Below are 395,159 nucleotides of genomic sequence, written 5' to 3'. Positions count from 1 at the left end.
GCGGGGCTCGCAAGCTCACTCCTCGCGCTCACCGTGCCACCCCTGTTCGCGACTGCGGGGCTCGCAAGCTCACTCCTCGCGCTCACCGTGCCACCCCTGTTCGCGACTGCGGGGCTCGCAAGCTCACTCCTCGCGCTCACCGTGCCACCCTCCACTTGCGCTCCATGAACCGTTGGAGCGCCACCAATGGCAGGATCAGGATGAGGAAGCCGATGGTGATCCAGAGCAGGACGGCAAACTGCGGCTCGCCCCGCTCTGACATGTACGCCGGGATCGCGCCGGCCTCCAGCACCGAGAAGCCGGCGGCGATCGTGGTGTTCTTCAGCATCGCGATGAACACGCTCATCATCGGCGGCACCATCGCCCGCAGCGCCTGCGGCAGCACGATCAGGGTCAGCACCTGGGCGAAGCTCATGCCCAGCGCCCGGGCCGCCTCGGCCTGCCCGGTGGCGACCGTGTTGACCCCGGAGCGGATCACCTCGCAGACGAACGCCGAGGTGTAGACCGTCAGCGCCACGCAGGCGCTGGCGAAGTAGTCGATGTTCACGTCCAGCTTCGGCACCGCGAAGACGAGGAACGCGAACACCAGGGTCAGCGGGGTGTTCCGGACGATGTTGACGTAGCTCGCGCCGAACGCCCGCAGCGCCGGGACGGGGGAGACCCGCATCGCGCCGAGGAGCGTGCCGAGGACGAGGCTGCCGACCGCAGCGATCAGGAACAGCTGAACGGTGGTGAGGAACCCGTCCCGGTACAGGATCCAGTTGTCCGTCAGGACGCGGAAGAACTCGCCCATGTCTCGCTCTCAGTCCTCGGACGGGCGCCGGGCGGGGGGAACCCCGCCCGGCGTCGCGTCACGTGGTGAACCGCCGGTCAGTAGCGCTCGAGGGCCGGCGGGCTGGCCGGCGAGCCGGACTTGCCCAGCGTGCCGTCGTAGATCTTCTGCCAGGTCCCGTCCTTGGCCGCGGCCTCGATCTGGTTGTTGACGTAGTCGCGCAGGGCCTTGTCGTCCTTGGGCAGGCCGATGCCGTACTTCTCGGTGCTGAACGGCTGGCCGACGACCTTGAGGGCACCCTCGCTCTGCGCGGCGTAGCCCTTGAGGATCGCGTCGTCGGTGGTGACGGCGTCGACCTTCTTGTCGAGCAGCTGCGAGACGCACTCGGAGTAGGTCTTGAACTCGACGATGTTGCCCGGCTCGGTCAGGCCCTCGTCCCGGACCTTCTGGATCGGGGTCGAGCCGATGGCCGAGCAGACCTTCTTGCCCTTGAGGGTGTCCTTGCCGGTGATCGCCGTCTCGTCCTTGCGGACCAGCAGATCCTGACCGGCCACGAAGTACGGGCCGGCGAAGGAGATGTCGTTCTTGCGCTTGTCGGTGATCGAGTACGTGCCGACGTAGTAGTCGACCTCGCCGCCCTTGATCGCGGTCTCCCGGTTGGAAGAGACGATCTCCTTGTACTCGATTTTCGCCGGGTCGACGCCGAGGGTGCTTGCGATGTACTGGGCGATCTCGACATCGAAGCCGCAGCGCTTGCCCTGGGCGTCCTTGTAGCCGAGGTTCGGCTGGTCGAACTTGACACCCACAGTGACCTTGCCGGCGCTCTTGATCTTCGTGAACGTCGGGCTGCCGGCGACGTTGGCGTCCGCCTTCGGGGTAAAGGTCGCGCCGGACGACTTGCAGGAGTCACCCTGCGCGCCGCCGGAGGCGTTGCCGCCGCCGCTCGGGTTGGGGCTACCCTCCTTGCCGCAGGCCGCGGCCGAGAGGGCGAGCGAGGCCATCATGGCGACCGCCGCCACGCGCTTGAAACGCATACTTCTCTCCTTCTACGAGCGGAGCTCGCCGGGGGACGACGCGCTCCACGAACGGACGCCTAGTGCGTCAGGATCTTCGACAGGAAGTCCTTGGCGCGATCGGTGCGCGGGTTGGCGAAGAACTCGGCTGGCGGAGCGTCCTCGACGAGCTGACCGTCGGCCATGAAGATGACCCGGTTGGCCGCGTGCCGGGCGAAGCCCATCTCGTGGGTGACCACGACCATGGTCATTCCCTCGCGGGCCAGCGAGGTCATCACGTCCAGCACCTCGCCCACCATCTCCGGGTCCAGCGCGCTGGTCGGCTCGTCGAAGAGCATCGCCTTGGGCTGCATGGCCAGTGCGCGGGCGATCGCCACCCGCTGCTGCTGGCCGCCGGAGAGCTGGGCGGGGAACTTGTCGGCCTGGTTGGCGATGCCCACCCGGTCCAGCAGGGCCAGCCCGCGCTCCCGCGCGCTCGCCGGCTTCTCCTTGCGGACCTTGACCGGCCCGAGGGTCACGTTCTCCAGGATCGTCTTGTGCGCGAAGAGGTTGAACGACTGGAACACCATGCCGACCTCGCTGCGCAGTTTTGCCAGCGCCTTCCCCTCGTCCGGCAGTTGCTGGCCGTCGAAGGTGATGGTGCCGGAGCTGATCGGCTCCAGCCGGTTGATCGCCCGGCACAGCGTCGACTTCCCGGACCCGGACGGGCCGATCACCACGACGACCTCGCCCCGGCCGACCGAGAGCGAGACGTCCTGCAGCACGTGCAGCGGCCCGAAGTGCTTGTTGACCCCGTCCAGCACGATGAGCGGTTCGCCCGTCGTCACGTCGTCCACCGTCCCTGTCGTCGTGTACGCCAGGGAGTCGGATGACCCCCGGTCCGGCCACTGTAGGCGGGCCGAGATGGCGGAACGCAACTCATCTGGTCACGGTGCGGTAACACCGGTAACGATCGTCGCCAGGAGTCCGAATTCCCGACCCGGACGGCCGGGCGGCCAGCCGGCTGGCGGGGCACACCCCTCTCGGAGACCATGGGGGGATGACCGAACCGGTGCGCCTGACCGAATATGCCCGCGGTGGCGGGTGTGCGTGCAAGATCCCGCCCGGCGAACTGGAGACGCTGGTCGCCGGCCTCGGCCCCGCCAGCGGCACGGCCGAGCTGCTGGTCGGCCTCGACCACGGCGACGACGCCACGGTGGTCCGCCTCGACGAGCGGACCGGCCTGGTCAGCACCGCCGACTTCTTCACCCCGGTCGTCGACGACGCGTACGACTGGGGGCGGATCGCCGCCGCGAACGCGTTTTCCGACGTGTACGCCATGGGCGGCACGCCGCTGGTCGCGCTCAACCTGCTCTGCTGGCCCCGGGAGCGGCTGCCGATCGAGCTGGCCGGGGAGGTGCTGCGCGGCGGCCAGGATGTGGCCCGGGAGGCCGGCTGCCACCTGTCCGGCGGGCACAGCGTCGACGACGACGGCCCGAAGTACGGCCTCGCGGTCACCGGTGTGGTCCGGCCGGAGGAGCTGATCACGCTGGACGCCGGGCGGGCCGGGCTGCCGTTGTCGCTGACCAAGCCGCTCGGCGTGGGGGTGCTCAACACCCGGCACAAGGCCACCGGGGAGTGGTTCGCCGAGGCGGTGGCCTCGATGGCCGCGCTGAACCGGGACGCCGCCCGCGCGGCGGTCGCCGCCGGGGTCCGCTGCGGCACCGACGTGACCGGCTTCGGGCTGCTCGGGCACGCCTCGAAGCTGGCCCGGGCCAGCCGGCTCACGGTGGCGATCGACGCGGCCCGGGTGCCCTACCTGCCGGGCGCGCGGGAGGCCGTCCGCGACGGGTACGTCAGCGGCGGCACCCGCCGCAACCTGGACTGGGTCGCTCCGTGGACCGACTTCGGCGCGGCGGGTGAGGCGGAGCGGCTGCTGCTGGCCGACGCCCAGACCTCGGGCGGGTTGCTGGTCGCCGGCGAGCTCCCGGGGGCCACGGTGATCGGCGAGTTGCTGCCGCGCGGCGACCACCTCGTCGTGGTGCGCTGAGCAGGGCCGTAGCGCCGGGCCGCGCAGAGCAGGGCTGTGATCGTCGACCGGAGCGGGTGCCGGGTGGTCACCATACCCGATAAACTGTCATCTTCCCGTCACTCACCGCAACGACGGGTAAGGAAATTTTGCCCAGAATGGTCACAGACCGGTAACTTGCGCCCGGCTGAGGTCAAATGCCCCCCACCATCGTCATTAAGGCCCGATCCGGAGGCCGGTGGGACGAACGCAGCGAGGAGGCGGCATGACCGAGCTGTGGAACTGGAGAATCGACGGGGTACCCCCGGTGGAGGTCTACCCGGCGCTGGCCGAGGCCCTGGGGCGGGTGGTGATGCCGCTCGCGGTGGCCGACCCCGCCCGGTTGCCCACGTACGCGGTGATCTGCGACGTCTGGCAGGCGCCGGGGGAGTTCGGCACGATCGTGGACTGTTACGGCGTGCCCGAGAGCCTGCCCGAGCTGCCCGGCATCGCCGCGCTGGCCCGGCTGCTCGGGCGCAACTGCCTGCTGCGCGACGACACCCTCGACGCCGGCCGGCACCTGCTGGTCGCGCCCGACGGCACGATCCGCCCGGTGCACTTCGACGTCGCCGAGACCGACGACGGCGAGGTGCTGGGCAACCAGCGCCTCTGCACGCTGGCCAACCCCGGCTGCCGGGGCTGGTCCCGGTGCCACCGCTCCAGGTGGGCCCCGGACTCGGTCGTCCCGGCCCTGGCCGCCGCCTGACCGGGCCAGCCACCACCCCACGCCGACCACCCCCACCCCCCACCCCTGCGCGCACTTTCACGGAATGTGTGGCGTCGGCGCGCGCCATGGCCACACATTCCGTGAAAGTGCGGGCACCGGAACGCCGGGAGCACGCAGAGGGCGGGGTGGGGGCGTGCGGGTCAGGTTCCGGTGGCCGGCTGTTGGCTCCCGCCGCGGACCACCAGTTGGTCCAGCAGGGTCGCGGTGGCTTCGGCGACGGCGGCCACCGCCGCGTCGAACGCCGCCGCGTTGTGCGCGGCCGGTGCCCGGAACCCGGAGATCTTCCGGACGTACTGCAACGCCGCCGCCTCGACGTCGGCGCGGGTCACCTCCGGCACGTACGGCTCACGCAAGGTCTTGATGCTTCGGCACACGGCTCCTCCTCATTCGAGATTCGAGTTGATCGGCTCGCCCGGATACGCTGTCCGGGTCATGACTACCGCAGCCGCGGGCAGCCCGCGCACCTACCAGGTGCGCACGTACGGCTGCCAGATGAACGTGCACGACTCCGAGCGCATCTCCGGCCTGCTGGAACAGGCTGGTTACCTGCGTGCCGCCGAGGCCGACGACAACCCGGACGTGGTGGTGTTCAACACCTGCGCCGTCCGGGAGAACGCCGACAACCGGCTCTACGGCAACCTGGGTCATCTGCGCCCCGTGAAGGACAAGCATCCGGGAATGCAGATCGCCGTCGGCGGCTGTCTCGCCCAGAAGGACCGCGGCGACATCGTCCGCAAGGCCCCCTGGGTGGACGTGGTGTTCGGCACGCACAACATCGGCTCGCTGCCGGTGCTGCTGGAGCGGGCCCGGCACAACGTCGCCGCCGAGGTGGAGATCCTCGAATCCCTCGACGTCTTCCCCTCGACGCTGCCGACGCGGCGCGAGTCGACGTACGCCGGCTGGGTGTCGATCTCGGTGGGCTGCAACAACACGTGCACGTTCTGCATCGTGCCCTCCCTGCGCGGCAAGGAGAAGGACCGCCGCCCCGGCGACATCCTCTCCGAGGTCCGCGCCCTGGTCGACGAGGGCGTGCTGGAGGTGACCCTGCTCGGGCAGAACGTCAACTCCTACGGCGTCGAGTTCGGCGACCGGTACGCGTTCGGCAAGCTGCTGCGGGCCTGCGGGGACATCGACGGGCTGGAGCGGGTCCGGTTCACCAGCCCGCACCCGAAGGACTTCACCGACGACGTGATCGCCGCGATGGCCGAGACCCCGAACGTCTGCCCCTCGCTGCACATGCCGTTGCAGTCCGGCTCGGACGACGTGCTGAAGGCGATGCGTCGGTCGTACCGGTCGGAGAAGTACCTGGGGATCATCTCCAAGGTCCGGGCGGCCATGCCGCACGCGGCGATCACCACCGACATCATCGTCGGCTTCCCCGGCGAGACCGAGGCGGACTTCCAGCGCACCCTGGACGTGGTCCGCGAGTCCCGGTTCTCCTCGGCGTTCACCTTCCAGTACTCCAAGCGCCCCGGCACCCCGGCCGCGACGATGGACGGCCAGATCCCCAAGCAGGTGGTCCAGGAGCGGTACGAGCGGCTGATCGCCACGGTCGAGGAGATCACCTGGGCGGAGAACAAGCGGCTGGTCGGCGAGACCCTCGAGGTGCTGGTCGCCGTCGGCGAGGGCCGCAAGGACGAGCGCACCGGCCGGATGTCCGGCCGGGCCCGCGACGGCCGCCTCGTGCACTTCGCGACGGGCATGGCCGGAGCGAACGGCCAGCTCGGTGCGACGGGCGTGGCCGGGGCGAACGGCCAGCTCGGTGCGACGGGCTCGGCCGGAGCGAACGGCCAGCCCGGCGACGCGGGGGCCCTCGCCGGGCGGATCCGTCCCGGGGACATCGTGCACACCACGGTCACGTACGCCGCCCCGCACCACCTCAACGCAGACGGCGAGCCGCTGTCGCACCGCCGCACCCGGGCCGGCGACGCCGCCGAGGCGGGCCGCTCCCCGCGTACCCCCGGGGTGTTGCTCGGCCTGCCCACGATCGGGGCGCCGGCCGCGGCCCCCGCGCCGACGACCGGCTGCGCCGCCCACTGACGCGATCGGGGCCCGCCGCACCGGCGGGCCCCGACCAGCCTTCCGACGATCAGACCGAGATCTTGCCGGCGCCCGCGCCGCCCGTCACGATCGACTTGACGCTGCTCGCGCTGTCGAGGGTGTACGAGTACGGGATGCTCTTCACGCTGCCGCCGGTCTGGCCGCTGCCGGAGCCCACGAGGTGGTTGTTCCGGGCGACCAGGGTGCCCGGCCCGGAGCTGCCCTCACCCAGGTGGTACGGGTCGCTGACGCCGTCGAAGTAGTTGCCCTCGACGAGCACGCCGGCGCCCTCCGTGGAGGCCACGCCGTAGCCGCTGTTCTTGTAGTAGTAGTTGTTGTAGACGTGCACCGGGTTGCCGAAGCGGACCCGGGGGTGGCGCTGGGTGCTCGCGTCGAACCAGTTGTGGTGGTAGGTCACCCGCAGGTGGCCGGTGTCCTGGCCGGCGTTGTCGTCGCTGTGGCCGAGCAGCATCGACTTGTCGTGGTTGTGGACCCGGTTCCAGGACACGGTGATGAAGTCCGAGCCCCGCTTGATGTCGACCGCGCCGTCGTAGCCGTTGGTGAAGGTGTTGTGGTCGATCCAGAGGTTGGTCGCCGACTCCTGGACGTTGATCGCGTCGTCGTTCCAGTTCTTGAACGTGATGTTCCGGATGATGACGTTGCGGTCGCCGTTGATGTTGAGCCCGCAGCCGGAGATGGTCGCCCCCGGGTTGCCGAGGATGGTCTTGTTCGACCGGACCCGCAGCATGCCGGAGCAGGTGATGGTGCCGGAGACCCGGATCACCGCCGCGCTGCTGGAGCCAACTGCGGTGGTCAGCGCGGAGGCGCTGGTGACCGTGGTGGTCGCGGCGTTGCCGCCCCCGGTGGTGCCCCCGTTCTGGGTGGCCCAGCCGACCAGGTCGGTCGGCGCGGCCGAGGCCGGCGCGGTGGCGGCGGTGAGGGCCCCGGCGACGAGGACCGAGGCGGTGGCGGCTGCGGCGAGCAGCGTCGTCCGACGTCGTGACGTGATGCGCATGGTGCTTCCCTTCGGTGGTTCGGGTGCGCGGGCCGTCGGCCGATCGCCTGGCGCCTACCCGGTGGCGCCGGGGTCGGCCGGGGACGGTGACCCGTGCCCCGCCGGTGTGGACTGCCCCTGGAAGTGAGAAGCGGCTCCCGTGCTGGCGCCACCATCGGTTACAGGTAAGCGCTTTCCTGATGTAAGCACAGATGCCTATCGATGTAAAGTCCCGCCGTGGGGGCCTCCGAGCTGCCCGGAAAAGCCGCCGCCCCCACCCCCACCCCCACCCCCGGTGCCACCCGCGCAAATTCTCAGAAAGAGTGGCCTAGCGGGCTGGCGAGACCACTCATTCTCTGAATTTGCGGGGATCTTGGGGTGGGGGGTGCGTGAGACGGGCGGGAGCCCCCGGTCCCGTGATGGGACCGGGGGCTCCCGGAGTTGCTGGGCTCAGCCGGCCTGCTCGGCGAGCTGGAGGAACTGGCGCTTCGAGGCGAGCGCCTGCTCGGCATCCTTGATCCGCCGGGCGTCGCCGGCGGCCTGGGCCCGGGCCAGCCGCTCCTCGGCCTCGGCGACCTGCACCCGCATCTGGGTCAGCAGCGGGTTGTCCTCCTTGGTGGTCCGCCGCCACGCGGAGTCCATCACCTCGCGGACCTTGTCGTCGATCGCACGCAGCCGGCGCTCCAGCCCGGCAGCCGCCTCCCGAGGAACCCGGCCGGCCTCGTGCCACTGCGCCTGGATGTCCCGCAGCTTGGCCTGGGCGCCCTTCGGGTCGCTGTCGATGTTCAGCGCCTCCGCCTCGGCGATCAGCGCCTGCTTGCGCTCCAGGTTGCCCCGCTGCTCGTCGTCCCGGGCCGAGAAGACCTCGCTGCGCCGGGTGAAGAAGGCGTCCTGGGCCGCCCGGAACCGTTCCCAGAGCTTCTGCTCGGCCTCCTTGGAGGCGCGCGGGGCCGCCTTCCACTGGGTCATCAGGTCCTTGAGCTGGTTGGCCGTGGCCGCCCAGTCGGTGGACTCCTTCAGCTTGTCCGCCTCGGCGACCAGCTCCTCCTTGACCTGCTGCGCCTGCTTGCGCTCAGCGTCCAGGGTGGCGAAGTGGGCGCCCCGGCGGCGGGTGAAGGCGTCCCGCGCGGCGGCGAAGCGCTTCCACAGCTCACCGTCGGCCTTCTTGTCGACCCCACGGACGGTCTTCCACTCGTCGAGGATCTCCTTGAGCCGGTCGCCGGCGGTCTTCCAGCCGGTCGACTCGGCGGCCAGCTTCTCCGCCTCCTCCACCAGCGCGGTCTTGCGGGCCAGCGCCTCGACCCGGGCCGCGTCCTTGGCGGCGCGGGCCTCGCCGGCCTTCTCCTCGGCGACGACGGCGAGCTTGTCCAGCCGCGCGACCAGCGCGTCGATGTCGCCGACGACGTGCGCCTCGGCGAGCGAGGCGCGGATCCGGCGGATGGTGGTCAGCGATCCGCCGGCGTCAGCCGCGCCCGAGTTGAGCCGTGCCTCGGTCAGGTTCACCTCGGTGACCAGGTCCGCGAAGCGGCGGGCGAAATGGGCCAGCCCCTCCTCAGGGGCTCCCGCCTGCCAGGATCCGACCACCCGCTCGCCCTCAGCGGTCTTGACGTACACGGTGCCGTCCGCGTCCACCCGTCCGAAGGCCGTCCAGTCGCTCATGTGCCCATCCTCGATCTCCCGGCGTCGACGGGACAAGCCCGCGATCGCCGCCACGGCGCAGCAAGTTACTCCCGGCATTGTCACAGGTCCGCCCCCGTCCGCGTCGAGCGCCTGTCGTCGACCGTGACCATACGGTGTCCTAGGGCCGGATGACCGGATCGGCGCGGGGACGCACCGGCGGGTCCGGCTACGGTGAACGGGTGCCTCTGGTCGCCGCCGCCGTCTGCCCCCATCCGCCTCTGCTCGTGCCGGAAGTGGCCGGCGCCGCCGCCGGCGAGCTGGACGAACTCCGCGCCGCCTGCGCCGCTTCCGTGGCCAAGCTGCTCGCCGCCGGGCCGGAGGCGATCGTGCTGGTCGGCGCCGGGCCGGCGACCCTGTCGTTCCGGTCCGCCGACTACGGCTCGCTGCGGGCGTACGGGGTGGACCGGCAGGTGCGGCTGTGGCGGGTCAACTGCGCGGGGGGTGAGCGCCTCCCGCTGAGCCTGACGATCGGCGCGTGGCTTCTCGGCCGCTCCGGCACCGGGCTGCCCCGGTCCGCGCACGCGATCGCCACCGACGCGTCCCCGCAGGAGTGCGCTCGGGTCGGCGCCGAACTGGTCGGGGCGGCGGCGGACCACCGGGTGGCGCTGCTGGTGCTGGGGGACGGGTCGGCGTGCCGCGGGACGAAGGCGCCCGGCTACGACGACCCGCGCGCGCAGGCGTACGACGACGGGGTGGCCCGGGCCCTGGCCGACGCCGACGCCGAGGCCCTGCTCGGCCTCGACCCGGCGCTGTCGGCGCAGCTGAGCGCCGCCGGCCGGGCGCCCTGGCAGGTGCTGGCCGGCGCGGTCCGTGCGGCGGGCGGTGACTGGCGCGGCGAACTGGGCCACCACGAGGCGCCCTACGGCGTCGCCTACCTCGTGGCCAACTGGGAGCCGGCGTGAGCGCCGGCGGCGTCCCGCCCGGCACGGTGGTGGCGGTGGTCGGGCCGACCGCCGCCGGGAAGTCCGCGCTGAGCATCGCCCTCGCGCACGCCCTGGACGGCGAGGTGGTCAACGCCGACTCGATGCAGCTCTACCGGGGGATGGACATCGGCACCGCGAAGCTCACCCCGGCCGAGCGGGAGGGCGTGCCGCACCACCTGCTCGACATCTGGGAGGTGACCGAGCCGGCCAGCGTCGCCGAGTACCAGCGGCTGGCCCGCGCGGCGGTCGACGACGTCCTGGCCCGGGGCCGGGTGCCGCTGCTGGTCGGTGGCTCCGGCCTGTACGTGCGGGCGGTGCTGGAGCGGTTCGAGTTCCCCGGCACCGACCCGGTCGTGCGGGAGCGGCTGGAGGCGGAGCTGGCCGAGGCCGGCCCGGCCCCCCTGTACGCGCGGCTGAGCGCGGCGGACCCGGCCGCGGCCGCGGGCATCCTGCCCGGCAACGGCCGGCGGATCGTCCGCGCCCTGGAGGTGATCGAGCTGACCGGGGCGCCGTTCACCGCGTCCCTGCCCGAACCCACCCCGTACTACCCGTCCGTGCAGCTCGGGGTGGACCTGGACACCACTGCGCTGGACGGGCGGATAGCACTGCGGGTGGACCGGATGTGGGCCGACGGTCTGGTCGCCGAGACCCGGGCCCTGGTCGGGTGCGGCCTGCGCGAGGGCCGCACGGCCAGCCGGGCGCTCGGCTACCAGCAGGTGCTGCGCCTGCTCGCCGGGGAGCTGACCGAGAGCGGGGCGCACGACGAGACGGTCCGGGCCACCCGCCGGTTCGTCCGCCGACAGCGCTCCTGGTTCCGCCGCGATCCCCGGATCAACTGGCTGGACTCCGCAGCGCCGGGCCTGGTTGCCGACGCCCTGCGTCTCGTTCCCGCCGCTGCGCGATGATGGGGGCGTGGAGTTCACCAAGGGGCACGGCACCGGCAACGACTTCGTCATCCTTCCCGACCCGGACGGCGCGCTCGACCTGACCCCGGGGATGGTCGCCGCGCTGTGCGACCGGCGGCGGGGCCTCGGCGCGGACGGCGTCCTGCGGGTGGTGCGGGCGGCCAAGCACCCCGAGGGCGCCGCCCTGGCCGGCGACGCCGAATGGTTTATGGACTACCGCAACGCCGACGGGTCGGTCGCCGAGATGTGCGGCAACGGCGCCCGGGTCTTCGTCCGCTACCTGCTGGAGACCGGGCTGGCCACGCCGTCCGGCGCGGCGCTGCCGGTGGCCACCCGGGCCGGCGTCGTGCGTGCGCTGGTCGAGGGCGACACGGTCTCGGTCGAGATGCGCCGCCCCCGGCTGTACGACGTGGCGACCGCCGCCCTGGGCGGGCTGACCCTGCCGGGCACCGCCGTGGACGTCGGCAACCCGCACCTGGTCTGCGTCCTCCCCGGCGGCCTGGACCTGGCCGGCCTGGACCTGACCCGGGCGCCGGTGTTCGACGCCGGGATCTTCCCCTCCGGGGTGAACGTCGAGTTCACCGCGCCGGGCGACCCCGTCGGCGGCACCGACGTCCACGTGCTCATGCGGGTCTACGAGCGGGGGTCCGCCGAGACGCTGTCCTGCGGCACCGGCGCGTGCGCGGTCGCCGCGGTCGCCCTGCGCGACGCCGGCCGGGACACCGGCACGGCGACGGTCGACGTCCCCGGTGGCCGCCTCACGGTCACGGTGACGGACGACTCCTGCTGGCTCGCCGGCCCAGCCCTCCTGATCGCCACCGGCACAGTCACCCTCGCCGGATAGAAGCCCGGGTCGATCAATAGGTTCGCGGCAGATCCGGCGACCCGGCTGACGCGAACCTCCTGATCGATGCGCCCCCAGCAGGGGTCAGGGGGTGGCGCTGGCGGTGGCGGCGATTTCCGGGAGGTCGGCGGGGCCCGGATCGGCGGCGGGAGGCGGGGCCGGGGACTGGGCCGCGGCGCGGACGGCGGCGGCGACCGCCGGGGCGACCCGGGAGTCGAAGACGCTGGGAACGATGACCGTCGGGTTGATCTTTTCCTCACCGACCACGTCCGCGATCGCCCGGGCGGCGGCGATCGCCATCTCCTCGGTGAACTCCTCGGCGTGCGCGTCCAGCATGCCCCGGAACACGCCCGGGAAGGCGAGCACGTTGTTGATCTGGTTCGGCTGGTCGGAGCGGCCGGTGGCCACCACGGCGGCGTGCTTGCGCGCCTCCCGGGGGTCGACCTCCGGGTCCGGGTTGGCCAGCGCGAAGACGATCGAGTCCTTGGCCATGGTGGCGATGTCGTCGCCGGTGAGCAGGTTCGGCGCGCTGACGCCGATGAACACGTCCGCGCCGCGTACCGCCCCGGGCAGGTCGCCGGAGTAGTTCTCCTTGTTGGTGTTCTCGGCCAGCCACTGCCAGGCCGGGTTGAGCCCGCTCAGGCCGGGGTGCAGGGCGCCCTGGCGGTCGCACGCGATGATGTCGCCGACGCCCTGCCGCAGCAGCAGCTTCATGATCGCGGTGCCGGCCGCGCCGGCGCCGGAGACGACCACCCGGACGTCCGCGAGCTGCTTGCCCACCACGCGCAGCGCGTTGGTCAGCGCGGCCAGCACGCAGATCGCGGTGCCGTGCTGGTCGTCGTGGAAGACCGGGATGTCGAGCAGCTCGCGCAGCCGGGCCTCGATCTCGAAGCAGCGCGGCGCGGCGATGTCCTCCAGATTGATACCGCCGTACGCGGGCGCGATCGCCTTGACGATCGCCACGATCTCGTCGGTGTCCTGGGTGTCCAGCACCACCGGCCAGGCGTCCACCCCGCCGAAGCGCTTGAACAGCGCCGCCTTGCCCTCCATCACGGGCAGCGACGCGGCCGGCCCGAGGTTGCCCAGGCCGAGCACTGCCGAGCCGTCGCTGACCACCGCGACCGTGTTGCGCTTGATGGTCAACCGGCGGGCGTCCGCCGGGTTCTCGGCGATCGCCATGCAGACCCGGGCCACCCCCGGGGTGTACGCCCGGGACAGCTCGTCACGGTTGCGCAGCGCCACCTTCGAGCTGACCTCGATCTTGCCGCCGAGGTGCAGCAGGAACGTGCGGTCGGAGACCTTGCGGACGTCCACCCCGTCGAGCGCGGTGAGCGCGTCGACCACCTGGTCGGCGTGGCCGGCGTCGGCGGTGTCGCAGGTCAGGTCGACGAGCACGTGGGTCGGGTCGGAGTCGACCACGTCCAGCGCGGTGACGATCGCCCCGGCCTCGCCGACCGAGGTGGTGAGCCGGCCGATCGAGGAGGCGTCCGCGGGCACGGCGATCCGGATGGTGATCGAGAACCCGGCACTCGGAAGTCGGGTGATGGCCACGGGAATGCCTCCGTCAACGCTGATCGGCCGGTCGTATGTCGCCCCGCATTTCTACTCGCCCGCACCGGTCGCGTCGCATTCGCCCCCACTTTTGGTGGTCCATGCAACGGGCATATAGCAGGTGCGTTCGACGTTGTCACATGTCAGGATTGCTCGTACGCGACGGAAAGCCGTCGCTTCGCTACAGAACGGACAGGGAGGCGCACTTGCGCGACCAGGAGACCTACGTACCCCTTCCAGACGACGAAATCGACGCCACCACCGGGGGGTTCGAGCTGTCGGAGCGGCAGGCGCTGCGGCGGGTCCCTGGCCTCTCCACCGAGCTCACCGACGTCACCGAGGTCGAGTACCGCCAGCTCCGGCTGGAGCGGGTCGTCCTCGTCGGAGTATGGACCGAGGGCAGCCAGACCGACGCCGAGAACTCCCTCACCGAGCTGGCGGCGCTGGCCGAGACGGCCGGCTCGCAGGTGCTGGAGGGGCTGATCCAGCGCCGCAACCGCCCCGACCCGGCGACGTACATCGGCCGGGGCAAGGTCGACGACCTCGGGTCGATGGTGCTCTCCTCCGGTGCCGACACGGTGATCTGCGACGGTGAGCTGTCCCCGTCCCAGCTCCGCAACCTGGAGCAGCGCACCAAGGTCAAGGTGGTCGACCGCACCGCGCTGATCCTGGACATCTTCGCCCAGCACGCCAAGAGCAAGGAGGGCCGGGCACAGGTCGAGCTGGCCCAGCTCGAATACCTGCTGCCCCGGCTGCGCGGTTGGGGCGAGACGCTGTCCCGGCAGACCGGTGGCTCCGGTCGCGGCGGCGGCGCGGGCGGCGGCGTGGGCGTGCGCGGCCCGGGTGAGACCAAGCTGGAGACCGACCGGCGTCGCATCCGGCACCGCATCTCCCGGCTGCGCCGGGAGATCAAGGCCATGAAGACGGTACGCCAGACCAAGCGCTCCCGCCGCGCCCGCAACGCCGTCCCGGCCGTGACGATCGCCGGCTACACCAACGCCGGCAAGTCCAGCCTGCTCAACCGGCTGACGGGGGCCGGAGTGCTGGTGGAGAACGCGCTGTTCGCCACCCTGGACCCGACCACCCGCAAGACCACCGCCCCCGACGGCCGGATCTACACCCTCTCCGACACCGTCGGCTTCGTCCGGCACCTGCCGCACCAGATCGTCGAGGCGTTCCGCTCGACCCTGGAGGAGGTCGCCGGGTCCGACCTGGTGGTACACGTCGTCGACGGCGCCCACCCGGACCCGGAGGAGCAGGTCCGGGCGGTCCGCGAGGTGCTCGCCGAGGTGGGCGCCGACCGGCTGCCCGAGTTGTTGGTGATCAACAAGACCGACGCGGCCGACGAGGAGACCCTGCTGCGGCTCAAGCGGCTCTGGCCGGACGCCGTCTTCGCCTCGGCCCGCTCGGGACGGGGGATCGACGAGGTCCGGGCGGCCATCGAGGAGCGGCTGCCCAGCCCGGCGGTGGAGGTCCGCGCGGTGCTCCCGTACGACCGGGGTGACCTGGTGGCCCGGGTGCACCGGCAGGGCGAGGTGCTCAGCACCGCCCACCTGCCCGAGGGAACGCTGCTGCACGTGCGGGTCGGTGAGGCGCTCGCCGCCGAGCTCACCCCGTACGCCGCGGAGGAGACACCCGTCGCCGTCCCCACCCGCTGAGTGACCCCCGGGGCCGGTACGCCGGCCCCGGGGATCGCGGCGCCCCCGTCGGGGCGACGTCCCAGCCGGCGTGCCGGACCGGCGTCGGCCGGGTAGTGCCTGCTGGCCCGGGTCCGTGCCGTCCGGTCGTGAGTGGCAACTCGACGTCGGCGTCCCGGCGTGACTCCGGTATTCACGTGGCATGCGACACTGAACCCCATGCGCCGCGCTGTTTCCTCGGTCACGGTTGCCCTCGGCCTGCTCGGGGCGACCGTGGCGCTTCCCGGAGCCGCCCTGGCCGCGCCCGCCCCGGCGGCCGCAGCACCCGAGCCGACTCCCGGCAAGAAGCGCTGCACGGTCGTCGATGAGCGCCTGCGGGAGCTCTCCGGCCTGGTGGCCACGAAGAGCGGATACGTGGTCGTCAACGACGGCACCGACGTCGAGAGCCACAAGCGGGTGTTCTTCCTCGACACCAAGTGCAAGCTGGCGAGGGAGCCGGTGCGCTACTCGGGGAAGGGTCCGCTCGACACCGAGGACCTCGCGCTCTCGCCGGACGGCAAGAAGCTGTGGATCGCCGACATCGGCGACAACATCGGCGCCCAGCGGCGCGAGCGGGTGGCGGTGTGGAGCATGCCGGCCGACGGGTCGGCCAAGCCGGTGCTGCACCGGCTCTCCTACCCCGAGGGCAAGCCGCACGACGCCGAGGCGCTGCTGATCGGCGACGACGGCAAGCCGCTGATTATCACCAAGGTGGCCAGCGGCAAGGCCGAGATCTTCACCCCGTCGGGCAAGCTCAGGACCGGCGACACCGAACCGGTGTCGATGACCAGGGCCGGCGAGGTGTCGCTGCCGAAGACGACCACCCCGAACGTGCTGAACACGATCGGCCGGGTCGCCGTCACCGGCGCCGCCCGCTCGCCCGACGGCACGAAGGTGGTACTGCGCACGTACGCGGACGCCTTCGAGTACGACGTGTCGAACGGCGACATCGTCGGGGCGCTGACCGGCGGCAAGCCCCGGGTGACCCCGCTGACGGACCCGTTCGGCGAGGCGATCTCCTACACGCCGGACGGCAAGTCGTTCGTCACGGTCTCCGACGGCGGTGAGCTGGCCCCGGAAGACCCGATCGACATCCTGGGCTACGCCCCCTCCACCACCGGCGCCGAGGCGCTGACCGGTGGCGACGCCGGCGGCCCGTCCAAGCCCGCGGCGGGGAAGTCCTGGCTGGAGGGGCTGAGCCTCGACCAGATCACGTACCTGATCGCCGCGGTCGGCGTGATCGGCGCGCTGATGGTCGGCGCGGGCATCCTCGGCATCGTGCGGGCGCGGAAGCGCCCCGCGCCGGCCGGCGGTCCGAAGACCCGCCAGGACGTGCCGGAGCGGGACGAGTTCCCGCTGGCCGACGGCCCGGACGAGCCCGACTACGGCCACCCCGCTGACGGCCCGCCGCCGGGCGGGGACCGTTCGCGGGGCGGGGTCTACGGCGGCGCGCCGGCTGCCGGTGTGTACGGCGACGGCCCGGCTGCCGGCGGCCCGGCCCAGGGCCCCTCCCGCGGGGTCTACGGCGGCGGTGGCCGTCCCCCAGGCGCCGGCCGTCCCGGCGGCGGCGGTGGCCGCCCCGCAGGCGCTGGCCGCCCCGGCGACGGCGGGGGCCGGCCTCAGGGCGGCGGGGTCTACGGCGGCGGTGGCCGACCGGGCGGTGGTGGCGTCTACGGCGGTGACCAGCCCGCAGGCGGGCAGCCTCCGGGCGGGGGCCAGCCCGGCCGGGACAGCCGGCCGGTGCGCGGCGGGGTGTACGGCGGCGGGCAGGCCGAGCCGCCCCGGCGGGGGCGGGACCCCCGGGACCCCCGGGACCCGCGCGACTCCCGCGCGGGTCGGCGCGGCGAGGGCGGGCCCGACGACGGGCGGGGCGGCTACGGCGGCCAGGCGCCCGGCAGCGGTCGCGGGCACCGCGGCGACCGCTACTGACGGATCCGCCTATTGATCGGTCCCGACGCGGGCACCGGTCGCCAGCGGCGTGGTCGACGATCCCTCGCCGAGGCTTCGCCGGGGCAACGGCCGCCGGGGCGACCGCTGCCCGTCAGCGGTCAGATCCGGCGCAGGACGGCGACTACCCGGCCCATGATGGTGGCGTCGTCGCCGGGGATCGGGTCGAAAGCCGGGTTCTGCGGCATCAGCCAGACGTGGCCGTCCCGGTGGCGGTAGGTCTTCACCGTCGCCTCTCCGTCGAGCATCGCCGCGACGATCTCGCCGGAGTCGGCGGTCGGCTGCTGCCGGACCACCACCCAGTCCCCGTCGCAGATCGCGGCGTCGAGCATCGAGTCGCCCTTGACCTGGAGCATGAAGACCTCGCCCTCGCCGACCAGCTCGCGGGGGAGGGGGAAGATGTCCTCCACCGCCTGCTCGGCGAGGATCGGCCCACCGGCGGCGATCCGGCCCAGCATCGGCACGTACGCCGGGGTGGGCCGCTGCGAGCGGGACGCCTCGTCGTCGATCATGTCGCTGGGGGCCCGGACGTCCACCGCACGCGGCCGGTTCGGGTCGCGGCGCAGGAAGCCCTTCTTCTCCAGCTCCTTGAGCTGGTAGGCGACGCTGGACGGGGAGACGAGCCCGACGGCCTCGCCGATCTCCCGCACGCTCGGCGGGTACCCGTGCCGATCGACCCAGGTGCGGATGAACTCCAGGATGCGGCGCTGCCGGGCGGTGAGATCGACCGTGGCCGGGTCGGGGAAGCTGCTGACCACCGGGGTGACCGCTCGCACGGCCGGCTGCCCGGTCCGGCTGCGCGCGGCGCGGGGGCGCCGAGTGGCCGGCGGACCCGCCTCGGCGATCTGCTGCGGGTTCTTCGGCCGGCTGGCCCGGTCCTCGGTCACGTCCGTCCTCCCTGGTCGGCGCTGGGTGCCTCGGCGGCTCGTGGTGCGTGCGGGGTGTGGCGACCGGGCGGGGCGGAACCCGCCGCGTCCGGTTGTTCTTGACCGTATAGGTGGGATCGGTCATTTTCAAACATCTGTACGACCTTCGTCGGCGTGTCGGAGCGGGAAACCGGGAAATCCGAACGCCTGTTCTGGTAAACGGTACGCGGCTCTCGAACATCAGTTCGAGTTGCTGCGTACCCTGCCTGCGGTTTCCCGCCCTCGGTGGGTCGGCCGTGACCAGGGGGAGCGGTCCCGCGTTGGGGCTTTCGGCGAGCCGGTGAGGGGGAGTGCGGGACGTGATCCTGATGACGCGCCGGACGGGTCGGCGAACTTGATTTCGGTCCGCCGGGCGCATACGGTCGACCCCTAGATGTAGTAGTCACATGGGCGTAAGTCGCCTACAGGTTGGGTTCAACTACCGACCGCACTCTCTGCTGCCGCACCGGGTGGCGGCCCCACGCGGGACCGGCGCCGCGGTTCCGTGCGTCCGGGGGTGCGCCCGGTGTGCCCGCCATCGACGAAGGAGGTCAGGCGATGCGGTGCCCGTACTGCAGGCACGCCGACTCCCGGGTCGTCGACTCGCGGGAGGCCGACGACGGCCAGTTGATCCGCCGGCGGCGGTCCTGCCCGGAGTGCGGCAAGCGGTTCACCACCGTCGAGGAGGCGGTGCTCGCGGTGGTCAAGCGCAGCGGGGTGACCGAGCCGTTCAGCCGTACCAAGATCGGCGGTGGGGTGCGCAAGGCGTGCCAGGGGCGGCCGGTCGACGACGACTCCATCGCCCTGCTCGCCCAAAAGGTCGAGGAGACCATCCGGGCCAAGGGGGCCGCCGAGATCCCCAGCCACGACGTGGGGCTGGCGATCCTCGGCCCGCTGCGGGACCTGGACGAGGTGGCGTACCTCCGCTTCGCCAGCGTCTACCGCTCGTTCGACTCGCTGACCGACTTCGAGCGCGAGATCGAGACGCTGCGCGCCGCCGCCCGCGCCCGGGAGGGCGCCGGGGCGGACGGCGACGCCGGGGCGGCGGCGGGGGCCGCCGACCGTACCGTTTGAGCTTTTCCTGAATTGCTGACAGTGCGACGCGCGGCGGGTGACCGCGCAGACGAGGGGGCGGATGAGATGGCGGGGGACGGCGTGACAGCCAGCCGGACGCGGACGAAGGCCGGCGCGGGCCTCAAGGTCGAGCGGGTGTGGACGACCGACGGGGTCCACCCGTACGACGAGGTGACGTGGGAGCGTCGCGACGTCGTGATGACGAACTGGCGGGATGGCTCGATCAACTTCGAGCAGCGCGGGGTCGAGTTCCCCGAGTCCTGGAGCGTCAACGCGGCCAACATCGTGACCACCAAGTACTTCCGGGGCGCGGTGGGCACCCCGGACCGGGAGTGGTCGCTGCGACAGCTCATCGACCGGGTGGTCAGCGCCTACCGCAAGGCGGGCGAGGAGCACGGCTACTTCGCGGCCCCGGCCGATGCCGAGGTGTTCGCCCACGAGCTGACCTGGATGCTGCTGCACCAGGTGTTCAGCTTCAACTCGCCGGTCTGGTTCAACGTCGGCACGCCGTCGCCTCAGCAAGTCTCGGCGTGTTTTATCCTTTCTGTGGATGATTCGATGGACTCGATCCTCGACTGGTACAAGGAGGAGGGGCTGATCTTCAAGGGCGGCTCCGGCTCCGGGGTCAACCTCTCCCGGATCCGCTCCTCCCGGGAGTTGCTCTCCTCCGGCGGCAACGCCTCCGGCCCGGTCAGCTTCATGCGCGGTGCGGACGCCTCCGCCGGCACCATCAAGTCCGGCGGCGCCACCCGGCGCGCGGCCAAGATGGTCATCCTCGACGTGGACCACCCGGACATCCAGGAGTTCGTGGTCACCAAGGCGCGCGAGGAGGACAAGATCCGCGCGCTGCGCGACGCTGGGTTCGACATGGACCTCGGCGGCGCTGACATCGTCAGCGTGCAGTACCAGAACGCCAACAACTCCGTCCGGGTCTCCGACGAGTTCATGACGGCGGTGGAGAACGGCGGCGGCTTCGACCTGCGCGGCCGGCTCGACGGGCAGACCATCGAGACCGTCGACGCCAAGAAGCTGTTCCGCACCATCTCCCAGGCCGCCTGGGAGTGCGCCGACCCCGGCCTGCAGTACGACGACACCATCAACGACTGGCACACCTGCCCGGAGACCGGCCGGATCACCGCGTCGAATCCCTGCTTTACCGCGGACACCCTGGTACACACGGACAAGGGGCTGATCCGGTTCGATGCGCTGATCGACCGGGCGCGGCAGGGAGAGACGTTCGGCGTCTACACCCACGACGCGACCAACCCGGACGCACCCGCCGACCGGATCGAGCTGACCAACCCCGAAGCGCTCATGATCACGGGTACCAACGAGATCCTGCGCCTGGAGTTCAGTAACGGCATGGTGCTGCGCTGCACGCCGAACCACCGGATCTGGACCACCAACCGGGGCTACGTCGAGGCTGCGGAGTTGACCAGCGAGGACCGGATCCTCCCGCTGAACCTGCCCACCCCGGCGGTAGCCGCTTCCCGCGCCTTCGCCATGCGGCCCGGCACGTCCGTGCAGCCCGGTGACGTGGTTGCCACCAAGTGGCAGCGGGAGTCCCGGCTGCCGGAGAAGTGGACCGAGGAGTTCGCCCACCTGCTGGGCTGGCTGACCGGTGACGGCTGCGTGCGCCTGGGAGGCGAAACGCGTGGTGACAACCCCGTCGCTACCTGGGTGTACAGCGCAGAGGACCGAGAGGACTTCCTGCCCCGACACCAGATGTTGCTCGCGGAGATGCTCGGCTTCACCCCGAAGCCGTCCGAGCAGCCCAACGGCACCGTCCAACTCCGTGCCGGCCGCACGGCGGTGGTGGACTTCCTGACCGGGCTCGGGGTAAGCGCCGGAAAGGCCGCCGACAAGCGGGTCCCGGCGGCGGTCCTCGAGGCGCCGGTGGAGGTCCAGGCGGAGTTTCTCCGAGGCCTGTTCGACGCTGACGGCTGCGCCGCCGAGACCGCGAACGACACCCGCTACATCGGACTCGGCTCGGTCTCCGTCGAAATGCTGCGGGACGTGCAGCGGATGCTGAGCTGCTTCGGCATCGGCAGCCGGATCTACCCCAGTCGGAAGGAGGGTTCTTCCTTCTCCTACACCACCATCGCCGGTGAAGAGCGCAGCTATGCCGGCGGGCAGCTCTACGACCTGCGGATCAGCGGAGCGAACATTCCAACCTTCGCCGCCGCGATCGGCTTCGCCCACCCGCGCAAGTCGGGTCGGCTCGCCGGTTGGTTGCGGGAGAAGCGTTTCTACCGTACGGACCAGACCGCGACGCTGGAGAAGCGCGAGTTCGACGGGATCGAGACCACCTACAACCTGTCCGAGCCGCGTAACCACTCCTACATCGCCAACGGTGTGGTGGTCCGGAACTGCTCGGAGTACCTGCACCTGGACAACTCCTCGTGCAACCTGGCCTCGCTGAACCTGATGAAGTTCCTCCGCGCCGACGGTGGCTTCGAGGTGGAGAAGTTCGTCAGGTCGGTCGAGTTCGTCATCACCGCGATGGACATCTCGATCTGCTTCGCCGACTTCCCGACCGAGAAGATCGGCGAGACCACCCGCGCCTACCGGCAGCTCGGCATCGGGTACGCCAACCTCGGCGCGCTGCTGATGGCCTCGGGCCTGCCGTACGACTCGGAGCAGGGCCGCTCGGTCGCCGCCTCGATCACCTCGCTGATGACCGGCACCGCGTACCGCCGCTCGGCCGAGCTGGCCGGCATCGTCGGCCCGTACGACGGCTACGCCCGCAACGCCGAGCCGCACAAGCGGGTCATGCGCAAGCACGCCGCCGCCAACGACGAGATCAAGCCCACCAGCACGGTGGCCACCGCGATCGTCCGCGAGGCGACGAAGCAGTGGACCCAGGGCAACAAGATCGGCGACAAGTTCGGCTGGCGCAACTCGCAGGCAGCGGTACTGGCTCCGACGGGCACCATCGGCCTGATGATGGACTGCGACACCACCGGAGTCGAGCCGGACCTGGCGCTGGTCAAGTTCAAGAAGCTGGTCGGCGGCGGCTCGATGCAGATCGTCAACCAGACCGTCCCGCGCGCCCTGCGCAGCATCGGCTACCCCGAGGAGCAGGTCGAGGCGATCGTCGAGCACATCGCCGACCACGGCCACGTGGTGGACGCCCCCGGCCTGAAGCCGGAGCACTACCCGGTCTTCGACTGCGCCATGGGCGAGCGGTCCATCGCGCCGATGGGGCACGTACGGATGATGGCGGCCGTCCAGCCGTTCATCTCCGGCGCCATCTCCAAGACGGTCAACATGCCGGAGCAGGCCACCGTCGCCGACGTCGAGAAGATCTACTTCGAGGGCTGGAAGCTCGGCCTCAAGGCGCTGGCCATCTACCGGGACAACTGCAAGGTCGGCCAGCCGCTGTCCGTGGCCAAGCCGAACAAGGCGATCGCGCCCGCCGTGGCTCCGGTCGCGGTGGAGAAGGCGGTCGAGAAGGTCGTCGAGTACCGCCCGGTGCGCAAGCGGCTGCCGAAGAAGCGCCCGTCGCAGACGGTCAGCTTCTCCGTCGGCGGGGCCGAGGGGTACCTCACCGCGTCGTCGTACCCCGATGACGGCCTCGGCGAGGTCTTCCTCAAGATGTCGAAGCAGGGCTCGACCCTGGCCGGGGTGATGGACGCCTTCTCGGTGGCCATCTCCATCGGTCTCCAGTACGGCGTCCCGCTGGAGACGTACGTCAGCAAGTTCACCAACATGCGCTTCGAGCCGGCCGGCATGACCGACGACCCGGACGTGCGGATGGCCGCCTCGGTGATGGACTACATCTTCCGTCGCCTGGCCCTGGACTTCCTGCCGTACGAGGGCCGCGCCGAGCTGGGCATCTTCACCGCCAAGGAGCGGGCCGCGCAGCTGCGGGCCGAGGCGGAGGCGGAGAGCGCGTCGGTCAGCGGTGCGGAGCTGACCGCGATGGCCTCCTCCGCCCCGGTCGAGGCACCGGAGACGAAGACCGGCCCGATTGCCCAGCCGGCGCAGGAGCTCGCCGACGTCGCCGCCGCCAAGCCGGCCCCGCCGGTCGGCTCCAGCACCGAACTGCTGGAGGCCGTGGTCGGCAAGGCCGCCGACGCGCCGCTCTGCTTCACCTGCGGCACGAAGATGCGCCCGGCCGGCAGCTGCTACGTCTGCGAGGGCTGCGGCTCCACCAGCGGTTGTAGCTGAAATTGGGCCGAGTTGCATTTGATGCAACGCCCAGTTCGTACATGACGACGACGGCTGGGACGACAGCGACCGTGATCGTGAGGGTCGCGGAGCCGGCCGTCGGCTGAAAGACAGCGACCGCCCGATCCTGTAGGGGGCCGGGCGGTCGCTGCGGCAGGGATGTGTTGTCGCCTGCGTGTCAGAACCAGCATGACACCACATCCCAGGCCGCAGATCAAACTGCGGAGGAGGTGGTGGACATGACTCGGAACAACCGACAGACCGGTTCCAAGGCGGCATCGGCTGCGGGCAAGGTGCTCGCGAACCCGAAGTCGTCGAAGGCGGACAAGACGGCGGCCGCTAGCGCCCTGGCGCAGACGCCGTCGAAGTCCGGCAAGCGCAAGTAGCTGCAGTCTGCCCAGGTCCTACAGCCTGGGCAGCTGTGCCCGTAACCGATTCAACAATGTTGCGTTAGACGCAACATGGCGGGCAATGGCTTCCTACCGGGTTCGGCGGCATCACTCATACCGGTCGGGGTTGCCCATCTTGATCCCGCCGCCGCTGTCTTCGCTGCCATGGTGGAGGGCTGGGAGATCCAGCAACGGGCCCGGTTCCTCAAGGCGGAGACGATCGCGGCGCGTACGGCGCTGGTTCGAAGATTGGTCGAGTACTCCAACCAGTACCCGTGGCAGTGGCGCCCAGCTGAGGTGGAGGCGTTCTTCGATTACCTGCGGTCAGGCCCGCGGCCGATGAAGGTGTCCACAGCACGTGGCTATCAGACGACGTTGCGGCTGTTCATGGAGTACGTGACTGATGCCCGATATTCTTGGCCCCTCGTCTGTCAGAAGCGCTTCGGCGAGGTCCCCTCGCAGCTCTTCCACGAGGCCAACACGATCGTCCACGTCACGGAGTACGAGGGTCAGCCGCACCGCCGACCACTGACCTACGACGAGGTGCAGGCGCTCTTCGACGCTGCGGACGCTCGGGTGGATGCGATCCGTTCGCGAGGTTGCAAGGGTGCAATGGCGGCATTGCGTGATGCCGCACTCTTGAAGGCCATCTACGCCTTTGGGCTGCGCCGCCGTGAGGCGTGGGGCCTCGACCTGACCGACCTTCGTCACAACCCGAAGGCGCCAGCGTTCGGGCGATATGGCGCGGTGTTCGTGCGGTTCGGAAAGTCCTCAAAAGGGAGCCCACCGAAACGGCGCACAATCCTGACCGTTCCGGAGATGGATTGGATCGTCCCCGTACTGCAGCACTGGCTGGAGGAGGTCCGGCCGGCGTTCTCTCCCGGTGCCCACCCGGCCATGTGGATCACGGAACGGTGCGGCCGGTTGGCCCGGCGGGGAATCAATGTGGCGTTCACGAACGCTCGGGATGCTGCTGGTCTCCCGGCGGAGCTCGACTTGCACTGCCTCCGCCACAGCTACGTCACGCATTTGGTCGAGTTCGACTATCCATCAAAGTTTGTTCGGGACCAGGTCGGCCACGAGTACGAGTCCACGACAGCCATCTACACCGGTGTGTCGGATGACTACCGCAACCGGGTGCTCCAGCGAAGCCTCGCGAAGCGAGATCCGGAGCTGTGGGGGAATTAGCCATGATCAAAAAAATGGGTTACGTCTGGAATCTTCGCCAAGTCATGGCGGGCCACGGAATGTTCCAGACATCTGATCTCGTTCCTCTCTTGGCGGAGCGGGGGATTCATCTGTCCAGGGAGCAGGTCTTCCGGTTAGTCACCCAGCCGCCACAGCGACTATCGATGGACACCCTCGCCGCCCTGTGCGACATCCTGGGCTGTAGCCCGAATGATCTGATCAAGGTTGAGGTCGTCAACGAGCAGCTTCGGCGAACTGCCCAGGCTGGTGATTTTCATGCGCCACAGACGCGGCGCACGGTCATCCGTCGTCCGGAGCAGGCGTGAGCGACAAACCAGAGCCGGCAGTAAGGGTCCTCGAACGTGTCGTCACACGGCTCGTCGGCGACATCGATGGCCTAAGTGTCGATGTAGCCCTTTCCGTGCTCGACGCGGTCAATGCCACGCAGGGCAAGACGATCCGCCAGATCGGTGCCTACCTCGACCAGCGGCCTGACGCCTTGACCGCTGGAGTCTCGGATTGCCCTATCGGACTCTTGCGTGTGATCAATGAACTAGTTGACGCTGGCTTTGCCGTCGCTCCTCCCAGATGCGCAACATGTGGCCGGACCGCCCGATACCTTCGCAGCGCTCCGGGTGGACGACTGTGCTCGCGGTGTGCGGCGAGAAGCGCTCATCGTGTCTGTGACCGCTGCGGACACTTGGGACGTGTCGCCGCCCGGCGAGCGGATGGGGTCATCTGCTACAGGTGCTACCAAAAGGACCCGGAGGCTTTCGAGGAGTGTGCCACCTGCGGCAGATACCGACGGCCAGTTCAGCGGCTCTCTGGCGGTAGCTGCCTGTGCGAGAACTGCTATCAGAGAAAGCACTACGAGTGCGCTCAGTGCGGTCAGCTGCGACCAGTGAAAGCGCATCAGCCGGATGGTCCTGTCTGCGAACGCTGTTACCGGTCGCCAGAACGGACGTGCGGACGCTGTGGTCGACAGCGCCCGATTGCCCGTCGCGCTGATGACGACAATCCTGATCTCTGCGACGGCTGCTACCAGGGCCCACGGGTCCATTGCAGCGTCTGTGGACGCCTTCGACCGTGCACTCGGACTCGATCTGGTCGGCCGACCTGCAATAGCTGTTTTCCACGGCCGCATCGAATTTGCTGCCGGTGCGGGCGTTCGCGGCCCGTCAACGCAGAGTGGCCGATCGGACCGGTCTGCTCCGGGTGTTACGAGTCGATCCGAAACAACCCGGGAATCTGCGCCCGCTGTCAAATCAGCCAGCCACTAATCGCCGTCAACGATAAGGGTCTACCGACTTGCGGACCATGCGCTGGCGCTGCTGTGGACTATTTCTGCCGCCGCTGTGGTGATGGCGGTGGTCAGTATGCAGGCGGCGAGTGTGTGCGTTGCGTTCTTTCACGGAGACTCGGAGACCTTCTCGCCGATGACGGCGGCGAGATTCCGGCTCAATTGGCACCAGTGCGTCAGGCCCTGCTCAGCGTCGAACATCCGATTACCGTCATTGGTTGGTTGCGCAAGAGCGAGTCCGCTCGTCTCCTTGCCCGCCTCACGCGGTCGGGAGAACCCATCACGCACGGCTTGCTCGACGAACTACCACCGACCCGGCATGTCTACTATATACGCGACGTCCTGGTTCACACCGGCGTGCTCGATCCCCGAAACGAGTACCTGGAGCGAATTGGTCCTTGGCTCGACGCCCTACTTGCCGAGTATCCCGCCAGCCATGTCCGCCTGGTTCGGCCTTTCGCAAACTGGTACGTGCTGCGCCGTGCCCGACGTCGCGCCCGGACAAGGGTCTTCACGGCGCAGTCGGGCGCCAGGGCACGGAGCCTGATTAGGAACACCTTGGCGTTCCTGTCCTGCCTGGGCGCGCAAGGCAAGAGCCTCAGCGATGCTAACCAGGCCGACGTTGACCGATGGCTGCTCACCGGCTCCACCGCTCGGTACGAGATCCGCTACTTCGTGCGCTGGGCCGCTGACCATAATCTCTGTCCACGTTTGGAAGTGCCTCTTCGGCCTGGGGCAAAGGAAAGCTCGATGCTCGGCGAGGACCAGCGATGGCGGCAACTCAAACGGTGCCTTAAGGAACAGGCGCTGCCGGCGGAGGTTCGAGCGGCGGGTGCACTGGTTTCGCTGTACGGACTGACGATATCCGCGATCGTCCGGCTCACCCGTGACCATCTGTTGCAGCGCGATGACGGTGCCTACCTAGCCATCGAAAAGGTCCCAGTGTTGCTCCCGCCAGCACTCGGCAACTTGTTGACCAGCCTGGGAGGCGACGCAAGGTCGGCTTCCGCCGTTGGGCGATCCGTCCAAGGCACGGAGTGGTTATTTCCGGGACGGGCACCAGGACGACACATCTCTCCGCACTACATGAGCGGGAAACTTCTTGCGGCCGGGATCGAGGCTCGACCTACCCGGAACGCGGCCCTCTTCGCCCTCGCCGAGGACCTGCCTGCCGCGATTCTCGCCGACCTCCTGGGCATGCACGTCACCACCGCCGAACGCTGGGCCAAGCTCGCACGTCGGGACTGGGCCGACTACCTCCACGCCCGCACCGTGAACTAGAGCATCGTCAGTGCCCTCGCCCACGCATCGTCTGGCGGTTGGCCCGGCAAGATGTGCTGGATGCGTCGCGTGGCCGCCCCACGGCGTCTACAGTCCGTGCATGGCTGACGCAATCGAACAGATGTCTGAGAAGCAGGTTCCGGCGGGGATCCTCTACGCCGTGGACGAGATGATCGGGCGGACGCTGGTCGACCTAGAAAAACTGGTGCTACTGAGAGCGGAGCTCACTGGGGACGATCCGTTCGGTGACAAGTGGCGGCAGGAACTGGCCAATGAGCGGGTTCGGCAGGACCTTGATCGGATTCGGGCTGAGGCTAGGCAGCGAGACCCCGAGGAGTGGGCAGCAGTGCACGCTCGGGCGCGGGAGATGCTCGATCGGGGCCGTCGCTGCCAGGCCGAGAGCCGCATGGAGCCGCCGGTGATGGTTCGAGTGGCGACAGAGACGGTGCGGCAGTGGCGCAACGCTCGGCACGCGGAGTCCGAGGCGCGACGCGCACGGGCCCACCGGATGAGGTTCGATGACAGCGACAACGATATACAGCGGTCGGAAGATCCCATGAGCTGACCTACACCGCTGCTGCGGTAGGTTCCCGTTTCGTCGGCGCCGAGCTGCCCAACCATCATCTTGACCACGACGCACGGCGAAATTCTAACCAACACATTCCGCCGACTCTGTCCCATGTTCGACAGGACAGACCTCAGGCGCCGGCAAGGCGCGCACCTAAGACCCCGCCTGCCAGGACGAGGGGCCGACCTCACTGCCTCGTGCGGCCTCTTGCTCCGCCATAGTTGGCGCTTGCGAGAGGCATGCTCGCGGACGGCTCGTGTCGGCGGGCATCGCCAGCAGGTGCCGCACCTTCCCTCAGGCGGAGCACGTGAGAGCTGATGATGCAGCAACTCCCGCATCGTGTGACCGGCTAGATCGCCGGAAGATGACCCCGATCGGTGGGATCACAGCAACGCAAGGTCACCGTATAGTGTGGACATGCATGCCGAGGATGCTTGTACCGTCGGGTTGATAGGCATCGAGTACGGGCACCCAGGCTTGTCGGGTACGGCGCTCCCCAGCCAGCTGTGGAACCCTCAGAAGCTCGGGAGTCACCAATCTCCATGACAAGCGAGACGGCGTCGTCGCTGGTGACACTGACTGGCAGTTCCTGAACATCAAGTCGTCCCCGCTGTCGATCGTCCCGGTACACGGCCAGTTTCGTGGGCTTCGGCTGCTGTGCACGAAGCAGGGGCGGGCGGAGTGACGCAGGGCCTGTGTTCGGAGGTAGCCATGACACAGTCGGAAGTGGGCGGCCCGGGGGTTCGCCCTGAGGCAACCGTGATGCAGCACGCCATCCGGCTTCTAACAATCCTGAGCGAGTGTAGCGAGCCGGTGAAGGCCGGCGACCCGCCGGAAGGCATCGCGGTCATCCGGGCAGAGCTGCGGCTACAAGCCCTGGACTTCTGGTTACGGAACCCGGACTACCTGGCTGGCGAGCTGCTTACAAAGGTAGAAAACCACGACCTGCCGGTGCACTATCTGAGCGTGGTCGAGCACCTGCTCAACAGTCCGGAGCCAGACTTGCATTGGTATCCAATGCCGCGATGGCACCACGGCGCCTATGAGGCGATCGATGACGCGTTCTCCGTGCTCAGCGCATACGGGCTAGCGTTGGTCAGGCGGATGGGTGGGGTGCAGAAGACAGCGCGCAGCCAGTTCTTCCTCACCGACGCGGGGCGGGTGGCGGTCGCCGACCTGGCGAAGGAACGGGTGTTGTCCTGGTACACCGAGCAGGCGAAGCTGGTCGCCCTCGTGGCGGGCAGTGACAACGGGAGCACCCTAAAGAAGCGGCAGTACCAGCAGGCGGAGTATGCGCGCACGAAGCTCGGGGTGAATATCGCGCCGATCCACTCTGCCGTACGCGGGCGGCTGGAAGCGTTCAAAGCCACGGTCAGCGGGTCGTGGGCCCCCGTAGCAGGAGGACAGGCGTGACGAAGCTCGGGGACGCGGTCGCTCAGGACCTTGAGCGCCGCGGAAAGGCGATCGACCAGTCCCGCATCGAGAGAATCCTGCTCGACGCCGGTGTCTCCTCGACCGCGTCCCGTGGTGTCCCCGCTCGGCTTCGTGTCCGCCGGGTACGGGTCACCGGGGAGAAGCTGTACTCGGAAAGACCGACGGAGGAAACGCCGGCTGCGGAGATGAAGACGGCACCCATCAACCTGGACTGGCAGCCCGGAGACGGCGTCAACGGTGTGGGTAGTGAGGCGAACCTGCGAGGAAAGTCGTCGGTCCTGCACTTCGCTATGTGGGCGTTGACGGGGCGCAGCCACTTACAGGCAGACGTAGAGTCATGGGTCGAGCATGTTTCCGCAGAGTTCCACGTAGACGAGGTGCCCCTGTTCGTCGAGTTTGACGTACGCGACGGGATGCCGGTGGGGACCGTCACGCAGAAGACCCGATCGGGCCACGCCGTCCTGGGATCCTTCTTCGGCCACGCTGAGTTTGAGTCGTTGATGGGATCGGTGATGCTCGACCGGTTGCGCCTCGATGCAATCTCAGTGTTCTCCAAGGGGACCGAGACGGAGCATGCGTGGCCGTCGTACGCTGCTGCATTGACCGTGCACGCCGACAAGCTCGACCCGATCGTGGGTAATGAGAACACTCTGAAGACCCGAATCCTGCAGATGTTTGTCGGCACGAGGTGGGCGGCGGTTGACGCGCAGGTCGCGACCGCGTTGAACGCGGCTGATTACGAGCGCGGGGTCCTCGTCCAGAATCGCCGGGCAGCGGCATCGGTGACCACGTCAGCTCTGAGGCAGGCCGAAGCCCGCGTGAGGGAGGCAGAGGCGGCGCTGGGGGTGTTCGACCCGACGGAGCCTGACGTGGATGCAGTCTTCGCACTCGCGTCGGTTGCCTCCGCGCGTGCGCAGGAGGCACACGAACTGTCAATGCGGCTCATGGTGGCCCGTACCGCGCTCTCAGGGGCTCAAGAGCAGTTGCGTACCGAGCAGATGCGTCGGCAGGCGGCAGAGGAGGACGCTGTAGCGCGCCGATTGTTCAATGGGATGGCGCCGAAAGCATGTCCCCGGTGCGCGGCGGAAGTGACGGCGGCGAGGTACGCGGCCGAGGTGACGGCCCACGAGTGCTCGATGTGCAAGAACGAGCTCAAGCTCGCTGCAGATCTCGACGAGGCGGCGACTGCGGCCGCTGCGGACAATGATGCTGAGGAGCCGGTTGACCCCCTAGAAGCACTCCAGGCGGCTGTCGCGGAAGCCAGGGCAGATATCAGCCGGCTCGAAGGTGAGCTCCGTGAGGCTGACCAGTCTCGGCTCGATGCGGAGAACGCGGCGCAGCGAGGCCGCAGTAGCCTCGGCGCCGCTCGTGCTCGACTAGAGGCCGAAATCGACCTGGCACGTGCAGAGAGCGCCCTGGGAGCATTGCGGGAGGCGATGCGTCCGGAGCCGTCGTCGCCGGTCGACGAAGAAAAGCATCTTGTTCTTGAGACCGCCTCGAAGCTGACGAGGAAGTGGGTCAAGGAGGATCAGGGCCCTCTCCTGGAAGCCGTTTCGCTCGCGATCGCCCGCCTCGCCCGCGAGTTCGGGTCCACCAACATCACCGCGGTGACCCTCAAGGGCAATGGCAACATGGACGTGGAGAAGGGCGGTGCCGTCACGGGCTACAGCGGGCTGACCAACGGAGAGAAGCTGCGGATCAAGCTCGCTGCTGCAATCGCACTGGTCGAGATCGGGCACAGCGACGGAGTTGGCCGGCACCCAGGCCTGCTGTTCGTCGATTCTCCTGCTGCGGAGGAGATCCCCGAGGTCGACCTGCGGACGATGCTCGAGGCCATGGCTACTGTTGCCCAGAAGACTGACCTGCAGATCATCGTCGCCACTAGACACGGTCGGGTACTGAGGGAAGTCATCGGGCCACAAAACCTCTTGGTCGCTACCGGTAGCAACTTCGTGTGGTGACACTTAACGTCGGACACCTGAAGCGCGCTGGCAGACAGAACCGTGCAACGACAGGACCCGACCTGGATCAAGAGGAGGAGCCGTGCCCCATCCGCTCGATCCAGCTGTCACCGGCGCTGAGCTCCTGCGAAGCCTCAGCAGCGGGCCACCTCCAGAGGACCTGGTCGACCGGATTGGCGGCTGGGACGCCGTCGAGGTGCTCGCACCGACCCTCGTTGACGAACCGCTCCTGACCGTGGCAGTCTCGCTGCTAGCCCGTGATGCTGCCCGCGCTGCCGCAACGGGCGCGAATCTCGCGCAAATCCGGCCCGCTGCACTAGCCCTGACAGATGCGGTACTGGGAAGCAGCGACCCGTTGCAATTCACGCAGAACATCAACACCATTTGCGCCGAGACGGCCCTCGCCGGCATGGTCGGATCCAAGGTCGCGGCGACGTGCCTCACGCTCGCCGCCCCCCCGCGCACCGATGGTGATGACCCCCCTCCGGCCGCCGTCATCCGTCACGCCGTCGCATTGGAGGCCTTTGCCCGGCTGGCTGTGCAGGGGCACGCCTCAAAGAACAAGCTCCTAGGGGTCCTAGAGGACGTCGCCGAGCCGCAGCCGCGTCGTTACGCCCAAGCGGTCGTCAGGACAGTCGGCCTTGCCTTCGACCACTGGACTGCTGACGAGGAGGTTGCCGACGTCATCGACATTCTCACAGGAGAGAAGGCACCGGCGTACACGACACCGCCGGCTGCTGACGTCCTCGCCCGTAACGACGAATACCACCGCGACATCGCGGCCGACGCGATGTGGACGAAGGCAAACGTAGAAATCGCCCGAGCGCTGCGCAGCACCCAGACCACCCAAATGCTCGAGCGGCTCACCGCCGCACTGGAGGCGCTGGAACTTGTCACGGCGCTCGACGACCGCGACGACGCGAAGATACTGCGCTCCGCGCTGCGTCTGCTTGAAGAGCTGCTGCAATCGCTAAAGGGCTCAGCGGCACCACAAGACGCCGCAACCTGGAAAGCCGCGGTCGCAGACGCCGAGCAGGCCGCACGACAAGCCCACGAGTTCGCCATTGGCGCGTACGGGCTCAATCACTGGAGCGGCGATCGCAAGCTCGCCGTCCTTGAAGGTTGGAGCAGACTCGCCAGCGACCTCGCCTGGCTCCGTGACCAACTCAGCCGTGACAGCCTGTACGACGCTGCCGTGGTACTCGACGACGTCCTAGCCATCTATTCCGCGTCTCGGTCTTACGACGTCACCCGCAACGCCCATGGCGTAGAAACCGTGCTAGAGGTTCTGCGGCCAGCTGTTGCCAATGGCTTCGCCGCCCGAGCCGGGCTGTTGCGGCACCTCAGCGACCATACCGAGCGACTGCGCCAGCGCGTCACCGCAGCTCTGGAGGTTGGCGACGATGCGTCGGAACTGCAGGCACGGCTGACGACAGCTGAAGCGGTCCTCGAGAACGCACGCGCGAGCTTGCTCCATGCCGGGGAGCCGCCGGGAAAACCGCTGCAGCAGGCGGCGGACATTCCGCCCCTGCTGGCCGAGCTGTTTGGGCCACACGCCTCCCTCGCCGCAGTCCTGACTAGCGGCAATCCGGTGGAGCTCGCGGCACTGTCCGCCGACATCGCCGACCGCCAAGCCGCTTCGGACCGCGACCCAGACGTTACGGTCACCGGTGTCCGCAAGCGGATGCTCGCCGAGCTCGCCGCCTGTGAAGACTTCGCTGGCGACGTCGTGACTGCCGTAACCGTCGTTCTTGATCAGCTCATCAAGTTCGTCGCGCGACGGCTGAACACTCAGCAGTCAACCAAGGCATACCTGTTCAAGCCGGACGCCAACGAGCAAGACTTGCACGCCGACCTTTACGACTGGTTATCCCAAGGACAGTTGGCGAGCTCCACCAATGTGGAGGTACATGAGGTCGGCGCAGGCCGCACCGATATTCAGATCTCCTTTCCGGGCTTCCACCTCTATCTGGAGCTGAAGGCGGATGGGACTGCAGTGCCGGTGGCGGGCAAGGCCGCATATATCAAGCAGACGGTCAGCTACCAGGCCTCTGACGTGCGGATCGGATTCCTCGTCGTGCTCCGCTTGAAAGCTCCGAAGGACAAGAGCCCTTCCATGCACCTGACTGAGCTCGTGTCGCACGCCGTCGTGCAGGTGCAGGACGGCCCGGTCGAACGTCATGTGGTAATGCTTGAGGTGCCAGGCAACCAGACCAGCCCGTCCGGGGTCCATTGACCTGCCAATCGACCAGACCTAGGCCAGACCCGGGAAGTGCGACGGCATCGCGGACATGTCCCGCGACGCCGGCCGGCTGGCGTTCCGGCCGCCGGTATGAGTGATCGCTTCCCTCATGATCTCATGCGCGCCCCGCTGAGCCTTCGACCATGGTCGGCGAGAACTGCCAGCGCAACTCGCCGCCTGACGCGTGGGCCGTACATCCCAACGACGCCAGCGTGCCGCCGGCCGCCATCACCTGACGACTTGCCGGAGCTCTGCCCGGCCGGGCACGTTTCCCTAAGGGAATACCGAACGGTTGGAATGTGTGCCTTGCGCCAGTAAACCGGGAAGGTTGGTATGTCTCCTGTCTCCAGCCTCTAAGAGGAATCACTGGATTACATCGCCCTGGTGAAGCTCCACAACAGGTGCTCCCCAACCGAATTCGGTTGGGGAGCACCCGTTTGGGCCTACGGGGAAGGGCAGACATGTAGGTGAACGTCGTCTAGCCGCGCCCCGTCGATCGCGACCAAGAAGCCCGATGACGAGCTCCAGCCACTGCCATCTTGGCCAAAGCCGGTCAAATCAGCGCGGACCTGCCACTCATTCCACCAACCGCAAAACCCGATCGGCCCGATTCACCACCTGTTTATAGGTGACGACCTCAATCCGGGACAGATGGCTGTTGTAGACGCGCAGCGCCGCGTCCACCTCGTTCTCGCTCGCCTCCTCCTCGAACTGCGGATGCCCAATGATCACCGCCGCTGAGGCCCGCCGTACGTCGATGCCCTGCTCGGCGAGGCGCGCCCGGTCCTCGTCCAGGACCACGAGGTAGTTCATCGCCTGCGCTACCGCCCGATGTACCTCGTTGGTCGGCACCCACCGGCCCCGCTGATGGGTGAGCAGCGGAACGGCAGCCCGCTTCAACTCGACCACGTGCACGGTGCCGTCCGGCCGGAGCAGCGTCAGGTCCAACTCGATGCCGCGACTGATTCGTCGTGGCCCGAGCCTGTCCGCCAGCTGCGTCCCACCGAATATCCAGAGATTCTTCTCCAGCGCTCGCTGCAGGTCGCGTTCGCTGCTGTGCCGGTTGAGGACGACGGCATCGAGTTCCCGAAGCGCCTGGCGCCGTGCTCGCAGCAACACCACGTCGGCGATTTCTTCTGCCGAAGCCTCAGCGGTTGGCGCGACGCCGACGCTCGAATCGCTGGCGTGTAAGCGGTCGAGCAGTACCTCCGTCATCCAGATCGTGTGCTCGTTGACGCTGCGGCTGAGTTGGAAGACACCGGCTGCCCCGGCCATGTCCGTGATGACCAGACGCTTCATCTCGTCGAGATATGCCATGAGCTCGTCGCGGGTGGCCAGTGGATGATCGTCGAGGAACGTGCGAGCCCGGCCGGCGACGAATGCCGCGGCATGTGACATGAAGGTGGTCAAGTCGTTCGTGTGTCGGCCACGGGAACCCCCGAGTAGCTGATATTTGATCTCCAAGTCCGGGGCGAGCATGACGTTCGTTGCGTACGAGAGGGCGTCCTCTAACCGCTCGGCGGCATCTTGGTCGTCTTCGGCGCGGGCCGCAGTGTGTGCCTGACGCAGCAGATCGGTGAGCGTCCTGCCGCCGCGATAGGGACTGCGGTATCCCATGTGCCGCTGCGCGTCCTCAACGAGGTTGCGGATGTGGTCGGAAAGGCCGTACTCGACGATCTTCTCGAGCAGCAGGCGCAGGGCAAAGTCGGATCGTACGCGCGAGCGAGGTCCAGGCATGTCGGAGAGCGTCGCTCGAAGGTATGACACGACCGTCTGGGCACAGGAGGCCGTGCCGGGTGCGGCTAGGAAGCGGGGTCGTTCGCCGTAGCTGAATCGGAAGACCGAACCGGGCCGGTCGACGGTATGGAGAACTTGCCCGGACAGCGTCAACTGCTCGGAGGGGAATACGACACGTACCGAATATGTGTCCTCCACCAGTACGGAAGGCAACGAGCCCCGGGCGCTGACGCGCCCGGGGCTCGTGAGCCGGGACCAGGCCGTAGGCAACGGAAGCGGCAAGTCGATGTCACCGCGCCTCCCTACACTGTCCCGGTGATCCATGAAGCCCTATCGACCGCCGCCAGCTACGCCGGGTTCGCCGCCCGCGAGGCGCACGGCGTGTCGCCCGCGTACGAGCGCCTGGCCCTGGCGGTTTCCCGCGACGCCGGGGTGCTCGCGCTGCTCGACACGCTCCCGCCGGTCAGGCGGCAGCCCAACCTGCTCTTCGGCGTCGTGCGGTTCCTTGGCGGCCCGGTCGAGGACCCGGCCGCATTTCGCGACTTCGTGATGGCGCACTGGCCGGCGATCGAGGCGGAGCTGCGCATCCGAGCCACCCAGACCAACGAGGCCGGGCGGTGCGCCGTGCTGCTGCCGGTGCTCGCCGCGCTGCCGCAGCCGCTCGCGCTGCTGGAGGTCGGCGCGTCCGCCGGGCTCTGCCTCTACCCCGACCGGTACGCCTACCGCTACGGCGACCATTTGCTCGGCACGGGCGAGCCGGTCCTCGACTGCGCGCTCACCGGGACGGCACCGCCCGACCGTCGCCCCGAGGTGGTGTGGCGGGCCGGCCTGGACCTGAACCCGCTCGACGTCACCGACCCGGCCGACGTCGCCTGGCTGGACGCGCTCATCTGGCCCGAGCACGCCCACCGCCGGGCCCGGCTGCGGGCCGCCGTGTCCGTCGCGGCGGCCGATCCGCCGCTGCTGGTACGCGGCGACCTGGTGGACGACCTGCCGGCCCTGGCCGCGCGGGCGCCGGCCGGGGCGACGCTGGTGGTGTTCCACACCTCCGTGCTCTATTTGGTGTCGCCGCCGGGCCGGGCCGCGTTCGCCGAGACGGTACGCGGCCTATCCGGGCACTGGATCGCGAACGAGGCCCCGGACGTGCTGGGCTACGACGGACTGCCCGACCCGCCGGACGACGCGCTGTACAACGTGCTCGCGCTGGACGGCGAGCCGCTGGCCTGGACCCGCCCGCACGGGCAGGCGATCACCTGGTTCGCCCAGGCCGGGCGGTCCCGCCCGTTCGTCGAGCCGACGGCGCGCGTACCTGCGGAAACGGAGGGCCCGGATGTCCCACGGTGAGGAGCGCGCGGCGCTGCTGGCGGCGCTTCACGCGCAGCGCCACCACGTGCTCGGCATCCTGGACGGGCTGCCCGAGGAGGCCCTGCGCCGGCCGCTGCTGCCGTCCGGCTGGTCCTGTCTGGGGCTGGTCCGCCACCTCGCCCTCGACGTGGAGCGGTTCTGGTTCCGGGCCGTCGTCGCCGGCGAGCGCGTCGACCTGGAGTCCGGGGCCGACGCCTGGCGGGTCGACGCGGAGACGCCGGCCGCGGCGGTGTTCGACCTGTACCGGCGGGAGGCGGAGCTGGCCGACGCGGTGATCGCCGGCACCGACCTGGACGCCGCCCCGGTCTGGTGGCCGGAGGAGGTCTTCCCGGGCCTGCCGCCGCACGCCCTGCGCCGGACGGTCCTGCACGTGATCACCGAGACCGCCTGCCATGCCGGGCACCTCGACGCCGCCCGGGAGCTGATCGACGGCCGGACGTGGCTGGTGCTGACGGACTGACCCGCGCCGGCGTCCCCACGACGGTTCCGGCGGCGACTAGGGTGGCCGGTCATGGGGGAACCGGACTGGCTGCGGGAGACCCGCGCCGCGTACGACACGGTGGCGGTCGACTACGCCCGACTGGTGCACGGCGAGCTGGCGGGCAAGCCGCTGGAGCGGGCGATGCTGGCCACCTTCGCCGAGCTGGTCGGCGACGCGGGGCCGGTCGTCGAGGTCGGCTGCGGCACCGGCCGGATCACCGCCCACCTGCGCGAGCTGGGGCTGGACGTCGCAGGCCTCGACCTGTCCCCGGGGATGGTGGCGGTCGCCCGGGACGCCTGGCCGGGGCTGCGCTTCGCCGTCGGGTCGATGACCGACCTGCCGCTGCCAGACGCCGGCCTCGCCGGCCTGGTCGCCTGGTACTCGATCATCCACCTGCCGCCGGAGCTGCTCCCCGGGGTCCTCGCCGGGTTCCACCGGGTGCTCGCCCCGGGCGGTGAGCTGCTGCTCGCGTTCAAGGCCGGCGACGAGCGCATCCGCCTCGAGCAGGCGTACGGCCACACCGTCTCCTACGACGTGCACTGGCTGCCGCCGGACCGGGTCGCCGCGCAGCTCGCCGGGGCCGGGTTCGCCGTGCAGGCCAGCCTGCTCCGCGAGCCCGAGGGGTACGAGCGCGGCCCGCAGGCGTACCTGCTGGCCCGCCGGCCCGGCGGGGAGGCCGGGCGGTGACCGTCGTCCTGTTCACCCTCGGCGGGACCATCGCGATGGCCAGGTCCGCCGGGGGCGGGGTGGTCGCCCGGCTCACCGGGGCCGACCTGGTCGCGGCCGTGCCGGGCCTCGCCGATCTCGGCCACCCGATCGACGTACGCGACACGCGGGCGGTGCCCAGCGCGGACCTCACGTACCGGCAGATCCTGGACCTGGTCGCCGCGGCGTCGTCGGCGGTGGCGGGCGGCGCGGCCGGCGTGGTGGTGTCCCAGGGCACCGACACGCTGGAGGAGACGGTGTTCCTGGCCGACCTGCTCTGGCCACACCCGGAGCCGCTCGTCTTCACCGGCGCGATGCGCAACCCCACCCTCGCCGGTGCGGACGGCCCGGCGAATCTGCTCGCGGCGGCCCGGGTGGCCGCCGCCCCGGCCGCCCGTGATCTGGGGGCACTGGTCGCGTGTCACGACGAGGTGCACGCCGCCCGCTGGGTCCGCAAGACGCACAGCACCAGCACCGGCGCCTTCGTCTCGCCGAACGCCGGGCCGCTCGGGCACGTCGTGGAGGGGGAGGTGCGGGTGCTGACCCGACCGCCTCGGCTGCCCCCGGTGCCCGGGGTGGACGCCGACCGGCTCGACGCGGTCCGGGTGGCCCTGCACACCGTCACCCTCGACGAGGACACCGACCTCGTCACCGGCCTGTCCCGGGGCCGGGACGGGGTGGTCGTGGCCGGGTTCGGCGTCGGGCACGTCCCGCCCGCGCTCGCCCCGGTGCTCGGAGAACTGGCGGAGCGGGTGCCGGTGGTACTCACCTCGCGCATCGGGGCTGGGGCGGTGCTGCGGCACACGTACGGGGCGGCCGGGTCGGAGACCGACCTTCAGCGGCGTGGGCTGGTCAACGGAGGGCTGCTCGACCCGTACAAGGCGAAGGTGCTGCTGCGGGTGCTGCTCGCGGCGGGCGCGGACCGGGCGGGGGTCGCCGCCGAGTTCGCCCGGCGCGGCTGAACCGGACCGGCGGCTGCCGACACTGCCCGTACGTGACCTGACTGAGGGCTTCCGTCCGACGCGGACAGCCCGTACGGTGTCCGACGACAACCGGCGGGAGCCTGCCGGGGACGGCGGAGGTGGGGCGTGCGCGGCCGGATCTGTCTCGCGGGCGTTGCGGTGCTGGTCGTGTCGGGGTGCGTCGCCCAGGACCCCGAGCCGGTGGCGGTGCCCCGGGCCGAACCGGTCGTGCTCGACGTGCCGGCGGCCTCCTCGGGCGGCGCGTGCCGGCTGCTGGACTTCGCGGTGATCGAGGAGCACACCGGGGAACGGTTCGACGTGGCGGCGTCCAGCTCGCGCGGTGACACGCACACCTGCGTGGTCCGCGCGGAGCAGGCGCTGCTGCCCGAACTGGCGCTCACCGTCAGCGCCACCTCGATCGACGTGGCGGGCTTCACCGCTGACGTGCGGCCGGGCGGGGCCCGAGCGGTCAGCAAGCTGGGCCGGGCCGGCTACCGGCGGACCGCCTCCGCCGCCGACGGCCATGGTCCGGTCGCCGAGGTCGGCTGGTTGGCAGCCGAGGACCGGCTCGCCACGTTGCGCTGGACGCTGCCGAAGGGCGCCACCCGCGCCGCCGTGGAGGAGCTGGCGGAACGGCTCGTCGGCCTGGCGCGGACGGTCGACACCCGAGCGCTGTGAGCCCGGCCCGGGTGGGCTGGCGGCGGGGCCGACCCGGGCGCGTCAGGGCAGGGGAGTCAGTGGGCGGCGACGAACACCCGGGAGGCGACCTCGCGGGGCAGCCGGATCCGGTCGCCGGAGCGGTTGATGAAGACGCCGTCGCGCTCCTGGGCCACGGTCACCGTGGCGCCCGGGTCGACCCCGGCGGCGTGCAGCTGGCGCAGCACGTCGGCGTCGGTCTGCACGCTCTCGCAGATGCGCCGCACCACCACCGGGCCGGACAGCCCGGGGAACGCCAGGTTGCGCTCACCCTCGGTGTCGTCGGCCAGCGCCTCCGGGGTGCCCAGCTCCTCCAGGCCCGGGATGAGGTTGCCATAGGGCGAGCGGGTCGGGCGGTTGAGCAGGTCGTAGACCCGCTTCTCCACCGCGTCGCTCATCACGTGCTCCCACCGGCAGGCCTCCTCGTGGGCCTCCTCGTAGGGCATTCCGATGACGTTGACCAGCAGCAGCTCGGCGAGCCGGTGCTTGCGCATCACGGACACGGCGGCGTTGCGGCCCAGCGCGGTCAGCATCAGGTGCCGGTCGCCCTCGACGGTGAGCAGCCCGTCGCGCTCCATCCGGGCGACGGTCTGGCTGACGGTGGGGCCGCTCTGGCTCAACCGTTCGGCGATGCGGGCACGCAGCGGCGGCACACCCTCCTCTTCCAGCTCGAGGATGGTGCGCAGGTACATCTCGGTCGTGTCGACCAGGTCATTCACGTCAGCGACCTCCCAGGGTCGATGCTACCCCGGACGCCGGACAAGGCTCTCCGGCGAAACGCGAGGTCGCTGCCCGGATGGTGTTGACTGGACACCATGTCCGGTACCGAGGAGCCGCTGGTCGAGGCCGACCGGCTCGCCGCCGAGCTCGACCACGCCGACCCGCCCACCCTGCTCGACGTCCGCTGGCGGCTCGTCGGCCCGCCCGGCCGCGACGACTACGCCGCCGGCCATCTCCCCGGCGCGGTCTTCGTCGACCTCGACACCGAGCTGTGCGGGCCGCCCGGTGCCGCCGGCCGGCACCCGCTGCCCGACCCCGCCGCCCTCCAGTCCGCGCTGCGGGCCGCCGGCGTCCGCGCCGGTCACCCCGTCGTCGTGTACGACGGCGGCGACGGGGTGGCCGGCGCCCGCGCCTGGTGGACGCTGCGCTGGGCCGGGCACCGGCCGGTGCGGCTGCTGCACGGCGGCTTCCCGGCCTGGGTGGCCGCCGGCCTGCCCGTGTCCACCGAGGTCCCCGCCCCGGTGCCCGGCGACGTGTCGGTCCGGCCGGGGGAGCTGCCGGTGCTGGACACCGGTGCCGCCGCCGCGCTCGCCGCCGCCGGCTCCGGGGTGCTGCTCGACGTGCGGGCCGCGGCGCGCTACCGGGGCGAGACCGAGCCGGTCGACCCCGTCGCCGGGCACGTCCCGGGCGCGGTGAACCTGCCCGCCGGCGGGTACGTCGACCCGGACGGGCGGTTCCCCGCCGCAGCCGTGCTGCGGGACCGGTTCGCCGCCGCCGGGGTCGCCGACACCGCACCGGTCGGGGCGTACTGCGGCTCCGGGGTGACCGCCGCGCAGGCCGTGCTCGCCCTGCACCTCGTCGGCCGCCCGGACGCCGCGCTCTACGTCGGGTCGTGGAGCAACTGGGTCGGCGACCCGTCCCGCCCCGTCGCCACCGGCGGCTGACCGCAGGTCCCGCGCCGACACCGGCTGCGGAGCCAGCGCGGGTGACGGGCCGCCGTCGGTGCACGTGCGACGATGGGCCCATGTCCGAGGACACTGTGGTGGTGTGGGACGAGGCCCTGCTCGCCTACGACATGGGTGACCATCCGCTCGACCCGGTACGGGTGGAGCTGACCGTCGCGCTCGCCCGCGAGCTGGGCGTTCTCGACCGGCCCGGGGTCCGTCTGGTCGCTCCGGCGCCGGCCGACGACGCCCTGCTCACCCGGGTGCACGATCCGCGCTACCTGAACGCGGTGCGGATCGCCCCCCGGGACCCGCTCTTCGCCGGCTACGGGCTGGGCACCTCCGACAACCCGGTCTTCGACGGGATGCACGAGTCCGGTGCGCTGATCGCCGGGGCCACCGTGGCCGCCGCCGAGGCGGTCTGGCGGGGCGAGGCACGGCGCGCGGTCAACGTGGCCGGGGGGCTGCACCACGCCATGCCGGACCGGGCCGCCGGCTTCTGCGTCTACAACGATCCCGCGGTCGCCATCGCCCGGCTGCTCGACCTCGGCGCGCAGCGGGTCGCGTACGTGGATGTGGACGTGCACCACGGCGACGGCGTGCAGGAGATCTTCTACCACGACCCCCGGGTGCTCACGGTCAGCCTGCACGAGACCCCGCTGGCCCTGTTCCCCGGCACCGGCTTCCCCGACGAGACCGGCGGCCCCGGCGCGGAGGGCAGCGCCGTCAACGTGCCGCTGCCGCCCGGCGTCGACGACACCGGCTGGCAGCGCGCGTTCCACGCGATCGTGCCGTCGGTGCTGCGCGCGTTCCGGCCGCAGATCCTCGTGACCCAGTGCGGCGCCGACGGGCACCGGATCGACCCTCTCGCCGACCTGCACCTCTCCGTCGACGGGCAGCGGGCCACCTACGTCGCCCTGCGGGCGCTCGCCGACGAGCTGTGCGAGGGCCGCTGGGTGGCCACCGGCGGCGGCGGGTACGCCCTGGTCGAGGTGGTGCCACGGGCGTGGACCCACCTGCTGGCGGTGGCCACCGGCGACCCGATCGACCCGGCCACGCCCACCCCGCCGGGTTGGCGGCGGCTGGCCGCCGAGCGCCGCCCCGGCAGGGAGGTGCCCTTGCGGATGACCGACGACGTCGACCCGGCGTACGAGCCGTGGCAGCCGACGGGCGAGCCGAACGCGGTGGACCGGGCCGTCGCGGCCACCCGCAAGGCGGTGTTCCCGCTGCTCGGGCTCGATCCGCACGACCCGCGCGACTGAGGCGGCGTACCCGGGGAGGGGACCGAAGGCGTGACCACTGTCGACCAGCCGGTGGACGTGCTGCTCAGCGACGGCACGACCGTCGGGCTGCGGCCGATCCGTCCGGACGACGCGCCGGGCATCGTGGCGATGCACTCGCGGTTCTCCGAGCGCACCCGCTACCTGCGCTACTTCTCGCCGTACCCGCGGATCCCGGAGCGGGACCTGCGGCGGTTCGTGGTGGTCGACCACCGGGACCGGGAGGCTTTCGTGGTGCTGGCCGCCGACCGGATCGTCGCCGTCGGCCGGTACGAGCGGCTCGGCCCGCAGGCCCCCGAGGCCGAGGTCGCGTTCGTGGTGGAGGACGCCTACCAGGGCCGGGGGATCGGTTCGGTGCTGCTGGAGCACCTGGCCGACGCCGCCCGGCGGGCCGGGATCGTGCGCTTCGTCGCCGAGGTGCTCCCGGCCAACGGGGCGATGCTGCGGGTCTTCGCCGACTTTGGCTACCAGGTCCAGCGCCAGTACGCCGACGGCGTGGTGCACCTCAGCTTCCCGATCGCTCCCACCGAGCAGACGCTGGAGGTGCAGCGCGGCCGGGAGCACCGCACCGAGGCGCGCTCCATCGCCCGGCTGCTCGCCCCCCGGGGCGTCGCCGTGTACGGGGCCAGCGCCACCGGCCAGGGCGTCGGCGCGGCACTGCTCGGGCACCTGCGCGACGGCGGGTTCACCGGGGCGGTGGTGCCCGTGCACCCGAGCGCGGCGACGGTGGCGGGGCTGCCCGCGTACCCCTCGGCGGTCGACGCCGGCCGGGCGATCGACCTGGCGGTGGTCGCGGTGGCCCCGGAGGCGGTCGGCGCGGTGGTGGCGGACGCGGCGGCGGCCGGCGCGCACGGCCTGGTGGTGATCTCCGCCGGCTTCGCCGAGGCCGGCCCGGCGGGCGCGGCGGCCCAGCGGGCCCTGGTCCGCGCGGCGCACGCCGCCGGCATGCGGGTCGTCGGCCCGAACTGCCTCGGCGTGGCCAACACCGACGGGGCGGTGCGCCTCAACGCGACCCTCGCCCCGGCGCTGCCGGCACCCGGCCGGGTGGGCATCTTCAGCCAGTCCGGGGCGTTCGGGGTGGCCCTGCTCGCCGAGGCGCACCGGCGGGGCCTGGGCGTTTCGAGCTTCGTCTCGGCCGGCAACCGGGCCGACGTCTCCGGCAACGACCTGCTCCAGTACTGGCAGGACGACCCCGGCACCGACGTGATCATGTTGTACCTGGAGACGTTCGGCAACCCACGCAAGTTCGCCCGGCTGGCCCGGCGGATCGGCCGGGACAAGCCGGTGGTGGCGTTGGCCTCCCCGGCCCGCCCGCCCGGGCTGAACGCCGACGCCCCCGGCCCGGACGCGGTCGCGGTAAGCGCCCTGTTCGCCCAGTCCGGGGTGATCCGGGTGGACACCGTCGCCGAGTTGCTCGACGTCGGCGTGCTGCTGGCCCACCAGCCGCTGCCGGCCGGCCGGCGGGTCGGCGTGGTGGGCAACTCCTCGGCGCTGACCGGGCTGGCCGCCACGGCCTGCGCCGCGCAGGGGCTGACCGTGGCCGCCGGGTACCCGTCCGACGTGGGGCCCCAGGCCGGGGCGGCCGAGTTCGCCGCCGCGCTCGGCGTCGCCGCCGCCGACGACGGGGTGGACGCCCTCGTCGCGGTCTTCGCTCCGCCGCTGCCCGGGCAGCTCACCGACCCCGAGGCCGACTTCGCCGCAGCTCTGCCCGGTGCGTTCGGCGCCGGTCGGCCGGTGGTGGCCACGTTCCTCGCCGGGCGGCCCCCGGCCGGGGTGCCGGCGTACCCGAGCGTGGAGGAGGCGGTGCGCGCTTTGGGCCGGCTCGCCACGTACGCCGACTGGCTGCGTCGCCCACCCGGCGTGCTGCCCGACCTGCCCCGGATCGACCCCGCCGCCGCCCAGGCCGCGCTGCGGGCCGACGGCGCCGATCCGGCCGGGCTGCTCGGCGCGTACGGGATCGACGTGGCGCCCTCCGTGCCGGCGCGCTCGGCTGACGAAGCGGTGGCCGCCGCCGGGGCGCTCGGCTGGCCGGTGGCGCTGAAGGCCGCCGCGGCCGGGCTGCGGCACCGCCTCGACCTCGGCGCGGTCCGCCTCGACCTGGCCGACGAGCAGGCCGTCCGCCGGGCGTACGCGGAAATGGCCGCGGCCTTCGGCGCGGACGTCCTGGTGCAGGCGATGGTCCCGCCCGGAGTGCCCTGCGTGGTGGAGCTGGTGGAGGACCCGGCGTTCGGGCCGGTGGTCGGGTTCGGACTCGGTGGCGTCGCCACCGAACTGCTCGGTGACCGGGCCTGGCGGGCGGTGCCGCTGACCGACTCCGACGCCGCCGAGCTGGTCGACACGCCCCGGGCCGCGCCGCTGCTGCGCGGGCACCGCGGGGCCGCCCCGGTGGACCGGGCGGCTCTGGTGGAGCTGCTGCTGCGGGTCGGTCGGCTCGCCGACGAGCAGCCCCGGGTCCGCTCGCTCACCCTCAACCCGGTGCTGGCCCGCCCGGACGGAGTCTCCGTGCTGCACGCCACCGTCCGCACCGGCGCCGCCGGCGCCCGCCCCGACACCGGCCCCCGCCGGCTGTGAGGGGCGGCGCCACCACGCGCGAGGGGCCCCGGCGAACCGCCGGGGCCCCTCCTTGCGACACGACCGCTCAGCAGGCGAACGCCTCCAGGCGCTGGGCCCGCTCCGGGTCGCGCAGCTTCAGCAGCGTCACCTTCTCGATCTGCCGGATCCGCTCCCGCGACAGGCCGAACTCCCTGCCCACCTCGTCCAGGGTGCGCTGCCGGCCGTCGTCCAGGCCGAACCGGAGCCGGATGACGGCCTGCTCCCGCTGGGACAGGGTGGCCAGCACGATCCGCACCTCGTTGCGCAGCTCGCCGTCGGCGGCGGCCTCGCCCGGCCCGGCGGACGGGTCCACGGCGGCGACGAAGTCGCCGAGGACGCTCTCGCCGTCCTCGCCGACGGCCTGGTCGAGGCTGACCGGCTCCCGGTCGTACGAGATCAGCTCGATGATCTGGAACTCGGGGACGCCCATGGCCCTGGCGACCTCGGCGACGACGGGTTCGCGACCCAGCGATGCGGCCAACTCGCGGCGGGCCCGGACCATCCGGTTGACCTGCTCGACCATGTGCACCGGGATGCGGATGGTGCGGGCCTGGTCGGCCATCGCCCGGGTGATCGCCTGCCGGATCCACCAGGTGGCGTACGTCGAGAACTTGAAGCCCTTGGTGTAGTCGAACTTCTCTACCGCCCGGATCAGGCCCAGGTTGCCCTCCTGGATCAGGTCCAGGAACGCCATCCCCCGGCCGGTGTACCGCTTGGCGATGCTGACGACGAGGCGCAGGTTCGCCTCGAGCAGGTGGTCCTTGGCCGCGCGGCCCTCGGCGACGATCAGCTCCAGGTCGGATCGCAGCTCCGTGGACACCGGGGTGCAGGTCGCCAGCTTCTCCTCGGCGAAGAGCCCGGCCTCGATCCGGCGGGACAGCTCGACCTCCTGCGCGGCGGTGAGCAGCTTGGTGCGCCCGATGCCGTTGAGGTAGGCCCGGACCAGGTCCGTGGAGATGCCGCGCTCGTCGGTGGCGTCCAGGTCGGTCAGGGTGTCGGTGCCGAGCGCGGCGTCGATGGTGACGGCCGGGCCGATCTGGTTCTCGGTCATCTGCAGGACCATCTCTGTTCTCCCCGTGTCCACGTCGGTGCCGTCTCACCGGCCCAGTGGCGCCGGTGACACACACTCTGGCAAGTCGGGCGTGAAACGGGAGTGAGGCGATCGGGGAACCGACACGGATAAACGGATAATAGGGGTGTCCGCGCCTCCGTGGCTTGCCGACCCCGGCTACCGTGCCAGCGGTCGGCCGTCCTGGCCGGTCACCCGGTCGGTCGCCGCGGCGGCGATCGACCATCGAGAGACTGGAGCGTGTCGTGGTCTTCAAGCGGCTCATGCAGGCGATGGGCGTGGGCGGCCCGTCGGTGGAGACGATCCTGGCGAACCCGAACTGCCGCCCCGGCGGGCAGTTGGAGGGCACCGTCCACGTGGCCGGCGGCGAGCACCCGGTGGACGTCGAGTATGTCGCGCTGGGCCTGGTCACCCGGGTGGAGGTGGAGAGCGGTGACAACGACTACGAGACCACCCAGGAGTTCCAGCGCCGCCAACTGACGGGGGCGTTCCGGCTGGAGCCGGGGCAGCGCTACGACGTGCCCTTCCGCTTCGACGTGCCGTGGGAGACGCCGCTGACCGAGCTGTACGGGCAGCACCTGCACGGGATGACGATGGGGCTGCGCACCGAGCTGGAGGTGGCCCGCGCGGTGGACAAGGGCGACCTGGACGCGGTGGCGGTGCATCCGCTGCCGGCCCAGGAGGCGCTGCTGGAGGCGTTGCTGCGGCTGGGCTTCCGGTTCGCCCGCGCCGACAACGAGCGGGGCCACATCTACGGGGTACGGCAGACCCTGCCGTTCTACCAGGAGATCGAGTTCTACCCGGCGCCCCAGTACGCCCGGGCGATCAACCAGCTGGAGGTCACCTTCGTCACCGACCCGCAGCAGGTGCAGGTGGTGCTGGAGATCGACAAGCGGGGCGGCGTCCTCACCGAGGGCCGGGACGCGTTCGGTCGTTTCACCGTCCCCCACGCCACGGCACACAACACGGACTGGGCCGCCCAGCTCGACGGCTGGCTCCGCCAGTCCGTCCAACGCCGTGGCCTGTTCTTCTGACCCCTCCCCCTGCGGACGGCCCCGGCCCTGGCCCGGCACGGCACAGTTGACCAAGAGGTTTGCGTCAGGGGCCGGGCTCCGGACGCAAACCTCTTGATCAACGGGGTGGGGTCAGAGGTCCAGGAGGAGGGTGCGGGGGCCGACGTTGACGCTCTCCACCAGCATGTGGGTGCGGAATCGGCCCGTCGCTACCGGGGCGCCGCGCTCGCGCAGCGCCTCGACGACCGTCGTTACCAGGGGTTCCGCCAGCTCTGCCGGGGCGGCGGCGGTCCAGCTCGGCCGGCGGCCCCGGCGGGCGTCGCCGTAGAGGGTGAACTGGCTGACCACCAGGATGCCGGCGCCGGTGTCCGCCGCGCTGCGCTCGTCGTCCAGGATGCGCAGCTCGTGGACCTTCCGGGCCATGGTCCGCGCGGTCTCCGGGGTGTCGGTGTGGGTCACCCCGAGCAGCACCAGCAGCCCGTCGGTGACCTCGCCGACGACCTCGCCGTCGACCGTGACGCTGGCCCGGCCGACCGTCTGCACCACCGCCCGCATCAGGCGGTGACCGGCTCGATGATGCCGCGCTCCACCAGGTGCGCCACGATCGGGCCGGCCGAGCCGGCCAGTTCCTCCGGCGCCACGTCGTGCGCGGCGGCGAGCAGCGCGAGCTGGTCACGCAGCGGCAACCGACCGTCCGCGCCGCCGACCAGGGCCAGCACCAGCGGGTCGACCTCCTCGGTCCAGCGCAGCCCGTGCGGCATGGCGAGGACCTGCCGGTCCACGGCCCAGCCCTCGTCGCCCATGGTGGCCTCCTGGCGGAGCTGGAGCCCGTCGGCAGCCCGGTAGCGCTCGGCGAGCAGCCCCTCGGCGTCACGTGCTCGCAGCCAGTCCTGGCGGTCGAACCAGGCGGCGATCCGGTCGCCCATCGGCGGCTCCACCCGCTGCCGCAGGTCCTCCACCCGAACCGCCGGGTCGGCGTGCCCGGCGCGGCGCAGCGAGACGATGCCGAAGCCGACCGCCTCCACCTTGTGCGCGTCGAACCAGTCCAGCCAGGCAGCCATCCGGTGCGGGTCGGCGGCCTCGCCGACGTCGGTCAGCCACAGGTTCACGTACGCCATCGGGTCGGCGACCTCGCGCTGGATCACCCAGGCGTCCAGGCCGGTGCCGGCGAACCAGCCGGCCACCCGCTCGCCCCAGTCCTCGCCCGTCACGTGCACCCAGTTGGCGAGGTACTGCATGGTGCCGCCCTCGGTGAGCAGGCCCGGGGCGGCGGCGGCCAGTTCGGACCCGATCGCGTCGCCCGCCCGGCCGGAGTCCCGGTAGACGTGGGTGGTGGTGCCGGGGCCCACCACGAACGGTGGGTTGCTGACCACCAGGTCGAACCGGCGCCCGGCCACCGGGGCGACCATGTCGCCGCGTAGCAGCTCCCAGTCCTGGCCGTTGAGCGCGGCGGTGGTGGCGGCGAAGCGCAGCGCCCGCCGCGAGAGGTCGGTGGCGGTGACCCGGCGGGCGTGCTCCGACAGGTGCAGCGCCTGCACCCCGGAGCCGGTGCCCAGGTCCAGCGCGGTCTCCACGGGCCGCCGCACGGCCGCCCCGATCAGCGTCTGGGTCGCCCCGCCGATGCCGAGCACGTGCTCGGAGTGCAGCGGCCGGCCCGGCCGGGAATTGGCCGGCAGGTCGGCGAGGACCCACCAGTCGTCCCCGTAGGGCTCCAGGTCCACGCCGGCGCGCAGGCCGTCGCCGTGCCGCTCGACCAGGCCCCCGACCAGCGCCTCATCCACGGTCAGCGGGGCGAGCGCGGCGGCCACCGCGGCCTCCGGCTCGGTCTGGTCGCAGATGAACACCCGGATCAGCGTGCCGAGCGGGTCACGGTCCTCGGTGGCCCGCAGCGCGGCCCGGAAGTCGTTGCGGGCCGCCCCGCCGGTGGCCTGCGGGCCGAGCCGGTCGGCGATCCCGTTCGAGGTGTACGCGGCGCGGGTCAGCGCCGTCCGGAGCGCGTCGACGCCGGCGGGGGAGAGCAGCATGTCGTGTTCGTCCACGTTGCCATCCTGCCCTCCGTGCCCGGGCGACCCGTCACCGCCGCCCGCAAATCCGCCCGCCGGGGAGCGGGGGCTCGGCGCGGACCCCACGCCGCGGGCCCCGGGGAGTCGCCGTCGGCCCCGGGCCGGTGGCGGGGAGGATGGACGGCATGACGGTTTCGCTCCCCATCGACCCTGAGGCCAACCGGCTGCTGGAGCGCAGCCCGCTGGCCCTGCTGCTCGGCATGGTGCTCGACCAGCAGATCCCCATGGAAAAGGCGTTCTCCTCGCCGTACGTGCTGGCGCAGCGGCTCGGGCACGAGCCGGATGCCCGCGAGCTGGCCGGGTACGACCCGGACGAGTTGGTGGCGCTCTTCGCCCGGCCACCGGCCCTGCACCGGTTCCCGAAGGCGATGGCGGCCCGGGTGCAGGAGGTGTGCCGAACCCTGGTGGACCGGTACGACGGGGACGCCGCCCGGCTCTGGGCCGACGCCGCCGACGGGCGGGAGCTGCTGGCCCGGATCGCCGGGCTGCCCGGGTTCGGCCGACAGAAGGCGCAGATCTTCCTCGCCCTGCTCGGCAAGCGGTTCGGCGTCACCCCGGACGGCTGGCGCGAGGCGGCCGGCGGGTACGGCGACGCCGACGCGTACCGGTCGGTCGCCGACGTCACCGACCCGGAGTCGCTGCGCCGGGTGCGGGAGTACAAGCAGCGGATGAAGGCGGAGGCGAAGGCCGCGAAGGGCTGACGCGACCCGCCCACCGGGCCCGCCGCCCGTACGACGGTGGACGGGCGGGGTCGGCGTGGGTCTCGTCCCGTCGGTGGCTACCCGTAGCGCCGCTGACGTGGCATTCTGCAACCAGAGCAGCGGGTATCGGGCGACGCCCATCCCGCCGCAACGGCGCAGCGGGTGGTCGTCCGGCGCGCGACGGCACGGGCCTGCCGATCGGGTGCGTCCACCGGTAAGGGTGGGCGGCCCGCGGCTGATCCCGATCGCCTGGGCTCAGGCCCGCAGCCGCCCCCGGAGGGCATCATGGCCAATCCCGTCATCCGGTCGATCACCGCGACCCCCGGCACGCTCCAGCCCGGCCAGACCGCCCAGGTGGTGATCGACGCCTACGACCCGGACGCCCGTACGGTCACCGTGACCGGGAAGGTCACCGACGTGGCCGGGCACGTGGCGACCGCCACCACCACGCTGACCGTCGGCGACCCGCTGAGGTTCGAGTTGACCACGACCGATCCGGCCGTGACGATCGTCGTCGACCCGGCGGCGTCCGGTCGCTTCTCGGTCCGGGTCTGATGTTCACCCGTACGGTCACCCTGACCGCGCGGGTGGCGGACGCGGGGGGCAACACCACCACCTTCAGCACGGCGGTCAGGGTGGCGGCTCCGACGGCCCTGGGCTGGACACCTCCGGAGAGTTCGGTCGCCGCGATCCAGGCGATGCTCGCCCGGTACCCGCACCCGAGGACGGTGCGGCTCTACTCCGGCCCCGGCGTCGGCCTGGAGCCCTGGTCGGGACTGCTCGCCCAGGTGCCCGCCGACTGCCCGCTGCACTACAGCTTCAAGGACTGGACCGCCGGCACCTCGGCGGCGGCCGTCCGCGACTGGCTCTCGGCCCGGCCGGCCGGCCGCCGCCGGGTGGTGGACCTGGTGACGCTCGACCACGAGCCGGAGCAGCAGTCCGGGGGCGACCCGGCCCCGGCGGCGTTCCGGCAGCAGTGGCAGGAACTGGTCGGCGCGCTCGCCGGGCACCCCCGCCGTCGCGAGGTCTGGCTGGTGCCGGTGTTCACCGAGTACGCGGCCCGACGGCAGGCGTCCTGGTGGGCCGACTTCGGGGTGGTCGCCAGCTACCCCGGGGTGGACGCGGTGGGGTTCGACATCTACGACACCGGCTACGAGCGGTACCGCACCCCGGTCGAGCGCAACGAGTTCGCGCTCGCCCAGGCGAGGCGGGTCGGCAGGCCGCTGGTGGTCCCGGAGTGGGGGATCAGGCGCAAGCCCACCCTCGACGACGGGACGCCGTACGACCCGGACGGGGCCGTCTGCGCGCAGGCCATGCGGGACAACATGGCCCACCTGCGGGCGCAGCCCGACGTGCCGTACGTCGAGTGGTTCTACCGGGGCGACTGCGACCTGCACGCCACGCTGACGTACCCATCCGGGCGGACGTACGTGCGCGACGCGGAGCGTGCCGCGTTCGGGCAGCTCATGGGCTGAGGCGCGGCGACGGACGACTCAGGCGGCGGTGGGCCGGGAGAGCGCGGCGAGGGCGCGCCGGACGTCGGCCAGCGAGACCGTCGCCGAGTCGTCCAGCTCGGTCAGGCCGGCCTCGATCCACTGCCGCATCAGGGTGGTCACCCCGATACCGCGGGCGTCGGCGGCGGCCCGCACCCGCTCGTACGTCTCCAGCGGCAGCCGCACCGAGCGGCTGACCATCGGCACGTCGGTGTCGGGGGCGGGCAGCTCCACCGGCTGGCTGGAGTCGATCAGCTCGGCGAGCCGGTCGTCGCCGCTGTGGAACTGTCTGGTCGCGTCGTTACGGTTCATCGCCACGCCTCCTCATCGACGGGATCTGCGAACGGCCTCGTCGTAGCGCTTGGCCTCGATGTCGCTCAGCTCCCGGGCGGACAGGACGTCCCAGTCGTTGTCGGCGCCGTCGGCCTCGGCGAGCAGCACCGCCAGCCGCCGCCCGTGGCGGGCCGCGGCGTAGACCACCATCACGTCGTCGCCGAGATGCCGGATGACCCGGCGTGGGCTGTGCAGCGCCTCCCAGACCTCGCCGGGCGTGACGCCGTAGACGCGCAGGTTGGCCAGCGCCTCGTCGGTGAAGCTGAACCGGCTGCCCACGAGGCGGAGCGTACCACGCGCGTAACACGTGCCGGAAAGAGCCGATTTTCGCTGATCACCGGTCGGGAGTGACAGGATGGGGGCAGTCCCTCTTGGAGGTCCGTGGTGAAGCGTCAGGCGTACGAACCGATCCTGATCACCGACGCGGCCCGCAGTCAGGGCGATCAGCTCAACAGCAGGCAGCGGCGCTACATCGTGATGATGGCCATCCGGGTGGCGTGCGTGATCGTCGGCGCGATCCTGGTCGGCGCGCAGGCCCCCATGCTCTGGCTCTGGTTGCCGCTGTGTGGCCTCGGGATGGTGCTCATCCCGTGGCTGGCGGTGCTGCTGGCCAACGACCGGCCGCCGAAGGAGCAGCACCGGCTGGCCAACCGGTTCCACCCCCGCAACCGGGACGAGACCCCGCCGATGAGCCTGACCGCCGACGAGCGTCCGTACAAGATCATCGACGCCGAGCCCTGACCGGCCCGGCCCGGCGCGTCCGGGTCAGGAGGCGGGTCGGGCTCCGACCGTGGAGACGGCCAGCGCGCCGAGGTCGCCGGCCCGGTCCAGCGCCTCCCGGGGGTTGGCCCCGGTCAGCCAGGCGGACAGCAGCCCGGCGGCGAAGGCATCCCCGGCCCCGGTGACGTCGGCCACGGCCACCCGCCGCGCCGGGGCGACGCTGACCGTCGCCGTCCGGTCGGCCCAGACCGCCCCGGCCGCGCCCCGCTTGACCACCACCCGCCTCGCCGTCGCCGACAGTGCCCTGGCCTGCGCCGCCGGGTCCAGCCCGCCGGCCAGCACGGCCGCCTCGTCGGCGTTGACCAGGAGCAGGTCGACGTCGCGTACCCAGGCCAGGAAGGCCGCCGCGCCGACCCGCCGCAGCGGCGCCGCGGATGCCGCGTCGACGCTGATGCTGAGCCCGAGCTCGCGCGCTGCGGCCAGCGCGCGCAACCCGGCCCCGCGCGATCCGTCGTCGAGCAGGGTGTACGCGGACAGGTGCAGGTGCCGCGCGTCCGGCGCCCCGGCCAGGGCCCGTTCCACGTGCCCGGCGGTGAGCCACAGGTTCGCGCCCCGCTCGGTGACCATCGTGCGCTCCCCGTCGCCGGTGAGCACGATGACGGTGCCGGTGGCACGGCCCGGGTGCCGCTCGACCGCGCAGTCCACGCCCGCGCGCTCCAGCTCGCCCACCCGGTCGCGTCCCGCGTCGTCGTCCCCGACCGCGCCGACCATGGTCACCGGGACGTCCTGGGCGGCGAGCCAGGCGGCGGTGTTGGCCGCCTGCCCGCCGCCGCCGACCCGGATGGCGGCCGGGGTGTCCGAGCCGGTCGCCAGCGGCCCGCCGAGCACCGCGACCACGTCGGTGATCAGGTCCCCGACGACGACGACGCGGGACGGAGCGGTCATGCGGCGGAGTCCCTGCGGTGCGCCGCGGCGACCGCGATCCGGGCGGCGAGGTCGGCGTTGCGCAGGATGATCCGCACGTTCACCGCGAGGCTGGCGCCGGCGGTCGCGGAGTGGAAGTGGGCCAGCAGGTACGGCGTCACGGCCTTGCCGGTCACCCCGTCGCGCTCCAGCAGGGCCAGGCCCTCGGTGAGCGTCCGGTCGTGCAGGGCCGGGTCGAGCTGCTCGTCGACCGGGAGCGGGTTGGCCACGAGCAGGCCGCCGGAGTGCACGCCGTGCCCGACCCGGGCTGCCAGCACGTCGGCGACCTGCTCCGGTGAGTCGACCGACCAGTCCAGGTCGAACCCGGCGTCGGTGAGGTAGAAGCCGGGGAACCGCCGGGTGCGGTAGCCGACGACGGCGACGCCGAGGGTCTCCAGCCGCTCCAGGGTGGCCCCCACGTCGAGGATCGACTTGACCCCGGCGCAGACCACCGCGATCGGGGTCCGGGCCAGGGTGCCCAGGTCGGCGGACTCGTCGAAGGTGTGCGCGGCCTCCCGGTGCACCCCGCCCAGCCCGCCGGTGGCGAAGACCCCGATTCCCGCGGCGGCGGCCACCGCGCTGGTGGCGGCTACCGTGGTGGCTCCGTCCGCCCCGGTCGCGGCGGCCACCGCCAGGTCGCGGACGGAGAGCTTGCTCACCCCGTCGACGGTGGCGAGCCGGGTCAGCTCCTCGTCGTCCAGCCCCACCACCAGCTGGCCGGCGACCATGCCGATGGTCGCCGGGACAGCGCCGGCGTCGCGTACCGTTTGTTCGATCTCGCGGGCTACCCGCAGGTTGTCCGGCCGGGGAAGGCCGTGCGACACAATGGTGCTCTCCAGGGCGACGACCGGGCGATGCTCACGCAGGGCATTTGCTACCTCGGTGCCGAGATGAACGTGGAAGTTATTCACGTCTACTACGTTACGGGCTCTCGCGCGGGTGGCCTGCGGTGGACCCGGTCAGGCGGACCTGTCAAACTGGAAAGTTGGAGGTGCAGTCGTGAGCACAGAGGTTCTTGAGCGTCCGGAACTGAAGGACGCCGACACCGGTCCCGAGATGTTCCACTACGTCCGCAAGGAGAAGATCGCCGAAAGTGCCGTCATGGGCACCTTCGTCGTCGCACTGTGCGGGGAGAAGTTTCCGGTGACCAAGGCGGCCAAACCGGGCTCGCCGGTCTGCCCGAAGTGCAAGGAGATCTACGAATCCTGGCGCGAGTGACCGTGGGCGGCCGGGCCGGCCGCCCACGTAACCTTCGTCGGTGACCACCTCCACCGCACTGCTCCTCGCCGATCTGACCGGGGTGGCGGTCTTCGCCGCCTCCGGTGCCTCCGCAGCGGTGGTCAAGCGGCTCGACCTGTTCGGCGTCGCCTTCGTCGGCTTCGTCGCCGCGCTCGGCGGCGGGATCTTCCGCGACCTGGTCATCGACGAGGCGCCCCCGCTGGCCTTCGCCGACTGGCGGTACGCCGCCACCGCCGCGGTCGCCGCCGCCGCCGTGTTCTGGCTGCACCCCCAGTTCGCCCGGCTGCGCACCACCGTGTTGGTCCTCGACGCCGCCGGCCTCGGGCTGTTCACCGTCACCGGCACCCTCAAGGCGCTCGACGCCCAGGTCCCGCCGGTCGGGGCCTGCCTCATCGGCATGCTCACCGCCATCGGCGGCGGGCTCGCCCGGGACCTGCTCACCGGCGAGATCCCCGTGGTGCTGCGCCGGGAGATCTACGCGGTGGCGGCCCTCGCCGGCTCGATCGCCGTGGCGGCGCTCCACGCGTCCGGGAACGCCGGCGCTGCCGGGCTGACCGCCGCGGCGGTGTTCGTCTTCGCGCTGCGTCTGATGGCGCTGCGGCGGCGCTGGTCCGCCCCGGTGGCCACACTCCGCCCGCCCCGCACCGGCACCCGCGACCCACACCTGTGACCCACGGTGACGACGGGGACGCCCTCGGTGGGGTGGCGAGCGGTGCGGATGTGACCAGCGTGGCGTCGCCTGGGCCGACCGGCCCGCGCTGGTTATGCTGACTCGGCCTTCGCGGCAACCGATGCGCGAGGGCCTTTTCATGGGCGGCGGTACTCGTGGCCCTCGGCCGGGGTCCGCCGTCGTGGCGGTCGGAGAGGAGCCTGACGCGTGGCAGCCCGGACGCCGGCGCTCGAGACGTTTCCACCACTGCGCGCCTGGCAGCGCAAGGCGCTGGTGGAGTACCTGCGACGACGTACCGAGGACTTCACGGCGGTCGCCACCCCCGGTGCCGGCAAGACCACCTTCGCCCTGCGGATCGCCGCCGAGCTGCTCGCCGACGGCACCGTCGAGGCGGTCACCGTGGTCGCTCCCACCGAGCACCTGAAGACCCAGTGGGCCGAGGCCGCGGCCCGGATCGGCATCCAGCTCGACTCGGCGTTCCGCAACGCCGATCTGCACTCCTCCGCCGACTTCCACGGAGCCGTCGTCACGTATGCGCAGGTCGGCATGGCGCCCCAGGTGCACCGGCGGCGCACCATGACCCGCCGCACCCTGGTCATCCTGGACGAGATCCACCACGCCGGCGACTCCCGGACCTGGGGCGACGGCGTGAAGGCGTCGTTCGAGCCCGCCGTGCGCCGGCTGATGCTGACCGGCACGCCGTTCCGCTCCGACGACAACCCGATCCCCTTCGTCACCTACGAGCGGGGCGGCGACGGCCTGCTCCGCTCCCGCGCCGACGTCGTGTACGGCTACTCCGACGCGCTGCGTGACAACGTGGTCCGGCCGGTGCTCTTCCTGGCGTACTCGGGGGAGACCCGGTGGCGGACCAACGCGGGGGACGAGCTGTCCGCCCGGCTGGGCGAGCCGATGACCCAGGACCTGATCGCGCAGGCCTGGCGCACCGCCCTGGACCCGGCCGGCGACTGGATGCCGCAGGTGCTGCGGGCCGCCGACGCCCGGCTGACCGTGCTGCGCAACGCCGGGATGGCCGACGCCGGCGGGTTGATCATCGCCAGCGACCAGCAGACCGCCCGCTCGTACGCGCGCCTCATCGAGCAGACGACCGGCGAGAAGGCCACGGTGGTGCTCTCCGACGACCAGGGCGCATCCGCCCGGATCGCGACGTTCGCGGAGTCCGGGCAGCGGTGGATGGTCGCGGTCCGGATGGTCTCCGAGGGCGTCGACATCCCCCGGCTGGCGGTTGGTGTCTACGCCACCAGCGCCAGCACGCCGCTCTACTTCGCGCAGGCCATCGGGCGGTTCGTCCGGGCCCGCCGCCCCGGGGAGACCGCGTCGGTCTTCCTGCCCAGCGTGCCGCACCTGCTCGGGCTGGCCAGCGAGATGGAGGCCGAGCGGGACCACGTGCTCGGCAAGCCGAAGGACCGTGAGGGCTTCGACGACGACCTGCTGGAGCGGGCGCAGCGCGACGACCAGGCCAGCGGGGAGCTGGAGAAGCGCTTCGCCGCGCTGTCCGCCACGGCCGAGCTGGACCAGGTGATCTTCGACGGCGCGTCCTTCGGCACCGCCGCCCAGGCCGGCACCCCCGAAGAGGAGGAGTACCTGGGCCTGCCCGGGCTGCTCACCGCCGACCAGGTCTCCCTGCTGCTCACCAAGCGGCAGACCGAGCAGCTGGCCGCCCAGCGCCGCAGGGCCGCCGACCGGGCCGCTGAGCCGACCCCTGTGGGCACGGTGGCACCCCCGCCGCCGATGAGCGCAGCCCAGCGTCGGGTGGCGCTACGGCGGCAGCTGAACGCCCTGGTGGCCGCCCGGCACCACCGCACAAACCTGCCGCACGGCAAGATCCACGCCGAACTGCGCCGCCTCTGTGGCGGCCCTCCGAGCGCCCAGGCCACCATCGAGCAGCTGGAGGAACGCATAGCCACGGTCCAGACCCTCTGACCGACCCCCGGCCCTCGCAGAGGGCTTTCGCCGGTGCCGGTGGGGGCCGTGGGCGGGTGGGGCTGAAGCGGGTGCCCGGAAAGTACCGAAAAGCCGGCCGGAGGGCCCCTGTGGGGCACCTCCGGCCGGCAATGTCGGTGTGGGGTCTATGCGGTCTCAGTTCGCCATGAGATCGGCGCCACGCCAGCTGAACTCGGGGTCCGTCGCGTACCGCACGGTGATCTTCACGAGATCCTCCGCGTACTTGTTCGCGTGGTGCCCACAGAACACCAGCTCGCTCCCGCCCGCCAGAGTGATACGGAGCTTGCCGGCAGCGTTGCAGCGGTCGCACCGTTCATCGGCGGCTGGGGGAGCCACCGTCTCGTGCGGCGGCGTGAGGGTCGGGGTCATCGCCTTCCTCCTCTGGTCGTCACCGATGAACAATCTCTTCGGTCGTTGCTCACCTATCGTGCAACACCCAACTCGGGCCCTGCCTTCCCTGTGTGCCCGCGGGGGACCGAGGTCACACATGGCAGCAACAGTGTGCCGTGCACCAAGGGTGCCACGTCAACGATCACAATCGTGCAACCGGCCGATCACCATCGGGTGTTGTACGTCTGGTGATCAAACCGACACGGCTGGTTGACGCGGCGGCTCAGTCCAGGTAGTCACGGAGCACCTGTGAACGGGACGGGTGGCGCAGCTTCGACATCGTCTTGGACTCGATCTGCCGGATCCGCTCCCGGGTCACCCCGTAGACCTGGCCGATCTCGTCCAGCGTGCGCGGCTGGCCGTCGGTCAGGCCGAAGCGGAGCCGGACCACGCCCGCCTCGCGTTCGGAGAGCGTCTGGAGCACCTGCTGGAGCTGGTCCTGCAACAGCGAGAAGGAGACGGCGTCGACCGCGACGACGGCCTCCGAGTCCTCGATGAAGTCGCCGAGCTGGCTGTCGCCCTCGTCACCGATGGTCTGGTCGAGCGAGATGGGCTCCCGGGCGTACTGCTGGATCTCCAGCACCTTTTCCGGTGTGATGTCCATCTCCTTGGCCAGCTCCTCCGGGGTGGGCTCGCGGCCCAGGTCCTGGAGCAGCTCGCGCTGGATGCGGCCGAGCTTGTTGATGACCTCGACCATGTGCACCGGGATGCGGATGGTGCGGGCCTGGTCGGCCATCGCCCGGGTGATCGCCTGCCGGATCCACCAGGTGGCGTACGTCGAGAACTTGTAGCCCTTGGTGTAGTCGAACTTCTCTACCGCCCGGATCAGGCCCAGGTTGCCCTCCTGGATCAGGTCCAGGAACGCCATCCCGCGGCCCGTGTAGCGCTTGGCCAGCGATACCACCAGCCGGAGGTTGGCCTCCAGCAGGTGGTTCTTCGCCCGCTCGCCGTCCCGGGTGATCCAGCCGAGGTCGCGAACCATGTCGCGGACGAGCTTCTCCTCGCCCTCCTCGGCGGCGCGTAGCCGCTCGGCGGCATAGAGGCCCGCCTCGATCCGCTTGGCGAGCTCCACCTCCTGCTCGGCGTTGAGCAGGGGCACCTTGCCGATCTGCTTGAGGTACGCCCGGACGGAGTCGGCGGAGGCGGTCAGCTCGGCGTCGCGGCGCGCCTGCTTGAGCGCCTCGGACTCCTCGTCGTCCCACTCGAAGTCGTTGTCGGTGGCGGAACTCGCGGCGTCGGACGCGGCGGCCCGGGCCAGCTCGGCCGGCTCCTCGACCACCACGTCCTCGATCTCGGCGGCGAGTTCCTCCGGGTCGATCTCGCCCTCGCCCTTGGCCTTGCCGGCGGGCTTGCCGGCGGCCGCGGCGACGGTCGCCTTGGTGGCGCGGGTGGACTTCGTGGCCTTCGCCGGGACGGCCGCCTTGGCGACCGCCTCGGTGGTGGCCTTGCGCGCGGCGACCTTGCGGGGCGCCGGGTCGGCCTCGTCGGCGGCGGAGGCCTGCTTCTGGGCCGGCGCGGCGGCCTTCTTGGTGGTCTTGGCGGTGGTGGCACGGGACGCCGGGGTGGCCGACCGGGCGGCGGCGACCCGGCGGCGGGGGCCGACCGAGCCGTCCACGACCACGGTCACCCCCGCTTCCGCGAGCGCCCGCAGGATCTTCTTGGCCTGGGCCGGAGTCACCTCGGCGGACTCGACGGTGCGCGCGAGCTGGGCCGACGTGAGCTGTCCACCGGCGCTCTGCGCGTGGGCGATCAGGGTGTCGGTGAGCGAGCGAACGTCGGCGCCGGTCTGGCGGGGTTCTGTCACGAATGACCTTCCGGAGGCGAAAAGCGAGCACGGCCGGGTTGTCCGGCGCAGCGCGGGACACGGTGCCGGACGATTTGGTTGAGGGACCCCCGTGTCCCGGGCCGGCCGGTCGTCGGCGGTCCGTGGCGCGTGGGCAGGGGTGAATTGTAACGCCGTCTGCGGGGATCATCCTGCGCCGCACTGCGTACCGGCGGTTGGGACCGCTGATTCGGCGTAGATGTGGACTTCATAAGGATGATACCGGCGCGCGAAGCGGGCGATCCCGCCTGCCGCGGTCGGCGGTGAGCGGGCTGTGCCCGAACTGCCGGTCGGCGCAACGGTCGCGGGTCGACCGCGATGGCGGAGACGACGGCGGAGGCGGACGCCACGGACGGGGAGTTGGGCACTTAGCGGACAATACCAACTGCAACCGGACGTGCCGGTCAAACTCTGCCCTCAAGGTGCGAGGTGGGCGACGGCGCGGCAACTGGCCCCGGTCCCAGGATGGTGACCGCGCCGACGATCAGCGGTGCGCCAGGTTGACTGGATCGAGGGCTCGAGCACATTCGTGAGCGTCGGAAAATGTGGCCGTTCACCAAGGTCTTGCACCATTCGACGCCACCACTCGCCGGGGCGCGGGCATTCCGATGGACATGGCCCGGTAGGCCTTGATCCGGGCGCCGTCCGCGACCCGGTCCCCGACGGTGGAGGAGTTGCCCTGGCCCTGGTAGCGGTTCGGGTTGCTGGCATCTGGGACAGCGGGCACAGTTCCTCCAGGACGTCACACGGTGTCGGCAACCGTTGATCTTCGTGGCCTCTGCCCGTACTTCATCCATCCGCCCGGGCCGGCGTGCGGGAAGGGAGCGAACCATGACCAGTTCGACGCCGACGCCGGGGGAACTTCTCAAGATCGCGATCGACGTGGCTCGGGACGCGGCGGACACCGCGTACCGGATGCGCGCCGAGGGGGTCTTCGTCGCCGCGACCAAGTCCACCGTCACCGACGTGGTCACCGCCGCCGACCGGGCGGTCGAGCGGCAGGTCCTCGACACGCTGGCCACGCTCCGCCCCGACGATGCGGTGCTCGGCGAGGAGTACGGCGGGGGCGCGGCCGGCGAGGCGAGCAGCGGGGTGCGATGGATCGTCGACCCGATCGACGGCACCGTCAACTACCTGTACGGGCTGCCGTACTGCGCGGTCTCGCTGGCCGCCGAGGTCGACGGCGAGGTGGTCGCCGGGGTGGTGCGCAACCTGTTCACGGGCGAGGAGTGGACGGCCACCGTCGGCGGCGGCGCCTGGCGTGCGGGGGAGCGGCTGCGCTGCTCGACCGAGACCGACCTCGGCCAGGCGCTGGTCGCCACCGGGTTCGGCTACGACCCGAGGCGGCGGTCGCACCAGGCCCGGGTGCTCGCGGAGCTGATCCCGCACGTGCGGGACATTCGCCGGCAGGGCGCCGCCGCGCTGGACCTCTGCCTGGCCGCCGAGGGCCGGGTGGACGCGTACTACGAGAAGGGGCTGGCCGCCTGGGACCAGGCGGCCGGGGCGCTGGTCGCTGCCGAGGCCGGGCTGCGGGTCGGCGGGCTGGGCGGCCGGCCGGCCGGGCCCGACCTGGTGATCGCCGCACCGTCGGCGCTGTTCGTGCCGCTGCACGACCGGCTGGCCGACCTGGACGCCTCGGGCGGGCCCTGACCCCGGGTCACTTCTTGACGGGCATCGGGCACGAGCCGAGCGGCGCGACCGGGGCGCCCAGGTCACCGAGGGCCTGGTTCACCTCGGTGGTGGTGGCCAACTGCTGGAAGCCGTTGCCCAGCACCACGTCGACGGTGTCGTCCTTGCGTTTGGCGTCGTACCCGTCCTTGGCGTTGTTGAGGAAGTACGCGCGCAGCAGGTGCGCGGAGCCGACGCCCTTCGGGCCGTACCGCAGCACCGCGACGTCGTCGATCTGCTTCTTCTCGTTGGTGGTCTTCTTGACCTGGAACTGCCGGTTGCTGAACTCGTCGGCGACCTGGGAGGCGAGGCCGGGCCGGTCTGTGCCGTTGAGTACGTTGATCTTCACGTCCTTGCGCTCGCGCAGGTTCACGTCCGCCAGCGGGGCGCCCTCGGGGCAGCCGCCGGCCAGCCCGGCCTCGCCCTGGGTGTCGCGAACCAGGGCGACGACCACGAAGACCAGGGCGACGACCGCCAGCAGACCGACGACAACGAGTGCTCGCACTCGCGCAAAACTCATCTGGGCGCTCCCCGGACGATGGGTGGGTGGCGGCGGCCGTCGGCGGTCAGGCCGCCCCGCCGGCCGTCGAGTACGCCGCTGAGGTTAACGGTTGTCCGGCCGTCGCGTGGAAACAGTCCGACATGCCGGCGCGCCAACCGGGAAGCGGGTACTACTACCCCTATCTTCGTGTCGCCTGAGTCACATTGGGAACAACTTCGACGGCTGGGGCGTACATCTGAGCCACGAGGGCGGTATACATGCCTCGCCAGAGGGGGGTAAGGTACCGCGCTCGCTGGGGTGCTTCTCTGGCGGTCCTGACCTGACCGGCCGTCGGGTCGGGTGACCGACACAAAATGGTGGCCGGCCAACGGAACCGAAACAGCGTCGCCCGGCGTTACAACCGGAAGCGACCATATCGATATGGGAGAGTGAGACCGATGGCCACCGACTACGACGCCCCGCGTCGCGACGAGGTCGACCTCGGCGAGGACAGCCTGGAAGAGCTCAAGGCCCGACGCGTCGACTCACAGTCGGGCGCCGTGGACGTCGACGAGGCCGAGGTCGCCGAGAGCTTCGAGCTGCCCGGCGCTGACCTGGCCGACGAGGAACTCACGGTCAAGGTGCTACCGATGCAGCAGGACGAGTTCCGGTGTGCCCGCTGCTTCCTCGTCCACCACCGTAGCCAGCTGGCAGTCGAGCGCAATGGCGAGCTGATCTGCCGAGAGTGCGTCTGACCCTGACTCGGGACACCGGCGGCGGCCTCGCAGACGAGGCCGCCGCTTCGGGAGCTGACACTTCCCGCCCGCCTGCCGGCGCTGACCCCGCCGGAGCCTCACCGACCGGTGTCGCCGCCGTGCGCCGGTGGCGGGAAGCTGCTTGACTCGTCACAGCAGCTTCCACCCACACCCATCGGGGAGGTCGGCGCATGGGCGAGCGCAGCGACGACGGCGCGGGCGGAGGACCGGTCACCGGCGGGCCGGCCATGCCCGGTCCGACCATGCCCGACGCCGCTGAGCGCGACGTGGGCGGGTCGGTCGGGGCCGAGCACGTCGCGGTCAGGCCGGACGCGGCGGCGCCGGGTGCCGACCGGCGCGACGTGACCGGGCGCGACGGGCCGGACGACGGCCGGACCGAGATCGGCGCCACCGTCGCCGCGCTGACCGCCGACGACCTCGAGCCGGCCCGGCGGCGGCAGCTGTTGACCCGGCTCGTCGGGCAGGTGCGCGTCCGAGGGCTCGCCGACCTGTTCAAGCCGACGGCCGCCGTGCGGTGGATGACCGACGCCGTCGCCGAGGTCGCCCCACACGTGCCCGTTCGTGACCTGGCCACCCTGCGTCGGCACTTCCCGGGCCTGAACGACGAGGCGCTGGCCGACCGGCTGATCCGCAACGCCGCCCGGACGACCGCCGGGATCGGCGCGGCCGGCGGTGGGATCGCGGCCGTGGAGTGGACGGTAGCCCCCACGCTCCTCTCCGCGCCGGTGCTGCTGGCCGCCGAGACGGTCGCGGTCGTGGCCGTCGAGCTGAAGATGATCGGCGAGCTGCACGAGGTGTACGGTGCCCCGCTGCCCACCGGCGGCAGCCAGCGGACGGTGGCCGTGGTCCAGTCCTGGGCCGGCCAGCGCGGGATCAACCCGATGCTGCCCGGAGTGGGCGTCGGCGCGGTGCTCGGCACGGCGGCGCGCAAGGAACTGCGGGACACCCTGCTCAAGCGCTTCGGCCGAAACCTGACCACCCTCGGCCCGTTCCTGACCGGGGCGGCGGTGGCCAGCTACCTCAACCGGCGGGCCACCCGGTCCCTCGCCGATCAGCTCCGTGCCGACCTGCGCCGGCAGCGCCGGACGTTGCCGGGCGGCGGCAACCCACCCGCGCTGCCCTGAGCCGGCCCCGGCAGGGTCAGGCGGAGGCGTCGCGGGCGGCGAGGAGCGCCGCGGCGAGGCGTACCGGGTCGCGGGTGCTGACCACCCAGAACGGGGTGGGGTCGGCGGGGTCGTCGAGCACCACCTGCACCGCCCCGGCGATCCACGGGCGCTGGACCACGAAGGCGAGGGGGTCGGCCCCGACACCGAGCACCTCGCGGCGGCCGGTGGCGTCCAGCGGGACGGCGTCGGCCACGAACCGCACCGGCAGCCGGGCGTCGTCGACCCGTAGCTCCCCGTCGGCCACCGCGACCCGGATCCGTCCCAGCCACCACAGGGCGGCCACCGCCGCCGGCGGCAGCAGCACGAACGGCAGCCAGCCGCGCGCCCCGTCGGCGCCCATCCACAGCTCCAGGGCGAGGAAGCCGCCGAGGGCCAGACCGGCCAGCCAGGCCCACCAGGGCAGGCTGAGCCGTTCCGCATAGGCGGTGGTCACGGTGGTGGCGGGGGGCGAGGACGGCGATCGGCTCACTCCTGCAAGGGTACGGCGCACGAGCGGTGGTCGACCCGGCAGGATGGCAGGGTCACCCCGTGAACCGGACGGAAGAGGAAGACCGTGACCGACGACGTACCCGTGCCCGTACGGCTGCTCGATTCGGGGCTGCCGCTGCCGGCGTACGCCCATCCCGGCGACGCCGGGGCCGACCTGACGGCCGCCGCGGACGTGGAGCTGCCCCCCGGCGGGCGGGCCCTGGTCCCCACCGGCGTGGCGATCGCCCTCCCGGAGGGGTACGTCGGCCTGGTGCACCCCCGGTCGGGCCTGGCGGCCAGGCTCGGCGTGACGGTGCTCAACGCGCCCGGTACGGTCGACGCCGGCTACCGGGGTGAGATCCTCGTCAACCTGATCAACCATGATCGGGAGGAACCGGCGAAGATCTCCCGTGGCGATCGGATCGCGCAGCTCGTTGTCCAGCGGGTGGAGCGGGTCGATTTCCGGCCGGTGGCCGAGCTGCCGCCGTCCCGGCGGGGCGCCGGTGGGCACGGCTCGACCGGTGGACACGCCGGGCTCGTCCCGCCGTCGGTGGACCGGGCCAGCGGCCAGTCGGAAGAGGTGGCAGGGTGAGTGCGAACAGCGGAGGGTGGGCGCAGTGATCTTCTCCCGAAAGCGGGCCGGTGGCGGTCGGCAGGGCCGTGACGAGCGGGCCACCGAGGTCCTGGACGGGCACGACGCCGAGGCGTCGGGGCCGGAGCGCGGCCCGTATGACGTCGCCGAGGCCCCGGACGGGGTGCAGCGGCTCGACCTGGGCAGCCTCCAGATCCCGGCGGTGGCCGACGTCGAGGTGCGCGTGCAGGCCGACCCGGAGGGCGTGATCCAGCAGGTCGTCCTCGTGCACGGCGAGAGCGCGTTGCAGCTCGGCGTCTTCGCCGCGCCCCGCTCCGACGGCATCTGGGACGAGGTGCGCGAGGAGATCCGCCAGTCCCTGTTCAACGACGGCGTTGCCGCCCAGGAGGTGCAGGGCGAGTACGGCCCTGAGCTGCGCGCCCGGGTGCGTACCCCGGACGGCCTGACCGATCTGCGGTTCGTCGGCGTCGACGGCCCCCGCTGGATGGTCCGCGGCGTCTTCCAGGGCGCCGCCGCCACCGACCCGGCCGCCGCCGGCCCCCTGGCCGAGTGCCTGGACGGGCTGGTCGTCGACCGCGGCCAGGAGGCCAAGCCGGTGCGCGAGCCGCTGCCGCTGCGGCTGCCCCGCGAGGTCGCCGAGCAGGCCGGCGAGCAGGCCGGCGAGGGTGCCCCGGGGGCCCCGGGCCCGATCGAGGCCTGACCCGACGTTCGCCCGTGTCCGGGCCGGTCCGTCGGCGCTCCGCCGGCGGCCCGTCCCGGGCGGCCGGGTGGTCTGCCCTGCCCGCCGCTCGGCGTACGCTGGCGGGACGGTCCGGCAGGCGCGGGGCCGCCCGGCGGAGGAGAGGGTGACGCGGAGGTCATGACGACCGACGAGGGCAGCAAGGGCTCGCTGCGGCGGCTCCTGCACCGGCTCACCGCGAGCGAGGCCGAGATCGAGGCGCAGGAGCTGCGCCGGGAGAGCGCGCAGTCCGGCGGCACGCCGGCCCGGCAGTGCATGCGCGGTCAGGTGGTCTCGGTCACCGGCAGGTTGCGCACCGTGGTCTACACTCCTCGGACCAACCTGCCCACCCTGGAGGCCGACCTGTACGACGGCAGCGACGTGGTGACCCTGGTGTGGCTCGGCCGGCGGCACATCGCCGGCATCGAACCGGGACGCCACCTGACCGCCCGGGGCCGGGTGGCGGTGCGGGATGACCGCAAGGTCATCTACAACCCGTACTACGAGCTGGAGTCGCCGAAGTGACGGCGCGGACGCCGGGAACGGGAGAGACGCGATGACCACCGGACAGCACCGGACGACCGAACCGGGGACCGGCCCGGAGGACTCCGAGCGGCTGCCGAGCCTCGCCGAGCAGATGGCCGACCAGCTCGGCGGCTGGCGTGGGCTGGTCGAGTCCAGCATCCCGGTGGTCGTCTTCGTGATCGCCAACATCCTCGGCGAGCTGCGACCCGCGGTGATCGCCTCGGTGGCCGTGGGCCTGCTCATCGCCGGGCTGCGGCTGGCCCAGCGCCGGCCGGTGCGGCACGCGGTCAACGGCCTGTTCGGCATCGGCATCGGCGCGGCGATCGCCTGGCGCACCGGCGACGAACGCGACTTCTACCTACCGGGCATCCTCTACGGCATCGGGTACGGGCTGGCCCTGCTCGTGTCGGCGGCGATCCGGCAGCCCCTGGTGGGCTGGATCTGGTCGGTGCTGGTGGCCAAGGGACGCTCCGAGTGGCGGGACGACCCGCGCCTGGTGCGCACCTTCACCCAGCTGACCGTGCTCTGGGGCGTGGTGTGGCTGGCCAAGGTCGGCGTGCAGGCCGGCCTCTACCTCGCCCACCAGGACACCGCCCTCGGCATCGCCCGGCTGGCCCTGGGCTACCCGCCGTACGCGCTGTTGCTGCTGATCACGGTGTGGACGGTGCGCCGGGTGACCCGCGAGGCCGCCGCCCCGGAGCCGCTGCCCGGGGCCTGAGCAGCCCACGCCCGCGACCGGCCGCTCAGCGCGTGCCGCGGGTCCGCTCGACGCTGTCCGGGCCGAGGATCACCGTGCGGACCTCGTCCTCCACCTCGGCGGTGCAGACGAAGACCAGCTCGTCGCCGGCCTCGATCGGGTCGTCCGGGCTGGGCACCAGCACCCGCTTGCCGCGCAGGATCGCCACCAGGGCGGCGTCCCGGGGGATCGGCACCGCGTGGATCGGCTGCCCCACGTACGGGGCGGTCGGCGGCAGGGTGATCTCCACCAGGTTCGCCTCACCCTGACGGAACGTCATCAGCCGCACCAGATCGCCGACGGTGACCGCCTCCTCGACCAGCGCCGCCATCACCCGCGGCTTGCTCACCGAGACGTCGACGCCCCACTGCTCGGTGAACAGCCACTCGTTCTCGGCCCGGTTGACCCGGGCCACCACCCGGGGCACCGCGAACTCGGTCTTGGCCAACAGCGACACCACCAGGTTGACCTTGTCGTCCCCGGTCGCCGCGACCACCACGTCGCAGCCGGCGATGTCGGCCTCCTCCAGGCTGGCCAGCTCGCACGCGTCGGCGAGCACCCAGTCGGCGGCGGGCACCCGGTCCGGCCGCAGCATCCGGGGCTGACGCTCGATCAGCATCACCTGGTGGCCGTTGTCGATCAGCTCCTGGGCGATCGAGCGGCCCACGTTGCCGGCGCCGGCGATGGCGATCCGCATCTTCAGTGCGCTCCTTCCGGCGGGCTCCCCGCCGCCGACGTGACCGACGTCATGATGTCGTCGGTGACCAGCATGAAGACCTGGTCGCCCTCCTGCACGACGGTGGACCCGGTGGGCAACGTGCCGATGCCGAAGCGGGACAGGTACGCCACCCGGGCGCCGGCCGCCGCCTCGACGGCCCGCAGCGGCCGGCCGATCCAGTCCTTGTGCACCGGCACCTCGATGATCGACACGGTGCTGGTCGGGTCCCGGAAGATCTCCACGTTGCCCTCGGGGACCAGGTGTCGCAGCATCCGGTCGGCCGTCCACCGGACGGTGGCCACGGTGGGGATGCCCAGCCGCTCGTAGACCTGCGCCCGGCGCGGGTCGTAGATCCGGGCGGCCACCCGGGAGACGCCGAAGGTCTCGCGGGCCAGCCGGGCCGAGATGATGTTCGAGTTGTCTCCGCTGGAGACCGCGGCGAAGGCGTCCGCCCGCTCGATGCCGGCCTGCCGCAGGACCTCGCCGTCGAAGCCGGCGCCGGTGACGGTGACGCCGGCGAAGCTCGGGCTGAGCCGGCGGAACGCGTCGGCGTCCTGGTCGATGACCGCCACCGAGTGCCCCCGGGACTCCAGGCTCTGGGCCAGGTTCGACCCGACCCGGCCGCAGCCCATGATCACGACATGCACGGTGTCCCTCCCAAGGTGCGCGCACCCGCCCGGCCTCGCCGGTGACCTGTTCGACTGCGAGCCTGCCACGTCCTGGTCGCAGGCGGGGGACGACGGTACCGCGCCCTTCCAGGACCCCGTGCTCCGCCACCCCCGGCGACCGTGGGCCGGTGGTCGTACCCTTAGCGCTTGTGGCCAGTCCCACCTCGCTGCTGAAGCGGCTGCTCGTCGGTCGACCGTTCCGGTCCGACCGGCTTCAGCACACCCTCCTGCCGAAGCGCATCGCGCTGCCCGTCTTCGCCTCCGACGCGCTGTCCAGCGTCGCGTACGCCCCGGACGAGATCCTGCTGACGCTGTCCATCGCGGGCGCGTCGGCGTTCATCTTCTCGCCGTGGATCGCGCTCGCGGTGGTCGTGGTGATGCTGACGGTGGTGGCCAGCTACCGGCAGAACGTGCACGCCTACCCCTCGGGCGGCGGCGACTACGAGGTGGCCACGGTCAACCTCGGCCCCCGGGCCGGCGTCGCGGTGGCCAGCGCCCTGCTGGTCGACTACGTGCTCACCGTCGCCGTGTCGGTCTCCTCCGGGGTGGCCAACCTGGGCTCGGTGGTGCCGTTCGTGGCCACCCACAAGGTGCTCATCGCGGTCAGCGCGGTGGTGGTGCTCACCGCGGTGAACCTGCGCGGCCTGCGCGAGTCCGGTACCGCGTTCGCCATCCCGACGTACGGCTTCGTGATCGTGATGGGCGGGATGATCCTCACCGGCCTGGTCCGGGTGTTCGTCCTCGGCCACGACCTGCGCGCCCCGAGCGCCGGCCTGGAGATCCAGGCCGAGCACAGCGTCACCGGTTTCGCGCTGATCTTCCTGCTGCTGCGCACCTTCTCGTCCGGCTGCGCCGCGCTCACCGGCGTGGAGGCGATCTCCAACGGGGTGCCGGCGTTCAAGAAGCCGAAGAGCCGCAACGCCGCCACCACCCTGCTGCTGCTCGGCACCATCTCGGTGAGCATGCTGGTCGGCATCATCTGGCTGGCCCGGCTGACCGGCCTCCAGTTCGTCGAGGACCCGGTGCGGCAGATCCTCTCCGGCCCCGACGGGTACGTGCAGAAGACCGTCACCGCCCAGCTCGGCGAGACGGTGTTCGGCTCCGGGTCGATCCTGTTGTACGTGGTCGCCGGGGTGACCGCGCTGATCCTCTTCCTGGCCGCGAACACCGCGTTCAACGGTTTCCCGGTGCTCGGCTCGATCCTCGCCCAGGACCGCTACCTGCCCCGGCAACTGCACACCCGGGGCGACCGGCTGGCGTTCTCCAACGGAATCATCTTGCTGGGTGTCTTCGCGGTGGTGCTGATCGTCGGCTTCCAGGCCGAGGTGACGAGGCTGATCCAGCTCTACATCGTCGGCGTCTTCGTCTCGTTCACGCTCTCCCAGGCCGGCATGATCCGGCACTGGAACCGGCGCCTGCGCACCGAGCGGGACGCCCAGGCCCGGCGCCGGATGATCCGGTCCCGGGCGATCAACACCTTCGGCATGGCGCTGACGGGCGCGGTGCTGGTCGTCGTGCTGATCACCAAGTTCCTGCTCGGCGCGTGGATCGCCATCGTCGCGATGGCGTTGATCTACGTGCTGATGCTGGCCATCCGCCGGCACTACGACCGGGTCGCCGCCGAGCTGGAGCCGACCGAGGCCCGGGGCGTGCTGCCCGCCCGAAACCACGCCATCGTGCTGGTCAGCAAGCTGCACCAGCCGACCCTGCGGGCCGTCGCGTACGCCCGGGCCACCCGGCCGGACACGTTGACGGCGGTGACGGTCAACGTCGACGAGAAGGACACCCGGCACCTCCAGGCCGACTGGGAGCGGAGGGAACTGCCGGTGCCGCTGACCGTGATCGACTCGCCGTACCGGGAGATCACCCGGCCGATCCTCGACTTCGTGGCCAACACCCGCCGGGAGTCGCCGCGCGACGTGGTCACGGTCTTCATCCCCGAGTACGTCGTCGGGCGCTGGTGGGAGAACCTGTTGCACAACCAGAGCGCGCTGCGGCTGAAGGGGCGGCTGCTGTTCGAGCCGGGCGTGATGGTGACCAGCGTGCCGTGGCAGCTCGCCTCGACCGCCGGCAAGAACCTCGACCGGCTGGACGCGATGCTGAGCCGGGGCCCCGCCCGCGGCCCCCGGGTCGCCCCACGCAGCACCCTGCCGCCGCCGGCGCCGCCGGTGGCCTCCGTCCCGCCCGGCGAGAGCACCCCGATCGAGGGAGACCAACGATGACCGCAGTGGACGTGGGCGACGGCGACCGGCACGGGCCGCTGGACACCGGGTCGGGCGACACCGGGTCGGGCGACGGGGACCGGCGCGGGCTGGAGGAGGCCGAGCGGGTCGAGTTGACCGTCGACGCGGTCGCCCCCGGCGGGCACTGCGTGGCCCGGGTGGACGGCCAGGTGGTCTTCGTCCGGCACGCGCTGCCCGGCGAGCGGGTGGTCGCCGAGGTCACCGAGGTGCACCGCGGGTTCGTCCGGGCCGACGCGGTGACGGTGCTCGACGCCGCCCCGGAGCGGGTCGAGCCGCCCTGCCCGTACGCGGGGCCCGGCCGCTGCGGCGGCTGCGACCTCCAGCACGTCGCGCCCCAGGCCCAGCTCGACTGGAAGACGTCGGTGGTGCGCGAGCAGCTCAGCCGCCTCGGCGGACTCACCGACTCCGAGATCGACCGGCTCGGCGTCCGGGTCGCGGCGCTGCCCGGCGGGCCGCTGGGCTGGCGCTCCCGGGTCCGCTACGCGGTCGACGCCACCGGCCGGGCCGGGCTGCTCAAGCACCGCTCGCACGAGGTGGTGCCGATCGACCGCTGCCTGATCGCCCACCCGGCGATCCAGGAGCTGCCGGTGCTCGCCCCGAGCGGGGCCCGCTGGCCCGAGGCGGACGCGGTGGAGACGGTGGCCTCCACCGGCGGCGACGTCACCGTCACGGCCCTGGCCGACGGGGTGCCCACCCCGGTCGACGGTCCGCCGACGGTCCGCGAGGTGGCCGCCGGCCGGGACTGGACGCTGCCCGCGTCCGGCTTCTGGCAGGTGCACCCGGCCGCGGCGGACACCCTGGTCGACGCCGTGCTCGACCTGCTCGCCCCGAAGCCGGGCGAGTCGGCCTGGGACCTCTACGGCGGGGCGGGGCTGTTCGCCGCCGCGCTCGTCGGGCGGGTCGGCCCGGACACCCGGGTCACCGTCGTCGAGTCCGCCGCGCCGAGCGTCGCCGCCGCCCGGGAGAACCTGCGGGACATGCCCCGGGTCGAGGTGGTGGCGGCCCGGGTGGAGACCGCGCTGGCCCGCCGCCGGATCACCGGGCCGGTGGACCTGGTGGTGCTGGACCCGCCGCGCACCGGGGCGGGCGCGCAGGTGGTGCGGGACGTGCTGGCCGCCTCCCCGCGCGCCGTGGCGTACGTGTCCTGCGACCCGGCCGCCTTCGCCCGGGACGTGCGGACGTTCGCCGAGGCGGGGTGGCAGCTGGCGGAGCTGCGCGGCTTCGACCTGTTCCCGATGACCCAGCACGTCGAGGTGGTCGGGCTGCTGCTGCCGCCGGCCGCCGGGAAGTAGCCGGTCGTGCGGATCGTCGGGCTGATGTCGGGGACGTCGTACGACGGGGTGGACGTGGCCGCGGCGGAGTTCACGGTCGACGGCGACGCACTGCGGCTGCGTCCGTTGGGGTTCGTCAGCCTGGACCTCGACGACGGGCTGCGAGCGGAGATCGGGGCGCTGCTGCCGCCGAACCCGACCACGATCGAGGCGGTCTGCCGGCTGGACAACCGGCTCGGCGAGGTGTTCGCCGAGGCGGCGGCGCGCGGGGTGGAGCTGGCCGGCGGGCGGGTCGACGCGGTCGTCTCGCCCGGGCAGACCGTGTTCCACTGGGTCGACGGGGGCCGGGCGCGGGGCACCCTCCAGCTCGGCACGCCGGCCCGGGTGGCCGCGCGGGTGGGCGTACCGGTGCTGTCGGACCTGCGGTCGGCGGACGTCGCGGCCGGCGGGCAGGGCGCGCCCCTGGTGCCGGCCTTCGACGCGCTGCTGCTGGGCGGCCGGGCCGGGCCGCCCCGGGCGGCGCTCAACCTGGGCGGCATCGCCAACCTCACCGTGGTCGCGCCGGGCGCCCCGGTCCTCGGGTACGACGTGGGCCCGGCCAACGCCCTGCTCGACGCGGCGGCCCGGCGGTTCCTCGGCCGCCCCTGCGACCTCGACGGGGCCCGGGCGGCGGCCGGTCGGGTGCACGCCGGACTGCTGGAGCTGCTGCTCGCCGAGCCGTACTACGCCGCGCCGCCGCCGAAGTCCACCGGCAAGGAGCTGTTCCACGCCGGCTACCTGGACGACCGGCTCGCCGCGCTCGGCGAGCCGGTGGCCGCCGACGACGTGCTGGCCACGCTGACCGAGCTGACCGCCCGGACGGTCGCCGCCGAGTGCGACCGGCACGGGGTGGCCGAGGTGGTGGCCGCCGGGGGCGGGGTGCGCAATCCCACACTTCGGGGCCGGCTGGCCGCGCTCGGCGGGGGCCGGTGGCGGCTGCGCGCCAGCGACGAGCTGGGGGTGCCGACCCAGGCCAAGGAGGCGTACGCGTTCGCCCTGCTCGGTTGGCTCTCCTGGCACGGCCTGCCAGGGGCGATCCCGTCGGTCACCGGGGCCCGGGAGGCGGCCGTGCTGGGCTCCTGGACACCGTCCGGACCGGCCCGCTCCGCGCCGCCGGTCACTCCGCCCCGACGGCTGGTGATCACGGCCTGACTGTCCCCCCGGTCAGACGGCTGGTTGCCGGCCGGGCTGCGGACTACCGGCCGGCCGATAGACTCTTCGCTCATGAGCGTTGAAGAGGACACGGCCAACCACGGCCGGCTGCTGGGCACAGTGCGGGGTCCGCAGGACGTGAAGCGGATGACGGCCGAGCAGCTGGACATCCTCGCCGCCGAGATCCGCGACTTCCTGATCGCCAAGGTCTCCCGCACCGGTGGGCACGTCGGGCCCAACCTGGGCGTGGTGGAGCTGACCCTGGCGATGCACCGGGTCTTCGACTCCCCCCGGGACCGGCTCCTGTTCGACACCGGCCACCAGTCGTACGTGCACAAGATCCTCACCGGCCGGCAGGACGGCTTCGACAAGCTGCGCCAGCGCGGCGGCCTCTCCGGCTACCCGAGCCAGGCCGAGAGCGAGCACGACCTGGTCGAGAACTCGCACGCCTCCACCGCCCTGTCCTACGCCGACGGCCTGGCCAAGGCGTACGCGCTGCGCGGCGAGCAGCGCAGCGTGGTCGCCGTGGTCGGCGACGGTGCGCTGACCGGCGGCATGTGCTGGGAGGCGCTGAACAACATCGCCACCGCCGGCAACTCGCTGGTGATCGTGGTCAACGACAACGGCCGCTCCTACTCGCCGACGATCGGCGGCCTGGCGGACCACCTGTCGTCGCTGCGGCTCAACCCCGGCTACGAGAAGGTGCTGGACACCGTCAAGGACGCGCTCGGCAACACCCCGTTCGTGGGCAAGCCGATGTTCGAGGTGCTGCACGCGGTCAAGAAGGGCATCAAGGACGCGGTCGCCCCGCAGGCGATGTTCGAGGACCTGGGCATCAAGTACGTCGGCCCGGTCGACGGCCACGACCGCGAGGCGGTCGAGTCGGCGCTGCGGGCCGCGAAGAACTTCGGCGGGCCGGTGATCGTGCACGCCGTCACCCGCAAGGGCTACGGCTACCGCCCGGCCGAGGAGGACGAGGCGGACTGTTTCCACGGCCCCGGCGCCTTCCACGTGGAGACCGGCAAGCTGGTCGCCGCCCCCTCGGTGAAGTGGACCCACGTCTTCGCCGACGAGCTGGTCGCGATCGCCGACGCCCGGCCCGATGTGGTGGGCATCACCGCCGCGATGGCCGAGCCCACCGGCATCGCCAAGCTGGCCCGCAAGCACCCCGGCCGGGTCTACGACGTCGGCATCGCCGAGCAGCACGCCGTGACCTCGGCCGCCGGGCTGGCCCTGGGCGGGCTGCACCCGGTGGTGGCGGTCTACGCGACCTTCCTCAACCGGGCCTTCGACCAGGTCCTGCTCGACGTGGCGATGCACAAGCTGCCGGTGACGTTCGTGCTGGACCGGGCCGGGATCACCGGCCCGGACGGGCCGAGCCACTACGGCATGTGGGACATGGCCGTCTTCGGGGTGGTGCCGGGCCTGCGCATCGCCGCGCCCCGGGACGCCGCGACCCTGCGCGAGGAGCTGCGCGAGGCGGTCGCCGTGGACGACGGCCCGACCATCGTCCGGTTCCCGACCGGCACCGTCGCCGCCGACCTGCCGGCCGTGCGCCGGGTCGGGACGGTCGACGTGCTCGCCGAGTCGGCACGTAAGGACGTGCTGCTGGTCGCGATCGGCTCGTTCGGGCAGCTCGGCATGGAGGTCGCCACCCGGGTCGCCGAGCAGGGCTACGGGGTGACCGTGGTCGACCCGCGCTGGGTCCGGCCCGTCCCCGCCGAGCTGGTCGAGCTGGCCGCCGCCCACCGCCTCGTCGTCACCGTCGAGGACGGGGTCCGGGTCGGCGGGGTCGGCGACGCCCTCGCCCAGGCGATGCGGGACGCCGACGTCCGGGTGCCGCTGCGCGACCTGGGTGTGCCGGCCGACTGGCATCCGCACGGCACCCGCGCGCAGATCCTCGCCGACCTGGGCCTCACCGCCCAGAACATCGCCCGGGACGTGACCGGGTGGATCTCCCGCCTGGACGCCCAGCAGGACGAGCCGGTCGGCCTGCCGACCGGCCGCGGAACCGCCGCGCAGAACTGAAAGAAAAGGGGCACCTTCTCGACGCGAGACGGCGAGAAGGTGCCCCTTTTTCACCGCGCCCGCGTGCCCGAAGCCCGCCGGGCGGGGTCCGGTGCCGGGTCGGCTACCCGGGGCCGGGCTGCGCTCCGGGTGGTCGGGCCCGACCACCCGAGCTCGTCGGTAGCCATGGAACGACCCTAGCCGGGGCGTGGGTCGGCTGCCTGGGTGCGTGACACCCAGGTCGAGCGCGGCCTGCCACCCGCCGGGCCGTGGCCCGAGAGTGGACGCCGTGAGTCGGTCCGACCGGGCCGGCGAGAGCAACCACCGGGAGTACACCATGCACCGCACCGGACAACCCGACGCCGACGTGGTCGGCATGTGGGTCACCGCCGACGGACACATCCGCCAGGAGTTGCGCGCCGACGGGCGCTACGACGAGGCGCGTGGCGGCCGGGCCAGCGCGTACACCGGCCGGTACACGGTCACCGGCAACCACCTCGACTATGTCGACGACACCGGGTTCACCGCCACCGGCGACATCCGGGACGGGGTGCTCCACCACGAGCACCTGGTGCTGTACCGCGATCCGGCGTGGCCGGGACGGGCGACGACGCTCGCCGGCTGACCGGACGGCGCGACGCCGGCCCGGGGCGGGGCCGGCGTCAGCGGCCGCCGACCGAGCGGTAGTAGGTCTTCTCCGCGCCGGCCAGGCTGAAGGTGGCCTTGCTCACCGGCTGTGGCACCACCACCAGCCCGGGGCGGTTGACCAGCCGGGGGGTGCCCGGCGGCACCGACAGCGAGCTGTACCGGCTGGACCGCCAGCTCAGCACCACCAACGGCTGGCCCGGCACGGGCAGCACGTACGCCTGCAGGGTGTTGGCCCGGTCGGCCGGCGAGACCACCGGGTCGCCGCCGTCGGCCGGCCGGTACACCACGGCGGTCATGGTGCCCGCGTCGGTCTCCCAGCTCAGCTGCTCCAGGTCGGCCGGGTCGCCGCCGCCCAGCGCCACCTCGCCCAGGGCGCGGACGCTCACCTTCGCCATCGGCCAGGACTCCGGCACCGAGCGGGGTGCGTCCCGGTCGCCGATCCGGCGGGGGACGCTGCCGAACGGGCCCTGTTCGTCGGCGAGCACGCAGGTGTCCAGGCCGTCCAGCGCCCGCCGGCCCGAGCCGGTCTCGTCCCGGACCAGGGGGTACCGCGGGTCCGTGGTGGCCGTACCGAGGTCGAGCAGGCGGTCGGCGGCCCGGCCGCGCGGCAGCGACCGGGTGGCCCGCAGCGTCGCGGTCAGCGCCACGGCCCGGCAGGCCGGCACGTCCACCGGGTCGGTCAGCCCGTCCCGGCTGGAAAGCGCCCGGCCCTTGGGACTGAGCAGTCGCTCCACCCGGCCGGAGAGCAGGTAGCGACGCCCGCTGCCGGTCTGTACGGGCAGCACGTCGGAGTAGACGAGGTAGCCGGGCTCGGTGTACTCGCTGGCCCGGTCGACCACGTACCGGTCGCCGTCGCGGGCCAGTTGGAGCAGCCAGGAGGCGCTCTCGCCGGGGACGTCGGCGGCCACCAGGGCCAGCGGGGCGCCGTCCACCTCACCGGACCACAGGATCCCGGACGAGGGCAGGTGCGCGCGGTCGTCGGCCGGCGTCCGCCAGGCCCGGACCGCCTCGGTGATCGCCGCCGTCGCGCCGCTGTCGCCGGCCAGCCGCCCCCGCGCGGGCCACACCCGCAGCGTCCCGTCCAGGCTGTCGTAGCCGACGGGAAGGCCGTCGGGCTTCCGGTCGGCCACCGGCCCGCAGGCCGTGCCGGCCAGCAGCAGGGTGAGCAGTGTGGTGGCCGTCATGCCGCGCCGGCGGGCTGAAGCCACCTGTACGCCCCCGATCGCGTCGCCCGGTCGTGTTCGCGCCCCACATGGTACGAGACGCCGGGACCGCGCGGACCGGCACCTCGCGCCGTCCCGTGAGCTGCGGCGGAACCGACCACATAGGACGGCCCGGTGATTTCGGGGCCTTCGTCGGCTCCGGTAGACTCCGCCGACTGTGACCCCTGCCGAGCCCCGTGGAGACTTCCCCCCGGTTCCCGACGCTCCCGTGGGGTCCGCCGCCCGGACAACGGCGGGGACCGCCGAGCCGCCGGCCGACGCGCGGCCCGTCCCCACCGAGCAGTCGGCCCCCGCCGCCGCTCCGGCCGGGCCGGCTCCCGCCGCCGCTCCGGTCCCCGCCGACTCGCCGGCCGCTCCGGCTGACGCCGACGCCGTGCCCGAAAAAACGGCCCGGGCTGCGGCGGAGCCGGGCGGGGCCCGCAAGCGGCGCCTGCGGTGGACGACCCGGCGGCGGGACCTCGCCGTGTACGGCCTCTTCCTGCTCGCCGCGCTCTGGGTGACCAGCCGGATCTGGGTCGACCCGGCGGGCCGGGTGGCGTCGCTGTACAGCAGCGACCCGGCGCAGGTGCAGTTCTTCCTCGCGCACAGCGTGCGGGTGGTGCTGCACGGGGAGTTCCCGTTCTACACCGACCAGTTCAACTTCCCCGACGGGGTCAACCTGATGGCCAACACGGCCGTCCTGGCGCTCGGCATCCCGATGGTGCCGGTGACCCTGCTCTTCGGGCCGGCCGTGTCCTTCGTAGTGCTGGTCACCCTCGGCCTCGCCGGCACCGCCGCCGCCTGGTACCGGGTGCTCTCCCGGCACGTGGTGCGCACCCCGCTGGCCGCCGCCGTCGGCGGCTGGTTCTGCGGCTTCTCCCCGGCGATGCTCTCGCACGCCAGTTGGCACCCGAACATCATCAGCCAGTTCCTGCTGCCGTTCATCGTCTGGCGGGTGCTGGTGATCACCCGGTCGCGCCGGCCGGTGCGGGACGGGGCGCTGCTGGCACTGCTCGTGGTCGTGCAGGCGTTCATCAACGAGGAGATCCTGCTCTTCACCGCGATGGCGTGCGGGGTGTTCCTGATCGCCGTGCTGGCGCAGCGGCCCGCGCTGTGGTCGGCGGCCTGGCGGCCGTTGGGTGTCGCGGTGGCGGTGTGCACCGTGCTGGCCGGGGCGCTACTGGCGTACCCGCTCTACGTGCAGTTCGCCGGACCGATGGCGTACCACGGGCTCAGCGACGCGGTCCGGGACTACGGCAACGACATCGCGGCCTTCTTCGCCCCGGGCTCGCCCACCCTCGGCGGCAACGAGCGGGCCAACGTCAACCTGGCCCCGAACTACTCCGAGGAGAACGCCTTCTTCGGCTGGAGCCTCGCCCTGCTGTCCGTCGGCATCGTGTTCTGGCTGCGCCGCGAGCCGTTGGTCCGGGCGCTCGCCGCGACCGGGGCGTTCTTCGCGGTGCTCTCGCTCGGCGAGCGGGTCTCCTGGTGGGACCGGGAGCTGTTCACCGGCCCGTGGGAGCTGCTGGTGCGGGTGCCGCTGCTGGACGCGGTGGTGCCGACCCGGTTCGGGATGATCACCACGGCGGTGATCGGCGTGCTGCTGGCGCTCGCCGTCGAGCGGATCTGGTCGCTGCGGCCGGCCGAGGCCCGTACCGTGCGCACCCTCGGCGTCGGCGCGCTGGTGCTGGCGCTGCTGCCGATCATGCCGATGCCGCTGAAGGTCACCTCGCGCCCGGCGGTGCCGAAGTTCATCACCGCCGACCGGTGGCGCCAGTACGTCGGGGCGGACCAGACCCTGGTGCCGATCCCGGTGCCCAGCATGGGCAACACCCACGGGATGCGCTGGGCCGCGTCCACCAACCTCGACTTCAAGATCCCCGGCGGCTACTTCCTCGCCCCGCGCAACGGCAACACGGGCGACCCGGGACGCTTCGGCGGCCGGCCCAGCGGGGTCGGCCGGCTGCTGGAGGAGGTGGCCACCACCGGCCGGACGCCGGAACTGGACGACCGGCAGCGCCGCCGCTCCCTCGACGAGCTGCGGCACTGGCGGGCCGCCGTCCTGGTGCTACCCGTGGGCCAGCACAACGCGGAGCCGCTGCGGCGTACCGTCGAGGAGCTGGTCGGCCCCGGGCGTCGTGAGCTGGACGTATGGGTCTGGGACGTCCGGACGCTGACCGCCCCGACGGCCTGATGGCGGCCCCGCCCGCGCCCGCCGCCGGCGACCCGGAGGAGACGGGTGGGCCGGCGTCGGCCCGGAACGCGGAGTCGGCCCGGAACGCGGCGTCGGCCCGGACCGCGGAGTCGGCCGGTGGGTCCGCCTCCGGCGGCGCGTCGGCCGGCCGCCGTCCCCGGCGGGTGCGGGGCTTCGACGTCGCGGTGGTCGCCGGCTACCTCGGCCTGGCGGTGCTGCTCACCGGCGGCCAGTGGGGACGCCCCGATCGGCTGTTCCACCAGGACAACGACCAGATGCTGTTCGAGTGGATGCTGGCCCGGGCGGCCCGCGCCGTCACCGGGCTGGAGAACCCGCTGCACAGCGCGGCCCTGAACGCGCCGGACGGGGTCAACCTGATGGCCAACACCTCGGTGCTCGGGCTGGGCGTGCCGCTGACCCCGGTGACGCTGCTGCTCGGCACCCAGCCGGCGTTCCTGGTGGCGGTGGTCGCCTGCCTCGCCGGCACCGCCACCGCCTGGTACGTCCTGTTGGCCCGCCGGCTCGTCGGCTCCCGGGTCGCCGCCGCCGTCGGTGGCCTGGTCTGCGGCTTCGCCCCCGGCATGGTCGCCCAGGCCGGGGCACACCCGCACATGGCCGCCCAGTTCCTGGTGCCACCGATCCTGGGGCTGGTGTTCCGGCCGGACCCCGGCCGGGTCGGCCGGCGCGGGGTGGCGCTCGGGCTGCTGGTGGCGTACCAGGTCTTCCTCGGCGAGGAGGTGCTGGTGTTCCTGGCGCTCGCCGCCGGCGTGCTGGCCGTCGCGTACGGTCTCGCCGACCGGGCGGCGGCCCGCCGGCTGGCGCCCGCGTTCCTCGGCCGGATCGGGGTGGGCGCGCTGGTGGCGGGGGCGCTGCTGGCGTACCCGCTGTGGTTCCAGTTCGCCGGGCCGGGCCACTACCGGGGGATGCCGTTCGACGCGCCGGGGTTCCGGCTCGACGCCGCCTCGTTCACCGCCTCGGCCCGGCAGACGGTGTTCGGCGACGACCACCTGCCCGGCCTGCTGGCCCCGAACCCGACCGAGGAGAACTCGTTCTTCGGGCCGGGCCTGCTGGTGCTCGCCGTGGTGATCGTGATCTGGCTGTGGCGTCGTCCGCTGGTCCGAGCGCTGGCCGTGGTCGGCACGCTCGCCGCGCTGCTCTCCCTCGGCACCACCGTCCGGGTGGACGGGGTGTCGACCGGGCTGCCCGGGCCGTACCGGCTCGTCGCCGGGGTGCCGCTGCTCGACCTGGTGGTGCCGGCCCGGTTCGCGCTGGTCTGCGTACCGGTGCTGGGGGTGCTGGTCGCCCTGTCCCTGGACCGGATCCGGTCGGCCGCCCCCGGCGACGGCCTGGCCGGCGGGCCGGCGGCGCCGGTGCGGCTGCTCTGGGGCGGCGCGGTGGCCGCCGCGCTGCTCCCACTCGCGCCCACCCCGATCCGCACCGTGCCGGCGTGGCCGGTGCCGGCCTTCGTGGCCGACGGCGGCTGGCGGGCGTACGTGCCGGCCGGCCGGACGCTGGTGCCCGTGCCGCCGGTGACCGGGGCCGGGGTCAGCCCGGCGACGTTCTGGTCGGCCCGGACCCGGCTGGCGTTCACCGCCCCGGGCGGCTACTTCATCGGCCCCCGCGCCGCCGACGACCCGACCGCCCGCTGGGGCGCCCCGGACCGACCGACGGCCCTGCTGCTGCGCTGGGTGGCCGAGACCGGCCAGGTGCCGGTGCTGACCGACGCGGACCGCCGGCAGGCGGCGGTGGACCTGCGGCACTGGCGGGCCGCCGTGCTGGTGCAGGGCGGCCTGGACCGGGGCGACCCGGTCCGCCGCACCGTCGACCAACTCGTCGGCCCCGGCCGCGAGATCGACGGCGCCTGGGTGTGGGACGTGCGCGGCCTGGTGGGCTGACGCCGGGGCGGGCCTCCTCCCGGGGCGCGGGGGCGTGGGGGAGGGGAGGAAAAGGTAGCCCTTTCGCCACCTGTCAGCGCGACCCGGCGCCTGGTTACCTGGCGGACGACGATGGTCCACCAGAGAAAGCAGGACGCCATGGCTATCCTCCGCCGAGCCCTCGCCGTCTCCGCCGCGCTCGCCGCCGCGGGCGCCGGGGTGCTGGTCAACGCGTCGCCGGCGCTGGCCAGCACCCCGGCCAGCTGCTCCAGTGTCCGCCAGATCGGCACCACCCGGGTGCTGACGGTGGGCGGCATGCAGGCTGCGTCGGTCAAGCAGTACTACGGCTGCGGCTACAACTACGCCTACATCTACGTGTGGGAGCAGTACCGCAACACCCACTCGAACTGGGACCTGTACGTCCACGTGATCGACCACACGGACAGCGGCTCGGACTACGGGGTGGGCGAGCTCAACAACACCACCCGGGCGGAGCTGTGGGGCAAGCCGGCCAACACCGCCGCGCACTGCACGCACGTGACCGGCTACCTGAACTCCACGGGCGGCTCGACCAGCAAGGTCTGCTGACGTCGTCCCCGGCCGGGGCGCGCCCGACCGCGCCCCGGCCCGCCCACGCCCTGAATCGACGAGAGGACCCCATGAGCGTCACCCACAAGCTGGCGAGCGTCGGCACGGTCGCCGCGCTGGCCGCAACCGCGGTCGCCGTCACCGGCGCGCCGGCCCAGGCCGCCGCCTACAACGGCGCCTGCGGCAGCGGCTACACCGTGATCGACAAGATGGACGCCGGCAACGGCCGGGGAACCATCTTCCTGACGTACAACAGCGGCTGGAACTGCGTCGTCACCGTCACCAACACCCCCGGCACCAAGAAGTTCATGTCGGCGATGGTGGAGCGCTCCGGCGCGGACTGGGTCAGGGACGAGGGCACCTACAGCCAGTACGCCGGCCCGGTCTACGCGTACGCCCCGAACGACTGCGTCGACTGGGGCGGCATCGTCGGCGACAAGTACATTCGCATGATCCGGTGGGACGACCACTGCGGCTGAGCCCACGCCTCACCCGGCCGGCGGCCCGCCCCCACCCGGGGCACGGACCGCCGGCCGTCCGTGGGCGGCTCAGCCGACCAGCGGGCGGACGTCCCACAGCCAGACGTCGTCGACCCGTTGCGCCGGGCCGAGCAGGGCGGTCATCAGGTCGCGCAGGACCGCCTCGCGGGGGTGCGCGCCGAGGACGACCACCGACGCCTTCCAGAAGCGCAGGTCCTCGACCGCCTGGCGGCGGTTCTCGTCGGTCAGCGGCGGCAGCGTGCCGGAGTCCATCGTGGAGTAGACCAGGGTGCTGGTCGGCCGGTTCGGGGCGCCGAAGACGCCCTCGCCGTCGGCGTTCGGGCCGATGAAGTAGCCGCCGGGGATCGGGAACGCGTGCCCGGTCAGCGCGCTCCACCGCAGGGTGGGCAGGCCGTGCACGTTGCTGGGGATCGGCACCGGCACCAGGGCCCGGCCCGCCGGCACGTAGGGCCGCCAGCCGCTGGCCGTGATGAAGCGCGGCGGCGGGTCGATCTGCTGGGCCGGCAGCGGCCGGGGCACCAGCGGCAGCACGGCGAGCGCGACGGCGGCGTACCCGACCGGGCGGAGCCAGCGGCGCGCCCGGGCCGGCCCGGCGGTGGGGCCGGCCTTGGGACCGGCGGCCGGCGTCGGGGCCGCCGTGCCGGTGGTGCCAGCGGACGAACGGGGGGCCGGCACCACCGGCGCGGGGGCCTGCGCGGTGCGCGCCAGGGCGTCCCAGGCCAGGGCGAGCAGCACGCCGAGGGCGGCGGCCACCACCAGGGCCAGCCGGGTGGGCATCATCATCTCCACCAGCGGCAGGTCGTCCGAGATGTACGCCCACGGCCCGTCGATCGTGGTCTCCGCGCCGTCGAAGCGCACCACCGGGCCGATCGAGGCGACGGTGAAGACCACCACCAGCACGGCGACGATCCGGGCCGCCAGCGACCGGCGGACCAACAGCACCAGGGCGACCAGCGCCACCAGCACCAGCGGCCAGCCGAACCAGGTGTTCTGTTCGGTCAGGCCGATGGTCTTCTCCACCGCCTCGTCCCCGGCGACGGTGTCCCGGGCGAACGTCACGAAGGCCACCAGGTCCTCGCCCCAGTTGTGGAACACCCCGCCCTGCAGGCCCCGGTAGGACTGCGGACCGTTGAACTGGAACCAGATCGGGTACGCCGTGAGCAGCAGCGTCAGCCCGCCGCCGAGGCCGAGCGCGGCCAGGAAACCGCCGACCCGCTGCCGCGCCGCCCGGGGACGCTGCACCGCGTACGCGGCCACCACCACCAGGCAGCCCAGCGCGGTCAGCAGCAGCATCTCCTCGTTGATGAAGATCTGGTACGCCACCAGCAGGCCGAGCACCACCCCGTCGCGCCGCCAGCTTCGCCCCGGCTCGCCGAGCCGCAGCACCCGGGCCACGATCACCGGCAGCAGGTAGTTCGAGACGAAGTTCGGCTGCCCGTTGGCGTGGTGCACGATGCCGGGCGCGAAGCCGAGGAACGCGCCGCCGACGAACGCCGCCGCGCGCGAGCGCACCAGGTGCCGCGACAGCATCCAGTACGACGTGCCGGCCGTCGCCGCGAGCGCCCCGCCGAGGTAGAGGGCGTACGTCACCTGCGGCCCGAACAGCCACGTCACCGGGGCCAGCGGCAGGGTGGCGCCGAGCAGCGACGTGTTCGCCATCATGTTCACCCCGTCCGGGGCGTTCTGCCGCATGGAGAACAGCGGGTTCTCCAGGTGGCGCAGCGAGTACGCGCCGTGCGAGAAGAGCCACTCGAACCAGCTGTGGTCGGTCGGCAGGTGCGACGACACCCGGTGCTGGACGTCCCCCCAGTAGTTCAGGCACACGAGAACGCCGAGGAGCACATAGGCTCCGATGGCCAGGGCGTCGGCGCGGCTCGGTCGCCGCCGGGGCCGACGCGGTGTGCCTGTGCCCGCCCCGTCGGGTCCGGCCGGGGCGGCCCGCGCCGCGACGGGTGCGGATTCGGAGTTCAGCGAGGGGTCTACCACCGGCACAGCCACGACGGGCCATCGTACAGACGTCCCCGCGTGGTGCCGGCCGACCGGTGCGCCCGGTGCCGACCGGGCGGGGCGGCACCCAGCTCGGGGAGGAACACCAGTGACCGTCATCGACCTCGGCGAGCTGCGCGGCGACGTCGAGCCGGACCCGCCGCCCCGCCCGCCCCGGGCGGTGGGCCGGCCGCTGCGGGCGGCCCTGGCCGGGGCCGTCGCCCTGCTCGCCCTGGCCTCGTCCGCGCCGGTCGTGCCGCCCGCCTCGGCGGTCATGGACGGCCGGCTCGGCCGCGAGGTCCGCGTCGCCGGCGGCCGGCTGTACGTGGCGGACCAGGAGATGCCGGGCGCGGGCGGGACGCGGGGAGTGACCGCCTACGCGCCCCCGGCCGGCGCGGGTGGCGCCCTGCGACCGCTGTGGCGCACCTCGGTGCTCGGCGGGGAGGGCCTGTTCCAGGTGCTGGAGCACGGCGGGTTCGTGCTGATCGCCGGGGGTGGGGGCCGGGACGGCGGGATGGTCGAGACGGTCGCCCTGGACGCGGCGACCGGGAGGCAACGGTGGCGGCAGCCCGGCTCCCCGGTTCCCACCGTCGGCGGCGGGCTGCTCCTCTTCGGGGGCGGCGACGACGAGACGGCGGACCCCCTGCGCGTGGTGGACCTGCCGTCGGGGCGGCTCCGGTGGTCGGTGCCGGTGGACCGGAGCCGGATGGCCTACCGCCACCGGGGCGCGGAGATCGACCGGATCGTGCTGATCCCCGAGTCCGGGCGGATCGAGGTACGGGACGCCGGGTCCGGGGCGGTCCTTCGCGTTGGGGATACACGGCCGGGCGGGTACCCGAGCTCCGTCTTCGCCGGGGACCTGCTGCTGGTGAGGGCGAACAGCGGGGTCGGCGGCGGCTCCCGGGTCACCGCGTACGGGCTGGCCGCGCTGGACCGGCGCTGGGAACTCGACCTGTCCCCGGCCGAGTACCTGGAGGAGTGCGGCGACCTGCTCTGCGTCGGAAGCCGGGAAGCCGGGCTGTCGGCGCTCGACCCGGCGACGCGCCGGCCCAGGTGGGTCAACCCGCGCTGGCAGCGGTTCGTCGCGGCCCGGGGCGGCCGGCTCCTCGTGGCCGCCGACGACCGGGTGGTGGCCCCGGACCTCGCCGTGCTGGACGCCGCCACCGGGCGGACGATCGCCGAGCTGGGGCGCTGGGAGCTGGTGCCCAACCAGGGCCCGGACGAGCCGCTGTTCGGCGGCCGGCGCACCCGGGAGGGCGGGCTGCTCGTCGCCGAGCTGGACCCGGCGGGGGCCGTGGCCCGGTGGCTCGACGTGCTGCCCGACGTGGTGGAGGACTGCTACTCCAGCGGCCGGGACCTGCTCTGCCGCCGCGCTAACGGGACGCACGGCTGGAGACGGCTGCCCCGGTGACGCCCCGGGTCACCAGTTGGGCTGGGCGGGCGGCGGGGGCAGCGGCACGTCGGGCGGCCGGATGACGTAGGCGATCCCGCCGCTGCTGCCCAGCCAGGCCGCCTCGAACCGGTCCCGGCCCACCGTGCGGCGCACGTCGGCGTCGGTCGGGGCGTACGGGTCGTTGAGGACCGGGTTGCCGTCGGCGGTGAACCCGACCAGCACCACCAGGTGTCCCTCGGTGTCGTAGTCCAGCCCTGGCACCTCGCCCCGGCGGTACGCGGCGGAGAGCACCAGCGGCAGCCCGGCGGCCACGAACGCCCCGGCCTCGGCCAGCGACCGCAGCCGGGTGACGAACGCGTCCACCCCGTGCCCGCCGGCGTACGCTGTGTTGAACGACCAGTTGCCCGCCCCGTCGAAGGCCGGGTCGTAGCAGTGCCGGGCGGCGTGCACCACCACCGGCCGGTGGCCGGGCGGCGCGACCCAGGCGTACCGGTCGGGGGCCGGGCCGGCGCCCCAGTGGTCCAGCACCATCGAGACGCTGGTCGGGCTGCACCAGGAGTCCCCGCCGCCGCCCCAGCGCCCCTCCTGCCCGCCGAGCAGCCGCTGCGAGTACCGGGGCACGTCCAGCGTCCGGCCCCAGCCGGCCCGGTCGCCCTCGGTGGCCCGGTGCGTGCCGATCGGGGTGGCCGGCTTCGGGCCGGAGGCGACCGCGCCGAGCGCGCGCAGCACCGGCGTGGCGGTGCTGCCGGCCGGCCGCAGCAGCGTCACCCGGGCCTGCCAGCCGGTGACCGTCGCGCCGGTGACGACCAGGGTGTCCGTGTCCACCCGGGCGTCGGCGTCCTGCTGGCCGGGCACGGAGGTGCGGCCGAAGGGCTCGTCGTCGGCGGCCCAGCGGCCCAGCTGGTACCAGCCGGTGGCCGGGGCGTCGGCGTGCCAGCCGCGCAGCTCGACGAGGATGCCGCAGCCGTCGGGGGTGTCGGCGGCCCAGGAGGGGACCACCTCGGCGACGGCGAACCCGGTGGACACCGGCGGCGAGGTCCAGCTCGCCGCGTCGTACCGGCGGGTGGGGTCGTCGGGGTGGGCGAGCCGGTCGGTCGGGGCGGCGAGGACCGCGCCGGCGGAGTCCGCGCGGAGCCCGTCGCCGGCCCCGGCGGCCAGGTCTGCCGGGAGCTGGAAGCGCCGGTGGACGACGTCCCGCCGGGTGGTCGAGGCCGGTCCGGTCATCGCCGCTCCCTCCGCCGCAGATCAGCGCCGGGAAGCATCCCGTACCTGAAGGTTTTTTGCAACGCCCTGCGGTCGGTGGTGCGGGCGGTGCGCCGCCGGTTTGGTGGCCGGCACTAGGTTTGTCGGCAGGTCAGCCGGCGAGGAGGTCGGGTATGCGGGTACTGGTGGTCGAGGACGAGCGCAACCTCGCCGACGCGATCGCGCGTGGGCTGCGCAAGCGCGGCATGGCGGTCGACGTCGCCTACGACGGGAACTCGGGCCACGAGATGGCCTTCGTCACCCGGTACGACGTGGTGGTGCTGGACCGGGACCTGCCCGGCATGCACGGCGACCAGATCTGCGCCGAGCTGGCCGCCTCCGGCACCCTGACCCGGGTGCTCATGCTCACCGCCAGCGGCACGGTCGCCGACCGGGTCGAGGGGTTGCAGCTCGGCGCGGACGACTACCTGCCCAAGCCGTTCGCCTTCGACGAGCTGGTGGCCCGGGTGCAGGCGCTCGGCCGGCGGGCCACCCCGGCGGCCCCGCCGGTGCTCGCCGTCGCCGACCTGGTGCTCGACCCGGCCCGCCGGCTGGTGACCCGGGGCGGCGTGCCGGTCGACCTGACGAACAAGGAGTTCGGGGTGCTGGCCGAGCTGCTCAAGGCGCGCGGGGCGGTGGTCTCCAGCGAGGAGCTGCTGGAACGGGTCTGGGACGCCAACACCGACCCGTTCACCACCATCGTCCGGGTCACGGTGATGACCCTGCGCAAGAAGCTGGGCGAACCGCCGCTGATCGAGACGGTCGTCGGTGCCGGCTACCGCACCGCCGAGGGGTCGGCGTGAGCGCCCCGACCCGCCCCACCGCCCGCCGTCGCACCCTGCCCTGGCCGGCGCTGCGCCGCCCGGCCGTCCGGCTGCGGCCCACCCTGCGGCTGCGGCTCACCCTGCTCAACGGGGTGCTGCTGGTGGGTGCCGGGGCGATCCTGGTGCTGCTGGCCTGGCTGCTGGTCCGCGACGCGCTGCGCCCCACCGACGAGCTGGTCCCCGGCACCACCGTGCTGCTGGCCGACGGTCGGCTGCTCGACGCCGGGCAGTGGCAGCAGCAGCTCATCGACGCGGCGTCGAATGAGCTGCTGGCCAAGGGCCTGGTGGCGCTGCTGGCGATCAGCGTGGTCGGGGTGGCCGGCGCGTACGCGGTGGCGGGACGGGCGCTGCGCCCGCTGCACCAGGTCACCGCGACCGCCCAGCGGCTCGGCGAGGCAACCCTCGACCAGCGGATCGGCTGGTCCGGGGCGGACGACGAGGTGGCCGAGCTGGCCAAGACGTTCGACGCCATGTTGGACCGGATCGCCGCCGCGTTCGAGGCGCAGCGGCGCTTCGTGGCCAACGCCTCGCACGAGCTGCGCACCCCGCTGGCGGTGATGCGGACCGAGATCGACGTGACGCTCAGCGACGACGAGGCGGACGCCGCCGAGTACCGCCGGATGGCCACCGTGGTCCGGGACGCCTCCGAGCGGGCCAACGGGCTGGTCGACGCGCTGCTGGTGCTCGCCCGCAGCGAGGCCCAGGCCGGCCGGCGGCTGGGCCGGCGCACCGAGTGCGACCTGGCCACCGGCACCGTCAACGCGCTCTCGGCCATGCGCCGGGAGATGGAGCGGATCGGGCTGCGGGTGCAGACGTCCCTGGAGCCGGCCCCGGTCGTCGGCGACCCCGGGCTGCTGGACCGGCTGGCCGGCAACCTGATCGAGAACGCGGTCCGCTACAACCACCTGCACGGCCTGATCCGGGTGCGCACCGGCACGGACGGTCGCTCGTCCTGGCTGGTCGTCGCCAATACCGGGTTCGAGGTCAGCCAGGCCGACGTGCCGGGGCTGTTCGAGCCGTTCCGCCGGGGCGGGCAGGAACGCACCGGGGCCCGGGGTTCCGGGCTGGGCCTGTCCATCGTCCGGGCGGTCTGCGACGCGCACGGCGGGACCGTGCGGGTCGTCGCCCAGCCGGGCGGCGGCCTTGAGGTCACGGTGACCCTGCCCGCCGCCGACGCCACGCCGGTGCTGACCGGCCCGGCCCACGGCGGTGGGCGGCTCACGCCCGACCGGTGACGGCCCCGTCCCGCAGGCGCGGGCGGCACGTCGGCGGGCGGCCGGGGCCGCACCACGCCCCGGCGGCCTGTCGGCCTGTCGGCCTGTCGGCCGAGCCCACCCGGTGCTCAGCTTTTCGTGCGCCCGGCCCGGCTGACCAGGCACGGCGGGTGCCGGGTGGGCGGGCCGGGCAGGTCAGGTGGCCGGGCCGCGCCGGGCGCTCGGCCGGCGGGGTCACGCGGTCGGGCAGAGCCGCCGTGCGGTCGGGCACAATGCGCCGTCCGTGCTGGACGACCGCCGGACGATAGGCCAAGGTGTGGTGGCGCCATGTCCCACGCGGTGCGCCCAGGACCGGCCGCGCCTCAGGCCGTCCGGTGCCCGCGGCCACCCCCCCGTCCGACGTGCTTCGGGAGTTGCCCGTGACCCATCCCTCGGCCCTGGCCCGCCGAACCCTGGCGGCGCTCGCCGCCGCCGCGCTGACCGTCGCCGGCCTCGCCGTCGCCGACCCGGCGAGCGCCGCGCCCGGCCATCCCACCGTGGTCTCCGCCGTCCCGTCGGCCGCGTCGCCGAACATCCAGGACGGCACGGTGTTCGCCATCCACGACGCCGGTACGAAGATCATCGCGGCGGGATCGTTCAGCACGGTGCGCAACCGCAACTCCAACGTGGACATAACCCGTGACTACGTGCTCGCCTTCGACAAGGCCACCGGAGCGGTCGACACCGCGTTCGCGCCGACCGTCGACAACGAGGTGAACGCGGTGGCGGCCGGCCCGACCGCAGGCACCGTCTACCTGGCCGGCAAGTTCAACACGGTCAACGGCGTCACCCGGCGCAAGGTGGCCCTGGTCGACCTCGCCACCGGGGCCACGGTCACCAGCTTCGCGGGGCCGGCGTTCAACGGCCTGATCGACGACGTCGCCCTGGCCGGCAACCGGCTGCTCGTCGGCGGCATCTTCACCACCGCCGGGAACGCCAACCCGCGCGGCGGGCTCGCCTCGCTCAACGCCACCACCGGCGCGCTGGACGGCTACCTCACCACCACCCTCACCGAGAACCACAACTACGACGGGGTGAGCGGGGCCAAGGCCGGCATCGGCGTGGAGAAGCTCGCGCTCTCTCCGGACGGCACCCAGCTCGTGGTGATCGGCAACTTCAAGAAGGCCGACGGGGTGCTGCACGACCAGATCGTGAAGCTGGACCTCGGCGCCACCGCCGCCACCGTCGCCGACTGGAACACCAGCCGGTACACCCCGCGCTGCTCGTACGTGGCGTTCGACTCGTACATGCGGGACGTGGCCTTCGCCCCCGACGGCAGCTACTTCGTGGTGGTCACCACCGGTGGGGCGCACGCCGGATCGCTGTGCGACACCGCCGCCCGCTGGGAGGCCGCCGCGACCGGCGACGCCCAGCAGCCCACCTGGGCCAACTACTCCGGCGGCGACACCTTCCTCTCCGTCGGGATCAGCGAGCAGGCCGTCTACGTCGGCGGGCACCTGCGCTGGCTGAACAACAGCCTCGGCGGCGACTCCGCGCAGGCCGGGGCGATCGGCCGGGCCAGCATCGCCGCCCTCGACCCGGTCAACGGCCTGCCGCTGTCCTGGAACCCAGGCCGGCACCCGCGCGGCTACGGCGTGGCCGAGCTGCTGGTCACCCCGCAGGGCATCTGGCTCGGCTCCGACCAGTCCTGGATCGGCAACTTCCAGCACCGCCGGGAGCGGATCGCGTTCTTCCCGCTGACCGGCGGCAACGCCCCGCACCCGACCACCACCGCCGGCCTGCCCGGCAGCGTGTACCAGGCCGGGGTTCCGGTGCCCACCCACGTGCTGCACCGGGTGAACGCCGGCGGCCCCGCCGTCGCGTCCACCACCGGCGGTCCGGACTGGAGCGCCGACGACTCCGGCAGCCCGAGCACCTACCACAACGCCGGCAGCAGCACCTCGAGCTACGCCGCCGTCGGCAGCCTGGACGCCACCGTCCCGGCCGGCACCCCGGCCGGGCTGTTCAACACCGAGCGGTACGACGCCGTGGCCGCCCCCGAGATGCAGTGGGATCTTCCGGTCCCGGCCGGCACCGAGGTGGAGGTCCGTCTCTACCTCGCGAACCGGTACGCCAGCACCTCGACCCCCGGCAAGCGGGTCTTCGACGTGACTCTCGACGGCACCCTCGTCCTGGACAACCTCGACCTGTCGGTCACGCCCGGGCACAACGTCGGCACCATGCGGTCGTTCACGATCGTCAGCGACGGCAGCGTCGACATCGACTTCGGGCATGTGGTGGAGAACCCGCTCGTCAACGCCATCGAGATCGTCAAGACCGGCCCGCCGCCCACCGGCACGGGCAACGAGGTGCAGGCCCGCGCGTACGACGGGGCGGCCACGGTCGGTGCGGCGACCCCGGTGGCCAACCCGGACAACACCGCGTGGTCCACGGCCAAGGGCGCGTTCTGGGTGGGCGGCACCCTGTTCTACGCGATGAACGGCGCGCTCCAGCGGCGCACCTTCGACGGGACCACCTTCGGCGCGCCCAGCCTCGTCGACCCGTACCACGACGCGTACTGGGACACGGTGGAGACCGACTCCGGGCCGGAAGGTCAGACCTACGTCGGGGTGAACAGCAACTTCTACCCCGAGATCGCGAACGTCACCGGCATGTTCTACACCGCCGGCCGGCTCTACTACACCCTCGCCGGCCAGGGCGGACTGTACTGGCGCTGGTTCACCCCGGACAGTGGCGCGGTCGGCGCCGACAAGTTCACCGTCGCGGGGGTGACCGGATTCGCCGACACCGGCTCGGTCCTCCTGGCCGGCGGCACCCTGTACCAGGTCAGCCGCTCGACCGGCGCGCTCGCCTCGACCGCGTGGGCCGGCGGCGTGCCCACCGGCGCGTTCACCACCGTCAGCGGCCCCGCCGTGGACGGGGTCGACTGGCGCGCCAAGGCCGTCTTCGTCGGCCCGTAGACCCCCGTCGCACCACGGGGGCGTCCCGGCCCGGTCCCGCGTCCGCGCGGGGCCGGGCCGGGCCCTTTCCCGGGTACGCCGAAAAGGCGTTGCCCGGACCCGTGGAGGCTGGCAAGATCGGCCGCGTCAGCCCGACGGCCGGAGGGAGGTGCGGTTGATGTCCACGACCAGTCCCGCGCCCCGCCTCACCCGCCGCTGACCTTCTGCCGATCACGCGGGGCGCTCCACTCCTTCATGGAGGAACACCGTGAGCGCACGGATCAGGAACATCAGCTTCGACTGCCACGACACCTACGCGCTGGCCGGCTTCTGGGCGGAGGTGTTCGGCTCCGGACGGCAGCCCGACGACTTCCCCGGTGACCCGGAGGCGATGGTGCTCACCCCGGACGGATCGACCGTGCTCTTCCTTCAGGTGCCGGAGGACAAGACGGTGAAGAACCGGGTCCACCTGTGCCTGGAGCCCGCCGACCGGCCCCGGGACGCCGAGGTCGAGCGGCTGCTCGCCCTCGGCGCCACCCAGGTCGACGACCGGCGGCGGCCGGACGGCACTGGCTGGGTGGTGCTCGCCGACCCGGAGGGCAACGAGTTCTGCGTGCTGCGCAGCGCCGCCGAACGGGCCGTGACGGCCTGACGGCACTTTCACGGAAAGAGTGGCTATTCCCGCCGGAATGACCATTCTTTCCGTGAACGAGTGGGTGTATGGAACCCGGAGCGGGCGGGCCGGGACGGCGTGACCCGCCCGACGGGACGGGCCCCCTTCGCCGCGACGGCGGAGGGGGCCCGTGTCACGCGTGGCTCAGGAGCGCTGCTCGATCTGGCCGCGCATGGTGACGAACTCGGCCTTCGCCTGGGCGCCGGTCTTGAAGTACATCACGATCATGCCGACGCTGCCCTTGTCGGCCCAGGCGCAGATGCCCAGCTTGACGCCCTCGCTCTCGCTGTCGGCGCAGCGCGCCTCGCCGCCCAGCGGGCCAGGGTCCACCGCCGCGACGTTGCTCATGGTCAGCTCGTTGCCGCTGAACGCCTCGTCCAGCTCCTTCTTCGGGTCGGTCAACAGGCCGGACGCCGCGGCGATCATCACCAGATCCTTCTTGTCCGGGTCGCCGTAGACCGCCCCGGCGGTGCTGGTCTCGTTCTGCACCGCGGACTTCATGTCGGCGATCATCCCCTGCGCCGCCGCCTGGAGTTCGGGCTGGGTGGCCTTCGGGCGGCCGGCGAGGGTGGCCGGGGCGGTCACCCGGGTGTTGGTGGCCTCGACCGCGTCGCTCACGTCGTCCTTGACGGCGAACCAGGTGATCGCCCCGCCGCCGCAGCAGAGCACCAGCACCACGGCCAGGACGATCAGCACGATCTTGCCGGTCTTGGACTTCTTCGGCGCCGGCGGCAGCGGCGCGGCCTCCGGTGCGCCGTACGGCTGGCCGGCCGGCGGGTAGCCACCCTGCTGCGGGGCGGGCTGCTCGCCGTACGGCTGCTGCGGCTGGTTCGGGTAGGGGTTGCCCGGGTGGGACATGTTGAGTCAGCTCCAGATAGTCGATCAGGAGCGGTGATCGTAGCCAGCCGGTCCGACAGCCGCTGCCCCGCCCGCCGGCTGAAACGACGACCGCGGTGGCCGGAGCGCCCCGTGGGACGCCCGTGCCACCGCGGTCGCGGGGGAGCGGGACGGGTCAGGCGGGCAGGCTGGCCGCCCCGAGCGGCAGGAACCGCCGGCCGGTGACCCGCTCGCTGGTGCCGGTCCGGTCCAGGTACGGCGTGACGCCGCCCAGGTGGAACGGCCAGCCGGCGCCGAGGATCATGCACAGGTCGATGTCCTGCGCCTCCGCGACGACGCCCTCGTCGAGCATCAGCCGGATCTCCTGCGCCAGCGCGTCGAGTGCGTTCTGCCGCACCTGCTCGGCGGTCAGCGGCGCGTCGCCGACCACCAGCAGCTTGGCCACCTCGTCGTTGATCTGGTCGTCGACCACGATCGGCTGGCCCGCCTCGGCGATCCGCTTCAGGTTCTCGCTGACGGCGAACCGGTCCGGGAACGCCGTGTGCAGCGTGCCGCCCACGTGGTACGCCACGGCCGGGCCGACGAGCTGGAGCAGGGCGAGCGGGCGCATCGGCAGGCCCAGCGGGTCCAGCGCGGCGTTCGCCACGTCCAGCGGGGTGCCCGCGTCCACGGCGGCGAAGACGGTGCCGAGGAAGCGGGTGAGCAGCCGGTTCACCACGAACGCAGGGGCGTCGGAGACCAGCACCGACGACTTCTTCAGCTGCTTGCCGACCGCGAACGCGGTGGCCAGGGCGGCGTCGTCGGTGCGCTCGCCCCGGACGATCTCCAGCAGCGGCAGCACGGCGACCGGGTTGAAGAAGTGGAAGCCGACCACCCGCTCCGGGTGCTCCAGTTCCTCGGCCATCGCGGTGATCGACAGCGACGAGGTGTTGGTGGCGAGCACCGCCTCCGGGGAGACGATCTTCTCCAGCTCGGCCCAGACCTGCTTCTTGACGTTCAGGTCCTCGAACACGGCCTCGATGACGAAGTCGGCGTCGGCGAATGCTCCCTTGTCGACCGAGCCGCCGACCAGCCCGTACAGCTTGGCGGCCGTGCCCTTGTCCATCCGGCCCTTGCTGACGGCCTTCTCGATCTGGGTGTGCACGTAGGCCACGCCCTTGTCGACCCGGGCCTGGTCCAGGTCGGTCATGACGACCGGCACCTGGAGGCGGCGGGCGAACAGCAGCGCGAGCTGGCTGGCCATCAGGCCGGCGCCGACGATGCCGACCTTGGTGACCGGGCGGGCCAGGCCCTTGTCCGGCGCGCCGGCCGGCCGCTTGGCCCGCCGCTGCACCAGGTCGAACGCGTACAGGCCGCTGCGCAGCTCCTCGGAGAAGACCAGGTCGGCGAGGGCCTCGTCCTCGGCGGCGGTGCCGGTCGCGAAGTCCGCGTCCTTCGCCGTCTCCAGCAGGTCCAGCGCCCGGTACGCGGCCGGGACCGCGCCGTGCAGCCGCTGGTCCAGCGTCTGTCGGGCGAAGTACAGCACGCCGGCCCACATGTCCTTGTCGACCTCGGGCCGGGTCACGGTGACCTCGCCGCGGACCACGCCGGCGGCCCACTCCAGGGACCGCTCCAGGAAGTCCGCCGGCTCCAGCAGCACGTCGGCGATGCCCAGCTCGGCGGCCTGCTTCGGCCTGAGCATCTTGTTCTGCATCAGCGGGTTCTGCAGGATCACCTGGGTCGCGGCCGGGATGCCGATCAGGTTCGGCAGGAGCTGGGTGCCGCCCCAGCCGGGGACCAGCCCGAGGGAGACCTCGGGCAGTGCGAGCGCGGAGGCCCCGCCGGACAGGGTCCGGTAGTGGCAGTGCAGGGCCAGCTCCAGGCCGCCGCCCATCGCCGCGCCGTTGACGAAGGCGAACGTCGGGACCTGGCTGTCCCTGAGCCGGGCGAAGACCCGGTGGCCGAGCCGGCCGATCTCCAGGGCCTGCTCCCGGTCGGCGAGCTGCGGCAGGCTGGTGAGGTCCGCCCCGACGCAGAAGATGTACGGCTTCCCGGTGACCGCGACGAACGCCGGGTCGGCGGCGAGGGCGGCGGTGATCGCCTCGTCCAGGCTGGTCAGCCCGCCCGGGCCGAAGCTGTTCGGCTTGGTGTGGTCGAAGCCGTTGTCCAGGGTGATCAGGGCGGCCGGCCGGTCCAGCCCCGGCACGTTCACCTGGCGCAGCAGCGCCCTGGTGACCACCTCGTTCGGTGCGGCGAGCGCGCTCACTTGTTACCACCCTCCCAGTTCGGGTTCTCCCAGATGACCGTGCCGCCCATGCCGATGCCGATGCACATGGCGGTGAGGCCGTAGCGGACCTCGGGATGCTCGGCGAACTGCCGGGCGAGCTGGGTCATCAGCCGCACGCCCGAGGAGGCGAGCGGGTGACCGACGGCGATCGCGCCGCCCCACGGGTTGACCCGGGAGTCGTCGTCGGCGATGCCGAAGTGGTCGAGGAAGGCGAGCACCTGCACGGCGAACGCCTCGTTCAGCTCGAACAGGCCGATGTCGTCGATGCTCAGGCCGGCGATGCGTAGCGCCTTCTCGGTCGACGGGATCGGGCCGACGCCCATCACCTCGGGCTCGACGCCGACGAACCCGTACGACACCAGCCGCATGGCGATCGGCAGGCCCAGCTCGCGGGCGGTGTCCTCGGCGGCGATCAGGCTCGCGGTGGCGCCGTCGTTCAGGCCGGCGGCGTTGCCCGCGGTGACCTTGCCGTGCGGGCGGAACGGGGTCTTGAGGGTGGCGAGCTTCTCCAGCGAGGTGTCCCGGGGCGCCTCGTCGACGGTGGCCAGCCCCCAGCCGCCGTCGGCGTCGCGGATCGCCATCGGCACCAGGTCGCCCTGGAGCTTGTCGTTGGCGTACGCCTTCGCCGTCTTCTGCTGCGAGGCGAGCGCGAACGCGTCGGCGCGGTCCTTGGTGACCTGTGGGACCCGGTCGTGCAGGTTCTCCGCGGTGGCGCCCATGACCAGCGCGGACGGGTCGACCAGCTTCTCCGCGACGATCCGCGGGTTGGGGTCGACGCCCTCGCCCATCGGGTGCCGGCCCATGTGCTCGACGCCGCCGGCGATCGCGATGTCGTACGCGCCCATGGCGATGCCGCCGGCCACGGTGGTGACGGCGGTCATCGCCCCGGCGCACATCCGGTCGATGGCGAAGCCGGGGACGGTCTTGGGCAGGCCGGCCAGCAGGGCCGCGGTGCGGCCGATGGTCAGGCCCTGGTCGCCGATCTGGGTGGTGGCGGCGATGGCGACCTCCTCGACCCGCTCCGGCGGAAGCTGCGGGTTGCGGCGCAGCAGCTCGCGGATGCAGCGGATCACCAGGTCGTCGGCGCGGGTGTTGGCGTACATGCCACCCGCCTTGCCGAACGGGGTGCGGACGCCGTCGACGAAGACGACATCCCGGACTTCACGGGGCACTTGAGCCTCCTTATCGACCAAAATCCGGCCTCCGCGCCGACAGGCGGCACTGCGGACCGGATGAAGGTCGCCGGCACGGGCGTGGTCCCTCGGATGCTACTCGCCAGTAACCACACCCGGCACCCACCCCGCTGTGTCCCACCCCACACCAGCCCCACGGCGTCCCACCCCACCCCGCCCCCACCGCGTGATCAAGAGGGTTGCGTCGGTGGAGGGGCCGCCCCTGAACGCAAACCTCTTGATCATCGGGGGAAAGTGGGTCAGGGGGGTGGTGGGGCCAGGGCTGGGGTCAGGTCGCTGGTCAGGAGGTTGATCTGCCATTCGCGGGCACCGAAGCCGCGCAGCGTCTCGGCCACCGTGTCCTCGGTGACCTCGTCCGGCGGGGTCCAGGCGAGGCGGCGGACGGAGTCCGGGGTGATCAGGTTCTCCGGCGGCAGGGTGTGCGCGCCGGCGATCCGGACCACCACCTCCCGGCACCGGGCCAGCCGGCCGGCGGCCACCGGGTCCCGCTCAGCCCACCGGTGCGGTGGGGGCGGCCCCTCCACCGCCGGGGTGACCGGCAGCGCGTCCTCCGGCAACTGCCGGGCGTCGTCGAGGGCCGCCAGCCAGGTGCGGGCCAGCCGGCGCACCGACCGGCCGCCGAACCCGGGCAGGGTGAGCAGGGTCTTCTCGTCCACAGGGTCCAGCTCGGCGGCGGCCACGATCGCCGAGTCCGGCAGCACCCGGCCAGGCGCGGCGTCCCGGCGGGCGGCGATCTGGTCCCGGGCGTACCAGAGGGAACGGACCCTGGCCTGGGCACGGGCGCCGCGCACCCGGTGGATGCCCGAGGTGCGCCGCCACGGCTCCGCGCGGACCCGGGGCGGGCGGGCGCCGTTTCGCACCAGGGCGGCGAACTCCTCCGCCGCCCACGCCGACTTGCCCTGCCGGGCCAGCTCCGCGTCGAGGGCGTCGCGTAGGTCGGTGAGCATCTCCACGTCCAGGGCGGCGTAGGTGAGCCACGACTCCGGTAGCGGCCGGCTCGACCAGTCCGCGGCCGAGTGGTGCTTCTCCAGGGTGAAGCCGAGTAGCTGCTCGGTCAGCGCGGCCAGGCCGACCCGCTCGAATCCGGCCAGCCGAGCGGCCAGTTCCGTGTCGAACAGCCGCTGCGGGCGCAGCCCCACCTCGGCCAGGCAGGGCAGGTCCTGGCTGGCGGCGTGCAGCACCCACTCGACGTCGGCGATCGCCGCGTCCAGGGTGCTCAGGTCGGGCAGCGGCAGTGGGTCGATCAACGCTGTGCCCGCACCGGCCCGCCGTAGCTGGACGAGATAGGCGCGCTGGCTGTAGCGATACCCCGAGGCGCGCTCGGCGTCCAGGGCCACCGGGCCGGTGCCGGCCGCGAACCGGGCCACCACCTCGGCGAGCTCGGCCTCGGTGGCCACCGGCAGGGGGGTGCCGTCGCGGGGGGCGGTCAGCGGCACGGGCTCGCTGCCGGTCGGTTCGGGCCCCGCGTCCACCGGTTCCGGCGCGGCCGACGGCGGGTGGCGCGGCGCGTCTCCGGTACGGCTTTCGGCGGCCCGACGGCGCAGGGGTGGTTCGTCGGTCACCTGACAACCCTAGTGCGCCGGGGGATCCGGCGCGCGCAGCCGGGTAGGGCGTGTGTCGGTGCCGGCGCTTGACCCGACATGGCAGGGTCGGACACCGGGGGAGACAAAGCGCGACAGCGCAGGTACGGTCCTTCGGGCCGCCGACCGGTGACGAACCCGCGTCGGCGGGGGCAACGGGGGGCGTCTACGGGGAGGTCGTGGCGATGACGACGGCTGGGTACGGTCCGACAGGCGCGGGGCAGGGACCCGACGACGGTTCCGGAGGCGGTTGGTCGGACCCGGCCCGTACCGCCGAGGCATGGGACGGCCCGGCCCGGCCCGGCCCGCTGCCGCCACGGATCGTCCCGCCCCGGGGCACCGCCGCCCCCTACCCGCCGCCCGCAATCCCCGGTCAGGCCCCTGTCCCCGGTCAGGCCCCTGTCCCCGGTCAGGCCCCTGTCCCCGGTCAGGCCCCTGTCCCCGGTCAGTCCCCCGTCCCCGGGCAGGCCGCTTGGGCTCCGCCGCCGAACGCCGGCCAGTGGGGTGGGCCGGCGCCGGCTCCCGGGCAGTACCCACCGGTGCACGGGCAGCAGCCGGCCCCGCCCGCCGGCCCGGTTGCGCCGCCTTCGGCCCCCGGCCCGGCGTATCCGCCGCAGGGCGCGGCGGCCCCCGGCTGGCCCGCCCCGACCCCGCCCGCCCGGCCCGCCAAGGGCCGTGCGCTCACCCTGGTCGCGCTCGGGTTGGCCGTGGTGCTGGCCCTGGTGGCGGGCGTGCAGGCGTACCAGATCCACCGGCTCTCCGACCGGCTCTCCGGGACCGACCAGCGGCAGGCCGCCGCGCAGCAGGGCGACGGCACCCGACTCGACGACCTCGACCAGCGGACCCAGACCCTGGAGAGGCAGGCCGGGGCCCAGTTCAACCCCGAGGCGGTGGCCAGCGCCGTGCTGCCCAGCGTGTTCCGGGTCCGGGCCGGGCAGTTCACCGGCACCGCGTTCGCGGTCGGCAAGCCGGCCAGCGGCGGCGGGACGAACCTGTTCACCAACTTCCACGTGGTGGAGTCGGTCTGGGAGAGCGGTGGCCGGGAGGTCTTCCTGGAACGCACCGATCAGCGCTACCCGGCCACGATCGTCAAGGTCGACGAAGCCAACGACGTCGCCCAACTACGCACCACGAGCAAGTTCACCGGCCTGGTCACGGCGTCCGCGGCGGTCAAGTCCGGCCAGCAGATCGTCGTGGTCGGCGCCCCGCTCGGTCTCCAGGACAGCGTCACCACCGGCGTGGTCAGCGCCTTCCGCGAGGCCCAGCAGGGCTCGGGTCCGGTCATCCAGTTCGATGCCCCGATCAACCCCGGCAACTCGGGTGGTCCCGTGATCAACGGCCAGAAGCAGGTCGTCGGGATCGCCACCGCCAAGGCCCGCGACGCCGAGGGCATCGGCCTCGCCGTACCCATCAAGGTCGCCTGCGACGGCTTCCGGATCTGCTGAACCGGCCGTCGTTGCCTCGTACCAGCCCGGTCCGTCGCCGTCGTCCGGCCGCGGGCCAGTCACCTGGAGGATGAGATATGTCCCAGCCACCGAGCGGGCCCGGGGGCCAGCCGCCCTACCCGCCGCCGGCCGGCCCCGGCCAGCCCGTGCCCCAGCAGTACGGCCCGACCGGCCAGCCGGCCGAGTCGACCCGGCAGTTCGCCCCCGGCCAGTACGGCAGCCCGCAGCCCCCGGCGGAGCCGACGCAGCAGTTCGGCCAGTACGGCAGCCCGCAGCCCCCGGCGGAGCAGCCGCAGCAGCCGGGCCAGTACGGCGTCCCGCAGCCGGGCCAGTACGGGGCCCCGCAGTCCGCCCCGCCCGCGCCGGCCTACGGTCAGCAGCCGCCGCAGTCGGCCCCGCCCGCGCCGGCCTACGGTCAGCAGCCGCCGCAGTCGGCCCCGCCCGCGCCGGCCTACGGTCAGCAGCCGCCGCAGTCCGCCCCGCCGTTCGGGCAGCAGGTCTCCACCCCGCCGGTCTCCGCCCCGGGATACGCCCAGCCGATGTCGGTGCCCCCGGCCTCCGGTCCGGGCTTCGGCCACCCGATGTCCGGCCCGCCCGGCGTGCCGCCGTACGGCCCGGCGGCGCCCTCCCCGGGCAAGGGCCGGCGCAGCGTGCTGGTGCTGGCCCTGGTGGCCGGGCTGCTCTTCGTCCTCGGCGGCGTGATGACCGGCCTCTACGTGACCAAAGGCAACGAGCTGGACCGCACGGAGCAGCGGCTGACCGCCCAGGTCAGCGAGCGGGACGGGACGATCACGGCGAACAAGACCGAGATCGACAAGCTCAAGAAGGACCTGCAGGGCGTGCGGGACAAGCTCTCGAACACGGAGCAGGACCTCACCGGCACCCGCAACGACCGTGACGAGCAGGCCCGGCAGAAGAAGGTCATCGCCACCTGCCTGGACAAGCTCACCACCGCGCTGACCGCGGCGGCTGCGAACAACAAGGCCGCGTACGACAAGGCCACCCAGGGGATGAACAAGGTCTGCGACGAGGCCGAGGACTACCTCTGACGGGTGCGCCCGCCCGGGCCGCGCCCACCGGACCCCGGTCCGGTGGGGGCGGCCCGCGTCATTTCCGGTCCCGTCCCCGCCGCCCGGCGGACTCGCCGTGCCGGGTCCGGTGGGTCAGGCGGCGCCGGCCGGGCGGCGCTCCGGGAGGGCGGTCACCCCGGGCGGCGGCAGGCCCGCCGTCGAGGCGAGCAGCGCGCACCAGGCCAGCAGGTGCGGGGTCAGGTCCTCGCCGAGCGGCGTCCAGGAGGCCCGGATCTCGATGTCGGCGACGGTCGGAGGCCCGGCCAGGTCACCGAACCGGGTCGACATCGTCTGGGTGATCGTGCCCCCGATCGCCCGGTGCGGGGCGTCCTGGGCGTCCAGCGCGTCGGTCAGCCAGGTCCAGCCCACCCCGGGCAGCAACGGGTCGGTGGCCAGGTCGGCCTCCAGCTCCGCCGTGACGTAGGTGACCAGCCGCAGGGTGCCCTGCCAGGCCTCGTGCCCGGCCGGATCGTGCAGCAGGATCAACCGTCCGGTGGCGACCTCGTCGTCGTCGCGCAGCACCGTCGCGGAGAGCGCGAACGCGTACGGCGCGAGCCGCTGCGGTGCGCCGACCTCCTCCAGGACGATCTCCGACCGGGGCGCGGCCGACCGCAGCCCGGCGACCGCGCGGGCGAAGGTCTCCGGAAGCGCGATCGGGGGGGCCATGCGGGCAGCCTATGCCGCCTGCTGCCCGGCTGGCGGAAACGGCACGCCGACAGCCCGTCCCGCCGACGGGGGTGGGTCACAAAAGGTGGCGGGGGTGGGGGATGGGCATCGGGGGCGTGGCACGATTGCCGCGATGACCACCGACACCACGGGCGCTGCCGCCCGAGACGGAGAACCCCGCCGCGGCGGGCCGGCCGACTCCCCGTTCGTCCGGGCCTGCCGGCGTGAGGGCGGCCCGCGTACCCCGGTCTGGTTCATGCGCCAGGCCGGCCGGTCGCTGCCGGAGTACCGCGAGATCCGCAAGAACGTGGGGATGCTGGAGTCCTGTCGCCGCCCTGATCTGGTCGCCGAGATCACCCTCCAGCCGGTGCGCCGACACCGGGTCGACGCGGCGATCCTGTTCAGCGACATCGTGGTCCCGGTCGCCGCCGCCGGGGTGGACCTGGACATCGTCCCGGGCACCGGGCCGGTGGTGGCCGAGCCGGTGCGCACGGCCGCCGACATCGAGCGGATCCGGCCGATCACCCGCGACGACGTCTCCTACGTGGACTCCGCGGTCCGGTTGCTCGTCGCCGAGCTGGGCGACACCCCGCTGATCGGCTTCGCCGGCGCCCCGTTCACCCTGGCCAGCTACCTGGTCGAGGGCGGCCCGTCGCGCAACCACGCGAAGACCAAGGCCCTCATGTACGGCGAGCCGGAGCTGTGGCACGCGCTCTGCGCCCGGCTGGCCGACGTGACATGCGCGTTCCTGCGGGTGCAGGTCGACGCCGGGGTGTCCGCGGTGCAGCTGTTCGACTCGTGGGCCGGCGCGCTGTCCGAGGCCGACTACCGGCGGTACGTGCTGCCGCACTCGACGAAGGTGCTGTCCGGGCTGGCCGACGCCGGGGTGCCCCGGATCCACTTCGGGGTGGGCACCGCCGAGCTGCTCGGCGCGATGGCCGAGGCGGGGGCCGACGTGGTCGGGGTGGACTGGCGGACCCCGCTGGACGTGGCGACCCGCCGGATCGGCGTCGACCGGGCCGTGCAGGGCAACCTGGACCCGGCGGTGCTGCTCGCCCCGTGGCCGGTGGTCGAGGCCGAGGTGCGGCGGATCCTCGCCGAGGGCCGGGCCACCCCCGGCCACGTGTTCAACCTCGGTCACGGCGTGCTGCCGGAGACCGATCCGGACGTGTTGACCAGGGTGGTCGCGCTGGTGCACGAGGTGTCCGCGCGTCCGGCGGAGTGAGGGAGTGACCGTGCGGCAACCGTGGCGGGTGGCGATCGTCGGGGGCGGGATCACCGGGCTGGCCGCCGCCGTGCGGCTGCGGGATCGCGCGCCCGCGGGCACCGAGATCACCGTGTACGAGCAGTCCGGCGTGCTCGGCGGCAAGCTCCGCACCGGCGAGCTGGCCGGGCAGCCGGTCGAGTTCGGCGCCGAGTCGTTCCTGATGCGCGACCCGGCCGGCGGGGAGTCCGCCGCCGTCGCCCTGGCCCGCCGGCTCGGGCTGGCCGACGAGATCGTGCACCCCACCGTCGGGCAGGCAGCCCTCGCGGTCGGCGGCGGGCTGCGCCCGATCCCGGGCGGGACGCTGGTGGGCGTACCCGGGGATCTGGCGAAGGTGGCGACGGTCGCACAGCCGGCCGCGGATGCCGACCGCGACACCGGCCGCCCGCTGCTGGCCCCCGGCGCGGACGTCTCCGTCGGGGCGCTGGTCCGCTCCCGGCTCGGCGACCAGGTGGTGGACCGGCTGGTGGACCCGATGCTCGGCGGCGTCTACGCCGGCCGGGCCGACGACCTGTCCCTGGTCACCACGATGCCTGCGCTGGCCCGCGCGGCCCGCACGGAGCACACCCTGGTCGGCGCGGTCCGGGCCGCGCAGGCCGCCGCGCCGCGCGCCCCCGGCGCCCCGGTCTTCGGCACCCTGGCCGGCGGGCTGAGCCGGCTGGTCGAGGCCGCCGCCACGGCCGGCGGAGCGACGATCCGCCGGGACGCGGCGGTACGCGAGCTGACCCCGACGGCGACCGGCTGGCGGCTGACCGTCGGCCCGACCCGCGACCCGGAGTTGGTGGAGGTGGATGCCGTGGTGCTGGCCGTGCCGGCCCGCCCCGCCGCCCGGCTGCTGGCCGGGATCGCGCCGGAGGCCGCCGCGACCGTCGGCGCGCTGGACTACGCCAGCGTCGCGCTGGTCACCCTGGCCCTGCCCGAGCCGGCGCTGCCGGCGCTGTCCGGGTTCCTGGTGCCGGCCACCGAGGGGCTGTTGATCAAGGCGTCGACGTTCTTCACCACCAAGTGGGGGCATCTGGCCCGGCCGGCCGGGCTGGCCCTGGTGCGCGCCTCGGTCGGCCGGTACGGCGAGGAGGCGTCCCTCCAGGTCACCGACGCCGACCTGGTGGACACGGTGCACCGGGAGCTGTCGACGGTGCTGGCCGCGCCGCTGCCCGCACCGGTGGCCAGCCACGTGCAGCGGTGGGGCGGGGCGCTGCCGCAGTACACCCCGGGGCACCTCGACCGGGTGGCCGCCGCCCGGGCGGCGCTGCGCGGCGCGCACCCGACGCTGGCCCTGGCCGGCGCCGGCTACGACGGCGTCGGCATCCCGGTCTGCGTCCGCTCCGGCGCGACGGCGGCCGAAGAGATCATCACAGCACTGGGAGGATCGGCAGCATGACCGAGCAGACCAACGCGACCCGGCTGCGGGAGCTGAACGACAGCATCCGCTACACGATGTGGTCGGTGTACCGGGCCACCAGCCCGCTGCCCTCACTGCGCGAGAACGTCACCGGCGAGGTCGAGGCCCTCTTCGAGGAGTTGGCCGGCAAGGACGTGACGGTCCGCGGCACGTACGACGTGGCCGGGCTGCGCGCCGACGCCGACCTGATGATCTGGTGGCACTCGTCGTCCAGCGACGCGCTCCAGGACGCGTACCTGCGGTTCCGCCGGACCACGCTCGGCCGGGCGATGACCCCGGTGTGGTCGCAGATGGCGCTGCACCGGCCGGCGGAGTTCAACAAGAGCCACATCCCGGCGTTCCTGGCCGGCGAGGAGGCCCGGGCGTACACGTGCGTCTACCCGTTCGTCCGCTCGTACGAGTGGTATCTGCTGCCGGACGCCGAGCGGCGCGAGCTGCTGGCCGAGCACGGCAAGATGGCCCGGGGCTACCCGGACGTGCGGGCCAACACGGTCGCCTCGTTCGCCCTCGGCGACTACGAGTGGATGCTCGCCTTCGAGGCCGACGAGCTGCACCGGATCGTCGACCTGATGCGCGACCTGCGGGGGTCCCGGGCCCGCCGGCACGTCCGGGAGGAGATCCCCTTCTACACCGGCCGCCGCCGCCCGATCGCCGACATCGTCTCCTGCCTGGTCTGAGCGAAGAACCTTCGGCCCGCTGCCCGCTCTGAGTAGAGGGCCCCTCATCACGCCGCCTGACGCCGCCCCCGCCGTGCCGCCCCGCCCGTCGCGCCCCGCCGCGGTCGGCGCAAAAACACGGAATTAGTGGCCTCCCGGCCGAGGGAGGCCACTAATTCCGTGTTTTAGGCGCGATCTTGTCCCGGGCAGGACGGGGAGCGGCGTCGACCGTGAGCTGCTTGGCGGTGGCGGCCAGGCGTCGCTGAAGGTGTCCCGGATCCACGAAAACGGGACATGCTCGGGTTCGGTGGGGCCGGGCTGGCGGTGGGGGTCAGACGGTTGCCGTGCAGGTGGGCGTCGGCGTGGTGTTGGTGCCGGTCGAGGAGCCGATGAAGCCGAAGGCGGTCTTCGCCCCGGCGGCCAGCGCCCCGTTGTACGCGACGTTGCGGGCGGTCACCGTGGACCCGCTGCTGGTCACGGTGGCGTTCCACGATGAGCTGACCTGCTGGCCGTTGGCGTACGTCCAGGTCACCGTCCAGCTCTTGATCGCCGACGCGCCGGCGGTCACCTCGACCTCGCCCTGGAACCCGCCGGTCCAGGAATTGGTGACCCGGTAGGTCGCGGTGCAGCGACCCGTCGCCGGGGGCGTGGTGGGCGGGGTCGTCGTCGGCGGGGTCGTCGGCGGCGTCGTGGTGGGCGGGGTGGTGGTCGGCGGGGTGGTCGGGCCGCCGCCGCCGAAGTCCACGTCGCTGCACAGGTAGTACGACTGGTCCAGGTGGCTGGCCTGCCAGATGGTGTAGACGATGTGCCGGCCGGTGCGACCCGGCGCGTTCGCCGGCACCTGGATCGACACGCCCTGCGCCTCCGGCGTCCACTGCGACGCCGGGGTGTTGCCGATCTGGCCGGCCAGTTCCAGGTCGCCCCAGGCCAGTGGCTTGGTGAGCGCGTTGAAGCCCTGCTTCGTCACGTACACCCGGATGTAGTCGGCGCCGTGGCTGGCCTGGTCGTAGAACTTGATGCGGAAGTTGTTCGTCACCGGCGCGGTCTTCCACGCGCCGACGGTGTCGAGCGCGTTGTACCGGCCGCTGGAACTGCGGCCCGCGCTGCACAGTTGGCCGTCCGGGATGGCGGCCTGGTGGTTGCCGGCGACGCCCTCGCGGAACAGGCCGTTCCAGTTCCACATGGCGTTCGGGTCGGCCTGCCAGGCCTGCCAGCACATCGGGTCCAGGGTGGCCATGTTCGGGTTCTGGAAGTCGCTGCCCCAGCGCTGCCAGCAGCCGTAGTTGCGGGACGCGGGGTCGACGACCGAGCCGTGGGCGGACGCGGAGTTCGCCAGGGCGGTGGTGAGCAGCAGCGCGACGACCGCGCCGGCGGCGAGCAGCCAGGCTGCCAGGCGCGGCGTGGAACGCCTACGGACGGGGGTGGACATGGGAGCCTCCGGGTGAGAGGTCGGACTGCGACGACGCCCGGACGGCGGGAGTTGCCCCTCCCGTGCCGGCTCGTGCTGATCCCGTGGCGGCTCCTGCCTGCGCAGATTTCCACATCAATTCACCTATGTCAATGGATGGCGCTTCCCCGGCGCATCGGGGTGTGCGGGATGCCGTCCTCGACGTACTCGGGCCCGCTGGCGGCGAAGCCGTGCCGGGCGTAGAAGCCGGTCAGGTGGGACTGCGCCTCCAGCACGCACGACCGGTCGCCCACCACGGCCAGGGCCTCGGCCATCAGTCGGCCGGCGTACCCGCCGCGCCGGGCGTCCGGCGCCACCACCACGCGGCCGATCCGCGCAACGCCGTCGGGGTCGGCCAGAATGCGCAGGTACGCCAGGACGGCGCCGTCGCGGGCCAGCCAGAGATGCCGGGTGCCCGGCTCGACGTCGCGGCCGTCCAGTTCCGGGTACGGGCACGCCTGCTCCACCACGAACACGTCGATGCGGAGTCGGAGCAGGTCGTGGAAGGTGCGGGCGTCCAGCTCGGCGAAGGAGGCGAGTCGGGCCTCGACGGTCTGCGGTGGCATCCGGCGATGGTAGGTGCCCGCGCCGGCCGGGACGCGGTGGCCCCTTCCGGCGGCCGGGTGGCCTCCGGTGTCGGCGGGCGCGGACGGTTCCTGTCCCCGTTGAGTGAGCGCGGGCGGTCTCTGTCACCGGTCAGCGGGGGCGGGCGCCGACGGCGTCGCGGATCTCCGCGCCCCGGTCGCCCTCCTCCTGCCGGGCGCAGTGGGCGCAACAGAAGAAGCGGCCCGAGACCTCAACCCCGTGGCCGACGATCTTGACCTGGCAGTGCTCGCAGATCGGCGCCAGCCGGTGCGCCGCGCATTCGAAGCAGTCGAAGGTGTGCACGTCGCCGCTGACCGTGCGTACCTCGAACGCCATCCAGTAGTCGTTGCCGCAGACCTCGCACGTCGCCATGGCCGAACCCCCCGAGAAGAGAACATGTGGCCCCCAGCGTGCGGCAGCGGCCCGATCCGGGCGGCCGGAACGGCCGAAGCCGGCCGTTCCGGCGGCGTGTCGGGCCGGCGTGTCGGGCGTTGTGCCTGGTGGAAGCCTCGAACCTCGGAGGACGACGTGATCAGGCGCGCTGCGCTGACCCGTCCCGACCGGACGGTGGGCGTCCGCGTCTCAGCCCTGCGGCTCCAGCCGGACGGAGACCGAGTTCACGCAGTGCCGGGTGTCCTTCGGGGTGAACCCCTCGCCCCGGAAGACGTGGCCGAGGTGACTGTCGCAGCGCGCGCAGCGAATCTCCGTACGCCGCATGCCGTGGCTGTTGTCCTCGATCTCCCGCACCGCGCCCGGGAGCGCGTCGTCGAAGCTCGGCCAGCCGCAGTGCGAGTCGAACTTCGTGTCACTGGGGTACAGCTGTGCCCCGCAGGCGCGGCAGTGGTAGACGCCGGGCGTCTTCGTGTCCACGTACTCGCCGGTCCACGCGGGCTCGGTGCCGGCCTCGCGGAGCACCCGGAACTCCTCCGGGCTCAGCCGGACTCGCCACTCGTCCTCGGTCCGGGGCAGTTCGTTCTCGTCAAGACTCACCCCACAACGGTACGTCGGGTGTCGGTGCCGTGGCATATGGTCTCGGGATGGGTGGCACCACGAAGGCAACGGCCACGGAGATCGAGGTGGCCGGTCACATCGTTCGGCTGACCAGCCCGGACCGGGTGATCTTCCCGGAGCGGGGCTTCACCAAGGCGCATGTCTTCGGCTACTACGTCGCCGTGGGCGAGAGCATTCTGCGCGCCCTGCGGGACCGACCGACCACGCTGCAACGCTTCCCCGACGGCATCGCCGGTGAGATGTTCTTCCAGAAGCGGGTGCCCAGCCGGGGCGTGCCGCCGTGGGTGCGCACCGCCCGGATCAGCTTCCCCAGCGGTCGGACGGCCGACGAGCTCTGCCCGGCCGACCTCGCCCACGTGGCCTGGGCCGCGCAGATGGGCACCGTCGTGTTCCACCCGTGGCCGGTGCGCGCCGGCCATGTCGACCACCCCGACGAGCTGCGGATCGACCTCGACCCGCAGCCGGGCACCGACTTCGTCGACGCGGCGGCGGCCGCCGCCGAGGTGCGAGCCCTGCTGGACGAGCTGGGCGCGACCGGCTGGCCGAAGACCTCCGGCGGCCGGGGCGTGCACGTCTACCTGCGGATCGCGCCCCGTTGGACGTTCACCGAGGTGCGGCGGGCCACCATCGCGTTGGCCCGGGAGTTGGAGCGCCGCCGCCCCGATCTGGTCACCACCGCCTGGTGGAAGGAGCAGCGGGGCGAGCGGGTCTTCGTCGACTACAACCAGATGGCCCGGGACCGCACGATCGCCTGCGCGTACTCGCTGCGGGCCACCGCCCGGGCCACCGTGTCCACCCCGGTCACCTGGGACGAGCTGCCCGACGTGGACCCGGACGAGTTCCACCTGGGCAGCGTCCCGGCCCGACTGGCCGAGCGGGGCGACCCGCACGCGGGCATCGACGACGCCCCGTGGGACATCAGCCCGTTGCTGGAGTGGGCCGACCGGGACGCCGCCGCGGGCCAGGGTGACATGCCGTACCCGCCGGACCACCCCAAGATGCCGGGCGAGCCGAAGCGGGTCCAGCCCTCGAAGGACCGCGACCGCCCGCGCTGACCAGCCAGGGCGCTCGCGTCGCTCCCCGCTCGCGTCGCCCGCCCGTCTCCGGTTCAGCGGCGCGGGCCCATCATCGCCGCCACGGCCTCCGTGGCCGTCCGTAGGTCCACGCCCGTCGCAGCCCGGTACGCCCTGACCGCCTTGACCTTCTCGCCCCGGGCCAGGTGCTCGCGGACCCCGGGCGGCATCGGACGCTCGTCCACCACCCCGAGGTGGTTCATCACCAGTTGCAGGCGCCGCTCGATCTCGGCCAGCCGTCGTGGCGTGTTCCGGTCCTGCTGCGGCCCGGCGAGCTGGGCGACCAACAGCAGCACGACAACGATGGTCAGCACGGTGAGGATGATGTCCATGGCCGCCATCCAAGCATGTCGACGTCCCGACCGGCAGCCACGGACGGGGCAGGGCGGGCCGACGATCCGCGCGGCCGCGATAACGGTCGGATAACGGGCGCGAACCTTTCCGGACCCGCAGCGAGTCATTGTGATCGTCGGCCCGCTGGGCCCAGGAAGGCGGCGCGATGGCGATGGTGTGGAGGCGGGCCCGGGCGGCCCGGGGGCTGCTGCTCGCCGCGGTGGTGGCGGCCCTGGTGGCGATCGCCCTCGTCACCGGGTTGGCCGATTACAACCGGCGGGCCGTCGACGCGGGGCAGCGGGCGGTGTTCGCCGCGTCTCCCGCGCAGGAGCGCAGCCTGCTGGTCAGTGGCTCCGGTGGCGCGGACCGGGCCGCCTACGCCGACCGGGACAGGGCGGTCCGGGCCCGTTTCGCCGACGGGCTCGGCGGGGCGTCCGTGGCGGTGCGTGGGGCCCGCTACGGCACCGGACGCGAGCTGACCGGTGACCTCGGGGCGGCCCGCACGGGCACCGATCCGGTCTTCGCCGAGCTGACCACCCTGGAGGACCTGAACGGCCACGCCGACCTGGTCGCCGGGCGGCAGCCCGAACGTGGGGCCGAGCCGATGCAGGCGCTGCTGCCGGAACGGGTCGCCGGCCTGCTCGGCCTGACCGTCGGCGAGCGGGTGCCGCTGCGGGACCGGGCCAGCGAACGGACCAGCCAGGTGGAGGTGGTCGGGCTCTTCCGGCCCCGGGACCCGGACGGGTCGTACTGGCGGCTCGCGCCGGGCGCCGTCGCAGCCGGCTCCGCCACGTCGTACGGGCCGTTCCTGCTCGATCCGGCCGACTTCGACCGGACCTTCCCCGCCACCACGTCGGCGTCCTGGCTGGTCGAACCCGATCTGGCCGCCGTCGAGCCGAGCCGGCTGGGGGCCGTGAAGCGGGCCGTCGCCACCGAGGTCGCGGAGCTGCCCGAGGCGACCGGGCTCGGCTCGTCCGCCCGGAGCGTCACCACGATGGACCGGCTGATCGACCGGCTCGGGCGCGCCGACCTGGTGGGCCGTTCCTCGCTGCTCACCCCGCTGCTGCTCATCCTGGTTCTCGGCGGCTACGCGCTGGTGCTGGTGGCCGCCCTGCTCAACGAGGATCGCCGCGCGCAGACGGCGCTGCTGCGCGCCCGGGGCGCGGCCCGGCGACAGATCGCCGGCCTGGCCGCCAGGGAGGCGGCCCTGGTGGTCCTCCCGGCCGCGCTGCTCGGGCCGCCGCTCGCCGCCGAGGCCCTGCGCCACGTCGGCCAGGACCAGACGTGGTCCGACCCGTCGGCCGCGGGAAGCACGCTCACCTGGGCGGTCGCCGCCGCCACTGCCGCCGGCTGCCTGGTGGCCATGGTGCTGCCGGCGATGCGCCGGGCCGGCACGTACGTCGCCGACCTGGCGGCCCGGTCCCGGCCGAGCCGGGCCGCCACGGCCCAGCGGGCCGGCGCCGACCTGGCCCTGGTCGGCCTGGCCGTGCTCGCCTGGGTCCAGCTGCGGCAGTACTCCTCACCGCTGGCCGGTGCGGGCGGCCAGCTCGGCATCGACCCGCTGCTGGTGGCGGCGCCGACGCTGGGCGTTCTGGCCGGCGCCGTGCTCGCGCTGCGCCTGCTGCCGCCGGCCACCCGGTTCGCCGAGCGGTTCGTGGACGCCCGGCCCTGGACCGCCACGATGCTGGGCATGTGGCAGGCCGGCCGGCGCCCGCACGCCGGCCCGGTGCTGCTGCTCGCGCTCGCCGTGGGCGGCAGCACCCTGGCCTGGTCGCTGGTCACCACCGGGGAACGGTCGCACGTCGACCAGGCCGACCACAGCGTCGGCGCCGACCTGCGGCTGGTCGAGCGCTCCGGGGCCGCGCCGGCCGACCGGGCGGGCCGGCTGGCCGGAGCACCCGGTGTCGACCGGGCGCTGCCCGCCTGGCGCGACGACATCCGGGTGGGACGCGAGGACCTGCCGGTCAGCGTGCTGAGCATCGACGCGGCGGCGGCTCCGGGTGTGGTCCGGCTCAACGACCGGATCCTCGACGAGCCGGCCCGGGCCCTGTTCGACCGTCAGGTACGCGGCCGGGTCGCGCCCGCCGGCGTCGAGCTGCCCGCCGACACCCGACGGCTCACCGGCACCGTCCGTACCCCGGTCACCGGGGCCACGCGCCCGCACCCGGTCGCGGTGTCCGTGCTGCTCACCACCGCCGACGGCGGTTCCTGGCGGCTACCGCTGGCCACCGGGGGCAGCGACGGTCGGCCGGTCCCGGCGGCGGTGGACCTGCCCGACACCGGTGGCCGGGCCTACCGGCTGGCCGGCTTCGAGGCCACCGGCGGTCCGGCGCTGGCCTCCAACTACGGGCTGGAGGTGACCGGGCTGCGCGCGGTGGATGCCGCCGGGACGACGAGCCCGGTGCGGCTCACCGGCGACTGGGTGACCCGGGTGGACGAGCCGAAGCAGGCGGAGCCGGTCCGGCTCGACGACGACGGCGGGCTGCGCACCGGCCGGTGGGTCGCGATCGTCGAGGGCGGCCGGTTCGCGTCGCAGCCGTCCAGCCGCTTCGCCGTCGTGCCGGTCGGGGACAACCCACCGGTGCCGGCGTTGATCACCCCGCAGGTGGCCCGGGCGCTGAGCATCGGCCAGGGCGACACGATGCAGGTCAGCCTCTCCGGGGCCACCCTGTCGGTCCAGGTGGTGGGCGAGGTCGAGGCGGTGCCGGCCACCGGATCGGCCGCCGGCATGCTGCTGGACCTGCCCGCCGCCGTCGACTGGCTGATCCGCGCCAAGGGGACGGTCCGGCCGGTCTCGGAGTGGTGGGTGCGCACCGACCCCGGCGGGTACCCGGAAACGGTGCGGGCGGTCGCCGACCTGCCCGGGGTCACCGTGCTGGACCGGCGGGCGACGGCGGCGGAGGCCGACCGTGACCCGTACTGGCTCGGCACCCGCACCGGCCTGCTCGCGGCGGCGCTGGGCTCCCTCCTGCTCGCCCTGGTCGGGCTGGGCGTGGACGTCTGGGCCACCGCTCGCCGACGGATCGGGGAGCTGACCGTCCTGCACACGCTGGGTGCCACGCCACGGCTGCTGGCCCGCGCCCTGCTCGCCGAACAGGCCTTCCTGGCCGGGATCGGCGTCGGCGTCGGGCTGCTGGTCGGCGCCGGGGTGGGCGCCACCATGGCCCCGCTCGTGGTGCTCACCCGGGCGGCGGACCGACCGGTGCCGGAGGCGGCCTTCGCGCTGCCCTGGCTGCCGGTCGTCGGTACCGCCCTCGGCCTGCTGCTGGCGGCGCTCGCGTTCAGCACGGTGATCGCCACGGGAATCCGCCAGCGGCTGGCGGCGGCGCAACTGCGGTTCGGCGGTGACCAGTGAGGAGCGTCGGCGTGGTCGCGGTCTGGCCCGGGCCGGTGGAGGGCGTCGGCGTGGTCGCCTGCCGGCGGGGATCAGTCAACGGCGTCGGCGCGGTCGCGGTCCGACGCGGGCCGGTGGGTCGCGGCGGCGCGGCCACGGATCAGGGGAGAGCAGTGAGTGCAGTGACCGTGCGTACCGGGGCGGGCAGCCGATGACCGGGGCCGCCCGCCGAGTGTGGGCCTTCGGCGGGCAGTTCCTGCTGCTGGGGGTGCTGGCCCTGGTGGCCGTGCTGCTGGTCACCGGGATTCCTCGCGCCGCCGACCGGCTCGTGCAGCAGGGCCTCCGGGAGTACGTGGCCGGCCGCCCGGTCGCCGAGCGGGACCTGACTCGGAGCGCCGAGGAGGTATCGGTCGAGGGGGGCCAGGGGCCGGTCAGCGCGGCGCGGGGCCGCGAGCTCGACGCGTTCGAGGCAAGTATGCCGCCCCCGGTCCGGGCCGCAGTGGAGAGCCGCTGGTACGTCGCGGAGACCGCGTTCGGCAGGCTGACCGGGCCGGACCTGGCGGCGAGGAACCTCCTCGTCGTCTCCCGGCTGCGCGTGATGCCCGGCGTCGCGGAGGCGGCCACCCTGGTCGAGGGGCGCTGGCCGACCGAGGCGACCGGGACGGACCGACCTGTCGAGGTCGCGCTGGCCGCCGACACGGCGCGGAAGATGAACCTGCGGGCCGGCAGCCGCCTGCGCTGGGCCGCGGGGAAGGGGGCCGCACCGCTGTGGCTGCTCGTGGTCGGGGTCTTCGAGCCGAACCGACCGGCGGACGGGATCTGGGACACGCTACCGCTGGTCCAGCGGGTGACCGAACCGGCCGGCGACGGGCAGCCGTACGAGATGGTGGCGGTGACCGGCGACGCCGGCCTGGACGCGGTGGCCGCCACCGGCGGCTCGGTCCGGTTCTCCTGGCGGTACCGCCTGGGCGCCGCCGGCATGGACGTGGCCGACGTGCGCGCCGTCATCGACGGCGTGCGGCGGCTGGTCCGCGAGTCCCCGCCGGGGCTGAAAGTCACCCAGGCGGTGGACGTCCCGTTGCAGCAGTTCCTCGACGCTGTCTCCGCCGCGCGGACGTTGCTCGCGGTGATCGCCGCCGGGGTGATCGCCACCCTGGCCGGGTTGATCGGGCTCGCCGCCCGGCTCGCGGCCCGCCGCCGGGAGACCGAGTTCGCCCTGCTGGTCGCCCGGGGCGGCGCACCGGCCAGCGGTGCGCTGCGCAGCCTCGCCGAGTCGCTGCTGGTCGTCCCGCCGGCCGCGGCGCTGGGGTGGTTGCTCGGCCGGCTGCTGCCCGGCTCCGGCGGCGGGGCTGACTGGCTGGCCCTGGCCACGGCGGTCCTGGCCACCCTGGCCCTGCCGCTGGCCACGCTGGCCGTCTCGGCCGTCCCGGGCGGCCGGCGCGACCTGGTGACCGCGCGTCCCGGTGGCCGCCGGCTGACCGTGGAACTGCTGGTCGTGGCGCTGGCCGTGCTGGCCGTCGTGCTGCTGCGGCGTCGGGGCCTGACCCCGGGGTCGGTCGATCCGCTGCTGATCTCGGTGCCGGTGCTGCTGGCCGTCGCTGCGGCGGTGCTCGCGCAGCGGCTCTATCCCTGGCCGCTGCGGCTGCTGAGCCGCGTCGCCGCCCGGCTGCGGGGCAGCGTGACGTTCCTCGGTGCCGCCCGGGCGAGCCGGTCGGCCGCCACCGCGCCGGTGATCGTCGTGGTGGTGGCGATCGCGACGGCGGCGTTCTGCGCCGTCGTGGCCACCGGCATCGAGGCCGGTCGGGACCGGACGGCGACGCTGGCCGTGCCGGCGTCCGCGCTGGTCGACGGCGAGCGGCTCGCCCCCGACACCGGTGCCGCCCTCCAGGCGCTGCCCGGCGTCCGGCGGGCCACCCCGGTCGTGCGGGACACCGCACTGCGGATCTCCCACCCGCGCGGCGCCGACGCGGGGCTGGCCGCCGTCACCGTGCTGCTGGTCGACGGTCCCGGGCTCGCCGAGGCGGCCCGGGACGCCGGGCTGGCGGTGTCGGTGCCCCCGCAACTGAGGGGCGATCCCGCCCAGGGGCCGGCGCCCGCGCTGGTCTCCCCGGCGCTCGCCGCCGACCTGGCGCGCAAGGGCCTCGACGGCTCGGCCCTGGTGTCCGTGCAGGGACGCGACTACCTGTTCCGGGTGGCCGGCACGGCGGGCGGCTTCCCACTCGTCCCGTCCGCCACCGACCGGTTCGTGGTGCTGCCCTGGCAGGCGCTGCCCGCCTCGGGCCCGACCGGCCCGGTGCCGACGGCCTTCCTGGTCTCCGGCGACGGATTCGACGTGGAGGCGCTGCGGCAGGCCGGCGACGAGGGGCAGCACCGCTACCAGAGCGGCGGCACCATCGTCGCGGGGGAGCGACCGCGCGGCGCCGAGGTGACCACCTGGCGGGGTGCCCGGGACTCCCTCGGCGAGGGCGGCGCGAACGGCCTGCTGGTCTTCGGTTTCGCCGCCGGGGCGGGCGGCGGGGCCGCCCTCGGCCTGCTGGCGATCGCCTTCGCGGTGCTCGCCGGGGCGCGGGCCCGGGGGCAGGTGCTGTCCCGGCTACGCACCCTCGGCCTGTCCCGTCGCCAGTGGCGCGCGCTGCTGCTGGTCGAGCTGACGCCGCTGGTCGCCGTCGCGCTGCTCACCGGCGCGGTGACGGGCGCGCTGCTGCCCCTGCTGCTGACCCCGGTGCTCGGGCTGACCGCGTTCACCGGGGGCACACCGGTCCGGGTCGCGTTCTCGCCCGGGTTGGTCGGCGCCGTGCTCGTGGTCGGCGCGGTGGCGCTGGCCCTCGCGGTGACCGTGGAGACGCTGAACAACCGCCGGCTGCGCCTCGGTGAGGTGCTGCGGCTCGGAGAGGAGAGCTGAGATGACAGCCACCGTGGAGGCGTCCGCCGTACCGGACCTGGCCACCCTGCAGGAGCGGGCCGCGCAACGCGCGGCCGAGCGGGCCGGCGGGCAGGATCGGTTGCGCGGACACATCGTCTGCGACGGCCTGGTGCGGATCTTCAAGTCCGACGGCATCGAGGTGGTCGCGTTGCAGGGCCTCGACCTGGTCATCGACCGGGGCGAGCTGGTCGCGATCGTCGGGGCGTCCGGGTCGGGCAAGTCGACTCTGCTGAACATCCTGTCCGGGCTGGACACCCCGACCGCCGGCATCGCCCGGGTCGCCGAGTACGACCTGCTCACCCTCTCCGCCGGGCGCAGGCTCAGCTACCGGCGGGAGATGGCCGGCTTCGTCTGGCAGCAGACCGGGCGCAACCTGCTGCCGTACCTGACCGCCCTGGAGAACGTCGAGCTGCCGATGAAGCTGGCCGGGCGGCGCGGGCGGCGGGTCCGCCGGGACCGGGCCCGGGAGCTGCTCGAACTGGTCGGCGTGGGCCACCTCGCCGACCGGCGGCCGGGACAGCTCAGCGGCGGGGAGCAGCAGCGCTGCGCGATCGCCGTGGCGGTGGCCAACGACCCGGAGGTGCTCTTCGCCGATGAGCCGACCGGCGAGCTGGACGAGGCCACCGGCGCCGAGGTATTCGCCGCGCTGCGGCAGATCAACGCGGAGCTGGGGGTGACGGTGGTGGTGGTGACCCACGACTCCGCCGTGTCCACCCAGGTCCGCCGGACCGTCGCGATCCGCGACGGCCGGACCTCCTCCGAGGTACGCCGCACCGCCCGGATCGGCGCGGACGGCGCCACCGAGCTGGTCAGCGAGGAGTACGCGGTGCTCGACCGCGCCGGCCGGATGCAGCTCCCGGCGTCCTTCGTGGACACGCTGGCCCTGCGCGACCGGGTCCGACTCAACCTGGAACCCGACCACGTCGAGGTGCGGCCGGGCGACCGGGCCGACGCCGAACGGAGTGACGCATGACCGAGCAGCCGTTCTCACGTCCGGCGGCCACCGCCACCACCACCGAGGAGGTGGTGCGGGTGACCGGTTTGAGCCGTACCTTCGGCCGGGGTGAGCGTGCCGTGCACGCCGTCCGGGACGTCTCGTTCACCGCGGGCAAGGGCGAGCTGGTCGCCCTGCAGGGGCGGTCGGGCGCCGGCAAGACCACCCTGCTGAACCTGGTCGGCGGCCTGGACCGGCCGGACTCCGGGCAGGTCCGGGTGGCCGGGCACGACCTCGGTACGGCCGGCGAGCGGGAACTGCTGCGGTTGCGCCGGGGCACCGTCGGCTTCGTCTTCCAGACCTTCGGGCTGATCCCGATCCTCTCCGCCGCCGAGAACGTCGGGGTGCCGCTGCGGCTGGCGAAGGTGCCCGCCACCGAGCGGGAGGAGCGGGTGTCGGTGCTGCTGGAGCTGGTCGGGCTGGGCGGGCACGCCGCGCAGCGGCCGTACGAGCTCTCCGGCGGGCAGCAGCAGCGGGTGGCGCTGGCCCGGGCCCTGGCCAACGAGCCGGACCTGCTGATCGCCGACGAGCCCACCGGCCAGCTCGACTCGGAGACCGGCCGGTCGATCATGGACCTGCTCCGGGCGGTGGTGCACGCGCGCGGGATGACCGCGCTGGTCGCCACGCACGACCCGGCCCTCATCGAGCTGGCCGACCGCACCCTGACCCTCCGCGACGGCCAACTCCTCCCCACCCTCCCCCTCCCCGCCTGACCCCACCCTCCCCGTCCCGCGATCTTGCACTTGCGGCCCTCAGTGCGGGCGCTTCGCCCTGTATGCCCGGGCCGCAACTGCAAGATCGCGGGGGCTGTGGGGTGGGGTGGGTTAGAGGGGGAGCTTCATGCCCTCGTGGGTGGCGACGAAGCCCAGGTTGCGGTAGAAGCGGTGGGCGTCCGCGCGGGTCTTGTCCGTGGTGAGCTGCACCAGCGCGCAGCCGCGCCGCCTGGCCTGGTCGATCGCCCAGCGCATCATCTCCCGCCCCAGCCCCTGACCGCGGCGGTCCGAGCGCACCCGCACCGCCTCGATGAGCGCTCGCTCGGCCCCGTGCCGGCCGAGCCCGGGGATGTAGGTGATCTGCATGCAGCCCACCAGCCCCCCGTCGTCGGCCACCACGAGGTGGTTGCGGGGGTCGGCGGAGATGTCCGCGAACGCCCTCTCGTACGCCTCGTCGACCTCGGTGAAGTCGCGGGCCTTGCCCAGCATGTCGTCGGCCAGCAGGGCGATGACGGCCGGCAGGTCGGCCCGGACCGCCTCCCGGAAGATCACGGTACGCATGGCGTCAGCCTGGCACAGCGACCCGGGGCGATGCCCCGGCGACCTGGTTGCCGGCAGGGGGCAGCATGATGCGGCATGGACGTCCTGCTGCTGCCGTTCCGCTGGGTCTACCGGGGGCTGGTCTGGTTCGCCAACTCGCCCCGGACGCTGATCGCGTCGTACCTGTTGATGATCATTGTGGCCGGGGTCATCTACAGCCACGTGGAACACAAGAGCGCCACCGACTCGGTGTGGTGGGCGGTGGTGACCGCCTCCACCGTCGGGTACGGCGACATCTCGCCCACCACCGGGGCCGGACGCACCCTCGCGGCGCTGCTCATCTCGACCATGGTGCTGCTGGTCATCCCGCTGATCACCGCGCACTTCGCCAGCCAGTTGATCGTGGACGACGACGCCTTCGAGCATGAGGAACAGGAGGCCCTGAAGGCTGACGTGCGGCGGATGCGGGCGCTGCTGGAGGAGTTGGCGGCCCGTCAGGGGATCATCCTGCCGGCCGAGCCGGCCCTACCGCCCCCCTCGCCCCGCAAGCGCGGCCGGGGCCGCCGCCTGGGGTGAGCCGTCAGCGGGCCGGGCAGCGCAGCCCCTCCCGCGGCACGGCCAACGTGACCAGGTAGGCGTCCACCGCGTTCGTCACGCAGTTCGTCTGCGGGTACGCCGTGTGCCCCTCGCCCTCCCAGGTCAGCACCCGTCCCACGCCCAGCATCGAGGCCAGCTTCGGGGTCTGCTCGTACGGGGTCGCCGGGTCGCCGGTCGTGCCCACCACCACGATGGGCGGCGCGCCGACGGCCTTGCCGGTCGGATACGGGTCCCGCCCACCCGGCCACTCGACGCAGCCGAGCATGCCCACGGCCAGCGCCGGGCCGAACAGCGGGTACTTCTCCCGCCACTGCGACTGGAGCTGGCGAACCCGCTGCAGGGTCGGCTTCTCCGACTCGTCGGTGCAGTTGACCGCGAGGTTGGCGTCGAACAGGTTCGAGTAACGCCCGTCGTCCTCCCGGCCCGCGTACGAGTCGGCCAGCCGGAACACCTCAGCCGGATCGCCGCCGTCGAGCCGGTCGATTGCCTGGGCCAGCTCCTGCCAGCCCGACTCCGTGTAGAGCGAGGAGATGACCGCGTAGAAGACCCAGCCCGCGGTGGCCTCCCGGCCGTTCGTCGCCTTCACCGGGGAGACCCTGGCCTTGTCGATCGCCGAGGTCACCGCGGCCCGGGCGTCCGGGGCGAGCGGGCAGCGCCCGGTGTTGGCCGCGCACCACCGGGCGAAGCTGTTGAACGCCCGCTCGAAGCCCTTCGCCTGACTCTCCGAGCCGGCCACCAGGTCCTGCGTCGGGTCCACCGCGCCGTCGAGCACCAGGGCCCGGACCCGAGACGGGTAGAGCTGGGCGTACGTCGCCCCGAGCAGGGTGCCGTAGGAGTAGCCGAGGTAGGTCAGCTTCTCGTCGCCGACCGCCGCGCGCACCGCGTCCATGTCCCGGGCGGCCTGCTCGGTGCCGTAGAGCGAGAGCTGGTCGCCGTACTTGTCGCCGCAGCCGCGCCCGATCCGCTGGTTCAGCGCGACGAACCCGTCGAAGGATGCCCGGGACTCCGGGTCCGGGTCGTAGCCGAAGCTGGCGTCCAGGTCGGCGTCGGGGATGCACTTCACCGGGCTGGACCGGGCCACCCCGCGCGGGTCGAACCCGACGATGTCGAACCGCTCGGTGACCGACGGGGGCAGCCCCCCGAACGCCGGGCCGAAGGAGAGGTAGACGGCCGTGTCCACCCCCGAGCTGCCGGGGCCGCCCGGGTTGATCACGAGCGAGCCGATCCGGTCCCGCTGCTTCGTGGACCGGGCCCGCAGCAGGGCGATCTCGAAGGTCTCCCCGCTGCCCGGGCCAGCCGTGGCGCCCGTGCCGGAGCCCCAGTTGCGCGGCACGGCGATCCGCGTGCACTCGTACCGCATGTCCGGCGCGCCCCGGCCCACCAGCTCGTCGGCCACCTCCGGGCAGGCCCGCCAGGTCGGCGCGGCGCCCGTCGGCGCGGCCTCGCCCTCGGTCTCGGTGCGCGGGGCGAACGCGGGCATCGTGCAGCCGGCGGCGACCACCGCCGCCGTGACGAGCCCGGCGAGGGTCAGCCGGACCCGGCGGATCCGGTCGGGAAAGCGGGTCACCGGCACGCCTCTCGTGGTCGGGTCGAGGGCTCAGGCTACGCCCGTCCCGGGGCGGCCTCGGCGGTCGCCGCCGGATCGCCGCGCAGGACCTGGTCGACGTCGTACCTGATCGGGCGGTCGAGCTGGTCGTAGCCGCAGGACCGGGGATCGCGGTCGGGCCGCCAGCGGACGAACCGGGCGGTGTGCCGGAGCCGGTCGCCCTCCATCGCGTCGTAGCCCACCTCGGCCACCAACTCCGGGCGCAGCGGCTCCCACTCGAGGTTCTTCGTCCCCGTCCACCGGCTCACCCCGCCGGGGATGCGCTGGCCGCGCTCGTGGTCGCCGTGCGCCCAGGGGTGCTCGTCGCCGACGTCCCGGTATGGGGCCAGCTCGTCCAGCAGCTCCTTGCGCCGGGCCGCCGTGAACGAGGAGCTGACCCCGATGTGGTGCAGGACGCCGGCCTCGTCGTAGAGGCCGAGCAGCAGCGAGCCGACCACCGGCCCGGTCTTGTGCCAGCGGAAGCCGGCCACCACCACGTCGGCCGTGCGGGCGTGCTTGACCTTGAACATCAGCCGCTTGCCCGGCTCGTACGGCAGGTCGGCCGGCTTGACGATGAGCCCGTCGAGCCCCGCGCCCTCGAACACGTCGAACCAGCGGCGGGCCGTCTCCGGATCCGTGGTGACCTGGGTGACGTGCACCGGCGGGCGGACCCCGGCCAGGGCCTGCTCCAGCCGGGCCCGGCGCTGCGGGTACGGCTGGTCGGTCAGCAGCTCGTCGTCGAGGGCGAGCAGGTCGAACGCGACGAAGTCGGCCGGGGTGGTCTCGGCCAGCAGCTTCACCCGGGACGCGGCGGGATGGATGCGCTGGGCGAGCAGCTCGAAGTCGAGCCGGGGCTGGCCGTCCGGGCCGTCGCGCCGGATCACGATCAGCTCGCCGTCGACAGCGCAGCGCTCGGGGAGCTGCCGCAGTGCCTGCTCGACCACCTCGGGGAAGTAGCGGGTCATCGTCTTGCCGCCCCGGCTGGCAAGCTCCACCTCGTCGGCGTCGCGGAAGACGATGCAGCGGAAGCCGTCCCACTTCGGCTCATACGTCGTGCCGGGGTCGGTGGGCATTCGCGACACGGCCTTGGCCAGCATCGGCTCGACCGGCGGGTTGATCGGCAGGTCCACGGCGACAGTCAACCAGACACCACCGACAGTCGTGAGGCGGATCACCGGGGGTGAGGGGGTGACCTGTCCCGGTCCATCCCGTTCGTTCCCCCGGGACCGGATGGCGTTTCCGCAGCTCGGAGCTAGTTTCGCCGGATGCGGGAGTGGATCTGCGGGTGCTGCGGGCGCTGGGGGGTCAGCGTCGAGCTGATCCGCGGCCGGTACCGCTACCGCCTGGTGCGCCGCTACCCGGCCCGCTTCGGTGGCGGCAAGGACGTGCTCGGCGAGGTCGGCACGGTCGTCGAACTGGACGACCTGCTGCGCCGCCGTACCCCGCTCACCCTCGCCGACCTGCACGAGACCGACGCGGCCTGACCCGCCCCACGCCGCTCTCCACGCCGCTCTCCACGCCGCTCTCCACCGGGCGGTTGCTCTGCCCCGTTGCGCCGCGCGGCCCTGCTGGGTTGCCCCGCGCCGTCCCTGTCCAACCGTCCTGCCGCGGCACCGGACCTTGGACAGTTTCCGCTCGTGCGGAGAGAGAACTGTCCAAGGTTCGCATCGAGGCCGACCGGCCGTCGTGTCCGGTGACGATCGGGCGCACCGGCTCGTCGTCGTGCCGGCGGGGCGCCGGCTCGCTGGGGTGTGGGACCGCGTGGGGCGCCGGCTCGCCGGGGCGCGGTGCCCACGGGCGCGGAGACCGCGCCGATCCGGTGAAGCTGTGCGGCGCGTCGGTGGCCGAAGGGACGGAGGTCAGTCGTCGTGGTGCGGGCCGCTGGCGAGGACCGTCGAGCGGTAGGTTCGACGACAGGGGAGGGGCCATGCGCTTCGAGGCAGTGACGGAGATCGACGCCGACGCCGAGCGGGTCTGGAGGGTGCAGTCCGACATCGACCGGTGGCCGGAGTGGACCGCCTCGGTGTCCCGGGCCCGGCGGCTGGAACCGGGGCCGTTGACGGTCGGCTCGACCGCGCGGCTGGAGCAGCCGCGGCTGCGCCCCGCGGTGTGGCGGGTCGTCGAGGTCGAGGCGCCGTACCGCTTTGTCTGGGTGTCGAACGCCCCGGGCGTCCGTAGCCGGGGCGACCACCGGATCGTCCCGCTGCCGGGCGGCCGGGTCCGGGTCGAGCTGACGCTGGAGCAGTCGGGCCCGCTCGCCGCCGTCGTGGGCCGGCTTTACGGCGGCCTGACCCGCCGGTACCTCCGGCTGGAGGCTGACGGTCTCAGGCGTTGCTGTGAGCGCCCTTGACCAGCCGCTTCTCCAGCACGGCGAGGGAAATGCCGTTGGCGTCCGGCCGGTTGCCGACGATTTTGTAGCCGTGCCGCCCGTACAGCCGCAGGTTCCGTTCGCTGGCGGCCCCGGTGAACAGCACGAAGCGGGACACCCGGTCGGCGCAGGCCACCTCCACCGCCCGCAGCAGCAGGGCCCCGACCCCCTGTCCCTGCTGGTCCGGGGCCACGGCCAGCCGGCCGACGTGGGCGGTGTCGTCGGCGATCCGCGCCCGGACCGAGCCGACCAGCCGGTGCCCGGCCCGGGCGACCAGCACCGTCTCCGGGCCGGCCAGCGCGGACAGGATCTCTTCGAGCGTCTCGGTGAGCGGCGGCAGCAACGGGTCGGCATAGTGCTGGGCCTCGGTCACGTAGGCGGCCCGCTGCACGGTGAGGATCTCACCGGCGTCGGCGGGGATGGCTGGGGTGATCAGTGGTGGCGTGGTCACGACCCCAGCTCACCACACCGCAGGCGCCCGGCGCTCAGGGCCGTACCCTGGCGGTTTCGCGGACCCGAGGAGAGGCGGCGATGGTGCCCGAGCTGACCTATCCGCACGTCGGAGCCACCGACGCCGGCGAGCTGCCCGCGGGCTGGCGGCACGTCCGGCACCGGGTGCGGCTGCCGGACGGCTGCTTCGCCACGGCCGGCGCGGCGGTGCTCGGCTGGCGGCTGCACCGGACCGCCGGGATCCGGATCGACGCCGACGCGCCCCGGGCCGCGCCCGGGATCATCGTCGTCTCCCGGTTGGGCGTCGGCCCGGTGCGGCTGGCCGCACCGTGCGCGGTGGTCTGGGCCGCCGACGACGCCCGCCGGGCCGGCTTCGGATACGGCACGCTGCCCGGCCATCCGGCCCGGGGCGAGGAGGCGTTCGTGGTGAGCCGGGACGACACCGGCGCCGTCTGGTTCGAGGTGCGCGCGTTCAGCCGGGCGGACCGCTGGTTCATGCGCGCGGCCGGGCCGGCGGGCCGGGCCTTCCAACGCGGGTACGCCTGGTGGCTCGGCCGGACCCTGCGCCAGCTCTGCGCCCGGCCCTGACCCGGACACGCCGCCCGCCTGACCCTGCGCCCTGCGCCCGGTCCCGGCCTGACCCGGTGCCGGCCTCCGCGTCGGGCGGGGCGATGCGGGCCCTGACCGGTACGCCGGCCGCAGTGCGCGCGCCGACCCGGGCGGCGGGCCGCGGGAGGCGTCAGTACCGGGCGAAGGAGCGGATCGGCATTCTCGGCCCGTACCTCGGGGCGTGCACGCCCTCGGCGGCGAGCAGCAGGCAGACCCGGCCGCGGTGGCCCCGGAACGGCTCCAGCAGCGCGAGCATCCGGGCGTCGTCGCCGCGCGGTTCCCCGGCCAGGGCCCAGGCCACCGTGTTCGGCACGTGGTAGTCGCCGACGCTGACCGCGTCCGGGTCCCCGAACGCGATCCGCACCACCTCGGCGGCGGTCCACGGGCCGATCCCCCGGATCGCGGTGAGCCGGCGGGTGGCGTCGGCGGAGTCGGCGCAGCGTTCCAGCCGGTCGGCCTCGGCGGCGGCCCGGCGCAGCGTGTCGGCCCGTTTCTGCTCCACCCCGAACGGGTGGAAGACCCAGTACGGCGCGGCGGCCACCGCCGCCGGCTCGGGTGGCAGCAGCAACGGCTGCAACGGCCCCGGCGCCGGCTCGCCGAAGTGGCGCACGGTCGCCGAGTACGCCCGGTACGCCTCCGTGCCGGTGACCTTCTGCTCCAGGACCGCCCGCAGCACGCGCGGGAAGAGCTGGCCGGTGGCCGGCATCCGCAGCCCGGCGTGCCGCGCGGCCAGCCGGGCCACCAGCGGGTGCGCGCCGGCCAGTTCGGCGAAGCCGGTGAGGTCGTCGCGCAGCCCGGCGACCGCCTCGGCCTGCTGGACCGCCCAGTCGGCGCCGGGGCCGTACCCCTCGGCGAGCAGGTCCCCGCCGCCGGCCGGGCGCAGCGCGAGGGTGGCCGGGCCGGCGGGGGTGCGGGTGGCCCACCAGAACGTGCCGGCGGCGATCCGGGCGCACGGGTCGTACGTGCTGAACGTGAGCGACCGGACCGAGGCGGCCAGCCGGTAGCCGGCCGGTGGGCGCAGCGTCCGGCGGGCGGCGGGTTCGGTCACCCCTGACACTCTGCCACGACCCCCGGCCGGGACGGACGGCCCCGCATGCGCGCAGACCCCCGGGCGTCCGACGACGTCAGCCCGGCTCCCAACGGCCCGGTCGCCCGGTGGTGCGGAGCCACCGGATCACCGGCGGACGGAGAAGATTCCCGGTGGCGGCGGGGTGGAGTCGGTGGCGTCGGCGTCGCGGACCACTGCGGCCCCGCCGACGAACCGGTCGAGCTCGTCGCCGGCCACCACCCGACCGGGGAACCAGTCCCCGGCCGCCCGGCGGGTCAGCTCCGGCACCGGCGGCTCGACCCGGCCCGCGATCAGCACCAGGTTGCCGTAGCGCCGGCCGCGCAGCACCGCCGCGTCGCCGATCAGGCAGGCCCGGGGCAGCACCGTGCGGACCGTGGCGACCTGGGCGCGGGCGTGCCGCAGCGGCGGGCCGTCGGCGACGTTGGCCAGGTACCAGCCGCCGGGGTGGAGCACCCGGGCCACCTCCGCCGCGTACTCCACGCTGGTCAGGTGGGCCGGGGTGCGGGCACCGGAGAAGACGTCCGCGACCACCACGTCGTAGCTGCCGTCCCTGGTGGATCCCAGGGTGGCCCGGGCGTCGGCGACGCGCACCTTCAGCCGGGTGTCGGCCGGCCAGGGCAGCTCCCGGCGGACCAGGTCGACCAGGGCGGCGTCCACCTCGGCCACCCGCTGGGTCGAGCCGGGGCGGGTGGCCTGCACGTACCGGGGCAGGGTCAGCGCGCCGCCGCCCAGGTGCAGCACCCGCAGCGGCGCGCCCGCCGGGGCGACCAGGTCGAGGGCGGCGGCCAACCGCCGGACGTACTCGAACTCCAGGTGGGTGGGGTCGGCGAGGTCCACGTGCGACTGCGGGGCGCCGTCGAGCAGCAGGGTGAACGAGCGCGGCCGGTCCGCGTCCGGGACCAGCTCGGCCTCGCCGGTGTCCACCCGCGCCATGATGCGGTCCGTTCCCCGGCGGCGTCCCATCAGCGGCGCCCCGTCCGGACGACGACCCGGCGGCGGCTCTGTGGCCGGGCGGGGAAGCTGCCCATCAGCGGTGCTGCCCGCGGCCCCGGGCCGCGGCGGTCAGCGCCCGGTGCAGCAGGCGGGCGTCGCCGAGCAGCGCCCGCAGGCGGCGCTCCAGGCCGGCGATCGGGATCAGGTTCTGCGGGGCCCGCGGGTCCTTGTACGGGGTGGACGCGAACCGGGGGAGGGTGACCAGCGACAGGTCGGCCAGCGCGATCGCCTCGGACTCGGCCAGCTCGGCCGAGCACTCGACCCGCACGATGCCGGCCCACGGCGCACCGCCGCCGCCCGGCAGCCGCAGGTACCAGGAGTATCCGCCCCAGGCGGTGACGAGCCGGAACACCGGGGACCGCTGGCCCGCCCGCAGCCCGGTCACCACGGAGGTCAGCCGGGCGTCGAGGTACTGGCTGTGCTGGGTCTTGACGTAGCCGAGGGTGCGGGGCAACTGCCGGCGGCTGCGCAGCGGGCCGTCGACCACCAGCAGGTCCCCGTCGACCCGGGCCGCCCCGGAGACCTCCACCTCCAGCGCGGTCAACGGACCCTGCACGGCGGCCTGGAGCTTGTTCAGCTCGCCGGTGCCGCTGACCCGGTGCACCGGGTAGCGCACCGTCCCGGCCCGAACCTCCCGGGCCGACGGGCTGGCCGTGAACAGCCCTCGCCGCACCTGCGTCCCGGCGAGCCGGGCCGCGCCCCGCTCCAGGTCGCAGCGGACCACCCCGGCCGCGTACGAGGCGGCCACGCCGGGGAACGACGCGCCGTCGGCCTCGGCCGTCCAGACGCTGGCGTCGATCCGGCGCACCCCGTCGACCAGCAGCACCACGTCCGGCGCCCGCACCCCGGCCCGGACGTCGATGGACCGCCAGTCCACCGCCGGCAGCTCCACCTCGGCGTCGACCTGCTGCCTGCTCGGCGTGGCCGGCCCGCCGGGGACCGCCTCGAAGGACGCCCCGTAGCCCGGGCCCCAGGCGTCGACGAACAGCTCCGGGGCCGCCACGCCCGGCGGCCCCGTCCCGGCCGTGCTGGTCGGCCCCGCAGTGCCGGTCGGCCCCGCAGTGCCGGTCGGCCCCGCAGTGCCGGTCGGCCCCGTCACAGGCCGGTCCGTTCCACGCGGGCGGAGCGGGCGTCCTTGCGGACCTCGTACCGGACCGGGATGCGCTCGGCGAGGGCCGGCACGTGGGTGACCACCCCGACCATTCGGTCGCCCCGGGCGGCCAGGCTCTCCAGGGTGGCCGCCACCGTGTCCAGCGTGGCCGCGTCCAGGGTGCCGAACCCCTCGTCCAGGACGATCGACTCCAGGCTCGCCGCCGTGGTGGACATCCCGGCGAGCTGTTCCGACAGCGCCAGCGCCAGGGCCAGCGACGCCTGGAACGTCTCCCCGCCGGACAGCGTGCGCACCCCGCGCCGCAGCCCCGCGTCGTGGTGGTCGACCACGAAGAACTCGCCCTTGTCGTGCACCAGGTCGTACTGGCCGCCGGACAGCTCGCGCAGGATCCCCGACGCGCCGTCGACCAGCAGGTCCAGCGCCTCGGCCAGCAGCCAGCGTTCGAAGTTGTTGGCCCGCAGGTGCCCCGCGAGGGCCCGGGCAACCCGGGCCTGCTGCTCGTGGCCGGCCCGCTGCCCGTGCAGCTCGGCGGCCTGCTCGCGGCGTTCCACCAGCCGCCGGTGGGCCGCCTCGGCGCGCTCCACCGCGACGGTGGCCGCCCGCACCGGATCGTCCCCGGCGGCCAGCCCGGCGGCGGCGAAGACCCCGCCGATCCGCTCCTCCACGGCCGCGGCGGCGGCCTCCGCCCCGGCGACCGCCTCGGCCAGCCCCACCCGGTCCGCCCGCCGCCGCCGTGCCTGCGCGTCGGCCCACCCGGTCAGCGTCGTCCAGGCCCCGGCCACGTCGTCGCGGTCGGCGGCCGGCGGGCCGAACCGGGCCAGCCCGTCCCGGGTCGCGTCGAAGTCCCGCCATGTGGCGCGCAGCCGCTCCTCGGCGGCCTCCAGCGCGGCCCGGGCCCGCCGGGCGGCATCCCGGCCGGCCCGCACCCCGCCCGCAGCCTCGTCCAGTTCCCGGCGCAGCCGGGTGTGCTCGGCCAGGTCGTGCCGCAGCGCCTCGGGGGCGGCGGCCCCGCCGAGCTGGTCGTCCAGCTCGGCCAGCCGGCCCCCGAGCTGGTCGTGCTGGGCCCGGGCGCGCAGCAGCACCCGCTCCAGGTCCCGGGCCGCCGCGTCGCGCTCCTGCACCGCCTGCTGCGCCTGCTGTGTCGCGGCCCGGGCCGCCTTCCCGGCGGCGGTGGCCCTGACCACCGCCGATCCGGCCGGCACCGCCGGCACCCGGGGCACCACCTGCTCGCAGACCGGGCAGGCCGCCCCGTCGACCAGGTGCGCCCGCAGCGCCACCGCCTGGTCGGTGGCCTTCGCCTCCTCGTGCGCCCGGAACGCGGCGTCCAGCTCGACCTCGGCCCGCCCGGCCGCCGCCCGCGCCGCAGCCAGCGCGGCCACCGCCGCGTCGTGTTCGCGCTGCGCCGCGGTCACCGCCGTGGCCACCGACCCGATCTCGCCGGCCAGCCGGTCCCGGTCGGCGTGCGCCTTGAGCAGCAGCCGCAGCGCGCTCTCGTCGCCCGCGCCGGCCAGCTCCCCGCGCAGCTTCTCCTCGCGCTCCTCGGCCAGCGCCACCCCGGCCGCCGCCTCGTCGACGCCGGACCGCGCGGCGGCCACCGCCCGGGCCACCTCGGCCACCCCGTCGGGCGCCCGCACCGCGCCGAGCCCGGCCAGCTCGGCGTCGAGGGCGGCCAGCGCCGCGTGCGCGTCCCGCGCCGCCGCCCGGGCCCGCTCCCGTTCCGGTACGGCCGCCGCGACCGCTTCGGCCAACTCGTGCGCCCGGCCGACCTGGTTCTGCGCGTCGGCCAGCGCCGCGTCGTCGACGTCGGCGAGCCCGCCGAGCATCCTGTCGACCGCCTCCAGCTTCGCCTCGGCCTGACCGGCCCGCTCGGTGGCCCGCTTCTGCACGGTCTCGTAGACGCCGAGGCCGAGCAGGTTGACCAGGATCTGCTGCCGGGTCGCCGGCCGGGCGTGCAGGAAGTCGGCGAACTGCCCCTGCGGCAGCACCACGCAGCTGGTGAACTGCTCGTACGGCAGCCCGACCGCCTCCAGTACGGCCCGCTCCATCTCGGCCGGGGTGCCGGCCACCACCTCGCCCAGGTCCTCCGGGCTGAGCCCGGTGTCCAGCTTGGTCACGTCGAACCCGGGCGGCATCAGCTGCAACCCGGCGTTGGCCGTCTTGACGTTGCCCCGGCCGTCCCGGCGGACCACCCGGGTCGCCACGTAGCGGTCACCGGCCGACTCGAAGACCAGCCGGACCCGGGCCTCGGTGGCCGACGGGGCGAGCGCGTTGGCCAGCCCCCGCGTCCCGCCCCACCGGGGCACCGTGCCGTAGAGGGCGAAGCAGATCGCATCCAGCACCGTCGACTTACCGGAGCCGGTCGGGCCGACCAGGGCGAAGAAGTCGGCGTCGGTGAAGTCCACGGTCGTCTCGTCGCGGAAGACGGTGAAGCCCGCCATGTCCAGCCGCATCGGGCGCATCAGCGATCCGCCTCCTCGAACAGCTCGTCGAACAGCTCCCGGACGTCGGAGTCGGCGTGCCCCTTGCTGTCCAGGTAGTCGGCGAACAGGTCACGGGGTGACCGACCGGCCCGCTGGGCGGTGCGCGTCCCGCTGCCGGGGGCCGGCACCAGCTCCGGGTCGATCCGGATCTCCAGGGCCCGGGGAAGCAGCTCCTGCACCTCCTCGCGCAGCCCTGCCCGGGGCTGCTCCCGGACGAACACCCGCAACCAGCCCTCCGGCGGGGCGACCTCGGCGAGCTGGGCCAGGGTGCCGCGCACCGTGCGCAGCGGCACGGCCGCCGTGACCGGCACCTCGCGGATGCGCGCCGCGCTCGTCGCCGTCACCTCGACCATGGTGACCGACGGGATGTTCTCCTGCTCGCCGAAGTCCACGGCGAGAGGGCTGCCGCTGTAGCGAATAGGGCAGGGGCCGGACACCCGCTGCGACCGGTGCAGGTGGCCCAGCGCCACGTAGTGCGCGGTGCCCGGGAACACCGTCGCCGGGACGGCGTACCCGAGGACGGTGTGCGCGTCCCGCTCGCCGCCGCCGGTGGTCGCCCCGACCACGGTGAGGTGGGCGGTGACCAGGTGCACCCGGTCCGGCTCGGCGAAGCCCTCGGTGAGCCGGCCGAGCACCCGGCCGAGGTGGTCGGCGTACGTCTGGGTGGCCTCGGCGGCGGTCAGCTCGTACATCTCCACGGCGCGCACGGCGTACCGCTGGGACAGGAACGGCAGCGCGGCCACCCGCCACCGCTCGCCGCCCGCGGTGACCCCGTCGATCACGTGCTCGTCCGGGTTCTCCCGGACCCCGCCGCGCAGGGTGATGCCGGCCGCCTCGGCCCACGGCCGCAGCGCGTCGAGGGCCTGACCGTTGTCGTGGTTGCCGCCGATGGCCACCACGTCCGCGCTGGTGCGGCGCAGCGCGGTCAGCGCCCGGGTGACCAGCCGGGTCGCCTCCGGGGTGGGGGCGGCCGTGTCGTACAGGTCCCCGGCGACGATCACCAGGTCCGGCTGCTCCTGCCGGGCGACGTCGATCACCCCGGCGAGGACCTGCTTGTGCTCCTCGGCCCGGGACTGCCCCTTGAGCACCTTGCCGACGTGCCAGTCCGAGGTGTGCAGGATCTTCACCGTGTGGGCCCTTCGTTCGCGACTGCGGGACTTCCTCGCTTCGCTCGGGCGTTCCTCGCGCTCACGGGTCAGCCCCCTAGAACGGGATGTCGTCGTCGGCGCCGCCGCCCGAGCCGACCACCGCGAACGGGTCGGCCGCCCCGGTGATCGACCGTAGCGTCTCCGAGGGCGCCCGGCCGGCCTCGGAGACGCGGGTGGCCCACGCCGGGAACGGGAACTCCAGGCAGAGCGGGACCGGGATGTCCGGCTGGTTGACGAACATCGTGCCCGGCTTGGCCAGCAGCGCCCGCTGCCGCTGGGCGGGTGGGAGGAAGCCGTACTCCGGGCGGGACGCCTCGGCCGGGTCGAGCCGGCCGACCACCCGGATCGCCGAGTTGGTGACGATCCGCCGCTCCACCTCGCTCGCCGTCTGCTGCGCCCCGATCAGGATCACCCCGAGCGAGCGGCCCCGCTCGGCGATGTCCAGCAGCACCTCCTTGATCGGGGAGGAGCCCTCCCGGGGCGCGTACTTGTTCAGCTCGTCGAGGACGACGAAGAGCAGCGGCTTGGCTGTGCCGGCCTTCTCCTTGCGCTCGAACTCGCTCTTGAGCGTCACGCCGACCACGAAGCGCTGCGCCCGGTCGGGCAGGTTGTGTAGGTCGACGACGGTGACCTGGGCGCTCTCGGCGGTGTTGATCGAGTGCGGGCGGCGGGTGGTTAGGTCGCCCCGGATCAGCCGGCCCAGGTCCTTCTTGCTGCCGATCAGCCGCCGGGCGAACGCGTTGACCGTGCCCAGGCCGACCGCGCTGCCCGCCCAGTCGCCCCGGGTCTCGTCGTCGTTGAGCTGCTCGACGATGTGGTCGACCAGGTCGGTGTACGAGCCGAGCCGGACCCCGTCGACGCTCACCCCGCCGTCGGCGGGCTGGGCGTAGCGGGCCAGGTGGGCGGCGACCGAGTGGACGACCATCGTGTACTGCTGGCGCTCGTCGTCGGCGTCGGCGAAGACGTACGGCAGCATCCGGTCGGTGCAGAACTCGCTCAGCGTCCAGTAGAAGCTGTCCACCCCGGTCAGCCGGCTGCTCACGTCCGGCGTGCCGGAGGAGTCGCCGGCCCGGGGCGGGGCGTAGACCCGCACGTCGGGGAAGGCCCCGGCGTCCAGCCCGAGCTTCGCGTAGCCGGCCCGGGTGGCGTCGTCGAGGCGGGTGTTGGGGTGGTCGAGGAACAGCAGGTCCTCGCCCTTGACGTTGAAGATCAGCGCCTTGGCGTTGACGGCGTCCCCGCCGAGCACGCCGGAGCGGAAGACCGAGTAGAGCAGGAAGGTGGCGAAGCTGGTCTTCGTGGCCACCCCGGAGATGCCGGAGATCGAGACGTGCGCGCCTCGGCTTCCGTCGAGGAAGTCGGCGTTGAGGTAGACCGGGACGCCGTCGCGGCCCATCCCCATCGGGATCCGCCGCTCCATCCGGTCGAAGTGCAGCGCCCGGGCCCGGGCGTCGCCCTCGGCCCGGTGCACCACCGCCCCCGGCGTCGGCGGAACGTAGACCTCGGGGTCGACGCGGGTGGTGGTGATCTCGGCCGCCTCCTGCACCATCGCCGGCAGGGTGCCGTCGGCGATGGCGAAGACGTCCGAGTCGAACTGTGCGCCCTCGTGCCGCGCCCGCACCTGGGTCACCACGCCGGCGATGGTCACCGGCTCCCGGTCGGGCATCTCGCGCCGGGTCACCACCACGTCGTCGAGCTGGAGGTAGCTGCCGGGGGCCACGGCCGTCCAGAACGTCAGCGGGGTGGCGTCGGCGGTGCCGAGCACCCGGCCGACCCCCTCGCCGGGGCCGTCGAACTCGTCGTCGGTCATCCACGCGCTCCGGTCGGCTGGTCGTCTCGGTCAGGGCCCACGGGGTGCATCCTGCCCGAGGGATGCGACAGGTTGCCACGCGACGCGTCGGACGACACCCGCCACCCCCGACATCGTGGCGCACCGCTTCCGGCCGGGCACGGACGGTGGCGAACGCACCCGTAGCGACATCCACCGTCAGGGGGGTAAGTGCGGTAGTTGCGGCTTGATCGATAGATCGCGGCGAAGGCCCTGACCATGTTGTGGGCCCTGGCCGATGTGGGTGGGCGTGTGAGGTGGGACAGCGGGCCTGCCGTCCGAGCGGCTGGGGTGCCAGGCGGGTAATGCCACCCCGCCCCTTTGCTCTGCTGCCGCCACCGCAACACCAGCACCGCCGTGCAGCACCAGCACCAGCGTCGCGCAGCCGCTTCGCGTCGGGTGCTGGCACGAGAGGTCGGCAGAACCGTCACGCTCCGCGCGCGTTGCACAGGGGGCAGCAGAGCAAAGGGGGCGCTGCGGGGTTGCCCGCCGGGTGGCGACGAGGTCAGCATCGGCGTTCCCGCCCCGCTCCCGCCCCTGGTGGTGGGGGCCCAGTCGTTCGCGGGTAGCCACGGGGGCCGTTCGTCAGCCCTGTTCCTCTTCGTCCGCTGGCGGCCGGGGTGGGCGATTATGCCGGGCCCACTCGTCGACCTCGTCCGCATCCCAGACGTTCATCCCGACCAGGCGGGCGAGAGGTTCCGGGAAGCCGGGCTGACGAGTGATCTGCAGGACCCACTGCCGTGACACGCCGAACAGGGCGACCAGCTCGCCAGGCCCGTGGGAGGCACTGGATGAGGTTGAGAGACGCCCGGCACCTCGGACTCGTGAAGCTGCGCCAGGTGTTCCCCCGGGACTCCTGCGTCTCATGGCTCTGGCGACACCGGGACCGACTCGACTCCGCCCGTGCGGCGGGCACGTCCGGTGCGGCCGGATCGGTCGTACGCCGGAGCCGGGGGAGGACAAGGTGACCGCACGTCGGCTGCCCCTGCTGATCCGGGCCGCTTGGCGCACGCTCGAATGGCACCGACACCGCCGCTGCTCCGCCTGCTGCCCGAGCGGGTGGTGCCCTCTGGTGCAGGCGGCCAAGACCAGGATCACGGCGTGGCGACTGTTCAGCCCTCGCCGATGATCGACCTCAAGGCGGGCGACGTTCTCCATATAACCCGCGCCTGCAGCGTCCAGTTCATCCGGCCGATCATGTTCAGGCTGATCAAGGTGAGGACTGACCTGATCACCTACGACGGATGGACCTGGATAGAGGGGTACGAGTTGGATGCCAAGGGCGATGCGGTCGCCCGGCGGGAACTGTTCGTTCTCAAAAAGTGCATGCGGAGGATGAACCGCCCGGCCGGGCCCACCCCCGCCCAGCGTGGCCGCCGACCCGTCAACCAGCGCCCCGGCTGAGGCACCACCCCTGCCGACACCGCCGGGCTACGCGCCGGGCCCGTCGGGCTACGCGACCGGGGCGGGCGCCCCGTCCCGGGCGTACCGGAGCATCAGCGCGCCGTCCGCGGCGGCCAGCACGTGTCGCAGTGGCAGCTCCCGGTGCGGGCCGGGGTTCCCGGCGGTGATCCGACCCGGGCCCGCCCCGGCGAGCAGCGGCGCGACGGTCAGGCAGACCTCGTCGACCAGGTCGGCTGCGGTGAGCGCGCCGAACAGGTGCGGCCCGCCCTCGCAGAGGAGTTGGCCGAGGCCCCGCCGGCGCAGCTCGGCGAGACCGGCGGCCAGGTCCACCCGGTCGGTCCCGCAGCGCACCAGCTCGGCCACCTCGGCCAGGCCGGGGGGCGCCGTGGCGGCGGCATGGGTGAGCACGACCGGCCGCACCGGCGCGTCGGCGAACGCGGCCTGCGCCGGGTCCAGGGCCAGTGAGCCGGAGACCACGACCAGGGTCGGGTACTCGGCCAGCCCCCGCGCGCGGCGCCAGGCCCGGCGCGGCCCGCTGAGCCGCACCGCGCCGTAGTCCTCGTGCCGCAGGGTGCCGGCGGCCACCAGCAAACCGTCGCAGAGCATCCGCAGCAGGCCGAACACCCGCTTGTCCGGCTCGCCGGAGAGCCCGGCGGAGTAGCCGTCCACGGTGACCGCGCCGTCGACGCTGGTCACGAAGTTCACCCGCAGGCGGGGACCGGCGGCCCGGCCGTAGAGGGCGGTCAGCTCCGCGTCGTCGAGCGGCGACGGCGACGGGGCCGGCCACAGCCGGGAGATCGGGCTTGCGACGTTCATTCGCCGGCCGGGCCGGTGGCCGGAGGGGTGGGCTCGGGGGCCCGGTGCTGGCAGTCGCACCACTTCCGGCCCGGACAGTCGTCGTGCCGCCGCTCCCGGCAGGCTCGGCAGATCATGCCGGCAGCCTATGCCGGGGAAGGGGCGGGACGGCGCAGGGCCCGGAAGATCCGTGAACCGACGGCCCGGCGCGGCGCGGATCGAAACACGGCGGTAACGATATGGGAACGCTCCCATAGACTCATTGACACTTCCGGGACTCGCCGGCAATCTCATGGGAGCGCTCCCGCCGTGTGTCGCGGATCTCCTCTCCGAGCACGCCGGGTGTCCTCCGCAGGCTCCGTCCTCGGCGGCGCGCGACTGCACAGCACCCCCACCACGACACAGCCTCACCACTGAAAGAGGGGTCTCGGATGAGCGTCCCAATCCGTCGTCGGCGGCTCGCGGCCATCGCGCTCGCGTCCGTCGCGGTGATCGCCACCGCCTCCGCCTGCGGCGACGACTCGTCGGAAACGAGCAGCGACGGCGGCCCGGTCACCCTGGTCGTCGACGTCTTCGGCGACCAGGGCTTCGGCTACGACGAGCTCTACAAGCAGTACGAAGCGGAGCACCCGAACGTCAAGATCCAGGAGCGGGGCAAGGGCCTCGGCCTCGGTGACTACAACACCCGGCTGACCCAGCAGATCACCGCGGGCTCCGGCGCCGGCGACGTGGTCGCGCTCGAAGAGGGCACGATCGTGCAGTTCTACGCCCAGTCCGACAAGTTCGTGAACCTGGCCGACCACGGCGCGAGCGACCTCAAGGGCAACTTCCTGCCGTGGAAGTGGGAGCAGGGCACCACCCCGGACGGCAAGGTACTCGGCCTCGGCACCGACGTCGGGTCGATGGCGCTGTGCTACCGCAGCGACCTGTTCAAGGCCGCAGGCCTGCCGACCGACCGCGAGCAGGTCGCCGCCCTCTGGCCGACCTGGGACGAGTTCATCGCCACCGGCCAGAAGTTCGCCACCGCCGACAAGAAGCACAAGTTCGTCGACTCGGCGACCAACTTCTACAACGTCGTGCTGATGCAGACCGCCGGCGCCGGCTCCGGCTACACCTACTACGACAAGAGCAACAAGCTGGTCATCGGCGAGAACGCGGACGTCAAGACCGCGTACGACCTGACCACCAAGATGATCTCCGCCGGCCTGTCGAACAACCTCCAGTCGTTCTCGAACGAGTGGAACGCCGGCTTCAAGAACGGCACCTTCGCCACCATCGCCTGCCCCGCCTGGATGACCGGGGTCATCAAGGGCCAGGCCGGTGACGCGGCGGCCGGCAAGTGGGACGTCGCCAAGGCCCCGGGCAACGGCGGCAACTGGGGCGGCGCCTTCCTGGCCGTGCCGAAGTCCAGCAAGCACGCCAAGGAGGCCGCCGAGCTGGCGAAGTTCCTGACCAGCGCCAAGGGCCAGACCGCGGCGTTCAAGAAGGTCGGCAACCTGCCCTCGTCGCCGCAGGCCCTGACCGACCCGGCCGTGGCCGACTCCACCAACGAGTACTTCAGCAAGGCCCCGGTCGGCAAGATCTTCGCCGCCGGTGCGACCGACCTGAAGCCGGTCTACCTCGGCCCGAAGAACAACGCGGTCCGCACGGCCGTGGAGAACACCCTGCGCGCCGTCGAGCAGGGCAAGTCCGCCGGCGAGCAGTGGCAGTCGGCGCTGAAGAACGGCGCGGCCGCCGGTAAATGACCGGCCGAACCGACCGCGGGTGGCGTCGACAGTGCGACTGTCGGCGCCGCCCGCGGTGCCCGGTAAGCCCCGGCGCCGCCCGCGCGGCAGGCCGGTAAGCCCCCGGCGTCGCCCGCGCGACGGGTCGCGCCGACCGACGAGAAGGACCGTCGATGAGCCTGGACCTCCACACCGCAGCGCCCCCCGGCGGGGGTCGTGACCCCGCCCGCCGGGCCCGTGCCGCGCACCGTCGCCTGGCCTCCCTCACCCGGCTGGACCTGAAGTACTCCCCGTACCTGTACGTCCTGCCGTTCTTCGCGATCTTCGCCGTCTTCAGCGCGTACCCGATCGGTTACACCGTCTGGATCGCGCTCACCGACCGGTCGCCGCTGAACGCCACGATCAGCTTCGTCGGCCTGGACAACTTCGTCGAACTGTTGACCGAGGACCCGCAGTTCTGGAACGCGGTGGTCAACACGTTCGGCATGTTCGCGCTCTCCACCGTGCCGCAGCTGATGCTGGCGCTGGTGCTGGCCAACGCGTTGAACCGGAAGCTGCGCGCGCAGACCTTCTTCCGGATGGCCATCGCGATGCCGATCATCACCTCCACCGCCGTGGTCGCGCTGATCTTCTCGATGCTGTACGCCAAGGAGTTCGGCCTGGTCAACTGGCTGCTCGACCTGGTCGGCCTCGGCCCGATCGACTGGCGGGCGAACCGTCTCGCCTCCTGGTTCGCCATCTCCACCATGGTCGACTGGCGCTGGGTCGGCTACAACGCCCTGATCTACCTGGCCGCCATGCAGTCGATCAGCAAGGACATGTACGAGGCCGCGGCGCTGGACGGCGCGTCCCGCCGCCGCCAGTTCTGGTCGATCACCATCCCGCAGCTCCGCCCGACGATCATCTTCACGCTGATCGTCTCCACCATCGGCGGGTTGCAGCTCTTCACCGAGCCGCTGCTGTTCACCAGCGGCTCCGGGGGCATCTCCGGCGGCTCCGAGGGGCAGTTCCAGACCATCACCATGTACCTGCTCGACGTGATGAACACCCGCTTCCGCTGGGGGTACGCCGGCGCCGTGGCCCTGGTGTTGTTCCTGCTCATCGCGCTGGTGTCGCTGGTGAACTACCTGCTCGCCCGCCGCATCAGCTCCGACAAGTGAGGGTGCCGACCGATGACGACCACGACTCTGCGCCCACCCGTCCGCCCCGCCGCGAAGCAGCCGCGCGACGGCCACAAGGCCGACCGGCTCTGGAAGGCCACCCCGCTGACCTGGGTCGGGCTGGTTCTCGGCGTGATCCTCTCCCTGTTCCCGTTCTACTGGATGATCGTCATCGCGTCCCGGACGAACGACGCGGCCAACTCCTGGCCGCCGCCGTTCCTGCCCGGCGGCAAGCTCGGCGAGAACATCCAGCGGGTGCTGGAGAACGGTGACGCCAACATCGTCAAGGGGCTGATGAACTCGTTCCTGGTCTCCGGGACGATCACCATCGCCACGGTCTTCTTCGGCTCCCTGGCCGGCTTCGCGTTCGCCAAGCTGCGCTTCCGCGGCAAGAACGCGATGCTGCTGGTCATCCTCGCCTCGATGATGGTGCCGGTCCAGCTCGGCGTGCTGCCGCTGTACATCCTGATGGCCAAGCTCGACTGGCTGAACACCATGCCGTCGGTCACCGTGCCTTTCCTCATCGGCGGCTTCGGCATCTTCATGATGCGCCAGTACGCCGAGCAGGCCGTTCCGAACGAGCTGATCGAGGCGGCCCGGGTGGACGGCTGCTCCACCTGGCGGGTCTACTGGCACGTCGTCGTCCCCGCGCTGCGGCCGGCGGCGGCCGTGCTCGGCCTGCTCACCTTCATGGAGCAGTGGAACCAGTTCTTCTGGCCGTTCGTGGTGCTCGCCGACCCGGCCAACCCGACCGTGCAGATCTCGCTGCGCAGCCTCAACACGGCGTACTTCGCCGACAACTCACAGATCTTCGCGGGCACGTTGATCGCCACGCTCCCGCTGTTCATCGTGTTCGTCCTGTTCGGCCGCCAGATCATCGGCGGGATCATGGAAGGTGCCGTCAAGTCGTGAGCGAACCGACCCGCCCGCCCGCCGTCGGCGTCCTCGACCACGGCCCGGCGCTGACCTTCCCGCCCGGCTTCCTGTGGGGGGCCGCCACCGCCGCGTACCAGATCGAGGGCGCGGCCACCGAGGGCGGACGCGCCCCGTCGATCTGGGACACCTTCAGCCACACGCAGGGGCGGACCGTCGCCGGGCACACCGGCGACGTCGCCTGCGACCACTACCACCGGATGCCCGGGGACGTGCGCCTGATGGCCGACCTCGGCCTGAAGTCGTACCGGTTCTCGGTGTCCTGGCCCCGGGTGCAGCCCGGCGGCTCGGGGGCGGCCAACCCCGAGGGGCTGGACTTCTACCGGCGGCTGGTGGACGAGCTGCTGGGCCACGGCATCGAGCCCTGGCTGACCCTCTACCACTGGGACCTGCCCCAGCCGCTGGAGGACGCCGGCGGCTGGCCGGCCCGGGACACCGCGGCCCGGTTCGCCGACTACGCGCGGCTCGTCGCGGACGCGCTCGGCGACCGGGTGCGCTACTGGACCACGCTCAACGAGCCGTGGTGCTCGGCGTTCCTCGGGTACGGCTCAGGCGTGCATGCGCCCGGGCGTACCGAAGGGGCGGACGCGGTCCGGGCCGGGCACCACCTGATGCTCGGGCACGGCCTGGCCGTCCAGGCCCTGCGGGCGGCCCGCCCGGACGCCCAGCTCGGCATCACGGTGAACCTCTATCCGGTCGATCCCGCCAGCGCCGCGCCCGCCGACGTGGACGCGGCCCGGCGGATCGACGGGCTGGCCAACAGGTTCTTCCTCGACCCGGTGCTGCGCGGCGCGTACCCCGAAGACGTCCGGGCGGACCTGGCGGCGGTCACCGACTTCGGGCATGTGCGCGACGGCGACCTGGAGACCGTCTCGACCCCGCTCGACCTGGTCGGGATCAACTACTACAGCCGCCACGTGGTGGCCGCCCCGGTCGAGGGGGACCACTCGCGGGCGCCGAGCTGCTGGCCGGGCAGCGAGGACGTCCGGTTCGTCACCCGGGGGGTCCCGGTGACCGACATGGACTGGGAGATCGACGCCCCCGGGCTGACGGAGACCCTGGAACGGGTGCACCGCGAGTACACCGACCTGCCGCTCTACGTGACCGAGAACGGGTCGGCGTTCATCGACGCGGTGGTCGCCGGTCAGGTGGACGACGTCGACCGGTTGGCCTACTTCGACTCCCACCTGCGGGCGGCACACGCCGCGATCGGCTCCGGGGTGCCCCTACGGGGCTACTTCGCCTGGTCGCTGTTGGATAATTTCGAGTGGGCCTGGGGGTACACCAAGCGCTTCGGCATGGTGTACGTGGACTACGACAGCCAGACCCGCGTCCCCAAGTCCAGCGCCAGGTGGTACGCCGAGGTGATCCGACGCAACGGTCTGGCCGCACAATAGGCGAGGGCCAGCCAGTGACGGGCGGACTCGGCGCACCCCCACGGCGGGGCGCGCCGGGCCGCCCGATGTCGGAGGAGTAGAAATGACAACGCAGCGCACGCGGTCGCTCGGGCGTCCGACCCTGGACGCGGTCGCCGCCCGCGCTGGCGTCGGGCGCGGCACGGTCTCCCGGGTGGTGAACGGCTCGCCCCAGGTGAGCCCCGAGGCCCGGGCCGCGGTGCAGCAGGCCATCGCGGAACTGGGGTACGTGCCCAACCGGGCGGCCCGGGCACTGGTCACCCAGCGGACCGACTCGGTGGCGCTGGTCGTCTCCGAGTCCGGTGACCGGGTCTTCACCGAGCCCTTCTTCGCCGGAATCGTCCGGGGGGTCAGCTCCGGCCTGCTGGAGACGCCCCTGCAACTCTGGCTGGCCATGGTGCAGTCCCCGATCGAGCGGGAGCGGGTCGAGCACCACCTGACCAACCAGCACGTCGACGGCGTACTGCTGCTCTCCCTGCACGACGCCGACCCGCTGCCCACCCTGCTGGAGGAGCGCGACCTGCCGACCGTGCTCGGCGGTCGGCCGGCCCGGATGCTGCAACCGGGCGCGCAGCCGGCGTACTACGTCGACGTGGACAACGTCGGCGGCGCCCGGCACGCCGTGGAGTACCTCTTCGCCCGTGGGCGGCGGCGGATCGCCACCATCGCCGGCACCCAGGACATGGGCGCCGGCGTGGCCCGCCTGACCGGTTACCGGGAGGCGGTCCAGGCCACCGGGGCCGGGCTCAACCCCGACCTGATCTCGTACGGCGACTTCAGCGAGGGCAGCGGGGCGGCCTGTATGCGCCGGCTGCTGGAGGTCTGCCCCGACCTCGACGCGGTCTTCGTCGCCTCCGACCTGATGGCCTTCGGCGCGCTGCGGACGCTGCGCGAGGCCGGCCGGCGGGTGCCGGAGGACGTGGCGGTGATCGGCTTCGACGACGCACCGGTGGCCCGGCAGGCCGACCCGCCGCTGACCACGGTCTTCCAGCCGGTCGAGGAGATGGGCCGGCAGATGGCCCGCCTGCTGGTGGCCCGCATCCGCGGCGACGACCTGCCGGCCAGCCACATCCTCCTCGACACCCACATGGTCCGCCGGGCCTCGGCCTGACCGTGCGCCTCGCCGCCCGCCGTCCCGGGCGTCGGGGTGTGCGGGTTCAGAGCCAGCGGCGGAGTTCGCGCTTGGCCAGGGACGAGCGGTGGACCTCGTCGGGGCCGTCGGCCAGGCGCAGGGTGCGGGCCTGGGCCCAGAGGGCGGCGAGCGGGGTGTCCTGGCTGACGCCCGCGCCGCCGTACCCCTGGATGGCCTTGTCGATCACCCACTCCGCCATCGCCGGGGTGGCGATCTTGATGGCCTGGATCTCGGTGTGCGCGCCCTTGTTGCCGACGGTGTCCATAAGCCAGGCGGTCTTGAGCACCAGCAGGCGGGCCTGCTCGATGCGGACCCGGGACTCGGCGATCCACTCCCGGACCACGCCCTGCTCGGCCAGCGGCCGGCCGAACGCGATCCGCTGGTTGGCCCGGCGGCACAGCAGCTCCAGAGCCCGCTCGGCCATGCCGATCAGCCGCATGCAGTGGTGGATGCGGCCCGGGCCGAGCCGGGCCTGGGCGATGGCGAAGCCGGTGCCCTCGGCCCCGACCAGGTTCTCCGCCGGCACCCGGACGCCCGTGAAGTCGATCTCCGCGTGCCCGCCGTGCGAGGCGTCGCTGTAGCCGAACACGGTCATCCCGCGCCGCACGGTCACCCCCGGGGTGTCCCGGGGCACCAGGATCATGCTCTGCTGGCGGTGCCGGTCGGCGTCGGGGTCGGTCTTGCCCATCACGATGAAGATCTCGCAGCGCGGGTCCATCGCCCCGGACGACCACCACTTGCGGCCGTCGACCACGTACTCCTCGCCGTCGCGGGTGATCCGGGTGGCGATGTTGGTGGCGTCGGAGGAGGCCACCTCCGGCTCGGTCATGCAGAACGCCGAGCGGATCTCGCCGTCGAGCAACGGCTTCAGCCAGCGCTCCCGCTGCGTTTCGGAGCCGAACTCCGCCAGCAGCTCCATGTTGCCGGTGTCCGGGGCGGCGCAGTTGACCGCCTCCGGGGCCAGGTGCGGGCTGCGCCCGGTCAGCTCCGCCAGCGGCGCGTACTGGAGGTTGGTCAGCCCGGCGCCGTAGCGCGGATCGGGGAGGAAGAGGTTCCACAGGTCGCGCCGGCGCGCCTCGGCCTTCAGCTCCTCCAGCACGGGCGACCGCGACCACGGGTCGCCGGCCGCCGCGACCTGCTCGGCGTGCACCGCCTCGGCCGGGTACACGCACTCGTCGAGGAACGCGGTCAGCCGCGCGCGCAGCTTTTCGGTGCGGGCGTCGAACCGGAAGTCCATCACTTCTCCCTGACTGCGCGCAGCCCGTGCTCGACCAGCGGCGCCACCAGCTCGCCGATCCGGTCGAAGCCCCCGCCGAGCGTCTGCCCGAGGGTGTGCCGGTAGTGGATGCCCTCGCAGATCACCGCGAGCTTGAAGCAGCCCAGGGCGACGTGCCAGTGCAGCGGGCCGACGTCGACGTCGCTGCGGCCGGCGTACCGGTCGATCAGCTCGGCCCCCGAGGGGAAGCCGGCGCGCGGGCCGAGCCCGTCGGCGACCGGGTTGTCGACGACCGCGTCGCTGTCGCCGAGCACGGTCCAGTACGTCAGCAGGAGCCCGAGGTCGGCCAGCGGATCGCCGAGGGTGGCCATCTCCCAGTCCAGCACGGCCCGCACCGACACCGGGCCGGGGTGCGGGCCCGCCGGCGCTGCGGCTCCGACGGTGCCGTGCGCCTCCCCGGCGGCGGCCGGGGCGGGTGGGCTCGCGCCGGTTCCGACGGTGGCGAGGAGATTGTCCAGCCGGTAGTCGCCGTGCACGATCCGGCCCGCGTTCGCGCCCTCGGGGACGGAGCCGGCGAGCGCGTCGCGCAGCTCGTCGACGCCCGGCAGCGGGCGGCTGCGGGACTGGTCGAGCTGGCCGGCCCAGCGCCGGACCTGCCGGCCCAGGAAGCCCTCGGGGCGGCCGAAGTCGGCCAGCCCGACCGCGGCGGGTTCGACCGCGTGCAGGGTGGCCAGGGTGTCCATCATCGCCGTGGCCAGGTCGCGCCGCTGTCCGTCGGTCAGCGGATCGGTCTGCGCCCGGCTGCGGAACACCTCCCCGTCGACCTTCTCCATCAGGTAGAAGGGCGCGCCGATCACGTCGGTGTCGGGGCAGAACAGCAGCGCCTCGGGGACCGGCACGGCGGTCGGGGCGAGCGCGGAGATGATCCGGTGCTCCCGGGCCATGTCGTGCGCGGTGGCCAGCACGTGCCCGAGCGGGGGCCGGCGCAGCACCACCTTGTGCCCGCCGGAGCGGAGCAGGTAGGTCAGGTTGGACTTGCCACCGGCGATCAGGTGGGCCCGCAACGGCGCGGCGGCCAGCTCGGGGCGACGCGCGCCGAGGTACGCGGCGAGCCGGTCGAGGTCCAGCCCTCTCGGAGCACCTGCGCCGGCACCGCTGCCCGCGCCGGCCGGATCAGTCATCCGAATAGTTGATGGCACCTCAGCCGTCCTGTCAAGGCGGGTTTTCCCCGGGGACATGCTGCGGCAACAGGGGCGAAATGGTCAACCGGCAGGCTGGTGCCCAGCCCGCCGGCCGTCGGAGGCCGGCCCGTCCAGCGGAGGGACGACCATGTTGCTGAGAGTTCGGGTGACCCTGCCGGACCGTCCCGGCACCCTCGGCCAGGTGGCCCGCACACTCGGGGTCTCCGGTGCCGACATCGTCCAGGTCGTCGTCCTGGAACGGCTCGGCGGGCGGGCGGTCGACGACTTCACCGTGGTCTGGCCGGGGGCGGCCCGGGTGGAGCGGCTGCTGGCCGGCCTGGCCGCCATCCCCGGGGTCCGGGTCGACGGCGTCTGGCGGGCGATCGGCGCGCCGACCACCACCGGGCAGGACGCCGAGCTGCTGGCCCAGGTCGCCGGCAACCCGGCCGACGGGCTGGCCACCCTGGTCGACGCCGTGCCCGGGCTGCTCGCCGCGGACTGGGCGGTGGCGGCGGTGGTCCCGCTGGACTGGGCGTCGCGCACGGGCGCGGCCGGCGGCGACGCCACCGTGGCGCACGCGAGCTGGCGGGTGCCCGTCCCGCCCGCGCTGCCCGAGGTCACCCCGCTGCGGGCCCGCGCGTTGACCAGCGCCGACGGCACCCACTACGCGATCGCGCCGTTCGGCCGGGCCGGCCTGGTGCTCGTGGTGGCCCGGGACCAGACCGGGATGCTTACCCCCGCCGCGTTCCACTCCACCGAGGTGGACCGCCTCACCCAACTGGTCCGGGCCAGCGCGGTGATCCTCGGCGACCGGCTGGACCTGGTGGGTGCCCCGCCGGTGGTGGCCGGCGGCTGAGCGACCGGGCCCCGGTGCGGGGCCCTGGGCCTTGCGGCGGTTCCCGGGTCGTCACCGCCGGGCAACGGTCCGGCAACAGCGGCCCGGCATCGTCGTGGACGGGGAAGGGAGACAATCATGGCGCTGTGGCGGATTCGAGCCACCGTGGACGACCGGCCGGGTTACCTGTCGGTGCTCACGGCGAGCCTCGCGTTGCGCGGGGTCAACATCCTCACCGTGCAGGTGCACACCACCGAGGTGGGCGCGGTCGACGACTTCCTCGTCGACGCACCCGACTCGCTCGAGGAGGCGGAGCTGGTCGCCGCCGTGGAACGGGGCCGGGGGCGGGACTGCTGGGTGGCGCGCAGTGAGGCGCGCGGCCTGGCCGACCAGCCCACCCGGGTGCTCGGCCTGGCCACCCGGCTGGTCCGGGACCCGGACGCGACGGGGGAGGTGCTGCGCACCCTGCTCGGCGCCGACGAGGTCACCTGGCGATCCACCCTGGTCGGCGGCGGCGTCACCGGCACCACGATGACGCTGCCCGACCCGACCGGCGGGTCGTACGAGCTGAGCCGGGTCGCGCCGACCTTCACCCCGGCCGAGTACGCCCGGGCGCAGGCGCTCGCCGAACTCGCGGCGACCGCGGCCCGCCGGGCCGCCGACCAGGTCACCCTGGTCCTGCCCGACGGCGACGAACTGGTAGTCCGTCCGGCCCGCGCCGACGACCTGGCCGGGGCGCTGGAGTTGCACCGGCGGTGCTCGGCGCGGACCCGGCAGCGCCGGTACCTCGGCGGGGCGGCACTTCCCGCCCCGGCCCGGCTGCGCCGGCTGCTGGAGCCGACCCAGGGCCTGACCCTCGTCGCTACCACGACCGGCTCCGGCGGGGCGGCGGAGCCGGTCGTCGCGATGGCGAACCTGCTCGCCGAGGGGGACGAGGCCGAGGTGGCGCTGCTGGTCCGCGACGACTGGCAGCGGCGGGGGCTCGGCACGGCCCTGCTGCGCCGGCTGGTGGGCCACGCCGAGCGGGCCGGTCTCGCGGCCCTGCTGCTGCACGTGCAGGCGGAGAACGCGCCGATGCTGCGTACGCTGGGCCGGCTCGCCCGGCCGACGGCCACGGAGCGCGACGGCTCGGTGGTCACCGTCACGGTGCCGCTCGTCGCCGCCAGGGTGCCCGGGGCGTTGCCGGCCCGGGGCCGGTAGGCGGGGCGCCCGTTGCGCCGGCGGCGGCCGGACCGTCCGGCTACGCCGAGCGGGGCCGGCCCGAGACGCAGAAGCGGTTGCCCTCGGTGTCGGCGAGCACGACGTACGGCGAGGCTCCCGGTTCGAGCTGCGTCGGGTAGTACGGCCAGTCGACCCGCCGGGCGCCGAGCCCGACGAGGCGTTCCACCTCGCCGTCGAGATCCCGGCCGCCGGCGGTCAGGTCCAGGTGGACGCGCGGGAACTCCTCGGCCCGGCTCTCGCTGAGGTCCATCGCGAGCGCCGGGCCGGGAACGCCGGGCGGCGGCGCGAGCACGATCCACTCGTCGCCCGGATAGCGCGGCGGTCGCCGCGCGTAGCCCAGGGCGGCGGCCCAGAACCGGGCCGCCCGATCGCAGTCGGACACTCCCACCGAGACCTGCGAGATCATCGCCATCGGGCGATGGTATCGCCGGCGCGGCGGCGGCAGGGGCCCGCCGACGGGCGGCGGGCCCCTGCGCGCCCCGCCCGCCCCGCTGCCGCTCGTCGCCGCCACGGTCCCGCCAGTGGTGTCCGCCCGGGGCCGGTAGCCCGTGACCGGCCCGACCGTGTTCAGGTGGCGGGGTAGCTGCTGTACTCGCGCGAGCGCGGCCGGTTGAGGACTGCTCCGCTGTGGAGTGCATGGGGTGTTCGTCGGCGTGGGGTCTATCCGTCATGCGGGCGAAGGGCCGGGTGTCGGCGCATGATGGCCCGCCACTTGTTCGATGGCAGGTCGTCACGGAACGCGGCGAGCCCGGTGCAGTACTTGGATATCCGGCAGGGGCGATGCCCGAGGGCCCACAGTTGGCGGTCGGCTACCGCGGCGGAGCCTGCGGCTTTGGTCTCGATGATCGAAACCCCCGTGAGATTCAGTCGCGTCTCGTCGCGCAGTGCCCATGTCACGTCGGTGTCGACGGTGATCCGGCTGTTCGAGTCGGGCAGATAGAGCGTGCTGCGGCGATAGCTGGTCCTGAGGGTCGGGCAGAACGCGTCGTAGCGCGCGTCCTTGATGCCCGCCTTGCGCAGCACCTCAGCGACGAAGGAGCGGTCCTCGCCTGTCAGCTCGTCCGAGACGGTGGCATCGTACGGCCGTCGTTGCTTCACCGTGTTGCCACGGATGCCGCAGGTCTTCACCTCGAGGTAGGAGACGCCGGAGTCCAGGTAGACGCGTCGTCGGACCTTGAACCGTCTCCGTCGTCCCTGCGTAGCCAGAAGATAGGCGGTCAGCTCCGGGGTGTCGTAGTAGAGCGACTCGTACCCGAAGCAGCGTTGTTTGTCGATTTCAAGGATGCGAGCCGTACGAGCCATCCCGGCAAGGAACACCCCGGCCGATGCCAGGGGTAGCACGTACTTGCGGTCGACCCGCGTCTGCAGCGTCGCTCGGCAAAGGAGTTCTTCGAGGTCGATCGGATGGAGCGTGGCAAGCGCAGGGAACGCAGTGGCCGCGTCGATGCCGCTCACGGTCGAGCACCACGCAGCGCGCCGGGCATGGTGGCATCAGTCACCTTGTCGTGGTCGCCGGTCGCGGCCCGCTGGCCCTTGGGCACCGTGAACCGTACGTCGACCAGGGTGGTGTCGTTGACGAGGTCGACGCGTTGGACGGTTACTTTTCGCACGGCAGCGCCGAGCAGGCTTTCGAGGTGCCGAATGAGCGTCGGTTCATCGGTGAACGCCGAGTCGAGCATCATCGTCTGCTGGCGGTGGCGACGCAGCAGCTGCGGGTGCCCGGCGAGGTACATGACGGCGATGACCAGGCCCATCAGCACGAAGGCCAACGTGCCGACCTCCGCACCCAGTCCGCCGAGCAGACCCAGCGCCAACGCGGAGAAGTAGTAGGCCACCTCCTCCTGGTCCAGTTCGGCAGAGCGAAGCCGGATGATGGACAGCACGCCGAAGAGTCCCAGCCCCAGGCCGGCACCTACGGTGCTGGTCGCCAGCGAGGCGGCGACAGCGAGCACTCCGACGTTGACCCCCAGGTACGCGACTGCCAGGTCGCGACGACGGTGACGGGGAAGGTAGACGCCGAAGGTCAGTAGCCCAATCGCTACGAGGTCAGCTGCGTAGAACAGAACTGGCGGCATGGGGATCCTCTTAGGGGTCTGACCGGCATGCGTCTCGTCAAGCTGGGCGCACGGATGGTGACGTTTTGCTCTCTCTGTGTGCATAGCATGGGGTCTGCTGTGCCTACTTGTCCACGGCCTGCGGCCCGAGGGTCGGAAATGAGGCTGTTGGAGCAGACCAGCGCCCCGCGACCAGGGGCGGAATCCGGATGCCGTGCCCGATCAACGTCAAAAGACGAGGCACTAGACGTTCGGCGGTAGTGCCGTCCAGTCGGGGAAGTTGCCGTAGAGGCGACTGTCGCCGCCGACCGTGACCGCCTGCACCAGCAGGTCGCCGCCGACGAAGGCGCCCTTCCAGGAGGCGCCCCGGCCGCCGAACGGCTCGTCCCGGTCGCCGCGTGAGCGCGGCCTGTTGATGCCGACCTTGAACGCCTGGAGGTCGACCGCGAGCTTGCCGGCCAGCTCCTCGTCGTCGCAGGCGAGGCTGGCGACCAGCGCGCCGTTGGAGGCGTTCATCGCGGCCAGCAGCTCGTCGGTGGTGTCCACCACCACGATCGTGTCGACCGGCCCGAACGGCTCGGCGTGCATCAGCCGGGACCGGCCGGGCGGGGCGAGCAGCACCGACGGGGCGACGTACGCCGAGGTGTCCTGGCCGTCGAGGAGCGGTGCCCCGGCCAGCTTGCCCCGGTGCAGCGGGACCGCGCCGCCGCGGACCGCCTCGTCGACCTTGCGGCGCAGCTCGTCGGCCTTGGCCCCGCTGATCAGCGGGCCGAAGTCCAGCTCGGGCAGCGGATCGCCGGCCCGCCAGTCCTCGTCCACCGCGAGTGGATGGCCGAACCGGATCGAGCGGACCACGGGCAGGTACATGTCGAGGAACTCGTCGACCAGGTCGCGCTGCACCACGAACCGGGGGTACGCGGTGCACCGCTGCTTGCCGTACTCGAAGCCCTTCCTCAGGTGCCCGGCGAGCAGGTCCCACTGGGAGAAACCCCAGATGCCCCAGGCGTTGAGGCCCTCCTGCTCGATGAAGTGCCGCTTGTCGGAGTCGAGCAGCGCGGCGGCGACCTTCCCGCCGTTGGACCGCCCGCCGACGAACGCCACCGCGCCGATCTCCGGGGCGCGCACCAGCACCTCGGACAGCTCCTCCCCGCCGCCCGAGACCAGGGTGGCGGGGAGCCCGGCGCGGCGCATCAGCGCGTGCGCGACGGTGAGGCAGACGGCACCGCCCTGGGAGGGGGTCTTCGCGATCACCGCGTTGCCGGCGAGCAGCTGCACCAGCTCGGCGTGCACCAGCACGCTCATCGGGTAGTTCCAGCTGGCGATGTTGCTGACCGGGCCGGGCAGCGGCTCCCGGCCGTCGGCCAGCATCCGGTCGATCTCACCGACGTACCAGCGGACGCCGTCGAGGGCCCGGTCCACGTCGGCGCAGGCCAGCCGCCACGGCTTGCCGATCTCCCAGACCAACAGCAGGGCGAGCAGGTCGCGGTCGGCGGTGAGGGCGTCCAGGGCCTCGGTGACCCGGGCCTTCCGTTCGGCGAGGGGGGCTTGCGCCCAGTCGCGGTGCGCGACGGCGGCGAAGGCGACCGCGGCCTGGGCGGCGTCGGCGTCCAGCCGGGGCAGGTTGACCAGGACCGTGTTGTCGACCGGGGTACGAACGGGGTGCGGCACGCCGCCCGCCCGCCAGTCGCCCTCGACGAGGTTGCGCAGGGTGGTCACGCCGTCCGCCTCGGGCCCGAAGGCCTCGGGCGTGGCGGCCACCGCGCGGGCGAGGGTCTCGGTCCAGGCGGTGCCGTCGGCGAGTCGTAGAGCCATCGGATCTCCTCAGGGTGAACCGGGGAGCGGCGGCGTCGATGGCACCGCTGATGGCCGTACTGTCCCGTGTCGATGCGCGGGCGGCAACAGAACGTTCGTATCCCAGGACGCGAGTCGACCGCGCGATCGTTCGCTTCACCCCCTCCGGGCCGGGTCGTCGGTGGCGCGGGTCTTCCCAACGACGCGATCCGCTCGATACATTGTCGGATATCCATGGGAGCGCTCCCGTGCCTCCTTGGCCCCCACCACACCCGCCGCCGGTGGCGGTGCCGACCCGAGCCCGACGCCCGTCCCGCGTCCGGTCGGCGCCGCCGGGGCGCCGTCCGTCAGGAGCCCGCACATGCGTCACCCGATCCGGCCCTCCCGGCCGCCATCGCCCGCCGGGAACCCGCCGTCGCTCGCCGGGAACCCGCCGTCGCCCGCCGGGAACCCGCCGCGGCCCGCCCGCCGCAGCCGACCCTGGCTGCGGCGACTGCTCGCCGCCGGTGTCGCCCTGGCCGGCGGCCTCGCCGTGGGCGTCGCCGCGCCGCAGGCCGCCCCCGTCGCCGCCGCGCCCGCCTTCAACTACGCCGAGGCGTTGCAGAAGTCGCTGTTCTTCTACGAGGCCCAGCAGTCCGGGAGGAAACCGGCCTGGAACCGGGTCTCCTGGCGCGGCGACTCCGCGCTCACCGACGGCTCCGACGTCGGCGTGGACCTCACCGGCGGCTGGTACGACGCCGGCGACCACGTGAAGTTCGGCTTCCCGATGGCGTTCAGCGCCACCATGCTGGCCTGGGGCGCGGTCGAGTACCGCGCCGGGTACACCGCGTCCGGGCAGCTCACCCAGCTGCTGAACAACCTGCGCTTCGTCAACGACTACTTCGTCAAGGCGCACCCCGCACCGAACGTCCTCTACGGGCAGGTCGGCAAGGGCGACGACGACCACAAGTGGTGGGGACCGGCCGAGGTCATGCCGATGGCGCGGCCCGCGTACAAGATCGACGCGAGCTGCGGCGGCGCGGACCTGGCGGGGGAGACGGCCGCCGCGATGGCCGCGTCGTCGATGGTGTTCCGGCCCACCGACGCCGCCTACGCCGACAAGCTGCTCGGGCACGCGAGGCAGCTCTACACGTTCGCCGACACGGTGCGCAAGAACTACCACGAGTGCATCACCGACGCGACCAGCTTCTACCGCTCGTGGAGCGGGTACCAGGACGAGCTGGTCTGGGGCGCGATCTGGCTGCACCGGGCCACCGGCGAGGCCGGCTACCTGGCCAAGGCCGAGAGCGAGTACGACAAGCTCGGCACCGAGAACCAGACCACCACCCGGTCCTACAAGTGGACGATCGCCTGGGACAACAAGCAGTTCGGGGCGTACGTGCTGCTGGCCAACCTGACCGGCAAGCAGAAGTACGTCGACGACGCCAACCGCTGGCTGGACTGGTGGACCGTCGGGGTGAACGGGTCCAAGGTCAACTACTCGCCCGGCGGGATGGCGGTGCTCGACTCCTGGGGCGCGCTGCGGTACGCCGCGAACACCTCGTTCGCCGCGCTGGTCTACAGCGACAGGACCACCGACGCCACCCGCAAGGCGCGCTACCACGACTTCGCCGTCCGGCAGATCAACTACGCGCTCGGCGACAACCCGCGCAGCTCCAGCTACGTGATCGGGTTCGGGGCCAACCCGCCGCGCAACCCGCACCACCGCACCGCCCACGGCTCCTGGTGGGACAGCCAGACCGTGCCCGTCGAGACCCGGCACGTGCTCCACGGCGCGCTGGTCGGCGGCCCGTCGGCGGCCAACGACGCGTACACCGACAGCCGGTCCGACTACGTGATGAACGAGGTCGCCACCGACTACAACGCCGGCTTCACCTCCGCGCTCGCCCGGCTCTCCTCCGAGTACGGCGGCAGCCCGCTCGCCGGCTTCCCCGGCACCGAGACGCCCGACCTCGACGAGCTGACCGTAGAGACCACGGTGATGCAGGCCGAGCCCCGCGCCACCGGTCTGAAGGCGATCATCTACAACAAGTCGGCGTTCCCGGCGCGGGCGCTGACCAACGGCAGGTTCCGCTACTACTTCCGCCCCGACGGCACCGGCCCGGTGCAGGTCACCCCCGGCTACACCCAGGGCTGCCCGGCGCCGGCCACGGCCAAGCAGTACAGCGGCGACATCTGGTACGTCGAGGTGGACTGCACCGGACACACCATCGCCCCGGCCGGCCAGTCGCAACACCGGATGGAGGTCCAGTTCAAGGTCGGCGTGCCGGAGGGCGGCACCTGGGACCCGACCAACGACCCGTCGTACCAGGTCACCGCCGGGCCGAACCGCAAGGTGCCGCTGTACGCCGGGACCGCCCGGGTCTGGGGCGAGGAGCCGACCTCGACGCCCACGGACACCACCCCGCCCAGCGCTCCCGGCGCCCCGGTCGCGTCCGCGCTCACCCCCACCTCGGTCACGCTGACCTGGCCCGCGTCCACCGACACCGGGGGCGGCGGCCTGGCCGGCTACGAGATCACCCAGGAGACGGTCGGCAGCGACGCGCTGGTGCTGCACCGCAGCACCACCAACAGCCTGACCGTCTCGTCGCTCGCCCCGGCCCGGAACTACCGGTTCTGGGTGAACGCCCGCGACGGCGCCGGCAACCGCTCGACGTCCTCGCCGACGGTCGCGGTGGCCACCCCGGCCGGGGACGGCCCGGACACCACCGCCCCGACCCCGCCCGGCACCCCGACCGCGTCGGCCGTCGGCCCGACCGGGCTCACCCTCACCTGGGGCCCGTCCACCGACGACGTCGGCGTCACCGGCTACCGGGTCTACCGCAAGACGTGGCCGGTGGACACCGCGATCGCCACGGTCACCGGCACCAGCCACCCGGTCACCGGGCTGACCCCCGCCACCGCGTACGCGTTCTACGTCGTCGCGCTGGACGCCGCCGGCAACCCGTCGATCCCGTCGCCCACCGTCACGGTGACCACCACCGGGACGCCCACCCCCACGCCCACCGGGTCCTGCAAAGTCGGGTACGCGACCAGCGACTGGAGCACCGGGTTCACCGCCAACATCACGATCACCAACACCGGCACGACGGCGCTCACCGGTTGGACCCTGACGTTCGCCTTCCCCACTGCCGGGCAGCAGGCGGGCCAGGCGTGGTCGGCGAACGTCACCCAGACCGGCACCGCCGTGACCGCCTCGAACCTTTCCTACAACGGGGCGCTCGCGCCGGGGGCGTCCACCAGCTTCGGCTTCAACGGCACCCACCCCGGCACCAACCCGAAGCCCACGACCTTCACCCTCAACGGCTCCCCCTGCACGATCGCCTGACACCGCTCCCGCCCTGGTGAGACCTTGGACGGTTACCGCTCCCACGGGACGGTAACCGTCCAAGATTCATGTGGCGGGGCGCCAGCCCGCCGCCAGCAGGGCGCGGCGGAGGGTGGCCGTGACCTCGTCGGGCCGGGCGCGGACGAGCCAGGCGGGGAAGCGCAGGATCCGGTCGCCCGCCGTCCACACGTCGTTCTGTCGCCGCATGTCGGCGGCCCACTCGCGTACGTCCATGTGGTGCGCGCCGTCGACCTCCACGTGCACCCCCCACTCGCGCCAGTACGCGTCCAGCCAGCGGGTCCGCCCGCCCGCGTCGGTGCGCCGGTGCTGAAGATCCGGTCGGGGCAGGCCGTGCCGCCGGCACAGCCGCAGGAAGTCGATCTCCGACAGGGCCTCCGCGCCCCCGGCGATGTCGTCGACGGTCCGGCGGACGAGGTGACGCCGGTGGGCCCGGGGGAGCACGTCGACCACCGCCCGGATCTCCTCCGGCGACACCCGCCGCTGCTGACAGCCGGCGGCCAGCACCGCCTGGGCCTCGTCGACGCTGCGCGCCCAGCCGGCGGCGTCGACCAGGGCGCGGGCCGTCGTCGTCCGGGGTGGCCGGGCGAGCTGGAGATGCGCCCGTGGCAGCACCGACGTGCGGTGCACCACTACCGCCGCCATGTCGACCGGCAGCCGCCGCAGCACCGTCCGGCCGGCCCGACGGGTCGCCGGCACCAGGACGTGCAGCGGCTCCCGTCGCAGCCCCCGGACATCGGCCTCGGCCGCCGCGGTGGCCCCGGCCAGCACCGCGCGGGGGCCGGTGGCGAGCACCGCCACCCACAGCTGCTGGTCCCGGGTGAGCCGGCCGTTGCCGGTGAGCAGGACGCCCCGGCAGACCGAGCGCCACCGGCCGGATCGGACCCGCCCCCGGACGACGCCGGGGCCGAGCAGGCCCGTCGCCTGGGCGGTGGTGAGGACGCCGGACTGCGCGAACGCCAGCCAGCCGAGCGGGTCCTCGCCGTCGTCGGGAATCGTGAGCACCATCCCGTGACCCTGCCCGCCCCGCGCCCACCCGTCCGCCCCGTCCGGCTATGTGGGGTGTTCCCGTCCGGTTCTTGGACACCTGCCGTCGCCGGGGAACCGCAGGTGTCCAAGAACCGGACGAGCCAGGCGGGGAAGCGCAGGATCAGTCGGCCAGGTCGCCGGCGAGGAGGTCCATCAGCAGGCCGTCGTGCCAGCGGCCGTCCTCGCCGCGCTCGTAGCGGCGCAGCACCCCGACCGGGCGGAAGCCCACCTTCGCGTACGCGCGGATCGCGGGGGTGTTGGCCGCCGCCGGGTCGATGGTGAGCCGGTGGTGGCCATGGTCGTCGATCAGGTGCCGGGCCAGGGTGCGGACGGCGTCCCCGCCCAGCCCACTGCCCCGTACCTCCGGGTCGAGGAAGAGGTCGAGACTGGCGTGCCGGTAGTCGGGGTCGCTCTCGGCGTACCACTGGATGGCGCCGACGACCCGGCCGTCGTGCTCGATCGCGTACACGGTCAGCACGTCGTCGGCCAGGTCGGCGCGCACGGCCCCGGTCAGGTCGTCGCCGCCGCGCCACCAGCGCCGCACCTCGGGCGTGGACCGGATCGCCGCGAGGACCGGCACGTCGGCGTCCGTCGCCGGTCGAAGCGTGACCGCATTGCCCCTCAGCGTCGGCACCGCGCTCAGCCCCGCAGCTCGCCGTGCTCGACGCAGACCGCCGCCCAACCCACCGGCAGCACCTGCACCTTCATTCGCCGCCGGCAGTGCGCGCAGAACCGGGGCGGTTCCAGCTCGCGCGCAGCCTGGCACGCCGGGTGACCCCCGGCGTCCGCCGGCTCACCGCACCGGTCGCACCACACCCGCGTCGTGGTCATCGGCGTCGGCGTCACAGCGTCGCGGAGAGGGCCTTGACCGGCATCTTCAGGTCGTCCAGCAGCGCCAGGTCGTCGGTCGCCGGCCGGCCCAGCGTGGTCAGGTAGTTGCCGACGATGACCGCGTTGATGCCGCCGAGCAGGCCTGCCCGGGTGCCCAGGTCGCCGAGAGTGAGCTCCCGCCCGCCCGCGTACCGGAGGATGGTGCGCGGCATGGCCAGCCGGAACGCGGCGATGGCGCGCAGCGCGTCCTTGCCCTCGACCACCGGACGGTCGCCCAGCGGGGTGCCCGGGCGCGGGTTGAGGAAGTTCAGCGGGACCTCGTGCGGGTCCAGCGCGGCGAGCTGCGCGGCGAACTCGGCGCGCTGCTCCACCGTCTCGCCGAGGCCGAGGATGCCGCCGCAGCAGACCTCCATGCCGGACTCGCGGACCATCCTCAGCGTCTCCCACCGCTCCTCCCAGGAGTGGGTGGTGACGACGTTCGGGAAGTAGGAGCGGCAGGTCTCCAGGTTGTGGTTGTAGCGGTGCACGCCCATGTCGACCAGCTCGTCGACCTGCTCCTGGCTCAGCATGCCGAGCGACGCGGCGACCTGGATGTCGACCTCCGCCTTGATCGCGGCGACGCCCTCGCGCAGCTGCTTCATCAGCCGGGCGTCGGGGCCACGCACGGCGGCCACGATGCAGAACTCGGTCGCCCCGGTCGCCGCGGTCTGCTTCGCCGCCTTCACCAGGGAGGGAATGTCCAGCAGGACCGAGCGGACCGGCGAGGTGAACAGCCCGGACTGCGAGCAGAAGTGGCAGTCCTCCGGGCAGCCGCCGGTCTTCAGCGAGACGATGCCCTCGACCTCGACCTCCGGCCCGCACCAGCGCATCCGTACCTCGTGCGCGAGCTGGAGGGCGGCGGGGAGGTGCTCGTCGGGCAGGTTCAGCACGGCGAGGACACCGGCCTCGTCGAGGCCGACGCCGTTCTCCAGCACCTGCTTACGGGCCTGGTCGAGGATCTCTGGCATGGCTCGTACCCTACAAGGGCCACCCCGACCCGGAGAAGCGCCCGAGCACGCCCAGGTGGCCCCCGACCATCCCCTGCCCGTTCCCGTGCGTCCCCCGCTCGGGACCACTGAGGGTCCCCGCGTGCCGGGGCCGCGCCACGCCGGGCCGGGGGCCGCGGGTGGTAGCTTCGCCCGGCGTAAGCGGCCGTGGCGGACGGCCGGGATCGGCGGACGTGGGGAGCGTGGCGTGGCGGACTGGCTGGCGGTGCTGCACCGCCGTGCCGAGCTGCGGGCGAAGGCGGGACTGACCCGCCGGCTGCGCCCCCGGGCCGCCGGCGACACCGTGGTCGACCTCGCCGGCAACGACTACCTCGGCCTGACCACCCACCCAGAGGTCACCGCCGCGGCGGGGCGGGCCCTCGCGGCGTACGGGCTGGGCGCGACCGGCTCCCGGCTGGTACGCGGGTCCACCGAGGTCCACCACGGGCTGGAGGCCGCCCTCGCGGACTGGCTCGGCACCGACGGCAGCCTGGTCTTCTCCTCCGGTTACCTGGCCAACCTCGGCGCGGTCCGGGCGCTGGCGCAGCCGCGTACCCTGCTCGTCTCGGACGCCCACAACCACGCCTCGTTGATCGACGGCTGCCGGATCTCCGGCGCGCAGACCGTGGTCACCCCGCACGCCGACCCGGCGGCGGTGGCCGCCGCGCTGGCCGCCGCCCCCGGCCGCCCGGCCGTGGTGGTCACCGAGTCGGTCTTCTCCGTCGACGGCGACCTCGCCCCGCTGGCGGAGCTGCATGCCGTGGCCCGCCGGCACGGCGCCCTGCTGCTGGTCGACGAGGCGCACGCGCTCGGCGTCACGGGCCCGACCGGCGCGGGCGGGGTGGCCGCCGCCGGGCTGGCCGGCGAGCCGGACGTGGTGGTCACCGCGACCCTGTCCAAGGCACTGGGCGGCGCGGGGGGCGTGGTCGCCGGGCCGGCCGCGTTCGTCCGGCACCTGGTGGAGACCGGCCGGACCTTCATCTTCGACACCGCCCTGCCGCCGGCCGTGGCCGCCGGGGTCCGCGCCGCGCTGGACCTGGCCCGCGCCGGCGACGACCTGCGCGCCGAGCTGGCCGAGCGGGCCGCGGAGACGGTACGCCGGCTGCGCGCCGCCGGGCTGACCGTCTCCGCGCCGGACGCCGCCGTGGTGTCGGTGACCGCCCCGGGCCCGGAGGCGGCGACCGCCTGGGCCGCCGACTGCGCCGACCGGGGGGTGGCCGTCGGCTGCTTCCGCCCGCCGTCCACCCCGGACAGCCGGTCCCGGCTGCGGCTGACGATCAGCGCCGGGGTGCCCCGGGCGGACTTCGAGCGGGCCCTCGACGTGATCGTGGAGTGCGCCCCGTGACGGGCGGAGGTGACGTCGTGAGCGGGGCGTGGACCGGGCCGGTGCTGGTCACCGGCACCGACACCGAGGTCGGCAAGACGGTGGTGACCGCGGCGGTGACGGCCGCCGCGCAGGCCGCCGGCCTGCGGGTCGCCGTGGTCAAGCCCGGTCAGACGGGTACGGCCACCGGCGACCCGGGCGACGTCGACTCGGTGACCCGGCTGGCCGCCCCGCTCACCGGCCGGACCCTGGCCAGCTACCCCGACCCGCTCGCCCCGCTCGCCGCCGCCCGGGTGGCGCGGCTGGAGCCGCTGGAGCTGTACGACGTCGTCGACGCCGTCCGTGAGGAGGCCGACAAGCACGACCTGGTGCTGATCGAGGGGGCCGGCGGGCTGCTCGTACCGATGGGGCTGCGTCCCTCGGGGGAGCCCTGGACGGTGGCCGACCTGGCGGTGGCGCTCGACGCACCCGCCGTGGTGGTTGCCCGCGCGGGGCTGGGCACCCTCAACCACACCGCGCTGACCCTCGAGGCGCTCCAGCGGCGCGCGGTGCCGGCCGGAGTGGTGATCGGCGCCTGGCCGGCGACGCCGGAGCTGGTGCACTGGGCGAACCTGACCGACCTGGTGCCCAACCTGTTCGGCGCGCTTCCGGCGGGAGCCGGGGCGATGGACCCGGGGGTGTTCCGCCGGTCCGCCCCGGGCTGGCTCACCCCGGCGCTGTACGGGGTGCTCGACGACTGGCGCGCCTGGGCCGAGGACAGCGGCTGACCACCGGCCCGGCCGGCGTCCGTCGGGTGGCCACGGGCCGTCGGGCGGTCACCTGACTTTCGTCGGTGCCCGGGCCCGACCACCGTGGGTAGCCTGGCCGCCATGCGGTGGGAGCAGTGGGAGCGGTGGCGTGGCGGCGTCCGGGGCTGGCCGGCACGGTCCCGACGCTCACCGGGCGGGCCGGTCCGGTTCCGCTCGCTACGGGACGGACTGTCACGCGGCGGGCTGTCGCGGGGCGGGTTCCTGCGGGACGGGCTGCTCTGGGCGGTGGTCGCGGCGCCGATCGGCTTCCCCTGGCTCACGCCGCCGTACGGCAGGCACACCGTGCTGCTCGGGCTGGGCGCCCTGCTGCTGCTCGCCGTCGCCGTCCGGCTGGGCCACCGCCGGCCGCTGACCGCGCTGGTGCTGGTCGTGCTCGGTTCCCTGCTCGACGGCAACTTCGTCTTCGCCATCCCGGTGTTCAGCTACCTGGCCGGACGGCGCAGCCCTGGGACGGCCCCCGCCGCGGCGGTGTTCGGGGTGCTCGCCGCCGGGGGCACCATCCTGAACGTGGGACTGCTCGGCACCGGCGCCGCCACCTGGTTCCTGCTCGCCTCGGTGCTGCTCTTCGCCGGGGTGTTCCCGTGGCTGGTCGGCCGGTACCGGCGGCAGCAGCGGGAGCTGGTGGTGGCGGGGGACCGGCACGCCGAGGCGGTGGCCAGGGAGCGGCGCGGCGCGGCCGAGCGGATCCGGCTGCGGGAGCGGGCCCGGATCGCCCAGGAGATGCACGACTCCCTCGGCCACGAGCTGAGCCTGATCGCGCTGCGCGCCGCCGCACTCGAACTCGCCGACGACCTGCCGGCCCGGCACCGGACGGCGGCCGGGGAGCTGCGGGCCAGCGTCGCCGGGGCCACCGAGCGGCTGCACGAGATCATCGGGGTGCTCCGGGAGGAGGGCGGTGGCCCGGCGTCCACCCTGCCGGCCGGGGAGAGCGTCGCGGAGCTGGTCGACCGGGCCCGGGAGGCAGGGATGGCGGCGCGGCTGGACGGCGATCCCCTCGACCTGCCCGCGATGGCCGGGCACGCGGCGCACCGGGTGGTCCGGGAGGCGCTGACCAACGCCGCCCGGTACGCCCCCGGCGCACCGGTCACCGTCACCGTGGCCCGCCTCGGCGGCCGGGTCGAGGTCGGCGTGGCCAACGCCCCGCCGCCGGCCGGCCCGCTGCCCGGCCCGCCGTCCAGCGGCTCGGGCCTGCTCGCCCTCCGGGAACGGGTACGCCTGGCCGGCGGCACGCTGACCGCAGGCCCGGAGGCGGCGGGCGGCTTCACCGTGCTGGCCCGCCTCCCACTCGCGCCCACCCCGCCGCTCGATCCCCCACCGGCGCACCCGGTCGAGGGTCGGCCGGTCGAGGGTCGGTCGGCGGAGGCGGAGCGGCGGCTGCGCGAGGCCCGTCGGCGGGTCCGGCGGAGTCTGGTCGCGGCGCTCGGCGCCCCGGTGGTCCTCGGGCTGGTGCTGACCCTGGTCTACTACCCGTTCGCCACGGCGGGCGCGGTCCTCGACGCCGTGGCTTTCGACCGGCTGCCGCTGGGCGCCGCCCGACAGGAGCTGACCGGCCTGCCGCGCCGCCAGGTGGAGCCGCCGGCCGGGGCGCGCCCCGGCTGCGAGTACTACACCGACGGCAACTTCCCGCTCGCGCAGGCCACCTGGCGGCTCTGCTTCTCGGACGGGCGACTCGTGGGCAAGGAGCGGATCGACCGATGACGGACCGATGGGACGACGCGCCGGGGGAAGCCCCGCCGGTGCGGGTGGTGCTCGCCGACGACGAGGCGATGATCCGGGCCGGGGTCCGGGCGATCCTCGGCGCGGACCCCGGCATCGAGGTGGTCGGCGAGGCCGGCGACGGCGCGGCGGCCGTCGAGCTGGTCCGGGCGCACCGGCCGGACGTGGCGCTGCTGGACATCAGGATGCCCCGCCTGGACGGGCTGGCCGCCGCCGCCGAGATCCGCCGGCTGGCGCCGGGCACGGCCACGGTCATGCTCACCACGTTCGGGGAGGACGACCACGTGGCCCGGGCGCTCGGGCACGGCGCGAGCGGCTTCCTGCTCAAGGCCGGCGACCCGCGGGAGCTGATCGCCGGGGTGCGGGCGGTGGCCGGCGGCGGGGCGTACCTGTCGCCGCGGATCGCCCGTCGGGTGATCGAACTGAACGGGGCCCGGATGGCCCGCCGCCCGGCGGCCCGGGACCGCACCGCCGGGCTGACCGACCGGGAGCGGGAGGTGCTCGCCCTGGTCGGCGCGGGCCTGTCCAACGCCGAGATCGCCCGCCGCCTGCACCTCGTCGAGGGCACCGTGAAGAGCTATCTGACCAGCATCTTCACCCGCCTGGAGGTGCGCAACCGGGTGCAGGCGGCGATCCTCGCCCACGAGGCCGGCCTCGTCGAGACGTGACCCTCAGGGCGGTGGGGACGTGACGCTCAGGCGTCGCGGCGGCGGGCCGTGACGCTCAGGCGTCGCGGCGGCGGGGCGTGATCCTCAGGCGTCGCGGTGGCGCAGGGCGGCCCGGCCGGCGGCCAGCGTGGCGGCGGCCCAGCCGGCGAGCAGCAGCAACCCCACCACCGGCGGGTACGGGTCGGCGTCCCCGGCGAGGAAGTGGCCCCCGGCGACGCCCGGGAAGCCGTCGGCGATCCGGGTCAGCACAGCGATGCCCGGCTCCTGGAGCGACAGCGGCACGATCATCAGCACCGCGATCAGGACGATCACCGTCAGCACCGCGCTGCGCAGCACCGCGCCGAGGCCGAGCGCCAGCACCCCGACCAGCGCCAGGTAGGCCGCCGACGCCAGCACGTCGCGGACCGTGCCGCCGAGCGGGGCGTCGCCCCACTCACCGAGCACCGCGCCGGCGACCAGCGCGCCGACCCCGCCGAGCAGCAGCCCCGACCCGAAGGTCACCGCCCCGCTCACCGCGGCCTTCGCCAGCAGTACGCGACCGCGCGACGGCGTGCAGCGCAGGGTGGTCCGCAGCGTGCCGGCGCCGAACTCGGCGGTGACCGCGAGCAGGCCGATGGCGAGCACGGCGTACTGGGTGAGTTCCAGGGAGTCGATGACGATGCTGCCGACGGTGATCATCCCCCGGTCGTCGGCCGGGTCGTCGTTGGTGTTGGCGTTGGCGGCGTAGATGGCGAGCTGGCCGGCGGCGGCGGCCGTCAGCAGCACCGCCGACAGCAGCGTCCACCAGGTGGACCGTACCGACCACAGCTTGGTCCACTCGGCGGCGACCGCCCCGGCGAACGGGCCGACAGTCGGTGCGGTACGGGTGGCGGGCTGCGCGTTCATCGGGCCTCGATCCGGTGGTGGGTGGTGGGGGAGCCGGCCGGGGCGGCGGCGTACTCGACGCTGCCGTCGGTGAGGGCCATGAACGCCTGCTCCAGCGACGCGGCAACCGGGGTCAGCTCGTGCAGGGCGACCCCCAGCTCGTACGCGAGGTCGCCGACCCGGTCGGCGGTCAGCCCGGTGACGGTCAGCCCGTGCGGTCCGTCGGCCTCGACGACGCCTCCGTCGCCGGCCAGCCGCCGGGCCAGCGCCGTCAGGCCGGCCGGCTGCGGGCCGCGTACCCGCACCGAGGCGGCGGCGGAGCCGCCCGCGATCACCTCGGCGGTGGGCGCGTCGGCGATGAGCCGGCCCCGGCCGATCACCACGAGGTGGTCGGCGGTCTGCTGCATCTCGCTCATCAGGTGGCTGGAGACCAGCACCGTCCGGCCCTGCGCGGCGAGCGAGCGGGTGAGCTGCCGGATCCAGCGCACCCCGTCCGGGTCGAGGCCGTTGACCGGCTCGTCGAACAGCAGGACCGGCGGGTCGCCGAGCAGCGCCCCGGCGATGCCGAGCCGCTGGCCCATGCCGAGGGAGAGGGTCCGGCCGGGCTTCGCGGCGGCCCGGTCGTCCAGGCCGACCAGGGCCAGCACCTCGTCGACCCGGCGGCGGCCGATGCCATTGCTGCGCGCGGTGGCCAGCAGGTGGGCGTGCCCGGGCCGGGCCGGGTGGATCGCCCCGGCGTCCAGCAGCGCGCCGACGGTGTGCAGCGGGTGCCGCAGCTCCCGGTACGGCCGGCCGTCGATCAGGGCGCGGCCGGCGGTGGGCCGGTCCAGGCCGAGGATCATCCGCATGGTGGTGGACTTGCCCGCGCCGTTCGGGCCGAGGAACCCGGTGACCCGGCCGGGTGCGATGTCGACGGTCAGGTCGTCGACGGCGGTCGTGGGGCCGAACCGCTTCGTCAGGCCACGTAGTGTGATCATGGATCGACGGTAGGGATCCGGGCGGCCCGCCCGCTGCTGTCGATCGGCGACGACCCACCCCCACCTTCGTCAGGTCCGCCCGGGTCAGGGGCGGGCGACCACGAAGGCGTCCGGCATCCGGAAGGTCAGGTTGTCCGGGTACCAGGGCGGGCGGACGACGCGCACCCCGTCGAGCAGCGGCGCGGCCTCGGCGACCACCACGGCGGCCTCCAGCCTGGCCAACTGGGCGCCGACGCAGCGGTGCGCCCCCGCCCCGAACGCCAGGTGCCGGCGGGAGCCGCGTTGCCCCGGGCGGAACTCGTCCGGGGCCGGCACCACGTCCGGGTCCCGGCCGGCGCGGGCCAGCCAGAGCACCACGCCGGTCCCCGCCGGCACCGTCGTCCCGCCCAGCGTGGCGTCCACGGCCGCCACCCGCCGCCAGGTGACGATGGGCGGCTCCAGCCGCAGCCCCTCCTCGACCACGTCGGCGACCGCGACGCTGCCGTCGCGCAGCCCGGCGCGCACCGTCGGCTCGCCGGTCAGTCGGTGCAGCAGCAGGGTGAGGAACTGCGAGGTGGTCTCCTGGCCGGCGACCAGCAGGAAGAACAGCGCCCCGACGACCACGTCGGGCGAGTGCCCGGCGGCCCGTAGCCGGGCGGCGAGGCCGCCCCCGGTCGCGGCGAACCCCCGCAGCACGGTGTGGAAGCGGCCCACCTCGGCGGCGAGCGCCCGCTGTCGCGCCTCGTCGAGCGGGGCCCAGAACAGCTCCAGCGCCGCGCGGGCGAACTCCTTCACCGCGCCGACCGGGGCGTCCGGCAGCTCGACCAGCCGGGCCAGCACCAGCAGCGGCAGGTCCGCGGCGAGGTCGGCGTGCAGGTCGACCGGTACGCCCGCGTCGAGCGCCGCGCGCAGCCGGGCCACCCGCTCGCGGACCAGCCCGGTCAGCCAGGGCTGCTGCGCGGCGACCCGGGTCGGGTGCAGTGCGTCGGCGACGATGCCGCGGATCTCCGGGTGGCTCGCCCCGCCGTTGTTCGCCAGGGTCGGCGGCAGTCTGAACCGGTGCCCGGCGAGCACCCGCAGGGCAGCCACCGGCAGCGGGGTGACCGCGTCCAGGGCGTTGTCGGGCCGGAAGGTCACCGGGTCGGCGAGCACCTGCCGGACCAGCGCGTGCCGGGTCACCACCAGGTGTACGACGCCGACGTGGTCGACGACCGTCGCCACGTCCGGCCACCGCCCGCCGACGGCGTCCCCCCACCCCCGGAACAGCACGGCGTCAACCTAGCGGGCGGCCCCCGGCGGCGCCGGGTCCAGCTCCCACACGGTGGTGCGCTTCACCCGTACGCTCTCCAGCGCCTCCGGCACCGGCACGTCGTAGACGGCCAGCTCGCGGAACCGCTCCCGGGGCAGGAACGCCCGGCCCGGGTCGCCGACCACCACCAGGGCGCCGGCCCGGGCGGCCCGGAGCAGGAAGCGCAGCATCCGCCGGGCCATCGCCTCGCTGTAGAAGACGTCCCCGGCGAGCACCACCTCGGCGTCGGCGGCGTCGCCGTCGAGGATGTCACCCAGCTCGGCGTCGACGCGTACCCCGTTGGCCCTGGCGTTGAGTGCGACCGCGGCCACTGCACGCTCGTCGACCTCGACGGCGCGCACGGCCGCCGCGCTGGCGCGGGCGGCGGCGATGGCGACCAGGCCGGAGCCGGACGCGAGGTCGAGCACCCGGCGGCCGGCGACCAGCTCGGGGTGGTCGGTGACGTACCGGGCGAGTCCCTGCCCGCCGGCCCAGGCGAACGCCCAGAACGGAGGCGGCTGGGAGCTGCGGAACTCACCCTCGGTGAGCTCCCACAGCCCGATCGGCTCGTCGGCCTGGTGCAGGCGGACCTCGGGGACGAAGGTCACCGGGGCGAGCCGCGCGTGCAGCTTCACGAAGGCTGTGGAGAGTTCGGACACGCGCTGATTCTCCCCGGCCGGCCCGGCCGCCCGTCGACGTGGGGCCACGATCGGACCAATATAGCTACAGTCATCGATTTTACAAAAACTCCCATCTTGTAAAACATGGTGACCCGTGCCACAGTCGGGCGTACCTGGGAGATCGGAGGTCGGCGATGGCCGCGCGTGCCGAATCGACAGTCCCGTCCGCAGCGCCGGCCCTCTCCGGCGCCTGGCGCGACCCGCGCAGGCCGCTCTGGCCGCTCGCGCTGGTCGTGCCGGCGCTGCCCTTCCTGGCCTGGCTGACCTGGCGGGGCGGGGCGGGATCGTGGGCCTGGTGGCTCACCCCGGTGGCGGTCTTCGGCGTGATTCCCGTGGTCGACCTGCTGATCGGCGACGACCGGCGCAACCCGCCGGAGGAGGTGGTGCCGGACCTGGCGCGGGACGGCTACTACCGTTGGCTCACCTACCTCTACCTTCCCGCCCAGTACGGCGGCCTGGTTCTCGGCTGCGCGCTCTGGGCCTCGGGCGACCTGCACCCGCTCGGCGCGGCCGGGCTGGTCGCCACCCTTGGCGTGGTCGACGGCATCGCCATCAACACCGCCCACGAGTTGGGTCACAAGCGGGAACGGCTGGAGCGCTGGCTGTCCAAGGTGGCCCTCGCCCCGACCGGGTACGGCCACTTCTACGTCGAGCACAACCGGGGCCACCACGTCCGGGTCGCCACCCCTCCGGACCCGGCCAGTTCCCGGCTCGGGGAGAGCTTCTACGCGTTCTGGCCGCGTACCGTCTGGGGCGGCCTGCGGTCGGCCTGGCGGCTGGAGACGGCCCGGTTCCGCATCCGGGGCCGCAGCCCGTGGACGTACCGCAACGACATTCTCAACGCCTGGGCGATGACCGTCGTCCTGTTCGCCGTCCTGGTCGCCGCGTTCGGGGCGGGCGTGCTGCCCTTCCTGCTGTTTCAGGGCGTCCTCGGGTTCTCCCTGCTGGAGGTGGTCAACTACCTGGAGCACTACGGCCTGGCTCGGCAGCACACCCGGGTCGGCCGGTACGAGAAGGTCGACCCCCGGCACAGCTGGAACAGCGACCGGACGGTCACCAACGTCTTCCTCTTCCAGCTCCAGCGGCACAGCGACCACCACGCCAACCCGCTGCGCCGCTACCAGACGCTGCGCAGCTTCAGCTCCTCGCCACAACTGCCCGCCGGGTACGCCACCATGGTCGTCGCCGCCCTGATGCCGCCCGTGTGGCGGCGGGTGATGGACCGCCGGGTGCTCGCCCACTACGGCGGCGAACTGGACCTGGCCAACGTCCACTCGCCGGCCCGGGCCCGGCTGCGGAAACGCCTGGGCCTGCCGCCACCCGGCGCTCCTGGCACCCCCGGCGTTCCTGGCACCCCCGGCGTTCCTGGCACCCCCGGCGTTCCTGGCACCCCCGCATCCACGCCGACTCCCCGCTGACCGCCCGCGTCGTGCCGTCCGGGCGGGCTTGCGCCGGTCGGTCGGCCGGTCCGGGAGTTCTGTCGGCAGTCAGTCCATGGCCGCGTCGGGCTACGGCGTGCGGGCAGTCCATGGCCGTCGGGCCACGGCGTGCGGTCGGCTACGGCGTGTGGGCAGTCCATGGCCGTCGGGCCACGGCGTGCGGTCGGCTACGGCGTGTGGGCAGTCCATGGCCGTCGGGCCACGGCGTGCGGTCAGCCCACGGCCATCAGGCTGTGGTGTGCGGTCAGCCCACGCCGTCGGGCTGCGGTTGGGGCTGCTCGGCCCGGCGGGAACGCTCCTGTGCCGGGGCGGACCAGTCGAGCTGGGCCGGGTCCAGCCCCAGCTCGCGGGCGGTCACCAGCCGGATCCACTCGGCGAACTGGCGGCGGGAGATCACCCGTTCGTGGACCGCGAACTGAACGGCGAGGCCGTCCATCACCGCGTTGATCCGCCAGGCCGCGCCGGCCGGGTCGGCGCACTCGAAGATGCCCTCGCGCACCCCGTCGCTGATCACCGCCGCGAGATCCTCCCGCCAGCGCAGGTCCAGCCGGCGGGAGAGCTTTTCCAGCTCCGGGGCGCGCAGGGACTCCGACCAGCCGTCGATCCACATCGGCCAGGAGGTCGACCGGCCGGTCGGGGTGTAGAGCTTGAGCATCCTGCGGAGCTTGGCCAGGGGGGAGCCGGACGACCGGACCACGGCGTCGAGCCGGGCGAGGTCCTGTTCCACCGCGTACGCGAAGGCCTGGGCGAGGAGCCGTTCCTTGGTGGCGAAGTGGTAGAAAACCAGTGCCTGGCTGACCCCGGCGGCCTGCGCCACGTCGGCCGTGCGGGTGTTGGCCAGCCCTCGTTCCGTGATCACGTCACAGGCCGTGCGCAACAGGGCATCCAGGCGGATCTCGGCGGCACGTCTCGTCACGCCGCTACCGTAACCTATCCGTTCGTGCACAAACAGTTACCGCTGCGGCTGATTCACACCAAGAGAGTCGGAAAACTGACAGTTTTTCCCTCTTGCCAGGCATGCCCCAAGTGCTCCCACCCAGGTTCCTAGGAAGCTTACGCACCAGGCTCACCGCCTCACCGCCCGCCCACAGCCCCTTGAGACCGACGGGCGCGCGCAGATTCAGGGAATTAGTGGCCTCGGCGAGCTGCGAGGCCACTAATTCCCTGAATCTGCGCGCTCTTGCCCCCCGGGTGGGGTGTGGGGGTGGCTCGGTGGAGCGGGGGGTGGCTCGGTCGGGGTCGGGTTGGGGCTGCGGGGCGCGCCGGGGCGGGCCCCGAGTTGGCAACCGTTCCCGGACTCGGCTAAAGTTCTCATCCGTCACCGGTTAACGCCGGAGACAAGCGGACGTAGCGCAGCTGGTAGCGCATCACCTTGCCAAGGTGAGGGTCGCGGGTTCGAATCCCGTCGTCCGCTCGGAGCTGCCGCCATGCATGTCGGAGGCAACCTCGGTGGTGGAGTGGCCGAGAGGCGAGGCAACGGCCTGCAAAGCCGTGTACACGGGTTCAAATCCCGTCTCCACCTCGGCAAGTTGACGAGGGCGATTGGCGCAGTGGGAGCGCGCTTCCTTGACACGGAAGAGGTCACTGGTTCAAACCCAGTATCGCCCACCAGTAGTTGACAGGCTGTGCGACCCGTTACCGGAACTCCGGTAACGGGTCGCTTGCTGTTCGGGCCGTTTACGCGAGGCACGGCCAAGGGAATGTGGTCGCCGCCCTGGAGTGATCGCCTCGGTCAGCCGGTCGTTCCACGGGCGGCGTCGGCGGTGGTGGCGAGGGCTTTGTTCCGCTCCGGGTGCGCCTCCTGGCCGCGACGGTTGTCGCCTGGCCACTGCCGCCCGGCTGGACCCTGACTGGCGGAAGGCGCTCGTGGGGAGTGGTCCCGACGGCGTGCAGGCCGTCCGTGGGAGTGGCTCGACGACGGCAGGGCACGCGTTTCAGGCGTTCAGCCGGATACCGGCAGCGGTTGAACGGCCGCTGCGGATAACGGTTCCATATAGCTGGCGATGTGCCGCAGCGTGCCGCGATATTCAACTGGCGGCATCGCGGAGCCGCGATGCGGGGTAGCAACTCGCGCGTCACGGAGGTCTGCGATGCATGACGGCAACATGAGCGCGTCAGGTGGCCGGACCGTGGACCTGCTCCGTGCGCGCCCGCCACTGCGTCGAGCACTGGTCAGCGCGCTGGCTGCGACGATGACGTTCGTCATCCTGGTGAGCGGGACGGGGGATCTGCCCCGGCCGGTCGAAGGCCAGAATGCGACGTCGCGTACGGGGGCCGAGTCGGCCTGGGGCGACGGTGACGCCGCCGCACCACAGCAGCGGTGGGACGGGCCGTCGAAGGCTGCCGCGGCCACGCAGCAGCAGGTGAACCGGAAGATCCCCGCCTCCCAACGATCGCGCTATCCGCAGCACTCGTTGGCGCAGCAGCCGACCGCCCCGGCCAACACCGCCTCGCTGGGGCAGCCACCGAAGGCGCCGGCGCGTGGCTACCAGCCGACCAGCAGCCGGGAGTTGGCGCAGCAGCGCGATGCCTACCAGCAGGTGTACGCCAACACCGACGGCTCCCAGACCACCGTGTTCTCCACCGCGCCGATCAACTACCGGACCCCCGGGGGCGGTTGGGCGCCGATCGACCCGAAGCTGACCGCCGACACCGCTTCGGGCTGGCGCAACGCGGCCGACGCGGTGGGTGTCCGGCTCGCCGCACGGGCCGACGCCCCGGCCCTGGCCCGCTTCGCCCTCCCCGACGGCAAGGCCGTGTCGTACGGGTTGGCCGGCGCCGCGCCGGTGCCCGGACGGGCCGACGGAGCGCTGGTCGTCTACCGCGGGGTGCTGCCCGACGTCGACCTGGAACTGGAGTCGCGCCCCGGGGCGCTGAAGGAGACCCTGGTACTGCGCTCCGTGGACGCGCCGCGGGTGTACGACTTCCCGCTGCGCCTCGAAGGGCTCACCGCGGCGGTACATGACAACTCGGTGCGGCTCTCCGACGCCGCCGGCACGGTGCGGGCCGTCTTCCCGCCGGGCTACGTCATCGACGCCGCACCCGTTCCGGTGACCTCGACGGCCGTCAGGTACCAGCTGCTCGGCGTCGGCGGCAGGCCGACGCTGCGGGTCTCCGTCGACGACGGGTGGCTGCGCGACCAGGCCCGGGTCTATCCGGTGCGGCTGGACCCGACGGTGGAGCTGCCGGTCGCGGAGGGCGCCGCCGACTCGGCCATGTACGTGCACGGCTCCGGCTCCGCCGCGGGCGGCAGCGAGCTGCGGGTCGGCACGGTGAGCGGCACCAACGCCGCGTCGTACATCAAGTTCGGCGGCCTGGTGGACCGGCTGCGCTACCACACCATCTTCGGCGCGCAGCTCCAGGTGGTCAACTACGACTCCGACTCCTGCCAGGCGCGGGAGGTGACCGTGCACCCGGTGACGGCCGGGTGGTCGGCCGGCAGCGGCTACTCCTATCCCGGCCCGGCTGTCGGCGCGGCGTTGGCCGGCGAGTCGTTCGCGCACGGCTATGTCGCGTTCGGCCAGAATCAGTCGGCCTGCCCGGCTGCGGCCGAGGCGTTCGACCTTGGCGGTGCCGGGGCCGCCCTGGTGCAGCGTTGGGTCAACGGGGAACAGGCCAACAACGGCCTGTCGCTGCGTGCCTCGGCCGATCCGCTCAGCGGGAAGCGGTTCACCGGCAACGGAACGGCGAACCCGCCGAGGCTGTACGTGACGCACAGTCCGTACAACGCCTCGTACCAGATCCCGAAGCCGGTGCCCAACCCGCCGGTGCTGCAGAACCAGGCCGGCCGGGTCGCCGTGACGGTGACCAACCTCAGCGCCGAGGCGTGGGCGGTGGGCAGCTACTACCTGGCCTACCGCGCCTACAATGCGCAAACCGGCGCGGCGGTCTCCCAGCAGCGCGCGGCCAACCTGACCGCCCCGGTGGCCCGTGGTGCCAGGGTGACCCTCGACGCGACCATCAAGGCCATGCCGCCGGGCAGGTACTTCCTCGACTTCACCATGGTGCGCACCGGCGGCGTGGTCTTCACCGACCACCAGGTGCCGCCCGCCCGGATGGTGCTCGAGGTCATCGACATCCCACCGGTCGTGCAGGAGCTCTACCCGCCGAACGGGTATTCCGCACCGACCCTGTCCCCGCAGCTGTGGGCGCGCGCGGTGGACATCGACGCGCCCCCGGGATTGTCGCTCACCTACAAGTTCGAGGTGTGTGAGCAGACGGCGTCCGGCGGCACCACCGGCTGCTTCGACTCCGGCTTCCAGGCCAAGACCGCCTGGACCGTGCCGGCCGGCCGGCTGTACTGGACCAAGACCTACCAGTGGCGGGTGATAGTCAAGGACGGCGGCAACGAGGTGTCGTCGCCGCGCTCTACGCTGCTCACCTCCGTGCCGCAGCCGGAGATCACCTCGCGGATCGCGGGCGCGACGACTGCGGCGCGCGACCGTGAGTTCGACGCGCAGACCGGCAACGTCTCCACCACCGCGGTGGATGCCACGGTCACCACGGTCGGTCCCGAGCTGAATCTGGTCCGCACCTACAACAGCCTCGACCCGCGGCGCGACGGCGCGTTCGGGGCCGGCTGGTCGACCCGCTACGACATGCGCCTCGTCGCCGACGCGGACGGCTCCGGCAACGTGCTGGTCACCTACCCGGACGGCCAGCAGGTGCGCTTCGGCAGGAACCCGGACGGCACCTTCGCCGCACCGTCCGGCCGTACCGCGTCGCTGACCTGGAACGGCACCGTCTGGACGCTGGTGGACAAGGCGAAGATGGCCTACCAGTTCTCCGCCGCCGGCCGACTGACGAAGATCACCGATGCCGCCCTGCGGTCGATCGTGCTGACCTACAACGCCACCGACGGGAAGCTGGCCCGGGCCCGGGTCTCCAACAGCCAGACCAACACCGCCGGCCGGTCCTTGGTCTTCACCTGGTCCGGCGCGCACGTGGTCAGCGTCGCCGCGGACGCGGTCAACGGCACGGCGCCGACCTGGACCTACACCTACAGTGGTGACCTGCTCACCTCGGTCTGCGCCCCGGGCAACGCCTGCACCCAGTACGGCCACGCCGCCGGTTCGCACTACCGCACCGGGATGCTCGACGCGAAGCCGGAGTCGTACTGGCGGCTGGGCGAGGCGCAGGGCGCCGCCGCCGGCAGTGAGGTCGCGGTCAACCTCGGCAAGGACGCCGGCGCCTACGCGGGCGTCACCCTCGGCACGGCCGGCGCGTTGACCGGCACCGGCAACACCGCGGCCAGCTTCAACGGCACCTCCTCCGTGGTCGAGCTGCCCAAGGGCGCGGTGAAGAAGCCCCGTGACGGCGCGGTCGAGCTCTGGTTCAAGAACAGCGTCACCGGCAGCGGCGGCCCGCTGCTGGGCTACCAGGACAAGGCGCTCGGCGCCGAGTCCACCACCGGGGTGCCGGTGCTGTACGTGGGCACCGACGGCCGGCTTCGCGGCCAGTTCGGCGGCCCCACGATCGCGCCGCTGGCCTCGACCGCCGTCGTCAACGACGGGCGCTGGCACCACGTCGTGCTGTCGGCCATGGGGGGCGTGCAGACGCTCTACCTCGACGGTGCCAAGGTGGCCGAGCGCACCGGCGCGACGGTCGAGCACTCGCTGCTCACCTTCAACCAGCTCGGCGCGGCGTACGCGACCTCGCCGGCCTCCTGGCCGGCCTGGGGCGCGACGGCGCGACGGTACTTCACCGGCGCGATCGACGAGGTGGCCGTCTACTCCCACCCGCTGGGCCAGGCGGCGGTCGCCGCGCACTACCGGTACGCCGCCGGCGCGAACCAGTTGACCACGGTGACCCTGCCCAGCGGCAAGATCGCGGCGCAGTTCACGTACGACACCGCGGCCGACCGGGCCACCAAGCACACCGACCGGCACGGCGGCACCTGGAGCATCGGCGCGCCGCTGGTCTACGGCGGCGCCACCGACCTGCGCCGCAGCGTGCAGGTGCTGGACCCGGCCAACCGGCCGCACCTGTACGAGTACGACGCGCTCACCGGGCAACTGCTGCGCTCGGGCACCCCGCTCGGTCTGGAGGCCCGCGAGGAGGACCGCCCCCCCTCGCCCACACCGTCACCGTCACCGCCGCCGACCGAGGTGTGCTCCACCCCCGACCCGGGCGACCCGGCGTTCTGCACGATCATCCCGGGTGACGCGGGCGGGCCGGTGTTCGTGCGGCACCCGCTGGAAGGGATGGCGATCCGCACGTTCGAGTACGACGATCGCGGCAACCAGAGCGTGGTCACGAACGAGAACGGCGACGCCGTACGGATGACCTACGACGAGCGCGGCAACGTCACGTCCAAGCGGACCTGCCGTACCACCAGCGTCTGCGACACCAGCTACACGACCTATCCGGCGACCGTGACCGACCCGCTCGACCCGCGTAACGACCGGCCGACCGAGTCGCGGGACGGACGCTCGGCCAGCGCCACCGACAACACCTACCGCACCACCTACACCCACACCTCGGCCGGTGAGCTGGCGACGCAGGTCAACCCGGACGGCAGCACGGTCAGCCACACCTACACCACCGGCGGCGAGGCCGCGTACGGTGGCGGCAACGTGCCGGCCGGCCTGCTGCTGAGCAGCACCGACGCGCGCGGCAAGGTCACTCGCTACGCCTACTACCACAACGGCGACCTGTACCGGGCCACGCAGCCGTCGGGCGCGGTCACCAGCTACACCTACGACGCGCTCGGTCGCACGCTCACCACCACGGAGACCTCGAACGCCTACCCGGCCGGGGTGGTCACCAGCTCCACCTACGACGCGCTGTCGCGGCTGGTCGGCACCACCGGGCCGGTCACGACCGACAAGGTGACCGGTCAGGCGCACCAGAAGCGCTCGACGACCGCCTACGACGTGGACGGCAACGTGACCCGCGTCGACGTCGACGACGTGCGCGGTGACGACGAGACCCGCACCACCACGTGGGAGTACGACCAGCACAACCGGCCGATCAAGGTCACGGATGCGGAGGGCAACGAGACCGTCAAGAACTACGACCGGTTCGGCAACGAGACCACGGTCGTGGACGCCAACGGCAACCGGTACGACTACGCCTACACCGCGCGCAACGCGTTGGCCGAGGTCCGGCTGCGGGCGTACACCGGTGACGGTGGCCCCAGCACCGGCGACTACCTGGTGCTGCACACCTACTCGTACGACTACGCGGGGCGGATGGTCAGCGACACCGACGCGATGGGTCGGCGGCTGGAGTACCAGTACCAGGGCGACGACCAGCTGCACCGCATCGTGCTGAAGAACTTCCGCGACCCCGACGGCGCCAAGCGCGACTACGTCGTGGAGGAGAACACGTACGACGGCGCCGGCAATCTCACCCGGCAGGCAGCGGCCAACGGCACCTCGGTCACCCAGCAGACGTTCACGCGGGCGGGCCAGGTCGCCAGTGTCGTGGTCAACCCCGGTGGCGCCGCGTTGACCACGTCGTACACGTACGACGCGATGGGCAACGCCACCCGGATGACGCGCACCGGCCGGGCGTCCAACGTGCCGTGGACCATGTCCACTGCCCCCGAGCAGGTCGACTACGCCTACGACGACAGCGGCAACCCGATCCGTCAGACGGTCACCGCCGGCTCGGTCGCCCGGGTCACCACCAACGCCTTCGACCAGCGCGGGCTGCTGACCGCCAGCACCGACCCGGCCGGGCGGATCACCAGCTACGAGTACGACGAGCTGGGCCGCCAGGTCAGGGCGACCGTTCCGGCGGTGGCCGCCGAGGAGAACGGCGGCGCGCCGGCCACGGTCACGCCGACCACGGTCACCGGCTACAACACCTTCGACGAGACGGTGCACCTGGCCGACGCCAGGGGCAACGTCAGCAGGTTTGCCTACAACCGGGTGGGCCGCCAGGTCGGCCAGGCCGCCCCGACGTACTGGCCGCCGGCGGGGGTGAGCTCGCTGCAACCGACCACGACGGCCCGCTACGACGCCGCGGGCAACGTGGTCGAGACCGTCGACGCCCGGGGCAACGCCACCCGATACGCCTACGACCAGCTCGGACGGCTGGTCAGCCGGGACGAGCCGACCGGCGTCACGGATCGGGCCGTGACCCGGTACAGCTACACCCGCACCGGCCAGATGCTGTCGGCGACCGGCCCCACCGGCAACCGGACCGAGGCGACCTACGACGACCTCGACCGGCAGCTCAGCACGACGGTGCTGGAGCGGTACCCCACCGCCCGCACCCTCACCACGCGGTACCGCTACGACGACGCCGGCAACGTCACGTCGATGGTGTCGCCGGGCGGCGCCACCACCTCCAACGTGTACGACCCGCTCGGTCAGCTCACCCGCGTGGTCGACCCGGCCGGGGTGTCCACCAGCTACGGGTACGACTACGCCGGCCGGCAGGTGCGGGTCAGCGACGGGCTGGGCCGCACCGAGCGGGTCGACTACGACCCGCTGGGGCTGATCACCGCCGAGTCCGACGTGGCGCCGGACGGTTCGGTCCTGCGTACCCAGACCTACGGCTACGACGCCGTGGGCAACATGACCTCTTCGACCAGCCCTGGCGGCGTGACCACGACCTACGAGTACGACGCGCTCGACCGCCCGACCCGGCAGGTGGAGCCCGTCACCGCCACCACCTCGATCACCACCAGCTTCGGCTACGACGCGGCCGGCAACCGCACCCGCTACACCGACGGGCGCGGCAACCGCACCATTTCCACCTACAACAGTTGGGGGATGTTGGAGTCGCAGATCGAACCGGCCACCGCCGCGCACCCCAACGCGACCGACCGCACCTGGACGGTGGCGTACAACATCGCCGGGCAGCCGGGCAAGGTCACCGCGCCCGGCGGGGTGACCCGGATCCGCAGCTACGATGCGGCGGGCCGGTTGACCGGTGAGACCGGCAGCGGCGCCGGCACCCCGGAGCGCACCCTCGGCTACGACCTGACCGGCCGGCTGACCCGGGCCACCGCGCCGGTCGGCACCGACACGTTCAGTTACGACGACCGCGGCAACCTGCTCAAGTCCACCGGCCGGGCCGGCGCCGCCAGCTTCGGCTACGACGCCGACGGTCAGCTGACCAGCCGGGCCGACGCCTCCGGGACGGCCGCCTACACCTACAACCGGGGCCAGCTCACCGCGATCCGCGACGGCATCGCCGGGGTGACCCAGAGCTACACCTACGACATCGCCGGGCAGTTGACCGGCATCGACTACGGCTCCGGCCGCACCCGCGCCTTCGCGTACGACAACCTGGCGCGCGTCACCAGCGATGTCACCCGCAACTCGGCCGGGCAGTCGGTCAGCTCGATCGGCTACACCTACAACCTTGAGGACAAGCTGGTCGGCAAGAAGACGACCGGGACGGTCGGGGCGGGCAACAACACCTACGCCTACGACCTGGCCGGGCGTCTGGTCTCGTGGACCGGCCCGCAGGGCACCGTGGCATACGCCTGGGACGCCTCCGGCAACCGCACCCGGGCCGGGGCGAAGACCGCCACGTACGACGAGCGCAACCGCCTGCTGTCCGACTCGGACTACACGTACAGCTACACCGCGCGTGGCACGCTCGCCTCGCGGACCAGTTCCGGCCTGACCGAGTCGTACGCGTTCGACGCGTTCGACCGGCTCACCGCTGCCGGCACGGTGGGTTACACGTACGACGCCTTGGACCGGGTGGCGACTCGCGGCGGGGTCTCGTTCGGCTACGCGGGCACGGCCGACGACGTCGTCACCGACGGCACCGGCCGCTACTCGCGCGGGCCGGCCGGCGAGGTCGTCGCCGTCGGAACCGGTGCCGAGGAGTTGCTGGCCGTCACCGACGGGCACGGCGACGTGGTGGCCGGCATCGACCCGGCCGACACCGCACTGACCGACGTCACCGACTCGACGGCGTACGACCCCTTCGGCGAGGTCGTCGCCACCGAGGGTGACACGGGCGACCTGGGCTTCCAAGGCGACTGGACCGACCCGGCCACCGGCCAGGTCGACATGGGCGCGCGTTGGTACGAGCCGGGCACCGGGGCGTTCGTCTCCCGCGACACGGTCGAATACCGCAGCGGCGACGCGATCCTGGCCAACCGGTACACCTACGCGGCGGGCGATCCGCTGGCGCACATCGACCCGGACGGGTACTGGCCGTCCTGCGGTTGGTGCAAGTCGGTGATCAACAAGGTCAAGAAGACTGCCTCCAAGGTCTGGTCCGGGGTGAAGAGGACGGCCCGCTCCGTCTGGTCCGGGTTGAAGAGGGTGGCCAGCGCCGTCTGGTCCGGGGTGAAATCCGTGGTCAGTTGGGTCGGCTCGGCGATCAAGAGGGCGGCCAGTGCGATCTCCAGCGCGGCGAAGGCCATCTACAACAAGGCCCGCGCGGCCGTCAGATGGGTCAGCGGGAAGGTCAGATCCGCGGCCACCTGGGTGACCGGCAAGGTGTCCCGCGCGATCAAGGCGGTGAGCAAGGCCACCGCCGGCGCGGTGAACTGGGCGAGGCAGAAGGCCGCGCAGGCGCGGCAGGCGATCTACGTGGCGAAGCAGAGAATCACGGAGACCGCGCGACGGGCCATCGAGTACGTGGCCCAGCACAACCCGATCAGGGCTGTCGCCGCCGTGCTCAAGCCGGTGATTTCCGCCATCAAGACGGTGGTGTCGGCTGCGGCGCACATCCCGGCGGCGGTGGTCGCCACCATCCGGGACGTCGTTGCCGACACGGTCCAGGCCACCAAGGTCATCTACCAGGCGGCCGTCCAGGCGGCCGGCGTGGTCGTCGAGACGGTGTCCAAGGCGGCCGAGGCGGTGGTGGACTTCGCCCAGGCGGCGGCACCGTACGTGCAGAGCGCGCTGAGCGTCGTCGCCGAAGCTGTCGGCGTCACCGACCTGGTCAGCTGCGTGACCAAGGGCGACCTCGAGGCGTGTGCCTGGACCGTGGCGACGGTCGCCGGCTACGCCCTCGGTGGCGTCGGCGGCGGCGCGGTGCGCGCGGCGCGGGTGGGGAGCCTGGCAGTCAGGCACGCCGACGAGATCGCCGACGTCGCCCGGGGCGGGTCAAAGCTGAAGGAGGCCAGGCACAGCATGGACAACGTCTCCGACGTGGCCTCCTGCGCCACCGGCAACAGCTTCAGCGGCGAGACCCTGGTCCGGATGGCCGATGGCTCGACCAAGCCGATCAGCAAGGTCAAGGTGGGCGAGAAGGTGCTCGCCGCCGACCCCACGACCGGCCGTACCGGCGCCTTCGCGGTCAACGCCGTCATCGTCGGCGAGGGCGAGAAGGAGCTCGTCGAGGTCGAGGTGGACACCGACGGCGAGGCGGGCACGGCGAGCGGCACGGTCACCGCGACGCAGGGCCACCCGTTCTGGTCGCCGCAGGGCCGGCGCTGGGTGGAGGCCGGTGACCTGGCCCCCGGCGACCAGTTGCAGACGTCCACCGGCGGCACGGCGACCGCGCTGGCCACCAGGGAGTGGACCGAACGGAAGCGGGTGTACAACCTCTCCGTCGACACGCTGCACACGTTCTTCGTGATCGTCGGCGGCCTGGACATGTTGGTGCACAACACCGACCCCGCCTGCCCGGTCCACGGCCCGACCAACCTGTCCGGTTTGCTCGACAAGGCACCCAGCCCGTGCACCTGCCCGGGGGGCAGGGGCGACATCGTGAACGACGGCACCGACATCATCGGCGGCACCCTGGAGCGTCGGGAGCGGTTCAACAACGCGGTCGACACGGTGGAATCGGCTCAGGGCGTCGGCGACAACTTCATCCCCGGCGAGACAGTCCTCGATCCTCTCCTCTCCGTGAGCCTCAGCGTCGGCGCACTCGGTCACACGGGACGGCTGATCGTCAAGACGATCGCCAGCCGGAGACCCCGGTGATATCGCGTATCGCCCTTCTATTCGACAAGGGGTTAAATGTCCACAAAATATAGTCCCAGATCGCTCGGGGTGCGGCTGTTGGCGGTGCTGGGGCTGCTGCTGGCGGCGTCCGCGGTGACGGTCGTCCGGCCGGCGCCCGTGTCCGCGGACGCGGCCGGGCTGGGCGGCGACTACGTCGCGCTGCCCGGCAACGCCGCGCTGCTCGACACCCGTTCCGGCACCGGCGGGCGCACCGGCGTCGTTGGGCCCGGCGGCGTGGTGACGTTCCCGGTCCTGGGTGTCGGCGGCATCCCCTCCTCCGGGGTCAGCGCGGTCCTGGTCCGGCTGCTGGCTCCGGGCGGCACCGGCAACACCTACCTGCAGGCATATCCCGACGGCACCACCCCGAACGGGATCTCGATGGTCAACATTTCGCCGGGGGAGCAGATCTCCAACACCGCGGTCGTCCGTCCGGGCAGCAACGGCCGGATCGCCGTACGCAACTCCGCCGGCAACTCGCACATCATCGCCACCGCGCAGGGCTACTTCCGTTTGACCGCCGGCGGCGGGGGCGGCGGGTTCGTCCCCGTCGCGCAGGACAAGTTGGTCGACACCCGGGACGGCACGGGAACGGCCCTGGCGAAGATCCCCGCGCAGGGCACCCGCACGGTGACCCTGACCGGGGCCGTGATCCCGACCACCGCGACCGCGGTGCTGGCCGACGTCGTCGCGGTCAACGTGACCGCGCCCGGCTGGCTCGGTGTGACGCCGGCCGGCGGCGGCGCGCCGGGGCACTCGGCGCTCAACTTCGAGGCGACCGGGCACCACTCGCACGTCGTCTCGCTGCCGCTCTCCGCCGCCGGCCAGGTCACGTTCACCAACAGGAGCGATGGCGCCGTCGACCTGGTCGTCGCGCCCTACGGCTACATCGCCGGCAGCACCGGCGCAGGGGCCGGCTTCCGGTACCTTCCGGCGACCCGGCTCTACAACGGCGCAAGCGCGATCGCCGCAGGCAGCGTGGTCGACGTCCAGGTGGCCGGCAGGCTCGGGTTGCCGACCCGGGGGGTGGCCGGCGTGGTCCTCAGCGTGGTCGCCGTCAGCCCGACCGCCAGTGGCGGCGTCAAGGTGTGGCCGGCCGGCGTCGCCGAGCCCAACGTCAGCCAGGTGCACGCACGTGCCTCCCGCGACACGGCCGGGCTGGTGATCGTCCGACCTGGCAGCAACGGCCACGTCCGGCTCAAGAACACGATGGGCGGAACCGTCCGCCTCATCGTGGACATCCAGGGGTACTTCACCGACCCGATTCCGTCGGCGCCCGTGGAGGCGTACGCGGCGTCGGTGGGTGCGCAGGCCGGCCCGGTGGCGGGCGCGTCGTTGGGGATGGTGGAGTACGCGTACACGGACAACATCGGCCGGGTGCTGATCGGGCACCAGACCGATGTGGACAACTTCGGCTCCGTGCAGTGGAGCGTGGTGTCCGGCAACGAGGCGTTCACGGGCCGGCCGTCGCTGGGTCTGTTGAGTGACGGCCGGGTGCAGGTGACGACCCGGTACTCCGATTCTGACGTGTGGGGGCGTACGCAGACGGCGGTGGGCGCGGCGACGTGGGGCGCCTGGTCGGACTTCGGCGGCTCGATGGCCGCGGCGCCGACGGTGACCCGACTGCCGTCCGGGACGATGGCGGTGTTCGCCGTGGACGCCGACGGCAAACTGTGGGTCTACCAGCAGACCGGCACCATCCCGGCCTGGCGGGCACTGGTCGACCTGAACTTCGTCGGCACCCCGGTCGTCGTGTCGACCCGCACCGGCGTCCGGATCTTCCTCCGTACCGTGTCCGGCACCGTGGCGACGGCAGAGTACGTCGACGGCGTCCTGTCCGCCTGGACGGACCTGGGTGGCACCGGCACCGACACGCCGGCGGTGGTGGCGCATCCCGGCTACCGGACGCGGGTCCTCATCCGCGCCAACGACGGGACGATCATGACGAAGTACCAGGACGCGGCGGGTGCGTTCCCGGCGCAGTGGACGTCGTTGGGGTCGTACGTGTCGGCGGGCCCGCCGGCGGCGGTGCTGGACCCGGTGCTGGGTCGCACGGCGGTCGTCACGCGCAGCGCGACGGGTGAGGTGATGCTGTCGTGGGAGACGACGCAGGGCTCGGGCGTGTTCACCGCGTGGTCCGCGGCGATCCCGGACCTGTCCGAGACGGCGGCGACGGATCCGACCATCGTGCCGGTGACCAACACCGCGGGGCAGACCTGGCTGATCCTGTTCCGTAACGCGAACAACGCGAGCCGCATCTACGAGCGGCAACCGTTGACGGGCCTGGCCGCAGCGACCGGTCGGAACCTGTCGACGGCGTCGGCGCCGATCGGGGGCGGCGTCTTCGCCCCGCACACCCTTCCGGCCCCGCCGGCGTAGCGCACGCACCGGGTGGGCGCGGCGCTGCCGGCGCCCACCCGGTCGGCGTGGGCCGAGGTACGGGCCGGAGTACGGGATGTGCGGCGTCGTCGGCGTCCCACCGGTACTGGTTAGCGTCACCCCGACGCCGTGACACTGCGGCACGGAAGGGGTGGACATGCGACTCACCGCGGGTTTCGGAGTTCCACGTTCGTCGGCCAGCTGCGGCATCGGTGCCAGGAAGTGGGACCTGCTCGCCGTCAGCGAGGCCAGCACCGCCAACTCCTCATTTTGAACAGCCGACCGTCCATCGGGTCGTTGCCGGCACCGTCCATCGGTGACGGGAGACGTCCCGCGTCGCCGGCATGATCGAAAGGATCGCTATGAATCGGTCACCATGGCGTGCCCGGCTGGCCGCCGCGCAGGTCGCGGCGCTGGCCGCGACGCTGCTGGCGATGGCCCAGCCGGCACCCGCGCGGGCTGCCGACACCGTGAGCTGCGTCGCCCAGACGTCGGTCTTCGGCGCGGCCGCCGGCGGCACGATCTATCGCTACCCCCTCAACGCGCCCGGCAGCGCGAACTCCACCTGGTCGACCCCCGTCTCCGGCGGTACGGGCTGGCAGGCCTTCGGCCGGGTCATCGGCGGCCCGGGTGGCCGGCTCTACGGCATCAACGCCAATGGCCTGTACCGCTACCGCTGGACCAGCAGCGGCTGGGAGTCGATCAACGGCGTCGGCGGTCAGCGGATCAGCACCGGCTTCACCCAGTACGCCACCGCCGGGTTCCGGAACAAGATCACCGTCGACGAGCGGGGCGACTTCTACCTCGTCGACGGCGAGGGAAGGCTGCGCGTCCACCGGTACGACGAGGCTACGGGCAAGTGGCTCTTCTCGAACCGGCTGCTCGACACCGGCTGGGGTCGTTTCGACCTTGTCGTCGCCGCCGGACCGGGGGTGTTGTACGCCCGGGACGCCACCGACGGCCGGCTCTTCCGCTACCGCTACGAGCCGGACAGCCAGCGTTGGCTCGAGTACCAGGAGTCCCTCGGCACCGGCTGGGACGCCTTCACCAGGGGCATCTTCTCGGCCGGCGGCGACACCCTGTTCGGCATCGACAACGGCGGGACCCTGACGCAGTACCGCTTCCGCGAGGACAACCGCACCTGGGCGATCACGCAGCGGATCGTCGGCAGCGGCTGGAACGTTTTCAGCAACGTGGCCGCCGTCACCGACGCCTGCAGGCTCACCGCGTCGCACGTGCCGGCCCGGCCGCCGGTGCAGGTGGTCCAGCACGCGCCCGCGGCCGTGACGCAGGCCGCCTCCAACAGCATCGAGCTGGCCCACTCCGACAACATCGGCCGGCTGCTGCACGGGCGGATGAATCCGGACAACTTCAGCTCGCTGCAACTCACCGCGGTCTCCGGCAGCGAGGGGTTCAGCGGGGTGCCGGCGCTGTCCGAGACCACGCAGAACCTGGTACGGATCACGGCTCGCAACATCAACAGCGACGTCTGGACCCGCACCCAGCCCTCCGCCGGCAGCCCCGGCTGGGGCGGCTGGACCGACCTGGGCGGCCGGATGGCCTCCGGTCCCGCCGTGGTGCGACTGTCCAACGAGCGTGAGGTGGTGTTCGCGGTGGACGCGGGCGGCGCCCTGTGGGCCCGCTGGCAGGACCCGGCGCACCCGGACCTGCTGGCCTGGCGCAAGCTCGGCGGCACCGGCCTGACCGGCACCCCGCTGGCGGTGCCGCTGGCCGACGCGAGCGCTCTGGTCGTCGTCGCGGACAGCACCGGCACGCTGCGGGCGGCCCGGTACGCGGGCGGAACGCTGCAGGCGTGGACCAGCCTCGGCGGCAGCGGCTTCACCGGCACCCCGGCCGTGGTGGTGCTGCCCGGCCACCGGATGCGGATCTTCGCCCGGAACAGCGCGGGCCGGATCATGGCCACGGAACGCCGTGTCGACGGCACCTTCACCGGGGCGTGGGCACCGGTCGGCGGCGCCGGCTCCGTGGTGATGGGTGCGCCGAGCGCGGTGCTGAGCCCGGCCACCGGCCGGATCGGGGTCTTCGCGCGCGGCTCCGACGGCTACATCCACTACTCCGCCGAGACGGCGCAGGGCAGCGGCGCCTGGGGCGCCTGGATCCCGGCCCAGGACGCGTTCGAGACCTACGCCGCTGATCCGACGGCATTCGGCTTCATCAACGCCAACGGTCCGAACGTGGCCTACCTGACCCGGACCGCCGGCGGCACGCTGCGGCTGTACACCGTCCAGGAACCGCTCGCCCGGGTGGGCGACGACGATCGGGCGGGCGGGGCCACCGGCCCGGCCCCGAGCCCGGTCTTCCTCCGGCAGGAACTCCCCGATCAGCCTGCCTCCCGCTGATCGGATGCCGGAGAGGGGGCGTGGGCGGCCAGCCGACGACCCCTCTCCGGCGCACGGCGGTCATCGACCGAAGAAGCTCTCGTACATCGGCGAGCGGTAACCCGGCAGCCGTCGCGGGTCCGCCGCCGCCTCGGTGTCCGGCCGGTGTCCGGCCGGCGATCCCCCCTCGGCCGTGGTGGCCGCCACCATCGCGCGGGCGGCGACGGTGCGCAGATAGCGGTCGCCGATCCGGCTGGCGAGGTCGCGGGCCGAGACGGCGTCATCGAGCGCCCGCCGGGGCCACCCACCGGCCAGCCGCGTGGCACACCGGGCCAGCGCGGCCTCGCACTGGGTGGGCAGGTCGCCGGTGGCGGCGGTGCGGGCCATGGCCTCGGTCAGCGTCCGCTCGGCTGCGTCATGGTCGCCGGCCCGGCACTCGAGCTGGCCCAACATGGCCAGAGCGGCGCCCTCCAGGCCGGTGGCACCGATGCGGCGGGCGATGCGCAGCGCCTCGCGCGCGCCGGTGAGCGCCTGCTCCGGCTGCCCGGCATCGAACTGCGCGTCGGCCATGTTGCTCAGGCTGCCGCCGACGTGAAGCGGTGTCCCGTGCTGCCGCCGCAGCGCCAGGGCCTGTTCGTGGCGGCGCAGCGCCCGGACCGGATCGCCGGTGAGGTAGTGCAGGTTGCCCAGCGCGTCGAGGCAGGCTGACAGGCACAGGTGATCCTGGAGGCCCTCGGCCACCTTCGCGCTGGCGAGCAGATCCGCCTCGGCGCCGGCCGGGTCACCGTCGGCCTGACGCAGCTTCGCCCGGTAGTAGAGGGTCACCGCGTACTCGGTGTGCAGCGCGAGCGTGGTGGTCAGGGCCAGGCCGCGATCGATCAACGCGAGCGCCTCGGCGGGGTAGCCGCTCCGCCAGAACAGCGCGTAGCTCAGCCACGCCAGGCGCACCGCCAGGCGGGCCGGCTCGCCGCCTGTCTCGCTGGCCCGGGCCACCGCCGCCGCGATGTTGGGATGCTCGGTGTCCAACCACCCGCTGACCTGCACCGCGGTCTGCGGCCAGGTCTGCCACGGCCCGACGGGGTCGGGCAACGGGTCGGTCGGGGTCCAACCGGCATTGGCCAGGGCGGTGGCGCGCTCGGCCGCCACGATGTAGGTCTCGACCAGCCGCCGTAGCGCGGCGGCGCGATCGGCCCTGCTCTCGTGCGCCTGCGCCTGTTCGTACGCGAGGAGGCGCAGCAGGTCGTGCATCTCGTACCGACCGGGCTGCCGCGGCTCCAGCAGGCGTTGGTCGGCGAGTGTCTCCACCACCGTGTGCGCCTCCTCGGGCCCCCGGCCGAGCAGGGCCGCGACCGCGCCGACGCTGATCACGGCCAGCGGCACGGCGCCGATGAGCCGGAACGCGCAGGCGCACAGCCGTTCGTGTGCGTCGCCCTCGGACAGCGCCTCGTACGCCAGACGCAGGGTGCGCCGGACGCCGAGGTCGTCGTAGGACAACTCGTCGAGGCGCCGGGCGGGGTCGGCGAGCCGGTCGGCGAACGCCGCCAGCGGCCAGCCGGGCCGGCTCGCCAACCGGGCCGCGGCGACCCGTAGCGCCAACGGCAGGTTTCCGCACAGCAGGGCCAGGCGGTGCGCGGAGGCGGGGTCGGCGGCGATCCGTTCGCCCGCACCGGCCCGGCCCAGCAGGTCGACCGCGTCGGGGACGGGCAGCACGTCGACCGGCAGGTGCCGCCCGCGGGGCAGGGTGGCCAGGTGGCGGCGGCTGGTGATGATGGCGGCACTGGGCGGGCCCGCCGGCAGCAGTGCCGCGACCTGGGCCGCGGTGTGCGCGTTGTCGAGGATCACCAGGATCCGCCGGCCGGCGACGTACCGGCGGTAGGCGGCGGTCGCCTCGGCCTCGTCGACGGGCACCGCGCCGCTGGGTACGCCGAGCGCGCGCAGCAGGCGGCCGAGGGCGTCGATCGGGGGCGCGGCGGGTTCCGCGCCGCGCAGGTCCAGGTAGAGCACGCCATCGGGGAAGTGCTCGGTGCTCAGGTGGGCCAGGTGCACCGCGAGCGCCGACTTGCCGACCCCGCCCGGACCGTGCAGCGCGATGACAGCCCCGGTGCCGGCCGCCAGTTCCGCCCGGCCGGCTGCGATCTCGGTCGTGCGCCCGACGAAGGGCTCCACCCCCGGCGGCAGGTCGTGGACGGTCGAGCTGGTCGCTCGGGGCGGGCTCACCACCGGGCCGCTCGGATCGCGGTTGTGCAGGATGTCCTCGTGCAGCTGCCGCAACCGCGGCCCCGGGTCCAGCCCGGTCTGCTCGGCCAGCGTCCGCCGGGCAGTGCGAAACGCGTCCAGGGCACCGGTGACGTCGCCCAGGCGATACAGGCCCAGCATCAGTTGCTCCCAGGCGCGCTGGCGCTGGGGGTGACGCTCGAGCAGGGCGCGCAGCCGCCGTACCGTCTCGCCCGGGGTGCCGAGCTGTAACGTCGCCTCCGCCAGGTCCTCCTCGGCCAGCAGGTATCGCTCGGTCAGCGCGGCGACCCGACCCGCCGTCAGCGCGGACAGCGGCACGTCGGACAGCGGGTCACCGCGCCACATGTCGACCGCCGCGGTCAGCTCGGCCTGCGCCATCGCGGCGTCCCCGACGGCCAGGCAGGCCCGTCCCCGGGAGGCGGCGGCATCGAACCGATCCACGTCGCGTTCCTGCTGGCGCACCCGCAGCAGGTAGCCGCCCCCGTCGGCGGCGATCCGCTGTGGCGTGTCGGGGGCGTCCAGGAGGCGGCGTAGGCCGAGCACGTAGGTGCGTAGGTTGGCCAGGGCGGAGGCCGGCGGCTCGTCGCCCCACAGCGCCGCGATCAGCTGCGCCGCCCCGACGACCTCGTTGGGCATCAGCAGCAGGGTGGCCAGCAGCTGCCGCTGCTTTCCGGAGCCGAGCGGCACCGCCCGGCCGGCGGCGCTCTCGACGGTCAACGGGCCGAGCAGGTTGAACCGCATGTGACACGATCACCTTTCGCGCCTGTGGCCGTTGCGCAGCGGTCTCGGCGGCGGCGCACCGCCCGCCGCTGGACAACGGTACCGCCATTTCGCTGCCCAGGGGTTGCTGCCAGTGCGTACCCCGTCGGCGGTCCCGGCATGCCAGCCGGTGCACCATCGGCGGGAGCGGCGGCCCGTCGTACCACCGGAGGTGCCGTAGCGGCCGGGGATGGGAACAGCCAGATTGAAGTACCGTATGCACTGTGTCCGATGAAGCGTTCCATCCGGCCTGGCACAGACGCTGATTCGGGTGTCCGAGATGGCCGGTCAGGGAGTCGGTGACGCGCCCGAGCCTGTTTCGGCGCAGCTGCGCCGGCTCCGCGAGCAACTCGGTCTCACCCAGCGGGACCTGGCGGTTTCCGCCAACGTCAGCATCGCGGCGATCCGTGATCTGGAGCAGGGGCGCACCCGGGTGCCCCGCACCGCCACCCTGCACGCGCTCGCCCACTACCTCAGGGCGGCGGGGGCGGAGGACGCCGCCCTGCTGAGCCAGGTGGCGCCGGCGGCGCGGTCGCGGCGGGCGCAGCCCCCACCACCGCCCGGTGCCGGGCCCCTGACCGTGGCGGTGCTCGGCCCGCTGCTCCTTCGGCACGGCAACACCGAGCTGCGGCTCGGCTCGGCGAAACACCGCTGCCTGCTGGCCCGGCTGGCACTGGCCGGGGGCGAGGCGGTGGGGCGCGAGGAGCTGATGGGCCTGCTGTGGGGTGAGGATCGCCCGCCGTCCGCGCTGAACCTGCTGCACAGCTACGTCGGCCGGCTGCGCCGCCTGTGGGGGCCGGAGGGAACAGGTGTTCTGGTTGCCGCCGGCAGCGGATATCGGCTGGCGCTCGACGCCGACCAACTCGACCTGCTGCGCTTCCGTGAGCTGGTCGCCGCCGGCCACACCGCCGACGACCCCGCGCGGGCGCTGGGGCAGCTGCTCGCGGCGGCCCGGTTGTGGCGCGGCGAGACCGACGTGGAGCAGCTGCGCGGCACCCCGCTGGTCGCCGCCCTGTTCGAGCAGTACGCGACGCTGCTGTGCCAGGCCGCCGCGCTCGGCCGCCAACTGGGCGAGCAGGAGCAGGTGTTGCCGCTGCTGCGAGAGCTGGCGGAGCGGCTCGAGCTGCACGAGCCGCTGCACGCCGAACTGATCATGACGGCGGTGGCGTCCGGACGGCAGGCCGAGGCGCTGGCCGCGTACGACCGGGTCCGCCGGGCACTGATCGAACAGCTCGGCGTCGATCCGGGGCCGCAGCTCCGCTACGCCTACGAGGCGGTGCTTCGGCAGCCGTGGGCGGCGGCCGTCGCCCCGTCGCCCCGGACTGCCTCGATCCGGCAGGTGCCGGCGGGGCCGTCCGATTTCGTCGGCCGCGACCGGGAGCTGGACCGGATCGGCGCGGAGCTGGCCCGTTCCGCCCCGACGTCGATGCGGGTGGTGCTGATCAGCGGCTCGGCCGGGATCGGTAAGACAGCGCTGGCCCTGACCCTGGCGCATCGGCTGCGGGACGAGTATCCGGACGGTCAGTTGTACGCCGACCTGGGCAGCGGTCCCCGCGGGCGGGCGACCCCGATGGGGGTGCTGGGACGCTTCCTGCGTGCGCTCGGGGTGCCGGCCGGCCGGATAGGGCCGGACGAGGAGGAGGCGTCGGCGCTGCTGCGCAGCGCCCTAGCCGACCGCCGGATGCTGCTGGTGTTGGACAACGCCCGCGACGCGGCGCAGGTGCGGGCGCTCCTGCCGGGCCCGGGCGGCAGCGACGCGCTGGTGACCAGCCGGCGCAGGCTGCCCGACCTGTCGCCCCGACTGATCGTCGACCTGGCGACCCTGTCCACCGTGGACGCCGTCCGGCTGATGGATTCGACCGTGGGCGCGGGTCGGGTGTCGGCCGATCCGGAGTCCGCCCGCGAGCTGGCCGCCGCCTGCGGGCAGTTGCCGCTGGCGCTGCGCATCGTCGCCGGAAGGCTGGCCAGCCGACCGGCCTGGACCACGTCGGAGCTGGCCCACCGGCTGCGCGACGAGAACCACCGGCTGACCCAGCTGAGCGCGGGCGACACCAGCGTGCTGGCCAGCTTCCAGCTCAGCTACCAGGACCTGAGCGAGCCGGTCCGCCGGGCGTTCCGGCTGTGTGCGCTGCATCCCGGGGACGACTTCGGCGTCGAAGCCACCGCGGAGCTGCTCGGCGTGGGCCAGGGGGAGGCCGACCTGGTGCTGGGCGAGCTGCTGGACGCCAACATGCTGCTGCAGTACACCGCCGAGCGCTTCCGCTTCCACGACCTGCTCGGGCTGTACGCGGCGCGGCTGGTGGACGAGGAGGACCCGGCCGACGCCGAGGCCGCCCGGAACCGGCTGCACTCCTGGTCGCTGCGGACGGCCACGGAGGCGGTCGAACTGCTCAACCCGGGCATGGTGCGGCTGGTCACCAGTTCCGGCGGCGGGCCCTTCGCCGACCAGGAGGCGGCGCTGCGCTGGTTGGATGCGGAGGCCGGGGCGCTGTTGGCGCTGGTCGAGCGGGCGGCGGACAGCGCCCGGCCGCAACTGAGCTGGCTGCTGGCCGACCAGCTACGCGGGTACTTCCTGATCCGCCGACACGTCGACCGCTGGCTGCGTACCGCCGAAGCCGGGCTGCGGGCCGCCACCGCGGCGGCCGACGGGGCCGGCCGGGCCGCGATGCTGCTCAGCCGCGGGCAGGCGATGTGGGCGCTGGGCCGGCACGCGCAGGCACTGGCCGACTACCGGACCGGCGAGCGGCTGTCCCGGGGATCGGACTGGCCGGCGGCGGCCCCGTACCTGTGGCACAACATCGGCGTGGTGCGGGCCGAGCAGGGCCGCCTGGACGAGGCGGAACGGGGGTACCGGGAGGCGCTGCGGCTGTGCGGCGACCGCGCCGAGCTGGCGGCGGTGCGGGGGCTGGCGCTCAACGGGCTCGGTGCCATGTACGCCGATCAGGGCCAGCTGGCGGAGGCGGCGGAGTGCCTGCGCGATGCCCTGCGGATCAACGCGGCAGCCGGTCGGACGGCGTCGGTGCTGTCCACCCGAGGCAACCTGGGCATGGTGTTGCGCCAGCTCGGTCAGGAACGCGCGGCCGAGAAGCACCTGACGGCCGCGCTGGCCGGCTACCGGCACCGGTCCAACATGCACGGAGAGCTGTCCACCCTGGACGAGCTGAGCCAGCTCTACGCCCAGCATGGTGACGCGACCCGGGCACTGAGCGCCGCCCAGCAGGGGTACGACCTCGCGGTGATCGTCCGGGACCAGCGGGCGCAGGCTGCGTTGTTGTGCACGATGGGGGAGGCGCGTCGGGCCGGCGGCGACCCCGCCGGGGCGCTGCTCTTCCTGCGGCAGGCGCTCGACATGGCACGCCAGAACGGCTATCCCTACTTCGCCGCGCGCGCACAGGTGGGGCTGGCCGTCGTGCACCTGGGCCTGGGAGCGCACGGGCTCGCCCGGGGCTGCGCGGCGGAGGCCCGTGAGCTGGCGACGGCGCACGACTTCCGGATGGTCGAGGCGGATGCGCTGGCGGCGCTCGCCCGCTGCCTGACCGCCACCGACGCCGACGAGGCGCCGGCGACGGTCGCGGCGGCCGTCGCCGCGTACCGCGCGGTCGGCGCGCAGGTGCTGGCCGATCGCCTCCGGGATCTGCTGACGGCAGGCCGCTGACCGTCGTGCCCGACCCGCCGGAGCGGCGGAACGTCCTCTCGGCGACGCAGCCGAGGGTTACTCAGGCCGGGTCTGTGAGGGGCCTGTACCGACCTTGTACGGAGCCTGTATCTGCCTGCGCCGATGTCGCGGTAGCTTCTGCCTGCCCACCTCAGCCTGGACGGTTGTTCGGGGTAGCTGTCGTCCGATGGGGAGCAGAAGCGATGGATCCTGCACCGGTGGCTACGACCGACGCCGTGGCGCAGCACGCCGTGCTGGCGCAGAGGCCGATCGAGGACGTGCTCGAGCGTGTCCGCAGCGAGGTCGAATGGGTGGACGTCACCCTGCTGCGGGAAGGGCTGTCTCCCCGGCTCGGAGGGATCGACGGCATGTACGTCCGGCACCTGGCCGGGCTGACGGAGGAACTGCCGCCGCTGGTGGTGCACCGGGACACGATGCGCGTGATGGACGGGTTGCACCGGCTGGCCGCGGCGCGCGGCCGAGGTCAGCGGCAGGTGCCCGTGGTGTACTTCGAGGGAACCGGCGACGAGGCCTTCGTCGTCGCGGTGCGACTCAACGCGGCCCACGGCAAGACGCTGCGCGCGGGGGACCGCGCGGCGGCGGTGCGGCGCATCCTCGGCACGTATCCCCACTGTTCAGACCGCTGGATCGCCTCGGTGTGCGGGGTCGCGCCGCGCACGGTCGCCGCGTTGCGGCAGGAGTCGGCCGACGGCCGCCAGCGGCTGGACACCCGGATCGGCCGCGACGGCCGGCGTCACCCGCTCTCCGCCCAGGAGGGGCGCCGCGCCGCCGAGCAGATCATGCGCGAGGAACCGGGGGCGAGCCTGCGGGTGGTGGCCCGCCGCGCCGGCGTGTCCGTCGGCACCGCGCTGGACGTGCAGCGGCGCCTGCTGGCCGCGAGCCCCGAGGGGGTCCGGCGCACCGACGGCGCGACGCGGCAGTGGGCCGCGGCGGACGCCGGGCAGCCCGCCGCGCTCAGGATTCGCGAGCAGTTGGAATGGTTGACCCGGGAGCCGGCGCTGCGCTACACGGATCAGGGCCGGGCGCTGCTGCGAATGGTGTCAGCCACGCTGGCCTTCCTCGACCGCTCCGGCCCGACGGCGGACGCGCTGCCGGACCACTGCCGGCGCTCGCTGGACGCGGTGGCGCGCGCCTGCGCCGGCGGCTGGCTCGACTTCGCCGATCAGCTCGGCGACGAGGAGGCCCCGCCGCGGGCGGCCTGAACACCGCAACCGCGCCGCGATGATCCGTCGGAGGGCGGGCCCGGTCGCTACCTACAGCGGCGGGGTGACGTCCCGGCGCTCCTCGACCCGGCGGTACTCCACCGGCTCGGTGGTGGTGACCACCTCGCGGCGACGGCCCCAGACCAGCGTGGTCATGACGAGGCCGAGCACGCCGGCGGCCATCAGGATCCAGCCGACGACGTCCAGGTTGACGCCGCCGAGGTTGGCGTCGAGCGCGAACGTGAGGATCGCGCCGACCGCGATCAGGAAGATGCTTGTGCCGATACCCACGACAGCCTCCTTCGGGGGATGCAGTGTGCTGTCGATGGAAGGAAGTACCCCGTGGGTGGACCGCGTAATCGGCCGACCCGGGAGGTGGTCCGCGTGGTTCTCCCCGGCGGTGCCTTTCCGGTGGCGGTCGGGCCGGTGCCGCCGGCGATCTTGCCGTCGGGTACAGTTCACCCGTCACCGAGAGCATCGGCGACACGCGGACGTAGCGCAGCTGGTAGCGCATCACCTTGCCAAGGTGAGGGTCGCGGGTTCGAATCCCGTCGTCCGCTCGCGATCCGCCCCGTCGGGGCCGACCGCCGCCGTGCCCGACATGTTCGGGCCGGGTGCCCGCGGGCGATTGGCGCAGTGGGAGCGCGCTTCCTTGACACGGAAGAGGTCACTGGTTCAAACCCAGTATCGCCCACCAGAACGTACGGTCCTTCCTACTCTCTCGGCCTCCGTCGTGAGGGCGGCCACGCCCGGTTCGGCGGGCGGGTCGGCGTGGGGCGGGACGGTGTCGGGGAGTCCTCGTAGACTCGCCCGATGACTTCCCCCAGCGACACGCTCACCGAGACTCCGTTGGGCGTGCTCCGCCGGGTCTTCGGCTACGACGCCTTCCGCGGCGAGCAGCAGGAGATCATCGACCACGTGGTCGGCGGCGGCGACGCCCTGGTCCTGATGCCGACGGGCGGCGGCAAGTCGCTGTGCTACCAGATCCCCGCGCTGGTGCGCGACGGCGTCGCGGTGGTCGTCTCCCCGCTGATCGCCCTGATGCAGGACCAGGTCGACGCGCTCACCGCCGTCGGGGTGCGGGCCGGTTTCCTCAACTCCACCCTTGATTTCGACGCCCGGCGGCGGGTCGAGGCGGCGTTCCTCGCCGGGGAACTGGACCTGCTCTACCTCGCCCCGGAGGCGCTGGGCAGCCGCGCCACCGTCGGGCTGCTGGAGCGTGGCCGGATCGGGCTGTTCGCCATCGACGAGGCGCACTGCGTGGCGCAGTGGGGCCACGACTTCCGCCCCGACTACCTGGCGCTGTCGATGCTGCACGAGCGCTGGCCCGCCGTGCCCCGGATCGCGCTGACCGCCACGGCCACCGCTGCGACCGCCACCGAGATCGCCACCCGGCTCGGCCTCACCGGGGCCCGGCACTTCGTGGCCAGCTTCGACCGGCCCAACATCCAGTACCGGATCGCGCCCAAGCGCGAGCCCCGCAAGCAACTGCTCGACCTGATCCGCACCGAGCACCCCGGCGACGCCGGCATCGTCTACTGCCTGTCCCGGGCCTCGGTCGACAAGACGGCCGAGCTCCTGGTCGCCAACGGCGTCTCCGCGCTGCCGTACCACGCGGGCCTGGACGCGGCCACCCGCGCCGCGAACCAGAAGCGGTTCCTGCGCGAGGACGGCCTCGTCATGGTCGCCACCATCGCCTTCGGGATGGGCATCGACAAGCCGGACGTGCGGTTCGTCGCCCACCTCGACCTGCCCCGCTCGGTGGAGGGCTACTACCAGGAGACCGGCCGCGCCGGCCGGGACGGCCTGCCGTCGACCGCCTGGCTGGCGTACGGGCTCCAGGACGTCGTGCAGCAGCGCAAGATGATCGACTCCTCGGAGGGTGACCTCGCCCACCGGCGGGTGCTCGCCGCCCACCTCGACGCGATGCTGGCCCTCTGCGAGACCGTGGAGTGCCGCCGGGTGCGGCTGCTGAGCTACTTCGGCCAGGACAGCGGGCCGTGCGGCAACTGCGACACCTGCCTGGAGCCGCCCGAGTCCTGGGACGGCACGGTCGCCGCGCAGAAGCTGCTGTCGACGGTGCTGCGGCTGCACCGGGAACGCAACCAGAAATTCGGCGCGGGGCAGTGCATCGACATCCTGCTCGGCCGGCGCACCGAGAAGGTGACCCAGCACCGCCACGACGCGCTGACCGTGTTCGGCATCGGTGAGGAGCTGAGCGAGGCCGAGTGGCGGGGCGTGGTCCGGCAACTGCTCGCCCAGGGCCTGCTCGCCGTCGAGGGCGACTACGGCACCCTCGTCCTCACCGACACCAGCGCCGAGGTGCTGGGCCGGCGTCGGCCGGTGCCGATGCGCCGCGAGGCGGCCCGGCCGGCGCGGACCCGGTCGGCGAAGACCCGCCCCGGCGCGACTGCGGCCGTCGAGCTGACCCCGGCGGCCGAGCCGGTGTTCGAGCGGCTGCGCGCCTGGCGGGCGGCCACCGCCAAGGAGCAGGGGGTGCCCGCGTACGTGGTGTTCCACGACGCGACGCTGCGTCAGATCGCCGTCGACCCGCCGTCGACGCTCGACGACCTGGCCCGCGTCAACGGGGTGGGGGAGGCCAAGCTCGCCCGGTACGGTGAGCAGATCCTCGTCGCCCTCGCCGGCTGACCTCCGCGAACGGGCCGGTCGGGCGGTTCTGCCGTCGGCAGATCCGCTGCCGGTGAACACCGTTGTCGCCCCGGCCCGGGGGCCGGCACTGTGGGCGGATGAGACTTCTGGTGCTGGGCGGCACGGGCTTCGTGGGCGGGGCGACGGTCGGCGAGGCGGTGCGCCGCGGCTGGTCGGTGACGGTGTTCAACCGGGGGCTGCGCGGTGCGCCCCCGGCGGGCGTACACCTGTTGCGGGGTGACCGGACGGCGCCCGGCGGCCTGGCCGCGCTGGCCGGCGGCGAGTGGGACCTGGTGGTCGACACCTGGGCCGGCGCGCCGCGCGCGGTGCGGGACGCGGCCCGGGCGCTGCACGGCTCGGCGGGCTGGTACGGCTACGTATCCAGCGGCTCCGTGTACGCGCTGCCGTTCCCGCTCGGCGCGGCCGAGGACGCGCCCGTCGTGGCCGCCGAGCCGGACGCCACCGACGGCGGGTACCCGGAGCTGAAGGCCGGCGGGGAGCGGGCCGCCGTGGAGGTGTTCGGCGACCGGGCGCTGCTGGCCCGGGCCGGGTTGATCCTCGGGCCGGGCGAGGACATCGGGCGGCTGCCCTGGTGGCTGACCCGGATCGCCCGGGGCGGCGACGTGCTCGCCCCCGGCCCCACGGACCTGCCGGTGCAGTACGTCGACGTCCGCGACCTGGTGATCTGGATGCTGGACCGGGGCGCGGCGGGGTCCGGCGGGGCGTACAACGTGGTGTCGCGGACCGGGCACGCGACAATGGGTGAGCTGCTCGACGCCTGCGTCGCGGCCACCGGGTCGACGGCCCGGCTGCGCTGGACCGCGCCGGAGACAGTTCTCGCCGCCGGCGTGGAGCCCTGGAACGACCTGCCGATCTGGATCCCCGCCGGGCACGAGTACCGCTGGCTGCACGAGCGGGACGTCGAGCGGGCGTACGCGACGGGGCTGGCCTGCCGGCCGGCGGCCGAGACCGTCGCCGATACCTGGGCCTGGCTGCGCGAGGTGGGGACGGTGCCGCCGAGCGCCGGCCGCCCGCCCCGGCAGGCCGTGGGCCTGGATCCGCAGCGGGAGGCCGCCCTGCTCGCCGCCGCCCGCTGACCCCGCCGCCCGGCGTCGGCCCGTCCGGCGTCGGGCGGCTCAGGCCCGGGCCACCGGCAGGTCGAGCACCTCGTCGACGCTGCGGCGCGGCGTCGGGGAGCCCGGCTGGCCGTACCCGATGCGCATCACCATCTGCGGCGTGCCGAACCGGCCCAGGGACAGCCGCAGGGCCTCCCGTGCCCCCGGCACCTCGATCGGCTGAGAGAGCATCGACACGCCCAGCCCGGCGTCGGTGGCGGTGAGCAGCACCCGTTGCAGTGCCTGGCCGGCGATCACCTGGTCGGTGGTGGTGTTGCCCGTCGCGCCGAGCACGGCGACCAACGGCTCCGGCTCGAAGTCCCGCCCCGGGGCCCGGTCGCGCCCGCCGAAGCCGCGACTGGGCAGCAGGTCCTGCGGTTCGCCCAGCGGGCCGCCGGCGGCGGCCGGGATCCCGTCGGGGGCGGGCGCGGTCCGTACCCAGTGGGCCAGTTCGGCGCGGTAGGCGGGGTCGCGCTCCAGGACCCGGTTGGCGCTGCGGGCGATCTCGGCGAACGCGTTCACGGCGCTCACCCCGATCACCAGCTCCAGCCAGCCCTGCTCGGCCCGGGCCGCCTCGCCGAGCCGCCAGCGGACGTCGGCGGGCACCGGGTCGGGCCAGAACGGGGTGCGGTTGCTGAACCGGTGCGGGATGGCCGCGTACAGGCTCTGCTCGGTCGGGGTGGGGCGGCGCGGCACGTCCGGGGTGAGCCGGGCGAGCACGTCGGTCTCCGTCGGGTACGGGCGCAGCCGGACCTTCGCCGGGGTGCCCGCCACTGCCAGCGACAGCCGCAGGTTGAACAGGGCTGCCCCGCAGGCGATCCGGGCGCCCCAGCCGCTCGGGTCGGTCGCCGGCAGCCGGCGCTCCCGGTCCAGCGTCACCTCGATCCCGCCGTCGCGCAGGCGGAACCGCCACGGCTGGGTGTTGTGCAGCGAGGGCGCCCGAACGGCGTCCGCCGCGGCGGCCCTGAGCTGCTCGACGGTGAAGTCGGTTTCCATGGTGGTGCTCCTTCCCGTGGCAGTTCCTGCCGTCCCGCTCGGTCCACACCCACAGTGCGTGATCGGGGCGGTGTGCGGGCAGGGCCGGATGTCCCCTCTGCCCTGGGACCCCCTGCCCAGGCGGCTTCGGTCGGGGCCGGGACCTTCGGCCCGTGCGGGTGGCGGCGCGAGGGGGTAGAAATGGGGGATGATCAGGGTGTTCCTTCTCGACGACCACGAGGTCGTCCGTCGTGGCCTTGCCGACCTGCTCACCAGCAGCGGCGACATCGAGGTGGTGGGTGAGTCGGGCTCCGCCCAGGAGGCGGCCCGCCGCATCCCCGCGTTGCGGCCCGACGTGGCGATCCTCGACGCCCGGCTGCCCGACGGCAACGGCATCGACGTGTGCCGGGACGTCCGCGCCGTGGACTCGTCGATCAAGGGGCTGATCCTCACCTCGTACGAGGACGACGAGGCGCTGTTCGCGGCGATCATGGCCGGCGCGTCCGGCTACGTGCTCAAGCAGATCCGCGGCACCGACCTGGTCGACGCGGTGCACCGGGTGGCCGCCGGGCAGTCGCTGCTCGACCCGGCGATCACCACCCGGGTGCTGGAGCGCATCCGCAGCGGCGTGGAGCAGCCCAATGAGCTGAAGGCCCTCACCGAGCAGGAGCGCCGCATCCTGGAGTACGTCGCCGAAGGGCTGACCAACCGGGAGATCGCCGGCAAGATGTTCCTGGCCGAGAAGACGGTGAAGAACTACGTCTCCAGCGTGCTGGCCAAGCTCGGCCTGGAGCGCCGCACCCAGGCCGCCGTCCTGGCCACCCGCCTGCTGGGCCCCCGCGGCTAGGCGGCCGGGCCGCCGGCCGGCCCGGGGCCCTGGCCGGGCCGGATCGCGTAGGTCGGTCCGCCGAGAGGCTTTTCGCCCCGGGCGGGCAGGGAAGGCGTGCGCCAGCGTGCGGCCGAGCAACGGACCGCATCATTTTGCCGTTCGGCGGTTCCAGTTCCGGCTGGCCGTCCGACCGCCGGGACGCGCCTTGCCTTTTGGCGGCCAACTCCCTACTGTCCCGATAGGAAATACAGACTTTAGGGAGGGCTCATGGCACCATCGGACGGCCAGACCAGACGGCAGGTCATCGGCGGCATCGCGGGGGTCGCCGGGGCGGTCGCCGCGTCGGCGCTCACGCCCGAACAGGCGCTCGCGGGCGGGCCCGACGAGCGGCCGTTCCGCGCCGACACCCCCGGCCAGCGCCCCACGGGGCGGCCGAACGTGCTGGTCATCCTCGGCGACGACCTGGGCTGGGCCGACCTCAGCAGCTACGGATCGCCCGACATCCGAACACCCCACCTGGACCGGCTCGCCCGCGACGGGGTCCGCTTCACCAACGGCTACTCCGCCGCCGCCGTCTGCTCCCCGACCCGCTTCGCCCTCTACACCGGCCGCTACCCCGGGCGGCTGCGCGGCGGGCTGTCCGAGCCCATCGCCCGGGCCAGCGAACTGGAGGGCCTGCCCCCGGGGCACCCCACGCTGGCCTCCCTGTTCAAGGGCGCGGGCTACACCACCGCCATGTACGGCAAGTGGCACTGCGGGTTCCTGCCCTGGTTCAGCCCGCTGCGGTCGGGCTGGGACGAGTTCTTCGGCAACTTCTCCGGCGGCCTCGACTACTACTCCAAGGTCAGCCACCTGGGCCAGCACGACCTGTACGAGGGTGAGGTGCCGGTGGAGTCCCTGGACTACTACACCGACACGGTCGCCGACCGCGCCGCCGCGTTCGTCCGGCGCGCGCACCGCCGCCCCTGGCTGTTGAACCTGAACTTCACCAGCCCGCACTGGCCCTGGGAGGCCCCCGGCGACCGGGCGGTCAGCGCGGAGTTGACCGCGCGCCTCCGGGCGGGCGAGAGCGGCGCGCTGTTCCACCGCGACGGCGGCTCCCTCGACACGTACCGCAGGATGGTGGAGAACCTCGACCGCGCCGTCGGGCAGGTGCTGACCGCGCTGCGGCAGACCGGCCAGGAGCGGGACACGGTCGTCGTCTTCGCCAGCGACAACGGGGGCGAACGGTTCTCCCACCAGTGGCCGCTGACCGGTGGCAAGGGCGGCCTCGAGGAGGGCGGCATCCGGGTGCCCACCATCCTGCGCTGGCCCGCCCGCGTCCGGCCGGGCCAGGTCAGCCACGAGCCGGTGGTGACCCAGGACTGGACGGCGACCCTGGTCGAGCTCGCCGGGGCGCGGCCGGATCCGGGGCACCCCTTCGACGGCGCGAGCCTCGCCGGCTACCTGCTGCGGGGGGAGCCGGCCCCGGAGCGGGCCCTGTTCTGGCGCACCAAGGGGGACCGCGCGCTGCGCCTGGGGCGCTGGAAGTACTTCCGCGGCGCCGGCGGGTCGGACACCCTGTACGACCTCGTCGCCGACCCGCGTGAGCAGGCCAACCGGGCCCGCCAGCAGCCGGACCTGGTCGGGGCGCTGCGCAGCCGCTGGGAGGCGATCGACGCCACCCTGCTGCGCTACCCCTGAACCGACCGGCCCGACCACTCGTCGGCGGGAGCGGGGGCCAGGCCCGGGTTCAGTCGCGGAGCGGGACGGACCAGCGCAGCTCCGTCCCGCTCGGGCTCGCCGGGCGTACCTCGAAGTCGCCGGCGTGCCGCTCGGCGCGCTCCCGGAGATTGACCAGGCCGCCCCGGGCGGCGGCCGGGTCGCAGCCCCGGCCGTCGTCGGTGACGGTGACTGTGACCCAGCCGCGGTCGACCGCCACCGCCACCGCGACCCGGCTGGCCTCGGCGTGGCGGACCGCGTTGGACAGCGCCTCGCGCAGCACGGCGGTCAGGTCGGGGCGGATCGGCTCCGGAACGGCGCTGTCGATCGGCCCGGTCAGCTCCAGCGTCGGCCGGAAGCCCAGCGACCCGGCGGCCACGTCGACCGCCTCACGGATCTCGGTGCGCAGCGCCGCGCTCATCGGGGTACGCAGCTCGAAGATGGTCCGCCGGATGTCCCGGATGGTGGCGTCCAGGTCGTCGACGGCCGCGTTGATCCGCTTGGCGGTCTCGGGGCGGGCGTTCATCGCGCCGCTCTGCAACTGCAGGCCGGTGGCGAACAGCCGCTGGATCACCACGTCGTGCAGGTCGCGGGCGATGCGCTCGCGGTCCTCCAGGACCACCAGCAGCTCCCGCTCCTCCTGCCCCCGGGCCCGCTCCATGGCCAGCGCGGCCTGCCCGGCGAAGCTGCCCAGCAGCGCCACGTCGTCGTCGGTGGCCCCGCCCCGGTCCGGCCCGTACGCGATCACCAGGACGCCGTGCAGGGTGTCGGCGGCGGCCAGCGGGGACACCACCGCCGGCCCGGTGGTCACCGGGGCCGGCCAGGGCGCCGCCTCGGCCAGGTTCTCGATCAGCTCGTGCCCCCGGCCGGTGACCGACCCGGCGAAGGCGGTCTCGGCGGCGGGCAGCACCGCGCCGACCAGCTCCCGGGCCCGCTCGTCGGCACCGTCGACCACCTCCACGGTGAACTCGCCGGCGTCCTCGTCGTAGAGCAGCACCACGGCCAGCTCCGCTTCGGCGACCTCCCGGGCGCGGCGGGCCACCAGCGTCAGCGCGTCGGTGCGTCGCACCTCGCCGAGCAGCACCGAGGTGATCTCGGCTGCGGCGGCCAGCCAGCGTTCCCGGCGGTGGGCCAGCGCGTACAGCCGGGCGTTCTCGATCGCCACGCCGGCCGCGGCGGCCAGGGCCACCACGATCTCCTCGTCGTCCTCGGTGAACTCGGCGGCGCCCTGCTTCTCGGCCAGGTAGAGGTTGCCGAACACCTGGTCGCGGATGCGCACCGGCACGCCGAGGAAACTGTGCATCGGCGGGTGGTTCGGTGGGAAGCCGTACGACTGCGGGTGCTTGGTGATGTCCGGCATCCGCACCGGGTGCGGGTGGTCGATGAGCAGCCCGAGCACGCCCCGGCCGTGCGGCAGCTCGCCGATGCTCGCGTGCAGCTCGGCGTCGATGCCGTGCACGATGAAGTCGTGCAGCAGCCGGTCGGAGCCGATCACCCCGAGCGCGCCGTACCGGGCGCCGGCCAGCTCGCAGGCGGACTGCACGATCCGTCGCAGGGTGCTGCGCAGGTCCAGGTCGGTGCCGATGCCGACCACCGCGTCGAGCAGGGCGCGCAGCCGTTCCCGGCTGGTGACCACCTCACCCACCCGGTCCAGCATCTCCTGGAGCAGCTCGTCGAGCCGGACCCGCGACAGCGGGCTCAGCCCCAGCGACGGGGTGACGTGTTCGTGCATCGGGTTCGGTGTGCTGCTGGCCACCGACCGATGCTATCGCCCGTGGCCTCGCGGCCCCTGGCCCCGGTGGCGGGCGATCCTGGCCGTCACACGCCCGTGGAGCGCACCGCCGAGGTGTCCACGACCTGCTCGGTGGGCAGCCGCGGGGTGTGCGGCGGGCCGGCGTGCGCCGGGTCCGCGAGCCCCATCCGCAGCACCAGGTACGGGTACCCCATCCCGGCGAGCACCTGGCGCAGGGCCTGCCGGGTTCCCTCCACCTCCACCACGCCGGACAGCGGCACCATCGACACGCCCAGCCGGGTGGCGGTCAGCCACGCCGCGGAGAGCGCCTCACCGGCCCGCAGCCAACTGTCCCGCTCGTCCTCGTCGCCGAAGAGCAGCCCGTACACCGCCGTCCGGTCGTGGCCCTCGCCGACCGGCAGGATGCCGGGGCGGCCGAAGTCCCGGCCCGGCACGGTGGTCTGCGGCGCCTGCTCGGGCAGCACCTCGGGCGGCAGGCCGGTGCCGGTGCCCGTGCGGCTCGTCCAGTAGGCCAGCTCCTCGCGCAGCTGCGGGTCCTCCGCCTCGACCGACCCGGCGTGCGATGCCGCAGCGGCCAGATCCATCACCTGGTCGGCGTTGAGGATCTGCAACCGGGAGCCCTCGGCGGCGACCGCCTTCGTGATGTCGTCGACAGCTCGGGTCGGCACGGGCTCGTCGCTGACCGGCCGCCGGTCGGTGTGCCGGACCTGCATGCACTGCACCGTGTGCATGGCGTCCGGGTCCGCCTCGGCGCGCTTGAGGCCGGTGAGCCGGGCCAGCAGCTCCGGATCGCTCGGGTCGGAGATCCGCTCGACCACGAAGGCCCAGCCCTCGGCAGCCAGTGCCACCCGGGCGTGGTGCAGAGCCGCGCCGCAGCTCAGCGCGACCAGCCGGCCCTCCGGGTCGGCGGCGGACAGCTGGCGTTCCCGCACGACGTGCAGCTCCAGGGCATCGGGCAGGACCCGCCAGCGCCACGGCTGCGTGTTGTGCACCGAGGGGGCGTGACCGGCCATCGCGGCGGCCTCCGCGAGGGCGGTGGTCAGGGAGCGGTCCGGCGTCTCGTGGCTCATCGTCACGACCTTTCGTCTCTGCCCATCGTGCCCCTCCGGGCGGTGCCCCGGGCGGGGTTGCCGCTTCATGGTGCGGCACGGGCTGCCCGGTCGCACGGGTCCGTGGGTCCCGTCCCGTCGGACACTTGCCTCCGCCGATCATGACAGGCGCGGCGGACGATTCGCTCGTTGGCATCCTCGCCGCGCCCCCTGCGGCGACCGCGTCTCTCCAGGAGGCACCGCCGTGATGGTGATCCGCTGCACGGCGGGGGCTGCTTCCACCTGCGCGACTGAGGGGTAGGCAGGGGCCCCTTGTCGACGTCTGTATGACAAGGGGCCCTTCCCTACCCGCGCGGACCTCAGCGCTCGCGGACCACCGCGACCGGGCAGTCGGCGTGCTGGATGAGCTGTTGGCCGACCGAGCCGAGCAGCATGCCGCGCAGCCCACCTCGGCCCCGGGTGCCGACCACCACGAGCTGGGCGTCCCGGCTCGCCTCGATCAGCGCGCGGGCCGGGCGGCCGGTCACCACGTCGACGGTCACCTCGACCTCGGGGAACGCCTCCCGCCATCTCGCCAGCGGCTCCACCAGCGCCGCCCGCTCCGCCGCCACCGCGTCGTCGGGGGCGGGGCCGCCGTCCGTCGCCGGCTCCCAGGCCCGCACCACGTGCAGCGGTACGTGCCGCTGGGCCGCCCGCTCGACGGCGAACCCGAGGGCCAACAGCGATGTCGGCGACCCGTCGACCCCGACCACCACCGGCCCGGCGCGGCCGGCGGCGGCGGCGTCACGGACCACCACCACCGGGCAGTGGGCGTGTGCGCTCACCGACACGGCGGTGGAGCCGACGAGCAGCCCGCCGAACCCGCCGTGACCCCGGCTGCCGAGCACCAGCAGGCCGGCTTCGGCGGAGCGTTCCTCCAGCACCAGCGCCGGCGGCCCGTCGAACACCTCACCGTGCACGGTCAACCCGGGCCGCGCGGCGGCGGCGTCGGAGGCGGCCGTGCCGACCAGCTCCTCCACCTGCCGCCGGGCGGTCTCGTCGGGCCAGATGCCGGGGGCCACCCCGGGGCCGATCCACCCGGCCACGGTCACCCACTCGAAGACGTACGCGAGGCGGACCGGCCGTCCCGTGCGCTCCGCCTCGTCCAGCGCCCAGTTCAGGGCGACGGTGGCATCGGCGGAACCGTCGTAGCCGACCAGGATCTCGTCACTCATCGGGTTCGCCTTTCGTTCGCGACTGCGGGGCTCGCAAGCTCACTCCTCGCGCTCACCGGGTTGGCCTTTCGTTCGCGACTGCGGGGCTCGCAAGCTCACTCCTCGCGCTCACCGGGTCCGCCTTTCGGTGCCTCTGGGGCCGTCTCCCGGATCCAGCGCCACTCGGCCACCCGCGGGTCGTCCTCGCCGAAGCGGCGGGTGTGGTCGCGGCAGGCCTGCCGGGCGTCCACCATCTCCTGGCGCAGGCGCGCGGCCCGGGAGGCCAGGCCCGGCGTCCGGTCGATCACGTCGATCACCAGGTGGAACCGGTCCAGGTCGTTGAGCATCACCATGTCGAACGGCGTGGTGGTGGTGCCCTCCTCCTTGTACCCGCGCACGTGCAGGTTGTCGTGGTTGGCCCGGCGGTAGGTGAGCCGGTGGATCAGCCACGGGTAGCCGTGGTACGCGAAGATGATCGGCTTGTCGCGGGTGAAGATGGTGTCGAACTCGTTGTCCGGCAGGCCGTGCGGGTGCTCCGACGGCGGCTGGAGGCGCATCAGGTCGACCACGTTGACCACCCGCACCTTCAGCCCGGGCAGGTGCTGGCGGAGCAGCTCGGCGGCGGCCAGGGTCTCCAGCGTCGGCACGTCCCCGGCGCAGCCGAGCACCACGTCCGGCTCGTCGCCGTCGTCGGTGCTGGCCCAATCCCAGATGCCCAGGCCGCGCCGGCAGTGCTGGATCGCCTCGTCCATGGTCAGCCAGTTCGGCGCGGGCTGCTTGCCGGCCACCACCACGTTGATGTAGTGCCTGCTGCGCAGGCAGTGGTCCATAGTGGACAGCAGGGTGTTGCCGTCCGGCGGCAGGTAGACCCGGACCACCTCGGCCTTCTTGTTCATCACGTGGTCGATGAAGCCCGGGTCCTGGTGGGAGAAGCCGTTGTGGTCCTGCCGCCAGACGTGGCTGGAGAGCAGGTAGTTCAGCGAGGCCACCGGCTGCCGCCACGGGATGGCCCGGGTCACCTTCAGCCACTTGGCGTGCTGGTTGACCATCGAGTCGACGATGTGGATGAACGCCTCGTAGCTGGTGAAGATGCCGTGCCGGCCGGTCAGCAGGTACCCCTCCAGCCAGCCCTGGCACAGGTGCTCGGAGAGCACCTCCATCACCCGGCCGTCGGGGGAGAGGTGGTCGTCGCCGGCCACGGTCTCGGCGACGAACGCCCGGTCGGTGACCTCGAAGGCCGCGCCGAGCCGGTTGGAGGCCACCTCGTCGGGGCCGAACAGGCGGAACGTCTGCGGGTTGGCGGCGATCACGTCGCGGACCCAGTTGCCGAGCACGCCGGTGGCCCCGGCGATCGGCTCGCCGGGCCGCTCGACGTCGACCGCGTACTCCCGGAAGTCCGGCAGGGTGAGGTCGCGCAGTACCGTACCGCCGTTGGTGACCGGGTTGGCGCTCATCCGCAGGTCGCCCTTCGGCGGGAGCGCGACCAGCTCGGCGACCGGTGCGCCGGTGGCGTCGAAGAGCTCCTCCGGCCGGTAGCTGCGTAGCCAGCGCTCCAGCTCGGCCAGGTGCTCCGGGTTGTCGCGCACCTCGGCGATCGGCACCTGGTGGGCGTGGAACGTTCCCTGCACCTGCTTGCCGTCGACCGTGTCCGGGCCGGTCCAGCCCTTCGGCGTACGCAGGATGATCATCGGCCAGCGGGGGCGCTCGACCGCGCCGCCGGCGCGGGCCCGGCGCTGGATGTCGGCGATCTCGTCGACCGCCCGGTCCAGGGTGGCGGCGAGGAGCTGGTGCACGGTCGCCGGGTCGTCACCGGCGACGACGTACGGCTGGTAGCCGAAGCCGCGCATCATGTCGAGCAGGTCGTCGGTGGGGATCCGGGCCAGCACCGTCGGGTTGGCGATCTTGTACCCGTTCAGGTGCAGGATGGGCAGCACCGCCCCGTCCCGGGCCGGGTTGAGGAAGACGTTGGACAGCCAGCTCCCCGCGAGCGGGCCGGTCTCCGCCTCGCCGTCACCGATCACGCAGGCGACCAGCAGGTCCGGGTTGTCGAACGCGGCACCGTACGCGTGGCTCAGCGCGTACCCCAGCTCGCCGCCCTCGTGGATCGAGCCCGGCACCTCCGGGGCGACATGGCTCGGGATGCCGCCGGGGAAGGAGAACTGGCGGAACAGCCGCTGCATGCCCGTCTCGTCGCGGCTTACGGAGTGGTACAGCTCACTGTAGGTGCCCTCCAGCCAGGTGTTCGCCACCAGGGCGGGGCCGCCGTGCCCGGGGCCGGTGATGAAGATCGTCGGTAGCTTCCGGTCGACGATGATCCGGTTGAGGTGGGCGTAGAGCAGGTTCAAGCCGGGGCTGGTACCCCAGTGGCCGAGCAGCCGCGGCTTGACATGCTCGGGTCGCAACGGCTCCCGCAGCAGCGGGTTGTCCAGCAGGTAGATCTGCCCGACGGTCAGGTAGTTGGCCGCCCGCCAGTACGCGTCCAGTTGGCGCAGCTCGTCTTCGGTCAAGGGACTGTGCAGGTCTACAGCGGTGTCCATGCTGCGTTACCCTCTCGCGGATCGGGGATTTTCGCATCCCGGTGTCCCGGCCTTCCCGGCGCGTCCAGCCTCGTCGCCCATTGGGGGAGCGAGCAGGGTCGTTGGTCCCGGGACGCGAGGGCATCCGGCCCCGGGACGCGTGGGCGTCATGCCCCGTCCGGCGCGGTGGAGACGAGTCCACGGACGACGATGACCGGGGCGGGGGAGTGGTAGAGCAGTGACTGGCTGACCGCGCCGAGCATCCCGCGCAGCGGCTCGTCCCCCCTGCCGGCGACGATCGCGAGCTGCGCCGAGCGGGACCGGTCGACCAGGACGTCGCCGGGGTCGCCGACGACACTGTGGCACTCGGCCCGCACCGAGGGGTGCCGCCGTCCGTACCGGGCCACCGCCTCGGCCAGTTCGGCGCCGGCGTCCTCGGCGGACCCGGCCGTGCCGTCGCCCTCGACCGATCGTGCCGGCTCGGTGATCCGGACGGCGAGCAGCGGGGCCGACCGGCGGGCGGCGTAGTCGAAGGCGAACCCCAGCGCCGTCCGGGAGCTCACCGACCCGTCGACGCCGACCAGCACCGGGCCCTGCGGCGGCGGCTCGGGGCGCACCACCAGCACCGGGCAGCCGGCCTGGGCGGCGAGCTGTACCGCCAGGGCGTCGGCGGGGATGCAGTCCTCGCAGCGGGACATCCCGCCGTCCCCGACGGCGACCAGGAACGCCGACTCGGAGCGGCGGATCAGCGCGGCCAGCGGGGAGCCCTCGACGATCTCCCCGGACACGGGCAGCGCCGGCTCCACCTCGCCGGCCACGGCGGTGGCCCGCTCGATCAGGTCCTCGGCCTCGGCGCGTGGGCCGGCCGCCGAGGGAACCTCCAGGGCCGCCGCCCAGTTGAACGCGTGCAACAGGCTGAGCGGGCGGCCGTGGCTCGCGGCGTCGCGGGCGGCCAGCCGGACGACCTGGAGGGCGTCGTCGTCCGACGAACCGATCGCGGCCACCACCGGCGCGTCGGCGATCGCGGCCATCCGGCCTCACCTCCTCCGGCGACGCGCGGCGGATCCACCTTGCCTGCACCGAGCGTAGTCGCGGCGGCCTGCCACCGGGCCGGGATCGGACCGACCGCCCGCGCGGTGGGCCGGACGGGGTGCCCACCGGGCTGCGGCGGGCACCCCGTCCGCCGTCCGGCGACGGTGCGGTAGACATCGGTCGCCGTCAGCCGACGGTGCAGGGCACCCCGTTGAGCGAGAACGCCGCCGGGAGGCGGTTCTGCCCGGTCCAGCTCGCGAGGAAGCCCACCTCGGCCGTCGCGCCGGCGGGAAGTCGCGCGCCCCAGCCCGGGTTGGTCACCTCGACGGCCGAGCCGTTCTGCCGGTACCCGCCGTTCCACAGCTGGGTGACCTTCTGCCCGTCGGGGAACGCCCAGCGCAGCGTCCAGCCGTCGACCGTCCGGCTGCCGGTGTTGGTGACCCTCACTGCGCCCTGGAAGCCGCCCTGCCACTGGTTGGTGACCGCGTACCCGACCCGGCAGAGCTGCCCCGTGCCGCCGGTCGGGGTCGGACTGGCGGTGCCGGTCGGGCTCGTCGTCGGGCTCACGGTCGGCGAGACGGTCGGGCTCACGGTCGGCGAGACGGTCGGGCTCACGGTCGGCGAGACGGTCGGGCTCGGCGATGCCGTCGCGTCTATCCTCGACGGGTCGACGATGCCCCAGTACGCGGGCTTCGCCTGGAGCTGGGTGTCGAACAGCAGCGGCGCGTCCTTGCGGGTCACCGGGAAGCTGTCCAGCCAGGTGTCGTCGTCGGCCAGCCCCCACAGGGTCACCGACGTCAGCTCGCCGGCGTAACGGCGGTACAGGTCGAAGAAGTCCCGGTACCGGTACGCCTGGGTGCGCAGCAGGTTCGCCGGCGGGCTCGGGTACGACTGGCTGTTGTCGGTGTAGATGCTCACGTCCATCTCGGTGATCTGCTGCTCGACCCCGAGCGGCACGAACTTCTGGATCATCGCCTCGGTCTCGGGCAGCGACGGCCAGTTCACGTTGACGTGCATCTGGTGGCCGACGCCGTCGACCGGCACCCCCTCGGCCCGGAGCTGGGCGACCAGCGAGTACAGCTTGTCGCGCTTGGCCGGCACGTTGGTGTTGTAGTCGTTGACGTACAACTTCGCGGTCGGGGCGACCTCGCGGGCCACCCGGAACGCGGTACGCAGGTAGTCCAGCCCGCTGATCTCGTACCACCGGCTGCGCCGCAGCCCGTCGGCCTGGCTCTCGTCGATCACCTCGTTGGCCACGTCCCAGGTGCCGATCCGGTCGCCGTACCGGCCGACGACCGTGCGGATGTGGTTCTCGAGCCGGCTCAGCAGCAGCGCCCGGTCCTCGGCGGTGGCGGTCATCGGGGTGCCGTCGGCGCGGGTGAACACCCAGGACGGGGTCTGCTGGTGCCAGAGCAGGGTGTGCCCGCGCACCGCCATCGAGTTGTCGGTGGCGAAGTCGACCAGCGCGTCGGCGTCGGTGAACCGGAACTGGCCCTCGGCCGGCTCGGTGGCGTCCCACTTCAGCGAGTTGCCCGGGGTGACCGAGTCGAAGTGCCGGCGCAGCAGGGTGGCGTGCGCCCCGCCGACCTGCGCCATCTCGATTGCCGCGCCGATCGGGAAGTCGTCGGCGAGCACGTCCTTCAGCGCCGGGATGTCGGTCTGCACCGGCGGCGCCGGGACGTACGACACGGTGAGGTCGTCCACGTGCAGCGGGGCGGTCCCGCTGACGGTCTCGACGTACGCGGCGAGGGACTCGACGTCGTACGCGAGGGTGTAGCCGCCGCGCAGCTCGGTCCAGCCGTCCGCCGTGACGGTCGTGGCACCGACCACCTGGTCGTACGAGGCGGTGCCGGCGGTGCTGCGCTGGACGCTGAGCCTGGCCTGGGTGGCGGCCTGCCCGGCGGGGAGCCGGACGAAGACCGAGAGCGTGTAGCGGGTGCCCCTGTCGAGGGTGCCGAGCAGGTTCCGGCTCGGCCCCTGCCAGCTGCTGGTGCGGCCGGAGGCGAGCAGGCTGTACGCGCCGGCGTGGGCGACGGCGGTGCTCGGGGCGACCGTCTCGCCGCCCCGGGGGCCCCAGCCGGTGGCGGTGCCGTCCTCGAAGGTGTCGGCGACCACGATCACCGGGTCGGCGGCGCGGGCGGGGGCGGTGGTCAGGGGTACGGCGGTGGTGAGGGCGGCCAGGGCCAGCAGCAGGCCGCCGGTGGCGAGGCGGCGGCGCGTGGCGACAGCGCGCATGGGTGTCTTCCTTCCGTGGGGTTCGGGGTGCGCCCCCGTCGTCGGCCGGTGGCCGGGAACGGGGGAGCGGACGCGCGGCGGGGGCCGGCATGAGCCCACATGCCGGTCGCGTGTCCTGCTCCACGGACGACGGCGTCCACCCGGGTGCCGTCGATGCGCGTCGATGCTACGCGGGGCCCGGGCCGCGCGCCAAGCGTCAACTTTTGTTGACAGGCGGGTGCTGTCAATGTAAGTTGACGGCATGAGTCAGGCGACGGAACTAGCGGCGGCGGCCGGCAGCACCGATCCCCGGGTCGGTCTGCGCGCCGTGCGCGCCCTGCGCCGGCTCCTCGAACGGCTGGAGGTGGTCCAGGTGGACAACGCCCGACGACAGGGCTGGTCCTGGCAGGAGATCGCCGACGCCCTCGAGGTCAGCCGGCAGGCGGTCCACAAGAAGCACGCCGGGCGACCGGCGGCCCCGAACTCCTGGGAGGCGTGATGTTCGAACGGTTCACCGACCGGGCCCGCGAGCTGGTCCGCCGGGCCCGCGACGAGGCGCGGGCTGCGGGCCAGCGCCCGACCGACACCGAGCACCTGCTGCTCGCCGTCCTCGCCGACGCCGACAGCCTCGCGGCACGGTTGCTGCGCGACGCCGGCATCCGCGCCGACGACCTGCGCGCCGCCGTGGCCCGGCACACCGCCGACGGCGGGGCGGGGCTCGCCGAGGCCGACGTCGCCGCGCTGCGCGAGATCGGCATCGACCTCTCCGCCGTCGTCGCCCGCGTCGAGGAGTCCTTCGGCCCCGACGCGCTGCGCGCCGCCGCCCCGGGCCCGCGCCGCCGCTGGCTCCGCCGGCAGCAGCCCGGCGGAGTGTTCTCACCACGGGCGAAGAAGGTGCTGGAGCTGGCGTTGCGGGAGGCGCTCGGGCTGAGGCACCGGCACATCGGCACCGAGCACATCCTGCTCGGCCTGCTCCGCGAGGCAGGCGGGACGGCCGCCCTGGTGCTCACCGAGGCCGGGCTCGACCTGGCCGACCTGCGTCGCCAGGTGGAGGCCGCCCTGCGGACGGCGGCCTAGAAGGGGAGGGAGGGGCCCTTCCCCGGCCTCCGGTGGGCGGAAGTGGCACCTCCCTCCCCGCAAACCTGTTTTCGGTGCGCGCAACCTCACCGGTCGCCGGGTCGCCGCCCGGTCGGAGTTGCTGCACACTGGCGCCGTGGATGCTGAGCAGGACACGCGTTCGACCGCCGCCGTCGGCGGGTTGCGCTCCGCGGTGGTGGTCAACCCGGTGAAGGTGACCGATCTCGACGAGCTGCGCGAGACCGTCGACGCCGCCCTCACCGCCGCCGGCTGGCCCCAGCCGCTGTGGTTCGAGACCACCCCCGACGACCCGGGCCGAGGTCAGACCGAGGAGGCCGTCAAGGCGGGCGTCGACGTGGTCTTCGCCTGCGGTGGGGACGGCACCGTGATGTCCTGCGTCAGCGGCCTGGTCGGCACCGACGTGGCCCTGGCCGTCCTGCCCCAGGGCACCGGCAACCTGCTCGCCGCCAACCTCGGCCTCTCCACCGACCTGGCCGCCGGGCTGGAGGTGGCCGTCGAGCGGGGACGCCGACAGCTCGACGTCGGCGAGGTCGAGGACAACTACTTCACCGTCATGGCCGGAATGGGCTTCGACGCGCAGATGCTCGACGCCACCTCGGAGACCACCAAGGCCCGCATCGGCTGGCCCGCGTACGTCGTGGGCGCCGCCCGGCACCTGCGGGACCGGCCGATGAGGGTCTCCATCCGCATCGACGACCGGCCGCCGCTGCGCCGCCGGGCCCGCTCGGTGCTGGTCGCCAACGTCGGCCGGCTCCAGGGCGGGCTGACCCTGCTCACCGACGCCGAACCGGACGACGGCTGGCTCGACGTCGCGGTGCTCACCCCGCGTACGCTGCGGCACTGGCTGGCCATGGGCTGGGCGTTGGCCCGGCGCCGGGGCAGCGTGCCCCGGATGGAGGTCTTCCGCGCCCGCAGGGTGGAGATCACCAGCAACCGGCCCCAGCCGCGCGAGCTGGACGGCGACCTCATCTCCCCCGGGCGGCGGCTCGTGGCGGAGATCCGTCCCCGCGCCCTGTGGCTCTGCGTGCCGCAGCCCGAGGAGACGCCTGACCTGTCCGTCGATGCGTCCGCAGCCGGGGAGCGGGGCGAGGAGCTGGTCGAGGAGGCGCGCCGTGAGTAGCACCAAGATGGTGCCGGAGACCCGGCTGATGTCCGACCAGGAGCTGTCGGCCGACGACGCCTGGCACACCCTGCGCCGGCAGGGCGGCTGGTGCCTGCTGCGGGACGCGTTCGTCCGGTTCCGCTACGGCGACGGGTTCAGCCACTCCCGGGCGTTCGCGTTGCAGCTCTGCCTCGCCGTGGTGCCGTTCCTGATCGCCCTCACCGGCCTGATCACCGACCTCGGCGCCGACGCGGGCGGCGAGGTGGTCGCCGACACCGTCCTCGCCCTGACCCCCGGGCAGAGCGATGCGATGGTGCAGGACCTGCTGGTCGACACCGAGCGCACCGAGGACGCCGGCGAGTTGGCGCTGACCCTCGGCCTGCTCACCGGCCTCTTCGCGCTCACCACCACCATGGCGCAGATCGAGCGGGGCGCGAACCGGATCTACGGCGTCGAGCGGGACCGTCCGGCGCTGTGGAAATACCTGCGCGCCGCCGTGCTCGCGGTCGTCGCGGGCGTCCCGGCGCTGACCGGCTTCCTGATCCTCGTCGGCGGCGGGGCGATGGGCGACTCGGTGCGGCGGCACTACAAGTGGGGCGAGTTCGCCCACGGCGCGTGGGACGTGGTCCGCTGGCCGCTGAGCCTCGGGCTGACCGTGCTCGCCGTGGCCCTGCTGTTCCGGCACGCGCCCCGACGCAACCAGCCCGGCCTGTCCTGGCTGTTCTTCGGCGCCGGCATCGCCACCGCGCTGTGGTGGCTGGCCAGCCTGCTGCTCGCCGTGTACGTGCAGGTCAGCGACGGGTTCGGCCAGACGTACGGTGCGCTGACCGGGATGATGGCGCTGCTGCTCTGGGCCAACCTCACCGGGATGGCGCTGTTCGGCGGGCTGGCCTTCGCCGCCCAGCTGGAGGCGATGCGGATCGGCGTGCAGGAGCCGGCCCAGCCGGACCGGTGGCAGCCCGAGGCCGAGCGCGAGGAGATCCACGACACCGGCGAGATGACCTCGCTCTGACCCGTCGGCGACACCCCCGGTGTACGCGCGGCCCGAACCGGGTAAACCGCCTCGCCAGGACAGACAAGGGAGGTGCGGGATGACCGCGGTCAAAGAGGTGGTGCGGCGACCACTCGGCCATTTCGCTGAGCGGAGCATCGCCGGGCTGGCGGCCGTCGCCGGCGCGGGGGTCGCCTTCGGCCTGCTGCTGATGCTCGTACGCTTCCGCTGGAGCCCGCTGAACGACGCCGACCACGAGGTCGCGGAGTGGTTCAACGGGCTCGTCGCGCCGCACGGCGCCCTGGTGACCGTGCTTCAGGCGATCACCGATCTCGGCGGGCGGCCGGTGCTGATCTGGCTGGTCAGCGTCGCCGTGATCGGGCTGCTGATCCGGCGTCAGGCCCGGCTGGCCGTCTACCTGATCATCACCGGGGTCGGCGGGCTGATCCTCGACCCGTCGCTGAAGGCCCTGGTCGGTCGGCTTCGCCCAGTGGTGGACGTGCCGATCGCCAGCGCCCCCGGCAACAGCTTCCCCAGCGGGCACGCCCTCGGCTCGTTCGTCGCGTACGGGGCGCTGCTGCTGGTGTTCCTGCCGGCCATGGCGCCTCGCTGGCGCAAGCCGGCGATCGCCATCGCTGCGGCGCTGGTGGCGCTGATCGGGCTGACCCGGATCGCGCTGGGCGTGCACTACGTCTCGGACGTGATCGGCGGCTGGCTGCTCGGCGCGGCCTGGTTGGGCGTCACCGCGTACGCCTTCCGGCTGTGGCGGCGCGAGCGCGGCCGGCCGGTGCCGCCGCTGACCGAGGGCCTGGAGCCCGAGGCGGGGCACGACATCGCCCCCGCCCCGGCCGAGGAGCACGTGCTGGATCACCCCCGCTCCACCGTCGCCGAACTGCTGGTCGGCTGGGTGCTGGTGTTCGGTGCCCTGTACGCCTTCGGCACGTTCGTCAGCTACCACGCCAAGGACACCTTCTTCGGCACCCTGGACACCGAGGTCCCGCGCTGGTTCGCCGAGCGGCACACCGACACGCTGACCGACGTGAGCTGGTGGTGGAGCAAGCTCGGCGACACCCACGCGATCCTGATCGTCTCGCTGGTCTTCTGCCCGCTGGTGCTCGCCGTGTGGCGGCGCTGGCGGCCGGTGCTCTTCGTGGCGCTGGCGATGTTCGGCGAGCTGACCCTCTTCCTCGCCTCCGCCCACGTCGTCGACCGGCCCCGCCCGCCGGTGGAGAACCTGGACGGGCAGATGCCCACCTCGTCGTTCCCGTCCGGGCACATCGCCGCCACCATCTGCATCTGGCTGGCCATCGCGGTCATCGTGTTCCCCCGCACCGACCGCTGGTGGAGGTGGATCTTCGTGGCCCTGGCCGTGATCATGCCGGTCGGCGTGGCTACCTCCCGGATGTACCGGGGCATGCACCACCCCACCGACTTCATGGGCGCGATCCTGCTCAGCGCCCTGTGGATCGGCCTGCTCTACTGGGCGATCCGCCCCAACGCCGACCTGGCCGAGGGCAATCGGCCGGCCATCTCCTCGGAGCAGGTCGACGAGCTGGACGACGAGCTGGCCAAGGCCGGCCGGCCGGACTGACCCGCGTCATGCTGCGGGTGATGACCTGGAACATCAGGACGGGCGGCCGGGACCGGACAGGTCCCGGCCGGCTGGACCGGGTGGCCCGGGTCGTCACCGCGCAGCGGCCGGACCTGCTGGCCGTCCAGGAGCTGCGCGGCTTCGACTCCGGCGACGTGCTGGCCGGGTTCGCGGCCGAGGTGGGCATGCGGCCGTACCTGGCCCGTTCCTGCCTCGGCCAGCCGGTGGCGGTGCTGGCCCGCGCGCCGCTGCGGGTGCTCGCGGCGGGCCCGGTCCGCCGCCCGTTCCACCACGCCGCCGTACGGGTCACCGTGGCCACCGACGCCGGGCCGTTCACCGTGTTCGCCGCCCACCTCGACCCGTACACCGGGCTGCGGCGGCGAATCGAGGCCGGCTGGCTGGCCGCCGCCGTCCGCCGGGCCCCCGGGGAGCTGGCGTTGCTGGCCGGGGACCTGAACACCCTCGACCCGGGCACCGACCACACCGCCCGGGTCGCCCGGCTACCGCCCGCGTACCGCCGCCGTCACCTGCGCCGGGACGGCCGGACGGTGGAGACCCGGGCGGTGGCCCGACTCGTCGCCGCCGGGCTGGTCGACCTGTACGCGGCGCGCGGGCCCGGCGACGAGGGGCTGACGGCGCCCACCCGGCACGGCGGCGGTGCCGAGTTCTCCGGCATGCGGCTGGACTACCTCTTCGGCACCCGCGCACTGGCCCGGCTGGTCCGGTCCTGCGAGGTGCGGCGCGGCGGCGACACCGAGTACGCCTCCGACCACTATCCGGTGCTCGCCGAGCTCGACCTGAACCCGGCCTGACCGGCACGCCCCGCGCCCCGGCCCGGCGTGCCCTCCCGGGGCGATCGCCTTCGCCGGAGCTTCTACGCTCGGCCCGTGAACACCGCCCCGACCGGGCAACCGGAACCGCATCCGCTGCTCGCCGTGATCGCCCGGGGCGTGGCCCTGGTCGTGGTGCTGCCCGTACGGCTGGTCTGGGAACTGCTGGCCGGCTCCGCCCGGTGGCTGGCCCGGTGGCTGCTCAGCCCGCTCGGCCGGGCCCTGCGGGCCTGGGTGCTGCGCCCGCTCGCCTGGCTCCTGGACCGGCTGGTCTGGATACCGCTGGTGTGGCTGACGAAGCACCTGCTCTGGTACCCGCTGGTCTGGGTCTTCCGGACGCTGGTCCGACCCGTGGCGCGCTTGCTCGTGGGGGCGGCCGACTGGCTGATCCGTAACGTGCTGGTGCCCCTGGCACGGCTGCTGATGCGGGCCTTCGGCCCGGCGTTGGCCGCCGTCGGGCGCGGGCTGTGGTGGCTGCTGCGGCTGGTGGCCGATGCCCTCGGGTACGCCTGGCGGCTCACGGGCCGCATCGTCAACGTCCTCTACCGGCTACTGCTCCGCCCGTTCGGCGGGGCCCTGCGCTGGGTGTGGCGGCACACCGCCGTCCCGTTCGGCGGGGCCCTGCGCTGGGTGTGGCGGCACACCGCCGTCCCGTTCGGCCGGGCCCTGCGCGGCGCCTGGCGGGCCACGGTCACCCCGACAGTCCGCTGGCTCCGCGGCTCGATCCTGACCCCGATCCGCCAAGCCACCCGCGACCTCCTGACCGCCCTCGGCCTCCGCCGCTAACCCATCCCGCCCATCCTGGCCACCTCTCCACCCCGAACCCGGTCGATCTTGCACTTCGGCCCCGGCCGACCCCCGAACCCCGTCGATCTTGCACTTCGGGCCCCGACCAAAGGGGCAAAAGCCTCATCGCAGGGGCCGCAAGTGCAAGATCGCGGGCGCGGGCGCGGGCGCGGGCGCGGGCGTGGGGAGTGGGGCGTGGGGAGTGGGAGCGGGAGCGGGGGGTGGGGGTGGGGTTAGAGGAGGAGGTTGAGGAGGACGGTCAGGGCGATCGAGGCCAGCACCGAGAAGAGGATCATCAGGAGACAGCCGAGGCCACCGCCCACCGGGCGGATTTCCGTGTTGCCGATGCGCATGGCGGTCCTTGTCCTAGTGCGGGGAGAGCAGGGCGCGTACGGCCGCGGCGACCTCGGCCGGGGCGGTGGTGGCGACATTGTGGGCGGCGCCCGGGACGACAGCCGTGCGGGCGTTCGGCACGAGGCGGGTGAGCTGGTCCCGCCAGGCGGCCGGTGCCACCGGGTCGCGGGAGCCGGCGATCACCAGGGTGGGTACGGCGACCCGGGCGGCGTCCGCCTCGATCGCGTTGCGTACCGAGTGCGAGAGGGTGGCGTACACCCGCGGAGGGCGGGCGTCCCAGACATCGCGGAGCAGGATCGGGGTCTGCAATGGCGCCTCGCGCAGGGTGTCGGCCAGCCAGCGGCCGAACAGTCCCCGCCGGGTGCGGGCGGCCGGGTCGCTGGTCGGCCCGGCCAGCACCAGCGCCCGGACCAGCCCGGGGTGGCGGGCGGCCAGCGCGGCGGCCACCTCCGCGCCGAACGAGTGCCCCAGCACACACGCGGGCGGCAGGCCGTACACGGTCAGCCACGCCGCCAGGTGCTCGGCGTGCCGGGTGACGTCGTACGCGCCGGACGGGTGGGCGCTGAGTCCGAAGCCGGGCAGGTCCGGCACGTACACCGGGTGGGTGGGCGCCAGCGCCAGGGCCAGCGGGGTGAGGTAGCGGTGCGACACCGCCAGCCCGTGCACCAGCACCACGGGTGGGGCGCCGGCGCGCGGGTCGGCAGTGCGGCGGGTGTGGGTACGCAGGCCGTCGACCAGCCGCCACTCGCTCGTCAGGCCGGCGGCGGGCCGGGGGGCGGCCAGGGCGAGCCGCAGTTGCGCCGGGGAGAACCCCACCGGTGGAGTCGCAGCGGACGGGCCCCTCGGCCGGACCGTCGCCGTCACAGCTCGCGGAGCCGGGGGAGCAGTTCCTCCCGGGCCCAGTCCAGGAACATCGGCTGGGTGTCGCCGCCGACTTGGACGAGCGCGACGTGGGTGAAGCCGGCGTCGACGAACTTCTTGAACGCCTCCACGTGCCGGTCGGTGTCCGGGCCGCAGGAGATTCCCTCGGCGACATCCTCCTCGCGGACGAACTGGCTCGCGGCGGCGAACGAGTCCGGCCCGGGCAGGTCGGCGTTGACCTTCCAGCCCAACCCGAACCAGCGGAACTGGTCGTGCACGATCTTGCGGCACTCCGCCTCGTCCGGGCCGTAGCAGATCGCCACCTGGCCGTACCGGGGCTGGCCCGCGCCGCCCGCCTCGTCGTACATCTGGATGATGTGCGGGTCCGGCTCGGTGGCGACGATCCCGTCCGCGTAGTCGGCGGCCAGCGTCGCCGACTGCCGGCCGGACGCGGCGACGGCCATCGGCACCGGGCGGCCGGGCCGGTCCCAGACGTACGCGTCGGGGACGTCGTAGTGGTTGCCGGAGAAGGTCAGCGTCTCGCCGTTGAGCAGTGGCCGGATGATCTGCAACGCCTCCTCGAACATCTCGTGCCGCTGCTGCACGTGTGGCCAGCCGCCGACGATGTGCTCGTTGAGGTTCTCCCCGGCGCCCAGGCCGAGGGTGAACCGGCCGTCCGAGAGCACCCCGATCGTGCTGGCCTTCTGCGCCACGACGGCGGGGTGGTAGCGGCGGAGCGGGCAGGTCACGAAGGACATCAGCTCGGCCCGGCTGGTGGCGTGGGCGACCGCGCCGAGCACCGACCAGGCGTACGGGGCGTGGCCCTGGGAGTCCAGCCAGGGGTAGTAGTGGTCGGAGATCACGAGCTGGTCGAAGCCGGCAGCCTCGGCACGCACCGCGTGGTCCACCAACTCCTTGGGACCGGCCTGCTCGCACATCAGGGTGTAACCGACGTTGACCATCGCGACATCTCCTTCGCTCTTCCGATCATCCCCGAATACCCCGACCGCCCGCCGCCAACCCTCGGACCCCCTTCGCCCCGGCCCCGCCCCCGCGCCCGCATGCCCCGCCCCGCCCCCGCATGCCGCCCCGCCCCGCGCATGCCCCGCCCGCGCCCGCACTTTCACGGAAAGAGTGGTCATTCCGGCGGGGATGGCCACTCTTTCCGTGAACGAGTGGGGGTGGGGACGCGTATTAACCGGTTCAGGGTTGCTGAAGCAATGGGGGGCGCGGGGGCCGCGGTGGGGGTGAGGGGGGGGGTCGGGAGGTGCGGCCGATCGCCCAGCAGAGCCCGTGGGGGTGCCGCAGGCGTGCTGGCCCGCCTGCGGTCCCGATGTCCGTCAACCGCTCACTGAACCGGTTGCTCCGGACGGGACATCGGCTTACGCTGATCCCTGCGCCGTCGGGAGCCGGACGGGCGACTGACGGGCCAGTCGCCTTCTACGTCACCACTACCGCACCCCCGCCTGGGCACGGGGGACCCCTCCCTGAGGAAGGCCATGAGAAAACGTCTCTCCGTCGCGGGCGTCGCCCTGCTGACGGTTCTCGCCGCCGTGTTCGCCTTCGGGCAGCCGGCGCACGCCGCCGCCGGCTTCTCCGTCGCCAACGGCAAGCTGTACGACGCCAACGGCACCGAGTTCGTCATGCGGGGCGTCAACCACGCCCACACCTGGTACGCCCAGCAGACCAGCTCCTTCGCCAACGTCAAGGCGCTCGGCGCGAACACCGTGCGGGTGGTGCTGGCCAGCGGCGACCGCTGGGCCAAGAACGACACCGCCGACGTCGCCAACGTCATCTCGCTGTGCAAGGCCAACAAGCTGATCTGCGTGCTGGAGGTGCACGACACCACCGGCTACGGCGAGCAGAGCGGCGCGATCACCCTGGACCGGGCGGTCGACTACTGGCTGAGCATCTCCAGCGCCCTCGCCGGCCAGGAGAAGTACGTCATCGTCAACATCGGCAACGAGCCGTACGGCAACCAGGGCTACGGCACCTGGGCCACCGACTCGGCCAACGCGATCAAGCGGCTGCGCGCCGCCGGCCTGACGCACACCATCATGGTCGACGCCCCGAACTGGGGCCAGGACTGGTCGTTCACCATGCGCGACAACGCCGCGTCGGTCTTCGCGGCCGACCCGCAGAAGAACACCGTCTTCTCCATCCACATGTACGGCGTCTTCGACACCGCCGCGGAGATCAGCGACTACCTCGGCCGGTTCCGCACCGCGAAGCTGCCGATCGTGGTCGGCGAGTTCGGCTTCGACCACTCCGACGGCAACCCGGACGAGGACACCATCCTGTCCTACAGTCAGGCCAACGGGATCGGCTACCTCGGCTGGTCGTGGAGCGGCAACGGCGGCGGCGTCGAGTACCTCGACATGGCCACCAACTTCAACCCGGCGGCCCTGACCACCTGGGGTCAGCGGATCTTCAACGGGGCCAACGGCATCAGGGCGACGTCGAGGGAGGCGTCGGTGTACGGCGGGCCCATCCCGACGACTCCGCCGCCCACCACGCCCCCGCCGACCACGCCCCCGCCCACCACTCCGCCGCCCACGACTCCGCCGCCCACCGGCGGCTGCACGGCGACGTACACGATCGTCAACCAGTGGCAGGGCGGCTTCCAGGGCGAGGTCAAGGTGACCGCCGGCTCCGCCGCCATCACCGGCTGGACGGCGAGGTGGACCTACGCCAACGGCCAGACCGTCACCCAGTCCTGGAACGCCACGGTGACCAGCAGCGGGTCGGCCGTGACCGCCCGAAACGTGGCCTACAACGGCAGGCTCGGTGCCGGGGCCAGCACCAGCTTCGGCTTCATCGGCAGTTCGGGCGGCACCAACACCGTCCCCGCCGTCACCTGCACGGCGAGCTGACCCTCGTACCACCCCCCGGTGGCCGGGTCCGCGCGGACCCGGCCACCCTCCTTTCGGGTACGTGGACCCGGCCGCCCCGTTTCCGGCACGCCGGCACGCCGACGCGCGACGCCGGTCCCGGCGCTGGTGTCGTCCGCAGGCGCTGACGTCGGTTGGGGCGCTGGCGCCGACGTCGACTCAGGTGCTGGCGTCGGCGCCGACCTGCGGGTGGCACCTGCATGACCGCCTTTGCTCTGCTGCCCCCTGTGCAACGCTCGCGGAGCGTGACGCTTCCGGCACGTCTAGATCGTGCCGTCCCGGGGCGTGCAGCGGCTGCGCGATGCTCAGGCTGTGTGGTGAAGCGGCTGCGCGTGCTGGTGTTGCGGTGACGGCAGCAGAGCAAAGGGGCGGGTTGGTGACACGCCTGGCCTCCCGGCCCACCACCTGGACGGCAGGGCAGGCCGCGGCGCGATACCGCGCCACGGCCTGCCCTGCCGTCGAAGCTCGCACGGTGGACTTCGATACCGGCCCTCAGGCCGCCACGACGTCGGCGACGACACAGGCGATGTTGTCGGGCCCCCCGGCGGCGTGGGCCAGCTCGACCAGCCGCGCCACGACCCGGTCGGGTTCGTCGCCCGCCGCGAGCGCGGAGTGCAGCGCCGCCCGGTCGACGACCGAGGAGAGCCCGTCGGAGCACAGCAGGTAGCGGTCCCCTTCGACAGCGGTGCGCAGCGCCAGGTCCGCCTCGACGTGGGCCCCACCGGCGCCGAGGGCCCGTACCAGCAGGGCCCGCTGCGGGTGCGCGGCGGCCCCGGCCGGGTCCAGCCTGCCCTGGTCGACCAGCGACTGCACGTAGGTGTGGTCACGGGTCAGCGGGAACAGTTCGCCCCCGCGTAGCAGGTACGCCCGGGTGTCGCCGATGTGCACCAGCGCCAGTTGGGAACCGGAGCGCAGCAGCGCGGTCAGGGTGGTGACCGGCCGGTGCTCCGCCTCGGCAGCCCCGCGCACGGCGCGGTCGGCGTCGGCGACCGCGCCGGCCAGCAGCGTGAGCAGTTCGGCGGCCGGCACGTCGGCCAGTTCCAGCGGTCGGAGGGCGGCGATGGCGGCGGCGCTCGCGGCGGCGCCGCCGGGGCCGCGCATCCCATCGGCGACGGCCAGCAACCGCTCGCCGGCGTACGCGGCGTCCTCGTTGCTGTCCCGCAAGGCCCCGGTGTCGCAGCGGGCAGCGTGGCGGATGCCGAGGGCGGGGGTCGGATCGGACATGGTGGTGCTCCCTTCGGACAGGACGTCGACGAGGCGGGTGACGAGGCGACCCCGGGCCGCCGTGTCGGCGCTGACCCGCCGCCAGTAGGCGTCGACCGCCTCGGCCGCCGCTGTGGGCCGGAGCCCGCAGACGGTGCGGATCTCGGCCAGCGGCATGCCAATGCGGCGGAGCGCGGCGATCAGCCGGGCCTGTTCCACCTGGTCTGGGGCGTAGAGTCGGTACCCCGACTCGGGATCGACCGCGGCCGGGTGCAGCAGCCCCACCTCGTCGTAGAGCCGCAACGCCTTCGGCGTCAGGCGTACCGCCCTCGCGAACGCCCCGATGGTCAGCAGCGCCACATCGACATCCTCCTCGTGCCGGTCGCGGCGACCGGCACGAGCCAGGCTGGGGCCTCCCCGAGGGGCAAGGTCAAGCGCGGGGCCGGGCCGGCCGCTCCGAAGGCGGCGCCGAAGCGTGTCATTCGGCCCCACCCGCCACGATCGCGCCCTTCGCCTCCACCCGCCCGGGGCTTTCGGCCCTACGCGCCGCAGCCCTTCCCGACCAGCATGTAAGGAGAGGTTCCCGCACGGGACATGACGGGTGAGTCCGCTGCGAGGGCCGGGAAGTGGGGAATGATCATGAGCGAGCAGCGTTTCGCCGGACGGGTCGCGGTCGTGACCGGAGCCGGATCGGGTATCGGGCAGGCGGTCGCCCAGCAGCTTGCGGCAGAGGGAGCCACGGTCATTGGCTGTGACGTCGATGCCGAGGGCCTCGCCACGACCACCAAGCTCATGGAGGAGGACGGCCACCCCGGGACGATGATCGTCGCCGACATCACGGCGCAGGCCGACATCGACCGGATCGTCGCCGCGCTGCCAGACCGACGCGTCGACCTGTTGGCCAACGTGGCGGGGGTCATGGACCACTTCATCCCCGTCACGGAACTGGACGACGCCACCTGGGACCGTGTCCTGGCGGTCAACCTCACTGGTCCCATGCGGCTGTGCCGGGCCATGCTGCCGCTGATGACGGCGCGGGGCCGGGGTGCGATCGTCAACGTCGCCTCCATCGGCGGCCTCACCGGAGCGGTCGCCGGCAGCGCGTACGTCTCCTCGAAGCACGGGCTGGTCGGCCTGACCCGCTCGATCGCCAACCTGTACGCCGAGGACGGCGTTCGGGCCAACGCGGTCTGCCCCGGTGGCGTCCAGACCAACATCGGCCGCAGCGCCGCGCCGAAGGTTCCGTGGGCGTACCAGCGTCTGGAGCGGTCGTTCGGACGGGTCACCCGGACGGCCACGCCCGCCGAGGTCTCCACGCTGGTCTGCTGGCTGGGCTCCGACGAGGCGATCAACGTCAACGGGGCCGTCGTCGCCTCCGACGGAGGCTGGACCTCCTGAGCCGGCGCGGCACCGCCCCCGAGTGCGAGGAAGGGCACCCCCTCGACGGCGGTGCGCAGCGCCAGGTCCGTCTCGACGGGGCGGTGGCGGGCCTCAGCCGATCGCGTCGACCTCCAGCAGCAGGGCCTGCTCGGGGTGCAGGGCGGGAAGCTGGAGGCCGACCGCCGCCAGCACCGCGCCGGGCAGGGTGACCCCGCCGGGCAGCCAACCGGGCTCGGCGAGCTGCAACACGGCCGGCTCCGGTACCCCGGCGAATGGGCGGCCTTCGTGGGCGGCGTCAAGGACGGTGGGTTCGACTTCGCCGGCTGACCACAGCCGCTCGACCGAGCGGGGGTGGCATCCACCCGAGGTGCCCCCCCCCGATCACGCGAGCAGCTTCTCCACCTCGCGCCAGAGCTTGTCGAACGACGGGGAGTTGGCCCGCGCGGCGTACAAATCGAACTTGGCGGCGAGCGGGGCCTGGTCCACCTTCGGCTTGTAGGGGTGACCCACCATTCGTTCGCTGAGCCAGCCCTTGGCATCCCGCTTGGCTTCCGGATCAGCCGGCGCTTCGAGCACATCAGGCAGGCCGCGCAGACCGCCGAGCGATTTCGCGGCGGCCAGGAACCACGCCTCGAACTCCCGGTTCGCCAGGACCACACCGACCCTGACGTCCGGCCGAGCGGCCTGGGCCCGCTGTAGTAGGCGCGGGCCGAGGTCAGCGGGGCAGTGGTCGTCGGCGTCGAGGAGTACGAGCACTCCGCCCCGTCCCCGGACCCGACTGGCTTGCGCCGCCACCGCTGACTCCAGACCAGCACCGATCAACTGGGTCTGCGGCACTCGAAGAGGGACGGCGACCTGGAGGTTCCAGACCGACAGCTCGGCCGCGATCCGGCGAAGCAGGACCGGCAGCGCGGTCACCTCGCCGTGCCCTTCGATCGCCGGCGCGATGGTGATCGGCTCGTGCCCGCTCATCCTGTCACCGGTCCGAAGTCCTCGCAGCGCGCCGGCTCGGGTGATAGCTGATCGGCGCGCATCAGCGCCCCGAGGGTGAAGTGGCCGTCGCGGACGATCTGCCGGCTGGCCGCGTCGAGCGGGCCGATGACCGTGGACCCGTTCGTGTTGGCCACCGCCAGCACGGCGTCCAGATCGACGTCGTCCCGGTCCAGGAGGTCATCGCTCTGCGTCGTGGCGATCACCTGGACGTGCTCGCTGGCCTCGGTCAGCGCGTCGTACAGGGCGCCGGCGGCGGCGGGATGCAGGGCGGTTTCCGGCTCCTCGATGCCGACCAGGTTGACCTGCCCGTGCTGTGTCGGGGCCTGGAAGAGTGCGGCCAGCACGGCGGCCGTACGGATCGTGCCGTCCGACATGGCGTCGGGACCGAAGGCCGCGTGGGCTCCGCTCTCGCTGCGCTGACGCATCTCGACGGTGACGTACCGCTTGACCGCCTGCCGGTCGACCCCGACGACGCCGGGCGCGACCGCGGCGAGGTAGTCGTCGACCCGCTCCTTGACCTCCGGGTAGGAATCACCCAGGTCCCCCAGCACGTCACCCAGATGCTCCCCGCGACGGCCGAGGACGGCCCGTTCGACAGCCGGCTGGGGAAGCCGAAGGGCGCTCGTCTCGAAGTTGTAGAAGCGCATCCCGCGCAGTGCCCGGCTGACCCGGCTCCATGACTTGCTCACCGAACTCACGGCCGGCATGAAAAGTCGACCGGGTTCTACGCTCGTGTCCTGGGCCACGTGTGGATAGTCGACTGAGCCCTGGTTGACCGTGAAGTGGTTCGCCGTATCGCCTCGGGTTGCCCGCGCGTGCTCCCACACCACTTCGAACGGTGGATTTGCCCGGGGCGCTTGCCTGATCTCGAATCCGTAGGACCAGTGCTCCGGTGCCGCCCCCTCGCCACCCCACGCCAACGTGAAATCGATCAGGATGCTGAATGCGGTTACGTGCTCCGGCGACCGAAGCAGAATCTCCGCCATCCCGTTGCGGGAATCGATTGCCTGTTGCGGTGTGGTGCTGATGGCCTCCGACATGAAAGCCACCGCATCCAGGAAGTTGCTCTTACCGGTGCCGTTCGCCCCGACCAGCAGCGTCAGCGGCCCGACGGGCACGTCGCACTCCCTGATGCTCTTGTAGTTCCGAATCCTCACCCTGCTGACTCGCGGCTGAGGCTTGGCGGGTATGACGGCTGGTCTCTCGGTGTTCTTCATGTCGCTATCGGCTTTTCCCGTATCTTTCAGGATGTCGGCGAGGGGGCGTGTCGGATTCTAGTGGTCGTCCACGACGATTGTCGGGTCCATCATCCTCGCCGGGTGGCCGCCGGGCGGCGCCGCGCCCGGTGGACTCGGCGAGCCGACAGAGCCGCTGCCGCCCCGCTCGGGCGCGGGCAGGGGCAGGCAACACGCCGCGTCCCTACTTCCCAGACAATTCACAGCGGTGCTGGCTAGTCTGCCCCGGTCAGCCGCCAGCGTTCCATGGTGGAGCGCGGTGACCGTCACGCGGAGGGTCCGATGGTCTTCAAGAAGATGTTGAGCGCGTTTGGCGTGGGCGGTCCCACCGTGGACACCGTCCTGCCCAACCCGAACACGCGGCCGGGGCTCGCCCTCGACGGCCAGGTCAACCTGGTCGGCGGCGATGCGTCGGCGGCCATCGAGCAGATCGTCGTCGGCCTGGTCACCCGGGTCGAGATGGAGAGCGGCGACGGCGAGTACGCCGGCGTGATGGAGTTCCACCGGCTGCCGGTCGCCGGGGCGTTCGAGCTGGCCCCGAAGCAGCAGCTCTCGATCCCCTTCCAGCTTCCGATGCCGTGGGAGACCCCGATCACCGACGTGTACGGCCAGCGCCTGCACGGCATGACGATGGGGCTGCGCACCGAGGTGGCGGTGGCCCGGGCGGTCGACAAGAGCGACCTCGACCAGGTCAACGTCCATCCGCTGCCGGTGCAGGAGCGCATCATGGACGCCTTCGCCCGGCTCGGCTTCCGGTTCAAGGGCGCCGACCTGGAGCGCGGCCACATCCGTGGCACGCAGCAGACGCTGCCGTTCTACCAGGAGATCGAGTTCTTCGCCGCGCCGCAGTACGCGCAGCTCATCAACGAGGTCGAGCTGACCTTCGTGACCGGCCCTCAGGGCATCGACGTGGTGCTGGAGTGCGACAAGCGGGGCGGCTTCCTCAGCGCCGGCCACGATGTCTTCGGCCGGTACACCGTCGCCCACACGGACGCCGACCGGGTCGACTGGGCGCAGGTCGTCGACGGCTGGCTCCAGGAGACCACCTCCCGCTACGGCGGCCTGCGCGCGCAGGGCTTCGGCGCGCCCCCCGGCTACGGGGCACCGCACGGCTACCCGACGCAGCACGGGCACGGCGGCCACGGGCACGGCGGCCACGGCCGGGGCGTCGGGATGGGCGGCATCGTCGCGGGCGCGGCGCTCGGCGCCGTCGGCGGGATGGTCGCCGGCGAGATGATCGAGGACGCGGTCGAGGGCGACTTCGCCGAGGACTGGGGCTTCGGCGGCGACGAGGAGTGACGTGAAGGACGACGGTGGCCCTCCGGGAGAATCCCGGAGGGCCACCGTGCTGCTCGGAGCTGATCCTGCGTCAGTGCCTGCTCTTGCGCTCCGTGTCGCTGCGATAGTTGCTGCCGGCCTTGGCCAGACCCCGGCTACCGAGGTAACCGATGGTCAGCAGGGTGATGAAGAACCAGGCCTGCGGGGCGCGGAAGATGTCCACCCCGACCGAGTTCTTGCCGACCAGGTACGACGCGGCCAGCACGCCGATCAACGAGGCGACGTAGACCCAGAACTCCGTCGTCTTGAAGGCCTGCTTGGTCTCCGTGCCCGGCGCCTGCATCGGCTCGCGATGCCCGTCGTGCATCATCGGCATCTGCCTGGTGGGTGCTTCGTTCATCGCGCGGTTCGGCATGTCGTTCATCGCGCGGTTCGGCGCTTCCTGGGTCCGGTTCGTCGACCTGGTGGATGCAGCCTGCGTGCTCATCTTGTCCTCCTCAGGATGCGATGAGTCCTACCTGCGCTCCCTCGCCCCGCTACCGCGTTTCGGCCACGGCACGGTTGGCGTTCTCGGCGGGGGCACCCCCCGACTACCCGGGGGTCCGCCGAGGTAACACCCGCCGGCCCTCGGAATGGCGGCGTCAGCGTGGGCCCGGCGTGGGTTTGGTCGGCCGGCACCCGGGCACGCAGGGCGATCCGACAGTTCTGCGAGGTGATGGACGTGCGTGAGGACGACATGGTGCGGGAGTCCGCCCGCAAGGCCGAGCAACGGATCGCCGGCGGGGTGTACGGCCCGGGGGCCCTCGACGAGGTCACCGTGCCGCAGACCGACGAGACCCGGGTCCTCCAGGAGGAGGACCCGGGTGACCCGGCGGACGTCCCGATCGACCCGGAGATGCTACGCGACGGCGGCCCGACCCGGGGCCAGGGCGCGCTGACCACGACCGGCGGCACCGCAGGCCCGGCGAGCGTCCGACGGGTGGCCCGGCAGCCGGAACGGCACCCGGGGAAGGTCGCACCGACCACCACCGGCGACGCCACCACGGGTGGCCTGAGCACCCCGGCGGGTGGCTCGACGAGTGACCAGTCGAGCAGCGCCAGCCAGGTCGGCGACTTCACCGACGAGTGAGGCCGGCACTTTCACGGAATGAGTGGCTATTCGGCGCCGCGAGGCCACTGATTCCGTGAAAGTGCGCGGTGTCCCGGGTGGGTGGATCAGGCGACGCGGAGGATGCCCAGGCGTTGGGTGGCGCGGGTCAGGGCGACGTACAGGTCGCTGTGGCCGCGCGGGGACTCGGCCACGATCCGTTCCGGGTCGACCACCAGGACGGAGTCGAACTCCAGCCCCTTGGCCTGCCCGACGGTCAGCACGACCACCCGGCTCTCCAGCTCCGGATGCTCGCCGACGGCCGCCTCCGGCAGCGCCGCGACCAGTGCGGCGCCCAGCTCGTCGACCCGGCCGGCGGGGACGATCACCCCGAGCCGCCCGTCGGCCAGCCCGGCCGCCTCGGCGACCGCCGCCCCGGTCAGCGCGCGGGGCAGCGCGTCCTCGGCGACCCGGCGGTCCCACGGCGGCACCCCACTCTCCCGTACGGAGCGCGGCGGGAGCAGGTGCGGGTCGATCTTCGTCAGCACCTCGGCGGCCACCGCCATGATCTCGGCGGGCGTGCGGTAGCTGACGGTCAGCTCCTCCAGCCGCCACCGCTGCGCCACGTACGGCTCCAGCGCGTCGGCCCACGACGGGGTGCCGGCGAGCGCCCCGGTCTGCGCCACGTCCCCGACGATCGTCATCGACCGGCTCGGGCAGCGGCGCATCAGCAGCCGCCAGGCCATCGGCGACAGCTCCTGTGCCTCGTCGACGATCACGTGCCCGAACGCCCAACCCCGGTCGGCGGCGGCGCGCTGGGCGGCGGTCAGCCCGTCGGACTCCTCCTGGCGCTCCAGCAACTGGTCGGCGTCCAGCAGGTCGGTGACGCCGAGGATCTCGCCTCCCTCGGCCTCGTCCTCCACGTCGATGGAGCGGGAGCCCCGGGCGATCTCCAGCACGCCCTCGGCGTACTCGCGTTGGAAAGCCCGGATGCGCTGCCGGCGGGCCGCAGCGGTGCGGTCGTCCTCGCCGAGCAGCTCGGCGGCCTCGTCGAGCAGCGGCACGTCGGCCGGCGTCCAGCCGCCCGGCCGGTGGTGCAGCAGGGCCCGCTCGGCGTCGGTCAGCTCGGGCGCGGCGGCGGCGATCCGGTCGGGGTCGGCGTACAGGTCGGTGAGCAGGCGCTGCGGGGTGAGCACCGGCCAGAGCCGGTCCAGCGCGGCCCGCACCCCGGGCTCCTCGCGCAGCTCGCGGCGGATCTCCGCGACGTCGGCCTCGTCGAGCAGGTTCTCCCCGCCCAGCGGGTCCGCGCCGATCCGGTCGGCCACCTGGTCGGCAAGGGCGTGCACGATCTCGACGTCGAAGACCGTGCGGGCCAGGTTGTGCGGCCGGCCGGTGCGGCGGGCGCGGTCCCGGGCCGCCCGGACGGTCTCCGGGTCCAGCCGCAGCAGCTCCCGCTCGACCTCGATCTCCAGCGGTTCGTCCGGAACCCACTGCCGGTCCCGCACCGCCTCGGTGAGCACCTGCACCATCTCGGCACGGCCCTTGACCGCCGCGGCCTCCGCCGGCTCCGTCCGGCGGGCGCTGACCCCGGGAAAAAGGTCCCCGGGGGTACGCAGCAGCACGCCCGTCTCGGCCAGCGCCGGGAGCACCTGCGAGATGTAGCGCAGGAACGTCTCGTTCGGGCCGACCAGCAGCACGCCCCGGCTGGAGAGCACATTGCGGTGGGTGTAGAGCAGGTACGCCGCGCGGTGCAGGGCGACGGCGGTCTTGCCGGTGCCCGGGCCGCCCTGGACCACCAGCGTGCCGGGCAGGTCGGCGCGGATGATCCGGTCCTGCTCGGCCTGGATGGTCTCGACGATGTCGCGCATCCGGCCGGTCCGGCCGGCGGTGAGCGCGGCGAGCAGCGACGCCTCCCCGGTCAGCTCCTCGTGCGCGGTGGGGGAGGCGGCGGCCAGGTCGAGCACCTCGTCGTTGAGGGCCGTCACCTTGCGCTGCCGGGTCCGCAGGTGCCGCCGTCGCCGTACACCCTGCGGGTTGGCGGCGGTGGCCAGGTAGAAGGCCCGGGCGGCGGGGGCCCGCCAGTCCATCAGCAGCGGGTCGTAGTCGCCGCTGGTGTCGAAGATGCCGATCCGGCCGATGTAGTGGCGCGCGCCGTCGTCGGCGTCCAGTCGGCCGAAGCAGAGCCCGTTCTCCACGGCGGAGAACTGCTCGACCTGTTCGGCGTACATCCGCACTGAGCTGTCCCGCTGCGACCGGGCCTGGAGGGTGCCGCCGGTGGTGTGCAGTTCCTCGGCGAGCCGCCGGGCTGCCTGTTCCCGCATGCCGTCCAGCCGGCCGTAGAGCATGGAGACGTACTCCTGCTCGGGGCCGATCTCGTCGTCGTGCCGTAGCTCGTCGGGACCCGCGGAGTGCCTTGACAAGCCGTCTCCCTAGTGATTAGGATTCCATTCGGAACGGCAATTATCGCCGTTCCTTTTTTGTGCCTGAACTGCAAAAGATACCGCGCGACGACCTCTCCCACCAAGCGATCGGTCGGGAACCACCGCCGCCGGGGACGGAGTCGTGCGGGATGTTGCTGGGTGCCGGTCAGCGCGTCGTCTTCATCGGGGACAGCATCACCGACTGCGGCCGGCGCGACGCCGCCGCCCCCTACGGCGTCGGGTACCCGAGTCTGGTCCGCGCGTTCGTCGACGCCCGGCACCCGGAGCGCGAGCTGACCTGGGTCAACCGGGGGATCAGCGGCAACACCGTCCGGGACCTGGCGGCCCGCTGGGACGCCGACGCGATCGGCGAGCGCCCCGACTGGCTCTCCGTGATGATCGGGATCAACGACATCTGGCGCGCGTTCGTCCCCGGCCGGGAGGCCGAGGCGGTGCCGATCGACGAGTACGAGCGCACCCTGCGCGCGCTGCTGCGCCGGGCCGTGGACGCCACGGGGTGCCGGCTGCTCCTCGCCGACCCGTTCCTCATCGAGGCCGACCTCGACGAGCCGCAGCGCGTCGAGACCGACCGGTACGCCGCCGTGGTGGCCGCCCTCGCCAAGGACTTCGACGCGGTGCACGTGGCCACCCAGGCGGCCTTCGACCGGGTGCTGCGGCACAGCCCGTCGAGCCGCTGGGCCGACGACCGGGTGCACCCGGGGCTGCCCGGCCACGCGGTCATCGCGGACGCCTTCCTGACCGCCCTGGCCGCCTGAGGCCTTGCACTCGTCGGTCATGACGACGGCAGCCTGTCATCAGCAGACGTCGATCGGCGCTGGCCGAGATTGCGACCACGATCGAACGTTTGGCCAGCTGCGGGGCTCGTCGACGGGCAGGTCCGTCTGGTCGGTAATGCCTGGGGTGTGACTGCGGGTCTTGCTCGTTGGCGCGGGTCGGCTCCAATGGATGCCGTGTCGACAACGCATCGTGATCAGCCGAACGCTGAAACCCGTCAACGTGGTGATGTTCCTGCCCCGAGGCGGCACTGGAAAGCTGCGGGGCAGTCCACGACCGGGCCTCGGGCGCTACGGTCCTCCCGGCCGGCGACGGCTCGGGTGGAACTCGTCCCGGCGGGGCCGATCGACGTCACGCCCGACCCGTGGCAGCGCCTGGTGGCCATCGGTGGCCTCGTGGCCGCCTTCGGCAGCATCCTGTCGGTGCTCTTCGTAGCCATCGGCCTGTACATCACCAACGAGGCCAACCGCCAGACCAGCGAGGCCAACCGCGAGCAACAGCGGCTCACCGCCCAGGGGCAGATCACCGACCGGTTCACCAGAGCCGTCGAGCAGCTCGGCCAGCCCGGCACGGAGAAGGTGGACGTGCGTCTCGGCGCGATCTACGCCCTGGAACGCATCATGCGCGACTCGGCCGAGGACCAACCCGCCGTCGTCGACATCCTCGCCGCGTTCATCCGGGTCCATGCCCCCGCACCTAGCCAGGCCAGGTCCGCTCCGGCGACCACCCGCCCCACGGAACGCGTCCCGTCGCACCCGCCGGTCGACATCCAGGCCGCGCTGACCGTGCTAGGCCGCCGCGACATCACCCGCGACGGCAGCGATCTGGACGGGCGAGAGGCGGATCGTCCGGTCGGCTGGACCGCCGCCCCGGGGGCCGCGCCGCAACGACGGCCAGACGTGCTCGACCTCAGCAACACCAACCTGGCCGGCGCTGACCTGGCCGGCGGGAACCTGGCCGGCGCGGACCTGGCCGGCGCAAACCTGGCCGGCGCGGACGTGGCCGGCGGGAACCTGGCCGGCGCGAACCTGATCCGCGCGAACCTGGCCGGCGCGGACCTGGCCGGCGCAAACCTGGCCGGCGTGGACCTGTGGTCCGCGAACCTGGTGGAAGCTGGGCTGGAGAGCGCGAACCTAAACCACGCGCGTCTGGTCTACGCGGACCTGACCGACGCGGACCTGACCGACGCGGACCTGCACCTCGCGACCCTGTTCGACGCGAACTTGCATAGAGCGGACCTGACCCGCGCGGACCTGACCCGCGCGAACCTGGAAACCGCACGCCTGATCTACGCGGACCTGACCGGCGCGGACCTGACCGACGCGAAGCTGCTCGGCACGTCCCTGGCCTGCGCCACAACCGATGACCGCACGCGGATGCCTAAGTTCGGGGGCACCGCGGTGCCCCGGCCTACTCCGTGTCCCGAAGAGTGAGGGTTGGCGGTCCAGATTCGAGGGCTGACCGGCTGGGCGAACCGCCGGCCGCGCATTCCGGTCAGCGGCGGTTGGTGCAGACCTGGCTGCTCCGGCCGACCGTCTCCACCGACCACACCACCGCGACGGTGAAGCAGTAGTCGTCGGCCCGGTCCAGGCCGTAGACCAGCAGGCTCGTGCTGCCCGGCGGGAGGGTCTCGAACGCGCGGGGCTCCTGCCCGGACTGGCCCTTGGCGAGCACCACCGGCCCGGTCGCGCCGGCCGGGTACGTCCAACGCAGCGCGATGTTGTCCCGGTTGTCCCGGACGGTGAACCCGCCCGGCGGGGTGCCGGGTGAGGCGGCGGCCCGGGGACTGGCCGACGCTCCGCCGGACGGGCCGACGCCGGACGGGCCGACGCCCGGGGCGCCGGAGCCCGACGGGGCGGTGACCGAGGGCACCGGGCCGGGTGCCGGGCGGTCGACCCGGGCGACCCCGGCGATCACCGCCGCCGTGCCGAGCACCATCACGGTCACCCCGCCGAGTACCACGAGCGGGGTGAGCCGGCGCGACGGGGGTGCGGGCGGGCGGGGGACCAGCACCGGGAGCAGCCGGGACCGGTCCTCCCGGGTCACGGGCGGGTGCACGGCCCGCACCCCGGCCGGCTCGTCGCCGGCACCGGCCAGGCCGACGACCGTCGGGGGCAGCGAGCTGTCGGCCGGCCATCCCGGCTCGTCCGGCCACCGGCCGTCGTCCTCCGGGTACGGCCGGGCACCCTGCTCGTCGCCGTCCCGGGCCCGTCGATCGTCGTCGCCGGCGCGGGCCGGGGCACCGGGCGCGGCGTGTTGCCTGACCCACGGATCGTCGCCGCCGGGGTACGCGGGGGCGTGGTCGGCCACCCCGTCCGGGGGCGTCCGGGGGGCGGGTACGGCCGGAGGGTACGGGTCGTCCTCCGGCGGCCACGCCGTCTGGTACATCGGTGGCCCCTCGGCGGCCGGCGGGACGCGGGCTGCCGGGACCACGGGTGCCTCCGCCGGCTCCTCCCGGTCGGCCGGGGACGTCCGCGCGCAGACGTGGTCGGGGTTGGCGGCGGCCCGGGCCAGGCCCGCCACCTGCACGGCGAGCGGGTCGTCCACGGCGAGGTGCTGCCGGCACAGCTCCCGGGCCAGGGCCAGGTGGTCGTGCGCCTCGGCGAACTTCCCGCAGTCGCGCTGCATCGCCCCGAGCCGGGCCAGCATCTTGATGCCGCTGGGGTGGCCGTCCCCGTACACCTCCCGGTGCAGCTCCCAGGCGTCCTGCAACCGCTCCCGGGCCACCTCGCACTGGCCGCGGGCGTACTCGACGGTGGCCAGGTCGGCGTGGGCGGCCAGCACCCGCAGCGACTCCGGCCCGTCGGAGGCGGTCAGCTCGATGATGACGTCGGAGTAGAGCCGGGCGGCGCGGGCGTAGCTGCCGACCCGGTGCAGCACCGCGGCGAGGGTCGCCGCCGCCGAGACCGTACGCGGGTCGGAGGGGCTGTACAGCCGGCTCGTGGCCGCGTACGTGAAAGCAGCCCAGCCCCGCGCCGAGTGGGGCTCGCCCAGCGCGACCAGCACACGGGCCTGGAGGCCGGCGGCGTCGGCCAGCTCGGGGGAGGCGTGGTCGGGGCGCGGATCGGCGTCGCTCAGCGCGTCGGAGAGCAGCTGTTGCGCGCCGGCCAGGTCGCCGGCGGACACCAGGTGGTGCGCCTGGACGGTCAAATCACCGAAGGCGGAGGACACGCCCCATCGTGGCCGTCCCGCGACAATATGTACAACCCCCCGATTATCGCGATTCGGTCATCATCCGGTCAGGTGGTCGGCGAGCGTCTCGCTGATCCGGCGGAGCTGGTCCACCTGGGCGGGGCTGAGCGCGTCGAAGAGGTGCCGGCGCACCCCCTCGACGTGGCCGGGCGCGGCGGCGGCGAGGGCGGCATATCCGGCGTCGGTGAGCGCGGCGACCTGCCCGCGCCGGTCGGTCGGGCAGTCCTCCCGCCGGATCCAGCCGGACGCCTCCAGCCTCGCGGCGGCGTGTGAGAGCCGGCTGCGCGAGGAGCCGGTCGCGTCGGCCAGATCGCCCATCCGCAGCCGCCGGTCGGGCGCCTCGGAGAGCCGGACCAGGATCTCGTAGTACGCGTGCGGCATGCCCGCGTCGCGTTGCAGCTCGCGGTCGAGCGTGTCCATCAGGGCCCGGGAGGCGGCGAGGTACGCCCGCCAGGTGCGTTGCTCGTCAGGGTCCAGCCAGCGGGTCATGGACACCAGCATAACCGAACTTGTTGAACGCTCAACCAAATCGCGCTAGCCTGGACGGCATGGGAATCCACCGCCTCAACCACGCCGTCCTCTACGTCTCCGACCTGGCCCGCAGCGTCGCCTTCTACCGTGACGTGCTGGGCTTCCGGGTCATCCCGATGACCCCCGACGGATTCCGGGGCGCGGCCTTCCTCCAGGCCGCCGGCTCCACCAACGACCACGACCTCGGCCTGTTCGAGCTCGGTCGGGCCGCTGGCCGCTCCACCGCAGGCCGAGCCACCGTCGGCCTCTACCACCTGGCCTGGGAGGTCGACACCCTCGACGAGCTCGCCGTCACTGCCGAGCGCCTGACCGCCGCCGGCGCCCTGGTCGGCAGCTCCGACCACGGCACCACCAAGAGCCTCTACGGGCAGGACCCGGACGGGCTTGAGTTCGAGATCGTCTGGCTGATCCCGGCCGACCGGCTCGACGACGACGCACTGTCCGCCCGCAAGCGCATCGGCCGCCTCGACCTGGACCGCGAGCGGCAGCGCTACGGCGGTCAGACCCGCGGCGGGGTGGGTATCTCCGTCCCGGCCTGACCGCCGGGGTGGGGAGCCGCGTCCCGGGCCGGTGGGGTAGAACGACAGCATGCCGACCGACACCGTCCTGCACGAGCTGCTCGCCCGACAGCTCGAAGCCTGGTTGCCCGCAGCGCTGCACCGCGCCCGGCGGGCCACCCTCGCCCTGGCGTACGCCGGGACCGACGCGGGGGGCGCGGACGCCGCGCTGCGGGCGGTGGCGGACCTCGCCGACCGGCTGCGCGGGTTCCGGCTGACCATCCTGGTGCTGGCCGACGGCGACCAGGCGCTGCCGGCCCGGTTGGGCGCGATCGAGGCGACCCTGCCCGCCGAGGTGGCCGTGCACGTCATGCCCGGCGACCCGGGGCGGCTGCCGGTGGCGCTCAAGGCGGCCGGGGCGGTGGGCGCGCCGCTGCTGACCGTTGCCCACGGCGCGGATCCGACGCCGGCCCTGCTGGCCGCCGCGCGGGCCGGCCGCCCGGCCGACCTGCTGCTGGTCGCCGGCCCCGGATCGCCCCTGCGGCCGGCGCTGGACGCGGCCGGCTTCCCGCTGGTCGCCGAGGCCCACCTGGTCGCGGCGGCCGAGCCGGCGGGGCCGCCAACCGGCGGGTCCGACGGGTGGCACGTGGCGTTCGCGACCTCGTCGGACCGCAGCCTCCAGGCGTTCAAGGACGGGCTCTGGGCGGTCGCCTCCGGCATGCGCCTGCTCGACCCGGCCGACCCGCGGGGGCGGCCCTTCGACGTCGTCGCGGAGCCGGACCCGGGACCGCTGGCCCGGGAACTACTCGCCGAGCTCGACCGCCACGGCCCGGGGACGGTCACCGAGCTACGCCGACACGCCCTCACCGCGACGCCCTACCGGGCTGCCGACGCGACCCGGGCGGTGACCGGCCTGCTCGACTCGGGGGCGGTGACCCGCGACCCGGAGCACGGCCGGCTCGGCGGGGACGTGGTGATCACCGCAGCCCCGGGTGGCGGCCCGGCTTCCTGAGCGCACGCCGGACGTCGCTGGGATGTGCCCGGGACAGCGAGCGGGGCGCCGACGTCAACGTCGGCGCCCCGCTCGAATCCGGGAGGTCAGGCCCGGGACTTGTCCTGCTTCCACGACAGCGGACCGGGCAGGTCGACGCGGTGCGCCTTGGCCCGCGAGTTCCAGGACCATCGGCCGATCTTGATGCTCCACGAGGAGAATCCGTTCTCGGTGAAGTTCAGGATGATCGGGCCGTACTTCTTGCGCTTACGGAACATGAGGCCCATCGCAGGGCTCCCTTCGTCACCAATCGTCTGCCGTGTCGAGATCGAACATGCCCGAAACGACGATTCGCGAAACCTCTCCGGGTCCCTACTGGACTGTGTCACCGCTCGGCGCGACAATCTCTATCCAACGGATGGGTGTTACGGGGTGGTCAGTGCTGGTGGAGGCGATGCACATCGGGTCGGGAGACGATGATCTCAACCTGTGGAAGGGCGTTGACCGGCCACGCGGGACGACGGCACGATGAGCACATGTCGCAGCGGGACGAGCCTCTCCTCACCGCCCGCGTGCACGTCGACCTGGTCCGGCACGCGAGCGCGCTCTGTTGAGCTGACCGGTCGGCCGGCTCGGCCCCCGTCACCGCGTTCCGTCCGCCCGTCCGCTCACGGCGGAGGGCGTTCCACCGCGTCCCGCCTGCCGGGGCGCGCTCCACCGATCGTGGACCCACCTCCTCCGTGGACAGATCAGGAGACAGCCGTGCCCCCATCCCCATCCCCGCGTCCGCTGCAGCCCACCCCCGTCGCGCCCGTCTCACCCACCGTGGACCGGCCCGGGGCCGGCGCCGTCGAGCTGTGCCCGGTCGACACCAACCTGCTCCGCGCCCTGCTGCGCCGGCAGGCCGCCACGGTCACCGTGGTCACCGCGCCGGGGCCCTCCGCAGGCCGGGGACGCCCGCCGCTACCGCCGGCCGGGTTCACCGCCACCTCGTTCACCTCGGTGTCGCTGGAGCCGCCGCTGGTGTCGTTCTGCCTTGCCCGGGCGTCGTCGAGCTGGCCGATCATCGAGCGCGCGGAGCACGTGGCCGTGCATCTGCTCGCCGCCGGGCAGCAGCAGGTGGCCCGCACCTTCGCCACCAGCGGGATCGACCGCTTCGCCGCGCACCGGGGCTGGACGGCCGGCCCGTTCGGGGTGCCACTGGTCGACGGGGCGCTCGCGGTGCTGCTCTGCCGGGTGGTGCACCGGGTGACCGCAGGCGACCACACGATCGTCATCGCCGAGCCGCTGGCTCTCGGGTCGGGGGAGGACAGCAACCCGCTGGTGCACCATCGGGCCAACTTCACCACCACCGTCGCCCCGTGGGAGGTCCCCGGCTGAGCGCGCCGGCCCGTACCGAGGGGTCAGACGCCGGGGTCGACCCGCCGCCGGCCCCGTCCGCGCCGCCCGCGAGCGGCGGTCAGCGGGGTTCCCAGGCGTCGGGCGGGGCGATCAGCCGCCGCACGTGGCCCGGCAGCCGGCCGCTGGTCAGCTCGGACAGGCTCACCTCGTCGACCACCTGCCGGACCGCCGCCCGGACGGCGACCCAGAGCCGGGGCAGGTTCTCCGCCGCCCCCTCGTAGCTGGTCTCCTCGGGACGCATTCCGCGCACCCCGGCCAGTGGGCCGTCGACGGCGCGCAGGATCGCCCCGATGGTGACCTCCTTCGGCGGCCGGGCCAGCGTGTAGCCGCCCTCGGCGCCCCGCTGGGCCCGGACCAGCCCGGCCCGGCGAAGGTCGGCCAGGACCGCCTCCAGGAACTTGCGCGGCATGTCCTGTTCCGCCGCGATGGCCTGGGTGGACAGCAGGGAGGGGTACGCGGTGGCGAGGCTCAGAGCCGCCCGTACCGCGTAGTCACCGCGCGCGGAGATCTGCACCCCCTCATCATGCCCGCCCCGCCCTGCCGGTCGGGTCGGTGGGCGGCCGGGGCCGGACGATCCGGCTCGCCGCCGCCGCGTCCCGCCCGCCACCGTGGCCCGCCGGACGCTCCCGCCCGCCCGTCGCCGCGTGCTCCCGGCTGTTGCGCGACGCCCCGCCCGCCCCACCCGATCCGCCCGGCGCGTCCGGCCGCCTGCCGCCGTCCGCGCGGGTAACCGGCGGCTGCTCCCGCCCGTTGTGGTACAACGCCTGCTCCCGGTCTCGATGGGGCGGCACCGGCTCGCGGCCCTCGTGGTCCCGCTGCGGCGGCCCGATGGGCGTCGGCCGGCCCCGGGCAGCCCGGAACACGCCGGGGCTCACCCCCGCCTCGCGGGTGAAGAAGCGGCCGAAGTTGGTCGGCTCCGGGAAGCCCAGCCGGCGACCGATCCGGGCGATCGGCTCGTCGGTGGCGGCGAGCAGCCGGCTGGCCTCCAGGGCCACCCGCTCGTCGATCACCTGCTTCGCGCTGCGCCCGGTCACCGCCAGGCAGGCCCGGGTGAGGGTACGCACCGAGCAGCCGATCCGGGCCGCGTAGTCCTCCACCCGGCGGGTGTGCCGGTAACCGCGCTCGACCTCCTGACGGAGCCGCCGGAATGTCGTGCTCTCGGCACGCCGCTCGGCCTGCGCCGGGTTCGCCGGGTCGGCGTCCAGCAGCGTGAGCCGCAGCAGCAGCACGGCGAGCTGGTGACGGAGCAGGGCGCGGGCGGCGGGCACGTCCGGTTGCCGCCGCAGGTCCACCACGAGCTGGGTGACCTCGTTGAGCACCGCGTCCCCGTCCTCGCCGGCGAGCTGCCGGTGTGCCGGCACGTCGTCGCCGTCGAGGCCCGGGTCCCGCGGCAGGGCCGCGGGCGTCCAGCGCAGCACCACGGCGTCGAGCCGCCCCCCGGCGTGGCGCAGCGCCTGACCCGGGCGTACCCGCAGCAGGGTTCCGGGGCGGCAGGGCAGCGGCCGGAAGTCCAGCTCGGCGGTGCCGTGGCCGCCGGTGATCAGGACCACGAGGTCCGCGTCGAGCAGGACGGGGCGTCGCCACTCGGGGTCCGGGGCGAGGTCGCCGAGGGTGAGGGCGGCGATGCCCGTGGACCGGGCGGCGGCCTCGGCGCGGGGCGCGAGGGCGGGGCGGGCCGTCGCCAGGTCGGGGCGGGTCGACGCCTGGTCGGTGGGGGGTGCCGGGGAGGGCTGACCGGAGGGGACCATCGCTGCGACGGTAACCCGCGTCCGAGCGGGTCGCATCCCGAAGCGGCCCGGGGCCGCCCCGTCCCGCGCCGGCCCGGCGGCTTGTCGCGGTCCCGGGGTAACCCGTTCCACGCCGGCCCGGCGGCTTGTCGGGGCACGGCGACCGGGCTAGGTTACCGATCGGTAGCGCCGGGTCCGGCGGACCACCGGCGGCCCCCGAACGGCGATGGGATGGGCATGACGGATCTGTTCTCGGTCGAAGGCAAGACGGTCCTGGTCACGGGCGGCTCACGGGGCATCGGGCTGATGATCGCCCGGGGCTTCGTACGGGCCGGCGCGGACGTGATCATCTCTTCCCGCAAGGCGGACGTCTGCGAGGCGGTGGCCGAGGAGCTGTCCGCCGAGGGGCGTTGCGCGGCGATCCCCGCCGACCTGGGCCACGACGCGGGGGCCGAGGGCCTGGCCGCGGCCGTCCGGGAGCGGGTGGACCGGCTCGACGTGCTGGTCAACAACGCCGGGGCGACCTGGGGAGCGCCGCTGGAGTCGTACCCGGAGAGCGCGTTCGACAAGCTGTGGGCGGTCAACGTCAAGGCCGTCTTCCGGCTCACCACCGCCCTGTTGCCGGCGCTGCGCGCGGCGGCCACCGACGACGACCCGGCCCGGGTGATCAACATCGGCTCGATCGACGGCATCCGGGTGCCGTCCATGGAGGTGTACGCCTACTCGGCCACCAAGGCGGCCGTGCACATGCTCACCCGTGGCCTCGCCCACCAGCTCGCCGGCGAGCGGATCACCGTGAACGCGATTGCGCCGGGGCCGTTCGAGAGCAAGATGACGGCCTTCGCGCTGAAGGACCCGGCGGCCCGGTCGGCGATCGAGCAGCAGGTCCCGCTCGGCCGGATCGGGCGCCCCGAGGACATGGCCGGCACCGCGATCTACCTGTCGTCGCGGGCGGGGGCGTACCTGACCGGAGCGGTCATCCCCGTCGACGGCGGGATCACGACGCACGGCTGAGCGCGTACCCACAGCAGCGGCCGGAGCCGCGCGGACTCGGCAGATCCGCGCGGCCCCGGCCGGCGTCGTTGTCAGCGACCGGCGAGGAGCCGGTTCACCGCTGTGTCGACGTCCAGGTGCTCGGCCTCCCGGCCGCGCGGGACGACGACGTAGGTCCGCCGCAGGAAGCGCACCAGGACGCTGCGCGGCACCTCGAACAGGGCGTTGCCGTCCGGTGACGACAGGGCCAGCGCGACGAAGTCGCCGCGCGGGGTGGCCCACGGCCAGACCCGCACGTCGCCGATGCCGGCCGGCTCGTCCAGGCCGGTGACCAGCAGTTCGCGGGCGAACGACCAGCTCACCGCCTCGCCGCCAGCGGATTCGGCATGGAACAGGACATGGACCGCATACGGATCAGCAGGGTCGTAACGCAGGCTGGCACGCACCGGCAATGCGGTGGCGTCAGGCGCGACGAGCCTTAGCGACGTCTCGACCTCTACGGTCGTCGGTCGGATGACACTCATGGACGTTCTCCCCCCGGCACCGCTGCGGAACGCGCGTGTCCCGCTTTTCCCATACTCAGGTGCTACTCCTGGCTACGCTCCGCCATACGCTGACTTCACCCAGTGGTGGGAAGGGGGTCGGAAACGCCGCTAGAATGTGAAAATTCTTGTACGATATCCGGTTCTGCCCAGTACGTGATCCCGCCCGGCATCGGGGTGGTTCAGACGTCGACTTACTCCGGTAACGTCCAGTGGTCCGATGGAGTGACGGGCCGGAGTGACACTGGAGGGCGAAATGGCTACGAACCGATCCTCAGTGGATGCGCCGGCTTGGTCCGGCCCCCCGAAAGGAGGGCTCCGAGCAGCCGAAAGGCGGGGGTACGCAGTGCCGAAGGATCAGCGCGGCCGGGGTGGTCCCGACGGCCCGGGAGCCGGGGGCGGGACGGCGGTCGCCGAGCGGCGCAGCGGGCGTTTCCGGCAGCGGGTGGGCGCCACCCTCGACCTGATCCGCGCCAACCCCACCGGCCGGGTCGCCCTCAAGATATTCATCTCCATCGCCGGCGCACTCGTCGTCACCATCGGTATCGCCCTGATCCCGCTGCCCGGCCCCGGCTGGCTGCTGGTGATCGCCGGGCTGGGCATCTGGGCCGTGGAGTTCCACTGGGCCCGCCGGCTGCTCAACTTCACCCGCCGGCACGTACAGGGCTGGACCCGGTGGGTCACCAGCCGGTCCCTGGCGGTGCGGTTCGTGCTCGGGTCCGTGGGTCTCGTCTTCGTCGCCGTGGTGGTCTGGCTCTCGCTGAAGTACAGCCTCGGCATCGACCTGCTGGCCCGGCTGCTGCACTACCTCGCGACGCACTGACCCCGGATTCGCGGTCCGGTCCCTCGATCGGGTAGAGTCAACGCCGCTGAGGGCGATTAGCTCAGTGGGAGAGCGCTTCGTTCACACCGAAGAGGTCGCTGGTTCGATACCAGCATCGCCCACCTCTATATAGCAAGGTCAGAGGCCAGTCGGAGAAGGTTCCGGCTGGCCTCTGACCTTGTCAGGCGAAGATCATGAGTCGCCTGTGAGTCGCGGCCTGCGGCGGCTCGGCAGGTACGGCACCCCGCACTCCCCGAGATGCGCCTGGTAGCCGATCTCGAAGCCCTGCTCGATCCCGTCCTCCCGGGCCCGCTGCACGAGCGCTGCCTGGAAACTGGAGACGTGCGCGCCCCCGACGGGTCGCCGGGTTCCCGCCGGCGCCCCCCGCTGCGCCACGAGCTGGGCACGTAGGTCGCTCACTGCGCCGGTCAGTTCGGCGAGCCGCTCCACGACCTCGCGCTGCTCGCCGGTGACGAGGTCACGGACCCGCCGCTGATTGCTGCCCACCATGCGGCGGATGGCCCAGCCGCACCCGCCGCCGATGACGATGCCCGCCGCAGCGATGACCGCGTACCCGCCGCTCTCAGGAGGCCGACCGGCCTCAACTTCCTTGGTTCCCCACATTTCTGTCATCCGTGGGATTTTCACGTATCGAACCGGCGCGCGAAACGATCAATGTCCGTAAATCGCAAATAGTGAACGGCTGGAGATCAACGGCCATCCTCCGGCCCTGATCGACGTTAATCACCACGCCCTTCGGCCACTCAGGACGGACGGACGGCCAATCGATAGGCGTGCGCCGGATACTCGTCCATCAGCCCATCGGGGTGGATCACCACCAGCAGCGGCACCCCCTCCGGTGCTCCATACCGCTCGCGGTCCGCCGGTGTGGGGGTCCGCGCTGACACCTGGTCGTCGACGTCGATCCACACCATCTCCGGCTCAATCACCGGCGCACGAACGACGACGCCGCGGCCGCGCTGCGCCTCCGCCAGGCCCTCGGTCCGCAGCTGTTGCAGGGCGGCTCTCGCGGTCTTGCTCGCCACCCCGTAGGTCTGCGCCAATGTCGCCTCGGACGGGAGTCGCGCACCTGGCCTGAGCTGCCCGGATGTGATCTGGGCGCGCATGAGATCAGCTAGCTCCAGATAACCGGATGGCCCACGCTGCGGGTAGATCACGCCCGGAGGGTAGGGCTGTTCTTATCCGATCGGAGTGGGCTAGCTGGGTAGCCCAATATCGACCATTGGAGAGCGACGGCCGGTACCGTCGAGTGCGGTGGCCCGCCGGGGTAGAGGCCGGCGGGGCGCCACCCAGTCCTCTACCTGGGAGCAAGCCATGACCGAACCCTTCGCGGCCCGTCTGCGACAGCTCCGCGACGACCGCGGCCTTTCATTGCGCGGCCTGGCCAAACTCGCCCACCACGGGAAGTCGTACCTGCACGAACTGGAGACGGGGGCGAAGGTCCCCACTTCGCACGTCGCCCAACGGCTCGACAAGATCCTTGAAGCAGGGGGCGAACTCGTCGCCCTCGCCGCCGCTCGCCCGGGACTGCGCCGCCGCGAATTCGTCGCCGTCGCCGGCCTGGCCGCCACGCTGCCACACACCCTGCTTGCCCACGGCCGCCGCGTCGGAGCGGACACGCCCGGCAGGCTCCTCGACCGCACCGCCCGACTGCGCCGCTTGGACAACCACCTCGGCGGGGCCGACACCCACCGCCTGTACGCCGCCGAGGTCGACGCGACCGCCCACCTGATCCAAGACGGGTCCTACGACGAGACGACTGGCCGGCAGCTCCTCGCTGTCCTCGCCGAGCAGGCCCAGCTCGCCGGGTGGGCCGCTTTCGACGCCGGGCGCCACCCCGACGCGGACCGGCTGTACCGGGTCAGCCTCGCCGCGGCACGTGACGCCGACAGCGCAGCGCTGGCCGGCAACGCGCTGGCGTTCCTCGCCTACCAGCAGCAGGCCCTCCACCGCACCGCCACCGACACCGCCACCGCGGCCTGCGACACCGCCGGCACCACCGCCACCCCCGGAGTGCGCGCGCTGCTACACCTGCGGGCCGCCTGGGCGCACGCCCTGACCGGCGACAGCGCAGCCACCGAACGGCACCTCAACGTCGGCACGACCTGCCTGACGGAGCACGACGACCGCCCCGAACCCGACTGGGTGTACTGGGTCGACCGTACCGAAGGCGAGATCATGACCGGTCGGTGTTGGACGGTGCTGCACCGGCCGGTGCGGGCGATCCCCGTTCTCGAACGGGCGCTGGCCGGGGTCGACGACACGTGCGCCCGGGACAAGGCGCTGTACCTGTCGTGGCTGGCGGACGCCTACCTCGACGCGAACGAGGTCGAGCAGGCGTGCGCGACCGCAGTCCTGGCTGTGCGGCTGGCCGGTGGTGTCGGGTCGATCCGGCCCGGTCAGCGCCTGGACTCCGTCCTCAACCGGCTTGAGCCGCACGCCGGCCTGCCCTGCGTCGTCGAACTGCGCGCGCTCATCGCCGAGGTGTCTAGGCGTCCACTGACCGGGCCAGCCACGCCAGGCACTCCGTAGAGCCCTGCACGATCGGCACCGCCATCATCTGCGGGTTGCGCCACGGATGGGCGTCGAGCAGGTATCGCTCCAACTCCGGATACCTGGCGGCGGTGGTGAACAGCAGCACCTGCCACTCCTCACCGACGCCTTGCTCGCCCTGGTGCCAGAACACGCTCGTCACCGGCCCCACCACCTGCGCGCCCGCAGCGAGCCGCCCAGCTACTGCGCCTTCGGCGAGGGTTACGCCCACCTCACGGCTGTCCGTGGCGGTCGACACCTGCACGTAGTCAGTCACGCCGGTGACCCTACTCGCAGGTGTCCGCGGACGGCACGGACAGCGAGCGGACGGTCTCCCCCTGTGCCGACACGCGGTCATCGGTGAGGCTGGCGTGAGGGCGTGGCGGCGGTGGTCCTTCCCATTCTCATGCGATCTGTGCGAGCTGCCGTCGCCACCCTCCCCCAGCAGACAAGGGAGGCATCGTGGCGATCTGGTCCGAGCTACGCGCGATCGTGCGATGGCTGGCACGGCGGCCCGACCCGCTCCCGCCGCCCGGGACCGGCAAGGCCATCCAGGCTGCCGAGCACGAAGTCGCCCGGCAGCGCATCCTCGACCAGGCCCAGCGGCCGGGCCGGTGAGCGCCGACGCCGCGCCCCCCGACCCATGGTGGCAGCGAGAGATGGAGCTGCACCGGCAGCGCGACGGCCGCTGCCGGGTGTGTGGCACTGCCCGTCGGTGCTGGCCGTGGGCCTGGGCCAACTCAGCCCGGATCGTCGCCCGGATGGAGGCGGGCGTGAGCGCGCACCATGGATGATCTGCCCATAGGTCGCCGGGTCGCGTACTGGCGCGGGCGGCGCAAGATGTCGCAGCAGCAGTTCGCCGACGTCATCGGCAAGTCCAAGAGCTGGGTCGACAAGGTTGAGCGCGGTGTCCGCAGCCTCGACAAGATGTCCACCATGCGGACCGTCGCCGATGGCCTCCGGGTCGACCTGCGGCTACTGCTCGGCAAGGACGTCGACGCGCAGGGCCCGAGCTACCTGCTGGACAACGTCAGTGTCGACGCGGTCCGAGGTGCCCTGGCCCGATGGGGCCCGGCCCGGCCCGGACGGCAGCAGTCGGCGCCCGATCTCGCCGACCTGCGCAAGTCCGTCAACCATGCCTGGCTGAGCTACCAGCACGCGAGGTACACCGACCTGGTCCGCTTCCTGCCGCGCCTGCTGCACGTCGCACAACAGGCCCGGATGGCCAACCCGGGCGAGCCTGAGCTGGCACAGCGCCTAGCCGAGGCGTACCAGATCGCGTCGGCCGTGCTGCGCAAGGTCGGGATCAACGACCTGGCCTGGATGGCGGCGGACCGGGCGCTGACCGCCAGCCAGGCCACCGACGACCAGCTTCTTACCGGCGCCTGCGCGGCCCAGCTCGGGTACGCGCTGCTGTCCCAGGGGCAGCCCCGGCACGCCATGGAGATCGGCCTCACGGTGGCCGACCTGATCGCGTCGCCCACCCCGCTTGATGCCTCCGCGGCCCATCTGTCGGTGTACGGGACGCTGCTCATCGTGGCAGCCCGGGGCGCTGCCGCCCGCGGGGACGCCGACTGCGTCGCCGACCTCCTCGACCAGGTCGGCAAGGCGGCGGCGGTCGGCGATGGGCGCGACCACTACCGCACGGTGCTCAGCCCGATCACCGTCGACCTGGCCCGGGTCGCCACGACGGTCGAACTCGGCGAGGGCGCCACCCTCGATCCTGCCGCCCATCAGCGACTCGTCGAGGGCACCGCCTTCCGCCGGCTGCCACCGGGGTACCGCGCGGCCCACCTACTCGACGCGGCGAGCGCGTGGGCGCAAGCGGGTGACCTGCCCCGGGCGGGCCGTGCCCTGGTCGAGGCCGACCGAACCGCACCGGCCGAGGTCCGCCACCGGCCGGTGGGTCACGAGCTGCTGGCGACCCTGCTGCGCCGGTCGCCGGCGCTGGGCGCTGACGTGCTGCGTCTGGCCGAGGCGATGGGAGTGGGTGTTTGATGCGGGGCCGGGTCAAGGTGACACCGGTGCGGGTGGTGGTGACCCGCCGGTGGCGGGTGGCGGGCGCACCCGACCTACTCGACCAGCGGGGCCGCCAGTTCCGGCCGACCGAGCTAGTGGTGACCGTGGTGGACGCCATGGTGTCCACCACTGCCGTGCACGGTCTGCTGCGGGGCACGAGCGGGCCGCACGGGGCCCGGTACACCACGGTCACCTGGTACGGGCCGTGGGCGGTGTCGGCGCTACCGGAGTGGATCGTCGACGCGGTCGATGCGACGGAGTCCAGTAGCACATCGGGCACGTGATCAGGCGGTTGTCCACAGACGGCAGGTTTTCCACAGGCCGGGCCGGGCACGGTTGCCTGGCCGGCCTGTGGCGTGCAGGGTGGGCGGGTCGGCGTGGCCACTCTCCAGCCGCCGGCCGCGCCCGGGTGGTGGTGGGGCGGCTCTGGTCAGCAGGCCACCGACGGTCCGGGCCCGGACCCCCTGATCTTGACTTGCGCCGCCCATATTAACGTAGTACGTTTATCTCCATGAGCGAGGCACCACGCCGGCCGGGACGACCGGCCACCGGACTCACCCCGCTGCTCAACGTCAGGGTGCCCCAGGCCGTGCAGGACGCGGCCAGGGACCAGGCAAAGCAGCAAGGCGAGCGGTTCGCCGAGGTCGTCACCCGCCTGCTGCAGGAGTACGCCAAGCAGGCTTAGCCCCGACATGAAGTCGGGCCCGGAATCGCGGTGTTGGAGCACCGGCCGGGCCCTTGATCAGGAAGCGAGTCCTGACCCATGGCCATTCTGGCTGACGCGCGCCCCTGCGCGCACACCACCCCGCCCCGGCGCATCGTCGCCAGCTACGCCGGCACCGTCTCCGGCCTCCGCGCCGCCCTGCTGACCGGCGCCACCCTCAGCCCGGCCGCGCCGGCCGCCACCACCGCGCTGACCGCCGGCGGTGCCCGATGAGCCTGATCGTGAAGGCGGCCCTGCTCGAATCCCGCACCCTCCCGAAGAACGAGGGTCGGGTGCTGCTGGCGATCGCCGCACACACCAACCGGGCCGGCGACGCGTGGCCCAGCGTGGCGACGATCGCCGAGTACGCCGGCTGCTCCGAGCGGACCGTGCAGCGATGCATTCCCAAGCTGATCAAGCTCGGCAAGCTGGTCGTCGCCAAGGTCGCCGGGATCGTCACGCGGGTGTACCGGCTCATCCTCGGCGGGGGTGCCAACCAGCACGAGGGGGTGCCATCTGACGATCGGACGCGCCAAACCTCGCCCCGTGGGGGTGCCACCGACAACGGGAGTGCGTCACCCGAAGGTAGTGAAGGGAATTTGAAGAAGAAGCCGCGCGCAAGCGCGCGGGAGTGGTTCGCCCGGAGGGGAAAGAACACCAACCCCGGCGCCGGCGGCTACCCGTACCCGGAGCGCCGAGGCGCAGCCCTCCCGCCGCCGCCCGGCGGTGACCGGTGCCAGAAGCCCGGCCACAACGGCCAGATCGTCGGCCGGTGCACCCCCTGCCGGTCCGAGGAGGTCGGGGTCCGATGAAGCTGCTGCCCCGCGCCCCGAAGCTCACCCCCGCCGAGCTGGCCGAGTTGCGCGGCATCGAGCTGCGCGCCCAAATCGACCATGCCCGCCAGGTCGACCAGCTGCGCCGCGAGCAGGACGCCGCCGACCGCGCCGCCCGCCAGCAGGCCGAGCGCGAGCAGGCCCGGGCCGAGCGGCAGCGCCGGAAGCAACGGGCGAAGGCCCGTGCGAGGCGACTCCGGCAGTTGCGCCGGTGGGCGGCCACCGGCCGCACCATCGCCCCGCTGCTGATGGCCAACACCGCGACCGTCGGCGGCCAGGCCGTCTACGCGTACGCCCAGACGGCGGAGACCTGGCCGGTGGCCGTCCGGGTCGCCTGCGCCGTGGTGTACGCCCTGGCCGCCGAGACGATCGCTCTCTACGTCGGGTGGCACGCGCACGATGCTCTCCTGCAAGGCGCGCACGCCACCGCCGGCCGGCTTCGCCGCGCCTCGTACGTCATCGCCGGGGTATTCGCGGCCCTGAACTACTCCCACTTCGCCGCCCCGCAGCTGGCACCGACGGCGTTCGCGGTCGCCCTCGGGACGCTGTCCCTGCTCTCACCCTGGCTGTGGGGCCTGCACACCCGCCGGCAGCAGAACGTGCGGCTGCTCGCCGAGGGCCTGGTCGACGAGGGCGGCACCACGTTCTCCGCAGAGCGGCGCCGCGCGTTCCCGATCCGCAGCTGGGCGGCGCGCCGGTGGTCGATCGAGCACAACGTCCGTGATCCGAAGCGAGCCTGGGCCGGCTACAACTCCGAGCGCGCCGCGCGCCGGGCCTCTGCCCCGGGCGGCCGGATCCGCGCCGCCTGGCGAGCCCTGCTCGGACGTGCGCCCGTCCCGGCGCAGCCTGAGCCGACCGAGCCTGAGCCCGTCGAGCCTGAGCCGGCACCCATCGCTGAGCCGGTGAGCCTCGACGACCCGGACATCCGGCTCGCCGCCCGGGCCCTCGAGGAGATGGCCACCGCCACCGACCGGATCCGCGCCGGCGCAGTCCGGGCCGTGCTCGCCGACCGGGACGTGCGCCGGTGGGCCGACGTGTCGCCGGGCGGGATCTGGGACATGGTCGCCGCGACCGACGAGCCAGCTCACGTGCGCCGGCCGGCACCACCCCGGGTGGCCACCGCCCCGGCCGCGCCGGAGCCTGAGCCGCGCCCGACCGTCGAGCCAACCGCAGTGGCGACGATCCCGGCTCCGGAGCCCGAGCCGCGCCGCTCCTGGTGGCCGCCGTCCCGGCAGCCCCGGCTCCGGAGCCTGAGCCGCGCCCGGAGGCGGACAGCGCGTGAGCCGGAGCGCCAGGCCGCCGAGCCGAGCCCGGCCCGGCCCGAGTCCGGGAGGCGCGCACCCGGGCGCAGGCTCGACGTCGCCCGGCTCGCCGCTGAGTATGAGCGCCTCGTCGGGGAGTACGGGAGCAGACCCAAGGGTGAGGATCTCGGCGCGGCGGCCGGCTGCTCGAAGGCGACGGCCAACCGGTGGATGCGACACCATCGGGCTCAGTAGGGCCACCGATCCGCTCGGGGCCGGCCGGTCGGCCCCGACCGGATCGGCCAGCCGGCGTAAGCCCCGGGCCATCCCGGTGGAGTCCGGAGCGCTGTCGCGTCTCGGACACCTCCGGGCGGACGCCCCCGGTACGGTGCCCGGATGGCCCCCACCCTCCGCGCGGTCATCCCTGCCCTGGTGCTCGCCGCCGCGCTGGCCGGCTGCGCCAGCGGTGACGACCCCGGCACCACGCCAACCACTGCGGCAGCCGCCGTTGACCCGGCCACCGACCAGACCGCCGCCCCAGCCACGGCGACCCAGCCGCCCAGCCGCCCGCTGGAGCTGGGCGACGGCATCTACGACGTCGGCACCGACATCCAGGCCGGCGCGTACACGGCGACCGCCGGCGCCCGGCCCTGCTACTGGGCGCGGCTGCGGTCGTTCGGGCGGGCGGACTCGATCATCGACGAGGACAACCTCGACCCGGGCGAAACGCAGACTGTGGTGGTCCAGGCGACCGACCGAGGGTTCAAGGCGTCGAACGGGTGCCGGTGGCGCCCGGCCGCAAAGTAACATGACGAACGCCCCCGCTCCGTGAGGCAGCGGGGGCGTTCGTCAGGCCAGCGCCGACCCTACGGGCGGCGGGCCAGCAGCGCCCGCACGGTGGCCGGCGAGTACACCCGGCCCCGCGCGACCGCCGCCACGATCAGCGGGGCGAGCACGGCGGCCACGCCGAGGATCGCCGTCTGCTGGGCGGTGGTGAGCGACAGCCCGAACGACACGACCAGGGCGATCAGCGCGGTCACGCCGGCAGTGATCCCACCGACGGTGAACAGCGGCTCGGCCGCCTCGCTCGTCGGCACAGGGGTGGGGTTGGACATGGTCATCAGGGGGTCCTTCCGGTCAGCGTTGGTACTGGAGCAGGGCGAGGATCAGGGCACCGACCGACACCAGGGCGGCAAGGGTCGGCAACGGCCAACGGGCACGCTCCAGCGACCGCAGCCGCTGCTCGTGGTCGTCGGCCTTGCTGGACAGGTCCTTGATGTCGCCGGCCAGGATCTGCACGTTGGTGTTCAGGGCGACCAGCAGGTCGTAGATCTCCTTCAGGCCGATCTCCACTACCAGCGGTGAGGTGCCGAGGCGGTGCTGCTCGGAGTTCGGCACGGTTACTCCCTCAGCCGGGTGGTCAGCTCGTCGACCACCTGCCGGGCCATGTCCGCCGGCACCGCCGCGGCGATGGCCTCCGGGGTCAGGCCGGCCGCCGTCAGCGCCTGCGCCAGCCGGTCCGGGCCCAGGCCGGCCAGGACGCCGGCTACGACGGCCGTCTCGTCCGTCCAGTCCTTGCCGGTCAGCTCGGTCAGCTGGGCGCGAATCGCAGCCAGCTCGCCCGACGGGGCCCCGTCGACGGCGTGCTCCATCACGTAAGCGAGTTGCCCGAGGATGCTGAGCTTCTTCGACCAACCCTTGGCGGCGAGGCGGTCGGCGGGGCCCTTCGCGCCGTACGGCAGCGGCTCGGCGAGGAGCTCGCGCACGGCGGCCTTGATGTCGTCCTTGGTCACGGTGTCCTCCAGGCCCCAGGGGCGTCGGTCCTGCTCCGCCGTCCGGCTCTGCCGGATGGAGACGTGCAGGTGCTTGTCGTGCGGGTTCGGGCCGGTGTACGGGCGGCGTCGCCACCCGTCGTCCCGGTCGGCGATCTGCCGCTGGTAGATCCAGTAGTGGGTGCTCGGGTGCCGCTCGACGGCCGCGATCACCTCGGCGACGTCGATGCCGTCCCGGTCGATGTCGAGCGCGTTGACGCTGCCCCGCTCGTTGGGGTTGTGGTCGCTCTTGCTGGCCTGGTGGGCGGTGTCGCCGATCCAGCCGTCCGAGGCCTTGTCCCGGCGCGGCCAGCGGGCGTCGATCTCCGCCCTCAGCACGGCCAGCGACGGCGCGAGGTAGTAGGCGGTCACGGCGTCAGCTCGCGGTACGCCGTGGCCGTCGCGCCAGCACCGAGTACCTGGAGATCAGCCGCCGCGTCGATCACGCTCACGATCGCCTGCACCGCAGCGTCCATGTCGTCCGGAGTCGCAATCTCCGGACCGATGTTGCAGGACATGTCGATGCTGGTCGGCACGTGCCGGATCCGCACCGAGTAGCCCCCGACGCTGCCGACAACCGGATCACCGAATGCCACTACACCACCTCCTGAATAGTTACGCGGAACCGCGTGTTGGTCGTCCTCACCGACACCGCGGTGGGGAGAGTGACCTTGAGCCGGATGGTGTGCGAGCCGGCGGAGGCGAACACCCCGGACCACTGCTGCGCAACGGAGTGCCGGTCGGTGAGGACCTCGTTTGCGCACGTCGCCTGACCTGACACGATGGTGCCGTCGACCTCGCAGTAGCCCAGCGCCAGGCCGGTCGACGCACCGGTGGTGTCCACGTCGAAGACCGCGTCCACGTACCAGGCGGCGGCCGTCTCGACGGTGAAGGTGACCGTCGCGCCGGGCACGAGGGTCGTCGTCACTACACCGCCCAGGTCGCTTGTCGCCTGCGCGGTGTAGTAGGCGGGGCGGAGACGCCGCAGCAGGGCGGGGGTGATCCGCTGACCGGACGCGATAGCCATGGGTGTCCTCTCTCAGAGCGGGATGATGGCCGGTATCCACACGTCGACCGGGGTGCCGGTCGGCCAGGCCACCACCACGCCGTTGATGCCCCGGCCGCCAGTGGCGACGGTGGCGGTCTGCGGGCTGGACGTGCCGGTGATGCCGGACAGCCGGATCCGCTCCCCGCCCACCCGCACGTCGAGCGGGAAGTCGCCGGCGGCCGTCGACCACGGCCCGTTCACTGCGGTCGAGGCGAGCTGGAAGGTGAGGCCAGCCGCCGACAGCGGGGCGGCGAGCGTCGACCCGTCCGCCGGGACGGGCGGTTCCCCATCCGCGGCGGCCACCGTGTACGGGCCGTCCGGCACCAGCGTCCAGGCCAGGGTGCGGGTGTGTTCGTCGAGCTGCTCGACGCTGCCGCGTACCTGCTGCGTCGCCCGGCCAGGTGGCAGCCAAGCCGGTAGCCCGTCGATGGTGGCCACCCCGCCCGCGTCGAGGGCGGTCACGGCGGCGGCCAGGTCCACGTTCGCGGCCCACTCCGGTGCGCCCAAGTCGACCTTGGCGCGTGGGTAGCGGGCCTCATCCCAGGTGCCCAGGTGCAGCCGCCACCCGGCCTGGTCGGGCAGCTGCGCGTCCGTCGCGATGTTGACCGTGGGCGCGGTGTCGTACACGCCGACACCGGCCGGGGGCGGCTGCGTCGACAGCGGGCCGACCTCGAGCACCGCGCGGGCCCGGTCGCCGTCCGGCCGCTTGACGGTGATGTCGTTGCGGACGTCGTCGGCCGGCTCGTCGGGATCCAGCGCGGTCAGGAGCGTGTAGTCCAGGGCTGCGACGGCGGGCTGGTTGTAGAGCGCGCCGAGGCACCGGTAGGTCAGGGCGAGTTGCTCGCGGGCCTCGCCGAGCAGCCCACCGTCGGCGTCGACGCACTCACGGATGAGGTCCAAGAACGTGGCCACGCGCTGCGGGCCCATCGCCGCCGACGGGTCCGGGCCCCGGCTGACGAACACGGGGACGCCCTGCTCAGCGCACAGGCGCACGATGCGGTCGGCCGCCGTCTCGCCGGCGTAGCCGCCCATCGCCGCGAAGGTGGCCGGCTCCGTCGCCGGGTACGGCTGCCGCACCGTGATGTGCCCGAGGATCGGCATGGCCTGCCCGACGGTTTCGGACTGGCGGATCTCCAGCGGGTTGATGGTGACGCCCGTGATGCTGCCCGCCGTCGCCCCGACCATCGCGCCCGGCGTGAACGGGTTGAAGTTGGCGACCCACGCGCCGTCGATGCGCAGGTCAGCGATCAGGACCCCACCGACCGGGCCAACCTCAACCGCGTAATGGTGGGGTAGCCCGTCCCAGATCCCGAAGGCCTTGGTGACCGACCCCGCCGCCGTCGTCGGACTGCCGAACGTGCCGAACAGGCCGGTCGGGTCGATCTGGATAGTCCAGGTGTTCCACGTGCCGGCGGCGGTCGTCCACTGGATCGGGATCACCGCCGCACCCTGGTCCCGAGGTGCGACCATGACCCACTCGATGCGCCACGTCCCGGCGCCGGAGGCCGGGACCGTACCCGACAGCACGCCACCCTGGGCGAGGTCGATGACCGGGGCAGAGCCGGGGATGCCGTCGCCGCTGCCGAACACAGGCAGACCGGCCGCCTCGACCGGCTCCCCAGTCCCTGGCGCGGTGAACCGCGAGTATCCGAACGGCCGCATCGGCCCCACGCCGGCCACCGCGGAGCGGGCCGACAGCGACCCCGGCGGGTCCTCCAGCGGCCAGTACGCCGACGGGCCGGTGGTGGGCAGGTACCGGTACAACGCGCTGTCGAGGGGCTTCGCGCCCTGGCTGAGGCGGCGCAGGATCCCGGCCGCCGGCACGGGCACCCATGTGTCGGTGCCGGCCAGGTTCCACCGCGGCGGCCACGACGTGACCTCCATGCATGCCCGCCGGTCGAGCACCGCCAGGTCGTCGTAGCGGAACTCCACCGGCAGAGTGTTGGTGTTGCTGCCGGCGACACCGGAGCGGATCCCCACCCACCCGGCGGCGGTCAGCCGCCTGTCCACGGCGGTCAGCTGCCAGTCCCGCGGTTCACCGCCGGCGGCCGGATCCCAGCACTTGATCGCGAGCCGGTCGCCGACGCACGACGCGGCGACCCGCAGCGGCTGCCCGGCGAACACCAGGCCGGGCACGGTGACGGCGGCAGCGATGGCCCCGCCCGTGGAGTGATGCAGGGACACGGTGACGACCTCCGACGCGGACACCTCCACCCGGGCCATGTAGTAGGTGTTGATGTCCTGCATCCGCAGCACCATGTTCGCCGGCTCGACCGGCCCGCCGGTGATGTTGGTGGCCACCATGTCGCAGGTGACCCGGACCTCGCAGTCACGCCACCGGCGGGCGGAGTAGTAGCTGACCCGGTACCCGGCCAGCACCGGCACCCGGTGACGGGCGGCACCGGCCACCACGTCACTGTCGCTGGCCGCGAGCGGGGCCCCCGCACCGAAGCTGGTCCACCCGGTGCCCCACCCGGCCGCCACCGTCCGGTCGAACGCGTCGACCAGCTCCAGCAGCCCCACCCGCACCGGCGTATTGCGGCCCAGCAGACCGTAGTACGGGGAGCGCGGGTTACGCGGGCTGTAGCGGCCGCCCGGGTTGGCCAGGACCATGCTCATGGTGCCCGAGTCCCGGTCCGTGCGGGTGATCGTGGTGCCGCCGCCGGAGTCCGCTACGCCCTGCCGGCCGTCGACGCTGACATCCACCCACCCCAGGCCAGGCCCGAGGTACAGCTCGGTGATGATCCGGTTGCGCATCAGGCCCCGGATCCGAACACGAACTGGACGTCGCCGCCGCCGTCCTTGACCAACTGCCGCACGATCTCCAACAGCAGGCTGCTGATGCGGCTGCCGTCGGAGCGGAACTCCACCACGGTCCGGCCGCCGGACGTGGCATCGGCGGCCGAGGTGACCGTCTCACCGGCCTGCAACAGGGCCAGCATCTCCGAACCGGGCGCCCCCGAAACCCGCCCGCCGGAGTGGAACTTCGGCAGCTGCGGCGCGGAGATGCTGGCGCCGCCGATGCTCGGGATCCAGGACGGCACCGTCCAGCGCAGCCGGCCGATCGTGTTGTTCCACGCGTCGGAGACCAGGTTGAACGCGGCCCGGAACGGCCTACTGACCGCACCGGCGACCTTCGCGAAGGTCGCGGTCACCCGATCCGGGATCCCCACGATCCAGCCCAGGAAGTCCTTGCCGAGCCGTATAGCGCCACCCCAGAACCAGGTGAACAGCTTCCACCACGCCTTCACGCCGGCCTCGATGACCCCGAACGCCCACGTCCACCCGCCGACGATCCAGTTGACCACCCACTCGGCGGCGACCTTGATCGCCGACCAGGTGACCTCCCACAGGTCCTGGAACCACGTCGTCTTCGTCGCGATCAGCACCACCGCGGCGATCAGGGCGACGACCGCCAGGACCACCCACGTCGTCGGCGACGCGAGCTGCGCCACGTTCCACGCCCACTGGGCGGCCGTCACCAGGGCGACGACACCCACCACCCCGGACAACAGCGGCGCGACCAGGTTGAGCTGGTCGGCCCACTTCTGCATGTCCGGCGGGTTCGCCGCCCGCTGGGCGTCGGCGAGGTTCAGCACCGCGTCCTTGCCGTCCCGGGCGGCCTGGGCCCCGTCGAGGGTCGCCTGCTTCCCATCCTCCTGCGCCTGCTTGAAGTCGGACGTCGCCTGCTCGGCGTCGAGGTTGGCCTGCTTCAGGTCGCCCTGCGCCTGCTCCAGGTCGATGGCCGCCTGGCGGGCCTCATCCGACCCGGCGCCGTGCTCCTTGACCGCCTGGTTGTACTCCTTCTGCGCGACCGTCGCGTCGAGGTTCGCCTGCTTGACATCGATCGCGGCCTGGCCGGCGTCGACCGTTGCCTGCTTGGCGTCGAGCATGCTCTGGTTCTGGTCCAGCTGGGCCTGGCTCAGATCCCGAACGGCCTGCTCAGCGTCGATGTTCGCCTGCTCGACGTCGGCCAGGGCGCGGGCGTGCTCCGCCGCCTTGCGCTCGGCCGCCATCTGGATGTCGACGAGGGCCTGCATCGTGCCGGCGGCGTCGCCGATCGCCGTCGACGCCCCGTCCGTCGCCGCACCCAGGGCACCCATCCGCCCGGCCAAGTCCCGAGACCCACCAGCCGCCCGGCCCATCCCTTCGCCGGCCTGACCGACGGCCGCCGTCACATCGTCCGTCGCGGCCTTCGCCTGCTTCGATGCCTTCGCCAGCTCTCCGGCGTCACCGCCGAAAGTCAGGGTGACCTGGTTCGCCACGTCAGTCCACCTCCAACCCTGCCTGCCGGGCCACGTCCCGGATTCCCCGCTCCATGACCTCGGTGATCTGGTCCCGCCGCTCAGCCAGGCCGCGGTACACATACCGGCCGTCCTTCAGGAACGGCCTGCTCACGCTGCGGTTCGGGCCGACTTTCCCGCCGAAGTCCAGCCACGGCATGTACGGCGCCTTCCGGCCGCCCATCCCGATCCGGGCCTGGGTGCGGGTGCTCTTCGCCTTCAGCGTCGACGCTGCCCGGCCGGTGCGCTTCGGGATCCGCGGCGCCGCGTAGTCGATGACCAGACCCACCGCGCCGTTCATCGCCAACCGCAGCGCCTTCGGCAGGTCAGCGTCGAGCTTCCGGAGCCCCTTACCGAACTCCTTCAGCCCGCCGACTGCGATGGTCTGCCTCACCGCCCCGCCTTCCTCGCCAACTCCGCCCGCTGCGCCTTCCGGCCGTGGAACACCGACCAGCGCACAAACTCGTCCTGCGTCATCGACTCGCGCAGCTCCTCGACGGTCCGGCCGAGCCGGTCAGCGAGGAAGAACTCGAACTCCAGCTCCGGCTCGGCGTCGAACGCCCTATACGCCGCTTTTGGCGGCACCCTCGGTCAGGGCCGACAGCTCCCGGATCCGCTGGAGCACCTTGCCGACCTCGCCGGCCGACGCGCCCTTCTGCCATTCCTCCGCCTCGGCCATGGTCAGCGGCGGGTCGACGATCCCGGCGACGAGCATCCGACGCTCGATCAGGTCCGGGACCTTCTCCTCGTTGACGCCCTTGCCGGCGGTCAGCAGCTCGTACCGGGTCACGGCCCGCACGGCGACCTCGCCCACGCCGTCGATCTCGACGGTGTCCTCAGCGACCCGCCGGGACAGCAGCTTGCTCTTGTCGACGATGGCCATCGGTCAGGCTCCCTGGGTGGTACGGGTGATCGGGCCGCTCTTGGTCATGTCGCACTGCCAGGTGATCATCCCGGCGACCGGATTCGTCTCGGTGTACTTCTTCACCAGCACCTGCACGGACTCCTGGGGCTTGCCCGCCCCGGTGCCCTCCGCCCGACGCACCAGGGTCACGACCGTGCCGAGCAGCGGCTCGATGATCGCCTTCGGGCCGGTCGCGGCGTCGTCGTAGGTGCCGCCCATGCTGAACGCGCCCTTGAGCAGGCCGCCGGCGAACACGTAGTCGGCCTTGCCGTAACCGGTGACGTCGTGCTCGTCGGCCTCCTGGTCCAACTGGCTCGTGGTGCAGAACTCCGACAGGTCATCACTGTCGAGCTCGATCTCCGTGTGTCGCCCATGGACGAACGCCATCAGGCACCCCTTCCCGTGATGTCGAGGCGGAACATCGCCGCCAGGTACTCGATGTCGGCGTAGCTGACACGCTCGAACTCCGCCGACACGACCGTCACCGAGTCGCAGGACGTGTAGGTGTGCGCCTCGATCGCCGCCTTCACGCTGCGCGGCCCGGACCCGTCGGCGTACGTCGCGACCTCCCGCAGCGTCGCCGGGTCCGTCGGCCTCGCGATTAGCACCAGCACCGCCATGTCCGTGAGCTGATCCGACCCGCGCCCGTACGTCGCGTCGTAGTCGACCCGCTCAGGCAGCGACACCACGGCCGCTGGCGACTGGACCCGCTTCACGCCCCACTCCGCCACGTTCAGGCCCTCGATCACACCGAGGGCCGCCCGCAGTTCCTCGGCGACCGCGCCCAGGTTCATCCGACCCTCCGGCGCCGGGACAGCCCGGCGAGCGTGGTGTGGACGTCCGGGTCGAGGCGGGCCAGCAGCCGCAGCTCCGACCCGTCCGACGGCGACCCGGCCACCCCGAACGGCGAGTCACGCCGGGCAGCCCACCGACTGACCTGAAGCTTGCACGCGCCGACCACTTGCGCCGGCACCGCCGACCAACCCCACACCGCCGATACGATCACCGGACCGGCCAGGTAGTCGCTGAATCCCAGCCGCTCGTACGGCTTGCCCTTCTCCGCCGCGTCGTCCGGCAGCAGCACTGCCCCCGCCGACGCGTAGGCGACCCCGCCCACGGTCAGGCCGGTGACGTCCTGGACGTCGTCGACCTCCAGCAGCCACAGGCCGGACACCACGTCGTAGGCGGCCGGACGCCGGTACGTCCGGGCCACCGCCGAGACAACCCGGCCGAACTGCCTGTTTGTCCGCCTGTCGATCGCCCGGGACGCGGCCGTGCACCAGGTCGCCAACTCCTCCTCGTCCGCGCTGCCGGCGCGCACGAAGTTGGCCGCCTGCTCGGCGGTGAGGTAGTCAGGACGCCAGGGCACGGCCGCGCTCCGCTCAGTTCTTCCGGTCGGCGGACTCGCGGTCGCCGGCACCCGACGGCGGCGGCATCGCGATGGTGCGGGTTCCACCGGCGCCGCGCGAGGTCACCGTCACCTGGTCACCGTCACGCACGTACGCGTCACCGGTGTTCGGGTCGGTCGCGTACCCGGTGGTCTCCAGGTCGGCGGCGACACCGGCCGACATCGTCCACCGGCCCGACCGGCCGACACCGGACCGGGCGGCGGTCTCCCGCAGCGCGGCGACCTCCGCCCGCAGCGTCTCCAGCTCCGACACGTTACCGACACGCGACCGCAGCTCGTCACGCTCAGCGGTCAGCTGCCGGATCTCCGTCTGCTGGGCCGCGTCGCGGATCGCCGCGGCGGCCGGGTCCACCACCGGGCCGGTCGGCCCGGTGGGCGTGGTCGGCGCGGTGGGCGTCTTCGTGGCCGGGGCTGCCGGGGTCGTCTTCTTCGCCGCCGGGGCGGCCGGGGTTTCGTTCGCCATGCTGGCTACTCCCTACTCAGGGTCGGTCGGGGGACGGCGGATCAGGCCACCGGGTCGTACGTGATCTCCCGGACACCGCTGATGTCCGTTACCGCCGTGGCCTTGTAACCCCAGATCGCCAGGTCGATGTACGCGACGCGGTACTCGAACTCCAGGCGGCGCGGCGCCGTCGCCCAGCCGTGGACCACCTCCCGGTCGAACAGGTAGGAGCTCGCGACCACCGAGCCGGTCGCGGCCAGCGCCCACGCCGGCAACGCCACCACGCCGTTGACATCGAGCTGGGCGTACCGGCTCGCGGCGAGACCGGACGCGTTCGACGGACCCAGTGCCGGGTACAGCCGGCGCCCGTCGTTGTCCTTGGCGGCGACCAGCGCCTTGTAGAGGTCAATCTGGCTGAACATCGTGTCCATGCTGAAGCCGCCCCGCACGAACTGGAGCGCGGCGAACGCGGCCGTGATCTCCCCGTCGAGGGTCTGGCCGGTCGTGCCGCCGCCGGCGGTCAGCGCGATGGCGGTCGGCGTCGCGGCGTCGAGCACCGCCACGGCGGCGGCCTCCAGCGCCTCGTACCACGCGCGCTGCATCTGCCGCCAGATCAGGCCGGACATCTGCGGGTTGCCGCCCTGGTCCCAGGCGACCCGGGTGATCTCGACCTTGCCGGCGACCGGCGTCGGGGTGATCGTCTGCGACGTCGCGGTGAACGATCCCGGGGTCGGCTCGGTGCCCTCGGTGTGGTTCGCCACCAGGCCCGACGCGGAGCTGAACTTCGGCACCACGAACGGGGTCGCGTCGGTGATCGTGCCCTTCTCGATCGCCGCCCACATCGGGTAGCGGAACTCTCGCTGGTCGACGTACATGTCCGGCCGCTGCCGGTTCGGGTTGAGCGCGGTCACGTCGGTCGCGTCGACGTCGAACTGGGCGGCCTGCTGCTCCTCGAACTGCTCCCGCATGAACCGCTCGGCCCGGGCCAGCGCCCCGGTGTCGCCCTTGGATCCGGCGATCAGGTCGGTGGAGAAGTCGTGCGCGCCCCGGGTCAGGTTGCCCTTGCGGTCGAACGCGTACGGGGCCGGCTCGGTCACCGACGCGGTCACGGTGCGGCGGGTCGGGTCGACGACGGCCCGCCGCTCCGGCTCCTGCTCGGTCCGGGCCTGGGTCAGCTGCGGCACGCCGAGCAGCGTGCCCAGCTGGCCGGCGCGGATCAGGCCGTCGACCTGCTCGGCGGACAGGGTCAGCGCACCGGCCGGCGCCGCCGGCTGCTGCGGCTGGGCCTGCTGCGGCTGCCGGATCAGCGCCTCCAGGGCGCCCGGCCGGGACAGCAGGGCGGTCAGCTGGTCCTGGGACAGGGCCATGCCTTCCGGCTGGTTGGTGTTGGCCTGCGGGGCGGTCGGGCACGCCACGCTGGGCGCGTGCCTCGTGCCGCAGGTGGCGCACTCTTCCATCGATCCTCCAGTTGCTCGGCTCGCGGCCACTTTGGTCACGCGCGCGTCATCGAAAGCAGGCATCGGGGTCGACGACGTCTCGCGCCACGAGGCGCGCTTGACGTTGTAGACCTTGTCTTTCTCGGACCACTCGACGTCCCCGACCTCGGGATCAAGCGAGAAGTCCACGCCGACGGACAACCCGTCGTAGAGGCCCTCGGCGGCGTCGTAGAGCAGTTGGTCCCGCTCGGCCCGGGCCATCGAACCCTCCGGGCCGCTGAGCACCGACAGCTTCACCACCGGGCCCCGCTTCGTCTCCGTGACGGACTGCGTCACGCCGACCGGCAAGTGGTGGTCCTTCAGGTGCTTAATCCGGGACACGTCGCCGTACTGAAGGCTGCCCGGCAAGAAGCGGAAGGCGAGGCCGTACTTCCTGGCCACCTTGTTGTAGGGGACGGCCAGGCCGGTGATCGTGCGGGACTCCACGTCGACCTTCGGCGGCTCGGCGGCGGTGGCGAAATCCCCGACGGCGAACGTCATCCCCGCGCCCTGGCCGTCGCTGGCGGCGAACGTCATCCCCGCCGGTTGGAACGCCTCGGCGCCCTCGGCCTCGTCGGTCTGCTCTTCGTCCTGGCCGTCACCGGCCGGCGCGGCCGGGGCCGGGGCCGGGGCGGGCTTCGCCTTCGGGGCCGGCCCGGACAGCCCGGCCGCCGCCCGGATCTCGTCAGCGTCCATCGCACCCATGTCCTTCAAGCCCTTCCAGTAGGCGACCTGGGCGACCGGGTCCGGCTTCAGGTAGTCCGTCAGGTCGAACCGCACCTGGTAGCCCCGCCGGGTGACGTCGCCCATCGACAGCCGCTGCGTGATCGCCGTCATGTACGGCGCGTAACGCTCGTTGATCTTCGACAGGCGCCGGTCCGCCGCGTTGAAGTACGTGCGCGACGTGGTGCTGACGCCCAGCTCTTCGGGGTCCGCGCCGAGCCCGTTCGCGATCTCCAGCGTCGCCTGCCGCTGAAGCTCGACGAGCTGGAGCTCCGCCGGCGACGGCGTGGCCACATCGACCCGCTTCACGTTGCCCGGAATCCACCCGGTGCCGCTCCGTTTGCGGTTGTCCCGCCACTCGGCGAGGAACGAGTCGATCTCTTCGTCTTCCATCGGATCCACCGACGGGTCATCCGCGTCGGTGAAGTAGTCCGTCGGCCGCGGGTTGTCGGCGTACGTCGACGCCAACTTGTCCAGCAGCAGCGCCCGCCGGATCGCCCTGGCGTTCGCCCACAGCAGCCCCGGGTTCGGCGAGTCGAACCGGATCAGCTTGTCGACCGGGGTCGGATCACCGTCGACCCACACGACCTTCACCCCGCGGGCATCCACACCGCTCGGGAACGGGTTCACGGCACCGGGCGGCTCGGTCAGGCTCACCGTCCGCACGTCCAGGTGCCGGGCGGCGAGGGGATAGCCGGCGAAGTCCTGCGCGGTGATCAGCCACCAGCTGATTCCGTCGAACGCCAGATCCTCGATCGTCTGCGACAACGTGACCACGTTCGCCACATCGGGGTCGATCTGCGCCAGGAACGAACTCTGGACGATCTCCAGGCCCTTGTACTGCACCAACGGCAACGTGGCGATCGAGCAGAGGCTGTTGCGGCCCCGCTGCACCGCCGCGACCGACAGCGCCTGCTCCCGGCTGACCCGGCCCGGCGTACCCGCGTGCATCTCCGAGATGACCCGGTCGATCGGGCGCGGTGCCGAGTCGAACACGGCCGCCGGCGGCTCGTCGAGGACCACCGGGTGCGGCAGGGACAGCAACTCCCGCACCTGCTGCCCTACCGCCCCGAGCCACCCCATGGCCGGGAGTGTACGTGATCATGCCTACGAATCGTCAGTCAGAACAACCGTAAACCTTTGATTCGTAGGTCACGCCCCGCGAGTGCGGCGGGACACCTTCCGCAGCTTCGGCAACGTCCTGGCGAGGTGCGCCGCCCCAGCCACCGCGTACACCGCGTCGACGTTCCCGCCGCCCCGCCGGGTGAACACCCACCCGTCGCCGCGCTTCAACGGCTGTGCCCCGTCCACCTGCGCGTCGAGCATCGCCTGGCCGGAGTGCGCCAACGTCCGGGCCTTGATCTCCTTGCCCAGGCCCATGCACACCGCCGCCGACTCCCCGCGGATCTCCGCCACCGTCACCCCGCGCGGCGGCCACCCCCGCACCCCGTCCTTACGCCGGTCGGCGACCTTCGACGCCACCGCGGCGGCCGGGCCGGCCGGGAACCACCCGACCGTCTTCGGCTTCAGCCGCTCCACCCAGGCGGGCAGCTCCCGCTCCAAGGCCGACGCCGCGCCCGGCCCGGTCCACTCGTGCACCGTCTCCACCCGCACCCGGTCGTCGTCGAGCACGGCCGCCACGGCGAGCGTCGCGTGGGTCCCCTCCGGGTTCAGGTCGATGCACGCGGCCAGCCGCGCCCGCTCCCCGTCGAGGGCGCCGGCGTCGAGGCAGTCCCGCCACGCATCCGGGTCGATCGCCGGGTTCATCTGCTTCACCCGGATGCACATGTGCTCCGTCTTGAAGCCGCTCAGCGCCAGCCCGCCGGCGGCCTTCGCCCGCCGCGCGTTCGCGATCAGCTTCCGCGCGTCCTTCCGCCGGCCCATGTTCGGGTTCGCCGCCGCCAGGGCCTCCGCGTCCTCCGGGTCGGCGTCCTCCGGCGCCGACCACTCGAACAGCCCCAGCTGGTAGTCGCCCGGCATGTCCGGCGCGTCAATCAGCTCGGCCACGCCACGCTCGCCGGACTCCCGATCCCACCACTCGATGAACTCGCGCGCCGCGTCCTGGAGATCGTTCAGCACCACCGACCGGACATCGCCGGCGTTCGACAACGCCCACACCTGCGACCCCGGCCGGGCCGACGTCGCCGGCTCCGCCGCGTCCCACGCCTCGTACGAGTGGTGCTGACGCAGCTCGTCGGCCACCAGCCGGTCAATCGACAGCGACCGGCCGCCCTCCTCGTTCGACGCCGCGATCTTGTACCGGCACGCGTCGAGGTCGTCGACGTCCCCGCTCGGCGCGAACACCAACTCCTGCTCGCCGTTGGCCTTCCGCACACCGCCGCGCGCCGGGATGTCCTTCCGCAGCTGCGGGATCGACCGGGCCAGCTTCACCGCCTTGAGCCACGACTCGCGGGCATAGTCCAACTTCGTCGACGTGCCCAGCACCATCGCCAGCCGCGCCCGGAACAGCCAGAACAGGGTGAGCACCACCAGCAGCTCCGTCTTCCCGTTCTGCCTCGCGACCAGGATCACGATCGTCGAGAACCGCGGCGACCCATCCGGCAGCAACTCGCCCGCGTGGATCGCCAGCCACCGCTGCCACGGGTCGAGCGGGTGCCGCAGCGTGTCCCGGGCGAAGTCGTCGACCTCGAAGCCGTACGACGTCGCTGGCGAGAGCGCGCACCCACACCCGCACGGACCAGGCGGACCGACCACCAGCGGCGGCGTGAACAGCCGCGGCACGGTCGACCCGAGGACCAGCGGGTCAAGGACGGCAACGGTCACGGCAGGCTCCGGGTCGGCTCGGGGAGAGAGAAAAAGGACAGGACGCGGGTGTCCGGGGGGTCCCTGGTGGGGAAAAACCGCAGGTCATCGGTAGCCCATCTCGCGTAGCTCGGCGCATCGGTCGCATTCGTCGGGTGCGTACGTGTGGATGTGCAGCTCGAACGTCTCGCGGTCGTAGTGCTGCACGGTGCCGGGCTCTGGTCCGCCGGTCACTTCGCCTGTGCTCAGGTTCACCACGTACATCCGTGGCTGAGGACTGCTCACCATCGGGTCACCGCCTTGTTCGGTGGGTCGTTGTGCCGGGCCGGGTCGCCGATGTGGAGGTTGCAGGGTTCGCAGGCGGCGACGATGTGGCGTGGGTCGTCGCCGGTGACGGCTTTGCCGAGGGTGTGGTGGGCGTGGCCTCGGTCTGGTCCGGTGAGGTCGGCGATGCCGGTGCAGGTGTGTGGGCCTGGTGCTCGGTCGCACCATCCGTCGTCGTGGGCCCGGCAGCGGTAGTGGTCGCGTAGTAGCACCTGGGCGCGGAGTACGCGCCAGGCTCGGGTGCTGCCTCCTGCCCATGACTGGCTCATGATGCGCGTTGGTGGAGCTGGGTGACGGTGGCGAGGTGGCCCGCGGGTGGGGTGCTGGGTGGTGCGCCGCGGCGGCAGAGCGGGCAGCGGGGTTGGCCGTCGGGCCGGTTGCCGGCTTTCATCGCGGGCCCGTGGTCCGGGCAGCCGGCGGGCCGGGCGGGCGCGGGCGGCGGCTGCGTCTTCTCCTCGATGGCGGGATCGGGTTCGTCGACGGCCTCGCCTACGCGCGGAACGGTGACGGCCGTACGAACCCCGTTATCCGTCTGGCTGGGTGAACTACTTACTGGGTTGGTCTCTGGATAAGTAACGCGTGCCACCGGACCCCCCACATGCGTGCCACCGGACCCCCCACAAACATCTGTGGTGTGTCCACCGGACCCCCCACACGTTTCGGCGTCGGGCTCGTGTGGGGGGTCCACCGGATCCCCCACGGTGGGGTCGGTCGGGTCCTGTGGGGTGTCCACCGGACTCCCCATACCGGGTGGTGTGGGGTCTCCACCGGACCCCCCACGCTTGCCGCGTCGGCGCTCGTACACATTGATGGCGGCCATCTGCAAGGCGGCCGGCGAGAGGACGTCGACGGCGTCGAGCAGATCGCTCGGGAGGGTCAGCCGGTGCTCGTCGCCGCGGCGGTGCCGGCGGGACCGTGCGCGGACCCGCTCGGTCAGCCCCAGCTCGATCATCTTCCGCTTGACCGCTTGCGCGACCTGGAGCCCGACTTCGGCCTCGACTGCGATCGTGGCGTCGCCGGGCCAGATGTTGGTGCCGTCGGGGTCGGCGTGGGACGCCCAGGCCAGGGCGACGGCCTTGAAGGCGGTGGCAGACACCCCGCCGCGTGTGGCGCGGCCCTTCTCGCCGGTGCGGCCGCTGCCGGTGATGAGCCCGCCGAGGCGGGCGCGGAGGATGATCGAGATCCACTCGTGGCGGTCGACGGGCCGCAGCTCGCGGCCGGGCTGGTCGGTCGGGGTGGTCACCCGGGGTGCTCCTCGTGCTTGGTTCGGGTGGTGCGGTTGGCCCCCGGGCCCGCCGTGGTGGTCGGGGCCCGGGGGCCGGGTGGGTCAGCGGCCGATGCCGGCCTGGTAGACCCGGGGCTCGATGTGAACCGCCGGCCGGCCGCAGCCGGTCGAGGGGAGGTGCCGCAGCTCGACGTCGACGAGGCGCTCGTCGGTGAAGGTGGCGATGGTGATCGGCTGGCCGTTGGGGCAGAGGCAGGCGGCCGGACCGCCGGCGGCAGTCCGGTCCAGGGCGTCGAGCTGCCGGCGGATGCGGCCCTTCGGCATGTTGCGGGCGGGGCCGTTGGCAATCGGGGTCACGGTGCGGGTGTCTCCTTCGGATCGGGGGTCATCGGTTCCGCCGGCGGGCGGGGGCAGGGCCTCGGGCGGCGGCCTCGTTTCCGCACGTCGCGCAGACCGTCGGGTACCAGTCGACGCGGTCGACGCGGTACGGCTTGCCGGGCTTGAGGTTGCCGCCGCAGGCCTTGCCGCTGCCGGTGGGCGTGCGGCAGGTGCCGACGTGCTCGCGGCGACTGAGGGCGTCCATCCACGGGGCGGCGTTGATGCGGTGGGAGCCGGCGAGCCGAAACCGGCGCCAGATGTCGGGGCCGTCGAGGCGGGCGATCAGCGGGGCCTGGTGGGTCACCAGCTCACCCCGGGCAGCTCGACGGTCTCGCTGGGGCGCACGTACTCGTCCGGGTCGTACTCGTCGCTGACGCATCCGTGCCAGCAGTGGCCCTCGCAGTCCCAGCATTGGCCGGCGTGGCAGCGGTCGCAGACCAGGCCGTCGTCCACGGCTCAGCCCTCCGCCGCTGGCCGGCCGCATACCTGGCCGGCGCCCGGGGCGTGCCCGTGGCGGCGGCCGGCGGGGTCCTCGCAGTAGCAGCGGTCCTCGGCGGGCTTGGCGATGGTGACGACGTGCCCGCTGGTGGGCCGGTCGTCGGCGGGGACCGGCCAGGGCACGGTCCCCATCTGCCCGGTAGCCACGGCGTGCTCCAAACGGCGTTGCACGTCGAGCGGCACCGGGTCGCGGCCGAAGTTGAGGGGCTGGCCGGTGAGGAACGCGTCGAGCAGGTGGTGAACGTAGGGCGGGGTCGTGGTGGCGGTCTGGTCAGCGACCGTGCAGTAGCCGCCGGCGCCGTGGCGGTGCTCCGGCGTGCCGGGCTTGCAGGGGCACCGGTCGGGCTGGTGGCAGGTGCACGGACACGGGCCCGCCCACACGGCCGGCTCGGTGAGGACGTACACGGGCTTCCAGCCAGACTCCACGGGCCACTCGGCGTACCACTTGACGGTGCCGCTGTCGTGGACGTACAGGCGCTCGCGGCCCACGTGGACGGGGCGGATGCCGGCCGGGAACGCGGCGAGCCGGCCGGCGGCGGCCAGTGCGTCCAGGGCGGCGCGCAGCCCTTCCCGGTCGCAGCAGTCCTCGGCCTGGTCGTCGGTGCGGCACTGCGGCACCGGGAAATGGGCGCGCTCGTGTTCGGTCCAGGCCTTCGCGAACACGTCGTGCAGCTGGTCGACGTCGGTGTCGGTGTACGGGGGGATCGGGGCCTGGTCGGCATCCTCGTCCACCCCGGGCACGTAGCCCCAGGTGAAGGAGCCGATGCCGGGGACCTCGGCGGTGTGCCGGTCGCCGGAGTGGCCGGCCGGCTTGGTGCAGCGCCAGATGCCGGCGGGGTTGTCGGTCGCGCCGCAGTGGGCGTCGTGGGTGGTCTGGTCGGTCATGGTCATCTCCACCAGCGGGTACGGACGTAGGTACGGGTGCGGCGACGGCGGATCAGTCGGGGCACGAGGGGCCGGATCACCGCCGCCCGCACGATCGGATCGGTCACGGCCGCTCCCGCTCCGGGGCTGCCAGGCCGGGAATGCCGAGGGCTGCGCCGATGACGGCGACCGTCTCGCAAGGGCCCTCGCACAGCGGCTGCTCACACGAGCCGCACCACGGGCATCGGCAGTGGCAGTGCAGCGGCTCGGCCGCGCCGTCGGGCTGGTACCGGCCGAGACCGTGGCAGGTGAAGCAGTCCGGGTCGGGCCGGTTCGTGGGCGACGGGTACGACCGGTGCGCGGTCATCGCTGCGGCGACAACGGACACCAGCAGTGGGTCCGTGCCGGGCTGCGCGGTGCGCTCGCCGATGGCGTGGAGCGCCTGGTCGTGGGTGGCGATCAGCAGGGCCGTCACCGGCCGACCACCGGTCCGCCGACCACCGGGTGCCGCGGGTCGTCCCGCCACCCCCAGCACTCCGCGCACTGGGAATGGGTCAGCGGCCGGAACAGGTGCCGCCGCTGCGTACCGGCCAGCCGCCCGGACGTCAGCGGCAGCGCCCGGCGCGCTGCCTCCCGGTCGGCGGACGTGATCTTCGGGATGCCGGTCCGGGCTCGGTATCGCCTCAGTGCCTGCCGGTGTGCCACCTGGCAGGGCTCGCACGGGTCTTCGCCGGCGGCGTGGTGCCGCTTGTAGCCGGCGTCCTCGCCGCACCGGCCGGTGTCGGTCGGCGGCCGGCGCTCGATCGTGGTCGCGACGGTCATGCCGCCTCGGTCCTCTCGGTGTGGGCGCCGCCGCCGGCCCGGGTGGGCTTGGCGGCGGCGCGGTAACGCTCGTCGGGGCGGTCGGGGTGGCGCTCGTCGACGAGCGGACCGTGCCGCTCGTCGACGAGCACCCGGACCAGCCGGTCGCGGTCCTCGCTCATGGCCCGGACCGCCGCTTGTCCACAGCTGCCTTCCAGAGGCCGGTGAGGGCCTCGTACTCGTCGGCGATCGCGTCGTGCGACGCGGACGCCTCGAATCCGAGCTGCGCGGCCTGGTCGAGGTCCATGCCGCCGGGGAAGCCGACGGTCTGCCCGAGCACGCAGTTGCGGGGGCAGGCCAGGTGGAGCTGGGTGAGGTCGATGCGGTCGACCCAGCCGGGCACGACCGCGTCGAGCCACTCGATTCCCAGCTCGACCCGCTCGCGCAGCTCGCGGACGGTCATCACCGGGGCGGTCACGACGGCTCGCCCCCCTCGGCCGGCGGGGTGGTCCGGTACTCCACCCGCACCACCTCGTGCGCGTGCAGCCGCGTCAGGGTCAGCGGCCCGTCCGCGCCTTCCCACGGCAGCTCGTGTTCCTGGTTCTCCGTGAGCCCGACTCGGTACGACAACCCCCAGTGCTCGCCGGCCTCGTTGCGGACGACCAGCCAGTAGATGTCGTGCCAGCGGGACTGGCGGACGTGCTGGGTGCCCGCCCAGGTCCACGGGCCGGCGGTCGCACCCGCGCCGCCGTCCTCGTGCAGCTGCTCGGCGTGGTCCGGCTCGATGGTCGTCACAGCGGCTCACCGCCGTCGGAGAACGCCGGCTGGCCAGCCGCCTTGCGCTCCGCGCGCCGGGCCATCAGCTCGTCGGCGGACGCCTCCGGCACCTGCTCCTCGTCGCCGCCCGGGCCGCCGTCGCCGGGCGCGACGTCGAACAGCGTCGGGTCGCCCTCCAAGCTCTTGCCCGTCCGGTCCTGGTACCGCTCGGCCAGGATCTCCCGCACCCGGTCCGCCTGGACGCCGTCGACCGGCTCGACGTGCGTGATCTGGATCGTGGGGATCTCCACGCCCTCGCCGATCTCGTCCGTGACCCGCTTGACCTCGTACGCCACCACGGCGTACCGGGTGCCGCGCGGCTGCCCGACCAGAACGTCGGTGATGTAGTCGAGCCCGTTGAACTCCCGCTGCGCGCGAGTGAGCTGGGCACTGATCTTGACGGTCATGGGGTGGTGCTCTCCTCGGTGTTCGTCGGGGCCGGGGCGGTCGCTCCGGCTCTCCAGGTCAGGGCGAGGCGGTGCCAGCGCACCGCCGCGTGCAGGGCGATCGCCCTCGTGCGTCGGGCCTCATCGCGTTCGGCGGCGAGTCGCCGCACCTCGGCGTCGACGAGCCGTGCCAGCCACCTACGCATCGGCTGGCCGGTGGGCGACCAGCACGGTGACCGGGAACAGCGGGTGCTCGTGGTCGACCGGCACCGTGTACCGGGCGCCGCACCCCTCGGTGAGGCACTGGGATGCGTCGTACCGCCACATGACCCGGGTCGCGGCCGTCACGCCGGCGGTAACCGCCTCGTCGAGCTGCGTCTTGGTCCGCTGGGCACGCGTGGTGGCCCGGGCCAGGTCGGCGCGGAGCCGGTCGGCGGCGGCCCGCTCGGCGGCCAGCTCGCCGGCGAGGGCCTCGGCGCGTCGCTCGGCGTCCTCGGCCTGCCCGGCGGTGCGGTGGTGCGCCGCACGCTCGTCGGCGAGCTTGGCCGCGACCTCGTCGAGCAGCTGGGCGAACTTCTGCCGAGCCAGCTCGGTCTGCTCGTGCTTGCCCCGTTCGTCGGCCAGGTCGGCGCGGACCCGGCCTAGGATCGCGGCGGTGATCTGGTGCCCCGCGCGTTCCTCGGTCAGCTCGGCGGCGAGATCGGCTACCTGCTCGACGTACGCGGCCGGGTCGGCCACCACCGGCACCACGACGTCGTCCGCCTCGGTCGGGCCGGTCGGCGGCGGCTCGTACTGTCCGCACACCCCGCCGCAGTCGACGTGCCCGCAGCCGCCCTTGCCCCGCTTGTGCGACCACTGCGGGTGCGAGCAGTACCCGCACGGCCCCAGGTCCACCGGCGCGGTCACCGGGCACCGCCCTGGACGATGGGCACGACCGGGCCCGCCTCGGTGGCCAGGACCGGCCACTCCGGCGTCGACAGCGCCCGCCGGTTCGGCCCCGGCATGTGCGCCAGCGGCTGCCCGTACGCGGCCAACCCGAGCGTCAGCAATGCGACCGCGTCGGCCTGGTCCCCGTCCCGAGGGTCGATGTGCAGCAACGCGCCGTACGTCGCCAGGATCGCGGCGATCACCTTGTCCTTGGTGACCTTGTTCTCGCCCCTGGTCGTGCCCGACCCGGTCGCCCAGACCTTCAGCGTCGACGGCTGCACGTTGGCGACCGGGATGCCCTTCGTCCAGAGCCAGTGCAAGACGACACCGCGGAGCATGTGCAGCGGCCCGTCGCTGGCACCCGGCCGGCTGAAGCTGCCCTCCACCACGACCAGGTGCGGCCGGCAGCGCACCGCGGCGGCGACGTCGGCGAGGACGTGATGGATCTTCTTGTGCAAGTCCATGAGGCCGGTCTTCGCCGTGCGGCAGCCGAGCCGGGGCGTACCGTCGTGCCAGTGGGTGTGGGCGATCCCGGCCGCCGAGGTCGACAGGTCCAGGGCCACCATGCGGAGCGCGGTCATCAGTCCCACTCCCCGCAGTAGCAGCCGTCGCAGGACGTGCACACGTTGCAGCCGCGGCACTTGCTCGCCAGGTGGCAGCCGCAGATCGGGTTGCAGTCATGCTCCGAGGACCACGAGGACGGCCCCTGCCCTCCGCCGAGGGCGCGGTCGCGCTCGTAGTAGGCGGCTCCGTCGCTGCCGGTCCAGGTGCGGTCGTAGGCGATGCCGAGGGGGTCCCGGCTCGGCTCGGCGGTCACCGCGGCTCACCCGCCCCGCTGCCGGGCTGCGCCGTCTCGACGTCGTCCCACTCCGCCCCCGCCGACGGAACGGCGGGCCCGGCCGGCGCGGGCGCGGGCTGCTCCGGACCGGCCGGCACCGGCACCGCGGCGGCCTGCTGAGCGATCTCCGCCGCCGTCACCCGATTCGGGAACTCCTCGTCGGCCCGGGCCTCACCCCGCGAGATGGACCCGAACACCACTCCCAGCTCGGCGAGGTCGGCCGCAGTCCACTGGCCACGCGTGCGCCCCACCCGCGCCTCGATAGCCGTGACGCCGACGCCCAGTTCCTTGAAGCGGGTCACCATGTTCGCGATGCGCTCGGGCAGCGGCTTGCCGTCGCCGGTACGGAGCGTCCCCCGGCAGATGTCCTGCGCCTCGGCGACGAAGTCGGCGGGAAGGACGGTGAAGATGGACTCCCGGACCGCCCGCGCGCCGACGTTCTGGTTGTTCAGGTAGACGTCGCCCAGGTCGACGAGCGGCTTGCGTTCCTGCTGCCCGGTCGCCTGGTTCTTGACCATGCGCTGGTGCGGTACCTGGAGCGTGCGCGATGAGCGGACGTTGGTCTGCTGGTCCCAGGCGAACGCGCGCACCTCGGACACCCCACGGATGTCGTCGCGGAACAGCTCGTGCACGCCGTAGTCCAGGTTGCCCCAGATCCGGGCCAGCTCGCGGGCGAGGTGGACGGACGGCTTGTTCTTGCCTCGGTTGGGCACGGTGTAGAAGGCGCGTTCGGCGAGGCCGGTCCGGGCGCAGGCGGCCTTCATCTCGGCCCAGGCGCGGTTCATGTCTCGCGGGTTCATCTGGGCGACCTGGACGGCGGCGGCGACCTCGGCGACGGCGCGGGCCTGCTCGACGGCGGTCGCCTGGGTGGTGGCCATCGGGATCACGGCGGCCGGGGACAAACGCTCAGGGGTGCTCACTGCGATAGCTCCATCTCGTACTGGCGCTCCACCCATCCGGGGAGCGAGATCAGGGCAACGTCGTCGGTGTAGCCCGGCCACCGGCCGGACTGGACGCACTCGCGGTAGAGGTGCCGGGCCTCCCGGTTCAGGTGAGCGGCGATCTTCATCGCGAACGGGTCCGGCTGGGCCACCGTCACCAGGTACGGCGGCCGGCGCTCCTGGAAGATGAAGACGAACTGCGCGTCCTCGTTGGCCAGGCCCAACGCGCGCAGCCCGCCCAGGTACCAGTCGGCCTGCTGGTGGTAGCCGTGGTTCGCGATCGCCTTCTGCAGGTCGTCCGGGGCGGCACTGGCGCAGGTCTTGTAGTCGGGCACGATCAGTCGGCCCGGCCGGGACACGTCCAGCCAGTCCGTGCGACCTCGACACCAGATCCCGGTTTCCGGGTCGATCCAGAACAGGGACAGCTCCGGCTGGCCACCCTCGGGCCGCAGCAGGTTCGCCGCGGTGGGGTGCTCGCGGAGGGCGGCGGCCATCGCGTGGACGGTGGCGTAGTCGTCGGACAGCAGCGGCACCTTGCCCTCCGCGCGGGCGGTCGCGGCCTTGTCCTTCGCAGCGTTGGTGCGCCAGCTGTCGTGCTTGACTTCGACGATGCCGGGCCCGGCGCCCAGGACGAGGGTGTGGGCGGCGTGGCCCAGGTCGAACTCCCACTTCGGCGGCTGTGGGTTGTCTCGCCAGTGCCGGTAGAGGGCGGGGCAGGACGGGGACAGCAGCTTCCTGGCACCGGTGCTGGAGAGGCTGCCGACGGCGACGGGGTCGGCGTGGTAGGTGCCGTTGGGAACGTCGGTGTACACGCCGGGCTGGGTGACGGTCCAGGGCCGCGCGGCAGGGGTGTCCTGCCGCGCGGCGTCCGGGGTGGCGCTCTGCGTCATCGGGCGTGCTCCGCCTCGATCTCGCTGATGTGCACCAGGTAGCCGAGCCCGTCGACCTTGCCGTAGAGCACCTCGTCGTCGGTCGGGAGGTCGGCGAAGCCGCCGCGCGCCGCGTAGGTCAGCGCGGCCGGGTTGCCCACGCAGTCCATCCAGGACCGGCCGGCGACGTTGATCCACCAGTCTTCGACCCGGTATTCCTTGCCGCCGAGCTTGGCGACGTCGGCGCGGATGGTGACGGTCTGCCCGGCGAGGGGGCTGGTCGGCCGGGTCATCGGGCCACCGCCGCGCGGTACGCCGAGGACAGCTGGGCCGGGAGCACGTCCAGGGCGACGAGGATGTCGACGGCCTGCCGGACCGAGGTGACCGGGTACCGCTCGCGGCGGCCCTCAGAGCCCCAACCGCTCGGCCACTGCGACCCGACCTCAGCCGTCGGGCGGCGTCTGACGGTCAGTTCGTCGTGGTCCCACTCGACGACCGTGGTCGCGTCGCTGCCGAGCTGGGCGTTGGCCCACCCGATCCAGGTGCAGTGCCACCCGTTGGTGCGGGCCCAGCGGTGGACGTCGGCGAGCAACTGCCGGTCGGTGACGTCCACCGGCGCGGCGGCGGCCGCCGTCAGCCGGTCGACCTCGGCCAGCAGCGGTCGCGCGTCGGCCGCGAGCTGGTGGGCCAGGAACGCCTGGCTGCTGCCGGACGCGCCGGTGTACTGGGCGACGCGCCGGCGGATCCGGTCCAGGTCGGCGATCACCGGGCCACCGCCGGGACGGTCAGCTCGGCGATCAGCGCGTCGGCGATCAGCGCGGGGGCCAGGTCGCCGAGGCTGGCCAGCGGCGCATCGAGCGCGTCGACGGGCACGGTCACCAGCTCGGTCGACGCGGCGGCCGGGCAGACGACGGTGGGCAGCTGCTGGGTGCCGCCGGTCAGCGCCTCGGACGGCTCTGGGTCGGATACCGGCCGGGCTACGGGAGGGCGCAGGGCCCACAGGGCCGCGCCCAGCGGTGGCAGGTCAGTGATGGCGGGCATCGTGCTCCTCAGGCGTCGCGGGTGGTGAGCGGCAGATCGGGCTGGAGCAGCGCGGTGGCCACCGCCCGGGCGAGCGGGGTGGCTGGCAGGGCGTCGCGCACCCGCCGACGGCCGGCCACCGGGCCCGGCACGTCCACCGCCGGGTCGAACACCGCCAGCCGGCCCACGCCGGACCGCTTGGCCCGGTACATGGCCAGATCGGCGCGGCGGAGGGTGCCGGGCCGGTCGGCCGTAGCGATCCACGTCGCGCCGACGGCGGCGGTGACGGTGATCCGCTGCCCGCCCGGCAGCTGCACCGGCCAGCGCGGGGTGATCCCGGCGGTCAGCCAGCCGACGACGGCCAGCTCGTCGCCGCCGAGCCGGATGACCGTGCCGTAGTCGCGCAGCCGGCCGGCGACGGCGACGAGCACGGCGTCGCCGGCGTCGTGGCCGTAGCGGTCGTTGACCTGCTTGAAGCCGTCGAGGTCGAGGACCGCCAGGGTGTGCTCGGGGTGCACCGTCCGCCAGTGCTCGGCGAGCCCGTGGCGGTTGAGTGCCCCGGTGAGCGGGTCGGTGAGGGCGAGGCGCTGCCAGCGGTCCCGGTCAGCCCGTAGGTCGGCGGCGAGGGCCTCCAGCTCGGCGATGCGGCGCGCAGGGCTCAGCACGGCGGTCACTCCCCGGCCGGCTGCGGCGCGGCGGCCAGGGTGTCCGGCTCCGGCTCCGGCTCGCACTGCGTGTGGAAGTGAAGGCTCAACCCGTCCGCGACCGGACGCGACCCGGTCGCGATGGGAGTCTCCCCGCACAGCGTCACCTCGACGCCGAGGTACGCGGCCCACCGCTCCAGGTCCGCCCGCGAGCGGAGCACCCCGGGCGCGGCGTCGAACAGGCGCGCGGAAACCGGCAGCTGCTGCTCGACGATGTCGCTGGCGAGCTGCCGCAGCGCCGCCGCCAGCGCCTCCCGGCGGCCCGCATCCGTGTAGTAGCGAATCTCGGCGTCGGTCGCCAGACGCAGTTTCGCGCCCTCCGGGTGCCGGGACACCCACGGGTCGCCCGCGCCGAGCGGACGCAGGGTCAGGGCGTACATCTGGCTGCCCTCGCCGTTGTGGAAGGGCAGGTGGTGCACCAGCTCGTGCACACCGAGGTTGTCGCTGATGTGCTGGCCGATGGTCAGCTTCTCGACGGCCTGGCGGTTGGTAGGGTTCTCGTTCATCGACCTGTGCTCCTTCGGGAGTTGGGAGGGTCGGTACGCGCGGGTCGCCCATGCCGGGGTGGCCCGCGTCTTGCTGTCCGGGTGGCCGGCCGGAGCCCAGTCACGGCCAGCCACCCGGGGCTCGTGCGGTCAGGGCTTCGGCGGGGGCGGGTCGTACGGGCGCGGCGGCGGGGGCGGCGGCCTCGGCGGGATGAAGAACACGGCGTCCTCCTCTCGTGCTGGTGCGGACGGTGGGGACCGGCCCGCCGGTCGTAGCGATCGGCCGAGGTACGGGTGATCCCGGCGGGCCGGAAACTCAGGCGGTGCGGGCGGCTGCGCGGTTGGCCTTGTGGTCACGCCGACGCCGCTGACGCGGGGTCAGCTCCGCCGAGCCGGTCTGCCGGCGGTACCGGTCGACCCGCGCCTCGGCGGTCAGCGGGGTGACCATGCGGCCGGGGCCGGTCGTGCCGCCGTTGCCGCCGTTGGGGTGCGTCATGCTGCTTTTCCCTTCGCTTGCTGTTCGCGGGATTCCACGTACTTCTCGGCTGCCGACTCCCGGACGCGGATCCGCGCCTTCTTCGCGCCGGTCGCGGCCAGGTCGACGAACGCCAGGTCGCCGGCCCAGATCGCCCGGTAGACCGTCTGTTTGTCGACGCCCCACAGGTCGGCGACCTCGCTGACCTTCAGTAGCCGGACGCTCATGTCAGGCCGCCGGCTGGGTGGTGACGGTGAACAGGTCGTCCAGTCCCGGCGGCTCGTGCCCGTACTCAGCGAGCTTCGTTGCGTGGCGCTGGAGAGCAGCGACGCTGCGGGCCATGAAGACCTCGCCGACCACGCCGCCTCTGCGTGCGCGGCGCACCTGCCGAATGTTGATGCCGGTCTCGGCGGCGATCGCCGTGAGGGTGTCGCAGCCGATGAGCCGGAAGAGCAGCAGGTACTGCTTCACGTCGAGGTGTATCCCAGCCGCGTCCTGTGTAGCTGTGGTGCCCGTGTCCGTACTCACGGAGGAGACGGTACTAGGACACGGGCTACCTAGCAACCCCAGTGAACAGGTAACTTCACTGCTTCATTGCTTAGGACATGTATGTCCGTTACAGTGGCCCGCATGTCTGCTTTTCACACGCGCCGCCGCCGGGCCGAAGAGAAGGGGCGATCGACGCGAACGGTCAACTCTTCGCAGGCCACACGCCAGAAGATGCGCTGCCGACGCCGGCCGATCGGGCCTGCGATCAAGACCGTCTTCCGCACGACTCGCCTACTCCACCCGGACTCGCGTGTCCGGTACGCTTCAGACGTGGCAGAGGGCAGCATCGACCGTGAGTCCTGGGCCAAGGTCGTCTCGCAGCTCATCGCAGAAGAGACCGGCTCGCCGGCGAAGCCCCAGGGCAACAAGTCGCAGTTCGCGAACATCGTCGGCGTCACCTACAAGACGGTGCTGCGCTGGACGCAGGGATCGAGCGACGTCTCCGAGGACAGCGTCCGCCAGGTCGCCCGGGCTCTGCACATCTCGCCGCTCGCGCTGCTCGTCCAGGTCGGCTACTACACCGACGAGGACCTCGGAGCCGCCGCCTCGATCAGCACGCCCGCCGGCATCGACAAGGACGACCCCGCACTACGCGTCATCCTCGAAGCCGACGTGCCACCCCGCGCGCAGCAGCGGATGATCCAGCGCCTCCAGCAGTTGCGCGAACGCGACGCCGAGCGCCAGGTCGACGAGGTGCGGTGGTGGATCGACCAGAGCCGGGGCGCGTAGCCCGTGGCCTGGATCCGCCAGCTGCCCTCCGGAGTGTGGGCAGCCACCGTCAGGCTGCCCAAGGGCAGCGACCCCGACCGGGTCACCGAGACGCACAAGCTCAAGGGCGCCGTCCAGACGTGGGCCGCCGACCTTGAGGCGGACATCCGCAAGGGCGACTGGATCGACCCCCGCGCCGGCAAGAAGACGGTGGGGGAGTGCTGGGAGCAGTGGGGGACCACGAGCCGCCGGCTGGAGCAGGCAAGCCGCCGCCGCGACGCCTCCCACTGGAAGGTGCACGTCGCGCCGCGCTGGGCAAAGGTGCCGGTCGGGTCGATCCTCAAGCCGGACGTGACCGCATGGGTGGTCGAGATGGAGGACTCCCACAAGGCCACCTGCCGGGACCGGAAGACGTGCCGCAGCTGCAAGGCGGCGGTCGGCGCGGCCACCATCGAGGGTGCGGTCGGCGTGCTGCGCGCCGTCCTGGACCTGGCCGTCGACGCGAAGGTAATCCGTGACAACCCGGCCCGCGGCGTGAAGCGGCCGAAGCGCAACGCCCACGTCGACCGGGTCCTCGATCCCGCCGAGTCGCAGCAGCTCGTCGACGCGCTCGACCGCATCTTCCCCGGCCGGCCCGACGCCGCCCTGTTCATCGAACTGATCGAGGACACGGGAATGCGGTTTGAAGAAGCCGCCGCGATTCCACCCCAACTGGTTGACACGCGGAAGACGCGTATCCACATCGCGTGGGTAATGGAACGCGATGGCACTGTTCGGCCGTACGCGAAAAGCGCCGCCGGAAATCGCACGGTGACGTACGGGGATCATCTGGTAGCGCGCATCAAAGAAGCGAAGATCGCAGCACGTGAAGTGAAAGATGTGTTTCCGGGTGACAGCCCTGGCCGGCTGATGTTCACCAGCGAGAAGGGCGATCCGCTGCGCTACTCGAACTGGCACCGGCGGGTGTGGTTGCCGGCGTTGCGCGGGCTGCCGGAGCGGCCGACGGTGAAGGGTCACGCATACCGGGCGGCCGCCGCCGGCGCCGACCTGCCCGACCCGCAGCCGACGCCCCACGACCTGCGGCACACGTTCGGCACCCGGCTGGCCGACGAGGGCGTGCCGCTACACGACATCATGGCGCTGATGGGCCACGAGGACATCCGGTCGGCGCAGCGGTACCTGCACTCGAGGGAGGAGCGGTTCGAGCGGGCGAGGGCGGCGCTGCGGCGCGCTCGGGTAGTCGGATCGTGAGTCACCGGTGAGTCATGATCTTGAGATGGCATGTTGAAAGCGCCTACTCCTGCCTACGTTCGTCAGGGCTCCCGCGCAGGTCAGAATACGTTTGGCCAGGTCAGGGCATAGGCCCGGCATTCATTCACACCGAAGAGGTCGCTGGTTCGATACCAGCATCGCCCACGCAGGTCAAAGGCCACTTCCCGGAAACGGGAGGTGGCCTTTCTGCTGTCGTACAGCAGCGAAGTACAGCAACGGCGTCAGCGGCCGAGCGAGTCGCCGAGACGCTTGAGGGCTTGCCGGGTCGCCTTCGACGAGACCTGGGTGTAGATCTCCATCGTCACGGAGAAGCGGGCGTGGCGGAGGGTCTGCATGGCGACTCTCGGGTGTACGTCGAGGTCGGCGAGCAGGGTGGCGCAGGTGCGGCGGGCGTCGTGGACGGTGATCGGCGTGACTCCCGCCCTGTCGCACCGGGTCTGCCAGGAGCGTTGGAAGTTGCGCGGTTCGATGGGTGTGCCATAGCGGGTGGTGAATACGAGGCCGGATTCCTGCCACGCCTTTGCGGCGGCTTCCCGTGCCTCGTTGCGTTGTTCGCTCCGTAGCTTGAGTGCCCCCTCTACCGGGTTAGCCTGGTCGCATCGCAGCCGTCATCTGGGCTTGCTGTTTGGTGAGGAGCCTTACATGCCCCAGACGCCGCCGACCCCGCCAGCGCCGCTGCCGGAGCTGCCGTCACTCGGGTTGCGGTGTTCGTCAAGTCGTGTGCGGGCTTCAGTCGATGCCTGCTGGTTACGAACCCGGCCGTCGATATCGACTGGGGCTTTCCGGGTGCGGCGCCACAGCCAGACCGCTGCAACGACCGCCAACGCGATGATCAGGATCATGAGCCAACGCATGCCGACCTCCGTCTATTGAGCGACCACCAGCCCGATTGACAGCACGTGGACCTATCGCTGCTCTCAGTATGCGCAGCTCGAGTCAAGCGCCTTTGCCGGCCGTTCTCCGCGACGAGGTGCGGGTCTGAGTTCCGCTTCGACGTCTGACGCACGGGCTGGGTGACCAACTGGGTGACGACGGGCGCGGGCAGCGCTGGACGTCCATGGACTCCGGTGGACCGTTCGGCCAGCTCAGCCCTGCTGTTGGCGCAGCTCACCGACGGCCGATGGTTCCTTCATGCCGAAGCAGTCAGCCCTGTTGTTGTCGACAGCAACGGTGACAGCAACAGGGCCGAACAGCGCGAGCCGAAGCCGGCCGGCGGCGGATTGAAGCCTGATGTCAGAGACGTGCGGGGACGGTGCCGGACGGAGCGCCCAGAACTTGCAAGCGAGGGGTCAGGCAGCGAAGCAGCAGGAAGGCAGCGCGAGCGTCGACACAGGTCGACCATGAACCTGAACCGACGGCGTTCGGCACCTGCTCAGCAACGCGAAGCAGCACCAGTCGACAGTGCCCGACAGCTTCAGACCGCATCCCCCCGACGGGGGTCGCTGTTGGGTGTTCGTCTGGGTGACAGCCCGAACAGTGCGCCCAAGAGGCGTCGCCTGCGGCGCGTGGTGAGGCGTTCGGTGCGGATACTGGCGGGGTGGTGGAGAAGCAGGCGACGGAGTTGACCCGGTGGACCGTTCACGGCGAGCGGGTGGTGGACGACACCAGGCGGGCGCGGCTGAGCATCGCCGAGGTGGAGTTGCCCGACGGGGTTCGCTTCGAGCAGTACGTGATCCGGGCTCCCCGATCGGCCATGGTCGCCGTACTCGACGATCGGGAGCGCCTGCTGTTGATGCGGCGGCACCGGTTCGTGTTCGACCGGTGGGTGTGGGAGCTGCCCGGCGGCTACCTCGACGGCGACGAGCACCCGGCGCAGTGTGCGGTGCGGGAGGTCGAGGAGGAGACCGGCTGGCGACCCCAGGGGGTCGAGCCGTTGCTGTCCTTCCAACCGTGGGTCGGTACTGCGGACGCCGAGAATCTGCTGTTCCTCGCCCGGCAGGCCGAGTACATCGGCACACCCGTGGACGTGAACGAGGCGGAGCAGGTGGCCTGGATTCCGCTCGACGAGGCGTATGAGCTGGTGTCCCGGGGGGAGATCGTCGGTGCCGGCACGGTGATCGCGGTGCTGGAGCTGGTCGCGCGTAAGGCCCGGGGAGAGCTGTGATGATCAGCGCCGTGGGCCGAGGGTGGCGTCGATGCGGCCGGTGAAGTGCCGGACGGCGGGTAGTCGCCGGTGTGGGGCGAGTTGGGTTTGCAGGTCGCGGAGGTAGCGGACGGCTCTGGCGGAGCGGAGCTGGGTAGTGAGGGTCAGGGCTTCCGCGCCGATGGTGCAGGCCCGGTCGGGTTCGCCCTGTTGGGCGTGGAGGCTGGCGAGTAGGGCGAGGTTGAAGGCTTTGCCGCATACGTAGCGGTTGTCCATGTGTAGGGATCGGGCGGCGAAGCGTTCGGCCTGGGTGTTGCGGCCGAGGGCGTGGAAGCAGTGGCCGAACTTGGCCGACAGGTATGCCTCGTCGAGTAGCTGAGGCATTGCGGGTCGGTGCTGCGGTCGGCCCGGTCGAGGGCTTGTTCTGCCTGGTGCAGGGCGGCGGCGCAGGTCCGTTCGTCGTTGGCTTTGGCCAGTGCGTGGGCTTCCATGACGTGGGCTTCGGCGGTCAGGACGGGGACCCCGGCGCGGCGGGCGGTCTGGCCGGCGGCGCGGGCGGGTCGAGGCCGGTGGCGGGGCGACGCTCGACGGGGCGAGCTACGGGGGCCCACCAGCCAAACAACGGTGAGCAGTTGCCGCATTGTCGAAGCGGACCCGTCCCCCTCACCGAGGGAAACGGGATCCCTTTTCGTGTCGGCGGTGCTCTCGCAGGCCGGGCCGCTGTCGTCTCCCGGACACTCCCGGGCGGGCACCGCCGCTAGGGTGCCCCGATGATCCGCGCCCTCCCCGCCACCGCCGTCCTCGTCGCCCTGGCCGCCGCGCTGGCCGGCTGCTCCAGCGACAGCGAGCCCGCAGCCGCCCCGCCGTCCGCCAGCGCGCCCGCCACGGCGGCGCCGGCTACGACCGGCCCAGACGACCGGCGAGGCTGCCACGCCCTCTCCGCCACCCCCGCCAAGGCCCACCCCATCGCGCACCGAGACGCTGGCGCGCTCGCCGCCGGGGCCGCCGATCCGGACATCAAGAAGGCTGGCATCGACCTGGTCAACGCGGTCAACGACCTGGAGAGCAAGAAGAGCACCGAGGCGAACCTCGCGCTCGACCGGGCGCGGATCGCCCTCGCGACCGCGTGCGGGGCGAAGTTCGGCGACGGCCCCTGGTAGCCCCTGAACAGCACGAAGCGGCCCCGACCTCCATCAGGGAGGCCGGGCTGTGGTGTGTCGGGCCACCGTAAGGAACGGGCTCGGCCAGCGCTTCGAAGCGCTTGAACCCGCACCAGCGCGGTGGACACCGTGGGCGATGGCGACGTCACCAGCGGATCGGGATCGGGTGCGACGAGCAGAGCGTGGCGACGGCGACGGGCCGGACATCGGCGCGGCGTACACGGTCATGCTCGGCTGGCACGCTCTGGTGATCATCGCCTACTTCGTCATCCTGGGCCGACAATCGACACTAAGGGTGCGGTACGACAACTCACCGTTTGAAGACATGCTGATCCTCGGCGCCAACACTGCGCCGGTGCTCCTCGGCACCCTGCTGGCTGGTCTGGTCCTGCTCCGGAGACTCCTGGCGAAGAGCCGGATCAGCTCGACGGTTGGGCTCGGCACCGCCGCCGCGTCACCGACCCTCCTGTTTGTGGCGGCGGTCGCCGGCCCTGCCCTACGTTGAGGATCACCCCCACCCGGTCGACCTGCTCAACCGGGAGCGGATCAGGAAGCGGACGCCCTCCGGCGCCTCCAGGGAGAAGCCGCTGCCCCCGGCCGGGCACCACATCCCACCCGGGTGCAGCGGGCGCAGTTGTGGGTGGAGAGCATCCGTACCGCACTGACCATCGATGCCGCCGTAACTGGCCCGTTCGCCTAGCAACATCTATCCGCTTAAGATCAGAGGCGTGAATTCCGCCCTCGACACCCTGCCGAAGATCGGTGCGCCAGCGACGCGGGTTCTGAACAATGCCGGCTATTCAACGCTGCGTGACCTTGTGGGGGTGCCGCGCGCCGAGTTGGCCAAGCTGCATGGCGTGGGGCCGAGAGCGCTCGGGATCATCCAGAGTGCGTTGGAGCAGTGCAACCTGACTCTGGGATAGTGCTTCCTCCCCCGTCGCAGCGCGCCAAGCAACTCGGCGGCCGGCTGCCGGCCTGTGATGCGACAGTTGATATGCGACACAACTTCGCCAGGTGATGTGCGACCTTGTCCGGCGATCTGGGGGCGGGTGACGTAGCCGCCAACGAAACGTCCGATTATGCCGATGAGTGGGCGTGCAGGTTGGGCAGCCGCTCAGCATGCGTCCCTTCCCAGACGCGCAAACTCGTCGAGAGGGATGCTTCCCTGCACCTCGTCGTTGTCCACGATGTCGGTAATCAGGACCGATCCGGGCCGCAGGCCGGCCAGTTCGGCGAGCCGGAAGGTCACTGAACGGGAGGCGAAGCTCTTGTTGCTGGCGATTCCAAACAGTCGAAAAGCCGCGTGCGGGTCAGTGGCATCTCCAGGCGGGAAGCCCACCAGGCGCACGGTGGTCGGCGAGGTCGCGTCACGCGGCACGGCATGCCGTCGTTCCGGCCAGTGCCAGTTCGTGGACGGCGTCGGCACGTCGGACGGGTCAGGCGAAGACGAGTCTTCTTCAGCAAGGAGCAACACAACGTCTGGCGGCCGGTCCGCGCACCAGGCCAGAGCCGCGAGCGGCTGGCCGTCGGCGTCCATGGTTAGGCCGGTGATGCCTTTGATCTCGGGGGTGCAGGAGGTCAACCCGGCCATTACGAGCAGGACGGCGGCCATCGAAGCGACGATCCGGCGCGTCCTCGTCAGCATCTGAACAGCCACGCTCCGACCGTCGCAGCACCGCGTCAATCTAGGATCTCGGTCCGGCCGCAGGCCCGATAACGATCAGTGTCCTCGTCTGCCTGGCGAGGTTATGCAGTTCGGCCTGGGCCGTCATGAGCCGTTGCAATGAGTGCGCTACGTCCTCGTCTGCCGCGATCAACACGCCGAGGTGTCGCCGATCAGTTGGCGGACGACTGTCGCACATCAGTCGACGGAGGAAACCGGTGCCGGCGTGAATGTGGGAGGACTTTCTGTACGTCTATCAAGGCGGCCCTGAACGGGTCGCACGCGCCGCTGCCTGGGCGCGCGCCCGTCGCTGCGCTGAAGCGCGACCTTCGCGTCGCACCATCCGCACCTGTGAGATTACCTTGAGTCGCGAGAGCCTGTGGCGGTGCGGTGACCTGCTGTTACCTGATGGTGGGTCGCCGGCGGCGGGCGCGAAGAGGTTACTGGGCGTCGCGGTGCCGGGTCGGTCGCCGGCCGACGGATCGTCATGGAGCGGCAGTGCCCGGTGAAGGGTGCGCCCCGATGCCGGCGACCACCGGCGGCGACGATCCTGGTCTCGCTTTGCCAGACAGATTCCATCAGGGCTAGACCAGTATGACCAACCCGGCGGCTAGCCCCACATGATGCTGGTGATCAGCGGAAATCGGGTGATCTGCGGGGTGCCCGCCGGGTCCGAGTTCGGCCTCGACAGCCTCAACGTGACCGGTGAGGTCTTGACGTAACCAGGGGCAGCATGGATTCTCGTTACTGGCATAGACCAATCCACAGAACCCGAACCGGCTCCGGCTCCGGCTCCGGCTCCGGCCCCGACGGCCCGATCGGCTTCCCTTTTGACCCGACGGGCCGGCGGACCTTGTGCCGGCCAGCCCTTACATGCACACCACCGCGCTCCGAGCCGGCGCGCGCCGGCAACAGCTACCGACCCTGACCCAACAAAGTGGAGGTCGCGTGTTCCTTCTACGCTCATCTCGCGGTTGTCGCCGCGCTGTCGCACTCGCCGCATCGGTCACGCTCTCCGTGGGCCTGCTTACCCCCCTGCCCGCCAGCGCCGAGCGACGGGCTCCCAGCCAGGCGGCTCGAATCCTTCCGGTGCCGCAGCAGATCGACTCGCGCCCGGGATCCGTGGCACTGCCCGACAACATCGATGTTGTCGCGGGCGAGGCTGCCGATCCGGCAGCGCAGACCGCGCTCGTGGAGTTGCTCTCCGCGCACGGCGTCACCGCCCGGATCGTGCGCCAGAGTGACCTGGCAGCACGTGCGCCGATGATCATCCTGGGCGGGCCGCGCGAGACGCCGGCGAGCACCGATGCGCTACGCGCCCTCCAGGTCGCGGGCCCGGAGTCGCTGCCCGGTCAGGGGTACGTGTTGGCGGCTGGTCACGACAACCGTGGCCGGTCGCGGATCGTGCTCTCCGGTGTGGACGGCACCGGCACCTTCTACGCGGTCCAGTCGCTGCGCCAACTTCTCGTAAAGAAGGGCTCCCGGGTAACCGTCGGCGGCGTTCAGGTCCGCGACTGGCCGGGGTACCAGGTCCGTGGCGGTATGGAGTCCTTCTACGGACCGGTCTGGTCGCAGGAGGACCGGCGCTCGCAGATCGAGTTCCTGGCGCGGCACAAGATGAACCAGTACTTCTACGGACCGGCGGACGACCTGCGCACCGGTTCCAACTGGAGCTCGTTGTACGACGCGGCGGAACTGGCCCGGATGAAGGAGATCGTCGACCTGGCGAAGGCGCGCCATGTCGACTTCGTGTACCGGATCTCGCCGGAGGCGCCGATGGCTCCCAGCAAGGGGATCTGTCACGTGCGCGAAACCGATCGGGCCAAGCTGCTGGCACGCTTCGAGCAGATGTGGGAGATCGGCGTCCGAAGCTACGTCATCGCCTGGGACGACGTGTCGGGCAACTTCGCCTGCCAGGAGGACCGGGACGCCTACCGTGGCGACCGGTCGCCGCTCGCGGTGGCCCAGGCTGAGGTCACCAACTTCATGCAGAAGGAGTTCATCGAGAAGCACCCCGGCGCCAGCCGCATGGTGGCCGTGCCGACCGAGTACTGGGGCATGACGAAGACCCCGTACACGGAGCGCTTCGACGAGCTGCTGAGCACCGAGGTCGACCTCTACTGGACGGGGCCGGCAGTGGTCTCGCCGAGCATCACCGAGGCGGACCTCCAGGCCGCCCAGGACGTGTGGTCGCGGCACCGGATCATGCTCTGGGACAACTACCCGGTCAACGACTACGCCACCAACCGGCTGCTGCTGGGCCCGCTGAAGAACCGCGACGCCGGCATGGCGGACAAGACGATCGGCATCTCGTTCAACGAGCTCGTCGGTTTCCAGGACGCCTCGCAGATCGCCCTCGGCACCCAGGCCGACTACGCCTGGAACCCGGTGGCCTACGACGCGGAACGCTCATGGACGCACACCCTGCGGATTCTCGGCGGCGACGCGTACGAGGAGCTGAGGCTCTTCGCCGAGAACAACCGGGCCAGCGTCCTGGACGCCACCACCCGGCCGGAGTTCGCGGCGCTCATCAACCGTCTCATCGCTGACTACCGGGCCGGCAAACCCGTGAACGCCCAGCTCGCCCGGGTCGACCGTGAGCTGCGCCGCCTCGAGGAACTCCCCGCCTCGCTACGGGCAAAGCTCGACAACCCGGTTCTGCTCAAGCAGATCGCACCCTGGCTGGACCGCGTCGGCGTGACCGGTCAGGCAGGTCGGGCAGCCCTGCGTGTTCTCCGGGCCCAGGACGCGGGCTCCAGCGAAGCCGCCTGGGTGGCCCGACGGGACCAGGCGAGCGCCCGTCTCATCCTCGACCGCACCTGGCACCAGATCAGCCCCGGTCCGGTCGACGAGCTCCTGAGCTTCGCGGCGTCCCAGAGTGACGCCTATATCGGTGACCGCTGGTACGGGGACCTCGGGGCCCCCACCGGTGCGCCGGCTGCCGCATCGGGTTCCCCGTTGGGCAATCTGACCGACCGGCGCGACGACACGCTCTACGTCGCCGCCGGCGCACCGCAGGCCGGGGACGCGATCACGGTCCCGATCACCAAGCCGCACAAGCTGTCGGCGGTGACCGTGGTGCAGGACGCGGCGGCTCCCGCCGACGGCATGATCCAGGCGCTGGTCGACGGCGCCTGGGTGGACCTCGGGCAGCTCGCCGACGGATTCACCAAGGTGCGTGCCAAGGACCTCGCGGCCAGCGCGGTACGGATCCAGTGGACTCCCGGTAGCGTCGCGCCGCGCGTCTACGAGATCGTCCCGCACTACTCCGACGTGCTGCGCGGTCGAGTCTCGGTCGAGCCGTCGGGCTCGTTCATCGCACCCGGGGCGACCAAACGGTTCCAGGTGGCCTTCGAGGTGTTCGACGAGGGTCGGGTGAAGGGAAGCGTCGCCGCCAGCGGCCCGGACGGCTGGACCGTCACCCCGGCGACGCAGTCTCTCCAGGCGCGACCGGATGGTCGGACCATCGTCACGAGCGTGCCGGTCTCCGTTACCGTCCCGGCCGGCACTGCCCCGGGCCGGCACCAGGTGACGGTGACGTTCCACAAGGACGGCGTCGCGCCGGTGAACCTGTCGCTGACGATCATCGTGGGGGAGGGCAGCTATCCGGATCTCGTGACCAGGGCCAACCCGTCCGGTTACTGGCGGTTGGGCGACGCGGCCGGTTCCAGGACCGCCGTCGACAGCTCCACCAGCGGGCAGAACGGCACCTACCAGAGCGCTGAGCCGGGTGCCGAGGGTGTGCTTGCCGGCAACGGCGCGGCCGACCTCTCGAACGGCTACATCGAGGCGCCGCGCGCCCCGCGTACCAACCTGGCCGGACCGTTCACGTTGGAAGCGTGGGTCAAGCTCGACACGATCGTTCCGGCGCCAGGGCAGGCGATCATCGAGAGCTACACCGGGCCGGCGGTCAACGGGTACGCGTTGAGGGCGAGCAACGGCGTCCTGCAGGCGTGGTCGCTCGGCGCTCCCGGTAAGGGACACGGCGTCGTCACCGGCCGCACCCAGTTGACGCCGAACAAATGGCACCATGTCGCTGCCGTGTTCGACGGATCGCGGCTGACCGTGTACCTCGACGGCGTCGCGGACAGCAGTGTCGCGACGACGGTGGCCCCGGGCAGCGGCACGTCCAGCATCAAGCTCGGTGGCCGCGGGGACGACACGTCCCAGCGGCTGCAGGGTGACCTCGACGAGGCGGCGATCTATGACCGCGGGCTGACGGCGACCGAGATCCAGGAGCACTACTTCGCCGGAATCGGGTAGCCAGACCCTCCGGATGCGCGTCAGCCGCCCTGCGGCGGTGGGCTGACGCGCATCCGGATGGCGTACCGGTCCCCGCGATAGAGCGACCGCCCGAACTCCACGACCTTGCCCATGTTGTCGACGGAGATGCGCTCTATCAGGAACGCCGGGTCGTCCTCGGCGACTTCGAGTCGTTTCGCCTCGGTGGCTGCCAGCCGCGCGATGGTCACGGTCTGTCGTGCCGATTCGAGTCGCACGCCGAAGGCGCGACCCAGGATGTCGTAGAGCGAGTCGTCGCGCCCCAACACGTCGAGCAGGGTGGGGAACCGCGCAGTGGCGAGGTTGGTCCGTTCCAGGGCCATCGGGATCCCGTCGGCGGTACGGATCCGCTCGATGTAGTGGGTCGGCTCGCCCGGAGCGATGTCGAGGTTGGTGGCGACGGTGCGGGTGGCCGGGCGGGTGCGGGCGCGGTAGCTCTTGGCGCCCGGCGTCATACCGCGCATTCGCATGTCCTCGCTGAACGAGCGGAATATCTCCGAGTGGGTCAGGGTCGGATGCTGCACAAAGGTGCCGCGTCCAGGGACCCGCCGGACCATCCCCTTCGTCTCCAGCGCGTCGATGGACCCCCGGACGGTCATCCGGGCCACTCCGAACCGCTCGGCGAGCACCCGCTCGGAGGGGAGCAGGGCGCCATCTCGTGAGCTCAGGACCAGGGCGGTGAGCACGTCGGTGATGTGCCTGCCCTTGCCACGGTTCTGCTCCGCCAGCAACGACTCAAGCGCTCCGTCGCTCGGCTCATGTCGAGTCCTCGGCACGAGTTTGTCTCCTTCCTGCTCGATCGACGTCATCGTACGTGGCGGGGCCGCGCTCCTCGGTGACGTCGGCTTACCCGTTGACCGGCGGTCTATACCAGTATTACAGTCGGGCTCTCCGCCGGTTGGGTGGGGTGGCGACTACAACGATCGGAGATCTGGATGCCCAGGAAGTACGGCGTGTTGGGAGCGGCTGCAATGCTCACCGTCACGCTCGCCGCATGCGCGCCAGGCAGCGGTGACAGCGGCGGCGGCGGTGACGCCGTCAACCTGAAGGTCTGGGGATGGCGGCAGGAGGATGTCGCGGCATACAACAAGATCTTCCAGATCTATGAGGACGCCAACCCCGGTGTCACCGTGGAGTACGTCCCCTACAAGAACACCGAATACGACACAATCCTCAAGACGGGGCTCACCGACGCCAACGGCCCGGACGTGGCACAGCTCCGTTCCTACGGCCTGCTTCAGCCGCTGGTCGCCGCCACCGGTCTGGTGCCCCTCGATGATCAGATCAAGGAGTTGGAAGGCTTCCCGAAGCCGGTCCTCGACGGTGCCCGGGGGGAAAGCGACGGAAAGGTCTACGGAGTGCCGTTCGCACTCCAGACCCTGCACGTGATCTACAACGAGAAGCTCTTCGCCGATAACGGCATCAAGGCCCCCACCACCTGGGCGGACATGATCGCGGCGTTCGACAAGCTCAAGGGTGCCAAGATTATCCCGCTGGCGAGCACGGTCACCGACACCTGGATGCTGCCGATCCAGCACGAGATCTTCGGGGCCACGACCTACGGCGGCACCGACTACCTGAACAAGATGACCACCGGCGGGGCGAAGTTCACCGACGGCCCCTGGGTGAAGTCGCTCGAGACCTGGAAGGGCACCAACAAGTACTGGCCACCGCAGTCGTCCGGGGTGAGCTACGCCGACGCGCAGGCGCTCTTCACCTCCGGCCGCGCCGCGATGTTCCCGGGCGGAATCTGGGAACTCGGCGTGTTCGAGAAGGCCAACCCCGACCTGAAGATGGGCATCTTCAACGTGCCGCCCGCGCCTGGCGCGGCGGTCGACAAGACGCTCGTTCCCGGCTACGTCGACGGCTCGTTCGGGGTCTCGGCGAAGTCCCCCAAGCAGAAGGCCGCGCTGGACCTGGTGCGTTGGATGGCGTCGGAGGAGTTCGGCCGGGCGTACTCCAACGAGTTGCGTCAGATCTCCGCGGTCCCCAAGGTCCAGCCCCAGGACAAGCTCCTGGCCCAGGCCCTGCAGGCGTACCAGGAGAACCCGAGCCCGTACGTCACCTACGCGTACTTCTCCGGTGGGTCACCCACGGCCTGGGACCTCGCCTCGGCGGCCTTCTCCGACTATCTGCTCGGTCGACGTGACGCCGCTGACACGGCCGGACACGTTCAGCGAGGGGTCGATCAGTGGTTCAAGCCCAAGAACTGAATGTCCGTCCTGCCCGGCGGCGACGCCGCCAGGCAGGACGGACCTCACCGGGGTGGATCGCGGCATTCTGCCTACCGGCGTTCGCTCTCTACGGCCTCTTCGTCGTGGTGCCTCTGGTCACCGCCTTCTACTACGGGCTGTTCCGCTGGGAGGGCACCCGCCAGGCGGACTTCGTCGGGATCGGCAACTACCGGGAGGTCTTCACCCGCTACCCGTTGAGCGATGAGATCGCCGCCGCGCTGGGGCACAACGTGCTCTTCTTCGTCGGCACCATGGCGATCCAGAACACCGTCGGGCTGGGACTGGCCGTACTCCTGCACCGAAACCCGTGGGGAAAGCGGTTGTTCCAGACCCTCTTCTCGCTTCCCTACCTGATCAGCCCGCTGATCGTCGGCTATATCTGGTCGCTCCTGCTGAGCCCCACCTTCGGCCCGATCAATCACGTGCTCAGAGGTGTCGGCCTGGACTCATGGGCACGCCCGTGGCTCGGTGAGCCGGACATCGCGCTGCCGGTACTGATCCTGGTCAACGCCTGGCAGTGGATCGGTGGGCCCATGCTCATCTTCGGCGCCGCCCTGGCCGGTGTCCCACGCGAGTTGGAGGAGGCGGCCGCCATCGACGGCGCATCAGCCGCCCGGACCTTCTGGAAAGTCAGGTTCCCCCTCCTGATGCCGGCCGTCGGGGTGATCACCGTTCTGACGTTCATCGGGTGCTTCAACATCTTCGACCTCGTCTACGCGCTGGGCGGATCCAGCGGCGGCCCCGGAGGCGCCATGGACGTGCTGGGCCTGCTCTACTACCGGACCGCCTTCCAGGGCGGCAGCAACGCGATCGGAGAGTCCTCGGCGTTGGCCATGCTCATCTTCGTGTTCATCTTCGGGATATCCGTCGTTCTGGAGCGGGTGCTGCGCCGCCGGGAGGTGACCTAGGTGAACGCTCTGATGACCACCCCTCGTACGACGCCGGAAACCACCAGCGGGTCATCGCGCCCGGACGGTACCCGCCGGCGTCTGCTCACCCGCGGCATCGGTATCCAGGTCATTCTCTGGGCGTACGCCGGCATCGCCTTCGGCCCGCTGCTGCTGGTGCTGATCGGTTCGTTCCGTTCCAACGCGGAGATCCTTCGCGCACCGGTCGGGTTGCCCAGTTCCTTCGACGTGAGCAACTACGTCCGCGCCTGGGAGACCGCGTCGATCTCGACGTACCTGATCAACTCTCTGGTGGTGACGGGTGCCTCGGTGGTGCTGTGTGTCGGCGTGTCGGCGCTGGCCGCCTACGCCCTGGCCAGGTGGAGATTCCGGGGACGCGCCCTGCTGGCGGCGTTCTTCCTGTCGGGTCTGATGATTCCCGCGAAGCTCGGCCTGCTGCCGGTGTTCTACATGTTCCAGTCGATGGGCCTGATCGACAGCCGGATCGGGCTGGTGCTGCTCTACGCGGCGGGCGGCATTCCGTTCTCCGTTTTCGTGATCATGGGGTTCATGCGGGGGCTGCCCGGGGAACTGGAGGAGGCCGCGAGGATCGACGGAGCACACGAGGGACGCCTGTTCGTCTCGATCGTGCTGCCACTGATGCGTCCGGCACTCGCGGTGGTCACGGTCTTCCAGTTCGCGCCGACCTGGAACGACTTCTTCTATCCGCTGGTCCTGATGCGCAGCGGCGACAAATACACCATCCCCGTCGGGCTGACCCGGTTCTTCGGTGAGTTCGCCGCCGATCGCGGCACCCTGTTCGCCGGGCTCGTGATCGCCCTGGTCCCGCTGGCAGTGGTGTTCGCACTGGCGACCAAGCAGATCGTCGCCGGCCTGACCGCTGGGATGTCACGATGACAGCTACCATCACCATCGACGGTGGGAAATCACAGCTCAGGATGCTGCTGAGCACTCCAGCCGGTCGCCAGCTCGGGATCGGGCCCGGCTTCGTCTACCAGCCAGGCGAGGACGGCGTCGCCCGGATCCTGGACGCCATCCGCGGCGCTGCGGACACCATCTCGCTGCCCACGCCGGTGGCAGGTGTGCTCGCCGGGCTGACCGGTCTGCCGGGTGACCACGCCGAGCGTCGACGCCTCGCCCTCGCCATCACGAGGCTCCTCGGCGGTCCCGCCGCGGTCGTGGAGGACAGCGTCCTCGCCCATGCCGGCGCCCTCGGCGGCGCCGGCGTGGTCCTGAGCGTCGGAACCGGGACAACAGTTCTGGCGGTGGCCGCAGACGGCAACTATGCCCGCCTCGACGGGTGGGGTCCACATCTCGGCGACCGCGGCAGCGCGTTCGCCATCGGGCTGGCCGGGATGCGCGCCGCGACGGCTTCGTACGACCGGGTCGGGCCGGAGACGACGCTGGCCGACCGCCTCGTCGCGGCGCTCGGGGGCGTCGACCTGGCGGCGCTCCAGCGGTACTACCGGGACCCCGCCATGATCCCCCGCACGGCGGCCTTCGCTCTCGATGTCCTCGACACGGCCGCCCAGGCCGACCCGGTGGCGGGCCGCATCTGCGCCACGGCCGCAACTGATCTCGCTGACGCGGCGGAGACGGCGACCAACCGACTGCGCCTCGGCGGAGCGGAACGCCAGGTGTCGTACAGCGGACGGCTACTGGCCCAGGGGAACGTCCTCCACCGGGCACTGTCCGCAGAACTCGACGCCAGAGGGCTGCCGCTGGTCAGCCCCAAGGCCGAGCCGCTTGAGGGCGGCCCCGCGCTGCTGCGCGGCACCGGTCCCTACGCCCGCCTGCTGGCGGACCAGAACCCGGGCGGGGACGCGTGAGGGTCGGACACGGGACGGCCCGCTTCGCGGTCGTGCCCGGAGAACCCATGGGTGGATACGTCGACCGATCCCAGGGCGTACAGGGCGTGCTCGACCCGATCGAGGTCCACGTGGTGACCTTCGCCGACGACGGCCACCGGTTCGCGCTGGTGGTCGCGGACCTGATCTGCGTGAATGTCGACGTCGTCGATCGGATCCGGACCGCCATGCGGGGCATCGGTGTGTCCTCCTGCTGGGTTGCCGCCACGCACACGCACGCGGGCCCCGAGTCGGGCTGTTTCCCCGGCGGTGGGGTCACGCCACGGCCCGTCGGCGACCGGCTCGTGGCCGCGTCACTCGCCGCCGCGCGCCACGCCGTGGCATCCGAGCGGGCAGCCCGCCTCGGCGCCACCCGCACCCTGGTCTCCGGGCTCGCGGGCCGCCGTAACCTCGCGGACCCGCCGGCGATGGACATTCCCGTCGACACCATCGTGGTCACCGCGGGTACCGACGTGGTCGGCCTGATAGTGATCTCCCCGGTCCACCCCACCGTCCTTCCCGCCGACAACAACCAGGTGAGCGCGGACCTGAGTGGCGGCATCCGCCGAGCATTGTCCGCGCCCGACAGATGGGTGGTCGTCGCCACCGGCGCCGCCGGCGACATCAGTACCCGGCACACCCGCCAGGGATCCGGGCGACCCGAAGTGGACCGGCTCGGCGCCCTGGTTGCCGGCCGCGTGGAGCCGTCGCCACCTGTCGGCCACAACCCGGCGGCACCGGTACGGCCACCGGTCTCGCGGAACGTCCGGCTACGGCCCAAACAGCCGGCGGAGCTCGACGCGTCCGCGCGCCCGACCCCGCAGGTCGGAGACGGTCGGATCCGTCTGGTCCTGCAACAGGGGCTGCGGATCGCGGAGGAGCAGGCCGCCCGCCGGCGCACCGAACCATATGTGGCCGAGGTCGCGGCGGTACACCTCGACGGGGTCACGATCGTTGGCGTGCCCGGCGAGATGTTCCTGGAACTGGGCGAAGCGATCCGCTCCGGGGCGGGGGACCAGGTCGCCGACGTCCTTGTCCTCGGCTACGCGAACGGCTACCTCGGCTACCTGCCCGCCCGCGACACACCACCTTGCTACGAAACCTATGCCAGCCCGGTCAGCGCCGGCAGCGGCGAGATCCTCGTCGAGGCTGCCGTCGGGGCTGCCGTCGAGGCCGCCCGCGACCATGACCGTTCCAGGAGGAACAGTGTCTGAACCCGCCTACGCCGACATCGCCCGGAACGCACTCGAACAGATCCTCGCCACCCAACTCGGTGCGATCGAGTCGGCGGCCACGCTCGTCGCCGACGCGATCGCCGCCGGTGGTGTCCTGCAGACCTTCGGGACCGGCCATTCGCGGATCGTCACCCTCGAACTCGCGGCGCGCGCCGGTGGTCTCGTCCCCGTCAGCATGCTGGCGGTCAAGGACCTCGTGATGTTCGGCGGCGCCGACCCGGGGCCGATCCTCGACCCGACGTACGAGCGCGAGTCCGGCCTGGCCGAGCGGATCTACGAGCTCGCCGCGCCCGCCACGCAGGACGCCTTCCTGATCGTTTCCAACTCCGGCATCAACGCCGCCGTCACCGAGATGGCGGCGCTGGCCCGTGAGCGGGCGCATCCGATCATCGCCGTCACCTCACTCGCACACACCCGCTCCGCCGGGGCACGTACGACCCAGGGAGCGCATCTCGCCGACCTGGCTGACGTGGTGATCGACAACCAGGCCCCGGCCGGGGACGCGGCGCTGGAGATCACCCCAGAGGTTCGGATCGGGGCGATCTCGTCGTTCACCGGGGTGCTCATCGCGCAGCTCCTCACCGAACTGGTCTGCCGCCGCCTGCTGGAGCGCGGCATCAACCCGCCGGTGTACATATCCGCGAATCTCGCCTCGGGCGACGCGCGCAATGCCGACCTTCTGGAGCGGTACCACGGTCGGATCCGCCCGATCGAACCCTGACCGCGCGTAGGGTCGACGAGATCGCGTAGGTGGCCGTGGTGCGGTGCGGAATGTCGTTCGCGACGCCGCACCCATCGCGGCGACCATGGACGCCGCCCGGCGTCCGTCCCGAGCAGGCACCCACCGCCGTTCGCGAGGTGTCCAGGGAACAACCAGGTTGATAAGGGCAGGTCACGTCGGGTAGGAACACGGCATGTTACGTGGCGACAAGATCGGGCTGCGGGCCCGACACGAAACCGACGTTCCCGTCCTGCAGTCCGAGCTCTACGACGACGTCGCGACCCGGTCAAAGGCCGACTCCCGCCCATGGCGTCCGATCGCACCCGGCTCCGCCGCGTCGCCATACACGGTTTCCGACCCCACCGACGATGCCGCGTGCTTCTCGGTGGTGCAGCTCGCCGATGACGAACTGGTGGGCGAGGCGCTGTTGTGGGGCATCGACCTGCATAACAGAATGGCGCACCTCGGAATCTCGCTGAGGCCGGCCTTCCGCGGCCGGGGGCTGGGCACCGACGTCATCCGGGTGCTGTGCCACTACGGCCTCGTGGTGCGCGGCCTGCACCGGTTGCAGGTCGAGACGCTGGCCGACAACGCCGCGATGATCCGAGCAGCCACCCGGGCAGGGTTCGTGCTCGAAGGCACCCTGCGCCGTGCGGCCTGGGTGAATGGGGACTTCGTTGATCAGGTCATTCTCGGGTTGCTCGCCACCGAGTGGGACGCGAACTGACCGCAACCGCCATACGCGACCAACTGTCGGCGCTGAACCGGCTGCCGCACGAGGAGAGGCGGGGTGAAGAACCTCGTGGTTCGCGACGGGGCGCTGGGGTTACGAGCACGGTCCGACTACCCTCGCCGCCGTGAAGGCAATGGAGATCGAAGCACCCATCGTCGGTGTCACCGTCTATCCGGACCGGGCCCGGGTCACCCGCCGGGGCAGCACCCGGTTGGCCGCCGGTGAGCACCGGGTACGTATCGCACCGTTGCCGCTGGGCCTGCGGCGGGACTCGCTACGGGTCGGCGGCCGGGGCGCGGCCACCGTGCTCGGTGTGGACGTGACGACGTGGCGGCAGGCGCGCAGCACCGACGGACAGGTCCGCGGCCTGGAGCAGCGGCGTCGGGAGCTGACCGACGAGCTGGCCGAGGTCGACGACACGCACGAGATCGAGGAGCAGCGGGGGCAGTTCCTCGCCCGGCTGGCCGAACGGGCCGGCGGCACGTACGCCCGCGCGCTGGCCTCCGGCGATGCCGGCCCGACCGACGTGGCCACCTTCGCCGACTCGATGGCCGGCCAGCTCGCCGACTCCCAGAGCCGCCGACGCGGGTTGGCCCGGAGGCGTACCGACCTGACCGAGGAACTGGCGGCCGTCGAGCGGCAGCTGGATGCCGCGAACGGCAAGCGGAAACCGGACCGGCTGGCCGCCGAGGTGACCGTGTCGGTGGACGCCGACGACGCCGAGCTGGACCTGGAGCTGACCTACCTGGTCGACGGGGCCCGCTGGCAGCCCTCCTACGACCTGCGGCTGGTCGACGACACCATGAACGTCACCTGGTTCGGCCTGGTCAGCCAGGACACCGGCGAGGACTGGCCGGAGTGCGTGCTCCAGCTCTCGACCGCCCGCCCGGCGGCGGCGACCGGCGTACCCGAGCTGTCGCCCTGGTATCTCGACCGGGTCCGGCCGGTACCGCCGCAGATGCCCAAGCCGATGGCCAGCTTCGACGCGCGGCCGGGACCGCCGCCGCCGGGTGCCGCACCGGCCTTCACGGGCGGTGCGGCCCGGTCCGGCGCGCCGCGCCCCAAGGTGCAGGAGAGCGTCGCCGCGGTCGAGCAGGGGGTCACCGCGGCCACCTACCGGCCGGCCCGCCCGGTCGCGGTGCCGGCGGACGGCAGCGCCTACCGGGCCACCATCGCCGTACTGGACCTGCCGGCCCGGCTGGACCACGTGACCGTGCCGGTCCGCGCGGCCGAGGCGCACCTGCGTGCGACGGTACGCAACACCTCGGAACACACGCTGCTCCCCGGCGCGGCGGCGGTTTTCCACGGCGCCGACTTCGTCGCGGCCACCCGGCTGCCGATGTGGGCGCCCGGTGAGGAGACCGAACTGGCGCTCGGGGTGGACGACCGGGTACGGGTGGAACGGAAACTGGGCCGGCGCGCCGACACCCGGGCCACGCTCGGGTCGACCCGGCGGCGGGACGTGGAGTACCGGATCAGCGTGGCCAACCACACGCCCCGGCCGGCGAGCGTGGAGGTGCGCGACCAACTGCCGGTGTCCCGCGACGAGGCGGTGGTCGTACGGGAACCCACCCTCGCCCCGCCGCCGGCCGAGCGTACCGAGCTGGGCGAGCTGACCTGGCGGCTGCGGCTCGCGCCGGGGGAGAGCGGCGAGATCACCATGGGCTTCCGGGTCGAACTCGCCAAGGGGGTCGAGCTGGCCGGCTGGCGCGAGTGACCGGGTAGGGAGGGGTCCCTTCACGTCGGCTGCTCATCGGAGGGCTGCTCATCGGGGGGCCGCGAGCGCGCGGAGGCCCGTCAGGTCGAGGACCGCGATCCGGCGGTACCCGGTGCGGATCAGTCCCTTCGCCCGCAGGGTCCGCAACGCCCGCTGGGTCGTGTCCGTCGCAGCCCCGACCAGGGTCGCGAGTTCGGTGTGGCTCAGCTCGACCCCGATGACGAGCTCGTCGTCGTCGGCCCGGCCGCAGTGCGCCGCGATGTCGGCGAGCACCCGGGCGAGCCTGACGTGCACCGGGTAGGCGGCGAAGTCCACCCGGCGGGTGTTCGCCCACCGTAGCCGCTCGCCCACGGTGGCCGTGACCTGGGCGGCCACCGTGGGGTGGCCGCCCAGGTAGGCGAGGAAGTCCGCTTGCCTGATGACGGTGGACACCACGTCGCCGCACGCGGTGGCGGTCGCGGTGCGGCCATGACCGGTCATGGCCGCCAACTCGCCGACGAGGTCGCCGGGCAGGCGGATCGCCAGCAGCCGCTCCGTCCCGTCCACGGCCGCGGTGACCTTGACGAAGCCGCGCCGGATCACCTCGACGTGGGTGTCCCGCGCACCTTCGGTCAGCAGCCGCCGGCCGGCGGACACCGTGCGGGTGACGCCGAGGGCCAGCAGCTCCCGGCGCGTGGTGGAGGCGACCTGGTCCATGAACGACCCGGCGGACCAGGCCGGGTCGTCGTCCGGCGGTGCGGCAGCCATGTGGTGTCCTCCTGAGGCCCGGCGGGAGAGATCCCGTCCTTTCCCGGAATACCGCCAGCCCGACTGGGATGCAATACCCGCATCGGACAGTCCGGCACGTCGAGGGGAGGGGACGTGGAGTCACACCTAGGGCAGTCCTGCCGCTGACAGCCTGTCGCACGTCAGCCCGCCGGTCCCGGGACGCGCCCGATGACCGGCGGGCCGGCTGTCTGTGCCCGTGCGCCCGGCCGTCCGTCAGATGAGGGCGTGTGACGACGCGGGCTGGTGTGGCACGGATCGGGGGAGAAGTGGCTAAGACCGTCCGACCGCCCGGCCGAGCGGCCCGACCGGGGCACGAAGGCCGGCGGGCGGCTGCGGGCAGGGGTCACCGGCCGGCGGGCGGTGAGGCGGTGAGCCCCGACGATTCGGCAGGCCCCGAACCTGCCCCGGTGCCGGGGCAGCTCTCGCCCCGGCAACGGGAGAGCCTCCGGCGGCTCCTTGAGCGGGAGCTCACCGAGGCGTGGCGCGCCGCGAGGGCGGCGGGGGCACCCCCGGCCGCCCTCGCGGCCCTGGTGACCGATCGGGCCCGGACGCTCTGGCTACCGGGGGGCCTCACCGATGACGCGCAGCACCTCGTCGACGACGCGTCGGACGGCATCGGCGTCGTCGAGCAGGGCTGAGACCCACTCGTCGGGGCACGGTGCGCCGTCGGGCGTCCGGTCGATCTCGTCGCTCCCGGTGCCCGTGCCGAAGACGGTGCCGAGGACCCCCACCACCGTGGCCACCGGGTCCGCTCCGGACCGCAGCCCTCGGGTGATCGCCGACACGGCGGCGGACGCGAGGTCGGCCAGTTGGGCCTCGGCGCGCTCCTGCGGGCCGACGGGCAGCAGCGGGCGGGGGTCCGCCACCCCGTCGCCCGGTGCGGCGAGGACCGGGGGACGCTTGCTGCCGAGTGGACGCTCCACGTAGTCGGCGTACCAGCGCGGTCGCCTCCGCATGGCGGCCAGCACCCGGTCGACCTCCCGGGACACCGTCGGGCCGTCGCCGCCCGTCAGGTCGCCGGTCACCGACTCCCGTCGCTGCACCCAACTGTCCAGCGGCCAGAGCTGGGTGCCGGCGGTGCTGGTCACGCCGACCCAGGTGAGGATCTGCACGGCGAGGTCGGTCAGCCAGGGATCCTCGCCGAGCTCGGCGGCGAGCCAGCCCGGCACCCGGGGGCGTTGCAGCGCACCCCGTCGGCCACGCCGGCGGCGGTGACCGTCGACGGTGGCGGCGGTGAGCCGGGCGGACACCCAGCGCTCCACGTCGATGATCGGCACCCTGGCGTTGGCGATCAGGTCGGTGACGACGGCCTCCACGTCGTCGTGGTGGCGGTCGAGGCAGTCGTCGGCGAGCATCTGGACCGCGGTCGCGCAGGCCCAGTGGCCCCGCCTGCGTTCGACCGGCCGGGTCACCCGGTGGAAGACGATCGGCCAGACGATGTCGTACGCGGCGCTGACGAGCCGGGCGCGGGCCGCGGGCGGCGCCGACGCCGCGCGGGCCGCCAGGTCCCCCCGGCGGGCCAGGTCGCGTAGCTCCCTCACCGCGGACCGGGGGCGGTACGGCAGCAGCGCGCGAGCTGTCGCGCCCACCGCCGCGTTGTCGGTGGCGGCGCGCGGGGATGGCAGCGAGGCCGTGTCATTCGCGTTCGTCATGACGCTCCTCCCGGAACAGGTACTGAGCTACCGGGGTTTGTCATCTGCAATTTGCAGATGGGAAGGGGTTTGTCGGTGATTGACAACTGTGTCGGATGTGCGCGCCGCGCGTTGTCCCTCGGCCGGTGAAGAGGCGGTTCGTGGCCAATGGACGCCGGAATACGACGTGACGCGCCCATACTCGTGCCAATTCCCGATCGGCACTGGCCAGACGATTGCCAATCTGCTGGTCAGATAATGGTCGTGGAGTGGACAGCCGGAGCCGGACGGGCCGCGCCGCCGGCTGCGGACCGGTAGCCTCCCCACCGTCCTGACGGACCACCGCAGAGAGGAGACGACCCTGCGCCCCGGGAGCGAACCCCGCCCCTCGTACGAGGACGGACTCCGGCAGGAACTGCTGGAGCTGCGTCGGGGGCCCGGCCTGCAGAGCAGCCCCCTGCTCCGTCGGCTGGGGCCGCGTCTGGCCGACCTGTGCGACATCTCGCCGGCGGAGCCGGACCCGGTGGTACGCGCGAAGGTGCGGGCCACCCTGCTGGCCCTCTCCGCCGACCTGCCCACCGACCTGCGTCGGGCCCTCGTGCTGGCGTACGCGCTCGATCCCGAGCACTCCTACCTGCGGCTGGACCGGCGGACGGACCAGCTCGCGCGCGAGCTGTCGTGCCAGCAGCGCACGGCGCGCCGCCGGATCGACGAGGCGGTGGCCCGGCTGGTGGGCGCCGCCGTCGCGGACGCCCCGTCCGACACGGGCCCGTCCTGGCACCTGCACGGCATGCACGCGCTGCTGCGGCTCGACACGCCGTCACCCGAGCTCTACGAGACGCGGGACGTCGTGGCGATCCGGCCGGTCGGGGAGATCACCGTGCAGTTCAGCCTGCCCCGGCGACCGGGCGACGAGCGCCCGGAGCACGACGTCGCCGTCGACGTCCTCTACGGGGCCCGGATCCGGGAGGTGACCCGGCACAACGACGGGCAGTTCTTCCGGCTCGTCCTCACCCTGCCCCGGATCCTGGCACCCGGGGAGCGGCACGAGCTGTGCCTGCACTACCGCGTTCCGGCGGGTCAGCCGATCCGGGAGCACTACGTCTTCCAGCCGCTCGCGCCGTGCGCCCGCTGCACCGTACGGCTGCGGTTCCCGCCGGGGGGCGGCCCCGCGCTGGTCTGGCGCCTGGACGGCGTGCCGCCGCGTTCCGTGGACGACCGCGCGCCGGGCGGGGACCGGCTCAGCCCGGACGGCATCGGCGAGGTGTCGTCCGCCTTCGACGGCCTGCAACAGGGCTACGCGTACGGCCTGGCCTGGGCCGCCGCCGGCCCGGACGGCTGACGCGGCGTCCGGGCGGCGACGACGTGCGGGCGGGACGGCTGCGCGGTCCGTCAGGTATGGACGTGGAGAGCTTTCCCACCCGGTCTCGGGCAGGCGGGTCCCGTACCCGCAACGTGGTCCGACGGCCCCCGGCGACGCCGCAGGACCCGGCCGAGGGGGCGACCCCCCGGTGAACCCCTTCGCGCTGTTCGAGGACGACACGGACGAGCCGGACGAGGTCGAGTTCGTCACCGACACGCACCGGCGCCGGTTCGTGGCCCTGCTGATCGACACCTCACGCTCGATGGCCGCCACCCAGAGCAACGGGGTGGTGGCCATCGACGCGCTCAACCGGGAGTTGGCCCGCTGGCTGCCGACACTGCGCGCCGAGGGCCGTGGTCCGCTCCGGGACGTCGAGTTCGTGGTCGTCACCTTCGGCGCGGGCGGGGTGAGCGTGGTGTCCGGCGACGGCACGTCGTCGGCCGAGGACGGCGGGGCCTTCGTACCCGCGTCGCGGCTGGAGCTGGCACCGCTGGTGGCGGGAGGCGCGACGCCCATGGTGGAGGCGGTGGAGCTGGCGCTGACACTCGTGGAGCAACGGCGGCGGCACGTGCAGACGGTCCACGCCCAGCAGACCGGCGGCCCGCGGCTGATCCTGGTCAGCGACGGCGCGCCGACCGACGCCGAGGGCAACCCGACGGACGACTGGAAACCGCTCGCCCGACGGCTGGAACAGTGGCGCTCGACGGGACGGATGCGGCTGTTCGCGTTCGGCGTGCCGGGCGTCGACGACGAGGTGATGCGGGCACTCGCCACCCCCAGCGGCTACTTCCCCCTGGCGGACCTCGACCTGAGGAAGCTGCTCGACCTGATCCTCGTGGCCACCTCCGAACACGTCGACTTCGAGCAGGTGCGCAGCCAGGTGTACGGGGACGAGCTCTGGTGACGGCACGGTGGTCGGTCCTGGCCGGCAGCGTCGCGGGCGGGGCGCACGCCCGCGCCGGGGTGAGCGGCCAGGACGCGTACGCGGTGCGGGAGGTCGACGGTGTCCTGCTGCTCGTCGTCGCCGACGGGGCCGGCGGGCGACGCTGCGCCGCAGCCGGCGCGTCGTTGGTCGTCACGCTGGCGACGCAGGTGCTCGTCGCCCTCGTCCGGGACCGGCCACCGGGGACCGCCGTCGCCTGGTCCGCCCTGCTGGACGCCGCACGGGACCAGCTCCTGCGGCGGTTCCGGCGGGCGGCGCGGGCCCTGGCGAGGGCCGCCGGCGGGTTCCGCCCCGAGGACCTCGCCACGACGGTGACCGTGGTGGTCGCCCACCCGCCGTGGGTCGGCGTGCTCGCCGTCGGTGACGGTGTGGTCGTGGTCCGCACCGGCGGTGGCGACCTCGCACTGCTGGCCGCCCCGCCGGACGCAGCCGGTCGGCCACCCGGCGCGACGGCGCTGCTGCCGACGGCGCGGGCCGTGGCGGACACCCGCCGGCTGGTGGCGCGGCTGCCCGACCTGACCGGGCTCGCCGTGTGCACCGACGGCCTGGACAGCCTCCTCGTCGAGTACGACGGGACGCGGCCCAGCCGGCCGGGCGCCGCCGCGTTCGGGCAGCTCTTCGCGCTGGTCGAGGCGGCCGACCCGGACCCGACGGCGCTGATCCGGCTGCTCTGCGGCCGGCGGGTCGGCGCGCTCACCGACGACGACCGTACCCTCGTGCTGGCGGTGCCCCGATGAGCCTCGACGTGTGGCTGACCGCCCCGGACGGACGCCGCTCGGCCGCCAGCCTGGGCGCGCCGGTCGGATCGGCCGGCTCCCAGGGGCGGGTCTTCGGGCTGCGGGACCGGCCGGACACGGTGGTGAAGGTGCTGCACCGCGCGGACCGGGTGCACCTGGCCGACCGGTTGCGGGTCATGCTCGCCGACCCCGCCGGATGGGTCGGGGTGACCGGGCAGCCGCTGGTGGCCTGGCCGAGCGCCGCGGTGCACCGGCGCGACGACGGCCGGCTGCTCGGCTACGCCGCGCCCCGGCTCGCCCATCCGCGCTTCGCCCCGCTGCCGACCCTGTTCAACCCGGCCGTCCGGGCCCGGATGCTGCCCGGCGCGACGTGGTCCTGGTGGCTGACCGTGGCGGAGGAGCTGGCACGTGTCGTCCACGTCGTGCACCAGCGCGGGCACGTGGTCGGTGACCTCGCGCCGGCGAATGTCTTCGTCTCCGCTTCCGGGGGCGTCTGCCTCATCGACGCGGACGGCTGGCAGCTGCGCGACCCGGCGACCGGGGTGGACCTGACGTGCCCGTTCTCCCGGCCCGAGTACACGGCGCCCGAGCACCTGGACGAGCCGCCGCGCAGGCGGGAACCGGCCAGTGACCACTGGGCCCTGGCCGTGCTGGTGGCTCAGCTCACCTGCCTCGGCTTCCACCCCTTCGGGGGCGTGCCCCGCGAGGCCGCCGGGCCGGTCGAGGAGGTCGACAACGTCCGGCTCCACCGGTGCCGGCTGCTCGGCGCCGACGTTCGGGCGCCCGCCGCCGCCGTCGGGCCGGACGCCCTGCCGGCGGTGCTGCGCCGCCGGCTCGGCGAGGCCCTCGACGCCGGGCACACCGCGCCCGCCGCCCGCCCCGGCCCGCAGTCCTGGGCGGCGGCCCTCGCATACGCCAGGGACGGCCTGACGCCCTGCCCTGCCGTGGCGACCCACGTGTACCCGCGCGAGGCCCGGCACTGCCCCTGGTGCCGGATGGTCGAGGCCGGAGCGCCCGACCCGTTCCCCGGGGGTGGACGATGACGACGACGATCGGGATCAGCCGGGTCGCCGACCGCACCGCCGTGCTCGGCCCCGGCCTGCGCGCGGTCGTCTGGGTCCGGGGCTGCCCGCTGCGGTGCGCGGGTTGCGTCGCGCCCGAGGACCTGCCCTTCACCGGCGGGACCACCCGCACCGTCGACGACCTGGCCGGCTGGCTCGGCGGCCTGCCGCCGGAGATCACCGGCGTGACGTTCTCCGGCGGCGAGCCGATGGCGCAGGCGGCGGGGCTCAGCGCGCTGGTGGACCGGATCCGGGCCGGCCGCGACTGGTCGGTGATGTCGTTCAGCGGATACCCGATCGAGCACCTGCGCCGGCACGGCGACCCGGGCCAGCGGCGGTTGTTGGGGCAGCTCGACATCCTCGTGGACGGTCCCTACGTGGCGGCCCGCCACGCCGACCTCAGGTGGCGCGGCTCCGCGAACCAGCGGCTGCACCTCCTCACCGACCGGCACGCGCCGCCGGACCGGGACGTCTCGGCGGGGGTCGAGCTGCACCTGACCGGCGACGGCGTCGAGTGGATCGGTGTACCGCCGGTGGCCGACTTCCGCGCCGGGTTCGAGGCCGCCATGGCGGCCCGGGGAGTCGTGCTCGCGTCGCCCGACGGTGCCGCGCCACCGCCCGGTGATCCCGCGCCACCGCCCGACGGTGCCGCGCCACCGCCCGACGGTCCCGCGCCGACCGACGAGAGAGGCCGATGATGTCCGGAAGCCCGAAGTACACGACCGTCGCGCTCGACGCCGCCCGCCAGGCCCAGGTGGAAGCCGCCCGGCGGCGGCGCGAGGAGGAACGCCGACGACGCCGGGAGGAGGCCCGCCGGCGGCGGCTCGACGCCGGCATCGCCGCCGCGACCGCGCGCAGGGACGCCCTGACGGCGCGGCTGCGCCACCTCGCCGACACGTCCCGGGCGCTGCCCCAGGGCGCCGAGGTGACCGCGGAGGCCGCCCGGGTCGCCGCGCTTCCCCAGCCCGCGGACGAGGTCGGCCTCGCCCGGACCGGCGGGGAGCTGCGTCGCGCGGAGCGCCGCGCGGACACGTTGACCGCCGTCGTGGCGGGGGAGCTGACCCGCCGGGAGCACGGCCGCGCCCTGGACCTCATCCTCGAACCGCTGCGCGAGTTGGCCGACGGCGAACGCCTCGACCCGGCCGGGCACCGGTCCGTCGCGGCGCTGCGGGCGCAGGCGCAGGACCGCACCGGGGACGCCCGGAGATTCGCCGAGACCCACCGGCGGCTCGGCGAGGCCGTCGGGGCGCACCTGGAGACGGTCCGCGACCGGCAGGGCCAGCTGCTGCGGCTGGCCACGGAGACCGACGAGCTCGCCGGCCGGCTGACCGTCGTGCTCACCGACGCCGAGACGGCGGGGGTCGCGGTGACCGATGCGGCCGAGTTGCGCGCCGAGGTGGCCGACCTGCGCGGGGAACGGGACGCCGGGAACCTGAGCCGCTGGGAGCACCGGGTGGCCGGGCTGCGCCGACGCGTCGAAATGGTGACGGCCGACGTCGACGGCCGCCTCGACCAGCTGGAGCGGATGGCGGTCATCGTGGAGGCGGCCAGCGCCGCGCTGCCCGCCGCCGGCCTGCGGGTGGTGCCGGGCAGCCTGACGGAGCGGGACGCGACGGTGGTCTTCGTCGCCCAGCGCGCCGACGGGTCGGCCATCGAACTCACCGTGCACGCCGATGACGGCCAGGGCAACCGGCTGGAGTACCGCAGCGACGGGGTCGACACGGTCGTGGAGACCACGCCGGACGGCGAGAACTCCCGCTGCGACCTGACCGAGGAACTGCTCGAACGCTTCCACGCCCAGCTCGACAGGCAGGGCGTGGCCGCCGACGGCCTGCACTGGGAGGGCGAACCCGGCAGGCCCAGGCCACCCGCCCGGCAGGCCCAGGAGCGCGCCGGCCACGACGACCGGAGCCGGCAGTGAGTGACGGCCCGCCGGGTCGGCCCACGGCCCGACCGGCCGCGGCCTGGCTCGAGCGGGTCACCGCGGAGATCGCCCGGGGCCGGCACGTGATCATCCATGGCAACGTCCGCGACCTGGTCCGGTGGGACCGGTCGTTCCAGCCGTTGCGCCATGCGGTCACCGGGCTGCTGTCGGTCTTCGGTTACCAGCTGACCGGCTACTACGACCTGATCGACGGGTTGAGCTTCGCGGGCCCGGACGACGAGCGGGAGTTCCAGCGGCTGACCGCCGCGGGCGGCGACCGGTCCGCCGAGCCCGAGCCGCCGGCGTCGACCGGCCGGGCCGGCGCGGTCCGGAACCGGTTCGCCGCAGCGCTGCGCGACGCCCCGGCACCGACGTTGAGCAACCCGTACGACGCGCTGGCCGCGATCCGCACGGTGCTGCGGCAGGGCGCCACCTCGTCGGCGTTCATCGTCGACATGGTCGATCTGATGCTCGCCCCGCCCGACCGCGGTGGGGACGCCGAGCGCCGCCTGTTGGGGACCATGGCCAAGGCGATGACCGAGGCGGCCCAGACCGGCGCGGTGCGCAACCTGCTCGTGCTGGTCGCCGACGACCTGGGCACCCTGCCGGCCTGGCTCTACCGGGACCGGCCGTACGTCCAGGTGGTCGAGGCGGCGCTGCCTACCTTCGACGAGCGGCACGTGTACCTGCACCAGCAGGCCCGCCACTTCCACCAGGCGGCCGACGCCCGGCGGCCCTCCGACGACCTCAGGGTGTTGGCCAACCTCAGCGAGGGCATGGCGGTCACCGAACTGGACGGCCTGTGGCGGATGAGCAAGCTCCAGCGCATCCCGCTGGACGAGCCCCGGACGCTGATGAAGCGCACCCTCTTCGGCCCCCGTCGGGACCCCTGGCGGCAGGTCCGGGACCGGCTCACCCGGTTCGTCCCCGCGGTCGAGGACCGGGTCGTCGGCCAGCCCGTCGCGGTCGAACGGGTCCGCCGGGCGCTGACGGCCGCCACCGTCGGCATCGACTTCGTGGCCGACCCGCACAGCTCCGAGTCGCGCCCCAAGGGGATCTTCTTCTTCGTCGGGCCCACCGGCGTCGGCAAGACGGAGCTCGCCCGGGCGCTGAGCGAGTTCGTCTTCGACGACGAGACCGCGCTGGCCCGGTTCGACATGTCGACGTTCGCCGAGTCGCACTCCGCGGAGCGGCTGACCGGAGCGCCACCCGGGTACGTCGGCCACGAACGTGGCGGGGAGCTCACGAACCGGGTGAGTCAGCGCCCGTTCAGCGTGCTGCTCTTCGACGAGATCGAGAAGGCGCACGCCTCGGTGTTCGACAAGTTCCTCCAGGTGCTCGACGACGGTCGGCTCACGGACGCGTTGGGCAACACCGCCTACTTCTCCGAGACGATCATCATCTTCACGTCGAACCTGGGGGCCGCCGAGACGTACGGCTGGCTCGACGGCGGTGAACTGCCCGACTACGACACGGTCACCACGCACTTCGAACGCGCCGTACGCGAGCACTTCACCACCGGGCTCGGGCGGCCCGAGTTGCTCGGCCGGCTGGGCGGCGGCATCACCGTTTTCGACATCCTGCGACCGGAGTTCGTCGATCGCATCGTCCGCAAACTGCTGGCGCAGCTCACCGCCAGCGCCGGCCGTCAGGGCGTGCGACTGACCGTCGACGAAGCGGCCGTCGTGCTGCGGGTGCAGGAGGTGATGCGTCGGCCGGAGGCGCTGCGGCTCGGGGTGCGCAGCATCCGCGACGTCCTGGACCGCCTGGTGCGGGACCCTCTGGTGGGGCACATCTTCGACCATCCCGGGCAGGTTTCCCTGCACCTGTCGGTCGGGCCGCACGGCACGCTGATCCGGGACGCCTGACCGCACCGGGTCTCTCAGTCGGGAGCGCGGGCCCTCGCTGCCGGGAGCCGGATCCCTGCCGGTGGGCACGGCCGGCGACGGCGCGCCCGAGGGCTACGACGGCGCCGCGTCGCCGCCGTCGCGCAGTGGTGCCCAGAGCTGGGCGATGACGCTCGCGCCGCGCTGGCAGGCCGCGCCGACGACGCCGGTCAGGCCGTCCGCGAGCAGGCCGGCGACCAGCACGCCGGCCAGGGCGACGAGGATCGCCAGCCGCGCGGCACGGTGGGCCGGTGGGAGCTGCTGCTGTCCGCCGTCAGTCAAGGCCGCCCCATTCCCGTTCCAGGATCCAACTCGCCGGCCCGAAACCGCCCTCCCGGCCCGGGCTTCGACCGGAGACCAGGAAGAACCGCACCTCGCCGAAGTCGCGCTCGGCCGCCAGGACGAGGTTGCCCAGCCCGTTGTCCGCCAGCCACGCCCGCACCCCGTCCGGTTCCACCGGGCCGGCCGACAGCTTCCCGAGCAGGTCCGCCTTGGACACGACGAACGCCAGCCGCCGGCTGCGGGTGCGGACCCCGTAGTCCTGCAACCGCTGCACGGTGGCGTTGTACGCGTCCTCCGGGTCGTGCGTCGCCGGGTTCGCCGCGGCGAAGACGTCCGGCGCGCCCTCGGCGTACCCGTCGCGCACCCGCCGCACCGAGAAGGGGTCGAGGACGTAGATCAGCGAGCGGGCGTGGTCGAGGTAGGACAGCCGGGCGTTCTGCTCCCGGTCGACGAGGTTCTCGCCAGCCGCGTCGAAGAGGTGCACCAGCACGACCCGCGATCGGAGGGCCAGCCGGAGCGTGACGGCGACGGGCGGGCCGCCGGCGTCCGTCTTCGCCGGTGACCCGCCGTCCCGGATGAGCCGGGCGTACATCTCGTGCCGCTGCCGGTCGCGCTCGTCGGGAAGGGACACCTCGCCGCCGGCGTCCTCCCCGCCGTGGTGCAGCCCCACCAGCGCCGACATGATCAGCTGGGTCTTGCCGGCCGACGCGGGACCGAACACGGGCATCCGGACGTCGGTGACCACCCCGGCGCCCGGCAGCAGGGCCTCCCCGCAGCTCGGGCAGTGGGCCTCCAGCCGGCGGCTGGAGGCGGCACGCAGGACGGTGGTCGGCAGTTGCCAGCCGCAGCCGCAGCGCCGCCACAGCACGCCGAGCCGGCCAGGCCGCAGGTCCCGGTGCAGGTCGTCGCCCGCCAGCCGGTCCTCCGTCGGGTGCGGCCCGAGGCACCGGTACGCGGGCACGACCGCCAGCTCGTAGCAGTGCCGGCAACTGGCCCGGGAGCCCCGTACCGCCTGCCAGCCCGTGTCCACCCCGCGCAGCAGCCGGACCGCGGCCCCGCCGACCAGCCAGGCCGCCGCCGTGACCCCCGCCGCGACCAGCGCGACGCCCAGGACCCCGGCGGCGGCACCCAGCGACACGCCGAGCTGGACGGCGACGACCGGTACGTACAGCGGCCACCAGGCCCGGTGGGCCCGCGCCCACGGCAGCGGCCGGGTCCAGACCCGACCGGTGATCGTGAGGGTTCGCTCCGCCACGGCCTGGACGTCGAGCAGCACCTGGGCGGCGAAGTACTGCGGCCAGGCCCGGTCGCGGCGGACGAAGGCAGGAGCCACCCGCCCCGGCAGAGCGCCCCGGCGGACCTGTTCGGGGGTGCGCACCCGGGCCCAGGACGCCTGGCCGAGCAGGACGACGCCGGCGAGCCCGAGCGCCAGGGCCAGGCCGCCGACCAGTGCGGCGCCGAATCCGACGATGGCCAGCGGTGCGGAGACGAAGACCAGGCACGACACGCAGGCCGCCACGTAGATGAAGAGCCAGATGTACGGCATTGGTCACCGGCGCCCGAACGGGTGGGTCAGCCGGTAGCGGCGGCGCCGGTGGCGGTACGCCTCGACGTGTCGCTGCCAGCCGTCACGCCAGGCGCTGCCGAGTTGGCCGAAGTGCCGGCCGGCGCGTTCGATCTGCTCGTCCTGGGCCCGGGTCAGCCAGTGCCCGAGGGCTTGTTCGAGCCGCGTCGCCTGCGGGGTCGCTGGCCCGCCCGCGAGCAGGTAGTAGGACAGGACGGCGGGCGCCACGGCGTCCTCGTGGTGCAGCGCCTCGGCCAGCCGGGTGAAGAGGGGATCCAGCAGGGCCGGGTGCCGGTCGAGCACCGCGTCCAGGGTCCGGAAGGCGACCACCCGGGCCAGTGCCGACGTGACGTCGGCCTGCCGCATCTCCACGAGACGGGGCGAGCAGTCGCACAGGTGCCGCAGCAGTGTCGCGGTGCGCTCACGGTCCGGGCCCCGGCGCAACTCGGTGACGACGGCGGTCAGGGTGCGGTCGTCCTCCAGTTCCCCGCGCACCTGCGGGTTGGCCGTCATCAGCCCACGGGCGAGTAGCGCCCGGCAGAGGTCGAGCAGCCGTGGGGTCGGCACCGCGCTGCCGGTGACCTGCGCGACGAGCTGGCGGTACACCCACGCGGGCGGCCGGGAGCCCGCCGGCGCGAGGTCCCGCAGCAGTTCCAGCTCGGCGGTCGTGGGCGGGGCCTGGCTCCACAACGCCCCCGCCGTCCAGGAGAACCGCCCGGGATCGTGCCGAGCCTCCCGGAGGTGGCGCTCGACGAAGGCGGAACGGTTCTCGCCATGCCGTACCGTCGCGCCCAGCACCGCCTCCGCCAGTTGCGGCTGCAACGTGCCGACACGGGGGAGCAGCGACTCCCGCCAGGCGTCGCCGATCTCGGCCTGGACCGTCTCGCCGAGCAGGGCGCGTTCGCCCAGCACGGCGATGAGCCGGTCGTGCAGCACGGCGGCGCACGGCCAGCCGCGAGCACGGATCTCCCGGGGATGATCCGCCCAGTACCCGACGAACGGCTCGGCGGCGTCCTGGATGTCGTCCCACCGGACGTCGACGCGGAACCGGGCGGCCACCCGCAGCAGGGCGGCGAACCACGGCGGCGGCACCCCCGAGGTGAGGGCCTCGGTGAGGACCTGCCGAGCCTGCTCGTCGTGGTCCGCGTCCCACTCGCCGGCCGGCAGCACGGGCAGCGGCCGATCCGTCAGCACGCCCCGGGTCCGGGCGGCCCCGACCTCGCTGATCATGAGAGCGAGCCGGACCTCGGCGGCCCGGCCGGGCACGAGGCCGTCGCAGCCGACCTCGTCGAGCAGCACCAGCACCTCCTGCGGCCACCGCTCGGGGGTCTCGGCGAACAGGTCGGCGACGTCGATGCCGTACGCGCGGCGCATCCCCGCCGGCCCGGTGCGCAACCAGCCCACGATGGCCTCGGCGTGCCGGGGGTCCGGTCTGCGGTGCAGGATGGCGGCCAGTCCGAGCGCGGCGGCGGCCTCGTCCGACTGCCCGCCCGCGACGGTGATCCCGGACTCGGTCGCCACGCGCAGGGCGTCCACCACGTCCCGGGGGTCCTCCGTGAGGAACAGGTCCACCCAGCGGCGGGCGGCGGCGGTCGGCGCCACCGGAGTGTGCGCGTGCCGGGACAGGTCGAACACCGCGTAGCCGAGTTCGTTGTCGACCCGGGCGGCCGGGCCGGCGAACTCCGGCAGCACCGCGACGATCGGCAGCGCGGAACGCGCCGGATCGGTCGAGAACACCTTGAACCCCAACTCCAGTGCCCGCTCACGCGGCACGAGGAGGGTGCCCGCGACGATCCACGACACGACCGACGCCGTGTCGTCGCCGACGAAGAGCACCCGCCGCCGGCCGGGCCGCCCGGCCTCGGCGAGGGCGGAGACCAGGGCGAGCAGCGTCACCGGCCCGTCCGGCTGGGCGAGCACGAAGTCCCGCGCGTGGGCGGGGGAGAGGGCGGCACCCACCCCGTCGGTGAGCTCCACCGGCGCGCTGCGGGTCGTCGGCGCCGGCTCGGCCGACCAGAACGCCGCGCGGAACAGCTGCGCCGGCCGCAGGTCGTCGTAGCTGGCGGGGTCGGTGGTGACGACGGCGTGGGTGAGCTGGTTGCCCTCCCGGGTGCCGTTGGCCTCGCGACCCAGGTAGATCCCCGACGCCGTGGCCAGGAGGCCGCCGGACCGGATGTGCGCGAACGAGGGCGGGTACTGCGCGACGGGCCTCCGGTCGGCCATCCACGACGACGGCGGCTCGTAGAGCAGGTTGTTCCTGACCAGGTCCTCCCCGGCGGCGGCCTCGTCGGAGGACCGGGCCTGGAACTGCAACCCCGCGCCGCCCTTGAGCCCCTGACCGGGGCGGCAGTCGGTGTAGACCAACGTCTCGAACCGACCGGTCATCGGGCGGCCCTGGTGCGCGGCACCACGTTGAACTCGCTGAGCAGCCACAGCAGCGGCTCGTCCACCCGAAACGGCTGGACCCCGCGCGCGTCGACCTTGTTCTCGTCGTAGTCCGGCTCCGCCCCGAGCGCCGAGACGGTGAAGTAGCGGAAGTGGCGGTAGTTGAGGGTGAGGTGGGTGTCGATGTCGTCCGCCCCCCATTCGTGCAGCAACGCGCGGACGTGCTCGTGGGTGACCCGCCCGGCCTGCTCGTCGTAGGAGGGACCGGGCACCGGCCGGCGGACCAGCGGATGGTCCGGGCCCAGCACGTCGAAGAACGCGTCGATCTTCGCGAACGCCACCGCCACCGGGATCGTGATGTTCCGGCGGCCACCGAGCCGGTGGCTGATCCGCAGGTTCTCGGTCACCCGGCTGACCACGTCGATGGTGCTGGCGTGCGTGTCGACCGCCGACGCGGGCAGCCGGATCCGGTCCCGCGCCTGCGGGATCATGAACGGGTCGAGCAGCAGGATGAGGGCGTCGGCCGCGCCGAGGTAACGCAGGTTGTCGACCGTCTCCTGGTCGATCAGGTCCTCCCCGGCGGTGTCGAAGAAGGACAGGAAGGTGGTCTCGTGGCCGGTGATCCCCCGGTTCTGCCGCCAGGCGAACACGATCGGCTCGCGCCGGCCGAACTCCGCCTGGCCGGTGCGCTGGTAGAGCCCGCCGTCGGGGAAGAGCGCGCCGGCCGGGTCGAGGAAGTCCCGGCCGCCGCCGGTCTCGGCCCGGAACTGGCTGTCGCCGACCAGCCGGACGTCGGCGCCGAAGCGCTGCCCCATGCCGTGTCGCAACTGGTACGACAGCACCTTGAGGTACACGCTCTTGCCGGTGTGCCGCGCGCCCGCCATGGCGATGAGCGGGCTGCGCCCCTCGCCGAACGTCGCCGGCAGCCGGCTGTGGCAGGTCGGGCAGACCTTCACCGCGGACTCGGCGCCGCAGTGCGGACACGCCGAGGCGGTCACCGCCCGCAGGGTGCGACGGGTCCCCGGGAACGACGGCAGCACCAGCTCCTTGATGCCGATCTCCCGGTCCCTGGCCTCGTCCCACTGGGGCTTGCACGGGTCCTTGCCCGGCGACCGGCGTCCCGTGCACCGGAACCACGGCGCTCGCAGGTCGATCTTGGCGTAGCAGTACGGGCAGGAGGGGGTGGGCATGTCAGGACACCTTCATCTCGTGGATCGGGTCGGTGACCCGGGCCCCGGTCGGCTGGATCACGAAACAACGCAGCCAGTACGGCCTGGCCAGGCCGGAGGGCATCGTGAAGGGCAGCTGCCACGGCGCGTCCGGCCGCAGGGAGAGGCCGGTCACCCGGGCCAGCACGGTGCCCTGCTCCGGTCGTACCGGCATGGCCAGGCCCGGCGCGGCCACGAGGAGCAGCTCCACCCCCTCGCACGGCCGGTCGACGTCAACGCTCAACAGCCGTTTGCGGCTGAAGGGCCCGCCGGCGCGCTGGAGGTGGTACCCGACCGCCACGGGGACGCGGTCGACCGGCACGGACTCGGGGACGGAGAACGTCTCCCCGGCCGGGCCGCGCTCGACCGCCCGGACGGAGACCCGGCCGCCGCCGGAGGAGACCGGGATGCGGCAGCCCGAATCGGTGAACTGGCCACGGGTCAGCCGCCGGACCACCGGCGGGCCGTGCGGCGGCGTGAACGTGACCTCCGCCAGGTGCACCGAGGGCGGCCACACCCAGGCGACGGTGACCTCGTCCCCGGTGCGGCGGGCGACGAGCTGCCCGACCGGTTCGGTCACCCCGAGCAGGACCGGCTCGCCCACCACGGCGGTGCCGGTCGCCGCGTCGACGGTGAACGGCACGTACACGAACCGCCCGCTCGGGACGGTCACCTCCAGCAGGGTTTCCGCCCCCTGCTCCAGCCGGTCGCTGACCAGCGCCTCGCCGTACCCCTCCATCTCGTCGAGGCGGATCCGCGCTCCCGCCGCCCACGACGGGGCCAGCTCGGACCGGCGGACCGACACCGTGCCGCCAGCGGGGGTGAGCCAGGCGAGGTGGGCCGTCGCGGTCTCCGCGTCGACCGCGCTGACGTGGGCCCGCAGCCGCTCCACGTATGGCGGGGCCGCGTCGCGCAGCGCCGCGTGGGCCACCACGAGCGGCGAGGCGACCTCCCCGCCGTGTTCGTCGCGGTAGACCGCGACGATGCCGTAGTACCGGTCGGTCCTGCCGTCGCCGGTGTCGTCCGAGAGCCCGGTGTGGCCCGTGGTCACCGGCTCCCCGTCCTGCGGGGAGGCCGGCGGCCGGCCGAGGGTGCGCCGCGCCCGCACGCCCTCCGCGGCCGGGTGCGCCCGCCAGGCGCAGGAGATCGCGTCGGGGCGCACCCACACCCGCACGGCCACCACGGGCGGCACCACCAGGATCCGCACCGTCGTCGGTCGTGACCAGTCGCCGCCGACGCTGGCGAAGACGCCGTAGTACAGGGTCCGGGCGGGCGGCGGGGCCCCGTCCGTCGCTTCCGTCAGGGAGCCCTCCACGACCACCTCGCCGTCGGTCGACGAGCGGGGCGGCCGGTCGGAGCGGACCACCCGGTAACGCACCTCCGCCGCCAAGGTGGGCGGTGCCGCCCAGGTCAGGCGGACATCGGTGTCCACCGCCCGCGCCGACAGGTCGCGCGGGGGCGGCGGCGCGAGCGCGCCGAGCCGGTCGGCGAGACCGTCGTCGTCACCGGCGATGCGCAGGGCCGAGCGCAGCAGCCGGGCCGCCTCCTCCTCGCGCTCCGTCCGGGCCGCCTCGTCGGCCTCCCGCCGCAGCGACTCGACCTCGCCCCACAGGGCGTCCACCTGCCTACGCAGCTCGTCGTGGCGCGGGTCGTCGGCCGGCAGCACCGCCAGGGCCTGCCGGGCCGCGAGGAGCCGCCCGTCGGCGACCAGGTCACGGATCCTGTCCGCCGGGCCGGCCTCGGGGTCCGCGTCGAGCGGCAGGCTGGCAACCACCGACTGGGCGTCGCCCTGCTCCAGTCCGGCGTCGGTGGCGATCGGCACCAGCATGCCGTCCGCGATTCCCCTGGCCCGTCCGGCCCGGAGCCGCTCGACGACCTGGAACACCGCGAGCGCCCGCAGGTCCACGCCGTCGCTCACGGCCCGCTCCAGCAGACCCAGGGCCTCCTTGCGGGTCCGGACCGCGGTGGCGTCGGCCAACCGGTTCGCCTCCTGCGCGCGGGCGCGCACCGTGGTCGCGTCGAGCGCCACCGCCTCCGGGCCGAGCAGCCGGAACGGCGCGCCGTCGGGGTGCACCACCTGGACGACGGTGGGCACGCCGAGCAGGTCCTGGAGCCGGACCAGCGCGCGGTACGCCGTGCGTTCCATGCCGGAGCCGGTGGGCAGCTCGACCGGCTCCACCACCGCCAGGCCGGCGCGCCGGACCGCCTCGTCGATCTGGCCCGCGTCCAGGCCCGGCCAGTGCCCGGCGATCTCCTTGAGCTGGCCCCGGGTGATCCGGCCCAGCGCGCCGTACGCCCGGGCGAGGTCCCGGGCGAAGCGCTCGGACTCGACGCGGGACCCGCGGTCGTGCTCCTCGGCCCGCTCCCGCCACCACCGTGGCTCGAACATGTCCGCGCCGTGCTCGGCGCGCAGTTGCTCGTCCCGGCTGAACAGCTGCGCGCAGACCCGGGCCCCGGCATCGACGCCGCCCGAGCGCTGGTTCCACAGCCGCCGGATGGCCGTCAGGTGCTTTCGGAGCTGGGCCGGGGACATGCCCGGGGTGACCGCGTAGTGCCGGGCCAGGTCCGTGGGCGACAGCCCGCCGGGCTGGTCCCGCAGCGGCATGATCACGTCCCGCAGGTACGCGCGTTGGTCGAACGCCATCAGCTCAGCCCCGTACCGTGAGCGCCGCGACGACCTCCCGGGCCTGGTGCACCTCGTCCTCGCTGAGCACGCTGACCTGGACCTCGATGGTGAGTTCCTGCCCGGAGCCCGGCTCGACCGCGTGCAGCCTCAGCTCTCCCCCCACGCTCACGCCCATGCTGATGGCGATGGGCGAGTGCCTCGGCAGCGGCGGCAGGCCGCCGATGACCCCCGCGCCCCGGTCCACCGGCTTGTTCGCCGCCAGGTCGGGGCTCTCGGCGGCGCCGGCCTGCTCGTAGATCTCGATCTGCACGGCGGTCTGGCCGTCCTCGATGGTGCGGGCGTCCAGCTTGCGGCCCTCGATGGGCAGCGCCTCGTTCGCGTGGACCAGGTGCTCGACGTACATATTCTCCGGCTGCGACCGCCAGTCGGGCGCCGAGGTGTCCTGCAGCTTCACGCCGAAGGACTTCGGCAGGACGGTGACGATCCGCCTGTTGGCGCTGGCGGTCAGCGACTCCTCGTCCATCCCGAGCGCCAGCGCCAGCGCCGACGCCCGCTGCTGCTTCTCCTCGGCGGTCGGGGCCGCGCCCTGCCCGTCCCACGCCCACAGCGCCCGGCTGAGCGCGAAGCGGGCCGCGCCCTTGGCCACCGCCAGGTCGGGGTCGTGCAGGCGTGCCGTCCAGCCCCACCTCTCGGCCAGCCGCCGGGCCACGGCCGGCATCTTGCTGGAGCCCCCAACCAGCAGCACCTCGTCGACGGCCGCCGCCGGATCGGCGATCCCCAGCTTGTCGCCCAGGGTGTTCAGGGTGCGCTCGGTGTACTCGACGGTCCGGTCGAGCAGGTCCCGCGTGACGTCCTCGAACGTCTCCCGGGTGACCTCCACCGACGTGGACGCGCCCGCGTAGCGCATCGGCACCCGGCGCGACGTGACGGTCGACAACTGCTGCTTGACCTCCTCCGCGGTCAGCGCGAGATCCTGCATGAACTCCTCGTCCAGGGTCGGATCGTCGGCCGGCCCGGCGTGGCCCACGAACTCGTCGACCAGGTACTGGACCAGGCGCGCGTCCCAGTCGGCGCCGCCGAGCTGCTGGTCGCCGTCGGTGCAGAGCACCTCGACGGCGTCCGCGTCGATGCGGATGACCGTGGTGTCGAAGGTGCCGCCGCCCAGGTCGTACACCAGGACCGTCCGGGTGGTCTCACCGCCCAGGTCGTACTGCAGGGCGGCGGCGACCGGCTCGGGCACGACCTCGACGACGTCCAGGCCGGCGATCCTGCCGGCATTGCGGGTGGCGTCCCGCTCCAGCAGGCCGAAGTACGCCGGCACCGTGATCACCACCTGGTGGACCGGGCGCTTCGTGTAGTACTCGGCGTCCTGGGCCAGCTGCTTGAGGATCAGCGCGGAGATCGACTCAGGGGTGTACGTGGTGTCGTCGAACTCCCACTGCGCCTCCCTGCCCATGCTCCGCTTGACCCGTTCGACCACCCGGGACGGGTAGAGCCGGGACACGCGTTTGGCGGCCTCGCCCACCACCACCTCGCCGGTGCCCTCCTCGAAGTAGACGACCGACGGGGTGGTCTCGTCGTTCGTGATGACGTTGCGGACGACGGCGGGCCGACCGGTCTCGTCGATGTAGGAAACGACCGAGTACGTCGTACCCAGGTCGATGCCGAAGAAGGTCAGGTTCTCGTCCGACATGGTGCTCCTGTCCGCTGGTCCGCTCGGGCTGTCACGGGTTGGGCGTGGGCTGGCTGGTGCTCGCGTGCTCCGGCCCGGTTCCGGCCGGGGCGGGATCCGGGTCGGGGAGCCAGCGGTGGACCCTGACCGCGGCGGGCACGACCGTGCGCCCGGCCTCGACGTCGTGGTAGCCGTCCAGGACGACCTCGGCGACGGTTCCCTCCTGGCCGGGGTCGACGGCCGGCACCGTCCCGGTGGCCCGCTGCGTCGACGGATCGAACGGCGCACCGGGCACCGGGGCCAGCACGGTGACACCCCCCCGTTCGAGGGTCAGCTCCACGCTGGCGGCATAGCTGCGCAGCAGGTCCGCCGCCGCGGCGGCGTCGAACCCGGCGGGCAGTCCCGTGGCGGTGCGCAGCAGGTCGTGGCGCAGCCGCTGGAGGTCGGTCAGCAGCGGGCGGAGCAGAATCAGCCGCTCGCCGGCACGCAGCCGCTGGTTCTCCTCGTGCAGCCGGTCGATGACCTGCTCGCGGGCCGCCGCGCGATGGTGTTCGCGGGCGACCTCGGCCCGGAGCCCGGCCAACTCGTCGCCGAGCCGCTGCGCCAGTTCGTCGAGCCGGTCCGGGCCCGTGGCGGGTTCCGGGGCGACCGCCTGCGGACCCGCCCCGACGGCGGGTTCCTCCTCGGCGGGACCCTGCGCTTCCTCGTGCACCCCGTGCTCCCTCCGTGGTCCCGTCCGCTGCCGCGGCGGGCGTCTCGGTCATGTCTGACGGACCGCGTCGCCGGCGTCGGGCGGTCCCGTCCGTCAGGCACAGTCGACGGACGGCACGGGCGGAGGACGATCAGTGGGCAGTGTTCGACGTACGGCCGCGGGTTTCCTGGCGGCGCTGGCGGCACTGACCGCCGTGGTCCTGCCCGGCGGCCCGGTGACGGCGGCCCCGGCGACCGGCGAAGAGGTGTACGCGGCGCTCGGCGTCAACCGGGTGGCGGGCGACTACGTGGTGCTGGTGGACGTGTCCCGCTCGATGCGTGAGGGCGGGCGGTACGAGCGGGTGAAGGCATCGCTGCGGTCGTTCCTCGCCGCGCTCGCGCCGGACGACCGGATCGCGTTGGTGACCTTCGCGGACTCGGCGAGGGTGGTCCACGACGGCCCGGCCGGCCGTTCTCCCGACCAGGTCGTCGGCAAGCTGCCGCGCACCGCCGACGGGCGGCACACCGACATCGGCGCGGCGATCGAGACGAGCCTGCGGCTGCTGAAACGCCAGGGCACGCCGCAGATCGCCACGGTCGTCCTGCTCACCGACGGGCGGCACGAACCGCCGGCCGGCAGCGCGTACCCGTTCGAGCAGGGATACGCGTGGAACCAGCTGGCCGCGGCCGGCCGGTCGTTGCGGAAGACCTCCCTGAACGCGTACGCCGTGCCCCTGACGGGGTCGACCGGCGCGCCGCTGCTGGCCAGGGTCTACCCGGGTGCCCGGATTCTCGCGCCCGCGTCGATCGACCGGCTGGGCGAGCAGCTGGAGCAGCCCAAGTCCGCAGCCCGCGCGGCGAAGGCCCGCAGCGTGCTCGGCGACGACGTGACCCACGGCATCCAGGTGACCTGGCCCGCCGCCACCGGCCGGATCGCCGCCGGCCGGACCCGGCTGGAGGTCCGGCTCCGGTCGACCGCCGCGAGAATCCCGTTGGTGGTCGATCACCTCGCCGTGCGCAGTGACCGGCCGGACGTCCGGGTCTCGGTGCCGGCCGGCCCGGTCGAGCTGCCCGCCGGCGGCACCGCGACCGTGCCGGTGACCGTCGAGTGGGACGCCGGACCCCGCCGGGTGGCGCCGCTGTCCCAGGTCACGGCGGGCACGACGCTGACCCTCAGCGGCGACGTGGGTTCACCGTGGGCGGACGTGCTGACCGGTGACCTCGGGCTGACCTTCGCGCCGCGACTGGACGGCGGGGCGACCCGCGTGTCCCTCTCCGCCGAACGCGGCAGCCTCGGGTGGTGGGCCGCCGGCGGCGTCCTGCTGCTGGCCCTGGCCGGGGTCGGATGGTGGTGGCGCCGGCGGCGGCTGGCCCCGCCCCTCGCCGGGACGCTGCTGGTACGCGCACCCGACGGGGAGGAGCGCGAGCTGCCGCTGACGGGCCGGCGGGCCGCGCTCACCGCCGGATCGGCGGGACTGCCCGGGTACGGCGAGGTGACCGCGTCCCGTAGCTCCGCCGCGTCCGCCGAGATCCGACTGGTGATCCGCTACTCCCCGGACGGCTCGGCCGCCGGCCGGCAGACCGGCACCTGCGGCCCGGGCGAGACCGTGGAGCTGGGCGGTGCGGCGTTCACCTGGCGGCACGCCGCGCCCGTGCGACTCGGCGGGGTGGCGAGCGTCCCGGGGACGGCCCGGTGACCGGCGCGGACGCCCGGCGCGAGGGCGCGGTCGACGAGTTGCGGGAAGCCGATCTGCTCGCCCACGGCGAACTGGTCCCGACCGGGGACCGGGCCCCGGACGGAGAGCCGGCCCCCGCCCCGATCCCGGTGCGCTGCGGGCGGCCCCTGCTGTACCCCGTGCCCGTTCAGGACCTGCCGGTGTACCTGCGCCGCCGGGCCGAGGCGACGGGCGGGTCGTACGTCGGGGCGCTGTTCGCCTTCGACCTCGACGCCCTGCCGAGGGGACAGCGGTACACGGCCGCGTGCTTCGAGGTGACGCTGGCCGACGTGCGGGCGCTGGCCGCGCGGCTGGACGGCGACGGCGGCGCGCTCGGCCTGACCTACCCGGCCGACGACGCCGAGCCGGCCTCGGCGACCGCGGCACACGTCGTGGCGGCGACCCGGACCCGGCCGGGCTGGCTGCGCCGGCTGGCGAGCCGGGCGGCAACGCCCCGCGCCCACGTCTTCGGGATCCACCGCCACGAGTTCGGCTGGACGTACGAGGACCCGCGCGGCGAACTGCTGGTGCCCCGCGCCCACGGCATGCACGCGCTGCTGGAGCTGCCGGCCGGGACGACGCGGGTCGCCGGAACCCTCGACGTCCGGGTGCGGGTCGCCGGCGGCCGGGAGCGGTACAGCGCCGGCCTGCGCGAGTCGGTGAGGTTCGACGAGGCGCTCTCCCCGGGCTGCCCCGTGGACGGCGCGGCGGTCCGGCTGTGCATGGCCGCCGACGTGTCCGGCTACAGCAGACGCAGCACCGCCGCCGCCGAGCAGGTCCAGCGGGACCTGGTCGCGCTGCTGTCACTGGCCCGGCGGGCGGCCGGTGTGTCGGACTCCGACGTCACCCCCCAACCGCAGGGCGACGGCCAGTTCACCGTGCTGCCGGTCGGCATCGACGAGGCCGTGGTGATCTCCCGTCTGGTGTGCGGCCTGGAGCGGCACCTGCGGGAGCTGAACACCGGCCGGGAACCGGCGGACCGGCTGCGGCTCCGGGTCGCGCTGCACCGGGGACTGGTCAAGGCGGCGGCCAACGGCTGGGTCGGCGTGGCGGCCGTCGCGGTGCACCGCATCCTCGACAGCCCGCCCCTGCGGGAGGCGTTGGCCGCCCGACCGGCCGTCGACTTCGTCCTCGGGCTGCCCGACGTGCTGTTCCAGGACGTCATCGCGCACGCGACCCAACCGCCCATGCCGGCGGACTTCGCCCCGGTCACGGTGGACCTGCCGGCCAAGGACTTCGTCGAACACGGCTGGCTGTACGTCGGCCCGGGAGAGGCCGGATGAGCACCCTGTACGCCCTGCTGGTCGGCATCGACAGGTACCGCTCACCGGCGGTGTCCGACCTGCGCGGGTGCCGGGCCGACATCGGTGACGCCCTGGCCTATCTGCAGACCCGCACGGCCCCCGGAGTCGACCTCGACGCGCTCGTGCTGTCCGACGGGCAGGCCACCCGGGAGGCGGTGATCGGGGCGCTGCGGTCCCATCTCGGTCGGGCCCGCTCCGGAGACACCGCCCTGTTCTGGTTCAGCGGCCACGGGTCGCAGGCTCCCGCCCCGCAGTGGTGGTACGCCGAACCGTCCCACATGGTGCAGACCCTGGTCTGCGCGGACAGCCGCCACGACGGCGTGCCCGACCTGCTGGACAAGGAGCTGTCGATCCTGCTCGACGAGGTCGCCCGCCGGGCGGGACACGTGGCCGTGGTGCTCGACAGCTGTCACTCCGCGGGCGCCACCCGGAGACTTGAGGATCGGGAACCGGGCGCGCGGGCCCGCGCGGTGGAGCCGATGCCGGCCCAGCCGGAGCGGGAGCTGCTGCTGCCGGAGCTGGCGGGCGACGAGCCCCCGTCGCCGCCCGCGCCGGACCACGTCGTGCTGGCCGCCAGCCGGTCACACGAGGCGGCCCAGGAGATGGACCTGGGCGGCCGGCGGCGGGGGCTGTTCAGCTGGGCGCTGCTGCGCGCGCTCGGCCGGCTCGGCCCGACGGCGACGTACCGGGACCTGCTGATCGCCGCCCAGGTCGAGGTGGAGCAGAACGCGTACCAGCAGGTGCCGCAGCTCGTTCCGCCCGGTCGCGGCATCGCCGACCGGCCCTTCCTCGGTGGACGCCTCGCGCCGCCGCCGTCCGGCCTGGTGCTGCGGTACGCCCGCGACGGGTGGGAGGTCAACGCCGGAAGCTGTCACGGTCTGTTCCCGCCCCCCGACGCCACGGCGGGCGCGGTCCGCGTCGCCGTCGTCGGCGGGTCGCCGGCGCGGGAGGCCGAGGTCGTCCAGGTGCTCGCCGAACGGAGCCTGGTGGAGCCGGTGGGGTGGCGGCCCGAGCCGGACAGGCAGTACCGGGTGGTGCTCAGCCGGGTGCCGCTGCCCGCCACCACCGTGGCGGTGGGCGGCGCGGACCAGGACGGTGCCACCGTTGCCGCCGTGCTCGCCGCACTCGACACGGCCGGGCCGGACGGCGGACCGTCGGCGCACCTGCGTCCGGTCGACCCGGCGGGCACCGACACGGTCCCGGAACTGCGGGTACGCACGCCGCGCCCGGGCGTGGCCCGGGTGGAGGACCGGCACGGCGCCCGGTTGACCGGGGACCTGACCGGCGTCGTCGGCGGCGGGGCGCGGCGGGCCGTCCGGGAGCTGGAACACATCGCCCGGTGGCGGCAGCTGCGCGACCTCACCAACCCGGTGACCGGGTTGGCGGGCGCGATGGCCGTCGAGGTGGTCGCGGCCCGACCGGGGGAGGCGAGAGCGCCCCTCACCCGTGCGCCCATCGAGGCGGACGGGGACGGCGTGGTCAGGCTCCGCTACGAGCCAGGCCCGGCCGGGTGGGTGCCGCCCACATTCTTCGTCCGGCTGCACAACCGCAGCGACCGGCGGCTGTTCTGCGTCCTGCTGAACCTGACCGAGCGGTTCCGGGTCCACGCCGACCTGTTCCCGGGCGACCACGTCGCCCCGGGCGGGCGTACGGCGGCCCTGCGGGGACGCCGGGTGGTGGCGTCCCCGCCGGCTGGCTCCGTGCCCGAACCGGGCTGGCGGGCGCGGGACTGGCTGAAGCTGGTGGTGGCGGAGGAGCAGTTCAGCCCGGAGCCGTTCGAGATGCCGGCGCTGGACGACCCGCGCGGCGCGGACCGGGGGCCGCTCGCCGTCCAGGGCTTCCTCGACCGGGTCGGTCACGCCGTCCAGCACCGCGACCTGGTGGCGTCCGCCGAGGACGGCGCGTACGACTGGGCGACCGTCACTGTCCCCCTCGCGATCGAGGTTCCCGGACCCGGGGACTGAGCCGGCGGCGCGGGCCGGCTCAGATCCCGTGGAACACCATGCTGGCTCAGATCCCGTGGTACACCATGGCGCTGCGGTACGCCGGGTCCGCGAGGGCCGGGCCGGTGACGTCCATGGGGGCCGGTGCCAGCCCGGCCGGCGTCGTGCGGTCCGGGGACGCCAGCCACCGGCGCACCGCGCGGACGGCGGCGGCCGGCCGTAGCCCGCCGCGGACCAGCCCGGTGTGCAGGACGGCCAGCATCAGCGTGGCGACCGGGCGGGGCACCGGCCGGGTCCAGCCCACCACCCCGGTGAAGCCGGCCGCCAGGAACGCCTCGGCGAGCGGTACGGACCCGTCGCCGGTGGGCGGCAGGACGACCAGGCCGCCCTCGGTCGCGGCGCGCGTCGTCCGCCCGGTGATCGCGGCGGGGCCCAGGTCGGCCGGCCCGGCCAGCTCCAGCGCCCCGGCGGCGCTGACGCCGCAGGTCAGGTGCAGCATCGACGCGTCGAGGCGGCGGCGCACCTCCTCCGGCGTGCCGGGGCCGTCGCTGCCGCCGTCGGCGCGGCCCAGGACGACCGCCCGGGGGTAGAGGCGGCGGCACAGGCGCACGAGGCACGCCTCCTCGTGGCCGCCCCGGGGGTCCACCACGAGCACCGGGGCCTCGGTGACCCGGAGCGGGACCCGCCCGGCCAGCTCGCCCGCCTGCCGGGCGGAGGCGACGTGGGAGATGACGGCGTCGTCGTCGGGCAGGGGCTCGGCGCCGACGACCACGACCCGGGGCGGCAGGGCCCCGTCGGGGCGGCCGTCGCGGAACCTGCCGTCGTCCGTGTGCAGCAGCAGGCGCGTCCCGTCCGGCCGGGACCAGGCCAGCGCCTGGACCCGGACGCCACGCAGCGCCTGCGCCACCGGGACGAACCGGTCCTGGAGGGCGTCGCCGACCCGCCCCTCGGGGTAGCGCCCGTCGAGGAGTCTCGCCAGGTCGACGGCGAGTGGAACGGCGCCGGACGGGTCGGCGGGCAGGTCGTCCGCGGCGGCCGACAACGCCACGGCGGCGGCCCGGACGTCGTCGTCGGCGTCCCCCCACCCGTCGTCGGCGTCGTCGCGACCGCGCAGGTACAGCGCCACGGCCAGCACGGTCCGGTCGGCGGCGGTGGCGGCGGCGCCCGCCGCGTGGGTGACGGAGGTGGCCAGCCCCACCAGGTCGTCGACCAGCCCGGCCGGTGGCGGCGGCGCGTCCAGGCGCAGCAGGGCCGCGAGGGCGGCGTACGGGTCGCCGCCGCCCGCCACCCGTTCCCGCAGGGCGCGTCGCAGCGCCGCCAGGTCGACTGGTGCCGCCGACCGCCTGGCGCGCTCGCCGTCGCCGGGCCCGGGCTCCGGCCCGGGCTCTGGCCCGTGCAGGACCGTGACGGGGAAGTCCAGCGGGTCCACGGTGGCCGTCGCCCGCCCGTCGAGGAGGTTCGGCAGCCGCGGCAGCGTGCCGGCTTCCATTCCGTCCGCCATCCTTCGCTGCACCTCCTGCAGTGTGGCCAACGCCCGCATGAGCGGCCCGAAGTCGATGCCGGCGCCGGTGCCGGCACCGAGCCCGACGAACAGGTCCCGCACCGTCTCGGCACACGCCAGCATGGCCCGAGCTCCCTCGGCCACCTCCGCGCCGAGCAGGTCATCGGCCAGCACCTGCTGAAAACAGTCGATGGCCCGTTCCGCCTCCGTGAGGGCGGGCCGGTGGCCCCCTCCCGCCAGCAGCGTCGACATGTCGAGCGACTGCAACCCGCGGACCACCGAGGTCAGGTGGAGCTGGCCCAGGGTCATCCGTGCGATGCACGTGAACATGGGTGGCAGGTTGGTCGCCGCGAGTGCTTCCTCCAGCAGCCCGGCCGCCCGCGGCCGGTCGCTCTCCGGCCCGCCGTGCGCGATCTGCCGTGTGCCGATGAACCATCCCAGCTGGCTGGCGACCTGTGCCCGCATGGGGTCGCCGGGCCGGAGATAGCCGTACGCCTCGGTCAGGCAGTCGATCGCCTCGTCGAGCGCGGGCAGGGCGGCCGGCCGCCCGGGTCCGGCACGCCAGTACCGGTCGGCGAGGATCTGGAAGAGCTCGATCAGCGGGCGCGTACGGGCGGCTCCGGTCAGCCGGGACAGCCGGGCCCTCAGCTCCTTCTCGGTGTCCTCTTGCACGGTCTCCCTCTCCTGCCCGGGGCCACCATCCGGCGGCTCACCATCCCCAGTGGACGAAACCGGCCCAGGCGGCGACCTGGGCCAGCTCCTCGTGGTGCAACTGCTGGCGTAGCCGCGCCGGCATGCGGTCCGGGAGCGACCGCTCGGGGTCGAGCATCCAGATCTGCGCCCGCCGCAGCGCCTCCCACGCGGGCAGCCCTTCGGCCATCACGTGGTGGTGGAACATGTACATCAGCACCGAGGTGGCCCGGTCGGGGATCGCCCACTGGGTCGAGAGCACCGACCGGACCCCGCCGGCGAGGAACGCGGTGCCCAGGCTGTACGCCTCGTCGTACCCGTTGATCGCCAGGCCGGTGCGGCAGGCGGCGAGCACGACCAGGCCGATGTCGCGGTCCGGCGACCGTGCCATCAGCTCGACCAGCTCCTCGGCGGTCAACCGCCCGCCGCCGTCCAGCAGGAGGTATGAGGTGGCGGACTCCGGATCGGTGTTGATGACGCCGTGGCAGGCGAGGTGCAGCGTGGTGCCGGAGCCCGGGCTGGTGCCGGTCAGCCAGTCCCGGACCTCGTCGACACTGCCGGGCCCGGATCTGCTCGTCGAGCCGTCCACCCGCCGGCCGACGTACTTCCCGCCGGGGTAGAAGGACCGGTGGATGGCGTACGCCTCGGCCCGGGCCGCAACCAGGTCCGGCGCAGCCCGGCGGGTGTCCGGGTCCCCCACCACCAGGCCGACCGGTGCGGGCGGCACGGGGGCGAGGGCGGCCGACAGGCACAGCATGCGCGCGGAGGCGGCCTGCGAGAACGCGACCAGTTGCACCGCGTAGGTGCCGTCCGACCGGCGGGCCGCCTGCCACGGGAACCGGGCGAGTTCCCCCATCGGCACCAGGACCACCCGTGGCGGCCGGCCGGCGTCGGGCCGGGCGAGCGTGGGCAGGTACCGCTCCACCAACGGGCCGATCGCCGCCCGCCAGGCCCAGTCGCACATCGAGTCGAGGCTGGCGGCGAAGTCGGTCGGATCGTCGAAGGCGGTCAGGTCACGGCCCGGGTCCGCGACGGCCGCGTCCCGCCGGGCCAGGGCCCTGAGGTACCGCTCGACGTCGAGGTCGTCGCGGACGTGCAGGTTGGCCAGGGGGATGTAACCGGTCGGTCCCCGCTGCGGCGCGATGACCGCGAAACCCGGCACCGGCCCGTCCCCCGGCACCAGGTAGACGAGCGCGTCGGCGTCGAGGGCGGCCAGGGCGGTGCGGATCTCGTCGAGACCTGGCGCGTCGAGCAGTGCCCCGCCGCTATCCGGGGCGGCGAGCACGGTCAGCACATCGTGGCGCAGGTCGGTCGGAAGGCTCTCCGCCGTGCCGGTGGCCGCGGCTTCCCGCCAGCGGCGCGCGAGGTCGGGCCGGCCGGCGTCGTCGAGGCGGCGGGGGATGTTGCGGACCTCGGTGGCCGCGTGGAGGGCGAGTCCCCGGCCGGCGTCGAGGGCCCGGATGGCGTCGTCCGGGTCGTTGAACACAAGGCACTGCCGGGCGACGTCGACCGCGTCCCGTGCCGCCCGGCGCGCGGCGAGGTTGGCGGCCGGCAGATCGGACTGGAGCAACACCTTCCAGGCGTGTTCCTGGAGTCCCTCCAGGGCCGCCTTGTGCGGGTCCGGCACGGCTCCGCGCCGCCGCCGGGTGTACGACAGCATCTCGTTGATGGCCGCCCACATCGGGTGCGCCGGCCCGCCGGCCAGCGTTCGCGCCTGTTCGAGCAGCTCGTTCGCCTCCTCGACGTCCCCGGTGGAGCTGGTGAGTTCGCCGCGGTGGTACAGGGCGACCGCGAGCCCCAGCAGGTGGACCGGGCGCTTGGGGCTGTCGGAGCCGGCGAGGGCCACCGCCGCGCGGAGATGCTCGATGCCCTGCTCGACGCGGGCCAGGTCGGCCCCCCAGCCGGAGTACACGGCCGCGCTGCCGACGCTCCCGTGGTACGACGCCCGGCCCTCCGCGCCGAGTTCCGGCCGCAGCGTCAGGTTTGTCATGGCGGCGAGTTGCACGTCGGTGAGGGCGGGCGCCGGGGCGTCCGGGCCGTCGCCGTACATTCCGGTCAGCGGACCGGCGATGACCGCCATCTCCTCGAAGGCGCTCCGCAGCGGGTCGTCCGGTGGCAGGTGCTCGACGGCCTGCCCGAGCCGGTCGATGGACGGCCGCAGGTCCTCGTTTCGATGGCTTGCCCCGAGGACGTCCACGAGACCGGCGAAGGTGTCCGCGAGGTGCGCCATGGCGGGGTTGCCGGCCAGCCCGTCCCGGATCCGGCGCGCCTCGTCCGGGAACCGCCGCAGCGCGGCCTCGTCGCCGCTCTCGAGAGCCTGCAGGTACGTGAGCATGGCCCGGACCGAGCCGACCAGCGGCGCGGTCGCCGGGTTGTCGTCACCGCCGACCTGGTCGAAAAGGGAGCTCAGCTCCGTGAGCATCGCCCGGTCGTCCGCCACCTCCCCGTCGGCGCCGGCCTGCAGCAGCGCCATGGCGCGGGCCGCCGCGCGCACCTGTGGCCACTCCGCCGTGTCGGGCGGGTGTCGTTCGGCGATCTTCAGCAGGTCGGCGATTTGCCGGGTCCGGTTCTGGTCCGGAGGCGAGACGGAGCGCAGGATCGCGGACAGCAGGTCGGCCGCCAGGACGCCCCGGACGGCCGGCCCGGCGGGGAGCCGGTGCAGGTCGGCGATCGCCGCGTCCAGGTCACCCCGTCCGAAGGCCGCCCGGCTGATGGCGACGCACCGTTCGGTGATGCCGGTCGCCTCGTCCACGCGTTCCCCCTCGCCACGTTCAGCCCCGACGACTGAACCTGACGGACGGCGGACGTGGGACGGGCTCCCGGCCGGAGTCGAATCCGTCCGGGAGCCCTCTCAGCCGACATATCGGTGGTGGTGCGTATTCAGCGGTTGCCGACCGGCCGGCTGCCGGTCAGGAGAACTTGATCGAACCCGCCCGGTTGCCCCACCCGTCGCCGATGTTGCCGAGCACGGGTGCCTGGTCGATCCAGGTCGACGACGCGCCGGTGAAGTTGATCCCGTCGAAGAGCTTCACGTCGCACTGGTGATAGGTGTGCACCGAGCTGATCTTGTTGTTCAGGTCGCCCGCCGCGGTGCTTCGCAGGTCGTCCCACTGCAACTCGGCGTCGTAGGCCGGCGTGCACTCCTGGTTCTGAACCCAGGCCAGCACCGTGCCGGTGTAGTTCGCCCCGGTGTAGGTGCGGGCGATGACCAGACTGGCCTGGGCGCCGACCGCGCGCAGCGCCCGGTCCTCGCTGGTCGCGCAGGTTACCGCCCCGGTGTCGAGGTTGACCGCGCAGTTGCGCTGCGGCGCTGCGGCGGCGGGCGCGGCGAACGTGCCGAGCAGGCCCAGGGTGCCGAGGGCCGTACCGGCCACGGTGGCCATTCGTGCCTTCATCGTCTTCTCCTTCGTTTCAGGAACGGGTGCGGAGCGTCGATGACGTCCCGGTTCCATTGCTAGTCGCCGGCCCGCTTGATCGGGACAACCACGGGCCTGGGTCAATCAATTCCGGACAATGCGTGTTCACCAGCGGCAACGCGACAGCCGCCCGGCCCGGCTGGACAGCGTCGGTAACGATGAATCGGATTTGCTCGGAGTTCTGGGTGAAAGGGAACTGAGTGGCTCGTCAGGAGAGACCCGTCGATCCGACCGCCGGCCCGGTACAGGCCCTCGCCTACGAGTTGCGCAAGCTCCGCGCCGAGGCGGGCAACCCCACCTACCGTCAGCTCGCCAGATCCGCCGGCTACGGCGCGACGACCCTGTCGGAGGCGGCCGGCGGGACCCGCCTGCCGACCCTGGAGGTGCTGCTGGCCTACGTCGGCGCGTGCGGGGGCGACCCCGACGAGTGGCGACGGCGCTGGCACGAGACGGCGGAGCGGGTGCGCCCGGCGGAGCCCGTTCGGCAGGTCGTCGGAGAACGGCACAGCGACCCGGAGGGGGACGGCGACCCGGAGGGGGGCGGCGGCGCGGGCACGGAGGGCCCGGAACTGCCGGCGGTTGCACCGTCCGGTGTGCGGCGGCCCGGGAACGGGCCGCCGCGTCTGCGGTGGGTCGTACCCGTCGTCGCAGTCGCCGCCGCCGCGATCGTCGCCGTCGTCACGGTGGTCGAGCTGCCGGACGACGGTCCGACGGCGCCCGGCGCGGCGCGCTGTCCCTCCGTGCCGGACGGGGCCGTCTTCACCGGGGTGACCTACGGGGGCGGCGCCCACGTGCGCGACGGGGCGGCCCGGGACGAATCCGTGCTGACCACCATCCCGCCGGACTGCACGGTCGGCTTCACCGGCTTCTGTGTCGGCGAGAAGGTCTACGACAACACCGGCGGCATGCCGGACGTGCGCTGGTTCAAGGTGGCCGGCGGCGGGGTCGTCTCCTCTGCGGTCGTGCACGGCAACCCGCCGCGTGACCTGCCGGCGTCGGACTGTCGCAACGGCCGTCCGACCTCGACCAGCCTAGAACTGTCCGTCGTCACAGGGGCGGGCCGTTCCGGGATCGTGACGTTGCGGGCCACCGGCAAGGACCTGTACGTCGTGGGCTTCGCCGCCGCCGCGGGGGCCCCGGGGGCGTCCGGCGAGCGAAGCTGGCGGCAGGTCAGGCTGGCCGACGTGCGGGATCCGACCGTCGGGGCGAGCGTCCGGCTCGACGCGCTGCCGGGAACCTCGGCCCGTGGGCCGGTCGTCCTGGTCGCTGCCGCCTGCCTCGGCGGGGACAGCCCGACCGGTCTGGTGCGGGCCCGTCAGGTTCGGCCGGAGGATCCGCGCGGGGCGGTGCCGGTGACGCTCGACCAACGGCAGCAGGCCGAGGCGGCGGGGTCCGCCTGCCGCTATCCCAGCCGGGGGTGAGGGGCGGGCCAGGCGGGTGGGAACGGCCCGCGTACCGCTGCTCCGGTCACTGGTTCGCGAACCGTCGACGAGGGCGGGCGGCGGCCGGGCGGGGCGGGCGTCAACGGGCTGTCACCGGTGGCCCACAGTTTCTGGCGCACCGTGACGCTGGGGTGACGCCCGGCCCCGCAGACTCCATTCGCACAGGGCCGGCGAAGGAGACCTCATGATCGGAATGCGGCGGGTGCCCGGAGGTACGGGATGACGGGCGTACGCACGGTGCTCGCGATGCGCACCAGGGAGGGCTGCGAGCAGCGGTTCGAGGCCGAGTGGCTCTCGGCCGCCGAACAGATCCGCACCCTCGACGGGTGCCTGCGTCAGGACCTGGTCCGCGACGCCGAGGACCCGCGCAGCTACCTGATCATCAGCGACTGGGCGGACCGGGAGCGGTTGGACGCCTTCGGCCGAAGCGAACAACGGGACCGGCTGCTGCGCGTGGTCCGTGACCTTCGCGAGTCCGCGCAACGACACACGTACCAGGTCCTGCACGTCCTGCGGAGCGAGCCCGAGGAGTCGCGATGACCGAGCACCCCGTCCCCGCGTCGGAGCTGTACACCGACGAGTTCGCCGCCGACCCGTACCCCAGCTACGCCCGGCTGCGGGCGGACCGGCCCGTCTGCCCGGTCAGCTCGCCGCGGTTCGACTCGTACCTGATCAGCAGGTTCGACGACGCCCGGACGGCGCTGACCGACCCGAGACTGTCCAAGGACCTCTACGGGCCAGGCCAGCACTACCTGCGGATCTTCGGGCCGAACTCGGAGGGGTTGAACAAGAACATGCTCAACTCGGATCCGCCGGAGCACACCAGGCTGCGCCGGATCGTGTCGCAGGCGTTCGCGCCGCGCCGGATCGAGGCGCTGCGCCCCCGCGTGGCGGAGATCGTGGACAAGCTGCTCGACCGGATCGTCCCGCGGGGTGGGTGCGACCTGATGCGCGACTTCGCCATCCCGCTGCCGATGCTGGTGATCAGCGACCTGCTCGGGCTTCCGGAGTCCGACCACGAGCGGGTCCTCGACTGGACGCAGGTGATCAGGACGTCCGGGTCCGCCAACCGCAGCCCCGAGAAGGACCGGGCCGCCGTGCAGGAGGCCCAGCTACGCCTGCACCAGTACCTCATCGACCTGATCGAGGCCAAGCGCGCGCACCCCGCCGACGACATGATCGGCGCGCTGGTCGACGCCTGCGACCGTGACGGGGAACTGTCCGAGCAGGAACTGGTCACCACCACCTTCCTGCTGCTGTTCGCCGGGCACCAGACCACCGCGGACTTCATCGGCAACGCGACGGTGGCCCTGCTCACCCACCCCGACCAGCTCGAACTGCTGCGGGCCAGGCCGGAGCTGCTGCCGTCGGCGATCGAGGAGCTGCTGCGGTTCGACGGCCCGTTGCCGGTGGCCAGCCCCAGGATCGCCCTTGAGGACGTCGAGTACCAGGGCGTGTGCATCCCGCGCGGGTCGGTCGTCGGTGTGGCGATCAACTCGGCGAACCACGACCCGGAGCACTTCGCCGACCCGGACCGGCTGGACGTCCGCCGTGAGCGCGCCCCGCACATCGGTTTCGGCTACGGCGTGCACTACTGCCTGGGCGTCTCGCTGGCCCGGATGGAAGCGCAGATCGGCATGGGGACGCTGCTGCGCCGGCTACCCGGGCTGCGGCTCGGGGTGCCGGTCGCCGAGCTGCGCCGGCTGCCGGCGGCGTCGCCGTTCCGTGGCCTGTTGGAGCTGCCGGTCCGGTTCGCCGCCTGACCCGCCCGGTGGCCCGGCCGCCCCGATCCGGGTCCGCCCGACCCATGTCCGCCTGATCCATGCCGCCCGGTTCGCGTCCGCCCGATCCATGTCCACCCGTCCATGCCGCCCGGTTCACGTCCATCCACCTGAGGAGCAGCCATGATCTACCGGTCCGTGATCGTCTGCCACATCGTCCCCGGCAGCGAGGGCACCGTCGGCGACGTCTTCGGCTACTACGACAAGACGACCCGACCGCAGGATCTCGGCGTGATCGGCCGGACCCTGCTGTCGCTGGACGACCTGTACATCCACGTGATCGAGCGCAACATGGACCCGAAGGCGTCGCTGGGCAAGGCCCGGGGACTGCCCGCGTTCCAGCAGATCGCCGAGGCCATCGCCCCGTACGTGACGCCATATCCGAAGAACTGGCAGAACCCGTCCGACTCCGTCGCCACGGAGTTCTACAGCTGGGCTCCGGCCGAGGGCTCGGTGCCCGCGTCGGAGTCGGACGACGGGAACATGACCGTCATCGTCGCCCGGATCAAGCCCGGGGCGGAGCCCAACGTCGCGCGGGTGTTCGCCGAGTCCGACGCGGGGTCGCTGCCGGTCGAGCTGGGCGTCACCGGGCGCTGGCTGTACTCCATCGACGACGTCTACCTGCACCTGCTGGAGCGCACCGACGCGGCGTTCGCCCAGGCCATGCGGGAAAGCCACGCCAAGCCGGCCTTCGCCAAGATCATGGAGGACCTGAATACGTTCATCACCCCGTACAACCCGGAGACCTGGCGCGGCCCGGAGGACGCGGTGGCCAAGGAGTTCTACCGCTGGCGCGCCGCGGACTGAGGCCCCCGACGCCGGGGATCGCCGACCCGACAGCTTTCGCGCCCTCGTCCACCTACGCTCAGCCGACCACCGTCGACAGCGGAGCGGATGGTGAAGCGTGGTGGGACAGCCCTCTTCCGCCGCCACCGGGGCCGAACCCGGTCTGCGCTGGCTGCACCTGCTGGTGCTGCTCGCCCTCGTGGCCGTGGGGGTGGGCGCCGGCGACATGGTGTTCGTCGTCCACAACCTCGGGCAATGGGGCGAGGTGCAGGCGTGCGCCGCCCTGCACGACCTGCCGCCCGACGGCGGGCAGGTCGCCCGCCTGCTGGGTCGCAGCGCCGAGTACGACCGCTGCGCCGCCGCGTTCGAGGCCACCCGTCAGGCGGCGCAGCTCGCCGGTGGGACGGCGATGCTGGTGCTGGCGGGGCTGGTCGTGTTCCTCGACGGCCTGTCGGTGCGGCTGGGACTGTCCCGCCGGGGCCGGCGCCGGCCCCCCGACGGGGACGCGTCGACGCTGATCAGGCAACGGTTCGAATTCTGGTGCGACGAGCTGGGGCTGCGCGGCCGGGCCCGCCCCAGGGTGGTCGTCGCGCCGGTCGGGACAGCCGACGCGCAGGCGTACACGACCGCCGTCCCGTACGGCCGGGCTGTCGTCGTGGTGCCCGTCGTCCACGCGTACGGCCGCCGGGACGTCCTCGACCTGGTGGTGTTGCACGAGCTGGCCCACGTCCGGGCCAGGGAGGTGTCGTGGGCGTCGGCGACGTGGTGGGCGGGGTGGCTCGTCGTGCCGGCGCTCCTCTCGGCCATGGCCCCGGTGCTGGTCGCGCCGGCCGCCGTGACCGGGTCGTACGCCGTCTCGCTGTCGATCGCGGCCGGGGCGGCGACCGCGATGCTGATCCTGCGCGCCGCCGTGCTGCGCCGCCGCGAGCACGCCGCCGACCGGTTCGCCGTCGCCCGGGGGGACCTGCGGGACGCGCTGGTCGCCGCCGCCGACGGGGAGGCCACCGACCGTCCGGCGCGGTGGAGGCCGGGCCGGCTGTTCGCCACCCATCCGGACCCGTCCGGCCGGGTCGCGGCGCTGGGGCGCGACGACCGGTGGGAGGGCGGCTTCGCCGTCGCGGCCGTCATCGGGCTGGCGACGATGTCCGCCCTGCAGAGCGCCCGCCGCGTGCTGCTGCACACCCCCGACACGCCCCTCCCGCTCGGCGTGGACAAGGAGGACCTCGCGGTGGCGGTCGCCGCACTCGTCTGGGCGGCAGCGACCATCCCGATCTGGATCCACCATCCCGCGCCGACCCGGCGTCGCTGGTGGGCCCGGGTGCTCGGCGCCGCCGTCGGTCTGGCGGCCGGGTGCGTCCTGCCCAGTGTCGGGACGACCGCGTCGATCTACGCCACGTTCACGGCCGGGTTCGGGCCGGCCGCGCTTGCCTGGCTGGTACCGGCGCTCGCCGGTGTCACGGCGCTCGCCGCCGGGCTGGCCGAGGCGGTGGCGGCCCTGCCCGGCGGCGCCCGCCGCGTCGTGGCGGCGCTCCTGTCGGTGCTCGGCGCGGCGGTGCTGCTGACCGCGGTCGCGCTCACCGCCACGCTGCTGCTGTACGGCCACTGGGCGTGGCGCAGCGTGGCCATCGACCGGGTCCTGTGGAGCACGCCGGATCGCCTCCGGAGTTGGGCCGCCGTGGCGCTGGTGGCGGCCTGCGTCCTGCCGGTCCTCGCGAGGGCCCCGGCCCGCCCGACCGCTGCCCCGCCGGACGGGGTGACGCCGGGCGGAGAGGCCCCGGGCGGGATGGTCCCGGGTGGGGACGCCCCGGGTCGGGTGGTGCCGGGCGGGGAAGTCCCGGGCGGGGGGAGCGGCGGAGGTGGCCGGTGGTCGGTGCGCCGGCTCGCCCTGCTGGTGGCGGTCGCCGGCATCGCGGCGGGGCTCGTCGGCGCGGTTGCCGCCGCGCCGCTCGCCGACCGGCTCGTCGGCGACGACGCCGCGTTCTTCCTGCTGTCCACCGGCTGGTGGGCGTGCGCGGCGGCGGGATGGGTGGTGGCGCTGGCGCTCCTGCTGTCGCTGGGGGCGCGCGGCCCCGACGGCGGGGTGGCCGTGGCCTGGCTGGCCGGCGCGGGCGTCACGGCCGTGAGTGGCACCGTCCGGTACGCCGGGGAGGTGCTCGCCGGCCGAGGTCCCGCCCACCCGCTCACCTTCGTGCAACGGCCGTGGTGGCTGCTGACGGCCCTGGTGCTCTTCTCCACCCCGGCAGCGGTGCTGGTCCGGGACGTCGTGGCGGCGCGGCGGGAGCGGGTCGGACGCCCGCCGGTGCCTCGCCGGGCCTGGCCGGTACCCGTGGCGACCGTCGCCGGCGCCGTAGCGGTGGCCTGCGTCGTGGCGCTCGGCTGGACCGTGCCGGTCACCGGCCGGCAGGGCGACCTGGCCCGGCTCCTGGCGGCGCGCGTGGACCCCGCCGCGGCGGACGGCGGCCGGGGCCGTCCCGCGGGCACCGCGCCCGGCCGGCCGCTCACCCGGCAGGGAGCCGACGCCGTGCTGGCGCAGGCGCGACGCGGCCTGCCGTCGGACTGGCCGCCGACCCGCACTGCCGCGTGGACCGGCACGGACGACCCGGCGACCGTGCGGCCGAAATCGTGTGCGGACCGGTTCGCCGCCGTGCGGCAGGCCGAGGATCGGCGCGCGGCGGCGACCACCCGCGAGGTCAGGCTGCAGGTGCCGGCCGGCGTCCTGCCACCGCTGGGGGCCACGCTGCACCTGCGGCTGACGTCGTACCCGTCCGCCGACGCGGGGAAGCAGGTCGTCGCCGAGGCCGGGGACACCGTGGCGGCCTGCCCCCGCTGGTCGGTGCCGGCGCCGCTCGCCGATGACGGGGTGTCGCGCCGGTGGGCCATCGCCATGCCGGCGCCGGACCTGCCGTACGACAGTTGCCGGACCAGGCTCACCGATTCCTCGTCCGTCGGCGGTCTTCCCGCGGTGACCGGTGGGGCGCTGGTCGTGGTGGGGATCGGGCACAACGTGGCGGTGGCGGAGATCGCGTACGGGAGGCCCTTCCGGGACCAGTTGGAGCCGAAGGAGCAGGGCCTGCTCGACGACCTCGCGATCGTGGCGGCCCGGCTGATCGTGAACGCCCTCGACTCCTGAGGGCATCCGGGTGCGTACGGACGGCCACCCGCCCGGACCGCTCGGCCGATCCCGGTCAGCGGGCTGTGACTGTTCTGCTACACAGGTTCCAGGTACCCGACGGCTTCCCGCTCCACAGCGGACGAACGGATCGGTGATGCGCCATGGTGGATTCGACGGCCCGGTCCGAGTCGGGCCTGCTGCACCTCAGCGATCTCGCCCGGGAGGTGATCGAGGCCGCCGCGCCGGAGGAGGCCGGCCTGCTGCCCGAGGTGACCGCCTCCTGGCTCGCCGGTGACCTCGCTGCCGGGCCCGGCTGGCGGGGGCGTCGGCGGGGTGCCGCGATCGGCCTCGGCCTGGACGCGCCGCTGCTGGTCACGGTCGTCTACCCGGTGCTGGCAGCGGCACTCACCCCGCTTCTCGTCCCGGCCGCCGAGCGGGGCTGGCGGCGGCTGTCCGACCGGTGGCGACGCCGCCGCCGGCGCACCGACCTCGTGATCCCCCGCGAACTCGTCGAGCAGGCCGAGGCGGTCCGCGATGCGATCCTGGCCGGCGCACCGGGCGTGGGGGTGTCCCGCCGCCGGGCTGCCGTGCTCGCCGAGGCCGCGTACGCCGCGTTGATCCGGCGGCAGTTCGGCGGTGACCGGTGACCGGGCGTCCCGCCGGCCGGCCGCTGAGCAGGCGTCACGCCCTCGGGCTGGCCGGTGCCGGCCTGACCGGGATGCTCGTCGGATGCGGCGACGACGCCGCGCGGCCCGCCGGGGACGCGACCCTGCCGACCGCCGGGTCCGGCGCGTCGCCGGGCTCCGCCGGCGTCCTGGCCGACCGGCTCGCCGGCTACCGCAGCGCGTTCCGCTTCATCCGGACCAACACCATGGCGTACGACGACGAGGCGGCGTCGGCCAGGGCCACCGTCGCGATGCGGGTCGAGATCGCCGCGTTCCTCGCCTGGGCCCGGGACAACGGCCACCCCGACATCCGCCCGGCCCTGCCCCGGGTCCCCGCCGGCGAGGAGTACCTGCTGGATCCGCTGTTGGGCAACGACGAGAGCCTCGACACCACGCCGCTGTCCGGTGCCCGACAGCCCTTCGGCCGGCTGATCCCCGACGCCGAGACAATCAAGAGCTACCCGGCCACCCGGCAGGCCGGGTTCGCGCTCACCATGCTGAAGATGGTCCTGTCCCGGGCCGAGTACGCCCGGCTCGTCACCGACTCCCCGTTGGTGCGGGCGGCCGGCGGCAAGAGCATCATCACCATCTACCCGTTCTCCGCGCCGGAGCCGAAGGGCGGCGACTCCTACCTGGTCCTGCTCCCCGGCGTCCGGGACGCCTTCCGAACGGACCCGGCGCTGCGCTGGCTGGTTGCCAACCCCGGTCAGGCCATGTCCGGGGAGAACCAGCGCCGGCTGGTCGAGGGCGGCGGGACGCTGTACACGGCCGAGGGGTACCGGGTCGTGTACATCGACAGCGCCCGGGCCGAGGACGTGCCCGCCCTGGTCGCCGGCGCGCTGTACGAGGCGCTGTGGACGGTGCGGGACGGCTGACCCGGCCACCTCGGGGGAGTGCGCGTCGCCGGCGCGGCGCCTGCCCGGCTCGATGCCGTACCGGTGGTCCGGTCGGCGCAGACGCCGGCCCGATCACGTTGCCTGCCAAGGGAGTGGTTGATTACTCGCTACTGTCAGGGTGACCGCGCGACGGCCGGGTGGGCCGTCGCGACGGTCAGTGCCCGCAGGCCCGTCGACAAGCGTCCTGGCCCACGGGGCGTCGACCTGCTCGGCGCCCATGGTCACCACCACGCTGCACATCGCACCCTTGGCGAAGAACTCCCGCACCTGCGCCTCGCTGCCGCCGGAGACGCTGCGGGTGTACTCGACCAGGCGGGCGTAGCCCCGCTGGACGGCCCGGCGGATCTCCGGCACCGAGACCGCCGCGCACTGGGCGTGCAGCTGCACCAACAGCAGGTCCTGGTCCCGGATCAGCAGGGTGTAGGCACCGGCCATGGCGGACAGGACCACCTCGGGCGAGCTGCCCGGGGCCGCCGCCGCACCCTCGCTGAGGCTCTCCCGGAACCGCTCGAAGCAGCGCTCGGTGACCGCGGCGAACAGCGACTCCTTGTCCGGGAAAAGCCGGTACAGGTATGCCTGGGAGATGCCGGCGCGCTTGGCGACCTCGACGGTGGTGGTGCCGAAGTAGCCCCGGGCCGCGAACGCCCCGATGGCCGTGGAGAGGACGTCCTCCCGCCGCTCCTCGGCGGTGGAGAGCGTCCTGGTGCGCGTGGTCGGAGACACGTGAGTAGGCAACCACACCCTTCGATTCGTGGCAAGCGGTTGCCGGGTAACGCGCGGGGTCACGGCGTGGCACGTCCCAGCGGGTGGCCGGCTCCCTGCCGAAATCCGACCGAGGTGTCCGATCACGGGCAGCTACCAGGACGTATTGATGACTACCATCAGTGGTGTCGCTCGTCCCGGGCCGGCTCGACGGCCGTCTACCTCGGGGAGGTGTGCGCGATGCCGACGGAACCCGCCCGCAGCCCTTCGCTGAGCCTCACGCGGTCGAGGCTGATCGCCGCGCTGGACGTCCGGCCCCGATCCCTCGGCCTGGTGGTCGCCCCCGCCGGGTCCGGCAAGACCACCCTCCTCGCCCAGTACGCGGCCACCGGTCGTGGGCCCGTGGGCTGGCTGCGCGTCGTGCCGTCCGACGCGGACCCGGTGCGGGCGCTGGAGCGTGTGGAGGCGACCCTGCCCGACGCCGGTGCCGGCCTGCTCGTCGTCGACGACCTGCACCTGGTCGAGGGAGCGCCCGGGGAGTCCGTGCTGCTGGACCGGGCCCTCACCCTGGTCCGCGCGGGCGTCCGGGTGCTGGTCGGCACCCGCCGCATGCCGCCGCTGATCCTGACCCGGCACGAGTTCTCCGACAGCGTCGTCATCGACGCCGAGCAACTACGTTTCCGTACCTGGGAGGTCGAACGGCTGTTGCGCGACATCTACCGGGAGCCGCTGCCGGCCGACGACGTGGCGGCCCTGGCCCGGCGGCTCGGCGGCTGGGCGGCCGGCCTGAAGCTCTACCACCTCTCCACCCGGGGCCAACCGCTGGCCGACCGGCGGCGGGCGGTCGCCTCGTTGGGCGCACGCTCCGCGCTGTCCCGGGACTACCTCACCCGCACGGTGCTCGCGGAGCTCGCCCCCGACCTGCGTCAGTTCCTCGTCCGCACCTGTGTGTTCGAGGTCCTCACCGCCGAGCGCTGCGACCTGCTGCTGGGCGGCGACGCCCAGGCCGCGCTGGAGGAGCTGGAGCGCCGGCAGGCGTTCACCGTCTCACACGACGGCGGCCGGTCCTTCGCGTACCACGAGGTGTTGCGCGCCCACCTGATCGCGGCGCTCGCCGAGGAACTGGGAGAGACCGCGGCCCGTGCCTGGCACGCCCGCGCCGGCCGGCTGCTCGCCGCGGAGGGCGCGGCGCTGGAGGCGGCCCGGTGCTTCGCCCGCGCCCAGCAGTGGCCCGACGTGCACCGGTTGCTCGACGCTGCCGGTAGCGACGTCGCAGTGCGGGGCCTCGACCCCTGGTCGGACCTGCTGCCCACGTGGTTCATCGCCGAGGACCCGTGGCTCGTGCTCGCCGACGCCCGGCACCGGATCAACGAGGGCCAACTGGCGGCGGCGGTGCCGCTGCTGCGCCGGGCCGAGGAGATGTTCGGCAGCGAGCCGGCCCGGTCGCGTTGCCGCTCCCTGCGTGCCGACGTGACGGCCTGGCTGCCGGACGGCCCGCACTGGCGCGGGCACTGGTCCGGCTGGCTGCGGGCCGCCACCCGCCGGCACCCGATGGTTGTCGTCGGCGAGGCGGAGCGGCTGACCGGGGCGGCCGACGTCCTGGTCCGTGCCGGCGCGTTGCTGCTGGCCGGGCACGCCGCCGAGGCGTCGCGCGTCCTGGACCGGCCGACCCCATCCGAGGCCGGCCTCGTCGGGCTGGCCTGCCGGCTGCTGCGCGCCGCCGTCGCGTCGGCCGGCGGAGACCCGCAGGCGTCCGTCGTGGCCGCCGCCGTCGGGCTGGACGCCGACCGGGCCGGCCTGCCCTGGCTGGCCCGGCTCGCCCGGGCCGTGCCCGCGCTGGCCGGCGCGGAAGCCGACCTCAAGGAGGCCGCCGCCGTCGTCGAGGAGTGCGACCGGTTGGGGGACCGCTGGGGTGCCCTGCTCGCGGCCGGCTGCGCCGCGCTGGCGCGCTCCCTGCACGGTGGCCCGGAGGTGGAGGAGGCTGGCCGACTGCTCGACCGGGCCCGGGACGTGGACAGCGGAGTGCTCGCCGCCTGGGTGCAGTCCCTGCTCGCGCTGGCCGCCGTGCGCGCCCGGCTGCCCGACGCCGAGGTCGAGGTGCGCCGGGCGGAGAGCACCGCCCGCGCCGCCGGTGTGCCGGGGGCACGGGTGCTCGCCCTCGCCGCGGGCGTGCCCGCCGGGCCCGGCCGGGCGGTGGGCCTGTCCGCCGTGCACGCCGCCGCCGAGCAGGCCGGGCTGCCCCGGCCGGCGGTCACCGCCTGGGTCACCCCGGAGCGGGGCCCGGCGCCGGCCGCGCCGGACACGGCGCCGCTGACCGTACGCTGCTTCGGCGGCTTCCGGATCTGCCTGGACGGCGAGCCGCTGAACTGGTCGCCGCTGCGCCCCCGGGCCCGGGCCGTGGCCCGGATCCTCGCCATGCACGCGGGCCGGGCCGTGCACCGCGACCGGCTCCTGGACGCGCTCTGGCCGGACACCGATCCGGCCACCGCCACCCGCACCCTGCACGTCGCCCTGTCCAGCCTGCGCCGGTTCCTCGACACCCACCTGCCCGCCGGCGACGGGGAGAGCCTGCTGCACCGCGACGGCGACGCGTACCTGCTGGCGCTGCCCCCGGGTAGCTGGTGCGACGTCACCGAGTTCCGGCTCGCGCTGGAACGGGCGTCCCGCGCCGGGGCGAGCCGCGACCCGCGCGCGCTCGACGACCTGCGGGTGGCCGTGGCCGCGTACACCGGCGAGCTGCTGCCGGAGGACGGCCCGGCGGAATGGGTGGTGGCCGAGCGGGAGACGCTGCGCCGGCAGGCCGCGGACGCGGCGGCGCAGCTCGCCGAGGCAGCCCTGGGCGGCGCGGACGCCGATCCGGCGGTCGTGACGGCCGCCCGCTGCGTCGAGATCGACCCGTGTCACGACGCCGGCTGGCGGCTGCTGATCGCGGCGCACGACCGGGCCGGCAACGCCGCCGCGGCCGAGCACGCCCGCCGCCGGTACGCGGACGTGCTCGTCTCCCTCGGCCTCGACCCGGCACCCGCGGAGACCACGCCACCGGGGGCCACGGTCAACGTCGGCCGAAGAATTCCGCCTCCCCGATCGCCACGGCCGGATCCAAGCCGGGCCCGTACGTCGAGCGGACCACCAGCCTGATCCGCATCACGTTCGACGCCTCGACGGGGAAGTGCTGCTCCCCGGGTTCGTCGCGCAGCTCGATGTCGGTCTTCTTCTGCTTCCCGCCGGCGTCGACGGTGACCACGGTGAGCCCGCGCGGCCGCCCGGCTTCGAGGAACGCCTGCCGCCGCTCGCCGACGCCCGGGGTGATGATGACGGTGAGCAGCCGCACGGGCTCGGTGAAGCGGCCCTCCACCCAGGCGCCGGCGGCCGTGCCGGTCGGCGCCCAGTAGCGGTTGCTCGCCCCGTCGGTGAGCCGGGCCGCGCCGGCACCCAGCTTCTCCGACGACGCGCTCACCGCCGCCGGGACGAGCGACGCCGGGTCCTCGGTGCGGTCGCGCACCGCCTCCACGGCCCGCCGTGCCAGGGGCGGCCCGGCCACCGCCAGCACGCCGACGAGGCAGAGCCCGAGCACGAGCAGCAGCAGCCGCCGGGCCGCCCCGGCGGCCCGGCGGTCCTTCGGGGCGGAGCGGCGGGGCCCCCGGCGGCGCACCCGGTCCCACATCCGTCGCCACCGGTCCCGCAGCCGCTCCCACCAGGTGGCGCGCTCCGGCTCCGGCGCGACCGGCGCGGTCAGAGTTTCCCCGCAGATCCGGCAGATCCGGCGGCCAGGCGGGTTGATCCGGCCGCAGTGGGGGCAGGTCGGCTCCGGCGGCCGGTGCGCCGGTACGACCGGGTCGACCGGCCTCGGGGCCTCCCGGGTGGTGCTCGGTGGCCCGGGCTGCAGTGCTTGGGGTGTGCCGTCGCCCGCGCGAACCGGCTTGTCCCCGCCCGGCTTGGTCCCGCCCGGCGTGTCCCCGGCCGGGGCAGGCTCGGTCGGGTCGGGTGGCCGCACGACGGGCGGCCCGCCGGCGGTGGAAGGCCCGGGGCCCGGCGGGGCCGGGACGACCGGATCCGTCGCCGCGTCGGTGGCCCGGTCGGTCTCCGGCCGGCCCCGGATGACGGCGGGCCCGGAGGCGGGCCGCGCGGTGCCCTCGTCCCACAGGTACTCGCCGCAGGCGGCGCAGAACTGCCTGCCGTCGGCGTTGGAGGCGCCGCAGTTCGCACAGGTGATCATGACTCGATCTCCAGCGTCAGCCGGACGTGGGCCGGCACGGCGGACGCGACGACCCGGCGCACCAGCGCCTCGTCGGCCGCCCCGACGACCCGGACCCGGACCTCCGGAACCTCGTCCGGCGGCGGCCCGCCCGTCGGCGTCGCCGAACACGTCACCCCGCCGTTGTCGGTGACCTCCACCCGAGCCCCGGTGGCCACCCGCACCGCCAGCTCGACGCCCCGGGCCGTCCCGCGCCACCGGTGCGCCTCCACCGCGTGCCGGACCACCTCCCGGCGCACGTCCGGCGCCCGGTCCCCGTCGACCGGCGCGGCCACCCAGCCGGCCAGCCAGTCCAGGAAGTCCGGCGGGGCCAGGTCCAGGTCGAAGTACGCGTCCAGGCAGTCGAGCGTCAGCAGGACCGGTGCCAGCACCTCGTCCAGCCCGGCGGTGAACCGCTGCGCGAAGTCGTCCTCCAGGTATACCGCGGGCAGCTCCTGCCCGATCGGGTGAGGGCTCGCCAGCCCTGGCACCGCACCCCGCATCATTCCCTCCCGACCTCGACGACGCGCCCGCTCACCCGGTGACCCGCACCTGGTGGGCGTACGAGAAAGCGATGGCGCTGACGTCCAGCTCGATGCGCTGCACCGCCTCGCCGCGTTCCCCGGTGGTCGGATCGGCCCCGAACAACCGGACCTCCTCCACCAGGTCCACCCCGTCGACCCGCTGCAACACGGCGTGCAGCTCGCCCGACTGGATGGGCCGACCGAACGGCCACCCGTCGCCGTCGGGCCCGCCCCGCACCGGGTCGAGGTAGTCGTACAGGGCCCGCAGCGCCCGGCGGCGCAGCTCGGCGGCGGACGTGCTGACCCGTGGCCGGGCGCGGACCCGGGCGACCACCGTCACCCCCTGGTAGAACGGCGGCTCCACCAGCACCCGGGCGCCCACGCAGCGGCGCGCGTCGAGGAACGCCTTGATCCGGTCCAGGACCTCGTCGCGGGGCCGCAGCGCGGCGAACCGGGCCGCGTCGTCCTCGGCGTCGCCGTGCTCACCCAGCGCCGGCACCACCAGCACCCGCACCGCCGCCGAGCCGTCACCGGCCGGCACGCACTTCACCCGCAGCATCTCCGGCGCCGCCTCCCGGGCCAACTGCTCGTAGTCCTCGGCGGTGACCGCCCGTTCCCGGGTACGCAGGCTCAGCGGCCCCCGCACCGACGTCTCGGCCAGCGACTCGCCGTCGACGCCACCGGTGGCCGCCGCCCGGTTGGTCACCGTGGACACGAACGGCACCGGGTCCCGCAGCACACTCAACGTGCGGGCGGCTACGTTGCCCTGCCGCCCCCCACCCGTGCGGTAGGCCGGGATCCGGACCACCGCGCCCTTCGGCGGCACCGCCCCGTACCGGCGTACCGTGCCGTCGGCCTGCCGGACGGCCGGGCCGAAGCCGATCTCCCCGGTGGACCGGTCGACGCACACGTGCCGGTCCTGGGGCCCGGAGCCGGCGAAGCTCGCCACCTCCCGCCAGGTCTGCCAGCCCCCGGCGGCGCCCACCTCGATCCCGATCGCGCCGTCGGCGGCCACGATCGGCGCCCGCTGCACCGTGAACCGCTGCCCCGGCACCCCCTCGGACGCGCCCAGGGTCTCCCCGCCGATCAGCTCGGAGTGGCAGGCGCTCACCGTGCCGCCGATGGTGACCGCCTCCGCCCGGCCCAGCCTGGGCGGGGCGTGGAAGAACGGCTGCCCGGCGACGGGCTCGCGCAGCCGGCAGCGCAGCCAGCCGGCGCGGTGGCGGGCCTCCACCGACGCCGCGTGCCGCGCCGGGACGTGCAGCACCACCTCGCCGGCCCGGTTCAGCGCGCCCGTGGTGTCCCGCTCCACCGGGCACTCCTCCCAGCCACCCTCGGTCCACGCCTCCCACACCAGTGGCGGATTCGTCGGATCCACCCCGCGCCCGGCGACCACCCAGTCCATGGTGAGCAGCACGGCGCTGCCCGGCACCGCCCCGTCCAGGCCGAACAGCACGGCGTCGCCGGCCACCGGCGGGTCCGCGAACGCCGGGATCCGGTCCGCGCCGCCCAGGTCCCCGGTCCGGTCCGTCGCCCGCCCCCCGGCCGGCACGGTCAGCACCCGGGCCAGCCGGCACGGCGGCACGGCCAGCTCGTGCAGCGTCTCGAAGGTCACCGGCTCCGCGCTCTCCGCGCGCATGGTCGCCACGTGCGTGCCGGCCGGGACGACGACCGGGGCGTCCCGGGGCGCGGACAACCAGAAGGTCACGTCCACCGACGCCACCGCCGGCGGGAACGGGACGATGCCGAGCAGGTCCAGGAACTTCACGTAGTGCCGGTCGGGCACCCGGTTGAGCCGGTACAGCAGCTGGTCCACCATGTACGCGAACGTCTCGATCAGGGTCACCCCCGGGTCGGACACGTTGTGGTCGGTCCACTCCGGGCAGCGCCGCTGCACCAGGCGCTTCGCGTCGTCCACCAGGTCCTGGAAGCGGCGGTCGTCGAGGTGGGGGGCGGGTAGGGCCATCACTCGGCTCCCGGGTCGTGCGCGGGGATGACGTAGAACGGGAAGACCAGGTTGCGCGGGTCGTTGTCCTGGCGCAGCCGGTACCGGATGTCGATGTAGAGGGTGCCCCGGGCCGCGTCGGCGAAGTCGACCAGCACGTCGTCCAGCTCGACGCGCGGCTCCCACCGCTCCAGCGCCAGCCGCACCTGGTACGCCACCTGGCCGGCCGTGGACGGGTCGGCCGGGGCGAACGCCAGCTCGTGGATCGCGCAGCCGAACTCGGGGCGGCCCGGCCGCTCGCCCGGAGCCGTGCCGAGGATCAGCCGGATGCTCTCCACCACCTCCCGATCCCCCCGGACCAGGGCGATTCCGCCGGTGGGATCGGTGCGCAGCGGAAACGCCCAACCGGCGCCGACGAAGTCGGTGGCCATCGGCGTCACCCGCCGATCAGCACGGTCGGGCAGCCGGCGAGGATCGGCGCCCCGCAGCCGGTCAGGTCGCCCATCCGGGCGGCGGGCCGGCCGCCGATGAGCACCGTCGGGCAACCGGGCGGCAGCAGCGGCGACGGGGGGTGCGGCGGGGTGCCCGGGAAGGAACAGGCGTGCATCGTGCCCACGGTGGCGGCGGGCTGCCCGCCGATGAGGACGGTGGGCATCCCAGGACCGCCGACCACGCCCGGATGCGCGGTGGGGTCACCGACACGAGCTGCTGGTGGCACGGCGCTCTCCCTTCACTCACGTACCGTCAGTTGATCCGGACGACGCCGCCGCGGACGGTGACCGCGCCGCCGGCGGTCAGCTCCGCGCCGCCCTGCCCGGCGACCTTCACCGTCGCACCCTCCACGGACGCGCCGGCCGTGCCCTTCACCCGCACCTGCCCCTGACCCTCGATGCCGACGTCGCCCTTCGAGGTGACGGTGACCCGCTGCCCGGCCAGCTCCAGCGGCCCGGAGCCGGCGTCCAGGCTGATCCCGTCCTTGGCGCGCACGCTGACCTTGCCGTCGCTGACGATCTCGACCTGCCGGCCGGTGCGGTCCAGCCGCAGGGTGAACTTCCGGTCCCCGGTGGCCAGCAGGATCCCGTCCGGGCCGCTGCCGGCCTCCAACAGCTCCAACCGGTGGCCGGTGCGGGAGACCAGGGCCCGCGCCGCGATCCGGCCGCTGCTGCCGTCCACCGGATCGGTGTCCAGCTTCGGCGGCGCGTCGGTGCCGTTGTGCAGCCCGCCGAGGACGTACGCGGCGTCGAGGTTGCCGCCGGTGAACCCGACCAGCACCTCGTCGCCCACCTCCGGCAGCAGCACCGCCCCCCGGCCGGCGCCCGCGCCGGGCTGCACCACCCGCGCCCAGCCGGTGGTGTACCTCTCGTCCAGCCACGGCAGGGTGAGCCGGACCCGGCCCAGCTTCTTCGGGTCCTTCACGTCGCTGACCACCGCCGGGACCAGTCCGTCGCCGGCCCGGTCGGTCGCCGCCGCGCCGGCGGTCAACCCGTACAGCGAGCGGTCGGAGCGGCCGGAGACGGTGAACGCGGTGGTGTAGCCGGCCTGCTCGCTGAACACGTGCCGGGTGCTGGTCAGCACGTACTTTCCCTGGAACGGCTCGCCGATGTTCGCCAGCGCCACCGCCGCGCCCGCGCGCAGCCGGGCGTTGCCCTTCGCCACCCCCTCGATCTCCGCGCAGCCGCCGCCGAGGTCGCCGGCGAGCGCGCCGGCCACCGCCCGGACCGCCGCGTCCGAGCCCAGGGTCGGGTCGGCGACCAGGTACGGCGGGCTGCCCACCTTCTTTCCCAGCTCAGCCGGGTCGGCGCCGATGCCGTCGGCACCCGGAACCTTCGGGGTGGCGGTCGCGCTGACCGCCCGCTTCGTCGCCGGGTCCCAGCCCCGGGCGGCCACCTCGGGCACCTGTGCGGTGGCGGTCACCCCGGCGCGCAGCGCGATCAGGTTCCGGTTGACCTCCAGCACCAGCGGGTCCTGGGTGGCCCGCGCGGACGGGTCCGGCGCGCCCGCCGGAGGCTCGGGCATCCGCAGGTGCAGCGCGCCGTCGAGCACCATCACCTGCGCGCCGACCAGTGCCGCGAGCCGGTGCAGGAAAACCCAGTCGCTGACGTTGTCCTGGCTGAGCTGCGCCTCTGGCTCGCCGCCGATGCCGGTCACCGGGTCGATCCGGCCCGCCTTCAGCCCGGCCCGCTGCGCCACCTGGCGCACGATGTCCGGCACGCTCATCCCCGGGTACGCGGCCACCCGCCGGCCGCGCAGCAGCCGGTGGGCCAGGTCCAGGCCGCGGACCTCGGTGAACGTGCCGCTGGCGTCCAGCTCGCACTCCACGGCGGTGATCTCGCCGGTGAGCAGCGGCGCGGGGCCGCCCGGATCGGAGGTCTGCACGGTCAGCTTCACCGGGGCGCCGATGGTGAAGCCACCCTTGGCCAGCACCGTCCGGCCCGGGTCCCGGTACCGCAGCACGAACCGGTCGGGCAGGTTGCGGCTGTCGTCGACCGCCGCGTACGTCAGCAGCGCGGCGATCTCCGCGGGCAGCGGGCTGCCGCCCACCTCGACGAGGAGCGCGTTGGCGAACTGCTCATTGGCCACGGGCACCGTCCGTCAGCTCCTCGAGGGCGGGCACCAGCAGTACGGTGCCGGGCCGCAGCCGCATCGGGTCGTCGATGTCGTTGGCCTCGGCGATCTGCCGCCACAGCCCCGCCCGCCCGTACGCGTGGTGGGCCACCGAGTGCAGGGTGTCCCCGGCGACCACCACGTGGACGTCCCGGGCCGCGAGCGCCCCCGACGTCGGGTTCTGGCCGGGCTGCTCCCCGGAGATCTCCTCCAGGGTGACCGTGCACAGCGCCCGCACGGGGGTGCCGCCGGGGGTGAACAGGGTGTACTTCGCGTTGACGCTGGCCACGAACGCCGGGAAGCCCACCATTCCGCCCCAGTGGAACACCACCCACGGCGGGGAGCCCTTCTTCTGCTGCCGGCTCGCGTCGGTCGGCACGCAGCAGGCGAACAGCTCCTCCACCCGCTTCACCACCGAGCTGTCCATGGTGCCGGTGGCGTCGAAGAACATCTCCAGGGTCAGCTTGGCCGGGTCCGAGCCGGTGAACTCCGGCACGCCGCTCTTCTTCGCGTTGCGCTGCGCGTCCCGCTTCCACTTGGCGGTCTTCGTCAGCGCCAGCTCCTTCGGGTTGAACTGGAACGGGATCCGGTTCAGCGTCGGGCCCGGGGCGGCGGTGCCACCGTTGCGGGGCGGCTCGTGCAGTTGCAGGTAGGCGTGGGTCAGCTGCGGCGGCGCGCCGCCACCCCGCCCGGCGGGGCTGCCGGCGGCGGTGAAGGTGACCGGGGAGGCGCTCACGGGTCACCCCCCGGTCCCGGGGCCGAAGAAGCCGTGGTGCGCCAGTTCGAGGGTCTCGACGGCCACCTTCGGGCTGTCCGGGCTGAGCTGCGGCCCCGTCCACCTGACGGGGATGACGTCGAGCAGCCCCCACCGGGCGATCACCGTGCCTTCCAGGGTGCGGGCCTCGATGGTGGCGGTCTTGCGGGTGATCCCGTTCGCCATGCCCGAGAACCAGCGCATCAGCTTCGTGCTGTCGGCGGTGACCGGGCGGGACAGCTTGACGTTGGAGAACTTCATCCGGGTCGGTAGCTGCCACACGTGCCCGTTGTTGCCGCCCTCCTCGCGCTGCTCGACGACGACTTCGCAGCCCAGCCCGTCGCAGGTGTTGAACGCGCCGAGATCCTGGTCGTCGATCCTGACGACGAAGGCGATCGCGACGGCGACCTCATCCTTGGCCATTCGTCCCTCCTGGTCCTGCGCGTGTGTCCCCTGGGCCCGGTGTAGCTCCCGGTCCCCGTCAGCCCGGCCCGCCGAGCGCCCCGTGCCGCTCCCGGTCGAGGCGCAGCTCGGTCTTGAGCCGGCGCAGCAGCGGGTCGTACAGCTTCTTCAGCAGTTCCTCCGGTTCGGCCCCGCCGGCTGGCGGGACGCCCGGCGGCGCCGGCCCACCGGCCGCCGCCCCGCCACCGTCGGGCGGTGGGGCGGCGGCCGGCGGCGCGGGCGCGTCGACCGGGGGCGGCGGGGCGGCGTCGTCGGCCGGCTCGGCCCGCTGCACGACCGGACCCGACAGCTCACCCATGGAGTACGCGGACAGCGGCGGCCCGGGCGGCGCGGTGCCCCGCCCCTGGGGCCGGCCGCCCGTCGGCGTTCCGGGAAGCGCGCCCACCCACCGCTGGACGGGCGGGAGCCCGCCGCCGGGCCCCGCGCCGGTCGAGCCGGCTGCGTCGGTCGATGCCGCCGGGCCCGGCGCGGTGCCCGGGTACGCGGCGGCCGGGGTCGCGTACAGGTCCACGGGGACGGCCCGCTCCGGGTCGGGTGCGTTCGCCCGTCCGCCGCCGGCCGGTGACTCGTCCCGCTGCCAGGTCACCCGCTGCACGGCCGGCCGGTCGGGCGACGGCGCGACCGGCCCGGCCCCGGTCAGCAGCGGGGGCGGGCGGTCACCGACGAGCCGGGCCACGACCAGGGGCAGGGGAGGGGGTGCGCTCCCGCCCGCGTCCACCCCTGCGGGGCCGGCCGGCCCGCCCGCGTCGCTGGTGGGGTCCGCCGTGCCGCCCTCTCCGCCGACGAGGGCGGCGACGCCCGGTCCGCCGTCGGTCTCCCCGCCGGCCGGGGCGCCACCGACCGGGCTCGTGCCACCGAGCGGGTTCGTGCCGCCGTCGGTGACGGTCTCCCAGTCGGCCGGGGCGTCACCGACCGGGCTCGGTCCGCCGTACGGCGCGACGGTGCCGGTCGGCGCCTCGGTGCGGGGGGCCGGTCCGGTGCTGGTCGACGGCTCCCCGGCGTGGGGGCCGGTCGGGGTGGCCGACGTCGCCAGGCGCGCCACCACCGGCAGGTCGGGGCCGCCGGAGCCTGCCCGTTCCGCCCCCGGACCGCCGGCCGGATCCACCGCCTGAGCGCCCGCCGCCGGCCCGTCCGCCGAGGAGGAGGTGCCACCCGAGGGCGTCGACGTGGGCGGCCCGCCCAGCAGCGGGGCCACGCCCGCCCCCGCCGGCCCGTCCCCACCGGCCGTCGTCCCCCCACCTGCCGTCGTCCCCCCACCGGCTGTCGTCCCCCCACCGGCTGTCGTTTCCCCACCGGGCGGTATGAACGTCTGGACGGGTGCCGGTTCGCCCGTACCCGGGCCCGCCGCGCCGCCGGTCCAACTTGCGGGCGGGGCGCCGCCGCGCGGCGTACCGGCGAGCGGCAGGCCCTCGGCGGGCGGTGGGGGACCGCCGACGGGGTTCTCGCCCCCGTCGGCGGTCCCCGCCCCGGCCTGCGGCCCCACGGGGGAGGGGCCGAGACCGGTGGGGAAGGCTTCCGTGCCGAGCCGGGACACGGTGACGGCCCCGGAGCCCACGAGCGTGGTCGGGTCGCCCGTAGGCGTCACGCCTCCGGCGTCGGCCGGGCGGCCGGCGGCCCCGGGATCGGTGACCGGCCCGCTCCCGCCGGACGGCGACCGTTGGACCAGCGGCGCGGCGGCCGGCGCGAGCGGGCCGCCCGCCCGGCCCTCTCCGGCGGCGGAGCGTCGTACCTGCTCGGGATCCTGCCCGGGCGCGGAGCGTTGCACTGACGGGGGAGCGGCGTCGCCGGTCGGCCGGGGCGCCGGGGGGAGCACGGGGGACACGATCGGCTCGCCCAGCCCGAGCCGGCGGGGTGGCCTCGGGCCGTTCCCGACGAGTCGCTGCACGGGCAGGTCCGGTGCGGACGGCCCGGCACTGCCGGGTGTGCGGGACCTGCCGCTGCCCGGTGTGAGGGGCCCGGCTGCCGCCGCCGACCACGCGTCCGACGCCGGACCCGGGACGTCACCGTCGAGGGGACCCGTCATATCGGCCGGGGTCGTCGCGTCGGTGTCACCCGTCGCCGGGTCGTCCCGTCCGAGGGTGGGTGCCTCGGGCGAGGCGGCGTCGGGGCGGGGAGCCTCCGGCGTCGGGTCGGCCGGTCGGTCGACGGCGGGCAGGAGCAGCTCCTCCGGCGGCGGGGGCGCGGTCAGCAGCCGGCTGACCGGCACCGGCTCCACGGGCACCGCCCGGCCCCGGGCCGGCACGGCCAGTGGATGTTCCGGTGCCGGTGTGGTTCCCGGCGGGCCGGCGGCCTGTCGTTGCAGGGACGGTGCCGGCGGGCGGTTGTCCGCCGACGGCGTCGCGAGCGGCAGCGGCCCGGGGTCGTCGCCGTGCGTCCGGCCGACGGGCTCCGGGACGGACCGGGGCGACTCGCTCACCGGCACGGCCGTCTCGTGCAGGACCCCGGCCGGCTCGGCGGCACCGACGAGGTGACCGAGGGGCGCCAGATATGACGGGTCGCGCCATGCGGCCAGCGATCCGGTGAACGTGTCGGGCAGGTTCAGCCGTGGCTCGTCCGGGATGACCCGCTGGAGCGGCGGGAGGCTCTGCCACGCTGGCGGCTCGCTCCGGGTGGGGGTCGGCGAGCCGTCGCCGGGTGGCGCGTCCGCGATGGACCGTTGCACGGTCCCCCGCGATCGCCGGCGCCACGGCCACATCGGGTCACCGTCCCTGACTGATGCGGGTGTTGATGCTGGCGATCTCTGCCACGTAGCGCAGCCGCTCGCCGTGTTCGAGGTCGAGGATCTCGTCCAGCGACCAGTGGAAGTGGTAGGCGACGTACGCGACCTCGGAGTAGATGCGGTCGGCCGCGTACGTCACGATTCCCCCAGGCGCCCACCGGCGAGGTCGACGGCGAAGCGGTGCCGGCACTCCGGGCACACCACGCTCGCCCGGGTGTGCCCCTCGCTGTTGATCCGCCGGTACATGTCCTGGAGGAACGCCAGGTCCGAGGCGAACAGGTCCTCCACCACGCCCGGATGCACGTCCAACACCGTGCCGATCCGGGTGACCACCCGGCTGAGCAGCACCACCGAGAGGTACGGCGGGTTCTCCCGGACCCGGTCGTCGCGCAACGGCACCAGCTCGTCGCGGGCCGTCGCCAGCCGCATCACCCCGTCCCGGTGCACCGTGCCCGAGCCGTCGACGTAGCCGCGCGGCAGCTCGAACGGGAACTCCGTGCGCAGCGTCTCGCGGCGCGGGGCGACGGCGGGCGGCTCGGCCGGCTCCGGGCCGGGCGGCGGGACCAGGGACGACGTGCGGCGCATGGGGCTACTCGACCTCCATCGACTCGTACGTCACCACGAGCTTCTCGGTGAGCACGCTGGTGTCGCCGGCCTTGAGCGAGCTGATCTCCAGGCTCTTCGCCCACGCGTTGGTGAGCTTGTACCGCTTGATCGGCACGCCCTCGTAGTCGAAGACGATGATCGCGCCGCCCTTGCGGGCGGCGCCCATCTTCCCGAAGCGGCAGTCCTTGATCCACCGTTCGAAGCTGTTGTCCGCCGTCAGGCCCCGGGTCAGCGTGACCTCGCCGGCCTTCGGCGCACCGGGCGCCTTGCGTACGACGAACTTGCCGGCGGCGGTGTTCGACTTGTACTCGATGACGTCCTGCTCCATCTTGAGGCCGGTGACCTCGGTGATCTGGCGGATGATGATGCTGTCCACCTCCAGGCCGAACGAGTGGCCGACGGCGGAGTCGAAATCGGGGAGCGGCACGACTGCCTCCTGACGCTGCGGGGACTACTCGTTGACCAGGCTGGTGCCGCCGGACATCTGCGCCAGCTGGAAGATGACGAACTCGGCGGGCTTCACCGGGGCCACGCCGATCTGGCAGACCACCTGGCCGGCGTCGATGCCCTCGGCGGGGTTGGTCTCCCGGTCGCATTTGACGTAGAACGCCTCGTCGGGGGTGAGCCCGAACAGCGCGCCCCGCCGCCACTCGTTGACCAGGAACGCGCTGATGGTGCGGCGGATGCGGGCCCACAGCGCGTCGTCGTTCGGCTCGAACACCACCCACTGGGTGCCGATGAGGATCGACTTCTCCAGATAGTTGAACAGCCGCCGCACGTTGAGGTACCGCCACGCCGGGTCGGACGACAGGGTGCGCGCGCCCCACACGAGGATGCCCCGGCCCGGGAACGAGCGGATGCAGTTGATCCCGATCGGGTTGAGCAGCTCCTGCTCCGCGCGGGTCAGCTGGGTCTCCAGGGCGACCGCGCCCCGGATCGTCTCGTTCGCGGGAGCCTTGTGCACCCCCCGCGCGCCGTCGCTGCGCGCCCACACGCCGGCCAGGTGACCCGACGGCGGCATGAACCGGTTGGTGCCGGTCACCGGGTCGAACACCTTGATCCACGGGTAGTAGAGCGTGGCGTACTTCGAGTCGTAGCCGGCCTGGTCGGTGCGCCACTCCTTGACCTGCTGCGGGGACAGCCCCGGCGGCGGGTCCAGGATGGCCATCCGGTCGCCCATCAGCTCACAGTGGGCGATCATCGCGGACTGCACGGTCTTCACCGACTCCAGGTCGATCGCGCCACGCTGGTAGGCCCCCATCAGGTCGGGCACCGCGACCATGGTCACCTCGTCGACCGCCTCCAGGCCGCCGAACCCGGTGCGCTCCGCCGCGTCGCCCACGTACTCGTCGGCGGACACGCTGTCCGGTGCGCTGACCGTGGGCGGGGCGCTCAGCGCCACCTCGCCGCCGCGCGGACGCGCCAGTTGTCCGGTCGGCGCCGCCTCCTCGATGGTGATCAGCTTGGACCGCTCGCGGACCACCGTCACCACGTTGTCCTTGCCGCGCTTGGTGGTCACCGACTCGAACGTCTCGGCCACCTGGCCGTCGCGCTTGACCACCAGGTTGAACCGGTCCTCGCCCGCGCCCTCCGGCGGGTCGGCCACCTCGACCGTCACGTCGTCCGGCATGCCCTCGGGCAGGGCGCGGGCCACCACCCGGTACGTGCCGAGGATCGCCGTCGGCTCGGGCGCCGCAGGCAGGGCCTCGTCGCTGGCCCGGTCGCCGCCGACCCGCACGATGTACGCGGCCCCGCCGCCCTGCATGAAGTAGCCGTACACGGCGTGGCCGAGGTAGCAGTCGGGGGCGAACTCGCCGAAGGTCTGCGAGTACTGGCTCCAGTTCGTCACCAGGGTCGGCGTGTTGAACGGCCCCTGCGCGGCGAAGCCGACGAACGCGGCGACCGCCGTGCCGACGCCCTCGATCGGGCGGGAGCCGGCCACTTCCTCGACGTACACACCCGGCGCCAGGTAGTTGGGCATCCCGCCTCCTCGTCCCTCGGGGATCGAGTCGAGCGTCCCGCCCACGGGTGCAGGGCCGAACGTCCGCCGGGCCGATTGATCGGGAAAGGTCCCCTGCCTCAAGGGGCAGAAGGGCCCGTCGGCGCTTCGCGGGTGGCTTTCGCGGACGGCTGGGATATGTTGAAAACCTACTCAGAGGTGTCGATCATCTTGAGGAGTGGCAGATGGCCGAGATCAATCTGGTTCCTCAAGACGCGGTGTCCTTCGAAGAATTCTCGCAGTTCGCGCGGAGACGCGGTTGGGAGATAGATCAGAGATCGGTGCGGGCGGCCCGCCATGAGGAGTCCCCGGAGTTTCTATGGCGGGCCGGCGGTGATGCCACGGTCAGGCTGGTGCAGAGCGCGACCCTGGACCGCAGCTACCTGGTCGTCGCCGGTGACGATCCGGGCCCGTCGGCGGATGCCGTCCGGGAGGAATTCCCCACCTTTTCGCTTGCCGAAATTGTCGAACGGCTGGCCGTGGCTCGTTCCGATGAGGACCGGAGAGCCGCACTCCGCCTGGTGGCGGCGACCGGCGCATCCAGCTTCGACCAGACCATCTACGACGCGGTACGCGGCGGCCTTGAGGATTCGGATTCGCTCGTGCGGCTCGCGGCCCTCGCGGCTGCGTTCTATCTTCGATGGCATCAGTTCAGGCCATTGGTGGAGCGCGTCAGCGAATCCCCCGAAGCGGGTGAGAACATCAGGATCATTGCCGGAGACCTGCTCGGTCTCACCCACTGGGACCGTGGGTAGGGTCGGCTTTATCCGGTGTAGTGCTTCTCGGCCGTCCGCTTTGCCTCCTCGATGGCCTGGCCGAGGTTGATCCGCTTGTCAGCGATGCGACGTGCCAGTTCCGGGTCGCTGTCCAACAGCCTTTTCTTGTCCTTGTCGGACATTGGGATGACGGACAGGTGCACGCCGCGGCCGGCCAGCTTGGCGAGGGCGGCCTTCGCCTCAGAGCTGTCCATGCCCTCGGCGTGGAAGAGGGAAAGAGCGGAGACCTTGGTCTTCATCGTCCAACTCTTGCCGCTGGCGAAATCGATCGTGCCCAGGATGGAGTCGGCGCAGCTCCCGCACGGGCTTCTCGTTATGTGCAGGGACAACCAGCAGATCGGATCGTACTGCATCAGATCCTTGAATTCCTGCACCTGAGGGAGTGCCTCCCAATTACCCTTGAGCCGCTCCAGCGCGGTGACCTCGGCATGGGCGCCCTTCTCGGACACCTGCTCTTGCTTGATCTTGCCCTTCTTCACCCAGGTGCCGAGCGTCCGGCGCGGCACCAACTCCCGGCTGCCGTCCTCGTTGGTCAGCCAGAGTCGGTCTCCACTCCGCAGCACGGCACCTCTCAGCGTGGCGAGCGTGTCCAGTCTTGCCGGCCAGGATAGGTTGGCCTGCGCTCGGGTGGCAATGTTCTTGTCGAGCGCCACGTCCACCGGAATCCTGAACGGCTGACCGGTCTCGAAGTGATCCTGCTCGTCGGCCCGGGGGTCCTGGCTTAGGTCGCAATCTACCTCCAGAACCTTTTTCTTCGCGCTCGCCCGGACCAGGAAGCTGAACTTGGAGGCCTTCTCGTCGGCGCTGACGACGTGTAGTTCCTTGAGCCCCTGGCCGCGCCAGCTGTTCCAGACGGCCGCAGTCGCTTCCTTGATGCGCCGAGGGCTGGCTCCGCCACCGAGGCGGGCGCGAAGATCCGCCGCCACCCCGGCCCGGACCCGTTCGCTGCGGGCGGTCTTCGCGTCGTCCCGTCCCCCGCGCCCGCCGACCTTGTTCCGGATCGCCGAAGCTTTGGCCTTCAACTTGCTCCAGAGCTTTCTGCCGATCCCGGCGATCTTGTCGGCGACCCAGCCAACGGCCTTCATGACGGGCGCGGCGAGCCCCTTGAAGAACTTCTGCACCCGCTGCGCGATCCCGCCGACGCCCAGCACCGCCGCGAGCACCCCGATCAGGACGGGCACCGACCGCGCCAGGGCCTTCTCGATCAGCGCGGGCACCCCGCCCGTACCGCCGCCCGCGATGGCGATGATCGCGTCGAGCACCGAGTTGACGAACTCGAGGATCTGCGCGCCCTGGGTCACGATGAACGTGACGAAGTCGATGATCATCTTGACCGCGCGGACGAACGCCGACGCGGGGTTGAGCAGCGAGATGATCCAGGTGATGCCGGCCATCAGCACGGTCGGGACCAGGTACTCGCTGATCTTCGAGAACAGGTTGGCCTTGAGGTCGCCGACCTTGTCCTGGATCTCCTCCCACAGGCCGCCGAGCCCCTGGGCCTGCACCTTCTGCACCAGCGGCACGGACTTCTCGACCGCGCCCATCGCGGGCTCGGGCACCCCGCGCTGGATGATCAGGCCCCGGATGGACGCCCAGGTCAGCCCGAGCAGGGAGCCGACCATCATGACGATGCCGCGTAGGTCGAACTTCGCCGGCAGCTCCAGCCCCGCCCCGGCCATCGCCCCGGTGAGCCAGCCGACGAGGCCCTTCTTCAGGTGCTCGCCGATGTTGGCCAGGAACCCGCGCAGCCCGGCCCCGACCGCGCTGACCAGGTTGCCGAGGAAGCCGATCGGGTCCTTGATGATCGCCATGACCGCCTGTGCGGCCTTGGCCAGGACGCCGAGCAGCATGTCCTTGAGCTGCATGATCGTCTTGATGACCCCGGCGACGGCGTCGACGGCCTTGGCGACGAGGCCCTTGTTCTTCTCCTTCTCGGCCGCGATCTCCTCGTCGACCGATTTGAGCGCCTCGTTGTACTTCGACGCGAGGGTCTGCACCAGTTCGGTGCCCTTGTTGTTCACCGACTCGGTCAGCTCGTCGAACTTCCCGGCGAACTCGCCGGCCGCCTCCTTGCCGATGGCCTGAAGGTCGGCGGGGAGCTTGCGCACCTCGGCCTGCAACTGCTCCCGGCCGGTGGCGATCCGCTGCTTGGCCCGGGTCAGCTCCGCGCCGATCACGTCGGCGACGCCGGAGATGACCTGCTGCATCCGGTCGACGTAGCCCTTGCGGGCGGTGACGAAGATCTGGTTGGCCTCGTCGGGCAGCCCGGCGAACTTGTCCTTGATCCACCGGCCCTTGCCGAGCAGCCCCGAGTAACGCTTGTCCTTGTAGGCGTCCATCAGCCGGGTGTGTTCGGCGGTGAACGCGTCCCGGGCCGCCTTCTCACCGGCGCTGAACTTCTCGTCGACCTTCTTGTCCAGGCCGGACAGGATGTCCTCGACGTCTTTCTTCGTGGCGTCGAAGACCTTCTGCAACGTCGCGGTGACCTGCGCCCGCTTGACCTCGTCGGCGGACTTGGCCTGCTCCTTGCCCGCCCCGACCGCCTGCCCGGCCTGCTTGCGGTCCCCGGCGAGGGCGGTCATCGCCGTTGCCCCGGCGGCTCCCGCAGCCGCCTTCGCGCCGGTCAGGGTCTGCGCCTCGGCGGCGCGCACCTGGCCCGGGGCGGTGGCCGCGTGCTGCTCGACGGCGTCCTTCTCCTTCAGCGCCCCGGTGAACTCCGGCTCGTTGGACTTCGCGAGTTGCTCCTCGGTGACCTGCGCGTCGGCCATCTGCTGGTCGACCTGCTTCGGCCCGCCCGAGAGGTCCGTCGCCGCCGGCGGCGCCCTGTCCGGCACCGCCTTCGCCGGGTCCGGCGTCCCCGGCGTGGCGGGGGGCTTGTCCACCACCAGGGGTGTGACGGGTTTGTCGACCGCCTGGGATGTGTCCGGCGGGGCCTTGGTCGTGGTCTCGATCGTGTTGGCCGAGGCATTCTTGCCGTCGGTGACCTGGCCCTGGACCTGTCCCTTGACCGCGTCGGCCTTGCCCGAGTCGCCGAACTTGTCGGCCTCGTCGAGGTTCTTCGGCGCCTGCGCCGCGATCGCCTCGTTGACCGCGCGCACGAACGCGGCCTTGTCGAACTCGCCGGGCTTGGCGGCGTTCATCTTCTCCGCGTTCGCCGCCTTGCCCTGGGCCTCCTTGTCGTCCTGCGGCGCCTTCGCCGCGCCCTGCGACTTCGCTGCCTCCGACGCTGCCGGTGGGTGCGCGCCGAGCACCTGCTGCTTGCCCCGCACGTCCGCCTTCAGCGCGGCGAACTTCGGGTCGGCCTGCGGCCCGGGGCGGTGGACGGGACCGGCGTCGGTCGCCAGCCGCTGCACCGGTACGTGAACCGACGGGTCGACAACCTCCGGACCGGCACCACCGGTCGCTGGTGCCGTCGTCGGCTGGACCGTTGTCGAGGAGGAGGACGATGTCGAACCCGTCTTCGATGCCCTGCTGCTGGAAGTCGATCTGGCGGTGGTCGGCGATCGACGCGCGGTCGATCCAGTCGCCCTGCGCTGCGCCACCAGGGCGGACACCGCCCGGTTGCCGGCTGCCGCCTGCAACCGCTGGGCCACGGCCGGGCTCAAGGGGCGTGCCCCAGGGCCTCGGTGTGCTGCGGTCGTGGCGTCCGAGTCATCAGCCGGCCGGGCCGGTGCAGGCGCTGCCGGGCGTGCCGGAGCGCGTTCCGCACCTCGTTCCTCGGCCGGCGCCTTCACGCTGTACCTCCCGGGCCGGGCACGCCACCGTTAGTTCACCGTGGAAACGAGCGTCCGACACTCCGAGTCACTGGTCACTGACCGTGCGGCCTCTTGGGAGTGCCGCGAAAGTTGCCCGATGGGGCAACACGCACGCGGTCGGACCTTCGGCCGTCCGCTCCACCAGGAGGTTGAGGAGGCAGATTCGCGAGGTGTCGGTCGACGGTCAAAGGCGTGGACGACGTACCTGAAGACCCTTACGATCATCGATGCGCTGCGTCATTTCGGGGTTCGCAGGCATACGGGGAGAGGTTGTCACTTTGAGATGGTCAGTAACGGGCCGGAGCTTGGCCACTGCCCTGGTGGCGGTGGTCGGTGCCGGCGGGCTCGCCGTCGTGTCGGCCGCTGGGGCGGCCTCCGCGGCTCCCTATCACGAGAGCCCGGCGCCGATGCAGGTCGGCTACACCGACTCCGCCAACGGGCAGACCCCCTACGACTGGGCGGGCGACACCAACGCACCGCTGGGCACCTGGCAGGACGGGGCGAGTCAGCTCCACACGTCCCGGGTCTATGCCACCTTCGACCTGACCGGCTTCGCCTCGCGGAGGATCATCGGCGGCAAGGTGTCTTTCCGCGAGCAGAGCGCGGCGGAGTGCCCGAAGCGGGCCATCGAGGTCTGGCGCAGCGCGACGGTGACGCAGACGCCGACCTGGGCGGGCGCCCCGGCGGGGATCGAGAAGCTGGACGAGGCGGGCGACTCGACGTACTGCCCGGCGGAACTGAGCTTCGACATCGCCAAGGCAACCCTCGACGACGCCCGCGAGGACGACGGGCGGATCACCATCGAGCTGCGGGTGTCGGCGCAGCACGAGAGCGACGTCAGCTACGGCCGCCGGCTCAACTGGTACAAGCGGTTGCAGCTCAGCGTCACCTACAACTCGTTGCCGACGGTCGACGAGGACCACCTCTACAACGGCGGCTTTCCCTGTCGGGAGCAGGCCCCCTACCCGGCGTTGCCGGCCCAGCGCGCGACCCTCCAGGCCGTCGGTGACGACCCCGACGACTGGGACAGCCTGCGGCTGGACGTCGGTGTCTGGCCGGTCGGTGATCCGGCGACGCGGACCGAACGGAGCCAGGAGCACGGTCAGCCGGGCCGGGCCACCACGGTCCAGGTGCCGGACACCGCCCTGGTCGACGGCACGACGTACGCCTGGCAGGCCCGTGTCTCCGACGGCATGGACACCTCCGCCTGGTCCCGGACCTGCTACTTCACGGTCGACCGCACGGCACCGCCGGCCGCCCAGGTGACCTCGGCCAACTATCCGAGGTCGAACGTCGGCTCGACTCCGGTCGGCGAGCCGGGGGTGTTCACCCTCTCCGGCGGTGGCAACGCGGACGTGGTCGGCTTCGCGTATGCCTGGGAGTCGATCCCCGTGCCCGGGTGCGGCTACGGCGACGTCGGCCAACTCGTCTGCCCGGATCCGGTGACCGCACCGGGCACCGTGCAGACCGACGTTCCGGGCGGTTCGGCGACGCTGACGCTGAACCCGCCCCGGGACTTCCTGAACACGCTGGTCGTGCGCTCCCTCGACCGGGCGGGCAACCGGTCGGCCGAGACCCGCTACGAGATCCAGGTGCCGGACACCGACCCGGTCGTGACGGTGGTCGGCGGCCAGCCCGGCTGGGGCGACGAGGCGACCGTCCGGATCACGCCGCACGCCGGGATCGCACCGGTCACCGAGTACGAATATCTGCTGACCGGGGGCCCGAAGCAGACCGTCCAGGCCGGCCCGGACGGCAGCGCCACGGTCACCTTCACCGCCGACGAACCGACGGGCTACCAGCTCACGGTACGTAGCCGCAGCACGAACGGTTGGGTCTCCTCGGAGGGGCGGTGGTCGTTGCACTTCAACCACCAGCCGCCGGGCGTCTCCTCCACGGTCTACCCGGACAACTGGGAGCCGTCCGGCGGTGTCGGGGTGCCCGGCACGTTCGTCTTCTCGCCCCCGTCGAACTGGGACGAGGTGACCGAGTACCGGTACCGGTTCTCCGGTGATTCGGAGCTCCAGACGGTTGCGGCGGGTCCGGACGGCACCGCCACGATCACCTGGACCCCGGCGGCCAGCGGGTTCGAGTCCGTTGAGGTGTACGCGGTACGCCCCGACGGGAAGCAGAGCTACTACTCGAACTCGTACTACTTCATGGTCGCCTGACGGGCCTGCCCGGCCGGCACGACGGCGGGACCGGCCGGCGGGGTCAGGAGGTCGAGTCTTCCTCGACCTCCTCCCCGCCGGCCTCCTGCCGCTGCACGTACGTCTGCGCCGACTCGTCCTCCTCGGACATCTCCTCGGCGCGCTGCACCTGCGGGTGGTCGTGCCCGTCGTGGTCGACGGCCCGCTGGACGGGGGCGGCCGGCGCCGGCGCGGCAGCGGGGGTGGCCGGAACGGACATCAGCCGGTCGGCGTTGGCGACGGCCTCGCGCTCGAAGCGGTCGGACGGGTCGCTGACCTTCACCCCGCCGCCCTGTTCGGTGCCGTCGACGGGGCCGCTGCGCTGCTGCACCACGTGGGTCAGCTCATGGGCGAGCATGTGCTGCCCGGCCGACGACGTCGGGTCGTAGCTGTCGCGTTGGAAGACGATGTTCGACCCTACGGTGTACGCCTGCGCGTTGACCGACCTCGCCGACTCGTGCGCCGCCCCGTCGTTGTGCACCCGGACATCGCCGAAGTCCTGCCCGCCGAACCGGGACTCCATGTCGGCCCGCACGTCGGGGGCCAGCGGCGTCCCGCCGCCGGAGTTCACCACCGAGTGCACCGGGGAACGTTCCGGCTCCAGCAGCTCCCCGACGGCCTGGTTGCCGATCGCCCGTTGCAGGCCGAGCAGCCCGGACGCGCCGAGCACGTCGGGGCGGCCGGCGGTGGCGGCGGCGTACATGAGGTGATCGGTGTCGCGCTCGGGACCGGACGGCCGGTCACCGGCGGGGCGTGCCGCCGCTTCCGAGTCGAACTCGCGATGTCCGCGCATGTCGGGCCTCCTCGCCGGGCCGACCCGACGCGATGACGGCAGGGTCTCCCGTCTCGACGGTCTCGTGTCGGGCCGATCCGGCACAGGGCGAGCCGGGTCAGCCGTAGGAGCAGCCCGAACTGCCCACTCGGGCAGCCCGCCGCGCCCTGGCGGCCCACATCGGCGCACTCACGGACACCGATCCCGGCCGACGGTCCCGATGCGGTCGCGGCGCCGGCCGCGCCTTGCCGGACGGACCTAACATCAGCGGTCCGGGCAACTGTCTATGTTGGACGGGAGGGCTCATGATCCTACGTCGATCAAAGCGTCCCATGTCGTCGCGGCGACCGCGCTCGGGTGCGCGCGAACCGGGTCGCCGGTCCTGGATGCAGGGCTGGGGGCTCAAGGCGGCCGTCATCTCGGCGATCGTCCCGCTCGTCGTCGCCGCACTGTGGACGAAGGGCGCCGGACTGGTGGATCGCTGGGTCAGTCCCGCCCCGAGCGTCTCCGGGTCCGTGACGCCCGTGGCACCGGTGACGCCCGTGGCCGCCGCCGGTGGTCAGGCCCCGGGGCCGTCGGCCAGCCCTTCATCGGTCGGCCCGGCTCCGGACGGCTCGCCGTCGGACGTTCCGCCGCTGCCGCCCGAGCCGATCTGGGACCCGACCGGCCCCCCGTCCGACGGACCCACGTCGAGGCCCGCCCCGACGTCGAAGCCGAAACCGCCCCCACCGAGCAACGAGGCGGCTGTCTCCGCGCGGGTGCGGCGGAGCGGAACGCTGGTCATGGCCGACTACACGGCGTACGACCTGGACTCGACGGCCGCCGACTGGAACCCGACCAAGGACGACTGGGGCTCCAACCGCGACGTCGGGTACGCCTCGTGGTGGCCCGACGCCAGCAACGACGCCATCGTCAGCCGTGCGGACCCGAAGTACGCGGCGTCGCTGCCGGGCACCGGTCCTTGGCAGCGCGCCGACTGCGTCCGGGCGGGGTACGGGCAGCCGTCCGCCCGCCCGGTCGGGGATCGGCTGCTGGAGCGCCGGGGAATCTGCGTGGTCACCTCGGCCGGGCGCTACGCGCTGCTGGTGGTGACCAGGGCGGTCGAGAAGCAGCTCACCGTCCGGGTCACCGTCTGGGAGTGATGCTCCCGCGCCCGGCAGCGATCTCCCGTCGCCGGGTGGCGGTCTCACACGGCCAGCCCCAGGTACGGGCCGAACTCGCTCTCCAGGGTCAGCCGGCCGAGCTTGCGGTACTCCCGGCCCACCGCGCCGATCAGCTCGGCCATCCCCACCGGCCGCCCCGCCCCGGCGGCCAGGTACCCGGCGGTCACCGCCGCCGAGCGGATGTGCCCGCCGGCCAGCTCGAACGACTCCGCCAGGAAGCCCAGGTCCACGTCGGGGGCACGGGGCACCCGGTCGCCGAGGCAGCGGTCCCACAGCGCCTTCCGGGCCGCCTCGTCGGGCACCGGGAAGTCGACCACCACGTCGAGGCGGCGGGTGAACGCCTCGTCCAGGTTGGCCCGCAGGTTCGTCGCGAGCACCGCCAGCCCGTCGAAGGTCTCCATCCGTTGCAGCAGGTACGCGCTCTCGATGTTGGCGTACCGGTCGTGGGCGTCGCGCACCTCGGAGCGCTTGCCGAAGATCGCGTCCGCCTCGTCGAAGAGCAGCACGCCGTTGACCCCGGCGGCCTCGCCGAAGATCCGCTCCAGGTTCTTCTCGGTCTCGCCGACGTACTTGTCCACCACCGTGGCCAGGTTCACCGTGTACAGGTCCAGCCCGAGGCTGCCCGCCACCACCTCGGCGGACATCGTCTTGCCGGTGCCGGAGTCCCCGGCGAACAGCGCGGCCACCCCGTGCCCGCGCCCGCCGCCGGGTCGCATCCGCCACTCGCGAAGCACCAGATCCCGGTGCCGGGCCCGGCCGGCCAGCTCGTGCAGCAGCGACAGCGTCCCCGGCGGCAGCACCAGGTCGTCCCAGCCGACCTCCGGGACGATCCGCCGGGCCAGCCGCTCCAGGCCGGCCGCGTTCTGGGTACGCGCGCCCGCGCGCAGGTGCGCCGCGCCGACCGGCTCCCCGGTGGCGGCGGCGAGCTGGACGGCCACCGAGGCGGCCCGCCGGATCGCCGGGGCGCCGAGGACGAACTGGGCGGTGGCGGCGGCCGGGTCGAGCCCGTCGGCGACCGGGCCGGGCAGCGCGGCCCGCCACACCTCGGCCCGCTCGGCGGCGCTCAACGGCACCACGTCGACCTGCACCGGCGCGCCGGCCGTCCACGCCGGGTCCCACGGCTGCGTCCCGTACGCCAGCACCGGAACCTCACCGGCGGTGAGCCGGGACCAGACCGCCCACGGCTCGTCGCCCCGCACCGGCCCGACGACCAGTCCCGCCCCGGTGAGCAGGGCCTCCCGGACCAGCACGGTGGCCAGCTCCGCCGCCTGCGGGTCGGCCGCGAGCCGGGGCAGGTCGACGGCGAGCGCGCCGCGCCCGGCGCGGTCGAGGGCGGCCACCGCGAGGGCCGTCGCGCTGCCGCCGGTCTTCTCCCGCAGGTACGCCAACCGCGCCCCGGACCGGCCGAGCTGCTCGGCGCCGGGTGGCGGCGGCCCGGCCGCGTCGAGCGGCTCGGCGAACCCGACCAGCGACGGCTCGGGGGCGTCGGCGCCGAGCAGCCAGCCGCCCACCCGGTCGGGCACCCACAGCCCGCGGCTGAGCACCGGCCGGTCGGGGGAGTCGACGCGTAGCAGCGCCAGGTCGATCAGCGGCGCCCCGGCGGCGAGCCGGAGCCGGGCCGGCGCGGCGGCCTCGGGCAGCCCGCACAGCCGCAGCGCCAGCCCGACCGAGGGACGGCGGCGGGTCACGTCGTCGTTGAGGTACCCGTAGAACAGCTCGAACCGGCTGTCCACGTCCGGGGCGAGGGCCACCAGCAGCAGCGCCTCGTCCAGCGGGGTCAGCCTCGCCGCCCGGGCCAGCGCCGCCAACCGGTCCGGCCCGGAATCCCGCCCGGTTCCCCCGGGCCCGGCCTGCGCCCCAGCCGGCGTCGGCCCGGCCCCGGCTGCCGGCCCCGATCCGGCCGACGCCCTTGCCGAGGCGTCGGCCGGATCGCCCGGCCACGGGTGGAAAGGCTCCCGGCCGGCGGCGAGGGAGGCGTCGACCGCCTCGTCGGACAGGTACAGCCCCCGGAACGGGTCGTCGGGCTGCGGGTCGGACTCCCGGCGGGCCGCCACCGCGGCGCGTACCGCCAGCTCCACCCGCTGGAGACGGCGCAGCAGCGTCGGCGACCCCCGGGCCACGGCTCAGCTCCCGGCCGGGGTCGGCCGGTGCCGGACCCGGTCGGAGGTGGCGTCGCGGGCCCGGTGGGCGACCTCGGCCACCATGCCGTCGCGGGCCGGCGGGCCGGCCTCTACCACCCGGCCGCTGTCCACCGGCGTGCTGATCACGACGTCGAGCGAGGGCTTCAGCTCCCCGCCCAGCGCGGTCCACACGTCGGCGAACGCCCGGTCCTCCGGCGGCGGCAGCGCCACGGTCATCGGCACCGGCATGCCGATCGCGGCCACCGAGCCGGCCAGCACCGCCGGGGGAAGCGCATCGAGGCGCAGGAAGCACAGCAGCAGCGACGACAGCAGGCGGTGCTCGTCCTCGGGGCGCTGGGTCCACGCGGTGACCAGGTAGGACAGCTTGATGTAGCGGGGCGGGGCGACCCGCCGGACCACCTGGCCGCGCTCGTCGTACTCGTTGACCAGGCCCCGGGACCGGCGGCGCAGGTCCTCCCGGATGTCGTAGAGGTAGACGTTGACGGTGGGGGCGTTGCGCCGGGCCGCCCACTCCTTCGTCGGCGCCTCGAGCACGATGTCCACGCCGGACCCGGGCAGGGCCTCGTCGCGGACCAACCGGCGCAGCGCGTCGTCGACCTCGTGGATCACCGCTCACCACCTGCCCCGGAAGGGCGGGTCGAGCCCGCGCGGCACCACCAGGAACGGCTCGGTGGCCCGCACCGGCCCGAAGGCGCGGCCTCCCGAGACCCGCGCGGCGGCGAGGTCGCGCGGGCCCAGCTCGTCCTTGCGCAGCACCAGCACCTGGGTACGGAAGCTGCCGTCCGCGTCGACGGTCACCGTGTCCGGGGTGGCGGTGATGCCGGGCTGCCAGCGCAGCCGCACCGTCGCCCCGGGCGGGAAGCCGGTGCCCACGGCGGCGGTCACGAAGCCGGGTGGCCCGATCGCCGGGTCGACGCGCAGCTGCGGCGCGATCACCTGCACCGGAGCCTGCGCCGTGCGGGTCGCCGACACCTCCCGTACGGTCGCGGTGAGCCGTCCGGCGACGGCTGCGACGACCGCTGCCCGCGCGGGCAGCACGACCCTGACCACCTGCTGCCCGCCGGGGCCGAGCGTGCCGAGCAGGCAGAGCCGGCGGCCGGCCCCGCAGCGCGGGTCGGCGCTGACCGGCGGCAGCAGCGGGGCGGGCGGGGTGACGTCCAGCCAGACGTTGTCGGCCGGCAGGCGGCCGGCGTTGCGCACGGTGAAGGTGACGGGAACCGGGTCGCCGCCCAGGTAGGCCGGCTGGTTTCCGACCGAGACGGTGAGGGCGAGGTCCGGCGACGGCAGGCGCTGGAACGCCGGCTCCGACCCGACCTGCCGGATGACCGTCGTCGGCGGGCCACCCGCGACGGGCAGGACGACGATGTCCGGCGGCTCCTCGGACCCCTGGAGGGTCACCGCGATCCGCCGGCCGTCCGGGGACCACGCCGGGTCCGCCGCCCAACGGCCGTCCCGGTCCTCGGCGGCGAGCGGGTGCCGGGCGGCGGAGCCGTCGGGCGCGACCACGCACAGGTCGGCGAGGCGGCTGCTGTCGACGAACGCGATCGAGGCCCCGTCCGGGGACCACGCCGGCGACCGGTCCGTCTCGCGGGCCGGGCAGCGGTCGCCGATCCGGGCGCTGAGGTCGGTCTGGTCGGTGACGGTCAGGGTGCCGGTGCCGGTGCCGTCGATCCGGACGAGCCAGATCCGGGTGCCGGTGAGCTGCGGGTCGGACACGATGATCAGCGCAGTGTCGACGCCGGTGCGGCCGGCCCGGTCGGTGGCCCGGCAGGTCACCACGGTCTGCCCGATCGGGAACCGCGAGCCGGACGGTGGCTCGCAGCGCACGGGCAGCGGCCGGTCCGCCTCGTCCACGGCCGTGGCCTGGTAGGTCACCTGGGCGCCGGTCGGCCCGGTCGGGGCGACCTGCACGTCGTCGACCCGGACCAGCGGCAGGCCGGGCTGGGCGACCCGGACGATCAGCTCCTGCACGGCGTCCGACCCGGCCTCCGGCGGATCGAGGTCGAAGCGCAGCGTGCAGCGCAGCACGGACCCGGGGACCGCCCCCGGCGCGACGGAGACGGTCTCGGTGAACCTGGCCGGCGTGCCGGCATCCACCCTCGCCGGATCCGGGTCGAAGGCGACGGAGAGGCCGTCGTCGCAGATGGCGCTCGGCCTGACGGTGACCTTCAGCTTCCCGATGGCCTCGATGATGGCCGTGATCATCTGCCCCGGGTCGCTGTTGGCGGTGAGCAGGCCGCCGGTGGCCTCGGCCAGCCGGCCGGCCGCGCCGTCGTAGTTCAGCCCTCGCTCGAAGTCCGCGCCGGCGATGGGCACCCCGATCAGGGCGATCCCGGCGGCCTGGAGCGCGCTGGTGAGGTCCCCCTCGTCGATCGCGCCCTCCTCCGGCGGCGGGAGGGTCTTGTCCACGCTGTCGGTGTCGCTGATCAGCACGACGATCCGGCTGCTGTCCGGCCGGAACCCGATCCGGTCGTTGCCGGCGAGCTGCCGCAGCGCGTAGAACCAGTTCTCCGTGCCGTACGGGCTCTGTGCGGCGAGCCGCTGCACGGCGGCGTCCATGGCCGCGTCGTTCCTGGTCAGCGGCTGGCGGGGCAGGTACATGTCCGGGTCGTACTCCCCCTCGCCGCCGCGCCCGCTGAACGTGGCCAGGCTGAACCAGGCGTCCGGCTGGCTCGCCCGCACGTTCTTGATCACATCGGGCAGCCGTTCCCTGAGCTGGCCGATTACGCTCTCTCCGCCCTCCCCGGGCCGGGACATCGAGGCGGTGTCGTCGACGAGGAAGACGATGTCGGGGCGGGGCGGGATCGGCGGGGTGGGCAGCGACTGCTCCACGGTGAACGAGGTGCCCGGCCGCGCTGGCCGATCCACCCTCGGCACCGCCAGGTCGCTGCGCCGGGAGGTGGCCAGCCGGGAGAACGCGAGCCGCAGGCCGTCCGGCGACCAGGAAGGCTCGGCGTCGCGGCCGATCAGGTGCGGGGGCATCGGCACCTCGGCGAGGAGCCTCCCGTCGGCGACCGCGACGACCAGGATCCGCGAGGGGGCGTCGTCCGAAGGCTGCCGGGTGAACGCGACCGCCTCGCCGGTCGGGGACCAGGTCGGGTCGGTGTCCCGGTCCTCCTCGGCGGTGCCCGGCGGGGCGAGGGCGCGCGGGTCGGCGCCCGAGGCGTCGGCGACGACGACCCGGGCCCCGCCGCCGGGCTGGTCGGCGCTGTAGGCGAGCCGGGTGCCGTCGGGGCTGAACGCCGGCCCGGTCTCCGACAGGCCGGACCGGGCGGTGTGGTCGCGGCGGTCCCCGCCGGTGGCGTCGGCGGTCCACACGTCGCTGGTGTCGGCCAGCTCGGTGGCGGTCCAGATCAGGTCGCCGCCCCGCCAGGCGGGCTCGTGCTCGGGCAGCGGGCCGGTGGCGACCGGGGTCACCCGGCCGGCCCGGGCGACGTACACGTCCCCGGCGGGGTCGTCGCGGACGGAGGTGAAGGCGATCCGCGCGCCGTCGGGGGACCAGGCCGGCTCCGCGGCGTCCCGGGGGCCCGGCACCGCGCGGGTCACCGGGCCGCCGCCGGGGGCCACGGTGGCCACCGTACGGAAGGCCAGGTCGCCCGCCGGCGCGAACCGGGCGGTGGTGAAGGCGATCCGCGCGCCGTCCGGGGACCACGCGGGCTGCCCCTCGGCGGCCGGGCCGTCGGTCACCCGGACCGCGGCGCCGCCCCCGGCCGGCAGCACCCAGACGTCCCCGGCGGGGTCGCCCCGGGTGCTGCCGAAGGCGATCCGGGCCCCGTCCGGCGACCAGGTCGGCCAGCTGTCCTCGGCCGGGTGGTCGGTGAGCCGGCGCAGCCCGGAGCCGTCGACCCGGACCACCCAGATGTCGGCGTTGCCGGCCCGGTCGCTGGTGAACGCGACCTGCCGGCCGTCGGGGGACAGGGCGGGGTGGGCGACCGTGCCGGGGCCGCCGACCAGCCGCACCGGCGACCTGCCCGGGCGGCGCAGGTAGAGCCCCCCGCCACGGTCGGCGCCGCCGGGGTCGGCCCGCCGCCCGACCCAGACCAGCCGGCCGGCGCGCGCGTCGACGTCCCGCTCGGCGTCGCCGCGCTCGTTCTCGGACAGCAGCGGACGGGGCGCGGCGGTGGCGTCCGCGCTCACCACCGGGGTCGGGCGCTCCTCGCTGCGGTAGCCCAGCCGGTAGCCCACCTCGGCGGCCGGCGGGGTCGGCGCCGGGGCGGGCGGCGTGGGGGCGGGCGGCGCGGGTGGCGCGGGCACGGCGAGCGCCGACCCGGCCACCAGCCCGAGCACCATGACTCCCCAGCGGCGGTTGCCCCAGCGCACGACACCTCCCCGTGGTCACCCTGTCCCCACCGTGGCGATTCCCGGCGGGGCGGGTAGCGGCGGTCGGTGCCGGCCTGCGGGCAGTGCGGCCTGCCCGATAAGGCAGCGCGGCTCAGATCAGGCCGTTGCGCAGCGCGTACGCCACCGCGTGGCAGCGGTTGCGCAGGTGCAGCCGGTTCGTCACGTCGTGCAGGATGTTCTTGATGGTCCGCTGCGAGTAGGAGAGCTTCGCGGCGATCTCGGCGGTGTCGAAGCCGTCGGCGACCAGGCGAAGCACCTCCACCTCCCGGTCGGCCAGGCCGGAGAAGGTCAGCCCGCGCGGCCCGAGCACCTCCCGTTGCAGCGCGCCGACCTGCTGGAGCAGCCGGCCGAGCAGGTCCGGCGGGACGGCGCCCTCGCCCGCCGCGGCGGCCCGGACCACCGCGACGAGGCGGTCCGCGCTGGCCTCCGACCGGCGGACGATCCCCGCGACGCCGTGTTCCACGGCGGCGACCAGCCCGGCGTCGTCGACCTGGGTCACCACCAGCACCAGCGCGGGCGTGCCCCGGCTGCGCGTCGCGCGCAGGGTCCGCAGGGACGACTCGTCGATGCCGTCGGTGATGATCACCGCCACCTCGGCCCGGTCGGCCTCGGCGTCGTCGAGCAGCAGCACCTCCGGCCGGGGCCGAAGCTGGCTGACCACCCCGGCGCGCGAGATGACATCGGTGGAGGACAGGTGGACTGGTACGCGTCGCATGAGCACCCCCGGTGCGCTGGGACGATCGGTGACGCCGAGTATCGCCCGCCGCACCAATCGTGCAGTCAACGTGGGCTTAACGGCCCTCCCTCGTTGCCCCAAGGTCTTCCTCCACGGCGGATTGAACGGGCGGGCATCCACCTAGAGTCGCGCCATGACCACCGACGCGAACCTGGACACCGACCTCGTCGAGGTCAGCCCGGGCAGCGAGGCGAGCTGCCGGCTGGAGGTCCGCAACGCCGGCCCGATCGTCGAGTCGTACGTGCTCGAGGTGCTGGGCGACGCCGCCGGTTGGGCCCACGCCGAGCCGCCCACCGTCTCGGTCTACCCCGGCTCGGCCGAGACGGTCGTGATCCGCTTCCAGCCACCCCGGTCGCCGCAGGTGGTGGCCGGCGAGCGGCCCTTCGCGGTGCGGGTCACCCCGGCCGAGAACCCGGACGGCCAGGTCGTTCCGGAAGCCACGGTGCGGGTGCTGCCGTTCGCCGAGATCGCCCCCGAGATCCTGCCGCGCACCTCGCGGGGGCGCTGGGGCGGCCGGCACGAGCTGTCGGTGTCCAACCTGGGCAACACGCCGCTCGGGCTGGCGTTGGCCGGCAGCGACCCGGACAACCGGCTCCGCGTCGCGGTCCGCCCGCCGCAGCTCGCGGTGGCCCCCGGCGAGGCGGCCTTCGTCCAGGTGCGGGTCCGCGCGCGTCGGCTGCGGTGGCGCGGTCACCCGGCGACGCTGCCCTTCCAGGTCGCGGTCACCTCGGAGGAGACGCCCCCGGCCACCCTGGACGCGGCGACTGTGCAGGAGCCGTTGCTGCCGCAGGGGGTGGGTCGGATCCTCGCCGCGCTGGTGGTCCTCGCGTTGCTCGGCGCCGGCCTGTGGCATGTGCTGCTGCGGCCGACGGTGAAGTCCCTGGCCGAGGAGGTCGCCCAGGAGCAGGTGGCCCCGGTGGCGCAGCAGGCCAGCGCCGCCGACAGCCGGGCCCAGCAGGCCGACGACAAGGCCCAGCGGGCGCTCGGCGGCGCGTCCGCCAGCCCTCGCCCGTCGGGGCCGACCCCGAGCAACCCGCCGCTGCCGCCGTCGGCGACGCCCAGCGCCCCCGTGCCGGGTATCCCGGCGGGCGGGCAGTCCTTCAGCCGTCGGCTCGCGGTCACCGCCGCGAAGGGCGCCACCCGCACCGACCAGTACACCGTGGCGTCCCGCCGGGTCTTCGTGCTGACCGACATCTTCCTGCAGAACCCGCAGGGCGACGAGGGGCGGCTGGAGCTGGTGGTGGACGGTACGACGGTGCTCACCGTGGCGTTGAACAACTTCCGGGACCTCGACTACCACATGGTGTCGCCGATCGAGGTCCGCCCCGGCCGGGTGATCAGCCTGCGGGCCACCTGCCGGACGGCGGGCACCACGCTCGACGGGGCCGGTGGCGGTGGCGGCCAGTGCCGCGACTACGCCCTGCTCAACGGCTACACCCGCAGCACGAGCACCCCGGCGGCCTGACGACACCGGCCGGACCGCCGCCGTCGGCGCAGGCGCGGCGCGGCGGGGCCGCGTCACCGGCCCGCCCACGGCGGGTGACGGACTTCGACCCGTCCTCGAGACGCGTCGGCTAGCGTCGCGGCATGGAGCAGATGCTGGTCACCGGGGGTGCGGGATTCATCGGCGCCAATTTCGTCCACCGGGCGCTGGCCGCCCGGCCGGACCTGCGGCTGACCGTCCTCGACGCGCTCACCTACGCCGGGAACCGGGACAACCTCGCCGAGGTGGGCGACCGGATCACCTTCGTCCACGGCGACGTCCGCGACGGCGACCTGGTCGACGCCCTCGTCCGGGACTGCGACACGGTGGTCCACTTCGCCGCCGAGTCCCACGTGGACAACTCCCTCTCCGACCCCGTCCCGTTCCTGCGGACCAACGTCGAGGGCACCTTCGTGCTGCTCGAGGCGGTCCGCCGGCACGACCGGCGGCTGCACCACGTCTCCACCGACGAGGTGTTCGGCAGCCTGCCGCTGCACGGCGGCGGCGCGTTCACCGAGGAGACCCGGTACGACCCGTCGAGCCCGTACTCGGCCACCAAGGCGGCCTCGGACCTGCTGGTCCGGGCCTGGGCCCGGTCGTACGGGGTCCGGGCGACGCTGTCGAACTGCGCGAACAACTACGGGCCGTACCAGAACGTGGAGAAGTTCCTGCCCCGGCAGATCACCAACGTGCTGCTCGGGCGGCGACCGAAGCTCTACGGCACCGGCGAGAACGTGCGGGAGTGGACCCACGTCGACGACCACAACGACGCGGTGTTGCTGATCCTCGACGCCGGCAGGGTCGGCGAGACGTACCTGATCGGCTCCGGCGTCGAGTGGAGCAACCGGGCCCTGCTGGAGCTGACCCTGACGCTGCTCGGCCGGCCCGCCGACGACTTCGACAGCGTGCCGGACCGCCCTGCCCACGACCTGCGCTACGCCTGCGACAGCGGGAAGATCCGCCGGGAGCTGGGCTGGCGGCCCCGCTGGGCGGAGCTGCCCGACGGGCTGACCGCCACCATCGACTGGTACCGGGGCAACGAGTGGTGGTGGGGGCCGCAGAAGGCCGACACCGAGGCCCGCTACGCGGCCCTCGGGCGCTAGCCCGTGTGTCGAGTTCGGGAGACGCACGGCCACGTCGACGGCGGCAGACAGGCTCCAGCCGGCGGGCGAGCCAGGCGGCATCGAGCGACCGTTCCTGCCGTGGGGCCACCGCCGTGACGGCCCCGGTGCCGCCGGTGGGTGTAGGGCCCCGGCTCCGACCGATCGCGCACCCTGCCGTACGTGTACGACGGCGACCTGGCCGGCACGCCCGCCGCCGAGGTGCACGCCGCACCGTCGGTCCCGTCGCTGGTCGTGGATCAAGTGGCGGTACGTGTGCAGGTGTGGGAACGAACTGCCCTGTCGGTCGAGACGCCGCATTCCCATCAACGCCGGGCATCGGCCAGGTGAGAGCCGATGACCACCCGCCGCGAAGTGCCATCGGTCTTCGTCCAGCCGGCGGGGTTGGTCGTACAACGGCCAACCCCGCCGATCAGCCCGTACGCGGTACGTATGCCACTGGATAGGCTGGCGGCACTATGCCGAACGAGCGCAAGGGCAAGATCGACCCCGCCCGCAGCCTGGCCATCCTCTGGCGCACCCGGGAACCGACCAGCCGCAGCGCCGGGCCGGGGCTCAGCGTCGACCGGATCGTCCGGGCGGCGATCGAGATCGCCGACGCCGAGGGGATCGACGCGCTCACCATGCGCCGGGTCAGCGAGGCGCTGGGCGCCGGGACGATGTCGGTCTACACGTATGTGCCGGGCAAGGCCGAGCTGCTCGACGTCATGGTCGACACGGTCTACGGCGAGATGAGGCGCCCGGCGGACGTCCCCGGCGGCTGGCGGGCCCGGCTCGAACAGGTCGCCCGGGAGAACCTGGAGCTCTACCGCGCCCACCCGTGGCTGCTGCGCGCCGAGACCAGCCGGCCCGTGCTCGGCCCGAACCTGCTCGCCAAGTACGACTACGAGCTGGGCGCCGTGGCCGGCATCGGCCTCGACGACGTGGAGATGGACTCCGTGCTCACCCTGGTCCTCGGGCACGTCAAGAGCGCGGCGCGGGCCGCGTTGGACGTGGTCGACCTGGAGCGCGAGACCGGCATGACGGACGGCCAGTGGTGGCAGTCGCACGCCCCCTGGCTGGAGAGGTTCATGGAGTCGGGCAGCTATCCGACGGCCTCCCGGGTGGGCTCGGCGGCCGGGGAGGCGCACGGCGCGGCGTACGGGCCGGAGTACGCGTTCGAGTTCGGCCTCCAGCGGGTGCTCGACGGCGTCGCGGTGATCGTCGCCAAGCGTTCGGCCACGGCCGAACCGGACCGCTCGGGCCCGGCCGACGCCGGATAGCGGCGCCGGCTGACGTCCACTTCGTCGGTCCGGTCGGATACCGGACATGGTGCGGCCGGCCGCCCGGCTGCTCTGCCATCCTGGATCTTCCCCGCCGGTGTCCATCCGCGCCGGCCAGACCCGGCCCGGCGAGCCGGAGGCGGCACGCGGCGGGGGCGGACGGGGGCGCGGATGACCGTACGTGTGGAAGCCGGCCGCAGGGCCGAGGCGTCGACCACGACGCTGACCCGGGGCGCGGCCCAGCCGGGCCGGGGCGCCCCGGCGCGCTGGCGGGACCCGCTCCGCACGACCCCCGCGCGGATCGTGCTCCACGGGCTTCTCCTCGCGGCCCTGCTGTTCGCCACGGCCGTGGTGGCCCTGCGCGCGGGCGGTCCGGCGACCACGCTGGGCGAACGGTCCGCCGCGTCCGCCGTGCGGACCGGCACGAGCGCCCGCCAGATCTACGTCGGCCTGGCCGACGCCGACGTCGCCGCCAGCGCCGTCTTCCTGCTGCCGCCCCGCGAGGAACGGGCGGCCGGGCTGAGGGCCGACTACCAGCGGAAGATCCACGAGGTCGAGCACGCGCTGAACGCCTCGATGGGCGCGGCGGTCGACGACCCGGACCGACTGGCGAAGCTGGCCACGATCGCCGCCCGGTTGCAGGTCTACCAGCGCATCATCTCCGACGCGCTGGCGGTGGCCGAGGGGCCGGGAACGGTCGCCAACCAGGGGGTGCTGGCCTCCGCGTACGCGCGGGAGGCGTCCCACTACCTGTCCACCGAGCTGCTGACCGCCGCCCAGACCCTGTGGGACTACGACACCAGGCTGCTGCGAGAGGCCCGGGTCGACGCCCGGTGGTGGGTGGCCGCCTCTCTGCTGATGCCGCTGCTGACCCTGGCGGCGCTCGGGGCTGTGCAGTGGTGGCTGTGGCGGCGCACCCGCCGCCGGCTCAACGCCGGCCTGCTCGTCGCCTCGGCGGGCGTCCTGGCCGTACTGGCCCTGGCCGTCGCCTCGTGGTCGCACTGGCCGGCCGCCGACAGTCGATTCCCCGAGCTGGCGCGGGCCGTGGACGAGCAGAGCGCCACCCAGCAGCGGCTCGGCACGTTGCTGGCCGGCCGCGCGGACGTCTACCTGGGGCTCGGCGCCAGCGTCGACCCGGTGGGCCACCACGAGGACTTCGACGGCCGGCGGCTCTGCGACGTCCCGGACGGAATGGACTGCACCACCCTGACCGCCGTGTGGACCGCCCGGCAGAGCCAGGAGCCGGACGCGTTCCGCCGGGCCATGGACGCGGTGCTGGACGGCGGGCCCGCCGGGGAGTCCTTCGACGCGGCGACCGCAGCCCTCACCCACCGGCTGGACGAGGGCGACAAGGTGGTCGCCGGCCACGTGGGCGGCCTGCCGGCGACGCCGCGCCAGTTCGGTGGGCTCGCCGCGTGGGTCGCGTTGTTCGCCGGCGCCGCGGTCGTCGTCGGGTTGCGGCAACGCCTGGCCGAATACCGGTGAGAGGGGCGGGGGAATCGATGACGACACGGGTGACAGTGCGCTCGGCGGCCCGCCCCGGCGACGGCCCGGTGGCCGCCCGGGCCGTGCTGGCGGGCGTCCTAATGCTGGCGGTGGCGGCGTGCACGGCGGTCCCGCCGGACTCCGCCGCCGTACCCACCGCGGCGCCCTCGGGCGTGCAGCGGATCGCCAACGGTGGTGAGGCGGCCAACGCCATCTGCACGGTGCGCAGCAGCTTCGCCCCGAGTGGCACCCCACCGCGGGTGATTCGCGACCGGCGGCCAGGGCAGGGCCTGGTCGCCGGCGTCGACCCGTCCGACGCCACGATGAGCCACTGGAACGCCGAGACGCAGCAGTTCGAGGGCTTCAACATCGACCTCCTGCTGGCGGTGGCCCGGGCCATCTGGCCGGGGGAGGAGCCGCGCAAGCGGATCACCTTCAAGGTGGTGCCGCCCGGGCAGGGTGCCTTCGAGATGCTGGCGCCGGACCACCCGGACCGGGTCGACCTCATCGCCACCTCGCTGACGGCGAGCTGCGAGCGGGCGAAGCAGGTCATCTTCTCCAACGACTACCTCGACTCCGGCCAGACCGCGCTGGTCCGACGCGTCGGCGGCCGGCCGGAGTACGCGGGCATCGAGCAGCTCGGCGGCCGTCGGGTCTGCGCGGCGGCGCGGACCACCTCGCTCGCGGCGATCGCCGGCTACCGCACGGCCGACGGCACACTCCCGGTGCCGGTGCAGGCCGCCCACCCGATCGACTGCCTGGTCATGTTGCGCCAGGGTCAGGTCGACGCGGTCAGCACGGACGAGAACATCCTCCTCGGCTTCACCCGGATGACGCCCGACACCGTGCTGGTCACCGAGCCGCCCCGGGACAACGCCCGGTTCTGCCGCTACCACGACGGCAGGCGGCCGTGCACCTGGTTCACCGACGAGCCGCACGCCTTCGCGTTCGCCCGGGACAACCCGGACAGCCTGGAGCTGGCCCGATTCGTCAACCACGTCCTGGAGTCCACCCGCGCCTCCGGGGTGTGGTCGACGGCCCACCGGCAGTGGCTCGCCGACCACCCCGACCGGGGGCAGCCGACACCGGGCCCGCCGGTCACGTCGTGGCCGCCCGGGTGAGGGGCTGGGCATGATGCCGGACGGCGATCGGCTCGACGCTGTACGGGCCGCGCACGGCCTGGCCGCCGAGTGGCTGCTGGAGGCGCAGGCGCTGATCACCGGGGAGTTCCGCGCCCCGCTCACCGGCGTCACCGCCGGGACGGAGAACGCGGCCTGGGACGAGCTGCACGTGCTCGGCTGCCTGTCGCTGGCCATCGACCCGATGGACGACGGCCCCCACCCGGCGGTGCGGCGGAACGACCGCCTCGCCCGGCTGCTCACCGACCCGATCGAGGTCACGTTCACCTCCGCCACGGGGGAGGCGCCCCGGATCGAGCGGTTGTCCCTCGACGAGATCGTCGCGGCGGCCCGGGACCGCCGGGCCACGATCCGCCGGCTCGTCGACGCGTACCGCGCGGCCGTGCGATTCGTGGAGGCCGACCTCGACCGGCTGCGCAAGGAAATCGCGGACCCGCGACACCGGGCCGACGCGGCCGACCGGGGTGCGACGGCGCCGGACGTACTCGCCGGGCTGGAGCGGGAGGCCGCGGCGGACCCTGTGGGCTGCGCCCGCCCCGGCCCCTGGCGCGACGCGCTGGACGGCCTCGCGGACGGCCTCGCCGCCGTACCCCGGGCGCCCGCCCCGGCCCCCGGCGACCCGGACCGGCGGACGTCCGGGGAGCGGCGACTGTGCTCGTCGGTGAAGCGCCTGCGGGAGCTCGCGGCCGAGGCGGCCCGGGAGGGGCTGGGTGACGGCGGCGACCCGGTGGCCGCCCTCGACGTCGACAGGCTGCTCGCCCGCGCCGCCGCGGCCCGCACCGCATCGCCCAACGACCCGGCGGGCTCGGCCGGGCCCGCCGGCTCGGCGGGCTCGGCCGGCGAACTGGAGGCCGCCCTCGACCGGGCCGCCGCCCAGGTCGACACCGCCCGGCGGCGGCTGCGCGGTCGCTGCCACCTGGAACTCGGCGGGCGACTGGAGGCGTACCGGCAGCGCGCCGCCGACGAGGGCCGGGCCGAGCACCCCGACCTGGAGCAGAGCTACCGCGAGGCGCGGGACAGGCTGCGCCCCGATCGCTTCGCCGTGACCGCCGCGAGCCGGGCGGTCCGCGCCTACCAGCAGGCCGTGAACGAGGTGACCCGATGACGCCGACGAGCCGCTCCTGCGCGGAGCGCAACTGCCCCGGGACGGTGGACCAGGACGGCTTCTGCCGGCTGTGGGGCCACCCGTGTGACGGCGGCCCGCCGGGCGCGGACCCGCCGTCGTCGTCGGTGGTCCCGCCGCCGCCGTCGGTGGTCCGGCCTTCGTCGATGGTCCCGCAGCCGTCGTCCCGCGTCCCACGGCCCGCCCCGGTGCAGTCCCGCGAGCCGTGGCGTCCCCGGGTCCGGCCGTGGGAGAACCCGGCGCTCATCCCGCCGGCCCGGGCCCGGGACCCGCTGGAGGCGGTGCTGTCCCAGGCCGTCGTGCCCGAGCACTCCCGCTACTGCCCGCAGACGACGTGCCGGCGCAGGGTGCCCCGGGTCAGCGGGTACTGCCCGAACTGCGGCTCCCGCTACTCGTTCACCCCACCGCTGGCCATGGGCGACGTGCGGGCCGGCCGGTACCGGATCGAAGGCTGCCTGGGGCACGGCGGCGTGGGCTGGGTGTTCCTCGCCCGCGACGAGGACATGGACGGCAGTTGGCGGGTGCTGAAGGGACAGCGCAACCCCGAGGACCGGGAGGCGGCGGCGGCGTTCGTCGGGGAACGGCAGGCGCTGATCGCGCTCAACCACCCCCGCATCGTGACCATCACCCACGCGCTGCGCCCCGAGTCCGACTCCGACGTCGGGTACCTGGTGATGGAGTACGTCAACGGCGGCACCCTGGAGGACGCCCGCCGCACCATCGGCCCGGACGGCGGCCCGTCGGCCGTAGACGTGCCGCAGGCGCTGGGGTACGGGGTGCAGATCCTCGACGCCTTCGAGTACCTGCACGACCAGGGCTGGTTGTACTGCGACCTGAAGCCCGAGAACGTCATGCTGATCGGCGGGTACGGCCCGGACGGCCCGCTCAAGCTCGTCGACTTCGGCGCGGCCCGGCGGATCGACAACACCGTCAGCCCGCCCTGGGGCACGGCCGGCTTCGAGGCCCCCGAGGTGCAGCGGCTCGGCCCGGCGGGGCCGAGCGTCCGCTCCGACATCTACACGGTCGGCCGTACCCTCGCCGCGCTGACCCTGGCGGCCAGCGCGACCGACCTGCGTCCCCTGCCGGTGGGGCAGGACCTGCTGCGGTTGCCGCTGCCGGCCCCGCTGGACCCGTTCGCGCGGCTGCTGGCCCGGGCCACCGCCGTCGAACCCGAGGAGCGGTTCGGCTCCGCCGCCGAGATGCGCGAGCAGGTCAGGGGGGTGCGCCGGCAGGTGCGCTCGGCCGCCGACGGCATCCCCCGGCCCACCCGGTCCACCCTGTTCAGCCCGGCGGCGTGCGCGTTCGCCCTGCACGCCGACGTCGACGCCCTCGACATGGTGGAGATCGTGCTCGGCCTGCCGATGCCGCTGGTCGACGGCAACGATCCGGCGGCCGGTTTCCTCGCCTCGCTCGGCCAGGCCGAGCCCGCCGAGCTGATCGCCCTGCTCGGCACCGCGCCCGAGCACACCGCCGAGGTCACCTACCGGATGGTGCGGGCGTACCTCGCCGCCGGCCGGGCGGACGAGGCGGGGCCGCTGCTCGCCGGCATCCCCGACGACCGGCGGGGCTGGTCACTGTGGTGGCACCAGGGCCTGGCCGCCCTGGTGGACACCGACGGCGCCGCCGCCCGGGACCGGTTCGGGCGGGTGTACGGGTGGCTGCCCGGCGAGGTGTCCGCGCGCCTGGCGTACGCGGTGGCCTGCGAGGTCGCCGGCGACCACCCGACGGCCTCCGCGCACTACCGGGGGGTGTGGGAGACCGATCAGGGTGTGGTCGCCGCCGCCTTCGGGCTGGCCCGCTGCCTGTTCGTCACCGAGGGCCCCCGTGCCGCCGCCGCCGTCCTGCTCACCGTGCCGGAGTCGTCCCGCGCCTCGACGGTGGCGGCGACCTGCGCGGTACGGATGCTGCTGGAGGCGCCGGAGGACGGCCACCGGCTCGACGCCGCGCTCGACGCCGCGGCCGTCGTGGAGAAGCTGCCCCCGTTCGCCGAACGCGACCTGGTCGAGGCGCACATCCTGCGGATCGCCCTCGGCAGCGACCTGGCCGACGGGCGGTACGCCGACCGGCGACTGTTCGGTCACCGGCTCGACCCGGACACCCTGCGCCGCGTCTTCGAACGCACCTGCCGGTCCCTGGCCGGGCACACCGGCGACCGGCGGGAGCGGATCGCGCTGGTGGACCTCGCCAACGCGCACCGGCCGGTGACCTGGTGGTGATCCCCGGCAGGCGTGGCGAGCCGGTGGTCGGCCAGCCCCCGGCCGGCGGACCCGACGAAAGGAGCCCCGCGTGACGACACCGGACGGGCTGCGGCTCGACCTGACCGCCCACCACAGCGAGTACCTGCCGGCCGACGGCGGGACCGTCGACATCGTCGCCGCGGTGCGGGCCGGACCGGCCGGGGGCGACGCGCGACACGACGGGCTCGCCGAGGTGATCCTGCTCGACTGCTCCGGCTCGATGGGTGCGCCGCAGGCCAAGATGCGGGCCGCCCGTGCGGCCACCCTCGCGGCCGTCGACGCGCTGCCCGACGGGGTGGCGTTCGCCGTGGTGGAGGGCACCAGCGGGGCCGAGATGATCTACCCCGGCGAGCGGCGGCTCGCGGTCGCCGACGAGGGCACCCGGGCCGCGGCCCGGCGCGCGGTACGCAGGGCGTCGCCGCACGGCGGCACCGCCATCGGTAAGTGGCTGCTGCTGGCCCGGGACCTGCTCGGAACCCGGCCCGACGCGATCGGGCACGCCATCCTGCTGACCGACGGCCGCAACGAGTCCCAACGGCCCGCCGAGCTGAGGGCGGCCGTGGACGCCTGCGTGGACCGGTTCACCGTGGACTGCCGGGCCATCGGCTCGGCGGACGGGGTGCACGACTGGGACGGCCCGGAGCTGCTCGGCATCGCGGACGCGCTGGGCGCCAACCCCGTCGTACCGGTGGAGGACCTCGGTGGCCTCGCCGCCGAGTTCGCGGCGGTGCTGGACCGCGCGCTGAGCCGCCGGGCCGCCGACGCCCGGCTGCGGGTGTGCACCAGCGCGCTGGCCCGGATCCGCTTCGTCAAGCAGGTGTACCCGACCATCGTCGACCTCACCGGCCGGGGCGTGGCCGCCGGTGACCTCACCACCGACTTCCCCATCGGGGCGTGGAGCCCGGCCGACCGGCGCGACTACCACGTCGCCCTGGAGGTGGACCCGATGACCCCGCAGGCGCAGCGGCGGATCGGTTGGCTGGGCGTACGGGTCGACGCGGCCCCGGACACCGCCGAGGTGCCCGTGGACGTGGAGTGGACCGACGAGATCGAGCTGTTCTCCCGGGTGCACGGGACCGTCGCCCACTACACCCACCAGCAGGGGTACGCCGAACAGGTGGGGCTGGCGCTGGCGGCGGCCGGCGTCGGCCGGCTCACCGACGCGGAGCACCACCTCGGGCAGGCTGTGGCCCTCGCCCACGCCGGCGGCCACCACGACAAGCTGCGGCAGCTCGACCGGATCGTGGACGTGCGGGACGCCGCCGCCGGCGACGTACGCCTCAAGCCCCACGTCGACCTGCGGCGCTGGCAGTACTCCGCGGCGGTCGCGCCGCAGACGTCCTCCTGGGTGTCCGGCGAGCCGGGGGGCGGCCCGGGGCGGTCGGACCCGCCGCCGCATCCGGCCCCCGAGCAGCGGGTGCCGCCGTGGGAGCACTGCAACGAACTGCACACCCGCCCGTACTGCGGCGGGTGCGGCGCCCACCACGACTCGCCGGGCGGGCCGGCCCGGGTGGGCGCGTGACCTGGGACTACTTCGACAAGGTGGCCAGTGTGGTCAGCGGGCTGCTGGCGCTGGCCGCCGCGATCCTGGCGGTCCGTCGCCACCTGCGCGGCCGGCGCGGGCGCGGCTGGTGGGCCGCCCTGAGCCCGCTGTGGAGGGCCCAGTCGGAGGAGGCGATCGTCCACCCGCACCGGATCGCCGGAGGGTACGTCCGTCCCCTGTCGGAGGTGTACGTCGCCCGCCGGGTCGTCTCCCGGCTCGACCCCGCCGTCGGCCCCGTCGCCGCCGAGTCGCTGCTCACCGGCCCCGGGCACGTGCTGCTGATCGGCGAGCCGGGCAGCGGTAAGTCGGCGCTGGTCCGGCAGGCGTGCGCAAGCTCGGCGCGGTGGTGGCTCGCCGGGCGGGGCCGGTTGCGCCGGACCCCTCCCGGGCCGGTGGTGGTGGGCCTGCCGGCGACCGCGCTGGTGCACCAACCGCTGCCCGCCGCGCTCGCCGAGGCGTACCGCGACATGGTCCCCGGCCTGGACTTCGCGCGGGAGCCCGCGCCGGACCGGGCGTGGCTGGTCTGCGTCGACGGGGTCGACGCGGTGGCGGACCCGGACGACCGGGCGGAGGTGCTCAACCGCCTCGCCGCGCTGGCCCGCGCCGCCCCGGGGGCCGGGCCGTGGCGGGTCCTGGTGACGACCCGCCAGCTCGCGGAGAACGAGCTGGCGGTCCTGGGCCCCGGGTACGCCGCGTACCACCTGACGCCGTTCACCGACCCGGACGTCGGGCGGTTCGCGCACCGCTGGTTTCCGAACGAGGTGGCCGCGTGGCGCTTCCTGAGCTGGGTCGATCACCAGCGGGCCCGCCCCGCGCTGCGCAACCCGCTCACCGCCACCATCGCCGCCGCGGTCTGGCAGGCCGGGCTGGCGGGCCCGGACCCGGTGGCCGACCCGGCGGTGCTGCTGGACCGGTTCGTCGGCGCCCTGCTCGGTGGCGGGCGGGCCAGCTTCGACACGACGTGCGACACGCTGCGCCGGGCGGAGCGGGGCGGGCCGGTCGCCGACTGGCTGACCGAGCGCCACACCGAACTGGTCGAGGTGGCGGCGGCTGCCACGGTGACCGGCGTCGACCCGGTGGCGGCGGTGGTCGACTGGGCGGCGGGGCAGGCGCCGTACCAACCGGACCGGGTGCTGCCGGACTGGGATCGACACGTGCGGTTGGTCCTGCTCGCCACCGGCCTGTTCTCCGACGCCGGGGCCGGCCGCGTGCCCGCCGCCCGGTCCGGTGCGGCGGGCGAGCCGGCCCCGGTTTCCGGCACGCTGGCCGCGACCTGGCCCGGCCTGGTCGAGCACCTGGCGGCGGGCCCGCTCGCCCGGGACTGGAGCGCGCAGCGCTGGATCACGGCGATGACCAGCACCCCCCAGCGGGGCGTCGGGTTGTGGGCGATGAGTCGGGCCACGGTCGCGCCGGGGTTCCTCCAGGACGTGGCGCGGGGCCCGGCCGGGGCGGTCGCCGCCGGGCACTACCTGGCCGCGGGCGGCGCCGCAGGCCCGGTGGTCCGCTCGGACGTGCTGGCGGCGCTGCTGACCCACTGGTCGCCCCGCCCGGGCCCGGCGGTCGACGGCGTCGACCCGCTGCCGGCGCGCGACGTGCGGCAGGAGTGCTTCGCGCTGCTCACCACGCTGACCGCCGCCACGGTGAACCGGGACCTGCTCCGCGAGGTCGCCGTCGACCCGCGCCGACCCACCGTCGTCCGCCGCGCCGCCGCGCTCTTCTTCGCCACCCGGCGGCGTCAGCAGCCGGCCGGCGCCGCCCGCGCTGATTCCGGGAATTAGTGGCTATCGCGCGACGGGACACCACTCTTTCCCCGAAAGAGCACCATCCCGGGGTGCCCGCCCGCCCGCCCGCCCGTCGGGCGGGTGGGGGTGGGTGGGGGTGGGCGGGGGCTCGGTGTGTCGACTCGGCTCGGCGTATTGAACGGGGCGGGCGGGGCGCGGATGCTGTAGGGAATCCATTGTCACCGATGTATGGAGGCTCGAATGCGTCGCTTTCCCCTGCTCGCACTCCTGCTCGTCGTCCCCCTGGCGGCACCACCGGCGGTCGCCCGGGCCGCCGCGCCAGCCGCCGCGCCGGTCGCCGCCGCGTCGATCGCCATGGCCGCCACCGCTCCGGCCGGCACCGCGTGGGCCGTGGACCCGGCCACCGGCCGGACCACCGTCGCGGTGGACGACACGGTGAGCGAGAGCCAACTGGCCGCGCTGCGCACCCGGCTGGCCGGCACCGACGCCGTGGTCCGCCGGGAGCCCGGCCGGCTCAGCACCCTGATCGCCGGCGGGCAGGCCATCTACGCCGCCGGAGGCCGCTGCTCGCTGGGCGCCAACGTCCGCAGCGGCAGCACGTACTACTTCGTCACCGCCGGCCACTGCACGTCGATCGCCACCACCTGGTACGCCGACAGCGCCAACACGACGGTCCTCGGCACCCGCACCGGCACCAGCTTCCCCGGCAACGACTACGGGATCGTCCGTTACACCTCGTCGACGATCCCGCACCCGAGCGCCGTCTACACGTACCCCGGGACGTTGACCATCACCGGCACTGCCACGCCGGTTGTCGGCATGGCCGTCTGCCGCAGCGGCTCCACCACCGGCGTGCGGTGCGGCACGATCACCGCCCTCAACGCCACGGTCAACTACGCCGAGGGTTCGGTCTCCGGGCTGATCCGCACCAACATCTGCGCCGAGCCCGGCGACAGCGGCGGCCCGCTCTACGTAGCCGGCAGCGGCCGGATCCTCGGCATCCTCTCGGGCGGCAGCGGCAACTGCACCAGCGGCGGCACCACCTACTACCAGCCGATCAACGAGATCCTGGCCGCGTACGGGGTGACGATCCCCTGAGCCGGCGGGCCGGGCGGTCACCCGCGGCGAAGTGCGGGCTTCCCGCGGTCAGCCGCCCGGCCCCGTGCCGTTCGGCCTGTGCCCACCGACGGGCCGCCCCGGTCCCGGCCGTCCGGTCAACCGTTCTGGTAGAACCGGGACGCTCCGGGGTGCAGCGGGACCGGGTCGGTGTTGGCCGCGCTGCTCCGGTCGAAGTTGCGACCCTCCGGGTGCACCGTCCCCAGTTCGGTCTGGTGCGCGAAGAGCAGCGCGGTCAGGTCGTACGCCAGCTTGTCCGGCATGTCGGCGCTTACCAGGATCATGTTCGCCACGGTCACCGTCGGCACCGCCGTCGGCGTCCCGTACGCCTCCTTCGGCAGGTCGGCGGCGGCGTAGACCGGCCCGTACGTGGCGGTCAGCGGCTCGATCAGGTCGGCGATCGGCAGGAACCGGAACTTGCCGGGCGCGGCGGCGAGCAGGTCGGTGATGCCGGGCGTGGGCAGCCCGCCGGAGAAGAACATCGCGTCGAGGGTGCCGGCCCGCATCCGGGCGGCGGTGTCCGGCAGGGAGAGCCGGGCCCGGCGGACGCCCCGCTCCGGGTCGATTCCGGCCGCGGTGAGCAGCCGGCCGGCGATGACGTCGGTGCCCGACCGGGGGGAGCCTGTGGAGACCCGCCCGCCCCGCAGGTCGGACAGGGTGGTGATCTTCGCGTCGGCGCGTACCAGCACGTGGGTGTAGTTGCGGTAGACGCGGGCCAGCGCGCGCACCTGCTGCGGCCGGCCCTGGAACGCGCCCTGCCCGGCGTTCGCGTCGGCCGCGGTGTCCGCCAGGCTGAACGCGATCTCCATGTCGCCGCCGGTGACCCGGGTGATGTTCTCGCCCGAGGCGCCGGTCGGCTCGGCGCGCGCCTCGTAGCCGGGCAGGTACCGGCTGATCAGATCGGCGTACCCGCCGCCGAGCTGGTAGTAGACGCCGGTGGTGTTGCCGGTGGCGAGGAAGATCCGCCCGCCGTGCCAGGGTGCCGGCTGCGGCGCCGCGTCGTTACCGCAGCCGGCCGCCAGCAGGACGGACAGCAGCGCGACCAGGGCGGCGGCCACCCGGCCGGGTCCGCCGGGGCGGCGTGCCGGCACCGCCGGGGTGGGGCCGGGCGGTGCGGTCGCGGTGGTCGCGGCACGTCCGGCCGGTGCCGTCGCCGCCCGCCCGCGACTCGGCGGGGTCGGGCGGGCGGTCACGACCGGGCCGCCGGTTCGAGGGCCTCGGCCACCCGCTGCACCAGCATGGCCGTCTCGTAGCCGATCTGGCCCAGGTCGCAGCCGGGGGCGGCCAGCACGCCGATCAGTGCCCGGTCGCCGACCGCCATCACCAGTAGCACCCCGCCGTCCATGTCGACGATCTGCTGGCGTACCCGGCCGGCGTTCATGAACCGGGCGGCGCCCACGGTGAGGCTCGCCAGGCCGCTGATCACGGCGGCCAGGTGGTCGACCTGGTCGGTGGAGAGGCCGGGGGAGGCGGCCAGCTTGAGGCCGTCGCCGGAGACCGCGAGGGCGTGGGCGACGTCCGGCACCTGGGTGGCGAAGCTGGCCAACAGCCAGTCGAGGCCTGTGCTCGGCTGCGGTGTCATGTGGTTCTCCTGGTGGCGTCGTTCTGTTGGCTGTGGCGCATCGCGGTCGCGACGCCCTCGGCCAGCGCGGAGAGCCGGGCCCGGACCAGTTCCGGGTCCAGCAGGTCGTCCGGCTGGCGCCGGGCGGACTGTGGGTCGGGCAGCGGGGGCGCGAGTTGGCCGCCGCGGGCGCGTCGGGGCAGCGCCCCACCGCCGGGCGTGACCGTCCCGCCGGGGGCCGTCGTCCCGCCGTGGCCCGTGCCGCCGTGGCCTGCCGTCCCGCCCCAGGTCGACCCGGTGCCGGCGACCCCGGGCCCGGCGGGCCAGGCCGGTGCCGCCGGTCCGGGCTGGCGCTGCGTCCCGGACCCGGGCAGCGTGACGGCCGGGGCCTGCTGGGAGCGCACCGGCGGCGAGACCGCCGTGAGTCGCGCGGCGGCGGCCGGGGCGGGCGACCAGGCAGGCGGCGCGGCGGGGGCACGGCCGGTGGAGAACCAGGTGGCCGGCGAGGACGGCGTCCCCGGCGGCCGGGCGGCCGGCACCGGACCCGGCCGGGCCACCACCTTCTCCACCAGGGTGAGGGCGCTCTCCGGGATCTCGACGGTGGCCGTGGTGCCCCCGGCGGCACTGTGCAGCGACACCCGGATGTGGTGCCGGGCGGCCAGGTGGGCGACCACGTGCAGCCCCATGCTGCCCGCTGCGGCGCTGGACAGGGTGCCCGGCCTGTCGAGCCGTTCGTTGATCTCGGCGAGCCGGCTGTCGCTGATCCCGATCCCCCGGTCGTGGACCCGCAGGACCAGCCCGTCGATGGTGCGCCGCCCGTCGACCCCCACCATCGTGTGCGGCGGGGAGTAGGCCGTCGCGTTCTCCAACAGTTCGGCCAGCAGGTGCACCAGGTTGCCGACCACCGAGGCGTCGATGGCCACGGGCGGCAGGTCCGCCCCGACCCGGGTGTACTCCTCGATCTCGGCGGCGGCGGCCGTCACCACGTCGGCGATCAGGTGCGCGCCGTGCTGGCCGCGCCCCGGCTCGCCGCCGGCCAGCACCAGCAGGTTCTCGCCGTTGCGGCGCATCCGGGCCGCCAGGTGGTCGAGGGCGAAGAGCCGGGCCAGCGCGTCCGGGTCGGTCTCCTCCCGCTCGAACTCGTCGAGCAGGCGCAACTGCCGGGTGATCAGGGTACGGATCCGCCGGGCCAGCGCCTCCGCCATCCGGGTCACGTCGACCCGTAGCTCCGCCTGCTGCCCGGCCAGCCGCAACGCCGACCGGTTCACCGTGTCGAACGCGTCCGCCACCTGGGCGATCTCGTCGCGCCCCCGGGCGATGCCGGCGGTCCGGTCCAGCGCGGAATCCGGCCCGCCGGGTTGCCCTTCCGCCGGGCCGCCCGCCGCGATGGCGGTGATCCGGTCGGGCAGCTCCCGGTGGGCCATGGTCAGCGCGGCCACCCGCAGCCGGCGCAGCCGGCGGCTGGTGTGCATCGCGAGCAGCCCGGCAGCGACGAAGGAGAGCACCGCCACGCTCAGGGTGATCCCGGCGCTGACCAGGGCGTCCCGCCGGGCCGCGGCGGCCAGCCCGGCCGCCTGCCGGTCGAGCTGCTCGGACAGGTCCCGGCTGATCAGGTTGTACCGGCGGATCACCCCGCTCTGCGCCACGTACCAGGCGTCGCCGTCGGTCCTCAGTGCCTCCGGCACCGCGTCCGCGCCCAGCGCGCCGTCGCGCATCCGGCGGGCGGTCGCCACGTCCTGGCCGTCCAACAGCCGGTTGTACGTCGCCGACGAGGCGGGACTGGCGATCCGGGAGAACTCGGCCTGCCGCTGCTCCTGTGCCCCGCGCAACTGGGCCACCCGGGCCAGCTCGCCCGGCTTCAGCGCGCCCCGGGAGAAGATCGCCCGCAGCAGGTCCCGTTCCAGCGCGGCGAAGTGCTCCTGGGCGGCGACGGCGGCCACCTCGCGGGCCGAATTCGCCAGGTCCGTGTCACGTAGCTGGGCGGGGAGCGCGTCGGCGACCCCGAGCAGCGTGTCGACCAGGCTCACGTAGAGCTGGTCGGCGGGGCGGACCCCCAGCGCGAGGGTCCGGGCGTCGTCGAGCTGGGCGAGCTGGCCGTCCGCGCCGTCCAGCGCGCCGGCCAGCGCCGGGGCGGCCCGTCGGGCGTCGTCCCGGGCCGTCCGGTACCGCCCGGCCGCCGAGTCGACGCGCTGGCGCTGGGCGTTGACGAGTTGCCGACCGGAGGCTCCGCCGCGCTGACGCAACGCGACCGTCTCGGCCAGCTCCCGTTCCAGCTCGTGCACCAGCCGCACGGTCGCGGTGGCGGTGCCGGCGAGCACCCGGGCGCGCTCGGCGTCGGCCGTGGCGGCCAGTGCCGTGCGGGTCTGCAGGGTGCCGAGCACGAGCAGGCCGACCGTGGCGATCAGGATCGGCGCGACCAGTTGGGTCCGCACCGACCACAACCGACTGGTCCGGTCCGTGGAGCGGTTGTGCCGGCGTACGTCAGCTGTGCCGGGCTGGGGCACGCGGGCCTCCGGGCGGTGATGGGGCAGCGGTGGTAGTCGTGGGTGGTGGGTGTGACCGCGCCGGGCCCGGCGTGGTGGCCGGGCCCGACTGCGGGGGTCAGCTTGCGCCGAGGGTGGTCAGCGCGCTGGCAGCGCCCCGGTGCAGTGGCACCGGGGCGGTGCGGCGGGCGGTGTCCAGGCTGATCCCGGCGGCGGGCGGGGCTGGCCTGGGCGAGGGCGTCCTACTTCTCGAACAGCACCTTCGTCACCGCGTAGGCGACGTTCGCGTCGAGGTCCTTGCGGATCAGCAGCACGTTCGGCATCACGATGGTCGGGGCGTCGGTCGCCGTCCGATAGGTGTCCTTGCCGATCGCCCCCGCCTGGTATGCCGGATTCAGCCCCGCCAGCTGCGGCAACAGCGGGCTGATGTCGATGAACCGTACCTTGTCTCCCGAGGTCCTGAACAGGTCGGTTAGCCCGTTCGTGGGCAGGTCACCGGACCAGAACAGCCCGTCAACGCTGCCGCCCTCGCCCTGCGCCGCAGAGCAGCCCCAGCCCGTTCGGGGTGACCACGAACGCGATCGGCGCCAGGTACGCCGGCAGCGGGTACCGCAGGGTCTGCCACCAGCCGGCCGCCGGGCAGACCGCGGCCACCGCGAGCACGCCGCGCACCCCGGCCACCAGGGCTGCGACCAGCCGGGCCGGGGTGAGCTTGTGCGCGCGGTCCAGGAAGGACAGCGCCGCCGCGAGCAGGGTCGCGAAGACCACGGCGCGGCGGATTACCCGGCGGCCCGTGATCGGGCCGGCTCAGGGGTGCGCGGGCGGCGGCACGGTCAGGCTCCGGGCCAGCGCCACGGCGCCGTGCAGCGAGGAGAGCCCGCCCAGGGCGGCGGCCCGCACGGCCGGTGCCGCGCGGCCGGGCCGGGCCAGCCGGGCCACCTCCCGCTCGACCAGCCCGACGAAGCCCGGCAGCCCGGCGGCGAACCCGCCACCCAGCACCGCCACCGACGGGTCGACCAGCTCGCCGAGGCTGACCACGGCCGCCGCGAGCGCCGTACCACTCGGCCGGACCGCGTCGTGGGCCCACGGCCGGTCCCGCGCCAGCCCGTCGCGCAGCTCGGCGAAGCTCACCGCGGCCCGCCGCCCGGCGGCGGCCCGGCGCAGCGTGGCCGGCCCGGAGGCGATCGCCTGGAGGCAGCCGTGCCGGCCGCAGTCGCAGCGCGGCCCGTCGACGGCGACGACCATGTGCCCGACCTCGGGCGAGCCCCGGCCGGCCCCGGGCAGCGGGCGTCCGCCGAGCACCACGCCCCCGCCCACCCCGGTCCCCACCCCGAGGTAGACGACGTCGTCCGCGCCGACGTGCCGGGCCTCGGCGAGCGCCGCGAGGTCACCGTCGTCGGCCCAGGCGGTCCGGCTGCCGGGGAAGAGCCGGCGCAGCGCCTTGTCGAGCCGCAACCCGGCCCAGCTCGGCCGGCCCGGCCAGACCGTCACCCGACCGGTCGGGTCGGTGGTGCCGGGCATCGCCACCCCGACGGCCGCCAGCCGCCAACCGGACTCCGCGCGCAGCGCGTCGACCGCGCCCGCCAGCGCAGCCACGTCCGCTTCGGCGTCGCCGCCGGCGGGCCAGGTCAGCGTCCGCTCGTACGCCCGCGACGCGGCGGCCCCGAGCTGCTCGTCCGGCCCCGGGTCGATGCCCGGCGCGGACGCGCACCGCTCGGCCCGTAACGCGACCTTGGTGCCCCCGATGTCGACCCCGAGCACGGCGGCGTCGGTCCGCTCCGGCACCGGCGGTCAGCCCCGCAGCACGTGCAGCACCGCGACCGCGGCTGCCGCCAACCCGAACACGGCCGGCATCGCCGCCACCGAGATCGGGTCCCGGGCGCGGAGGTGGAAGATCACCGCGCCGATCATCTGGAGGGTGAGGCCGATCGCCGCCGCGATCCCGGCCGGCGGCCAGTACAGGCCGAAGATCAGGCCGACGACCGCGGCCAGCTCCAGGTTGCCGATCACCTTGGTGAGCCCGGGGGAGACGCCGAGGTGGGCCATCCGCTCGCGCATCTGGGCCTGGCCGGTGAGCTTGGGGTAGGCCAGCGCGGCGAAGACGGTGGCCAGGATGACGCTGAGGACGATGATGGGAATCTGCACGTTTTCTTCCTTCTCGGAGGGGGCAGAGCCGGGCCGACCCTATCGGCCGGACGGCCGGGTGGCCCGCGTACGCGCGGCGGCGGGCCGGGGGTTCCGTCCTCAGTCGACGGTGGCGACCAGCGCGCGGGCGGCCAGCCGGTAGCCCAGCGAGCCCAGCCCGACGATGATCCCGCTGGCCAGCGGGGCGAGCACCGAGTCGTGCCGGAAGCTCTCCCGGGCCCACACGTTGGACAGGTGGACCTCCATCCACGGCCGCGGATAGTTGGCCAGCGCGTCGCGCAGGCTCCAGCCAGCAATCATCAGGGCGCCCGGGTTCACGATCGCGCCCACCGTGTCGTAGTGCTCCTGCACGGTGCGGACCAGAGCGCCCTCGCAGTCGTGCTGCACCGCGACCACCCGCCAGCCCCGCGCCGCGACCTCCTCGCCGACGGCCCGCTCGATGTCGGCGAGGGTGTCGGTGCCGTAGATCTCCGGCTCGCGTCGGCCGAGGATGCCGAGGTTCGGACCGTTCAACAGCAGCACATCGGACACAGCTCACCTCGCGGAGAACAGCCCGGGTACGGCCACCTCGCGTGGCTGGCCCCCGCCGGGCCGGCGACAGATTCCCCGCAGTCTTACTACGCCGCCGGCCCCGCCCGCGCCGACCGTCGCCGGCCTGCCGTCGAACTAAGGGGTGGGTAGGGGCCGTTAGGGGAGGTGAGCGTCCTGCCGGGTCGGTTAGCGTCCACCGCGAGCCGATGACGCTGGCCGATCCGACGGCGGCGTCCCCGCTCGACCGGCCGACCGGCGCAGGCCCGCCGCGGTGGGCGAGCCCGGGTCCGCGGGACGCGCGAAGCCGCCGCGGGACGGTCGGGAACCGCTGGTCCTCCTGGATTGGGAAGTGGGAAGTCATGAGTGGTCAGCCGTCGACGGTGCCGGAGTTCCCCGAGTGGCCGCAGTTCGGTGACGAGGAACGAGCCGGCCTGATCCGCGCCCTGGACCAGGGTCAGTGGTGGCGGATGGGCGGGAGCGAGGTCGACACCTTCGAGGCGGAGTTCGGCGCGTACCACGGCACGCCGCACGCGCTCGCCGTCACCAACGGCACCCACGCCCTGGAGGTCGCACTGGAGGTGCTCGGCGTCAAGGCCGGCACCGAGGTGATCGTCCCCGCCTTCACCTTCATCTCGTCGTCGCTCGCCGCGCAGCGCCTCGGCGCGGTCGCCGTGCCGGTCGACGTCGACCTGGACACCTACTGCGTCGACCCCGCCGCCGTCGCCGCCGCGATCACCGACCGCACCAGGGTCATCATGCCGGTGCACATGGCCGGCCAGTTCGCCGACATGGACGCGCTGGACAAGATCGCCGCCGACGCCGGAGTGGCGCTGCTCCAGGACGCCGCGCACGCCCACGGCGCCCAGTGGCACGGCAAGCGGGCCGGCGCGCTCGGCTCGGTGGCCGCGTTCAGCTTCCAGAACGGCAAGCTGATGACCGCCGGTGAGGGCGGCGCGGTGCTCTTCCCCGACGAGGAGACCCGCGAGCGGGCCTTCCTCGTGCACAGCTGCGGCCGGCCCCGCACCGACCGGGACTACCTGCACCGCACCACCGGCTCCAACTACCGGATGAGCGAGTTCACCGCCGCCGTGCTGCGCGCCCAGCTCACCCGCCTCGACGGCCAGATCGAGGCGCGTGAGCAGCGCTGGCCGCTGCTGTCCGGCCTGCTCGCCGAGATCCCCGGCGTGGTGCCGCAGGGCATCGACCCGCGCACCGACCGCAACCCGCACTACATGGCCATGTTCCGGATCCCGGGCATCACCCTGGAGCGCCGCCGGGCCGTGGTCGACGCGCTCATCGCCCGGGGCGTCCCGGCGTTCGTGGCGTTCCGGGCCATCTACCGGTGCGAGGGCTTCTGGGAGGCCGGCGCCCCCGACGAGAGCATCGAGGCGATCGCCGCCCGCTGCCCCAACGTCGAGCAGATCCACTCCGACTGCGTCTGGCTGCACCACCGCACCCTGCTCGGCACCGAGCAGCAGATGCACGACATCGCCGCCGTGCTGGCCGACATCCTCGCCGAATGACCGGGCTGCCCCCGGCTGCCGCGCCCGACCGTCCGGTCCGGGTCGCGGTGGCCGGCCTCGGGTGGGCCGGGCGGGAGATCTGGCTGCCCCGGCTCGCCGCGCACCCGGCCTTCGAGGTGGCCGCCCTGATCGACCCGCAGCCGGCCGTCCGGAACGCCGCCCGAGACACCCACGCGGTGCCCTTCGCGTACGCCGACGTCGACGACCTGCCCGTCGGCGCGGTCGACCTGGTGGTGGTGGCCGTCCCCAACCACCTGCACGCGACCGTCGCCGCCGGGCTGCTGCGCCGGGGCGTACCGGTGTTCCTGGAGAAGCCCGTCTGCCTCACCTCCGCCGAGGCGGAGCTGCTCGCCGGCGCGGAGCGCGACGGCGGCGCGGTGCTGCTGGCCGGCAGCGCCGCCCGGTGGCGGGCCGACGTCCGGGCGCTGGCGGAGGTGGCCGGCGAGCTGGGCCCCGTCCGGCACGTCGACGTGGCCTGGGTCCGCGCCCGGGGGGTGCCCGACGCGGGCGGCTGGTTCACCCGCCGCGACCTCTCCGGCGGCGGCGCGCTGGTCGACCTCGGCTGGCACCTGCTCGACACCGTCCTGCCGATACTCGGCCCGGACACCCGGGTCAGCCACGCCATCGGCAGCGTCTCCGACGACTTCGTCAACGACAGCGCCGCGCACGCCGCATGGCGCAGCGAGGCCGGGACCGGCGGCCGGTCCCGCGGCGACGTCGAGGACACCGCCCGGGGGTTCCTGCTCACCGACGGCGGCGCCTCGGTCGCCCTGCACGCCTGCTGGGCGTCGCACGAGGCCCTGGACCGCACCACCATCACCGTGCAGGGCATCGCCGGGTCGGCCACCCTGAGCTGCACGTTCGGGTTCAGCCCGAACCGGGAGCCCACGCCGGTGCTCACCCGCACCCGCGACGGCGAGACCGTCCCACTGCCGGTGCCCGCCGAACCGATCGGCACCGAGTACGACCGCCAGCTCGACGCCCTGCCCGGGCTGCTCGCCGACCCGGCCAGCCGGGGAGTGGCCGCCGCCGAGGCCCGTCGGACCATCGACATCATCGAACGGATCTACTGTTCCGCCCGGCCCACCGAGCCGGAGCGGGAACACGCGCTGGCGGGCCATCGCGACCGGTGAGAACCACCGGCGACCTCACTCGCTCCGGGGAGCAGCCATGAGCCAATCACCGTCCATCGTCGACGTGCCCCTCCCGGCCGTCGCCGTGCCCCTCCCGGCGCCCGGCCGGGGCCCGATCCGCGCGGTGGTGTTCGACCTCGACGGTGTCATCGTCGACAGCTCGGCCGTCATGCGCGAGGCGTTCAGCATCGCGTACGCGGAGGTGGTGGGCGACGGACCCGCGCCGTTCGAGGAGTACAACCGGCACATGGGCCGGTACTTCCCGGACATCATGCGGCTGATGGGGCTGCCGCTGGAGATGGAGGAGCCCTTCGTCCGGGAGAGCTACCGGATGGCGCACCTGGTGCCGCTGTTCCCCGGCGTCCGGGAGACCCTGGAGGAGTTGCACGTCCGGGGCATCCGGATGGCCATCGCCACCGGCAAGAGCGGCCCCCGGGCCCGCTCGCTGCTCGACACGCTCGGCGTGCTGAGCCTGTTCGACCAGGTGATCGGCTCCGACGAGGTGGCCCGCCCGAAGCCCGCCCCGGACATCGTGCTCCAGGCGCTCGGCCATCTCGACGTGCCGCCGGCCCAGGCCATGATGGTCGGCGACGCGGTGATCGACCTGCTCAGCGGCCGGGACGCCGGCGCCACCACGGTCGCCACCACCTGGCATGGCGGCGACATCGCCGCCCTGCTCGCCGCAGGGCCGGACGTGGTCGCGCACGCCCCGGGCGACCTGCTGGCCCACTGCCCGGCGGCCCTCGCCCTCTGACCCGCGCGGTTGCGGCTGGGGCGTGTGTCGGAGTGCGGGAGACGCACGGCCACGTCTCCGGCGGCAGGCAAGCACGATCGCCACCAGCCGAAACCGACCGCTGCCCTGGACGATGAGCGGACATCTACCAGTTCCGGAGCGCTCTCCGGGGCCGGGCGGCCTCCCGGAAACCGCCGGTGACCGGCCAGCCGTGCAAGATCGTGCTCGATCCCGGAAAGCGTGGCCTCCTACCCGTAAGGTAGGCCGGCGTCGACCAGGTTCTAGGTCAGCGCTACCGCCAGGTCGGCTGCGGTCTCCAGTGCCGCAGCCGCCCGTCGGGCTTCGTCCGGGCTCAGGGCAACACGGTCGACGCGGGCCAGCATCTCGGCTGCCGTGGCCGGGTCGTGCAGCACCATCGCAACCTCGGCGCGGTAGACGAGAACCTCCACCAACGCGACCGGGTCGTCACCTGCCTCGACGTGGGCCAGCGCACTGTCCAGGATCCGAGCGGCCTGCCGGGCATCACCTCTGGAGTCGCCCTGCACGACGGCATTCGCCAGCGCCTTGGCCAGGCGACCGGTGGGCGCCGACGGGGGTTCGGCAGCCGCGTTCTGGGTGACGCGGATCCAGTTGCCACCCGGGTCGATGACGCTGAACCCGCTCAGCCCGTCCTGGTTCCTCCGCGCCCGGGGCCTGGTCATCCGCGGCGTCCCGGAGACCAGCACCTTGCCGTACGCGGCCCGCATGCCTGCCGCGAAGGCCCGGTAGAGCTCCCCCGTGTCCGAGGTCAACACCAGACACGAGCCGTAGGAATTCTCCGGGTCGAACCCCGCGATCTCGAAGAAGTGGAGATGTAAGTCCTCGCGTTGCAACGCCACGTACGGGTTGGGTTTGCGCTGCTGGTAGGTGGTGTGGAAACCGAGCACCTGGTAGAAGGCGGCGATCTCCTCGATGGAGGCGCAGGGCAACAGAGGAACGGCTACTTCGTTGGTCATCCGTACTTGATAGCCGTCGTGAGCAGACGCGCGCACATAGGAATAGCCGATCATCGTACGCAGCCGACCGATCGTCCGAGGTGGCGCAAGTCGGGCTGATGGTCAGCGGATTTCTGGGCCGGAGTCGTTCACTGATCCGGTGGAGGTGGCACTTCCGGTACGGCGTCGGAACGCGGTGCGGATGCGGCTCGCTGGGCGGCGAGCCCCGCCGCCATGCCGGCTGCCGAGCCACGGCTGCTCCGTCGCACGTCGGGCAGGCGCAACGGCGTGATGTGGGTCCATTGCCGAGCGTGAGGCCGCCGAAACTGTGCGGTGTACCGTTCAACGGGTCCGCCCGGGTAGCGGCCGGCGGGCGTTGTCCCAGCCCTCCACCTGGGAAGTAGGCGAAGGAATGCCCAAGAAAGTGGACACCATCGGTGCCCGCATCCGTTACTGGCGGGTCCGTCGCAGCGGGATTACCCAGGCCGTCCTCGCGGGGCTCGCGGGTGTCAGTCAGTCCTACATCTCGCAGGTCGAGTCCGGCCGCAAGAACATCGACCGTCGATCCACCCTGGTCGCCATTGCCGCCGCTCTCCAGGTCACGGTGGCGGACCTGCTCGGCCAGGGCACGGAACCCGGCGACCCGGCACGGGACAGGGCGGCGGAGTGCGTCCCGGCGATCTGGTCCGCGCTGATCGAGGTCGAGGATGGTGAGCGCCGGCCGCCGACCCGTGGCAGGGACGAGTTGGCCGTGGACATCTCCCGTAGCGATCAGCTCCGTACCCGATCGAACTATCCGGCGATGGCCCGGCTACTTCCCGGCCTCCTGCTCGACGCCGCTGCTGTCGGCGGCACCGTGCTCGCCCAGGTGGCCTACCAGGCTTCGACGTGCCTACGGCACCTCGGCTACCGGCATCTGGCGCTCAACGCAGCCCGGGTGGCGGTGTCGGCTGCCGAGCAAGTCGAGGATTCGGCGTGGATCGGGGCGGCCCGGTTCGCGTACGCGCAGAGCCTGCCGATCGAATCCGCGCCACTCGCGGCCCGGTCCGCCGACCGGTCGCTGGCCGGGCTCCAGTCCGGGGCCGCCGACGAGCGGGTCCGACAGATGCTCGGCCAACTCCACCTCTCGGCGGCGCTGACCTCGACCGTGAGCGGTCGTCTGGACGTCGCGCGGGACCATCTAGGCGAGGCGGCCCGCGAGGCAGCAACCCTCGGAGACCCGCCCGACGGGGGCGGCTTCAACGGCTGTGGGTTCGGGCCGACCAATGTGAAGCTGTGGGAGATGTCCATCGCGGCGGAGTCGGGTGAGGCCGGCCGGGTGATCGAGCTGTCCCGGACGGTTCGGCCGCAGGTGCTCGTGGCGTCGATCCGTCAGCAGTCCTACTGGCTCGACCTCGGGCGCGCGCTGGCCGACACTGGCCGCCGGGATGCTGAAGCGCTGGCCGCGTTCGTGCAGGCTGAGCAGGCCGCGCCGGTGCCATTCGCCCTGAACCCCCTCGCCCAGGATGCTGTTGTGGCGATGGCACAGCGAGCGAAGCGCCGCGCAATCCCGGACGAGCTACGGGTGCTGGCCGGTCGGATGGCATCAACCTGCTGCCATAACCGCAGGTAATCGTGCCATAACCGATTTGCCCTAGCGTCCGTTCGGGGAGGCGGATGCCTCTCTTCGGCTGGGTGCGGCGGTGACGGTCCTTCCATGAGCTTGCCGCCGCGCCCCTGCAACGGAGGTAGGGATGCAGGGTCGTGGCGACGAGCCGGCGGTGAGTCGGGGCGAGCAATTGGAGGCGGAGGAGCGGGAGGCGGCGAAGCGGCGGATTCTGGCGCAGGCCGAGGCGGATCGGATACCGGTGGAGGAGACCACGCGGGCGATGCCTGACCGGCGGTGGCGTCGTGGACAGGGTTGAGCTGCCGATAGGCCGGCGGGTGGCCCAGTGGCGGGCGCGTCGCGGGTTGACGCAGCAGATGCTCGCCGACCGGCTGGGCAAGTCGAAGAGTTGGGTGGACAAGGTCGAGCGGGGTGTCCGCGCGCTGGACCGGTTCACCGTCATCCGGGACATCGCCGAGGTTCTTTGGGTGGACGCGTCGGTGCTGGTCGGTGGGGACGCGCGGCCGGCGGCGTCCAAGGGTGCCGGCGATGGTGTGGACGGGGTGCGGGCCGCGCTCGCCCGCTACGACGTGCTGGGACTGTGGCCCTGTGACCGGCTGATCCTGCCGGCGGTTGAACTGGGGCGGCGGGTGGAGCATGCGTGGCTGACGTACGAGCACGCGGACTATCCGCAGTTGGTGCGGATGCTGCCGGACCTGCTCGGTGACGCCCAGCGCGCCCATGCCGCCGACACCGGGGCTGAGGCGGCCGGTCTGCTGGTGCGGGTGTACCGGACCATGGCGTCGGTGCTGGTGAAGCTGGGCGAGGCCGAGTTGGCGTGGCTGGCCGCCGACCGAGCGATGGCGGTGGCCGGCGGTGACCCGCTGCTGGCGGCGGTCGCCGCGGTGCCGCTCGGCCAGGCGCTGCGCGCGTCGGGGCGGGGTCGGTTGGCGATGGCGGCGACGATCGCCGCCGCGCACCGCGTCGCGCCGGCGGTGCCGTACGAAGGCCCGCCGCCGGGGCTGGCCCTGTGCGGGTCGCTGCTGGTGGAGGCCGCACTTGCCGCCGCTGCCTGCGGTGATGCGAGGAGCGCGGGGGAGTTGATCGACCAGGCGGCGGAGACCGCCGAGCGGGTCGAGGACGCCCGGGATCATCAGGGGGCCGTCTTTGGGCCGACCGTCGTGGAGTTGGCGCGGGTAGCGGTGGCGGTCGAGCTGGGTGACGGCGGCGAGGCGGTCACCCGGCACGAGAAGGTGACCAGCCGAGGTGGGTGGGGGCGGCTGCCGGTCGAGCACCGGGCCGCGCACCTGGTCGACGCCGCGCGGGCGTACCTGCATGTCGGTGACCTGCTGCGGGCGGGCCGCGCCCTGGTCGACGCCGACCGGACCGCACCTGCGGAGGTCCGGTGCCGGCCGCTGGCGCGTACGGTGATCGCCGACGTGGCGCGCGGCGGCCCGATGCCGGCCGGCGTGGCGCACCTGGCGACGGCGGTCGGGCTGACCCGGTGACGAAGCCGCCGCCCTGCGCCGGGGCCCGCCAACGTCGGCGTGACGATGGCGTCCGGCCGGACCTCTCAGTGCGCCTGGTCGACGCCCTCGGGGCCGGCTTCGAGGAAGCGCAGCATCTCGGTGGCCAGCATCTCGGCGACGGAGGCAGGGACCAGGTCGGTGCGGACGGTGACGCGCAGGAGGGTGTCCCCGTTGCCGGGCAGCACCTCGGCGAGGCACGCGCCCGACCACTCCCGGGCGTACGGCTCGACGATCTCCTCGGCCCGGCAGCCGGGCAGCTCCAGGGGGAGCACGACGTTGTCCTGGTAGGCGAAGGAGGGCAGGCTGTTGGCCACCTCGCGGGACATGTCGAGGGCCGGGTCGGTGGTCATCTCCAGGAAGGACACGTCCTGGGCGGCCATCAGCTCGTCGACGGTCCGCTGGACGGCCCGGATCAGGTTCTTCTCCGGCCCGTCGAACCGGACCCGGAGGCAGTTGGAGCTGATCCGGCTCGTGAAGGTGGAGTCGAGGATCCGGCTGCCGCGCTGGGCGACGATCATCAGCATGGCGATGTCGTCCTGCTGGTGGATGGCGCGGAGCGCGGAGGCGTAGGCGGCGGCGAAGTAGGTGGAGCGGCTGAACCGGTGTTCGCGGGCGGCGCGGTCCCAGCGCTCCATCACGTCGGGGGTGACGGTGACGATGTGTCCGGCCTTGGGGCCCCACATCGGGGTCTCCACCAGCAGCTCCTGGGGTCGGCCCTCGCCCTGGCGGGAGAGCCCGCGCAGTTGCTCGCGCCAGTAGGCCCGCTGCGCGTCGAGGTCGGCGGCGTCCCGCAGGCGGGTGTGCTCGTCGTAGAACTGGCGCAGTGTGGGTGCGGGTCGGTCCCATTCTGGGGTTTTGCCTGCCAGTCGGGCGGTGTAGGCGTGGCTGAGGTCGTGGGTGAGGAGGGTGTGGGACCAGCCGTCGAAGGCGATGTGGTGGATGCCGATGCCGAGGAGGATGCGGTTGGTGGATTTTTCGCGAATGAGGGCGGCGCGCCAGTTGCGGCCTTGGGTGTAGTCGAGGGGTTGTTGTAGTGCTTCGGTGAGTTGGTCGAGTGCGTTTTGTTCGGTGGTGGCGTCGGTGAGTAGGCGGAGCTGGGGCATGCCGGGGTTCGGGGGGAGGATGGCGACCGGTGGGTCGACGCGCCGGTAGCGTGCGCGCAGGGCCTCGTGCCGCTTGTGGACGTCTGCCAGGGCGGTCATCAACGCTCGGGGGTCCAACTCGCCCTCGATCCACCAGGTGGTCGGGCAGACCAGGTCGAGCGGGAGCCAGACGAACTTGCCGACGGACAGGGCCAGCGAGACGGGCTTGGCCGGGCCGGGGCGTCCGGTGACGGGTGGCTCCGGTTCGACGGTGGGGCGGCGGGGTGCGGTGGTGAGCCAGTGGGCGAGTTGGTGTGGTGTGGGGGTGCGGTGGATTTGGGATACGGGGATGAGGGTGTTGGTGGTGTGGTCGATGGTGGTGGCGAGGGTGGCGGATTGTAGGGAGGTGCCGCCGAGGTGGAAGAAGTTGTCGTGGGTGCCGATGGGGTTGATGCCGAGGATGGTGGCGAATATGTCGGTGATGAGGTGTTGTTCGTTGGTGGCGGGTGCCACGTAGTCGACGCCGAGGTCCGGACGCTGAGATCCCGGTTCCGGTAGTGCCCGTCGGTTGATTTTTCCGGTGCCGCCGAGGGGGAACCGGTCGAGGATCATGATGACGGCGGGGACCATGTATGAGGGCAGCAGGGTGGCGGCGTGTTGGCGTAGGTCATTGACGGTTGGGGTGTGGCCGTTGCGGGCGGTGATGTAGCCGATGAGGCGTGCGGTGTTTTGGTGTTCGTGGCGGATGACGACTGCGGTGTTGACGTGGGGGTGTTGTTCGAGGGTGGTTTCGATTTCGCCGAGT

Annotated in this window: 346 protein-coding genes, 6 tRNA genes and 8 pseudogenes; 180 read left to right on the top strand and 180 right to left on the bottom strand. The window is 73.4% G+C overall.

Annotated elements, in window-relative coordinates; all coding sequences use genetic code 11:
* Positions 1-136: 136 nt before the first annotated feature.
* The 3 genes from ACH4T9_RS21085 to ACH4T9_RS21075 form a co-directional block, all read right to left on the bottom strand.
* On the bottom strand, positions 137-793 hold the full coding sequence (locus ACH4T9_RS21085; protein WP_396673382.1) for an amino acid ABC transporter permease: 657 nt from the start codon (positions 791-793) through the stop codon (positions 137-139).
* Positions 794-870: 77 nt separating this feature from the next.
* Positions 871-1,806, bottom strand: coding sequence for a glutamate ABC transporter substrate-binding protein (locus ACH4T9_RS21080; RefSeq protein ID WP_396673381.1), 936 nt, complete (start codon positions 1,804-1,806; stop codon positions 871-873).
* A 59-nt stretch (positions 1,807-1,865) separates the two neighbouring features.
* On the bottom strand, positions 1,866-2,621 hold the full coding sequence (locus ACH4T9_RS21075; RefSeq protein WP_396673380.1) for an amino acid ABC transporter ATP-binding protein: 756 nt from the start codon (positions 2,619-2,621) through the stop codon (positions 1,866-1,868).
* Positions 2,622-2,824: 203 nt separating this feature from the next.
* On the opposite strand from ACH4T9_RS21075, the pseudogene selD reads away from it, so the two are divergent.
* Positions 2,825-3,897 (top strand): annotated as a pseudogene (gene selD, locus ACH4T9_RS21070) (selenide, water dikinase SelD).
* 161 nt (positions 3,898-4,058) lie between these two features.
* Entirely contained in the window at positions 4,059-4,538 is a 480-nt protein-coding gene (locus ACH4T9_RS21065) for a hypothetical protein (protein ID WP_350885252.1), read from the top strand.
* A 161-nt stretch (positions 4,539-4,699) separates the two neighbouring features.
* Here the strand turns inward: ACH4T9_RS21065 and ACH4T9_RS21060 are convergent, their stop codons facing one another.
* Entirely contained in the window at positions 4,700-4,933 is a 234-nt protein-coding gene (locus tag ACH4T9_RS21060; protein ID WP_396673379.1) for a DUF2277 family protein, read from the bottom strand.
* Between the two features lie 58 nt (positions 4,934-4,991).
* Between ACH4T9_RS21060 and miaB the strand changes: the two are divergent.
* Both miaB and ACH4T9_RS21050 read left to right on the top strand, forming a co-directional pair.
* Positions 4,992-6,251, top strand: a pseudogene (gene miaB / locus ACH4T9_RS21055) (tRNA (N6-isopentenyl adenosine(37)-C2)-methylthiotransferase MiaB); the annotation flags it as partial.
* A 108-nt stretch (positions 6,252-6,359) separates the two neighbouring features.
* Positions 6,360-6,599: pseudogene (locus ACH4T9_RS21050) on the top strand (tRNA (N6-isopentenyl adenosine(37)-C2)-methylthiotransferase MiaB); the annotation flags it as partial.
* A gap of 49 nt (positions 6,600-6,648) precedes the next feature.
* Here ACH4T9_RS21050 and ACH4T9_RS21045 read toward each other — a convergent pair.
* Both ACH4T9_RS21045 and ACH4T9_RS21040 read right to left on the bottom strand, forming a co-directional pair.
* Positions 6,649-7,614, bottom strand: a complete 966-nt coding sequence (locus ACH4T9_RS21045; RefSeq protein ID WP_396673378.1) for a polysaccharide lyase family 1 protein — start codon at positions 7,612-7,614, stop codon at positions 6,649-6,651.
* A gap of 429 nt (positions 7,615-8,043) precedes the next feature.
* Positions 8,044-9,252 carry a DUF349 domain-containing protein gene (locus ACH4T9_RS21040; protein WP_396673377.1) on the bottom strand — a complete coding sequence of 403 codons (1,209 nt, stop codon included), beginning with the start codon at positions 9,250-9,252 and terminating at the stop codon, positions 8,044-8,046.
* 149 nt (positions 9,253-9,401) lie between these two features.
* On the opposite strand from ACH4T9_RS21040, the gene ACH4T9_RS21035 reads away from it, so the two are divergent.
* From ACH4T9_RS21035 to dapF, 3 genes are read left to right on the top strand one after another with little or no spacing between them, the layout of a single operon-like run.
* Positions 9,402-10,175 (top strand): class III extradiol dioxygenase subunit B-like domain-containing protein, encoded by a 774-nt coding sequence (locus ACH4T9_RS21035; RefSeq protein ID WP_396673376.1) that lies wholly within the window; start codon positions 9,402-9,404, stop codon positions 10,173-10,175.
* Positions 10,160-11,101 carry a tRNA (adenosine(37)-N6)-dimethylallyltransferase MiaA gene (gene miaA, locus ACH4T9_RS21030; RefSeq protein WP_396673441.1) on the top strand — a complete coding sequence of 314 codons (942 nt, stop codon included), beginning with the start codon at positions 10,160-10,162 and terminating at the stop codon, positions 11,099-11,101. The genes ACH4T9_RS21035 and miaA overlap by 16 nt, the downstream gene beginning before the upstream one ends.
* Positions 11,102-11,108: 7 nt before the next feature.
* The gene (dapF, locus tag ACH4T9_RS21025; protein ID WP_396673375.1) at positions 11,109-11,945 is read left to right on the top strand and encodes a diaminopimelate epimerase; all 837 of its coding nucleotides are present in this window, start codon (positions 11,109-11,111) and stop codon (positions 11,943-11,945) included.
* A gap of 84 nt (positions 11,946-12,029) precedes the next feature.
* On the opposite strand, the gene ACH4T9_RS21020 is transcribed toward dapF, so the two are convergent.
* A complete protein-coding gene (locus tag ACH4T9_RS21020; protein ID WP_396673374.1) occupies positions 12,030-13,496 on the bottom strand; it encodes an NAD-dependent malic enzyme in 1,467 nt (488 codons plus the stop codon).
* Between the two features lie 206 nt (positions 13,497-13,702).
* Here ACH4T9_RS21020 and hflX point away from each other — a divergent pair, with 206 nt between their 5' ends.
* A complete protein-coding gene (gene hflX, locus ACH4T9_RS21015; RefSeq protein ID WP_396673373.1) occupies positions 13,703-15,154 on the top strand; it encodes a GTPase HflX in 1,452 nt (483 codons plus the stop codon).
* A gap of 198 nt (positions 15,155-15,352) precedes the next feature.
* Positions 15,353-17,101 carry a hypothetical protein gene (locus tag ACH4T9_RS21010; protein ID WP_396673372.1) on the top strand — a complete coding sequence of 583 codons (1,749 nt, stop codon included), beginning with the start codon at positions 15,353-15,355 and terminating at the stop codon, positions 17,099-17,101.
* Between the two features lie 119 nt (positions 17,102-17,220).
* Here ACH4T9_RS21010 and lexA read toward each other — a convergent pair whose 3' ends face one another.
* Positions 17,221-18,006, bottom strand: a complete 786-nt coding sequence (lexA, locus tag ACH4T9_RS21005; RefSeq protein ID WP_161688192.1) for a transcriptional repressor LexA — start codon at positions 18,004-18,006, stop codon at positions 17,221-17,223.
* A gap of 576 nt (positions 18,007-18,582) precedes the next feature.
* Here lexA and nrdR point away from each other — a divergent pair.
* The 10 genes from nrdR to ACH4T9_RS20955 all read left to right on the top strand — a co-directional run bounded on the left by nrdR (position 18,583) and on the right by ACH4T9_RS20955 (position 33,628).
* Positions 18,583-19,098 carry a transcriptional regulator NrdR gene (nrdR, locus tag ACH4T9_RS21000; protein ID WP_396673370.1) on the top strand — a complete coding sequence of 172 codons (516 nt, stop codon included), beginning with the start codon at positions 18,583-18,585 and terminating at the stop codon, positions 19,096-19,098.
* A 66-nt stretch (positions 19,099-19,164) separates the two neighbouring features.
* Positions 19,165-23,271 (top strand): vitamin B12-dependent ribonucleotide reductase, encoded by a 4,107-nt coding sequence (locus tag ACH4T9_RS20995; protein WP_396673369.1) that lies wholly within the window; start codon positions 19,165-19,167, stop codon positions 23,269-23,271.
* 239 nt (positions 23,272-23,510) lie between these two features.
* The gene (locus ACH4T9_RS20990) at positions 23,511-23,657 is read left to right on the top strand and encodes a hypothetical protein (RefSeq protein ID WP_396673368.1); all 147 of its coding nucleotides are present in this window, start codon (positions 23,511-23,513) and stop codon (positions 23,655-23,657) included.
* Positions 23,658-23,732: 75 nt separating this feature from the next.
* Positions 23,733-24,848, top strand: coding sequence for a tyrosine-type recombinase/integrase (locus tag ACH4T9_RS20985; RefSeq protein ID WP_396673367.1), 1,116 nt, complete (start codon positions 23,733-23,735; stop codon positions 24,846-24,848).
* A 2-nt stretch (positions 24,849-24,850) separates the two neighbouring features.
* Complete coding sequence (locus ACH4T9_RS20980; RefSeq protein ID WP_396673366.1) at positions 24,851-25,174, top strand: helix-turn-helix domain-containing protein; 324 nt, start codon at positions 24,851-24,853, stop codon at positions 25,172-25,174.
* 1,145 nt (positions 25,175-26,319) lie between these two features.
* The gene (locus ACH4T9_RS20975; protein ID WP_396686852.1) at positions 26,320-27,429 is read left to right on the top strand and encodes a hypothetical protein; all 1,110 of its coding nucleotides are present in this window, start codon (positions 26,320-26,322) and stop codon (positions 27,427-27,429) included.
* A gap of 100 nt (positions 27,430-27,529) precedes the next feature.
* Positions 27,530-27,994 (top strand): hypothetical protein, encoded by a 465-nt coding sequence (locus tag ACH4T9_RS20970; RefSeq protein ID WP_396673364.1) that lies wholly within the window; start codon positions 27,530-27,532, stop codon positions 27,992-27,994.
* Between the two features lie 714 nt (positions 27,995-28,708).
* Positions 28,709-29,410, top strand: a complete 702-nt coding sequence (locus ACH4T9_RS20965; RefSeq protein WP_396673363.1) for a hypothetical protein — start codon at positions 28,709-28,711, stop codon at positions 29,408-29,410.
* Positions 29,407-31,392, top strand: a complete 1,986-nt coding sequence (locus ACH4T9_RS20960) for a hypothetical protein (protein WP_396673362.1) — start codon at positions 29,407-29,409, stop codon at positions 31,390-31,392. Before ACH4T9_RS20965 ends, ACH4T9_RS20960 begins: the two co-directional genes overlap by 4 nt.
* Positions 31,393-31,474: 82 nt before the next feature.
* Entirely contained in the window at positions 31,475-33,628 is a 2,154-nt protein-coding gene (locus ACH4T9_RS20955) for a hypothetical protein (protein ID WP_396673361.1), read from the top strand.
* A 582-nt stretch (positions 33,629-34,210) separates the two neighbouring features.
* On the opposite strand, the gene ACH4T9_RS20950 is transcribed toward ACH4T9_RS20955, so the two are convergent.
* The gene (locus ACH4T9_RS20950) at positions 34,211-35,569 is read right to left on the bottom strand and encodes a Shedu anti-phage system protein SduA domain-containing protein (protein ID WP_396673360.1); all 1,359 of its coding nucleotides are present in this window, start codon (positions 35,567-35,569) and stop codon (positions 34,211-34,213) included.
* Between the two features lie 120 nt (positions 35,570-35,689).
* Here ACH4T9_RS20950 and ACH4T9_RS20945 point away from each other — a divergent pair.
* From ACH4T9_RS20945 to ACH4T9_RS20925, 5 genes and pseudogenes are all read left to right on the top strand, one after another.
* A pseudogene (locus ACH4T9_RS20945) lies at positions 35,690-36,631 on the top strand (DUF2332 domain-containing protein); the annotation flags it as partial.
* A 70-nt stretch (positions 36,632-36,701) separates the two neighbouring features.
* Positions 36,702-37,196, top strand: a complete 495-nt coding sequence (locus ACH4T9_RS20940; RefSeq protein ID WP_396673359.1) for a DUF664 domain-containing protein — start codon at positions 36,702-36,704, stop codon at positions 37,194-37,196.
* 51 nt (positions 37,197-37,247) lie between these two features.
* Positions 37,248-37,904, top strand: a complete 657-nt coding sequence (locus tag ACH4T9_RS20935; protein WP_396673358.1) for a class I SAM-dependent DNA methyltransferase — start codon at positions 37,248-37,250, stop codon at positions 37,902-37,904.
* A complete protein-coding gene (locus ACH4T9_RS20930) occupies positions 37,901-38,884 on the top strand; it encodes an asparaginase domain-containing protein (RefSeq protein ID WP_396673357.1) in 984 nt (327 codons plus the stop codon). Before ACH4T9_RS20935 ends, ACH4T9_RS20930 begins: the two co-directional genes overlap by 4 nt.
* Positions 38,885-39,010: 126 nt before the next feature.
* Complete coding sequence (locus tag ACH4T9_RS20925) at positions 39,011-39,562, top strand: hypothetical protein (RefSeq protein WP_396673356.1); 552 nt, start codon at positions 39,011-39,013, stop codon at positions 39,560-39,562.
* Between the two features lie 56 nt (positions 39,563-39,618).
* On the opposite strand, the gene ACH4T9_RS20920 is transcribed toward ACH4T9_RS20925, so the two are convergent.
* The gene (locus ACH4T9_RS20920; RefSeq protein ID WP_396673355.1) at positions 39,619-40,299 is read right to left on the bottom strand and encodes a metal-dependent transcriptional regulator; all 681 of its coding nucleotides are present in this window, start codon (positions 40,297-40,299) and stop codon (positions 39,619-39,621) included.
* Between the two features lie 96 nt (positions 40,300-40,395).
* On the opposite strand from ACH4T9_RS20920, the gene ACH4T9_RS20915 reads away from it, so the two are divergent.
* The 3 genes from ACH4T9_RS20915 to ACH4T9_RS20905 all read left to right on the top strand — a co-directional run bounded on the left by ACH4T9_RS20915 (position 40,396) and on the right by ACH4T9_RS20905 (position 45,095).
* Positions 40,396-41,244 carry a sulfurtransferase gene (locus ACH4T9_RS20915; protein ID WP_396673354.1) on the top strand — a complete coding sequence of 283 codons (849 nt, stop codon included), beginning with the start codon at positions 40,396-40,398 and terminating at the stop codon, positions 41,242-41,244.
* An 80-nt stretch (positions 41,245-41,324) separates the two neighbouring features.
* Entirely contained in the window at positions 41,325-42,506 is a 1,182-nt protein-coding gene (locus ACH4T9_RS20910) for an acetoin utilization protein AcuC (protein WP_396673353.1), read from the top strand.
* 30 nt (positions 42,507-42,536) lie between these two features.
* A complete protein-coding gene (locus ACH4T9_RS20905; RefSeq protein WP_396673352.1) occupies positions 42,537-45,095 on the top strand; it encodes a GNAT family N-acetyltransferase in 2,559 nt (852 codons plus the stop codon).
* Between the two features lie 67 nt (positions 45,096-45,162).
* Here the strand turns inward: ACH4T9_RS20905 and sigB are convergent, their stop codons facing one another.
* The gene (gene sigB, locus ACH4T9_RS20900; protein WP_396673440.1) at positions 45,163-46,167 is read right to left on the bottom strand and encodes an RNA polymerase sigma factor SigB; all 1,005 of its coding nucleotides are present in this window, start codon (positions 46,165-46,167) and stop codon (positions 45,163-45,165) included.
* A 263-nt stretch (positions 46,168-46,430) separates the two neighbouring features.
* Here sigB and ACH4T9_RS20895 point away from each other — a divergent pair, with 263 nt between their 5' ends.
* Positions 46,431-47,219 (top strand): sporulation protein, encoded by a 789-nt coding sequence (locus ACH4T9_RS20895; protein WP_350885214.1) that lies wholly within the window; start codon positions 46,431-46,433, stop codon positions 47,217-47,219.
* A gap of 111 nt (positions 47,220-47,330) precedes the next feature.
* Here the strand turns inward: ACH4T9_RS20895 and dtd are convergent, their stop codons facing one another.
* Both dtd and ACH4T9_RS20885 read right to left on the bottom strand, forming a co-directional pair.
* The gene (dtd, locus tag ACH4T9_RS20890; protein ID WP_396673351.1) at positions 47,331-47,753 is read right to left on the bottom strand and encodes a D-aminoacyl-tRNA deacylase; all 423 of its coding nucleotides are present in this window, start codon (positions 47,751-47,753) and stop codon (positions 47,331-47,333) included.
* On the bottom strand, positions 47,753-49,237 hold the full coding sequence (locus ACH4T9_RS20885) for a methyltransferase (protein ID WP_396673350.1): 1,485 nt from the start codon (positions 49,235-49,237) through the stop codon (positions 47,753-47,755). Before ACH4T9_RS20885 ends, dtd begins: the two co-directional genes overlap by 1 nt.
* 140 nt (positions 49,238-49,377) lie before the next feature.
* Between ACH4T9_RS20885 and ACH4T9_RS20880 the strand changes: the two genes are divergently transcribed.
* From ACH4T9_RS20880 to ACH4T9_RS20870, 3 genes are all read left to right on the top strand, one after another.
* A complete protein-coding gene (locus ACH4T9_RS20880) occupies positions 49,378-49,962 on the top strand; it encodes an HhH-GPD-type base excision DNA repair protein (protein WP_396673349.1) in 585 nt (194 codons plus the stop codon).
* A gap of 285 nt (positions 49,963-50,247) precedes the next feature.
* The gene (locus ACH4T9_RS20875) at positions 50,248-50,517 is read left to right on the top strand and encodes a hypothetical protein (protein WP_396673348.1); all 270 of its coding nucleotides are present in this window, start codon (positions 50,248-50,250) and stop codon (positions 50,515-50,517) included.
* Positions 50,517-51,437, top strand: coding sequence for a hypothetical protein (locus ACH4T9_RS20870; protein WP_396673347.1), 921 nt, complete (start codon positions 50,517-50,519; stop codon positions 51,435-51,437). Before ACH4T9_RS20875 ends, ACH4T9_RS20870 begins: the two co-directional genes overlap by 1 nt.
* 18 nt (positions 51,438-51,455) lie before the next feature.
* Here the strand turns inward: ACH4T9_RS20870 and ACH4T9_RS20865 are convergent, their stop codons facing one another.
* Positions 51,456-51,767: a hypothetical protein gene (locus ACH4T9_RS20865; protein WP_396673346.1), complete on the bottom strand. Its 312-nt coding sequence runs from the start codon at positions 51,765-51,767 to the stop codon at positions 51,456-51,458.
* A 12-nt stretch (positions 51,768-51,779) separates the two neighbouring features.
* Positions 51,780-52,067 carry a hypothetical protein gene (locus ACH4T9_RS20860; RefSeq protein WP_396673345.1) on the bottom strand — a complete coding sequence of 96 codons (288 nt, stop codon included), beginning with the start codon at positions 52,065-52,067 and terminating at the stop codon, positions 51,780-51,782.
* Between the two features lie 105 nt (positions 52,068-52,172).
* Between ACH4T9_RS20860 and ACH4T9_RS20855 the strand changes: the two genes are divergently transcribed.
* Positions 52,173-52,529 carry a DUF3099 domain-containing protein gene (locus ACH4T9_RS20855; protein ID WP_396673439.1) on the top strand — a complete coding sequence of 119 codons (357 nt, stop codon included), beginning with the start codon at positions 52,173-52,175 and terminating at the stop codon, positions 52,527-52,529.
* Positions 52,530-52,553: 24 nt separating this feature from the next.
* Here ACH4T9_RS20855 and ACH4T9_RS20850 read toward each other — a convergent pair whose 3' ends face one another.
* Both ACH4T9_RS20850 and ACH4T9_RS20845 read right to left on the bottom strand, forming a co-directional pair.
* On the bottom strand, positions 52,554-53,453 hold the full coding sequence (locus tag ACH4T9_RS20850) for a carbohydrate kinase family protein (RefSeq protein WP_396673344.1): 900 nt from the start codon (positions 53,451-53,453) through the stop codon (positions 52,554-52,556).
* Complete coding sequence (locus tag ACH4T9_RS20845; protein WP_396673343.1) at positions 53,450-54,382, bottom strand: pseudouridine-5'-phosphate glycosidase; 933 nt, start codon at positions 54,380-54,382, stop codon at positions 53,450-53,452. The genes ACH4T9_RS20850 and ACH4T9_RS20845 overlap by 4 nt, the downstream gene beginning before the upstream one ends.
* A gap of 88 nt (positions 54,383-54,470) precedes the next feature.
* Between ACH4T9_RS20845 and ACH4T9_RS20840 the strand changes: the two genes are divergently transcribed.
* The 3 genes from ACH4T9_RS20840 (at position 54,471) to ACH4T9_RS20830 (ending at position 57,321) form a co-directional block, all read left to right on the top strand.
* Positions 54,471-54,689, top strand: a complete 219-nt coding sequence (locus ACH4T9_RS20840; protein WP_161688218.1) for a DUF3039 domain-containing protein — start codon at positions 54,471-54,473, stop codon at positions 54,687-54,689.
* A 40-nt stretch (positions 54,690-54,729) separates the two neighbouring features.
* Positions 54,730-55,380 (top strand): trimeric intracellular cation channel family protein, encoded by a 651-nt coding sequence (locus ACH4T9_RS20835; protein WP_396673342.1) that lies wholly within the window; start codon positions 54,730-54,732, stop codon positions 55,378-55,380.
* 207 nt (positions 55,381-55,587) lie between these two features.
* Entirely contained in the window at positions 55,588-57,321 is a 1,734-nt protein-coding gene (locus ACH4T9_RS20830; RefSeq protein ID WP_396673341.1) for a DEAD/DEAH box helicase, read from the top strand.
* A gap of 156 nt (positions 57,322-57,477) precedes the next feature.
* Here the strand turns inward: ACH4T9_RS20830 and ACH4T9_RS20825 are convergent, their stop codons facing one another.
* Together ACH4T9_RS20825 and ACH4T9_RS20820 are read right to left on the bottom strand one after the other, a co-directional pair.
* A complete protein-coding gene (locus tag ACH4T9_RS20825; RefSeq protein ID WP_350885194.1) occupies positions 57,478-57,711 on the bottom strand; it encodes a hypothetical protein in 234 nt (77 codons plus the stop codon).
* 244 nt (positions 57,712-57,955) lie between these two features.
* Positions 57,956-59,536, bottom strand: coding sequence for an RNA polymerase sigma factor (locus tag ACH4T9_RS20820; protein WP_396673340.1), 1,581 nt, complete (start codon positions 59,534-59,536; stop codon positions 57,956-57,958).
* 849 nt (positions 59,537-60,385) lie between these two features.
* Between ACH4T9_RS20820 and ACH4T9_RS20815 the strand changes: the two genes are divergently transcribed.
* Positions 60,386-61,204, top strand: coding sequence for an inositol monophosphatase family protein (locus ACH4T9_RS20815; RefSeq protein ID WP_396673339.1), 819 nt, complete (start codon positions 60,386-60,388; stop codon positions 61,202-61,204).
* 7 nt (positions 61,205-61,211) lie between these two features.
* Here ACH4T9_RS20815 and ACH4T9_RS20810 read toward each other — a convergent pair whose 3' ends face one another.
* On the bottom strand, positions 61,212-61,727 hold the full coding sequence (locus ACH4T9_RS20810) for a LytR C-terminal domain-containing protein (protein WP_396673438.1): 516 nt from the start codon (positions 61,725-61,727) through the stop codon (positions 61,212-61,214).
* A gap of 434 nt (positions 61,728-62,161) precedes the next feature.
* Between ACH4T9_RS20810 and ACH4T9_RS20805 the strand changes: the two genes are divergently transcribed.
* Positions 62,162-62,458, top strand: a complete 297-nt coding sequence (locus ACH4T9_RS20805) for a DUF4193 domain-containing protein (protein ID WP_007075406.1) — start codon at positions 62,162-62,164, stop codon at positions 62,456-62,458.
* Between the two features lie 263 nt (positions 62,459-62,721).
* The gene (locus tag ACH4T9_RS20800; protein WP_396673437.1) at positions 62,722-63,603 is read left to right on the top strand and encodes a hypothetical protein; all 882 of its coding nucleotides are present in this window, start codon (positions 62,722-62,724) and stop codon (positions 63,601-63,603) included.
* A 16-nt stretch (positions 63,604-63,619) separates the two neighbouring features.
* Here ACH4T9_RS20800 and ACH4T9_RS20795 read toward each other — a convergent pair whose 3' ends face one another.
* Entirely contained in the window at positions 63,620-64,114 is a 495-nt protein-coding gene (locus tag ACH4T9_RS20795; RefSeq protein ID WP_396673338.1) for a DUF3093 domain-containing protein, read from the bottom strand.
* Positions 64,115-64,198: 84 nt separating this feature from the next.
* Between ACH4T9_RS20795 and dut the strand changes: the two genes are divergently transcribed.
* The 4 genes from dut (at position 64,199) to ACH4T9_RS20775 (ending at position 66,666) form a co-directional block, all read left to right on the top strand.
* Complete coding sequence (gene dut / locus ACH4T9_RS20790) at positions 64,199-64,705, top strand: dUTP diphosphatase (RefSeq protein WP_396673337.1); 507 nt, start codon at positions 64,199-64,201, stop codon at positions 64,703-64,705.
* A 25-nt stretch (positions 64,706-64,730) separates the two neighbouring features.
* Positions 64,731-65,405 (top strand): DUF3710 domain-containing protein, encoded by a 675-nt coding sequence (locus ACH4T9_RS20785; RefSeq protein WP_396673336.1) that lies wholly within the window; start codon positions 64,731-64,733, stop codon positions 65,403-65,405.
* Between the two features lie 159 nt (positions 65,406-65,564).
* Entirely contained in the window at positions 65,565-65,948 is a 384-nt protein-coding gene (locus tag ACH4T9_RS20780; RefSeq protein WP_396673335.1) for an OB-fold nucleic acid binding domain-containing protein, read from the top strand.
* Between the two features lie 31 nt (positions 65,949-65,979).
* Complete coding sequence (locus ACH4T9_RS20775) at positions 65,980-66,666, top strand: DUF3159 domain-containing protein (RefSeq protein WP_396673334.1); 687 nt, start codon at positions 65,980-65,982, stop codon at positions 66,664-66,666.
* Between the two features lie 25 nt (positions 66,667-66,691).
* Here the strand turns inward: ACH4T9_RS20775 and ACH4T9_RS20770 are convergent, their stop codons facing one another.
* Entirely contained in the window at positions 66,692-67,381 is a 690-nt protein-coding gene (locus tag ACH4T9_RS20770; protein ID WP_396673332.1) for a potassium channel family protein, read from the bottom strand.
* A 2-nt stretch (positions 67,382-67,383) separates the two neighbouring features.
* Positions 67,384-68,049, bottom strand: coding sequence for a potassium channel family protein (locus ACH4T9_RS20765; protein ID WP_396673331.1), 666 nt, complete (start codon positions 68,047-68,049; stop codon positions 67,384-67,386).
* Between the two features lie 170 nt (positions 68,050-68,219).
* On the opposite strand from ACH4T9_RS20765, the gene ACH4T9_RS20760 reads away from it, so the two are divergent.
* The 5 genes from ACH4T9_RS20760 to ACH4T9_RS20740 all read left to right on the top strand — a co-directional run bounded on the left by ACH4T9_RS20760 (position 68,220) and on the right by ACH4T9_RS20740 (position 75,407).
* Positions 68,220-70,292 carry an APC family permease gene (locus ACH4T9_RS20760; RefSeq protein WP_396673330.1) on the top strand — a complete coding sequence of 691 codons (2,073 nt, stop codon included), beginning with the start codon at positions 68,220-68,222 and terminating at the stop codon, positions 70,290-70,292.
* A complete protein-coding gene (locus ACH4T9_RS20755; protein ID WP_396673329.1) occupies positions 70,289-71,605 on the top strand; it encodes a class I SAM-dependent RNA methyltransferase in 1,317 nt (438 codons plus the stop codon). Before ACH4T9_RS20760 ends, ACH4T9_RS20755 begins: the two co-directional genes overlap by 4 nt.
* Positions 71,606-71,611: 6 nt before the next feature.
* Positions 71,612-72,775 (top strand): anhydro-N-acetylmuramic acid kinase, encoded by a 1,164-nt coding sequence (locus ACH4T9_RS20750; RefSeq protein ID WP_396673328.1) that lies wholly within the window; start codon positions 71,612-71,614, stop codon positions 72,773-72,775.
* Positions 72,776-72,847: 72 nt separating this feature from the next.
* Positions 72,848-74,803, top strand: coding sequence for a 1-deoxy-D-xylulose-5-phosphate synthase (gene dxs, locus ACH4T9_RS20745; RefSeq protein WP_396673327.1), 1,956 nt, complete (start codon positions 72,848-72,850; stop codon positions 74,801-74,803).
* Between the two features lie 268 nt (positions 74,804-75,071).
* Entirely contained in the window at positions 75,072-75,407 is a 336-nt protein-coding gene (locus ACH4T9_RS20740) for an Atu4866 domain-containing protein (protein WP_396673326.1), read from the top strand.
* A gap of 37 nt (positions 75,408-75,444) precedes the next feature.
* On the opposite strand, the gene ACH4T9_RS20735 is transcribed toward ACH4T9_RS20740, so the two are convergent.
* On the bottom strand, positions 75,445-76,638 hold the full coding sequence (locus tag ACH4T9_RS20735; protein WP_396673325.1) for a hypothetical protein: 1,194 nt from the start codon (positions 76,636-76,638) through the stop codon (positions 75,445-75,447).
* A 172-nt stretch (positions 76,639-76,810) separates the two neighbouring features.
* Here ACH4T9_RS20735 and ACH4T9_RS20730 point away from each other — a divergent pair, with 172 nt between their 5' ends.
* The 4 genes from ACH4T9_RS20730 to ACH4T9_RS20715 all read left to right on the top strand — a co-directional run bounded on the left by ACH4T9_RS20730 (position 76,811) and on the right by ACH4T9_RS20715 (position 81,767).
* Positions 76,811-78,826, top strand: a complete 2,016-nt coding sequence (locus ACH4T9_RS20730; RefSeq protein WP_396673324.1) for a hypothetical protein — start codon at positions 76,811-76,813, stop codon at positions 78,824-78,826.
* Positions 78,784-80,721: a hypothetical protein gene (locus tag ACH4T9_RS20725; RefSeq protein WP_396673323.1), complete on the top strand. Its 1,938-nt coding sequence runs from the start codon at positions 78,784-78,786 to the stop codon at positions 80,719-80,721. Before ACH4T9_RS20730 ends, ACH4T9_RS20725 begins: the two co-directional genes overlap by 43 nt.
* A gap of 138 nt (positions 80,722-80,859) precedes the next feature.
* Positions 80,860-81,288: a hypothetical protein gene (locus ACH4T9_RS20720; RefSeq protein ID WP_396673322.1), complete on the top strand. Its 429-nt coding sequence runs from the start codon at positions 80,860-80,862 to the stop codon at positions 81,286-81,288.
* A gap of 71 nt (positions 81,289-81,359) precedes the next feature.
* On the top strand, positions 81,360-81,767 hold the full coding sequence (locus ACH4T9_RS20715; RefSeq protein WP_396673321.1) for a spore-associated protein A: 408 nt from the start codon (positions 81,360-81,362) through the stop codon (positions 81,765-81,767).
* Between the two features lie 69 nt (positions 81,768-81,836).
* Here ACH4T9_RS20715 and ACH4T9_RS20710 read toward each other — a convergent pair whose 3' ends face one another.
* Positions 81,837-83,630, bottom strand: a complete 1,794-nt coding sequence (locus ACH4T9_RS20710) for a hypothetical protein (RefSeq protein WP_396673320.1) — start codon at positions 83,628-83,630, stop codon at positions 81,837-81,839.
* A gap of 253 nt (positions 83,631-83,883) precedes the next feature.
* On the opposite strand from ACH4T9_RS20710, the gene ACH4T9_RS20705 reads away from it, so the two are divergent.
* A complete protein-coding gene (locus ACH4T9_RS20705; protein WP_396673319.1) occupies positions 83,884-85,185 on the top strand; it encodes a PQQ-binding-like beta-propeller repeat protein in 1,302 nt (433 codons plus the stop codon).
* Between the two features lie 9 nt (positions 85,186-85,194).
* Here the strand turns inward: ACH4T9_RS20705 and ACH4T9_RS20700 are convergent, their stop codons facing one another.
* A complete protein-coding gene (locus ACH4T9_RS20700; protein ID WP_396673318.1) occupies positions 85,195-86,391 on the bottom strand; it encodes a C39 family peptidase in 1,197 nt (398 codons plus the stop codon).
* Positions 86,392-86,543: 152 nt separating this feature from the next.
* Between ACH4T9_RS20700 and ACH4T9_RS20695 the strand changes: the two genes are divergently transcribed.
* The 4 genes from ACH4T9_RS20695 to ACH4T9_RS20680 all read left to right on the top strand — a co-directional run bounded on the left by ACH4T9_RS20695 (position 86,544) and on the right by ACH4T9_RS20680 (position 92,038).
* Positions 86,544-87,212, top strand: coding sequence for a response regulator transcription factor (locus ACH4T9_RS20695; RefSeq protein WP_396673317.1), 669 nt, complete (start codon positions 86,544-86,546; stop codon positions 87,210-87,212).
* A gap of 71 nt (positions 87,213-87,283) precedes the next feature.
* Entirely contained in the window at positions 87,284-88,468 is a 1,185-nt protein-coding gene (locus ACH4T9_RS20690; protein WP_396673436.1) for a sensor histidine kinase, read from the top strand.
* 398 nt (positions 88,469-88,866) lie between these two features.
* Complete coding sequence (locus ACH4T9_RS20685) at positions 88,867-91,407, top strand: malectin domain-containing carbohydrate-binding protein (protein WP_396673316.1); 2,541 nt, start codon at positions 88,867-88,869, stop codon at positions 91,405-91,407.
* A gap of 247 nt (positions 91,408-91,654) precedes the next feature.
* Positions 91,655-92,038, top strand: coding sequence for a VOC family protein (locus ACH4T9_RS20680; protein ID WP_396673315.1), 384 nt, complete (start codon positions 91,655-91,657; stop codon positions 92,036-92,038).
* Between the two features lie 165 nt (positions 92,039-92,203).
* Here ACH4T9_RS20680 and ACH4T9_RS20675 read toward each other — a convergent pair whose 3' ends face one another.
* The 4 genes from ACH4T9_RS20675 to ACH4T9_RS20660 all read right to left on the bottom strand — a co-directional run bounded on the left by ACH4T9_RS20675 (position 92,204) and on the right by ACH4T9_RS20660 (position 97,917).
* Positions 92,204-92,917 (bottom strand): hypothetical protein, encoded by a 714-nt coding sequence (locus tag ACH4T9_RS20675; RefSeq protein WP_396673314.1) that lies wholly within the window; start codon positions 92,915-92,917, stop codon positions 92,204-92,206.
* Positions 92,918-93,071: 154 nt separating this feature from the next.
* Entirely contained in the window at positions 93,072-95,141 is a 2,070-nt protein-coding gene (locus ACH4T9_RS20670; protein WP_396673313.1) for a 3-hydroxyacyl-CoA dehydrogenase NAD-binding domain-containing protein, read from the bottom strand.
* Positions 95,138-96,334 carry a thiolase family protein gene (locus ACH4T9_RS20665; RefSeq protein ID WP_396673312.1) on the bottom strand — a complete coding sequence of 399 codons (1,197 nt, stop codon included), beginning with the start codon at positions 96,332-96,334 and terminating at the stop codon, positions 95,138-95,140. The genes ACH4T9_RS20670 and ACH4T9_RS20665 overlap by 4 nt, the downstream gene beginning before the upstream one ends.
* A 260-nt stretch (positions 96,335-96,594) precedes the next feature.
* Complete coding sequence (locus ACH4T9_RS20660; protein ID WP_396673311.1) at positions 96,595-97,917, bottom strand: HRDC domain-containing protein; 1,323 nt, start codon at positions 97,915-97,917, stop codon at positions 96,595-96,597.
* Between the two features lie 203 nt (positions 97,918-98,120).
* On the opposite strand from ACH4T9_RS20660, the gene ACH4T9_RS20655 reads away from it, so the two are divergent.
* Together ACH4T9_RS20655 and ACH4T9_RS20650 are read left to right on the top strand one after the other, a co-directional pair.
* Positions 98,121-99,380: a trypsin-like peptidase domain-containing protein gene (locus ACH4T9_RS20655; protein WP_396673310.1), complete on the top strand. Its 1,260-nt coding sequence runs from the start codon at positions 98,121-98,123 to the stop codon at positions 99,378-99,380.
* 77 nt (positions 99,381-99,457) lie between these two features.
* Complete coding sequence (locus ACH4T9_RS20650; protein ID WP_396673309.1) at positions 99,458-100,429, top strand: hypothetical protein; 972 nt, start codon at positions 99,458-99,460, stop codon at positions 100,427-100,429.
* A gap of 114 nt (positions 100,430-100,543) precedes the next feature.
* Here ACH4T9_RS20650 and ACH4T9_RS20645 read toward each other — a convergent pair whose 3' ends face one another.
* Positions 100,544-101,116, bottom strand: coding sequence for a DUF3000 domain-containing protein (locus ACH4T9_RS20645; RefSeq protein WP_396673308.1), 573 nt, complete (start codon positions 101,114-101,116; stop codon positions 100,544-100,546).
* 133 nt (positions 101,117-101,249) lie between these two features.
* Between ACH4T9_RS20645 and hemE the strand changes: the two genes are divergently transcribed.
* Genes hemE through hemQ form a run of 3 tightly spaced genes read left to right on the top strand, consistent with a single transcriptional unit; the run spans position 101,250 to position 104,459 of the window.
* Entirely contained in the window at positions 101,250-102,341 is a 1,092-nt protein-coding gene (gene hemE / locus ACH4T9_RS20640; protein ID WP_396673307.1) for a uroporphyrinogen decarboxylase, read from the top strand.
* 10 nt (positions 102,342-102,351) lie between these two features.
* Positions 102,352-103,761, top strand: coding sequence for a protoporphyrinogen oxidase (gene hemG / locus ACH4T9_RS20635; protein ID WP_396673306.1), 1,410 nt, complete (start codon positions 102,352-102,354; stop codon positions 103,759-103,761).
* Entirely contained in the window at positions 103,758-104,459 is a 702-nt protein-coding gene (gene hemQ / locus ACH4T9_RS20630; protein ID WP_350885625.1) for a hydrogen peroxide-dependent heme synthase, read from the top strand. The genes hemG and hemQ overlap by 4 nt, the downstream gene beginning before the upstream one ends.
* Before the next feature lie 310 nt (positions 104,460-104,769).
* On the opposite strand, the gene ACH4T9_RS20625 is transcribed toward hemQ, so the two are convergent.
* The 4 genes from ACH4T9_RS20625 to msrB form a co-directional block, all read right to left on the bottom strand.
* Complete coding sequence (locus tag ACH4T9_RS20625; protein ID WP_396673305.1) at positions 104,770-105,867, bottom strand: lytic polysaccharide monooxygenase; 1,098 nt, start codon at positions 105,865-105,867, stop codon at positions 104,770-104,772.
* A gap of 128 nt (positions 105,868-105,995) precedes the next feature.
* Complete coding sequence (locus tag ACH4T9_RS20620; RefSeq protein ID WP_396673304.1) at positions 105,996-106,451, bottom strand: GNAT family N-acetyltransferase; 456 nt, start codon at positions 106,449-106,451, stop codon at positions 105,996-105,998.
* A gap of 130 nt (positions 106,452-106,581) precedes the next feature.
* Entirely contained in the window at positions 106,582-106,842 is a 261-nt protein-coding gene (locus ACH4T9_RS20615; RefSeq protein WP_161692252.1) for a Prokaryotic metallothionein, read from the bottom strand.
* Between the two features lie 210 nt (positions 106,843-107,052).
* Entirely contained in the window at positions 107,053-107,460 is a 408-nt protein-coding gene (gene msrB, locus ACH4T9_RS20610) for a peptide-methionine (R)-S-oxide reductase MsrB (RefSeq protein WP_396673303.1), read from the bottom strand.
* 47 nt (positions 107,461-107,507) lie between these two features.
* Here msrB and ligD point away from each other — a divergent pair, with 47 nt between their 5' ends.
* Positions 107,508-108,536 (top strand): non-homologous end-joining DNA ligase, encoded by a 1,029-nt coding sequence (gene ligD / locus ACH4T9_RS20605; RefSeq protein WP_396673302.1) that lies wholly within the window; start codon positions 107,508-107,510, stop codon positions 108,534-108,536.
* Positions 108,537-108,589: 53 nt separating this feature from the next.
* Here ligD and ACH4T9_RS20600 read toward each other — a convergent pair whose 3' ends face one another.
* Positions 108,590-108,886 carry a hypothetical protein gene (locus tag ACH4T9_RS20600; protein WP_396673301.1) on the bottom strand — a complete coding sequence of 99 codons (297 nt, stop codon included), beginning with the start codon at positions 108,884-108,886 and terminating at the stop codon, positions 108,590-108,592.
* Between the two features lie 167 nt (positions 108,887-109,053).
* Here ACH4T9_RS20600 and ACH4T9_RS20595 point away from each other — a divergent pair, with 167 nt between their 5' ends.
* From ACH4T9_RS20595 to ACH4T9_RS20580, 4 genes are all read left to right on the top strand, one after another.
* Positions 109,054-112,242, top strand: a complete 3,189-nt coding sequence (locus ACH4T9_RS20595; RefSeq protein ID WP_396673300.1) for an FtsX-like permease family protein — start codon at positions 109,054-109,056, stop codon at positions 112,240-112,242.
* Between the two features lie 190 nt (positions 112,243-112,432).
* Positions 112,433-115,123, top strand: coding sequence for an FtsX-like permease family protein (locus ACH4T9_RS20590; RefSeq protein ID WP_396673299.1), 2,691 nt, complete (start codon positions 112,433-112,435; stop codon positions 115,121-115,123).
* A 1-nt stretch (position 115,124) separates the two neighbouring features.
* Complete coding sequence (locus tag ACH4T9_RS20585; protein ID WP_396673298.1) at positions 115,125-116,117, top strand: ABC transporter ATP-binding protein; 993 nt, start codon at positions 115,125-115,127, stop codon at positions 116,115-116,117.
* Positions 116,114-116,851, top strand: coding sequence for an ABC transporter ATP-binding protein (locus tag ACH4T9_RS20580; RefSeq protein ID WP_396673297.1), 738 nt, complete (start codon positions 116,114-116,116; stop codon positions 116,849-116,851). The genes ACH4T9_RS20585 and ACH4T9_RS20580 overlap by 4 nt, the downstream gene beginning before the upstream one ends.
* 111 nt (positions 116,852-116,962) lie before the next feature.
* On the opposite strand, the gene ACH4T9_RS20575 is transcribed toward ACH4T9_RS20580, so the two are convergent.
* Positions 116,963-117,412 (bottom strand): GNAT family N-acetyltransferase, encoded by a 450-nt coding sequence (locus tag ACH4T9_RS20575; RefSeq protein WP_396673296.1) that lies wholly within the window; start codon positions 117,410-117,412, stop codon positions 116,963-116,965.
* 75 nt (positions 117,413-117,487) lie between these two features.
* Here ACH4T9_RS20575 and ACH4T9_RS20570 point away from each other — a divergent pair, with 75 nt between their 5' ends.
* Complete coding sequence (locus ACH4T9_RS20570) at positions 117,488-117,967, top strand: potassium channel family protein (RefSeq protein ID WP_396673295.1); 480 nt, start codon at positions 117,488-117,490, stop codon at positions 117,965-117,967.
* Positions 117,968-117,971: 4 nt separating this feature from the next.
* On the opposite strand, the gene ACH4T9_RS20565 is transcribed toward ACH4T9_RS20570, so the two are convergent.
* Positions 117,972-119,534, bottom strand: a complete 1,563-nt coding sequence (locus tag ACH4T9_RS20565) for an alpha/beta hydrolase (RefSeq protein WP_396673435.1) — start codon at positions 119,532-119,534, stop codon at positions 117,972-117,974.
* A gap of 56 nt (positions 119,535-119,590) precedes the next feature.
* Positions 119,591-120,703, bottom strand: coding sequence for an ATP-dependent DNA ligase (locus ACH4T9_RS20560; RefSeq protein WP_396673434.1), 1,113 nt, complete (start codon positions 120,701-120,703; stop codon positions 119,591-119,593).
* Between the two features lie 135 nt (positions 120,704-120,838).
* Between ACH4T9_RS20560 and ACH4T9_RS20555 the strand changes: the two genes are divergently transcribed.
* Positions 120,839-121,057: a hypothetical protein gene (locus tag ACH4T9_RS20555; protein WP_396673294.1), complete on the top strand. Its 219-nt coding sequence runs from the start codon at positions 120,839-120,841 to the stop codon at positions 121,055-121,057.
* A 443-nt stretch (positions 121,058-121,500) separates the two neighbouring features.
* Positions 121,501-121,923, top strand: coding sequence for an SRPBCC family protein (locus ACH4T9_RS20550; RefSeq protein WP_396673293.1), 423 nt, complete (start codon positions 121,501-121,503; stop codon positions 121,921-121,923).
* On the opposite strand, the gene ACH4T9_RS20545 is transcribed toward ACH4T9_RS20550, so the two are convergent.
* Positions 121,898-122,392 (bottom strand): GNAT family N-acetyltransferase, encoded by a 495-nt coding sequence (locus ACH4T9_RS20545; protein ID WP_396673292.1) that lies wholly within the window; start codon positions 122,390-122,392, stop codon positions 121,898-121,900. The genes ACH4T9_RS20550 and ACH4T9_RS20545 overlap by 26 nt on opposite strands.
* An 80-nt stretch (positions 122,393-122,472) precedes the next feature.
* On the opposite strand from ACH4T9_RS20545, the gene ACH4T9_RS20540 reads away from it, so the two are divergent.
* Complete coding sequence (locus ACH4T9_RS20540) at positions 122,473-122,979, top strand: DUF1990 family protein (protein ID WP_396673291.1); 507 nt, start codon at positions 122,473-122,475, stop codon at positions 122,977-122,979.
* Positions 122,980-123,130: 151 nt separating this feature from the next.
* On the opposite strand, the gene ACH4T9_RS20535 is transcribed toward ACH4T9_RS20540, so the two are convergent.
* The 6 genes from ACH4T9_RS20535 to ACH4T9_RS20510 all read right to left on the bottom strand — a co-directional run bounded on the left by ACH4T9_RS20535 (position 123,131) and on the right by ACH4T9_RS20510 (position 131,608).
* Positions 123,131-124,057, bottom strand: a complete 927-nt coding sequence (locus ACH4T9_RS20535; protein ID WP_396673290.1) for a DNA-3-methyladenine glycosylase family protein — start codon at positions 124,055-124,057, stop codon at positions 123,131-123,133.
* Between the two features lie 117 nt (positions 124,058-124,174).
* On the bottom strand, positions 124,175-125,032 hold the full coding sequence (locus tag ACH4T9_RS20530) for a spermidine synthase (protein ID WP_396673289.1): 858 nt from the start codon (positions 125,030-125,032) through the stop codon (positions 124,175-124,177).
* Between the two features lie 64 nt (positions 125,033-125,096).
* On the bottom strand, positions 125,097-126,050 hold the full coding sequence (locus ACH4T9_RS20525) for a hypothetical protein (RefSeq protein WP_396673433.1): 954 nt from the start codon (positions 126,048-126,050) through the stop codon (positions 125,097-125,099).
* A gap of 107 nt (positions 126,051-126,157) precedes the next feature.
* Positions 126,158-128,632, bottom strand: coding sequence for an AAA family ATPase (locus ACH4T9_RS20520; RefSeq protein ID WP_396673288.1), 2,475 nt, complete (start codon positions 128,630-128,632; stop codon positions 126,158-126,160).
* Positions 128,632-129,780, bottom strand: a complete 1,149-nt coding sequence (locus ACH4T9_RS20515) for an exonuclease SbcCD subunit D (protein WP_396673287.1) — start codon at positions 129,778-129,780, stop codon at positions 128,632-128,634. The genes ACH4T9_RS20520 and ACH4T9_RS20515 overlap by 1 nt, the downstream gene beginning before the upstream one ends.
* Before the next feature lie 76 nt (positions 129,781-129,856).
* Positions 129,857-131,608 carry an ATP-binding protein gene (locus ACH4T9_RS20510; protein ID WP_396673286.1) on the bottom strand — a complete coding sequence of 584 codons (1,752 nt, stop codon included), beginning with the start codon at positions 131,606-131,608 and terminating at the stop codon, positions 129,857-129,859.
* Positions 131,609-132,751: 1,143 nt separating this feature from the next.
* Here ACH4T9_RS20510 and ACH4T9_RS20505 point away from each other — a divergent pair.
* The gene (locus ACH4T9_RS20505) at positions 132,752-133,030 is read left to right on the top strand and encodes a hypothetical protein (protein ID WP_396673432.1); all 279 of its coding nucleotides are present in this window, start codon (positions 132,752-132,754) and stop codon (positions 133,028-133,030) included.
* A 48-nt stretch (positions 133,031-133,078) separates the two neighbouring features.
* On the opposite strand, the gene ACH4T9_RS20500 is transcribed toward ACH4T9_RS20505, so the two are convergent.
* Positions 133,079-133,846, bottom strand: coding sequence for a pyrimidine reductase family protein (locus tag ACH4T9_RS20500; protein ID WP_396673285.1), 768 nt, complete (start codon positions 133,844-133,846; stop codon positions 133,079-133,081).
* Between the two features lie 410 nt (positions 133,847-134,256).
* Here ACH4T9_RS20500 and ACH4T9_RS20495 point away from each other — a divergent pair, with 410 nt between their 5' ends.
* The 5 genes from ACH4T9_RS20495 (at position 134,257) to ACH4T9_RS20475 (ending at position 140,168) form a co-directional block, all read left to right on the top strand.
* A complete protein-coding gene (locus ACH4T9_RS20495) occupies positions 134,257-135,570 on the top strand; it encodes an ABC transporter substrate-binding protein (RefSeq protein ID WP_396673284.1) in 1,314 nt (437 codons plus the stop codon).
* 152 nt (positions 135,571-135,722) lie between these two features.
* Positions 135,723-136,709: a carbohydrate ABC transporter permease gene (locus ACH4T9_RS20490; protein WP_396673283.1), complete on the top strand. Its 987-nt coding sequence runs from the start codon at positions 135,723-135,725 to the stop codon at positions 136,707-136,709.
* 12 nt (positions 136,710-136,721) lie between these two features.
* On the top strand, positions 136,722-137,621 hold the full coding sequence (locus ACH4T9_RS20485) for a carbohydrate ABC transporter permease (protein WP_396673282.1): 900 nt from the start codon (positions 136,722-136,724) through the stop codon (positions 137,619-137,621).
* Positions 137,618-139,039 carry a GH1 family beta-glucosidase gene (locus ACH4T9_RS20480; protein WP_396673281.1) on the top strand — a complete coding sequence of 474 codons (1,422 nt, stop codon included), beginning with the start codon at positions 137,618-137,620 and terminating at the stop codon, positions 139,037-139,039. The genes ACH4T9_RS20485 and ACH4T9_RS20480 overlap by 4 nt, the downstream gene beginning before the upstream one ends.
* Before the next feature lie 82 nt (positions 139,040-139,121).
* A complete protein-coding gene (locus tag ACH4T9_RS20475) occupies positions 139,122-140,168 on the top strand; it encodes a LacI family DNA-binding transcriptional regulator (protein ID WP_387016100.1) in 1,047 nt (348 codons plus the stop codon).
* Positions 140,169-140,214: 46 nt separating this feature from the next.
* On the opposite strand, the gene ACH4T9_RS20470 is transcribed toward ACH4T9_RS20475, so the two are convergent.
* Positions 140,215-141,426: an acyl-CoA dehydrogenase family protein gene (locus ACH4T9_RS20470; RefSeq protein WP_396673280.1), complete on the bottom strand. Its 1,212-nt coding sequence runs from the start codon at positions 141,424-141,426 to the stop codon at positions 140,215-140,217.
* Positions 141,426-142,586, bottom strand: coding sequence for a phosphotransferase family protein (locus ACH4T9_RS20465; protein ID WP_396673279.1), 1,161 nt, complete (start codon positions 142,584-142,586; stop codon positions 141,426-141,428). The genes ACH4T9_RS20470 and ACH4T9_RS20465 overlap by 1 nt, the downstream gene beginning before the upstream one ends.
* Before the next feature lie 148 nt (positions 142,587-142,734).
* Between ACH4T9_RS20465 and ACH4T9_RS20460 the strand changes: the two genes are divergently transcribed.
* A complete protein-coding gene (locus ACH4T9_RS20460; RefSeq protein ID WP_396673278.1) occupies positions 142,735-143,442 on the top strand; it encodes an amino acid-binding protein in 708 nt (235 codons plus the stop codon).
* Positions 143,443-143,559: 117 nt separating this feature from the next.
* Positions 143,560-144,621 carry a GNAT family N-acetyltransferase gene (locus ACH4T9_RS20455; protein ID WP_396673277.1) on the top strand — a complete coding sequence of 354 codons (1,062 nt, stop codon included), beginning with the start codon at positions 143,560-143,562 and terminating at the stop codon, positions 144,619-144,621.
* Between the two features lie 40 nt (positions 144,622-144,661).
* On the opposite strand, the gene ACH4T9_RS20450 is transcribed toward ACH4T9_RS20455, so the two are convergent.
* The 4 genes from ACH4T9_RS20450 to ACH4T9_RS20435 all read right to left on the bottom strand — a co-directional run bounded on the left by ACH4T9_RS20450 (position 144,662) and on the right by ACH4T9_RS20435 (position 148,508).
* Positions 144,662-145,054: a VOC family protein gene (locus ACH4T9_RS20450; protein WP_396673276.1), complete on the bottom strand. Its 393-nt coding sequence runs from the start codon at positions 145,052-145,054 to the stop codon at positions 144,662-144,664.
* Positions 145,055-145,302: 248 nt separating this feature from the next.
* Complete coding sequence (locus ACH4T9_RS20445; RefSeq protein WP_396673275.1) at positions 145,303-146,097, bottom strand: polyphosphate polymerase domain-containing protein; 795 nt, start codon at positions 146,095-146,097, stop codon at positions 145,303-145,305.
* Positions 146,094-146,717 (bottom strand): DUF4956 domain-containing protein, encoded by a 624-nt coding sequence (locus ACH4T9_RS20440; protein WP_396673274.1) that lies wholly within the window; start codon positions 146,715-146,717, stop codon positions 146,094-146,096. Before ACH4T9_RS20440 ends, ACH4T9_RS20445 begins: the two co-directional genes overlap by 4 nt.
* Before the next feature lie 222 nt (positions 146,718-146,939).
* Positions 146,940-148,508: an aldehyde dehydrogenase family protein gene (locus ACH4T9_RS20435; protein ID WP_396673273.1), complete on the bottom strand. Its 1,569-nt coding sequence runs from the start codon at positions 148,506-148,508 to the stop codon at positions 146,940-146,942.
* 340 nt (positions 148,509-148,848) lie between these two features.
* Here ACH4T9_RS20435 and ACH4T9_RS20430 point away from each other — a divergent pair, with 340 nt between their 5' ends.
* Positions 148,849-151,815: a glycoside hydrolase family 9 protein gene (locus ACH4T9_RS20430; RefSeq protein WP_396673272.1), complete on the top strand. Its 2,967-nt coding sequence runs from the start codon at positions 148,849-148,851 to the stop codon at positions 151,813-151,815.
* Positions 151,816-151,881: 66 nt separating this feature from the next.
* On the opposite strand, the gene ACH4T9_RS20425 is transcribed toward ACH4T9_RS20430, so the two are convergent.
* The 4 genes from ACH4T9_RS20425 to bioB form a co-directional block, all read right to left on the bottom strand.
* Positions 151,882-152,841 (bottom strand): hypothetical protein, encoded by a 960-nt coding sequence (locus ACH4T9_RS20425; protein ID WP_396673271.1) that lies wholly within the window; start codon positions 152,839-152,841, stop codon positions 151,882-151,884.
* A gap of 142 nt (positions 152,842-152,983) precedes the next feature.
* Entirely contained in the window at positions 152,984-153,496 is a 513-nt protein-coding gene (locus ACH4T9_RS20420; RefSeq protein ID WP_396673270.1) for a GNAT family N-acetyltransferase, read from the bottom strand.
* Positions 153,497-153,501: 5 nt separating this feature from the next.
* Positions 153,502-153,693 carry a hypothetical protein gene (locus ACH4T9_RS20415; RefSeq protein WP_396673269.1) on the bottom strand — a complete coding sequence of 64 codons (192 nt, stop codon included), beginning with the start codon at positions 153,691-153,693 and terminating at the stop codon, positions 153,502-153,504.
* Positions 153,694-153,704: 11 nt separating this feature from the next.
* Positions 153,705-154,700 carry a biotin synthase BioB gene (bioB, locus tag ACH4T9_RS20410; protein WP_396673268.1) on the bottom strand — a complete coding sequence of 332 codons (996 nt, stop codon included), beginning with the start codon at positions 154,698-154,700 and terminating at the stop codon, positions 153,705-153,707.
* Positions 154,701-154,926: 226 nt separating this feature from the next.
* Here bioB and ACH4T9_RS20405 point away from each other — a divergent pair, with 226 nt between their 5' ends.
* The 4 genes from ACH4T9_RS20405 (at position 154,927) to ACH4T9_RS20390 (ending at position 159,235) form a co-directional block, all read left to right on the top strand.
* Entirely contained in the window at positions 154,927-156,063 is a 1,137-nt protein-coding gene (locus ACH4T9_RS20405) for an 8-amino-7-oxononanoate synthase (protein ID WP_396673267.1), read from the top strand.
* A 41-nt stretch (positions 156,064-156,104) separates the two neighbouring features.
* On the top strand, positions 156,105-156,809 hold the full coding sequence (bioD, locus tag ACH4T9_RS20400; RefSeq protein ID WP_396673431.1) for a dethiobiotin synthase: 705 nt from the start codon (positions 156,105-156,107) through the stop codon (positions 156,807-156,809).
* Positions 156,810-156,911: 102 nt separating this feature from the next.
* Positions 156,912-158,549, top strand: coding sequence for a sensor histidine kinase (locus ACH4T9_RS20395; protein WP_396673266.1), 1,638 nt, complete (start codon positions 156,912-156,914; stop codon positions 158,547-158,549).
* Positions 158,546-159,235, top strand: coding sequence for a response regulator (locus ACH4T9_RS20390; RefSeq protein WP_396673265.1), 690 nt, complete (start codon positions 158,546-158,548; stop codon positions 159,233-159,235). The genes ACH4T9_RS20395 and ACH4T9_RS20390 overlap by 4 nt, the downstream gene beginning before the upstream one ends.
* A gap of 84 nt (positions 159,236-159,319) precedes the next feature.
* On the opposite strand, the gene ACH4T9_RS20385 is transcribed toward ACH4T9_RS20390, so the two are convergent.
* The 4 genes from ACH4T9_RS20385 to ACH4T9_RS20370 all read right to left on the bottom strand — a co-directional run bounded on the left by ACH4T9_RS20385 (position 159,320) and on the right by ACH4T9_RS20370 (position 163,002).
* Positions 159,320-160,120, bottom strand: a complete 801-nt coding sequence (locus tag ACH4T9_RS20385; protein ID WP_396673264.1) for an ABC transporter permease — start codon at positions 160,118-160,120, stop codon at positions 159,320-159,322.
* Positions 160,117-161,076 (bottom strand): ABC transporter ATP-binding protein, encoded by a 960-nt coding sequence (locus tag ACH4T9_RS20380; protein ID WP_396673263.1) that lies wholly within the window; start codon positions 161,074-161,076, stop codon positions 160,117-160,119. Before ACH4T9_RS20380 ends, ACH4T9_RS20385 begins: the two co-directional genes overlap by 4 nt.
* Before the next feature lie 84 nt (positions 161,077-161,160).
* Positions 161,161-162,324 (bottom strand): cytochrome P450, encoded by a 1,164-nt coding sequence (locus ACH4T9_RS20375; RefSeq protein WP_396673262.1) that lies wholly within the window; start codon positions 162,322-162,324, stop codon positions 161,161-161,163.
* Positions 162,325-162,333: 9 nt separating this feature from the next.
* The gene (locus ACH4T9_RS20370) at positions 162,334-163,002 is read right to left on the bottom strand and encodes a class I SAM-dependent methyltransferase (protein ID WP_396673261.1); all 669 of its coding nucleotides are present in this window, start codon (positions 163,000-163,002) and stop codon (positions 162,334-162,336) included.
* Positions 163,003-163,157: 155 nt separating this feature from the next.
* Here ACH4T9_RS20370 and ACH4T9_RS20365 point away from each other — a divergent pair, with 155 nt between their 5' ends.
* Complete coding sequence (locus tag ACH4T9_RS20365) at positions 163,158-164,441, top strand: alkane 1-monooxygenase (protein ID WP_396673260.1); 1,284 nt, start codon at positions 163,158-163,160, stop codon at positions 164,439-164,441.
* A gap of 265 nt (positions 164,442-164,706) precedes the next feature.
* On the opposite strand, the gene ACH4T9_RS20360 is transcribed toward ACH4T9_RS20365, so the two are convergent.
* The gene (locus ACH4T9_RS20360; RefSeq protein ID WP_396673259.1) at positions 164,707-165,378 is read right to left on the bottom strand and encodes a TetR/AcrR family transcriptional regulator; all 672 of its coding nucleotides are present in this window, start codon (positions 165,376-165,378) and stop codon (positions 164,707-164,709) included.
* Between the two features lie 425 nt (positions 165,379-165,803).
* Here ACH4T9_RS20360 and ACH4T9_RS20355 point away from each other — a divergent pair.
* From ACH4T9_RS20355 to ACH4T9_RS20330, 6 genes are all read left to right on the top strand, one after another.
* Positions 165,804-165,876 (top strand) — tRNA-Gly (locus ACH4T9_RS20355).
* Positions 165,877-165,913: 37 nt separating this feature from the next.
* Positions 165,914-165,984: transfer RNA gene (locus ACH4T9_RS20350), tRNA-Cys, on the top strand.
* Positions 165,985-165,998: 14 nt separating this feature from the next.
* Positions 165,999-166,073: transfer RNA gene (locus ACH4T9_RS20345), tRNA-Val, on the top strand.
* A 479-nt stretch (positions 166,074-166,552) separates the two neighbouring features.
* Complete coding sequence (locus ACH4T9_RS20340; protein WP_396673258.1) at positions 166,553-176,317, top strand: RHS repeat-associated core domain-containing protein; 9,765 nt, start codon at positions 166,553-166,555, stop codon at positions 176,315-176,317.
* 36 nt (positions 176,318-176,353) lie between these two features.
* A complete protein-coding gene (locus tag ACH4T9_RS20335; protein WP_396673256.1) occupies positions 176,354-178,714 on the top strand; it encodes a hypothetical protein in 2,361 nt (786 codons plus the stop codon).
* Positions 178,715-179,076: 362 nt separating this feature from the next.
* A complete protein-coding gene (locus ACH4T9_RS20330; protein ID WP_396673255.1) occupies positions 179,077-181,074 on the top strand; it encodes a tachylectin-related carbohydrate-binding protein in 1,998 nt (665 codons plus the stop codon).
* Between the two features lie 60 nt (positions 181,075-181,134).
* On the opposite strand, the gene ACH4T9_RS20325 is transcribed toward ACH4T9_RS20330, so the two are convergent.
* Positions 181,135-184,029, bottom strand: a complete 2,895-nt coding sequence (locus ACH4T9_RS20325) for a BTAD domain-containing putative transcriptional regulator (RefSeq protein ID WP_396673254.1) — start codon at positions 184,027-184,029, stop codon at positions 181,135-181,137.
* Between the two features lie 298 nt (positions 184,030-184,327).
* Here ACH4T9_RS20325 and ACH4T9_RS20320 point away from each other — a divergent pair, with 298 nt between their 5' ends.
* Positions 184,328-187,702 carry a BTAD domain-containing putative transcriptional regulator gene (locus ACH4T9_RS20320; RefSeq protein ID WP_396673430.1) on the top strand — a complete coding sequence of 1,125 codons (3,375 nt, stop codon included), beginning with the start codon at positions 184,328-184,330 and terminating at the stop codon, positions 187,700-187,702.
* Positions 187,703-187,920: 218 nt separating this feature from the next.
* Complete coding sequence (locus ACH4T9_RS20315) at positions 187,921-188,925, top strand: hypothetical protein (protein WP_396673253.1); 1,005 nt, start codon at positions 187,921-187,923, stop codon at positions 188,923-188,925.
* Positions 188,926-188,976: 51 nt separating this feature from the next.
* Here ACH4T9_RS20315 and ACH4T9_RS20310 read toward each other — a convergent pair whose 3' ends face one another.
* Positions 188,977-189,216, bottom strand: a complete 240-nt coding sequence (locus ACH4T9_RS20310) for a DUF6458 family protein (RefSeq protein ID WP_161692301.1) — start codon at positions 189,214-189,216, stop codon at positions 188,977-188,979.
* Positions 189,217-189,412: 196 nt separating this feature from the next.
* On the opposite strand from ACH4T9_RS20310, the gene ACH4T9_RS20305 reads away from it, so the two are divergent.
* The 4 genes from ACH4T9_RS20305 (at position 189,413) to ACH4T9_RS20290 (ending at position 192,671) form a co-directional block, all read left to right on the top strand.
* A tRNA-Gly gene (locus ACH4T9_RS20305) sits at positions 189,413-189,485 on the top strand.
* Between the two features lie 62 nt (positions 189,486-189,547).
* Positions 189,548-189,622, top strand: a tRNA-Val gene (locus ACH4T9_RS20300).
* 116 nt (positions 189,623-189,738) lie between these two features.
* Positions 189,739-191,574 carry a DNA helicase RecQ gene (recQ, locus tag ACH4T9_RS20295; RefSeq protein ID WP_396673251.1) on the top strand — a complete coding sequence of 612 codons (1,836 nt, stop codon included), beginning with the start codon at positions 189,739-189,741 and terminating at the stop codon, positions 191,572-191,574.
* A gap of 98 nt (positions 191,575-191,672) precedes the next feature.
* Positions 191,673-192,671, top strand: a complete 999-nt coding sequence (locus ACH4T9_RS20290; RefSeq protein WP_396673250.1) for an NAD-dependent epimerase/dehydratase family protein — start codon at positions 191,673-191,675, stop codon at positions 192,669-192,671.
* A gap of 39 nt (positions 192,672-192,710) precedes the next feature.
* On the opposite strand, the gene ACH4T9_RS20285 is transcribed toward ACH4T9_RS20290, so the two are convergent.
* Complete coding sequence (locus ACH4T9_RS20285) at positions 192,711-193,685, bottom strand: Acg family FMN-binding oxidoreductase (protein ID WP_396673249.1); 975 nt, start codon at positions 193,683-193,685, stop codon at positions 192,711-192,713.
* Between the two features lie 187 nt (positions 193,686-193,872).
* On the opposite strand from ACH4T9_RS20285, the gene ACH4T9_RS20280 reads away from it, so the two are divergent.
* The gene (locus ACH4T9_RS20280) at positions 193,873-194,511 is read left to right on the top strand and encodes a response regulator (protein ID WP_396673248.1); all 639 of its coding nucleotides are present in this window, start codon (positions 193,873-193,875) and stop codon (positions 194,509-194,511) included.
* A gap of 249 nt (positions 194,512-194,760) precedes the next feature.
* Positions 194,761-196,176: a sulfatase gene (locus tag ACH4T9_RS20275; RefSeq protein WP_396673247.1), complete on the top strand. Its 1,416-nt coding sequence runs from the start codon at positions 194,761-194,763 to the stop codon at positions 196,174-196,176.
* 49 nt (positions 196,177-196,225) lie between these two features.
* On the opposite strand, the gene ACH4T9_RS20270 is transcribed toward ACH4T9_RS20275, so the two are convergent.
* The 6 genes from ACH4T9_RS20270 to ACH4T9_RS20245 all read right to left on the bottom strand — a co-directional run bounded on the left by ACH4T9_RS20270 (position 196,226) and on the right by ACH4T9_RS20245 (position 205,972).
* Entirely contained in the window at positions 196,226-197,926 is a 1,701-nt protein-coding gene (locus ACH4T9_RS20270; protein ID WP_396673429.1) for a GAF domain-containing protein, read from the bottom strand.
* An 86-nt stretch (positions 197,927-198,012) separates the two neighbouring features.
* A complete protein-coding gene (locus ACH4T9_RS20265) occupies positions 198,013-199,017 on the bottom strand; it encodes an Acg family FMN-binding oxidoreductase (protein ID WP_396673246.1) in 1,005 nt (334 codons plus the stop codon).
* Positions 199,018-199,355: 338 nt separating this feature from the next.
* Complete coding sequence (locus ACH4T9_RS20260; protein ID WP_396673245.1) at positions 199,356-200,210, bottom strand: universal stress protein; 855 nt, start codon at positions 200,208-200,210, stop codon at positions 199,356-199,358.
* A 95-nt stretch (positions 200,211-200,305) separates the two neighbouring features.
* Positions 200,306-202,726, bottom strand: coding sequence for a phosphoketolase (locus ACH4T9_RS20255; RefSeq protein WP_396673244.1), 2,421 nt, complete (start codon positions 202,724-202,726; stop codon positions 200,306-200,308).
* Between the two features lie 146 nt (positions 202,727-202,872).
* Positions 202,873-203,736, bottom strand: coding sequence for a universal stress protein (locus ACH4T9_RS20250; RefSeq protein ID WP_396673243.1), 864 nt, complete (start codon positions 203,734-203,736; stop codon positions 202,873-202,875).
* 187 nt (positions 203,737-203,923) lie between these two features.
* Complete coding sequence (locus tag ACH4T9_RS20245; protein ID WP_396673242.1) at positions 203,924-205,972, bottom strand: endo-1,4-beta-xylanase; 2,049 nt, start codon at positions 205,970-205,972, stop codon at positions 203,924-203,926.
* Positions 205,973-206,213: 241 nt separating this feature from the next.
* Between ACH4T9_RS20245 and ACH4T9_RS20240 the strand changes: the two genes are divergently transcribed.
* The 7 genes from ACH4T9_RS20240 to ACH4T9_RS20210 all read left to right on the top strand — a co-directional run bounded on the left by ACH4T9_RS20240 (position 206,214) and on the right by ACH4T9_RS20210 (position 212,349).
* Positions 206,214-206,450 (top strand): HTH domain-containing protein, encoded by a 237-nt coding sequence (locus ACH4T9_RS20240; protein WP_350885751.1) that lies wholly within the window; start codon positions 206,214-206,216, stop codon positions 206,448-206,450.
* Positions 206,450-207,028 (top strand): Clp protease N-terminal domain-containing protein, encoded by a 579-nt coding sequence (locus ACH4T9_RS20235; RefSeq protein WP_396673241.1) that lies wholly within the window; start codon positions 206,450-206,452, stop codon positions 207,026-207,028. Before ACH4T9_RS20240 ends, ACH4T9_RS20235 begins: the two co-directional genes overlap by 1 nt.
* Positions 207,029-207,164: 136 nt before the next feature.
* Positions 207,165-208,169 (top strand): diacylglycerol/lipid kinase family protein, encoded by a 1,005-nt coding sequence (locus tag ACH4T9_RS20230; RefSeq protein ID WP_396673240.1) that lies wholly within the window; start codon positions 207,165-207,167, stop codon positions 208,167-208,169.
* Positions 208,162-209,163, top strand: coding sequence for a YihY/virulence factor BrkB family protein (locus ACH4T9_RS20225; RefSeq protein WP_396673239.1), 1,002 nt, complete (start codon positions 208,162-208,164; stop codon positions 209,161-209,163). The genes ACH4T9_RS20230 and ACH4T9_RS20225 overlap by 8 nt, the downstream gene beginning before the upstream one ends.
* Before the next feature lie 79 nt (positions 209,164-209,242).
* Positions 209,243-210,733: a phosphatase PAP2 family protein gene (locus tag ACH4T9_RS20220; protein ID WP_396673238.1), complete on the top strand. Its 1,491-nt coding sequence runs from the start codon at positions 209,243-209,245 to the stop codon at positions 210,731-210,733.
* A gap of 8 nt (positions 210,734-210,741) precedes the next feature.
* Positions 210,742-211,545 (top strand): endonuclease/exonuclease/phosphatase family protein, encoded by an 804-nt coding sequence (locus ACH4T9_RS20215; RefSeq protein WP_396673237.1) that lies wholly within the window; start codon positions 210,742-210,744, stop codon positions 211,543-211,545.
* 75 nt (positions 211,546-211,620) lie between these two features.
* Complete coding sequence (locus tag ACH4T9_RS20210; RefSeq protein WP_396673236.1) at positions 211,621-212,349, top strand: hypothetical protein; 729 nt, start codon at positions 211,621-211,623, stop codon at positions 212,347-212,349.
* Positions 212,350-212,715: 366 nt separating this feature from the next.
* Here ACH4T9_RS20210 and ACH4T9_RS20205 read toward each other — a convergent pair whose 3' ends face one another.
* Together ACH4T9_RS20205 and ACH4T9_RS20200 are read right to left on the bottom strand one after the other, a co-directional pair.
* Positions 212,716-213,519 carry an alpha/beta fold hydrolase gene (locus ACH4T9_RS20205; RefSeq protein ID WP_396673235.1) on the bottom strand — a complete coding sequence of 268 codons (804 nt, stop codon included), beginning with the start codon at positions 213,517-213,519 and terminating at the stop codon, positions 212,716-212,718.
* 44 nt (positions 213,520-213,563) lie between these two features.
* Positions 213,564-214,526, bottom strand: coding sequence for a TIGR03557 family F420-dependent LLM class oxidoreductase (locus tag ACH4T9_RS20200; protein ID WP_396673234.1), 963 nt, complete (start codon positions 214,524-214,526; stop codon positions 213,564-213,566).
* Positions 214,527-215,063: 537 nt separating this feature from the next.
* Here ACH4T9_RS20200 and ACH4T9_RS20195 point away from each other — a divergent pair.
* Entirely contained in the window at positions 215,064-216,437 is a 1,374-nt protein-coding gene (locus ACH4T9_RS20195; protein WP_396673233.1) for a cellulase family glycosylhydrolase, read from the top strand.
* A gap of 510 nt (positions 216,438-216,947) precedes the next feature.
* Here the strand turns inward: ACH4T9_RS20195 and ACH4T9_RS20190 are convergent.
* Complete coding sequence (locus ACH4T9_RS20190; protein WP_396673232.1) at positions 216,948-218,018, bottom strand: MerR family transcriptional regulator; 1,071 nt, start codon at positions 218,016-218,018, stop codon at positions 216,948-216,950.
* 279 nt (positions 218,019-218,297) lie between these two features.
* On the opposite strand from ACH4T9_RS20190, the gene ACH4T9_RS20185 reads away from it, so the two are divergent.
* Complete coding sequence (locus ACH4T9_RS20185) at positions 218,298-219,056, top strand: SDR family NAD(P)-dependent oxidoreductase (protein ID WP_396673231.1); 759 nt, start codon at positions 218,298-218,300, stop codon at positions 219,054-219,056.
* A gap of 93 nt (positions 219,057-219,149) precedes the next feature.
* Here the strand turns inward: ACH4T9_RS20185 and ACH4T9_RS20180 are convergent, their stop codons facing one another.
* The 3 genes from ACH4T9_RS20180 to ACH4T9_RS20170 form a co-directional block, all read right to left on the bottom strand.
* Positions 219,150-219,287 (bottom strand): hypothetical protein, encoded by a 138-nt coding sequence (locus ACH4T9_RS20180; RefSeq protein ID WP_396673230.1) that lies wholly within the window; start codon positions 219,285-219,287, stop codon positions 219,150-219,152.
* Between the two features lie 132 nt (positions 219,288-219,419).
* Positions 219,420-220,010 (bottom strand): DUF4276 family protein, encoded by a 591-nt coding sequence (locus ACH4T9_RS20175; protein WP_396673229.1) that lies wholly within the window; start codon positions 220,008-220,010, stop codon positions 219,420-219,422.
* Positions 220,007-221,248 (bottom strand): AAA family ATPase, encoded by a 1,242-nt coding sequence (locus ACH4T9_RS20170; protein WP_396673228.1) that lies wholly within the window; start codon positions 221,246-221,248, stop codon positions 220,007-220,009. Before ACH4T9_RS20170 ends, ACH4T9_RS20175 begins: the two co-directional genes overlap by 4 nt.
* Positions 221,249-221,548: 300 nt before the next feature.
* Between ACH4T9_RS20170 and ACH4T9_RS20165 the strand changes: the two genes are divergently transcribed.
* On the top strand, positions 221,549-222,565 hold the full coding sequence (locus tag ACH4T9_RS20165; protein WP_396673227.1) for a sporulation protein: 1,017 nt from the start codon (positions 221,549-221,551) through the stop codon (positions 222,563-222,565).
* Between the two features lie 70 nt (positions 222,566-222,635).
* Here the strand turns inward: ACH4T9_RS20165 and ACH4T9_RS20160 are convergent, their stop codons facing one another.
* Positions 222,636-223,031 carry a hypothetical protein gene (locus ACH4T9_RS20160; RefSeq protein ID WP_396673226.1) on the bottom strand — a complete coding sequence of 132 codons (396 nt, stop codon included), beginning with the start codon at positions 223,029-223,031 and terminating at the stop codon, positions 222,636-222,638.
* Between the two features lie 234 nt (positions 223,032-223,265).
* Here ACH4T9_RS20160 and ACH4T9_RS20155 point away from each other — a divergent pair, with 234 nt between their 5' ends.
* On the top strand, positions 223,266-223,673 hold the full coding sequence (locus tag ACH4T9_RS20155) for a hypothetical protein (protein WP_396673225.1): 408 nt from the start codon (positions 223,266-223,268) through the stop codon (positions 223,671-223,673).
* Positions 223,674-223,759: 86 nt separating this feature from the next.
* Here ACH4T9_RS20155 and ACH4T9_RS20150 read toward each other — a convergent pair whose 3' ends face one another.
* Positions 223,760-225,976 (bottom strand): HelD family protein, encoded by a 2,217-nt coding sequence (locus ACH4T9_RS20150; protein WP_396673428.1) that lies wholly within the window; start codon positions 225,974-225,976, stop codon positions 223,760-223,762.
* Positions 225,977-226,200: 224 nt separating this feature from the next.
* Between ACH4T9_RS20150 and ACH4T9_RS20145 the strand changes: the two genes are divergently transcribed.
* Together ACH4T9_RS20145 and ACH4T9_RS20140 are read left to right on the top strand one after the other, a co-directional pair.
* Positions 226,201-226,827, top strand: coding sequence for an SGNH/GDSL hydrolase family protein (locus tag ACH4T9_RS20145; protein WP_396673224.1), 627 nt, complete (start codon positions 226,201-226,203; stop codon positions 226,825-226,827).
* 339 nt (positions 226,828-227,166) lie between these two features.
* A complete protein-coding gene (locus ACH4T9_RS20140) occupies positions 227,167-228,279 on the top strand; it encodes a pentapeptide repeat-containing protein (protein WP_396673223.1) in 1,113 nt (370 codons plus the stop codon).
* Positions 228,280-228,340: 61 nt separating this feature from the next.
* On the opposite strand, the gene ACH4T9_RS20135 is transcribed toward ACH4T9_RS20140, so the two are convergent.
* The gene (locus tag ACH4T9_RS20135; protein ID WP_396673222.1) at positions 228,341-230,017 is read right to left on the bottom strand and encodes a tetratricopeptide repeat protein; all 1,677 of its coding nucleotides are present in this window, start codon (positions 230,015-230,017) and stop codon (positions 228,341-228,343) included.
* 60 nt (positions 230,018-230,077) lie between these two features.
* The gene (locus ACH4T9_RS20130; protein WP_396673221.1) at positions 230,078-230,539 is read right to left on the bottom strand and encodes a MarR family winged helix-turn-helix transcriptional regulator; all 462 of its coding nucleotides are present in this window, start codon (positions 230,537-230,539) and stop codon (positions 230,078-230,080) included.
* A gap of 47 nt (positions 230,540-230,586) precedes the next feature.
* Between ACH4T9_RS20130 and ACH4T9_RS20125 the strand changes: the two genes are divergently transcribed.
* Complete coding sequence (locus ACH4T9_RS20125) at positions 230,587-231,108, top strand: VOC family protein (protein WP_396673220.1); 522 nt, start codon at positions 230,587-230,589, stop codon at positions 231,106-231,108.
* A gap of 49 nt (positions 231,109-231,157) precedes the next feature.
* Positions 231,158-232,078: a hypothetical protein gene (locus ACH4T9_RS20120; RefSeq protein WP_396673219.1), complete on the top strand. Its 921-nt coding sequence runs from the start codon at positions 231,158-231,160 to the stop codon at positions 232,076-232,078.
* Positions 232,079-232,164: 86 nt separating this feature from the next.
* Here ACH4T9_RS20120 and ACH4T9_RS20115 read toward each other — a convergent pair whose 3' ends face one another.
* Positions 232,165-232,344, bottom strand: coding sequence for a DUF4236 domain-containing protein (locus ACH4T9_RS20115; protein ID WP_007075522.1), 180 nt, complete (start codon positions 232,342-232,344; stop codon positions 232,165-232,167).
* A 189-nt stretch (positions 232,345-232,533) separates the two neighbouring features.
* On the opposite strand from ACH4T9_RS20115, the gene ACH4T9_RS20110 reads away from it, so the two are divergent.
* Both ACH4T9_RS20110 and ACH4T9_RS20105 read left to right on the top strand, forming a co-directional pair.
* Positions 232,534-232,671, top strand: a complete 138-nt coding sequence (locus ACH4T9_RS20110) for a putative leader peptide (RefSeq protein ID WP_387024847.1) — start codon at positions 232,534-232,536, stop codon at positions 232,669-232,671.
* Between the two features lie 211 nt (positions 232,672-232,882).
* On the top strand, positions 232,883-233,437 hold the full coding sequence (locus ACH4T9_RS20105) for a flavin reductase family protein (protein ID WP_396673427.1): 555 nt from the start codon (positions 232,883-232,885) through the stop codon (positions 233,435-233,437).
* 79 nt (positions 233,438-233,516) lie between these two features.
* Here the strand turns inward: ACH4T9_RS20105 and ACH4T9_RS20100 are convergent, their stop codons facing one another.
* Both ACH4T9_RS20100 and ACH4T9_RS20095 read right to left on the bottom strand, forming a co-directional pair.
* Positions 233,517-233,972 carry an Rrf2 family transcriptional regulator gene (locus ACH4T9_RS20100; RefSeq protein WP_350888802.1) on the bottom strand — a complete coding sequence of 152 codons (456 nt, stop codon included), beginning with the start codon at positions 233,970-233,972 and terminating at the stop codon, positions 233,517-233,519.
* 184 nt (positions 233,973-234,156) lie between these two features.
* Positions 234,157-235,206: pseudogene (locus tag ACH4T9_RS20095) on the bottom strand (helix-turn-helix transcriptional regulator); the annotation flags it as partial.
* A 216-nt stretch (positions 235,207-235,422) separates the two neighbouring features.
* On the opposite strand from ACH4T9_RS20095, the gene ACH4T9_RS20090 reads away from it, so the two are divergent.
* Positions 235,423-236,199, top strand: coding sequence for an SDR family oxidoreductase (locus ACH4T9_RS20090; protein WP_396673218.1), 777 nt, complete (start codon positions 235,423-235,425; stop codon positions 236,197-236,199).
* A 71-nt stretch (positions 236,200-236,270) separates the two neighbouring features.
* Here ACH4T9_RS20090 and ACH4T9_RS20085 read toward each other — a convergent pair whose 3' ends face one another.
* Positions 236,271-236,702 carry an SsgA family sporulation/cell division regulator gene (locus ACH4T9_RS20085; protein ID WP_007457244.1) on the bottom strand — a complete coding sequence of 144 codons (432 nt, stop codon included), beginning with the start codon at positions 236,700-236,702 and terminating at the stop codon, positions 236,271-236,273.
* 274 nt (positions 236,703-236,976) lie between these two features.
* On the opposite strand from ACH4T9_RS20085, the gene ACH4T9_RS20080 reads away from it, so the two are divergent.
* Together ACH4T9_RS20080 and ACH4T9_RS20075 are read left to right on the top strand one after the other, a co-directional pair.
* On the top strand, positions 236,977-237,543 hold the full coding sequence (locus tag ACH4T9_RS20080; protein ID WP_396673217.1) for a TIGR02611 family protein: 567 nt from the start codon (positions 236,977-236,979) through the stop codon (positions 237,541-237,543).
* A 50-nt stretch (positions 237,544-237,593) separates the two neighbouring features.
* A tRNA-Val gene (locus tag ACH4T9_RS20075) sits at positions 237,594-237,665 on the top strand.
* 70 nt (positions 237,666-237,735) lie between these two features.
* Here ACH4T9_RS20075 and ACH4T9_RS20070 read toward each other — a convergent pair.
* On the bottom strand, positions 237,736-238,176 hold the full coding sequence (locus tag ACH4T9_RS20070) for a hypothetical protein (protein ID WP_396673216.1): 441 nt from the start codon (positions 238,174-238,176) through the stop codon (positions 237,736-237,738).
* Positions 238,177-238,307: 131 nt separating this feature from the next.
* Positions 238,308-238,721, bottom strand: coding sequence for a winged helix-turn-helix domain-containing protein (locus tag ACH4T9_RS20065; protein ID WP_396673215.1), 414 nt, complete (start codon positions 238,719-238,721; stop codon positions 238,308-238,310).
* A gap of 157 nt (positions 238,722-238,878) precedes the next feature.
* Here ACH4T9_RS20065 and ACH4T9_RS20060 point away from each other — a divergent pair, with 157 nt between their 5' ends.
* Positions 238,879-240,096 carry a helix-turn-helix domain-containing protein gene (locus tag ACH4T9_RS20060; protein ID WP_396673214.1) on the top strand — a complete coding sequence of 406 codons (1,218 nt, stop codon included), beginning with the start codon at positions 238,879-238,881 and terminating at the stop codon, positions 240,094-240,096.
* Here ACH4T9_RS20060 and cutA read toward each other — a convergent pair.
* Positions 240,053-240,373: a divalent-cation tolerance protein CutA gene (gene cutA, locus ACH4T9_RS20055; RefSeq protein ID WP_396673213.1), complete on the bottom strand. Its 321-nt coding sequence runs from the start codon at positions 240,371-240,373 to the stop codon at positions 240,053-240,055. The genes ACH4T9_RS20060 and cutA overlap by 44 nt on opposite strands.
* A 185-nt stretch (positions 240,374-240,558) precedes the next feature.
* Here cutA and ACH4T9_RS20050 point away from each other — a divergent pair, with 185 nt between their 5' ends.
* The 8 genes from ACH4T9_RS20050 to ACH4T9_RS20015 all read left to right on the top strand — a co-directional run bounded on the left by ACH4T9_RS20050 (position 240,559) and on the right by ACH4T9_RS20015 (position 245,699).
* Positions 240,559-240,714, top strand: coding sequence for a hypothetical protein (locus tag ACH4T9_RS20050; RefSeq protein ID WP_396673212.1), 156 nt, complete (start codon positions 240,559-240,561; stop codon positions 240,712-240,714).
* Positions 240,715-240,882: 168 nt separating this feature from the next.
* Positions 240,883-242,094, top strand: coding sequence for a helix-turn-helix domain-containing protein (locus ACH4T9_RS20045; protein ID WP_396673211.1), 1,212 nt, complete (start codon positions 240,883-240,885; stop codon positions 242,092-242,094).
* A gap of 26 nt (positions 242,095-242,120) precedes the next feature.
* Positions 242,121-242,399 (top strand): hypothetical protein, encoded by a 279-nt coding sequence (locus tag ACH4T9_RS20040; protein WP_396673210.1) that lies wholly within the window; start codon positions 242,121-242,123, stop codon positions 242,397-242,399.
* Between the two features lie 227 nt (positions 242,400-242,626).
* Positions 242,627-242,800 carry a hypothetical protein gene (locus ACH4T9_RS20035; RefSeq protein WP_396673209.1) on the top strand — a complete coding sequence of 58 codons (174 nt, stop codon included), beginning with the start codon at positions 242,627-242,629 and terminating at the stop codon, positions 242,798-242,800.
* Positions 242,801-242,878: 78 nt separating this feature from the next.
* Positions 242,879-243,052 carry a hypothetical protein gene (locus tag ACH4T9_RS20030; RefSeq protein WP_396673208.1) on the top strand — a complete coding sequence of 58 codons (174 nt, stop codon included), beginning with the start codon at positions 242,879-242,881 and terminating at the stop codon, positions 243,050-243,052.
* Positions 243,049-243,630 (top strand): helix-turn-helix domain-containing protein, encoded by a 582-nt coding sequence (locus ACH4T9_RS20025; protein ID WP_396673207.1) that lies wholly within the window; start codon positions 243,049-243,051, stop codon positions 243,628-243,630. Before ACH4T9_RS20030 ends, ACH4T9_RS20025 begins: the two co-directional genes overlap by 4 nt.
* Complete coding sequence (locus ACH4T9_RS20020; RefSeq protein ID WP_396673206.1) at positions 243,627-245,147, top strand: hypothetical protein; 1,521 nt, start codon at positions 243,627-243,629, stop codon at positions 245,145-245,147. Before ACH4T9_RS20025 ends, ACH4T9_RS20020 begins: the two co-directional genes overlap by 4 nt.
* Before the next feature lie 141 nt (positions 245,148-245,288).
* The gene (locus ACH4T9_RS20015; protein WP_396673205.1) at positions 245,289-245,699 is read left to right on the top strand and encodes a hypothetical protein; all 411 of its coding nucleotides are present in this window, start codon (positions 245,289-245,291) and stop codon (positions 245,697-245,699) included.
* Between the two features lie 59 nt (positions 245,700-245,758).
* Here the strand turns inward: ACH4T9_RS20015 and ACH4T9_RS20010 are convergent, their stop codons facing one another.
* The 43 genes from ACH4T9_RS20010 to ACH4T9_RS19800 form a co-directional block, all read right to left on the bottom strand.
* A complete protein-coding gene (locus ACH4T9_RS20010) occupies positions 245,759-246,013 on the bottom strand; it encodes a hypothetical protein (RefSeq protein ID WP_396673204.1) in 255 nt (84 codons plus the stop codon).
* Between the two features lie 16 nt (positions 246,014-246,029).
* Positions 246,030-246,290, bottom strand: a complete 261-nt coding sequence (locus ACH4T9_RS20005; RefSeq protein WP_396673203.1) for a hypothetical protein — start codon at positions 246,288-246,290, stop codon at positions 246,030-246,032.
* 2 nt (positions 246,291-246,292) lie between these two features.
* On the bottom strand, positions 246,293-247,075 hold the full coding sequence (locus ACH4T9_RS20000; protein WP_396673202.1) for a hypothetical protein: 783 nt from the start codon (positions 247,073-247,075) through the stop codon (positions 246,293-246,295).
* Positions 247,072-247,299 (bottom strand): hypothetical protein, encoded by a 228-nt coding sequence (locus ACH4T9_RS19995; protein ID WP_396673201.1) that lies wholly within the window; start codon positions 247,297-247,299, stop codon positions 247,072-247,074. Before ACH4T9_RS19995 ends, ACH4T9_RS20000 begins: the two co-directional genes overlap by 4 nt.
* Positions 247,299-247,730, bottom strand: a complete 432-nt coding sequence (locus ACH4T9_RS19990; RefSeq protein WP_396673200.1) for a hypothetical protein — start codon at positions 247,728-247,730, stop codon at positions 247,299-247,301. The genes ACH4T9_RS19995 and ACH4T9_RS19990 overlap by 1 nt, the downstream gene beginning before the upstream one ends.
* Before the next feature lie 12 nt (positions 247,731-247,742).
* Complete coding sequence (locus tag ACH4T9_RS19985; RefSeq protein ID WP_396673199.1) at positions 247,743-250,508, bottom strand: hypothetical protein; 2,766 nt, start codon at positions 250,506-250,508, stop codon at positions 247,743-247,745.
* The gene (locus ACH4T9_RS19980; RefSeq protein ID WP_396673198.1) at positions 250,508-252,016 is read right to left on the bottom strand and encodes a hypothetical protein; all 1,509 of its coding nucleotides are present in this window, start codon (positions 252,014-252,016) and stop codon (positions 250,508-250,510) included. Before ACH4T9_RS19980 ends, ACH4T9_RS19985 begins: the two co-directional genes overlap by 1 nt.
* A 1-nt stretch (position 252,017) precedes the next feature.
* Entirely contained in the window at positions 252,018-252,428 is a 411-nt protein-coding gene (locus tag ACH4T9_RS19975; protein WP_396673197.1) for an HK97 gp10 family phage protein, read from the bottom strand.
* Complete coding sequence (locus tag ACH4T9_RS19970; protein ID WP_396673196.1) at positions 252,425-252,619, bottom strand: hypothetical protein; 195 nt, start codon at positions 252,617-252,619, stop codon at positions 252,425-252,427. The genes ACH4T9_RS19975 and ACH4T9_RS19970 overlap by 4 nt, the downstream gene beginning before the upstream one ends.
* Positions 252,597-252,917 (bottom strand): hypothetical protein, encoded by a 321-nt coding sequence (locus ACH4T9_RS19965; protein WP_396673195.1) that lies wholly within the window; start codon positions 252,915-252,917, stop codon positions 252,597-252,599. The genes ACH4T9_RS19970 and ACH4T9_RS19965 overlap by 23 nt, the downstream gene beginning before the upstream one ends.
* Before the next feature lie 3 nt (positions 252,918-252,920).
* Positions 252,921-253,325: a hypothetical protein gene (locus ACH4T9_RS19960; RefSeq protein WP_396673194.1), complete on the bottom strand. Its 405-nt coding sequence runs from the start codon at positions 253,323-253,325 to the stop codon at positions 252,921-252,923.
* On the bottom strand, positions 253,325-253,732 hold the full coding sequence (locus ACH4T9_RS19955) for a hypothetical protein (protein ID WP_396673193.1): 408 nt from the start codon (positions 253,730-253,732) through the stop codon (positions 253,325-253,327). The genes ACH4T9_RS19960 and ACH4T9_RS19955 overlap by 1 nt, the downstream gene beginning before the upstream one ends.
* Positions 253,729-254,307: a hypothetical protein gene (locus tag ACH4T9_RS19950; RefSeq protein WP_396673192.1), complete on the bottom strand. Its 579-nt coding sequence runs from the start codon at positions 254,305-254,307 to the stop codon at positions 253,729-253,731. The genes ACH4T9_RS19955 and ACH4T9_RS19950 overlap by 4 nt, the downstream gene beginning before the upstream one ends.
* A gap of 13 nt (positions 254,308-254,320) precedes the next feature.
* On the bottom strand, positions 254,321-254,809 hold the full coding sequence (locus ACH4T9_RS19945; protein WP_396673191.1) for a hypothetical protein: 489 nt from the start codon (positions 254,807-254,809) through the stop codon (positions 254,321-254,323).
* Positions 254,810-254,850: 41 nt separating this feature from the next.
* Positions 254,851-258,069, bottom strand: a complete 3,219-nt coding sequence (locus tag ACH4T9_RS19940) for a phage portal protein (protein WP_396673190.1) — start codon at positions 258,067-258,069, stop codon at positions 254,851-254,853.
* A gap of 69 nt (positions 258,070-258,138) precedes the next feature.
* Complete coding sequence (locus ACH4T9_RS19935) at positions 258,139-259,770, bottom strand: terminase (RefSeq protein WP_396673189.1); 1,632 nt, start codon at positions 259,768-259,770, stop codon at positions 258,139-258,141.
* 84 nt (positions 259,771-259,854) lie between these two features.
* Positions 259,855-259,983, bottom strand: a complete 129-nt coding sequence (locus ACH4T9_RS19930) for a hypothetical protein (RefSeq protein WP_396673188.1) — start codon at positions 259,981-259,983, stop codon at positions 259,855-259,857.
* Positions 259,984-260,030: 47 nt separating this feature from the next.
* Positions 260,031-260,342, bottom strand: a complete 312-nt coding sequence (locus ACH4T9_RS19925) for an HNH endonuclease (protein WP_396673187.1) — start codon at positions 260,340-260,342, stop codon at positions 260,031-260,033.
* Positions 260,339-261,316: a hypothetical protein gene (locus ACH4T9_RS19920; protein ID WP_396673186.1), complete on the bottom strand. Its 978-nt coding sequence runs from the start codon at positions 261,314-261,316 to the stop codon at positions 260,339-260,341. Before ACH4T9_RS19920 ends, ACH4T9_RS19925 begins: the two co-directional genes overlap by 4 nt.
* An 84-nt stretch (positions 261,317-261,400) precedes the next feature.
* Positions 261,401-261,655, bottom strand: coding sequence for a hypothetical protein (locus ACH4T9_RS19915; RefSeq protein ID WP_396673185.1), 255 nt, complete (start codon positions 261,653-261,655; stop codon positions 261,401-261,403).
* Between the two features lie 28 nt (positions 261,656-261,683).
* Positions 261,684-261,980, bottom strand: coding sequence for a hypothetical protein (locus ACH4T9_RS19910; protein ID WP_396673184.1), 297 nt, complete (start codon positions 261,978-261,980; stop codon positions 261,684-261,686).
* On the bottom strand, positions 261,977-262,129 hold the full coding sequence (locus ACH4T9_RS19905; protein ID WP_396673183.1) for a hypothetical protein: 153 nt from the start codon (positions 262,127-262,129) through the stop codon (positions 261,977-261,979). The genes ACH4T9_RS19910 and ACH4T9_RS19905 overlap by 4 nt, the downstream gene beginning before the upstream one ends.
* 3 nt (positions 262,130-262,132) lie before the next feature.
* Positions 262,133-263,059: a hypothetical protein gene (locus ACH4T9_RS19900; RefSeq protein WP_396673182.1), complete on the bottom strand. Its 927-nt coding sequence runs from the start codon at positions 263,057-263,059 to the stop codon at positions 262,133-262,135.
* 103 nt (positions 263,060-263,162) lie between these two features.
* Positions 263,163-263,513, bottom strand: a complete 351-nt coding sequence (locus ACH4T9_RS19895; RefSeq protein ID WP_396673181.1) for a hypothetical protein — start codon at positions 263,511-263,513, stop codon at positions 263,163-263,165.
* On the bottom strand, positions 263,510-263,860 hold the full coding sequence (locus ACH4T9_RS19890) for a hypothetical protein (protein WP_396673180.1): 351 nt from the start codon (positions 263,858-263,860) through the stop codon (positions 263,510-263,512). Before ACH4T9_RS19890 ends, ACH4T9_RS19895 begins: the two co-directional genes overlap by 4 nt.
* Positions 263,857-264,021, bottom strand: a complete 165-nt coding sequence (locus tag ACH4T9_RS19885) for a hypothetical protein (RefSeq protein ID WP_396673179.1) — start codon at positions 264,019-264,021, stop codon at positions 263,857-263,859. Before ACH4T9_RS19885 ends, ACH4T9_RS19890 begins: the two co-directional genes overlap by 4 nt.
* Positions 264,018-264,317: a hypothetical protein gene (locus ACH4T9_RS19880; protein WP_396673178.1), complete on the bottom strand. Its 300-nt coding sequence runs from the start codon at positions 264,315-264,317 to the stop codon at positions 264,018-264,020. Before ACH4T9_RS19880 ends, ACH4T9_RS19885 begins: the two co-directional genes overlap by 4 nt.
* Entirely contained in the window at positions 264,314-264,634 is a 321-nt protein-coding gene (locus tag ACH4T9_RS19875) for a hypothetical protein (RefSeq protein WP_396673177.1), read from the bottom strand. Before ACH4T9_RS19875 ends, ACH4T9_RS19880 begins: the two co-directional genes overlap by 4 nt.
* Positions 264,631-265,062, bottom strand: a complete 432-nt coding sequence (locus ACH4T9_RS19870) for a hypothetical protein (RefSeq protein ID WP_396673176.1) — start codon at positions 265,060-265,062, stop codon at positions 264,631-264,633. Before ACH4T9_RS19870 ends, ACH4T9_RS19875 begins: the two co-directional genes overlap by 4 nt.
* Positions 265,059-265,247 carry a hypothetical protein gene (locus tag ACH4T9_RS19865; RefSeq protein ID WP_396673175.1) on the bottom strand — a complete coding sequence of 63 codons (189 nt, stop codon included), beginning with the start codon at positions 265,245-265,247 and terminating at the stop codon, positions 265,059-265,061. Before ACH4T9_RS19865 ends, ACH4T9_RS19870 begins: the two co-directional genes overlap by 4 nt.
* On the bottom strand, positions 265,240-265,947 hold the full coding sequence (locus tag ACH4T9_RS19860; protein WP_396673174.1) for a hypothetical protein: 708 nt from the start codon (positions 265,945-265,947) through the stop codon (positions 265,240-265,242). The genes ACH4T9_RS19865 and ACH4T9_RS19860 overlap by 8 nt, the downstream gene beginning before the upstream one ends.
* Positions 265,944-266,549, bottom strand: coding sequence for a hypothetical protein (locus ACH4T9_RS19855; RefSeq protein WP_396673173.1), 606 nt, complete (start codon positions 266,547-266,549; stop codon positions 265,944-265,946). The genes ACH4T9_RS19860 and ACH4T9_RS19855 overlap by 4 nt, the downstream gene beginning before the upstream one ends.
* Complete coding sequence (locus ACH4T9_RS19850; RefSeq protein ID WP_396673172.1) at positions 266,549-266,785, bottom strand: hypothetical protein; 237 nt, start codon at positions 266,783-266,785, stop codon at positions 266,549-266,551. Before ACH4T9_RS19850 ends, ACH4T9_RS19855 begins: the two co-directional genes overlap by 1 nt.
* A complete protein-coding gene (locus ACH4T9_RS19845) occupies positions 266,782-267,726 on the bottom strand; it encodes a hypothetical protein (protein ID WP_396673171.1) in 945 nt (314 codons plus the stop codon). The genes ACH4T9_RS19850 and ACH4T9_RS19845 overlap by 4 nt, the downstream gene beginning before the upstream one ends.
* A complete protein-coding gene (locus ACH4T9_RS19840) occupies positions 267,723-268,637 on the bottom strand; it encodes a PD-(D/E)XK nuclease-like domain-containing protein (protein WP_396673170.1) in 915 nt (304 codons plus the stop codon). The genes ACH4T9_RS19845 and ACH4T9_RS19840 overlap by 4 nt, the downstream gene beginning before the upstream one ends.
* Entirely contained in the window at positions 268,634-268,909 is a 276-nt protein-coding gene (locus ACH4T9_RS19835; protein WP_396673169.1) for a hypothetical protein, read from the bottom strand. The genes ACH4T9_RS19840 and ACH4T9_RS19835 overlap by 4 nt, the downstream gene beginning before the upstream one ends.
* Complete coding sequence (locus ACH4T9_RS19830) at positions 268,906-269,382, bottom strand: hypothetical protein (RefSeq protein WP_396673168.1); 477 nt, start codon at positions 269,380-269,382, stop codon at positions 268,906-268,908. The genes ACH4T9_RS19835 and ACH4T9_RS19830 overlap by 4 nt, the downstream gene beginning before the upstream one ends.
* Entirely contained in the window at positions 269,379-269,657 is a 279-nt protein-coding gene (locus tag ACH4T9_RS19825) for a hypothetical protein (protein WP_396673166.1), read from the bottom strand. The genes ACH4T9_RS19830 and ACH4T9_RS19825 overlap by 4 nt, the downstream gene beginning before the upstream one ends.
* Positions 269,658-269,665: 8 nt before the next feature.
* Positions 269,666-270,301, bottom strand: a complete 636-nt coding sequence (locus ACH4T9_RS19820; RefSeq protein ID WP_396673165.1) for a diguanylate cyclase — start codon at positions 270,299-270,301, stop codon at positions 269,666-269,668.
* 5 nt (positions 270,302-270,306) lie between these two features.
* Positions 270,307-270,846, bottom strand: a complete 540-nt coding sequence (locus tag ACH4T9_RS19815; RefSeq protein ID WP_396673164.1) for a hypothetical protein — start codon at positions 270,844-270,846, stop codon at positions 270,307-270,309.
* 295 nt (positions 270,847-271,141) lie between these two features.
* A complete protein-coding gene (locus ACH4T9_RS19810; protein WP_396673163.1) occupies positions 271,142-271,321 on the bottom strand; it encodes a hypothetical protein in 180 nt (59 codons plus the stop codon).
* The gene (locus ACH4T9_RS19805) at positions 271,318-271,527 is read right to left on the bottom strand and encodes a helix-turn-helix domain-containing protein (RefSeq protein WP_396673162.1); all 210 of its coding nucleotides are present in this window, start codon (positions 271,525-271,527) and stop codon (positions 271,318-271,320) included. The genes ACH4T9_RS19810 and ACH4T9_RS19805 overlap by 4 nt, the downstream gene beginning before the upstream one ends.
* A gap of 1 nt (position 271,528) precedes the next feature.
* Positions 271,529-271,771: a hypothetical protein gene (locus ACH4T9_RS19800; protein WP_396673161.1), complete on the bottom strand. Its 243-nt coding sequence runs from the start codon at positions 271,769-271,771 to the stop codon at positions 271,529-271,531.
* A gap of 348 nt (positions 271,772-272,119) precedes the next feature.
* Here ACH4T9_RS19800 and ACH4T9_RS19795 point away from each other — a divergent pair, with 348 nt between their 5' ends.
* Together ACH4T9_RS19795 and ACH4T9_RS19790 are read left to right on the top strand one after the other, a co-directional pair.
* Positions 272,120-272,578 carry a hypothetical protein gene (locus ACH4T9_RS19795; protein ID WP_396673160.1) on the top strand — a complete coding sequence of 153 codons (459 nt, stop codon included), beginning with the start codon at positions 272,120-272,122 and terminating at the stop codon, positions 272,576-272,578.
* Positions 272,579-272,581: 3 nt separating this feature from the next.
* A complete protein-coding gene (locus ACH4T9_RS19790; protein WP_396673159.1) occupies positions 272,582-273,808 on the top strand; it encodes a tyrosine-type recombinase/integrase in 1,227 nt (408 codons plus the stop codon).
* Between the two features lie 242 nt (positions 273,809-274,050).
* Here the strand turns inward: ACH4T9_RS19790 and ACH4T9_RS19785 are convergent.
* Both ACH4T9_RS19785 and ACH4T9_RS19780 read right to left on the bottom strand, forming a co-directional pair.
* Positions 274,051-274,401, bottom strand: a pseudogene (locus tag ACH4T9_RS19785) (tyrosine-type recombinase/integrase); the annotation flags it as partial.
* A gap of 66 nt (positions 274,402-274,467) precedes the next feature.
* Positions 274,468-274,683 (bottom strand): hypothetical protein, encoded by a 216-nt coding sequence (locus ACH4T9_RS19780; RefSeq protein WP_396673158.1) that lies wholly within the window; start codon positions 274,681-274,683, stop codon positions 274,468-274,470.
* A gap of 683 nt (positions 274,684-275,366) precedes the next feature.
* Between ACH4T9_RS19780 and ACH4T9_RS19775 the strand changes: the two genes are divergently transcribed.
* Complete coding sequence (locus ACH4T9_RS19775; RefSeq protein WP_396673156.1) at positions 275,367-275,933, top strand: NUDIX hydrolase; 567 nt, start codon at positions 275,367-275,369, stop codon at positions 275,931-275,933.
* A gap of 3 nt (positions 275,934-275,936) precedes the next feature.
* Here the strand turns inward: ACH4T9_RS19775 and ACH4T9_RS19770 are convergent.
* Positions 275,937-276,469 (bottom strand): annotated as a pseudogene (locus ACH4T9_RS19770) (XRE family transcriptional regulator); the annotation flags it as partial.
* Positions 276,470-276,682: 213 nt separating this feature from the next.
* Here ACH4T9_RS19770 and ACH4T9_RS19765 point away from each other — a divergent pair.
* Both ACH4T9_RS19765 and ACH4T9_RS19760 read left to right on the top strand, forming a co-directional pair.
* On the top strand, positions 276,683-277,072 hold the full coding sequence (locus tag ACH4T9_RS19765) for a hypothetical protein (protein WP_396673155.1): 390 nt from the start codon (positions 276,683-276,685) through the stop codon (positions 277,070-277,072).
* A gap of 166 nt (positions 277,073-277,238) precedes the next feature.
* On the top strand, positions 277,239-277,577 hold the full coding sequence (locus ACH4T9_RS19760) for a hypothetical protein (protein WP_396673154.1): 339 nt from the start codon (positions 277,239-277,241) through the stop codon (positions 277,575-277,577).
* Between the two features lie 3 nt (positions 277,578-277,580).
* Here the strand turns inward: ACH4T9_RS19760 and ACH4T9_RS19755 are convergent.
* Positions 277,581-277,683: pseudogene (locus ACH4T9_RS19755) on the bottom strand (DUF779 domain-containing protein); the annotation flags it as partial.
* A 117-nt stretch (positions 277,684-277,800) separates the two neighbouring features.
* Between ACH4T9_RS19755 and ACH4T9_RS19750 the strand changes: the two are divergent.
* On the top strand, positions 277,801-277,995 hold the full coding sequence (locus ACH4T9_RS19750; RefSeq protein WP_396673153.1) for a DNA-binding protein: 195 nt from the start codon (positions 277,801-277,803) through the stop codon (positions 277,993-277,995).
* Positions 277,996-278,186: 191 nt separating this feature from the next.
* On the opposite strand, the gene ACH4T9_RS19745 is transcribed toward ACH4T9_RS19750, so the two are convergent.
* The gene (locus ACH4T9_RS19745) at positions 278,187-278,729 is read right to left on the bottom strand and encodes a hypothetical protein (protein ID WP_396673152.1); all 543 of its coding nucleotides are present in this window, start codon (positions 278,727-278,729) and stop codon (positions 278,187-278,189) included.
* A gap of 1,095 nt (positions 278,730-279,824) precedes the next feature.
* On the opposite strand from ACH4T9_RS19745, the gene ACH4T9_RS19740 reads away from it, so the two are divergent.
* Positions 279,825-282,998 (top strand): beta-N-acetylglucosaminidase domain-containing protein, encoded by a 3,174-nt coding sequence (locus tag ACH4T9_RS19740; protein ID WP_396673151.1) that lies wholly within the window; start codon positions 279,825-279,827, stop codon positions 282,996-282,998.
* 20 nt (positions 282,999-283,018) lie between these two features.
* Here the strand turns inward: ACH4T9_RS19740 and ACH4T9_RS19735 are convergent, their stop codons facing one another.
* The gene (locus ACH4T9_RS19735; protein WP_396673150.1) at positions 283,019-283,792 is read right to left on the bottom strand and encodes a GntR family transcriptional regulator; all 774 of its coding nucleotides are present in this window, start codon (positions 283,790-283,792) and stop codon (positions 283,019-283,021) included.
* 159 nt (positions 283,793-283,951) lie between these two features.
* On the opposite strand from ACH4T9_RS19735, the gene ACH4T9_RS19730 reads away from it, so the two are divergent.
* The 8 genes from ACH4T9_RS19730 (at position 283,952) to ACH4T9_RS19695 (ending at position 292,411) form a co-directional block, all read left to right on the top strand.
* Entirely contained in the window at positions 283,952-285,229 is a 1,278-nt protein-coding gene (locus ACH4T9_RS19730; RefSeq protein ID WP_396673149.1) for an ABC transporter substrate-binding protein, read from the top strand.
* Between the two features lie 104 nt (positions 285,230-285,333).
* The gene (locus ACH4T9_RS19725; protein ID WP_396673148.1) at positions 285,334-286,158 is read left to right on the top strand and encodes a carbohydrate ABC transporter permease; all 825 of its coding nucleotides are present in this window, start codon (positions 285,334-285,336) and stop codon (positions 286,156-286,158) included.
* Complete coding sequence (locus ACH4T9_RS19720; protein ID WP_396673147.1) at positions 286,159-287,055, top strand: carbohydrate ABC transporter permease; 897 nt, start codon at positions 286,159-286,161, stop codon at positions 287,053-287,055.
* Complete coding sequence (locus ACH4T9_RS19715) at positions 287,052-287,987, top strand: BadF/BadG/BcrA/BcrD ATPase family protein (protein WP_396673146.1); 936 nt, start codon at positions 287,052-287,054, stop codon at positions 287,985-287,987. The genes ACH4T9_RS19720 and ACH4T9_RS19715 overlap by 4 nt, the downstream gene beginning before the upstream one ends.
* Before the next feature lie 47 nt (positions 287,988-288,034).
* Positions 288,035-289,219, top strand: coding sequence for a hypothetical protein (locus tag ACH4T9_RS19710; protein ID WP_396673145.1), 1,185 nt, complete (start codon positions 288,035-288,037; stop codon positions 289,217-289,219).
* On the top strand, positions 289,212-289,961 hold the full coding sequence (locus tag ACH4T9_RS19705) for a sugar isomerase domain-containing protein (RefSeq protein WP_396673144.1): 750 nt from the start codon (positions 289,212-289,214) through the stop codon (positions 289,959-289,961). Before ACH4T9_RS19710 ends, ACH4T9_RS19705 begins: the two co-directional genes overlap by 8 nt.
* 193 nt (positions 289,962-290,154) lie before the next feature.
* On the top strand, positions 290,155-290,688 hold the full coding sequence (locus ACH4T9_RS19700; protein ID WP_396673143.1) for a GNAT family N-acetyltransferase: 534 nt from the start codon (positions 290,155-290,157) through the stop codon (positions 290,686-290,688).
* Positions 290,689-290,827: 139 nt separating this feature from the next.
* Positions 290,828-292,411: a DUF4139 domain-containing protein gene (locus tag ACH4T9_RS19695; protein WP_396673426.1), complete on the top strand. Its 1,584-nt coding sequence runs from the start codon at positions 290,828-290,830 to the stop codon at positions 292,409-292,411.
* Positions 292,412-292,459: 48 nt separating this feature from the next.
* Here the strand turns inward: ACH4T9_RS19695 and ACH4T9_RS19690 are convergent, their stop codons facing one another.
* Complete coding sequence (locus ACH4T9_RS19690; RefSeq protein ID WP_396673142.1) at positions 292,460-293,158, bottom strand: Crp/Fnr family transcriptional regulator; 699 nt, start codon at positions 293,156-293,158, stop codon at positions 292,460-292,462.
* Positions 293,159-293,736: 578 nt separating this feature from the next.
* The gene (locus ACH4T9_RS19685) at positions 293,737-294,831 is read right to left on the bottom strand and encodes a hypothetical protein (protein ID WP_396673141.1); all 1,095 of its coding nucleotides are present in this window, start codon (positions 294,829-294,831) and stop codon (positions 293,737-293,739) included.
* A 502-nt stretch (positions 294,832-295,333) separates the two neighbouring features.
* Between ACH4T9_RS19685 and ACH4T9_RS19680 the strand changes: the two genes are divergently transcribed.
* The 7 genes from ACH4T9_RS19680 to ACH4T9_RS19650 all read left to right on the top strand — a co-directional run bounded on the left by ACH4T9_RS19680 (position 295,334) and on the right by ACH4T9_RS19650 (position 302,706).
* Positions 295,334-296,152, top strand: a complete 819-nt coding sequence (locus tag ACH4T9_RS19680) for a hypothetical protein (RefSeq protein WP_396673140.1) — start codon at positions 295,334-295,336, stop codon at positions 296,150-296,152.
* Positions 296,153-296,321: 169 nt separating this feature from the next.
* Complete coding sequence (locus ACH4T9_RS19675) at positions 296,322-297,077, top strand: hypothetical protein (RefSeq protein ID WP_396673139.1); 756 nt, start codon at positions 296,322-296,324, stop codon at positions 297,075-297,077.
* Positions 297,074-297,853, top strand: a complete 780-nt coding sequence (locus ACH4T9_RS19670; protein ID WP_396673138.1) for a protein phosphatase 2C domain-containing protein — start codon at positions 297,074-297,076, stop codon at positions 297,851-297,853. The genes ACH4T9_RS19675 and ACH4T9_RS19670 overlap by 4 nt, the downstream gene beginning before the upstream one ends.
* A complete protein-coding gene (locus ACH4T9_RS19665; RefSeq protein ID WP_396673137.1) occupies positions 297,850-298,896 on the top strand; it encodes a hypothetical protein in 1,047 nt (348 codons plus the stop codon). Before ACH4T9_RS19670 ends, ACH4T9_RS19665 begins: the two co-directional genes overlap by 4 nt.
* Positions 298,893-299,612: a 4Fe-4S single cluster domain-containing protein gene (locus ACH4T9_RS19660; RefSeq protein ID WP_396673136.1), complete on the top strand. Its 720-nt coding sequence runs from the start codon at positions 298,893-298,895 to the stop codon at positions 299,610-299,612. The genes ACH4T9_RS19665 and ACH4T9_RS19660 overlap by 4 nt, the downstream gene beginning before the upstream one ends.
* Positions 299,612-300,835, top strand: coding sequence for a hypothetical protein (locus tag ACH4T9_RS19655; protein WP_396686851.1), 1,224 nt, complete (start codon positions 299,612-299,614; stop codon positions 300,833-300,835). The genes ACH4T9_RS19660 and ACH4T9_RS19655 overlap by 1 nt, the downstream gene beginning before the upstream one ends.
* Positions 300,832-302,706 carry an AAA family ATPase gene (locus ACH4T9_RS19650; RefSeq protein ID WP_396673134.1) on the top strand — a complete coding sequence of 625 codons (1,875 nt, stop codon included), beginning with the start codon at positions 300,832-300,834 and terminating at the stop codon, positions 302,704-302,706. Before ACH4T9_RS19655 ends, ACH4T9_RS19650 begins: the two co-directional genes overlap by 4 nt.
* Positions 302,707-302,799: 93 nt before the next feature.
* On the opposite strand, the gene ACH4T9_RS19645 is transcribed toward ACH4T9_RS19650, so the two are convergent.
* From ACH4T9_RS19645 to grpE, 7 genes are read right to left on the bottom strand one after another with little or no spacing between them, the layout of a single operon-like run.
* The gene (locus tag ACH4T9_RS19645; RefSeq protein ID WP_396673133.1) at positions 302,800-303,006 is read right to left on the bottom strand and encodes a hypothetical protein; all 207 of its coding nucleotides are present in this window, start codon (positions 303,004-303,006) and stop codon (positions 302,800-302,802) included.
* On the bottom strand, positions 302,999-304,552 hold the full coding sequence (locus tag ACH4T9_RS19640) for a hypothetical protein (RefSeq protein WP_396673132.1): 1,554 nt from the start codon (positions 304,550-304,552) through the stop codon (positions 302,999-303,001). Before ACH4T9_RS19640 ends, ACH4T9_RS19645 begins: the two co-directional genes overlap by 8 nt.
* A 3-nt stretch (positions 304,553-304,555) precedes the next feature.
* Positions 304,556-306,955, bottom strand: coding sequence for a GTPase-associated protein 1-related protein (locus tag ACH4T9_RS19635; protein WP_396673131.1), 2,400 nt, complete (start codon positions 306,953-306,955; stop codon positions 304,556-304,558).
* Positions 306,952-308,145 carry a hypothetical protein gene (locus tag ACH4T9_RS19630; RefSeq protein WP_396673130.1) on the bottom strand — a complete coding sequence of 398 codons (1,194 nt, stop codon included), beginning with the start codon at positions 308,143-308,145 and terminating at the stop codon, positions 306,952-306,954. Before ACH4T9_RS19630 ends, ACH4T9_RS19635 begins: the two co-directional genes overlap by 4 nt.
* A 1-nt stretch (position 308,146) precedes the next feature.
* Positions 308,147-310,807 (bottom strand): hypothetical protein, encoded by a 2,661-nt coding sequence (locus ACH4T9_RS19625; protein WP_396673129.1) that lies wholly within the window; start codon positions 310,805-310,807, stop codon positions 308,147-308,149.
* Between the two features lie 4 nt (positions 310,808-310,811).
* The gene (locus ACH4T9_RS19620) at positions 310,812-312,482 is read right to left on the bottom strand and encodes an Hsp70 family protein (RefSeq protein WP_396673128.1); all 1,671 of its coding nucleotides are present in this window, start codon (positions 312,480-312,482) and stop codon (positions 310,812-310,814) included.
* Positions 312,483-312,513: 31 nt separating this feature from the next.
* On the bottom strand, positions 312,514-313,173 hold the full coding sequence (gene grpE, locus ACH4T9_RS19615) for a nucleotide exchange factor GrpE (RefSeq protein ID WP_396673127.1): 660 nt from the start codon (positions 313,171-313,173) through the stop codon (positions 312,514-312,516).
* 133 nt (positions 313,174-313,306) lie between these two features.
* Here grpE and ACH4T9_RS19610 point away from each other — a divergent pair, with 133 nt between their 5' ends.
* The 3 genes from ACH4T9_RS19610 to ACH4T9_RS19600 are packed head-to-tail and all read left to right on the top strand — an operon-like array spanning position 313,307 to position 318,134.
* Positions 313,307-314,848 carry a VWA domain-containing protein gene (locus ACH4T9_RS19610; protein WP_396673126.1) on the top strand — a complete coding sequence of 514 codons (1,542 nt, stop codon included), beginning with the start codon at positions 313,307-313,309 and terminating at the stop codon, positions 314,846-314,848.
* Positions 314,845-316,149 (top strand): hypothetical protein, encoded by a 1,305-nt coding sequence (locus ACH4T9_RS19605; RefSeq protein WP_396673125.1) that lies wholly within the window; start codon positions 314,845-314,847, stop codon positions 316,147-316,149. Before ACH4T9_RS19610 ends, ACH4T9_RS19605 begins: the two co-directional genes overlap by 4 nt.
* Positions 316,146-318,134, top strand: a complete 1,989-nt coding sequence (locus ACH4T9_RS19600) for a caspase domain-containing protein (protein ID WP_396673124.1) — start codon at positions 316,146-316,148, stop codon at positions 318,132-318,134. Before ACH4T9_RS19605 ends, ACH4T9_RS19600 begins: the two co-directional genes overlap by 4 nt.
* A 46-nt stretch (positions 318,135-318,180) precedes the next feature.
* Here the strand turns inward: ACH4T9_RS19600 and ACH4T9_RS19595 are convergent, their stop codons facing one another.
* The 3 genes from ACH4T9_RS19595 to ACH4T9_RS19585 all read right to left on the bottom strand — a co-directional run bounded on the left by ACH4T9_RS19595 (position 318,181) and on the right by ACH4T9_RS19585 (position 323,699).
* The gene (locus tag ACH4T9_RS19595; protein ID WP_396673123.1) at positions 318,181-320,286 is read right to left on the bottom strand and encodes a CHAT domain-containing protein; all 2,106 of its coding nucleotides are present in this window, start codon (positions 320,284-320,286) and stop codon (positions 318,181-318,183) included.
* A 37-nt stretch (positions 320,287-320,323) separates the two neighbouring features.
* Positions 320,324-323,056 carry a CHAT domain-containing protein gene (locus ACH4T9_RS19590; RefSeq protein ID WP_396673122.1) on the bottom strand — a complete coding sequence of 911 codons (2,733 nt, stop codon included), beginning with the start codon at positions 323,054-323,056 and terminating at the stop codon, positions 320,324-320,326.
* A gap of 157 nt (positions 323,057-323,213) precedes the next feature.
* The gene (locus ACH4T9_RS19585; RefSeq protein ID WP_396673121.1) at positions 323,214-323,699 is read right to left on the bottom strand and encodes a peptidase inhibitor family I36 protein; all 486 of its coding nucleotides are present in this window, start codon (positions 323,697-323,699) and stop codon (positions 323,214-323,216) included.
* A gap of 221 nt (positions 323,700-323,920) precedes the next feature.
* On the opposite strand from ACH4T9_RS19585, the gene ACH4T9_RS19580 reads away from it, so the two are divergent.
* The 7 genes from ACH4T9_RS19580 (at position 323,921) to ACH4T9_RS19550 (ending at position 332,381) form a co-directional block, all read left to right on the top strand.
* Positions 323,921-325,141 (top strand): helix-turn-helix domain-containing protein, encoded by a 1,221-nt coding sequence (locus ACH4T9_RS19580; protein WP_396673120.1) that lies wholly within the window; start codon positions 323,921-323,923, stop codon positions 325,139-325,141.
* Positions 325,142-325,381: 240 nt separating this feature from the next.
* Positions 325,382-325,702: a putative quinol monooxygenase gene (locus ACH4T9_RS19575; RefSeq protein WP_396673119.1), complete on the top strand. Its 321-nt coding sequence runs from the start codon at positions 325,382-325,384 to the stop codon at positions 325,700-325,702.
* Positions 325,699-326,925, top strand: a complete 1,227-nt coding sequence (locus ACH4T9_RS19570; RefSeq protein ID WP_396673118.1) for a cytochrome P450 — start codon at positions 325,699-325,701, stop codon at positions 326,923-326,925. The genes ACH4T9_RS19575 and ACH4T9_RS19570 overlap by 4 nt, the downstream gene beginning before the upstream one ends.
* A gap of 141 nt (positions 326,926-327,066) precedes the next feature.
* Entirely contained in the window at positions 327,067-327,750 is a 684-nt protein-coding gene (locus ACH4T9_RS19565) for a TcmI family type II polyketide cyclase (RefSeq protein ID WP_396673117.1), read from the top strand.
* A gap of 100 nt (positions 327,751-327,850) precedes the next feature.
* A complete protein-coding gene (locus tag ACH4T9_RS19560; RefSeq protein ID WP_396673116.1) occupies positions 327,851-330,859 on the top strand; it encodes a M48 family metalloprotease in 3,009 nt (1,002 codons plus the stop codon).
* Positions 330,860-331,002: 143 nt separating this feature from the next.
* The gene (locus tag ACH4T9_RS19555) at positions 331,003-331,488 is read left to right on the top strand and encodes a hypothetical protein (protein ID WP_396673115.1); all 486 of its coding nucleotides are present in this window, start codon (positions 331,003-331,005) and stop codon (positions 331,486-331,488) included.
* Positions 331,485-332,381: a hypothetical protein gene (locus ACH4T9_RS19550; RefSeq protein WP_396673114.1), complete on the top strand. Its 897-nt coding sequence runs from the start codon at positions 331,485-331,487 to the stop codon at positions 332,379-332,381. The genes ACH4T9_RS19555 and ACH4T9_RS19550 overlap by 4 nt, the downstream gene beginning before the upstream one ends.
* 93 nt (positions 332,382-332,474) lie before the next feature.
* Here ACH4T9_RS19550 and ACH4T9_RS19545 read toward each other — a convergent pair whose 3' ends face one another.
* On the bottom strand, positions 332,475-333,125 hold the full coding sequence (locus ACH4T9_RS19545; RefSeq protein ID WP_396673113.1) for a TetR/AcrR family transcriptional regulator: 651 nt from the start codon (positions 333,123-333,125) through the stop codon (positions 332,475-332,477).
* A 219-nt stretch (positions 333,126-333,344) separates the two neighbouring features.
* Between ACH4T9_RS19545 and ACH4T9_RS19540 the strand changes: the two genes are divergently transcribed.
* Complete coding sequence (locus ACH4T9_RS19540) at positions 333,345-336,242, top strand: BTAD domain-containing putative transcriptional regulator (RefSeq protein ID WP_396673112.1); 2,898 nt, start codon at positions 333,345-333,347, stop codon at positions 336,240-336,242.
* Here the strand turns inward: ACH4T9_RS19540 and ACH4T9_RS19535 are convergent.
* From ACH4T9_RS19535 to ACH4T9_RS19475, 13 genes are read right to left on the bottom strand one after another with little or no spacing between them, the layout of a single operon-like run.
* Entirely contained in the window at positions 336,157-337,320 is a 1,164-nt protein-coding gene (locus ACH4T9_RS19535; protein WP_396673111.1) for an NADase-type glycan-binding domain-containing protein, read from the bottom strand. The genes ACH4T9_RS19540 and ACH4T9_RS19535 overlap by 86 nt on opposite strands.
* The gene (locus ACH4T9_RS19530; RefSeq protein ID WP_396673110.1) at positions 337,317-337,841 is read right to left on the bottom strand and encodes a phage tail protein; all 525 of its coding nucleotides are present in this window, start codon (positions 337,839-337,841) and stop codon (positions 337,317-337,319) included. Before ACH4T9_RS19530 ends, ACH4T9_RS19535 begins: the two co-directional genes overlap by 4 nt.
* Before the next feature lie 31 nt (positions 337,842-337,872).
* Positions 337,873-339,828, bottom strand: coding sequence for a putative baseplate assembly protein (locus ACH4T9_RS19525; RefSeq protein ID WP_396673109.1), 1,956 nt, complete (start codon positions 339,826-339,828; stop codon positions 337,873-337,875).
* Positions 339,828-340,238: a GPW/gp25 family protein gene (locus tag ACH4T9_RS19520; RefSeq protein WP_161692193.1), complete on the bottom strand. Its 411-nt coding sequence runs from the start codon at positions 340,236-340,238 to the stop codon at positions 339,828-339,830. Before ACH4T9_RS19520 ends, ACH4T9_RS19525 begins: the two co-directional genes overlap by 1 nt.
* A 5-nt stretch (positions 340,239-340,243) precedes the next feature.
* The gene (locus ACH4T9_RS19515; protein WP_396673108.1) at positions 340,244-340,525 is read right to left on the bottom strand and encodes a PAAR domain-containing protein; all 282 of its coding nucleotides are present in this window, start codon (positions 340,523-340,525) and stop codon (positions 340,244-340,246) included.
* A gap of 26 nt (positions 340,526-340,551) precedes the next feature.
* Positions 340,552-342,393, bottom strand: a complete 1,842-nt coding sequence (locus tag ACH4T9_RS19510) for a VgrG-related protein (RefSeq protein WP_396673107.1) — start codon at positions 342,391-342,393, stop codon at positions 340,552-340,554.
* Positions 342,377-343,147: a LysM peptidoglycan-binding domain-containing protein gene (locus ACH4T9_RS19505; protein ID WP_396673106.1), complete on the bottom strand. Its 771-nt coding sequence runs from the start codon at positions 343,145-343,147 to the stop codon at positions 342,377-342,379. The genes ACH4T9_RS19510 and ACH4T9_RS19505 overlap by 17 nt, the downstream gene beginning before the upstream one ends.
* A 3-nt stretch (positions 343,148-343,150) precedes the next feature.
* Positions 343,151-343,588 (bottom strand): phage tail protein, encoded by a 438-nt coding sequence (locus ACH4T9_RS19500; RefSeq protein ID WP_350888479.1) that lies wholly within the window; start codon positions 343,586-343,588, stop codon positions 343,151-343,153.
* 58 nt (positions 343,589-343,646) lie between these two features.
* On the bottom strand, positions 343,647-346,289 hold the full coding sequence (locus ACH4T9_RS19495; RefSeq protein WP_396673105.1) for a hypothetical protein: 2,643 nt from the start codon (positions 346,287-346,289) through the stop codon (positions 343,647-343,649).
* 37 nt (positions 346,290-346,326) lie between these two features.
* Positions 346,327-346,485, bottom strand: a complete 159-nt coding sequence (locus ACH4T9_RS19490) for a DUF6760 family protein (protein ID WP_089006791.1) — start codon at positions 346,483-346,485, stop codon at positions 346,327-346,329.
* A complete protein-coding gene (locus ACH4T9_RS19485; protein WP_396673104.1) occupies positions 346,482-346,931 on the bottom strand; it encodes a hypothetical protein in 450 nt (149 codons plus the stop codon). The genes ACH4T9_RS19490 and ACH4T9_RS19485 overlap by 4 nt, the downstream gene beginning before the upstream one ends.
* A 4-nt stretch (positions 346,932-346,935) precedes the next feature.
* Positions 346,936-347,379 carry a phage tail protein gene (locus ACH4T9_RS19480; RefSeq protein ID WP_396673103.1) on the bottom strand — a complete coding sequence of 148 codons (444 nt, stop codon included), beginning with the start codon at positions 347,377-347,379 and terminating at the stop codon, positions 346,936-346,938.
* Positions 347,380-347,403: 24 nt separating this feature from the next.
* Entirely contained in the window at positions 347,404-348,933 is a 1,530-nt protein-coding gene (locus tag ACH4T9_RS19475; protein ID WP_396673102.1) for a phage tail sheath family protein, read from the bottom strand.
* Positions 348,934-349,136: 203 nt separating this feature from the next.
* On the opposite strand from ACH4T9_RS19475, the gene ACH4T9_RS19470 reads away from it, so the two are divergent.
* Positions 349,137-349,706, top strand: coding sequence for a hypothetical protein (locus ACH4T9_RS19470; protein WP_396673101.1), 570 nt, complete (start codon positions 349,137-349,139; stop codon positions 349,704-349,706).
* A gap of 8 nt (positions 349,707-349,714) precedes the next feature.
* Here ACH4T9_RS19470 and ACH4T9_RS19465 read toward each other — a convergent pair whose 3' ends face one another.
* Positions 349,715-353,080: a hypothetical protein gene (locus tag ACH4T9_RS19465; RefSeq protein ID WP_396673100.1), complete on the bottom strand. Its 3,366-nt coding sequence runs from the start codon at positions 353,078-353,080 to the stop codon at positions 349,715-349,717.
* 707 nt (positions 353,081-353,787) lie between these two features.
* On the opposite strand from ACH4T9_RS19465, the gene ACH4T9_RS19460 reads away from it, so the two are divergent.
* Positions 353,788-355,653 carry a hypothetical protein gene (locus ACH4T9_RS19460; protein ID WP_396673099.1) on the top strand — a complete coding sequence of 622 codons (1,866 nt, stop codon included), beginning with the start codon at positions 353,788-353,790 and terminating at the stop codon, positions 355,651-355,653.
* Positions 355,654-355,696: 43 nt separating this feature from the next.
* On the opposite strand, the gene ACH4T9_RS19455 is transcribed toward ACH4T9_RS19460, so the two are convergent.
* Complete coding sequence (locus ACH4T9_RS19455; protein WP_396673098.1) at positions 355,697-356,464, bottom strand: DUF4157 domain-containing protein; 768 nt, start codon at positions 356,462-356,464, stop codon at positions 355,697-355,699.
* 538 nt (positions 356,465-357,002) lie between these two features.
* Positions 357,003-357,227, bottom strand: a complete 225-nt coding sequence (locus ACH4T9_RS19450; protein ID WP_396673097.1) for a hypothetical protein — start codon at positions 357,225-357,227, stop codon at positions 357,003-357,005.
* On the opposite strand from ACH4T9_RS19450, the gene ACH4T9_RS19445 reads away from it, so the two are divergent.
* A complete protein-coding gene (locus ACH4T9_RS19445) occupies positions 357,226-357,585 on the top strand; it encodes a hypothetical protein (RefSeq protein WP_396673096.1) in 360 nt (119 codons plus the stop codon). The two genes, ACH4T9_RS19450 and ACH4T9_RS19445, sit on opposite strands and share 2 nt — an antisense overlap.
* Before the next feature lie 44 nt (positions 357,586-357,629).
* Here the strand turns inward: ACH4T9_RS19445 and ACH4T9_RS19440 are convergent, their stop codons facing one another.
* From ACH4T9_RS19440 to ACH4T9_RS19425, 4 genes are all read right to left on the bottom strand, one after another.
* Positions 357,630-359,726 carry an ATP-binding protein gene (locus ACH4T9_RS19440; protein ID WP_396673095.1) on the bottom strand — a complete coding sequence of 699 codons (2,097 nt, stop codon included), beginning with the start codon at positions 359,724-359,726 and terminating at the stop codon, positions 357,630-357,632.
* A 3-nt stretch (positions 359,727-359,729) separates the two neighbouring features.
* Positions 359,730-360,356 (bottom strand): DUF4255 domain-containing protein, encoded by a 627-nt coding sequence (locus ACH4T9_RS19435; RefSeq protein WP_396673094.1) that lies wholly within the window; start codon positions 360,354-360,356, stop codon positions 359,730-359,732.
* Positions 360,357-360,359: 3 nt separating this feature from the next.
* On the bottom strand, positions 360,360-364,067 hold the full coding sequence (locus ACH4T9_RS19430; protein ID WP_396673093.1) for a VWA domain-containing protein: 3,708 nt from the start codon (positions 364,065-364,067) through the stop codon (positions 360,360-360,362).
* A 112-nt stretch (positions 364,068-364,179) separates the two neighbouring features.
* Positions 364,180-364,803 (bottom strand): LuxR C-terminal-related transcriptional regulator, encoded by a 624-nt coding sequence (locus ACH4T9_RS19425; RefSeq protein WP_387024591.1) that lies wholly within the window; start codon positions 364,801-364,803, stop codon positions 364,180-364,182.
* 154 nt (positions 364,804-364,957) lie between these two features.
* Between ACH4T9_RS19425 and ACH4T9_RS19420 the strand changes: the two genes are divergently transcribed.
* From ACH4T9_RS19420 to ACH4T9_RS19370, 11 genes are all read left to right on the top strand, one after another.
* Positions 364,958-366,289 (top strand): hypothetical protein, encoded by a 1,332-nt coding sequence (locus tag ACH4T9_RS19420; RefSeq protein ID WP_396673092.1) that lies wholly within the window; start codon positions 364,958-364,960, stop codon positions 366,287-366,289.
* A gap of 122 nt (positions 366,290-366,411) precedes the next feature.
* Complete coding sequence (rfbB, locus tag ACH4T9_RS19415; RefSeq protein ID WP_396673091.1) at positions 366,412-367,410, top strand: dTDP-glucose 4,6-dehydratase; 999 nt, start codon at positions 366,412-366,414, stop codon at positions 367,408-367,410.
* A gap of 180 nt (positions 367,411-367,590) precedes the next feature.
* Positions 367,591-367,758 (top strand): hypothetical protein, encoded by a 168-nt coding sequence (locus ACH4T9_RS19410; protein WP_396673090.1) that lies wholly within the window; start codon positions 367,591-367,593, stop codon positions 367,756-367,758.
* 128 nt (positions 367,759-367,886) lie between these two features.
* The gene (locus ACH4T9_RS19405) at positions 367,887-368,690 is read left to right on the top strand and encodes a TetR/AcrR family transcriptional regulator (RefSeq protein WP_396673089.1); all 804 of its coding nucleotides are present in this window, start codon (positions 367,887-367,889) and stop codon (positions 368,688-368,690) included.
* A 171-nt stretch (positions 368,691-368,861) separates the two neighbouring features.
* Positions 368,862-370,175, top strand: coding sequence for a hypothetical protein (locus ACH4T9_RS19400; protein ID WP_396673088.1), 1,314 nt, complete (start codon positions 368,862-368,864; stop codon positions 370,173-370,175).
* A 17-nt stretch (positions 370,176-370,192) separates the two neighbouring features.
* Positions 370,193-371,296, top strand: a complete 1,104-nt coding sequence (locus ACH4T9_RS19395) for a transporter substrate-binding domain-containing protein (RefSeq protein WP_396673087.1) — start codon at positions 370,193-370,195, stop codon at positions 371,294-371,296.
* A gap of 10 nt (positions 371,297-371,306) precedes the next feature.
* Positions 371,307-372,419 (top strand): hypothetical protein, encoded by a 1,113-nt coding sequence (locus ACH4T9_RS19390; protein WP_396673086.1) that lies wholly within the window; start codon positions 371,307-371,309, stop codon positions 372,417-372,419.
* Complete coding sequence (locus tag ACH4T9_RS19385; protein WP_396673085.1) at positions 372,416-374,653, top strand: tetratricopeptide repeat protein; 2,238 nt, start codon at positions 372,416-372,418, stop codon at positions 374,651-374,653. The genes ACH4T9_RS19390 and ACH4T9_RS19385 overlap by 4 nt, the downstream gene beginning before the upstream one ends.
* A 70-nt stretch (positions 374,654-374,723) precedes the next feature.
* Positions 374,724-376,196, top strand: coding sequence for a VWA domain-containing protein (locus ACH4T9_RS19380; RefSeq protein ID WP_396673084.1), 1,473 nt, complete (start codon positions 374,724-374,726; stop codon positions 376,194-376,196).
* A complete protein-coding gene (locus ACH4T9_RS19375) occupies positions 376,193-377,995 on the top strand; it encodes a hypothetical protein (protein ID WP_396673083.1) in 1,803 nt (600 codons plus the stop codon). The genes ACH4T9_RS19380 and ACH4T9_RS19375 overlap by 4 nt, the downstream gene beginning before the upstream one ends.
* 204 nt (positions 377,996-378,199) lie before the next feature.
* A complete protein-coding gene (locus tag ACH4T9_RS19370) occupies positions 378,200-379,057 on the top strand; it encodes a S1 family peptidase (protein ID WP_396673082.1) in 858 nt (285 codons plus the stop codon).
* Between the two features lie 116 nt (positions 379,058-379,173).
* Here ACH4T9_RS19370 and ACH4T9_RS19365 read toward each other — a convergent pair whose 3' ends face one another.
* The 8 genes from ACH4T9_RS19365 to ACH4T9_RS19330 form a co-directional block, all read right to left on the bottom strand.
* A complete protein-coding gene (locus ACH4T9_RS19365; protein ID WP_396673081.1) occupies positions 379,174-380,268 on the bottom strand; it encodes a TAXI family TRAP transporter solute-binding subunit in 1,095 nt (364 codons plus the stop codon).
* Positions 380,265-380,657 carry a roadblock/LC7 domain-containing protein gene (locus ACH4T9_RS19360; RefSeq protein WP_396673080.1) on the bottom strand — a complete coding sequence of 131 codons (393 nt, stop codon included), beginning with the start codon at positions 380,655-380,657 and terminating at the stop codon, positions 380,265-380,267. Before ACH4T9_RS19360 ends, ACH4T9_RS19365 begins: the two co-directional genes overlap by 4 nt.
* On the bottom strand, positions 380,654-383,068 hold the full coding sequence (locus ACH4T9_RS19355; protein WP_396673079.1) for a nitrate- and nitrite sensing domain-containing protein: 2,415 nt from the start codon (positions 383,066-383,068) through the stop codon (positions 380,654-380,656). Before ACH4T9_RS19355 ends, ACH4T9_RS19360 begins: the two co-directional genes overlap by 4 nt.
* A gap of 293 nt (positions 383,069-383,361) precedes the next feature.
* Positions 383,362-383,628, bottom strand: coding sequence for a TAXI family TRAP transporter solute-binding subunit (locus ACH4T9_RS19350; protein WP_396673425.1), 267 nt, complete (start codon positions 383,626-383,628; stop codon positions 383,362-383,364).
* 4 nt (positions 383,629-383,632) lie between these two features.
* Positions 383,633-383,887, bottom strand: coding sequence for a hypothetical protein (locus ACH4T9_RS19345; RefSeq protein ID WP_396673078.1), 255 nt, complete (start codon positions 383,885-383,887; stop codon positions 383,633-383,635).
* A gap of 39 nt (positions 383,888-383,926) precedes the next feature.
* On the bottom strand, positions 383,927-384,904 hold the full coding sequence (locus ACH4T9_RS19340) for an ROK family protein (RefSeq protein ID WP_396673077.1): 978 nt from the start codon (positions 384,902-384,904) through the stop codon (positions 383,927-383,929).
* 6 nt (positions 384,905-384,910) lie between these two features.
* A complete protein-coding gene (locus tag ACH4T9_RS19335) occupies positions 384,911-385,264 on the bottom strand; it encodes a DoxX family protein (RefSeq protein ID WP_396673076.1) in 354 nt (117 codons plus the stop codon).
* A gap of 99 nt (positions 385,265-385,363) precedes the next feature.
* A complete protein-coding gene (locus ACH4T9_RS19330; protein ID WP_387024624.1) occupies positions 385,364-385,795 on the bottom strand; it encodes a type II 3-dehydroquinate dehydratase in 432 nt (143 codons plus the stop codon).
* Positions 385,796-386,154: 359 nt separating this feature from the next.
* On the opposite strand from ACH4T9_RS19330, the gene ACH4T9_RS19325 reads away from it, so the two are divergent.
* The 3 genes from ACH4T9_RS19325 to ACH4T9_RS19315 are packed head-to-tail and all read left to right on the top strand — an operon-like array spanning position 386,155 to position 389,205.
* A complete protein-coding gene (locus tag ACH4T9_RS19325) occupies positions 386,155-387,318 on the top strand; it encodes a DegT/DnrJ/EryC1/StrS family aminotransferase (RefSeq protein WP_396673075.1) in 1,164 nt (387 codons plus the stop codon).
* A complete protein-coding gene (locus ACH4T9_RS19320; RefSeq protein ID WP_396673074.1) occupies positions 387,315-388,451 on the top strand; it encodes a Gfo/Idh/MocA family protein in 1,137 nt (378 codons plus the stop codon). Before ACH4T9_RS19325 ends, ACH4T9_RS19320 begins: the two co-directional genes overlap by 4 nt.
* Positions 388,452-388,488: 37 nt before the next feature.
* A complete protein-coding gene (locus tag ACH4T9_RS19315) occupies positions 388,489-389,205 on the top strand; it encodes an HAD-IA family hydrolase (RefSeq protein ID WP_396673073.1) in 717 nt (238 codons plus the stop codon).
* Between the two features lie 260 nt (positions 389,206-389,465).
* Here ACH4T9_RS19315 and ACH4T9_RS19310 read toward each other — a convergent pair whose 3' ends face one another.
* Positions 389,466-390,179 carry a VOC family protein gene (locus tag ACH4T9_RS19310; protein WP_396673072.1) on the bottom strand — a complete coding sequence of 238 codons (714 nt, stop codon included), beginning with the start codon at positions 390,177-390,179 and terminating at the stop codon, positions 389,466-389,468.
* A gap of 391 nt (positions 390,180-390,570) precedes the next feature.
* On the opposite strand from ACH4T9_RS19310, the gene ACH4T9_RS19305 reads away from it, so the two are divergent.
* From ACH4T9_RS19305 to ACH4T9_RS19295, 3 genes are all read left to right on the top strand, one after another.
* The gene (locus ACH4T9_RS19305) at positions 390,571-391,770 is read left to right on the top strand and encodes a helix-turn-helix domain-containing protein (RefSeq protein ID WP_396673071.1); all 1,200 of its coding nucleotides are present in this window, start codon (positions 390,571-390,573) and stop codon (positions 391,768-391,770) included.
* Between the two features lie 121 nt (positions 391,771-391,891).
* A complete protein-coding gene (locus ACH4T9_RS19300) occupies positions 391,892-392,062 on the top strand; it encodes a hypothetical protein (protein WP_396673070.1) in 171 nt (56 codons plus the stop codon).
* Positions 392,049-393,251 carry a helix-turn-helix domain-containing protein gene (locus ACH4T9_RS19295; protein ID WP_396673069.1) on the top strand — a complete coding sequence of 401 codons (1,203 nt, stop codon included), beginning with the start codon at positions 392,049-392,051 and terminating at the stop codon, positions 393,249-393,251. The genes ACH4T9_RS19300 and ACH4T9_RS19295 overlap by 14 nt, the downstream gene beginning before the upstream one ends.
* A gap of 65 nt (positions 393,252-393,316) precedes the next feature.
* On the opposite strand, the gene ACH4T9_RS19290 is transcribed toward ACH4T9_RS19295, so the two are convergent.
* On the bottom strand, positions 393,317-395,159 hold a 1,843-nt coding region (locus ACH4T9_RS19290), incomplete at its 5' end, for a condensation domain-containing protein (protein WP_396673068.1).

It is taken from the genome of Micromonospora sp. NPDC020750 (assembly GCF_044334565.1).
In the GTDB taxonomy this organism is placed as follows: domain Bacteria; phylum Actinomycetota; class Actinomycetes; order Mycobacteriales; family Micromonosporaceae; genus Micromonospora.
This window is presented reverse-complemented; position numbering and strand designations above follow the sequence as displayed.

Excerpts from the sequence above, each read along its gene's own strand:
- ACH4T9_RS21085 (WP_396673382.1), bottom strand. The coding sequence starts at position 793 with ATGGGCGAGTTCTTCCGCGTCCTGACGGACAACTGGATCCTGTACCGG.
- ACH4T9_RS21080 (WP_396673381.1), bottom strand. The coding sequence starts at position 1,806 with ATGCGTTTCAAGCGCGTGGCGGCGGTCGCCATGATGGCCTCGCTCGCC.
- ACH4T9_RS21065 (WP_350885252.1), top strand. The coding sequence starts at position 4,059 with ATGACCGAGCTGTGGAACTGGAGAATCGACGGGGTACCCCCGGTGGAG.
- ACH4T9_RS21045 (WP_396673378.1), bottom strand. The coding sequence starts at position 7,614 with ATGCGCATCACGTCACGACGTCGGACGACGCTGCTCGCCGCAGCCGCC.
- ACH4T9_RS21040 (WP_396673377.1), bottom strand. The coding sequence starts at position 9,252 with ATGAGCGACTGGACGGCCTTCGGACGGGTGGACGCGGACGGCACCGTG.
- ACH4T9_RS21035 (WP_396673376.1), top strand. The coding sequence starts at position 9,402 with ATGACCGGATCGGCGCGGGGACGCACCGGCGGGTCCGGCTACGGTGAA.
- ACH4T9_RS21010 (WP_396673372.1), top strand. The coding sequence starts at position 15,353 with ATGCGCCGCGCTGTTTCCTCGGTCACGGTTGCCCTCGGCCTGCTCGGG.
- nrdR (WP_396673370.1), top strand. The coding sequence starts at position 18,583 with ATGCGGTGCCCGTACTGCAGGCACGCCGACTCCCGGGTCGTCGACTCG.
- ACH4T9_RS20995 (WP_396673369.1), top strand. The coding sequence starts at position 19,165 with ATGGCGGGGGACGGCGTGACAGCCAGCCGGACGCGGACGAAGGCCGGC.
- ACH4T9_RS20990 (WP_396673368.1), top strand. The coding sequence starts at position 23,511 with ATGACTCGGAACAACCGACAGACCGGTTCCAAGGCGGCATCGGCTGCG.
- ACH4T9_RS20985 (WP_396673367.1), top strand. The coding sequence starts at position 23,733 with ATGGCGGGCAATGGCTTCCTACCGGGTTCGGCGGCATCACTCATACCG.
- ACH4T9_RS20980 (WP_396673366.1), top strand. The coding sequence starts at position 24,851 with ATGATCAAAAAAATGGGTTACGTCTGGAATCTTCGCCAAGTCATGGCG.
- ACH4T9_RS20970 (WP_396673364.1), top strand. The coding sequence starts at position 27,530 with ATGGCTGACGCAATCGAACAGATGTCTGAGAAGCAGGTTCCGGCGGGG.
- ACH4T9_RS20965 (WP_396673363.1), top strand. The coding sequence starts at position 28,709 with ATGACACAGTCGGAAGTGGGCGGCCCGGGGGTTCGCCCTGAGGCAACC.
- ACH4T9_RS20940 (WP_396673359.1), top strand. The coding sequence starts at position 36,702 with ATGTCCCACGGTGAGGAGCGCGCGGCGCTGCTGGCGGCGCTTCACGCG.
- ACH4T9_RS20935 (WP_396673358.1), top strand. The coding sequence starts at position 37,248 with ATGGGGGAACCGGACTGGCTGCGGGAGACCCGCGCCGCGTACGACACG.
- ACH4T9_RS20915 (WP_396673354.1), top strand. The coding sequence starts at position 40,396 with ATGTCCGGTACCGAGGAGCCGCTGGTCGAGGCCGACCGGCTCGCCGCC.
- ACH4T9_RS20910 (WP_396673353.1), top strand. The coding sequence starts at position 41,325 with ATGTCCGAGGACACTGTGGTGGTGTGGGACGAGGCCCTGCTCGCCTAC.
- sigB (WP_396673440.1), bottom strand. The coding sequence starts at position 46,167 with ATGACCGAGAACCAGATCGGCCCGGCCGTCACCATCGACGCCGCGCTC.
- dtd (WP_396673351.1), bottom strand. The coding sequence starts at position 47,753 with ATGCGGGCGGTGGTGCAGACGGTCGGCCGGGCCAGCGTCACGGTCGAC.
- ACH4T9_RS20880 (WP_396673349.1), top strand. The coding sequence starts at position 49,378 with ATGGACGGCATGACGGTTTCGCTCCCCATCGACCCTGAGGCCAACCGG.
- ACH4T9_RS20875 (WP_396673348.1), top strand. The coding sequence starts at position 50,248 with ATGGCCAATCCCGTCATCCGGTCGATCACCGCGACCCCCGGCACGCTC.
- ACH4T9_RS20870 (WP_396673347.1), top strand. The coding sequence starts at position 50,517 with ATGTTCACCCGTACGGTCACCCTGACCGCGCGGGTGGCGGACGCGGGG.
- ACH4T9_RS20865 (WP_396673346.1), bottom strand. The coding sequence starts at position 51,767 with ATGAACCGTAACGACGCGACCAGACAGTTCCACAGCGGCGACGACCGG.
- ACH4T9_RS20850 (WP_396673344.1), bottom strand. The coding sequence starts at position 53,453 with ATGACCGCTCCGTCCCGCGTCGTCGTCGTCGGGGACCTGATCACCGAC.
- ACH4T9_RS20825 (WP_350885194.1), bottom strand. The coding sequence starts at position 57,711 with ATGACCCCGACCCTCACGCCGCCGCACGAGACGGTGGCTCCCCCAGCC.
- ACH4T9_RS20815 (WP_396673339.1), top strand. The coding sequence starts at position 60,386 with ATGACCAGTTCGACGCCGACGCCGGGGGAACTTCTCAAGATCGCGATC.
- ACH4T9_RS20805 (WP_007075406.1), top strand. The coding sequence starts at position 62,162 with ATGGCCACCGACTACGACGCCCCGCGTCGCGACGAGGTCGACCTCGGC.
- ACH4T9_RS20800 (WP_396673437.1), top strand. The coding sequence starts at position 62,722 with ATGCCCGACGCCGCTGAGCGCGACGTGGGCGGGTCGGTCGGGGCCGAG.
- ACH4T9_RS20780 (WP_396673335.1), top strand. The coding sequence starts at position 65,565 with ATGACGACCGACGAGGGCAGCAAGGGCTCGCTGCGGCGGCTCCTGCAC.
- ACH4T9_RS20775 (WP_396673334.1), top strand. The coding sequence starts at position 65,980 with ATGACCACCGGACAGCACCGGACGACCGAACCGGGGACCGGCCCGGAG.
- ACH4T9_RS20770 (WP_396673332.1), bottom strand. The coding sequence starts at position 67,381 with ATGCGGATCGCCATCGCCGGCGCCGGCAACGTGGGCCGCTCGATCGCC.
- ACH4T9_RS20755 (WP_396673329.1), top strand. The coding sequence starts at position 70,289 with ATGACCGCAGTGGACGTGGGCGACGGCGACCGGCACGGGCCGCTGGAC.
- dxs (WP_396673327.1), top strand. The coding sequence starts at position 72,848 with ATGAGCGTTGAAGAGGACACGGCCAACCACGGCCGGCTGCTGGGCACA.
- ACH4T9_RS20725 (WP_396673323.1), top strand. The coding sequence starts at position 78,784 with ATGGGTCTGGGACGTCCGGACGCTGACCGCCCCGACGGCCTGATGGCG.
- ACH4T9_RS20720 (WP_396673322.1), top strand. The coding sequence starts at position 80,860 with ATGGCTATCCTCCGCCGAGCCCTCGCCGTCTCCGCCGCGCTCGCCGCC.
- ACH4T9_RS20715 (WP_396673321.1), top strand. The coding sequence starts at position 81,360 with ATGAGCGTCACCCACAAGCTGGCGAGCGTCGGCACGGTCGCCGCGCTG.
- ACH4T9_RS20700 (WP_396673318.1), bottom strand. The coding sequence starts at position 86,391 with ATGACCGGACCGGCCTCGACCACCCGGCGGGACGTCGTCCACCGGCGC.
- ACH4T9_RS20695 (WP_396673317.1), top strand. The coding sequence starts at position 86,544 with ATGCGGGTACTGGTGGTCGAGGACGAGCGCAACCTCGCCGACGCGATC.
- ACH4T9_RS20675 (WP_396673314.1), bottom strand. The coding sequence starts at position 92,917 with ATGTCCCACCCGGGCAACCCCTACCCGAACCAGCCGCAGCAGCCGTAC.
- ACH4T9_RS20655 (WP_396673310.1), top strand. The coding sequence starts at position 98,121 with ATGACGACGGCTGGGTACGGTCCGACAGGCGCGGGGCAGGGACCCGAC.
- ACH4T9_RS20650 (WP_396673309.1), top strand. The coding sequence starts at position 99,458 with ATGTCCCAGCCACCGAGCGGGCCCGGGGGCCAGCCGCCCTACCCGCCG.
- ACH4T9_RS20645 (WP_396673308.1), bottom strand. The coding sequence starts at position 101,116 with ATGGCCCCCCCGATCGCGCTTCCGGAGACCTTCGCCCGCGCGGTCGCC.
- hemE (WP_396673307.1), top strand. The coding sequence starts at position 101,250 with ATGACCACCGACACCACGGGCGCTGCCGCCCGAGACGGAGAACCCCGC.
- hemQ (WP_350885625.1), top strand. The coding sequence starts at position 103,758 with ATGACCGAGCAGACCAACGCGACCCGGCTGCGGGAGCTGAACGACAGC.
- ACH4T9_RS20625 (WP_396673305.1), bottom strand. The coding sequence starts at position 105,867 with ATGTCCACCCCCGTCCGTAGGCGTTCCACGCCGCGCCTGGCAGCCTGG.
- ACH4T9_RS20620 (WP_396673304.1), bottom strand. The coding sequence starts at position 106,451 with ATGCCACCGCAGACCGTCGAGGCCCGACTCGCCTCCTTCGCCGAGCTG.
- ACH4T9_RS20615 (WP_161692252.1), bottom strand. The coding sequence starts at position 106,842 with ATGGCGACGTGCGAGGTCTGCGGCAACGACTACTGGATGGCGTTCGAG.
- ligD (WP_396673302.1), top strand. The coding sequence starts at position 107,508 with ATGGGTGGCACCACGAAGGCAACGGCCACGGAGATCGAGGTGGCCGGT.
- ACH4T9_RS20600 (WP_396673301.1), bottom strand. The coding sequence starts at position 108,886 with ATGGACATCATCCTCACCGTGCTGACCATCGTTGTCGTGCTGCTGTTG.
- ACH4T9_RS20595 (WP_396673300.1), top strand. The coding sequence starts at position 109,054 with ATGGCGATGGTGTGGAGGCGGGCCCGGGCGGCCCGGGGGCTGCTGCTC.
- ACH4T9_RS20590 (WP_396673299.1), top strand. The coding sequence starts at position 112,433 with ATGACCGGGGCCGCCCGCCGAGTGTGGGCCTTCGGCGGGCAGTTCCTG.
- ACH4T9_RS20585 (WP_396673298.1), top strand. The coding sequence starts at position 115,125 with ATGACAGCCACCGTGGAGGCGTCCGCCGTACCGGACCTGGCCACCCTG.
- ACH4T9_RS20580 (WP_396673297.1), top strand. The coding sequence starts at position 116,114 with ATGACCGAGCAGCCGTTCTCACGTCCGGCGGCCACCGCCACCACCACC.
- ACH4T9_RS20575 (WP_396673296.1), bottom strand. The coding sequence starts at position 117,412 with ATGCGTACCGTGATCTTCCGGGAGGCGGTCCGGGCCGACCTGCCGGCC.
- ACH4T9_RS20570 (WP_396673295.1), top strand. The coding sequence starts at position 117,488 with ATGGACGTCCTGCTGCTGCCGTTCCGCTGGGTCTACCGGGGGCTGGTC.
- ACH4T9_RS20555 (WP_396673294.1), top strand. The coding sequence starts at position 120,839 with ATGCGGGAGTGGATCTGCGGGTGCTGCGGGCGCTGGGGGGTCAGCGTC.
- ACH4T9_RS20550 (WP_396673293.1), top strand. The coding sequence starts at position 121,501 with ATGCGCTTCGAGGCAGTGACGGAGATCGACGCCGACGCCGAGCGGGTC.
- ACH4T9_RS20540 (WP_396673291.1), top strand. The coding sequence starts at position 122,473 with ATGGTGCCCGAGCTGACCTATCCGCACGTCGGAGCCACCGACGCCGGC.
- ACH4T9_RS20530 (WP_396673289.1), bottom strand. The coding sequence starts at position 125,032 with ATGGGACGCCGCCGGGGAACGGACCGCATCATGGCGCGGGTGGACACC.
- ACH4T9_RS20520 (WP_396673288.1), bottom strand. The coding sequence starts at position 128,632 with ATGCGCCCGATGCGGCTGGACATGGCGGGCTTCACCGTCTTCCGCGAC.
- ACH4T9_RS20510 (WP_396673286.1), bottom strand. The coding sequence starts at position 131,608 with ATGACCGACGACGAGTTCGACGGCCCCGGCGAGGGGGTCGGCCGGGTG.
- ACH4T9_RS20505 (WP_396673432.1), top strand. The coding sequence starts at position 132,752 with ATGATCGACCTCAAGGCGGGCGACGTTCTCCATATAACCCGCGCCTGC.
- ACH4T9_RS20500 (WP_396673285.1), bottom strand. The coding sequence starts at position 133,846 with ATGAACGTCGCAAGCCCGATCTCCCGGCTGTGGCCGGCCCCGTCGCCG.
- ACH4T9_RS20495 (WP_396673284.1), top strand. The coding sequence starts at position 134,257 with ATGAGCGTCCCAATCCGTCGTCGGCGGCTCGCGGCCATCGCGCTCGCG.
- ACH4T9_RS20490 (WP_396673283.1), top strand. The coding sequence starts at position 135,723 with ATGAGCCTGGACCTCCACACCGCAGCGCCCCCCGGCGGGGGTCGTGAC.
- ACH4T9_RS20485 (WP_396673282.1), top strand. The coding sequence starts at position 136,722 with ATGACGACCACGACTCTGCGCCCACCCGTCCGCCCCGCCGCGAAGCAG.
- ACH4T9_RS20475 (WP_387016100.1), top strand. The coding sequence starts at position 139,122 with ATGACAACGCAGCGCACGCGGTCGCTCGGGCGTCCGACCCTGGACGCG.
- ACH4T9_RS20470 (WP_396673280.1), bottom strand. The coding sequence starts at position 141,426 with ATGGACTTCCGGTTCGACGCCCGCACCGAAAAGCTGCGCGCGCGGCTG.
- ACH4T9_RS20465 (WP_396673279.1), bottom strand. The coding sequence starts at position 142,586 with ATGACTGATCCGGCCGGCGCGGGCAGCGGTGCCGGCGCAGGTGCTCCG.
- ACH4T9_RS20460 (WP_396673278.1), top strand. The coding sequence starts at position 142,735 with ATGTTGCTGAGAGTTCGGGTGACCCTGCCGGACCGTCCCGGCACCCTC.
- ACH4T9_RS20455 (WP_396673277.1), top strand. The coding sequence starts at position 143,560 with ATGGCGCTGTGGCGGATTCGAGCCACCGTGGACGACCGGCCGGGTTAC.
- ACH4T9_RS20450 (WP_396673276.1), bottom strand. The coding sequence starts at position 145,054 with ATGGCGATGATCTCGCAGGTCTCGGTGGGAGTGTCCGACTGCGATCGG.
- ACH4T9_RS20440 (WP_396673274.1), bottom strand. The coding sequence starts at position 146,717 with ATGCCGCCAGTTCTGTTCTACGCAGCTGACCTCGTAGCGATTGGGCTA.
- ACH4T9_RS20435 (WP_396673273.1), bottom strand. The coding sequence starts at position 148,508 with ATGGCTCTACGACTCGCCGACGGCACCGCCTGGACCGAGACCCTCGCC.
- ACH4T9_RS20430 (WP_396673272.1), top strand. The coding sequence starts at position 148,849 with ATGCGTCACCCGATCCGGCCCTCCCGGCCGCCATCGCCCGCCGGGAAC.
- ACH4T9_RS20425 (WP_396673271.1), bottom strand. The coding sequence starts at position 152,841 with ATGGTGCTCACGATTCCCGACGACGGCGAGGACCCGCTCGGCTGGCTG.
- ACH4T9_RS20415 (WP_396673269.1), bottom strand. The coding sequence starts at position 153,693 with ATGACCACGACGCGGGTGTGGTGCGACCGGTGCGGTGAGCCGGCGGAC.
- bioB (WP_396673268.1), bottom strand. The coding sequence starts at position 154,700 with ATGCCAGAGATCCTCGACCAGGCCCGTAAGCAGGTGCTGGAGAACGGC.
- ACH4T9_RS20395 (WP_396673266.1), top strand. The coding sequence starts at position 156,912 with ATGCGGTGGGAGCAGTGGGAGCGGTGGCGTGGCGGCGTCCGGGGCTGG.
- ACH4T9_RS20390 (WP_396673265.1), top strand. The coding sequence starts at position 158,546 with ATGACGGACCGATGGGACGACGCGCCGGGGGAAGCCCCGCCGGTGCGG.
- ACH4T9_RS20385 (WP_396673264.1), bottom strand. The coding sequence starts at position 160,120 with ATGAACGCGCAGCCCGCCACCCGTACCGCACCGACTGTCGGCCCGTTC.
- ACH4T9_RS20380 (WP_396673263.1), bottom strand. The coding sequence starts at position 161,076 with ATGATCACACTACGTGGCCTGACGAAGCGGTTCGGCCCCACGACCGCC.
- ACH4T9_RS20365 (WP_396673260.1), top strand. The coding sequence starts at position 163,158 with ATGGCCGCGCGTGCCGAATCGACAGTCCCGTCCGCAGCGCCGGCCCTC.
- ACH4T9_RS20340 (WP_396673258.1), top strand. The coding sequence starts at position 166,553 with ATGCATGACGGCAACATGAGCGCGTCAGGTGGCCGGACCGTGGACCTG.
- ACH4T9_RS20335 (WP_396673256.1), top strand. The coding sequence starts at position 176,354 with ATGTCCACAAAATATAGTCCCAGATCGCTCGGGGTGCGGCTGTTGGCG.
- ACH4T9_RS20330 (WP_396673255.1), top strand. The coding sequence starts at position 179,077 with ATGAATCGGTCACCATGGCGTGCCCGGCTGGCCGCCGCGCAGGTCGCG.
- ACH4T9_RS20325 (WP_396673254.1), bottom strand. The coding sequence starts at position 184,029 with ATGCGGTTCAACCTGCTCGGCCCGTTGACCGTCGAGAGCGCCGCCGGC.
- ACH4T9_RS20320 (WP_396673430.1), top strand. The coding sequence starts at position 184,328 with ATGGCCGGTCAGGGAGTCGGTGACGCGCCCGAGCCTGTTTCGGCGCAG.
- recQ (WP_396673251.1), top strand. The coding sequence starts at position 189,739 with ATGACTTCCCCCAGCGACACGCTCACCGAGACTCCGTTGGGCGTGCTC.
- ACH4T9_RS20290 (WP_396673250.1), top strand. The coding sequence starts at position 191,673 with ATGAGACTTCTGGTGCTGGGCGGCACGGGCTTCGTGGGCGGGGCGACG.
- ACH4T9_RS20285 (WP_396673249.1), bottom strand. The coding sequence starts at position 193,685 with ATGGAAACCGACTTCACCGTCGAGCAGCTCAGGGCCGCCGCGGCGGAC.
- ACH4T9_RS20280 (WP_396673248.1), top strand. The coding sequence starts at position 193,873 with ATGATCAGGGTGTTCCTTCTCGACGACCACGAGGTCGTCCGTCGTGGC.
- ACH4T9_RS20275 (WP_396673247.1), top strand. The coding sequence starts at position 194,761 with ATGGCACCATCGGACGGCCAGACCAGACGGCAGGTCATCGGCGGCATC.
- ACH4T9_RS20270 (WP_396673429.1), bottom strand. The coding sequence starts at position 197,926 with ATGCACGAACACGTCACCCCGTCGCTGGGGCTGAGCCCGCTGTCGCGG.
- ACH4T9_RS20265 (WP_396673246.1), bottom strand. The coding sequence starts at position 199,017 with ATGAGCCACGAGACGCCGGACCGCTCCCTGACCACCGCCCTCGCGGAG.
- ACH4T9_RS20260 (WP_396673245.1), bottom strand. The coding sequence starts at position 200,210 with ATGAGTGACGAGATCCTGGTCGGCTACGACGGTTCCGCCGATGCCACC.
- ACH4T9_RS20255 (WP_396673244.1), bottom strand. The coding sequence starts at position 202,726 with ATGGACACCGCTGTAGACCTGCACAGTCCCTTGACCGAAGACGAGCTG.
- ACH4T9_RS20250 (WP_396673243.1), bottom strand. The coding sequence starts at position 203,736 with ATGGCCGCGATCGCCGACGCGCCGGTGGTGGCCGCGATCGGTTCGTCG.
- ACH4T9_RS20245 (WP_396673242.1), bottom strand. The coding sequence starts at position 205,972 with ATGCGCGCTGTCGCCACGCGCCGCCGCCTCGCCACCGGCGGCCTGCTG.
- ACH4T9_RS20240 (WP_350885751.1), top strand. The coding sequence starts at position 206,214 with ATGAGTCAGGCGACGGAACTAGCGGCGGCGGCCGGCAGCACCGATCCC.
- ACH4T9_RS20235 (WP_396673241.1), top strand. The coding sequence starts at position 206,450 with ATGTTCGAACGGTTCACCGACCGGGCCCGCGAGCTGGTCCGCCGGGCC.
- ACH4T9_RS20220 (WP_396673238.1), top strand. The coding sequence starts at position 209,243 with ATGACCGCGGTCAAAGAGGTGGTGCGGCGACCACTCGGCCATTTCGCT.
- ACH4T9_RS20215 (WP_396673237.1), top strand. The coding sequence starts at position 210,742 with ATGCTGCGGGTGATGACCTGGAACATCAGGACGGGCGGCCGGGACCGG.
- ACH4T9_RS20200 (WP_396673234.1), bottom strand. The coding sequence starts at position 214,526 with ATGGTCAACGTCGGTTACACCCTGATGTGCGAGCAGGCCGGTCCCAAG.
- ACH4T9_RS20195 (WP_396673233.1), top strand. The coding sequence starts at position 215,064 with ATGAGAAAACGTCTCTCCGTCGCGGGCGTCGCCCTGCTGACGGTTCTC.
- ACH4T9_RS20185 (WP_396673231.1), top strand. The coding sequence starts at position 218,298 with ATGAGCGAGCAGCGTTTCGCCGGACGGGTCGCGGTCGTGACCGGAGCC.
- ACH4T9_RS20175 (WP_396673229.1), bottom strand. The coding sequence starts at position 220,010 with ATGAGCGGGCACGAGCCGATCACCATCGCGCCGGCGATCGAAGGGCAC.
- ACH4T9_RS20170 (WP_396673228.1), bottom strand. The coding sequence starts at position 221,248 with ATGAAGAACACCGAGAGACCAGCCGTCATACCCGCCAAGCCTCAGCCG.
- ACH4T9_RS20165 (WP_396673227.1), top strand. The coding sequence starts at position 221,549 with ATGGTCTTCAAGAAGATGTTGAGCGCGTTTGGCGTGGGCGGTCCCACC.
- ACH4T9_RS20160 (WP_396673226.1), bottom strand. The coding sequence starts at position 223,031 with ATGAGCACGCAGGCTGCATCCACCAGGTCGACGAACCGGACCCAGGAA.
- ACH4T9_RS20150 (WP_396673428.1), bottom strand. The coding sequence starts at position 225,976 with ATGCTCTACGGCCGGCTGGACGGCATGCGGGAACAGGCAGCCCGGCGG.
- ACH4T9_RS20145 (WP_396673224.1), top strand. The coding sequence starts at position 226,201 with ATGTTGCTGGGTGCCGGTCAGCGCGTCGTCTTCATCGGGGACAGCATC.
- ACH4T9_RS20130 (WP_396673221.1), bottom strand. The coding sequence starts at position 230,539 with ATGCTGGTGTCCATGACCCGCTGGCTGGACCCTGACGAGCAACGCACC.
- ACH4T9_RS20125 (WP_396673220.1), top strand. The coding sequence starts at position 230,587 with ATGGGAATCCACCGCCTCAACCACGCCGTCCTCTACGTCTCCGACCTG.
- ACH4T9_RS20120 (WP_396673219.1), top strand. The coding sequence starts at position 231,158 with ATGCCGACCGACACCGTCCTGCACGAGCTGCTCGCCCGACAGCTCGAA.
- ACH4T9_RS20115 (WP_007075522.1), bottom strand. The coding sequence starts at position 232,344 with ATGGGCCTCATGTTCCGTAAGCGCAAGAAGTACGGCCCGATCATCCTG.
- ACH4T9_RS20110 (WP_387024847.1), top strand. The coding sequence starts at position 232,534 with ATGATCTCAACCTGTGGAAGGGCGTTGACCGGCCACGCGGGACGACGG.
- ACH4T9_RS20090 (WP_396673218.1), top strand. The coding sequence starts at position 235,423 with ATGACGGATCTGTTCTCGGTCGAAGGCAAGACGGTCCTGGTCACGGGC.
- ACH4T9_RS20085 (WP_007457244.1), bottom strand. The coding sequence starts at position 236,702 with ATGAGTGTCATCCGACCGACGACCGTAGAGGTCGAGACGTCGCTAAGG.
- ACH4T9_RS20080 (WP_396673217.1), top strand. The coding sequence starts at position 236,977 with ATGGCTACGAACCGATCCTCAGTGGATGCGCCGGCTTGGTCCGGCCCC.
- ACH4T9_RS20070 (WP_396673216.1), bottom strand. The coding sequence starts at position 238,176 with ATGACAGAAATGTGGGGAACCAAGGAAGTTGAGGCCGGTCGGCCTCCT.
- ACH4T9_RS20060 (WP_396673214.1), top strand. The coding sequence starts at position 238,879 with ATGACCGAACCCTTCGCGGCCCGTCTGCGACAGCTCCGCGACGACCGC.
- ACH4T9_RS20045 (WP_396673211.1), top strand. The coding sequence starts at position 240,883 with ATGGATGATCTGCCCATAGGTCGCCGGGTCGCGTACTGGCGCGGGCGG.
- ACH4T9_RS20035 (WP_396673209.1), top strand. The coding sequence starts at position 242,627 with ATGAGCGAGGCACCACGCCGGCCGGGACGACCGGCCACCGGACTCACC.
- ACH4T9_RS20030 (WP_396673208.1), top strand. The coding sequence starts at position 242,879 with ATGGCCATTCTGGCTGACGCGCGCCCCTGCGCGCACACCACCCCGCCC.
- ACH4T9_RS20025 (WP_396673207.1), top strand. The coding sequence starts at position 243,049 with ATGAGCCTGATCGTGAAGGCGGCCCTGCTCGAATCCCGCACCCTCCCG.
- ACH4T9_RS20020 (WP_396673206.1), top strand. The coding sequence starts at position 243,627 with ATGAAGCTGCTGCCCCGCGCCCCGAAGCTCACCCCCGCCGAGCTGGCC.
- ACH4T9_RS20015 (WP_396673205.1), top strand. The coding sequence starts at position 245,289 with ATGGCCCCCACCCTCCGCGCGGTCATCCCTGCCCTGGTGCTCGCCGCC.
- ACH4T9_RS20010 (WP_396673204.1), bottom strand. The coding sequence starts at position 246,013 with ATGACCATGTCCAACCCCACCCCTGTGCCGACGAGCGAGGCGGCCGAG.
- ACH4T9_RS19990 (WP_396673200.1), bottom strand. The coding sequence starts at position 247,730 with ATGGCTATCGCGTCCGGTCAGCGGATCACCCCCGCCCTGCTGCGGCGT.
- ACH4T9_RS19985 (WP_396673199.1), bottom strand. The coding sequence starts at position 250,508 with ATGCGCAACCGGATCATCACCGAGCTGTACCTCGGGCCTGGCCTGGGG.
- ACH4T9_RS19965 (WP_396673195.1), bottom strand. The coding sequence starts at position 252,917 with ATGGCCATCGTCGACAAGAGCAAGCTGCTGTCCCGGCGGGTCGCTGAG.
- ACH4T9_RS19960 (WP_396673194.1), bottom strand. The coding sequence starts at position 253,325 with ATGGCGTTCGTCCATGGGCGACACACGGAGATCGAGCTCGACAGTGAT.
- ACH4T9_RS19955 (WP_396673193.1), bottom strand. The coding sequence starts at position 253,732 with ATGAACCTGGGCGCGGTCGCCGAGGAACTGCGGGCGGCCCTCGGTGTG.
- ACH4T9_RS19945 (WP_396673191.1), bottom strand. The coding sequence starts at position 254,809 with ATGGCGAACGAAACCCCGGCCGCCCCGGCGGCGAAGAAGACGACCCCG.
- ACH4T9_RS19940 (WP_396673190.1), bottom strand. The coding sequence starts at position 258,069 with ATGGGGTGGCTCGGGGCGGTAGGGCAGCAGGTGCGGGAGTTGCTGTCC.
- ACH4T9_RS19925 (WP_396673187.1), bottom strand. The coding sequence starts at position 260,342 with ATGAGCCAGTCATGGGCAGGAGGCAGCACCCGAGCCTGGCGCGTACTC.
- ACH4T9_RS19900 (WP_396673182.1), bottom strand. The coding sequence starts at position 263,059 with ATGACCGACCAGACCACCCACGACGCCCACTGCGGCGCGACCGACAAC.
- ACH4T9_RS19890 (WP_396673180.1), bottom strand. The coding sequence starts at position 263,860 with ATGACCGTCGCGACCACGATCGAGCGCCGGCCGCCGACCGACACCGGC.
- ACH4T9_RS19885 (WP_396673179.1), bottom strand. The coding sequence starts at position 264,021 with ATGAGCGAGGACCGCGACCGGCTGGTCCGGGTGCTCGTCGACGAGCGG.
- ACH4T9_RS19870 (WP_396673176.1), bottom strand. The coding sequence starts at position 265,062 with ATGACCGTCAAGATCAGTGCCCAGCTCACTCGCGCGCAGCGGGAGTTC.
- ACH4T9_RS19865 (WP_396673175.1), bottom strand. The coding sequence starts at position 265,247 with ATGCGTAGGTGGCTGGCACGGCTCGTCGACGCCGAGGTGCGGCGACTC.
- ACH4T9_RS19855 (WP_396673173.1), bottom strand. The coding sequence starts at position 266,549 with ATGACCGCGCTCCGCATGGTGGCCCTGGACCTGTCGACCTCGGCGGCC.
- ACH4T9_RS19840 (WP_396673170.1), bottom strand. The coding sequence starts at position 268,637 with ATGACGCAGAGCGCCACCCCGGACGCCGCGCGGCAGGACACCCCTGCC.
- ACH4T9_RS19835 (WP_396673169.1), bottom strand. The coding sequence starts at position 268,909 with ATGACCCGGCCGACCAGCCCCCTCGCCGGGCAGACCGTCACCATCCGC.
- ACH4T9_RS19825 (WP_396673166.1), bottom strand. The coding sequence starts at position 269,657 with ATGCCCGCCATCACTGACCTGCCACCGCTGGGCGCGGCCCTGTGGGCC.
- ACH4T9_RS19815 (WP_396673164.1), bottom strand. The coding sequence starts at position 270,846 with ATGAACGAGAACCCTACCAACCGCCAGGCCGTCGAGAAGCTGACCATC.
- ACH4T9_RS19810 (WP_396673163.1), bottom strand. The coding sequence starts at position 271,321 with ATGACGCACCCCAACGGCGGCAACGGCGGCACGACCGGCCCCGGCCGC.
- ACH4T9_RS19805 (WP_396673162.1), bottom strand. The coding sequence starts at position 271,527 with ATGAGCGTCCGGCTACTGAAGGTCAGCGAGGTCGCCGACCTGTGGGGC.
- ACH4T9_RS19780 (WP_396673158.1), bottom strand. The coding sequence starts at position 274,683 with ATGCGTTGGCTCATGATCCTGATCATCGCGTTGGCGGTCGTTGCAGCG.
- ACH4T9_RS19765 (WP_396673155.1), top strand. The coding sequence starts at position 276,683 with ATGATCCGCGCCCTCCCCGCCACCGCCGTCCTCGTCGCCCTGGCCGCC.
- ACH4T9_RS19730 (WP_396673149.1), top strand. The coding sequence starts at position 283,952 with ATGCCCAGGAAGTACGGCGTGTTGGGAGCGGCTGCAATGCTCACCGTC.
- ACH4T9_RS19715 (WP_396673146.1), top strand. The coding sequence starts at position 287,052 with ATGACAGCTACCATCACCATCGACGGTGGGAAATCACAGCTCAGGATG.
- ACH4T9_RS19710 (WP_396673145.1), top strand. The coding sequence starts at position 288,035 with ATGGGTGGATACGTCGACCGATCCCAGGGCGTACAGGGCGTGCTCGAC.
- ACH4T9_RS19700 (WP_396673143.1), top strand. The coding sequence starts at position 290,155 with ATGTTACGTGGCGACAAGATCGGGCTGCGGGCCCGACACGAAACCGAC.
- ACH4T9_RS19695 (WP_396673426.1), top strand. The coding sequence starts at position 290,828 with ATGGAGATCGAAGCACCCATCGTCGGTGTCACCGTCTATCCGGACCGG.
- ACH4T9_RS19690 (WP_396673142.1), bottom strand. The coding sequence starts at position 293,158 with ATGGCTGCCGCACCGCCGGACGACGACCCGGCCTGGTCCGCCGGGTCG.
- ACH4T9_RS19685 (WP_396673141.1), bottom strand. The coding sequence starts at position 294,831 with ATGACGAACGCGAATGACACGGCCTCGCTGCCATCCCCGCGCGCCGCC.
- ACH4T9_RS19665 (WP_396673137.1), top strand. The coding sequence starts at position 297,850 with ATGAGCCTCGACGTGTGGCTGACCGCCCCGGACGGACGCCGCTCGGCC.
- ACH4T9_RS19660 (WP_396673136.1), top strand. The coding sequence starts at position 298,893 with ATGACGACGACGATCGGGATCAGCCGGGTCGCCGACCGCACCGCCGTG.
- ACH4T9_RS19655 (WP_396686851.1), top strand. The coding sequence starts at position 299,612 with ATGTCCGGAAGCCCGAAGTACACGACCGTCGCGCTCGACGCCGCCCGC.
- ACH4T9_RS19640 (WP_396673132.1), bottom strand. The coding sequence starts at position 304,552 with ATGCCGTACATCTGGCTCTTCATCTACGTGGCGGCCTGCGTGTCGTGC.
- ACH4T9_RS19635 (WP_396673131.1), bottom strand. The coding sequence starts at position 306,955 with ATGACCGGTCGGTTCGAGACGTTGGTCTACACCGACTGCCGCCCCGGT.
- ACH4T9_RS19630 (WP_396673130.1), bottom strand. The coding sequence starts at position 308,145 with ATGCCCACCCCCTCCTGCCCGTACTGCTACGCCAAGATCGACCTGCGA.
- ACH4T9_RS19625 (WP_396673129.1), bottom strand. The coding sequence starts at position 310,807 with ATGGCGTTCGACCAACGCGCGTACCTGCGGGACGTGATCATGCCGCTG.
- ACH4T9_RS19620 (WP_396673128.1), bottom strand. The coding sequence starts at position 312,482 with ATGTCGGACGAGAACCTGACCTTCTTCGGCATCGACCTGGGTACGACG.
- ACH4T9_RS19600 (WP_396673124.1), top strand. The coding sequence starts at position 316,146 with ATGAGCACCCTGTACGCCCTGCTGGTCGGCATCGACAGGTACCGCTCA.
- ACH4T9_RS19585 (WP_396673121.1), bottom strand. The coding sequence starts at position 323,699 with ATGAAGGCACGAATGGCCACCGTGGCCGGTACGGCCCTCGGCACCCTG.
- ACH4T9_RS19575 (WP_396673119.1), top strand. The coding sequence starts at position 325,382 with ATGACGGGCGTACGCACGGTGCTCGCGATGCGCACCAGGGAGGGCTGC.
- ACH4T9_RS19570 (WP_396673118.1), top strand. The coding sequence starts at position 325,699 with ATGACCGAGCACCCCGTCCCCGCGTCGGAGCTGTACACCGACGAGTTC.
- ACH4T9_RS19565 (WP_396673117.1), top strand. The coding sequence starts at position 327,067 with ATGATCTACCGGTCCGTGATCGTCTGCCACATCGTCCCCGGCAGCGAG.
- ACH4T9_RS19555 (WP_396673115.1), top strand. The coding sequence starts at position 331,003 with ATGGTGGATTCGACGGCCCGGTCCGAGTCGGGCCTGCTGCACCTCAGC.
- ACH4T9_RS19540 (WP_396673112.1), top strand. The coding sequence starts at position 333,345 with ATGCCGACGGAACCCGCCCGCAGCCCTTCGCTGAGCCTCACGCGGTCG.
- ACH4T9_RS19535 (WP_396673111.1), bottom strand. The coding sequence starts at position 337,320 with ATGATCACCTGTGCGAACTGCGGCGCCTCCAACGCCGACGGCAGGCAG.
- ACH4T9_RS19530 (WP_396673110.1), bottom strand. The coding sequence starts at position 337,841 with ATGCGGGGTGCGGTGCCAGGGCTGGCGAGCCCTCACCCGATCGGGCAG.
- ACH4T9_RS19525 (WP_396673109.1), bottom strand. The coding sequence starts at position 339,828 with ATGGCCCTACCCGCCCCCCACCTCGACGACCGCCGCTTCCAGGACCTG.
- ACH4T9_RS19520 (WP_161692193.1), bottom strand. The coding sequence starts at position 340,238 with ATGGCCACCGACTTCGTCGGCGCCGGTTGGGCGTTTCCGCTGCGCACC.
- ACH4T9_RS19500 (WP_350888479.1), bottom strand. The coding sequence starts at position 343,588 with ATGGCCAAGGATGAGGTCGCCGTCGCGATCGCCTTCGTCGTCAGGATC.
- ACH4T9_RS19485 (WP_396673104.1), bottom strand. The coding sequence starts at position 346,931 with ATGCGCCGCACGTCGTCCCTGGTCCCGCCGCCCGGCCCGGAGCCGGCC.
- ACH4T9_RS19475 (WP_396673102.1), bottom strand. The coding sequence starts at position 348,933 with ATGCCCAACTACCTGGCGCCGGGTGTGTACGTCGAGGAAGTGGCCGGC.
- ACH4T9_RS19470 (WP_396673101.1), top strand. The coding sequence starts at position 349,137 with ATGGCCGAGATCAATCTGGTTCCTCAAGACGCGGTGTCCTTCGAAGAA.
- ACH4T9_RS19455 (WP_396673098.1), bottom strand. The coding sequence starts at position 356,464 with ATGCGCGGACATCGCGAGTTCGACTCGGAAGCGGCGGCACGCCCCGCC.
- ACH4T9_RS19445 (WP_396673096.1), top strand. The coding sequence starts at position 357,226 with ATGGCCGACTACACGGCGTACGACCTGGACTCGACGGCCGCCGACTGG.
- ACH4T9_RS19450 (WP_396673097.1), bottom strand. The coding sequence starts at position 357,227 with ATGACCAGCGTTCCGCTCCGCCGCACCCGCGCGGAGACAGCCGCCTCG.
- ACH4T9_RS19425 (WP_387024591.1), bottom strand. The coding sequence starts at position 364,803 with ATGCGACGCGTACCAGTCCACCTGTCCTCCACCGATGTCATCTCGCGC.
- ACH4T9_RS19420 (WP_396673092.1), top strand. The coding sequence starts at position 364,958 with ATGACCACCGACGCGAACCTGGACACCGACCTCGTCGAGGTCAGCCCG.
- rfbB (WP_396673091.1), top strand. The coding sequence starts at position 366,412 with ATGGAGCAGATGCTGGTCACCGGGGGTGCGGGATTCATCGGCGCCAAT.
- ACH4T9_RS19405 (WP_396673089.1), top strand. The coding sequence starts at position 367,887 with ATGCCGAACGAGCGCAAGGGCAAGATCGACCCCGCCCGCAGCCTGGCC.
- ACH4T9_RS19400 (WP_396673088.1), top strand. The coding sequence starts at position 368,862 with ATGACCGTACGTGTGGAAGCCGGCCGCAGGGCCGAGGCGTCGACCACG.
- ACH4T9_RS19395 (WP_396673087.1), top strand. The coding sequence starts at position 370,193 with ATGACGACACGGGTGACAGTGCGCTCGGCGGCCCGCCCCGGCGACGGC.
- ACH4T9_RS19390 (WP_396673086.1), top strand. The coding sequence starts at position 371,307 with ATGATGCCGGACGGCGATCGGCTCGACGCTGTACGGGCCGCGCACGGC.
- ACH4T9_RS19385 (WP_396673085.1), top strand. The coding sequence starts at position 372,416 with ATGACGCCGACGAGCCGCTCCTGCGCGGAGCGCAACTGCCCCGGGACG.
- ACH4T9_RS19370 (WP_396673082.1), top strand. The coding sequence starts at position 378,200 with ATGCGTCGCTTTCCCCTGCTCGCACTCCTGCTCGTCGTCCCCCTGGCG.
- ACH4T9_RS19360 (WP_396673080.1), bottom strand. The coding sequence starts at position 380,657 with ATGACACCGCAGCCGAGCACAGGCCTCGACTGGCTGTTGGCCAGCTTC.
- ACH4T9_RS19325 (WP_396673075.1), top strand. The coding sequence starts at position 386,155 with ATGAGTGGTCAGCCGTCGACGGTGCCGGAGTTCCCCGAGTGGCCGCAG.
- ACH4T9_RS19320 (WP_396673074.1), top strand. The coding sequence starts at position 387,315 with ATGACCGGGCTGCCCCCGGCTGCCGCGCCCGACCGTCCGGTCCGGGTC.
- ACH4T9_RS19315 (WP_396673073.1), top strand. The coding sequence starts at position 388,489 with ATGAGCCAATCACCGTCCATCGTCGACGTGCCCCTCCCGGCCGTCGCC.
- ACH4T9_RS19310 (WP_396673072.1), bottom strand. The coding sequence starts at position 390,179 with ATGACCAACGAAGTAGCCGTTCCTCTGTTGCCCTGCGCCTCCATCGAG.
- ACH4T9_RS19305 (WP_396673071.1), top strand. The coding sequence starts at position 390,571 with ATGCCCAAGAAAGTGGACACCATCGGTGCCCGCATCCGTTACTGGCGG.
- ACH4T9_RS19300 (WP_396673070.1), top strand. The coding sequence starts at position 391,892 with ATGCAGGGTCGTGGCGACGAGCCGGCGGTGAGTCGGGGCGAGCAATTG.